This is a genomic window from Desulfoconvexum algidum, assembly GCF_055382125.1.
The window spans coordinates 1,153,009-1,614,381 of record NZ_AP042394.1 but is presented as its reverse complement, the minus strand read 5'-3'; the positions used below and the strand labels follow the sequence as shown (position 1 = coordinate 1,614,381).

The 461,373-nt window shown below is 44.2% G+C and carries 415 protein-coding genes, 2 tRNA genes and 10 pseudogenes (2 of these 427 cut by a window edge); 134 read left to right on the top strand and 293 right to left on the bottom strand.

Annotated features, from left to right (window positions below):
- The 3 genes from ACZ45G_RS07375 to ACZ45G_RS07365 all read left to right on the top strand — a co-directional run.
- Positions 1-306: the 3' portion of an FAD-dependent oxidoreductase gene (locus ACZ45G_RS07375; RefSeq protein WP_464176540.1), read on the top strand. It extends 1,689 nt beyond the left edge of the window; the window shows 306 of its 1,995 coding nt (coding positions 1,690-1,995); its start codon lies beyond the left edge, outside the window; the stop codon is at positions 304-306.
- Positions 307-327: 21 nt separating this feature from the next.
- Positions 328-2,127: a [FeFe] hydrogenase, group A gene (locus ACZ45G_RS07370; protein ID WP_464176538.1), complete on the top strand. Its 1,800-nt coding sequence runs from the start codon at positions 328-330 to the stop codon at positions 2,125-2,127.
- A 69-nt stretch (positions 2,128-2,196) separates the two neighbouring features.
- Positions 2,197-2,451 (top strand): hypothetical protein, encoded by a 255-nt coding sequence (locus tag ACZ45G_RS07365; RefSeq protein WP_464176536.1) that lies wholly within the window; start codon positions 2,197-2,199, stop codon positions 2,449-2,451.
- 121 nt (positions 2,452-2,572) lie between these two features.
- Here the strand turns inward: ACZ45G_RS07365 and ACZ45G_RS07360 are convergent, their stop codons facing one another.
- From ACZ45G_RS07360 to ACZ45G_RS07335, 6 genes are all read right to left on the bottom strand, one after another.
- A complete protein-coding gene (locus tag ACZ45G_RS07360; protein WP_464176534.1) occupies positions 2,573-3,241 on the bottom strand; it encodes an ABC transporter permease subunit in 669 nt (222 codons plus the stop codon).
- A 143-nt stretch (positions 3,242-3,384) separates the two neighbouring features.
- Positions 3,385-4,275, bottom strand: coding sequence for an ABC transporter ATP-binding protein (locus ACZ45G_RS07355; RefSeq protein ID WP_464176532.1), 891 nt, complete (start codon positions 4,273-4,275; stop codon positions 3,385-3,387).
- A 123-nt stretch (positions 4,276-4,398) separates the two neighbouring features.
- Positions 4,399-6,366 carry a GTP-binding protein gene (locus ACZ45G_RS07350; protein WP_464176530.1) on the bottom strand — a complete coding sequence of 656 codons (1,968 nt, stop codon included), beginning with the start codon at positions 6,364-6,366 and terminating at the stop codon, positions 4,399-4,401.
- A 159-nt stretch (positions 6,367-6,525) separates the two neighbouring features.
- Positions 6,526-7,479 carry a homocysteine S-methyltransferase family protein gene (locus ACZ45G_RS07345; RefSeq protein ID WP_464176528.1) on the bottom strand — a complete coding sequence of 318 codons (954 nt, stop codon included), beginning with the start codon at positions 7,477-7,479 and terminating at the stop codon, positions 6,526-6,528.
- A gap of 42 nt (positions 7,480-7,521) precedes the next feature.
- Entirely contained in the window at positions 7,522-8,670 is a 1,149-nt protein-coding gene (locus ACZ45G_RS07340; protein WP_464176526.1) for a PQQ-dependent sugar dehydrogenase, read from the bottom strand.
- Between the two features lie 14 nt (positions 8,671-8,684).
- The gene (locus ACZ45G_RS07335) at positions 8,685-9,728 is read right to left on the bottom strand and encodes a class I fructose-bisphosphate aldolase (protein WP_464176524.1); all 1,044 of its coding nucleotides are present in this window, start codon (positions 9,726-9,728) and stop codon (positions 8,685-8,687) included.
- Between the two features lie 388 nt (positions 9,729-10,116).
- Between ACZ45G_RS07335 and ACZ45G_RS07330 the strand changes: the two genes are divergently transcribed.
- Positions 10,117-11,376: a hypothetical protein gene (locus ACZ45G_RS07330; protein ID WP_464176522.1), complete on the top strand. Its 1,260-nt coding sequence runs from the start codon at positions 10,117-10,119 to the stop codon at positions 11,374-11,376.
- Between the two features lie 235 nt (positions 11,377-11,611).
- Here the strand turns inward: ACZ45G_RS07330 and ACZ45G_RS07325 are convergent, their stop codons facing one another.
- The 17 genes from ACZ45G_RS07325 to ACZ45G_RS07245 all read right to left on the bottom strand — a co-directional run bounded on the left by ACZ45G_RS07325 (position 11,612) and on the right by ACZ45G_RS07245 (position 29,814).
- The gene (locus ACZ45G_RS07325; RefSeq protein ID WP_464176520.1) at positions 11,612-11,992 is read right to left on the bottom strand and encodes a rhodanese-like domain-containing protein; all 381 of its coding nucleotides are present in this window, start codon (positions 11,990-11,992) and stop codon (positions 11,612-11,614) included.
- 347 nt (positions 11,993-12,339) lie between these two features.
- Positions 12,340-13,227 carry a DegV family protein gene (locus ACZ45G_RS07320; RefSeq protein ID WP_464176518.1) on the bottom strand — a complete coding sequence of 296 codons (888 nt, stop codon included), beginning with the start codon at positions 13,225-13,227 and terminating at the stop codon, positions 12,340-12,342.
- A gap of 300 nt (positions 13,228-13,527) precedes the next feature.
- On the bottom strand, positions 13,528-13,719 hold the full coding sequence (locus tag ACZ45G_RS07315; RefSeq protein ID WP_464176516.1) for a hypothetical protein: 192 nt from the start codon (positions 13,717-13,719) through the stop codon (positions 13,528-13,530).
- A gap of 332 nt (positions 13,720-14,051) precedes the next feature.
- Entirely contained in the window at positions 14,052-14,753 is a 702-nt protein-coding gene (locus ACZ45G_RS07310; protein WP_464176514.1) for an MgtC/SapB family protein, read from the bottom strand.
- 213 nt (positions 14,754-14,966) lie between these two features.
- Entirely contained in the window at positions 14,967-16,376 is a 1,410-nt protein-coding gene (locus tag ACZ45G_RS07305) for a pyridoxal phosphate-dependent decarboxylase family protein (protein ID WP_464176512.1), read from the bottom strand.
- Positions 16,377-16,554: 178 nt separating this feature from the next.
- Entirely contained in the window at positions 16,555-17,178 is a 624-nt protein-coding gene (locus tag ACZ45G_RS07300) for a class I SAM-dependent DNA methyltransferase (RefSeq protein WP_464176510.1), read from the bottom strand.
- A 211-nt stretch (positions 17,179-17,389) separates the two neighbouring features.
- Entirely contained in the window at positions 17,390-18,271 is an 882-nt protein-coding gene (locus tag ACZ45G_RS07295; RefSeq protein WP_464176508.1) for a dienelactone hydrolase family protein, read from the bottom strand.
- An 81-nt stretch (positions 18,272-18,352) separates the two neighbouring features.
- The gene (locus tag ACZ45G_RS07290) at positions 18,353-18,880 is read right to left on the bottom strand and encodes a class I SAM-dependent methyltransferase (RefSeq protein WP_464176506.1); all 528 of its coding nucleotides are present in this window, start codon (positions 18,878-18,880) and stop codon (positions 18,353-18,355) included.
- 42 nt (positions 18,881-18,922) lie between these two features.
- On the bottom strand, positions 18,923-19,807 hold the full coding sequence (locus ACZ45G_RS07285; RefSeq protein ID WP_464176504.1) for a hypothetical protein: 885 nt from the start codon (positions 19,805-19,807) through the stop codon (positions 18,923-18,925).
- A 1-nt stretch (position 19,808) separates the two neighbouring features.
- On the bottom strand, positions 19,809-20,792 hold the full coding sequence (locus ACZ45G_RS07280) for an alpha-ketoacid dehydrogenase subunit beta (protein ID WP_464176502.1): 984 nt from the start codon (positions 20,790-20,792) through the stop codon (positions 19,809-19,811).
- A 13-nt stretch (positions 20,793-20,805) separates the two neighbouring features.
- The gene (locus tag ACZ45G_RS07275; protein WP_464176500.1) at positions 20,806-21,789 is read right to left on the bottom strand and encodes a thiamine pyrophosphate-dependent dehydrogenase E1 component subunit alpha; all 984 of its coding nucleotides are present in this window, start codon (positions 21,787-21,789) and stop codon (positions 20,806-20,808) included.
- Between the two features lie 52 nt (positions 21,790-21,841).
- Complete coding sequence (locus tag ACZ45G_RS07270; RefSeq protein WP_464176498.1) at positions 21,842-25,402, bottom strand: adenylate/guanylate cyclase domain-containing protein; 3,561 nt, start codon at positions 25,400-25,402, stop codon at positions 21,842-21,844.
- A gap of 154 nt (positions 25,403-25,556) precedes the next feature.
- Positions 25,557-26,540 carry a histidine kinase dimerization/phospho-acceptor domain-containing protein gene (locus ACZ45G_RS07265; protein WP_464176496.1) on the bottom strand — a complete coding sequence of 328 codons (984 nt, stop codon included), beginning with the start codon at positions 26,538-26,540 and terminating at the stop codon, positions 25,557-25,559.
- Between the two features lie 141 nt (positions 26,541-26,681).
- The gene (gene sbtM, locus ACZ45G_RS07260) at positions 26,682-28,334 is read right to left on the bottom strand and encodes a thio(seleno)oxazole modification radical SAM maturase SbtM (RefSeq protein WP_464176494.1); all 1,653 of its coding nucleotides are present in this window, start codon (positions 28,332-28,334) and stop codon (positions 26,682-26,684) included.
- Between the two features lie 253 nt (positions 28,335-28,587).
- On the bottom strand, positions 28,588-28,686 hold the full coding sequence (sbtA, locus tag ACZ45G_RS07255) for an SbtA family thio(seleno)oxazole RiPP natural product precursor (RefSeq protein WP_464176492.1): 99 nt from the start codon (positions 28,684-28,686) through the stop codon (positions 28,588-28,590).
- A 168-nt stretch (positions 28,687-28,854) separates the two neighbouring features.
- The gene (locus ACZ45G_RS07250; protein ID WP_464179893.1) at positions 28,855-29,190 is read right to left on the bottom strand and encodes an isochorismatase family protein; all 336 of its coding nucleotides are present in this window, start codon (positions 29,188-29,190) and stop codon (positions 28,855-28,857) included.
- A gap of 207 nt (positions 29,191-29,397) precedes the next feature.
- Positions 29,398-29,814: a hypothetical protein gene (locus ACZ45G_RS07245; protein ID WP_464176490.1), complete on the bottom strand. Its 417-nt coding sequence runs from the start codon at positions 29,812-29,814 to the stop codon at positions 29,398-29,400.
- A 361-nt stretch (positions 29,815-30,175) separates the two neighbouring features.
- On the opposite strand from ACZ45G_RS07245, the gene ACZ45G_RS07240 reads away from it, so the two are divergent.
- Positions 30,176-31,777 carry an aspartate:alanine exchanger family transporter gene (locus ACZ45G_RS07240; RefSeq protein ID WP_464176488.1) on the top strand — a complete coding sequence of 534 codons (1,602 nt, stop codon included), beginning with the start codon at positions 30,176-30,178 and terminating at the stop codon, positions 31,775-31,777.
- A gap of 100 nt (positions 31,778-31,877) precedes the next feature.
- Here ACZ45G_RS07240 and ACZ45G_RS07235 read toward each other — a convergent pair whose 3' ends face one another.
- The 5 genes from ACZ45G_RS07235 to ACZ45G_RS07215 form a co-directional block, all read right to left on the bottom strand.
- Positions 31,878-32,696, bottom strand: coding sequence for a Rossmann-like domain-containing protein (locus ACZ45G_RS07235; RefSeq protein WP_464176486.1), 819 nt, complete (start codon positions 32,694-32,696; stop codon positions 31,878-31,880).
- 160 nt (positions 32,697-32,856) lie between these two features.
- Positions 32,857-35,355, bottom strand: a complete 2,499-nt coding sequence (locus ACZ45G_RS07230; RefSeq protein WP_464176484.1) for a cation:proton antiporter domain-containing protein — start codon at positions 35,353-35,355, stop codon at positions 32,857-32,859.
- Between the two features lie 157 nt (positions 35,356-35,512).
- Positions 35,513-37,561: a YecA family protein gene (locus tag ACZ45G_RS07225; RefSeq protein ID WP_464176482.1), complete on the bottom strand. Its 2,049-nt coding sequence runs from the start codon at positions 37,559-37,561 to the stop codon at positions 35,513-35,515.
- A gap of 149 nt (positions 37,562-37,710) precedes the next feature.
- Positions 37,711-38,217 (bottom strand): transcription elongation factor GreB, encoded by a 507-nt coding sequence (gene greB / locus ACZ45G_RS07220; RefSeq protein ID WP_464176480.1) that lies wholly within the window; start codon positions 38,215-38,217, stop codon positions 37,711-37,713.
- Between the two features lie 336 nt (positions 38,218-38,553).
- Entirely contained in the window at positions 38,554-38,934 is a 381-nt protein-coding gene (locus ACZ45G_RS07215; RefSeq protein ID WP_464176478.1) for a response regulator, read from the bottom strand.
- Between the two features lie 432 nt (positions 38,935-39,366).
- Between ACZ45G_RS07215 and ACZ45G_RS07210 the strand changes: the two genes are divergently transcribed.
- Together ACZ45G_RS07210 and ACZ45G_RS07205 are read left to right on the top strand one after the other, a co-directional pair.
- A complete protein-coding gene (locus ACZ45G_RS07210; protein WP_464176476.1) occupies positions 39,367-39,621 on the top strand; it encodes a hypothetical protein in 255 nt (84 codons plus the stop codon).
- Positions 39,622-39,644: 23 nt separating this feature from the next.
- Positions 39,645-41,090, top strand: a complete 1,446-nt coding sequence (locus tag ACZ45G_RS07205) for a 7TM-DISM domain-containing protein (protein ID WP_464176474.1) — start codon at positions 39,645-39,647, stop codon at positions 41,088-41,090.
- A gap of 66 nt (positions 41,091-41,156) precedes the next feature.
- Here the strand turns inward: ACZ45G_RS07205 and ACZ45G_RS07200 are convergent, their stop codons facing one another.
- The 3 genes and pseudogenes from ACZ45G_RS07200 to ACZ45G_RS07190 form a co-directional block, all read right to left on the bottom strand.
- The gene (locus ACZ45G_RS07200) at positions 41,157-41,684 is read right to left on the bottom strand and encodes a DUF2867 domain-containing protein (protein ID WP_464176472.1); all 528 of its coding nucleotides are present in this window, start codon (positions 41,682-41,684) and stop codon (positions 41,157-41,159) included.
- A gap of 98 nt (positions 41,685-41,782) precedes the next feature.
- Entirely contained in the window at positions 41,783-43,654 is a 1,872-nt protein-coding gene (locus tag ACZ45G_RS07195) for a RiPP maturation radical SAM C-methyltransferase (protein ID WP_464176470.1), read from the bottom strand.
- Positions 43,655-43,704: 50 nt separating this feature from the next.
- Positions 43,705-43,821 (bottom strand): annotated as a pseudogene (locus ACZ45G_RS07190) (integrase core domain-containing protein); the annotation flags it as partial.
- Positions 43,822-44,122: 301 nt separating this feature from the next.
- On the opposite strand from ACZ45G_RS07190, the gene ACZ45G_RS07185 reads away from it, so the two are divergent.
- Genes ACZ45G_RS07185 through ACZ45G_RS07175 form a run of 3 tightly spaced genes read left to right on the top strand, consistent with a single transcriptional unit; the run spans position 44,123 to position 46,522 of the window.
- Positions 44,123-45,325 carry an aminotransferase-like domain-containing protein gene (locus tag ACZ45G_RS07185; protein ID WP_464176468.1) on the top strand — a complete coding sequence of 401 codons (1,203 nt, stop codon included), beginning with the start codon at positions 44,123-44,125 and terminating at the stop codon, positions 45,323-45,325.
- Between the two features lie 11 nt (positions 45,326-45,336).
- Complete coding sequence (locus ACZ45G_RS07180) at positions 45,337-46,122, top strand: HpcH/HpaI aldolase family protein (RefSeq protein ID WP_464176466.1); 786 nt, start codon at positions 45,337-45,339, stop codon at positions 46,120-46,122.
- 4 nt (positions 46,123-46,126) lie between these two features.
- Positions 46,127-46,522, top strand: coding sequence for a 4Fe-4S binding protein (locus ACZ45G_RS07175; protein WP_464176464.1), 396 nt, complete (start codon positions 46,127-46,129; stop codon positions 46,520-46,522).
- A 110-nt stretch (positions 46,523-46,632) separates the two neighbouring features.
- Here ACZ45G_RS07175 and ACZ45G_RS07170 read toward each other — a convergent pair whose 3' ends face one another.
- Together ACZ45G_RS07170 and ACZ45G_RS07165 are read right to left on the bottom strand one after the other, a co-directional pair.
- The gene (locus ACZ45G_RS07170) at positions 46,633-47,715 is read right to left on the bottom strand and encodes an IS3 family transposase (RefSeq protein ID WP_464174964.1); all 1,083 of its coding nucleotides are present in this window, start codon (positions 47,713-47,715) and stop codon (positions 46,633-46,635) included.
- On the bottom strand, positions 47,712-48,200 hold the full coding sequence (locus tag ACZ45G_RS07165; RefSeq protein ID WP_464174963.1) for a transposase: 489 nt from the start codon (positions 48,198-48,200) through the stop codon (positions 47,712-47,714). Before ACZ45G_RS07165 ends, ACZ45G_RS07170 begins: the two co-directional genes overlap by 4 nt.
- 230 nt (positions 48,201-48,430) lie before the next feature.
- On the opposite strand from ACZ45G_RS07165, the gene ACZ45G_RS07160 reads away from it, so the two are divergent.
- Positions 48,431-48,730 carry a 4Fe-4S binding protein gene (locus ACZ45G_RS07160; protein ID WP_464176462.1) on the top strand — a complete coding sequence of 100 codons (300 nt, stop codon included), beginning with the start codon at positions 48,431-48,433 and terminating at the stop codon, positions 48,728-48,730.
- Between the two features lie 33 nt (positions 48,731-48,763).
- Here the strand turns inward: ACZ45G_RS07160 and ACZ45G_RS07155 are convergent, their stop codons facing one another.
- The 27 genes from ACZ45G_RS07155 to ACZ45G_RS07025 all read right to left on the bottom strand — a co-directional run bounded on the left by ACZ45G_RS07155 (position 48,764) and on the right by ACZ45G_RS07025 (position 72,651).
- The gene (locus tag ACZ45G_RS07155) at positions 48,764-49,267 is read right to left on the bottom strand and encodes a GFA family protein (protein WP_464176460.1); all 504 of its coding nucleotides are present in this window, start codon (positions 49,265-49,267) and stop codon (positions 48,764-48,766) included.
- 33 nt (positions 49,268-49,300) lie between these two features.
- On the bottom strand, positions 49,301-49,918 hold the full coding sequence (locus ACZ45G_RS07150) for a hypothetical protein (RefSeq protein ID WP_464176458.1): 618 nt from the start codon (positions 49,916-49,918) through the stop codon (positions 49,301-49,303).
- Between the two features lie 87 nt (positions 49,919-50,005).
- The gene (locus ACZ45G_RS07145; RefSeq protein ID WP_464176456.1) at positions 50,006-51,238 is read right to left on the bottom strand and encodes a DUF711 family protein; all 1,233 of its coding nucleotides are present in this window, start codon (positions 51,236-51,238) and stop codon (positions 50,006-50,008) included.
- Positions 51,239-51,462: 224 nt separating this feature from the next.
- The gene (locus ACZ45G_RS07140) at positions 51,463-51,702 is read right to left on the bottom strand and encodes a hypothetical protein (protein ID WP_464176454.1); all 240 of its coding nucleotides are present in this window, start codon (positions 51,700-51,702) and stop codon (positions 51,463-51,465) included.
- A 72-nt stretch (positions 51,703-51,774) separates the two neighbouring features.
- A complete protein-coding gene (locus tag ACZ45G_RS07135) occupies positions 51,775-52,158 on the bottom strand; it encodes a hypothetical protein (RefSeq protein WP_464176452.1) in 384 nt (127 codons plus the stop codon).
- A 78-nt stretch (positions 52,159-52,236) separates the two neighbouring features.
- Positions 52,237-53,403 carry a Fic family protein gene (locus ACZ45G_RS07130; RefSeq protein ID WP_464176450.1) on the bottom strand — a complete coding sequence of 389 codons (1,167 nt, stop codon included), beginning with the start codon at positions 53,401-53,403 and terminating at the stop codon, positions 52,237-52,239.
- A 416-nt stretch (positions 53,404-53,819) separates the two neighbouring features.
- Entirely contained in the window at positions 53,820-53,993 is a 174-nt protein-coding gene (locus ACZ45G_RS07125; RefSeq protein WP_464179891.1) for a HepT-like ribonuclease domain-containing protein, read from the bottom strand.
- 5 nt (positions 53,994-53,998) lie between these two features.
- On the bottom strand, positions 53,999-54,703 hold the full coding sequence (locus tag ACZ45G_RS07120; protein WP_464176448.1) for a FadR/GntR family transcriptional regulator: 705 nt from the start codon (positions 54,701-54,703) through the stop codon (positions 53,999-54,001).
- A gap of 119 nt (positions 54,704-54,822) precedes the next feature.
- On the bottom strand, positions 54,823-55,917 hold the full coding sequence (locus ACZ45G_RS07115) for an MBL fold metallo-hydrolase (RefSeq protein ID WP_464176446.1): 1,095 nt from the start codon (positions 55,915-55,917) through the stop codon (positions 54,823-54,825).
- Between the two features lie 123 nt (positions 55,918-56,040).
- Positions 56,041-56,481 carry a PPC domain-containing DNA-binding protein gene (locus ACZ45G_RS07110; protein WP_464176444.1) on the bottom strand — a complete coding sequence of 147 codons (441 nt, stop codon included), beginning with the start codon at positions 56,479-56,481 and terminating at the stop codon, positions 56,041-56,043.
- Between the two features lie 305 nt (positions 56,482-56,786).
- Positions 56,787-57,569 (bottom strand): hydroxypyruvate isomerase family protein, encoded by a 783-nt coding sequence (locus ACZ45G_RS07105; RefSeq protein ID WP_464176442.1) that lies wholly within the window; start codon positions 57,567-57,569, stop codon positions 56,787-56,789.
- 153 nt (positions 57,570-57,722) lie between these two features.
- Complete coding sequence (locus ACZ45G_RS07100) at positions 57,723-58,817, bottom strand: MBL fold metallo-hydrolase (protein ID WP_464176440.1); 1,095 nt, start codon at positions 58,815-58,817, stop codon at positions 57,723-57,725.
- A gap of 92 nt (positions 58,818-58,909) precedes the next feature.
- A complete protein-coding gene (locus tag ACZ45G_RS07095; RefSeq protein ID WP_464176438.1) occupies positions 58,910-59,785 on the bottom strand; it encodes an NAD(P)-dependent oxidoreductase in 876 nt (291 codons plus the stop codon).
- 29 nt (positions 59,786-59,814) lie between these two features.
- Positions 59,815-60,450 (bottom strand): hypothetical protein, encoded by a 636-nt coding sequence (locus ACZ45G_RS07090; RefSeq protein WP_464176436.1) that lies wholly within the window; start codon positions 60,448-60,450, stop codon positions 59,815-59,817.
- Positions 60,447-61,214, bottom strand: a complete 768-nt coding sequence (locus tag ACZ45G_RS07085; RefSeq protein ID WP_464176434.1) for a 4Fe-4S binding protein — start codon at positions 61,212-61,214, stop codon at positions 60,447-60,449. Before ACZ45G_RS07085 ends, ACZ45G_RS07090 begins: the two co-directional genes overlap by 4 nt.
- Positions 61,215-61,228: 14 nt before the next feature.
- Positions 61,229-62,077, bottom strand: a complete 849-nt coding sequence (panB, locus tag ACZ45G_RS07080) for a 3-methyl-2-oxobutanoate hydroxymethyltransferase (RefSeq protein WP_464176432.1) — start codon at positions 62,075-62,077, stop codon at positions 61,229-61,231.
- A gap of 341 nt (positions 62,078-62,418) precedes the next feature.
- Positions 62,419-63,123, bottom strand: a complete 705-nt coding sequence (locus tag ACZ45G_RS07075; RefSeq protein WP_464176430.1) for a FadR/GntR family transcriptional regulator — start codon at positions 63,121-63,123, stop codon at positions 62,419-62,421.
- Between the two features lie 178 nt (positions 63,124-63,301).
- Positions 63,302-64,075 (bottom strand): sulfite exporter TauE/SafE family protein, encoded by a 774-nt coding sequence (locus ACZ45G_RS07070; protein ID WP_464176428.1) that lies wholly within the window; start codon positions 64,073-64,075, stop codon positions 63,302-63,304.
- Between the two features lie 281 nt (positions 64,076-64,356).
- Positions 64,357-65,007, bottom strand: coding sequence for a nucleotidyltransferase family protein (locus tag ACZ45G_RS07065; RefSeq protein ID WP_464176426.1), 651 nt, complete (start codon positions 65,005-65,007; stop codon positions 64,357-64,359).
- Positions 65,008-65,014: 7 nt separating this feature from the next.
- A complete protein-coding gene (locus ACZ45G_RS07060; protein WP_464176424.1) occupies positions 65,015-66,079 on the bottom strand; it encodes an XdhC family protein in 1,065 nt (354 codons plus the stop codon).
- A 29-nt stretch (positions 66,080-66,108) separates the two neighbouring features.
- Complete coding sequence (locus ACZ45G_RS07055) at positions 66,109-67,128, bottom strand: molybdopterin-binding protein (protein WP_464176422.1); 1,020 nt, start codon at positions 67,126-67,128, stop codon at positions 66,109-66,111.
- A 165-nt stretch (positions 67,129-67,293) separates the two neighbouring features.
- Positions 67,294-68,301 carry a xanthine dehydrogenase family protein molybdopterin-binding subunit gene (locus ACZ45G_RS07050; RefSeq protein ID WP_464176420.1) on the bottom strand — a complete coding sequence of 336 codons (1,008 nt, stop codon included), beginning with the start codon at positions 68,299-68,301 and terminating at the stop codon, positions 67,294-67,296.
- Positions 68,302-68,306: 5 nt separating this feature from the next.
- Complete coding sequence (locus ACZ45G_RS07045) at positions 68,307-69,602, bottom strand: xanthine dehydrogenase family protein molybdopterin-binding subunit (RefSeq protein ID WP_464176418.1); 1,296 nt, start codon at positions 69,600-69,602, stop codon at positions 68,307-68,309.
- A gap of 3 nt (positions 69,603-69,605) precedes the next feature.
- Positions 69,606-70,082 carry a (2Fe-2S)-binding protein gene (locus ACZ45G_RS07040; protein ID WP_464176416.1) on the bottom strand — a complete coding sequence of 159 codons (477 nt, stop codon included), beginning with the start codon at positions 70,080-70,082 and terminating at the stop codon, positions 69,606-69,608.
- Between the two features lie 18 nt (positions 70,083-70,100).
- Positions 70,101-70,952 (bottom strand): FAD binding domain-containing protein, encoded by an 852-nt coding sequence (locus tag ACZ45G_RS07035; protein WP_464176414.1) that lies wholly within the window; start codon positions 70,950-70,952, stop codon positions 70,101-70,103.
- Between the two features lie 75 nt (positions 70,953-71,027).
- Positions 71,028-71,450 (bottom strand): cupin domain-containing protein, encoded by a 423-nt coding sequence (locus tag ACZ45G_RS07030; RefSeq protein WP_464176412.1) that lies wholly within the window; start codon positions 71,448-71,450, stop codon positions 71,028-71,030.
- Positions 71,451-71,478: 28 nt separating this feature from the next.
- Positions 71,479-72,651 (bottom strand): amidohydrolase family protein, encoded by a 1,173-nt coding sequence (locus ACZ45G_RS07025; protein ID WP_464176410.1) that lies wholly within the window; start codon positions 72,649-72,651, stop codon positions 71,479-71,481.
- 166 nt (positions 72,652-72,817) lie between these two features.
- Here ACZ45G_RS07025 and ACZ45G_RS07020 point away from each other — a divergent pair, with 166 nt between their 5' ends.
- Positions 72,818-73,072 carry a DUF4931 domain-containing protein gene (locus ACZ45G_RS07020; protein WP_464176409.1) on the top strand — a complete coding sequence of 85 codons (255 nt, stop codon included), beginning with the start codon at positions 72,818-72,820 and terminating at the stop codon, positions 73,070-73,072.
- A 219-nt stretch (positions 73,073-73,291) separates the two neighbouring features.
- On the opposite strand, the gene ACZ45G_RS07015 is transcribed toward ACZ45G_RS07020, so the two are convergent.
- From ACZ45G_RS07015 to ACZ45G_RS07005, 3 genes are all read right to left on the bottom strand, one after another.
- Complete coding sequence (locus tag ACZ45G_RS07015) at positions 73,292-74,044, bottom strand: hypothetical protein (RefSeq protein WP_464176407.1); 753 nt, start codon at positions 74,042-74,044, stop codon at positions 73,292-73,294.
- Between the two features lie 116 nt (positions 74,045-74,160).
- Entirely contained in the window at positions 74,161-75,327 is a 1,167-nt protein-coding gene (locus ACZ45G_RS07010; RefSeq protein WP_464176405.1) for an alcohol dehydrogenase family protein, read from the bottom strand.
- Between the two features lie 240 nt (positions 75,328-75,567).
- Positions 75,568-75,849 (bottom strand): helix-turn-helix domain-containing protein, encoded by a 282-nt coding sequence (locus tag ACZ45G_RS07005; RefSeq protein WP_464176403.1) that lies wholly within the window; start codon positions 75,847-75,849, stop codon positions 75,568-75,570.
- Between the two features lie 887 nt (positions 75,850-76,736).
- Here ACZ45G_RS07005 and ACZ45G_RS07000 point away from each other — a divergent pair.
- Positions 76,737-77,650 (top strand): annotated as a pseudogene (locus ACZ45G_RS07000) (tyrosine-type recombinase/integrase).
- Entirely contained in the window at positions 77,647-78,711 is a 1,065-nt protein-coding gene (locus ACZ45G_RS06995) for an IS91 family transposase (protein WP_464176401.1), read from the top strand. The pseudogene ACZ45G_RS07000 and the gene ACZ45G_RS06995 overlap by 4 nt, the downstream one beginning before the upstream one ends.
- A 340-nt stretch (positions 78,712-79,051) precedes the next feature.
- Here ACZ45G_RS06995 and ACZ45G_RS06990 read toward each other — a convergent pair whose 3' ends face one another.
- Positions 79,052-79,432 (bottom strand): hypothetical protein, encoded by a 381-nt coding sequence (locus ACZ45G_RS06990; RefSeq protein ID WP_464176399.1) that lies wholly within the window; start codon positions 79,430-79,432, stop codon positions 79,052-79,054.
- 215 nt (positions 79,433-79,647) lie between these two features.
- Here ACZ45G_RS06990 and ACZ45G_RS06985 point away from each other — a divergent pair, with 215 nt between their 5' ends.
- A complete protein-coding gene (locus ACZ45G_RS06985) occupies positions 79,648-79,998 on the top strand; it encodes a zinc ribbon domain-containing protein YjdM (protein WP_464176396.1) in 351 nt (116 codons plus the stop codon).
- A 196-nt stretch (positions 79,999-80,194) separates the two neighbouring features.
- On the opposite strand, the gene ACZ45G_RS06980 is transcribed toward ACZ45G_RS06985, so the two are convergent.
- The 16 genes from ACZ45G_RS06980 to ACZ45G_RS06905 form a co-directional block, all read right to left on the bottom strand.
- Positions 80,195-80,761 (bottom strand): hypothetical protein, encoded by a 567-nt coding sequence (locus tag ACZ45G_RS06980; protein ID WP_464176394.1) that lies wholly within the window; start codon positions 80,759-80,761, stop codon positions 80,195-80,197.
- A 142-nt stretch (positions 80,762-80,903) separates the two neighbouring features.
- Positions 80,904-82,838: an ankyrin repeat domain-containing protein gene (locus ACZ45G_RS06975; RefSeq protein WP_464176392.1), complete on the bottom strand. Its 1,935-nt coding sequence runs from the start codon at positions 82,836-82,838 to the stop codon at positions 80,904-80,906.
- 132 nt (positions 82,839-82,970) lie between these two features.
- Complete coding sequence (locus tag ACZ45G_RS06970; RefSeq protein ID WP_464176390.1) at positions 82,971-83,705, bottom strand: class I SAM-dependent methyltransferase; 735 nt, start codon at positions 83,703-83,705, stop codon at positions 82,971-82,973.
- Between the two features lie 178 nt (positions 83,706-83,883).
- A complete protein-coding gene (locus tag ACZ45G_RS06965) occupies positions 83,884-84,183 on the bottom strand; it encodes a PfkB family carbohydrate kinase (RefSeq protein WP_464179889.1) in 300 nt (99 codons plus the stop codon).
- 294 nt (positions 84,184-84,477) lie between these two features.
- Positions 84,478-84,801, bottom strand: coding sequence for a hypothetical protein (locus ACZ45G_RS06960; RefSeq protein WP_464176388.1), 324 nt, complete (start codon positions 84,799-84,801; stop codon positions 84,478-84,480).
- Positions 84,802-85,209: 408 nt separating this feature from the next.
- The gene (locus ACZ45G_RS06955; RefSeq protein ID WP_464176386.1) at positions 85,210-85,578 is read right to left on the bottom strand and encodes an indolepyruvate ferredoxin oxidoreductase subunit alpha; all 369 of its coding nucleotides are present in this window, start codon (positions 85,576-85,578) and stop codon (positions 85,210-85,212) included.
- Positions 85,579-85,868: 290 nt separating this feature from the next.
- A complete protein-coding gene (locus ACZ45G_RS06950; RefSeq protein WP_464176384.1) occupies positions 85,869-86,621 on the bottom strand; it encodes a hypothetical protein in 753 nt (250 codons plus the stop codon).
- Between the two features lie 341 nt (positions 86,622-86,962).
- A complete protein-coding gene (locus ACZ45G_RS06945; protein ID WP_464176382.1) occupies positions 86,963-87,202 on the bottom strand; it encodes a hypothetical protein in 240 nt (79 codons plus the stop codon).
- 31 nt (positions 87,203-87,233) lie between these two features.
- Entirely contained in the window at positions 87,234-87,737 is a 504-nt protein-coding gene (locus ACZ45G_RS06940) for a hypothetical protein (protein WP_464176380.1), read from the bottom strand.
- Between the two features lie 196 nt (positions 87,738-87,933).
- A complete protein-coding gene (locus ACZ45G_RS06935; RefSeq protein ID WP_464176377.1) occupies positions 87,934-88,677 on the bottom strand; it encodes a Rossmann-like domain-containing protein in 744 nt (247 codons plus the stop codon).
- A 291-nt stretch (positions 88,678-88,968) separates the two neighbouring features.
- Positions 88,969-90,807 (bottom strand): hypothetical protein, encoded by a 1,839-nt coding sequence (locus ACZ45G_RS06930; protein WP_464176374.1) that lies wholly within the window; start codon positions 90,805-90,807, stop codon positions 88,969-88,971.
- Between the two features lie 436 nt (positions 90,808-91,243).
- Positions 91,244-92,554, bottom strand: coding sequence for an endonuclease/exonuclease/phosphatase family protein (locus ACZ45G_RS06925; protein WP_464176372.1), 1,311 nt, complete (start codon positions 92,552-92,554; stop codon positions 91,244-91,246).
- Between the two features lie 123 nt (positions 92,555-92,677).
- Positions 92,678-95,287, bottom strand: coding sequence for a response regulator (locus ACZ45G_RS06920; protein ID WP_464176370.1), 2,610 nt, complete (start codon positions 95,285-95,287; stop codon positions 92,678-92,680).
- A gap of 500 nt (positions 95,288-95,787) precedes the next feature.
- Positions 95,788-97,566: an amidohydrolase gene (locus ACZ45G_RS06915; protein WP_464176368.1), complete on the bottom strand. Its 1,779-nt coding sequence runs from the start codon at positions 97,564-97,566 to the stop codon at positions 95,788-95,790.
- 112 nt (positions 97,567-97,678) lie between these two features.
- Entirely contained in the window at positions 97,679-98,242 is a 564-nt protein-coding gene (locus ACZ45G_RS06910; protein ID WP_464176366.1) for a class I SAM-dependent methyltransferase, read from the bottom strand.
- A gap of 179 nt (positions 98,243-98,421) precedes the next feature.
- Positions 98,422-98,706 (bottom strand): hypothetical protein, encoded by a 285-nt coding sequence (locus ACZ45G_RS06905; RefSeq protein WP_464176364.1) that lies wholly within the window; start codon positions 98,704-98,706, stop codon positions 98,422-98,424.
- A gap of 152 nt (positions 98,707-98,858) precedes the next feature.
- Here ACZ45G_RS06905 and ACZ45G_RS06900 point away from each other — a divergent pair, with 152 nt between their 5' ends.
- The 3 genes from ACZ45G_RS06900 (at position 98,859) to ACZ45G_RS06890 (ending at position 99,899) form a co-directional block, all read left to right on the top strand.
- On the top strand, positions 98,859-99,134 hold the full coding sequence (locus tag ACZ45G_RS06900) for a type II toxin-antitoxin system TacA family antitoxin (protein WP_464176362.1): 276 nt from the start codon (positions 98,859-98,861) through the stop codon (positions 99,132-99,134).
- Entirely contained in the window at positions 99,131-99,625 is a 495-nt protein-coding gene (locus ACZ45G_RS06895; protein WP_464176360.1) for a GNAT family N-acetyltransferase, read from the top strand. The genes ACZ45G_RS06900 and ACZ45G_RS06895 overlap by 4 nt, the downstream gene beginning before the upstream one ends.
- Positions 99,626-99,734: 109 nt before the next feature.
- On the top strand, positions 99,735-99,899 hold the full coding sequence (locus tag ACZ45G_RS06890) for a hypothetical protein (RefSeq protein WP_464176357.1): 165 nt from the start codon (positions 99,735-99,737) through the stop codon (positions 99,897-99,899).
- Positions 99,900-99,905: 6 nt separating this feature from the next.
- Here the strand turns inward: ACZ45G_RS06890 and ACZ45G_RS06885 are convergent.
- Positions 99,906-100,795 (bottom strand): annotated as a pseudogene (locus ACZ45G_RS06885) (ISAzo13 family transposase).
- Between the two features lie 590 nt (positions 100,796-101,385).
- Here ACZ45G_RS06885 and ACZ45G_RS06880 point away from each other — a divergent pair.
- Entirely contained in the window at positions 101,386-101,574 is a 189-nt protein-coding gene (locus ACZ45G_RS06880; protein WP_464180071.1) for a hypothetical protein, read from the top strand.
- Here ACZ45G_RS06880 and ACZ45G_RS06875 read toward each other — a convergent pair.
- The 13 genes and pseudogenes from ACZ45G_RS06875 to ACZ45G_RS06815 form a co-directional block, all read right to left on the bottom strand.
- Positions 101,539-101,688: a hypothetical protein gene (locus ACZ45G_RS06875; protein ID WP_464176355.1), complete on the bottom strand. Its 150-nt coding sequence runs from the start codon at positions 101,686-101,688 to the stop codon at positions 101,539-101,541. The genes ACZ45G_RS06880 and ACZ45G_RS06875 overlap by 36 nt on opposite strands.
- A gap of 267 nt (positions 101,689-101,955) precedes the next feature.
- Positions 101,956-103,197 carry a multiheme c-type cytochrome gene (locus tag ACZ45G_RS06870; protein ID WP_464176353.1) on the bottom strand — a complete coding sequence of 414 codons (1,242 nt, stop codon included), beginning with the start codon at positions 103,195-103,197 and terminating at the stop codon, positions 101,956-101,958.
- A 47-nt stretch (positions 103,198-103,244) separates the two neighbouring features.
- Complete coding sequence (locus ACZ45G_RS06865; RefSeq protein WP_464176350.1) at positions 103,245-104,120, bottom strand: SGNH/GDSL hydrolase family protein; 876 nt, start codon at positions 104,118-104,120, stop codon at positions 103,245-103,247.
- A gap of 35 nt (positions 104,121-104,155) precedes the next feature.
- Positions 104,156-104,644 carry a GNAT family N-acetyltransferase gene (locus ACZ45G_RS06860; protein ID WP_464176348.1) on the bottom strand — a complete coding sequence of 163 codons (489 nt, stop codon included), beginning with the start codon at positions 104,642-104,644 and terminating at the stop codon, positions 104,156-104,158.
- Between the two features lie 111 nt (positions 104,645-104,755).
- On the bottom strand, positions 104,756-105,256 hold the full coding sequence (locus tag ACZ45G_RS06855; protein ID WP_464176346.1) for a hypothetical protein: 501 nt from the start codon (positions 105,254-105,256) through the stop codon (positions 104,756-104,758).
- Positions 105,257-105,319: 63 nt separating this feature from the next.
- The gene (locus ACZ45G_RS06850) at positions 105,320-105,991 is read right to left on the bottom strand and encodes a hypothetical protein (protein WP_464176344.1); all 672 of its coding nucleotides are present in this window, start codon (positions 105,989-105,991) and stop codon (positions 105,320-105,322) included.
- Positions 105,992-106,111: 120 nt separating this feature from the next.
- Complete coding sequence (locus ACZ45G_RS06845; protein WP_464176342.1) at positions 106,112-106,531, bottom strand: hypothetical protein; 420 nt, start codon at positions 106,529-106,531, stop codon at positions 106,112-106,114.
- Between the two features lie 190 nt (positions 106,532-106,721).
- A pseudogene (locus tag ACZ45G_RS06840) lies at positions 106,722-107,009 on the bottom strand (ThiF family adenylyltransferase); the annotation flags it as partial.
- 88 nt (positions 107,010-107,097) lie between these two features.
- Positions 107,098-107,277, bottom strand: coding sequence for a hypothetical protein (locus tag ACZ45G_RS06835; protein WP_464176339.1), 180 nt, complete (start codon positions 107,275-107,277; stop codon positions 107,098-107,100).
- A 1-nt stretch (position 107,278) separates the two neighbouring features.
- Positions 107,279-107,950: a hypothetical protein gene (locus tag ACZ45G_RS06830; protein WP_464176337.1), complete on the bottom strand. Its 672-nt coding sequence runs from the start codon at positions 107,948-107,950 to the stop codon at positions 107,279-107,281.
- Positions 107,935-108,783, bottom strand: a complete 849-nt coding sequence (locus tag ACZ45G_RS06825; RefSeq protein WP_464176335.1) for a 50S ribosomal protein L11 methyltransferase — start codon at positions 108,781-108,783, stop codon at positions 107,935-107,937. The genes ACZ45G_RS06830 and ACZ45G_RS06825 overlap by 16 nt, the downstream gene beginning before the upstream one ends.
- The gene (locus tag ACZ45G_RS06820) at positions 108,746-110,089 is read right to left on the bottom strand and encodes an aminotransferase family protein (RefSeq protein WP_464176333.1); all 1,344 of its coding nucleotides are present in this window, start codon (positions 110,087-110,089) and stop codon (positions 108,746-108,748) included. The genes ACZ45G_RS06825 and ACZ45G_RS06820 overlap by 38 nt, the downstream gene beginning before the upstream one ends.
- A gap of 715 nt (positions 110,090-110,804) precedes the next feature.
- Entirely contained in the window at positions 110,805-111,626 is an 822-nt protein-coding gene (locus ACZ45G_RS06815; protein WP_464176331.1) for an EFR1 family ferrodoxin, read from the bottom strand.
- Between the two features lie 471 nt (positions 111,627-112,097).
- Between ACZ45G_RS06815 and ACZ45G_RS06810 the strand changes: the two genes are divergently transcribed.
- Complete coding sequence (locus ACZ45G_RS06810) at positions 112,098-113,603, top strand: hypothetical protein (protein WP_464176329.1); 1,506 nt, start codon at positions 112,098-112,100, stop codon at positions 113,601-113,603.
- A 48-nt stretch (positions 113,604-113,651) separates the two neighbouring features.
- Here the strand turns inward: ACZ45G_RS06810 and ACZ45G_RS06805 are convergent, their stop codons facing one another.
- From ACZ45G_RS06805 to ACZ45G_RS06685, 25 genes are all read right to left on the bottom strand, one after another.
- The gene (locus tag ACZ45G_RS06805) at positions 113,652-114,629 is read right to left on the bottom strand and encodes a hypothetical protein (RefSeq protein ID WP_464176326.1); all 978 of its coding nucleotides are present in this window, start codon (positions 114,627-114,629) and stop codon (positions 113,652-113,654) included.
- Between the two features lie 254 nt (positions 114,630-114,883).
- Positions 114,884-115,018 (bottom strand): hypothetical protein, encoded by a 135-nt coding sequence (locus ACZ45G_RS06800; RefSeq protein ID WP_464176323.1) that lies wholly within the window; start codon positions 115,016-115,018, stop codon positions 114,884-114,886.
- Positions 115,019-115,210: 192 nt separating this feature from the next.
- On the bottom strand, positions 115,211-116,731 hold the full coding sequence (locus ACZ45G_RS06795; protein ID WP_464176321.1) for a Fic family protein: 1,521 nt from the start codon (positions 116,729-116,731) through the stop codon (positions 115,211-115,213).
- 181 nt (positions 116,732-116,912) lie between these two features.
- Complete coding sequence (locus ACZ45G_RS06790; protein WP_413908901.1) at positions 116,913-117,236, bottom strand: type II toxin-antitoxin system PemK/MazF family toxin; 324 nt, start codon at positions 117,234-117,236, stop codon at positions 116,913-116,915.
- The gene (locus ACZ45G_RS06785; protein ID WP_464176318.1) at positions 117,227-117,484 is read right to left on the bottom strand and encodes an AbrB/MazE/SpoVT family DNA-binding domain-containing protein; all 258 of its coding nucleotides are present in this window, start codon (positions 117,482-117,484) and stop codon (positions 117,227-117,229) included. The genes ACZ45G_RS06790 and ACZ45G_RS06785 overlap by 10 nt, the downstream gene beginning before the upstream one ends.
- 120 nt (positions 117,485-117,604) lie before the next feature.
- Positions 117,605-117,856: a hypothetical protein gene (locus ACZ45G_RS06780; RefSeq protein ID WP_464176316.1), complete on the bottom strand. Its 252-nt coding sequence runs from the start codon at positions 117,854-117,856 to the stop codon at positions 117,605-117,607.
- A gap of 94 nt (positions 117,857-117,950) precedes the next feature.
- On the bottom strand, positions 117,951-121,154 hold the full coding sequence (carB, locus tag ACZ45G_RS06775) for a carbamoyl-phosphate synthase large subunit (RefSeq protein WP_464176314.1): 3,204 nt from the start codon (positions 121,152-121,154) through the stop codon (positions 117,951-117,953).
- Between the two features lie 185 nt (positions 121,155-121,339).
- Positions 121,340-121,834, bottom strand: coding sequence for a hypothetical protein (locus ACZ45G_RS06770; protein WP_464176312.1), 495 nt, complete (start codon positions 121,832-121,834; stop codon positions 121,340-121,342).
- Positions 121,835-121,936: 102 nt separating this feature from the next.
- Positions 121,937-122,686, bottom strand: a complete 750-nt coding sequence (locus tag ACZ45G_RS06765) for an HAD-IIA family hydrolase (protein WP_464176309.1) — start codon at positions 122,684-122,686, stop codon at positions 121,937-121,939.
- A gap of 170 nt (positions 122,687-122,856) precedes the next feature.
- Entirely contained in the window at positions 122,857-123,216 is a 360-nt protein-coding gene (locus ACZ45G_RS06760; RefSeq protein WP_464176307.1) for a type II toxin-antitoxin system HicB family antitoxin, read from the bottom strand.
- Positions 123,186-123,440, bottom strand: a complete 255-nt coding sequence (locus tag ACZ45G_RS06755) for a type II toxin-antitoxin system HicA family toxin (RefSeq protein ID WP_464176305.1) — start codon at positions 123,438-123,440, stop codon at positions 123,186-123,188. The genes ACZ45G_RS06760 and ACZ45G_RS06755 overlap by 31 nt, the downstream gene beginning before the upstream one ends.
- Before the next feature lie 368 nt (positions 123,441-123,808).
- A complete protein-coding gene (locus tag ACZ45G_RS06750; RefSeq protein WP_464176303.1) occupies positions 123,809-123,952 on the bottom strand; it encodes a hypothetical protein in 144 nt (47 codons plus the stop codon).
- Positions 123,953-124,114: 162 nt separating this feature from the next.
- Positions 124,115-125,995 (bottom strand): B12-binding domain-containing radical SAM protein, encoded by a 1,881-nt coding sequence (locus tag ACZ45G_RS06745; protein ID WP_464176301.1) that lies wholly within the window; start codon positions 125,993-125,995, stop codon positions 124,115-124,117.
- 356 nt (positions 125,996-126,351) lie between these two features.
- Positions 126,352-126,789: a GNAT family N-acetyltransferase gene (locus tag ACZ45G_RS06740; RefSeq protein WP_464176299.1), complete on the bottom strand. Its 438-nt coding sequence runs from the start codon at positions 126,787-126,789 to the stop codon at positions 126,352-126,354.
- Between the two features lie 490 nt (positions 126,790-127,279).
- On the bottom strand, positions 127,280-128,560 hold the full coding sequence (gene tig, locus ACZ45G_RS06735; protein WP_464176297.1) for a trigger factor: 1,281 nt from the start codon (positions 128,558-128,560) through the stop codon (positions 127,280-127,282).
- A 229-nt stretch (positions 128,561-128,789) separates the two neighbouring features.
- Positions 128,790-129,104 (bottom strand): DUF1330 domain-containing protein, encoded by a 315-nt coding sequence (locus ACZ45G_RS06730; RefSeq protein ID WP_464176295.1) that lies wholly within the window; start codon positions 129,102-129,104, stop codon positions 128,790-128,792.
- A gap of 129 nt (positions 129,105-129,233) precedes the next feature.
- Positions 129,234-129,833 (bottom strand): hypothetical protein, encoded by a 600-nt coding sequence (locus tag ACZ45G_RS06725; RefSeq protein WP_464176293.1) that lies wholly within the window; start codon positions 129,831-129,833, stop codon positions 129,234-129,236.
- Positions 129,834-129,996: 163 nt separating this feature from the next.
- Positions 129,997-131,129 (bottom strand): IS3 family transposase gene (locus ACZ45G_RS06720; RefSeq protein WP_464176291.1). Its coding sequence is split into 2 segments (ribosomal slippage): positions 129,997-130,868 and positions 130,868-131,129, totalling 1,134 coding nucleotides; the frame shifts between segments, so codons are not numbered across the junction.
- Positions 131,130-131,161: 32 nt separating this feature from the next.
- Complete coding sequence (locus ACZ45G_RS06715; protein ID WP_464176289.1) at positions 131,162-131,761, bottom strand: hypothetical protein; 600 nt, start codon at positions 131,759-131,761, stop codon at positions 131,162-131,164.
- 105 nt (positions 131,762-131,866) lie between these two features.
- Positions 131,867-134,011 (bottom strand): KAP family P-loop NTPase fold protein, encoded by a 2,145-nt coding sequence (locus tag ACZ45G_RS06710; protein WP_464176287.1) that lies wholly within the window; start codon positions 134,009-134,011, stop codon positions 131,867-131,869.
- A 216-nt stretch (positions 134,012-134,227) separates the two neighbouring features.
- A complete protein-coding gene (locus ACZ45G_RS06705) occupies positions 134,228-136,093 on the bottom strand; it encodes a pentapeptide repeat-containing protein (protein WP_464176285.1) in 1,866 nt (621 codons plus the stop codon).
- A 181-nt stretch (positions 136,094-136,274) separates the two neighbouring features.
- Positions 136,275-136,925 carry an HAD hydrolase-like protein gene (locus tag ACZ45G_RS06700; protein ID WP_464176283.1) on the bottom strand — a complete coding sequence of 217 codons (651 nt, stop codon included), beginning with the start codon at positions 136,923-136,925 and terminating at the stop codon, positions 136,275-136,277.
- A gap of 19 nt (positions 136,926-136,944) precedes the next feature.
- Positions 136,945-137,196 carry a hypothetical protein gene (locus tag ACZ45G_RS06695; RefSeq protein ID WP_464176281.1) on the bottom strand — a complete coding sequence of 84 codons (252 nt, stop codon included), beginning with the start codon at positions 137,194-137,196 and terminating at the stop codon, positions 136,945-136,947.
- A 102-nt stretch (positions 137,197-137,298) separates the two neighbouring features.
- Positions 137,299-137,703 carry a hypothetical protein gene (locus ACZ45G_RS06690; RefSeq protein WP_464176279.1) on the bottom strand — a complete coding sequence of 135 codons (405 nt, stop codon included), beginning with the start codon at positions 137,701-137,703 and terminating at the stop codon, positions 137,299-137,301.
- Positions 137,704-137,847: 144 nt separating this feature from the next.
- The gene (locus tag ACZ45G_RS06685) at positions 137,848-138,732 is read right to left on the bottom strand and encodes a CBS domain-containing protein (protein WP_464176277.1); all 885 of its coding nucleotides are present in this window, start codon (positions 138,730-138,732) and stop codon (positions 137,848-137,850) included.
- Positions 138,733-138,990: 258 nt separating this feature from the next.
- Here ACZ45G_RS06685 and ACZ45G_RS06680 point away from each other — a divergent pair.
- A pseudogene (locus tag ACZ45G_RS06680) lies at positions 138,991-139,904 on the top strand (tyrosine-type recombinase/integrase).
- Positions 139,901-140,965, top strand: coding sequence for an IS91 family transposase (locus ACZ45G_RS06675; protein ID WP_464176275.1), 1,065 nt, complete (start codon positions 139,901-139,903; stop codon positions 140,963-140,965). The pseudogene ACZ45G_RS06680 and the gene ACZ45G_RS06675 overlap by 4 nt, the downstream one beginning before the upstream one ends.
- 341 nt (positions 140,966-141,306) lie before the next feature.
- Here the strand turns inward: ACZ45G_RS06675 and ACZ45G_RS06670 are convergent, their stop codons facing one another.
- The 10 genes from ACZ45G_RS06670 to ACZ45G_RS06625 all read right to left on the bottom strand — a co-directional run bounded on the left by ACZ45G_RS06670 (position 141,307) and on the right by ACZ45G_RS06625 (position 148,883).
- Positions 141,307-141,804, bottom strand: a complete 498-nt coding sequence (locus ACZ45G_RS06670) for a toll/interleukin-1 receptor domain-containing protein (protein ID WP_464176273.1) — start codon at positions 141,802-141,804, stop codon at positions 141,307-141,309.
- Between the two features lie 368 nt (positions 141,805-142,172).
- Positions 142,173-142,769 carry a hypothetical protein gene (locus ACZ45G_RS06665; RefSeq protein ID WP_464176271.1) on the bottom strand — a complete coding sequence of 199 codons (597 nt, stop codon included), beginning with the start codon at positions 142,767-142,769 and terminating at the stop codon, positions 142,173-142,175.
- Between the two features lie 126 nt (positions 142,770-142,895).
- The gene (locus ACZ45G_RS06660; protein WP_464174964.1) at positions 142,896-143,978 is read right to left on the bottom strand and encodes an IS3 family transposase; all 1,083 of its coding nucleotides are present in this window, start codon (positions 143,976-143,978) and stop codon (positions 142,896-142,898) included.
- Positions 143,975-144,463 (bottom strand): transposase, encoded by a 489-nt coding sequence (locus ACZ45G_RS06655; RefSeq protein ID WP_464174963.1) that lies wholly within the window; start codon positions 144,461-144,463, stop codon positions 143,975-143,977. The genes ACZ45G_RS06660 and ACZ45G_RS06655 overlap by 4 nt, the downstream gene beginning before the upstream one ends.
- Positions 144,464-144,494: 31 nt before the next feature.
- A complete protein-coding gene (locus ACZ45G_RS06650) occupies positions 144,495-144,917 on the bottom strand; it encodes a hypothetical protein (RefSeq protein WP_464176268.1) in 423 nt (140 codons plus the stop codon).
- Between the two features lie 101 nt (positions 144,918-145,018).
- Positions 145,019-146,338, bottom strand: coding sequence for a deoxyguanosinetriphosphate triphosphohydrolase (locus ACZ45G_RS06645; protein WP_464176266.1), 1,320 nt, complete (start codon positions 146,336-146,338; stop codon positions 145,019-145,021).
- Positions 146,339-146,574: 236 nt separating this feature from the next.
- The gene (locus tag ACZ45G_RS06640; protein WP_464176264.1) at positions 146,575-147,234 is read right to left on the bottom strand and encodes an HAD family hydrolase; all 660 of its coding nucleotides are present in this window, start codon (positions 147,232-147,234) and stop codon (positions 146,575-146,577) included.
- Positions 147,228-147,854: a hypothetical protein gene (locus tag ACZ45G_RS06635; RefSeq protein WP_464176262.1), complete on the bottom strand. Its 627-nt coding sequence runs from the start codon at positions 147,852-147,854 to the stop codon at positions 147,228-147,230. Before ACZ45G_RS06635 ends, ACZ45G_RS06640 begins: the two co-directional genes overlap by 7 nt.
- A 281-nt stretch (positions 147,855-148,135) precedes the next feature.
- Positions 148,136-148,510 carry a hypothetical protein gene (locus ACZ45G_RS06630; protein ID WP_464176260.1) on the bottom strand — a complete coding sequence of 125 codons (375 nt, stop codon included), beginning with the start codon at positions 148,508-148,510 and terminating at the stop codon, positions 148,136-148,138.
- 127 nt (positions 148,511-148,637) lie between these two features.
- The gene (locus ACZ45G_RS06625; protein WP_464176258.1) at positions 148,638-148,883 is read right to left on the bottom strand and encodes a hypothetical protein; all 246 of its coding nucleotides are present in this window, start codon (positions 148,881-148,883) and stop codon (positions 148,638-148,640) included.
- A gap of 165 nt (positions 148,884-149,048) precedes the next feature.
- Between ACZ45G_RS06625 and ACZ45G_RS06620 the strand changes: the two genes are divergently transcribed.
- Genes ACZ45G_RS06620 through ACZ45G_RS06610 form a run of 3 tightly spaced genes read left to right on the top strand, consistent with a single transcriptional unit; the run spans position 149,049 to position 151,806 of the window.
- Positions 149,049-149,936 carry a tyrosine-type recombinase/integrase gene (locus ACZ45G_RS06620; protein WP_464176256.1) on the top strand — a complete coding sequence of 296 codons (888 nt, stop codon included), beginning with the start codon at positions 149,049-149,051 and terminating at the stop codon, positions 149,934-149,936.
- Entirely contained in the window at positions 149,933-150,841 is a 909-nt protein-coding gene (locus ACZ45G_RS06615) for a tyrosine-type recombinase/integrase (protein WP_464176254.1), read from the top strand. The genes ACZ45G_RS06620 and ACZ45G_RS06615 overlap by 4 nt, the downstream gene beginning before the upstream one ends.
- On the top strand, positions 150,832-151,806 hold the full coding sequence (locus ACZ45G_RS06610; RefSeq protein ID WP_464176252.1) for a tyrosine-type recombinase/integrase: 975 nt from the start codon (positions 150,832-150,834) through the stop codon (positions 151,804-151,806). Before ACZ45G_RS06615 ends, ACZ45G_RS06610 begins: the two co-directional genes overlap by 10 nt.
- Before the next feature lie 405 nt (positions 151,807-152,211).
- Here the strand turns inward: ACZ45G_RS06610 and ACZ45G_RS06605 are convergent, their stop codons facing one another.
- The 11 genes from ACZ45G_RS06605 to ACZ45G_RS06555 all read right to left on the bottom strand — a co-directional run bounded on the left by ACZ45G_RS06605 (position 152,212) and on the right by ACZ45G_RS06555 (position 167,572).
- Positions 152,212-152,631 (bottom strand): hypothetical protein, encoded by a 420-nt coding sequence (locus ACZ45G_RS06605; protein WP_464176250.1) that lies wholly within the window; start codon positions 152,629-152,631, stop codon positions 152,212-152,214.
- Between the two features lie 119 nt (positions 152,632-152,750).
- Entirely contained in the window at positions 152,751-153,698 is a 948-nt protein-coding gene (locus tag ACZ45G_RS06600) for an alpha/beta hydrolase (protein WP_464176247.1), read from the bottom strand.
- A gap of 516 nt (positions 153,699-154,214) precedes the next feature.
- A complete protein-coding gene (locus tag ACZ45G_RS06595) occupies positions 154,215-158,135 on the bottom strand; it encodes a hypothetical protein (RefSeq protein ID WP_464176245.1) in 3,921 nt (1,306 codons plus the stop codon).
- Between the two features lie 370 nt (positions 158,136-158,505).
- On the bottom strand, positions 158,506-159,189 hold the full coding sequence (locus ACZ45G_RS06590; RefSeq protein ID WP_464176243.1) for a hypothetical protein: 684 nt from the start codon (positions 159,187-159,189) through the stop codon (positions 158,506-158,508).
- Positions 159,190-159,257: 68 nt separating this feature from the next.
- Positions 159,258-159,812 (bottom strand): hypothetical protein, encoded by a 555-nt coding sequence (locus ACZ45G_RS06585; RefSeq protein WP_464176241.1) that lies wholly within the window; start codon positions 159,810-159,812, stop codon positions 159,258-159,260.
- Positions 159,813-160,010: 198 nt separating this feature from the next.
- Positions 160,011-162,425 (bottom strand): AAA family ATPase, encoded by a 2,415-nt coding sequence (locus ACZ45G_RS06580; protein WP_464176239.1) that lies wholly within the window; start codon positions 162,423-162,425, stop codon positions 160,011-160,013.
- 32 nt (positions 162,426-162,457) lie between these two features.
- A complete protein-coding gene (locus ACZ45G_RS06575; RefSeq protein WP_464176237.1) occupies positions 162,458-162,628 on the bottom strand; it encodes a hypothetical protein in 171 nt (56 codons plus the stop codon).
- Positions 162,629-162,881: 253 nt separating this feature from the next.
- Complete coding sequence (locus tag ACZ45G_RS06570; RefSeq protein ID WP_464176235.1) at positions 162,882-163,697, bottom strand: hypothetical protein; 816 nt, start codon at positions 163,695-163,697, stop codon at positions 162,882-162,884.
- A 127-nt stretch (positions 163,698-163,824) separates the two neighbouring features.
- Positions 163,825-165,147: a hypothetical protein gene (locus tag ACZ45G_RS06565; protein ID WP_464176233.1), complete on the bottom strand. Its 1,323-nt coding sequence runs from the start codon at positions 165,145-165,147 to the stop codon at positions 163,825-163,827.
- Between the two features lie 445 nt (positions 165,148-165,592).
- A complete protein-coding gene (locus ACZ45G_RS06560) occupies positions 165,593-166,561 on the bottom strand; it encodes an FRG domain-containing protein (protein ID WP_464176231.1) in 969 nt (322 codons plus the stop codon).
- A gap of 306 nt (positions 166,562-166,867) precedes the next feature.
- Positions 166,868-167,572: a hypothetical protein gene (locus ACZ45G_RS06555; protein ID WP_464176229.1), complete on the bottom strand. Its 705-nt coding sequence runs from the start codon at positions 167,570-167,572 to the stop codon at positions 166,868-166,870.
- Positions 167,573-168,156: 584 nt separating this feature from the next.
- On the opposite strand from ACZ45G_RS06555, the gene ACZ45G_RS06550 reads away from it, so the two are divergent.
- Together ACZ45G_RS06550 and ACZ45G_RS06545 are read left to right on the top strand one after the other, a co-directional pair.
- Positions 168,157-169,047 (top strand): integron integrase, encoded by an 891-nt coding sequence (locus ACZ45G_RS06550; protein ID WP_464176227.1) that lies wholly within the window; start codon positions 168,157-168,159, stop codon positions 169,045-169,047.
- A gap of 378 nt (positions 169,048-169,425) precedes the next feature.
- Positions 169,426-170,349: a DMT family transporter gene (locus ACZ45G_RS06545; protein ID WP_464176224.1), complete on the top strand. Its 924-nt coding sequence runs from the start codon at positions 169,426-169,428 to the stop codon at positions 170,347-170,349.
- A gap of 33 nt (positions 170,350-170,382) precedes the next feature.
- Here the strand turns inward: ACZ45G_RS06545 and ACZ45G_RS06540 are convergent, their stop codons facing one another.
- The 18 genes and pseudogenes from ACZ45G_RS06540 to ACZ45G_RS06455 form a co-directional block, all read right to left on the bottom strand.
- On the bottom strand, positions 170,383-172,491 hold the full coding sequence (locus tag ACZ45G_RS06540; RefSeq protein WP_464176222.1) for a (Fe-S)-binding protein: 2,109 nt from the start codon (positions 172,489-172,491) through the stop codon (positions 170,383-170,385).
- A 96-nt stretch (positions 172,492-172,587) separates the two neighbouring features.
- On the bottom strand, positions 172,588-173,547 hold the full coding sequence (locus tag ACZ45G_RS06535; protein ID WP_464176220.1) for an electron transfer flavoprotein subunit alpha/FixB family protein: 960 nt from the start codon (positions 173,545-173,547) through the stop codon (positions 172,588-172,590).
- Between the two features lie 87 nt (positions 173,548-173,634).
- A complete protein-coding gene (locus ACZ45G_RS06530) occupies positions 173,635-174,411 on the bottom strand; it encodes an electron transfer flavoprotein subunit beta/FixA family protein (protein WP_464176218.1) in 777 nt (258 codons plus the stop codon).
- 50 nt (positions 174,412-174,461) lie between these two features.
- Complete coding sequence (fdhD, locus tag ACZ45G_RS06525; protein WP_464176216.1) at positions 174,462-175,283, bottom strand: formate dehydrogenase accessory sulfurtransferase FdhD; 822 nt, start codon at positions 175,281-175,283, stop codon at positions 174,462-174,464.
- A 6-nt stretch (positions 175,284-175,289) separates the two neighbouring features.
- On the bottom strand, positions 175,290-175,895 hold the full coding sequence (locus ACZ45G_RS06520; protein WP_464176214.1) for a 2Fe-2S iron-sulfur cluster-binding protein: 606 nt from the start codon (positions 175,893-175,895) through the stop codon (positions 175,290-175,292).
- Positions 175,888-177,867, bottom strand: a complete 1,980-nt coding sequence (locus ACZ45G_RS06515; protein WP_464176212.1) for an NADH-ubiquinone oxidoreductase-F iron-sulfur binding region domain-containing protein — start codon at positions 177,865-177,867, stop codon at positions 175,888-175,890. The genes ACZ45G_RS06520 and ACZ45G_RS06515 overlap by 8 nt, the downstream gene beginning before the upstream one ends.
- A 9-nt stretch (positions 177,868-177,876) precedes the next feature.
- Positions 177,877-178,449: a complex I 24 kDa subunit family protein gene (locus ACZ45G_RS06510; RefSeq protein ID WP_464176210.1), complete on the bottom strand. Its 573-nt coding sequence runs from the start codon at positions 178,447-178,449 to the stop codon at positions 177,877-177,879.
- A 23-nt stretch (positions 178,450-178,472) separates the two neighbouring features.
- Entirely contained in the window at positions 178,473-178,622 is a 150-nt protein-coding gene (locus ACZ45G_RS06505; RefSeq protein ID WP_464179887.1) for a helix-turn-helix domain-containing protein, read from the bottom strand.
- 228 nt (positions 178,623-178,850) lie between these two features.
- Positions 178,851-179,171: pseudogene (locus tag ACZ45G_RS06500) on the bottom strand (hydrogenase iron-sulfur subunit); the annotation flags it as partial.
- 168 nt (positions 179,172-179,339) lie between these two features.
- On the bottom strand, positions 179,340-182,195 hold the full coding sequence (locus ACZ45G_RS06495) for an FAD-dependent oxidoreductase (RefSeq protein WP_464176208.1): 2,856 nt from the start codon (positions 182,193-182,195) through the stop codon (positions 179,340-179,342).
- Between the two features lie 51 nt (positions 182,196-182,246).
- Positions 182,247-182,489 carry an FAD-dependent oxidoreductase gene (locus ACZ45G_RS06490; RefSeq protein ID WP_464176206.1) on the bottom strand — a complete coding sequence of 81 codons (243 nt, stop codon included), beginning with the start codon at positions 182,487-182,489 and terminating at the stop codon, positions 182,247-182,249.
- 137 nt (positions 182,490-182,626) lie between these two features.
- The gene (locus ACZ45G_RS06485) at positions 182,627-183,781 is read right to left on the bottom strand and encodes a (Fe-S)-binding protein (RefSeq protein WP_464176204.1); all 1,155 of its coding nucleotides are present in this window, start codon (positions 183,779-183,781) and stop codon (positions 182,627-182,629) included.
- A gap of 35 nt (positions 183,782-183,816) precedes the next feature.
- Positions 183,817-184,371, bottom strand: a complete 555-nt coding sequence (locus ACZ45G_RS06480) for a 4Fe-4S dicluster domain-containing protein (RefSeq protein ID WP_464176202.1) — start codon at positions 184,369-184,371, stop codon at positions 183,817-183,819.
- 57 nt (positions 184,372-184,428) lie between these two features.
- On the bottom strand, positions 184,429-186,420 hold the full coding sequence (locus ACZ45G_RS06475; RefSeq protein WP_464176200.1) for an aldehyde ferredoxin oxidoreductase N-terminal domain-containing protein: 1,992 nt from the start codon (positions 186,418-186,420) through the stop codon (positions 184,429-184,431).
- A 376-nt stretch (positions 186,421-186,796) separates the two neighbouring features.
- Entirely contained in the window at positions 186,797-187,933 is a 1,137-nt protein-coding gene (oah, locus tag ACZ45G_RS06470; protein ID WP_464176198.1) for a 6-oxocyclohex-1-ene-1-carbonyl-CoA hydratase, read from the bottom strand.
- 66 nt (positions 187,934-187,999) lie between these two features.
- Complete coding sequence (locus ACZ45G_RS06465; protein ID WP_464176196.1) at positions 188,000-188,749, bottom strand: SDR family NAD(P)-dependent oxidoreductase; 750 nt, start codon at positions 188,747-188,749, stop codon at positions 188,000-188,002.
- A 21-nt stretch (positions 188,750-188,770) separates the two neighbouring features.
- Positions 188,771-189,883 carry a 6-hydroxycyclohex-1-ene-1-carbonyl-CoA dehydrogenase gene (had, locus tag ACZ45G_RS06460; RefSeq protein WP_464176194.1) on the bottom strand — a complete coding sequence of 371 codons (1,113 nt, stop codon included), beginning with the start codon at positions 189,881-189,883 and terminating at the stop codon, positions 188,771-188,773.
- Between the two features lie 66 nt (positions 189,884-189,949).
- Positions 189,950-190,129: a DUF2080 family transposase-associated protein gene (locus tag ACZ45G_RS06455; RefSeq protein WP_464176192.1), complete on the bottom strand. Its 180-nt coding sequence runs from the start codon at positions 190,127-190,129 to the stop codon at positions 189,950-189,952.
- 246 nt (positions 190,130-190,375) lie between these two features.
- On the opposite strand from ACZ45G_RS06455, the gene ACZ45G_RS06450 reads away from it, so the two are divergent.
- From ACZ45G_RS06450 to ACZ45G_RS06430, 5 genes are all read left to right on the top strand, one after another.
- The gene (locus tag ACZ45G_RS06450) at positions 190,376-192,316 is read left to right on the top strand and encodes a sensor histidine kinase (RefSeq protein WP_464176190.1); all 1,941 of its coding nucleotides are present in this window, start codon (positions 190,376-190,378) and stop codon (positions 192,314-192,316) included.
- Positions 192,317-192,319: 3 nt separating this feature from the next.
- On the top strand, positions 192,320-193,780 hold the full coding sequence (gene betB / locus ACZ45G_RS06445; protein ID WP_464176188.1) for a betaine-aldehyde dehydrogenase: 1,461 nt from the start codon (positions 192,320-192,322) through the stop codon (positions 193,778-193,780).
- Positions 193,781-194,106: 326 nt separating this feature from the next.
- A complete protein-coding gene (locus ACZ45G_RS06440; RefSeq protein ID WP_464176186.1) occupies positions 194,107-194,883 on the top strand; it encodes a FadR/GntR family transcriptional regulator in 777 nt (258 codons plus the stop codon).
- Positions 194,884-194,993: 110 nt separating this feature from the next.
- Entirely contained in the window at positions 194,994-196,652 is a 1,659-nt protein-coding gene (betA, locus tag ACZ45G_RS06435) for a choline dehydrogenase (protein WP_464176184.1), read from the top strand.
- A gap of 70 nt (positions 196,653-196,722) precedes the next feature.
- Positions 196,723-197,679: an ABC transporter substrate-binding protein gene (locus ACZ45G_RS06430; RefSeq protein ID WP_464176182.1), complete on the top strand. Its 957-nt coding sequence runs from the start codon at positions 196,723-196,725 to the stop codon at positions 197,677-197,679.
- Between the two features lie 90 nt (positions 197,680-197,769).
- On the opposite strand, the gene ACZ45G_RS06425 is transcribed toward ACZ45G_RS06430, so the two are convergent.
- Positions 197,770-198,855, bottom strand: coding sequence for an FUSC family protein (locus tag ACZ45G_RS06425; RefSeq protein WP_464176180.1), 1,086 nt, complete (start codon positions 198,853-198,855; stop codon positions 197,770-197,772).
- Positions 198,855-199,937 carry an aromatic acid exporter family protein gene (locus ACZ45G_RS06420; RefSeq protein ID WP_464176178.1) on the bottom strand — a complete coding sequence of 361 codons (1,083 nt, stop codon included), beginning with the start codon at positions 199,935-199,937 and terminating at the stop codon, positions 198,855-198,857. The genes ACZ45G_RS06425 and ACZ45G_RS06420 overlap by 1 nt, the downstream gene beginning before the upstream one ends.
- 292 nt (positions 199,938-200,229) lie before the next feature.
- Here ACZ45G_RS06420 and ACZ45G_RS06415 point away from each other — a divergent pair, with 292 nt between their 5' ends.
- From ACZ45G_RS06415 to ACZ45G_RS06395, 5 genes are all read left to right on the top strand, one after another.
- On the top strand, positions 200,230-200,865 hold the full coding sequence (locus ACZ45G_RS06415; protein ID WP_464176176.1) for a corrinoid protein: 636 nt from the start codon (positions 200,230-200,232) through the stop codon (positions 200,863-200,865).
- Positions 200,862-201,953, top strand: a complete 1,092-nt coding sequence (locus ACZ45G_RS06410; protein ID WP_464176173.1) for a uroporphyrinogen decarboxylase family protein — start codon at positions 200,862-200,864, stop codon at positions 201,951-201,953. Before ACZ45G_RS06415 ends, ACZ45G_RS06410 begins: the two co-directional genes overlap by 4 nt.
- A gap of 34 nt (positions 201,954-201,987) precedes the next feature.
- Entirely contained in the window at positions 201,988-203,301 is a 1,314-nt protein-coding gene (locus ACZ45G_RS06405; protein WP_464176170.1) for a spinster family MFS transporter, read from the top strand.
- Between the two features lie 24 nt (positions 203,302-203,325).
- Positions 203,326-204,126 carry a dihydropteroate synthase gene (locus tag ACZ45G_RS06400; protein ID WP_464176168.1) on the top strand — a complete coding sequence of 267 codons (801 nt, stop codon included), beginning with the start codon at positions 203,326-203,328 and terminating at the stop codon, positions 204,124-204,126.
- Between the two features lie 150 nt (positions 204,127-204,276).
- Complete coding sequence (locus ACZ45G_RS06395) at positions 204,277-204,906, top strand: TetR/AcrR family transcriptional regulator (RefSeq protein WP_464176166.1); 630 nt, start codon at positions 204,277-204,279, stop codon at positions 204,904-204,906.
- A 3-nt stretch (positions 204,907-204,909) separates the two neighbouring features.
- Here ACZ45G_RS06395 and pstB read toward each other — a convergent pair whose 3' ends face one another.
- The 9 genes from pstB to ACZ45G_RS06350 form a co-directional block, all read right to left on the bottom strand.
- Entirely contained in the window at positions 204,910-205,731 is an 822-nt protein-coding gene (gene pstB / locus ACZ45G_RS06390) for a phosphate ABC transporter ATP-binding protein PstB (protein WP_464179885.1), read from the bottom strand.
- Positions 205,732-205,887: 156 nt separating this feature from the next.
- The gene (locus tag ACZ45G_RS06385) at positions 205,888-206,955 is read right to left on the bottom strand and encodes a PstS family phosphate ABC transporter substrate-binding protein (protein WP_464176164.1); all 1,068 of its coding nucleotides are present in this window, start codon (positions 206,953-206,955) and stop codon (positions 205,888-205,890) included.
- 52 nt (positions 206,956-207,007) lie between these two features.
- Positions 207,008-208,372 carry a phosphate ABC transporter permease PstA gene (gene pstA / locus ACZ45G_RS06380; RefSeq protein WP_464176162.1) on the bottom strand — a complete coding sequence of 455 codons (1,365 nt, stop codon included), beginning with the start codon at positions 208,370-208,372 and terminating at the stop codon, positions 207,008-207,010.
- A complete protein-coding gene (pstC, locus tag ACZ45G_RS06375; RefSeq protein WP_464176159.1) occupies positions 208,365-209,813 on the bottom strand; it encodes a phosphate ABC transporter permease subunit PstC in 1,449 nt (482 codons plus the stop codon). Before pstC ends, pstA begins: the two co-directional genes overlap by 8 nt.
- A 169-nt stretch (positions 209,814-209,982) precedes the next feature.
- A complete protein-coding gene (locus ACZ45G_RS06370) occupies positions 209,983-210,573 on the bottom strand; it encodes a Tgt2/MlaC family protein (protein WP_464176157.1) in 591 nt (196 codons plus the stop codon).
- A 49-nt stretch (positions 210,574-210,622) separates the two neighbouring features.
- Entirely contained in the window at positions 210,623-210,976 is a 354-nt protein-coding gene (locus ACZ45G_RS06365; RefSeq protein ID WP_464176155.1) for an STAS domain-containing protein, read from the bottom strand.
- A gap of 8 nt (positions 210,977-210,984) precedes the next feature.
- Complete coding sequence (gene mlaD / locus ACZ45G_RS06360) at positions 210,985-211,422, bottom strand: outer membrane lipid asymmetry maintenance protein MlaD (RefSeq protein WP_464176153.1); 438 nt, start codon at positions 211,420-211,422, stop codon at positions 210,985-210,987.
- Positions 211,423-211,439: 17 nt separating this feature from the next.
- Complete coding sequence (locus ACZ45G_RS06355; RefSeq protein ID WP_464176151.1) at positions 211,440-212,213, bottom strand: MlaE family lipid ABC transporter permease subunit; 774 nt, start codon at positions 212,211-212,213, stop codon at positions 211,440-211,442.
- Between the two features lie 24 nt (positions 212,214-212,237).
- On the bottom strand, positions 212,238-213,023 hold the full coding sequence (locus ACZ45G_RS06350) for an ABC transporter ATP-binding protein (RefSeq protein WP_464176148.1): 786 nt from the start codon (positions 213,021-213,023) through the stop codon (positions 212,238-212,240).
- Positions 213,024-213,213: 190 nt separating this feature from the next.
- Between ACZ45G_RS06350 and ACZ45G_RS06345 the strand changes: the two genes are divergently transcribed.
- Positions 213,214-213,633 (top strand): ATP-binding protein, encoded by a 420-nt coding sequence (locus tag ACZ45G_RS06345; RefSeq protein ID WP_464176146.1) that lies wholly within the window; start codon positions 213,214-213,216, stop codon positions 213,631-213,633.
- A gap of 190 nt (positions 213,634-213,823) precedes the next feature.
- Here the strand turns inward: ACZ45G_RS06345 and ACZ45G_RS06340 are convergent, their stop codons facing one another.
- The gene (locus ACZ45G_RS06340) at positions 213,824-214,378 is read right to left on the bottom strand and encodes a hypothetical protein (RefSeq protein ID WP_464176143.1); all 555 of its coding nucleotides are present in this window, start codon (positions 214,376-214,378) and stop codon (positions 213,824-213,826) included.
- A gap of 285 nt (positions 214,379-214,663) precedes the next feature.
- Positions 214,664-215,134 (bottom strand): Cys-tRNA(Pro) deacylase, encoded by a 471-nt coding sequence (gene ybaK, locus ACZ45G_RS06335; protein WP_464176141.1) that lies wholly within the window; start codon positions 215,132-215,134, stop codon positions 214,664-214,666.
- 159 nt (positions 215,135-215,293) lie between these two features.
- Here ybaK and rnhA point away from each other — a divergent pair, with 159 nt between their 5' ends.
- A complete protein-coding gene (gene rnhA, locus ACZ45G_RS06330) occupies positions 215,294-215,980 on the top strand; it encodes a ribonuclease HI (protein ID WP_464179883.1) in 687 nt (228 codons plus the stop codon).
- 100 nt (positions 215,981-216,080) lie between these two features.
- On the opposite strand, the gene ACZ45G_RS06325 is transcribed toward rnhA, so the two are convergent.
- Positions 216,081-217,259: an acetyl-CoA C-acetyltransferase gene (locus ACZ45G_RS06325; RefSeq protein WP_464176137.1), complete on the bottom strand. Its 1,179-nt coding sequence runs from the start codon at positions 217,257-217,259 to the stop codon at positions 216,081-216,083.
- 385 nt (positions 217,260-217,644) lie between these two features.
- Here ACZ45G_RS06325 and ACZ45G_RS06320 point away from each other — a divergent pair, with 385 nt between their 5' ends.
- The 4 genes from ACZ45G_RS06320 to mtgA all read left to right on the top strand — a co-directional run bounded on the left by ACZ45G_RS06320 (position 217,645) and on the right by mtgA (position 220,376).
- Complete coding sequence (locus tag ACZ45G_RS06320; protein WP_464176135.1) at positions 217,645-217,848, top strand: cold-shock protein; 204 nt, start codon at positions 217,645-217,647, stop codon at positions 217,846-217,848.
- A 243-nt stretch (positions 217,849-218,091) separates the two neighbouring features.
- Entirely contained in the window at positions 218,092-218,799 is a 708-nt protein-coding gene (locus tag ACZ45G_RS06315) for an ABC transporter ATP-binding protein (RefSeq protein ID WP_464176132.1), read from the top strand.
- Positions 218,800-218,810: 11 nt separating this feature from the next.
- Positions 218,811-219,611 (top strand): ABC transporter permease, encoded by an 801-nt coding sequence (locus tag ACZ45G_RS06310; RefSeq protein ID WP_464176130.1) that lies wholly within the window; start codon positions 218,811-218,813, stop codon positions 219,609-219,611.
- A gap of 63 nt (positions 219,612-219,674) precedes the next feature.
- Positions 219,675-220,376, top strand: coding sequence for a monofunctional biosynthetic peptidoglycan transglycosylase (gene mtgA / locus ACZ45G_RS06305; protein ID WP_464176128.1), 702 nt, complete (start codon positions 219,675-219,677; stop codon positions 220,374-220,376).
- Positions 220,377-220,435: 59 nt separating this feature from the next.
- On the opposite strand, the gene ACZ45G_RS06300 is transcribed toward mtgA, so the two are convergent.
- Both ACZ45G_RS06300 and ACZ45G_RS06295 read right to left on the bottom strand, forming a co-directional pair.
- Positions 220,436-221,503: a peptidylprolyl isomerase gene (locus ACZ45G_RS06300; RefSeq protein WP_464176126.1), complete on the bottom strand. Its 1,068-nt coding sequence runs from the start codon at positions 221,501-221,503 to the stop codon at positions 220,436-220,438.
- A 101-nt stretch (positions 221,504-221,604) separates the two neighbouring features.
- Positions 221,605-221,680: transfer RNA gene (locus ACZ45G_RS06295), tRNA-His, on the bottom strand.
- Positions 221,681-221,844: 164 nt separating this feature from the next.
- Here ACZ45G_RS06295 and ACZ45G_RS06290 point away from each other — a divergent pair.
- Both ACZ45G_RS06290 and selB read left to right on the top strand, forming a co-directional pair.
- Positions 221,845-222,009: a hypothetical protein gene (locus ACZ45G_RS06290; RefSeq protein ID WP_464176123.1), complete on the top strand. Its 165-nt coding sequence runs from the start codon at positions 221,845-221,847 to the stop codon at positions 222,007-222,009.
- 31 nt (positions 222,010-222,040) lie between these two features.
- Positions 222,041-223,954, top strand: coding sequence for a selenocysteine-specific translation elongation factor (gene selB / locus ACZ45G_RS06285; protein ID WP_464176121.1), 1,914 nt, complete (start codon positions 222,041-222,043; stop codon positions 223,952-223,954).
- On the opposite strand, the gene hemW is transcribed toward selB, so the two are convergent.
- Complete coding sequence (gene hemW / locus ACZ45G_RS06280) at positions 223,951-225,186, bottom strand: radical SAM family heme chaperone HemW (protein WP_464176119.1); 1,236 nt, start codon at positions 225,184-225,186, stop codon at positions 223,951-223,953. The two genes, selB and hemW, sit on opposite strands and share 4 nt — an antisense overlap.
- Positions 225,179-226,348, bottom strand: a complete 1,170-nt coding sequence (locus ACZ45G_RS06275; protein WP_464176117.1) for a radical SAM protein — start codon at positions 226,346-226,348, stop codon at positions 225,179-225,181. Before ACZ45G_RS06275 ends, hemW begins: the two co-directional genes overlap by 8 nt.
- A 238-nt stretch (positions 226,349-226,586) precedes the next feature.
- Between ACZ45G_RS06275 and ACZ45G_RS06270 the strand changes: the two genes are divergently transcribed.
- The 5 genes from ACZ45G_RS06270 (at position 226,587) to ACZ45G_RS06250 (ending at position 231,799) form a co-directional block, all read left to right on the top strand.
- Complete coding sequence (locus ACZ45G_RS06270) at positions 226,587-227,774, top strand: DegT/DnrJ/EryC1/StrS family aminotransferase (RefSeq protein ID WP_464176114.1); 1,188 nt, start codon at positions 226,587-226,589, stop codon at positions 227,772-227,774.
- A 52-nt stretch (positions 227,775-227,826) separates the two neighbouring features.
- Positions 227,827-228,894 carry an iron-containing alcohol dehydrogenase family protein gene (locus tag ACZ45G_RS06265; protein ID WP_464176112.1) on the top strand — a complete coding sequence of 356 codons (1,068 nt, stop codon included), beginning with the start codon at positions 227,827-227,829 and terminating at the stop codon, positions 228,892-228,894.
- A 14-nt stretch (positions 228,895-228,908) separates the two neighbouring features.
- A complete protein-coding gene (kdsB, locus tag ACZ45G_RS06260; RefSeq protein WP_464176110.1) occupies positions 228,909-229,634 on the top strand; it encodes a 3-deoxy-manno-octulosonate cytidylyltransferase in 726 nt (241 codons plus the stop codon).
- A gap of 11 nt (positions 229,635-229,645) precedes the next feature.
- Complete coding sequence (locus ACZ45G_RS06255; RefSeq protein WP_464176108.1) at positions 229,646-230,800, top strand: glycosyltransferase family 4 protein; 1,155 nt, start codon at positions 229,646-229,648, stop codon at positions 230,798-230,800.
- A gap of 99 nt (positions 230,801-230,899) precedes the next feature.
- On the top strand, positions 230,900-231,799 hold the full coding sequence (locus ACZ45G_RS06250; RefSeq protein WP_464176105.1) for a lysophospholipid acyltransferase family protein: 900 nt from the start codon (positions 230,900-230,902) through the stop codon (positions 231,797-231,799).
- Positions 231,800-231,851: 52 nt separating this feature from the next.
- On the opposite strand, the gene ACZ45G_RS06245 is transcribed toward ACZ45G_RS06250, so the two are convergent.
- From ACZ45G_RS06245 to ACZ45G_RS06210, 8 genes are all read right to left on the bottom strand, one after another.
- Entirely contained in the window at positions 231,852-232,607 is a 756-nt protein-coding gene (locus ACZ45G_RS06245; protein WP_464176103.1) for a hypothetical protein, read from the bottom strand.
- A gap of 161 nt (positions 232,608-232,768) precedes the next feature.
- Positions 232,769-233,944 (bottom strand): O-antigen ligase family protein, encoded by a 1,176-nt coding sequence (locus tag ACZ45G_RS06240; RefSeq protein ID WP_464176101.1) that lies wholly within the window; start codon positions 233,942-233,944, stop codon positions 232,769-232,771.
- 24 nt (positions 233,945-233,968) lie between these two features.
- Positions 233,969-235,024: a glycosyltransferase family 10 domain-containing protein gene (locus ACZ45G_RS06235; protein ID WP_464176098.1), complete on the bottom strand. Its 1,056-nt coding sequence runs from the start codon at positions 235,022-235,024 to the stop codon at positions 233,969-233,971.
- A gap of 6 nt (positions 235,025-235,030) precedes the next feature.
- Positions 235,031-236,200, bottom strand: coding sequence for a glycosyltransferase family 4 protein (locus ACZ45G_RS06230; protein WP_464176096.1), 1,170 nt, complete (start codon positions 236,198-236,200; stop codon positions 235,031-235,033).
- On the bottom strand, positions 236,176-237,123 hold the full coding sequence (locus ACZ45G_RS06225) for an ELM1/GtrOC1 family putative glycosyltransferase (RefSeq protein WP_464176094.1): 948 nt from the start codon (positions 237,121-237,123) through the stop codon (positions 236,176-236,178). Before ACZ45G_RS06225 ends, ACZ45G_RS06230 begins: the two co-directional genes overlap by 25 nt.
- 30 nt (positions 237,124-237,153) lie before the next feature.
- On the bottom strand, positions 237,154-238,041 hold the full coding sequence (locus ACZ45G_RS06220; RefSeq protein ID WP_464176091.1) for a glycosyltransferase family 2 protein: 888 nt from the start codon (positions 238,039-238,041) through the stop codon (positions 237,154-237,156).
- Between the two features lie 62 nt (positions 238,042-238,103).
- Positions 238,104-239,258: a tetraacyldisaccharide 4'-kinase gene (gene lpxK, locus ACZ45G_RS06215; protein WP_464176089.1), complete on the bottom strand. Its 1,155-nt coding sequence runs from the start codon at positions 239,256-239,258 to the stop codon at positions 238,104-238,106.
- Entirely contained in the window at positions 239,251-240,546 is a 1,296-nt protein-coding gene (locus ACZ45G_RS06210; protein WP_464176086.1) for a 3-deoxy-D-manno-octulosonic acid transferase, read from the bottom strand. Before ACZ45G_RS06210 ends, lpxK begins: the two co-directional genes overlap by 8 nt.
- 186 nt (positions 240,547-240,732) lie before the next feature.
- Between ACZ45G_RS06210 and ACZ45G_RS06205 the strand changes: the two genes are divergently transcribed.
- Positions 240,733-241,383 carry a thiamine diphosphokinase gene (locus ACZ45G_RS06205; protein WP_464176084.1) on the top strand — a complete coding sequence of 217 codons (651 nt, stop codon included), beginning with the start codon at positions 240,733-240,735 and terminating at the stop codon, positions 241,381-241,383.
- A gap of 12 nt (positions 241,384-241,395) precedes the next feature.
- Here ACZ45G_RS06205 and ACZ45G_RS06200 read toward each other — a convergent pair whose 3' ends face one another.
- Entirely contained in the window at positions 241,396-242,259 is an 864-nt protein-coding gene (locus ACZ45G_RS06200) for a flagellar basal body-associated FliL family protein (RefSeq protein ID WP_464176082.1), read from the bottom strand.
- 161 nt (positions 242,260-242,420) lie between these two features.
- On the opposite strand from ACZ45G_RS06200, the gene ACZ45G_RS06195 reads away from it, so the two are divergent.
- Positions 242,421-243,251 (top strand): ribonuclease H-like domain-containing protein, encoded by an 831-nt coding sequence (locus ACZ45G_RS06195; RefSeq protein WP_464176079.1) that lies wholly within the window; start codon positions 242,421-242,423, stop codon positions 243,249-243,251.
- A gap of 60 nt (positions 243,252-243,311) precedes the next feature.
- Here ACZ45G_RS06195 and ACZ45G_RS06190 read toward each other — a convergent pair whose 3' ends face one another.
- On the bottom strand, positions 243,312-243,512 hold the full coding sequence (locus ACZ45G_RS06190; RefSeq protein ID WP_464176077.1) for a hypothetical protein: 201 nt from the start codon (positions 243,510-243,512) through the stop codon (positions 243,312-243,314).
- A gap of 400 nt (positions 243,513-243,912) precedes the next feature.
- Between ACZ45G_RS06190 and galE the strand changes: the two genes are divergently transcribed.
- Genes galE through ACZ45G_RS06175 form a run of 3 tightly spaced genes read left to right on the top strand, consistent with a single transcriptional unit; the run spans position 243,913 to position 247,381 of the window.
- Positions 243,913-244,941 carry a UDP-glucose 4-epimerase GalE gene (galE, locus tag ACZ45G_RS06185; RefSeq protein ID WP_464176074.1) on the top strand — a complete coding sequence of 343 codons (1,029 nt, stop codon included), beginning with the start codon at positions 243,913-243,915 and terminating at the stop codon, positions 244,939-244,941.
- Between the two features lie 2 nt (positions 244,942-244,943).
- Positions 244,944-246,593, top strand: a complete 1,650-nt coding sequence (locus ACZ45G_RS06180; RefSeq protein WP_464176072.1) for a PleD family two-component system response regulator — start codon at positions 244,944-244,946, stop codon at positions 246,591-246,593.
- Positions 246,590-247,381: an ATP-grasp domain-containing protein gene (locus tag ACZ45G_RS06175; RefSeq protein WP_464176069.1), complete on the top strand. Its 792-nt coding sequence runs from the start codon at positions 246,590-246,592 to the stop codon at positions 247,379-247,381. Before ACZ45G_RS06180 ends, ACZ45G_RS06175 begins: the two co-directional genes overlap by 4 nt.
- Before the next feature lie 11 nt (positions 247,382-247,392).
- On the opposite strand, the gene ACZ45G_RS06170 is transcribed toward ACZ45G_RS06175, so the two are convergent.
- From ACZ45G_RS06170 to ACZ45G_RS06160, 3 genes are all read right to left on the bottom strand, one after another.
- On the bottom strand, positions 247,393-247,965 hold the full coding sequence (locus ACZ45G_RS06170) for a hypothetical protein (protein ID WP_464176067.1): 573 nt from the start codon (positions 247,963-247,965) through the stop codon (positions 247,393-247,395).
- 34 nt (positions 247,966-247,999) lie between these two features.
- A complete protein-coding gene (locus tag ACZ45G_RS06165; protein WP_464176065.1) occupies positions 248,000-248,854 on the bottom strand; it encodes a motility protein A in 855 nt (284 codons plus the stop codon).
- A 90-nt stretch (positions 248,855-248,944) separates the two neighbouring features.
- Entirely contained in the window at positions 248,945-249,673 is a 729-nt protein-coding gene (locus ACZ45G_RS06160) for an OmpA/MotB family protein (RefSeq protein ID WP_464176062.1), read from the bottom strand.
- A 97-nt stretch (positions 249,674-249,770) separates the two neighbouring features.
- Between ACZ45G_RS06160 and ACZ45G_RS06155 the strand changes: the two genes are divergently transcribed.
- Positions 249,771-249,899, top strand: coding sequence for a hypothetical protein (locus tag ACZ45G_RS06155; protein ID WP_464176060.1), 129 nt, complete (start codon positions 249,771-249,773; stop codon positions 249,897-249,899).
- A 9-nt stretch (positions 249,900-249,908) separates the two neighbouring features.
- On the opposite strand, the gene ACZ45G_RS06150 is transcribed toward ACZ45G_RS06155, so the two are convergent.
- From ACZ45G_RS06150 to ACZ45G_RS06130, 5 genes are all read right to left on the bottom strand, one after another.
- A complete protein-coding gene (locus ACZ45G_RS06150; protein WP_464176057.1) occupies positions 249,909-252,026 on the bottom strand; it encodes a hybrid sensor histidine kinase/response regulator in 2,118 nt (705 codons plus the stop codon).
- On the bottom strand, positions 252,027-252,524 hold the full coding sequence (locus ACZ45G_RS06145) for a Rab family GTPase (protein WP_464176055.1): 498 nt from the start codon (positions 252,522-252,524) through the stop codon (positions 252,027-252,029).
- Between the two features lie 3 nt (positions 252,525-252,527).
- The gene (locus ACZ45G_RS06140) at positions 252,528-254,255 is read right to left on the bottom strand and encodes an OmpA family protein (RefSeq protein WP_464176052.1); all 1,728 of its coding nucleotides are present in this window, start codon (positions 254,253-254,255) and stop codon (positions 252,528-252,530) included.
- 34 nt (positions 254,256-254,289) lie between these two features.
- Entirely contained in the window at positions 254,290-254,895 is a 606-nt protein-coding gene (locus ACZ45G_RS06135) for a hypothetical protein (protein WP_464176050.1), read from the bottom strand.
- A gap of 409 nt (positions 254,896-255,304) precedes the next feature.
- Positions 255,305-256,711 carry a hybrid sensor histidine kinase/response regulator gene (locus ACZ45G_RS06130; RefSeq protein ID WP_464176048.1) on the bottom strand — a complete coding sequence of 469 codons (1,407 nt, stop codon included), beginning with the start codon at positions 256,709-256,711 and terminating at the stop codon, positions 255,305-255,307.
- 938 nt (positions 256,712-257,649) lie between these two features.
- Between ACZ45G_RS06130 and ACZ45G_RS06125 the strand changes: the two genes are divergently transcribed.
- Together ACZ45G_RS06125 and ACZ45G_RS06120 are read left to right on the top strand one after the other, a co-directional pair.
- Positions 257,650-259,293, top strand: coding sequence for an ABC transporter substrate-binding protein (locus ACZ45G_RS06125; protein WP_464176045.1), 1,644 nt, complete (start codon positions 257,650-257,652; stop codon positions 259,291-259,293).
- A gap of 19 nt (positions 259,294-259,312) precedes the next feature.
- Positions 259,313-261,184 (top strand): sensor histidine kinase, encoded by a 1,872-nt coding sequence (locus ACZ45G_RS06120; RefSeq protein ID WP_464176043.1) that lies wholly within the window; start codon positions 259,313-259,315, stop codon positions 261,182-261,184.
- On the opposite strand, the gene ACZ45G_RS06115 is transcribed toward ACZ45G_RS06120, so the two are convergent.
- On the bottom strand, positions 261,181-262,575 hold the full coding sequence (locus tag ACZ45G_RS06115) for a sigma-54-dependent transcriptional regulator (RefSeq protein WP_464176040.1): 1,395 nt from the start codon (positions 262,573-262,575) through the stop codon (positions 261,181-261,183). The genes ACZ45G_RS06120 and ACZ45G_RS06115 overlap by 4 nt on opposite strands.
- Positions 262,576-262,773: 198 nt before the next feature.
- On the opposite strand from ACZ45G_RS06115, the gene ACZ45G_RS06110 reads away from it, so the two are divergent.
- From ACZ45G_RS06110 to ACZ45G_RS05975, 28 genes are all read left to right on the top strand, one after another.
- Entirely contained in the window at positions 262,774-263,721 is a 948-nt protein-coding gene (locus ACZ45G_RS06110) for a biotin--[acetyl-CoA-carboxylase] ligase (protein WP_464176038.1), read from the top strand.
- A gap of 8 nt (positions 263,722-263,729) precedes the next feature.
- Complete coding sequence (locus ACZ45G_RS06105) at positions 263,730-264,260, top strand: biotin transporter BioY (protein WP_464176035.1); 531 nt, start codon at positions 263,730-263,732, stop codon at positions 264,258-264,260.
- Between the two features lie 68 nt (positions 264,261-264,328).
- A complete protein-coding gene (locus ACZ45G_RS06100; protein ID WP_464176033.1) occupies positions 264,329-265,084 on the top strand; it encodes an energy-coupling factor ABC transporter ATP-binding protein in 756 nt (251 codons plus the stop codon).
- On the top strand, positions 265,072-265,839 hold the full coding sequence (locus ACZ45G_RS06095; RefSeq protein WP_464176031.1) for an energy-coupling factor transporter transmembrane component T family protein: 768 nt from the start codon (positions 265,072-265,074) through the stop codon (positions 265,837-265,839). Before ACZ45G_RS06100 ends, ACZ45G_RS06095 begins: the two co-directional genes overlap by 13 nt.
- Before the next feature lie 74 nt (positions 265,840-265,913).
- Positions 265,914-267,314 carry an HD-GYP domain-containing protein gene (locus tag ACZ45G_RS06090; protein WP_464176029.1) on the top strand — a complete coding sequence of 467 codons (1,401 nt, stop codon included), beginning with the start codon at positions 265,914-265,916 and terminating at the stop codon, positions 267,312-267,314.
- A gap of 9 nt (positions 267,315-267,323) precedes the next feature.
- The gene (locus ACZ45G_RS06085) at positions 267,324-268,109 is read left to right on the top strand and encodes a tetratricopeptide repeat protein (protein WP_464176027.1); all 786 of its coding nucleotides are present in this window, start codon (positions 267,324-267,326) and stop codon (positions 268,107-268,109) included.
- 133 nt (positions 268,110-268,242) lie between these two features.
- Complete coding sequence (locus ACZ45G_RS06080; protein WP_464176025.1) at positions 268,243-268,818, top strand: hypothetical protein; 576 nt, start codon at positions 268,243-268,245, stop codon at positions 268,816-268,818.
- Positions 268,819-268,875: 57 nt separating this feature from the next.
- Positions 268,876-269,832, top strand: coding sequence for an ABC transporter ATP-binding protein (locus ACZ45G_RS06075; RefSeq protein ID WP_464176022.1), 957 nt, complete (start codon positions 268,876-268,878; stop codon positions 269,830-269,832).
- A complete protein-coding gene (locus ACZ45G_RS06070) occupies positions 269,833-270,540 on the top strand; it encodes an ABC transporter permease subunit (RefSeq protein WP_464176021.1) in 708 nt (235 codons plus the stop codon).
- 9 nt (positions 270,541-270,549) lie between these two features.
- The gene (locus ACZ45G_RS06065; protein WP_464176018.1) at positions 270,550-272,742 is read left to right on the top strand and encodes a Gldg family protein; all 2,193 of its coding nucleotides are present in this window, start codon (positions 270,550-270,552) and stop codon (positions 272,740-272,742) included.
- Positions 272,743-272,759: 17 nt separating this feature from the next.
- Positions 272,760-273,728 (top strand): DUF4340 domain-containing protein, encoded by a 969-nt coding sequence (locus ACZ45G_RS06060; RefSeq protein WP_464176016.1) that lies wholly within the window; start codon positions 272,760-272,762, stop codon positions 273,726-273,728.
- Entirely contained in the window at positions 273,725-274,447 is a 723-nt protein-coding gene (locus tag ACZ45G_RS06055; protein ID WP_464176014.1) for a lysophospholipid acyltransferase family protein, read from the top strand. Before ACZ45G_RS06060 ends, ACZ45G_RS06055 begins: the two co-directional genes overlap by 4 nt.
- Positions 274,448-274,840: 393 nt before the next feature.
- Complete coding sequence (mraZ, locus tag ACZ45G_RS06050; protein WP_464176012.1) at positions 274,841-275,281, top strand: division/cell wall cluster transcriptional repressor MraZ; 441 nt, start codon at positions 274,841-274,843, stop codon at positions 275,279-275,281.
- A 2-nt stretch (positions 275,282-275,283) separates the two neighbouring features.
- Positions 275,284-276,222: a 16S rRNA (cytosine(1402)-N(4))-methyltransferase RsmH gene (gene rsmH / locus ACZ45G_RS06045; protein WP_464176010.1), complete on the top strand. Its 939-nt coding sequence runs from the start codon at positions 275,284-275,286 to the stop codon at positions 276,220-276,222.
- 11 nt (positions 276,223-276,233) lie between these two features.
- A complete protein-coding gene (locus ACZ45G_RS06040; protein WP_464176008.1) occupies positions 276,234-276,539 on the top strand; it encodes an FtsB/FtsL family cell division protein in 306 nt (101 codons plus the stop codon).
- Entirely contained in the window at positions 276,539-278,275 is a 1,737-nt protein-coding gene (locus ACZ45G_RS06035; protein ID WP_464176006.1) for a peptidoglycan D,D-transpeptidase FtsI family protein, read from the top strand. Before ACZ45G_RS06040 ends, ACZ45G_RS06035 begins: the two co-directional genes overlap by 1 nt.
- The gene (locus ACZ45G_RS06030) at positions 278,272-281,322 is read left to right on the top strand and encodes a UDP-N-acetylmuramoyl-L-alanyl-D-glutamate--2,6-diaminopimelate ligase (RefSeq protein WP_464176003.1); all 3,051 of its coding nucleotides are present in this window, start codon (positions 278,272-278,274) and stop codon (positions 281,320-281,322) included. The genes ACZ45G_RS06035 and ACZ45G_RS06030 overlap by 4 nt, the downstream gene beginning before the upstream one ends.
- Positions 281,309-281,476 (top strand): hypothetical protein, encoded by a 168-nt coding sequence (locus tag ACZ45G_RS06025; protein WP_464176001.1) that lies wholly within the window; start codon positions 281,309-281,311, stop codon positions 281,474-281,476. The genes ACZ45G_RS06030 and ACZ45G_RS06025 overlap by 14 nt, the downstream gene beginning before the upstream one ends.
- Entirely contained in the window at positions 281,476-282,555 is a 1,080-nt protein-coding gene (gene mraY / locus ACZ45G_RS06020; RefSeq protein ID WP_464175999.1) for a phospho-N-acetylmuramoyl-pentapeptide-transferase, read from the top strand. Before ACZ45G_RS06025 ends, mraY begins: the two co-directional genes overlap by 1 nt.
- Positions 282,556-282,558: 3 nt before the next feature.
- Positions 282,559-284,013, top strand: a complete 1,455-nt coding sequence (murD, locus tag ACZ45G_RS06015) for a UDP-N-acetylmuramoyl-L-alanine--D-glutamate ligase (protein WP_464175997.1) — start codon at positions 282,559-282,561, stop codon at positions 284,011-284,013.
- Positions 284,003-285,121, top strand: a complete 1,119-nt coding sequence (gene ftsW, locus ACZ45G_RS06010; RefSeq protein WP_464175995.1) for a putative lipid II flippase FtsW — start codon at positions 284,003-284,005, stop codon at positions 285,119-285,121. The genes murD and ftsW overlap by 11 nt, the downstream gene beginning before the upstream one ends.
- Positions 285,111-286,280: an undecaprenyldiphospho-muramoylpentapeptide beta-N-acetylglucosaminyltransferase gene (murG, locus tag ACZ45G_RS06005; protein ID WP_464175993.1), complete on the top strand. Its 1,170-nt coding sequence runs from the start codon at positions 285,111-285,113 to the stop codon at positions 286,278-286,280. The genes ftsW and murG overlap by 11 nt, the downstream gene beginning before the upstream one ends.
- A 2-nt stretch (positions 286,281-286,282) precedes the next feature.
- Positions 286,283-287,650 carry a UDP-N-acetylmuramate--L-alanine ligase gene (murC, locus tag ACZ45G_RS06000; RefSeq protein ID WP_464175992.1) on the top strand — a complete coding sequence of 456 codons (1,368 nt, stop codon included), beginning with the start codon at positions 286,283-286,285 and terminating at the stop codon, positions 287,648-287,650.
- Between the two features lie 6 nt (positions 287,651-287,656).
- Entirely contained in the window at positions 287,657-288,583 is a 927-nt protein-coding gene (gene murB, locus ACZ45G_RS05995; protein ID WP_464175990.1) for a UDP-N-acetylmuramate dehydrogenase, read from the top strand.
- Between the two features lie 4 nt (positions 288,584-288,587).
- On the top strand, positions 288,588-289,454 hold the full coding sequence (locus ACZ45G_RS05990) for a cell division protein FtsQ/DivIB (protein WP_464175988.1): 867 nt from the start codon (positions 288,588-288,590) through the stop codon (positions 289,452-289,454).
- Position 289,455: 1 nt separating this feature from the next.
- Positions 289,456-290,679: a cell division protein FtsA gene (ftsA, locus tag ACZ45G_RS05985; RefSeq protein WP_464175986.1), complete on the top strand. Its 1,224-nt coding sequence runs from the start codon at positions 289,456-289,458 to the stop codon at positions 290,677-290,679.
- A 16-nt stretch (positions 290,680-290,695) separates the two neighbouring features.
- A complete protein-coding gene (ftsZ, locus tag ACZ45G_RS05980) occupies positions 290,696-292,033 on the top strand; it encodes a cell division protein FtsZ (RefSeq protein ID WP_464175984.1) in 1,338 nt (445 codons plus the stop codon).
- A 3-nt stretch (positions 292,034-292,036) separates the two neighbouring features.
- Positions 292,037-293,800: a radical SAM protein gene (locus ACZ45G_RS05975; protein WP_464175982.1), complete on the top strand. Its 1,764-nt coding sequence runs from the start codon at positions 292,037-292,039 to the stop codon at positions 293,798-293,800.
- A gap of 53 nt (positions 293,801-293,853) precedes the next feature.
- Here ACZ45G_RS05975 and ACZ45G_RS05970 read toward each other — a convergent pair whose 3' ends face one another.
- The 4 genes from ACZ45G_RS05970 to ACZ45G_RS05955 all read right to left on the bottom strand — a co-directional run bounded on the left by ACZ45G_RS05970 (position 293,854) and on the right by ACZ45G_RS05955 (position 297,894).
- Complete coding sequence (locus tag ACZ45G_RS05970) at positions 293,854-294,183, bottom strand: phage holin family protein (RefSeq protein WP_464175980.1); 330 nt, start codon at positions 294,181-294,183, stop codon at positions 293,854-293,856.
- Between the two features lie 111 nt (positions 294,184-294,294).
- Positions 294,295-295,569 (bottom strand): saccharopine dehydrogenase family protein, encoded by a 1,275-nt coding sequence (locus ACZ45G_RS05965; protein WP_464175978.1) that lies wholly within the window; start codon positions 295,567-295,569, stop codon positions 294,295-294,297.
- A 17-nt stretch (positions 295,570-295,586) separates the two neighbouring features.
- Entirely contained in the window at positions 295,587-296,684 is a 1,098-nt protein-coding gene (gene nspC, locus ACZ45G_RS05960) for a carboxynorspermidine decarboxylase (RefSeq protein ID WP_464175976.1), read from the bottom strand.
- The gene (locus ACZ45G_RS05955; RefSeq protein WP_464175974.1) at positions 296,623-297,894 is read right to left on the bottom strand and encodes an RtcB family protein; all 1,272 of its coding nucleotides are present in this window, start codon (positions 297,892-297,894) and stop codon (positions 296,623-296,625) included. The genes nspC and ACZ45G_RS05955 overlap by 62 nt, the downstream gene beginning before the upstream one ends.
- A gap of 64 nt (positions 297,895-297,958) precedes the next feature.
- Between ACZ45G_RS05955 and ACZ45G_RS05950 the strand changes: the two genes are divergently transcribed.
- Both ACZ45G_RS05950 and ACZ45G_RS05945 read left to right on the top strand, forming a co-directional pair.
- Complete coding sequence (locus ACZ45G_RS05950; RefSeq protein WP_464175972.1) at positions 297,959-298,105, top strand: hypothetical protein; 147 nt, start codon at positions 297,959-297,961, stop codon at positions 298,103-298,105.
- A gap of 299 nt (positions 298,106-298,404) precedes the next feature.
- On the top strand, positions 298,405-299,325 hold the full coding sequence (locus tag ACZ45G_RS05945) for a manganese-dependent inorganic pyrophosphatase (protein ID WP_464175970.1): 921 nt from the start codon (positions 298,405-298,407) through the stop codon (positions 299,323-299,325).
- A gap of 112 nt (positions 299,326-299,437) precedes the next feature.
- Here ACZ45G_RS05945 and ACZ45G_RS05940 read toward each other — a convergent pair whose 3' ends face one another.
- Both ACZ45G_RS05940 and ACZ45G_RS05935 read right to left on the bottom strand, forming a co-directional pair.
- Entirely contained in the window at positions 299,438-301,414 is a 1,977-nt protein-coding gene (locus tag ACZ45G_RS05940) for a two-component system sensor histidine kinase NtrB (protein ID WP_464175968.1), read from the bottom strand.
- Positions 301,415-301,454: 40 nt separating this feature from the next.
- On the bottom strand, positions 301,455-303,518 hold the full coding sequence (locus ACZ45G_RS05935) for an RnfABCDGE type electron transport complex subunit B (RefSeq protein WP_464175966.1): 2,064 nt from the start codon (positions 303,516-303,518) through the stop codon (positions 301,455-301,457).
- A 217-nt stretch (positions 303,519-303,735) separates the two neighbouring features.
- Between ACZ45G_RS05935 and fdhF the strand changes: the two genes are divergently transcribed.
- The 3 genes from fdhF to ACZ45G_RS05920 all read left to right on the top strand — a co-directional run bounded on the left by fdhF (position 303,736) and on the right by ACZ45G_RS05920 (position 308,408).
- Positions 303,736-306,504 (top strand): formate dehydrogenase subunit alpha, encoded by a 2,769-nt coding sequence (gene fdhF, locus ACZ45G_RS05930; RefSeq protein WP_464175964.1) that lies wholly within the window; start codon positions 303,736-303,738, stop codon positions 306,502-306,504.
- A gap of 257 nt (positions 306,505-306,761) precedes the next feature.
- A complete protein-coding gene (locus ACZ45G_RS05925; RefSeq protein WP_464175962.1) occupies positions 306,762-307,490 on the top strand; it encodes an OmpA/MotB family protein in 729 nt (242 codons plus the stop codon).
- 63 nt (positions 307,491-307,553) lie between these two features.
- A complete protein-coding gene (locus ACZ45G_RS05920; RefSeq protein WP_464175960.1) occupies positions 307,554-308,408 on the top strand; it encodes a motility protein A in 855 nt (284 codons plus the stop codon).
- A 955-nt stretch (positions 308,409-309,363) separates the two neighbouring features.
- On the opposite strand, the gene ACZ45G_RS05915 is transcribed toward ACZ45G_RS05920, so the two are convergent.
- Entirely contained in the window at positions 309,364-310,251 is an 888-nt protein-coding gene (locus tag ACZ45G_RS05915) for a LysR family transcriptional regulator (protein WP_464175958.1), read from the bottom strand.
- Between the two features lie 82 nt (positions 310,252-310,333).
- Here ACZ45G_RS05915 and ACZ45G_RS05910 point away from each other — a divergent pair, with 82 nt between their 5' ends.
- Positions 310,334-310,873: a PACE efflux transporter gene (locus ACZ45G_RS05910; RefSeq protein WP_464179881.1), complete on the top strand. Its 540-nt coding sequence runs from the start codon at positions 310,334-310,336 to the stop codon at positions 310,871-310,873.
- 42 nt (positions 310,874-310,915) lie between these two features.
- Complete coding sequence (locus ACZ45G_RS05905) at positions 310,916-311,446, top strand: pyridoxamine 5'-phosphate oxidase family protein (protein WP_464175956.1); 531 nt, start codon at positions 310,916-310,918, stop codon at positions 311,444-311,446.
- 427 nt (positions 311,447-311,873) lie between these two features.
- Here the strand turns inward: ACZ45G_RS05905 and ACZ45G_RS05900 are convergent, their stop codons facing one another.
- From ACZ45G_RS05900 to ACZ45G_RS05840, 13 genes are all read right to left on the bottom strand, one after another.
- Positions 311,874-312,611 (bottom strand): substrate-binding periplasmic protein, encoded by a 738-nt coding sequence (locus ACZ45G_RS05900; protein ID WP_464175954.1) that lies wholly within the window; start codon positions 312,609-312,611, stop codon positions 311,874-311,876.
- A gap of 793 nt (positions 312,612-313,404) precedes the next feature.
- Positions 313,405-313,818, bottom strand: coding sequence for an alanyl-tRNA editing protein (locus ACZ45G_RS05895; protein WP_464175952.1), 414 nt, complete (start codon positions 313,816-313,818; stop codon positions 313,405-313,407).
- Between the two features lie 94 nt (positions 313,819-313,912).
- Positions 313,913-314,842: an RluA family pseudouridine synthase gene (locus tag ACZ45G_RS05890; RefSeq protein WP_464175950.1), complete on the bottom strand. Its 930-nt coding sequence runs from the start codon at positions 314,840-314,842 to the stop codon at positions 313,913-313,915.
- 64 nt (positions 314,843-314,906) lie between these two features.
- A complete protein-coding gene (locus tag ACZ45G_RS05885) occupies positions 314,907-315,440 on the bottom strand; it encodes a CarD family transcriptional regulator (RefSeq protein ID WP_464175948.1) in 534 nt (177 codons plus the stop codon).
- Between the two features lie 263 nt (positions 315,441-315,703).
- Entirely contained in the window at positions 315,704-316,300 is a 597-nt protein-coding gene (gene pth / locus ACZ45G_RS05880) for an aminoacyl-tRNA hydrolase (RefSeq protein ID WP_464175946.1), read from the bottom strand.
- A 10-nt stretch (positions 316,301-316,310) separates the two neighbouring features.
- The gene (locus tag ACZ45G_RS05875) at positions 316,311-316,949 is read right to left on the bottom strand and encodes a 50S ribosomal protein L25 (RefSeq protein ID WP_464175944.1); all 639 of its coding nucleotides are present in this window, start codon (positions 316,947-316,949) and stop codon (positions 316,311-316,313) included.
- 52 nt (positions 316,950-317,001) lie between these two features.
- Positions 317,002-317,940 carry a ribose-phosphate diphosphokinase gene (locus ACZ45G_RS05870; RefSeq protein WP_464175942.1) on the bottom strand — a complete coding sequence of 313 codons (939 nt, stop codon included), beginning with the start codon at positions 317,938-317,940 and terminating at the stop codon, positions 317,002-317,004.
- Between the two features lie 31 nt (positions 317,941-317,971).
- Positions 317,972-318,046: transfer RNA gene (locus tag ACZ45G_RS05865), tRNA-Gln, on the bottom strand.
- Positions 318,047-318,064: 18 nt separating this feature from the next.
- A complete protein-coding gene (gene ispE, locus ACZ45G_RS05860; RefSeq protein ID WP_464175940.1) occupies positions 318,065-318,949 on the bottom strand; it encodes a 4-(cytidine 5'-diphospho)-2-C-methyl-D-erythritol kinase in 885 nt (294 codons plus the stop codon).
- Positions 318,946-319,254 (bottom strand): DUF1844 domain-containing protein, encoded by a 309-nt coding sequence (locus tag ACZ45G_RS05855; RefSeq protein ID WP_464175938.1) that lies wholly within the window; start codon positions 319,252-319,254, stop codon positions 318,946-318,948. The genes ispE and ACZ45G_RS05855 overlap by 4 nt, the downstream gene beginning before the upstream one ends.
- A 26-nt stretch (positions 319,255-319,280) precedes the next feature.
- Complete coding sequence (locus ACZ45G_RS05850) at positions 319,281-321,404, bottom strand: acetate--CoA ligase family protein (RefSeq protein WP_464175935.1); 2,124 nt, start codon at positions 321,402-321,404, stop codon at positions 319,281-319,283.
- Between the two features lie 225 nt (positions 321,405-321,629).
- A complete protein-coding gene (gene folD, locus ACZ45G_RS05845) occupies positions 321,630-322,520 on the bottom strand; it encodes a bifunctional methylenetetrahydrofolate dehydrogenase/methenyltetrahydrofolate cyclohydrolase FolD (RefSeq protein WP_464175933.1) in 891 nt (296 codons plus the stop codon).
- A gap of 82 nt (positions 322,521-322,602) precedes the next feature.
- Complete coding sequence (locus ACZ45G_RS05840) at positions 322,603-324,378, bottom strand: formate--tetrahydrofolate ligase (protein ID WP_464175931.1); 1,776 nt, start codon at positions 324,376-324,378, stop codon at positions 322,603-322,605.
- Positions 324,379-325,023: 645 nt separating this feature from the next.
- Between ACZ45G_RS05840 and ACZ45G_RS05835 the strand changes: the two genes are divergently transcribed.
- From ACZ45G_RS05835 to ACZ45G_RS05805, 7 genes are all read left to right on the top strand, one after another.
- Entirely contained in the window at positions 325,024-326,547 is a 1,524-nt protein-coding gene (locus tag ACZ45G_RS05835; protein ID WP_464175929.1) for an acetyl-CoA decarbonylase/synthase complex subunit delta, read from the top strand.
- Between the two features lie 131 nt (positions 326,548-326,678).
- Positions 326,679-328,685: an anaerobic carbon-monoxide dehydrogenase catalytic subunit gene (gene cooS, locus ACZ45G_RS05830; RefSeq protein WP_464175927.1), complete on the top strand. Its 2,007-nt coding sequence runs from the start codon at positions 326,679-326,681 to the stop codon at positions 328,683-328,685.
- A gap of 65 nt (positions 328,686-328,750) precedes the next feature.
- Positions 328,751-330,961 carry an acetyl-CoA decarbonylase/synthase complex subunit alpha/beta gene (gene acsB / locus ACZ45G_RS05825; protein WP_464175925.1) on the top strand — a complete coding sequence of 737 codons (2,211 nt, stop codon included), beginning with the start codon at positions 328,751-328,753 and terminating at the stop codon, positions 330,959-330,961.
- 97 nt (positions 330,962-331,058) lie between these two features.
- On the top strand, positions 331,059-332,399 hold the full coding sequence (acsC, locus tag ACZ45G_RS05820; protein ID WP_464175923.1) for an acetyl-CoA decarbonylase/synthase complex subunit gamma: 1,341 nt from the start codon (positions 331,059-331,061) through the stop codon (positions 332,397-332,399).
- A 69-nt stretch (positions 332,400-332,468) separates the two neighbouring features.
- Positions 332,469-333,374, top strand: a complete 906-nt coding sequence (locus ACZ45G_RS05815; RefSeq protein WP_464175921.1) for a dihydropteroate synthase — start codon at positions 332,469-332,471, stop codon at positions 333,372-333,374.
- A 148-nt stretch (positions 333,375-333,522) separates the two neighbouring features.
- Positions 333,523-333,816, top strand: coding sequence for a hypothetical protein (locus ACZ45G_RS05810; RefSeq protein ID WP_464175919.1), 294 nt, complete (start codon positions 333,523-333,525; stop codon positions 333,814-333,816).
- A 51-nt stretch (positions 333,817-333,867) separates the two neighbouring features.
- The gene (locus ACZ45G_RS05805; RefSeq protein WP_464175917.1) at positions 333,868-334,656 is read left to right on the top strand and encodes an ATP-binding protein; all 789 of its coding nucleotides are present in this window, start codon (positions 333,868-333,870) and stop codon (positions 334,654-334,656) included.
- A 93-nt stretch (positions 334,657-334,749) separates the two neighbouring features.
- On the opposite strand, the gene ACZ45G_RS05800 is transcribed toward ACZ45G_RS05805, so the two are convergent.
- On the bottom strand, positions 334,750-335,655 hold the full coding sequence (locus tag ACZ45G_RS05800; RefSeq protein WP_464175915.1) for a hypothetical protein: 906 nt from the start codon (positions 335,653-335,655) through the stop codon (positions 334,750-334,752).
- Positions 335,656-335,766: 111 nt separating this feature from the next.
- Positions 335,767-336,780 (bottom strand): type I glyceraldehyde-3-phosphate dehydrogenase, encoded by a 1,014-nt coding sequence (locus ACZ45G_RS05795; protein WP_464175913.1) that lies wholly within the window; start codon positions 336,778-336,780, stop codon positions 335,767-335,769.
- A gap of 213 nt (positions 336,781-336,993) precedes the next feature.
- On the opposite strand from ACZ45G_RS05795, the gene ACZ45G_RS05790 reads away from it, so the two are divergent.
- Positions 336,994-337,452, top strand: coding sequence for a Fur family transcriptional regulator (locus ACZ45G_RS05790; RefSeq protein ID WP_464175911.1), 459 nt, complete (start codon positions 336,994-336,996; stop codon positions 337,450-337,452).
- Positions 337,453-337,528: 76 nt separating this feature from the next.
- Entirely contained in the window at positions 337,529-338,989 is a 1,461-nt protein-coding gene (locus tag ACZ45G_RS05785) for a catalase (RefSeq protein WP_464175909.1), read from the top strand.
- A gap of 84 nt (positions 338,990-339,073) precedes the next feature.
- On the opposite strand, the gene ACZ45G_RS05780 is transcribed toward ACZ45G_RS05785, so the two are convergent.
- The 8 genes from ACZ45G_RS05780 to ACZ45G_RS05745 all read right to left on the bottom strand — a co-directional run bounded on the left by ACZ45G_RS05780 (position 339,074) and on the right by ACZ45G_RS05745 (position 347,099).
- Complete coding sequence (locus ACZ45G_RS05780) at positions 339,074-340,480, bottom strand: sigma-54 interaction domain-containing protein (RefSeq protein ID WP_464175906.1); 1,407 nt, start codon at positions 340,478-340,480, stop codon at positions 339,074-339,076.
- Positions 340,481-340,639: 159 nt separating this feature from the next.
- Positions 340,640-341,104, bottom strand: a complete 465-nt coding sequence (tsaA, locus tag ACZ45G_RS05775; RefSeq protein WP_464175904.1) for a tRNA (N6-threonylcarbamoyladenosine(37)-N6)-methyltransferase TrmO — start codon at positions 341,102-341,104, stop codon at positions 340,640-340,642.
- 164 nt (positions 341,105-341,268) lie between these two features.
- Positions 341,269-342,630 (bottom strand): hypothetical protein, encoded by a 1,362-nt coding sequence (locus tag ACZ45G_RS05770; protein ID WP_464175902.1) that lies wholly within the window; start codon positions 342,628-342,630, stop codon positions 341,269-341,271.
- The gene (locus ACZ45G_RS05765) at positions 342,617-343,372 is read right to left on the bottom strand and encodes an outer membrane lipoprotein-sorting protein (RefSeq protein WP_464175900.1); all 756 of its coding nucleotides are present in this window, start codon (positions 343,370-343,372) and stop codon (positions 342,617-342,619) included. The genes ACZ45G_RS05770 and ACZ45G_RS05765 overlap by 14 nt, the downstream gene beginning before the upstream one ends.
- A 5-nt stretch (positions 343,373-343,377) precedes the next feature.
- Positions 343,378-344,622: an ABC transporter permease gene (locus tag ACZ45G_RS05760; protein ID WP_464175898.1), complete on the bottom strand. Its 1,245-nt coding sequence runs from the start codon at positions 344,620-344,622 to the stop codon at positions 343,378-343,380.
- Positions 344,615-345,319, bottom strand: a complete 705-nt coding sequence (locus ACZ45G_RS05755) for an ABC transporter ATP-binding protein (RefSeq protein ID WP_464175896.1) — start codon at positions 345,317-345,319, stop codon at positions 344,615-344,617. Before ACZ45G_RS05755 ends, ACZ45G_RS05760 begins: the two co-directional genes overlap by 8 nt.
- 31 nt (positions 345,320-345,350) lie before the next feature.
- Positions 345,351-346,571, bottom strand: coding sequence for an MFS transporter (locus ACZ45G_RS05750; RefSeq protein ID WP_464175894.1), 1,221 nt, complete (start codon positions 346,569-346,571; stop codon positions 345,351-345,353).
- Positions 346,572-346,784: 213 nt separating this feature from the next.
- Positions 346,785-347,099 (bottom strand): DUF4242 domain-containing protein, encoded by a 315-nt coding sequence (locus ACZ45G_RS05745; RefSeq protein WP_464175892.1) that lies wholly within the window; start codon positions 347,097-347,099, stop codon positions 346,785-346,787.
- A gap of 486 nt (positions 347,100-347,585) precedes the next feature.
- Between ACZ45G_RS05745 and trxA the strand changes: the two genes are divergently transcribed.
- From trxA to ACZ45G_RS05720, 5 genes are all read left to right on the top strand, one after another.
- Entirely contained in the window at positions 347,586-347,885 is a 300-nt protein-coding gene (trxA, locus tag ACZ45G_RS05740) for a thioredoxin (protein WP_464175890.1), read from the top strand.
- Positions 347,886-347,916: 31 nt separating this feature from the next.
- Entirely contained in the window at positions 347,917-350,016 is a 2,100-nt protein-coding gene (locus ACZ45G_RS05735; RefSeq protein WP_464175888.1) for an ASKHA domain-containing protein, read from the top strand.
- The gene (locus tag ACZ45G_RS05730; RefSeq protein ID WP_464175886.1) at positions 350,010-351,560 is read left to right on the top strand and encodes a universal stress protein; all 1,551 of its coding nucleotides are present in this window, start codon (positions 350,010-350,012) and stop codon (positions 351,558-351,560) included. The genes ACZ45G_RS05735 and ACZ45G_RS05730 overlap by 7 nt, the downstream gene beginning before the upstream one ends.
- A 198-nt stretch (positions 351,561-351,758) precedes the next feature.
- Positions 351,759-352,148 carry a DUF134 domain-containing protein gene (locus ACZ45G_RS05725; protein ID WP_464175881.1) on the top strand — a complete coding sequence of 130 codons (390 nt, stop codon included), beginning with the start codon at positions 351,759-351,761 and terminating at the stop codon, positions 352,146-352,148.
- A 30-nt stretch (positions 352,149-352,178) separates the two neighbouring features.
- On the top strand, positions 352,179-352,505 hold the full coding sequence (locus tag ACZ45G_RS05720) for a DUF5320 domain-containing protein (protein WP_464175879.1): 327 nt from the start codon (positions 352,179-352,181) through the stop codon (positions 352,503-352,505).
- A 51-nt stretch (positions 352,506-352,556) separates the two neighbouring features.
- On the opposite strand, the gene ACZ45G_RS05715 is transcribed toward ACZ45G_RS05720, so the two are convergent.
- From ACZ45G_RS05715 to ACZ45G_RS05695, 5 genes are read right to left on the bottom strand one after another with little or no spacing between them, the layout of a single operon-like run.
- Complete coding sequence (locus ACZ45G_RS05715) at positions 352,557-353,033, bottom strand: flavodoxin family protein (protein ID WP_464175875.1); 477 nt, start codon at positions 353,031-353,033, stop codon at positions 352,557-352,559.
- A gap of 12 nt (positions 353,034-353,045) precedes the next feature.
- Positions 353,046-355,010 (bottom strand): tetrathionate reductase family octaheme c-type cytochrome, encoded by a 1,965-nt coding sequence (locus ACZ45G_RS05710; RefSeq protein ID WP_464179879.1) that lies wholly within the window; start codon positions 355,008-355,010, stop codon positions 353,046-353,048.
- A 53-nt stretch (positions 355,011-355,063) separates the two neighbouring features.
- Positions 355,064-356,266: an NrfD/PsrC family molybdoenzyme membrane anchor subunit gene (nrfD, locus tag ACZ45G_RS05705; protein ID WP_464175873.1), complete on the bottom strand. Its 1,203-nt coding sequence runs from the start codon at positions 356,264-356,266 to the stop codon at positions 355,064-355,066.
- Positions 356,266-357,177: a hydrogenase 2 operon protein HybA gene (gene hybA, locus ACZ45G_RS05700; RefSeq protein WP_464175870.1), complete on the bottom strand. Its 912-nt coding sequence runs from the start codon at positions 357,175-357,177 to the stop codon at positions 356,266-356,268. The genes nrfD and hybA overlap by 1 nt, the downstream gene beginning before the upstream one ends.
- A gap of 14 nt (positions 357,178-357,191) precedes the next feature.
- The gene (locus ACZ45G_RS05695; RefSeq protein ID WP_464175868.1) at positions 357,192-357,428 is read right to left on the bottom strand and encodes a sulfurtransferase TusA family protein; all 237 of its coding nucleotides are present in this window, start codon (positions 357,426-357,428) and stop codon (positions 357,192-357,194) included.
- Positions 357,429-357,663: 235 nt separating this feature from the next.
- Between ACZ45G_RS05695 and ACZ45G_RS05690 the strand changes: the two genes are divergently transcribed.
- Together ACZ45G_RS05690 and ACZ45G_RS05685 are read left to right on the top strand one after the other, a co-directional pair.
- Entirely contained in the window at positions 357,664-359,034 is a 1,371-nt protein-coding gene (locus ACZ45G_RS05690) for a sigma-54 interaction domain-containing protein (RefSeq protein ID WP_464175866.1), read from the top strand.
- Positions 359,035-359,311: 277 nt separating this feature from the next.
- The gene (locus ACZ45G_RS05685; protein WP_464175864.1) at positions 359,312-360,262 is read left to right on the top strand and encodes a radical SAM protein; all 951 of its coding nucleotides are present in this window, start codon (positions 359,312-359,314) and stop codon (positions 360,260-360,262) included.
- 42 nt (positions 360,263-360,304) lie between these two features.
- Here the strand turns inward: ACZ45G_RS05685 and ACZ45G_RS05680 are convergent, their stop codons facing one another.
- The 4 genes from ACZ45G_RS05680 to ACZ45G_RS05665 are packed head-to-tail and all read right to left on the bottom strand — an operon-like array spanning position 360,305 to position 363,827.
- The gene (locus ACZ45G_RS05680; RefSeq protein WP_464175861.1) at positions 360,305-361,114 is read right to left on the bottom strand and encodes a Rossmann-like domain-containing protein; all 810 of its coding nucleotides are present in this window, start codon (positions 361,112-361,114) and stop codon (positions 360,305-360,307) included.
- A gap of 18 nt (positions 361,115-361,132) precedes the next feature.
- Positions 361,133-361,801, bottom strand: a complete 669-nt coding sequence (locus tag ACZ45G_RS05675; protein ID WP_464175859.1) for a class I SAM-dependent methyltransferase — start codon at positions 361,799-361,801, stop codon at positions 361,133-361,135.
- A gap of 15 nt (positions 361,802-361,816) precedes the next feature.
- Complete coding sequence (locus tag ACZ45G_RS05670; protein ID WP_464175857.1) at positions 361,817-363,157, bottom strand: FAD-dependent oxidoreductase; 1,341 nt, start codon at positions 363,155-363,157, stop codon at positions 361,817-361,819.
- Between the two features lie 16 nt (positions 363,158-363,173).
- On the bottom strand, positions 363,174-363,827 hold the full coding sequence (locus tag ACZ45G_RS05665; protein WP_464175854.1) for a DUF1638 domain-containing protein: 654 nt from the start codon (positions 363,825-363,827) through the stop codon (positions 363,174-363,176).
- A 493-nt stretch (positions 363,828-364,320) separates the two neighbouring features.
- On the opposite strand from ACZ45G_RS05665, the gene ACZ45G_RS05660 reads away from it, so the two are divergent.
- The 5 genes from ACZ45G_RS05660 (at position 364,321) to ACZ45G_RS05640 (ending at position 368,774) form a co-directional block, all read left to right on the top strand.
- Entirely contained in the window at positions 364,321-366,420 is a 2,100-nt protein-coding gene (locus ACZ45G_RS05660) for a methyl-accepting chemotaxis protein (protein WP_464175852.1), read from the top strand.
- Positions 366,421-366,559: 139 nt separating this feature from the next.
- Entirely contained in the window at positions 366,560-367,039 is a 480-nt protein-coding gene (locus tag ACZ45G_RS05655) for a chemotaxis protein CheD (RefSeq protein WP_464175850.1), read from the top strand.
- Positions 367,036-367,884 carry an HDOD domain-containing protein gene (locus ACZ45G_RS05650; protein WP_464175848.1) on the top strand — a complete coding sequence of 283 codons (849 nt, stop codon included), beginning with the start codon at positions 367,036-367,038 and terminating at the stop codon, positions 367,882-367,884. Before ACZ45G_RS05655 ends, ACZ45G_RS05650 begins: the two co-directional genes overlap by 4 nt.
- Before the next feature lie 61 nt (positions 367,885-367,945).
- Complete coding sequence (locus ACZ45G_RS05645; RefSeq protein WP_464175846.1) at positions 367,946-368,371, top strand: response regulator; 426 nt, start codon at positions 367,946-367,948, stop codon at positions 368,369-368,371.
- Positions 368,328-368,774, top strand: a complete 447-nt coding sequence (locus tag ACZ45G_RS05640) for a chemotaxis protein CheX (protein ID WP_464175844.1) — start codon at positions 368,328-368,330, stop codon at positions 368,772-368,774. The genes ACZ45G_RS05645 and ACZ45G_RS05640 overlap by 44 nt, the downstream gene beginning before the upstream one ends.
- Before the next feature lie 375 nt (positions 368,775-369,149).
- Here ACZ45G_RS05640 and ACZ45G_RS05635 read toward each other — a convergent pair whose 3' ends face one another.
- Positions 369,150-369,557, bottom strand: coding sequence for an iron-sulfur cluster assembly scaffold protein (locus ACZ45G_RS05635; protein WP_464175842.1), 408 nt, complete (start codon positions 369,555-369,557; stop codon positions 369,150-369,152).
- 469 nt (positions 369,558-370,026) lie between these two features.
- Here ACZ45G_RS05635 and ACZ45G_RS05630 point away from each other — a divergent pair, with 469 nt between their 5' ends.
- Positions 370,027-370,386, top strand: a complete 360-nt coding sequence (locus ACZ45G_RS05630) for a NifB/NifX family molybdenum-iron cluster-binding protein (RefSeq protein WP_464175840.1) — start codon at positions 370,027-370,029, stop codon at positions 370,384-370,386.
- 12 nt (positions 370,387-370,398) lie between these two features.
- On the opposite strand, the gene ACZ45G_RS05625 is transcribed toward ACZ45G_RS05630, so the two are convergent.
- From ACZ45G_RS05625 to ACZ45G_RS05530, 20 genes are all read right to left on the bottom strand, one after another.
- Positions 370,399-371,439: an ABC transporter ATP-binding protein gene (locus ACZ45G_RS05625; RefSeq protein ID WP_464175838.1), complete on the bottom strand. Its 1,041-nt coding sequence runs from the start codon at positions 371,437-371,439 to the stop codon at positions 370,399-370,401.
- A 4-nt stretch (positions 371,440-371,443) separates the two neighbouring features.
- A complete protein-coding gene (locus ACZ45G_RS05620; protein ID WP_464175836.1) occupies positions 371,444-372,232 on the bottom strand; it encodes an ABC transporter permease in 789 nt (262 codons plus the stop codon).
- A 5-nt stretch (positions 372,233-372,237) separates the two neighbouring features.
- A complete protein-coding gene (gene wtpA / locus ACZ45G_RS05615; protein ID WP_464175834.1) occupies positions 372,238-373,242 on the bottom strand; it encodes a tungstate ABC transporter substrate-binding protein WtpA in 1,005 nt (334 codons plus the stop codon).
- Between the two features lie 249 nt (positions 373,243-373,491).
- Positions 373,492-374,217 carry an IS21-like element helper ATPase IstB gene (istB, locus tag ACZ45G_RS05610; protein ID WP_464172781.1) on the bottom strand — a complete coding sequence of 242 codons (726 nt, stop codon included), beginning with the start codon at positions 374,215-374,217 and terminating at the stop codon, positions 373,492-373,494.
- Positions 374,214-375,692, bottom strand: coding sequence for an IS21 family transposase (istA, locus tag ACZ45G_RS05605; RefSeq protein WP_464171864.1), 1,479 nt, complete (start codon positions 375,690-375,692; stop codon positions 374,214-374,216). Before istA ends, istB begins: the two co-directional genes overlap by 4 nt.
- 9 nt (positions 375,693-375,701) lie before the next feature.
- On the bottom strand, positions 375,702-376,022 hold the full coding sequence (locus ACZ45G_RS05600; RefSeq protein ID WP_464171865.1) for a hypothetical protein: 321 nt from the start codon (positions 376,020-376,022) through the stop codon (positions 375,702-375,704).
- Positions 376,023-376,100: 78 nt separating this feature from the next.
- Positions 376,101-376,547 carry a hypothetical protein gene (locus ACZ45G_RS05595; RefSeq protein ID WP_464171866.1) on the bottom strand — a complete coding sequence of 149 codons (447 nt, stop codon included), beginning with the start codon at positions 376,545-376,547 and terminating at the stop codon, positions 376,101-376,103.
- Between the two features lie 304 nt (positions 376,548-376,851).
- On the bottom strand, positions 376,852-377,943 hold the full coding sequence (locus ACZ45G_RS05590; RefSeq protein ID WP_464175832.1) for a tRNA-queuosine alpha-mannosyltransferase domain-containing protein: 1,092 nt from the start codon (positions 377,941-377,943) through the stop codon (positions 376,852-376,854).
- Between the two features lie 38 nt (positions 377,944-377,981).
- Positions 377,982-378,368, bottom strand: a complete 387-nt coding sequence (locus ACZ45G_RS05585) for a response regulator (RefSeq protein WP_464175830.1) — start codon at positions 378,366-378,368, stop codon at positions 377,982-377,984.
- A 2-nt stretch (positions 378,369-378,370) separates the two neighbouring features.
- Positions 378,371-379,105 (bottom strand): histidine kinase dimerization/phospho-acceptor domain-containing protein, encoded by a 735-nt coding sequence (locus ACZ45G_RS05580; protein WP_464175828.1) that lies wholly within the window; start codon positions 379,103-379,105, stop codon positions 378,371-378,373.
- Between the two features lie 11 nt (positions 379,106-379,116).
- Positions 379,117-381,012, bottom strand: a complete 1,896-nt coding sequence (locus ACZ45G_RS05575; protein WP_464175826.1) for an ATP-binding protein — start codon at positions 381,010-381,012, stop codon at positions 379,117-379,119.
- Positions 381,009-382,373, bottom strand: coding sequence for a response regulator (locus tag ACZ45G_RS05570; RefSeq protein WP_464175823.1), 1,365 nt, complete (start codon positions 382,371-382,373; stop codon positions 381,009-381,011). Before ACZ45G_RS05570 ends, ACZ45G_RS05575 begins: the two co-directional genes overlap by 4 nt.
- A gap of 63 nt (positions 382,374-382,436) precedes the next feature.
- Positions 382,437-382,949: a chemotaxis protein CheD gene (locus tag ACZ45G_RS05565; RefSeq protein ID WP_464175821.1), complete on the bottom strand. Its 513-nt coding sequence runs from the start codon at positions 382,947-382,949 to the stop codon at positions 382,437-382,439.
- 48 nt (positions 382,950-382,997) lie between these two features.
- Positions 382,998-383,780, bottom strand: coding sequence for a CheR family methyltransferase (locus ACZ45G_RS05560; RefSeq protein WP_464175819.1), 783 nt, complete (start codon positions 383,778-383,780; stop codon positions 382,998-383,000).
- 24 nt (positions 383,781-383,804) lie between these two features.
- Positions 383,805-384,851 (bottom strand): protein-glutamate methylesterase/protein-glutamine glutaminase, encoded by a 1,047-nt coding sequence (locus ACZ45G_RS05555; RefSeq protein ID WP_464175817.1) that lies wholly within the window; start codon positions 384,849-384,851, stop codon positions 383,805-383,807.
- Positions 384,852-384,942: 91 nt separating this feature from the next.
- Positions 384,943-385,320 carry a response regulator gene (locus ACZ45G_RS05550; protein ID WP_464175815.1) on the bottom strand — a complete coding sequence of 126 codons (378 nt, stop codon included), beginning with the start codon at positions 385,318-385,320 and terminating at the stop codon, positions 384,943-384,945.
- 60 nt (positions 385,321-385,380) lie between these two features.
- On the bottom strand, positions 385,381-387,975 hold the full coding sequence (locus tag ACZ45G_RS05545) for a chemotaxis protein CheA (RefSeq protein WP_464175813.1): 2,595 nt from the start codon (positions 387,973-387,975) through the stop codon (positions 385,381-385,383).
- 131 nt (positions 387,976-388,106) lie between these two features.
- Entirely contained in the window at positions 388,107-390,398 is a 2,292-nt protein-coding gene (locus ACZ45G_RS05540) for a methyl-accepting chemotaxis protein (protein WP_464175811.1), read from the bottom strand.
- Positions 390,399-390,484: 86 nt separating this feature from the next.
- Positions 390,485-390,997: a chemotaxis protein CheW gene (locus ACZ45G_RS05535; protein ID WP_464175808.1), complete on the bottom strand. Its 513-nt coding sequence runs from the start codon at positions 390,995-390,997 to the stop codon at positions 390,485-390,487.
- 22 nt (positions 390,998-391,019) lie between these two features.
- Positions 391,020-391,412 carry a hypothetical protein gene (locus ACZ45G_RS05530; RefSeq protein ID WP_464175806.1) on the bottom strand — a complete coding sequence of 131 codons (393 nt, stop codon included), beginning with the start codon at positions 391,410-391,412 and terminating at the stop codon, positions 391,020-391,022.
- A 414-nt stretch (positions 391,413-391,826) separates the two neighbouring features.
- On the opposite strand from ACZ45G_RS05530, the pseudogene ACZ45G_RS05525 reads away from it, so the two are divergent.
- Positions 391,827-391,927, top strand: a pseudogene (locus ACZ45G_RS05525) (transposase); the annotation flags it as partial.
- Between the two features lie 119 nt (positions 391,928-392,046).
- On the opposite strand, the gene ACZ45G_RS05520 reads toward ACZ45G_RS05525, so the two are convergent.
- The 12 genes from ACZ45G_RS05520 to ACZ45G_RS05465 form a co-directional block, all read right to left on the bottom strand.
- Complete coding sequence (locus ACZ45G_RS05520) at positions 392,047-394,377, bottom strand: methyl-accepting chemotaxis protein (RefSeq protein ID WP_464175804.1); 2,331 nt, start codon at positions 394,375-394,377, stop codon at positions 392,047-392,049.
- Between the two features lie 57 nt (positions 394,378-394,434).
- Positions 394,435-394,947: a chemotaxis protein CheW gene (locus tag ACZ45G_RS05515; protein WP_464175802.1), complete on the bottom strand. Its 513-nt coding sequence runs from the start codon at positions 394,945-394,947 to the stop codon at positions 394,435-394,437.
- 473 nt (positions 394,948-395,420) lie between these two features.
- On the bottom strand, positions 395,421-395,621 hold the full coding sequence (locus ACZ45G_RS05510; RefSeq protein ID WP_464175800.1) for a hypothetical protein: 201 nt from the start codon (positions 395,619-395,621) through the stop codon (positions 395,421-395,423).
- Positions 395,622-395,794: 173 nt separating this feature from the next.
- Positions 395,795-399,769 carry an ABC transporter substrate-binding protein gene (locus ACZ45G_RS05505; protein WP_464175798.1) on the bottom strand — a complete coding sequence of 1,325 codons (3,975 nt, stop codon included), beginning with the start codon at positions 399,767-399,769 and terminating at the stop codon, positions 395,795-395,797.
- A gap of 58 nt (positions 399,770-399,827) precedes the next feature.
- Complete coding sequence (locus tag ACZ45G_RS05500; RefSeq protein ID WP_464175796.1) at positions 399,828-402,185, bottom strand: PAS domain-containing hybrid sensor histidine kinase/response regulator; 2,358 nt, start codon at positions 402,183-402,185, stop codon at positions 399,828-399,830.
- 296 nt (positions 402,186-402,481) lie between these two features.
- Complete coding sequence (locus ACZ45G_RS05495; protein ID WP_464175794.1) at positions 402,482-403,882, bottom strand: sigma-54-dependent transcriptional regulator; 1,401 nt, start codon at positions 403,880-403,882, stop codon at positions 402,482-402,484.
- Positions 403,883-404,500: 618 nt separating this feature from the next.
- Complete coding sequence (locus ACZ45G_RS05490; protein WP_464175792.1) at positions 404,501-406,015, bottom strand: HAMP domain-containing protein; 1,515 nt, start codon at positions 406,013-406,015, stop codon at positions 404,501-404,503.
- 593 nt (positions 406,016-406,608) lie between these two features.
- Positions 406,609-407,628, bottom strand: coding sequence for a sigma-54 interaction domain-containing protein (locus ACZ45G_RS05485; protein ID WP_464175790.1), 1,020 nt, complete (start codon positions 407,626-407,628; stop codon positions 406,609-406,611).
- A 92-nt stretch (positions 407,629-407,720) separates the two neighbouring features.
- Positions 407,721-407,888 (bottom strand): hypothetical protein, encoded by a 168-nt coding sequence (locus ACZ45G_RS05480; RefSeq protein ID WP_464175788.1) that lies wholly within the window; start codon positions 407,886-407,888, stop codon positions 407,721-407,723.
- A gap of 106 nt (positions 407,889-407,994) precedes the next feature.
- On the bottom strand, positions 407,995-408,540 hold the full coding sequence (locus tag ACZ45G_RS05475; protein ID WP_464175786.1) for an RNA polymerase sigma factor: 546 nt from the start codon (positions 408,538-408,540) through the stop codon (positions 407,995-407,997).
- Positions 408,537-409,037: a hypothetical protein gene (locus tag ACZ45G_RS05470; protein WP_464175784.1), complete on the bottom strand. Its 501-nt coding sequence runs from the start codon at positions 409,035-409,037 to the stop codon at positions 408,537-408,539. Before ACZ45G_RS05470 ends, ACZ45G_RS05475 begins: the two co-directional genes overlap by 4 nt.
- On the bottom strand, positions 409,028-409,444 hold the full coding sequence (locus ACZ45G_RS05465; protein ID WP_464175782.1) for a zf-HC2 domain-containing protein: 417 nt from the start codon (positions 409,442-409,444) through the stop codon (positions 409,028-409,030). The genes ACZ45G_RS05470 and ACZ45G_RS05465 overlap by 10 nt, the downstream gene beginning before the upstream one ends.
- A 288-nt stretch (positions 409,445-409,732) precedes the next feature.
- On the opposite strand from ACZ45G_RS05465, the gene ACZ45G_RS05460 reads away from it, so the two are divergent.
- Together ACZ45G_RS05460 and ACZ45G_RS05455 are read left to right on the top strand one after the other, a co-directional pair.
- The gene (locus ACZ45G_RS05460) at positions 409,733-410,662 is read left to right on the top strand and encodes a transposase family protein (protein WP_464175780.1); all 930 of its coding nucleotides are present in this window, start codon (positions 409,733-409,735) and stop codon (positions 410,660-410,662) included.
- 384 nt (positions 410,663-411,046) lie between these two features.
- Positions 411,047-413,470: a flagellin N-terminal helical domain-containing protein gene (locus ACZ45G_RS05455; protein ID WP_464175778.1), complete on the top strand. Its 2,424-nt coding sequence runs from the start codon at positions 411,047-411,049 to the stop codon at positions 413,468-413,470.
- Between the two features lie 80 nt (positions 413,471-413,550).
- On the opposite strand, the gene ACZ45G_RS05450 is transcribed toward ACZ45G_RS05455, so the two are convergent.
- The 5 genes from ACZ45G_RS05450 to ACZ45G_RS05430 all read right to left on the bottom strand — a co-directional run bounded on the left by ACZ45G_RS05450 (position 413,551) and on the right by ACZ45G_RS05430 (position 424,173).
- Entirely contained in the window at positions 413,551-415,512 is a 1,962-nt protein-coding gene (locus tag ACZ45G_RS05450; protein ID WP_464175776.1) for a flagellin N-terminal helical domain-containing protein, read from the bottom strand.
- Between the two features lie 79 nt (positions 415,513-415,591).
- Positions 415,592-419,785, bottom strand: coding sequence for a flagellar hook-associated protein FlgK (flgK, locus tag ACZ45G_RS05445; protein WP_464175774.1), 4,194 nt, complete (start codon positions 419,783-419,785; stop codon positions 415,592-415,594).
- On the bottom strand, positions 419,782-420,246 hold the full coding sequence (locus tag ACZ45G_RS05440; protein ID WP_464175772.1) for a hypothetical protein: 465 nt from the start codon (positions 420,244-420,246) through the stop codon (positions 419,782-419,784). The genes flgK and ACZ45G_RS05440 overlap by 4 nt, the downstream gene beginning before the upstream one ends.
- A gap of 11 nt (positions 420,247-420,257) precedes the next feature.
- Entirely contained in the window at positions 420,258-422,990 is a 2,733-nt protein-coding gene (locus ACZ45G_RS05435) for a flagellar hook-basal body complex protein (RefSeq protein WP_464175770.1), read from the bottom strand.
- 61 nt (positions 422,991-423,051) lie between these two features.
- Positions 423,052-424,173 carry a FlgD immunoglobulin-like domain containing protein gene (locus ACZ45G_RS05430; protein WP_464175768.1) on the bottom strand — a complete coding sequence of 374 codons (1,122 nt, stop codon included), beginning with the start codon at positions 424,171-424,173 and terminating at the stop codon, positions 423,052-423,054.
- 607 nt (positions 424,174-424,780) lie between these two features.
- On the opposite strand from ACZ45G_RS05430, the gene fliD reads away from it, so the two are divergent.
- On the top strand, positions 424,781-426,841 hold the full coding sequence (gene fliD / locus ACZ45G_RS05425) for a flagellar filament capping protein FliD (protein WP_464175766.1): 2,061 nt from the start codon (positions 424,781-424,783) through the stop codon (positions 426,839-426,841).
- 58 nt (positions 426,842-426,899) lie between these two features.
- On the opposite strand, the gene nfo is transcribed toward fliD, so the two are convergent.
- Positions 426,900-427,823 (bottom strand): deoxyribonuclease IV, encoded by a 924-nt coding sequence (gene nfo / locus ACZ45G_RS05420; protein ID WP_464175764.1) that lies wholly within the window; start codon positions 427,821-427,823, stop codon positions 426,900-426,902.
- Positions 427,824-428,042: 219 nt separating this feature from the next.
- Here nfo and modA point away from each other — a divergent pair, with 219 nt between their 5' ends.
- The 7 genes from modA to ACZ45G_RS05385 all read left to right on the top strand — a co-directional run bounded on the left by modA (position 428,043) and on the right by ACZ45G_RS05385 (position 434,743).
- Positions 428,043-428,798 (top strand): molybdate ABC transporter substrate-binding protein, encoded by a 756-nt coding sequence (modA, locus tag ACZ45G_RS05415; protein ID WP_464175762.1) that lies wholly within the window; start codon positions 428,043-428,045, stop codon positions 428,796-428,798.
- Positions 428,786-429,568, top strand: a complete 783-nt coding sequence (locus ACZ45G_RS05410; RefSeq protein ID WP_464175760.1) for an ABC transporter permease — start codon at positions 428,786-428,788, stop codon at positions 429,566-429,568. Before modA ends, ACZ45G_RS05410 begins: the two co-directional genes overlap by 13 nt.
- Positions 429,565-430,623, top strand: a complete 1,059-nt coding sequence (locus tag ACZ45G_RS05405; RefSeq protein WP_464175758.1) for an ABC transporter ATP-binding protein — start codon at positions 429,565-429,567, stop codon at positions 430,621-430,623. The genes ACZ45G_RS05410 and ACZ45G_RS05405 overlap by 4 nt, the downstream gene beginning before the upstream one ends.
- 157 nt (positions 430,624-430,780) lie before the next feature.
- Entirely contained in the window at positions 430,781-431,611 is an 831-nt protein-coding gene (locus tag ACZ45G_RS05400; RefSeq protein WP_464175756.1) for an MBL fold metallo-hydrolase, read from the top strand.
- A 65-nt stretch (positions 431,612-431,676) separates the two neighbouring features.
- Positions 431,677-433,062 (top strand): glycerate kinase type-2 family protein, encoded by a 1,386-nt coding sequence (locus ACZ45G_RS05395; RefSeq protein ID WP_464175754.1) that lies wholly within the window; start codon positions 431,677-431,679, stop codon positions 433,060-433,062.
- Between the two features lie 145 nt (positions 433,063-433,207).
- Positions 433,208-433,822: a DUF1007 family protein gene (locus ACZ45G_RS05390; RefSeq protein ID WP_464175753.1), complete on the top strand. Its 615-nt coding sequence runs from the start codon at positions 433,208-433,210 to the stop codon at positions 433,820-433,822.
- 210 nt (positions 433,823-434,032) lie between these two features.
- A complete protein-coding gene (locus ACZ45G_RS05385; RefSeq protein ID WP_464175751.1) occupies positions 434,033-434,743 on the top strand; it encodes a nickel/cobalt transporter in 711 nt (236 codons plus the stop codon).
- Between the two features lie 47 nt (positions 434,744-434,790).
- Here ACZ45G_RS05385 and ACZ45G_RS05380 read toward each other — a convergent pair whose 3' ends face one another.
- The 8 genes from ACZ45G_RS05380 to ACZ45G_RS05345 all read right to left on the bottom strand — a co-directional run bounded on the left by ACZ45G_RS05380 (position 434,791) and on the right by ACZ45G_RS05345 (position 444,978).
- Positions 434,791-437,187 (bottom strand): penicillin acylase family protein, encoded by a 2,397-nt coding sequence (locus ACZ45G_RS05380; protein WP_464175749.1) that lies wholly within the window; start codon positions 437,185-437,187, stop codon positions 434,791-434,793.
- A gap of 123 nt (positions 437,188-437,310) precedes the next feature.
- Positions 437,311-439,716, bottom strand: coding sequence for a penicillin acylase family protein (locus ACZ45G_RS05375; protein WP_464175747.1), 2,406 nt, complete (start codon positions 439,714-439,716; stop codon positions 437,311-437,313).
- 116 nt (positions 439,717-439,832) lie between these two features.
- The gene (locus ACZ45G_RS05370; protein ID WP_464175745.1) at positions 439,833-440,450 is read right to left on the bottom strand and encodes an NAD(P)H-dependent oxidoreductase; all 618 of its coding nucleotides are present in this window, start codon (positions 440,448-440,450) and stop codon (positions 439,833-439,835) included.
- 214 nt (positions 440,451-440,664) lie between these two features.
- A complete protein-coding gene (locus ACZ45G_RS05365; protein ID WP_464175743.1) occupies positions 440,665-441,981 on the bottom strand; it encodes a DUF6880 family protein in 1,317 nt (438 codons plus the stop codon).
- A gap of 96 nt (positions 441,982-442,077) precedes the next feature.
- The gene (locus ACZ45G_RS05360) at positions 442,078-442,731 is read right to left on the bottom strand and encodes a hypothetical protein (protein ID WP_464175741.1); all 654 of its coding nucleotides are present in this window, start codon (positions 442,729-442,731) and stop codon (positions 442,078-442,080) included.
- A 22-nt stretch (positions 442,732-442,753) separates the two neighbouring features.
- The gene (locus ACZ45G_RS05355) at positions 442,754-443,068 is read right to left on the bottom strand and encodes a hypothetical protein (RefSeq protein WP_464175739.1); all 315 of its coding nucleotides are present in this window, start codon (positions 443,066-443,068) and stop codon (positions 442,754-442,756) included.
- Positions 443,068-443,691, bottom strand: coding sequence for a DUF1016 N-terminal domain-containing protein (locus tag ACZ45G_RS05350; protein ID WP_464175737.1), 624 nt, complete (start codon positions 443,689-443,691; stop codon positions 443,068-443,070). Before ACZ45G_RS05350 ends, ACZ45G_RS05355 begins: the two co-directional genes overlap by 1 nt.
- Before the next feature lie 153 nt (positions 443,692-443,844).
- On the bottom strand, positions 443,845-444,978 hold the full coding sequence (locus ACZ45G_RS05345; RefSeq protein ID WP_464175735.1) for a hypothetical protein: 1,134 nt from the start codon (positions 444,976-444,978) through the stop codon (positions 443,845-443,847).
- A gap of 306 nt (positions 444,979-445,284) precedes the next feature.
- Between ACZ45G_RS05345 and ACZ45G_RS05340 the strand changes: the two genes are divergently transcribed.
- The gene (locus tag ACZ45G_RS05340; protein ID WP_464175733.1) at positions 445,285-446,484 is read left to right on the top strand and encodes an IS91 family transposase; all 1,200 of its coding nucleotides are present in this window, start codon (positions 445,285-445,287) and stop codon (positions 446,482-446,484) included.
- A 404-nt stretch (positions 446,485-446,888) separates the two neighbouring features.
- Here the strand turns inward: ACZ45G_RS05340 and ACZ45G_RS05335 are convergent, their stop codons facing one another.
- The 3 genes from ACZ45G_RS05335 to ACZ45G_RS05325 form a co-directional block, all read right to left on the bottom strand.
- Positions 446,889-447,563 (bottom strand): hypothetical protein, encoded by a 675-nt coding sequence (locus tag ACZ45G_RS05335; protein ID WP_464175731.1) that lies wholly within the window; start codon positions 447,561-447,563, stop codon positions 446,889-446,891.
- 206 nt (positions 447,564-447,769) lie between these two features.
- Positions 447,770-448,204, bottom strand: a complete 435-nt coding sequence (locus tag ACZ45G_RS05330) for a hypothetical protein (protein WP_464175729.1) — start codon at positions 448,202-448,204, stop codon at positions 447,770-447,772.
- Positions 448,205-448,385: 181 nt separating this feature from the next.
- Complete coding sequence (locus ACZ45G_RS05325; RefSeq protein ID WP_464175727.1) at positions 448,386-449,033, bottom strand: caspase family protein; 648 nt, start codon at positions 449,031-449,033, stop codon at positions 448,386-448,388.
- Positions 449,034-449,515: 482 nt separating this feature from the next.
- On the opposite strand from ACZ45G_RS05325, the gene ACZ45G_RS05320 reads away from it, so the two are divergent.
- On the top strand, positions 449,516-450,574 hold the full coding sequence (locus ACZ45G_RS05320; RefSeq protein WP_464175725.1) for a helix-turn-helix transcriptional regulator: 1,059 nt from the start codon (positions 449,516-449,518) through the stop codon (positions 450,572-450,574).
- A gap of 229 nt (positions 450,575-450,803) precedes the next feature.
- Here the strand turns inward: ACZ45G_RS05320 and ACZ45G_RS05315 are convergent, their stop codons facing one another.
- Positions 450,804-451,091 carry a hypothetical protein gene (locus ACZ45G_RS05315; protein ID WP_464175708.1) on the bottom strand — a complete coding sequence of 96 codons (288 nt, stop codon included), beginning with the start codon at positions 451,089-451,091 and terminating at the stop codon, positions 450,804-450,806.
- Positions 451,092-451,397: 306 nt separating this feature from the next.
- On the opposite strand from ACZ45G_RS05315, the gene ACZ45G_RS05310 reads away from it, so the two are divergent.
- The 4 genes and pseudogenes from ACZ45G_RS05310 to ACZ45G_RS05295 all read left to right on the top strand — a co-directional run bounded on the left by ACZ45G_RS05310 (position 451,398) and on the right by ACZ45G_RS05295 (position 453,553).
- Complete coding sequence (locus ACZ45G_RS05310; RefSeq protein WP_464175723.1) at positions 451,398-452,735, top strand: IS91 family transposase; 1,338 nt, start codon at positions 451,398-451,400, stop codon at positions 452,733-452,735.
- Positions 452,736-453,011: 276 nt separating this feature from the next.
- Positions 453,012-453,158: pseudogene (locus tag ACZ45G_RS05305) on the top strand (Mu transposase domain-containing protein); the annotation flags it as partial.
- Entirely contained in the window at positions 453,154-453,348 is a 195-nt protein-coding gene (locus ACZ45G_RS05300; protein WP_464175721.1) for an ATP-binding protein, read from the top strand. The pseudogene ACZ45G_RS05305 and the gene ACZ45G_RS05300, both read left to right, overlap by 5 nt.
- The gene (locus tag ACZ45G_RS05295; protein WP_464175718.1) at positions 453,329-453,553 is read left to right on the top strand and encodes a hypothetical protein; all 225 of its coding nucleotides are present in this window, start codon (positions 453,329-453,331) and stop codon (positions 453,551-453,553) included. The genes ACZ45G_RS05300 and ACZ45G_RS05295 overlap by 20 nt, the downstream gene beginning before the upstream one ends.
- A 349-nt stretch (positions 453,554-453,902) precedes the next feature.
- On the opposite strand, the gene ACZ45G_RS05290 is transcribed toward ACZ45G_RS05295, so the two are convergent.
- From ACZ45G_RS05290 to ACZ45G_RS05275, 4 genes and pseudogenes are all read right to left on the bottom strand, one after another.
- On the bottom strand, positions 453,903-454,937 hold the full coding sequence (locus ACZ45G_RS05290) for a hypothetical protein (RefSeq protein WP_464175716.1): 1,035 nt from the start codon (positions 454,935-454,937) through the stop codon (positions 453,903-453,905).
- 28 nt (positions 454,938-454,965) lie between these two features.
- Complete coding sequence (locus ACZ45G_RS05285; RefSeq protein WP_464175714.1) at positions 454,966-455,565, bottom strand: hypothetical protein; 600 nt, start codon at positions 455,563-455,565, stop codon at positions 454,966-454,968.
- Positions 455,566-455,722: 157 nt separating this feature from the next.
- The gene (locus ACZ45G_RS05280; protein ID WP_464175712.1) at positions 455,723-455,914 is read right to left on the bottom strand and encodes a hypothetical protein; all 192 of its coding nucleotides are present in this window, start codon (positions 455,912-455,914) and stop codon (positions 455,723-455,725) included.
- 402 nt (positions 455,915-456,316) lie between these two features.
- Positions 456,317-456,751: pseudogene (locus ACZ45G_RS05275) on the bottom strand (transposase); the annotation flags it as partial.
- A 130-nt stretch (positions 456,752-456,881) separates the two neighbouring features.
- On the opposite strand from ACZ45G_RS05275, the gene ACZ45G_RS05270 reads away from it, so the two are divergent.
- Positions 456,882-457,085, top strand: coding sequence for a helix-turn-helix transcriptional regulator (locus ACZ45G_RS05270; RefSeq protein ID WP_464175710.1), 204 nt, complete (start codon positions 456,882-456,884; stop codon positions 457,083-457,085).
- Positions 457,086-457,314: 229 nt separating this feature from the next.
- Here ACZ45G_RS05270 and ACZ45G_RS05265 read toward each other — a convergent pair whose 3' ends face one another.
- Complete coding sequence (locus ACZ45G_RS05265) at positions 457,315-457,602, bottom strand: hypothetical protein (protein ID WP_464175708.1); 288 nt, start codon at positions 457,600-457,602, stop codon at positions 457,315-457,317.
- Between the two features lie 195 nt (positions 457,603-457,797).
- On the opposite strand from ACZ45G_RS05265, the pseudogene ACZ45G_RS05260 reads away from it, so the two are divergent.
- A pseudogene (locus ACZ45G_RS05260) lies at positions 457,798-459,246 on the top strand (IS91 family transposase).
- Positions 459,247-459,484: 238 nt separating this feature from the next.
- On the opposite strand, the gene ACZ45G_RS05255 reads toward ACZ45G_RS05260, so the two are convergent.
- From ACZ45G_RS05255 to ACZ45G_RS05245, 3 genes are all read right to left on the bottom strand, one after another.
- A complete protein-coding gene (locus ACZ45G_RS05255) occupies positions 459,485-459,730 on the bottom strand; it encodes a hypothetical protein (protein ID WP_464175707.1) in 246 nt (81 codons plus the stop codon).
- Between the two features lie 58 nt (positions 459,731-459,788).
- The gene (locus ACZ45G_RS05250) at positions 459,789-459,992 is read right to left on the bottom strand and encodes a hypothetical protein (protein ID WP_464175705.1); all 204 of its coding nucleotides are present in this window, start codon (positions 459,990-459,992) and stop codon (positions 459,789-459,791) included.
- Between the two features lie 215 nt (positions 459,993-460,207).
- Positions 460,208-461,373, bottom strand: the 3' portion of a protein-coding gene (locus ACZ45G_RS05245; RefSeq protein WP_464175703.1) for a hypothetical protein. It continues 709 nt past the right edge of the window; the window shows 1,166 of its 1,875 coding nt (coding positions 710-1,875); its start codon lies beyond the right edge, outside the window; the stop codon is at positions 460,208-460,210.

Genomic DNA, 461,373 nt, shown 5'->3' with positions numbered 1-461,373 from the left:
ATGGCCCAGGGCGAGAAAGGGGCCCGGAGTATTGATGATTATTTGACCTTTGGCCGGGTAAGGTTTTATCCCGAGGACCGGATGAGCCAACTGGTAGGCCATGTCCAGCCCATGATCGAGTCAGGGGTGACCATTCCAGTGAAGCACGAGTACCGGGTCAAGATACGGGAACTGGACCCCGAGGTCCGCAGGCAGATCTTTGAAGAGGTTGAAAAACCCATTTCTGTGGAGGAGGCCTATCACGAGGCCAGCCGGTGCATGAGATGCTACCGGGTCTATTCCGTAATTACAGAACAAGAATCCTAACATACCAGGGGGCAATTTATCATGATCGGAACCATTAACGGCAAACCCGTAGAATTCAAAGAAAACCAGACCATACTCACCGTGGCCAAGGAAAACGGCCACTTTATTCCCACCCTCTGCGAGATGGCCGATATCAACCATACCCCTGGCACCTGCCGGGTCTGTCTGGTGGATATCCAGCGGAAAAAAGATCCGGAGCACCAGATCGTAACCTCCTGCACCACCCCCATGGAAGAAGGCATGACCGTCCTGACCCGGACTCCCAAAGTGAGGGAGATGCAACGGCTCCAGGTGGAGCTTCTTTTGGCCGACCACAACCAGGATTGCGCCTCATGCATCCGCCACGGCAATTGCGAACTCCAGGATGTGGCACAGTTTGTGGGACTCCAGCAAACCCGGTATCATTACCCTCATTTTTATCTAAACCGGACCCGGGACGAAAGTTCTCCCTGTGTAGTTCGGGACATGAGTAAGTGCATCCGCTGTTTTCGGTGTGTGACTGTCTGTCGGGAAATCCAGGGGGTGGATACGCTGGTGATAACGGGAAAGGGGCTGGGCACCGAGATCAGCGTCCGGGATCATCTGCCTTTGGGGGAATCCGACTGTGTGGGCTGCGGCCAGTGCATCCTGGTCTGTCCGGTGGGTGCCCTGGCGGAAAAGAACGACATCGAAGAGGTGATGGATTACCTCTATGACCCCGCCATTACCACGGTGTTCCAATTTGCCCCGGCCGTGCGCACTGCCCTGGGCGAGGAATTTAACATGGCCGCCGGCACCAATCTGGAGGGGCGGATCATCACTGCCTTGAAAAAACTCGGGGCTGACGTGGTCCTGGACACCAATTTTACCGCTGACCTGGTGATCATGGAAGAAGGAAACGAATTGCTCAAACGGATCAGGGAAAACGACGTCTTACCCATGTTTACGTCCTGCTGTCCGGCCTGGGTCTCCTATGTGGAAAAAAATTATCCCGAGATGAGGGCCCATATTTCCACCACCAAATCCCCTCAGCAATGTTTCGGGGCCATGGCCAAGACCTATCTGGCCGAAAACATGGGCCTTGATCCCAGGCGTATGCGGGTGGTCTCCATCATGCCCTGCACCGCTAAAAAAGGGGAGGCCAAGCGACCGGAATTTGAGCGGGACGGACAGCCCGAGGTGGACGTGGTGATCACCACCCGGGAGTTTGCGCGGATTTTAAAACGGGAAGGGATCAATCCTTGTGATCTTGCGCCGTCTGATTTTGATAACCCATGGATGGGGGATTACTCGGGTGCTGCTGTGATTTTCGGCACCACCGGCGGGGTCATGGAAGCAGCTGTCCGGACGGTTCACAAGGTGGTGACAGGCGAAGAATTGGCCGGGGTGGAGTTAAAAGAAATTCGGGGTATGGAAAACATCCGGGAGGCCGAGGTGGATCTCGGGACCGGAGCAGGCAAGATCAAGGTGGCGGTTGTCCATACTCTCAAGGCCGCCGGCCGACTCTTGGAATCCATAAAGGCCGGGGAATCCGACTATAGCTTTGTAGAGGTCATGGCCTGCCCGGGCGGGTGCATGGGAGGCGGGGGACAGCCCAGGAGTAAGCATGCTTACCAGGCGTCTGCTTCCCTGAGGCAGGAAGGGCTCTATGAGATAGACAGGCAGGCCCCGGTTCGCCAGTCCCACAACAACCCCATGATCCAAAAGCTGTATGAGGAGTTTCTGGGAAAGCCCTTGGGCCAAAAATCCCACCGCCTTCTCCATACCACATACCAGGATCGGAAACGGCTGGTGAAGCATGCCATGAAAGAGATCTGGCAGGAAATCGAAAACAGAACTTGAATGGTGTTTGAACGAAAAGATAGTCTTGGTGATGAACCCCAAAACGTCTAAAATTAGAAGGAGGTTTTTATGATGAAAAAGAATCTGGCCATCCTTGCGGTAATTCTGGCATTGACGGCATTCGGGACCGTATCTTCGGCCCAGGCCTTTATCGACCCTGTGACCCTGACCATTATTTTAGGGGTGACCATGATCGTTACGGTAACCTCTGCTGAAATTGTCCATAATGAGAAGGTAGACCACCCTGAAAAACAGGCGGTTGAAAATGAAAAAAAGGATGCTGTTGAGCAGAGTCAAGGCGCGGCCCGGTTCCTGCCTGAGTAGCAATGGAAAATGGATGGGTCAAGGCTGGAATTTTAAGGATACCGGTCCTGGCCCTTTACCGCTACTATTGTCTTGCTTTTAATTGATTTGAAATCCATAAATCTGATGATATTGATCTGATTTATAAATCCCGTTTGTTAAATTGCAATATTGCAACCATCAAAAACAGACCCGTAAGAACCAAAGAAATCAGGACACAAACACCTGCATCTGCCTGATTTTGAACTAATTTGCCGGGTTGATATAATTGGAAATAACTGTATGAGTATAAATAGTCCAGGGACTTACTTAATTTAATTATTGTATCAAAAAAATACAATGCCACGATTAGACCAATTGTTTTGCCCAGTGCCTTGCCTTTTTCAATCTGGAAGGTACAAATAGCTATGGCCATTGACCCCATGCTTAAAAAGAAAACAAAGCCGACAAAAGCTGCCTTCCCATAGTCGGCAATATTAATCTGCAAATCAAAATAAAAATTACCTGCAATTGTTCCTAAAAATATTGCTATGAACTGGAGCCCCAAAGCAATGATTAAAAATGTAAAAATGCTTAAAGGAATAATAAACCTTTTAAGGGGTTTGGTTAACAAAATATCAAAGGTTTTTAATTCAATTTCGCCTGTAATATACCTTGCCGGTATACTGACCTGCAAAAATGCAAGACTTATAATAATGATCGGATGTGTATATCCAAACGCCAGCATTTGTGTGGCAAACTGTGCTGTCCCGCCCTGTACACCTATAAAAGTTGTGAATCCAGGGGGAAGTCTTTGTATAAAGGATGCCACAATCTTACTTACTTCTGATTCAAAAAATATCCAGGCAAACAAATATTCAAACAGAAAACAAAACAATGTCAAAATGATCAGATTGTATTTTTGATCCGATACTATTTTTTTAAAATGTGAGTAATATTTTAGCATGCCGGTGTTTATTGTTTTTCGTAGAAGGTCATAAAAGTATCCTCAAGCGAAGGCTCTGGAAAAATAAGGTTCTTTACTTCATATTTTGCAATTTGCTTTAATAATAAATTAATATTCCCGCTTACATTTAAAACGAGTCGATGTGGGTCCTGTTCTATAATAGTCGTATTTTGCAAATCAAAATCGTCCACTAAAAAAGCGTGTGCAAATGTAACTTCAAGCCGCCGGATCATTTTTTCTTTTAACGATGATATGGTTTCGCTGGTAATGAGTTTACCATTTTTCACCAGCCCCACCCGGTCACATATCTTTTCCACCTCTGCAAGATAATGTGATGAAAAAAATATGGTTTTACCCATGGCATTAAATTTTTGAAGATAATCATACAAAACATTTTTATTTATCGGATCAAGCCCTTCAGAAGGCTCGTCCATGATGATAAGTTGCGGGTCATCCTGCAAGGCTTGTATTATCCCTAATTTTTGTTTCATCCCATGGGAATAATGTTTTATTTTTTTATTTAAATCTGTATGGTTTAAATGAAACGCATTAATTAATTCTTTTTGCCATTTGGGCTCTTGATTAGAAAATTTATTCATGAAGTTTAAAAAATTATGGCCGGTCAATTCTTCATACAACCTTAATTCACCGGGGACATTACCAATATTATTAAAGATTTTATCATAGTGTTTCTGCACATTTTTATTAAAAATTTGCACACTCCCCGAAGAAGGACGCAGCAAATTGAGCATCAGGCGAATCGTAGTTGATTTTCCCGCCCCATTGGGCCCAAGAAATCCAAAAATTTCACCTTTATGAATCTCAAGGTTTATATCCTCTATTCCAAGGGATTTTCCATAATATTTTGTTAAATGCCTGACTTGAATTATGGGTTCCACTCTCTGTCCCCAATACGCTAGAAACTTTATTCATTAAAAAAAATCAAAAATCTAACTCAACAGCGATCCATACAAAAGTATCATTTTAATTGCGGTTGGTAAAGCTCACCCACACAGGTTGAATTACCTTATTCTCTCATCCGGCTTTAACGCTCCTCTATTATGGAGTATCCATTGCGATCTATCCAGTGGGTTGACGCCTTTGTACTCTCTGATCTTTTCTTTGCTTGTTTCGCAGGGCTGATACCCGCCGATCTTTAGTTTCAACCGACCTTTCCCTGAACAGCAGGCATTAAATTTAATGCTGTAATCCATGGCTTCAGCCACAGAGACAGTCCCTTTCAGACAAAACAGGTTGCCTTCGAACAGGGGCACCTCCATGTCTGCCTTCATATTATTTAAATCATTTGTAATGGTTCCCAACAAATCTTGAGGCGCTTTTATATTAAAATCATAAAAAGGCTCGAGCAATTGGGTCCCGGCATTCTGTACGGCATTCATTATCCCCATGGGAGTGGCCAATAAAAAATCACCGGGGTTTGAATGCATCGTGTGCTCTTGTCCGGCAAGCAGACTAATTTTAATATCTGTGACCGGCCACCCTTTGATACCCTGCTGCAGTGCCCATGGGACAGCCCTTGCCACTTCATTCTGATATTTCTGGCCGATATCGTCAACCCCAACAAAGGACTCAAAGACCACCCCGGAATTTAATTTTCCAGGCACAACACCGAAGGTCATCACAGCCCAGCAGGGCTTTGGCATGGTATAGCGTACGGTCGCTTCGGCTCTGTCCACAACCGTTTCCTTATAGACCACCTCGGGCGATTTGATATTCACATCGATATTAAATCTCTCCTTTAACATATGATTTAATATCTCAATCTGCATGGGACCCATGATCTTTAAGGCAAACACCCTCTCCTTCTTATCCCAGGTAAATTCAAGAACAGGGTCCTCAATATCTAAAATCGTTAACGCCCTGGATAAATTCTGGTAATCCGAGTCTTCACAGGCTTCCACCACGCAAGAGAGCACGCTCTGGGCAATAGGGTCATGGTTTTTTGTTTTGATTTCTTTACCCAAAACATCACCGGAAATGACCTCTTCGGAAATCGCAACAATACCCACGTCATTGCATACCAATGATTTCACGACCTCAAGTTTGCCAGTTTTATTTTGTAACAACTGATTGATTTTTATTTGCCTGTCCAATCGCTCACAATATAGATTCTCCTTTGATTCCATCACGCCTGAATAAACCCTGATATGGGCCAGCTTACCAAATTTGGCATGGTGCTCTATCTTAAAAATCTGCGCATTTACATCATTGCTGTTCACACTGTTTTTGGGTGAAATCATACAAATTGAATCCGCAAGGTCCTGTATGCCGATACCCGTTTTTGCAATCCCGAAATGTACGGGAACCAGCTCTTTTAAAAAAATCTTATCCTGTATCTTTTCACCCAGCATAGAGTAAGTTGAAAGGGTACCTTCCAAATATTTTTCCAGGATATCTTCATCTAAATCGGCAAGATTTTCATAGCTTGCGTCCATCAAATTTAGAGACATATCACATTGGAAATAGGGTTTGATGCCACAGCCGTTTTCAGGATGGTTTAAGCAGAACCCCTTCATGTTAAACTCTTTTTGTAAATCTGAAAACACACGGTCTTCGTCGGCACCATCCCGGTCAATTTTATTGATAAAAATTATGACGGGAATGTCGAGTTCTTTGATATTTTCCCACAGGTTCAAACTATGGGCCTGCACCCCTTCCACGGCGCAAATCAATAAGACAACCCCATCCAGAACAGACATGGCTCGATCCACTTCAGCAGAAAAATCAATATGCCCGGGAGTATCAATAAGATTTATTTTTGTGTCAAACCAATTAAAGCTGACACAAGTGTTCTGTATGGTAATGCCCCTTTGTTTTTCCAAAGCCAGATTATCGCTTATGGTGGAACCCTTATCAACGCTTCCAAGTTGTTTGATGGCTCCCGACTGAAAAAGTAATTGTTCTGTCAGTGTGGTCTTGCCCGCATCTACATGGGCGACAATCCCGATATTGAGTATTCTCTTTTGCATGGCTGTTTTTAAAATAAAAACTTGTTTTTTGTCAACAGAAGCATGAATACTTTTCCAGGATTAAAAAATACTCCTGAATCATTTTTCAATATCTTCTTTTGTCAGCATTACGGGATTATTCTTCAATCTTTCAAGATTGCAATTGGAGACTGGCGCAGTTCAGGCCAGTTCTTCAGACAATACTGCGATGTGCTCGGGGCCGATTCCGCAACAACCGCCGATCAAAGTCGCGCCATCTTGAATCCATTGCCGAGCCCAATCCAGATATGATGATGGGGTCAAATCCGCACGTAATTCATTCAACCCCTCGTTTGCTGTTGCATCCTTGGATTGCGGTTCAAAAGCGTTGGCATAGGCGCCGATCTCGATGTTTTCGGCACCCAAGGATGCCAACTGATCGAAAGTTATCTTAATGGATTGACTGATGACCTCCGGTTGGCAACAATTAAATAAAATAGCATCTACGTTGGCATCTACCATCGCTTTGACCGCATCGACAACAGATTCGCCTGAACGTAATAACGGTTCATTGTTTAACTGTGAATCTTCCAGGGTGAAAGAAACCCAGAACGGCTTTTTTTGCATGTCCAAGCGGTCAATCAATGATTTGATACGGATGGGTTCATCAATTAAACTCTGTGTTTCACAGAGCCATAAGTCAACATGTGTGCGGAGTCCTTCAATCAAAGGGGATGCAAGTTCAACAACTCGTTCCGATCGATACAGATCAGGACGATAGGAACCGAACAACGGGGGAATGGAACCGGCAATACGGATGCCGGTTTGGGTCTCATTGACTGCTGCACGCGCCGTCTTACCAGCGCATGTTGCCAGCGCCTTTCCCTGATCTTTAAATCGTTTTTCGCCGATATGAAAGGGGACCAGGGCGTAACTGTTGGATTTTATCACCGAGGCACCACTTTCAATAAAGGCCTTATGGACCTCTTTGACGCTCTCGGGGGCGACCATCATTGCCAATGCTGACCACTCCGGTTGTTTGAACGGCGCACCCCTTTTTTCCAACTCCCTTCCCATACCACCGTCCAGAATGGTAATTTTCCCCGTCATCATTGTTAACTCCTTGTAAACAGGCTTATTCACATCCTGGCTCATAATCTTTTCCCATTGCTGCCACATAACCTTCGGCATGCATGCCTATTCGTAAGGAGTAAGCCGAACCAAGCGCCCGTTCTTTTTATCTTCCAGAACCCATATGCCCCCTTTGGGTCCTTGCTCAACCTCTCGTATCCGTTTACCCATATCAAACCGTTCGACCTCATGGGCCTGGTTCCCTTTAATCTGGATCCGTACCAAAGACTTTGATCTGAGCCCTCCGATAAAGGCATTATTCTGCCACTGTGGAAACATGGAACCATTGTATATGATCAGCCCTGAGGGGGCAACGGTGGGCACCCAGTATATCTCTGGAGCATTGAATTCTGGCCGTGTATCATGATCAGGAATGGGAATGCCGGAGTATTGATCGCCCCAGGAGACAATGGGCCATCCATAATTGTCGCCACCAATGGTCAGGTTGAATTCATCACCATGCCTGGGGCCCATTTCGTGTGTCCACAATTGTCCCTTTTTGTCAAAAGCAATACCAAGCAGATTGCGATGCCCCAGAGACCAGAAGGTTTTTGCAAGTTCTCCCTTATCTTGAAACGGATTGTCAGGGGGGATTGATCCGTCCTCGTTTATCCTGATGACTTTGCCCAGATTTTGGGTCCAGCTTTGGGCTGGCGTCTGTTTTTGCCGTTCACCGGAAGTGATGAATAATTTTCCATCCGGGCTGAATGCCAACCGATGAGAATAATGCCCCATGCCTGAGACTTTTGGTTTTTGCCGCCAGATGACCTCAAGGTTTTCCAGTGTTGGCCTGGCAGACCCAGGGCGAAGAACAGCCCGGACAACAACGGCCCCCCTTTTTCCTGACCCATCCTGCTCAGCGTAGGACAGGTATATCCAATGGGTATCCTTGTATTGGGGATGGAGAATGATATCACCCAAACCGCCCTGCCCGCCGTAGGCGATATTGGGTATCCCTTTGACAGACACCTTGGAACGATCCTCTAGGTGGACCATGAATAAAATTCCGTTTTTTTCAGTTACCAGGAGATCTCCACCGGGCAGAAAGGTCATGGCCCATGGTTCATTGAATACGCCAAAGCTTTCAGCCAAAAGAGTTGAACCTGCATTCCCCTTAATAATCTTATCATCAGACTGGGCATAGGTGCTGTTGGTAAGCAGGAACAATGTTAATAGGTAAACTATCAAACGGAATGGTATAATTTTATCCACCATTACCATTCCTAAGGTTATTGGTTTTCTATTTCAGAAGAATATTCTCCAAAGCGGGCAGCACCATTGCATTTGGCCCGATGGAAAAGAACCTTTTGTGCCATACCTTTATTTGCTCGTTCCCCTTTCCATGCAGCAAGGCAGTCTTCCTGCAGCGCCCTGCCGTATGAAAAACTTAATTCCCAGGGAAGGTGTTTATCTTTGTTCATGGCATTTAAATGAAGGGTGGCAAGCTTTGAACTCTGCCCGCCGGACAGGAATGCAATTCCCGGTACTGCGGCAGGAACGCTGCGTTTGAATATCTTGATGGTGGATTGGGCCACAATCTTTGGATCCACTTGTTCCGGACATTTATCCCCGGGTGTCACCATGCTGGGTTTCAAGATCATGCCTTCCAGAACGACCCGCTGAAGGATCAGTTCTTCAAAGACCCTGTCAAGTGTAACTTGGGCAGCACGTTCACAACGCTCAAGGGTGTGGCTGCCGTTAATGAGAATTTCAGGTTCGATGATAGGAACAATCCCTTTGCTTTGACAAATGGCTGCATACCTTGCCAGGGAATGTGCATTCAGCGCAAGACTCAATTGGGACGGCTGATGAGTTCCAATCTGGATGACTGCCCGCCACTTGGCAAATCTGGCACCAAGCGCCCTGTATTCGTCAAGACGTTCTGACAGGCCGTCCAGGCCTTGTGTCACAGTTTCATCCATGGTATTGGGAATCGTGGTCAGTCCCTTGTCCACTTTTATGCCTGGGATAATACCTTTGTCAGATAAAATTTTTGAAAAAGGCGTGCCGTTTTCAGCAGATTGCCTCAGGGTTTCATCAAACAAGATTACCCCGCTGATATGGTCTTCTATTCCAGGGGTGGTGAATAGCATTTCCCGGTAGAATCGCCGGTTCTCTTCTGTGGATTCAACATTAATCGTATCAAATCGTTTCTTTATTGTTGGATTGCTTTCATCTGCAGCCAGGATGCCTTTGCCCGGGGCAACCATGGCCCTGGCAGTTTCTTCCAATTCTTTAATGAGGGTGTCGTTTACTTGGATTGTTGTCGTCATATTATTGAATCTCCCTTTTTTATATGTGAAGGGTTTTATCTGGCTTGAAAATGGTACCAGAAATTATGCCTGATCCAATAAGAATAAGATGTTATTTAAAATTAGCAAGGATGATAAACCTCCCGTCAGCATGTTTATATTTAAATACAAAATGAGGATTGAAATACCGGGCATAGGGTATTGCGTTGGCGGTGGCTTTCATTACAGATAATAGTTTAACAAAAACTATTGAAACCGCTGCAATGGGGGTATGTCAGTTTTTCACCACCAATAAATAGCAAATATTATTTTAAATAAACGTTGAAAATATCCTCTTTATTTATTAATATCAAAGTTTTTTTTGAAAAATCGAGCTGGCAGAATTATCAGACCAAAGGTATTGCTGAAAATGGAAAAATATATTGGATGGATTATCGTTGGCACGCTTGCCGTATACCTTTTGAATATCGTTATGCCAGTTACCTGGGTGCTACCGGCTTTGCTGGCCTGGCTTGTGCCGGTTTTAATGTGGCCGGCCCTTGGCCGGGGAATCCGCACCCAGGCACTGGTACTCGTTGTCCTGGGCATCATCACCCAGGCTTTCTCGTCCTTCCACGGCGTCTTCCTTGGATGGAAGATGATTCTTACCCTTAATCTGCCCCTTTTGGCCATGTTTGTAGCGGTTTCCTTTCTTTCCCTGACAAGTTCACAGGTTGAAAAAGATTCCCTCCCGACAGGAAAAGGGGCTGTCATTAAAACGGCGGTTGGAACCCATCTGCTGGCATCGGTCATCAATATGTCAGTGCTGTTTGTTTTTGGTGACCGGATTCAAAAAAACGGCACCTTGAACAGGAGTCAGCAAATTATTCTTGCCCGCTCTTTCTGCTCCGCTGCCTGGTGGTCTCCCTTTTTTGTGGCCACAGGTGTCGCTCTGACCTATGCCCCTGGAATGTCATGGCATCAGACATTGCTGCCCGGGGCACTTATGAGTCTTCTGGCCATTGGCTATTCAATTGTCGAAGTCTGCTATTTCAGTAAGGATGAATTTTCAGGATACCCCTTTAAGGTAAACACATTGACCATGCCGGTTCACCTTTCAGCTCTGGTTATCTGCGTGCATTATTTCAAGCCTGAAATGAATATCTTGAATATCATCTGTATTATCTCACCTGCCGGTGCACTTGTTTTTATGAAATACCGGCCAAGGTTGGAAGCATTGCACTCTTTTATTAATAACAGGCTCAAGGCTGTCGGCAGCCAGTTTGTTCTTTTTCTTGCTGCAGGTATTTTCTCTGCCGGCATTAAATCGGTTATCCTTGTGTATCCGGAATTTTTCAGCCTGGGCAATTCAGCCTTTACACCGGTGTTATTTTCCATCATCCTGGGGCTGGTCATTCTTGCCGGAATTATGGGCGTCCATCCGATTATCAGCATATCGATCATCAGTCCGCTGCTGTTACCCCTCAATATGGACCCGTCCCAGCTGGGCTTTCTTTTCCTCAGCAGTTGGGCGATTTCAACGGGAAGCAGCCCGCTGTCAGGAGTAGGACTGGCCCTGGTGAGCCGATATCAAGTTTCAGCCAGCGGTATTATTCAAAGCAACTGGCACTATGCCGTGATGATGTGGGCATCTGCCTCCCTGATGAACATTTTTTTCTTTGTCGGATAAATATCTACCCGAAAGCTGTTGGTGATATAGCTTTCGGGCATTATAAATGGCATTGCCCCAGATCTGGCCCGTGTTGGTGCAGGCCGTTACCAGAATAAATAGTAAAAATATAAAAAAGAACCAGCGAAGGGCCGAGGGCCTGCGTCACCTGCAGTTGCGGGTCCGGCTTTATTGTGATGGGAAGCCAAGGAAGGACTGAACGATACCCCCCCCGGGCTCACCGGAGGGGGTGCTATTATTTCATTGTCAGATAGAGCGGACCTGGTTTTAGGATACCAGCCAACTGATCAGTTGTGGCTGTAAGGCCTTTGACTTCATCATAGCCTTTGGTGAGCAGATAGGCGTAGGCCATGGCTGCCCGGAATACAGAAGCGCAAAAGGTAACGATAAATTTATCTTTGGGGACTTCATTCAGCCGGTCTGGAAGTTCATTCAAAGGGATATGTTTGGCAAAGGGAAAGCATACCTGGCTGACCTCTTCATCGGTACGAATATCCAAAAAGATAAAATGATCGTTGGACAGAACGCGCTGGGCCTCCTCCAGACTCATGCCGTATTCACCGGTGCCAAAAAAATTAAAATCCATTTCTTTGAGTATATCATCAAAAGATTCCATTAGAACGTATTCTCCTTTTTCAATAAATAAGGTGGTAATAAAATTATGTCAAAAGAATGAGATATTGGGAGTCCATAAAAGTCAAATTGAATAATTTTTCACGCCTTATCGTTATATTCAGAACAGATGTTCATCCTAATTATAATCGTGTGAAAAACAGCATTTCCACTTTTTATGAGCCTGTTAATAACATCATGCTCAAAACGGGAATAACTCTAGCCAAAGCCGGATGAATTTGTCAATAAATGTTTTAATAATTCTGATTATAACGAATTTGGGGTGACCCCACCCTGACGGCGTTTAAAATGCCCCCCCCCTCCAAAAAAATATCAATTTTTATGGGGGTCTTAATCCATGGGGGGTTTTTCTCCGTATACGGCAACTGTCAATATATCAGGCCCGCTGTGACAGGTCAAAGTGGGTCTGAGCCGCATATTTGATAAAACTTTATGGTCTTTGATACCAAGGGTTTCAAATTTTTCCATGAAATTGGTTTTTAATTTTTCAAGTTCAACAATGTTTTCCTGTAATCCATACCCAAAAGACAAAGTGACATTATGGGGGCGGGTACTTAAAAAGGATATGGCATTATCAATAATTGTTTTACAGGCATTTTCCAGCCCTTTGACTTTCGCGACAGGAACAATCACACCTCCTTCAATGGAAAGCACAGGTTTCAGATTGAATAAATTTGCAGCAAACCCTTTGGCTTTTCCAATTCTCCCATTTTTAACAAGGTATTTAATTGAAGGAACCGTAAACTGATTAAAGGAAGATTCCCTGATGAAGGGCAGTGATTTTTCTATCTCGTTGAACGGTTTCCCTTTCTTTATCAGTTCTATGATTTTTAAAACAATGAGACAGGCCCCTGTGGCGGCACTTTGGGTATCAATGATTTCTATCTCTATGCCGTTGAGATAGTTTTTGGAGATATGGCTCAATTTGTATATTTCAGATAGGCTTTCTGACATATGAATATCGATGATTCTTGAATAGCCCTGATCCCGAAGTTCTTCAAAACGCTCAAGAATTTCCCACATACTGGGTGGTTCAGTATAAAATTTTTTGGTATTTTTGATTTTTGAATAAAAGAGTTCAATATCTGAATCCTGCCCATCAGAATAGATTTCCCCGTCCAGGATGAATTTTATGGGTTGAATGTAGCAATCAGGTTGTTCCCGCAGGAGGTCTGTTGGATCACATCCAGAATCGATCAAAATTGCTGTTTTAGACATAATATTCTCCGTGTATAAGACAAAAAGCAAAATACCTATTATTTATTTAAATCCTGGTCTTTTATAGTAAACTTTGTTCGATAAAACAAGCCTGGATTGCTTGAGAGAATGACCCTCCTGATCCAGAAGATTTATGAGGTAGACCTCTTTTATTTCCGAAGTGCCAGGGCTCCATGGGAATTATCAGCTTTACCCGGGATGGAAGAACCTAAGCTTCTTGAGTTTCCATCCTGCTATTGACATAAAGCACCTTTCCATCATATTTTAGGGCATTTTATATTTAGAAAAAATAAGAACTTTTTAAACTTTTATCCAGTTGAAACCTTTTATCCTGGTGTCTATATTTGCAACAAGCCCATGGGCTGAAGCGTTTCGAACATGGGCAATGGCCTCCTTGCTGCGCAGCTTTTTTCCATATTTAATGATAGGCCAGCTGAGAAAAAGCTGAATTTTAACAAATTTATATGAGGCCCCGTATTTAAAGCAATTCATCAAATGTATTCCATGACTTATCTCTTTGGTTATTTATGAATAATTTCTTTCTTTAAAGGCCATATTTTAACAAGAATCGGAAGCCACCACTCAACTCTTTTTGACATAGATTACCCCAAATTATTTAAATACAATTCAAGAATAAAGGCTTCTGCCCATTGGTATTCAACCCAATACCACCCGGATAATCATTAATAGCAACACTATAGCAACAATCAAGACTAAAAAATTTTTAAAGCATCACCCGCTTTACCCCGAGGAAGGAACCAACGGTGGAAAAAGGCGAGTATACATTTATTATGAAATGCCTGCCGTTATAGCCAGCCCTAAAATTAGTTCCAGCTTACCCTGTCGAAACGCTCATCACCTTGAAGTTGGTCTATAATTGTAGTATCCTGTCTTTTCCCGCGCATTCGAAGAACGAGGGTCACTTTACAATTTTTAGTTTTCGGTTCGTGAATGATGCTACGATTTTTAATTTGTATTCCCTTCTGAACAAACTGATCAGTGACTTCATTAATTAACCCAAGATCACCGAACCATTCTAACTGCAATGAGAAATAGTAGTCGCCCTCAACCGGTAGGCGATGAAGCACGTATAGCGTTAGAAGGACCAGCAGGGTCAGAACAACAGCAATAACATACTCACCAAGTCCAACCGTAACCCCAATCGCTGAAACGACCCAAATAGAGGCTGCAGTTGTCAGGCCCCGCACGTAATTTTTGCTTTTAACGATTGTCCCGGCACCGAGAAAACCAATTCCGGTGATCACGCCAGCAGCAGCGCGCGCTGGATCCATTCGAATTGCGGAGTCTGCACCTAGGTTAAACTCTATGGATAGTTTTTGAAAAGCGACAATGATTGCGGTGGAGCCAAGACAAACCAAGATATTTGTCCGTAAGCCGGCTGCCCGACCTCTTTTTTGACGCTCCAGGCCCACAAGGCCCCCAAACAACATTGCCACCAATAATCTTACTACGAAAACGCCATCATGGTTTACTATGTCTTGAATGAATGAAAAAAGAACCTCCATGGTTCATAACCCTTCTATAGTGTTACAAAAAGTTGCTCTGCCTGATCTAACTTCATATTGGAAATTTTCAAAATGCCAACCCCAGGGATGGATACTTTGCCATCAACTCCCGAATGCCTTCAAGTTTTAGTTGAAAAATCAAAGATATGATTTTTTGCCATCCGGTCGTTTCGCTCCCTCCACCCTTTTGTGTCCGAGTGCAGCGCCAGGTTATTATGCATTACCTGATTCCTGAACAGCTTTATTTTTTGCTCTAACAAAAGCTTTGACAGAACGGGTAATATCATCTTGGGTAGTCGCCCATGAACAGATACTTATCCGGATAACCGTTTTTCCGTCCCAGACGGCTCCACCGGCCCAGCACTCACCCGACTCCTGAATATACTGCATGGTCTGTCCGGTAATTTTATCATTGACACATGCAACAAGCACCTGATTGAAGACCACATCATTTAAAATCCGAAAGTTTTCATCTTTAAGTTCCTGCGCCATCTGTAAAGCTCTTCGGTGAAGACCGGATACCAGTTCGTCGACACCTTCTTTCCCCAGATATTTCAGGGCTGCCCAAAGCTCGATTGCTCTTGCCCGTCTGGACATTTCAGGCGTGTAGAGCATTCCGTCTCTGTTTTCACTATGGGTAATATAAGAACCTGATGAGTGCAATGCGTGTGTCAGAGCCTCTTTATCGTTGCATAGCACTATACCGCTGTCATAAGGGGTATTGAGTGTTTTATGTCCGTCTGCCGAAAAGGAATTCGCTTTTTCCATTCCTCTTGTAAGATGCTTTAATCGGCCTGATGCCGCTGCCCAAAGACCGAAAGCTCCGTCAATATGAACCCAGGCATTTGCCTTATTCGCTTTTTGACATATTTCATCAAAGGAATCAAAAGAGCCTGAGCATAAATTTCCAGCTTGCAGTATCAGTATTGTATTTTTGTCGAGATCAGGAATTTCAGACGGTATAATTCTGCCCTGTGCATCTGTTTGAACCCATTCCACATTATCTGTACCGAAGCCCAGAAGGGTGATTGCTTTCACAACCGTTCCGTGAACCTGACACCCGGCAACAACTCTGATCTTTGGTGCGTTGAAAAATCCTTTTTTATTAAAATCCCAATTGTTATTTTGGAAAATCCGATATCTTGCTGCGGCCAGGCCGCAGAATATAGCCAACGAAGAGCCGCTGACGAAACCGGCAACGACCTTATCAGGCAGAGAGAACAGTTCTTTGAGCCATGATTCACAGACTTCCTCAAGCTTTGCTGCAACGGGTGACATAGCATAGACTGCTGTATTCTGGTCCCAAAAATCGGACAGCCAGCGGACTGCAAGACAGGCGGGTATGACTGCGCCGCTGACAAAACCGAAATATCTGCCGCCTGTTTGTACAACACTTGCCGGAGTTCCGTATTGATTTAACATCTCTAATATTTGGGCTGCATTTCCGACAGATTCGGGAAATTCTTCGACAAATTTATCCAAGTTGGCAATTGCCTCAGGCATTGGATAAACATTGCGTCCAGGAACATTATCAGCATACTCAAAAGCATATTTTTGCGCCTGTCTGAAAATATCTTTTTGCGCCATCTCCTGAAACATTTTTTCTTGTAAATTTTTTGGCATATTTGATTCTTTATTTTGATTTTATTTCTATTCATTAGAGACGCATAGTGCCGAGTTGAAGAGCGACTGTTTGGTTGCCTGCTCAAATTAGATGGTTGAGACTTCATATTCGGGGATTGCGCGATGAAAGTTGCTCTACCCAGCGCCTCAGATAATCGGCTATACTATTAATACGCAATCAAGTGACCTGATAAACACAGACTTTGCACTGGGAACCTTCCTGTTCAATATAATTTGCAGTGTCAGCTTTTATACGCTTCCATCGCCCCTCTTTTTCAAGAACATTCATCTTAAGATGGTATTGATCTTCTTCCCAGGCTGCATCGCGTACAGTAAAGCATATGTATCCACCAGGTTTTGTGACTCTAAGCAACTCGTTAAACGCTACCGGCCCTACATGTGCGCAGGTGAATGTTCCGACACTGATTACAGCCTCGTACTGATTGTCTGGGATATTCAGTGAAGAGGTTAAATCTGCTTGGGTGAGGTTCCGGTAAACCTTTTTTTCCTCCGCTTTTTTCAGCATTTTTTGGGAGTAGTCTAAGCCATCTATATTCTGGTATCCCTTTTTGCTAAGAAGTGCACCAACCAGACCAGTCCCACATCCGGCATCGAGAATGGCAACCTGGTTGTCATGTAAGTGGGATTGAAATTCGTTAACGGTAATTGCCGGAGCGACGTAGCCCATTTCGTTGATTAAATCGTGGTCATAAGCATCTGCCCACTCACTGTATGCTTCTCTCAGTTCGTCCTTGTTGCTTGCGTTTAACACTCGGTCGTGAATTTCCTTGCGATTACTCATAATGAATTTTCCTAAAAAATAATAATGGTTAAATATCTGCAAGATAGGATGCCGATCAATATTGCAAAAAGTAATTTTTTCATTTAGTTCTATTGGGATTTTATTTTCCCATTGCCTCCCGGACCGCCAGGACCACGTTTTCAGGACCGGGCTTATAGAGTTTTCATGGGAGGGAAAGCGGTTAAGTATATATGAATCTGGAATACCCAGGTTAGGAGAGATGCACCTTAAAAAATGAAACAGTACGCTCCCAAGCAATTTTTGCCTGTTCTTCATTATAGCGTGGCGTTGAGTTATTATGGAACCCGTGGCGGGTGCCTTCATACGTATACATGACAAAATCCTTATTATTTGCTTTCAACGCTTCTCGATAGCCTTGCTGAGTAACATTTACCCGGGGATCATCTTCAGCATAATTCAGCATGAGAGGTGCTTGTATTTTTGATACATTTTCAAGGGCTGGTGCTGCACCATAAAACGGAACCCCAGCGTTCAGATTTGCACCCATAATGATGGCGAGCTTATTGACAACACCACCGCCGTAACAAAAACCAGTTGCGCCCAATTTCCCATTGGACATTTCATGATGCTTTAGAAACTTGGCACTGTTTAGCATGTCCGTAAAAAGTTTGTCTTTGTCCAAGGATTTCTGCATGATCTTACCATCATCATCGTTGCCGGGATAACCACCGATTGGCGCTAATCCGTCAGGCGCAAGCGATAGAAAACCCTCCACTGCAAATCTGCGGCTCACATCTTCTATATATGGATTCAACCCTCTATTTTCATGGATAACCAAAATAACGGGGAATGGACCTTTCCCTCCAGGCTTCACCAAATAGCCACGCATCTTACCGGATGAACCTCCTGTAGAGTCATATTCAACATATCTGGGTTTAATCCGTTCATCCGTAAAAGAGATCGTTTGAGCCGCTGTGTAACGGGGTAATAAGGCTTCAGCCATAACAAGTGCAGAACCGCCTGCGACAACTATCCCTGAAGCCTTTCTGAAAAAATCTCGCCGGGTCATCTGGGTGTGGCAGTATTCATCGTATAAATCATATACCTTGGGATCGATCGATTCTTTAGTCATAATTCTCATTCCCCCTATTAATATCGGTTTTTAACAAATCTCCCAAAAAAAAATGCCAACTACAACCGTTCTGAATGATTTTTATACTAAAAATATCTGCATATAAAAATGTTTACCAGCTTCTATGCATTTACCAGGAGTAAATGAAAGTCTTTGAGCCAACTCATCTGGAGATAATCTACTCTCAACAGGAGGGCCGAATGGAACATCTTCTTTTTTAAAATTGACGATAGCAAGTTGAGATTTTGGTTTTAAAATTCGTTTTGTTTCCTCACAAAAGCGTTTAATCTGACTTTTTGAAAAAATATGAATCACTGTGGAAAGGTAGACTATATCAAAAAATTCATTTTGAAAGATAGTCTTTTTAGTAATATCTCCTGTTAATGCTTTAAGGTTTGGATTTAGAATTTCCCTTCGCAACATATCTATACTTATTTTGTCTGTATCCAAAGCATAAATATTACCTGAATTTCCAACTATTTTGGAAAATAGTTTTGACATGTATCCATTACCACAACCGACATCAAGGATTTTTTGACCTTTTATAATTTTGAGACTTTTTATTATCATTTCCTCGTCCAGCAATCCTTGAGTAAATTTTGCTCTCATTCTTTCAGAACCCCTTTTTTGGATTAAATAGACCCCTAACCTTTATATTTCGGACGTATTCTGTACTTTTTCCTCATCTTCATAGGAAACCAGCAACCTCATTTTTTCCGGAGTATAGGGTGCATTTTTATTTATGGGAATTTGCCAGGCCGGCAACACCCAATCTGAATCAGCCATAAATTCATCAAAAGACACCCATTCAATATTATGCGTTGTATCATCCCAGAATTTTTTCCACATTTCATGCCAGGGTTTCAAATATCCGCCAATCCACGTATGTGAAACAGGTGTTATTTTATGGTGAATGCCATATCTTATTTTTTCCTTGTCTGTTAAGGGTTCAAGTGCTCTATCCAATTCAGCCCTCATATCCTGAGGTGTTCCCGCTCTTTCAAAAAAAGAATAATCACAAAGACTGCCATATTTAAAAGTTGCTATGGGAATATTGGAAACAGATAAAATCTTTGTATGATATCCTTCCGGTTGATATACACTTGCCTTGGTGTCTGTTGTGCCGCGAGAAGTAATATAAGGAATGCCTAATTCTTCAGCAACTCTAAGTGTTGTCATATCTGAGGCCATGTAGCGCGAAGAGATGATTCTAACGGGAATACCCGTACAAGCTTCTATATTGGATACCATCTCACTAATTCTTTTCTTTTGAACCTCATAAGGAATATCCCAAAAAGGAGCTTCAACATTTGTCCCGACTATTTCCACCCCCTTTTTAATGACCGCCTTTATTTTGTCACAATTATCCTTAACAAATTCAGGTGTAACCATTAAAAGTCCATTAATATTTCTTTTTTCCATTTCATTGATAGAATTCTGTAACCCCACCATATCTTTAAATTCAATCAAAATCATAATGCCTTTGGCTTTTTGCTTTTCTTGCATCAATTTAATTTCCTCCTTGTTTTCAAACAATCTATTTTCCCATTGCCTCCCGGACCGCCAGGACAACGTTCTCAGGACCGGGCTTATAGATTTTCTCATGGGTGGGTGCTGTGGGAACCGGACTCTGCGGGGCACCCACCCGCTTGATCGGACCTTTAAGCGAAGAAAAGGCTTCTTCGGCCACCATGGCGGCCAGTTCCGCCCCAAATCCACAGAAGCGACAGGCTTCGTGCACCACAACCAACCGGCCAGTCCTGCGAACCGAGTCGAGAATACAGGCCTTGTCCAGGGGGACAAGGGACCGCAGATCAATCACCTCGCAGGAGATTCCCTGCTCATTTAATGGGGCCAGTGCCTTCATGACCGTGTACAGGGCAGCGCCATAGGCCACGATGGTGCAGTCGGTCCCCGGCCTAACCATCCGGGCTTTGCCAAGGGGTGTCCGAATATCGCCGGCAGGGACTTCACCGGACATCCGGTAAAGCATCATGTCCTCTACTAGGATGACCGGATCCGGGTCAAATATGGCGCTGAGCAGCAACCCCTTGGCATCCTGTGGTGTGGACGGCCAGACTATTTTCAGACCGGGGCTGTGTGCGATCCAGGATTCAAGGTTATGAGAATGCTGACTGCCGGCACCAAAACCGACGCCGGCCTTGACCCTCACTGTCATGGGAAAGCTGGATTTGCCGCCGCTCATATAGCGCAGCTTTCCGGCATGGTTGACCAGCATGTCGCTTGCCAGGGTAATAAACGGAAAAAACATGATTTCCACTATCGGCCGCAGGCCCAGGCAGGAGGCGCCCACAGCGAGCCCGGCAATGGCAGCTTCGCTGACCGGTGTGTCCTTTACCCGTCTTGAACCAAATTTTTCTAAAAGGCCGTGGGTAGCCATGTTGGGGTCCTGGTGGATGGAAACCCCCACGCCTTCACCGGCAATAAATACAGTTTCATCAATTTCCAGGGCAATTGTAAGGGCTTCGTTTAAAGCCTGCCCAAATGTTTTTTGACTCATGGCACGACTCCTTTCAGGTATTAAGGGGGTGAACAAATACATCGGTCAGGGCGGTTTCAGGACCGGGATAGGGACTTGCATCACCAAAGGTCACGGCGGCTTCCACACGCGTTGTTGCTTCCTGGTCAATGGCCTCGATCTGATCGGTATTGAGAATGCCCTCATCAAGGAGTTTTTTGCCGTACCGAAGGATCGGACACTTTTTAGCCCAGATCGCAAGCTCCTTGGGGTCCACATAATGCTGCCGGTCCTGTTCACCATGGCCGCGCATGCGATAGGTCAATGCTTCCATAAAAGCGGGTCCACTGCCGGAACGGCAGTGTTGAGACAGCTTTCGGCTAAGATTGTAAACCGCCTCTACATCATTTCCATCCACACTATGACCGGGCATATTGTATCCTTTGGCACGCAGAAAGATATTCGGGGTAGCACAATGCTCTTCAGGCCGCTGTGCGCCGGCCCAACAGTTGTTTTCACATACAAACAAAATCGGCAGTTTCCAGACGCCTGCCAGATTCATGGCTTCATGAACGCTCCCCTCGGCTGCCGCGCCATCGCCAAAAAAAACAACGGTAATGGCCTTGGAATTCTTGTACTGTTGAGCAAAGGCAGAGCCAATGGCCAGAGGTGGTCCTGCACCGACCACCGTGGATGTCATCAAAACGTTGACATCCGGATCTGCCAGATGCAGGGTGCCGGCCTTGCCGCCATTGACACCTGTGCCTTTGGCCATGATTTCTGCCATCAGAAAATTTAAATTGGCCCCCCTGGCAATGAGATGCCCATGGCTGCGATGGTTGCTGACAATGACGTCTTCCGGCTCAAGGGCTGAAACAATGCCTGTAGCAACTGCCTCCTGGCCGTTGGCCAAGATCTGCATACCCGGCAGCCGGCCAGTCTCCTGACTCAGTGCCACAATTTTTTCCTCGAATTTCCGGATCAAAACCATGGTTGAATAAAAATGTGTGTGAATGTCCGGGATTTGATTCTTTATCATAAACCCTCCTTGCAATTTTCTATTTTTAATCGGTTAAAATGGCCCGACCCCGTTATGAATCAGGTCTTGAAATATCGGCCAGTTCATTCAGGAGGGACAATTCATATTTTGAATTGATTTCCTGGAAAATATTTTTGGCTTTATTCAAATGATTCATGTCATCAAGGTGTCTTCCCATTTCAAACCAGATCAATCCCTCTTCATAGCGAGCACCCAGGTCCTGTGAAATTTCAAGGCCTTTTTCCCAGTATCCATGTGCTTTATTTAACCGGCCTTTCAGCCTGTAATAATTGCCCGTCACCCGATATGCGCCAGACAATCCGCATTTATACTTGCGTCCCAAACCGATCGTCTGGACAATTTGCTTTTTAACTTTTCTCAATGTGATTTCTTCATCTATTTGAGCACCTTGTTCTCTTGCTCTAAGATAAAAATCACAAACCGCGTTTTTAAATAAACTTAAAACAAACCCTTTGAGATTCTTCTGTAAAATCAGATCTTGGGCTCTTTTAATTGAAGCATGGGCATCATTAAACTGCTTTTTATAGACATAGCAATGCATAAGATCAATTTGGGTTACAACCAGGGCATAATAATCAGGTATGGATTCCAGCAGCATTTTTGCCTCGAGTAATTTTTCAACGGCTTCATCCAGATGCCCCATCCTTAAATCAAAAACGGCTTTTGCCCCAAGCCCCCATCCTTTCAGTTGCCGATCTCCTGATTCAACGCCAATCTTTATCATCTCCAGGGAATACTCATTCACACGGCTGAAATCACCCCTTGCACTATAAATAAAAATCATCAGTGATCGGGAACTGCCCCATTTTCTGATATGACCGATATTTTGATATAAATCTGCCGCTTTTGTATAGTTCTCGATTGCCTGATCCCACTCGCCAATATAATCAAAATGGATTGCTTTGCACACATAAAAAGTGGCTAACGCATTATCATCGCGCGCGTCATCCAATAGTTTCTCTGACAAGTCATGATACAAACCGGCAAATCTAAAAAAAGCCAGTGTGTCAAGCAAAAATGCAAATCCTGAATATGCCATGATAATTTTATTGGGGTTTTTTAATTTTTCCACAAAGTTCAGTGCCGCAAGGATATCATATGCCAGTCGTTCCTGATTAATGAAAAAATCGATCCAGGCAATGGATTCAAAAATTCTGCCGGTTTCTCGGTCCTGGTTGCTGTCATTTTTTCTTTTATCAAAGCCGGATCGATAAAAAGAAAACCTGTGAAAGATTTGACGTCCAAGCTGCTTGGCTATGCCGATACGTGTCTGCCACAGGCCAAAAGGATAGGAGATGCCGAGAAGCTCAAACGCCTGTTTCAGGGACTCCAACGCTTTGTCATTTTCACCGCGCCTAAAATAAATTTCTCCAAGTTTTCGTGTGTAAACCGCTTTTTCAAAACTGACCAGTTGACTGTCAAACAATTCCTCATGAGCCGATATTGCCTTTTTATAATGCGCAAGCGCCTCAGAATCCCCCGCAATTCGGTTCGCCTGGTCACCTGCCAACCTGAAGTATCTGCTGGCTTTATTCCATTCAGACGCCTTTGAATAATGATATGATAAAAGACTGTAAAATTTTTCAATCTGGTCTTCAAACAAAAGCTCAATGGTTTCTGCAATTTTCAGATGCAGTTCCTTTCTTTCTTTTAACAAAATTGTTTCATAAACCGCATCTTTAATTAAATCGTGATAAAAATAGTATTCAAGCTCGGGATGAACCTCTTTTTCCTTTATCAGGTTCTGGTTGATTAAAACTAAAAGATGGACATCAAGAACATCACCCTGCCCTTCAATACTTTTCAACAATCGATACAAAAAACTTCTGCCAATGACGGACGCGGTTTTCAAAACCTCTTTAATGTTTTTATCAAGGTTATCAACACTTGATGAAACAAGGCCCCTGAGCGTATCAGGAATCTGTATTTTCCCTGATAGCGGCCTGATTGTGTATTGGCCTGTTGCCAGATTTTTCTCCAATAGGTCATGCTCTGTGAGCATCCGGATAAGCTCTTCAAGATATAATGGATTTCCCTCGCTTTTGCGATGAATCAATCCGCTCAGCTGGGAGGATATCGATGTCAGACCCAATTGTCTAACTGCTATTTCAGTAATATCTTCCTTGGGCAGGGCTTTAAGATCGATCCGGGTATAAACCTTCTGTAAATATACATCAATACTGTTCTCAAGTCTGGGCAGGGGATTATCATCTGTATCTCGACAGATAAAAATGATCTGAAACGGATTTTGTTGTACTAGGGGCAAAAGATGAATTAACAACTCTATTGTCGAGTCATCTGCCCAGTGAAAATCCTCAAACACCAAAACAAACGGCTGCCGTTTTAAAAGAGATTTTACAAACAAATAAAACGCTCTGAAAATCTGGCTTTTCAATGTTTCAGCATCCAGGAACTGAACCTTCTTGTTTAGATTTCCTTTGACCTGTATGGATAAAATCGTGGCCAGATACGGCAGGGTGTTGACAACTTCACCAGGATCCAGTTGATTTAATTTCACCTCAAGCTTGTCCCAACTTTTGATGCTGTCGTCGGTATCCTTTATCCCTGAATAATTTTTCAGTATCTCCAGAAATGTTCCGTAGCTGGTTTCCCGGCTCAATAAAGAGGACTGGCTGTGCAGCATTAAAAAATCTGAACCGCTAAGCTTGCTTTTGTACTCTGTAAATAGTTTCGACTTGCCGATACCCGGCTCTCCCGTTATTGAAACAATACTTCCTGTCCCCAGGTTTATCAGCTGGTTCCAGGTATTGTGCAAAGCCTGCATCTCCTTTTTGCGGCCCACAAATACAGGGTTAAAACCGTGAGAAGCGCTTGATTTAAAAACACTTTTCCTGGATATCACCTTAAAAATGCGGATGGGTCCCTGCTTCCCTTTTGCGGTAACAGGCTTGAGTTCATTAAAGTTGAATTCTTTCCTGGCAAGCAGATAGGTCCCGTGCCCTACGATAATCTCATCATCTTCAGCAATGCCTTCCAATCGTGAAGCAATATTGACATCAAGGCCTGTAAGACCATGTGTCCCATCTTCCGTATTGACTGTCCCGGTTAACGCAAGCCCCGTGTTTATTCCGGTATGCATGCAGATGGATCGTCCCAGTTTCTCCCGGACCCAGGAATTCATTGAATTGACGGCTTCGTGTATCTCCATGGCAGCCCGGATCGCTCTTGCCGGGTCATCTTCATGCGTCTTTGGTATACCAAAAACGGCCATGACTGAATCTCCGATATATCTCTCAATAAACCCGTCATAGGTTTGAATGATGAGTGAGACCTTCTTGAAAATATTTTCCAGGATCGAACGAACATCTTCCGGGTCCATAGACTCTGTCATGGCGGTATAGCCGGCCAGATCAGAAAATACAACGGTGACGTATTTTCTTTCGCTTTTGATTTGCTTCTCTTCCTTTTGTATGAAACGGGCGGTGAGGTTTTGTTTGCATTGACCACAAAAATTGAATGTAGGGGGATTTAAAAAGCCACATTGCGGGCATGGTTCTATCAACCGGGTCCCGCACTCACCACAATATTTTATTCCTTCAGGATTTTGAGATTTGCATTCAGGACAATCCATTTGCTACCCCCCTGTTCGATTCGTATAACCGTCTGGCAATAAAACCCAGCAAAATTGCCAGTCCGAATTCATGCCTTTGTTGGAAAGTCATCTCTGTATATCACGCGATCTGCCGCCAACGTCGGGTTAACCGAATTATCTTGTTTTAACTTTTTTAAAGACAATATTTTGAATCCAGATCAATATCTTCCAGTACAATATCCAGGGTGCCGCGGTGATGCGCCATGGACTGAACTGCATTTGTGAACAGGTTGACCATAATCCGGTGGATCTGGGTGGCATCGGCAATGACCCTGCGCTTTGATTCCAGTCGGCTAAGCATGGTAACACTTGCCGGGAGGGTTGCTTTAAGCAAGGTTAATGCCTCTTCCACAACAGAGCCCAGCTCAATGGGACCGTTCTCCTGTTCGGTCTGGCGGCTGGAGGTCAGGACCTGGGGGGTAAGGTTTTTGGCCCTCTGTCCCGCTTTAAAGACCTGGGACAGTTGGCTGTGGCGTTCTTCAGGATCGTTTTCCTCCATGGCCAATTCCGTATACCCGATGACAGCGGAAAGAATATTGCTGAAGTCATGGGCAATCCCTCCGGCCAGCATGCAGATGAGCACGGCAGAGATGAAAAAAATATTGTTGTTGATCAGGATGATCGCCGGGGTGTCCATTACCCAGACCGCTGTTATTTCGTAAAAAACCACAATGGTCCAGGAACAGGCCGTTGCCCAAAGAAACCGCATGTTCAAAAAGGTATGGATGGTTATAAAAATAAGGATAATACCAGCATAATAGGAATAGGTAGCGGGCGGCTCTGCCAGGATAACCATGACCTCGATACCCAGGCCGCCGGTCAGGCACATGATAAATAACAGGGGCTGAGCCCAGGATCTGAACTGTGGCCAGAATGAAAAACCCAGCACACCCAAGGCCAGGGGGATGACCACCAGGTATCGGATGGCCCAGAATATGAGTTTTTTATCCGGCACCATCACATAATCCAGAATACCGAAAATGCCGTAAAAAAGTAATACCGCCAAAATGGCTATTCGGGCGCGGAATAGAGATTCCTTAAAATTGTGATTCAGAAATTCCGGTTCCAGACTTGCCCACTGGCGGGTAAAAGCTAATGTCAGAGGGTTAAATGGCATAAAATCAGTTATTATCCTAAAATTTTATAGAGGTTGAAATCAGAATAATGTTCTATGCTGAAATTGGCAAGGATTTTTCAATTAAGTTTCTTTGGGTTTTATTACCCCGGACACGGGTTATTAGACCCCTTTTTCCAAGCTCTAACTGTTGGAATGTTGCTTTAAATAGAGGTGGTGTTCATTTTCAAAAAAACAATAAGGATCTTTTTTTACAAAAACATCCAAACCATGACTGTAGGCAGAAGCCATACACCCCCTGCAGACCAAATTAAGCTGGCAAGAGCTGCATTCGTCAGGCCCTTTCCTGTATCGATCTGCAATGTCTGAATGATAAATTTCTGTTAATGACTGCCGGGTAATATCGCCGATGGGTGAAGGAAACTTCCGACAGGCATGCGCCTCCCCCGTGGATAGAATACTAATAAAATTAAAGGCGGCACCACATCCATAACCAGTGCACCCTCCGAACAGCGGGGATTGATCCTTGTGGAGAAGGATGTTGAATAAATTATCTTTCAGTTCAAAGGTTGTATGGATTTTGGCAGCATCAAGATATTGTTCAAGAAAGTTATTGTAAGAGCATGGTTCAGTCATGACAAGATTGGCACCCTCTCCCATTAATGAGAGACGGTTGAATGTATAAAGGTTGATGCTGTCTTTGAGAAACTCTCCCAGAGGGATAACCTGGTTCAGGTTGTCCCGGGTCAGAGTCAGCATAATTTTGGAATAAATCCCCGTCTGTTTTAGAATTTGCAGAAAATTCATTACACGTTGAAAATGTCCTGGTCCTCGAATATAGTCATTATGTGGTTCAAGCCCCTCCAGACTGACTTGGTAAAAGGAAGGCTGCTGAATGGCGATCAGGGCCTCAATTTCATCACGGGTTGTTGGGTTGCCTAATATACCAATGAAAAAACCACGATCTGAGGCTTCCCTGTAAAGACGATGAAAATGAGGATGCAAAAGGGGGTTGCCTCCAGTGAAGGAAACCTGTCCAAAAAGGTTGTGGGTGGAGCAAAAATCGTGCAGGCTGTCAAGAATTGCAATTTCCTGGGACAGGTCCAATGGTTCAGAGTGTGTGCGGTCATAACAGTGGCGACAGCTAAGATCACAAGCCTGGGTAATGTGCCACTGCAAAGCAAATACCCTGGAGGTTCTGAAGGTTTTGAACACCGTCTCATCTTCGTTAGAAACTTTTGCGGTTTCTAATGGGTGTGTGCGAACGATTTTAGATGGTGGCCCCAAGATTATACCTGCTTCCATGGCTTGAAGGAGTGCACTGTTAATCTCGGCAATATTTTTGTCTGCCAGTTGGGCGACCCGTTTTGAGTTCATTTTTTCCATGGTCATCTTCAATACCAACAGATCTTCATTCGTAACGGGCCGTGACATTGATTTGTCATCATTGGGTACTGGCCAGATCATGACCTGCTCGTTTCCTTCCACAGGTTCAAGTTGACACCCATGAATGTTTCTATCCAGCTGTCCTGCCAGATGTTTCCAGGTATTTGAAAAAATTGTCAGCCCAGGGTTGATGATCCAATGGTCTGAATAGAAATTCACAGGAATTAAATGGTTTGTCAGTTTGAATTCATGCCCTTCCATGGCAGCAATTTCGGGAACGTAGGCTGGTAGATTGAATTTTTCAGTATTTTCCCGGACCATTTGTACAAATGAATCCACTGAATTTGTTTTAAGGGCAATTTCTTGAAATAGTTTGTCATCCAAATATCTCCGAACTCCGGCAAAGGCTTTTCGATCCGTTAGAAGTCTGTCTGTGAAAAATTTGTGCATAAACGTCCGGCTCAGGGTTACCTTTAAAATAAGGAATTAAAATATCGAAAAAAAATAAAGTTGATATGCCTTTTCTTTCTGGATCTCAAATGCCGGGCTTTGAAACCTTCGCAAGTTGCAAAGCCCGGGAGATTGTTAATCAGTGCAGACTGCACTGTTGATGCTAACCTCAGCCACTTTTTGCGGGGGGTTTTTCCTGTACATCTGTCTGCTCTGTCTCGGTGCTACCTGCACCGGTCTTTTTCTCAGCACTTCAGGCGGTTGCGCACCCAAAGCCAGTCAGCGTTGCTCCAGCTACCAACCCGGCAATGCTCAGACCGGCCAGTAATTTTTTTAGATCCTTTTGATCCATAAAGTCCTCCTTGATTAAGGTTAACCGACACCGTCGGTATTTTAACTCCAGAGTAGAGACCAGTTCATGAAGAGTAGAAAAGAATCTAATAATATATCATTAAAAACCGCATCGAACAACCGCCAGAATTGACGGCTCACCTGATGGTATTTTATTTGTTAAATTTTATCATATAACCTCTCGGCATTCATTGCGCCGCAGGCGCGATGAACCGCTAATCAGCCGCGCGGCTTTTTGCATCGTCAGAACATTGACTATTTGACAATGGGCAAAAATTTTTCGAAAATCATCGGTGTTCGCTCTTAACGCCCATTGAAAAATAACAATCTCGGTGGAGCTGATCACAGCACCCGCCTGTTTCAGCAGATCAATTGCGATATCTCGGTTCTCATCTGCACGGGATGCCACGGCATCTGCCACCAGATGTACTTGAAAACCAGACTTCATGAGATCCAGGCAGGTTTGCAGGACACATACATGGGCCTCCATCCCGACCACCACGATCTTTTTAAGATTGAACGATTGAACCGTGGGAATGAAGTTTCTTTCCAGACAGGCACTGATCGGAACGTAACATACGTTGAGCCTCCACAGTAGAAATTAAAAGAACTGGGCCTGAATAGGCACCATAAATTTTTCATAACTCAAGACCTGACTATGTATTCTACGCTTTGAGTTTATTTCATTCAGGGCCAACACCCCTCGCTTATTCTATTGGAGTTTACCCATTTCCTCGCCCATCTTCGCCATGGCCGCCTGTACTTTACCATCCATCATATACGTAGTTACCTTCATCATGGCTCCTGGTATCTTCGCAGACACAGCTTCTAACCGCTTAAAATCTGCTTCCATACCTGCAGGCATTTGGCCTTGTTTATATTCCGGATATTTTTCTTGAAATTCCCTTAGCTCAGGAATCAGTTTCTTCATGCCTTCTGTGTAGTGATCAATGGCCTTGACGACGTCCTCAGCATTTTTCGCATCAACCAGACCATTTACATAGCCTTCGGTGACGCTGGCTTGATGTTTTATAATCGATTTGGCCTCACTGCTGCCGTCTGAACCGCAGCCGGAAACAAGAAAGGCCATAAACAGCGAGACAGCAAGAATTCCATAAATACGCTTCATCAGCGGTTCTCCTTTTTTTTTGTAGTAATCTAAACATAAACAACCTTGGAACGGTGTAATTCCCCTTGTGCCCCAAGTATCATAGAACAAAGCCTCTCAAACTCATCAGGAGTTTCTATTCGCATCCCAGTTTCTTTGCCTAAAAGATAAAATCATGAATACGACTCTTTGTCAAAGACGTATTTGCCTCCACAATGCATACCTTGGACAATCTTACCAAAACGGGCTTTTTTAATAGTAACCTGATATTTACTATTTATGTCGATTCCAAAACCATTTTTCTTTATTAAACATTGACATTAATGTAAAATTCTATAAATAAAGCACCCTTAATTATTTTATATATTACAAGGAACAAAGCATGAGGTTATTGTCAAATTCGGTCTTTCTATTGGTATTAATAATAATAACAGGATATCTCCTGGGTAAAATCAAGGTTAAAACATTTTCATTTGATTCATCAGCAGTCATTTTTGTGGCAATTGTATTTGGATATTTCGGCTATATGCTTCCAAAAGATTTCCAAACCCTGGGCCTTGTCCTTTTCATTTATTCAATAGGCATCCAGGCAGGACCGGGTTTCATATCTTCATTCAGGGCCAATGGGATAGCTCTCAGCATTGGTGCGGCAGTGATTGTCTTTTGCGGGTTCGTCGCTTCTATTTTCTGCTCCTGGTTTTTCGGATTCAATGACAGCATATGTGCAGGTCTTTTTACAGGAGCCCTTACGAGTACTCCCGGGCTTGCCGTGGCCGTTGAGATGGTAAAAAACGGCGAGACCGCAGCAGCCTATGGCCTTACCTATACCTTCGGTGTTATCGGGGTCATTATTTTTCTAAAAGTTTTATCTAAAATAATGAATGTTAATGTCATAAATGAGGAACATAAAATAGAAGATGAACTTGAAAAAACCCATCTTCCCATGACATTCAGGCATATTGAAGTAACAAATCCGAATTTGTTTGGTAAACGAATAGATGAACTTTTTCTTGATAAAATAGTTCCTGTTACAATCACACGACTATTAAGGGCAGGAGAAAAGGAACCTATTCTGGTCGATAAAACAACCATACTCAAAAAAGGAGATCACCTTCGTGTTGTAGGTCTTGAGGAAAATTTAAAAAAAATCATGCTCTATATCGGGGAAAAAATTGAGGGGGAGATTGAGTTTAATTCCGTCTTAAAAAAAAGAAGAATCAGTGTAACAAAACGAGAAATTTTAGGTAAAACCTTGGGGTTTTTAAATTTAAGAGAGACATTTAATGTCCAGGTATCAAGAATAACAAGAAATGGCTTTGACATCCCTGCCCAGGCCACTACCCGCATCAACATAGGCGATATCTTCCATGTGGTAGGCCAGGAAAAGTCCTTGAATAATATCCAGAAATACCTGGGAAATAATATTTCCGAACTTTATACCGTTAATGTAATCTCTATTTTTTTAGGGATTTTTATAGGGTTTCTGATCGGGCAAATACCGCTTCCAATTCCTGGGATTGGCACTTTAAAACTCGGCACAACAGGAGGTGTTCTTGTTGCAGGGTTAGTGTTAAGTGCCCTTAAAAAAACAGGAACAATCATATGGTTTGTGCCATCGGCAACCAATTCCCTGATCCGGGATATAGGGCTTTATCTCTTTCTCTCAGTAGTCGGGACAACAGCAGGCGCGACAATTGTTACCACGATTAAAGAATTCGGCTTACCCCTTTTGATCTCAGGAATCATTGTTACTATATTCCCGCTTATCATTTCCAGTTTTGTCTGTATAAAAATTCTCAAGATCCCGTTTTTAAGAATGTTAGGAGTGATTACCGGGGGCATGACAAGTACACCCGGCCTTGCTGCAACCACTTCCATAAGCAATACTCCCTATGCGTCTACTGCCTATGCCACGGTTTACCCTGTTGCACTCATTGGAATGATTTTTTTCACAAAATTGATTGTCTACATAATACCACACTAACCGGTATTGCTGGCTGTCTTTTGTCCATTGTTCTTTCAGCATCCATGCGCTGCCATTCCCTGAGAGAATAAGGCCATTACTGATCCGGACCGTGTGGAGACTAAATGATACCCGAGTAGGTCTCTTTACGGAAGCACACTTTTTCGGTGGTCTCCCCCCAGCGTTTTCTTTGTTCAAGATGCTGGATTAACATATCACCGTCTTTAACCACCCGGCCTCCCACCACATCGACGCCACGGGCAAACAGCGGGTCCGGAAAATATCCTACCGTGGGGCCGACCACTGAAATCAGCGCATCCTGGGAACAATGGGTCAGAATGTTGTCCAGAGAATTGTTTAAAATCGTCGTACCGGTACACAGGACCTTGTTGCAGGCCTGGAGTTCAGCAGGGTCCAGCGTTATCTGCAGGTCAGGATATTTTTTAATCAGATCTGCTTTTTCCTCGACAACGACCAGTTGGGCACCGGTTTTTTGAATGGTTTTAATCAACGGGTGGAACAAACCGACCATGCCGACCCGGTCATTTTTTGAGATGGACAGCAATCCCAGGGAATCGGTGGTGGTATCTACCTCGAAACACGTCATCCGCATTACCTGCTGACAAATCGCGTTGATGGAGGCCAGGCTGATCATCTGCCGGATCGGATTGATAGTCCCGAAATCAAGCGCATATTCTATTGGATTTTGGCCGATAAAATTTTCAGGCTGCAATTTCGTGTAGGCCTGTTCTTTGCTGTCAGGCAAAAGTATATAGCTGAGGCCTGCGGCTCCGCCTTCCAGGCTGATCGCCATAAACTCGGCATCTTTGGGCTGGCCGCCTTTATAAAAGGGCGGAAAGAAGATTTTCTCGATGGGTGGTATGGTAAATTGAGCTGTCAGGTTTTTAACAATTTTTCGAAATTCATCTTTAAGGTGCATATTAAATATCCAATCATTTCTATTGTGGGTTAATATTCCTGCCTCATGTCCATTTACAAATAATTCAAAGTTTGCGCCAATTTTTAGCGACTGTCAAACATAATCACCGGTTTTGATCACCCGTCTGGTTTTCAATTCAGCGTCTGTTAATGGAACAATATCACAAATTGACACTCCGTTGTCTTTTTGCAGTGATTATCATTTGTTTTAAGGCTTTTTTACCTTTTGCGCGCATCCACTTTTTTTCAAACCCGGGCTCCATTACAATCTGGGCGATTGCCGAAAGCGCCTGGAGATGAAAGTTTCTTTGATCCCTTGATCCAATCAGAACAAAGGCAGCATAGACAAGGGGCTGGGAAGATGAAAACTCAATCCCCTTTTTGCAACGGGCCAGGAGAACAGAAAACTTTTTCTGGCCGTTCAGGATCACATGGGGCACAGCAAGTCCTGGCGCAAGAACAGTGGTCATCTCATCCTCTCGTTTGGTCAGCAGATGGAAAAGATCATCAGCAGATGTCCCTAAAGGGTCAGACATGACATCGGCGGCCAATTTGAAAAAGGTATGCTTGTCAATTTGTTCTTTCAAATCCATGACCTGACTTTTGGCCACAAGAAGATCAAATCGGTCTGGCTGGCTCATCACCTTGGATTTGATGAGTTGCCTGACCTCCTTTTGAAAGGGGAGGTCATCTTTAAGTTCTTTTGCAGCAGCTTTTTCCACCATCTGGAGCATGGCTTCTTTCTGGTCGACATCAAATCGTAATGCCAATTCTGCTATAGAATTTTTCGAACCTAAAACGGTTACCAGATCTCCGGCTTCAAGCCGTGTAAATCCGTGGGGTACGAACAGGACCCCCCTTCGCCGGACAGACATAATAATCAAATCCAACGGAAGGCGAAGATCCCTCAAAGCAAGACCGGACAGGTCCGGATTCTGAATTCTCAAGTCCACGACATTTCTTTCTTTGTGCATCCCCATAAGAAGGGATGCAGCAGCCGGGGACCGGACGAAATGATCCAAAAGCCCCACAATGGCCGTGGATGGATCCACTATCAAGACTCCCAAAGACTGAAATCTGGCTGTATTAAACCGGTTGTCTATCCTTGCAATCAGGGTCTGGCTGCCAAAATTTTCATAGGCAATTTCACAGATTTTATAATTTTGCTCATCCGATAGCATTGTAACGATCGCCCCGGCCTTGTGGCATCCAATCCGTTCCAGTTCATCCCGGGTGATCCGTGAAAAATAATCCACCTCTATATCCTCAAAATCTTTGGCCAAAGCTGCCTGTCCATCCATGGCCAGTTTTACCTCCCAGCCCTGGGAAACAAGGGACAGCGATAGGGCTGATGCCTGGCCGTCGGCACCGAATATAACGGTTTTTTTTACCCCCGCAAACAAATCCCCTTCAGACTTTGGATAATCTTCCTTCATTAATTTGATGACAAACTTGAACAGGGGCGGTCCCACAAGCTGGTTCAGGATGATGACAGAGATAATAATGGTGGCAAAAGGACTGCCAAAGTCAGGAAACTCCACCACTACGTCTTTTGCAAGACCCAACCCCACACCTGCCTGGGTAATATAGGCCATCCAGCTCACCGAATTGGCTTTGACTGGATTTCCGGCAAGGGTCCCGCCGACAAAAGATCCGAGGAAAATAGCGGTCATTCGTACCAAGAAAAGGGCAACGGCCACCGGCCACGTGGCGGCCAGCACATCCAGTGACAGTGAGGCCCCGGTCAGGGTGAAAAAGGTGATATAAACAAGAGGGCCTATTTCATAGAGTATTTTTAGAAATTCGGTCCTGAACCGCGTTGTATTGGACATGAAAAAACCGGCCACCATGCATATTAACAGCGGTTCAAACAAAAGTTCCACAATAAATCGGTCATGGGTATACTGTCGGATGCCTGCAGACAAAACAAAGACAAGATAGCCTGTTGCCAGGATGAAAGTTGTTTTTAAAAAGAGATGCGCCGGTATTCGCATAATCCTTAAAAGGATCTTGGACACGACAAAGCCTAGGAACAAGGAACCACCTATTTCAAAGCCAAGGAGGGCAATAAACCCAAGATTGAACCGAAGCCCTGTAAGCAGCGCATCTGCAACTGAAGAATTAACAGAGAATAGCACAATGACAACGACGTCCATAATAACGGTAACGCCGAGAGCCGTCTGCGTAAACGGACCTTTGGCGCGAAGTTCATTCACAATGGCGATGGCAGACGAAGGAGACCGGGCCACAAGGATGGCGCCTGCCAGGATGGCCACAGCCGCCTTTGTGGCCGACGACATTTCCGCCATGAAGGGAATATGGGCTGAAATCAGATAAAAAGTGATTGCCGTAAGGCTAAATGTAAAGGTGACCAGCCCAGCCGTAATCCAGGCAATGCTTTGCAGTTTGCTTCGCAGTTCTTTTAAATAGAGTTCAGCGCCAGCAGCAAAGGCGATGAAGCCCAGGGAGATTTCATCCACGAATCCTAAGGTTTCAACAGCCTCTTTTGTGATCATGCCCAACACGTATGGCCCGGAAATGATTCCGGTGAGCAAAAACGCGCTGATCAGGGGAAGGCCTGTTTTTCTCAGGCTTATCCCCATCTGTTTTGATGCCAGAGCGATTAACGCAAATCCAGCTGTAAATACCAAAAGATCCATGGCCTATCCTAAAAGAGTGTCAGCGTATAATAACGATATTAAAACTATGGATTATTCTCTGAATTGTAAACCATTAACCGATTTTTCATTCTCTGCAAGCGCAGAATTCAGTCAATCTATATTATTGCGAGGGACATCTATTTTGCTTTTTAAAAAATCATTTGGCGTGTCGGCGTATCCAGGCTTCCAGACCGGATCTATGTATGCATTCAAGTATTGTAAGTGCATTGTCAGCCTTCCACTGAAGCAGCAGACGATAATTGCGGCTGATGCGAATCCGGTAGCAGTTGGCAATTCGTTTAATGGGTTTGGTCTCTCGCCAGATGAGCTCATCACTTACGGCAAAACCTGCGGCGGCCTTAACCGCCTTATTTCGAATTGGGATTGGGATTTCTTCACATGAACGCACAAAGGCCGGGGTAAAATCAGGTGTTAAGAATTTGTTAACTTTTTGCGGTGGTGAGAGCAAGGAAGTGGATTCCTGATTCGAAACCTTACCGGCCGATGTAAAATTGTGTTTCCTCGATTTTTCCCGTTCCTGCTGCAGTTCCTTCCGCAAGTCTTGCCGTTTTTCCTGCTGTGCGCCGATTTCAGTCTTCAGGGATGTGACACGACTACGCAGGTGGGCAATCGTTTCTTTGTCCTCGGTATGGGATTGGTTTTGAACCTTATGCCCTTTGTGTACGGCTGGCACCGTCTGCGATGATTGCTGCTTGAGTGTGGCAGCCAGTTCATCGAGCTGATTCTCCTTATCTTGCAGCTCATGTTGCCCTTTGCGGATGCTGTCCTTTGCAATTGTCAGTTTTTCGTTGAGTGCCTGTAGTGCTTGTGACATCTTCTTTTCTTCGGCTTCCTCCAAGTCCGATTGGAAACACCATTCCAAATAGTCTTCGATGGGATCATCCCAGGCTTCCAGGTCAATTTCAGCTCGTGCCCGGCGAATAACGCTCATCAGTACTTCATTATCAAAGGAATTATCAGGATTACCTGCAATGTAGGCCCTGGCAAAGGCGATACTCAACCCAGGAAATGATTTTTCAAAACCATAGCTCAGTCGGAGCAAAAGTGATTCCATTGGTAAATCCGTGTGTGTCAACTCACTGCGTAATTGATCCTCCATATCATCCAGCAATGGCCGTTGCCGCAGCAATTTGAATTGAGTTTCCATGCTGCGGTGTTCCGGCCACGACTCAGGTGGTGGATGGTAGTCATATATTTTTTGTGCCAGCTCTATATCATCGGCATCCAGGGCGGAGAATATCAAATCAATGAAATGGCCGGGATCGAAATCGTCATTGTCCGGTCGTGTGTGGAGTTCTTTTAGCATGTCAAACGCCTGGGCCCTCAAACCGAACAAATCGCAACGCCGGTATGCGGCCAGCAACTGGGTTGGGTTCAATCGGGCGGGATCCAATTTTTTAAGCTCATAGGCACGCATTTGCTCAATCATCCCAGCGTCGTCTACAAGATGGGGTGAGTCACGTATTTGTGTCCGGGTCAACCCTTCATAGGAGGAGGCATCCCGGATTAGTTGCTGATCCGATTCCATGCAGCACTTCTTGTATTTCTTCCCGCTTCCACAATGACAAGGAGCGTTGCGGCCGATTTTTGGAACCGGCCTGCGAACTGTCTGCCCGCTGCCGATGACCACGGGCGGTGGTTCATCAGGCAGCAAATCCAAAATATCCGTTTGGGTAAAAAATCCCTTTGTGACAGGTTTCGGGTCTCCGAGCAAATTGAGCGTTGTAGCGATCATCATAGCCATCGGGGGGGAGTAAACAGATGTTTGCTCTAGGATCTGAACCACCCGCTTCACCGGTTGCCGATCAGAGTCGTGGACAACGCTCATCTCAGCGGCAAGAAATGCGGCATATACCTGGCGTTCGTGGGAGAGAGCTTCATCCACAGCCGCCGAAAGAAGCGCTGGAATTGCATCTGCCCCCTGGAATCGATAGAGTGATCCAAAATCCGAAACAGGCTCGATCACCTTTAATACATCGCCCAGAAGATCCGGGTCCAGCTTGATCTGCCGAACGGCACAGACATTCATCAAGATACCCAGTGCCGCATCCTCGCCATTTGCAATACACTCACGGGAAAGCGCCTCAAAATCAGTGATATCAAGACCAGCCATTTTTTCCGTAGCATCCAGAATTTCCGGACGACATCGCCGAGTCTGGCGGATTATTTCAAGAATATGTTCCATTGTATCCCATTGTTGTCATACCCCTTACGAGCTCTATTCGTGATGGACTGTTGCCACATAAAAGGTTTTTAATCCATGCGTAATCATTAAATTTTGCTGCTGCAAAAATTGCATTCTGTTCCATTTTATAATTTCTTTAAAAAAGAAGTTTATTTTAAGTCGTTATAACAAATTTTCGATATATAAAAAACTTTCACTCCTTTTGGTGAAAAAAACTTGATTTCATCCGCCACTCGTTTTCCTATCATTGCTTTACCTAAGGGCGAATCCATACTAAGGTTTCCGTCAACAACATTAAACTCATCGGGCCCAACGATACGATATTCGACCTCTTCCCCGTCTTCATCCTCGAGGGTAACAAAAGCACCAAAATAAGCTTTATCCTGATCCTCAGGAATACGATTGACCACAGTCATACCGTCGAGACGGTTCGTTAAGAATCGAATCCTGCTATCAATTTCGCGCAAGCGTTTCTTGCCATAAATGTATTCGGCATTCTCGCTACGATCACCTTGTGCGGCAGCTTTCGAAACTCTATCGGTCACTTGTGGTCGCTCAACTTTCCACAAGTACTGAACCTCTTCAGTTAATTTTTGTGCACCTTCCGGGGTGATATACTTGGAACCTTTTTCTATAGGAGGACGCCATCTACCCATGTTAAACTCTCCGTATTTTATGGACTATTTTATCCAGGGGCAGACCATTATTTCGGAACAAAAGCAGCTTTCCCTGTCGGCCTTAACAAAGCATCGTTGTTAGAGCATGCGCTTAAGGCCAAAAATTAAAATCCAACACATAAAATCCTTTTGATTTTTGATGTAATCATTGAATTGTCCTCTTGGTTATTAATAACTTGTTTTCACTACATTTAACAACAGGGCTCCTTTTGATTTATGGCCTTTGTGACCCACAAAGGCCATCGGACTTCTGTTGTTGTTTCCGATTTTAAAATAAAGATATCCCGCAGTTTCCGGCTACCTTTCAATAGGAAATTATAAGCTGCCTAAAATAGAGTTAACTTTATTGATTAGGTCTTCATTGGTAAACGGCTTTTTGATAAATCCGTCAGGCTTTGCAGCCATCAAATCATCATAGGTTTGCCCCTGTGTGTCTGACAATAGTGCAATAAAGGGTATGACCTTCAGGCTCGAGTGGTTTTTCAAGGCACTTAAAAGCTCTATTCCATTGACTTTTGGCATGTTGATACCGGATATGATCAGATCCACCTTTTGTTCCATGAGAAGATCTAAGACCTGTTTTCCGTCCGCAGCTTCAAAGATGCGTGTAAAGCCGGCACTATGAAGTATCCTTTTGATCATGGATCGCAGCATCCCGGAGTTGTCAGCAATAAGTATAGCAGATGAAAGAGGCATAATTATTTATTCATATCAGATTAAAACTGAATTTGCCATATAACTTAAATGTTGCATGTGTAATTTTTCAATACCAAGTTGAGCGGCTTCCTGGTTAACGTTTGAGCTGAGTTGGCTGGGATATAAAACTTCTCCTTGCCCTTATTCGCCTGAATCTGATAAAGAGACAACATTGTGGTATCTGTATCGGATTGACAGTAATATTTCAGAGACTGGAGGATCCTTTTTGGTTTTATCTAAAAAAACAAGTTCTTATTTTCAATATTTTTCCAATTAAGTACCACCATCCTCATTTTACTGGTTTCATCCTGTTGTCACAATGTAAACATCCCCCAACTTGACTACCCCATCCTTTTATCCTTTGATCAATTCACGAATCGTCTGAATACAGGTGACATCATCCTTTTTCATGGCAATTCAGATTTTGATGGAGTGACAGATTACCTGGAGTGCAACCCCTGGGCGCATGTCAGCATGATCATCAAGGCTAAAAACAATAAAACCTATCTTTGGGAGTCGACCATAAAATCCAATTCAAAAGATGTCATTGATCATGAAGCCAAAGGTTTTTCTTCGGATTCCCATAAACTTAAATTTTTGCAACAAGAGACCACGCTCTCCAAAGAACATTATTTTAAACCTGTTCTGGTGAATGGAAAATTGTCTGTTCGCGTAACTTCTGACTGAACCTCTTTACGGAGATTGGCACGATGGTAAAATTCATCACACTAATTTTATTGCTCCTATGCTTTACGTTTCCCATAAATATAGAAGCAAGGGATTTTGAAAAAATAACCCATTTGGATCAAGACTGGGAATTGTACTGGCAGAAACTTTTAGATCCGGCGGACCTTCAGGACAAGAAAATCATTTTTGACACAAAACAATCCTTTCCTTTCTTCTGGAATGATATTGAAATAAACGGCCAACCATTGCCTTCTAACGGGTTCCTAACACTACGAAAGGTGGTTCACATACCCAAATCGTTTGTGGGCAAAAGTCTTGGGTTACGTGTTCCTGAAATGTTCAGTGCTTATACACTCTTTGTTAACGGTGATGTAATGGCAACCAACGGTACCGTTAGTGCTAATCCATCCGTGTACCAGCCCCAATGGCGTCCCCAGACCGTCACCTTCAAACCCCATGAAACCAGGATTGAGTTTATACTTCAAATTGCCAACTTCTCCTATGCATTAGGAGGGGGTTGGCGAAAAATCGACTTTGGCCTTGCCGATAAGATACTTAGCAGAACGCACATGGCCATCTTTTGGGATATCTTTTTATTTGCCTCTGTTTTAACCATGGGGCTATACCATATCGGGCTTTTTACTAAACGAAGGAAATCATTGTCTTCACTCTTTTTTTCTATAGTATGCCTGGTCGTAGCATTACGAACACTGGTTTCCGGCGAGATCCTCATCCATAATTTTTTTGACCCGTCGTGGGAAGTGTTGCTGAAGCTAAATCTCCTTACAGTCGCATTATTGCCGCCACTATTTATAAGTTTCCAACGCCATCTTTTTGCTGGGTGTTCTGATAAACGTATTGTAAAGGGATTTCTCATTCTTGGTGCATTGTTTGCTTTTATAATTATACTTTTCCCGGCCAAGATACATAGCCTGTTTCTTGGTGTCTATCATATTGCTGCACTATCAGGTTGTGCTTATATTCTTTTTGTTTTTACCAAGGCGATAAAAAAGAATCTGGATGGTGCTTTAATCAGTCTTCTTGCTTTCCTAGTTCCTTTTTTAGCTGCATTAAATGATATGCTCACAGTAAACAACTATATCAATACCGAACAAATGCTTCCATATGGTTTGATTGTCTATTTTGTTGCCCAGTCTATTATGTTGGCGCAAAAATTCAGTCTTTCTTTGAATCGGGAAGAAATTCTTTCAAATGAACTCGAAGAATTGAATGAACGACTTGAAGACAAAGTTGAAGAACGTACCAATGAATTAAAACAGGCTATATCAGAGATAAAACAACTGACCGGCATGCTCCCCATCTGTGCCCATTGTAAGAAAATCAGAGATGATATGGGCTATTGGAACCATGTTGAAGAATATGTCTCCGAACACTCTGATGCGGTCTTCTCTCACGGCATATGTCCTAGTTGCATAGAAAAATTATACCCCCACGCGAAAAAACGTTAAGTTGAGCGGCCGCGCTACTAAAGCTTCAGCGGGCACTGCTGTTTGGGCTCCGCTGCAAAAGCGCCGTTATGTGATTTGGCGTTTTCTTATACCGGCCTTCATCATCCTCCAGACAACCATGTGATGAAAAGGTCGAATTAAGTTGAAATACACCGGCCCAGTCCAGTGAAGATACTTAACAGATGTGAATACGTGATACCTTGTAAGATTCTGATTTAATTTTTCTGCCATGACACCAAATAAAGCGGTTAAGTGTTTATCTGCAGGTGTTTCTGAAATCCAGTACATATCCTCTTTTGCATCACGCACAATAAAAAAGGATGCATTTTCACCAGGTTTAAAGGAAAGATCCTCTGGTTTTATTGAGGGCAAGGTCTCTGGCTTTTCATGACGAACTAACCCGAGGATACTTACAAAAAACTCCCTGAATCTATATAGGAAAACCATCCACCAGGGGTAGTAAGAGAGCATTCCAGAAATAAAACCTCTTAAATCGACATCACTCTCAATGGTTTTAACATCGATATGATCCGCATTCTGGAAATAAATCTCAAACTCTTTATATTTTTGAATCACATTCATTTTACAACTCACATAACCCCCTTTAATAAGAAATGCTTCAATCCTTTTTTCCAGATCTTTTTACCCACCAAGTTTGGACTGCGGGGATCTGCATTTCGGGTTTGCCAGGGTCAGATGCAATGAGCTCCTTGTAAAGGTACTGCCAGGCTTAAATATTTGCCGTTTTCTTCAAACATCAATTTTTTATCCGTCATCATTTTTAAAAAGGGCATCACCTTCTCCTGGGTCAGCCCCTGAAAATGATGAAGGATTTTTTCCAGTGACTGATGATGCCCGCAATAGAGGTACACTTTTCTGGAGAGCCCTTCCATGCGATGGGTAAAGGGGGCTTTTGAGAGCCGCTTCTGGCGGATGATCATAAAGTCTCTTCCATCCCGATAACTCAAAATCGGCGTATCACCTCCGATCCGATGAATCCGGGTATACGTTTTTTCCCAGTCATGAACCTTTTGCTTAACCGGCTGCCACAGTTTTTTCTGGTATTTCATGTCGCCGCGGTACCTCTGGATCAGAAAGGTCATGTGGCGGTGAATATCTTCCGGGAATATTTTTGCATAATTGGGATGGTTGAAAATTGCCTTGACGCCAAAGGACGCTGGATCGTTATATACACTGCTTCCATGTCCCAGCCAGAAATTCACAAGCCCCGGGGGACGGAAAAAGGTAGCAAACTCAAGGTTCCGGAGGGTTTCATTTATGTCCTCGATATCACTGCCGGGAAAATGGAGTATCAGGTTGGCATTGTTGGCAATACCTAAGCCTTCACAGTGCTTCATGATTTCCAGATTCTGGATGGCGGTGGTTCCCTTGTTTAATTTTTTCAGCAAACGGGAGCTGAGGGATTCGATACCGATCTGGATATTGCTGACGCCGGCAGAGCCCATTTTTTCCAGTACCCGTTTCGGAGTGGTGGCCCTGAGTTCACAAAAAAGATTGAGATCTTTTTTCAATCCAGACAGCTGATCAAACATCTCCATGGCTGTTTTTGAAGGTATGAGGTTGTCCATGAACGCCACGGAAAGAGTACGATATTTTGAAGTTAGATGATCGATTTCACCGAATACCTGTTCCGGGCCTTTACACCGGTACCCCTGCCAGTTACGGTTAAGATTGCAGAAAGCACAGCCTGAATGCCCTGAATTGGAAGCCTGCCACCGGCATCCCCGGGATGCTTCGGCCGGGAGTGTAGGGAAAAAATTATTATCCGGAGCAGCTGTTTTCATCAAATGAAAATAGTCATCATAATCCGGAACGGGCAGATCCTTGAGGTCTGCCATTTGGTTAAAGGTTACCGGCTTTTTACTTGTGCAGGAGCGTGACGTAACAAGGCCCGTGATGCGGGAGATCTTTTCAGGATCGGCACAATTCCTTAAGTGGTGCACCAGGCTGCACAGCGGTAGTTCTCCTTCTCCGTTAATGACAAAATCGATTTCCGGGAATACCGTAAAAATATCCTTGATGGAATCTCCCGCAAACATGGAACCGCCGATTACAATGTCGAGTTTTGGAAATTTTTTTTTTATGGAGCGGATGAAGTACAAAGAGGAGGTGAGCTGACAAAGACAGATTGAAAAGCCTGCCAGACCAAAGCGGTCCCAGTTGATGCTGCTGATAAATTCATCGGCAGCCTCTGCCGCCTTATGCGTAAGGGCTTTGAAGTCGACCTTAAGTGACAGGGGGTTGCCCTTTGCTTCCCTGTAGAACAGAGTTTGAATAAGGTCGAATCGCTCCGGATATAAGAGCGCCGCATAAACGGATTCAGCCAGCCAGGTTTTTTCGGAAATTTCATGATAGAGGGGATAGCCGATGGCAGCCGCTAATTTCAAATAGAAATGGTGGGTCTCCACCTTAAGGTCGGGAATCTCCTGCCTCAGATATGATTTCAGTGCACCGAGCTGAATGGATGGACGGCTGAAAAGCGGCCAGGGAGCGGATATAAGGATAATATTTTCTATTTGATTTTTTGTCTCTGACGGGCCCATACAGCCAGCTTCTCCCTAAAAATTTTGAAGTTATAAGGTAATCATCCCCTTGCATAATCTTGAACTTCTTTAATACTCCTAAAAAAGTATTGATTCAACCAATCATAACAAACCGTCCGGTTATATCGCTCGATATACACATTCTGGTGCAGCTTCCCTGGTTGAATCACATTTGTTTGCTTGCAGGAGGTTGAGCAAATTTACTCGGCATTTAAGGCGCCGCAGTCGACTTGAACGTTTAGCTATGGCGTTGACTCCTATAAGAACCACCCCACTTTCCAGGTTGCCTATCTTCTCTATCTCACTATCCAAAAATAAGCGCATATTCGTGATGTGTTGAGTACGACTCAAAACCAGTTCAAATATTTTTTGCTTTACAAAATTCAGCCTTTAAATATAGTGTTTCAACAATAAAACTTGGTCCTAGATGATATTATTTGTAATAAAAAAAGCTGAAGGGAAAATATAATGGTGAAAAAAGCGGATAGAATTGAGTTTATGAAATACAGATCCCAGACGATGCGTAATCTTATTCAATCCATGTCAAGACACGATCTTGTCTCTTTTGGTGGAGGGGCTCCTGCAAAAGAAGCATACCCTGTTGATCAGATCCGGAAAATTTCCCAGGATGTTTTCAGGGAAGATAATCGGGCATTTGAGGCCCTGGGATATGGAAGCCCGCTTGGACTCACGGACCTGCGGGAACAAATCAGGGACGTCCTTTTGAAACCAAACCGTGTTGATGCACAATTAAATGAAATCATGGTCACTGCCGGCGGTATCCAGACAATGAATCTTCTCTGTCAGCTGGTCACCAATCCAGGTGATAAGATCCTGGTTGAATCCCCTACATTTGTTCACGCCACCATGATATTTGAAATGTTTCAAATAGAATGTATTCCCTGCAGTATTGATGAAGATGGGTTGCTCCTGGATGAACTGGAACAAAAGATAAAGCAGTACAATCCTGTATTTATATATACAATGCCGACATTTCAAAATCCAACCGGTGTTACAATGTCTTTGGAAAGAAGAAAAAAAATCGTTGAGCTTGCAGAACAATATGATGTCCTCATCTTTGAAGACGATCCCTACAGAGAAATTCGTTACAGCGGGGACAATCTGCCGCCGATCAAAGCATTTGATCGATCAGGCCATGTCGTTTACGCAAGCAGTCTTTCAAAAATTTTTTCACCAGGGGCACGGCTCGGCTATATTCTTGCTGATGAACCCATAATAGATCATTTAGTTGATATCAAAACCGCGACAGACACCTGTACTAACGGTTTTGCCCAGGTTATCTGTGCTGAATTTTTCAAAAGAGGACACTATCCCGATCATGTGCAGCGGCTGTGTAAAATTTACAAGGGAAGAAGAGATGTGATGCTGCAGAAAATTGATGAATCTTTCCCTGATGGGACAAAACGAACAGACCCTGATGGCGGATATTATGTCTGGGTCACACTCCCAAACGGACTGGATGGCAAAGAACTTCTGCAGGATGCAATTGAAGAGATACAGATTACTTATGGTGTAGGAGAAGGGTTCTACATCGAAAAGGATGAAACCAGAAATAACTGTATCCGCATGAGTTTCAGCGGCGCTGCAGAAGAACTGATTGAAGAATCAATCACCAAACTGGGAAAATTTTTCTGCTCAAAAATAAAATAGGAAGGCATCAGATGAAAAACACCGTAAAAGAAAAACTAAAAAATAATGAAAAGGTTATCGGCACATTCCTATTCACCAGCAGCACTTATGGAATAGAAAGTTTAGGAAATACAGATATTGATTATGTTATTATCGACACTGAACATGGTCCCTATGATACTGAAACCATGGCAGACATGATCCGGGCAGCAGAAAATGTAAATCTAACGCCTTTTGTCAGGATTTCAGATATCAATCACAAAGAAATTCAGAGAACTGTTGACCTTGGCGCTCAAGGATTGATTGTCCCTCTGATCAGAACCATGGAGCAAATTCAGCAACTTGTCAATTACGCAAAATTTACGCCCCTTGGCAACAGGGGGTTTGCGCCGACACGGTCAAACAAGTTCGGACATGATGAAAATTTCGCAGATGGCATTGAATCGTTCATGAAAATCTGTAATGACAATGTCATGGTAATTCCACAATGCGAAACAGTAGAGTGCCTCGAAATAATAGAAGATGTTGTAGATGTGGAGGGTGTTGATGGAATCTTTATCGGCCCCTATGACCTTTCCATTTCTCTTGGAGTACCTCTCCAGTTTGACAACCCGGTATACCAACAGGCTCTCAAAAGAATACAGACTGCATGCCACGCAAAAAACAAACCCGTCTTTATTTACTCAGGTGATATGGATACTTCTATTGAATTAATGAATAAAGGATTTGACAGCGTTGCCTACAGTCTTGATGTGGATATGCTTGCCAAAGCATATAGAAACGACCTTAAAGTAATGCGGGAGAGCCTGAAAAATTAAAAAGATGAAAATCCATACTTGGCGGCGAGTTATACAGATAGGGGTTGCTGCCCTTTTTATCATACTTCCCATTCTGAACCAGGCTGGGTTCAACTTTATTTGGGGAAATTTTTTAAACATCCATGTCAGCTGTTTGACATTTTCAGATCCTCTGGCTGTTTTTCAGGTAATCCTTAAGAATCATTACCTGCCCATTGGGCTTTTGATAGGTGCCGGAATGGTTTTGGCCATTTCATTTTTTATGGGTACTATTTTTTGCTCCTGGATTTGTCCCTTTGGATTGTTGTCAGAACTTGTAAACTATTTTTCTTCCAGGATGTGGCCCAAAAAATTTAGCAAGCGGAAAATTGAAACAAGAGGATTTGCAGTAACGGTAGATGTCAAGCAAGTTGTCGCCTAAACATAGAAAAAATATCGTGCTTACCGCAACACCTTCTCATGACCTCCGACGGGTTTTTTTTGGATGCCCATTCTCGGCCATGAGAAACTGTTGCTCTTTTATAGATAAAATCAAGTCTTCTGGTCCGCAAAGACAATATCTGCGGTTTCTTTCCCATCAGTTGTTTTTCCTGGTGAATTGTTCCTCTTGTTTAAAGCCACTTCACCAATGTGCTTCCAATTTCTTGAAGTCCCGGTCCAGCGTTCCGGGTGAGAAGCCTTTGCCTCCAGATAGACCTGATGACGTTTTTCAAGGATTTCAATATCTTTTCGGTCATGTCTGTCTACTGGGGTTACAAAGCCAATACCGCTATGAAGATGCTCATTGTTGTACCATTGGGAAAATTTTTCTGCCCATTTTCGGGCACTGTTCAAGTCGTCAAAGGGATGTTCCGGGTATTCCGGCCGATATTTCATGGTCCGGAACAGCGACTCAGAATAAGGGTTGTCGTTGCTGATCCTGGGTCTGCTGAACGATGGAGCTACCCCCAGGGACTCCAGTTTTGCAAGCATGGTAAAGGCTTTCATTGGCCCGCCGTTATCAGAATGCAGAACCAGCTGATTCTTTTGCACTTTTTCTTGATGGCAGGTGTCTGTAATCAGAGCGGCTGCCAGCTCTCCAGATTCACAATCATAGACCTGGTATCCCACTGCTTTGCGGCTGTAGACGTCCATGATCATATAAAGGTAGAAAAAACGCCCTTTTACCCGGGCCGGTAAATATGTGATATCCCAGGACCATACCTGATTGGGGCCTGTGGCAATGTAAGCCTCCGGTCGTTTGCGGGCTCCTGCCTTGCTTGAGAGGCGGTGTTTGTTCATTTTCTGCTCTCTCAAAATTCTGTACATAGTGGCTTCTGAGCCCAGATAGATGCCCTGATCTGCAAGTTTGGGAACAATTTGGTGGGGATTGAAATCCCCAAATTCTGAGGATGTCAGCACATCCATGATTTGTGTCCTCTCTTTTTGGGATATCTTGTTCCCAGGCACAGCCCGGGAGCCTTTGCGGTGATCATTAAAGCCATGCTTTTCCCAACGTTGCACCGTTCGAAGCGGCAGCCCCAGAAGTTCTGCTGCCAGATGCTTTCGTGCACCAGCCTTACAGGCCTCCTGGGTCAGCATCAACGCCGTCTTTTTGTCGCCTTCACTGATCAATCGTCCCTGGGATCCCCCCAGATAAAGTTTGCTTTTTTTTTAAGAACCAGCAGGGCTGCCGTCTCGGCAAGTGCTTTATCCTTGCGGTTCAACTCTTTTTTCAGAGCAGCATTCTCCTTCTTTAACCGGGCAGTCCCTTTGACTCTAAGGGAGGCCTTGTTCGGGGTTAACAAGGAGAGGATGTCTTTTTTCCATTGTTCAAGGTGATGAGAAAAGATCCCTTTTTTACGGCACCAGGAAACACGCTCCCCTTCCGGCATGGCACCTGTTTCCATCAAAGCATTCAGTCGTTGTTCTACAGACCAGTCCTGGGGGCGTTTTTCTTTGTCAGTCAAATTTTCGATTCCGTTTTTTTTGTGGTTTTTAAGCCAGTAAGTCAAGGTGGACCGGCCGATACCGGCTTCGCTTGCTATTTCATGATGAGGTTTACCACCCATCAGTACTTTTTTTATCACAGCCTCTTTTGTTTGAATCGGGTATACCATAAAATCACCTCAATGCCCCCGGGTTTGATTTTCAATTGAGGCGACATCTATCCTGACACAGGGGGGTAAAGGCAGCAATTTTTTGCATAGGTTTTCTGATTTTCTGGTTTTTTTTCAACGCACCCATTTTAAACCAGGTGTCAATGCCATTTCACTATTCCAATATTTTTCAATATCTTTTTATACAAAAATACCTGTCACCTGCCATTTGGTTTATGGGAGCCGTTTTATTGGCGGAATTTCTACTTCAAACCCGTTTGTGGTGTCGTTGGATTTGTCCGCAATCGGTTCTTCTGGCAGTTGTCAAACGGTTCAACCCCTTTGGGCTTACCATTATTTTTAAACAAAAGAACTGTATTTCAAACAAGGCACCGTTCCCCTGCAGGCAGGCCTGTTCCCTGGATCTGGACCCCAAACGGCTAGAAGGCTGGAGCCTGGCCCAATGTACCAATTGTGGCGATTGTGTGGATGCCTGTGAAAAAACGGGTAAGGCCCTTGTCTATAAATTTTCTTTAAGAAATAAAATATAGTCGTTTTCTCTTTGCATGATTTCGTTTTTAATTTTAAAATAACCGTTCTGAATGATTTTTATGACCTGACCACTTGGGTAAATCATCATTCATATCAAACACCCGCATACCGTAGAATAAATGGCAACTGGGCTTGAAGCTGTCCGGAATTTTCGAAACATGCCCGAAATCAAAAAGAGAGGGGAAGGCAAGCCACATTCTCCGCCCTTCATCGGCAATCAGGGTTCCGCATACATCGCAGCTGACTTTGCAGGGAAGAATGCGCTCGTGCTTATTCAACTCGTTGTTGTAAAAATGCAGATGATCGACACCGGTGATTATCCTGACGTCATGCTTATGGAATATGGCTGCCCACTGCATGGGGGCACCGTGCAATTTTTTGCAGACCAGACAATGGCATATCTTTGCATCCACAGGATCCGCGCACACTTCGTATTGGACTGTCTTGCAGTAGCAGCTCGCCCGGTATTTGATTTTAAACCTGTCATCCTCAACCGATGCATAGTCCGGGCCGAATTCATTTTTATTTTGAATCATATGGGCCTCTCATATTGAGCGTTAAGTGCTTTGTTATATTATTTTAGTTTCAGGTAAAGATTTATCCTGCTCAATTAGCAGGTGGAAAAATTTGATAGAACTAAATTGAAACCTTCTGATAATAATCCAATGTGAGATAGATGCCAATATGATACCTATCCCAAAGGGAATGAGCTTTACGATCAAATTTAAAAAAAACTTTTTTACCAATGCTTTTTGTAACTTTTTAATCATTAATCTTATCGCCTTGTCTGACAGGTTTTCAAGCATGTTTTTACCAATTACAGTATCAATGCCTAAAATGGAACCAAAGCATTTAAGGGTTACAGTTTTAAGTTTATCTGTGTCAGATATTCCATAACAATATCCAATTGAAAAAATAAGATAAACTTGATTTTTGATTAATTGGGAAAAATCGAACACTGAAATCCCCACTTGAATCATGGATCCGACGCCAGGAATTGCACCGGGAAATGCCATCAATCCACCTTGAATTGCGCATTTTCTCTTTATTTTATTCGCTACCTTTTTTGCTAATTTGTCGTTATCCAATTTTGGATATTTGATTTTTATATCATTAACAAACGCAAAAATTTCATCGGTATTTCCCGCAATCAGTTCAATAATTTTAAAAACAGTTTTTTCTATCATTTTTTAATAAAAAACACTCTTTGTTGCCCACCCGTTGGTTATGTAAGGCCATAAATCACGATGCTGATCAGCTAGCCGCCGTAAAATTTATGGGACAGCCAGAACGGCACAATTGCAAAGATCCTCGCTTTCAAAAGCCGTCATGTCACCTGCTTTCAATCCCGGGACAGGAAACAGCCGAACGGTTAAAGGCTTGTTTAAACGGTATGCCATTGTGCCGGTATCTCTCATGAGTGCACAAATTTTATCTATGGGTGTATCACCTGGTATTGGCACCGTATCCAGACCAATGCCACAAACCGAGCTGTAGGTTAATAGTGAACGGATATCAAAATTTGAACTAATGGTTCCTTGAGCAAGCCCTGTATCTTCTGTCAGCGCAAGCATAAGCCCGGAAAAACCAACAAGTTCGACATCTTTAATAGATTTAAATACTTTTGTTAATAATGATGAGGCTTCAACCGTGCCGGATGATCCAAAATACTCAACACCCATCTGTTCATAGACCTCGACCATACTTGCGCAATTTTTAGAAGGAGCTGCTGAACTGTCAAAACCAGAAAAAGTGAACGCCTTATCAATATCTACCAGGTCAATTATATTTTTGATTGTTGATATATGATATTGAAGCGCGTTGCTCATGACATCATAGTATCCCTTAAATAAGACATTATGATTATGGGCATTAATGGGTTGGTTAAATTCCTTAAGTACGTTGACAAGTAAATCTGGTGTTTCAAGACCAATGACAAATCGGTTCCCAAGTTCTTTTCTGTGATAACTTGCCGGGAAGTAAGGTATCAGCGGATCGCAATTGAAATTTACAGTGAAATTAAAGTTTCCCTCTCCTCTTGGCGTAATTTTACTAATTTTTACAACGGCTTCAGATGCCTGCTCAATTAATTGGTTGTCAAGAACACCATAATCATCTAAATTGACATTCACACATACGTTGCATAGATCCCCAAATTCCTTGACCAATTCAGGTAACATCTCAATTTCACGCTGGGTCCTGGCTTCTCCAATAGCAAACCTGATTCGGATTCCAGACATATCCGAAGAATCTAATAAATTGCTCAGATAGGCCAGGTCTTTTCTTGCACTCTCTATATTTTTTGTATTCAGATACTCACCAAACGGATTGGTGACAATCCTGACAGACTGAACTATATAATCATTTTTATTGAATTCTTTTGATAAGTCCGAACAAAAGTGAGATGCTTTAAGGACTTCTTTTTTCCAGCTTTCTTTGCCCTTACCCAAGGATAAAAAAGTGGTTATTGTCCTAATTCTACACAGATCTTTGTTTTTATAACTCAATTTATTAGTCCCTTCTGAAAAATTTACAATTCAAGGTGCTGTTCATGGGAAACACACCCCAATTTTTATAAAATGACTTCAGTTTAATAAAATTCCTTAAACAAAAATCCAACACTTTCAGGATTTATTATTTGCTCTATTTTTCATTGTTTTAGCTAAATCCAAAGCCGAAGCTTTTAGGGCCGATCAGTGGCCCCAGGTCAACTCCAGCCAATGGTTCTCTTTCATGTACCTATATTGGCCCCTTTTTTCCAAACCACAAAAATAAAGGCAAGGGTTAAAACTGCAAAATACAACAAAAATAGAGAAATTTGAATAGATGAATTTGATAAAAATATAATACCGATGATGGTTAAAAAAATGTACATCAAGAGAACGATCCACCCTTGCCATGTATTTGGTAACCCCCAACCAATCCCATATTTCTTTTTGGGAAACCAGGGAGCACTTTTTAATTCATTCATAGTTCATTCCTAAAGAGAACACCCCAAATAACCGCACTGCCCGGTTCATTCATGTTTGCAGGTAACATATTATCAATCGATTGACCGTAAGCGCTCAACAGGATTTCCTTGCTGCAAAAATGTTCTGAATGGATCAGAGATCCTACCATCCTTTGAACCGTTTTCCCAAAAGGTATAAGCAGCTCTCAGTATATTTTCACATTGGTTCTCATTCGAAATGGCTTCACAAGTATCTGGAGCTTCAAAAGCAAGGGATGGCATTTCACCACTACTTTTAGGAGCAAATCTCATTGAGCACATATCATATATGGGCAACAACTTAAAAACACTATCGTTTATCGACAAACTCAAGTTGCCTAAATGCATGTCTGAATTGTTGATGTAAACATAACTTGTGCCCGGATGGGTTTTCGCGTAGTGAACAATTTCATTCAATGCAAAAATAACCGGTATCATCCGGTATCATCCGGTTCATTTTTTTGTTAAAATTGAGCTTGTTTTCTCTAAAATTCCAAAGAATAGATCTACATCTGTTTAACGGGGTAATTCAGTACCTTCACTCATGATCCGAATGTACTCCAAATAGGAATACAGGCGGTTACGTTTTTTCCCGGTTACCTCTTTTACTATTTCAAGGCGTTCTAGTTCACGCAGACAGGCATTAACTGTCGCTGGTGAAAGTTGGGTCTTCTCCTGAATCCAATTCGGTGAAGCAATTGGGCGCTCGAGCATTGCTTTATGAATGAGATTGGCCGAACCGGATATGCGTTTCAATTGATTAATGCGCAACCCATCTTCAGCGGAAAGCTTCATAAGTTGCTGCGCGGTTTTAACTGCCTGTGTTGCCGTATGAATAACCGCATCGGCAAAGAAATCGAGCCAAACCTCCCAGTCCCCGGTCAGACGGACTTCGTTCAGAAGTTCATAATAACGTTGGCGGTATGTTTTGAAATAAAGACTGAGATACAGCATTGGTTCCTTAAGCACTTTATCAGAGCACAGCAATAAAGTAATAATCAAACGTCCGAGACGACCATTACCATCAAGAAACGGGTGGATGGTTTCAAACTGGACATGTGCCAGGGCTGCCTTGATCAACACCGGTGTCTTTTCAGGCTGATCATGCAGAAACAGTTCCAGCTTCCCCATACATTCCTGAAGATATTCAGGTGGTGGTGGTACAAAAGCCGCATTTCCGGGACGGCTTCCACCGATCCAGTTCTGGCTTCTTCGAAATTCACCAGGGTCACATTCTTTGCCACGACCTTTCGATAGCAATACACTATGAATCTCCTTCAGCAATCTGAGCGAAATCGGAAAATCCTCTCCAAGTCGTTTGAGACCATGATTAAGCGCTGCTACATAGTTGCTTACCTCTTGCACATCATCCAAAGGAACCCCGGATTGATGTTCGAATTCAAACATCAGCAGGTCTGAGAGTGATGACTGAGTACCCTCGATCATAGACGAGAGCACCGCTTCTTTACGCACATACATATAAAGGAAAAGCGATGTGTCTGGAAGTAGAACTGAGACACTGTCTAGACGGCCAAGGGCCAACAGAGCCTGGTCATATTTTTCCCTAAGTTCGGATGACAATTCAATGGGAGGTATTGGTGGTAATGGATCTGGAACAAAGGCTTGGGCCTTTTCCCCGACGGTCGATATATTAATATATTGTCCTTGCAGGTCTCTGTTCATGTTTTTATTTCAATTATTGAATTAACGATTTTCTTATTTTAAATTAAACCCTAACATAAAATAAAGGAGTCCCGACATATTGTCAAGTGCTCTCCGGAATTGTGCAGGAATGTTGTGGTTTGCCAATATTAAGATCACGGCATTATATCAGCATCACTGCGCCCTGTATTTGATTTTTTGTCGTATCGTCAAGGCTTAATTAAATCCTGTTATTAAAATTTGATCAAATTCAAAAAAACACAACTGAATTAAACAGTATTTCAAGATTAATTTATCGTGCATTTTTCCTTGATTTTCTTTGGATAGCCACACCTATGCCTTATCCCATCGATCTGGATTTAGCTCGGCGCGAGCATTTTGATTGTTGAGAATGTAGGTTGTTTATTGATCTGGGAATTCTGAGTTGATATAAAAAATTAGGATTTCAATTCGTGGATAATTCTCTGGATAGTATCCAGAAGTACAGGGATTTTTCTTTTGCATGTGAAAAATACTGTTTCGGCATTAATATTGGCATAGTGATGTGTAATAATATCTCTCATCCCTTTTGCTTTTTTCCAGTCAACATCTGGATAAGCCCAAAAAAAAATAATGTTTAAAGATAACGGCCCACTTTAATTTTAAGAGTGACATCGCTTAAATGGGCTTTCATTTTGCGCTGGGCACCGGCGGCATCATGATTCTGAATGGCCGCCAAAATTTGTTCGTGAAATTGAATTGTCTGCTTCAAAGTTGCTGGCAATTGGTTCGACTGGAGCTCAAAAACTCTGTCCACCAACTGGTGTAAAAGATCGCTCAATATATTGACAGTCTTGATCAATATCCGATTTTTTGAACTTTGTGCCACCAACAGATGGAATTGAACATCACTGGTGATGAAATCTTTAATATTGTCCTTTTCAGCGGCAACCTTCATATCAATCAATTTTTGACCAATTTTCATGGTGTCCTGCACAGTTGCATTCTTTGCAGAAAGTGATGCCACAGCACCTTCTATGATAAGACGGGCTTCAAGGAGTTCCAAAGCCGATTGTTGATCAAAGACCAGAAAAGATGCCAAGGGGTTCATAAAATCATGCGGGTTGATGGTTTTAACAAAAGTACCCCGGCCGTGTTTTGTTTCGATCAGCCCCATCAACTCCATTCGTTTAAGTCCTTCACGCAATGTGGGCCGGCTGACCTCCATCTGCCTGGCCAGCTCATCTTGTGACCCCAGGGAATCTCCATCTTTCAATTCCCCCCGGGTAATTCTTCCTTTAATTTCTTCAACAATACTGTCAATGAGTGAAACTCTTTTCAAATTTTTACTCCAAATGTTTATCAACGGACAAAAACCATACTTTTTAAATATAAAGATAATAGGAGAGGCTCGAAGCTGCCTTCCCGGAAGGATACCAGAGAAAACAGCTTCGAATCACTTTATTTAATATTGCTTTCCGGTCCATATTCCAGGCTCTTTCTCCAATCGCACCGGTCACGGTTATCCGGATAGCTGTAATGCTGCCCATCATTATCCGTCGGGTGGATATACCGGGCACCCGGCAAAAGAGAGACCACACTCATATTTGGATGACGCCTTTCCTTATTTTTCCATTCAACAATCTGTTCCAGGTAACGGGGATCTTCATAGCAATTTGCCCAGTTGTCATGGTGCATGGGCAAAATAACCTTGGCATTAAGATTTTCAGCCACCCGCCACAGGTCCCATGGCGACATCTTGTCCGTATATCCGGGCGCATTACTGCCCATGGCCATGGAAACAGCATCAATCTGATACTTTTCTCCCACCATGCGATACCCGTTGTGAAAAAGCGTATCCCCCAAGAACGCAAAATTGCCCCCCTCGGTATTAAAAATATATCCCACAGCCACCTCGGAAAAATCAGCCGGTGGATCAAAACCGGTTTTGGTGGCGATAATGTCGTAATTCGGCGCAAAGTCAATTTTCATATCCTTGATCTGAACGCTTTTTCCGACTTCCGCAACGATCAGCCGGTCTTCGGGAACGCCCATGTTGAGCTTCATCCGCCGTGCAGCTTCCGGGGGGGCAATAAACTTGCAATTCGTGGTCTGCAAGGCAGCCTGGATCGTGTAATAATCCATGTGGTCCTGATGATGATGGGTCACGCAAACCGCATCCAAACGTTTGAATTTCCAGGGATCAATGACCATGGGGTGAGTCCGCATCCAATTGAGCTTTTTAGCACCTGCCGTACGGCAGACCCCGCAATAGGAATAATCTGAAAACATACTGGGGCCTGAATACAGATCCACTAGGAAAACCGCTCCAGCCTGGCTTTTCAGGGCACACGACATGGCACCAAAATACCAAAGGGCACCCACGCCGGCAGGAACTTCATACTTATCAATCTCATAGTTTAAAAAAGATCCCCATTCCGGAAAAACCTCTTTGAGCCAGATATCCCGGGTCATCTCCCGCTTGAGGCCCATTGTCGCGCCATCAATCACACCTTGTTCATCATATTTTACGACATCACTGATTTTAATCTCCATATAAACCTCCTCCTTTTGCTTTATGCTTCCATCAAACCCATATCATCCTGTTTTCTGCCACAGGCAAAAATGATGATATCAATTGTTTTCTTCATTGCAACTTTCTTTTACAACCCCAAAATACTATTTGGGAGCAAAAGCCACAACACCTGGATTGTTAGGGTCCTTGTCCTTTTTAATGCTGACCCCTTCAATGACTTCAATAAACAACTCAACCAGATAACAGACCTCGCAACCGTGTTCGATATGCCCAGTTGTGGTTTCATTGGTCTCACAATTGTTAAAGGTTGCATGCAAATGGGGTTCTCCACCAACGATCAACCCTTGGATGCCGCCCACTTCAATAGGACCTTCAAGTTTAAAAAATCGATCCTTTGGGGGCATGCCGGTATGTGAGATGGTATGATAATTAAATTTACGGAAGGAGCCTATGGCCGACGTTACAACGGCGGTTTCAATGTTTTCTTTCCGGATAATTTCCTCGATGCCCTCAAGGAATAGATCTCCGGGTGTCAATGATGCAATAATGACCCTGTCAACCCTTCCACCTGTAAAATATCTCATTTGAATGTTGCTCCTTTTTTCAAAAATTGTTAAATATCCGCTTATCACACTGTTGTTTGAATCCCTTCATTCGACCCGTATGATAATAGAATAGGATCCAGCTTGTACAGATGACATAAAGTCATCTGATGACAATATGATCTATCTCTTTTAGATTCTTCTGTCAAGGAGAAGTTTTTCCACCCTTTTTTTTGAATATAACTTAATATACCCAATAATTATAATAAGTTATAATTATAAAAGTTTTTTTATCATACTATGTTTAATAATAAACCAGAACAAAGATCAAACTTTAGTCAATAAGTTTATACCAAACCCCATTTCTTGATCCACGCAAGTGAATCCAGGGTCGGTCCCTTTGGAATGTACTCCAGGCCCACCCAACCGGAATACCCTGTTCGTTGGAGGAAACGAAGAAAAAACGGGTAATTAATTTCACCTGTTCCGGGCTGGTGCCTTCCGGGAACATCAGCTATCTGGATATGACCGATTGAATTTTGGTAAAGACGAATCGTATCCGTTAAATTTCCTTCCACTTTTTGCATATGGTAAACATCATATTGGATCAGGCAATTGGACCGGCCGACAGCCTTGAGCAACGCTAATGCCTGGCTGGTATGCGTCAGAAAAAATCCGGGATGATCTTCCTCATTAAAAATTTCACACAGCAGGGTAATTCCATAACGGCCCACCCGATCACAGGCAAATTGCAGGTTCTTTACCAATACAGCCCATTGATGGTCGTAGGTAAATCCTGCCAGGCGTTTACCCACAAGGCAGGTGAGTTTTTTTACTTTCAGTTCCATGGCATACCCCAGGGCCTGATCAATACCGTCTGTGAAAACCTTAACCTTGTCAGGGTCGGTGGCATTGCCTCGATCGCCAGCCTCCCAGTTGCCAACCGGAAAATCAAACAAAAGCAAATCAAGATGACTGTCCACCAGTCGCTTTTGAAGTTCCATGCTTGAATAGGCATAGGGCCAGGGGAATTCAATCATCTCAAAGCCTGCCCTGCGGCTCGCTTCAAAGCGTTCGAGAAAAGGCACTTCGTGAAAAAGCATCCCGATATTAGGCGAAAATCTCACCATAACGACTCCTCTTTAAGAATAGATAAATCAACTAAAAGAACACCCCATGGCAGCGTTGATCAACCCCGCACAAATCAAAAAGATACTTGCTCTGGGAAAGGCTCAGGCCTGCACCCCCGGCAGGATACCAGGGAAAAGCAGGCCTGTATGTCCTTATTTAATATTACTTTCCGGCCCGTATTCCAGGCTCTTTCTCCAATCGCACCGGTCACGGTTATCTGGATAGCTGTAATGCTGACCATCATTGTCCGTCGGGTGGATATACCGGGCACCCGGCAGAAGGGAGACCACACTCATATTGGGATGACGCCTTTCCTTATTTTTCCATTCAACAATCTGTTCCAGGTAACGGGGATCTTCATAGCAATTTGCCCAGTTGTCATGGTGCATGGGCAAAATAACCTTGGCATTAAGATTCTCAGCCACCCGCCACAGGTCCCATGGTGACATCTTGTCCGTATATCCGGGCGCATTACTGCCCATGGCCATGGAAACAGCATCAATCTGATACTTTTCTCCCACCATGCGATACCCGTTGTGAAAAAGCGTATCCCCCAGGAACGCAAAATTGCCGCCCTCGGTATTAAAAATATATCCCACAGCCACCTCGGAAAAATCGGCCGGTGGATCAAAACCGGTTTTGGTGGCAATAATGTCATAATTCGGCGCAAAGTCAATTTTCATATCCTTGATCTGAACGCTTTTTCCGACCTCCGCAACGATCAGCCGGTCTTCGGGAACGCCCATGTTGAGCTTCATCCGCCGTGCAGCTTCCGGGGGGGCAATAAACTTGCAATTCGTGGTCTGCAAGGCTGCCTGGATCGTGTAATAATCCATGTGGTCCTGATGATGATGGGTCACGCAAACCGCATCCAGGCGTTTGAATTTCCAGGGATCAACGACCATGGGGTGAGTCCGCATCCAATGGAGCTTTTTAGCACCTGCTGTGCGGCAGACACCGCAATAGGAATAATCTGAAAACATACTGGGGCCTGAATATAAATCGACCAGAAAAACCGCTCCAGCCTGGCTTTTCAGGGCACACGACATGGCACCGAAATACCAGAGGGCGCCCACGCCGGCAGGAACTTCATACTTATCAATCTCATAGTTCAAAAAAGATCCCCATTCCGGAAAAACCTCTTTGAGCCAGATATCCCGGGTCATCTCCCGCGGAAGGCCCATTGTCGCGCCATCAATCACACCTTGTTCATCATATTTTACGACATCACTGATTTTGATTTCCATAAAAATCTCCTTTTGCTTTATGCTTTCATCAAACCCATATCATCCTGTTTTCTGCCACAGGCAAAAAGAACTCTGTTAATTTTTTTTATATTTTATTTCTCCGTCATTCCTTCCAGGACTTCCATCAATTTTGCGCTGTCCTGGTCTCCCATACCCTGGGATATGGCCATGTTAAAATACTGGGCAGCCGAAGTCACAACCAGCAATGGCAAATTATGGGTTCGTGCAGACGTCACCGCGATATTAACATCTTTCCAAAGTTGACCCATGCCCCCTGGGCTGGTTGTATTCTCCAAGATTCCCTTGGACAGCAGACGAAAATAATCATTACCACCAATGCCGCTGCCCACTACATCACAAACCAATTTGGGATCCACCCCGGTTTTACGGGCCAGCATAATCAACTCAATGGTGGCGGCGTGAATGGTTGTCACCAGCAATTGATTGCAATGCTTTATGGCCTGGCCCATACCCGGCTCAGGTCCGGCATAGGTAATCTGACCCACCACTTCCAAGACCGTCCGCATCGGATCTAAAATATCCTGGGGAGCCGCCACAATCAAGGTTAAGGTTCCCTTTTCCACACGGGCCGGGCCACCGGTAAAAGGAGAATCAATCAAATTGACACCCTTTGCCTGGCAGGCCGAATGCATGGCCAGCAGATTATCCCGGTTGATCGTACTCATACAAATAACAGTGGCGCCTGAAGAGGCGGTTTGTAAAATGCCTTTCTCACCGGAAATCACGTCAATAACCTGCGCATCATCCAGGACCATTACGATGACAGTGGGAGCGTGTGTGGCAACTTCCATGGGGCTGATCACATGCTGCCCGCCAGCTTTTTTAAATTCTTCAATGACCTCTGGCCTGCGGGCATATCCATAAACTGTATATCCATTGCGTATGAATTGTTTGGCAGTCGGCATACCGCAACGCCCCAACCCGATAATTCCTATTGTTTTATTCATTTTACAAATCCTTTTTAAAACATCAATTCTCAATCTTCGAGCTGGGCCATCTTGGTAAGAAGTTTGGCCGCTCTGTGGGGATTAAAAATACCGCACATGCACGGCTCAAATAATTTTTCAGCAGCTTTTTCCGCTGTTATTTTACCATTTTTGATGCGTGCAACCATTTGTTTAATCAAATTCACTGACACCATCCCATGGCCACACATGGTGTTAATTTCCTGAATACCGGTGGAGGGAAGTTTTTGGGTTGCCCCCCATCGACCCAGTGACTGATTAATGGAATGGGGCTTTAATCCTGATTGACTGCAGCATTCTCGCACTTTATCAAAAAGCCCTGAAACAACTACTGACAAGCCAAGGTCCTCCTTTTTAAGCTGTTTAAGAAGACGGGTAAGAGATTCTTTGTCTTTAAAAACAGCCGTTATCACAGCACGGTCTTCAACATTTTCCAACAGTTTTTCGATGCCGCCCTGGTAATATTGATTGCCACCCCTGCAATCCCCGATTTTGATGGCCCCTGCCTCTAAAGCCAATTCAAAAAACCTGCGCAGTTTTGGTGCGGACCCGACATGATTAATATCTTTGGACGGCATCATTAAAACCACATAATCTTCTTCAAGTAACGATATGTCCGTTCCAAGCCGATGTAATGTATGCGTCATAATATTTGCTCCTGTTTTATCAATGGTCTTCCCAGACCAACATTTATTTTTCCATTGGGTGCCACCCAGACACCTGTTTGTTCAATATATGGGGCAGTGGGATTTGATCCGTCAGGGTTCAACAGGCAGGCGATGTCCAGACTGAAAACAGAGTCAATCTCTTTTTCTACTTTTTTTAAAATATCAAAAAGTTCAGGTATTTTTTCAGTTTTTATACCAAATTCAAGGATGGCAGATAAAACTTTTTCATTCAGGAGATCTTGTTTGAACTTGCCTGTATTAACGTCTGCCATCATGCTGGTGACAGGGTTACACGGTTCATGTTCGACATGAAGACAAGAAACTGCCATGGCAATTTTTTCAACATCAACCATTCGTGTACCCGTAATCGGCCGACCCACTTCAATGGCAACACCCGCTATTCCAGGTTTGAAACGACCGGTCACCTCATTGGTTTTCATCTCTTCAGTCCCTCTTCCGGAAATCTGAGATTCTTCGGCAATCGTTAATACATCGCTCATAAGGCTCCTGACCGTCCTTGGATATACAAGTTCCTGTTGATAAATGGCCTCGGAAGGACACCTGGCTGACCTTAAACAAACACCACATTCCACGCATTCATCAAAATCAATTACGCACACTTTTTTTCGTTCTTTACCATGGACCATCAGAGGCGTTACCCGCTCTGTCAAAGTGATTGCATCAACAGGGCAATAGGGGATGCAATGGCCACATCCAATACATTTTTTTTCATTGATTTGCATTGTCTGTATGCTCCTTATTTACGTGAAGATAAAGTGATCTTTAGCTTTTCAAATTCTCCTTCAATGGCATTGTATGTATGTTCCGGCAGGGGAAAACTTTTATTTCGCACCTCCTGAATGTAGAGGGCAAAAGCCTTTTCCATTTCCTGGCCTAAATTCGCATACTTTTTTACAAACTTGGGGGTGAAGGCCTGAAAAATCCCCAAGAGGTCACTAACGATCATCAACTGACCATCTGCCTCCACGCCTGCCCCAATGCCATAAACGGGTATGGTCAGTTCATCTCTGATTATTTTGCAGACTTCCGGCGGAACAGCCTCCACAAGAAGAGAAAAGGCTCCGGCACTTTCAATGGCCTTTGCATCCTCGATCAATTCAAAAGCGGTTTCTGCGGTTCGTCCCTGCGCTTTAAAACCTCCCAGTTGACCGGAGCTTTGTGGTGTCAGTCCAATGTGTCCCATGACCAGCATTCCGCCATCGGCGATTGCCTTAATCTGGGGACAGACGCGCCGCCCTCCTTCAAGTTTAATCGCATCCACCTCGGCCTCTTTATGAAATCTACCGGCATTAAACACAGCATCCTGGACACTTGTCTGATATGACAGAAAGGGCATATCACCGATAACAAAAGTGTTGGGAGCCGCCCTTCGGACGGCCTCGCAATGTACCAGGCATTGTTCCATTGTTACCCTGATGGTTCCGGCATAGCCATATATGCACATTCCCAAAGAATCTCCCACCAAAAGCATATCCATGCCGACTTTTTCACATAATTGAGCCGTGGGGTAATCATATGCCGTAAGCCAGGCAACTTTTTCCCCTTCAATTTTCATCTTTTGAAAATCAAATCGCGTTTTTTTCAATTTCTTTCTCCTTAGCCATTTATTTTATCACCATCTCAAAGAAAATATCATTTGGTAATTTAGTCATATGATGACCATATCTATCAAAAAAACATTTATGCTGTCAAGAAAAAAATCCTAAAAAAAAAAGGAATTGGCAAATAAATGCAGCCCTGCCCTTACATTCAACCGGAATAGGGAAAGATCAATAAATTTAAATTATTTGTATGGGAACTCGAGGAAAAAATTTGGTGTTCAGGGAATCGGAATTGAAAGGTTCCTGGGGTATGGCTAAAGAACAAAGGACTTGATCTGCCGGCATCGCAGGACAAATGATACCGGCTTTTTTTAAAACATCACGATTAAAAAGGGGACTTTCTTTTTATTTTACGCGCCACATCCCTTAAGTGAACCTCCATCTTGCGACGGGCACCCCGGGCATCATGTTGCTGAATAGCTTCCAAAATCTGTTCATGAAACTCAATTGTCTGATTCAAAACTTTTGACAAATGATCTGACTGAATTTCAAATACTTTATGCACCAATTGATGTAACAGATCGCGCAGGATATTGACAGTTTTGATCAATATTCGGTTTTTCGAACTCTCAGCCATCTGAAGGTGAAATTGAACATCATGGGCAATAAAACTTTCGACATCTGCCTTTTGGGCATCCACTTTCATATCGTCCAGGCTCTGCTTTATGCCATCAATGTCCTGTTGGCTTGCATTTTCTGCGGAAAGTGCCGCAACCGCCCCTTCGATATAAAGGCGGGCTTCAAGGAGCTCCAGGGCCGATTCTTGATCAATGACCAAAAAGGAGGCCAAAGGGTTCATAAAATCATGGGGGTTAATGGTTTTAACAAAGGTACCCCGGCCATGTTTTGTTTCAATCAAGCCCATCAACTCCAGTCGCTTCAGGCCTTCTCTCAATGTCGGCCGGCTGACATCCATCTGCCTGGCCAGCTCATCCTGTGACCCCAGAGAGTCGCCATCTTTCAATTCACCCCGGGTAATCCTTTCTTTGATTTCTTCAACGATACTGTCGATGAGTGAAACTCTTTTCAAATTTTTACTCCAAGTGCTGGCCAGGACCACACTTATTTATTAATAAAACGTTAATATTTCAATACATTTTTATTATAGCGAAAATTGCCCGAGAAACCAAGTCCGAACCCATTTTTTGATGAACCAAAAAATTTAATCGGACATTCCAGAGTTTTTCCTGAGCGGAATTGAATTCAATTTATGGCTGTAATAAGAGTAGTGCTGATATGAAAGTAGAAATAATTATAAAATATCGAAATTTTTTTTCAGGAAATATTTTAACGAGTTGTATTCCTAAAAAAGCACCCAGGACAATGACAGGTATTTGAATTATACCGAATACAAGAGATTCTAAACTAATGGTTTTCCAGACAAAAAAATGAAGGGGAATTTTGGTTAAGTTCACCAGGAAAAAGAACCAGGCAGTCGTTCCGATGAAACTGTTTTTAGGCAGACGCATGGACAAAAAGTAAAGTGCCATAACAGGTGCCGCAGCATTGCCGACCATGGATACAAACCCTCCTGCAAGTCCCATGATTGCTGAGAACCACCAATAGTGAGGTATTTTTATATTCTTCTCATTAAGCTCATATAAAAGCATTAGAATAACGATACCGATAATGATCAGGGACAGAAGAATTCTGAATCCATTTTCAGAAATTTGATGGCCAATAATCATGCCCATCAAAAGTCCCATGAATGTATAGGGCATCAGTTTTAAAATATGTCCAAAATCTGCATGACGATTATAGTATTTTACCGCTAAAACATCTGCAAAACAAAGCATCGGTAAGAGTACGCCTGTTGATAGCTTTCCTCCAAAAACACTAGCCATGATGGGTACGACAAGAACACCAACCCCTGATATGCCGGCTTTTGCAGTCCCAACCAAAAGGCTGCAGCTAAAAACGAAAATCCATTGAACCGGTGATAAATCATATAGAGATATAGTTTCAAAAATAAAAGACAGCATTGTTTAATCGCTCAACTTTTGGGAGTGTAAAAAAAACCGGTTTATCAAAATTGAATCCATGATAATTATAAATTATTTGTTGCCCGCAATTCTCACTATTACCACGCGTCACTTCTCAGGTGCATTGGCAAGGGGGTTTATTTCATTTGAGAGCATATATTGGAGCAAGGGGAAATTAAAATGACAGGCCCCCCCATGAACTAGCTGTACATCGAGATGATGTTGAAAACATGTGCGTAAAGGCGCAACGATTTTAACTCTGAAAGCCTAAAAATAGCACGCTATCGTTCCGCGCATGAATGAGATTTTAAATATCTAAGGCCAAGTTTCAAATCCTGTTCATCATCAATGTCAAAAAAACACTGGGGATTATCAATATTGACCCGGAGTACACGTTCGGGGCTGTCACGCAAAATTCTACGTGCTCCCCGGTCGCCGGTAAGTTTCATCAGGGCATTATAAAGAGTATGGGAGAAACAGACCGGCAATCCCCGATGCCCCCCATGGACTGGAACACAAATTTCCTTATTTGACCCCTGAAAACAGCCAAGAAGTTTATTAACGATGCTTGTTTCCACGAAAGGCTGGTCTCCCAGCAACACCATGATGGATAAAAATTTTTCCCGGACCGCTGCCAAACCGGCCTGGAGTGAAGTGGACATCCCTTCCCGATACCGGTCGTTAAAAACAACCTGGACCTTGGGATGAGTCAATTCTTCTCCCAAGGTCGAAAAAATAGCCTGTTTCCCACACCCCAGAACCACCACCACCTTTTCAAGATCCGAAGCAATCGCCATCTTTATAACACGGCTTAACAAAAAATCATCTCCCATCCGAACAAGTTGTTTGGGATGCCCCATCCGGGTGGAACTGCCCGCAGCCAAGATGATCCCTGCCGTGGACCGTTTGAATTTATACCGGGTATCGGTCATGACAATTTTACCCTGTCAGAGCAGGCTGTTGCATCATCCTGCCCCCTGCCCCATTTACCGGCAACAAGGTCTGATGCCGACGGCATTGAGTGATCTGGGCCATCACAGCAATGGCAATTTCAGATGCATTGGATGCACCGATATCCATGCCCACGGGAGCATGGATACGGTCAATCTGAGGTTGTGCCACTCCGGCCTTCAACAATCGTTCAATTCGCTGTGCATGGGTTTTACGACTGCCCAGGGCGCCGATATAAAAGGCCTGTGATTTCAAGGCAACCTTGAGGGCCGGATCATCAAGCCTGGGTTCATGACTCAGCACCACCACCGCACACCTGAGATGCAAAAATTTTAAAACAAGGGCTTGTTCAGGACTCTCATTGAGCAAAGTGCCGTTCGGAAACCGGTCCCTGGTGGCAAAGGCTTCCCGGGGATCAATTATGGTTACCGCATATCCGGCTGTTAGGGCCATCTGGGTCAAAGGCTGTGCAATATGAACGGCACCGACAATCACCAGTTCAGGATTTGGGAAACAGGCATGAATAAAAAATGATTTTTCTCCCAGGGTACAGATCTTACTTTTTTCCGATACAAGGGCTTGCTTTATGGATGTATGCAGACCTTGCGGGGCTTGTTGGATGGGTTCATCTAATTTTATTAAAATTTTCTCCCCCGTGGCAAGGTCGGTCACAAGGCAGGTTGGTTGACGCCCAGCACGGGACAACGCCTGGGCAGTCAACAGATCTTGATGGGCAGCAAGGGGCTCGACAAATATTTCAACTTCTCCTCCACAGGCCAGGCCCACCTCCCAGTCCTGCTCGGATCTAACACCAAAAAATAATCGACTGGACTTTCCAAGCGCAATCGCTTCCATTCCCTTGGAGACCACAGCACCCTCAATGCAACCACCCGAGACAGAGCCTTCAAAATTGCCATCTTCGTCTATGAGCAACTGGCTGCCCACCGGACGTGGGGAAGACCCCTGGGCCCGTATGACAGTCGCAAACGCAACTTCCCGGCCCGCTTCCATCCACTCAAGCGCTGTTTCCAGCATATTTTCACTAGGATGCATTTTCAATTTCCTGATCTATTAACCCTTTTTTATCGCCCAAAAGCACAATTGGGATAACGGCATACCGGGCAATTCTGGCAAAGCCCACCATGCCCCATATCAGCGATGGTATCCGTGGTAATTTCTTCTCCGGCCAGCACACGTGCCAGCATTAAATCATAAATCGTTGTCGGATGATAGTAAACACAAGCGGGCAAACCTAAAATAACAGCCCCGTCCAACCGCGCATATAAAAACATAGCACCGGGCAAAGTCGGGCTTCCATAAGCGATCAGCTCAGCCCCGGATTGACGGACCCCCATTCGCGTCACATCATCCGGGTCCACGGACAAGCCCCCGGTGGTCAGTATCAGGTCACAGCCCATGTCCCGAAGTTCCTTGATTGCTGCCGCAATTTTTTCAGGATCATCCGGTACGAGAATTTTTTTACTATATTCACATCCATATTGCACGGCCTTGGCGCCCACAAATTCATCAAACCCGTCTTTCATGAGCCCCTCATAAATTTCCGAACCTGTCACCACCGCACCAAACCGCATGGCCTTGTATGCCTTAACCCTCAATATGGGGGCATATTCAGCAGCCAGCGCTTCCACCCTTTCGATGCGTTCTTTTTCGGTGGTAAGTGGAATAATCCGGGTGGCCGCAATGATTTTACCTTTGGACACAGGCGTTCCGGATTTCAGGGTCGCAACAATCAAATTACCAATTTTATTAATCTCTCGCAACCCTTCCACATCGACTTTAAGCAGACCCTTGCACTGGCTGACAATATTTGATTTTCCTTCAACCGGTGAAGTCCATTCTAAATTAGCCCCTGAAATTGCCGGTGCAATGCGCAGTGCAGCATCATCTTCGTGCAGCTCTCCGTCTGACAATTCCAAAACGAAAACATGCTGTTTGCCAATTTTTAAAAGCTCTGGAAGGTCTTCTTTTGTAATGCAGTGACCTTTTTTAAACCCCACTCCCTTGAACTTCCCGGGAATAATTCTTGTCATATCGTGAGCAAGTATCGTTCCAACGGCATCTTCAATTTTAATTTGCTTCATTTTATCAATATCTCTATATTTGTATAAATATGATAAAAAAATCTGGGTGCTTTTTTATCAACTGGTTACATCCCATAACCTGACCATTCAAAAGGATAAGTCACCTGGCTAAAAAATATTTATTATCACTATAAACACCCCTTAGCCAAGCGATACCCCCTGCATTTATTCAGCAGCACTCTCCGCTAATGCCCTGAGGATAGCTTCCGGGCTGGCCGGATATTGTGAGATCCAGACCCCAACGGCATCATGGATGGCAGCGCTGATGGCCGGCACCTGAACGTTAGCGGACATTTCGCTAAAGCCTTTGGCGCCAAACGGACCATCCGGGTGGGGCACTTCCACAATAAAATAGCGGTTGTCAGCCGGCATATCTGCGGCTGTGGTGACCACGTAATCGCCAAGGCTGTCAACGGCGCCTTCAACAGAAGGCCAGTTAGGATGGGCGTCCTCCGACAGGGCAATGCCGATACCCATGGCTGACCCCCCATTGATTTGTCCCTTACACCCTATTTTATTAATGGTTTTACCAATATCATAAACCTGGATATTTTTAAGCACTTCCACCCTTCCTGTGCCCGTATCCACTTCCACCTCAACGATTCCTGTAGCAAATGCCACTGCCGCAACAATGGGCTGTGCCCCGGTTTCCGAATCAGGCTCTGCCATGCCACCAGGTCCCGGCGCATATGCACCAATGCCCAACAGGAACTGGGCGCCAAAGGTAGAGGCCCCCCCCACATCGGCCATACTCATGGCCTTGTCCGGTTGACCGGTAACAAACACCTTATTGTCCGTAACTTCTAATTTCTCCGGTTCTGTTTCCAGCATGGGACCGACAAACTCTTTTATTTTGTTCTTCAGATCCTGGCAGGCCAGGATAACGGCATTGCCGCCGATAAATGTCGCCCGGCTGGCAAAGGCCCCCATGCAAAAAGGAGCAATACTGGTATCAATATTTGTAAAAGAAATAAATTCCGGCGGTACATCCAGTTCTTCCGCCGCTATAAGGGTAAACGTCGTTTTTGCCCCCTGGCCAATATCCACAGTACCTGTCATAAGTTCAAAAGAACCGTCGGCTTTGAGGCTAATTTGAGCCTGGTTGGGGTCACCGCCCCCATAAAAACCTGTGGGATAGCCGATGCTTGCAATTCCAATGCCTTTCTTTTTCATAACTGTTACCTCCCTTCCGAATGCATTGCTTTAAGGTGGTCCGGAAGTTCAATATTGGCCATTTCCGCCGCCTTTTTCATGGTTTCGATTAGACCCGCAGCCTGAACTTTATACATGGCCGGTCCGGTGTCGCCATTACGCCATGCGTTGATAAAGCGTATCTCAAATGGGTCCATACCAATGGCTTCCGCCAGTCGATTCATCTGCATTTCAGACGGATACGTTGCGTTGAGAATAGCAAACCCCCTCATTGAACTGGCCACAGGCTTGTTGGTATAAACGGCGTAACCATCGTACCAGACATTGGGCACCGCATAGGGACCGGCAATAAACTGTGTTTGTTTATCAATACAGGTAGAGCCCATGGTGTTGTATGCGCCCATATCATGAATGGCCCGAATCTTATGGGCCACAACACGTCCGTTTTTTTTAACCCCTGATTTATATTCAAAGATTTCAGCACCCCGTTTGCTTGAATACAGCAGGTCCTCTTTTCGTGTCATTCGGTATTTGACCGGTTTATGCAGCTTGAAGGCCATCAGGCCGGCCACATGGTCACAATGGATGTCATTTTTACCACCGAATCCACCACCCACGGTGCCGCCCACCAGGCGAAGCTTGCTGAACGGCAGGTTGAAAACCCCGGCCAGTTGACCCAGATGGTAATTGCGTGCCTGACTTACGGTGTGAATAATCAACCGCTGATTGCCATCCAGGTAAGCCACTGAAACATGGGGCTCCATGGCGGCATGGTCGTGCATCTTGTCTATGTATGTCTGGGTTACAATCTCATCCGCTTCGGCAAACCCCTTTTCAACATCCCCTTTCCGAATTTTACGACAATCTCCGCTGTTAAACTGCCATAAATTGCTGTCTGGATGGACCCTCACTGCATCGGGTTTCATGGCTTCCAGAGGATCAAACACCGGTGTTTGTTCTTCAATTTCCACCACGATCTTTTCCAGGGCCTCCTGGGCAGTGTCTTCATCCACGGCTGCTATGGCTGCAATGCGTTCTCCCTTGTACCGGATATTCTTTTCCACGAAAACGGGTTGATCCCCGGCTCCGTTGTAAGCATTGGTTCCCGGAATATCCCGGAAGGTGAGCACCCCGGCCACCCCGGGCATATTTTCAGCTGCGGATGTGTCCAGGCTTTTGATTATTCCCCTGTGCACAGGGCTGTGCAGAACTTTGACATACAGCATGCCGGGGCGTTTGATATCATCAACATAAGTCGTCGTACCCGTAACATGGCCAATTCCGTCAACCCTCGGGAAGGTATGCCCGATATATTTTGACATAATTTACTCCTTTCCTTTGTGGTTAACAAACGATTCCACCGCATCGATAATCTCATGATAAGCACCGCATCGGCAGATATTACCCGAAATGGCACTAACAATCTCTTTACGCGTCGGGTTGGGGTTTTTTTCCAGAAGTGATTTGGCTGACATGAGCATCCCCGGAGTGCAGAACCCGCATTGAGCAGCTCCCTCTTCGTGAAATGCCTGCTGCAGTGGATCCAATTTCCCTTCATGATCCACAAAAGACTCCAGGGTGCGGACTTCCCGGTTGGCAACAGTAAGGGCAATCGTCAGACAGGAGCGCACCGGTTCATTGTCTAACATAACCGTACAGGCACCGCAGTCTCCGCTGTCGCAACCCCGCTTGGGGCTCATAACATCAAGTTTTTCCCGCAAAATATCAAGAAGGGTGTCCTCTGGGCGTACCAGAACTTCAACAGGGGACCCATTCAAAGTAAAGGCTAAATTATATTTCATGACGTGCATTCCTCCTTTCTAAAATTTTATATCCGATACCAGGGCCAGTGCTTGGGCAACGATTTCCTGGCCTGCCTGCTCACGATACCAGGCGGTCGCTCTCTGATCACTGATGGGGCTGGATTCTTCCACTGCCTTCTGGGCACAGGCGTTAAGCAAGGATGAGTCCAATACCTTGCCTGTAATCATCTCTTGAGCTTTGGGGCAAAGGATTGGGGTTGGGGCCATTGCCCCCAGGGCAATCTTTACCGATTTACAGGTCGAACCAGCCATCTCAATGTCTACGGCTACACTGGCCACAGAGCACTGCAGAGCATTTCGCCTACCGAGCTTGAGAAAAAAAGATTTGCCTTTTGCCGGCGGAATAATAATGGTTTTAATGAATTCATCCGGCTGTAAAATCGTTTTACCAGGGCCCACGAAAAATTCATAGATCGCGACCCTTCTCTCTCCTTTTGAATTCACCAGGCACAACTCTGCATCAGCCACCAGCAGGGGAGGCACCAGGTCCGCAGCCGGAGATGCATTGGCCAGATTCCCGCCAATGGTCCCGACACTTCGCGTGGCATCACACCCGGACAGGCGAGCAGCCTCAACCAGGGCCGGACAATTGGTTTGTAACCAGGCATTGGTTATCAATAACGCTGTTGGTGTAGTTCCAGCCACCAGAAGCTGTCCATCCTGGATCTGAAAATTTTCCAAACCAAGGCCACCGATGGAAATCAGGACCTCAGGTCGACGTTCATAGTAGTTGATCCGGGGAACCAGGTCTGTGCCACCGGCCAAAAGGGTCGCTTTCTTACCGTAACGGGAAAGCAAGACCAACGCCTCTTCCAATTTCTTTGGAGCAAAGTATTCAATTTCTTTCATCCATTACCTCCGTTTTTATTAATTCCTTCCATGTTCGAAAATATCTTTCAATTACCGGAAAACCGCATCTGATTTCTATTTGGTTTCAACTCCTTCGGGTGCCACTGGATAGCAGTCTTCACCGTTACCAGGACAATCAATAATACAAATCAATTCAACGGTTTCATCTCCAACGACAGCCACCCGATGCGGCTCGTTCGAACGGATATAAATGGTGTCGCCCGGACCGGCTTCGTATTTTTTCCCCTGGTCATTTTCGATCATTACCCGACCTTTAAGGATATGGGGGCACTGCTCATACGCATGATGATGAAAAGGAGTGTCTTCCAGTTTTGCAGCCGGTTTCATGGTAAATTTGCGCACGGCAAAATTATGCTGATACCCCTCATCACCCACATCATTACTCACAATCCACTGAACAAGGTGTACCCCCTCTGCCAGTCCGAAATAACGACCGACATCCTGGGTTTCAACCTCTTCTAATTTTCTGAGAATCATTTATAATCTCCATTTATCAATTATTTTTCTATTCAAAACCTGTATCGCCGGTATGAAAAACCCCCCGCGCCATGATCAGATCCACAGATCTCAGAGCAGTAATATCTTCAAACGGATTTCCCCGGACACCAATCAAATCGGCTGATTTCCCCGGTGCCAGCGTGCCGGTAAGAGACTCAATCCCACACACCTTGGCGGCGTTATGGGTAGCTGCCTGAATGGCTTGTGCTACAGAGGCCCCCAGCAGGGTAAGATATTCAATTTCTTTGGTCACCCCACCCCGACCATGAACCCCGTCAGTCCCTACAGCAAAAGAAATACCAGCAGAGATGGCCGATTTCATGGAGCGGATTGCTGCCGCCTGTTCGTTAAGATGTGGCGTGATCAACGGTTCAGGAAGATTATGAATTCGCGGGGTTGACATATAAAACCCGGGAGTCATAACAAGGGTTGCACGGGACTGACACAGCATCTGGATTTCAGCATCTGTGAGAAAATAACCATGCTCAATGGCATCCACTCCCTCATCAAGACACCAGGAAAATCCTTGTCCGCCAATACAATGAACAGCACTGGGGCGTCCAACTCGCCTGGCTTCCTCTGCAATCAGGGCAATTTCATCATGGGAAAAAAAACAGGGAATCGGTCCGGGACCGTGGAGGGTGCCTGTGACATAAAACTTGATAAAATCTGCACCGCCCCGGATATTGTCTCGAATGGCAATCCGTATCTGTTCAGGGCCATCAAAGGGGCAACCGACAAAACCATGACCGGCACTGGAACGGATTCCCTTGCCTGAAGTTATGATACGAGGCCCTTTGAGGTATCCCGATTCTATGGCCCGCCGACATTCAAAGTCCAAAAACGCTTTGTCCCCTAAACAACGAACAGTGGTCACCCCGGCAGCCAGATCCGCTGCCATCCCCTTGGCCGCTCTCAGGGCAAGCGCTGCCACCGGGTCTGCCATACGTTCCAAATAATTGGGCAGTGATGAGTCCAGGGAAAGATGGTTGTGTGCGTCTATCAGACCCGGCAGCAGTGTCAAGCCCCGGCAATCAATTCTTTCGACATCTGGTGGAAAGGTCAATGATTCAACCGGCCCCACTGCAACAATTTGTGTATTATCGACCAGCACAGCACAATCCGACACGGGACCTTCACTATACCCGTCAAAAAGCAAGTCACTCTCAAGTAGCTTCATCCAACATCTCCTTCCAAATAGTTCCATCAAAGATGAATATTTGAACCAGCTAAATCATCACTGACATATTGTCATCTGATGACCTGTTTTATAATCACTTCCTTTCTGCTTTGTCAAGGGAAGTATGAAAAAATAATAAAGACTTGAAATATGGGCCCAACCGGATATGAACACCAATATGTTGTGCCCGTATCCGGATTTAATCAAGCAACTTTACCCAAACGAAAACCACCGATATATCCTTATGTTTAAGAATTTCGGTCCGGCAGCAGGCGGCAGTATCCCTCATACGAACAGTCAAATTATTGCCAGGCCGGTATTGCTTCGAGTTATGCTGCGGTTCCAGGCTGTTCTTGATTTTGTAGAGTATAATTATTTTCTGCACTCTGCGCCCTTGGTTCTAAAAATATCGGTACTATGATCCACGAAGACTCCCGTTACCGGGTTTGCCTGTGGATTTCACTACAGATCTGCTGGCTAAAGCATTGATCAGGTGGGACTTTCTTCACCTACTCACCCACTGGGTAACAATAACGAATTTTTAAGGCCCTATGCCTTATCCCATTGATCTGGATTTAGCTCGGCGCGAGCATATTTTTTGTTTGAATTAAGTAAGCTGTCCCCATAATTATGCCCAGAATTACGGTATAGTATAATCCTTGATGTGCTCAGCCACAAATGTTGCGATATAGATTATCCAGAAGATCAGGAAAACATGCAGGACGTCATTTTCAGAGAACCAGATACCCTTTGCCCATAATTTTTTTGTGATACCTAATTTGTTGTAAATCCAATAAGCCATCATAGTGCAAAACAGTAAAATCCAGGAACCCAAAAGAACAAGATCCATGTCGTAACTGAACATATAGTACCGCCATGCATTCAAGAGACAAAAAAACAAGAAAACCGGTGTCGAGACCCAAACCATGAATCCAAAAGTTATCAGGGATTTTATTGGCACTATTCCCCCGATAAAAACAAGGATAACATATACCACGGAACTCATTACTGCATATCCAAGCAGCACCGTTTGAAATGTTCCTGTTGTACAGGAATATGCTAAAGCGACCAGCATCGCATTCATGCTAACCTGCTGAAAAATGAGATAAACGACCTCCCACCAACTGGTCCAAGAGCAGAACTGCCTCCCTGCACATTTGATCTCGTAGGCAAATGCCTGGTAACTTGTTCCGGCAAGAAGCGCGCCGATTCCCCACAGTAAAAGTGAAATACCCCACCACAGTCGGGAATTCTCGCCATTTTGAATTTGGAAAAAATATAGGCCAACGCCAACGGTCAAAAAGCCCAAAAGATAAACCCAAAAGGTTGAGAGGGGTTGACTTATGATCACCTCTTTGGAGGCGATCCGAATCTTTGAGCAGGGTTGTTTCATACACCAGTTTTCTGGCGTTAGGTCAGGATCATCATGTGGAATCGATTTCAAACGTTTGAAAACGGACAACAATACTTTCGAAATTTTAGTGATGAGCAAAGACATCGTTGATTCAGTTAGGGTAAATATTGATTTAAATCATCGATTGGCGGTGGAATCAAAACGAATTTACCAACATGTTTTTTATTTGTGAATTCACGTTGTGCCTCAACAATTTTTTTGAGTGGAAACGTTTTTGCCAGAAGGGGTTTGATCTCACCTTTTTCGATATAGGAAATAAGGTTTTGGAAAATAGGCTCATCCCACGCAGTACATCCTATCAGCGTCAAATCCTTTAGATAAAAGTCGCGCATATCAAGTTCCACTATCGGACCGGCAATGGCGCCCGAGGATACAAACCGACCGCCTCTTTTCAATACTTTGAGCATCTCCCCAAAACAATGTCCTGCAACATTGTCAACGACAACATCTACGGAGTTTTCACCCAAAAATTCCACAATATCCTCGTCACGGGCAATGACCTGATCTGCACCTATTGCTTGTACTTTTTCAAGTTTTGCTTTCCCTGCGATAGCTGTTACAACCGCTCCCCGCCGCTTTGCCAGTTGCACGGCTGCGGATCCGACACCGCCCGAAGCGCCCGCTATCAATACATGTTCACCCTTAGCCACCTTTGCCCGGTGAACCATATTTTCAGCCGTACCATAAGCGCATGGGATGGTGCCAAGCTCGGCATCGCTCCACTCACAGTCCACAGGAAAAACTTCGGTTGCAGGTACTTTTACAAATTGTGCAAACGCGCCGTCAAAATCAGAAGCCATCCAAATATTTTCCAATGAATCCCAGCCTTTACTGCGCATACAGGACCGAACCAATACGCGCAAGCCCACAAGTCTTTTATCACCCCCCGCTGCAACAGCAACCACCCGACCGCAACAATCTGTACCCTGAATGAACGGAAATGGTGTCACCTCATTCCAACCGCCATCACCCTGTTTTTGTGCGTCTTGTTTTTCTTTTTCACCAGTTGTAAGGGATTCCGTGCTAGTTGTTACCTTGGAAGAGTACCAGCCAAGGCGGGTATTGATTTCAGTATTATTTACGCCAGCGGCAAGTACCTGTAAAAGGACTTCATTTGAGGCAAGTTCCGGAATCGGAACATACCTGTAATCAAGTTTCTCATAACCGCCGTTTCCAGTTGTGACAACTGCTTTCATGGTCGTTATGCAATCTTTGGTATCAAAGCGATCCTTTACAGACGTTGTTGTATTTTCTTTTTTCATACTATCCCTTTTATTTTGTAAATACCTTCTAATGAGTTCACAAATAAATTCAAGACTATTATGTTATTACTTACTATATAAAAAAATTTATGTAAAAAAAACAGCTCTATAACGAAAATCACTGGCTCGTCCGGTGTATTTTTAAGTTGAGATTGTAAAATTTTCAGATGTTGCAGATATATTATGTATACTCTAATTCTATTAAAGATTAAGAAAATACTGAGCATTATAATTCATGGACTATGCAAATTCAAGTTTGAGCTTTTTACCAAGGGCCACGGCAACTCTTTCCAGAGTTAGAAGTGTTATTGATGAATTTTTAGGGTCCAGCAATCTATCTACTGAAGAGCGGCTTGTTTTCATTTTTTTTGCCAAAGCTGTTTTTGAAATATTGCGTAATTCCATTTCCTGCTTGATCTGATAAGCGAGTATGCGTTTGAGAGCAGTTGCCTCAGCCACTGCCATCAAATCTTCCTCTTGAAGGAAATCATCAAAACTACTTCCAATATGTTTATCTTTCATCCTTAATCCTCCTGATATTGTTTCAACCTTGAAAGAGCTGTTTTAATATCTTCTCCAATCACTTTCTTGTGCCCCTGGGGTAATAATTTAAGCCATTTTTTTTACAGGTTCCGCCCCTGAATTTGCTTTATAAAAATGAGCTTTTAATTTAATGTCATCATAATCCACATGCAAATGTGTACCAAAATTGGGACGATTGTCAATGCCAAATGAACCTGATATTCAGTTGGGTTTCTGGCTGATGAAATTTTTAATAAGGAGCATAAAGATAATGTATCGGGTGTTTTTTGTATAAGGGAGTCAATATTGGACGCTGATAGGGGTTAAAAATTAAAGAAGTTTGACAACTGGAATTGCGTAAATGATGGCACCACCAATAAAAAATAGTAAAAAAACAATTGAATGCCAATGATTGAGTTTGAAAAATATAATTTGTTCAAGTGCTCTCAATACCCAAAAAATCGCTATTCCGGCCAAGATTGTATTTCCCAATCGTGTGGTCAATAATTCAGACGAATGAAAAAATGAAATATAGGAAAACATTAAAAAACAAAAGATTATAAATACTTCCGGCGATTAAGAGCTGTTTCATAATATACCCTTATAATTGTGGACGATTTCTTTGAAAAATCTGCGGCGGAGTCCGTATCATTTTTTTTGTTTTAAGACCTTAAAAAAAACAGCTTAACCTTGTCTCCAGTTTTGTGGGGGAGGATCACCTGTCACCTGGGTGGCTTGGTTGGACGAAGCCGCTACGCGGAGACAGCAAGCCCCACCTCTTTTAAAAATCAACATATTGTAACTTTACCTTCTTATAGTAATATACCGGGAAAGGCGATGCCAACGCATCCGCCATTGACCAGTTACTTCAAAAAAGGAGGTTTACAATGAACATCAGCATGCCCAATGATCCACAATTCAAAGAGTATTACCGCAAGCATCTCCAGTACTTAAAACTGGCAGGCCTGCAACCCAAGACCATCGAGGCCTACTCACGGGCGATCAGGCGGATCGGCAACTATTTCGACTGCCGGGTCGAGAACCTGACCACAGACCAACTCCTTGATTATTTCACCGACCTGCTCGCATGTCGTTCCTGGAGTGCTGTCAAGCTCGACCTTTATGGTCTGAAGTTCTTTTACACCAGAGTGCTGAGCAAGACCTGGGAAGACATCCCCCTAATTAAACCGCCAAAGGCCACCAGGATTCCGGATATTCTTTCTGTTGCACAACTCCAACAACTGGTCTATGCCACGCGCCAATTGAGTTATAGGGTTTTCTTTTTTACCTCCTATTCCTTAGGCTTGCGTCTTGGAGAAGGGATCCGGTTGAAGGCCGGCGATATCGATTCTACCAATATGCGAGTCCACATCCGTGACGCCAAGGGGAACAAGGACAGGTTGGTCCCCCTGCCGGAGAAAACTTTACGGATTTTGAAGGATTTCTGGTCTGTCCATCGGCACCCAGAGTTCCTTTTTCCGAACCGGAAACGGGGTCTGAAAAATGCACATCTGGTTAATACACCCTTGGACAGAGGCGGCATTCAGAGCGCCATGAAGGCTGTGGTCAGGCAACTCGGCATCAAAAAAAAATTTCATGCCACTCCCTGCGCCACAGTTATGCCACCCATATGCTGGAATCCGGCGTAGATCTGGTCGAACTCCAGCAGATTCTGGGACATGTCAGCATCCTGACCACCTCCAGGTATACCCACCTGACGACCGTCACCAGGAACAACGCCCTTCGGGCCGTCAACTCCTTGACCGACACCTTCGATATTACCTGGGGAGGTGTCAAATGATTCTGATTTCCACAATAATCAACAATTTCAAGCATGGCTTTCTGGAGCAATACAAAGATTCAATCCTGCCCAGTCACCAAAAGGCCCTTTGGGCTATGGAGCAGTGCAGGCAGACGCATGGCCCGCACATGCTGGCACAATGCACCGATCATGACTGCGGCGAAAGAAAATATATTCCCCACTCCTGTGGTCACAGAGACTGCCCCCATTGCCAGAACCATGAAAACCAGCAGTGGATCGAAAATCAACTGGACAAGCAACTCCCGGCCGAATACTACCTGGTCACCTTCACCCTCCCAAAGCAACTTCGGGCCTTGGCATGGAGGCACCAGAAAATCGTCTATTCCTTGATGTTTGATTGTGTTCAGGAAACCTTAAAAACCTTCACCCGGAACGACAAAAAACTTGGCGGAACAGCCGGGTTCACCGCCATACTCCACACGCATTCACGAGAGCTCAATCATCATCCTCATATTCATGTCGTCATGCCCGCGGCAAGCATCAACATTCTGACCGGTTTATGGAAAAAAAAGACCGGATACCTCTTCAACGAAAGGGCCATGGCAAAGGTCTTCCGGGCAAAGATGCTGGAAACTCTGGTCGATCAGGGCCTGAAACTGCCCGGGGATTGTCCCCAAAAGTGGATTGTTCATTGCAAAAGCGTCGGCAACGGCGACAAGGCCATCATCTACCTTGGAAGATATCTTTACCGAGGAGTCATTCAGGAAAAGGACATCCTGCGATGCGAAGACGGCATGGTGACCTTCCGCTACCTGCCCGCAAAGTCCAAAAAGTACAAAACACGGACCGTGACCGGAGAAAATTTTCTTTATCTGCTCATGTACCATGTCCTGCCCAAGGGTTTTCACAAAGTCCGGTGTTATGGATTCCTTCATCCCTGCAGCAAGAAACTCATTAAATTCCTCCAGGTGGTACTGCGGTTCAATCCGCTCCGCATGCTTGCTGGCAGACAGAAAAAACGCCCCGCAATCACCTGTCCCATTTGTGGAGCAAAGATGGAAATCATCCAAACACAAATTATCCTGCCGCTGCTCGCCTGACCGGCATGAACGATCCGAAAGGAGGTGTTGACTAATCCAAACTCCGCACATCACTATGCGTGAAACAAAACCGGTTCTCCCGGCAACGCATACCTGCGCGCAAAAAACAGCCTTTTTTGCTTCAAACGGCCTCTATAATCTGATGAATCTATTTCAAAGATCAATTTTTCGAAAAAAGAACCGGTCCTGCCCCACATCCGCCTGATCCGGCGACCCTGCCTCGAAAAAGATCAAAAAGCTATTTTCTATATATGGTGTGACCGGGCTTGTCCAACAAACGGTTCAGATTGTGGCTCGCTCCGCTTACACAATCTAACCTTATTCGTTAGACCAGCTTTGTTTATTTATAATTCGGTTTGTATAAAAGGTCTCTCTTTTTAAGTTTAATTTTTGATCCTTTTTTTAGTACAAACATTGGAGGAAGTTCTGTAATAACCTCGCCAATAAAATTTTCACTCTCATTCATAATTAATTTTACATCTAAAAATCCGCTTTGATACCCAACTTCATTGTTGATTGGCTTCGAGATAGCAAAAAATGCTCGGACGGTATATATTTCCCCGACCTCTATATTAAACGCCTTCTCAAAATTGGGTAACTCCTCAATCATTTGTAATAATTCTCTTGGATAATATCCATTTTTCTTAGCATTTTCTGGATTAAAAATATGGTACTTATTTTTTATTAAATCCATCTGAAATAGATTCTTTTTCTTTTTCACAAATTAAACACCGTTTAAAAAATTAATATTACTATGGGGCTAATACCACCTAATAAGCGATATCACCAGCTTCATTTGGATTGTTGAAAAATTTCAAAAATAAATCTGTCCCTTTTTTCTGATGAAGTTTTCATTTGTCTTTCACTGTGATAAGTGCTTCACTGCATGAAAAAAATATTTTAAACCAGTTTATACAATCAACAAGGAATTTTGCTATGTCAGTTGAAGAAAATATGTGTCCCAAATGTAATTCACCCTATGCCTATCCCGATGGACTCCTGTGGATATGCCCTGAATGTGCTCATGAGTGGGTACCTGATCAGACTTCTGATACCCCCTCGGAAGATGCACCACGATTCCTTGATGCCAATGGCAATCCTTTACAGGATGGAGATACTGTCACCACCATCAAAGATCTTAAGGCCGGGAAGGACACAATGAAATTGGGTACAAAGGTCAAAAACATCAAACTCCTTGATGACCCTGTAAATGGCCACGATATTTCTTGTAAAATTTCAGGCTTCGGCGCCATGTACCTTAAATGTTCTGTTGTTAAAAAAGCGTAAAGGGAAGTTTAGCTCTTAATAGATTACCGTGCTCTTTAAGATATTTATAAATTTCCTGAAAGATTGGTGGAGAGTATGTCACGGACTTTGTTCCGGCCAGATGGCCCCGAAATTGAGGCCAAAAGTGCAAACAGATGAAGAATCCCGTTGAGAATCAGCTCTGAAATCCCCATACCTATCTTCTATCCTTTCGGTGTCATATGGCCAGGATCGCCCGGCGTTCCGGAAAAATCAACCTGCGGATGTCATCAATGTCCCGCCGGGCGAACCCATTGACGAGCATGAGGTTGTGGACCTGGCCCAAAAGCCTGAAACGGAAATCAAACCCCACGGCTTTTTCAAAGGTTGCATCCCCACGGAACACATTTAACAGCTTGAGGAACAGGGACAACCGAACCGCCTGGTGGTCCATCAGCGCAAGCATCTCTGGGGTATACCCGGACTGGGCAATGGATTCTGTGACCACATACATCCCTTCAATGATGCTGCCGTAAAAATAATTGATAACAATGCAAAGACGTTGGTCAGAATCCAGTCCCCTGTCAATCAGCTTTTGGAGAACATCGGCCATGGTATCGGACCAAATCTCATAATTCTGAATCCGGTCTGGATTTTCGATAAACTGCTTGAGCTTCTTGGACAGAGGCATGGTGAATCCGAGTTTTTCGTTCAACATTGTTCTGGCTTTCAGGCTGTCGGCCAATTCACGTTTTTTCATAAACAGAGCCGCATACCCCGCATCAAAGGTATAAACGCCTGCCATCAATCTTTACGAACTTTGCGCTTACAGTTACAGTCATCCCAGCCGGCGTTGCCCGTAACATGACTTACATCGATATGTGTGCCAACGGTTTGTTCTTCGGGCCAATCGAGATGTGGATTATTTCAACTAACGGCATCATGGGTTACTTGCGCTTGTTCAGCCTGATTTTATTGTCGAGTATCAACATGCCATTTTCCAGTTTCCACTTCATGGAAGTCGGAGGGGCACCCACAAGGTTCCAGATCATCAACTCGTTGTTGAATGTGTACTTCCCCTTCTGGGCCGCAATGACCGGATTCATGGAACCTTTAGGGATATTCTTCAAGAACTCCGGGGTTAACCTTGAGTTAAAGTCAAAGGTGCCGTTCTGGTTAAGGACGATTGTGTACAAGGCCTGGGGCATTCCATCTTGAAAGCCTTTCCAGGTCCCGACCAGGGCAGGGACAATGACACTTTTATGAACAATGGGGACCTCGGACTTGACGCCTTTGGACTCAAGAAGCCTGACGCTGCCCTTATTGCCGGAGCGGTTGGCGTAACTCATGACCGATTCGCCTGCGCCGTTTTTCAGCTGAGCATTGGCGCCCTTGTCGATCAAAAGCGTCACAAGCTTTTGATTGCCGGCACCCGCCGCCAGCATCAGGGCAGTTTCGCCCTTGTCGTTGACAAGATCAAGACTTGCCCCTGAATCAATCAGCAAGGCCCCTTTCTCGTAAGATTTGGACTGGTCAGAGCACCCGGCGGCAGCAATGAGCGCCGTTCTTCCGTTTTCCGACGGAAAGTTAATGTCACCCTTGTGCTTCACAAGCGACTTGATGATGGCCAGGTTATCCTTGTGCTTGAAGGGGTCGGGATTGGAGGCGGCATACACCAGCGGGGTGACAAGTATGTTCACCGGCGACTTGACGTTGATCTTGGCACCTGCATCCACCAGAACCTCCACCATGTCCGCATCCCCATGAAAAACGCCTATAATAAGCGGCGTTGCGCCGGATTTGTCGAAAATCTCAAGATTTGCCTTGCGTTTGATCAAAAGTTTAGCAAACTCGATCTGGTTCGCACCAGCTGCATTATGCAGCGGCGTGCCGCCCGTGGCCAGGCTTTTAAGGTCGATGCTGGCGCCATTGTCCAGCAGCAGTTTGCCACCCTCCACATATCCAAAACGCGCGGCCAAGTGCAGGGCGGCATAACCGCCATTGCCCCCTTTGATCTGTTGCAGGTCCAGTTTCGGCTTGAATGTGATGAACTTTTCAAGAAAGGTTAAAACTGTTTTTGCATCATCGCCGCCTAGGAGGGTGATGGCCGTCATCAGCGTTGTCACGCCGCCATTATTCACCATGTTGATATTGGCGCCCTTGGCAACAAGAGAATCCAAGACCTCGTATTTTTTGTGCAGAAACGTTCCGATCAGCATGGAGTCGCCCTGGCCGTCCGGCTGGTTAATTTTTGCACCATGGCTGTGGAGGAGTGTCACAGCCGATAGGTCTTCCGCTTCCACAACGAAACTGAGCGGCGTCCGGCCCCCCCTGGTCTGGGCATCGACTTTGATGCCTTTCCCCTGGGCAAGAAGCACCCGGATGGTTTCCGTGTGATCCCGCTGTGCCGCCTTAATTAATGCGGTATTTCCTTTCGACCCGCGCGCGTTCACCTGGGCATCCAGTTGCAGAAGCGTGGACACGGTTTGGGCCTGTCCCATATGCGCGGCAAGGATAAGCGGAGTGCGTTCCCACTCACCAAAACTGTCATACCAAACGCCCCGCTTGTCCACCTCCAACCTGGGCGACCCGAGGATCAGTTTGGTTATTTCCTGGTTATCGTTGCGCATGGCCCAACACAGCATGGTATCCCTGTCATATATGCCGTTCACGTCGCTGCCGCTTTCGATGGCGGCCCGGGCCCGGGCAAGGTCTCCTCTGTATATGGCCGTAAAGAGTTCAGGCTGGCTGGTATCTCGCGCAAAAGCAGCATACTGGGGGGCAAATGCCCCGGATATAAGTATCAACACGAGAAATATTCCAAGGGTGCAAATCTTATTGACCTGGTGATTCTCCAAATTCAAAGCGATGATTATTTTCATGGCGGGTTCTTAGGATTAAACCTTCCTCTTTGTCAAGAAAATGATACGCCCGGAATATAGCCAAGCCCTGTGTGGGCATCAAAATGGAGCCGCTAAGATCTCTTTTCTACGTCTATTGGAAAACCAAACACCTTATTTTGTCCAGGATGCCAGAGTGTTACTGTAAAATGTAGTTATAAGCCGGGCTGTCCCTCCCAGCTCTGATTTTATTTCTTTCAGCAGTTCTTCTGAGCTGTATCCCTTTCGGAATGTCGTATTATAACCTGTTCTGATCAAATAACCATCCTCTATGCGACGAATTATTTCATACTTATGCTCTACAGGCCAAAGCCCTTGAACCGTCAAATAAGAATTGCCCCCGTCCCGGAGAGTTTTTGCAATCAGACGGTATACCTGCCTTCTGTCCTCCGGTGGCAGTATGTTTACTACATAATGGGCCATCACAATATCATACTGCCTGTCTAGGACGGAAGGATCAGGACAAAAGTTGGGATCATAGTCTGTCACATTCCGGCATCCCGCCTTTATTAGTGCGTCCCCGGCAAAACGATCCATTCCGGTACCCAGATGCAGAACTGTTTTCTCTGATACCAGTCCTTCCTGACAAAGGTAACGGACAGGCTGAGAGGTCTGTTTAGTGTGATTCAAGGCTGTCAGCCGAGAGGAAATAACAAAGGGAGATTTCCATGGATAGCTTTTAACAGAGGCATTTACCTCTAAATCTTGTTCCAGTAAAAGCTCTATTGTATGCAGATCCTCAGACCAGCTCTCCGTTCTTGAATCGTAACGATACTCCTGCATTCCGGAGCCATAAACCGTAAATGATCCGTTTCTATCACGGGTAACTACCCAACCCGCTTTAATCATTCTTTCCGATAGTCTCATAATACCCTTGCGACAGCTGCAGAAAATCTAATCATGTCACATCTCCTAATTCTCAAGTAAGTGATTATAAATATTCACTTACTCACTTATTCTATTTGAGAGGTCTAAATTATTAAAGACCTGAATTCAAGTAATAAGTGCAACATCAGTTATTTTTGTATCATTTTTTGATGAGGCACTCATTCGGAGAAAGATAGCCCAGCTTCTTTCTATGGCGGTTATTGAGTAAGTTCTGTACCTGTCTGATCGGAGTGCGCGTTATAAAAGTATTAACATCCTGCTTTGTTGCAACAAAGCATCCTTGCTCACCATGGGATATGGCGACATTAGAGATTTTGTATTTTTCAAGAAGCGCCACTGCCATGTCCAGGGGATGACTTTTGTGAGTCAGGTCCTTTGCCCCTCCAATGCAGGGTATAAAAAGGTCACACAATGATATCATCTCTTCTAATTCATCAATTGTTGCAAGTTTTAGATTACCTTAGCATTTGCATCCGGTAGACGGTAGAGTTGAATTACCTGGTCGATGGCATTGGTTCCCAAACCAATTACGTCTAGCTTAGTCATTATTTCCCTCTTCAATTAAAGATTTATCCGCTCTCAAATATTTGGGGTCGGACCAAATCAAAAACTTTAACCCCTTGATTACAAATCTTAATTTTCGTGGCATATGTGTTTTATGCCTCTTAGCGGGTCTATTTTGGCATCAAAATGGACCCGCTAAGAGTTGTTTTTCGTGCTTTTCCAAATAAAACTATATGACACCTTCGGTGAGTGCAAGGGCGATCAGACAGGTTTTACAGATACCTTCACACATGCTGTCAAAATAGGGCTGGAAGTCGTGCTGTGCAAAAATGGTCCCGGGGCCGTTGTCGAATTTGTATCCGTCTACTCTTTTTAAATTTCGTTCAAGCCTCATATCGAAACTCCACCCCTTTTCAACCAGAATTTCCATGATACCCCAGGCCTGGGTGAGATATTCCTCATCCCTCAACCCTCCAAGTTTGACATTAAAATTTTTTTCCACGATATCCAGGAGAGGCGCTTCCTCCAAATCCAATATGGTATCTCTATCCATGCTATTTATCTCCTAATATTAATATTATTACTATGTCCCAAAAAGGCTTTTTGAAACCTCCTGTCAAGCCTTTTTTAATTTATTTTAAATTTTGGGCCAAAGTTGCCCCCACGTCTGAAATTCCTTGGCAAATATCATTATTACCCAGTACCTTTATCTTCTATGGGTTTTGACTAATAAAGGAGTTATTTGAGATTATTTTAAATATATTAACAATGAGTTACGTCTGTTTGCTTGGTCCAACCCCATCTTATATTCAAGCCAAATACTGATGACCTGATCAATATCCGATTGTTGGAATTTTCGTATCATGTATGTTTTATGCTCATAACGCAGCGTTCAGGGACGGCAGGCTTTTCCGGCGGCCCCTGCAATAGCTATGTTATAAAAAATATTTCCCATTTTGGTTTAGTCTGCGTATTCCGTATTCTGCAGAATTTTAAGCTGCTCTATGGTTTGTTCGGTCACTTTTTTATTTTTAGTAAAAAAACGTTGCAAACGTTCGATAAGCTGTTTTTGTTTCGTCTTATCATTGGAATAATATTCATGCGTCAGCAATTTTTTGGCCCAAGCTAAATTATATTGCACTTCTTCAGGGATTCGTTCTCCGTCATGACGAACTGCATTTTCTGGGCATACATCATGACAAACCCCACATCGTATACATTCGTCTTCATTTATAAAGGCAATGTCTTCTTCCATCGAAATTGCCTCGACAGAACATTCATCGATGCATGTTTGGCATCCCGTACACAATTCTTTATTTATCCATGGCATTTAGTTTTATCTCCTTTTTTTAACTTAATCAGTCCCTGCAGTTTGTTGCAAAATTGTTTATTTCTATAACATAAAAAGCACCTGTTTACTCGGTGCATTTTATGGTTGTAAAAAAGTAGAATATTCCGGAATTCATTATGACTTACTTTTCTTAAACTGCTCTTTTTAGTATCAAAAAGTGCCGTTTAAGGCCACAATTTACCCCAAATATAATTATTACATCCATAATATCAATTACATATCTTGGTCAGACCCCGTCTAAACACAACACTTTTTCCTCCCCGAAGAGACTATTGACAATAGCCCAGGGTGTCTGTAACTGTCTTCACCGTAACTGTCGCCCCTGATCGAATTACAAATTCACTCAGGCCGATCTCATTGTCCGGATTTCCCCAGTCATATGTATATCCCAGCCTTGTCCATGGATATCCATCAGGGCCATATGAAGTTTGTATCAAGTCGTTTATCCACTTCCGATGGGACTGACTGACCGTGACATATCTTCGGGATTCAGGAAGATCGAGCTCAGCCTCATGGTCGCTAATTTCAGGGTCCGGGGATGGACGGAACAGATCCTTTGGGGAAACCCACATTTCCACAAACTTTGTTTTTCCGTTGCCCGGCGGTAAGCCCAGAAGCTGTTCAAGCCGCAGGGGAATATTAGCTGCCGGGATAGGCTGTCTACGGCAAAATATTTGTATTTCAGGGGCAACCGTGACCCAGACCGGGCGGGATAAATCCACAGGTTTGCCGATATGATCATCATATCCGTTCCAGGAGGTCCAGGTGACGACCAGAACATCCCCTGTCTTTTTTTCCCACCTGAGATTGTCATTTGACTGCACAATCGCCACAAGATTTTTATAAATTTCACTTTGCTGTGCCACTTTTGCATCTTCAATCGCATTTGAATAGGCCTGTTCAAGCATGGCCTGCTGCATGACCGGTTGTGGTGAAATATGTGAGCAAGCCGATAAAACCTGGAGAATGACCAACAACAGGATGATATTTTTAAGATAAAAACAATTGGGTATGTTTTTCATGGTACGAGGATTCCTTTTTTAATTTCTCCGGAGCATAACAAATTATTAACTTGTTTTTTGAGCGCAACGAAAAAAATTAAGTTTAATTTTTGGTTAGTTTTTATAAATTTTTATTTTGAATATTTATCTTTCAATATAATAATTTTTGTACACAATTCATCAAATTCATAATCAAGTGTATCTTCTGCAAAATTTATCTGCGATTTAGTACAATTTTCAACACCTCTCATTACTTTTGGTAGTATACAACTTGATGACTGCTTTATAAAAACTCCAAGGGCATCGACTACTTTTAGAATTGGGTAAAGTTCATTTACCTATAGAGGGGTGGAGTTTCCCCTTCAGAATGTCTTGAAAATGGTATCTGGCAGGCTCACTTTTTCCCCAACTCCTCCCGCAATATATTTTTCCTTAAAACTTTCCTTAAACATTTCTTTGGCCAGGTCACCGCTGCAATGAGTTGGACACACATACTTGACTGCTGCATTTTGTAGAGATTGTATCACTTGTTGTATCGCTGCAGGATTATCATCCAGTAAATGAAATCCTCCCATTAAAAGAAGGATTTCTTTGTCCATCATCTGTCTGGCCTTTCTTTGCATATTGAGTCAATCATCCATTTTTTAAGAAATAGAGTAGCAGATTTTCTCCATCTTCTGGTGGGGCTGAAATCCAATATCCCAATTGTTCCTGGCAAAAAATATAGTGTACTTGTCCCATCCCAAGAAATTTATACACTTTGATTTTGTTACTGATAAAGGTTTCTGGGTCATGGAATGGTGAACGAGGATTGCTCACCATTTTATCTGCCATGACCTCAGCCTGCTCTCTGGTCAGATCCGCGGTTTTGCTGCGTGATATCCAGATCATGGCGGGGCGTTTTCCCGTTAGCTGGTAGGTGCCGATGGCCCCGGCTTCTACGATAATATCTTTGCCATGCAGGCTGTTGATTTGTTCCAGGGCTTCGGTTCCGGTGACCAGCTGAACCTGCTGCCATTCGCCGATACTTTTCGGTAATAATGAACCGAGGTTCTGTTGTTTTTTAGCTTGCTGGCTGCAGGCACATAGCAAGGAGAACAGCAGGAGTGACAAGCCAATTGTGATTGTCCGTTTCATAACAAAAAAATCTCCATTTCTTTTTCGTTTCAAGTGATTTCTTTTTTTGTGACATCAATGAGTGCTATATCAGACATGATCAGGGATAAAATATCGGTTCTCTCTGGGCGTGAAAGGCCGCCTTGTGCTTAGATCAAAAAAGCCGGCACCAGGAGTCTGATTTCCCTGTGCCGACAACAATCCCATCGCCCTTCAATTACACAGACATATTCACGAACTTCACATACTTCTTCAGCAGCATCGTGCCGCCGCCCTGAGAGATAACTCTCTTGAGCGGTTCCGGATCTGTAACCATTGATCCGCTGAGCTGGGTGATTCTGGAATCACGGAAGGCCTCGGGACAGGCAGGTGTGGACGGGCCGAGGAGAACCGCAGCCCGATTCCTCTTCAACTGGCTCAACAGGTCATCAATTGTTCCATTGATGATACTGGTGGCAGTCAGAATGGCGACATCACATTTGGCGAGGAGGTCCGGACCTTCACTCAGGTCGTTGATACCCGGTTTTGCTGAATCAAGATCAATGACGTGAAACGTGCATCCGGTTTTTTTTATCCTTGGGAGAAGGGGGGCGAAATGACCGACCATCACCACACTGTCGGTAGGTTGGATGTTGAGCATGGAAATGGCTTCCGCGTCGCTGTAATCTCGTTTTTGTCTGGAGTTTACCGCGTTAAACGTCGCCAGCCCTATGGCCCGTTCAAGATGGCTGTTGCTGCTGAGCAGATTAATTGACTCCAGTTCGGAGAAATTCTGCATGGTGCCCGCTTTGGGCATGTGAGTGCAGGAAGAACCCGCGCTCCGTGTCGGTGTCCAGGCGATGCCAGCAGCGCCGTCCTGCAGTTCAACGCAGGTATAACCAAGACCTATCCGCACATCCACCAGGTGTCCTTCCTGGCACATTTCCTTTCCGATATTTTTCAGGGTTTCTTCAATTTTCATCTGTTCGTTCCTTGTCTGTAATTTTATTAAAATTATGGGGCGTCCTTCATCTGTGCCTTACACTTGCTGGAGCCATTCCCTGATTAGGAGGTATTTTCCCAGCAAGAAGAGTAAAGTACTTTTATGCTGTTATAAAGGATACCAATGATGGTTTCAACTCTTTCGTGATTTGCTTCCCGCACAATGTAACTCGCCCTTATTTAACTGAATACGCGGAAATCTCCGCCGTTCAGGGTTCATTGGTGATATACGTTCCTATAGTTTCAACATCTGCTATCGATTCCAAGGCGGCTATAAAGCGGATATTACCGTGCAGGAAGGCGGCACGATGATCGCAGGGGTATCATCATCTTCCAAATCAATACTTTTGTCCATATCATTAACATAAAAATCTTGGGAGATCGGCCTTATGAGCAAAACATGCTTAAAGCGGATGGTTTCATATGCTCCCCAGCCAACACATTTACCTAAAAAAAGTACAGAGGGTAAACGGTCATCCAAGGGATTTCTCTTGTTGACATATTTATGTATCGCCTCTAACAGCTTTATCAATACGTTCAGTCTTTCTTGTTTGGCTTTGATTACTGTTTCAAAATTAATCTCCATCATCTTTCGGGCAAAATTCATTTTATCGGTTAATGATTTTTCCCGGAAAGCCGTGGGCTGTTTATTTTTTACCTTTTCCAATAGAGATTTGAGCCCCTCAATCATTTTTCTACTGGTAGAAAGGGAATTGATCAACTGTATCTCTTCTTCAGGAGTGATCTCGTCACGCGCACGCTCATATTGCCTAACAAGGCTGTCGATGCTACGAAGCTGACTGGACCTGGGTTTTTTAGTTTTACTTATCATTCGCCAGTGATTATAAGTCAGCATAAGACGCCAATGCCCGGTATCAAGAAAAACCATCTCCAGGCCGCCCGTCTCAGTTATACTCGGTGACTTTGGGGGCTCAGCCAGTGACTTGACCTGCCTCTTGATTTTGTCACTCCCAGGCAGTGACTTCATCTTTTTTTTATTGGCTTCATCCAATACCTTAATTTGAGCATATCGTTTTAGCGCTTCTCTTTCTATAAACCCCTGCATATTGTTCAACTTTGAGAAGGCATCGTGGAGTTTGTCACCCAACGTGGTAATATCATTGGGCTGCAAAAATAATTTTGAACGTATTTTGGTCGCAAGTGACTGGGTTTTCCCTTTGAGGATAACATCAGCAAAACCATCCATCAGACGGTTCCACACCACAGATGCACAGTTAATCTGGTTGGTTATCATCTGCCAGTGTTGATTGGGTCTGCCCTGGAAAAGTGTCCAGGAAAATTGGATAGAATCCAGAGAGAGCCCCCAGACAGGGAGAAATTTGGTTTCATCCTCCGTTTCTATCCTTCTGATGTAAGCGCAGGGAAGGTAAATTTTTACGTCGGGAAGTTTACCGACACTTAAGACCTCTGTCCAACTTTTAATATTACTTTTGACCTTATCAAGATCAAATTCACGTCCCTTAGCATAGGCCGATCCCTTTTTAACTTTATGGTTACTGCGAAGTCCTATTTTACTGTTCTTTACCATGGTATCCATATTTGCGAAATACTCGGTAAACCCCATTTCTTTAAAGGTTGGATGAAAAGATTCTGCATTTTTCCAAATTTTTTTCAACCCGAATTTGGCATGGCCGGGATCATTTGTGCAGAACGCTCTGTAAAAATAGGACGCGTAAATTGCAACTTTTGTTTCCTCGGACATCTCAGCGTGCTGATCTATCCAGTAATTGTCATGTTTTGCACCGTGCCTTGCCTGAAAATTTGGCAGGACTGCCGATTTCACCCCTCCCTTATTCTCAACCCTTGTTGCTTTCTCGGCATCCGCCGCACCTCCGCTAGGCCACCAGCTGATATAGTCGAAGCGCTTAACCTTCTCATCGTCTTCATCTATTCTCTTTAACTTCATGGCGGCATGCCCCGGCGTCATAAGGTTCTTATGACGCCAAATCACAAGAACCACCTCTTCGTCATGCTCTATGGTTTCTCCGGTCGATTTGTCAAATTTTAACCCAATCAGCCGTGAATGCTTATTGGCGATGGGACGCGGCTGTGGTAATTTTATCTTTCCCTTGGACTTGGTAACAAACATTTATACAACTCCTATTCAGAGATAAAGCAATGAACCCTCTGGTTTTATACCCTTCTCATCTGTTTTAAATAATCGTTTAGATAGTTGATGGTATGAAATTTTAGTCGCGAGCCTGATTGAGCTGTCACCAAAATATTCTGCAACATCAACAACCTCCTCCCCCGACTCGTTGTTTTCAACTTCGGTTTCGTTGCTGGATAGCCGAATGGATGGCTTCCATTATTTCCTTCTTCTGAGATGCACTCCAGGATTTCTCGTTTCTATTTTAACAAGGGGCATATTCTCCTCCTGGTGTATGGTAGTTGACACCGAACACCACAAATAACAAACTCGCCCGGTGGATTTTGATTGTTGATATATATCTCATTTCCAGAACCCTAATTCATAATTCAAGATGTGACCCCGTGTATTTCCCGTTTTTGGCAACTCCTGATTTTTAGAAGTCGGACGTGGTAAACCCTTCGAGATAGTTGTCGGCGTAGTCGATCTTGAACGAAGTCCAGAGGAGTAAGTGATCCGATATTTGATTCTTCCGGTAATACCCCTTGAAGTAGTCATGAACCCCATCGCTGATGTATTTTTCAAGGAATACCTTATCCTTAAACTTCTCCTTCAATTCCCCGGCATCTTTCTCCAGTTTTGCAGCCTGTTCATTCAGTTTCTTCTGTTTTGTAGCCGACTCTGTCTTGGCTTTCGCTCTCTTCTTCGCAGCTTTTTCCAGTTTGATCTTAGGTTGATCCTTCAAAATCTGCTCCTTTTCCTTGATCTTCTCAACATGAGATAGGCTCAGCGTCCTGTAAAAATCGCTGTCCTTGGTTGAGCCGGGTTCGCTTGGGCCGTCCCGGTAGATAAATTCGCGATAATCCAGGACGCCGCCGGAACCCTGCTTGAAACGCTTGTCCTTGATTCGTACTGCAATCTGGTCAAAGGGCTCTCTCGTTGCACCGGTATTCGTGTAGACTTTTTCAATATCGTCCGGCACATCGAATCCGTTGTCGGTTAACGCAGCTTTAGATGGACTCCCTTCATGAATGTTGAAATCACCAAGCAGTATGTAGTTCGCAGCGCTCGGGGTAATGTCGTATTGTTTCTTTTTGGCATACTTTATTTCACGTCTGCGTTCATTATCGCTTCGCGTCCTGAGCTGCTGTGCCAGGTCTTTTATTTCCTCGGTTCGGAGATTTCTATCCACTCCTGATTTGGCGCCGTAGTGAATGTGTACCGAGCAGAGCTTGAATTTAAACCAACCAGCCTGAAAACCAATATAAAAAGGTGAGCGCGCGAGTTGACGAGGAGCGACGGAACCGGTTTCACTTTTAATTGGTGGCAGAACGAATTCACCTGCTTCCCGGCTGAATGTAACTCGTTCCTTTCGATAGAGGACAGCCATACGCTCGTCGTTTCCAGCACTCCCCTCGGTGATGTCTGAGACAACATAATCCCATTCGCTGCCGAGGTAATCCCACAGTAAAGACTTGAGTTGCGTAAGATCGCGTTTAACCTCCTGGATAGCAACCAAATCGAAATGGTCGATAATCTCAGCAATGTAAAGGAGAGACTCTGTGCTCCGCTTGTAACCGCCAGCACCGCCGAAATGCTTGAGGTTCCAGGTAGCGATCTTCAGTTCACCAACATCTCTCTTTTCCGTTACCTGCTTGCGAAGCCCAGCGCGGAGAGAGAGTAGGCGTTGGGCTAAATGTTTGCGGTGTTTTGTTGTTAAACGACGAATTTTCCAATAATAGGTCATGGTATGATATCCCTCCCCTTTTTCGATTACTCTTTCGGTTATCTAAGGCAGACTCACGGGTCAGCGTTCCACCTCTCATGCTGGCCGTAAAAACCGTTTGAGCCTAGTCCTTTGAAGGCCAATTTATTTTAATGCATCGAGCAGATCCCGGACCAGTTTGGACAGCTCACCGCCTTGTATGGGCTTTGGGACATATTCACGTATTCCGGCTCCCAGAGCGACTTCCCTGGTAAAGGTTTCATGGAATCCAGTGCACAGGATGATCGGGATATCTGGTTTTATTTTTAAAATTTCCTTGGACAATTTGCCTCCTGACATCCGGGGCATGGTCATATCGGTGATAATCAGATCAAACTTATCTGGATGTTTTAAAAACGCCTGCAAAGCAGATTGTCCGTCCTCAAAGCTTGACACCGTATATCCCTGATCGGTCAGGATTTTTTCCAATGAAACAAGAATATCTATTTCATCATCCACGAGCATGACGGTTTCCGTTCCGCTGTGAGAGGTGACATTTTCCTCTGTTGGTTTTTCTACAGACAATTTGTATTCAATAACCGGTAGAAAAACCTTGAAACTAGCACCCTCTCCGGGTTGACTGGACACTGTTATGAATCCATTATGCTTTTTGACAATTCCTGCGACCATGGCGAGCCCCAACCCCGTTCCTTTGCCCGTTTTTTTTGTTGTAAAATAGGGGTCAAATATTTTATTTTGAATGGCTTTTTCGATGCCGGGTCCGGTATCCGAGACTTCAAATTTTAAATATTTTCCAGGCAACATATTTTTTTCCTGGTCCAATTGGCCCTTTCCAAGGTCAACCTCATCCAGACCGATGGTCAATACCCCGCCCCGGTTGCCCATTGCCTGATAAGCGTTGGTACACAGGTTCAGTGCCAGCTGATGGATTTGGGTTGAATCTGCAAGGATCATGGCTTTTGAAAAAATATTGTTTTTGATTTCAATGTTGGAGGGAATCACGGACCGGAGCAGTTTTAAGGTTTCCTGGACCAGGGCAAATACGATCAAGGGCTGACGGTCATATCCTGTTTGCCGGCTGAAGGTCAGAATCTGCTTGATCAGCAGGGTGGCACGTTTGGCCCCTTCTGAAACCCTTTCGATGTATTTTTCAGCCAATTTCGGCTCCAGGATATGAGATTTGGCCAGCTGAAGATATCCAAAAATGCCGGAAAGGATATTATTAAAATCATGGGCAATGCCCCCTGCCAGAGTGCCGATTGCCTCCATTTTCTGGGCCTGCCTGAGATGGGATTCAATCTGTTTTTTTTCTGTTATGTCAATGGCCAGTTCAAATTTGACATCACGCCCGTCCGGCCAGGTAATGATCCGGTCCATGATGGAAAATGTTTTGTCCATCATGGGATTGTAAAATTCCCATCGGTAAACTTTTGGTTTTTCCTCCAGGATCTGTTTATTGCTGCAGAAAGAACAGGGTGAATCAAAGCCCTGAAATTCCCTGTAGCACAATTTGCCGGTCAACTCGCTGTCAAAATAATTTCTCAAGGCCTTGTTAGCATAGAGTATTTCATATGTATGGGGATCGGATACGTAAATATTTCCGTCCAGGCTGTCAAATATCGACAGCAATTGCTTTCTTTCAAACTCCAGCCTGTTTTCAGATGCTTTGCGCTCCAGGTCACCGGAGATCATCTCTCCTAAAATTTGTAGGGCCTTGATCTCTGTTTTCGTCCACTTGCGGGTTTTTTGTGTATCATCAAGCCCCATGAATCCCCATAGTTTTTTCCCTTTTGCCCAGATCGGAACACAGACAAGGCTCTGGATCTGTTGACTCTGGAGGGTCTGTTTTTCAGCGGCCGCCTGGCTGGAAAGACCGGCCACATCTTCTATGACAATGTTCTTTCCACCTTGCAATTGGTCGGTCCACCATGAAAAGTCCTGGGCATCGAGTTTCTTGAGTTTTTCTATCTGGGGCGCTGTTCCTTTGGCACACCATTCATAGGTATTGGAAAGGTTACGGCCATCGCCTGTTATCTCAAAAATGTAAATCCTGTTGGCGGAAATACTCTCTCCCATTGTTCTGAGTATGGCTTGGTAATCCACTTTATCCAGGGAAATAAAAAAACTGGAGGCTTTTGCGATGGCCGTGGCTATGATGCTACGGTACCTGAGTTCTTCAAGAAGGATCCGGTGCTTTTCCTCACTTTCCTTCAAGTTTATTTCCGCCAGTTTGCGTGTGGTGATATTGATGATAAAGCCGTCCAGGTATTTGACCTGGCCCTCTGAATCAATCGTCCCTTTGCCTTTTTCATAAAACCATCGGATTTTCCCGTCTTTATGGCAGATCCGGTACTCAATTTTCCAGGGTTCTCTCAATTTTACCGCGTCACGGATGGCCCGGGTAACATACCGGGTATCATCTGGGTGGATGATACTTTCAAACGTTCGAACCGCATTATGGAGAAAGTCTTTCGGCGGATACCCTGTCAAGGTGTCCACATGGGAGCTCATGTACATCATGGTCCAGTCTTTGTCCATGACGCACCGATAAGTGATGCATTGAAGATTAGAAAGAATCGATTCAAACAAAAACCGGTCTTGATCCAGATTTAATTGTTTATTTTCAGAGTTTTTTTGTGGACCATCGATAGACACTTTTATAACGCGTCTACATTGTTTTTGAAGTAGGTTATTCTCTTTTTCCAGCGACTCTATTCTTCGCTCCAATTTCTCATAGCTGGGTTTGTCATCCATTTTGCTAAAAAACTCCCCTTATATAGACCCATTTGATTGTCAATCCCGGCCTCGGGCATACGATGGGTATCTTTATCCTATATTTTTCATTGCGATGCAACACTCCAGGCCATAATTTCAATGCAGATCATTTCCGAACTACATTACAATTCGTGACAAAAAATTTATAATTATCCTAAAACATTTCCTGCTCCGGTGTGGATAAGAAACGGTTTTTAAACTATGTGGAAGATCTTACTCGGGCTGAAATGGAAGGCCGCCGGCAGGTGCCCTATGCCATGAAGGCGTTTAGGGCTTATTCTTCTCCGAGTGATGAATACCAAGATTCGTTCCCGTACAGTTTTTTAGTGCATGATGGACAAAGACTATGGCTGAATGACACATCCGAGTGATTTTCAATGTAGGATTCAAACAAAGCTGCCATAAAGCTTGTGAGCACTATTGATATCGCAAATTTGAGTTTATAGACTATTCCAAAATCTGAAATTATTGTCCAGTCACTATTGTTCCCAGGTAACCTCCCCATTTATAATTGTTTTTACTACTTTTATATCCCTCAGGTTCTCATGGGGCACATGCAAAGGATTTTTATCCAGAATAACAAGATCGGCATATTTTCCCGGCTCCAGACTTCCTATCTTTTTTTCCATATGAAGCTGCCATGCCGAATAAAGAGTCAAAGATTTTAAACCATCCATAACTGATATTTTTTCATTCGAACCAATGACGGTTCCTTCTCTCGTTTTTCTTGTTACAGCCGTTTGAAGAAGACTTAGCGGATCTTCTTCATACATCGGCGCATCCGCATGTAGAGAAAATATTACACCCGATTTCTTTGTACTATTTACGGGCAGCATTTTTTCTGCCCGTTCATCTCCAAGAATCTCATTTTTTAACGCCAGGCCATAATAATAAAGATGGTTAATATGATAACTGACTGTCATGTTCAATTTTTTCATTTCACCGAGAAGCTCGGGCGGCATAAGAACACCGTGTTCAATCCTGTGCCTGTGACCTTTTCTGTCTGATCCGGAAAGCATCTTGCCCATTAATTCCAGAACCTCTTCCGTTGATTTATCTCCCTGGGAATGAACACTCAGCTGCCATCCTAAATCATGATATTTTTTGATAGCCTTATAAAAGTCATCTTTTTTAATAACAGTGCTGCCATAATGGTTGCGCGGTATATTAAGCCCTTCAAGCATTAATTCAGAATTCAGATACGGCTGTTTTAGATACATTGAACCGGTGTATGGCGAACCATCATACCAAAGCTTTATTCCAACAACCTTAAAAAAATCATCTCCGTTTTCTACGGTTTCGGGAACAAGAAAGGGCGTATCATGCTTGATATAAACAAAATGTCTTACGGTTGGTTTTTTGTCCGGCAGCATCCCGATTAAGTCCAGAACTTTATGTATTAACCTGGGGTGGTCTGTTGATAAATGCTCATTAAGAAGAAACGGTTTTTTATCCGTTGCGAACAACCCCATTGTTGTAATGGAGGTAAAACCATTCTCCATATACGCATCGAAAACGTTAACAGTATTTTGTACAATATCAAATTCTTTAACCGCCACTGCACTAAATGGTTTTATCGCCGCTATCTCTGAAATAAACCCGGTAAGTTTTCCGTTGTTATCTTTTTCATAAAAACTGCCAGGCGCCGGATCGGGAGTCTTTGCCGTAATGCCCATTGCCTGAAAAGCAAGAGAATTCCCCCATCCGGAATGAAGACTTTGCGCAATAATAACAAGCGGATGATCCGGAGCAATTGTATCTAATTTTTTTATATCAGGCGATTTAAGTTCCTTGACCAACATAGGATCAAATCCTTTGCAAAAGATCCATTTCCCTTTTGGCGTTTTCTTAACCGCTTTATCTAATCTGTCCCAAACCGCTTCCGGAGTTTTATTTGTAAAACCACTGAGATCGACAAAGCTGTGTAGATAAGCTGAAAGATCAGGGTGCGTATGAACCGCAATAAAACCGGGCATTAGCGTTTTGCCTTTAAGATCAACCAGTATTGTGTCCGGCTTTCTTTGTTTGAAAATATCTTCTTTTGAACCAGTGGCAACAATTTTTCCATCTTTTATTAAAATTGACTCAACCGTTTTATCAGCAGAATCACTCATAGTGAGGATATCCCCACCAAAATAAATGGTGGTTTTTTCAACTTTTGAGTTGCACCCAACGAGCATGATACTTGTGAGAACTGCCAATATAATTGATTTTATAAGACAGCCTGGTAAGCAATTTTTTAAAAAATAATTATCCATTCATATTACCTCTTCTTGCATCTCTGATTTCAAATAAGGACTGCCCATATTACAAATTTTAAAATTCAGTGGTGGCCTAAGCCGTCCGCTGGAATGACGGGTTATGCTGACATCAGTCCTTTTCGAAGAGATTTAACGATTGATCCTCATCAATAGTGTAGGAACCAAGATGCTTATACCCAGCATTCCCCATTGCGGTTAAAATACTATGTTCAGATGAGCAATGACCAAACAAATTAATAAAATTAATTTTCTTTGTTTTTTTGTAGTCAATAATGACAATTCTCCCTTTGTCTTTTAAAAAATGTTTTAAATTGTGAAAGTATTTTTCTGGGTCTGAAATATGATGGAAAGAATTTCTGCTGAAGAAAACATTAACTGAATTTTGATTTAGTGGAATTTCATGATCGTTGCATAAAATTGTTTCAACGTTGCTTTGTCCATTTGATTCAATAAATTTTTTTACGAATTCAAGTTTTGTTTTGTCATTATCTATTGCGTAAACTGTTCCAGAATCACCAACTGCACATGAAAATTTTAACGTAAAAAACCCTCCACCAGAACCAATGTCACCGATTGTTTTTCCATTCAATTCACCTAAATTATTCAAAATATTTTCCCATTTTGATTTTTCAGCTTTTTTGTTAAGCATTTTTGGCATTATATCTTTAAACATAAAAGAACTCCTTTTGTATATGAGGCATAAGCTAAATCACCGTTTCGCCCGGTGCCTTTGGCTTGTTGTCAATAATCATTCACTTTAGCCTCTTTTATTTTTTTTAAAATTAATTCAGTTGATTCCACATCACCATCGTTTCTATTTGTATGTGGCCAAACTGATTATACAATCACCCATTATGCCCACCCATAGTAAGTTTTGAGTATATTTAAAAGGATACCAGCCGCAGTTCCAGCAGCCATTCCTTCGCTGATTCTCCAGGTAGCAGTATCAGCTTTCGTACTCATATCTCTAAACCATTTACTTACATTGTTTCCGAATGCCTGATTTTTGTGTTCAGGTGCATCTTGATCTGCCTCAATTGCATCTTTTAAACTTCCAATTTTTTCGGGTGGTATATTTTGTTTGGTTAATTCAATAATTAACGATTCAATGTCATTCTTGATGTTACTAATCCTCAATCATTTATTACCAGATTGATCTTTTTTGGAACTTTCTGCCTTTCAAAAATCTTATATTAGGTTTGTTGCCAAAATGGCACCAATGACATATAGTATATGGAACAATTAAAAAGCAAACCATAAAATACAAATAATTAGGAGAGGACTCAAAAATGAACGCTGAAACTAAAACCGCTCGTGTCTCAGCGCGGATATCACCCAAGGTCTATAACACATTAACCGAGGCATCGGAAATCACGGGGTCTACATTAAATCAATTTATAGTGAACGCAGCGCTTGAAAAAGCCCAGGCCATTATTGAAAATGAAAATAAAATTAGGTTAAATAAACAATCTGCTCGGCATTTGTTTGAATTGATTGAAAACCCTCCAAAGGCGAATCCCAAACTGGCTCAAGCAATGAAACAGTATAAGCAGGATTTGAAATGATAAAGATCGAGCTTTTGGATAAATCGCATGACAGAAAGCGGTTTGACTGTGGAAACACCCAATTAAATATATTTCTGCAAAAGACTGCTATACAGCACATTACTAAAGGTATGTCCCGCACCTTTGTGTTGATTAATGATGAAAACTCAAAACAAATCCTTGGATTTTACACCCTGTCGATTTGTGAAGTTGAAACGGATTACTTACCACCTATTCTCGCTAAAAAATATCCAGATCAAGTTCCTGCTTTAAAACTGGCAAGACTTGCTGTATCAAAAGAATACCAGCACAAAGGCTATGGGAATTATTTAATAGGGAGTGCTGTTGAAAAAGTCATTCTTATTTCAGAAAATGTTGGCATAATTGGACTCTTTGTCGACGCAAAAGATCTCCATACCAAAGAATACTATGAACAGTTTGGATTTATCTCCCTCAATGGCAAACCCTTGTTATTATTCCTTCCGATAAAGACACTGGTTCAATACAAATAACAACAATATAAGTGTATTCAGTTGGGCTTCTGGCTGAAATTTTTAAGGAGCATAAAGATAATGGGATAAAGCTGCGTAAGCTGATTTCAAAATCGGGGTGGGGATTCTCATGCCGCTGTCCACCGGGATCATCGCGGATCTGTGGGCAGGATTTGCAATGGCCGTTATGACGGGTTCCTCTTTTTTAACCGGTCTTGTCTTTGGCCGCCTGAATAAAATTATAAGCCCATGGCTTCCTATATTAAGCCTAAGGAATAAAAATAAAATAAACTGACTATAATTACCCTTTTCCCGGTATCGCTCTATAATTCCACTGCCCCAGACAATCATCAAAAACTATTCTCATGGTTTCTTTAAAATTATCAGCATATTTTCTCCCAGTTTTATAGATTTTTTTTATAATGTGGGCTTTAACTTTTAAACCCGTTAGTGTAGTCGTATTTTCAATCAGTTCTTTTATATAATCATGACTTTTTAGGATGACACCCTTTAAAGATCTTGTAATATGGGGGAATAGCCGATGCTCTACAGGATTCCATTTTGATGTATAAGGAGGAAAATGTGCCATCCTTATTTCTATTCCGATTTCATCTACAAGCTTCTGCAAGTCTTCTTTGAAGATATAGTGGCGGCTTGAATTGCTACCACCACCATCTGCAAGTATGAGGATGGAAGTACAATTCGAATATTGAAGTTTGCCATAAACTTCCCACCAGATCCTTATCGAATCACAGGCAAACTCACTTGTATCTTTACTAACCCCAATGTTTACATGGGCTTTGTTAAATTTTAAATCATAAATGGCGTGCGGAATTACTATCCCATCAGCAAGATATGGAAAATCATGATCATAGACTTCAATTACACCCGTAGTATATACATGGCCATCCCTGTATAAATTACCTAAAAGCTCTTTTTTTTTGTGTCCATACTGACAACCGGATTGCCGTCTTTGAGATATTGCTCTTTTAACTGGTTAATTTTTACAAATTGCTCATTACGATTTTTAGAAGTCCCAATGGGCTTATTCTTAAAGGCTTTTCGTTTTGTGAACCCGTGTTTTTTTAACAGCTTTTTAACCACAGTTACGCTGATAATAATTTCCGCCTCTTTCATTTTTACTGCAATTTTTTTGTGGCTCAAATTGGTCCAACGAATTCTTTCATCCATAGGATCCCCAGCGATATGGTCGTCAATAACTTTGAGGAAGACTTCGTCTATATTTTCAATTATTTCTATAACTGGTTTTCGTCCAGCCCCCTTCTTTCGAGTTCTGTCTTTTACAACCATTTCCGGTTTTTTTATTTCAGAGATACCGCGAACTAAGGTATTTCTACTGCAACCAAAAAGTTCAACGATATACGCTTTTCCACCTCTCGGTAATTTTAACGCTTCTATTGCAGCATATGCTCGCCTGTCTTTTTCTGACAGCGTCAAATAAGTCTTTTTGATAAGTTTTTCAATTTCAGCAGGATAAGGTGACAATGGTTTTGGACCAGGTGTTCTTTTTTTTTTCATTCACGGTGCCTCTTAAATTTTTGATAAAGATTGCACCGTAACTATCTCATACTATAATGTAAAAGTCTAGATTTTTATAAGTACTTGATATTTCACGTTATTTTGATCAGGTAATTGAATTTTTATTCCTAAGCGGTTTTGCCATCTCATTTTATGGCCTGTCGGCATATCCTTCCACTGTTCCACTGTTCTGTTTTCTGATTTTAAATGGCATTGGTTTTGGGATCCTGGTACCGTTAATCATGAATGGCGTAACCCTTAAGGCTGCGGAGTCCTCGGGTACGGTGGGCACTTCCGTGGTCACGAGTTTTCTGTTTGCCGGCCAGTTTGCAAGTCCCCTGCTTACCGACAGGGCCGCCTTATCCATTTTTGGCCCGGGTATCGCCAACATCTTCTTAACTTTTGTCGCTACCCACAATAGGGCTTGTTGAAAGAAGAGGTTTCCCACACTTCCCACACAAAGGATTGTCATTAAGCTTGACTTTGGGTAGGCGGTTTTTCGCACTGCCACTCGGGCAAACTATTTGAATCAATGAATCAGTCATCTTAAATCTCAATGAAAAAATGTTTTAAAATTGAAAGTAGAGTCACAATATGGATTTCTGCAAGTTTCAATTCAAATGGGCCGATCTTATTAATGCGTTTTACAAAAGAAAAGTTAGAGTGTGTTCGTTATAATAACCGGTTTATCCGGTGTATTATTTAGTTATAATTCTGTATGGTATCCCTGGAACTCCCGTAAAAACCCATACCTTTACAAAGGCATGGGTTTTTTTATAAAAGGTTACTGACTCGAATCTAAGGACGGCACCTTATTTTCTTACGTCTGCCCGTAACTGTTTATCGATATCCTTCATCTCCACAAGGGTCTCTTTCATCTTAGCCAGACCATACCACGTGGTATAATCAGGCATTAAATGAAATGATGCCTGGTAAGTCTTCATGCGATAATCCATAAACATTTCATAGAGAAGTTCTTCAATATGAGAGTCTACCTCATAGAAGGTCAAAAGATCAGGATATGGAGATGTTGCCGCATTTGTTGTGGAAGCCAGAAGTTGATCCTTATATAGATTTGTAATCAACTCAATTGCTTCAGCAAAAATTTTATCAGCCGCTTTGATCATTTGATCTGAGTTTTCTAAACTCTTGGTGACATAGGTTTCACTATGACATTCTTTGCAAGTGTTCACCATCGCATTTCGCTCAGCATCGAAGGCTTTCTCGGTTAGACGCGCCATGTCAGCAACCTTCACCACATCCAGTCGAGCTGTTGGTTTTCCCTTACTGTCGAGTACCCCAAGCGCTTTCAGGATGCTGACGCGATACCCCATCCATTCTGCATCTTTTTCCGGGAGCCTGACCGCCAAGAATCCCCATGCGGTCATGACTCTATGATTTCCTCCAGACATATGACATTTTTGGCAGGTTGGCCCTCTTTCGGCTTTTCTGTTCGTCATATATGCGGCACCATGTTTTGAGCGGGTCCACATTTCCCATTGCGCATGGTCAAATCCTGTGTGGCACTGCATACAGGCTTCGGGCTGTTGGGCTTCTGCCTTAGAAAATGCATGTCTGGTATGACAATTCTGGCAATCCATTCCATATTTAAAATGACTTCTAAACTCACCAGCAAGCCCTTCTGTTCTGCTTTTTTCATTGACTATGCCTAAATTATGGCAGCCGTTACATCCTTTTTGTCCGGCAATAAACGCCTTAGGTTGCTTGTGTGCAAATCCCGGAAAGGCTGTAATCGGAAGAAGTCCTTTGGCATGTTTTCCACTTAAATATTGACCGGCCTGATCCTCATGACATTCCTGACAAGTGGATATGGTGGGCAGTTTCGCTTTAGCAACATCATCATCACCCATATGACCGTCCCCGTGACATGCCGTACAGGTCAATTCTTCCGACATAACACCTCGATTAAAATCTTTCACAATGCCTGGTGTCAACTTGGTATGACATTCTTCACATTTTGAAGTGACTGCGTGTGCAGGTATGGCAAAGATAAGCATTGCCAACGACAACATCGTCATTGTTACGACCTTCATAATTACCTCCATAAAATTAAATTACTATACATGTTATATTATCTGCCTTAAAATGACCGTCGATTGAGAGACGCAATATGTTTAGCCAAAAAATCGTCTATCAATTGTGTTGCCATTAGGGCTCCCCTGCGATTGAGATGAAGGTTATCTGTTAAAAAAACAAAACCGTTGCTTTCTGCAATCTCATCCCAGCTTTGGCGCAGAATGTAACGGCTGAAGATAGCCTTGTACATAAAACCGGATTCCCCTGCCACGTATGAACTTTTCATTTGACCGTCCTTTTTTTTTAGAATCTCATCCATCAATTCATTCAGGGGGAGATAAACCAGATTGCGCTGCTCGGCCAGTTGTTTGATAAATCCGGAGTATTCTGCCGTCCTCTGGTAGCCATTGTGTGCTCTATCTTCAGTAATGGGCGGCAGGGAGAACAATCCTATTTTTGCTGTGGTTTTTTCTTGGAGGATATCGATGATGGCGGTCAGATTCTCCTCATACCAATGGCGATGGGGGACCCGGGGCAGGTTCTGCTTCTTGACATATCTGGCGGCGTTCTTTTCATTCAAGGTTGCCGACGCGTCGTTGGTGCCAATCAGAATCGTGATGAAATCAGGGGTGCATTTGACCACCTGATCGATCCTTTGTAAAACGTTGTAGGATAACTGGCTGTTGATACCTGCATTCACAAACGAGACATCCCTGTCCCTGTAACGGTTTTCCAATTCATCTACATAGTTATGGCTCACCCTGCCGTGTGTAATACTGTCTCCGATACACACCACCACTTTCCCTGCCTTCTTGCCTGATGCCAAAAATGATTCCGGGTTATTGTCGGGAAGCTTAGTGGCGGACCGGTATCCATATCCGACAATCACAAACATAACAGCAACAATGGCCATTAGCCCGGTTAATATCTTTCTAATCATGGTGCCCCCAGTTTCTCAAACCGTTTGGCTGTTGGTTAGGTACGGCCATAGGCCAACACACGGTTTTCAATAATGTCATTTCCCAATTTGAAATTATATTGACCTATGTCTTCAAACCCAAATTCTTTGTAAAAATTTATAGATTTATTTCTAACCCAAGTATAAAGCCAAAACTTATTTCCATATTTTGTCTTTATTTCTAATAAAAGCTTTTTACCAATACCGCGGCTTTGAAAAGGTCCTTGCACATAAAGCTTTTCAATTTCAAAACCGTTTTCTTCGCTTTCAAATTGAGAATTTAAATTTACAAGCACATACCCTCTTAGGTAAATTCCTTCGGTAAACACCAATAAACTATATTTGGGGTCGAGCAATACTTTTTTAAAATACGCCTCAGTAAAAGTAGATAATACAAATTTCGAGTTTTCGGTTCGGATACCGTCCATGGAATAAGTTTGAAGCCACACCTCTAAAGAAAGCGCTACCAAATTGATGCAATCAGATTCATTTGCTTTTCTAATCATAGTTATTTTCCGAGACATACCTAATGCAACTCAGCCGCCGTGAAAGAACATGAAAATCTGCGGTTTATCCGCCGTGAAAGAACAACACCCCAAATAAGCGGTCTATCCGCTTCATTTGGATTGTTGGATTGGTTTGGCACTGGATATCATCCATTTTAAATATCCTGCAATAGAACCAGTTAAATAAACTGGGAGGTTTAGCAGTAAGAACTCTTTCCCGTTAAGAGTTTTGATTTGATTAATTTCTAATTTTCCGGAATAAATTCTTACGGCATATTTATGAGGTGCGCGGTCTAAAAAGTAATGGAGAGAGCGTAGCCGACCCGTTGCAGCAAATTTTACTTCAACTGGTATGAGCAACCCTTCATATTGAATCATTCTGAAAAAAGGTGAATAGCAGTCGTTTTTCCTACTTGCCTTGCACCTCTCAGAATCAATGGTTTCTGGTCTTTTTTCTCTGCCCATGTTGATTGGTATAAGGTAAGAGATATTTGACACTAATCTTGTAATAAAGTCAAGCATAATGCTTGCATCCATTGTAACGTAGTCAGGCATTCCAATGCGGCGCAGCCGCTGTGAATACCCATCGCCACCCCAAGCAACAGACCTCATTCAAAAGCGCATAAAATATTACCGCTTCCAAGCAAAGTGGCCGGCATTATGATCAAGCCAATTTTATAGGATGGATGGGGTCACAGCAGTGACCTGATACTTTGATCCAGGGGCCCAAACCGAAACATAAGTGCTGCTTCCATCAAGATTATCCAGGCGAAAGTAAAGACCGTGACTTTCTTCGGCCAGGATGGTGCCGCCGAAATCCTTCACGGCCTGCAAATAGTTATGGCGGATTTGAACACCGGAAAGTGCCTCGTCTGATTCTGTCCGAAGGCTTGCTTTGGCCGTATCGAAAAAGATGCCTTCAAGGGTTAGCACACCCAGGGCGTCGAGCCGGGCCATCATGGTGTCGACGTCGAAAACCAGCACTTGCTCCATGGATTTTTCTTGGATGATTTTGATGGTGTATTTACCATCCTGGGGCCACAGGGTGGCCCATAAGTGGCCGGCTACCTCATCCTCAAGATAAAAAACCAGCTGCCGGTCTTCTCCGGAAAGAACTTTTCCACTGGAAGCTATAACCGCCGCTCTCATGGTTTCATTGATATCCGCGGGGCTGACCCAATCCCGGGGCCGGCCGGGAATGTCGTTCATTTTTACTATTTTTTTCCAGTAGCGTCCTTCAGCAGTTTTTTTAACCCACTGGCCGTCAATTTTGTATTTCAGCTTTAAGGTGTTAAAGTCGTTGTAGATAAAACTGGTGCATTGGGATTGCGGATAGTCACTAATCAACGGCGGTTCAGGGGAGCCGCTTTGACCATTTAATTTTCGTGTTGCAAATATCCCATCACCAAAAATCGCCTGGCTGTGCAAGGATGTGGGGCGAAGAATTTTCAGGGCATACTTACCCCCCTAGGCATGAAATTTCACATACACAGGGACTTCTGGAAAGTCGTAGCGAAAGTGGAGGTCATTGACACCGGGTTTTGACAATATAACCCCGTGCTCCTTGGCCATCTCCATATAATATGTCTTGATGGTTTGGTTTTCCTCGGGACAGGTGATCCACATCTCCCAACGATTGCCAGCCACTTTCAAATGTTTTTTTCCATCCAGGGCTGGATTGAGAGTGAGAGACAGGTGATTATAGAGACTGTAACCCATTGATCGGATGGTCGCATCAGGATAAAGGGGAATTGGGGAATGGGGAATTTCATCAGCAACAACTCCGGCCGGGAACAACCCAACCAGAAAAAAGAACATCAAACAGAACCATAAGTTTTTCAGCATCATCATCCCCTTCAGCGCAAGCCATCTGTTTTCGTGGTCCATATAATTTTCAGTCTGGTTTCACAAGTATCAAGAATGGATTTTCATTGGCCTTTGACTCCTGGCAGCTTAGGATTTCTCCTTATGAAGCCCAATCCCTCTCTTTATAAAGGATCAAACATGACCATAGATAAGAGCTTGATTTTAGTCAATACAAGATTTTGGTTAGGAAATTTTCCCTTTTTGATGTTTATCAGCCGGGGAAACCATAAAAATCCTCGTACGATATTGTTTCCGGAGTATAAACACGCATGTTGATATACGGGATGCCAACGGTTTCGAGCATGGCGACACCTTTAGCCCGGCACTGCCTGCCTACATGGATGGATGGAATGATCTGGTCAATGCACATCATGGCAATGGTGCAGTCCGACAGCATTTCTTCAATGGTCTCATCTGTTGTTTCAGAGTATGTTTCCAGTGTCAGCTCCGGATTGATATCAGTCAAAAACCTTGCTGTAACATCCACTTTATTCTGCCCGACGGTGGACCGGAACGCAACCCAGGTCCATGACGTCCTTGCTGGGAATTTGTCAGTTCCAGTGCCTTTATTTTAAAATGCCTGTATCCTATCCTTTTAGGAATTCCTCCCACAACTTGCGAATATGCTCTTTCAACTCACCGGCAGCAGGATCTGCAATGTGAATTTTATCAAAATCCACCCGGCCTGAAAAAATACTGTACACCAGATAAAATTCACTGGCCGAAATGGGTTTGACACCGCTGAAGACCGCATTGAATTTTGACATTTCAAGGTCGGTTTCCGATGGCAGGGGCTACCGTTTCCGATATCATCAGTTCGATGGCTTTTGAGCGGCGGTAGCTACGCTTGACCATAAGAGCGCCAAGGTAAGCACAGCAAGGAGTCTCCGGGGGATAAGAAATGGATGTGTTGCCCACAATTACGCCATCTGCGGTTGCCACAATGGAAACAATCTCTCCGCTCGCCAGGTGATGTGAAAGATTGGAGGGATGGTAAAAATCAGGACCGGTGTAGGAGTATCCATACGTATCATAGGTCAGGTCTACCAGCTCGGCTGCATCGTCATGCCGGCCGGGCCGAACCTCGAACTGTGCTATTTCCTCATCTATTGACCCTTCGGAATCTGCCTTTCGGGGCTCGAACGATGCAGCGGACAGGCGGCGTTCCAGGACAGCCTGCCACCCGTCCATCCCGAGATTCCTGAATTCAAGGTGGTCCACAAAATTTTTGGCAAGAAAATACCAGAGGCCATCCAGATTGGATTCAGTCGGCGCAGACGGTTCAAAACGGGGGATCCGGTCCAGGTGGACCGGTGGACCGGCGTTGCTGACAGAAACCTGAACCGTTCCGGTCTTATCAAGAGAGAGTTTAATCTGGATCAGCTCCTTGAGGGTGTCGTCCGGATAAGCCGCAATAATAAAATTCAGGACTTCGTCCACTGCCGGGAACAGTCCAGGTGGATGACATCTCCCTTCTTCAGGCTCACATCCCCAGCCTCGATATAAACCGGGGCCCAGGAAACGCCGGTAAGGGTATTGATGACATTGTCTTTGTCCACAGCCAGCTCGACCCAGAGAAGGAACCCAGTAAACTGCGCATCCCGACGGATCGAAAACATCAGGTGGGTTTCGCTCTCAGGCAGCGGATTGTTGTTAAAATCAATGGCCTCAAATACGCCTGGATCGGCAATCCAGCTGGATTCGGGAAAATTAAACACGGCAAACCGCGTGAACTCGAATTCAAATCCAATAGATTGATAAACCCTTTGAATATAACCGTCCAAAATCTTCCGTGTGAATTCATCTTCGAACCGATCATGGGGCATGAAAACCGGGACGATCCGGGTTAAGGGGCTTTCAGGGATAAAGTGCCCCCGGTCTTTGAGCATGGATCGGGTATCATTCAGGATGCTGACGGCGCCCTCGGAGCTGGCGATATTGCCGATGATTTCCGAAACACAGAGATCCGCCTTCTCCGGAAGCGACACTTGGTGTGAATAGCCAGGGATAATCTGGATAATATCGGCCATTCCGGATTCCGCCACCAGGCGTTCCGCCTTTTGAGCGGCCACAGGATCGCCTTCTATGGCATATACTTTCCGGGCTCCGGCATTGGCGCACATCAATGCCAGAACCGCCCTGGCCCCGGTCCCGATCTCCACAACCACCTTATCTTTAACCTTATTTTTTACAGCATTTTCATAGGCCTCAATCTTTTCCGGGGCCTTGCCCGTTTCATAAAGACAGCCTGACTTCAGTAAAGGTTTTGTCAAGTTTATCTATCAGTTCATCCACATTCTGCCGTGAAAAAATCAAAGGGGGAAACAGCGAGATGATATCGCCTCGCACGCCATCGACCACCCCTGATGCCGGGTAAATAACCAGACCGTTTTTCAGCGCAATTTGACCCACCATTTTTGCTGCCGACTTTTCAATTGGAAAAGGTTCTCTGGTGGTAGTGTCCGCTATGAGCTCAAGGCCGGCCATGAGTCCTATCCCACGCACGTCGCCGATTATGGAATGATTGTGTTTGAGGCCGGCAAGTTGTTCGAACAGATATCCGTTCAGTCGTGCCGCCTGCTCTGTCAGATTTTCTTCCTCCCAAATCTGTAGTACTTCATAGGCAGCTGCGGTTGAAATCGGGTTTGCCATAAAAGTGAACACATGATCGAATGGGATGCTTTTTTCTTCAAAGATCTCACGAATTCTGGTACTCACACCTACGGCGCCCAAGGAAGCATAGCCGCCGCTGAGGCCTTTTGCCATGATGATCATATCCGGAACGACATCCCAGTGATTGACCGCGAATATTTTGCCGGTGCGCCCAAACCCGGTAATTACTTCATCCGCGATTAAAAGAATGTCATGACGGTTGCAGATATCGCGCACCACAGGCCAGTATTCCGGTGGCGGGACAAGAGCAGCCCCGGCGGCTCCGACGACTGGTTCCGCGATAAACGCCATGACCTTATCCGCCCCGGCTTCGTCTATGGTTTTTTCAAGTTCTCTGGCGCAGGGCAGTTCGCAGCCTGGATATGTTTTTCCAAATGGACAGCGATAACAATATGCTGGCGAGATATGGGGCCAATCGAGAAGGTGAGGGGCGAACTTTTTACGCCTGCTGTGCATCCCGGTGGCAGAAAGAGCGCCTAATGTCGCTCCATGGTAGCTTGTCTGGCGGGATATAACCAGATGTTTGCTTTTTAAGCCTCGTTCATAGTAATACTGTCGTCCAATCTTGATGGCTGCCTCAACCGCCTCAGAACCGCCTGAAGTAAAGTGGACGGACTTAAGATCACCCGGCAGCAGAAGCGCAATGTAATCTGCCAATCGGTCGGCGGGTTCATTACAGAATATATTGGGTGCAGCATAGGGTAATCGGGCTGCTTGGCGGGCAATGGTGTCAACCACACGTTTCCGCCCATATCCAATGGAGACCACGCCAATACCGGCAATGGCATCCAAATATTGTTTACCTTGATCGTCATAGACATAGACGCCTTCACCCCTGACCAGGCGAGGATACTCTCGTGTAGGATCCAGGGTAAAGTGATGTGAATATTCATCAGGATGGTTCATAAATTATTCCTTAATTATTCCTTTAAATGTTAACTTGCCCGGGACTCAGATATCTGTTGTTCTCGATGGTTGCAAACAAGCCGAACCACGACGCCGTGAACGACCTAACAAAGGGGTCAAATCTTCAGTTGACTCTTGTCAACAGTTTCAATCTATCCCAAACCCCAAGTTCCATCCTCTTCAGTTGCTTTGAACTTGAATATTTTGCTATCCATTTCACGGAAAAAAACTATCCCGAGACAAAAACCATGGGGAAAGTCTTCTTTAAATAATTCCGGAGTGCTACGATCCATAATTAAAAATTAAGTGAAAAATAAAGGCCTGCCTCGGAAGGTAGAAACCAATCCTTTTTTCTATCCCTAATTATTAGTCAAATTCCAAATCAATCTAATCAATAATAATGAATAATATATTGATTTAATGGTTAATATTACATATTAGTTGGCATGAATTGTTAGTCACTATGAAACCCAAAATCTGAGTGTAAGCTATACTATGCGACAGTCAATCAAAGAATATTTGGAGCGAAGTCCTTCAACATCCAGAGAGATCCAGGCAGCAACCGGCCTGAGTCAGAGTTCGGTTGCTCGCAGACTCAGGGAGATGGGTGACACTGTTGTGCAGATTCAGGAAGGCAGATCAGTCAGATATGCTTTAGCCTGCAATGCATTTGGTGTTAATGATAAAATACCATTAGGTTATGGGTCTCTCCTGATCAGACAAAATATTCCGGTTCCCGCCGCGTACCGGTAAATTTGATCTCTAGTTCATGTTTATGCCATAAATAATTTTTATCATCAAAAAATTTTGCCCCAACAGGACATTTTTTGATGCAGGCGCAGCACTTAATGCAAATACCTGTTATTTTGGAAACATCTTCTGAATCAATTGATCCCATGGGACAAACCTCGGCGCAAAGCTTGCAGTCGATGCAATCGCTGTTTGTTTTGGGAGTAACCTTAAGGATACTTACGGTATTACCGTTTTGATCCTTCGGTCGGTAATAGTCTCTGTAAGGTTTATTCCCTCTCACGACAACAGCAGAATTTTCACCCGGAGTCTTTGTTTTATCATATATTTTAGCTGCAAAATCAGCCGCCGCAGTCATATCCGGTTCATCGGGCCTGCTGGCCCCGAGGGTTGTTGAAAAAGAGTGCTCGCCTATAAATGCTCCACCGGCTATAACATTAAAACCATTCGTCTCAAGAATGTCCTTGAACTCTATTAACGAATCGTCATAGTCACGGTTTCCGTAGAGAACTACTGCGACTGCCGTTGCCCCATTACCGGAAATTGTGTTTAAAAATTTCAGCAACACATTAGGTACGCGTCCGGCGTAAACCGGAATTCCCACAATAACAAGATTATCCTTGTCAAAGGAAAAAATTTTCTTTCGGGCTTCTGGCAGTGTAAAGTCAATATTGTTGACCTCAATTTTTCCGCCGCAATTTTCTGCAATTTTTTCCGCAATACCGGTAACAATTTTTTCAGTTGTGCCTGTTGCGCTGAAATACAGTGTGTTAATTTTCTTAATCATCCAGTAAATCTCCCTATTTGAAAGTTATTTGCACAGCAATATATTTCCTGACCCAATAGAATGTCGCGTCCTCATCAGTAGATATTCTCAAAGAGATTAAGGGCATGGCTTTTATATTTAAAAAACTTTAAAAATAACCGGTGAAATCCGGTTTATTTTTTTGTTTAATATTTTATAAAATTTGCGGTCCGTAACTTCAATATCATTTTTTTTGATAGTGGTCGTTAAAAAATAGCTTAATTGTTAAAACATTATTAAAATTATGTTATTAGTGTATCCTGCTGGGATCGGATTCAAATTAAGAATCTTGGTTAAAAATATGTTAATCTATAGCGAAGGTTTTAAAATGTATAAATATCTGTTTGGTCTTGTGCCATTCTGGGGGCCCATGTCAACGAGATCAACAAGTACCTTAATAAAACTAAACGCTGTTTTTGGCCGGTCCCAATGGCTGGAAAAAGAGGTTTGGGTATGATCGAAGAGACCATTCAGATCCACGATAAAAACCAGTTTGAAATCAAACTGGGTTACCCGTTTACCGGGGAGGAGGAAGCAAAGGTCTATGATGTGGAGACCTACCTCTTTTTTCCCAATAATCTGGGCATCAACCGCTACACCTATACCCGGGAAGATTTTTACAACAGCATCCAGGTCTATGTGAGGCTGCAGACGCCAGTGGTGTTGCTCCGGAATATGATCAAAGGCAAAGAGTCTCCATTGGGTAAGCTTGAAGCGGCTATTGAACGACTGTTTGCCGGTGAAAACAAAAAATCATTTGCCAATTATGAGTACCAACTTAAGATGTTTTGCTGCATCTTTAAGAGTGCCGTTCGGGACCATGTCGAATTTATCGCAGACAAAGAACAGGGTACGAATATTAAGGATCCGAATTTCAAAGGACATGACATCAAAGACCTTGTCGACAAATACTTGACGGATATTAATGCCGTGGTGGATGCATTCCGGGCCTTAAGAACCCGGGTCAATATGCCTGCCAGAGGCAGGGAAGTCTTTTCTATTTTCCTTTTTGGCGACGAATACCTGAGTCTTCTCATCGAGTACTACACCTATGATCTTATCCAGGTGATCAACCGGTTTGATTTTCCTGAACAAGAGGCTTTGTCTTCAAGACTTTTAACCCTTATCAGGACCGAACTTGACTACCGCAGGACAAACAACTATCCGTCGATTCCCAGTATTGATTCGACCAATGAGGAATTTTTGTTTCGTTCAAGCGTTTTGAAAAAATTCATGGGCAACGTTCTTTTCCTGAAGACAAAATTCAAACATGAAGGTGAGTTGCTGGAACAGCTTACATTCGCCCTTGCCGCAGGCATTGCCATGATGTTTGCCACCACAGCAGTTTTTTTTGCCCAGGCCGCATATGCGACGGTTTCCACCCCCCTTTTTTTAGTGGTGGTCATCAGTTACATGTTCAAGGACCGCATCAAGGAATTCATTCGCACCTACCTGGGCATCAAGCTCAGAAACCGGCTCTTTGACCACAGGCGAAAGATCTACTTTAATGCAAAGGAGAATCTGGGATGGTGCAGGGAGAGTTTTACCTTTTTAAAAAATGAAAAACTGCCCGGGACCATCGTAAAACTCAGGGGCAAGGATCACATCACTGAAATTGAAAACGACTGGGTCGGTGAAAAGGTTATCCTTTACCGAAAACAGGTGAAAATTTTAAACCGGCAGTTCAAATCCATCCACCATGATTACCCGGTGAACAGTGTTGTGGATATCATGCGGCTCAACGTCAGCCGGTTCCTCACCCGCATGGATAATTACAAGACCCCCATTTATGTGTGTGACAACAAGGGATGCAAGAAGATTCTCGGCAACAGGGTCTACCATGTTAACATGATCATGAAGTATTCGGGAAACGACCGGACCGGCTACCGCAGATTCCGCTTGATCCTTAACCAGAACGGTATTAAACGCATTGAAGAGGTTGCCATTGATACGAATTAAGTTGTTTGCAAGGGATTTGAGTAGGAGAGTAAGAGCGGACTCGCAAAATCATGGGGTAAATAAAATGATTGTATAGGCAGCCTGATGGGGCTCTCTGTGAAATTGTGTCTCAGGATTTTCAATAAATTCCCGGCCCAGCACCCGGTCATCATCATGAATCACAAAAACATGGGTAGCATCCAGGACAGCCAGCCCTTCGGCTTTATGGGCAAACAGAAGAGGCGTCGACTTATCCAGCATCACAAGCTTTGGGGCGCAACCCTTTTTGAATGCCTCCATGGAAAGGGTCCAAAGATAGCCGCCAATTGATTCATCTGAATCACCTTCTTCAAAACTTGTAAGAAGATATAATTGATCCTTATGGGAGTCGTATTCAATGCTGGACAAGGCTACCCTGCGGTGCAGCAATGGATTCACCCAAGGGTTATAATCATACACCAAAGAAAAGGTGTTGCCCAGAATCATTTCCCCATTATCAAAACGATAGGGAACAGATATAATTTTCACGGCATAGTCAAAATCATTATATTTGGCGCCAAGCTCTCTGATGCCGAACAGCAATTTATTTCCGGGGATAGCAGCCAGACCCTCTACTTTAAAATAGGGAATGCCCTCAGGATAGCTGTGGGTGGCAAGGGCTGCCGATAATTTTGAGCGCAGGCCCAGCGAACTTGTGATATTGTCACGGGTTAAGGGGGTGACAACCTTGACGGCCCCAGGTGTTTCTTTGGGCCAGAATAACAAGGTGTTGTAACCGTCCCAGGCGTTTGAATCGACTTTTACACGGTCAAACCCTGTGGTGGCAATGACATATTTGCCGTCTGGGGTCACAGTAAAATCTTCATATTTGACAGCCTGCACAAAGGGCGCATCTGTCAAATAGTCCAGGGAATCAGCAAGCAATCCGTTTTCTCCATATTCCAGGGCGAGTACGGATGACCGAAAGGCTCCGGGTATGGGTTTGTCACTGCCTAAAATGATCTTGTCACCGGTATAAACAACAGCTGAAGCCTCACATTGTACCATTTTACCCTTACCAGACTGCAATCCACTTTCAAAGCAGTTGATCAGATTTCTCTCAATGATACGGGCTGTTGGCTCTGGAACCATAGTTTTTTGTGCGCATGCTCCTGCAAATACCAGGGCAATACAGCATAATATTATTTGACAGAATTTAAGTCTCACGGTCCAAATTTTCCTCTTTAATGAACGATTTTTGGGTTTTAAAATATGATATCAGTGGATATTTATATCCCTGATCTGGAGTTGTCCACCGAAAATTAATGTTGGACACCCCGCTCACTAAGGGTGGCCGCCAGGATTGCAATGGTGCGATAGACCATGTCATTAAAGACTTGTTGGCCGTTAATAATCACCTGGCCCTGGGCAAAAATCAAATTCTGCGTAGCTGGCACCGTTCTGCATTGAGCAGAGGTTGTCTCCGGCAGCAAACAGCCCTGGAATACAAGCCATCCGGACTATGTGTCATCGAATATAACCCCCGTTGATATCGGCATTTTTGATATGCCCGGGGCCAATCCCACAACAACCGCCCTGAACCCCCAAATAACCGGCTCGACCGGTTCATTTTGATTGTTGAATATTCGCTACCCTTTTTGGACGAGGTCAGCTAAAAATCTGGAAAACGGAGCGATATTTTTTCTTACACTTGCTTCTTCCAAGGTGGCCATATAGTCATTGCGGGTTTCAAGTGGAATGACTGTCCATGGGTAGCCGCCACTGGCTAACATAAGATTCATCAGAAATCTTCCCATGCGGCCATTTCCATCAACATAGGGATGAATATAAACAAAGAAAAAATGACCTAAAACAGCTTTTACAGCCGGATTTTCTTCATCTTTTAAAAAAGAAAAGAATGCAGGCATAAGATCGCGTACAGCTTCGTGGCGGGGTGGTACATGCATTGATTTTCGGATAAAGACAGGTTTGTTTCGGTAACCGGCAAGGTCAGATGCGCCTATAAGGCCAGCACCTACACTCGGGGCAAATAATTCTCTGTACCATATGGAATGATCATTACTTACCACCTCACCCGGAGAGGTTTTATTCAAAATTTTTATCAAGCTTTTTTTCACCGCTTGAAAAGCCTGCCAGTAACCACGAGCAGCCAATGCATCTGCGTACTCTTTATCTTTGCGGCTGGTTTCCGGGTCCCAACTCCCTGAACGAACACGTTCAATCAGCTCCTCACTGACGCGATATCCTTCAATAGAAAGAGAATGATAGGCATCAGTCAGATATATTTCATCGACATGTTTAAGATATTCATCAGTTTTCTGGCGTACTAAAGGCACCTGCGGAAAGTTTTTAAGGACTATACCGCGCATGTCTGCCCAATGCATCCGTATCCGGTTGACATATGGAGAAAGCTCGCGCTCACTAAAAATAATAGCAGGTTTTTCTTTAAAAGGATCATTCTCCGTGAGGTTGTATCCGGCAGCTCTCATTGCCTCAATAATATTGTCAGCAATCACATTTTTTCCAATATTTCGGAAAGCGCCTGCAAGCCTTCCGGCTACCGTGCTATGCCCACCTTCAAGGAGCTTGTGCAAGATCTCGGAAGCATCAGATATCATGGACAGTGCAACGCGGGCCTCTACAGCATTATTTGAATAATAGGCGGAAGCACATGAAATCAAAGCAGCGGCCAGGCTCATAATCCGTATGTCTTCCTTGATTTCTATATCATTCCTGTCCGGCAGGTTCAGGCGAACGTCCATTATCGATGTCTCATGAAGAAGAGACATAGGCTTGTTTCCCCCTTTGGGAGCTCGGACAAAAAGTTGATTTGGTACGTTCCAGTTTCCGCTATGAATGCTCAATGATTGTTCAGGGGAAAGACACCATTGATTGCCAAACCTTGATTTAAGATAATCACTGCAAAAGCCCCAAAATGACGCATACCAGGCCGTGCTCTCTCCGGTCGGCTCTTCAGGGCGGACTGGAATATACCAACCTTTCATCACTTCTTTGATGAAGCCGTTTTTGACAAGACGTTCCCGGTGAGTTCGTGTCATGTTTTTTGTTCGAATCGCAACAATACCTTCATCCTGAAGTTCTTTCAGAACAGCAAGAGATTCTGCAAGTTTATCTTGTAGTGTCGACATTGTTGGCCTATATATAATTTATCATTTTTAGGTTATTGAGCTTTGCTATTTTTAGGTTTTTATGTCAAGAGATTTTTAGGTTATCCGGCTGTTGACTTTTCAGTTCAACCATTGAAAGCTGCGGTTTATCCGTCAGCATTTCAATGGTTGGAATTCAGAGGGCCACCGAGCGAAGTCGAGTTTACTTGGCAAACATTTCTTGCAGAATGTCTAAGACTTTATTTTGAGATTTGCTGTCGATTGAACCGAGTTTTTTAATAAGCCTTCTTTTATCAATTGTTCGAATTTGATCCAGAACAACTTGGCCTTTCTTGTCTTGAAAAGAAGACATGACTCTTGTTGGGTAGTTTCGTCCTTTAGTTGTCATCGGGGCAACAATTACTGTGCCTATATTTAGATTCATTTCATTTGGAGAAACGATTAAACAGGGCCGAGTCTTTTTGATTTCATGACCGATGGTTGGGTCAAGATTGATAAGATAAACTTGAAACCGTTTTATTTCCATTCCCACTCACTCTCGTCCCATTCAGTTGCGGAAATATTTTCTGGATCTAATAGTTGGTCATCGCCATTTTTAGCCATTTTTTTGAAGGCAGAATCCCAATTATGACGAGAGGATTTTATGGACTTGACAATAAGTTGATTGTTTTGGACTAAAAATTCCACTTCTCCTTCAAATCCGCATTGGACGATTATCGGTTTTGGAATTCGGATGCCTTGTGAATTGCCAATTTTGATTAGTGATGCTTTCATATTTGATACCTCATCTTGAATTTATATATATACATTGTAATTACAATGCTGGGAAGTGTCAAGCCTTTAATCCAAGCCGTTGCTCTTGCCATAAAGAGTCTGGGTTTATCACCTTTCATGTTATGCATTTGGTTTGCGACACCAAAAAGCAAAATGATTACCTGCTTGAGCAGGTGCATCATCTTCTGTTAAAGATATGTTGAATTCTTCCTCAATATCATAAATCTGGTCGCATTCATAAATTTCATCGGGTGGATTTGCAATTGACCACATACAGTACATCTGATTTGTATCCCTGTGCTTATAACGTTGCACATGCTTCCGGTAAATTTTAAAGAATCTTTCTTCAATGCTATTATTTTCTTTATCCATAAGAATTTTCATAGAGGTCAACTTGAAAATAACCGGTTTTATCCGGTTCATTTTTGTTGTTGAAAAGGCACATATTTTTATATTAATTTTTCATTTATCTAATAACCGCGTGTCTTTCTTGTAACGATTTGATATCAGCGCCTTTTTTCAGGTATAGTTTAATGCCGACGGCAGCGGCTATAGCGGCGGCAGTTGTTGTGATGTAGGGAACGTTGTGGCGGATAGCGGCTTTACGGATTTCGGAATCATCATGTTCGGATTTTGATCCGTGGGGGGTGTTGACCAAAAGCCCGATAGAGCCGTTTTTAATTTCATCAACAATGTTAGGTCGTCCCTCATGAATTTTTAGGACGGTTTCACATGGGATGTCGTTTTCTTTTAAGAATTTTGCAGTGCCGTCAGTGGCGCGGATAGCAAAATCGATGTTGATAAATTCCTGAGCTGCTTTGAGTATGCTTTCCTTATCCCTTTCTGCAACCGTGATCAGTACGGTGCCGGAAGTAGGTAGGGGTTGTTGCGCTGCTTCTTGTGCTTTGAAAAAGGCTTGGGGAAATGAATCAGCCATGGCAAGAACTTCACCTGTGGATCGCATTTCAGGTCCCAGCAAAGGGTCAACTTCCGGAAACATGTTGAATGGAAAGACTGATTCTTTGACACCAAAATGGGAGTATTCCCGTTTTTTCAAATTCATATCTTCTAATTTTTTCCCAAGAGCCAATTCGGTAGCGATGCTAGCCATGGAAAATCCACATACTTTTGAAACCAATGGAACCGTTCTGGATGCTCTCGGGTTGGCTTCTAAAATATAAACCTTGTCATCACTGGCAATGGCATATTGAATATTCAACAACCCCACAACACCAAATCGGATGGCTATTTTTCGCGTATATTCATTAATGGTATCCATATGTTTTTCAGAAATTATGACCGGTGGAATCACACAGGCGGAATCACCCGAATGGATACCGGCAAATTCCACATGCTGCATAATGGAGGGGACATATGCAGATGTTCCATCTGCTAGCGCATCTGCCTCAGCTTCGATTGCATTTTCCAGAAAGCGGTCGACCAGAATCGGCATTTTCGGGCTGATTTCTTCGGCCTGGGCTACATAGTGGAGAAGTGATGTTTCATCAAAAACGATTTCCATTCCCCTTCCACCCAAAACATATGAGGGACGGACCATAATCGGATATCCGATATCAGTCGCTATTTTAATGGCTTCTTCAGCGCTCCGGGCAATACCTGACTCCGGCATTGGGATGCCAAGCTCTGTCATCATGTCACCGAAACGCTCCCGATCTTCTGCTAAATCAATCGTTTCCGGCGTGGTCCCGATAATATTAACACCCGCTTCTTTGAGCTCTTTGGCAATATTTAACGGTGTCTGACCCCCAAATTGAATCAGGATGCCTTCTGGTTTTTCTTTTGCATAAATGCTGAGTACATCTTCTAAAGTGAGAGGGTCAAAGTAGAGTTTGTCTGAAGTGTCATAATCGGTGGAAACGGTTTCAGGATTACAATTGATCATAATTGTTTCATACCCGGCATCTTTTAACGTAAGGGCTGCATGGACACAACAATAGTCAAATTCGATTCCCTGACCAATTCTGTATGGCCCACCACCTAAAACAATAATTTTTTTGTTATCAGTGACAGAAACTTTATCTTTAGCATTATAAGTGGAGTAGTAATAAGCAGCATCTTCAACACCACTTACGGGTACCGCATCCCAGGCTTGAACAAGCCCAATGTCAAGTCTCATCTCTCGAATTGATTTTTCGGAAATATCCAGAATTTGACTTAGGTAACGATCGGAAAATCCATCCTTTTTTGCTTGAATCAGCACATCAGATGCCATTTCTTTTCCTTTGCAGGAGAGCACTTTTTCTTCTGTTTCAACAAGTTCCTTCATCTGCTCTAAGAACCACATTTTAATATGGGTGCGCTGGTGGAGTTCATCAAGATCTGCTCCTTTCCGCATAGCCTCATAAAGGATGTATTGACGTTCGCTGGTGGCTTCTACTAAAAGCCTCATCAGCTCATCTAAGGTTTTCTTATTGAAATCTTTTGCAAAACCGAGTCCGTGACGACTGTTTTCCAGGCTTCGGATCGCTTTATGAAACGCTTCCTTATAAGTTTTACCAATGCTCATTACTTCGCCTACAGCGCGCATTTGAGTACCCAGTTTATCTTCAACACCTTTGAATTTTTCAAACGCCCATCTGGCGAATTTAACCACAACATAGTCGCCGCAGGGTGTATATTTTTCCAAAGTTCCATCCCGCCAGTATGGAATCTCATCCAGGGTTAACCCACAAGCCAGTAGTGAAGAAATCAGGGCAATAGGAAACCCTGTGGCTTTAGATGCCAGTGCAGATGACCTCGAGGTTCTCGGGTTGATTTCAATTACCACCACACGGTCGGTTTTGGGATCATGCGCAAATTGAACATTGGTCCCACCGATAACACCGATGGCATCCACAATATCATAGGCGTATTTTTGGAGTCGGTCCTGTAGTTCCTGGCTGATCGTCAACATCGGTGCAACACAAAATGAGTCGCCGGTATGAACACCCATGGCATCCACATTTTCAATAAAGCAAACTGTGACTTTTTGCCCTTTTGAATCTCTTACCACTTCAAGTTCAAGCTCTTCCCAGCCGATCACCGATTCTTCAACCAGGATCTGATGCACACGGCTGACCTGAAGCCCACGTTGGGCAATGGTTTTAAATTCCTCCATATTATAAACATGGCCGCCACCAGTACCGCCCATGGTGTATGCCGGTCGAATCACAAGGGGGAATCCCATATTTTCTGCAATTTCCACGGCTTCTTTCAGGGTGTGGGCAGGTTTGCTTTTTGGCATTTCAACACCCACCTGATCCATGGTTTCTTTAAAAGAAATACGATCTTCACCACGCTTTATCACGTCTACCTGAACTCCGATTACTCGCACGTTGAATTTTTCAAGAATTCCTTCTTCATGGAGCGAAGAGGTTAGATTAAGACCGGTTTGACCACCCAAATTTGGTAAAATTGCATCGGGTCGTTCTTTTTCAATAATTTGCGTAATGGTTTTTACATTCAGCGGCTCAATATACGTTGCATCCGCATAAATTGGATCGGTCATGATTGTGGCTGGATTTGAATTAACCAACACAATCTGGTAACCCAAACTCCTCAACGCCTTACACGCCTGGGACCCGGAATAATCAAATTCCCCGGCCTGTCCAATAACAATTGGGCCTGAACCAATGATCAGTACTTTTTTAAAATCGTTTCGTTTTGCCATACGCCTTCAGTCCTTTATTTTTTTTGAATTTTTTCCACGGTCCATTTGTGATTAATCTTTTGTAGATAAGACTTTGTATTCATACATATTCATTTTATTTCCCTTTATGCCCAACACTGCAAATCACCGGCGTCGCGAAGCGGCGTCCGAGTGAAATAGCTTGTTTAGCTATCCTATATTTGTATCTATTCTGGGACATGGACTTGAGTCGTCACTTTCGCAACTTTGGCCTGGATTGCAATCCTGAATGCACCAGAGTCAACAATCTGTTGGAGTAAATCCTCTGGGTCTGTGCCCTTTATCCAAAATGTGGATTCTGGGATTGTAACGCCTTTCTTGTATATGTACTTGAGTTCCAGTCCGTGCTTCTGGTTCCACTTGCTTGTGACGTGTCTTGTAATGCTGAGATAGGCCCTTGTACAATTCGCTTCTTCATCGGGGGTCCATTTGTCGTTGGTGTGCAACTCATTATAGTTGTCTGGTAGGTTTGTCTCTATTCCTGATTTGAATAGGAGTGTGCTGCCATCAGCATCAGCTGGCAGGGCGGATTTAATGGGCACGGTTAGGGTGAAATCAATGAAGGTCGCCAATGCAGATTGAAGGTCTGAACCGCGGATGTGAATCCCCATTGATTTCGCGTAGTTCTTGAAGGCGGGGACGAGTTCTTGTATCGATGGCATAAATACCTCTGTATGTAGACTGAAGGTTTGGGACGACTAACACCTGACTAAGCCGCCATGCCCAAAGCTTTTGGGCGGGGATGGTCAGTCTTCATCCTTTCGTTAAAATGTATTATTATCAATAATTTCCATTAACTTGTTTACTGTCAAATCTGGATGACCTCTTTCTTCATCTTTTTCCTGATATTTTCCAGATTTAAAAAGAACCGTTTTACAACCAACTTTCTTAGCTCCTAATACGTCTGTTCTCCAATCATCCCCGATTATGACTACCTCGCCAGCCCCACACTTCAGAAGTTTTAGAGCCTCAGTAAAATAGTTTTCATTTGGTTTACCAAAAACTGGAATTTTATCACCAGACAATGTTTCGAACATCACGGTAAACGCACCAGTATCAATTTGTTTGTGATCTTCTTTGAGATAAAAAGTTGATCCAGAAGCGGAGATAACAGGGACACAAAATTGTATATGTCTAAATATCTTTTGTAGTCGATTGTAATCTATATTATTTTTTTCAAAATCCAAAAACAAAACAATATCTGGTTTGTCTTCTTCATGATCAACGCAAACCTGTGATATCTCTTGGTCACTTCCCACTATGAAGGCATTTTTTACATTTTGACTTTTTAAGTATGAGTTGATCGACACAATTGGATTTAATATTGAATTCACTGATACATTTATCCCAACATTTTGTAATCGATTGATGATTATGTCTGGATGACATACTGAATTAGTCATAATCATGAAATCGGTTTTCCGATGCTGTAACGCGGATATAAATTCCACGGAGTCTATATTTGGAAGATCATTATTCAGAAGAGTTCCATCAAGGTCGATTATAAATTTCATAAATTCCAATTTTCTGTATCTGAGGACACTGTTTTTTTAATTCCAACTATGAGTTCACCTGCAGCGTATTTAACGATAACTTATATGAAAATATTAAAGCAAATTAAGGGGTTGCGTCAAAAACGACACTACGGTAGCTGTCCGGTGCAACGACAGGTTAAATGTAATTTTTATTGAATGGCTTCACCAAGCAAATCAGTTACACACTGATTAAGACTTTTACCTTCTGCTGCAGCCTTAGCTGCAATCTCAGCGTGTAATTCGGGTGGAACTCTTAAGTTGAATTTACCAGAATACTCTCGGTATGGATTAATACCTTCTTCATTACAAATATCGAGGAAAACCTTGAGAGAAGTTTTGCCCTCTATCTTAAGCTCTTCAATGTTTGAAGCATAGAAATCAGCTCCTCCATTAAGAGTTATAAATTCACCACGAAATTTATCAATGACAGGATCGTATTTTATGATAGCTTTGTAACCATCAATTTTCATTATATTCATCATGGCTTCACCCCATTTTTTTCTAACCATTTTCGAATGCTTGAAACAGCGCCCTTATCTGTGTCTGGTGAAGGATGAGGCCTGTGGTAAACCTGTATCTCTCCAAAAAGAATGACACCAACTCTGGAACCTTCTCGTTCAGTTATCTTTGCACCTAAATCTAAAAATAATGATTCGATATCAGGCCATTTAATAGTGCCGCTTACTGGACGAGAAAATATCTGCTTCAATATTTTTTTATGTTTACGTTTCACATTTAAATAGTACCACGTATTAGTACCATGTCAATAGATGTTTTATAGTTTTTACATTTAACACCCCAAATAAGCGATTTATCCGCCTTCATTTGGATTATTGAAATTTATATAGTACAATAGTCAAGGTTTGTGCCCAAGCTCTAATCTTGATTCTCTTCTTCAGTCTCAAAAAGTGCGTCAAACGATTCGAATGCTGGACGCATACGTTGCTTTTGGTGGACCTGACATATTAAACCCGATAAGCTGAATTCGCTTATCCTCAAGCATTGTTTCAATTTCACCTGAACTTTGACTATCCCATGCCCCTGTATACTTCAATTCAAATGTAATCAATCATTCAATGAATATTGAAAAAGATTATCTGCTTAATCCTCAATTAGCTTTAGCCACTCTTCCTGTTTCTCGAGCGCTTCCTGTATCTTTAAATTTTCCTTGTATCGCTTGTCCATTAGTGCCGATTTAATGGCTTCTTCAACTGCTTCATCAACATTATTTTTTGGTGATTTCATAAATTATGCCTTTACGTTAACGTCTACATAAGCCTTTCTGGGCGCGCAGCGCACAGAATCGGCTTGATGTGTTGCTTCGGAGTACCAAATATCAACAAACTCGCGTATGGATGTTCTCTCTTGTGCTACCATAATCAAACATCGTAATAAACCGTTTCGGTTCTATTTGAAAAAATAATATTCCCCGGGCGACACCCGCTTCGTCCAGCGCTGCTGCAGATGTACGTCGCTAAACGACACAAGGGGAAGCTCATTATAGAGAGAAGCATATTCATCCTGCCACGCCTCCCAGACCGACCTGGGCAGCGCACTGTCCAGGAGGATCCCGTCGAGCTGGCAGAGTTCTTCGAGATCGGCGGCTTGAGGGGTGCGGTTCTCTTGCCACAGGAAGACCTGCCGTTTCAGGATCCCACCGAACCTGTGGTTTCTCTCTTTTGAAACCAGCGTATGGATCACGGATCTGTCGCCCAGCGCGGGAAGGTGCCGATCCAGGTAAAGGGGGCGATGGAGCTTGAGGGCATTATCGAACGGTTCCGCATCGAAAACCGCGCCGGGCTCCATGTATACGATCTCAAGGGGGGTATGGGGATTCTCCTGGGATAGAATCGCCAGCACCTCCTTCATAAAGGCCGTTCTCGTAAGGGATGGCTTGAAGATCACCTGATAGGGGTGGGTCAGGCGTCTTGCCGCTTCTCGCACCGTAAAGAGCGGAATCTCCTTTTCAAAAACGATCTTCGAGATATACGGCCCGGCCGGGCTCGGGGCAATTTCAGCATACACCCTGTCAATATCTGTATCGGCCGACCGATGGGAGAGTTCCATGTCCGGTTCCGACTCCAGGGCAACGTCAAACACCTCCTCTGCATAGGAGAAGGCGCTCAGCAGGTCGTTCTTATCGAACGAGGAGGTTTCGAGCACGGTATAGGGCGGCCTGGCCTGGCTGATCAACCCCAGCTCGTCCCTTCTTTTCCTGAAATCCGTGCCGGGCAGCACCGAGAGAAAAAATACCTGAACATCATCGTACATTCCGTTTTCGGCCACAAAATCCACAGATCGCTTGAACCCTTCGAGATCGTCGCCCGGAAGGCCGATGATCAGGTCGACCTTGGGTTCGATACCCACTTTTTTCAGGTTTTCGATACCCTCCTTGAAGCGGGCAAGGTCGGTGGGACGGTTCATCGCTTTTAAAGCGCTGGGGTTGGTACTCTGAAGCCCGATCTCGAATTCGGAAAAGCCCGCCCTCGCCATGCTCTCTGCAAGGGAAAGGTCGATGCCTTCTGCCCGTATCTCACTATTGAAGCGCATTCGGCCGTCTTTGTTGATCTCACCGATTTTTCGGACAAACTCCCTCAGGCCGGGCCTTGCATTAAGTGATGGATCGAGGAAAAAGACCTCCGAAATCCCTCTGTCGTGCGCCCACCTTACACCCTCTAAAACAATTCTCTCGGGCACGGCCACAACGCGGTCGCGGGCCTTGTTGTAATAGCAATATCCGCATTTATAGGGGCAGCCGCGAAGGGTTTCGAGGAGCATCATATCCTCGATATGCGGTTCCAGAAGATTGTACATATAGGGGCTTCGGCTGCTGAGGAAGATCTCCGCGGAACCACCGGGCATATCATGGGCCGGGTCCTCCTTGAAGGCCCCCTGGAGCAGCTGGATAAATGCGGCTTCACCCTCCCCGTAGATACTGATATCAACATCGGTATCTTTCAGCAGGGGATTGTCACGGGTCACTTCCGGCCCCCCGAAAACAGTCCGGACTTCAAGGCGTTTCTTTATTTCTCCTGCCATAAACAGCGAGCGCTCGATATTCCAGCTGAAGACCGTAAATCCTAAGAGATCGGGCTTTTTGGAAACGATCAGGTCGATAAGGGCGGCATCCCCGAGATAGGAGACGATGCTCTCGGGAAGAATTTCCACCTCGGCATGGAAGATTCCCGCCGCTGCACGTGCAAGGCACGCCGCCCCGAGGGGAATATTTCCGGTCTGCCTTCCGTAGTTCAGTTGTGGAATCGGAAGCTGTAATAGTAAAACTTTCATTTTGTCCCCATTTTCCATATAAAAAGCTGGTTATCTGCGGTAATAGCGATATTGACAGCCATGACAGCAAACAGCGGATCGATACCTTTTGTCCGTGCCGTAGATATATCCAAAAGGGTGCAGTGCGTCAATAAAATCGTACGGCTCAGATTGTTTTTGCAGGCGGCTGTTCTCCGGTTCGGCATTTTTTAGTGGAGAGTCCTGCCCCATCATGCAAGCGCCTTGCACGATCATAGCCGACACCAAGGACGTAGGAACTGTTGAGTCCCTTTATTACTGGAAAGTTTCGGTTTACCCGTCAGAATTTTCGTTGTTGAAAGTTTATAATACAAAAATCAAGTCGGCCCCGATTTATATTATAAATCCAAAATCATTATTTTAGGAAAACAATCTTTTCCATATTTTGAGCAGCCATCGCACCGGAATGTTTTTGGCACATCATCAAGATCAATAACTTCCGCAAACCCAAATTTTGACCAATAAGCAGGGACTTTTGCTTGAATCATTATCCTTTTGCCCCCTAAGCCCCGTATTTCTTTTTTAATCAGTTGAAATAAAGACTTTCCAATTCCCTGGCCTTTATAATCGTCATCCACCGCAACAGAAAAAGTATATTCACCATCTTGAAATATGACTTCTGCTCCGCCGATTAGCTTGTTAAGTGTTTCGACCGAATATCCCTTGAAAATCTCAACTCCATTTTTATTGTTCTCTAATCCCTGAGCTTCAAAAATTTTTTCAATTTCAGGATATTCATCTGGTTCAGCTTTTCTTATTTTAAACATATCATTCATTTTTTGACCGTGCTTTATATTTGGTAAACAACCTGTTCATTTTGAGTTTGAATATTACTTTCAGACTCTGCAAATTGTAATAACAATATTTTCATTTAGGTTTTTTTAGTCATTCAATGCCGAGTTGAGCTGCGACTGATAAGGATGTCCGCTCAAACTCGTTGTTCTATGTGCCTGCGGCGGGCGAGAAAATTAACTCAACTCGGCATTCAATGCGCCGCAGGCGCATTGAACATTTCCAAATAACCGGCACTGCCCGGTTCATTTGGCTTGTTTGAAATCAACTTTGATTCTTAAAGTGCTGTTTTTAGGGTCAAAATGAGCCGCTAAAGTTGTTTTTGAGAGTTTTGTAAATTTTTCTTTTTATCAACAGTGTGTTGCAAGAGTTTGCTTGGTCCGATCCCGTTTCCAACGCTTGAGAAAGGCCCGGGATTCAAGCCCTCCCGGATTGATCTGCTGGAGCTGGGAAGGGGGCCATTACTGTGCCGAATTAAGCGGCAGGGGTAATACAGGCATGATGGTAGAGAAAGTCGATAACCTGCTCTACCATCAGATCTTTTTTAATCTGTGAAAACCGTCCTGATTTTTGTGCCTGGATGATAAAGTCTTTTACATCTTTTTTGTCCCGGGCAGCTAGTTCGTAGATCCGTTTTCCAACTATCTCTTCAGAGAGGGTGATTTTTTCCTTCATTGCAATGCACATCATCAGCAGCTGGACTTTAGCGGCCTTTTCAGCAAAAGGCTTTTGTTTTTTCTCCAGGGCCGGTAATTGTTTTTTTGCCTCCTCCCAGGGGACACCAGCGGCTTTCAAGGGTTTGAAGTGAGATGCCACGGCCTTATTTATATGGTGGCGCACAAGACTTGGGGCCAGGGGCACGTCTATTTTCTCAAGAAGGTTTTTCACCAGTCTCTGTTTGGCTTCCTGGTTATACTCCCGCTCCAGCCTGGCCAGCTGTCTCTGCTTAATGTTTTCGTGCATTTGCTCAATAGAAGAGACATTGGCCACTTTCATGGCAAAGGCTTCATCCACCTGGGGGAGCTTTTTCTGGTAAATTACTTTAAGGGTGACCTGCACAGCAACGCTTTGCCCTGCCATTTCAAGGATATGGAAATCTTCCGGGAAATCCAGTGTTTCTGTACGGTTTTCACCAGGTTTTAGGGTATAAATCAGGGTTTCAAAGGAATCAAAAAAGTCCCTTCCCATGGTCATCTGAAAAGGGGTATCTCCAGAGGTGAACAGGGAAGCAAAATCCCCATCTGCCATGAAGACGATTTCAGCGACTTCACCTTTTTCAGGTCCACGTGGCTCTGTTATTGGTTCCAGAGTTGAAAATTCTTCCTGGTATGCCGCTACAAGTTCGTCCACCTTTGCGTCAGTGATTGTTGGTGTTTTCTGTCTAATTTTCATGCCTTTGTACTCGGGCAGATCTAATTCAGGCAGGACTTCCACCACAAAGGAGAAGGTAAGGTCCTTCCCACGCTCAATCGGTCCGGCTGCAGAAACCTGAAAGCGGTTTAGCGGTGAGAGTTTCGCCTTTTTCAGGACCGCTCCTGCGTGCTGGTTGTAAAGCAGTTCCCCAGCCTGGGCCATGATCTCATTCCGGAATCTGGATTCAATGCTCTTTAAAAGAACCTTGCCTTTGCGAAATCCTTTTCGGCTGGTTTGGCTCTGATACCGCTCTACCACTTTATCAATGACAGCATCCACCTCCCGGGCCGGGATGGTGAGTTCTATTTTTCTTCTAACCTGGTTTAAAGTCTCTATTTTCATTTGGGCCTAGCCTTTCATCTGATATTAATCCCAGCATCTGTCCTATGCCGAGGCCTGGGCAAAATAAACTAACCAGGCGGTTTTGGCAACGGTTTTGTGGAAGAGAAGAAACAGGCATTGAGTTCGAAATTCTGGAAAAGAGTCAATTTTGCATGCTGTTTAACGCTTTGGTCACTGGAAAAATAGAGCAAAGCTATAGTTTTTCCAGTGCACTAATTTGTTATGAAAATTAAACCCAATCAAAAGGTTTGCATCTGATTAAGAGACTATTTTCCAGCGCCTCTTCCCGAAGATGCATTACTTCTGCATACTCTGGGCTTCCGATCATTGATTCAAATGCGGTTTTGCTGGGGTATCGAACTACAAAAAACACATCTGGATCCCAATCTCCAATGAGACTTTCCTCGGGTGAGTAATTGTCTCGCACTTCAGCTCCCGCAACTTCTAACAACGGAGCCACAGCTGCTCCATATTCCATATATTTTTGCAACCCGCCATCTTTCTTGAACCACAGCACGTTCATCATAAATATTGGTTCACCCATAAATTTCTCCTATTTTTTCCAGCTCATAACACCCCAAATAAGCGGTTTTTATCCGCTTCATTTGGATTGTTGAATTTCTCATCAAGGGTCAAAAGTAGACTTGATCACTTTTCCCCTTTTTTTCTTTTGTTATACATTGTCAAATATCTCTTCTACTTTTTCCTTTATTGATTCAATAACATCCGAATGGCTCTCCATATGAAAACCGATAATGCAAGTTTCTTCATTCTTACTTTGATTGCCTTCAGTTGGTATCTTTAAAATATCATAGCCCATAATATGACCGTTCAATTTCGCACGATAATCTGGAGACTTTTTGGCTGCCATTTCTTCCTTTGATGGAGCAAACATTTTTGAAGGAGGTTTGAATTCTGCCTCAAAGCAAGGGGATACTATTTCTCGCAAATAATTATCAATATCCTTGATGCCATAAACTTTTTGCGGTCGATAAAAAACAGTTAATGTTATTGGGCCATAGAGGTATTTGAAGAAAGGACTCTGCTCTTTAAACTTGGCAAGTTTTTTCTTGAATAGATTTTTCTGCTCAACAATTTCAGCTGTATTTTTTGGAATCGTGACAACTATGCGAATTGGATATTTCAAGACGCTAAGCAGTATTTCTAAAAAGCCGTTATCATGACCCTTGTATTTATTGTGATTGTATAGCAGATCAAGGTAAAATGGTTCCACTTGGTTTATTTTTAAAATTGATTTTTGCCTATAAAACATTTCAATTTTATACGATGGACCCCAAAGCCCGAACAGGTTTAATGCTACTATAAGCTCTAATTTTTTTAAAAAAAATTAAAAATTAAAAAAACTCCGCCAAGTCTGGCCTTACTTTTTATGAGCCCGGAGGGCGTGAAAAAGTAAGCCAGAAGCCGAAGGATTTTCATGCTACTTTCTTTAACTTCTGTTTCATAAAATATATTTCATCCGGTGTCCAGTTTTCCATAGATTGGTGAAACCGTTCTTCATTATAATACTGGAACCATTCCTTCAGCCCACTACGAAGTTTAGACCCGTTCTCAAAAGTCCTCAAGTAAAAATAATGATATTTCAAGGTCCACCATAACCGTTCTATAAAAATATTATCTTGGAAACGTCCACGACCGTCCATACTGATCTGTATTTCATTCTTTTTAAGGACACCTGTAAATGCATCACTGGTAAATTGACTCCCTTGATCTGTGTTAAAAATTTCAGGGCAGCCAAAATTGTGAATCGCTTCTTTCAGGGCTTCGACGCAAAAGTCACTTTCCATTGTATTCGATACTCTCCAGGAAAGAACTTTCCGGCTGTGCCAATCCATTATGGCCACCAGATACATAAATCCCTTCTCAACTGGGAGATAGGTTATGTCTGTTGCCCATACTTGATTTGGATGATCAATATATAGGTTGCGAAGTAAATACGGATATATCTTGTGTGCTGGATGGGATTTGCTGGTTTTCGGTTTTGGGTATATGGCTACCAACCCCATCAGTCTCATTAGTCGCTGAATTCGTTTTCTGTTGTTGTCATAGCCCAGTCTATTAAGAAAAGTTACCATTGATCGACTTCCATAACACGGTGTTTTCAGGTATTGTTCATCCATGAGTCTCATTAATTTGAGATTCTCCAGTTTTTCCCCTTGGGGTTTATAATAAACCGAAGTACGGCTGATTTTAAGCAATTTACATTGCTGAACGATACTGAAATTGGGGTTTTTGAATTCAATCATATTTTTTCTTTGCTTACGGCTTAAAGACTGAGCTTTTTCGACAAAAAATCGCGTTCCACCTTTAATTTGCCAATATGTCGATATAGTTCATCTACTTTAGCTTCTGACTGCTTATCTCTTTTATTACCTTTATCAAAAATATTTGCAGCACCTTCAAGCAGATTCCGTTTCCAAGTGTGGATCATTGTGGGATGAACCTCATAGCGTGCAGCTAATTGAGCAACTGTTTCTTCATCTTTTAAGGCTGCAAGGGCTACTTTGGCTTTGAATTCCGAACTGTACTGTTTCCTTTTTCTGCTCATTGTCAACTCCTTTCAGTTGGTTGATTTAGAGCTTAGCACATTGTTCGTTTTTTGGGGACCACCGTATTATACCCAAGAGAACCAATTGGATAGGCTATTTTACCCATAAAATCAATATTATCATCCTGATCATCATCATTGTCTATTATTTTTATGTTCTCAAGTTTACTTAAAATATTTGCGTATTGGAGCGTGTTTTTGAAGTTATCAATATATACGTAGGCGCACGCTGAATTTGTATCTATATGTTGACGAACTGATAGAAATGAAATCTGAGAATCATCATAATATGGTAGGCGTGTCCTTATGACTTCTATATTTTCACCAATATTACTTTGATGGGGGTTTACATGCATCAAATCCAACATATTTTTCGTCGCATTTACAGCAGTTGGAGGATTACTATCATTATAATAATATGAAATCCTAACATGTACTTCACTCGTGAAAGCCTTTCTTCTTATTTTTATGAAGTGCTTATTGATACGTTTTTTAATAGTATTTCTTTTCTTTTGGCTTGTTCCTTCTTTCGATTTTATTTTTCCATCAATTGAAAAAATAATTTGTCTTCTATTCAATTGATAGAATTTATGTTTTAAAAAATCTGTGGATTCAAGATATTCATCAAACATTTAACATTTATCCTTACATGAACGCTGCTTTGCAGCCGCGCGGCTGAAAAGCAGCGCGACTGCAAAAGCCTTGTTATACAATTGATTTGAAATTCTTGAGTCGAGCTAAAATTCTTCTCCCTTTTTAGCATCATTCAAATAATATTTTCCTCCAGTTGATATGCTCATATATATAGCCCTAAGATAGTTTGATAATTCTTTCCCAGAGGATAATTCTGAATCAACACGCTCTTTCAATTTTTGAAAATCTAATAGATTTGACATCATGGATTCCTTTATTTGTGAATAAGGACCGTTTGTTGAATCAGAGCCACATCTACCAATAAGTTTGGCAATTTTCTCGACACCGTCATCTTGGTTAAGCCAAGTAGAAAAAAGTTCTTTGGTCTTTTCTTCGGATACTCTGTAGAGCATAAAAAAAACATGGCTGGCATGTATTGACTCCAAAAGGCGTCCTTCCAATAACTCCTTTATTGCAACCTCAGACCACTTTTCTTTTATTTGAATATAATTCTCTGGCTCGACCCATTTCTTTTCCTTTAACCTTGGACTATCTGATTTGAGTTCGCCATATTGAATCATTAAGAGTCTTAATATATCAGCAGTTATAGGCAAATTTTTTGAAATATGAATTAATTGTTCTAAAAGTTGGAACTTGTTATCAGCCTTTTCAATTAATTTATCTGTAATCCAAACAATATTCCTGAATGGCTCAAAGCCGAACACTCCATGCACTGAGTTTTCAAAAGATGCTATATACTCAGAATGAAGAAAAACATTGTATAAAGAATTTAATATACCGGAAATTTGAGAGTCTTCTACATTGTCGACATGTTGCGTAATGAGATCGAAAAATCTTTCAACAAAATTATCTTGGATAGCTCTGTGTAAATAGTCTTCGCGGTCAATATCTCCGTTTATATAATTTCTTATGTCCGTATCCGCGGCGAAACCTGTTGGGACTTGATAATGGAGCGCAATATATAACCTTTTTTCTGACGCAACTCTCCCTGCCCGATCATAATCTTTGCTATATGAAGAATAACCGCTACCCTCCAATAAAGGAAAAAGCTCTTTGGCCAACCCCTCTATATAGTTTTTATCTCGAACTGTGCATTGTTTAAATAATTTTTCTACGTTTTCCTTATTCTTTTTCACAACATCTTCAGCCTTGTCAAAAGAATAACTTTCATCAAAAGACCTACCCACATACATTTCGGGAGTGTCTTTTAAGGATTGATAAATATGCTGTGCTTTAATAGAAATAACTGATAGACAGAAAAGATCGGTAAAACTAACCATTCCCTCTGTTTGCACAAGAACAAACCTTAAATTGTTAAAAATCCGTTTTAATTCCCTTGGTGTTCTAATCAAATATTTTATGAACTGATGATATAGTAGGCCTAATCTTTCTTGGTCCCGCTCAAAATGACCAGTTAATGATTTATCTGACAGATTGGTCAACTCGATGTCTGCAAGACACTGCATGTCTCTGTATGTAATTAAAGGTAAAGGAACTCTTAATTGTACAACTTTATCTACATATTGATCTGATTTTTTAATTCCATATTTTTCAAGAGCTCCTGCTAAGTACTCTGGATCAAAACAAAGTAAGAACGATGTTCCTGGGAAATCTGCAACGGCTTTGACTAATCGAACAATCTGATATGCTTCATCAGGAGTAAGTCTGTCTATATCATCAATAATGACTATGATTGACTGGTTCAAAGAGGTCAGCACTTGTTTAATTTTGTTTTTACGCCCAATTAAATCAAGTTCTTTTAACTTGCTAATTTTTTGAGTAGCACTTCCTACAACTTTAAATACACCCTGCACTGTTGATGCCCAAGGCTCCACACCAGGGATAAATTTCATAGCATTAAAAAGCTTTGAATATGCTAATAATTCTTTGGCCGCCTTAAGGCCTTCCTTTGGCCGATCTGGTATATTTAACTGAGATGAAAATTGAACAAGAAAATCTTGAATTAGTGCTTCTGCTTTACCTGCTAACCAAGGATTATATTCAATAATTATAGGTTTGGGTTGCTGTGATTTTGTGGACTTTTTAACTAAGTTAACAACAGATGTCTTTCCATATCCCCACTCTCCCTCAAGAGAAACAGTCAGGCAGTCATCGCTGGGATCTATGGTTAGAATATTTGATAGATTAGATGCAAACTTTTCACGATTTAGCCTGTCAGGATTCGTATCACTACCGGTTACCGGTTGATCGTTGTGATATTTGCCCATGCTATTTAATTTTAATAAATCGACTGAGTTCTTTCATTGATCATTTTCCCTTGGGTATAATGTTTAGATCACTGGCTTGTCCATGTGAATTGGTTTGTTCAACGGCCCGGGGAGTGGGGTGGTAAATTCACATCTACTGCTGCTTAAACTTTGCTTGCCTTGTCCTTCATAACCCCCAAATAAGCGGTTTATCCGCCTTCATTTGGGGTGTTGGAATTAAAGATCCTTTCCCGATTTTCTTCCGTGTAAAACCTCTATAATAGTGTTGGATTTTTTATTTGAAATAATTGTGAAATGTCCTTTTGGGAAGTATGCTATCCATTTAAAATTATTTGTTCCATCTAAAGTTTCAGGAGATCCATATTTTCCCATTACATCAAAAGAAAATGGCTCAATGTATTTTTCACCGACTAAATTTTTAATATCTATAGATAGATTCTCATTAAAAAGATTTTCCGATTTTTTAGGAATGACATCCATAGCTTTATTTGATGGATTTTTTAGGTTAGTGGATCCATCAGGAAAAATTGTTTTTTCATCTGTTATAATTTTCTTTAGATTTGCCTTTGTAATATTGGCTTGCTTGAGGTTTGCTCCCGATAAATTTGTACCTATCATCGTTGCACCCCAAAAATCGGCTCCACTTAGATTAGAGTCTGTGAAATCAGCTTCTCGTAAATCAGATTGTTTAAAATCTGCTTTTGACAATTCTGCGCAACTAAAATTGGCATAGCCTAAATTGGCATTTTGAAAATTTGCTTCAACCAAATTAGCTCCTTGAAATTTTGTATTAAGTAGAATTGACTTGTTAAATATTACACCTTGCATTTTTGCATTTTGAAATGTTGAACCAACTAGATTCGCTTTGCTAAAATTTACCTTTTGTATTGACACCTTAGATAAATCACAATTTTGGAAAAAGACTTCACTCAAATTTTTATTATCAAACTCTCCGCCTGTCAAATTTGCCTCTATAAATACAGCTTTTTCACCATTTTTACCATTTGAAGCTTTCCATTTTTTATGATTTTGAATCGCAATTTTAATCTGTTTAAAATCAACAACACCTTGTATTCTTTTATCATTTTTTAGACGAAATTCTTTTAATAATTCTTCTTCCTTTTCCTTGAAGTTAATTTTTAATTCTTTCTCACGGTTTAGTAATTCTTCTTCTTTCTCTTTTTCTAAATCTCTTTGCCGTTTTTTATGAATAGCTTCAAGCTCGTTCATTTTTTTATTGTGTTCTGTATCAAGTGAGTTTATTTTGCTTCTTAATTCTTCATTCCTTTTTGAGTAATCTGACTCCAAATCTTCTGCTCTGTTCTTAAAATTGTCTTCCAATTCAGTCATTCGAGAGGTATGCTCTTCATCTAACTTGACTTTAGACTTCCTAATCTCTTTATTAAATTCTGATTTATCATTCTCAAAAGCATCTATCTCTGTTTGCAAAGCAGATCTCCTTTCAGATTGCTTTCTATTGAATTCTTCTATGTCTTTATCCAATTTCTCTTGTGTTTTATTCACCCGATCTCTAAGTTCATCAAGGCGTGCTTGCTCCCTTTTAAATCTTCCATCATTAACAGCCTCTTTATCAGTAATCTCATTGTCACGATTCCTTAAAAGGCCTCTTTCTTTTTCTAAGTTTTCTTTTTGATTATCGATATCATTTTGTTGAGCTTTTAGATCCTCTTTGGTTTTTTCTATTTGATTTTTTTCTTTTTCATTGATTGCTTCTTGTTTAATAAGATCTAAACGAAGCGCAGCAACATCTTTATCAAAATTAATCTTATTTTTTTTCCCCCTTAGTTCAGCTTTCCGTCTAATCCACTGCACACCATTATCAATAAACGGAGTTAATGTAACAAAAAGAAAACCAGCCAAAAGAGGATACCAGATCAAATCTTTCATTGGGGCTTTATCGATATAATCTAAAAACTTGGCATGAGACACCTCTTTTGAAACAGCCTTAATGATTATTTCATGATTAATAATAGCCCATGAGCACAAAATAGAGCCAACGATCGGACTTTTTGTACGTTCCCGAATGGCATCTGTAAGAGATCCAACTATATCTTTTATCATTTTAACACCTATAGTCTTGGTTGATGGCGGCATAAGCTACTACTATTTTTTTTCTTTTTAATTATTTTATTCATAGAATGTTAAGTTCACAAGCTTGTCTGGTGCAAGCGAATGGTTGGAAATTCTTAAAAAGCTTATTTAACTGGCCTCCTGTTTTTTGGGGGAAGGTTCAGTTCAGCCTTTATGTGATTTTAAGAAAAGCTGGCAAGTCCGAAAACCTGTCAAAGATCAGGTCCGGATCTGATGATGCAATTTCATCCCGGCTACCGTACCCGTAGCTCACAGCTGCAGTCATAACCCCGTTTTTTTTTCCGCCGGCGATGTCATAGACCCGGTCGCCCACCATGAGGGATCTTTCGGGGTCAAGTCCCTCAGATTTAATAATGTGGGCGATCAATTCACCCTTATCCACAAGGCTGCCGTTTAATTCAGCACCGTATACCGTATCGAAGAACTGGATAAGTCCGAAATGATCCAGTATCTTTTTTGCAAAAACTCTGGGTTTTGAAGTGGCCAGAAATATCCGGAATCCGGAATCTTTGATTTGTTCAAGGGATTTAGGGATTTCTGGAAAAACAATATTTTCGAACATCCCAGTCTCAGAAAATCGTTTTCGATAATTGGCGAGCGCCAGATCAAGCATGTCGCCGTCGGCTGTATTCAAGAGGTGGGAAAAAGATTCCCGGAGAGGAGGGCCGATACACCAGGTGAGATCATCTGCCTCGGGCACCTGGACATCAAAATATTCCAAGGAAAATTGGATACATCGGGTGATGCCGATCTTGGGATCCGTCAGGGTACCATCCAGATCAAATAAAATATTTTCAATCATTTTTTGTGGAAGGGCATTGTTAGCATTTAATTAAACTCGAAAGTCTTAAATTATCAACGTGATATGAAAAAGCATCTTTTAACAACTCTTTGATTTCATGTTCTCCCAATGAAGATTCAAAACACAAGATGTTGCCATCTATAAACACAGCATCGTCATCTACATCGGACAATTTATCTGGGATAACATTTGCTATGTCTTGAATATCTGATTCATATCTTTCTTTTGATATATCTGAATTTGGAGCCTTCTCAACTTTTAATTTGTACATAGAGTTCCTTTGAATGTTAACGTTTGAGTTCAGGGACCACCGACTGCAGGGAGAAAACAAGGGGTAAGGAACGCGCCCCTTGTGGACCGCTGCAATGAATGGTTATAAATCAAATTTTTGAAAAAACTTTTTTTCTTTAACAAGCATGAATGACCAAGCAAGTATAGCCATTCCTGTAACTTTACTATAAAGAATATTGATATCATTGAATTGTTCAGGAAAAAGTCCGGCAAACCCCAAAGGCATTAGAAATACACCTAAATAAGGTATGAAATTGAAATCTTGGAAAATGTAAATAGCAATTAAATAAACAAGATACATAAAGCTCATTGCCAAGATGGAACCAACCAAAACAATAATACAATAAGTCCAGAATAAATTGAGATTCCAAATTTTTTGAACGCTTGGGCCAACCTCAACCCAGAGAGAACAAATTAGAGCTGGTATAAATATTTTGCCCGAAAGATCGTCAATAGCTTTAGCATAGTTTGTTGCAAATGGTTCCAAAATAGATTCCTTGAATTATAATATGGATTTCACTATCTTGCCTACGTACAACCCCTAAATCACCGGCTCGCCCGGTGGATTTGAGTTGTTGAAAGCTTTCTCAACTATTCGGTTTAACACCGCTTACAGTTTTTTAAGGTAGAATCATGCTGGTAGTGTTAAATATTCTTCGAAATCCTTTGATCCATCTTCAGCTATTTTTTCCACAGCATTATCTGAGCCCAACAAAAAACATTCAACATGATCTAATACATCTACAAAAGCAGTCCATTCTAAGTTAGAAATGATAGAATCTTGACTATGTGCAAGCTCATTCCTGATTTTTTCAGCACTTTTGAGCAACTCGATGAAACTTTTTTTTTCAAAATCAAATTGCTTTAGAAAATCAGGAGATTTTGAGAGTATTTCTCTTTTATCAGCCAATTGAATGCAATCCAACAGTGTTAAATCTTGGTTCTTACCTTTTCTCTTTTCATAAACTTCTTTCGCTTGATCAATTCGAGAGGTTTTTATTTCTATAAACCAACTATTTTTAGGATGGAAATATTTAATCCAAGTATTCACATGCATTTCAAAAAGAGACAGAGTACCAAAAAGATAAACACGGACTGGTGGTTTATTGATATCCGCCTTCGTAATTATACCTACTATTTTGGAACCATGATTTACATATGCAAAATCTCTCTCTCTAAAAATCTTCAACAATTGGGCTAAAGGTGTCGAATCTGAAATTACCTGATCAATTGTAATTTTTTTTGTATGAGTAGAAACAGCATTATCGACCAAAGTATCAGTTTCAACATAACCAACTACTTCTCCAAGCTCATTAATAACGCCAGCAATATTGAACTCCCTCTGCTTCAAAGCTTCTTGTGCCTGGATTGCATCATCATTCTCTTTACAACAAAGCAATGGCTCATAGACATCTTTTACTGTCACGTTATCCATAAATATCTTTTGCAGCGACGAGAACCTTGTCCCTTTCCGTCTATAGCCGGTAACAGATGACAGCCATAATTGATATCCCATAATTTATCCTTTTAAAGTTGTATGAAATTTTAGTTTTCAGAAATGCTTATGGATCTATATTTCATAAACTTTCTAATTTATTTTTTGATAGATGCTGCTTAAATCTGTTGTTGGACGAAGCCGCTACGCGGAGACAGCAAGCCCCACCTCTTTTAAAAATCAACATATTGTAACTTTACCTTCTTATAGTAATATACCGGGAAAGGCGATGCCAACGCATCCGCCATTGACCAGTTACTTCAAAAAAGGAGGTTTACAATGAACACCAGCATGCCCAATGATCCACAATTCAAAGAGTATTACCGCAAGCATCTCCAGTACTTAAAACTGGCAGGCCTGCAACCCAAGACCATCGAGGCCTACTCACGGGCGATCAGGCGGATCGGCAACTATTTCGACTGCCGGGTCGAGAACCTGACCACAGACCAACTCCTTGATTATTTCACCGACCTGCTCGCATGTCGTTCCTGGAGTGCTGTCAAGCTCGACCTTTATGGTCTGAAGTTCTTTTACACCAGAGTGCTGAGCAAGACCTGGGAAGACATCCCCCTAATTAAACCGCCAAAGGCCACCAGGATTCCGGATATTCTTTCTGTTGCACAACTCCAACAACTGGTCTATGCCACGCGCCAATTGAGTTATAGGGTTTTCTTTTTTACCTCCTATTCCTTAGGCTTGCGTCTTGGAGAAGGGATCCGGTTGAAGGCCGGCGATATCGATTCTACCAATATGCGAGTCCACATCCGTGACGCCAAGGGGAACAAGGACAGGTTGGTCCCCCTGCCGGAGAAAACTTTACGGATTTTGAAGGATTTCTGGTCTGTCCATCGGCACCCAGAGTTCCTTTTTCCGAACCGGAAGCGGGGTCTGAAAAATGCACATCTGGTTAATACACCCTTGGACAGAGGCGGCATTCAGAGCGCCATGAAGGCTGTGGTCAGGAAACTCGGCATCAAAAAAAAATTTCATGCCACTCCCTGCGCCACAGTTATGCCACCCATATGCTGGAATCCGGCGTAGATCTGGTCGAACTCCAGCAGATTCTGGGACATGTCAGCATCCTGACCACCTCCAGGTATACCCACCTGACGACCGTCACCAGGAACAACGCCCTTCGGGCCGTCAACTCCTTGACCGACACCTTCGATATTACCTGGGGAGGTGTCAAATGATTCTGATTTCCACAATAATCAACAATTTCAAGCATGGCTTTCTGGAGCAATACAAAGATTCAATCCTGCCCAGTCACCAAAAGGCCCTTTGGGCTATGGAGCAGTGCCGGCAGACGCATGGCCCGCACATGCTGGCACAATGCACCGATCATGACTGCGGCGAAAGAAAATATATTCCCCACTCCTGTGGTCACAGAAACTGCCCCCATTGCCAGAACCATGAAAACCAGCAGTGGATCGAAAATCAACTGGACAAGCAACTCCCGGCCGAATACTACCTGGTCACCTTCACCCTCCCAAAGCAACTTCGGGCCTTGGCATGGAGGTACCAGAAAATCGTCTATTCCCTGATGTTTGATTGTGTTCAGGAAACCTTAAAAACCTTCACCCGGAACGACAAAAAACTTGGCGGAACAGCCGGGTTCACCGCCATACTCCACACGCATTCACGAGAGCTCAATCATCATCCTCATATTCATGTCGTCATGCCCGCGGCAAGCATCAACATTCTGACCGGTTTATGGAAAAAAAAGACCGGATACCTCTTCAACGAAAGGGCCATGGCAAAGGTCTTCCGGGCAAAGATGCTGGAAGCTCTGGTCGATCAGGGCCTGAAACTGCCCGGGGATTGTCCCCAAAAATGGATTGCTCATTGCAAAAGCGTCGGCAACGGCGATAAGGCCATCATCTACCTTGGAAGATATCTTTACCGAGGAGTCATTCAGGAAAAGGACATCCTGCGATGCGAAGACGGCATGGTGACCTTCCGCTACCTGCCCGCAAAGTCCAAAAAGTACAAAACACGGACCGTGACCGGAGAAAATTTTCTTTATCTGCTCATGTACCATGTCCTGCCCAAGGGTTTTCACAAAGTCCGGTGTTATGGATTCCTTCATCCCTGCAGCAAGAAACTCATTAAATTCCTCCAGGTGGTACTGCGGTTCAATCCGCTCCGCATGCTTGCTGGCAGACAGAAAAAACGCCCCGCAATCACCTGTCCCATTTGTGGAGCAAAGATGGAAATCATCCAAACACAAATTATCCTGCCGCTGCTCGCCTGACCGGCATGAACGATCCGAAAGGAGGTGTTGACTAATCCAAACTCCGCACATCACTATGCGTGAAACAAAACCGGTTCTCCCGGCAACGCATACCTGCGCGCAAAAAACAGCCTTTTTTGCTTCAAACGGCCTCTATAATCTGATGAATCTATTTCAAAGATCAATTTTTCGAAAAAAGAACCGGTCCTGCCCCACATCCGCCTGATCCGGCGACCCTGCCTCGAAAAAGATCAAAAAGCTATTTTCTATATATGGTGTGACCGGGCTTGTCCAACAAACGGTTCAGATTGTGGCTCGCTCCGCTTACACAATCTAACCTTATTCGTTAGAAACAAGATTTATTAACTTTGGGATATTGCCCATAAAAAGAGGGCACCAAGTCCCATTTTTAATAGTGTTTCTTTCTCTTTTTGTTTCTTTGCCTTTAAATTTTCAATACCACTTAGTTTTTTATTGTATTCGATAAGGGCAATTCTTGTTGCTTCGCAAAGTGAATTTTCTGGATCTTTTGCCACAGATAGATATTTTAGGCCACTGACAAATCCTGGCAGGGATAGGTCTTGATCAAGAACGAGAGGTAGTATTTTTTTATTTAATGCCGTTGCTTTACCAATTTCCTGGGATACCCAATCTGAATCTTTTGCATTTTTACTCCAGAGTACTATGAATAAGTCGCAGGCTTTAATTGCCCCTGAAATCTCAGAGGTTAATTCTTCGCTTGGAAGGATTGAATGCTCTGCTACAAAAACATTAATTGGTGTATTTGATAATTGTTTCTCAAGTGCTTTAACTTGTTGAAGGTCCTGCGTTGAGTAGCTGATAAAAACATTAAATTCCATTTATATCTCCATAATTATTTTTTTATCGCGGTGCTGACCGGAACTTTTGTACCGTGCAAGCAAACGCATTTGATTGTATGGTACTTACTTCATTTAATTGTTGTGAATGTTTAGGATTTTTGGCTAAATGAAGCCCAAAAAACACACCAAATGTAATGATATTTGCCCGCAGAACGGTCCTAAAGAACCGACTCGCCCAGTTTGTTTGGATTATTAAGAACCATATTTAAATTTTTAAAGTGCTGTTTAGGAGGCAAAAGTATTAACCCAAGACAAATTTCAAAGTGTTTTTTTGAGCTTTATGTAATATTGTCATCTTTTAATTTGGTCCGACAAGAATATAGTATTGGTGACCATGAATTTCTTTTTTAATCGTTTTCTTCGAACATATTGTATTGGCGTTTCTTTTCGTTTTGAATTCTTTTATATCTTTGACCTTGTGGAGTGCTAAATGATTCTGAATCGTCTGTCTTTTTCATAACAGTCGTTACTGAATATCCAGAAATGATAATTTCGCCCGTATTGTCTATTTTTCTTGATTTTTCCAATACACACTCAATGTTTGAACCATTTTTAAACTTGACTCCATCTCTGATGATTGAGAGTTTAAAGTCCTTATCCTTCATGTAAAAAGATATAGGTTCGCTATCGTATAAGCCTTTCCATTTATAATTGCCAGATTTTAGTACCGGCGAAATTATTTCTATAACGGCTTGTTCGTCTATTTCGGCGGACAATTCATCCGTTTGTAAAATAAATTTATAAAAATCTTTTCTTTCCACTGTTTTCTCAGAAATTATTTCTTCATTGTTTTCCGATAAGCCCTTGGTACTAATTTTTGAAACCTTGCTATAGGACATTAAATAGCTATAAAAATTCGATTTATGCTTTCTGATTTTCAAATAATCATTAATTATTTTTGAAAGTTCATCAATATCAATATTTTTACAATCGGTAGATGTCAAGCAAGTTGTCGCCTAAACATAGAAAAAATATCGTGCTTACCGCAACACCTTCTCATGACCTCCGACGGGTTTTTTTTGGATGCCCATTCTCGGCCATGAGAAACTGTTGCTCTTTTATAGATAAAATCAAGTCTTCTGGTCCGCAAAGACAATATCTGCGGTTTCTTTCCCATCAGTTGTTTTTCCTGGTGAATTGTTCCTCTTGTTTAAAGCCACTTCACCAATGTGCTTCCAATTTCTTGAAGTCCCGGTCCAGCGTTCCGGGTGAGAAGCCTTTGCCTCCAGATAGACCTGATGACGTTTTTCAAGGATTTCAATATCTTTTCGGTCATGTCTGTCTACTGGGGTTACAAAGCCAATACCGCTATGAAGATGCTCATTGTTGTACCATTGGGAAAATTTTTCTGCCCATTTTCGGGCACTGTTCAAGTCGTCAAAGGGATGTTCCGGGTATTCCGGCCGATATTTCATGGTCCGGAACAGCGACTCAGAATAAGGGTTGTCGTTGCTGATCCTGGGTCTGCTGAACGATGGAGCTACCCCCAGGGACTCCAGTTTTGCAAGCATGGTAAAGGCTTTCATTGGCCCGCCGTTATCAGAATGCAGAACCAGCTGATTCTTTTGCACTTTTTCTTGATGGCAGGTGTCTGTAATCAGAGCGGCTGCCAGCTCTCCAGATTCACAATCATAGACCTGGTATCCCACTGCTTTGCGGCTGTAGACGTCCATGATCATATAAAGGTAGAAAAAACGCCCTTTTACCCGGGCCGGTAAATATGTGATATCCCAGGACCATACCTGATTGGGGCCTGTGGCAATGTAAGCCTCCGGTCGTTTGCGGGCTCCTGCCTTGCTTGAGAGGCGGTGTTTGTTCATTTTCTGCTCTCTCAAAATTCTGTACATAGTGGCTTCTGAGCCCAGATAGATGCCCTGATCTGCAAGTTTGGGAACAATTTGGTGGGGATTGAAATCCCCAAATTCTGAGGATGTCAGCACATCCATGATTTGTGTCCTCTCTTTTTGGGATATCTTGTTCCCAGGCACAGCCCGGGAGCCTTTGCGGTGATCATTAAAGCCATGCTTTTCCCAACGTTGCACCGTTCGAAGCGGCAGCCCCAGAAGTTCTGCTGCCAGATGCTTTCGTGCACCAGCCTTACAGGCCTCCTGGGTCAGCATCAACGCCGTCTTTTTGTCGCCTTCACTGATCAATCGTCCCTGGGATCCCCCCAGATAAAGTTTGCTTTTTTTTTAAGAACCAGCAGGGCTGCCGTCTCGGCAAGTGCTTTATCCTTGCGGTTCAACTCTTTTTTCAGAGCAGCATTCTCCTTCTTTAACCGGGCAGTCCCTTTGACTCTAAGGGAGGCCTTGTTCGGGGTTAACAAGGAGAGGATGTCTTTTTTCCATTGTTCAAGGTGATGAGAAAAGATCCCTTTTTTACGGCACCAGGAAACACGCTCCCCTTCCGGCATGGCACCTGTTTCCATCAAAGCATTCAGTCGTTGTTCTACAGACCAGTCCTGGGGGCGTTTTTCTTTGTCAGTCAAATTTTCGATTCCGTTTTTTTTGTGGTTTTTAAGCCAGTAAGTCAAGGTGGACCGGCCGATACCGGCTTCGCTTGCTATTTCATGATGAGGTTTACCACCCATCAGTACTTTTTTTATCACAGCCTCTTTTGTTTGAATCGGGTATACCATAAAATCACCTCAATGCCCCCGGGTTTGATTTTCAATTGAGGCGACATCTATCCTGACACAGGGGGCAATCACCATGTTCCATTTCTCTTTTCATTCTTTCGATGTTCAAATTTTTTTCTTCAATACTCAGGTTCAATTCTGTTTCTCGAAGTTTGTCCAATTTTTCATTCGAAGCTGGGACACGGGATAGGATGAGAGTGGCTGCTAAAAGAATTAAAGTTAGCTGTTGAGAATTGTTACCAATAAAATTCCAAATTTCTTTAATACCACCTTCACCTAATGCTTCAGATTCTAAATCAAAATTAATCTCTAATCGGGTGGCGACATCTTTAAAGATGCTCAAAAGCTCATGTTCGCATTTGTTTCTAACGATTGCATCCATGGTATGCGATTGATCATTAAAAAAGTAATGCAACTCTAATTTTGTAACAGCTTTATCGAGAGAAGTAATCATAATTTAGTTCCTCCAGGAAACTATTTTTTCGAAACAAAAAAGAACCCGCTAATCAGCCGCATGGCTTTTCACGTCGGCTGATTAGCTTGGTTATACAATTTTCACAACCCCATACCGCCTATTTGTTTGGCAATATGGGTTGCATAACTATCTGTCATACCAGAGATGTAATCTAAAACTCTCATATATGAATTATAGAGATCGTCACTGCACTTTGGAGCATTTATACCCATCATACTTAAAATGCGCTCTCCTCTAAAAGACAGTGTGTGACCATAAATTTGTTCTCTTACAGCTGTACAAAATGCTTCGAGTAAAATACCAACAGTTGTAAAAGAACCAATTTCAAGTTCAATCTTTCGTGGATGTTTAAATATTTTTTCTCGTGCTATTTTTTTGGCATTATCCAGTGGAACTCTTATACTATTAGGACAACTTGATATTAATTCATCTTTGTATTTACCAAGCATAATTTGTGGAAGATTTTCCATAAAAGCTTCAGAGACATGATCGATTGCACAACCAATAGAACGGCCGCGTAAATAGGACATTTTCCTTCTATTTGATATTGCATCTGAATCAACAATGGTATTCAATTTTTTATCATTGCCGAATAAGGGCTTAAGTATTGATAAAATTTCATCGAATGAAAGACTTCCCATTTCATGAGCATCTTCCAAATCGAGAATTCGATAACATATGTCGTCAGCAGCTTCAGATAAGAATGCAAGAGGATGACGACAATATTTAAACTCGTCCTCTTTTATTAAACCAACTTGATCAGCAACTTTTTCTAAAATTTTCTCTTCTGTCCCGAATGAACTAAACTTTTTTATTCGGGATATCTCTCGTGAAGTCCAAGGGTATTTCAACATAGAAGCTATTGAAGCATAAGTTAATCTCATACCTCCATCAAAAGGATAACACTCCAGTTGTGTTATAACTCTAAATCCTTGAGCATTACCTTCAAAATACTTCAAATCATTTTTTTGACTTTCATTCAGTCCCTCCAGCAAGTGGCTAATTTTTGATTGGGAAAACCACGATTTGATAGCTTCTTCCCCTGCATGTCCAAAAGGAGGGTTTCCAATATCATGAGCCAAGCATGCAGCTTGAACTATTTGCCCAAGATTAGAAGCTGATATGCCTTCTGGTAAATCGTCTTGAATTCGTTCACCAATTGTGATTCCGAGACTTCTGCCTACACTTGCAACTTCAATACTATGTGTAAGTCGAGTATGAATATGGTCATTTGATGCCAGGGGGTGAACTTGAGTTTTTTTACCAAGTCTTCTGAATGAACTTGAGAATATAATTCGATCACAATCTTTATGGAATGTACTTCGCCCGGATTGTTCTTGGCCTTCTTCCTCATTTGAGAATCTACTCGGTGACAATAAAGATTTCCAGTTCATTTCCATTACGCAAACTTCTCCTTAGATTTTATGTATAACGCCGCCCGTCATAACCTAAATCTGCGGCTTATCCGCAGCGTTTGACTTGTTTTAGATTTATAGTGCAAAAGTCAAGGTGACTCCACTTCCATATTTTTTCCTGTATGGGTTAATGGGCATCTTCTACAATGAGATTTTCCGGTAACACAGATACTGTCTGGCTACCTACATGAAAATGATACGAAAAGACTGCACTCTGTCTCTTAGGGCGCTGTCATGTTGAGGGCTGATCCAAGCTCGGTGTAGTCTGCGACCTTTAAGTTTGGCGTGGTGTTGTCACACTTGTTATGTATGCCAACGCAAAAAAGCCCTGCCTGCAGGGCGGATTCGATGCCGAAACAAGAGTCCTCGATCACAATGCATCTGTCCGGCGAAAGGTGCTCCGCTTTTACGACGCGGGGATAATTTTTTAGCATTCCGGAATGCGGCATCACGAATTCTCTGGAGTAGACACTGTCAAACCACTGGGCTATGCCGAGCTTTTCGATGAGTATCTCCAAAACATCGTGGCTGTTTGTGGTTGCCAGGATCGTTAAGATGCCCAGTGCCTGCAGGTTCTCGATAAAGGCTTGGGATCCTGCGCACAATGAGCAGTAGCGAGTCACGTTTGAGAGGAGCATGGCTCGTCTTTCCCTCACGATCTCGGCAATATCTGAATCCGTCAGACTTGGCATTTGCTTCCTCAAGAAGACATCAGTCGGAATCCCGAAAAATGAATTGATATCAAGACCCAAAGGTTGGAAACCTCGTTTCTTGAGAATTATCTCAAGAGCTAAGTACCGTCCTCGTTCAGTATCGACTATAACCCCGTCAAAATCGAATATAACGGCCTGTATGTTATTGATGTCGATGGTTGTCAGCATGGTTTCATGGAGTCGTGTTTATAGTTTTCCGTGAGGTGCCAAGGCAGCTTCAGTTCCCGGTTATTAATGACCAGATGATGGTAATGGGCCTTACAGTCCTTGGGGTATGGTTCTGTTACCAGAGAAAGCATCCTGACATCTATCGCTCCCAGTGACTCGAAATAGTTAGTGTAGAATTTTGCCGTTCCCCCGGAATGGAGTTCTCCCGCAACTAGAAGAATGTTGTTAGGCGCGTCGCTGATGTCGATATTGTCGAGCATGCCGTCTGATCGGCTATATTTCTGATTGTCCCAAATGTATTTTCTATCAATGACAAGCAGAGGAATATTGCTTCCCTGCTTCTCTTCCTGGCTTGTGTCGCCCTTTTTCAAGCGACTGTGTATGTCCCCGAGGCAACCGGAAAGTAGCGCGCCAGTGATGGCTCCGCCTCTACCTATGCCGACAATCAAATCCGGGATAAATTGATCGCGAATGAGCTGTTGTTCCAAGTTCCTGACTCCGTCACATGCCTGTTTCCAAGAGATGACGGGTCTGGGCCAGCATTTCTCTTTTATGGTTATATATGAAGACCACCCGCCGATAACGGCCAGCGGAAGCATGAGTATACTTAAGACATCCATATCCCCTCCCAATCGAATTGTAACTAAATAATCTGAAACAACATATTGTGCCTATACCTATACCAGGTGAACGTTCATTGCGGCATTAAAAAAACAAATCCACGAACCCAATCTTGTTTTTTCAGAGCAATTTTGTCCGCATATGACAACGTTTGAGTTCAGGGGCCACCGAGCGAAGCGAGGGAACAAGGGTTCCACTACATTTTGTTAAGAGTAACACAGTTCCAACGTTGCCACAGATTTTCAAAAAGCCGCCCCTTGTGGTCCGCTGCAATGATTGGTTATAATTTAATTTTCCAGTAGTCTTTGATAGATCCTGCTGCAGTTGAAGTATTCTTTATAAAATAAGATATAGCCTTATCAATATTTAAGAATATCTTATAGTGCCAAACTTCTCCTCGATCAGTGTTATAGCTTTTCACGATATAAATTCCATATGTTTTTTCTATAGTATATCGATAGTTGAACCCTTTTCTTTTAGGATCTGTTTTGGTTAGTCCCTTTGGAAAACATTTTTCAGTATCTAAGCATAATTTTATAAAGTTTTTAAGTCTATCGATGATATCTGGATAGCGCTCTCTATACCACTTTAGAGAATGTGGTGGATCGTCAAAACCAAGTATGGCTAACAACTCATTATTTGGGATATTGTTCATTTTAAATTATAACGTTTGAACTGACGGGCCGCGCCAAAGATTCTGAAAAAGGCGGCTGTGTTGCTCGCGGTCCCGTCCAGTGATTGGTTATGCATATAGTAGAGTAATTTTTAACATTTTGATTAAGCTATTTTAAAAAATACTCAGAAATAACGCCGTAAATAAGAATGAATATTACTCCTAAAAAACTTATTCCCATACCTCTTATTTCCATTTTATTTTTGAAAAACCGTTCCCAGGACAACTGATCTCTGTATATTTCTAGAATTCCTTTTTTGCAGGCTGAAATAAATTGGGAAGTTATTGCTATAAGAAAACCGATTGCAAATAAAAAGAGACCCAATAATAACAAAATGTCCGCTAAAACTTCCATATGTTGATAATGCCCTCTATTTGATAAACTTTTTATGCATAACCCCCAAACCCCGCGGTTAGCAAAAATTAAGGATTTGTAAGGTGTTCAATTTGTAGTAGAAGCATAGAGAACCTCCCAAACAGATATTTTTAACTTTTCTCCCAAAAAGAAAGGAGATCCTCTATGCTGAAAATCAAGATAGAACATTTTCTCGATTATTGTAAAGTATCAAATTTTGCAGCCAGATCTATTCAATCGTTAAGGGTAAGACTCAATGAATTCAACAGGTATGTTAACGAAGTGCCTGTTGAGTCGGTTCAAGACATCTCTTACAGGTATTTAAAAGAATTCATTACCCAGTATCGAGCCCCTTCCATCCATGTTAAAAAGGCCCGCATCTGGAGTTTGAGACAATTCTTTCATTTCTTAAAACTGAACGGATGGATAAAAACAAATATTGCTTCGGATTTCCCCTATCCTAAGATTGAAAAAACAATACCCTATTTTTTAACCATTGAAGAATATAACAGTCTTTTGAACTTTTTTTATCGCAGGGCATCAGATGCTTCCGGCTTTCGAAATCTTGTCATGATTATGATGCTAGGGCTCCTTGGTCTGCGGTTGTCTTCTGTTATTTGCCTTAATGTTGAAGATGTGGACATTGAAACCGGTTTATTGCAAATCATCGAAAAAGGGGGAAAGCAACGCCCACTGATCATGCCCAATATTTTATGCCTTGTCCTGAACCAATATTTTGACTTTCTTGAGAACAAACAAGGTCCTTTATTTTTATCAAAAACAAACAAACGAATTTCTCCACGGACTTTACAGGATGTTTTTCAAAAGGCTGCCGGTTTGCTTGATATTGATAAACACCTTCATGCCCATCTATTTCGTCATACCGCTGCGACCCATCTCAATAAGGTTTCTGATCCTGAAATTACCAAACATGTTCTGGGTCATATGAGAAGCAATAGCACGAAAAAATATACCCACCTCAATCCGGATCAATTTGCGGTTTATATGCAAATCCATCCCTATATGGGGCGTAACATGGAGGTGAACCCATGATTGCCCTGCTGGATGAATACAAAACACAGCTGTCTGACGTCAACGGATATGTGGATCAGACGGTTGAAAACTATGCTTCCTGTATGGGTATGTTTGCCCGGTATTTAAAGGAGCAGGGTGACATTCCAATAGTCCAGGTCCAGGGAACACACATTTGTCTATGGATAGCCCATTTAAAACAAAAGGGGTTTAGCTACAGCCGGATGGAGCACCATCGATCTGCTTTAAAAATCTTTTATGCCATGCTGGTTAAACTGGATATCATGACAAAAAGTCCAGCCCAAGCATTACCAAAATTGAAAAAAAATGGTCCCAGTTCAGTGATGCCGGTGTCAAAAGCCATTGTTTTTAAACTACTAAACATCGTTGATCGGTCCACATGGATGGAGAATCGCAATTACCTTATTCTATCGTTACTGTGGGCGCTTGGATTAAGAGTCAGTGAACTTACCCGGCTTGTTATTGGATCTTTTGAACCTGGGTATGGTCCAAAAATCGGGCTTTTGCGGGTAAAAGGAAAAAATAAAAAACAGCGGGCTTTGTTTGTGGTGGATAAATTGTATGATAATCTCCTGGCGTATCTGGCCCACCCCAAGACATTGAAGTTTAAAAAAGATCCCATGTTCCCGGTTGAAAGTGGAACAGCCATATCAACCGACCGGGTTCAAAGAAAGCTGCGCCAGTATTGCAAAAAAGCCGGTATCACAGAAAGGATCACTCCCCATGTGCTCAGGCATTCCTTTGCCACTGAAATGTATCACGCCAGGGTGCCGCTTTATGCCATCCAGGCGATGATGGGCCATTCCAACACGGCTGAAACCGCAATTTACATCAAGGTCAATGACAACTTCAAACAGGAAGCATTGAACCAGCTGGTTATTAATGGGAGGCCGTCATGGGGGTAAGCACAATAGATTTTTTCAGCCACATTGAACCATTTATGAATTATCGATCAATGGTTTATGATGTCAGTGATCAGACTATCAAAAGCAATCGAAGCGACCTTAAACTATTTGAAACTTTCATGGGTGATCAGCAGCATGAAACCGTCACCGGCCCTGCGGTGATGGATTTCCAGTATTATCTGAAAACCCAACGTAAAAATTGCGGTGGATCACTCAATCGAAAATTATTTACCCTGCGAAGTTACTCCCATTATTTGAGGCTCCAGGAGGTAGATGATGCTGAAAAATTACCATTTCATGATGTTTTAAAGGTCCGGCAGGGATATCGGAACCGGCCGGATGCCTTGACTGCCGAACAGATCAAACAGCTTTTAGATACCATAGACCGTAGCACATGTCTTGGGGTCCGAGATTATGCCATCTATGCCTTAATGTATTTATGCGGCCTCAGGGTCGGTGAAGTCTTTGGTCTGGATCTCACCGGTATCGATTTAAAGACCAAAGAAATCACTGTGACTGGAAAAGGCAAAAGAATCCGTACGCTTCACTTGAGCCAGGAACTGTTCCAGATCCTTTCGGAATATCTTGCTGTACGAACATTCTTTTATAAACATGATTATCGAAACGCTCTGTTTATATCAAAGAAAGGAAATCGCCTGGCCATTCGCACCATGGAAGACAACTTCAAAAAAATAGTGTTGAAATCCGGATTACAAACACGGTTCAATGTGTCTTGCCATACCCTGCGGCACTCTTTTGCTTCCCATCTTAATGATAAAGAAGTGGATATGCTTGTCATTAAAAGCTTGATGGGGCATTCAACAACAAGAAGTACAGAAATCTACATTCATCCTTCCATGCAAAAAGTAAAGCTGGCAATGGAAAAACTACCCGGCGTTATTTTTATGAATGAGCTTATAAAAAAAGGGGGTACTATTTTTAGTTTTCAAGAGCTGCGAACATAGGCAGAATAAAGGTCAGATAGTACTTAATTTTTTGAAAATTGCAATTTTCATGGATCAGTGCGCCTAATGAGCATTTTTTCTTAAGTTTTTTGTATTGCCTTAAAAATAATTTTATGCCACTGTCAGTTATTGAACGGAGTTCTTCATGTCTTTTTACTTTAGACACCTTCCAATTGCGCATAACTTTTGTTCTGACCGCGGGGTTCTTTGCTCTTCAGCGGTCGCGGCTTTTTGCGATCCGTTGCAAGAGCAAAGTTAGAAAACAATTTTGATTTTTTGCGCTTTCTTTAAAAATATGAAAATTATAGTTTCCATAATGTTTGATGGCACTACCAGGCAGATTCAGAATTATCTATCATTTCAGCTAAGTCGAATCAATGAGAGAGACAGGGCAGCCTGATTTGTTTACAGATTAGCAATTATTTGATTTTTCTTTTCCTGCGATTGATTCCAAATAAAGTGTCTGGAATATGCTTCTTCTAATTTATGGTCTCCGGATTTTGAAAAACGTAAAATACTATGTTTGGCCTTTCCTTGTTCGTGATAGACAGTATTCTTAGGCACCATATTCAGATCGTAAGAGTGGAAACCCATAATTCTTAAAATCCGGTTGGCTTTGGAAAGACTTCCCTCAAAAATACGCTCAAGATAAGGGACCTGACCTTTAAGCCATGCATTATATTTCTTTTTATTCAAATTTCCCATTTCCAATAATACTCCAACTGGAGAAACCTCATCAGTTTTTGAAAGTACTTTTGCAACAGCAAGAACAACGCGTGGGTAATATTTGTCTTTTCTGTATGTATTTAATGTTACTTTTTTCATAATTCTAAGAGACCAACGCCACTAATCAAAAGTGACACATGTTTATATGGCTTTTATTAAGCCGCACCCCTTTGAATTGCAATAAATTAAAGGACTCCGGCCTACTGTCGATTGTAATTCTACATTTTGCTTTTCTTAATAAAACTAACAATTGCCTCTATTAATTCTGGTTTTATTGGTAATTCTGGCTGATTATAAGTTTGAATGTTTTTCAACCTGTCTAATTCTGCTTCCTTAAAAATGTGGTTCATGCCTTTTATAATCCTCTTTTCTGCTTTCTGATTTGCTTGAGCAAGTATCTTGGCATCTTTTTCACTCACTTGAATGTCTGTTGAACCTTGGACAATCAATACAGGAATCTTCAGTTTAGCTATCTCTTTTGATGGGTCATATTTAAACCATGAAATCATATATGGTTGTACGCTTGGACGGAACAATGAATACAGCATCGGATTAACATCGGTTACAATTTCTCCTTTAACAAGTTTATCAATGATTGGTAATGCGATATCTAAAACTTCAGGAGGCTGTACTTTTAACTGATCTTTTAATATTTTGTCTGCAGATTCTCCAATCCCTGCAATTGATATGAATTTATAGACACCTTTCTCATGAGATGCAATCATGCCAATTAAAGAGCCCTCACTATGACCAATAACAATGATTTGAGTGAACCTTTTATTTTTTTTTAGAAAATCAATCCATCCTTTAGCATCGTCAATATATGTTTCAAAACGTAAATCGATTTCTTTTAATCCTGCATTCCTGCTTTTGCCTATCGCTCTTTTATCATACCTTAGTGATGCAATTCCGCTTTTAAGTAATTCAGTTGCTAGCATTTTCAACGAATTGTTTTTCATCATAGGATTATTACCATCTCTGTCTGTTGGTCCAGAGCCAGCAATAATCAATGCAACAGGAATATCTGTTTTTCCCTTTTGAGCAAGGAGCGTTCCTTCTATTGTTCCTGTCTTTGTTTTAAGCTTTACAATTTGTTCAGACTCGCCCGCTGGTAGGTTAGAGGTCATAAACAGCATCATAACTATTGCAAAGATTCTGATTTTCATAGATGTTCCCTTTTTAACTAAAAGCGTTTTATCAATAGTCCCGCTCACAAAGAAGCCTGGACTGTTGGGTTCCAACATACTGTTATTGGTTCTGGACTGGTCGATCCGGCAAGCGGGATTATTGATAAAATGTTGTTGAACAATGCCGCAGGCCTTGGCCGAAAACCTCTGTTTTTACTATGGGGTTTATATCGAGTGCTGTCTGGTTGTGCAAGGATAAATCGGTATGTTTTTTGAAGAAAATCATTACTTGTCATCATTCGTACAATGCCGAGTTGAACAGCGACTGATAAGTCTGACTGGTCGAACTCGTTGTTCAATTCGCCTGCGGTTCGTCACACTTAACAACTCGGCATTCAAAGCGCCGCAGGCGCTTTGAACAATTAAATCACCGGTTCATCCGGTGCATTTTTTGGTTGTAATAAGTATGGTGTCCCCCGAATTCCCCCCGAATTCCCCCGAATTCCCCCGAATTCCCGAATTCTCGGCGAATTCTGAATTCTGGCAAAAAAACAATTACATACGTCCCTCTTCCTTTTCACTTTGACGCTCTCTTTCTATTTGCTTCTCCAGTCCTCGATAAGTTTCACGCGCCCAAAACGCCATGTCATTATTTGGGTGTTTATACCATTCTTTCAGTGGCTTTAAATACACTTTCAGATATGGCACAAGTGAACCTGACCATGAGCTTGGACGAAAGCGACGAGCCAAAGCATAGCGAAATTTTTCGACTGACCCAAAATTATCCGTCAGTTTTATCAAGCTTGGGTGCCAAGTAGTGTTCCCTTTTTCATTTAGTGTAAAAAGTGGGTAGAAATGACATAAAAATGGTGCACGGCCAACTGGTTCAATTTTAGCCCATTCAATACACCTCTTTTCAGGTATCCCGAACAATACTCCTTCGATATTATGACGATTACTTCCAGAACCATGTAAAGGCGCCCCTGTGAAACGTTTGAGTCGATCTACTTCACGTGGTGTTGCTATCTCGAAAAATCGTGACAGAACATCCCATAATGGTGCAGGTTTCTTTTCGACCAAAAACAGGATTATTTTTTGAACCGAATCATCTAAGGCCGAGAACACACTATAATTGTCTACTTGACACAGTTTTGTAATTTGTGTGCTTAGGGCAGTAGCGAACTTATCATCTACGCCGTAATGACGATAGACCAATCGAACAATCTGTTCAAAACGATACCCTCTTCCAGTACCCCTTCTCCTTTCTGCTTTCTCTAGTATCTTAGGAGAGAGAATTTGTTGTTTAAGCCATTCAGCAACTTGTTTATTCAGTTCAGATCGACCATGTTGATACATAAATATAATCTCAAGTGCCGCCCAAAACCCATCTGTTTCATGGTTCAATGCAAGTTCGTCAACAAAAGGGATTATGTCAGCAGCATTGAGATGATCCAACCCCCTCCCGTATGACAAAACTACACAATCTGCTGCTTCAATTTGCCCTTCTTTTAAGTTCAGGATAAGTTCCTTCAACCTTTCTACAGAAATCATGACGGCGGTATAAATGTTAACTATTTGCCCCTGGAGGACATTTGATTTTAGCGCGAGCTTTATACACTTTTTCGCAATTTTGGGATCCCTTTCATCTATACCTGTTAACATTCCCCGGATAAACTGAAAATTCTTATCGTCCTCATAACTTTCAATGACCTGTAAAGCTTTCTTAAAGGTTCCTAAAGGATCAACAACTCTAAGTGCTAACTCGTGTGCAAAAGGAAAAACACCGTTTAACTCTTCTGCCGCCATAGAGAGGATCGCTCGATCTGTAAGTTCTTTCTCCACCGCAATTTCTTGGGCACTTGCTATAGCCATTCTTGATGAGTATTCAAAATCCATAGTAGAGTCATCTCCTGAGTTATAATCCACATCAGGATCGTGAATATCTGCCGTCCAAAATTTGGTATAAAGAAGGGCCTTTTGTACAGGATCGCTCGGCAACAGACTGTCATAAAATTCTCTAATTTGATCAGAAAATTCTTCCTGCGCACCCTTTCGATCATAGTAAAGCCAGGAACTAACACCTTTAATTGCTTCCAACCAAATTCCTTTTTCTTTAGCAATCAGTTCAACGACTTTCTTAATATCATCAAGCAAATTTTCACATATAAATGAACGAATTGCGGAAGAAATAATATCTTCACATCGTTTAGAGAATTTTGGAAATTCTGAACGAATTTTGACTAAACGCTCAAGGCCACTCCGGTGAAAATCAAAAACTTCATTCCATTTCTTCGCTTGCCAATCTTTCAAGGGTGGTAGACTACCGATCTCTTCAGAACCTCCAGACCGAGAAAAATGTCCTCTCTCAAGAGTATTCTCTAATGCTTCAACGCATATTGCAATAATCCTCTCATCTCTATAATTAATGCCTTCATCAAGCACTGCAAATCTATCATTAGGCCCTGCTTCTGTTCCACTCAAACGCAAATGAAAAAGTTGCTTGAAGACTCCTGTCGCGTTACTACTCCAACTTTCTGTTTCAGCAGCAGCCAACTTTAATAGTAGCCGAGCCGCTATAACAAAAGTCTCACTCCGAAAGACAAGTTTTTCTAAAGCCCACACTAAATTGCGGCGACAATTTTCTATCCCGACCAACTCCTCCAGAGATAGCACCCCAAAAACTCTATTGATAGTTTCAGCGACACCGTCCGGATTAACGTGAACTAAGGCATCTATACACTCAGAATTAAAATCATTATTTAATGCTTCGAGGGTGCCAAGCCTACCATCAAATGCAAGTAAATTTTTTGAGACGTTAACAACCGTTTCAGATGTGTCGAAATGACGCCATTGCCTCAGAAAATCTTTCACTAGTTCCTGCGGTGCGGTTTCAATAAAACGCAAAACACTTTTTACACGAAGCAAATCAAGTCTTCTTAATCCCAGAAATATGGCAATTGGCAATGGTTGTGCGGAAAAAAAACGACCCCGTCGATTTACTATTTGATATTGTGAAGCTTGTGATGCCCCTGCCAGATACTCATACATTTCATCGCCCGTTTGACGAGCCAATTCCTCAGCGACAAAATCAATTTGGCCGCTAACTTCTTCATCTGCTCCCAAACGATTAAACAACGAGAGACATTCAATTGCTCTTATATGATCCGGCGATGTTATACAAAAACCCATAAAAATTCTTTCAACAACGTCTTCAATGGATTTTAGTATATGCGCATTTTTTGAATAATTATCCGTCGCTAATACTGCAATTCGAGGATACCCCCCGCTTAGTTTTTGGATAAAGGAGACATCCGATTCCTTTGCCTTAGGAAAGCGTTGCAGAATGATGCCATTAATAAGTGATTCATCAGCAGGTAGGACTGAAATGTTTAAGCCAGCATCCTGGCTTTTTATGATAGGTCGATTATCATTCCCAACCGTAAGCACTCTTAGTTTACTGCCCTCAGCTGTTATGATATCACCAAGTTTGTCTGCAACTTCGCGTGGGCACTCGTCAACAATAATAAGTGAAGATTTTCCTGAGTCTGAAATATTTTGGGATATTTGAAATATCTGACGGCCAACATCTCTGTAGTCACAATAAATTGTTGAGGTTGATAACGAAATTTTAGCTAAAGAATCTTCTTCTTTGAATATTTCGTAAACCAACCGCGTTTTTCCAACTCCTGAAGCTCCCAAGAGCCTTACAAAATTTTTAAAGCCGGCTAAGTGATCAACAATTCGCTCTTTGCACTTGTTAAAGTGCAATTTATTTTGACCGCTTGGGTCATCTTCTAAATGCCCAGAGCTGTTTTTTGAAATGACCGCGAAACGACCTGTGACATCATCGACACGAGCTATTGACGAGATCTCCGCCTTGTGCCCCCATTTTTCTATAGTTTGAAAACCAGCAAAACCAAGCCCTGATTGGCGCTCATTAAGCCAGACAGAAACAGCCGGGTGCTGTGACACCCACGCTGCAATCTTGTTGGCATCGTATATATCGATAGCTTTTAATTTACTGGGATCACCTCCAGCTTCGCTAATACCATCTTTTATACCCTTTATCCGATTGTCATATTTTTTCCCGACCAAAACAGCACTTGTGAAACCAACATACGATCCACGCATATCAAGAGCCGTCTTAGCAGCTGCATTTAATATTCTCTTAGCATCTTTTTTTTGACTACCTTTCGTCCAAACCTCTTTCTTCCAATCAGCAGGGTCAAGTTTGCCAGCCTTAGCTTGAAAAATATTGAACCTTGCAGGGAAGTAATCTGTTTCCTTAAGACCACCTTTCCATGAAGCTCTTGCGTCTTCTCCGCCATCAGGCACATTAATTTGCAGTGGAACAGAAATACCACGGAGACATATCCCCGCTAACTGGGCCTCAGCATGGAGCAATTTTCTCATAAGCTCGACAAGCTTTTTGCCGTCCAATGACTCAATTTGGGATGGCTCTACATCAAAAATCATAATAAAATTTGTCCAGTACTATTACGCCCAATCACGTGCATTCCTTATACCTCGCTTTCATTACTTTATAAATCCCCAAAGTGCCCCTGCATAAGACTCTTCCAAAGCTTCCCATGATTTGGCACAAAAAAGTCCAGCATCTCTTGAACTATGCAAAAAAATAGACAGAACTATATTTGTGTGTTTCTTGAGTTAAGATATTTCCAAAAAAAGTAAACCTGATGTAACGCTGCTCTTCACCAGTGGGAACGAAGCGGTAGCGAAGTTTCCATCTGTGTGTAAGAGCATTGTTGATTATATTTCAAAATTGGTTTAACTCAGATTATAGTTTCTTGGGGGAGGATCACTTTCGAGTTGTTGATGCATAATATCATATGCGATCAGGTTTATGTGCGTAGAAAGCCATTGAGTTGGAGTCTTTAGGATCGTATTGTCCAACTATAGTCCATACCCTAATATGATTTTTTATGCAGAAATTCAATAAAGCCTGCGCAATTGGATGAGGATTATTTTCATTTGAAATTTGAATAATTATCCCATTCCATTCTTTCCCATCATCTTTAGTTGATTTTATAGCTAAATTGGTGGGAGATTCTAATTTTGGATAATTGTGTCTGGCTAATAGATTCTCTATTTGATCTACTAAGCGTGCTCCATCTTGAGATTGTCCAGGAAATTTTACGGAATATATTTTTGAGAGAAATGAACTATCCATATGTTTTATTGTTTCAGACAAAATATTACCTAATTCTTCCAATTCCTTTTCTGTTAACTCAAAATCATGTAGTTCATCTATCTCATGTTCAAGTTCTTGAATCTTCTTTTGTTTAATTTTTAAATCTTTTTGATAATTTTGTATGCTATTATCTAATTTAGTATTTGCTGCAAGCAGGTCATTTTTACCTTCAATTAATTCATCTATTTTCCCATCTTTTTTTCGTATCTCCGATGTCAAATTTTGATTTGTTTCATTATTTGAGATAGTAGTTCCGTAATATGTAAGTATTGTGCCTCCCATTGTCAGGAGAATTCCGATTATAGTAATCCAATGCATTCTTTAATCCTTCGCACTTAACGTATAGGTTAACCGATGAGCTTAGCAAGCCCGTGTTGATTAGTTTGTTATGTTCTTTTTTCAAGCTCACGCGTGCCGCTTGGCTTGATATTTATAGTTGAAAAACCTGCTTCAGTTAGAATTTTATACATTCCCTCTGAAGGAGCATAACAGCGAGCATACAGCTTAGTTCCTTTGGGACAATAAAGTAAAAACTTTTTGATCATGTTTGTCCCGTTACCTCTGTTTCGGAATTTTGTGCATATACCAGCCATTAAGATTTCGATATCTTTCTCGCCGCTTCCTTGATTTTTTTCAGTAACGAAGAGAAAACCGACATTTCTATTTTTTTTCTTGCCACCGTATAGCCATAGTTTCCCGCTTTTTCTTTCTAGACCTTTAGAGCCTGGCATGGTAATGCCGAGACCATTTTGCACCTCGTGAAACATTGTGCGGTAATTTCTTTGAATAGAAGGTTTGAGGATACTTTTGTCGTAATGGCCGAGCTTTGCTCCCTCTATTACTTGAGCAATGGCGAAGTCGATATCAACAGGGGCAGCAGCCCGCAGGAAATAGCGGAAAAAATTAACTTTTCTGATAGTTTCTTTTAAAAAATTATTCATATTTTTTTAATGCCGAGTTGAACAGCGACTGATAAGTCTGACTGGTCTAACTCGTTGTTCAATTCGCCTGCGGTTCGTCACACTTAACAACTCGGCATTCAAAGCGCCGCAGGCGCGTTGAACTTTGGAAATCTGCGGTTTATCCGTCAGCATTTCCGTTGTTAGGACTTATTTCAAAACTTGATCCCACGTTCACAGTTAAGTGCTCTCAAAACCGATGCTCTGAAGTAAAGCTGAATATTGCTCAGGGTCAGTCTCTCTAATTTTCTGAAGAATAAAATTTGCTGCCGTCTTCATTTCTGGCACTTCGGTAGGTGTCGAGCCTCTTTCAAAAATACCTGCCAAATGTGAATATTCGTTGTTAATTCTATCGGTTAAAATAGCGGGGATTTGGTCATTTCCAAAAAAACAGCTAAGCGTTTCTTTATTCATTCCTTGATTTGGATATTTATAGTACAAATATATTTCAAAAAATTTTCTGGTATTATTCCCAAAATTATAGAAGGTTGTATAATTTTTATCATCAACCACTTCAATTAATGCGCATTCATGTATTTGATTGAATAGATAATTGAATTCTGTCACGTAGTCTTTTAGATATCTTGGCATTAAAAAGATATGGCTTATTTGGTCAGAGCGGTTAATGATAAAATATTGAGATTCCTTTTTATTTAATGCCCCAGGCAATCTTTTTAAGTATTTAAGAAAATCCAAACTGTGAGTGGATATAAATAGCTGTTTAAATCGTTCTCGCTCTTTTGTCTTTCCATTCTCTTCATATTTTTCTGGAGTAACAATTTTGGCATTAATTAAACTGTAAACGAAAAAAATATGGTTTGCATCCAGGCTGGAAATTGGATCATCAATCCATACAATTGGCTGATTGCCTTTTGTTTCGACATCTTCCAGCTTGGCCATGAAATAACAGAAAGCTATCAAGCTACACTCACCTTCACTAAGGTGAAAAGCTTTCTGATCATTCCGGGTAACTTCGAACCGATATCCAGCAGGGCCTTCCTCGGAAGTATTTTCTATTGCTTTGAGAGAGAGAGACTGATGACCAAAAAAATTATTTAAATAATCATTAACCTTATCAGCGCCCTTACTCTCATCTTTTAACTGGGCTTTTAACTCACTAATTCCGACTTTTTTTTCTGCAACTTTTGTCTGAGCATCGATTTTGGCCAGTTTCGCATTATCCATTGTGTCTTTTAGTGTTTCTATAATTGTGCATTCATCGCTGTATTTTATGTCAGTGATAAATGTAGAAACCTCATGAAGGCGTAGTATAGTTCGTGCTTTTGATTGCTGAGCACTTAAGGACGCTGTAAATTCATTGGAATTAATCCGTAACTCTTCATAAGAATTACGAATAGCATCCAAACTCTGCACTGTTGAAGTCGGTTCGATAAATGTACAAGATTTGAATATATCATTTATACGTTCTGAGAGTTGGGTTTTTATTGATTCAAGTGCTTCACAATATGCTGTTGATTGGGCGACAAATTCACTTTCTAAAATTTCCAAATCTGAACTGAAACTCGAATAAAAATCTGAGGTTTTAATCTTAATCAGTTTGGGGCTTCGCTTTTTCTCTGTTTCAATAGATGAAATCAAGCTATTAATAGCAGTTCGCAACGCCTCCGATTCTTTGTTGAAATGCTTGTCTAACTTTCCCCAAAGGTCTGAAGGTAAATCATTACCACAAAAAGCACAGCGACTTCTTTTTTCTTTATGGTGTTCTCTACCGTCCCGAACCCATGTTTCCAAAATAGCATCATTCAATAATTCTTGAATGGGATCAGATGCTTGAATTTTCTTTTCAATTAACTCTTTTGCCTTGGAGACTAAAGTTGAGTATTTCAGATTAAAATCAGTAGATTCCTGGATTTCTTTCTTCGGCTCTTCCTTAAGTAGGTCATGGTATTGATCAAGTTGTTTTGAAGTTATTTGAGTATATGATTCCGCACAAACAGTCTTTATGTCAGCTTTAATTTTTGGTGAATTGTAGGTTACTACACCAAAAATTTTATTGTGCTTAATTCCAGTTCCGGCTTTATTGGCTTTATCCCGAAGTTTGTTTTCGAGACTGGATGAATTGGTCTCATATTGCCTTTTGGTCAACTGAAAATTACCAACAGCTTGAATCATCTTACCAATTAAACCTGACTTATCTTCATCAGTACCAAGTTCGGCTTCGAGGGTTTTTATCTCTTCTTCAAGCTTAGCATTATCTTCTCCAAGAATTGCAAAAGAATTGATAGTCTGTTCATCATCGACAATAAAACGCAAATTTTCTTTCACAAAATCCTCGTTGAAAACTCGAATAACCTGTCCATGATTCGTTAGTAAATCTTGGGTAACATTTGCGCTTTCATCAAGGCTCAACTGAAATTTAGGAAAAGAATACTTATCCGAGATAGCCCCTGTCTCCATTGCTCTAAGAATCCTAGAGAGAGTTGTTTTTCCAGAATAGTTCCGCCCGTAAAGGATATTTATCTTTTTAAACTCAGCTATATTGTTGCCATCATCTCTGACGGAGGTGGCCCATTGAAAATTCTTAAAGACCGCCATATCTTTTATCGTATCAATCTTTGTTATATTACCTACCATTATTTATTCCTTTAATGCGGTTTTATACAATTTCATTCCTCAATTTGATCAAGCCACTCTTTATCAATTTTCAAAATCCGAAAAGGAACATTTTGATTTTTAATGAAAACGATTACCTTAGAAAACATTTCTTGTTTTATATTGATAGCAGTGCGCCGACTAAAATTTTGTTCTTTCCAACTTTGAATAATATTTTTGGGCAAATAGAATCCAAATTTGGCGTGTTGATTTATGCTTAATGTCCAATAGTGTCAAACAGCGTCGAACTTTGACCCCTTTCAGCTTGATATTGACCCCATTTACAAATTTAACGATAAGAGTTGCTTCCCCTTGAGATAGTTGACTGATGTGGCTTTTAGAGAAATTATTTTTTATCAGAGAAGGTTAATATTCGACGCTGTTTTTCTTTAAAAGGGGTCATTATTGCACGCTGTTTAACAGTTATGGATCTTTTTTTTAATACATTCGGGTTTCTGTGATCTCCTGAGACGGTTTGAGGCCACACTCATCTAAGAAATTTTTTAGGTCTTGGTAGTGCGACCTATAGGTTGCGGTTTTTATGATTTTGGGACTGAAATTTAAGCTAAGTTCTGAGATGTTTTTTTCAGAAGCATATCGGTAGAATAAAGGTTCGATTAGCTTTAGCAATATTTTTGCTGCTTTCATTTTTTGATCGTCTTTTTTGGAATCACAATGTGCATTTATGGCGTATCTGAATGAGCCTAATACGATATCAATTACCGAACTAAAATGTGATTGACCTATGGCAGAATAGTGAAATCCAACAATATTTTTGAGCCGCATTTCTTTGGAATAGGGAAGTCCAGTCAAACCGGTTGAGAACTTTTTACGAAGATGGGAGTCAATTTGTTTGTCGCTAAATCGATCTATGAGACATAACCCGTATTGAGAAGAACGATTTAGAAAACAATCAAAATGGTAAAGTATTCTGTTAATTTCTTTCCTTCTTGCTTCGTCAGGGTTTGTTGCTATTTTATGTAAAATTACCGAGGTTAAAAAAATGCAACTGTTTTCAATGGCGGCTTCAATAATGGATTGTTTTACTTGAATGAAATCTTGATGCGTGAGTCGCTCTGGTTTCGGATTAAATTTTAATGAAAAATCTGGTGGAATCGAATGATCTTCTCGAATTGTTTCAATAGCATCATGAAGGCATTTGGCTTTTTCACCAGGTATGATAACCCCACCGTACACAAAAAAGAAATTATCTTTTGGCTCTAAATTTGTTTCATCGCAATATAATAAATGCATATCGATAGCCTATCAATTGTGGAACGGTCTGTGATTCATAACTTTGAACATCTGCGGCTTGTCCGTAGCATGTTCGTTGTTAGAATTAAGTATAGTGCCCCCCGATATAGTAAGGCACATAACACAATCAACTGTCTGCTTTATCATCAACTGCTTTAGCTGTCCTCAACATTAATTCTAAGAGACCATCAGTTTCGAAAATATTTGTATCTTTAACAACAACTGTAGTCGGTGACTCAACCATTTCAATATATTTCGTTATTACTGGTGAAAGTATTTCTTTTAATGAAGTAATTTCTTTTTCAAATAAGTTTTCAATTTCATCAATCTTTGAAAAATCTTTATGTATGTAGATGGCTATTTTCTTTTTTTGTCCGAATAAGTGTGGCGGATTTTTAAAATCTGAGAAATCATTTTTTAATACTTTTTCAGCAATCAAGAATAATCTTTTTTTAATTTCAAAGATTATTGTTTCATCAGAAGCTTTAGTTTTAAAATATTTTTCTCCTAACGGTTTTGGAGTATTGTGCGAATAAAATCTACCATGGATTTTATCAAATAAGTAAGGCATTGCAGCTTGCCTTGTAAACGGTGAAACATAAAGCAAATGCCCCATACCAGAAATTTCAAGGGATGCTTTTTTAATCACACCAGTTATAAATGTTTCATCCAAATTGACCTTTGCATTAATAATTGGCTTTATACAATTTTCCAAAAATGCTTTAAAATCATTTTTAATATAAGAGGTGGGTATTCCAAATATATCTACAATGCCAAATCGGAAACGCTTGTCTTCTGGGATTTTTGATATTCTACTAGTCAATACCTTTAAATCAATATCTGTAATGGAATCTAATGACGATTTTAATTCTGAGTTTTGTTGTTCCAATCTCTCGAATCTTTCAACTAAAAGTTCATTATTTTTAAGAGCTTCTCCTTGAATTTTATCGGTAGCAGATTCAATTGTTTTTTTTATGTAATCATTAACTCGATTTAATTCTTCGAATATTTGAATATGATCTGAAGTGAATGTTTTGAAAATAATTTCTTGAATTTTCGATAGAGTAAGTGCCGATGTGCTCGGATTTTTTAAAAGATATGTCATAAATGAATCTTTAAAATATGACATAATTTCTTTTGCAGTCTCAAGTATTTCGCCTTCATTTTCAATGAAAAAATCACCAAAAATTGCAAACTGAATAGCCAGTTTTTCACCTTCTATAAATTTTTCTCCATCCTTAAATTTATTAATTTCATTTTGAGCTACTTCGCCCATAATTACTTTTTCGAGGTTATCTGAGTCAATTTCAACTGACTTTACTTTCGCAAAGTGAATACATGTATCATCAATCGCACTTTTTAAAGGATCTCTAAAACCATCCATCAATCCACTTGCAGTAGTATAAAAGATTGCTGCAATAACACTATCCGAAATTCCAATATATGACACTTTAATTGTCCTTATTTTTTTAAACTTTTTAAATTCAAAAACGGCCGAAAAAATCTGTGGCGTAGTCCGCAGCATTTTTTTTGTTTTAGGGCTGTTTAAAATTGTTTAACTCTGTTCCCAGGCTTTTGGGGTAGGATCAATCTGAATTTATTAATTTCACATAAGAAAGCCCCCTAACCCTATTTGCTCAGTGTCACTTTTATCTTGCGCTGGTATACTCCTTTAAAATATGGTATCCGAAATTGGATACCGACAGAAGTTATACACGATTTGTGCTTTTTTTGCCGCATTGCGGCTTCGTCCAACACCCAGCATCAGCTGCAGGCTTCGTGCCTGGAGCGTAGAGGAAGGCTTGGCGCGTGTTTTTGCCTCAGCAAAAACCGTGACAAAGAAATCGACAGTTGCATGCGATTGTTATGTTTCTTGATATATGTTCTTCTTAAGCCTATAATATTTTTGATGTATTTTCATCAATATATTTTTTCAAACCTTCTTCATCAGGAAACAGAGTAATTGCATTAACATTTATATGATTCATAAATAATTCTAGTTCAGTTTTAAGACCATAGGGAATAACCAATTTTATAATATCGTCCCAAAAAATATAATTTAAATCATCACATATCAAGTTATAATAAATTTTTGCCTTTTTACTAATATCATTCTCGAATATATGTTTTATGTCTTGATATTCGCCATTAAATGCAGAGGCCAAATTTTCAATAAATTTTTTATTAAAATCTGTTTGCATTATAAAAAGACCTTGCTGCATCATAATTCTTTTATTCTTCTTTTTGGGTTCCACAATAAGAATAGATGTTGGAAACTCATCATTTCTCTCGATATCCAAACATTTGTCTGCAATATCATGCATTCTATTAAAAAATATTTCATCACTATAATTATTGTCTTTAGCAATAAATTCATCTTTTTTTTCCAAAAAAACATTCAATTTATGGTCCTTCTTGGATAATTTTGTTATTAAATTAGTTTTATTTATCATATATACAGAACCATTTTTAAAAAATTCGTATTTATTTTCAATGACAAAATATAATGCTATAAACAATGATTTTGTAAAATCTAATAATCGTGTTTTATAACCATAATGTTGCATCAAAGAAAAAGCATCAACATAGTCATCAAAATTCATATCTTCGGTTTTAACAAAATGATGCGCTGATGAGACAAATCCTTTATAAAGTTTTTTTTCATAGCGTTTTATTCGATTGTTTGAATTTTCAAAATCGTAAATATTGAAATTTCTTTCTACGCTTGGCGAAAATTTCCATTCAGAATTTGCTTGACCACGGAAAACAAATTCAAGGCTTGATCTATTTAATCGTTCTATAATATCAATTAGATCAGTAATACTGCTTATAATTAATTCACTATGCTTAATATCTGATTTCATATCTTATCCCTTCTAAAAGATAACAATGAGTTTTAATTTAAATATATTACCTTTCTTTCTCATTTTATTTTATACACTTATAATGTTTCAATTAGTTTATTTAATAAAAATCTGAAACATAATGCCGAGTTGAGCTGCGACTGATAAGGATGTCCGCTCAAACTCGTTGTTCTATGTGCCTGCGGCGGGCGAGAGACTTAACTCAACTCGGCATTCAATGCGCCGCAGGCGCATTGAACTCGTGGTTCAGGGGTTGCAGTGCAATCCCCTGCAACCAATTGTTGGGCATTTAATTACCTTAAATTATTACTTTATTATTGGCTTTAAATCTTGAAAAAACTTACGCACCTTCGGAAGGATATAATCAATATATTCAAATTGTACGGAAATTTTTCCCGAAATCTGATTGCATGACTCAACCTTTTGGGCAACTTCAACCAAACCATTTTCAATCAACTTCTTGATAGTCCCATTTTTGGTAGAAAGCCATCCGTCATTGTGTGTAATTGCATTCCTTAGGTCTTTAAGGCCAAGGATTTCCGCCCATTCTTTATTTTTATCAAGTTCCAGGTTTAGACCGAGATTTTTTATTAGATATTTTTTTGTAGAATCTAAATAACCACTATCTCTTGGTTCGATTGTTTCGTTATCGTGCTTCTGTCTATCTTGTCGAATCACATCGCAAAGATCACACATCCCAACTTCTATATGTGAATATATTTTGATAATTATAAGTTCAATAGCAGCTTTACTAAAAACTTCATCTATCTTTAAATAATCTTCACCATAAAAATCATAATAGCTCTCAAGTTCTTCTTCATTCAGACCACGAGAGCCTTCCTCTAAACGCATAGAAGTGGTATCTTTTTCCCGCTTCAGAGCAGATTTAACAAAATCAATAAAGTCGATTATTTGGTCAAACCCATTCATGATTGAACGATGGATCATTGGCGATAGTTTGACGCCTTTCCTTAACTTTTTAATCTTATCTGATTTGTCATTTTCATCCATAATTTCCTCTTATATGCCCAACAAGTAGTTGACCGAGTCCGGATAGTTGGGATATGCGGGTGCGGATATCATTCAAAAAACAGGATATTTGACAATATTTACAAAATAGCTTATTTTTTTAACCGTATATCATTCATATTCGGGTGATATCTTGAATTGGATATCATGATGAAAATAATACCACAAGAGTTGTTGAAACAATTTGATGAAAGGTTAAACGCAAAGGGTATTTCTTCGAATCACCACCTATTTTACCGGAAATGGCTGCGGTACTATCTTGATTTTTGTAATAAATACAAAAATGATCCTCGGAATCCAGATAGTTTGCCTGATTTCATCAACAAACTGAGAAAAAAAATCAGCCTGAGCCTCTTCAAAAGCAGGCCTATCAAAGCGTTCTCGTTTATTATGAATTGTATAATATCTGTCCGGGGTGGCTGAAACAGCAATCTGCTGTCCCCCATGTCCGGGAGAGAACCGCCTCCTATGTTTCAGTCAATAAAAGTTTTCATGAGGCTTGGAAACTGGTTTATGAAAAGCTGGGGAATGAGATCAAGGTTAGACACTACTCTCCTAAGACATATATGGCATACAGTAAATGGGTCAGGAATTTTCAACAATTTTTAAAGGGCAAGTTACCTGAGGTTTTAGAGGTTGATGACGTCAAAGAGTTCTTAACATACCTTGCAGTGGAGCAAAAGGTAGCGGCTTCTTCCCAGAATCAGGCGTTTAACGCGCTTTTATTTTTTTTCAGACATATTCTGGGAAAAGAGTTTGGTAAGGTAGAGGGTGTGGTAAGGGCCAAAAGAAAACCGTATATTCCTGTAGTTTTATCCCGTTCTGAAATTGATCTGATCATTGGAAAATTGAGGTATCCCTATAACCTGGTGGTAAAAATTTTATATGGATGCGGGCTAAGGCTTGCCGAATGCATGAACATAAGGATCAATAATTTTAACCTGGATGCGAGTGTTTTAACTATTCATGACGGCAAAGGGAAAAAAGATCGGACCGTGCCGCTGCCTATAACGATCATGCCGGAAATTAACCGGCAGTTTGAGATGGTAAGGAAAATACACAGACAGGACCTTAAAGAGGGAACTGCAGGTGTATTTATGTTTGAATCCATTGAGAAAAAGTACAAAAATGCCGGACAGGAATTCCACTGGCAGTGGTTTTTCCCTGCTAAAGAGTTGACATGGGTTTCTGAAGCAGGAGAATACCGAAGGGCCCATCTTCATGACCGTCATGTTCAGAGGGCCATTAAGTCTGCAGTAAACCGAGCCCAATTGAGCAAGCGGGCAACCGCCCACACCTTGCGCCACAGCTTTGCAAGTCACCTGCTCCAGGCCAATTATGATATCCGAACGATCCAGGAACTTTTAGGGCACTCTGATGTGAGGACCACCATGATTTATACCCATACAGTTCGGTCAAGAACACTCAAAGAATCAAAGAGCCCCCTTGATTTTTAGGAGATATAAAGAAATAGCTCCGCTCTTTCCATTACATGGATCGCGGTGAGAGAATAAGCTAAGTAATCCTTATAGGGAAAATAAAAAAAAAGCAAACGGGTAAGACCTTAAATCTTAAGTTTTACCCGATTAGACCCTGATACCGGCGGTATTATTTTTCATCCCAAATACTATCTACCCTGTTGAAACAGGTGGGGGAAATTGAGAAGTTACGACCTCTTTTTTGTAGCATCCTTTTTCCCCTTGGTATGGTATATCATGTATTCTTCCGGATAAGAGCCCGGCAAGTTCGTACTTGACCTTAAAAAAGATGTGGGAAAGAAGGCAGGAGACCGGTTAGTAACCATTGCACCGTGGAATAAGAATGAGTTAAGGCATATGAGAAACAAGGTATTATCGATGAATGAAGGGGTCTCAAGAATAAACAGCCCGCTGGTCGGGGCGGCTTTGGTGGTATTGGCCGCATCTTTCTGGGGGTTGTCCGGCATCTTTGTGACAATCATTCTGAAAAATTCGTCCGGAACGCCTATATCCCTGGCTTTCTGGCGGGATACGGCCGCCTTTGCTACCCTGTTTTTGTTTACCCTTTTAACCCATCCCCAGAACCTGAAAATTGAGCGAAGAGATATCCCCGGCCTTGTGGGCATGGGATTTTTTCTGGGTGGATTTCACATTTTTTACAATCAAAGCGTCCTGCTCAACGGTGCTGCCGTCACCACGGTATTGCAGGCTGCCATGCCGGGTGTGGTCACGGTGGCTGCATTTTACCTCTGGAAAGAAAAATTGACCCGGGCCAAGGTCGGATCCATGCTGGTTATTTTCATCGGCACTGCCCTGGCCTCGGGTGTCAATATTTTTTCACTGGAACAGACACATACCGCCGGCCTCATGGCCGGGCTTATTGTACCTTTTTTCTATGCCGGCTGGAGTCTGTGCGGAAAAAACATGGTGGCAAAATACGGGGCAACCGCCAGCCTTTCCATTGCATTTGGTGTGGCATCCCTGATGCTCTTGCCTCTTCAACCCTTTACACCCCAACCATTGCCACTGAACCCGACCATTGGTATCGCTTTTTGCGGATTGATTGTTATCTCCACCTTTGGTTCCTTTACCCTCTATCTTATGGGGATGAAATATATTCAGGCCGGGGTTGCCAGTATCCTGGTGATGTCTGAAATTCTCTTTGCCTGTGTTTTTGCCTGGTTTCTTTTAGGAGAACGGCTTACCTTTGTTCAGATGGTGGGGACCCTCCTTGTGATCGCAGGTGTTGCCTGGTTGTCATGCCGACAGGACACGCCATAAAAAAACGTGAAATATTATGGAAGAAATTGATCCCTAGGCCATATTATTTGCCACAAGTTCTGCAATATCCTGGGTTCGTATTTCTTCTTCCTTGTTCAATTCCTTCATGCCGTCTTCAAGCATGGTCAGGCAGAAGGGACACGCCACGGCCAGGGTTGCCACTTTGTGTTCTGCTATTTCTTCTGCCCGGTCCAGATTGATACGTTTGCCAATGGTCTCTTCCATCCACATTCTTCCACCACCGGCACCGCAGCAAAAACTCTCCTGGCCCTTCCGGTCAAGTTCTGTGAGCCCCTCCGTTGAAAGGGATTGCAAAATTAATCTGGGTTCATCGTAAATTGAATTGTACCGGCCCAGGTAACAAGGATCGTGGTAGGTCAGTACCCCCTCCAGGGAATTTTTCAGGGTGATTTTACCGGAACTTACGAGCTGTGCTATGAACTGGGTATGATGGATCACTTCGTAATTCCCGCCCATTTGGGGATATTCATTTTTAAGGGTATTGAGGCAATGGGGGCAGGCTGCGATGATCTTTTTTACCTTGTAATTGTTCAGGGTTTCGATGTTTTCCTGGGCCACCATCTGGTACATCATCTCATTGCCGGCACGCCGGGCAAAATCACCGGTGCATTTTTCTTCCGTTCCTAAAATGGCAAAGCTGATACCCGCCTTTTGTAAAATTTTCACCAGGCTTACGGACACTTTTTTACTTCGGTCATCAAAGGAACCAGCACAGCCGACCCAGAGCAGATAGTCAACATCCGCATCATCGGCCATGGTTTTAACCTCCAGCCCCGCAGCCCAATCAGCACGCTTGTCATAGCCGATGCCCCAGGGATTTCCATTGCGTTCAAGCCCCTTAAAGGCCACGTTCAGCTCCTTGGGATAGGCTTCGGCCATCAATGTCTGGCCCTGGCGCATGGCAATGATCCTGGGAACATGCTCAATGGTGACAGGACAGACCTGTTCACACGCCCGGCAGGTGGTGCAGGCCCAGAGAGCGTCTTCAGATATCACCCCACCGATCAATGGCTTTTTGCTATTGAGTTCGGCCATGGCCGCCTTGATTTCTTCGATTTTTTCGGGGTCGTCGGCGTCTTTGAGGGTGGCGGCCAGGGCTGCTCTTTTAATCAAATTGTCTGCATTTTCCAATAGTTCAAATTTCAGGCTGTCATTGAAATCAAGCAGATTTAACGGCTTATCCGTGGTGTAGGTGGGGCAAACCTCCTTACACCGGCCGCACTCGGTACAAGTATACAGATCCAATCCCTGTTTCCAATTGAGCTGATGGATGTGATTGAGCCCCAGGGATTCATCCTCCCAGGCGGCTTCATCTTCCAGATCCAGAACTTTTGATCGTTCATGGGGATAGCCCAGGCTCTTTAGAAACACATTGGGCAGAGCCGTGATGACATGGAAATGTTTTCCTGTAGGCAGTAAATTAAGGAAGATCAATTGGGTGGTAATATGCAGCCAGAACATGGCGACCAACAGATATCCGGTGGCAGCGGACCCCATCCCTGAAATGAGGGATGCCGCCCCGACCGATACAGGTGTCCAGAGAAACTCGTGACCAAACCGGGAATTATTAAAGAAATCAAGGTCACCAGGATTATGATGCAGGACAATCAAATTATAGCGGGCCCCGTCCAGCAGAAGATCGGAAATCATCAAGATTCCGATCAAGACCAGAACAAGGTAGGCTTCCTTGGTATTGTGCATCCGGGTGGGCTTGAGGACAGCCCGACGATAGATGGCATAGATCACCATCAACAACACAATTCCCTCCATGATGTCTTTTAAGCAGATATACAGATACCCGATCAGGAACTCATCTCCCAGGAACGGCAGTTGAAACCCGTGTATAAACCCTTCCCCGTAAAGGGTCAGGCTGCGGATGATCAGAGTGCAGAATCCCCAAAAGATAAAGGCATGCATGATACCGGATGCCCACTCTTTTTTTCTTCCCACCAGGCGTTTCTGGCCAATGGCGATGACCACCATGTTTTTGAGCCGCTGGGCGATATGGTCGGTCCGGTTTGTGGGTTCCAGTGCCATGAGCAATCGGATTTTGAAATACATGGTTCGGCCGAAAACAGCCAGCCCGACAATGAGCAGTGCAGACATCAAAAGGGGATTCATAAATACCTCATCAACAATTATTGTACGAATAGGGGATTAGGGGTTGGGCAGTCCAAAGACACCAGGACCCTGAACTGCCCATTGGAAAGCTTAAGTTTACCCTCTAATTTTTTTTATCTCTTCTTGAAGAATCGGCACCACCTCAAAGAGATCTCCGACAATACCATAGTCCGCCACGTTGAAGATAGGCGCTTCCGGGTCTTTGTTCACTGCCAGAATTGTTTTTGCACCGGTCATCCCTGCAAGGTGCTGAATGGCCCCGGAGATACCCATGGCCATGTAGAGGGAAGGGGCGACGATTTTACCGGTCTGCCCGACCTGCTTATTGTGTGCCATGAGCCCGCTGTCCACCATGGCACGGGAAGAGCCGAACCCGGCACCAAGATCGTTGGCCAGTCCTTTTACAAGATCGATACCGGCCTGATCCTTGGCCCCCCGACCCACTGAAATAACAATGTCGGCATCGGCAAGATCGATGTCACCACTGGCATCTGACAAAATTTCTTTGATAACCGCTCTCAGATCTGCTGCGGGAATGGCGAGCTTTACCGCATTCTCGGTTCCGGTCAAGCCGGCAGTTGCCTCAAAGGCCCCTGCCCTGACAACGGCCACCAGGATTTGGGTATTGACCTTGATGCGCTGGATCACCTTGCCTGCAATAGCGGGTCTGACTACCTGGATCTGTTCTCCGTCCAGGGTCACATCAGTAATTTCCGTTGCGCAGGCCGCATTTAGCTGAGCCGCAACTCTTGGGGCAACGGTCTTGCCTGTTTCGGAAAACCCAAACCAGATCATGGTGGCGTCAAAGGCTTTGGCTGCTTCAACAACACAAGCGGCATAGGGACCTGCAGAAAATAGGGCAAGACTTGGGTCATCAGCCATGTACTGGGTATCAGACCCTACAGCTGCCAACTCGCTGGTGAGCGATTCGATATTGCTGCCGATAGCCACAACGGCTGTTTTAGCCCCCAGCTGTTTTGCTTTTGATAAGAGTTCGGCTGTGCTGCCTTTTAGAACACCGTCTTTGATGTCTGCGATTACGAGTATGTTCGCCATATTGTTTTCCTCTCTTATTTGTTGGATCGGGTATGAATCGGGTATGAATCAGGATTAATGTCCAAGGTAACCAGGATAAAAAATTATCTAAAAAACCTTGGCTTCACTGGCCAGAAGCGCAACGACCTGGGCGGTAATTTCGGCGGCATCGCCTTCAAATTTTTGCCCGGCCTGGCGGGTTTCCGATTTCATGAATTCAGCAATTTCCGATTTGGCAGCACCCACCTCATCAGGGGTTGTCCCCAGTTCTGCCAGATCCATTGTCTGGATTTTCTTTTTCTTTGCCATCATGATACCCCTCATGGCCGGCAATCGAGGTTCATTAATACTATCACTCACCGTAACCACGGCAGGCAGGGTAAGTTCTACAATTTCGGTTCCTGTATCCCCCAATCGGGATACAGATATTTTTGTCTCATCCAGCACCTCAATGGCAATCACATTGGAGACGCAGGGAAGGTCAAGGTACTCGGCCAGCATAATCCCGGTCTGGCCGCTGTCTGTGTCCTGGGCCTGTTTTCCGGTGAGAATCAGGTCATAATCCCCCTTCTCATAAACCTTTTGCAACACCTTGGCAAAAACAGCGCTATCCGTTGCCGTCAGTGACGGATCATCAATCAGAATCCCGTTTTCAATTCCCATGGCATAGCACTTGCGGATCATATCAATGTTGTCGTCCCCGCCGATGCTCACCAGGGTTGTTTCGGCCCCATTATTTTCCTTGAGCTGAACAGCGGCTTCCACTGCATTTTCATCCCAGGCATTAATCACATATTGCAGGCCATCTTCGATAATGGCACCGTTCTCAATGTGGATGTTCAATTCCACATCAACTACCTTTTTTACGGTTGTGAGAATTTTCAAATTGTCCTCCTCATTATGCTAGTTGATTATATATGGGTTTAGCAAGATAATTAATTTTCAATGTTTGTTTTGATGCGGTGTTTACCACAGGCAATTATCAATTCAGATTCCTTCCCGGGAAACGCCAGGGTCATGTTAAGGGACTGTCCCATTTGTACCGCAAGGGCGGTGGGTCTTGAATTGGAAATTATGATGGGAATCTGGGCCCTGGCAGCTTTTTGAACCAGTTCATAACTGATCCTTGAAGAAAGAACCAGGAGGCTTGCCGTTGTGATTGTTTTGTTCACAACGGTTTTCCCGATTGCCTTGTCCAGACCATTGTGCCGGCCCACATCCTCGGCAAAGGCAATGGCCTTAAGGGTGTGATCAAATAAAAGGGCTGCATGGGAGCCCCGGGTCCGCTGGTAATATTTCTGATTTTTGGAAAGTTTGTTCATGCAGTCAAAGGCATCGCCCAGCTCAATTTCGAATCCGTCCGGGGCCGGTGTTAATATCTGGTTTAAGTCTTCGATCATTTTTTTGCCGCAGATACCGCAACTGGTCTGGCTGACGTAACTCTTTCTTTTCAGAAGATGGGGAATCTTTTTTCGCCGTTCGAGGGTCAGCCAGACGTCCACCACATTGGCATCCATTTGCCGGTCATATCCAATTCTCTTGATATCATCAAGACTATCGATAATGCCCTCTCCAAGACAAAACCCGGTTGCGTGAACCAACTCATCGCCAGGGGTTCTCATCACCACTGAATAGGGGTTGTCCTCGATGCGGATCAAAAAGGGTTCTTCTCCGATCAGTTCAAGGGAATCGGTTTTACAGCTCCCCTCTTTACACCAAACGGATTGATAAAAGTTTGTTTGTTTTCCCGGGCTCAATTGTTTTTATTCTCCTCCTGGTTTAACTGGCGGAAATGAAAGGGCCTGGGCTAAAACAAAGGCGGCCTGGAGATAGGATGTCGGGCAAAGCGGAAAACATTCCTTACAGTCATTGCACTCAACGGCCGCTATCTCGGGAATAAAACTGATCTCTTTGTTGATGCCTCTGTCAACAAACCCAATGGCGTTCTTGCCCTTCACCTCATTACAATATCTGACACATAGACCGCAATGGATACAAAAGGAGGTATCTTGTTCATACCGGTCTTTATCCGCACCATATTCTTCGGCAAGTTTAACCAATTCCGGAGCCTCGGGGGCATGGGCCATGAGAAGTTCTATGATAGTTTTCCGGATTCTATCGATTTTTTCCGACCTTGTCGTGACCTTTATATTTTCTGCCACCGGATAAACACAGGAAACAACCATTTTTGTCCATCCCCGTTCTTCAACTTCCACGATGCACAGCCGGCATCCCCCAAAGGGTTCCAGTTTCTCGTGGTAGCACAGGGAGGGGATATAAATTCCTTCTGCCCGGGCTGCCTCAAGGATGGTTTTTCCTTTGGCTGCTTTCACTTTTTTCCCATCAATCTCAAATTGGACTTCACTCATTTTTACCTGCTTTCCCCTGGTTTTTTTTAGGGCTTTCTTTGGGGTCTCGTTTGGAGTCTGGTTTGGTTATAATTCTTTTTTCCTGGGCAAGGGGAGCCGGAACCGGCACTCCTGAGATCTTGGTCACGGCACCAAATTTTGCGGGACAGACTTCAAAGCAGGTGCCGCAATTGGTGCAAAGTTCCTGGTCAATGATATGGATGATTTTCTTATCCCCGTCAATGGCACCGGCAGGACATTTCTTACGGCATATCCCGCAGGCCAGGCATTTATCAGGATCAATATAAAAGGAGATCAGCGCTTTACAGGCCAAGGCAGGACATCGTTTCTCCCGAATATGGGCTTCATACTCCTCTCGAAAATAGCGCAACGTGCTTAAAAAAGGATTAGGAGCACTCTTGCCAAGGGCGCAAAGGGAGGCTTCAACCGCTGTCTCGGAAAGTTCCTCTAAAAGTTCTATGTCCCCTTCTTTTCCCCTTCCCTGGGTAATATTGGTTAAAATCCTGTCCATCTGCCGCAACCCTTCGCGGCAGGGCACACATTTACCGCAGGATTCATCCGTAAGAAAATGGATAAAATACCGGGCAACATCCACCATACAGGTGTCTTCATCCAATACGATCATACCGCCGGAGCCCATCATGGAACCGGCCTGGGTCAGTTCATCAAACCCCACCTGCAAATCCAGTTGGTCTTCGGGAATACATCCGCCGGAAGGCCCCCCTGTCTGTACGGCTTTAAACTTTTTACCATCCGGGATGCCGCCGCCGATTTTATAGATAATATCCCTGAGAGTCATGCCCATGGGCACTTCCACAAGACCGGTATTGGTGATCTTACCCACCAGGGAGAAGATCTTGGTTCCCTTGCTGGAATCGGTTCCAACCGTATTAAACCAGTCCGCCCCGCGATTAATGATATGGGGAACATTGGCCCAGGTTTCAACATTGTTCAAAACAGAAGGCCTGTTCCAAAGGCCCTTGATGTTGGATCGGGTGTACTTGGGTCTGGGTTCTCCGGCTCTGCCTTCCAATGAGGTCATCAAGGCTGTGGATTCACCGCAGACAAAGGCCCCTGCCCCCTGGTGAACCATCACCTTAAAGTCGAACCCGGACCCCAGGATATTTTCCCCGAGCAGCCCATAGCTTTCGGCCTGTTTTATGGCAAGGTTGATATTTTCCACGGCCAGGGGGTATTCCTGGCGAACATAAAAATACCCTTCATGGGAGGCAATGGCATATCCGCCCAGGATGAGCCCTTCCAAAATCGAATGGGGATTTCCTTCCAGAAGCGCCCTGTCCATAAAGGCTCCGGGATCCCCCTCATCGGCATTGACAATGACATATTTGATGGGTTCCTCAGCATTTCTTGAGCCTTCCCATTTGCGGCCCGCAGGAAAACCTGCCCCGCCGCGGCCCCGCAGATTGGAGCGTTTAACTTCCTCGAGCACCTCAACATCTGTCATCTGGGACAGTGCTTTGGTCAGGGCAGTGTATCCGCCAAGGGCCAGGTAGTCATCAATACTCTTGGAATCAATCTTGATATTATTGCAAAGAACGGTCCGTTCCTGGGCTTTATAAAAGGAGATATCATATTCATGGACAGCCCGGACACCGGTCACAGGATCCTTAAAAAGCAGCCGTTCAACGACCTTATTCTCCTTAATGGTCTGGGAAACAATCTCGGGAACATCCGTGGGCTTCACCCCAAGATAACAAATTTCCTCAGGATAGATGACCACAACCGGCCCCTGCTCACAAAATCCCGGGCACCCGGTTCCTTTGGTGTCCACCTTTGCCGTTAATCCCTGGCTTTCGATCTCAGCTTTAAAGGCTTCTATGACTTCAGCGGCCCCGGAAGCGATACAACCGGCCCCGGCACAAATGGAGATACAAGGCTTTTTTGGGTCTCTTTTAGACACTAATTCCTGTCTGAAACCCTCTAATTCTTCAGGCGTATTTAACCGCGGCATAATTTTCCCCTACTCATAAATTTTTAACACTTCCGACGCTTTAACCGGTGACATTTTACCGTGAACCTTGCCGTCAACTTCCATCACAGGTCCCAACGCACAGCAACCAAGGCAATTAACAGTTTCCAGGCTAAATTTCAACTCCAGATCTGTTTCACCCGGTTTAATCCCGATTGCTTCCTCCACCGTGTCTAAGATACGGGTCGCCCCCCGGACATGGCAGGCCGTCCCCACACAGATGTGAACCTTATGACGTCCCTTGGGGACCAGACTAAAGGCTTTATAAAAGGTGACAATATGCTGAATGCGATTCAAGGGAACTTCCAGGCGTTCACTGACCCTTCCCAAGGCTTGCTTGGGAAGCCAGGAATTTTCACTCTGAATGTCCAACAGGACTTGAAGCAAAGCACTTGCTTCCCCCTTATGTTTGTCAATAACCCGATCAACGAGCTTTTCAAGCTGCTGGTCAATTTGCTGGCCAATTTGCTGACCAATCTTAGGGTCAATCTGCTGGCCAACCTGCTGATTAATCTGTGGGTCAACAGGCGGGTCAATTTTACTCAATTTTAAACAAGTATCCATAGCCGTTTTCCTAATATTATCCTTTACGCCAATGCGTAGCAATTGCAGGTTGTATCATACCTCACCAATCCGTGCCGGGATGAACTGATCATGTGTCTGGACACATCCGATGGGTTCAGGCCCAACTTTTGAGCGATGTCGCTGGTGGGAAGGGGTGATTCTCCTAGCAGCATCATAATCTGGCTGACGGCAAGCTTATCCCCGAATATCTCATCAAACAGCTTATTCATCTTGTCGCTTTCAAAAAACTCAATATAGGCATCCTCTGCTTTCACCGGGACCCGAAATCGCTCCCTTTCCGCAAGTCTTAGGAAAGGAACCAGTTTCCTGGCAGCATCCAGCTTGAATTTCACCGTTTCTGCATCCATCCCTTCACTGCTGCCAAGGGGTCCCAGCTCTTTTATCTGCCGGGTAAAATCATCGGTATACTCGGCCAGAAGATTGCCATCCGCCCCGGACATAAAGTTGGTTCTCAGCCGGTCCGGGTTCAGACCGATGTGTTTCAATATTCGCTTTGCAATGTAAGTATTGGCCAGGGCATCAAAATTGCCGTGGGTCACATAATTACATTCACCCAGCTTGCAGCCGCCGATAAACACGCCGTCTTGTCCATTTGAAAAGGCCCTGAGGATAAATTCCAGGTCCACTCTACCCGAACACATCACCCGAATAAACCTCATTTCATTTGCATATTGTAGTCTGGAAACTCCAGCCAGGTCAGCCGCGCCATAGGCTCACCAATGACAGACGAACCCTATTAATTTCGGTTTAAATTCAATAGCTGCACTCATTTAAGTCCACCTCCGTTATTAAAAAGGCTTTTATTTATTTTAATTCTTTTAATTCTTTTAATTATTTTCATAGGTATTATTCTTTTCAAGGCGTTATTGTTATGCCTCTTCAAACACCGCATCCATTTGCGCCTTAATATCAAGATTTGTAATGGCCGCATCAATCTGGTTGAACAAGGCATCATCGGTAAAATGTTTTAACACAATGGCGGAACTAGGGCATTTTGCATTGCACAACCCGTCTCCTTTGCAAAGGATCGGGTTCACAAAGGCTTTTTTGCCCTTTGGTGTATCCCGAAACTCGATGGCACCATAGGTACAGGCGCTAATACAGGCGCCGCAGGAAACACAGTCATATTCATTTACGATTGCCACAGATCCCGAAGCCACCACCGTATCCCTTGATAAAAGGGTTAAAACCCTGCCTGCCGCACCATAGGCCTGGTTAATGGATTCAGGTATATGTTTGGGATAATGGGCTAGCCCGCAAAGAAACACGCCATCCGTTGCAAATTCAACGGGCTTTAATTTCACATGGGCTTCCTTAAAAAAATCATCCGGGCTCAGGGTGACCTTGAAGTGTTTGGCTATTTCATGGGTTGATGCTGCCGGAATCACTGCCGCAGCAAGGGAAAGAATGTCGGCGTCCAATTCAAGGCGCTGGCCCAGGATCGGGTCGGCAACGGTGACCCGTATCATCTCTTTGCCCCCCTCTTTTACCGCTTCTACAACCGGTGGATCTTCAGGCGTATACCGAATGAACTGAACCCCGAGTTCAGAAGCTTGTCTGTAAGCATCTTCCCTAAACCCATAGGTTCGCATATCCCTGAAAAGGACATAAATCCGCATCTCGGGGTTTTTTTCTTTCAGCTCCAAGGCATTTTTTACGGCATGACTGCAGCAAACCCGTGAACAATAATTATTCTCTTCATTTCGACAGCCCACACATTGGATCATCACCAGACTCTCGGCATTGACGATGGTTTCATTCCCCTTGGCAAGTTCTTCCCCCAGATCGATGTGGGTAAAAACCTTGTCATTTTCCCCATAAAGGTATTCTTTTGGGGTATACACATCCGCACCAATGGCCAGAACCGAAGCACCATGCTTGATAACCTTAGTTTGACCTTCACTCACCAGGGTGGTGGTAAAATTGCCCAGATACCCTGCAACCTCGGTGATATTAGCTTCGTGGGAAACATGAATCAATGTGTTTTGATACACCTTGTGTATCAGGTCGTCCAGATAGGTTTGAACATCCAACCCTTCCAGGGTAGAATGTATTCTTCTGGCCATGCCCCCTAAATCTTTGGCCTTTTCCACCAGATAAACCGCGTGTCCCTGGTTTGCAATGGACAGGGCACACGTCATTCCGGCGATACCGCCCCCCACCACAAGAGCCGCCTTGTTTACCGGCAGATCAAATTCCTTTAAGGGTTTCAACTGGCTTGCCCTGGCCACAGACATCCTTACAAGATCCTTTGCCTTCTGGGTGGCCTCGTCCTTTTGTTTGGTATGGACCCAGGAGCAATGCTCCCTGATATTGGCCATCTCCAGGTAATATTGATTCAACCCCGCTTCCCTGAGGGTATCCCTGAACAAGGGTTCAAGGGTTCGAGGAGAACAGGCGGCTATGACCACCCGGTTGAGCCCTTTTTCCTGGACCAATTCTGTTATTTCCTTGGCAGAATTAGTAGCACATGAAAAAATCTGCTCCTTTGCGTAAACCACATTGGGTAAGGTTAGGGCATATTCAACCGTGGAGGGGACATTGACAACGCTTGAGATGTTTGCCCCGCAATGACAGACAAAAACCCCCACCCGAGGTTCTTCACCGGAAACATCCCGTTCTATCGGATAGGTTCTTTCCCGGGTCAGCTTTCCCCGCCGATAGTCAAGCATTTCACCGATTTGAGAACTGGCGCCGCTGGCGGTAAAAACCGATTCGGGTATGTCTGTGGGTCCCTGGAAGGCACCGCTGACAAAAATCCCGGGCCGAGTTGTCTGGATCGGATTGCTCGAATCCGCCTCACAAAATCCGTGGGCGTTCAGGTCAATCCCAAATTTTTCTGAGATTTCCTTGTAGGCCTTGGGCGGATTCAATCCCACCGAGAGGACGACCATATCAAATTCTTCGCGTTTAACCCCGTCAGCGGGAGTGGCATATCTGACAATCACACTTTTTTTGTCCGGGATTTCCCGTTCGATGGAGGCATAACTTCTGATAAACTCCACCCCGGGCAAGGCTTCCGCCCTCTGGAAGTATCGCTCAAAATCCTTGCCAAAGGATCGGATATCATTGTGAAATATGGTACATTCGGCATCTTCGTAGTGATGTTTTGTTAAAATCACCTGTTTTTGGGTATAGGTGCAGCAGACCCCGGAGCAATAGCTGTTATCCCCTTCTGTCACCCGTCTGGACCCCACACACTGAATCCAGGCGATTTTTTTGGGATGTTTTTTATCCGACCCCCTTAAAACCTCTCCTTCATAGGGACCTGTGGAGGAAAGGAGCCGTTCATAGTCCATGCTGGTGACAACATTATCCATGATTTTATAGCCATACTCATCTTTCACCGAAGGATCAAAGGGCGTGATCCCCGAGGACAGAATTATGGCACCGACATTTATCTGGGTTTTCTTGGGTGTTTGCCGAAAATCGATGGCCCCTGTCTGGCAGACACTGCTGCAGATATCACATTTACCGTCTTTAAGCCGTAGACATGAATCATCAATATAGGCCACCAGGGGAATTGCCTGGGAGAAGAAAACGTGGACGGCTTTATTGTCTGATATCCCCTGATTAAATGTGTCCGGGTATGATACCGGGCAATAGGTCATACAGGTGGTACACCCCGTGCACTTTTCCTCAATGATGTATCGGGGACGGGTTTTAAGGCTTACCTGAAAATCCCCTTTTTCCCCTTCCACTGTTTCTACTTCAGTGAATGTCAAAATCTCTATGTTCGGATGCCGGCCGACCTCGACCAGTTTAGGAGAGAGAATTCACATGGAGCAATCATTGGTGGGAAAGGTCTTGTCCAGCTGAGCCATGTGGCCGCCGATACTCGGTCCCTTTTCCACCATATACACCTTGAACCCTGCCGTGGCAAGGTCAAGGGAGGCCTGAATACCGCTGACCCCTCCGCCAACCACCATAACGTCTCCAAAGTTTTTCTTGTCCCCCATGGAAATAAGACTATCAGAAAACTCTTGAATTACTTCTTTTGGCAATACGTCATTTCCCACTTTCTCTTCTCCTCGTCATATATTTACGGTCTGCTCTGTCTCAAACCGCGTGTACTCAATCACTTTAAACCCATCGTCAAATCCATCGGCAAATCCATCATATAGAGCATATCTCCATGGGAGATCACTCTAACATATCACGCTAACATATCACTGATAATTTCCGTGATGTCCTTGACCTCTATAACCTCTTCAAACTCCAGGTTAAGGCGGCTTTCCTCAAAGTTGGTGATACAATAGGGGCAGGATGTCGCAAGAACCTGGGCGCCCACCTCATTGGCCTGCTTTAACCTTATATCGGAAAATCTTTCTTCCTGGGGGGTATCCATCCAGATTCTGCCGCCGCCACCACCGCAGCATAGACTGTTTTTGCCATGGGCCTCCATCTCAACGAATTCCAATCCGGGAATTTTTTTCAACACCTCCCGGGGTTCGTCGTAAATCCCGTTGTGGCGCCCAAGGTAGCAGGGATCATGGTAGGTGACCTTCTTTGCATATTCCCCTTTCAGCGGTAACCGTCCTTCGTCCATCAATTCCAATAAATATTGGTTGATATGAACCACCTCAAAGTAGACCATGAATTCGGGGTATTCATTTTTAAAGGTGTGATAACAATGGGGGGAAGAAACAATGATCTTTTTTACCCCGTTGTCGATAAAGGTTTTAATATTTTGTCTGGCCAGATTTTTAAAGACTTCTTCGCTGCCCGTCTTTCGAATACTTTCTCCACAACAGCTTTCCTTGTCTCCTAAGATGCCAAATTTCACCCCTGCTTTCTTTAGAATATTAGCAGTGGCAGTGGCCACTCGTTTCATTCTCGGGTCATAGCTGAAATAACACCCGACAAAGTATAGGGCGTCCATCCCTTCTGCATAGGGTTTTATCGCCAGATCCTTTGCCCAGTCAGCGCGTTTCCCCCGATCTCCCTGCAGGGGATTGCCTTCGGAGATCAGGCTGGCCCTTGCCGTCCGGACCGGTTTAACCGAAGGCGGGAAAAGTTCATATTCCGTTGCAACCCTTCGCAGGGCCACGACAATATCAATCTGTTTGACCCCCCGCGGGCATTGAGCCGGACAGGTTCCGCAGGTGGTGCAGCGCCAGATATCTTCACCTTCTACTTCACTTAAACCAAAGGCTGCCTCCCGGATTAATTTGCGCATGCTAAACGTTCGAACCTGATTCCAGGGGCAAACCGTATCACACAATCCGCATTGAAAGCATAACTTAAAGATGTCTCCGCCAGCATCATTTATCTCGTCTATTACTTCTAGGAAGGGGGCTATAGTTTCCACTGTCTATCCTTTTTTAGCCTTAATGGTTTGGCCTTTTAGTCTTTATCGTTCATCCGGGCAACGGCATCCATTATCTTGTCCATGCCAAACTTGTCTGCCAATGATTCCAAACCGATGGCAAGGTCTTCCTGGTCAATTGATTCCTCTTCGTCTTCAACATCCACTTCTCTTTCTTCCAGGATCAATGCATCATGCATGCACCATTTTACACACAAGGGCTCTTCTTCGCCTTCGCACATGTCGCATTTGAGGGGCAACCCGGAATCGGGTTCCTTGAACTCGTCCCTTGAGGGGCAGGAGGCCCGGCAAAAGGCACACTCGTCGTATTCCTTCCCGTCAATGGTGTATTTATCCCTGCCGGCACACTCAGCCACCGTATATTCTCCTGCATAAACAGGCACATACAAATCTCTCAACGGTTCCCGGATGATCCGGATACGAGAACGGGCAGGATTATTAGAGCTATACTTGGGCACCGCATGAAAGGCAGAGCAGATCATCTCACAGGCCCGGCAACCATTGCATTTATCAACATCAATCCGAATTGTTTTGATTATTTTCTTTTGCTTTTCTTTTGTATTACCAGTCAAGGCTTGTTCCCTCCACTCTTAATGGGTCCATTCTAATGGGTCTTATTTTGATATATCTTATTTTTCGGGTGCCGTTTCTTTGACATTGTCCTCTGCCTTCAAAATTCCTCTTTCCAGAAATTCATCCGCCACGTAACCAAGGCCCAGTTCATGTAAGGCTTCCTTGGTGGGAATCCCATCGTCATTCCATCCCTTGAATTTGTAATAGGTGTCCAGCAGCTCCTTTTCAAGTTCAGGGAACCTCTTTTTCCAATGGTCCTCGGGCGGTGCTTCATCTTTTCGTCTCATGCCGCGTCTGGTATTGAAGGCGCGAATAAGGGTCCTGTAACGCTTTGCAGCCTGGGAAAGCAAATCTTCATCCATCTCAATTCCGGCCCCGGCGGATATAAATTTCGGGTAATTGTGGATGTGATAGGGCGGTTTTAAAGGAAAGGAGGAAAGCCCTGCACACTGGCCAAGGGCATCATCGATGTAGTGCATCCGCTCCATCCAGTCAACAATCTCACAACACATATCAACCGTTGGGTAAAAGGGCATGGAGTTTTCTCCCCGGGGCTCCCAGTCCAGAAAATATTGTTTGAATTTTTCATCGGGCACTTGGATCCAGTCTTTTACAAATGCTTCCCTGTGCTCCAGCTTGGGATAAGGGGCTTGTGGGAACTGCCCTTCAATCTGGGTAATGTTCATCTTTTCACCGGTACAATACATGAGATAATAGAGGGGGTTGAGCATGGACAACTTGAGGGGCAGCTGTTCAATTTTCTTGATATTATTGTGGGCAAAAGCCTCAGCTCCCTTGCCGATCTTCTTAGCGGCCCTGTATGTTCCTTCTGCCAGCACATCCCCGATGCCTTCCCGGTTCACAATCATATCCAGCAGGTAATAAAATTTTCCTTCATTGTCTTCGGGAAGCCCTGGAAAATCCGCAGGGCTTAAGATTCCCTCTTCGAGAAGCTCAAGGGCAAAGGCCATGACCTGGGGAGCAGAAAATCCGTCCACCCCGTATTCAGTAGCCTTCTGGGCGATTCTCAATCCAAAATCAAGGTCTGAAAAAGCCCCCATTGTATAGGTGAGTTTTGTAAAGCATTTCATCATATAGGTGGGCAGGCCCGGCATGGAAATGGTTGCCCCGCATGTCATGGGACAATTGTAGCAGGAGATCAGCCGGGTCCTTGCATTTTCCATTGTTGTAAGCCAGTCCCTTGCGACCTCATCGGTCCAGAACCCTTTTCGCCGGGTTCTCGAATTGCCCCACATAAAATTTTCCGTGTGCCATTTCTCATCATGGACTTTCATCTCCTGGGGGGAACCAAGGCCGGCCAATATGGGCATGACACCGGGAATGGGATTGTCGTTGCGAAGTTTTATATATTCCATGACCTCGTTGGTCAGCGCCATGAATTCCTCGGGCTTTGCAATATAAAGATCCTTTGTGCCCCGCACAACAACGGCCTTCACCCCTTTGTCTCCCATGACAGCACCGATGCCGCCCCGACTGGCACTGGATCTGCCCTGTTCGATGGAGGCATAGAAAACCCTGTTTTCACCGGCCTTGCCAATGGCAGCCACCTGGGCTTTGGGTTGTTTCAACTCTCGTCGAATCAGTTCAGCGGTTTCAATGGATCCCTTTCCCTTTAAATGGGAGGCATCCCTCAATTCCACCTTGTCATTATTAATATACAGATAAACCAGTTTTTTAGACTTTCCCCTCAAGACCACCTTGTCAAGCCCTGCATACTTGAGCTCCGGTGCAAAAAAACCGCCCATCATGGAAAATGCCATTAAATTGGTCTGGGGAGAGATGGTGGAAACAATGGTACGGTTACACCCCACCGCCGGTGTTCCGCACAGAAGTCCGGCTGCAAAAATCAACAGGTTCTCAGGAGAAAAAGCATCCGCCTCGGGAGGAACCCTGTCCCATAATAGTTTGGCATTGGTACCCAAACCGCCCAGATAAAGCTCGGTGTCCCTGGGGTCCGTTGCGACCTTCTCAATATTTCCCCGGGTTAAATCGATTTCCAGGTTAAACCCTGTCTCTGCATACCTCATTTTTTTCCCCTTCTATATTACCTGAATCCTAAGCGTTATTTCCCATCAAAATATGCCCATAAGATCAAAGCCTCGTAAGCCACCAAAGACGATCTCCCAAAGCCGATCCAATTATTGTCATTTGGCACAATGTAACTATATATAAGCTATAATATAACTATGTGTCAAGGAGAAATCAGCAATTTTTTGCAAATGAAATTGTCCTTATTTCACCCCGGGGACAAAGGGTAGAATATCAAGCGCCATGGGGGTTTCAATCTCCTGAGACCCCCTATTTTTTTCACCCTGTCCAAAGTTTATGGTTCAACCCCATAACATTGGAGTTGAACCATAAATTATCCGTTCAAATATTTGATAATTAACACCTCTTTGTGCCTTATTCTTTGGGTTTTCCCATGACACTTTCAAACATGTCGTCATCCCACATCTGGGAATCCGCTATATTTTGACGAAATTGGATAAAATCAACGGTATTCTGGCCCGTAATTTTCTTGGTATTGAAGGCGCCAAATCCCAGGAATGCTTCACCCCCCATGTTAGCCGCCAGCCAATGCCGGTGATCATTTTTCATTGTGTCCCAGAAAAATTTCTTTTTCTGGCGGATACCGTCAATGGATTTAATCAGGCAGCCGGGGAAGAGATTTGCAAATTTCCAAATCACATCGTTCACTTCCTTATCAAGCAATTCAAAATCCGAATTGGCCTGGTGCTGTTTAATAAGGGCCCGGCCATCTTTGAGTTCCTGACCGGATTTAGATTCGCCGTATACTATTTCACCATCTGCCACATATTTATCCGTGATGATGGTGGGATTTCTAACCCATTCACCATCTATTTTAAGAACGGGAACCACCTTGGAGAGCATCCCCTTTGCCTTCATCTTATAAGCGGACCACATTTCACAGGATACGCAGTTCCACATGGCATCTTCAGCCGTCAAAAACCAGGGAAGAAAATCTGAAGAACCACCAGCAGGAGCAGACCCGTGTTTGGGTCCGGCCTGGCCGAAAATGGCCAGATCAGACGAAACCGCGATATCACAGGCAAGCCCGATTTCCTGGCCGCCGGCCACCCGCATGCCGTTTATCCGGCAGACAACCGGTTTTTTACAGGCAAGGATAGAATCTACCATGTGGTTAAAAAGATCTATGTACTGGCCATATTCATCACATCTTTTGGAATAGAACTCAGAATATTCCTTGGTGTTTCCACCGGTGCAAAAGGCATAGGGGCCTACAGCTGTGAAGACAACGGCCACGACACTTCTGTCCAGGGAAGCATTTTCAAATCCAGCAATAACCCCTTTTACCATGTCTGTGGTATAGGAATTAAACTGTTTGGGGTTGTTCAGGGTAACCCAGGCCACAAACAATTTATCCGTCACATTTCCCTGGGGATCTGTTAACGGTTTTTTCTCGTAAATAACGCCGGGGGCTTCTGTTCCCCAATGGGGGTTTCTATGCAATGCATGATCCTTTGGCTCATTATCCCTTGGCATCCACTCAAGACTCATTTTAACTCTCCTTTGTTTATCGGGTATCTAGTGTTTCTCATTTCCGGTTTACCTTTTTTTGCGGACCTAACCAATATAACCGCCATCAACTCCCAGAACCTGGCCTGTGATATAGCTGGCATCATCGGAAGCCAAAAATACAAAGGCAGGAGCTATTTCTTCAGGCTCGGCAAAACGGCCCAGCTGAATTCTGCCTTCATAGATTTTTTTCAGTTTTTCATCGGTCTGAAGCTTGCCGGTCATTTCTGTCTTTGTAATTCCGGGGCAGATCACGTTAACATTGATGCCATATCGGCCCAGCTCCCGGGAAGCTGATTTTGTGAACCCGATGATACCGGCTTTTGCAGAGGCATAGTTAATCTGACCGACCGTGCCGAAGATACCAGCCGTTGAAATCACATTAATGATCTTGCCGGATTTTTGTTCTTTCATGTGGCGGCCAGCAGCCTGTGTGGTATTAAAGGCTGCTTTTAAATGGATATCGATAATGGAATCCCAGTCTTCTTCCGTCATTTTAAGCAGCATAGAGGGCTTGGAAACACCGGCATTGTTGACAACAATATCAACCCCGCCCAATTGTTTCACACACTCTTCAACCATATTTTGTGCGCTGTTATAATTTGCAACATCCGCTGCAACCGCAACGGCTTTTCGCCCAAGTGCTTCAATCTGGGCACAGGTTTCTCGGGCCGCCGCATCATTGGAATGGTAGTTGACCAGAACATCTGCCCCCTCTTTTGCATACATCAGGGCAATGGCTTTTCCTATTCCCCTGCTCCCACCGGTAACAATGGCTTTTTTTCCTTCTAATTTCATCTTTGGTTCCTTTTGGTTTTGTTAAAAGTCAGGTATCAGTACGATTCTCTTATCAGGAGACTGTTTATGGGCTTCCTCAAAACTTTCCTGGATAGTGCTCATGGGTCGGGTCTGGACAAATTCTTCAAAATTAATTTTTTTATTGGTAACCATACTCAGCACAGATGGATAGTACTCCGGCAAACATCCCCAGGAACCAATGAGCTCTGCATCAAATGCCATGAGCCTTGAAATGGAATATTCTACCTTGTGGGGACCAAATCCCACCACCATCATTTTTCCGGTAAAACTGAGCAATGCAAGGCCCAGTTCCTGGCCGGGTTTCGTGCCGGAAACTTCAAAGATTTTCCAGCCGGTTGAGGGCAATCCATTTTCTTTTCTGAAGGCCTTAAGTTCTCCGGAAATTTCCCTGGGAGTTTTACCCATGGAATTAACCGAAAAATCGGCCCCGTTTTTTAACATGGTCTCCAAACGTTCCTGATTAATATCGATGGCAACCACCGTGGCGGCCCCCAGGGCTTTAAGAATCTGGACCATATATTGTCCCACGCCGCCAACCCCAATGACAATGACATTATCCCCTACCTGAACATCCGCTCTTTTTGCTGCCTGGAAGGGAGTTGTCGCCGCATCTGCCACAACGGCTAATTTTTCCAAAGGGATACTGCCCCGATTTCTGACTTCACAAAGGTCAATGGCAGGAACAGGAATATGGCTCGAAAAACCGCCATAGATTCCCATGCTGTTCCCGGGCATTTTTTGAGCAAGACACCGGTTTCCCCTGCCAGTTTTACACAGATGGCATTTTCTACAGGGCATGACCGCAGGAATAATGACTTCTTTACCCGTCCAGGATTCGACATCATCGGCTGCTGACACCACAACACCAGAAATTTCATGGCCAAGGGTTAAGGGCGGTTTATTCACCGTGGGAACCCCCTGATAAAAATACCCAAGGTCTGTATGGCAAACACCACAGCCCGCAACTTCAACCAGGACTTCTCCAGGCAAAAGTTCAGGGACGTCAATCTGAGTTTTTACCAATTTTCCGGGGGTGACCTCTCCTGTTTCTTTGTCCGTTTTAGAGGGGTTTACCATTTGCCAGGTCCAAATTTTTTCAGGAACATTTCCCATCTTTTTTCTCCTTTTAAACTTTAAATAAGCCTCTTTGTTAAACGAGACGAATTAGGGGTGTTTGATTCAGCATTTTACCACTTTCACCTTTGTCCCGATCCATTCCGGCGGCAGGTAAATTCTGCCACTGTTGCCACTTGAACGCACCGTCTTCTCGATCAGTTCCTCTCCATAGATTTCAAATTTCACCTTGGTGCGGGAATGAGTTTCTTCAATTTTGTCACTTTTTTTTCGATCACTGACCATAATGTGAAGCTCCTGTTGACATTAATAGCTATATCAAGGATATGAATTAGCTATTACTTAGATGTTTTATAGTTATATTACAGCTACACGTCAAGAATTTATTTGAAAAATAATTCCGGGAAGGAATCCCCTAAACAACAGGAGCCTTGTTCAATTTTCCAAATATTATATTGAAAACAGGCTCAACATCTGAGTATAAGGGTGGTATCTCAAGCAATTAACCCCAGCGTTTGTCAAGGTATATAAATGGAATTTACAGACAAAGCACCGGCCCCAAACAAGATTAAAAATCCAGAAAAAAAGACCCTGGAATTATACCAGGAAAGCCGTCTTGCCCAGGAACAGCTCAGCACACTCCTCAAATTTCTTCCCGATCCTGTCTTTGCCTTCACCCCTGACAACAAGGTTGATTATATCAATCCGGCCTTTGAACGCGTCTTTGGATGGACCCTCAAAGAGGTAAAAGGAAAAAATATCAACTTTATTCCCCATCACCTGATCCCCCAGGCAAAGAAGGGGATGAAACAATTGTTTGAAAACCTCACGGTCCATGATTTTGAAACCCAGAGATACACAAAGGACGGACGAATTCTGGACATATTGATCAATGGCGCCATCATGTATGATGACCAAAACCAACCCGCAGGACAGGTATTGATCCTGCGGGACATGACCGTTGAAAAACGGATGGCAAAAAGCAATAAGATCATGTTCAGAATCTCCAAAGCCCTGCACCAATATCAACAATTGGGGGATCTGATTCCTCTAATTAACAGGGAAATTCAAGATTTGATATCTGTGGAGGGGGCTTTCATTCTTCTGGCAGATGAATCAACAGATGAACTCTATTTTTTTTCTGCCCAATACCGGAACCGGGAATCTGAAAAAAAATTCAAAAAAATTAGATTCTCTGCCAGCAAAGGCGTGTCCGGGCGTGTATACAAAACAGGGACCCCCCTTCTTATTCCCGATGCCAGCCAATGCTCTTTTTTCCTGCGCCGGGTGGACGATGAAACAGATCTAACCACAAGGGGGATCCTGTCGGTTCCCATCAAACTCAAAGACAGGACCATTGGAGTGGTTTCCGTGGTCAATAAAAACCATGGCGATTTTGATACCACCGATATTGAGCTCTTAAGCATTGTGACTGCCAGCATTGCCCTGCCCATTGAAAATACCCGGATACATGAAGAATTGAGATTATCCTATGAAGAATTAAAAACACTGAACCGTGCAAAAGACAGGGTGATCAATCACCTTGCCCATGAGATCAAGACCCCTGTTTCGGTCCTGGGTGCCTCCATGAAGCTTTTATCAAAAAAATTGACGGCCCTGGGTCTTGAGAATCCATCCCTTGAAAAAATTTTCAACCGGGGCCAAAGAAATTTAAACAGAATTTTAGACATCCAGTATGAAGTAGAAGATCTCTTGCGGAAAAAAAATTTTAAAGCCCATAATCTTCTCAACAAACTTTTCGAAGCCTGTAAGGATGAACTGAGTGTCCTGGTTGAAAATGAAACAGATAACCCGGATATTGTAACCCGGGTGCACGATGCCATTGAAAGCATTTTCGGCCCCAAAAAAATCCATTCCAGATCCCTTCTTCTGGATGAATATCTGACAAAAAAAATTGAAGAACTTCGACCGGAATTCAACCATCGACACTGCCTTTTAAACACCAAAATTGCAAAAGGTGTGACCGTTTATATCCCCCCTGAAATCCTTGACACCCTCATCACCGGCATCCTGCGAAATGCCATTGAATATACCCCGGATAGGGGTAAAATTGATATTGTGTTAAACGCTGCAAAAAATTGTGCTGAATTGATTGTCACGGACCATGGCATTGGATTTACCCGGGAAAAACTTCACCTGGTATTTGAAAATTATTTCACCCCGCCTACCTCCCTGGAGTATTCAACCAAGCGCGCCTATGATTTTAATGCAGGCGGCAGGGGATTTGATCTTTTAAGAATCAAACTTTTTTCAGAACAATACCATTTTCAAATCCGGATCAATTCTGACCGGTGCCCTGTGATACCAACCGATGAGGATATCTGTCCCGGTGATATCAATCTCTGCTCGGCATGCAAAACCCCCAACGATTGCTTTAATTCAGGGAGAACCGCCATTCACATTAAATTTTTGTCACCTCCCCCCAACCAGACCCCTTTGAGGATTTTATAAAAAATGCAACGCCACAAAAATTACGTGAACGGAAAATATTTAGACAACCGAACAAAAGAATGCTTTGCTGTGATCAACCCAGCCACGGGAAAACAGATATACGAGGTTGAAATTGCAGACGACACCGTACTGAACGCTGCCCTGGAAAGTGCTGTGAAGGGATTCAAGGCGTGGTCGGCCATGGATACGGTTAACCGCAGCCGGATTCTCATGCGGGCCGTGTCCCTGTTAAGAGATAGAAACGATGACCTGGCAAGGATCGAGGTGATGGACACGGGAAAACCGTTCCAGGAGGCATCCACTGTGGATGTGGTTACCGGAGCTGACGTGATCGAATTTTTTGCCGGAGCCGCCCCGGGTATCTCCGGCAGCCAGCAGGACCTGGGTCGAGACTTTTACTATACCCGCCGGGAACCCTTGGGGGTATGTGCCGGTATCGGTGCCTGGAACTATCCGCTGCAGATCGCCTGCTGGAAGGCAGGTCCTGCCCTGGCCTGCGGCAACAGCATGATTTTCAAGCCCTCGGAGGAAACACCCCTGGGCGCATTAAAGCTTGCCGAAATATTCACCCAAGTGGGTGTGCCCGACGGGGTTTTTAACGTGGTCCAGGGTGCGGCCACAGTGGGCCAATGGCTCACCGCCTGCCCGGGCATTGAAAAAATCTCATTTACCGGAGAAGTTGGCACCGGCAAAAAGATCATGGCCAGCGCCGCCTCAACCCTCAAGGATGTCACCATGGAACTTGGCGGGAAATCTCCGCTGATCATTTTTGAGGACGCGGATGTGGACCAGGCTGTCAGCGCGGCCATGCTGGGCAATTTTTACACCCAGGGTGAGGTCTGTACCAACGGGACCCGGGTTTTTGTCCACACCTCCATACGGGAAAAATTTCTGGAACAACTACTGGCCCGGACCCGGGCCAATATCAAGATGGGTGACCCCATGGATCCGGACACCAACTTCGGCGCTCTGATATCCAGTGAGCATAAAAAAAAGGTGTTGTCCTACATTCAAAGCGCCAAGGCAGAAGGGGCAACCCAGCAATGCGGCCACACAATGCCCACCCTGCCAAGTCAAAACCAGGAAGGGTTTTTTGTTCCCCCCACCGTGTTCACAGACTGCACCGACCAGATGACCTTTGTCCGAGAAGAGGTCTTTGGGCCGGTCATGGCTGTCCTGGATTTTGACACCGAAGCCGAGGTGATTCAAAGGGCCAATGCCACCCCCTTCGGCCTTGCTGCCGGGGTATTTACAAGGGATATCCAACGGGCCCACCGGGTAATCCACCAGCTTAAGGCAGGCATCTGCTGGGTCAATGCCTATGGTGCCTCCCCTGCCCAAATGCCCGTGGGCGGTTATAAGCAATCGGGCGTCGGCAGGGAAAACGGCTTGGAAACCATAGGGTACTATACCCAAGTTAAATCCGTGTATATGGGCATGGGACCTTTGGATTCTCCTTTTTAGGCAACAATGCCGGGGCCGGTTTTAACAGGCCGACCCGGCCCCAGACAAACACCTTTTCCCTATTTACACCACGCGTTCATCCTCCATTCCCAGGAGAAACTCCTTGACTTCATCTGGTTGGAACTGTATCTTCTTCAATGGTCGTACCAAATAAAATTAATTTCAAGCGACCCCTGACAAACGAGAATCAGAACAAAACAGACGTAACCGACAGATATAACACTTATTTTAAGGCTGTTACGGCGTATTTTTAAGATTCATCCCCCCATAAACCTGCAAAACACTCAAAGGCAAAATAGATTAATGGTAGGACATTAATGGAGAAAATGAACCAGACCCTATTTCATCCCGTGACCGGTGCCAATAAATCCGAAGCCATTGGACTGCAAATTGAAGCGGCAATTCTGGCGAAAACATTCAAACCAGGAGACAGGCTGCCCAGTGAAAGGGGACTTCAAGAAGCATTCAAGACCAGCAGAGGTTCGGTACGGGAAGCCCTAAGAACCCTAAGGCAAAAGGGAATACTTGAAGCCAAAAAAGGTGCCAAGGGCGGCTACTATATCAAAGAAGCGAATATCAACGAGGCGGTTGACAATCTGGCCGTGATGATCAAGCAGCAGGAGATGCCCCTGGGCAAACTGCTGGAGTTTCAATACGCCATGGACCAGGCAATTTTAATACCGGCCGTGGCCAATGCCTCCCAAAGCCAAATCGAACGTATGACAAAACTTGCAGACCAACTGGTCCTACGCTGCAACGAAATGACCCCGGATTTCGAACAGATCTCAAATATTGACAAGCAACTGAACCTGCTCATGGTGGAAATGGCCGACAACCCATTTTTCGAGTGGATGATGCGCTCTGTCCAGCTTACGTTCAGATCCTACGAGTTTGTGGTTTACCAGACCCCTGAGCTCCGGCTTGAAATCGCCAGAAACTGGAGAAATACAGCAAAGGCGATTCGGGATAGGGACCTGCAAAAAGCCACAAGGCTCTACGGTCACTGGTACATCCTTTTAGAGCAATGCCTTGAGGACAAATTGGGCAAGACCCTACTGCAAAAATCAGATTACCCGAGCGACACCAGCAACAGCAGAGACTGACAGGCCATTTTGGGCAATATTTTTGCCCGGGTCCCTGACAGATATACCAGAATGGGCGGCAGTTGAGGCGTTCCATCAAACCACCCATCCCAAGAAGGAGTACAAGATCTATGAAACAAGAACAATATGACTATATTATCGTGGGCGGCGGCTCAGCCGGCTGCGCCATGGCCAACCGCCTGAGTGCGGATCCGAGCAATAAAGTTTTAATGCTGGACGCCGGACGTCCAGACTATATATGGGATTTGTTTATTCACATGCCAGCAGGCCTTACGGTTCCCCTGGGCAACAAATGGTACGACTGGTGCTATGAGTCAGAACCTGAACCCCACATGAACAACCGACGGGTTTTTCACGGCAGGGGAAAGGTACTTGGGGGATCTTCCAGCATCAACGGCATGATTTATATCCGGGGCAACCCTTTGGATTATGAGAAATGGGCAAGTGACAAGGGAATGGAACAATGGGACTATGCCCATTGTCTTCCCTACTTTAAAAAGGCTGAAAACAGAATTGCGCCGAAGGATGAACACCATGGCAGCAAGGGGCCGCTGCATCTTGAAATCGGGCCGTGCACCAACCCGCTGTTCCAGGCGTTTTTTAAGGCGACACAGGAGGCTGGCTATCCCCGGACCGAAGATGTAAACGGTTACCAGCAGGAGGGATTTGCTCCCTTTGATCGAAATGTAAAAAACGGAAAACGCTGGAGTGCGGCAAGGGCCTATTACCACCCGGTCAAGCGCCGCAAAAACCTGACCTTGATCATGGGGGCCCTGGCCACCCAGATACTTTTTGAGGGCAAGCGGGCCATTGGTGTCACCTATGCCCGGGGGAAACGAGGTTCTCACACCGTACACGGCAAGCATATCGTCTGCTGCGGCGGTGCCATCAACACCCCCCAGCTGCTGCAGCTTTCCGGGGTGGGGGATGCAGGGCTTCTGTCATCACTGGACATCCCCGTGGTCCATGATTTGCCAGGGGTAGGTCAAAACATGCAGGATCACCTGGAGGTTTACGTTCAGTACGGATGCAAACAACCTGTATCCATGGCCCCTGCCATGAAATGGTACAACAAACCCTATATCGGATGCCAATGGCTGTTCCAGAAAAAAGGGCCCGCAGCCACCAATCACTTTGAGGCTGGTGGATTTGTCCGAAGCAACCCGGATGTGGCCTATCCCAACATTCAGTTCCACTTTCTGCCCCTGGCTGTACGGTATGACGGATCTTCTCCCAATACCGATCACGGCTACCAGGTTCACATCGGCCCCATGTACTCCGATACCAGGGGCCAGGTAAAGATCAAGTCCAAGGATCCCTTCCAGCATCCGGCCCTGCACTTTAACTATTTGTCAACGGAACAGGACAAACGAGAGTGGGTGGAGGCCATCCGTCTGGCCCGGAATATCATGAACCAGCCCGCCTTTGATGCGTTTAACAAAGGGGAAATCTCCCCGGGTCCGGCTGTTGAAACCGACCAGGAGATCATGGACTGGGTGGCAAAGGACGGGGAAACCGCCCTGCACCCCTCATGCACCTGTAAGATGGGAACAGATGAAACCGCTGTGGTGGATCCGAATACCATGAAGGTACACGGCACTGAAGGGTTGTATGTGGTGGATGCATCTGTGATGCCCTATATCACCAACGGCAATATTTACTCGCCGGTGATGATGATTGCTGAAAAGGCGGCAGACTTGATTTTGGGAAATACCCCCCTGGCCCCGGAAGATGTGCCATACCACCGCCACAAAATCAGACAAGCATAACATAAGCCCCGGCCTGGGTGGGCAGATACCGCACCCAGGCCTTTCATAAACCTGTTGAGAAGGAGAGTCTATGTTACACAAAACAAGGTCAATGATTATCACGATAGCCATGGCAGTTTGTTTGATCGCAGGCACAGCATTTGCCGGCAATGCCCCTAGTATCAAAATCGGCAGTGTCGGCTGGACCGGTGTCACCATTAAGACAGAAATCGCCGTGGCCATACTGAACAGCCTGGGCTATGAGGCTGAAAACCTCACCATGTCCGTCCCCATCACCTATATGGCGTTGTCCAAAGGGGATGTCGATTTTTTCCTGGGCAACTGGATGCCATCCATGGCCAATATTGCAGGCAAGCATTTCAAAGAGGGGTCTGTTATCCAGTATACGAAGAACATGACCGGTGCCAAGTATACCCTGGCCGTACCCAGCTATTGTATTGATATGGGCCTTAAGGATTTCAAAGATATCGTGAAATTCGGGGATCAACTTGAGTGGAAAATTTACGGGATCGAAGCCGGCAACGACGGAAACATGATCATTCAGAATATGATCGATCGAGACATGTTCGGCCTTGGCAAATTCAAGCTGGTTGCTTCCAGCGAAATGGCAATGCTGGCCCAGGCCAGCTCCTTTAGCAAACGAAACAAACCCATCGTATTCCTGGGATGGGCACCCCACAGCATGAACGAGCGGATTGACATGTCATACCTGACCGGCAGTACTTCAGAGACCTTTGGCAGCGACAATGGCACGGCCACGGTCTGGACCAACACCCGGAAAGGATTTGAAAAAGACATGCCCAATGTGGCGGTTTTCCTTAAAAATTTCACCTTCCCTGTTTCCATGGTCAACCAGATCATGGTGACCCTCTATGCTCAAAAAGGATTGTCTCCCAGCGAGGCCGGCCTGGCGTGGCTCAAACAGCACCCAGACACCTACCGTGGCTGGCTTAATAATGTCACCACAGTGGACGGTAAACCAGGGGTAACCGCCTTTGAAGCAGCCCTTGGCAATATCAAGCCCTAACCCATTTTATCCCTGGAATATCGCATTTGGCCGGCAGTTTTCATTGTCTTATGAAAACTGCCGGCCCTAATCCAAGCAATTAAGATCTGCTCACCGGGCTTTTCTTAATGTATGAATGCTGTTTCTTGCCCTTTCCAGCTCCGTTCCAAGCCGGTTTATCTGCCGAATGAAGGCCGAAGAGTTGTTCCGGCTGTCAAGGGAGAACCGCTCAAATTCCCCCTGGGAGCGCATCTCACCTAAAAAAACCATAAATTTGCTAAATTCGACATTAAAATTTTGTACCTTCTGTGCCGCGTCTTCTGTTCTTGCACACTCTTCCAGTTCTGAAAACTTCGAATCAACACTCTCCATCAGCGCCTCAAATTCAGGACGGATACGGCCGTGGAATACCCCTTTGGATTTGCTTACAATGGAAGCCAGGGCTGTCAGGGTGCGGTGAATCCTTGTAAAAATATCCACAAGGTTCACCAGCTCCTGACGCTGGCCGGATCTCAATCCCGGTTCTATGGACGCATCTGTAAACTTTTCAGTACAGGACTCCAGCAGGGTAAGGGCTTTGATCCTCCCTACCAGCAGGGTTGAAGCTTCCGGAGTATCACTGAAATAGGTCCTGCGCAGCTGACCAAAATGCCGGCGCTGGGCAGCAATCAGAGCCCCCATTTCCTGACGCAGATTTTTCCGGGCAAAGTTGGGCCAGATCAAAAAAGAGGCAATAAGACCGATGGATATGCCCAAAACGGTATCCAGCATCCGTTCCGCCCCGCCCTGCCAGGTATGTGAAAAAACTGTTCCCAGAATCAACACCAGATCTGCTGTCAGGATGGCCGTGAAAATTAGATAGTTTTGTCCCTTAAAATAAAAGATGAAAAAAAACAATAACAGCACGATGGCGGCGATGGCTGGGACAGGCAGGTGAAACCACGCCAGAATGACCCCGACCCCGGCACCGATAGTAGTCCCCACCAGCCGCTTCCAGCTAATATGGAGGGTCCCGCCCAAGGAGGGGCGCATGACCACCATCACGCTGATGGGAACCCATACAGAATGACTAAGATTCAAAACCTGTGTCACGGCAATGGCCACGGTAATGGCAATGGCAGCGCGCAGCGCGTGTCTGAAAACCGGAGATGAGAGTCTGAATTCACCGAAAAAAACAGATCTTTTTTTTGAGGACATCAGGACCTCCCCAGCCGGAACCGTTCATCTGCCAGCACCATCATATCCTTCAATCCATGCACAACATTCTTAAGCTCGTATACGGCACCCCAGGCGTCCAAAAATTTATCCCGGACCTCATCTCCCCGCCTGTAGGCCCCCATATCCAGCAGCGCCTCTTGAATCCGCTCAATGTCAACAAATATCTTGTCTAAATCCGGCCTGTCGTACTGACCTGCCTTTATCCTGGAAAACGCTTCAAATCCAATGGAGACCTCGGCTGCCGTATCATGGAAAAGGTCACGAACAGCCTCAAACTCAGGATGATTGTCCGAAAAATGAATATTGTTGAACAGCCCCACAATGGATTCAAAGAGCCGGATAAGGGCAAAATAAAAAAGGCCGGGGCCGCCTTTGGCGGCGCTGCCTTTAAGGGGATCGATATTGAAACTTTCCATAAACGAGCGGTAGCGGCGGATAGAAGTCATGGCCTCTTTGCTTAAATAACCCAATGTCTCATCGGTTACCCTGGGATTTTTAATCCGGATGCACAGACTGTCAAAAAAAAGGCCCATATCTTCAACCGCCAGTTTTGCCGAGGACAGCAGCGCTCGTTCCGGATCAAAGGGCCACAGGTAAAAATTGACCAGAAAGGAGATCCCCCCCCCGGACAGCAGGCATGCCGACCGTAAAACTGCCTGGGCAGGATCTGTCGGTGAAGAAATCGAAATCAAAGAGACGACCAGACTTCCGATCCCCAGGGTGGAAGCGGATACTCCCATGGAAGACACAAAAAAACAAATAAAGGATAAAATAAAAATAAAACCAAGGCTCAGCCAGGCATGATTCCCTGCGATAGCAGCGGCAGAAACGAACAAAGACGCCAGAGCCAGGAGAATCAGTGCATAGATCTTACGCCGACCAAGCGTGCTTCCCGTACGAAACAAAACCGTACAGACCGCCCCCGCCATCCACCAGAAAAGGTATTCTCCTTCAATCCCCACCGCAAGGGCCGCAAGCAATGCTGCAAGACAGCAGATCCCAGCCTTACCGGCATACCTGGCAATGAAAAAGCCAGGATCTGTCGGGCGTATGTGCTTCACAAATATTTTGTTTAAAAATCTGGGCATGGACATTTACTCGGTTGTCGAGGATTCAGGGCAAAGGGAGACACAATCACCCGGTGGATTCCGTCATCGGTCAGAACCTTTTTGAGGTACCAGGAATTGTCACCCAGGTCAACACCCTTTTGCCAACCTCCCGGAACCGGCAGTCATTAACAACCCAGTCCGCTGCAATCAGTTTTGAAAAAAAAAGTTGACATCCCTATAATCATTAAATAGTGTTCATTAAGTTAGTGGTATTAACATAACTTTTATGCAATGGGAAAAAATCATGATACTCGATCAAATATCAAAAACACTGGAAAAAGGGGATCCCAAACAGATGGCAGAACTCATTGGCCAGGCATTCGATCTGGGTGTGTCGCCAAAAACCGTTCTCAACAAAGGGTTGATTGTGGGCATGGACAGGGTCGGACAAAAATTTCAGGCCGGTGAAATCTATATTCCCCACATGTTATTGGCGGCCAGGGCCATGCACGCGGCCCTGGATATTCTAAAACCATTATTGGTGGAAAGCGGAAATGCCCCGGCCGGACGGGTGGTGCTGGGGACGGTTCAGGGAGATCACCATGACATTGGGAAAAACCTGGTATCCACCATGCTGGAGGGCAAGGGGTTTGAGGTCATTGATGTGGGTATAGACGCCCTACCGGAAAAGTTTGTGGATGCCGTGGATGACACCGTACAGATTGTGGCCATGAGCGCCCTTTTATCGACAACAGCACCCTTTATGGAAAAAACCATTGAGGCCCTGGATAAAGCAGGGGTTCGAAAAAAGTTAAAGATCATGGTGGGGGGGGGTGCTGTCAGCCAGGGGTTCAGTGATCAAATTGGTGCGGACGCCTATGGCGGTGATGCTGCCACGGCCGCCCTGCTTGCAATGAAGTTGGTAGGAAAGGAGGCATGATGAATGGAAAAAAGAGAATTCTCACAGCCCTGGGTCCTGGTCAGGCCGACCGGGTGCCCCTGTATATCCACGGAATTAATGAGGCGCCCATTATTGGTATTGGTGAGAAGATTACAGATGGTCTGCCCCAGGTAAAAGATTTTCGAAAAATGACAGACACTGAAAAATTCAAGGTGTTGGACACCCTTTTCCTGATTCATGAATCCTTTGAAGTCGACGGGTTTTCCGCCTTTGAAATCGGCCATGAAATTGCTGTGGATGATCAGCATGTCCAGGATGAATTTGGGGTGAAATATGTGCTGTCTGATTTCGGCCTGCCCGTAGCCATGGGTCATCCCATTAAAGAGACATCGGATCTGAGCCGCTATGAACCACCGGTTCCGGACCCCGGACATTTGCTGCTCCTGGATCTTGCCCGGGATCGGTTCAAGGGAGAAAAGGCACTTTTCTGGCTCATGCGGGGAAGCTTTGTTCGTTGCTGGCGGCTGATGGGGATGGAAAATATGATGCTCAAAATGTTTGATGACCCGAAATTTGTCCATGCTGTGGCAGCCATGGTTCTGGACTACAACCTGGCTCAGCTGGATCTGCTGGTGAAATCAGGCCTTGACGTATTGGTGATTGAGGATGATATCGCCGACAAAAATTTTCCCCTCATCGCCCCGGACCAGTTTCAAGAATTTGTCAACCGCTACAACCGCATCCTTGTTGAGACGGCCCATGCAAAGGGACTCAAGGTGGTTCGGCACAGCGACGGAAATCTCTGCCCCCTGATGGACATGCTTCTGGACACTGGCTATGACGGGTTGAATCCCCTGGAGCCCCAGGCGGGAATGGCTTTGGACAAGGTAAAGGAATACTGCGGTGACCGAATCTGCCTGCTGGGCAATATCGATTGTGTCGATCTTTTGCCCAACGGGACTGTCCAACAGGTGGATGCCGCAGTTAAAAAGGCAATCCAGGATGCTGGCCATGGAGGCGGACTGATTATCTGCTCGTCTAATTCCCTTCATCCCGGGGTTGCACCGGATAATTGTATTGCCATGTTTGAGGCCACCCGCAAGTATGGCCGATACGACACCCCCTAACAGGATTCACCCCTTAATATGACGTGAGGACATAATGAAAAATATTTCAGCCGTAGCCCCACTGCCATCCGCCTCCTACCGCCGCTATCTGTTTTCCCTTTTGTTTTTGTTGTATCTGTTCGATTACATGGACCGGATGGTCATCGTTTCCCTGTTTCCCTACCTGAAAGCAGATTATGGAATCACCGATACCCAGTGCGGATTGCTTGTTTCTGCGGTCTATTGGTCCATACTTATTTTCTCATTTCCCGTGTCCATATTGGTGGACCGGTGGAGCCGTAAAAAAAGTATTGGACTGATGGCTGTCCTGTGGAGCCTGGCAACCCTGGCCTGTGCCTTTACCCGGAATTTCACCCAATTGTTTGCAGCCAGGACAGCCATTGGCATCGGTGAGGCAGGCTATGCCCCGGGCGGGACCGCCATGATTTCAACCATTTTTCCCAAAGAGCAGCGGGCCAGAGTTCTCGGGCTATGGAACGCCTCCATTCCCCTGGGGTCTGCCCTGGGCATCGGCCTGGGAGGCCTGGTGGCAGAACACTTTGGCTGGCGCTATGCCCTGGGGCTTGTGGCCCTGCCCGGGATGGTCATTGCCCTGCTGTTTTTCACAGTAAAAGACTATAAAACCATTACCCTGGTAAAAACCGTGGTCCAAAGCAAGGGACAGGTGCAGGTAAAAATGCAGTTTTCCGACATGGCCCGGCAGTTTACCCACAATCCCACCCTGCTCTTTAACAATCTTGCCTTTGCTGCCAATGTCTTTGTCACCACCTCTTTGCTGACATGGCTGCCAACCTATTTTCATAGGTTTGAAGGGCTGACCATGAGCCATGCCGGAATCAAAGGCGGATCTGTGATGCTGCTGGCCATAATCGGGGCCCCCCTGGGCGGCTATCTGGCGGACCTCTGGATGAAAAAACGTCAAAATGCCCGGATGGTCTTTCCAGCAATCTCATCGGCAATGACAGCCCTTCTGCTGTTCATTGCCTTTGGATTTTTCAGGGGCCAGGTCCAATACATGATCCTGCTGGGTGCGGGTGTCTGTGCCGTGGCATTTGTTCCTGCGGCAGTTGCTGTGACCCAGGATGTGGTCCACCCGGGGATGCGGGCCATTTCCCTGAGTATCAATGTGATCATCCAGCACCTTCTGGGCAGCTCCCTGGGACCACTTTTCATTGGCGTATTGTCCGATGATTTTGGACTGGAAAAGGCCATGGTCTTCCTTCCGGCCTTCGCCCTGCTGGGCAGTTTGCTTTTTTTAATTGGCGCCCGATTTTATGCAAAAGATCTGGCCGCAGTGGAACAGACAATTGTTGAAACCGGCATAACAGAACCTGCCCCCAAACGTTAACCCCAAAAAGTTAAGGATACCCCCATGCCCTTTACCATTATCGGAGAATTGCTCAACACCAGCCGTCCGGGAATTCAAAAGGCGGTTGCCCAAAGGGATGCGAATACCATCCAGCAACTGGTGAAGTCCCAGGAAGAAAAAGGGGCCGCGTATATTGATATCAACACAGGCGCCGGGATACAAACGGAAATCCAGGATATGCAATGGCTCATCCGTACAGTACAGGCCGTGGCAAGTGTTCCCCTGTGCATTGACAGCCCAGATCCCCATGTACTGGAATCCGCCTGGGACATACTGGATAAGCCCCCCATGATCAACTCCATTTCCCTGGAAAAAAACCGTTTCCCACAGATGCTTGATCTACTAAAGGGCCGTGACTGTCAGGTGGTGGCCCTTTGTATGGATGACACGGGCATGCCCAAAACCTCGGCCCAGGTGTGCCATCGGGCACACGCCCTGGTCAGTGGACTGGCAGGCATCCTGGATCCTGATGCCATATGGATTGATCCTCTGGTGGGGCCGGTGAGCACCCATACGGGAAACGGCCTTATGGCCCTGGAAGCAGTGGCAGCCATAAAAAAGGAAATCCCCGGCATTAAAACGGTGTGCGGCCTGTCAAACATCTCTTTTGGCCTTCCCAGCCGCCGTATCATCAACCGAAATTTCCTGACCCTGATGATAAACCAGGGTCTTGACGGGGCCATTATGGACCCCCTGGACCAGGATTTGACAGCGGCCATTAAAACCACCCAGATGCTTCTGGGTCAGGATGATTACTGCATGGGCTTCATGGACCATTGTGCGGCAAATCCCATACATTCATGACCAAAGCGGTCTTTGTCCTCTTAAAACAATTGCAGGGGTTGATTCCAATTGGCCCGGGGTATAAAAGAAAAACCGTTGGGTCAACCTGCCGCTATTGTTGTCAGCAGGAACCCTGCACCATGGCTCAGGATTGATTCAAAAGGATATCCGATGGGAATACAAGAACGTAAAGAACGGGAAAAAACAAACCGCAAAGCCCAGATTCTTGGGGCTGCACGTGCACTTTTGTTCAGCAAGGGACTTGCCGGGACATCTGTTAACGGTATTGCCGCCCGGGTTGAGTTAAGCGTGGCTGCCATTTACCGGTATTATAAAAATAAGGATGAGATTATTTTTGATCTTGCCGAGGAAGGGCTTCACCTGCTGGAAAAGGATATCACCCTGGCAGCAGATGCAGCCCAAGACCCGGAGCAGAAGCTGGATGCAATTGCCATGGCCTATCGAAATTTCAGCATTGTCCAGAAAGATTATTTTACCGTTATCAATCACTTTTTGGCCTCTCCTGAAACAGTGCTCCCAGATCATCTAAAGCATCGAATTGACCGCTATGGCGAAAACATCCTGATGCAGGTGGTTTCTGCCATTGAACACGGCTGCAAAAGCCATCGGTTGATTTGTGAGGATCCCCGTGGTTTCAGCCTCATGTTCTGGGGGAGCATCAACGGGATCATCCAGCTCCAGAAAATTGAACACACTATCTTTTCCGGCAAGAACCATGACACCCTGTATCAGCATACAGTGGACACCCTGATAAACAGCATCCGGATCAGCCCCGGATAAAAATTATCCGAACCGGCCGGTAATATAATCTTCCGTCAGCTGATGCAACGGGTTGAGAAAAATCTGATCCGTGGGCCCCACTTCTATAAGATCACCTAGGTGAAAATAGCCGGTTCGCTGGGATACCCGGGATGCCTGCTGCATGGAGTGGGTTACAATGGCAATGGAATAATCTTGTTTTAATTCATCGATCAGATCTTCGATAATGGCGGTTGCAATGGGGTCCAGTGCGGAACAGGGCTCATCCATTAAAATCACCTCCGGATTCACGGCAATGGTTCTGGCGATGCACAACCGCTGCTGCTGACCACCGGACAATCCTGTTCCGGGCTGGTCCAACCGATCTTTTACCTCTTTCCAAAGGCCTGCCCGGCGAAGGGATTGTTCCACCAGTTCATCGGTCTCGTCCCGATTCTGGACAAGGCCGTGTATTTTCGGACCATAGGCAATATTATCATAGATAGACTTGGGAAAGGGATTGGGTTTTTGAAATACCATGCCCACCTGGGCCCTCAGGGGCACCACATCCACATCCTTGTCATAAATATTTTTATTATCAATGGTGATCTGGCCTTTTACCCGGCATCCATCAATGGTGTCATTCATACGGTTCAGACACCGCAAAAAAGTGGATTTCCCGCAACCGGACGGGCCGATCAGGGCGATCACTTCATTGCGGCCAATATCCAGACTGATATTGTTAATGGCTTTTTTGTCACCACCGTTATAATAGACATCCACATTCCGGCAGCTCATCCGGGGATTTTCCACCCGAAACTCTCCAACGGTGGATCTTTCTTTTCTGGGTACCAATTGTTTTCTCATCTTCTTTAAGGGCACGGGTGCCGCCCCATTGCCTCCCTTATCAATATCCGTTTGCATTTTTTTTGCGTTTAACGATTGTATTGGGTCACTATCACTGGTTTAACGACCAAAACAGACCCAGGCCGGACAGACTTATCTGCCCGGCCTGGGCACTTTTTATAAGTCGGACAAAGACATTGGTTTCAGATTTTTAACCGCTTCATGGAACAATTTTCTTTCAGCCTCGGGCATGGGAATCAATCCCTTGTCCGTCAGATAGCCTTCATCTCCCCATGCCCTATCACTTGTAAACTCAGCAAGAAACGCTTGCATGCCGGGGATGGTATTCACATGGGCTTTTTTTACATAAAAGAACAGTGGTCTGGAAACAGGATAACTTCCGTCTGCAATGGCCTCAAATTTGGGCTGAACCCCGTCCACAAAAGACCCCTGGAGCTTGTCGCCATTCTGGTCAAGAAAAGAGAAGCCAAAGATACCCAGGGCATTCGGGTTGGCAGAAAGTTTTTGTACAATCAGGTTGTCATTTTCACCGGCCTCAATATAGGCACCATCTTCACGAATGGTATGGCAAATGGCTTTATAGGCATTTTTGTCCGTTTTTTTAAGGGCCTTGATCCAGGCAATTTTTTTGGCGCCGCCTTCCATGGCCAGTTCCACAAAGGCATCTCGTGTTCCGGAAGTGGGAGGGGGCCCCAATACCTCAATCTTGATATCAGGAAGGGTTGAATTCACCTCTTTCCATGTTTTATAGGGGTTGGGAACAAGTTTACCCGCCACATTTGCCGACGGAACATCCTTGGCAAGGGCCAGGAAAAGATCTTTCCGGGTCAATTTAAAGGAGGGGGCGCTCTTGGAATTGGCAATGACGATGCCGTCATACCCTATTTTCACTTCAACAATCTCTTTGACCCCGTTTTTCATGGCTTTTTCAAACTCAGATTTTTTGATACGACGGGAAGAATTGGTGATATCCGGGAATTGTACCCCAACCCCTGCACCAAACAATTTGTGTCCGCCACCGGACCCGGTGGATTCGATTTTCGGGGTTTTAAAAGAGGTGGACTTTCCAAACCGCTCTGCCACAACCGTTGCAAAGGGATACACCGTGGAAGATCCGACAATGGAGATATAATCCCTTGAAGAACTGGCAAACCCATTTCCAAGGCCCAACCCTAAGACCCAACAAAATACCAGGGCGAACACTGCAATACACACTTTTTTCATTTTAATACTCCTAAACATTATAATGTATTTAACAAACCAAAACCAAAACTGATTACCATCTTCTTTCAAATTTCTTTCTCAAAACAACGGCCAAACCGTTCATGGCCACAAGGAAGCACAAAAGCACCATGATGGCAGCAGAGGTCTTTTCGAGAAAAGCTCTCTCCGGGCTATCTGCCCATAAAAATATCTGCACCGGCAATACAGTTGCAGGGTCGGTGAATCCTGTCGGAATATCCACGATGAACGCCACCATGCCGATCATCAGTAAAGGCGCTGTCTCCCCCAGGGCCTGGGCCATGCCGATAATGGTACCGGTGAGCATTCCGGGCATGGCCAGGGGCAACACATGGTGGGCCACCATCTGGGTTTTGGATGCCCCGATCCCCAAGGCCGCCTCCCGGATGGAGGGGGGAACGGACTTTAAGGATGCACGGCTTGCAATGATAATGGTGGGCAGGGTCATCAGGGTCAATACCAACCCGCCCACAAGGGGAGCGGATCTAGGCAGACCGAAAAAATTGAGAAACAAGGCAAGTCCCAGCAGCCCGAAAACAATGGAAGGGACGGCTGCCAGGTTGTTAATGTTCACCTCAACCACATCGGTCCAGCGGTTGGTGGGGGCAAATTCCTCCAGATAGACCGCTGTAGCAATCCCGATGGGAAAGGAGAGACAAAGCGTCACAAGAAGGGTATATAGTGATCCGCAGGTGGCCCCCCAAATCCCTGCCAGTTCGGGCTCCCGGGAATCTCCTCCCGTGAAAAACCTGGTATTGAACTCTTGTTTAATCCGGGACTGACCCAAAAGGTCATCCACCCAACCGATCTGGGTATCATTCATGCGCCGTTCAATTTCAGGAACGTCCCGGGAGATATGACCTTTCATAAGCATGTCCACATCATCATCCGCCGGCACCCAGATCTGGATGGTATTGCCAATTTCATGGCGGTTCTTTTGTACAAAATCTTGCAGATCAAAGGCGGCACCGGTACTGACAAGACCGTACAATTTGCGTTTGTCTGCCCGGCTCTTTATCTGGGGAAAATCTGCTGTGAGTGATTTCTTCACAAGCCCCATGTAATTGGCAGCGCCCAAGTCTTCCTTATCAATTTTCAAAGGGTCCAAAAAGACCTCCAGCTGGATAAAGGTCTGCTTGAATGCCGTATACCCGTTGGCAAAGATACTGATGAAAAGAACCCCCAGGAATGCCAGACTCAAAAGGATGGCCGAAAGACCAAGGCGTTTGAACCGCCTTTCCGAGCGATAGCGTCGGGCAAGCCCCTTGTTGACAATGTCCATGGTCCGGGCCTGGGTTCCCCTTGCCTTGGACGGGCCAGGGGTTGGGACAGCGGTTGGGACAGTCGCTATGCCAGTGGGCAAATTGAAAGAGGTTGGCTCTGTGGTTATATTATTCATATTGCTCCCTGTATTTTCGCACCACCACCAGGGCTATCACATTGAGAACCAGGGTGACCAGAAACAGCATCAACCCAAGGGCAAATGCGGCCAGGGTCTTGGGACTGTCAAACTCCTGGTCCCCCACCAAAAGGGTCACAATCTGAACGGTTACCGTGGTAACGGTTTTTAAAGGATTCACGGTTAAATTTGCGGACAAACCCGCTGCCATGACCACGATCATGGTCTCTCCAATGGCCCGGGATACGGCCAGCAGCACACTTCCCACAATACCGGGCAAGGCTGCCGGCAGCACCACCTGAAGAATAGTTTCCGAATGGGTGGACCCAAGGGCCAGGGCTCCGTCCCGCAAAGACTGGGGGACAGCATTTATCACATCATCGGAAAGAGACGATACAAAGGGAATGATCATAATCCCCATGACAAGACCTGCGGCAAGCGCACTTTCCGAAGAAACCTCCATGCCGACGCCGCTACCAGCATTCCGGATCATGGGCGCCACAACCAGGGCAGCAAAAAATCCATAGACTACCGTGGGAATACCGGCCAGAATCTCCAGCAAGGGTTTTGCCACGGCCCGAAAGCGTTTATCCGCATATTCACATAAATATATGGCGGACATGAGTCCCACGGGCACGGACACACACATGGCAATGGCCGATATCAAAAGGGTCCCCATGAAGACAGGGATAACACCAAAGGCGCCGGATGCCCCAACCTGGTCTGCCCGGATGGCCATCTGGGGGCTCCACTTCAGCCCCAGTAAAAACTCGTGCAGGGGAATGATCTTAAAGAACCGGATGGCTTCGTAGATAACCGACAGAACAATGCCCATGGTGGTAAAAATCGCCAGGGTGGAACAGGCAATCAGGATATATTTTACAAAGGTCTCCACATGGTTTCTTGCCCGAAGTGCGGGTTTTATCCGCCGCTGAATCCAGAGAACCGCCCCGATGCAGAGGACCAGTACGATAACGGCCAGGGCGGCATGGCTTATGGCCATAAGGTTCCGGTATTGATCCGCTGCGGCCTGGATGGAAGGGCTGATGGTCCCGCCGACAATATTTCCCTCCACCAGATTTTTAATATCATTAACCAGCAGGTTCAGCCTGTTTGGAGAAAGGCTTTGCTCCTCTGGCAGGCCTGCCACCACCACATCAATGATGATGCTTGACTCAAAGGCCAACCAGAAGGAATAGACCACAAGAGCCGGTACTGCACACCACAAGGCGGACAGGGCCCCATAATAGGTGGGCCTGGAATGAAGGGTGCTGGCCCCCCCGCTGTTTTTCACCACCGACACGGCACGCCGACGACCCAGGTAATACCCGGCAGTGGTCAGCATTAAAAGAACCAGCAGCAGATTGGAAGGCGACATTCTTTCCCTCAATTTTAAAAAGATACCTGTTAATTCCCCCCCTATCTGAATAATTTTATCCAAATTACATCCAAATTACATAATAAGGGGTCACTTCGGGAACAAAGATACGCTTCTTTTATTAGGAATGTTTTAACAACGTGTTAGGGAATGATTAGGGATGCGTTTAGCATATAGCCGATTGGCAGGATATTATGGTAAATCTTTGTGGGAAGGTAGAGACTGACAGGTTTTATTTCTTTTTCAATTTATCCATCAGCTCTTCAAAGGAACCTTTTTCCAACATCTGACGGAACTGGGAGCGATAATTGCCGATGAGGCTGACCCCTTCTATGACAACATCATACACCCGCCATTGATCATTTCCCTTTGTAAACATTCGATAATTGAGGGGGATTTCAATGGTTTCGGTAATAATTTTTGTGTCTATCTGGGCCTTTTTTTTTCGTATCCGTTCGTTTAGAAAGACAACTCGTTCATCTGTATACCCTTCCATTTTGCTGATATAGGTATCTTTAAGCAATTGACCGAACAAGACCACAAACTCGGATTTCTCAGCGGCGCTTCTTTCTTTCCAGTGCATGGCAAGACTGAGTTGTGACATTTTTTTAAAATCAAACCGGTCTTCCACTATTTTTTCCAAGGTCACCCGGCGGTTTTCCTTTTGGGAATCTGCTTTTAATTGCGGGTTTCTCAAGACAGACAGGATCTCGTAAATGGACTGTTTCAGCTGTTCCTGGGCAGGAGAAGCCGCCACAACACCACCAGCGCTAAACATAAAAATCGCCATCAGGGTCAACACTATTTTTTCAACATATCTCATATCAAAAAGCCTTCCTATAGATTACAGGATCTATAAATTATCAGATTTTTTAAACACCCTGCCTGGAAATCCAGTCAAGAGCCTCCTGGATATTCTCCTTAATGGTAAACACATTGTCCAGTTTGGTCAGGGACAGGGCATTAAAGACGGTCTTGCCAAGGCCGCTCAATACGAATTTCCGTTTTTCCTTTTTACTCCATTGCAGTCCTTCCACCAGGGTGGCAATACCGGAACTGTCCATAAAAGAAACCAGGGAAAGATCCACCACAATCGCGTCTACCTTTTTTTTAAAAAAAGGCAAAAGAGTGTCCCGCAAATTGGGAGAGGTATACATGTCGATTTCGCCTTCAACATTAACGAGGGCAACCTTGTCTCGTTCACAATAGTTTATTTTAAATCCCATGGGCTTCTTTATTTCTCAAAAATATATTTACTGATTAACTCTTCCAGGCTGATGGCAGATTCCGTGTCCATTAAGGAATCGGTATCTTCCAACAAATCTTCTGATCCCCCTGGCGACAACTTGACAAATTTATCTCCGATCATTCCCTTGGTACGAATGGAGGCAATGGTATCGTCGGAAATCTTTGTTCCTTTTGTTATTTCCATTTTTACCAGCGCCTTGTTTTCCTCCAGGGTAATCTGTTTAACCTTGCCCACAGGGACCCCGGCAATTTCGACGCTGGCACCCGGCTCCAGCCCCTCAATGGATCCAAAAACGGCATCAATGGTGTAGGCATTTGACCCGAACAATTCAACCGAGCCCAGATTTACGGACAAATAGACCAGACACACCATGCCCAAAATCATAAAAATACCCACTGAAATTTCTGTTTTTTTCCCATACATAATGATCAGTTTAAATCCTATAGTAATAAAGATGTCAAGATATAATCCACAATAAGTATTGAAAGGGATGTCAGTACCACCGCGTTGGTCGTGGCAGTGCTCACCCCTTCGGTGGTGGGATCCGCCATAAACCCCATGAAAGAGGAAATCCAGGCGATCAAAAGTCCGAAACTCAAGGATTTCAATATCCCGCCGTAGATATCGGTAAAGGTAACCGACGCGACCATCTTGCCAAAGTACGCCCCTTCATTAACCCCAAGAAGCTTGACACCAACAAAATACCCCCCCATGATCCCCACCAAATCAAAAACAGCGGTCAAAAGGGGCACAGAAATAATACCCGCAAGAATTTTTGGGCTGATCACATATTTTACAGGATCTATGGCCATCATTTCAAGGGCAGGAAACTGGTCCGTTATTTTCATGATGCCTATCTGGGCTGTAATGGCAGAACCCGCCCTCCCTGTCACCATGAGAGCACAGAGAACAGGACCCAGTTCCCGGATGATGGAAAGGGCCACAGCAGACCCCAACAATGCTTCCGCCCCGAACTGGGTAAGGGTGTGATACCCCTGGAGGCCCAGCACCATTCCCGTAAAAAGACCTGTCACCGATACGATTAACAAAGATTTTGATCCGATAAACTCAATTTCCTTAATCAGCCGTCCTATCCTGAAGGGAGGAAGAAACGCCTGGTAAACGGCAACTAACAAAAAGACACCGCTTCTCCCCAGCGCCTGGATTCGGTTAAGTGTAGCGCGCCCTATGGTGGCTGGCATATCAAAACTCACGGTTCATTCCCAATCCATTAAAATCTAGTCCATTAAAAGTTCGTCCACATAGTTTTTATCGGTCCGGGTAAAGGGAATGGGTCCTTCCGGTTCCCCATTGATAAATTGCTTTACCCGTAAATCTTCAGAATTTCTTATTTCATCAACACTTCCTTCGGCAATGATATCTCCGTAAAAAAGAATAATAATCTTATCCGCAATCCTGAAACAAGATTCTATGTTATGGGAAACTACCACAGAGGTGATCTTTAGTTTTGTGTTCAGGTCCTTGATAAGTTTATCAATCACCCCGGTTGAAATAGGATCAAGGCCTGAAGTGGGTTCATCATAAAAAATAATTTTAGGATCCATGACAATGGCCCGGGCAAGCCCTACCCGCTTCATCATCCCGCCGGAAAGCTGGGCGGGCATTAAATCTTCTGTTCCCCTCAATCCCACCATCTCAAGCTTCATGGTAACAATGGTCTTGATTACATTTTCCGCAAGCTTTGTATGCTCCCGCAGAGGGAACGCAATGTTTTCAAAAATATTCAGATAGTTAAACAGGGCAGACCCCTGGAACAGCATCCCCATTTTTCTTCTTTTTTCGTATAGCCGCTTTTTATTGGCAGCGGTCAGGTCCAAGCCGTCAAAATGGACGGAACCGCTGTCAGGGCGTTCAAGTCCTGTGAGCTGGCGTAAAAGTGTACTTTTACCAGATCCGCTCCCCCCCAGAATGACCGTAATTTTCTCTTCATCAAACCGGCAGTTCAGGCTGTTTAATGCCACAATATTACCATATTTTTTAACGAGATTTTCAACCCTAATCATATGGACTCTATATCACTTAAAAGTTTTTAATCGACGCCCATAGATACCCTATGGGCGTCTGGCCTGTCAATAATAATAACCGTTGATAATAAGCCGTGATAAACCCCTCGGCACAAGCAATGGTTTCCACGGCAATGATTGACAAACCTGGCCAGGCTTTATATAAATTTTATTAAAAGGAAATATTTATATGGCATCAGACGACATAAAATTGAGCATTCTCTCCCATCCCCGATACCTGCAACTAGTGAGGGGGGTGATGGAAAGAATCGCTGAAATCATTGGTTTTTCAGAAGATGAGGCAGGCCACATCACCCTGGCGGTTGACGAAGCCTGTTCCAATATCATCAAGTACAGTTATATGAATGATCCGGGAAAAAAAATCGATATTTCCATTAAACCCCATGAAAAAAAAATAGAGATTCATATCACAGACTATGGAAAGCGATGTGATATCAGCCAGATGCAATCCAGGGATATCAATGATATCAGACCCGGCGGCCTAGGCGTCTATATCATAAACAAAGTTATGGATTCAGTGGAATATGATTTTGGTTCTCCCAGGAAAAATCAAATCAGGATGGTTAAGCGCAGGGGGAAATCAGAATAGGAACCCATCATCCACGCTTTTAAAACCAGACTCTTTTTCTTCACTCACCCTATCAGCCGAAAGCGGCTGCTATTTTCTCATTAAATCTCAGGTCCTAAAATTTATTCCAGCAGGCCGGAAATCAAGACCCGTCTCCTTATATTAATTCTGGGAGGCTCGCCCCCCCCCCGTCAATTTGCCCACATAATGTTTATTTTTTGCCCAGGGCCGAATCGACCACCCCATAGGAAAAAGGTTCGGATATTTTTTTTGCACCGGCTGAAAGTGGTTTATCCAAGGGTTTATGGCCGGACCCGGTGAAAACGATAACCGCTTCAGAAGAAAATTGAATCTGATAGTTTGGCCGGATACCCTTTCCAGTGGTACCAAAGCAGACAGTTGCGCCGGTATCTTTGGCCATATTGACCAATAGTTTTTTTAGGAATGCAGGAGAAAGTTGTCCCACCCGTTCTTCATCCCATACAATCCCGGTGGGTTCTTTTTTTGCGCCTCTGACAGATGGCTTTTTCGCAGGTTTAAGCTTGTCAATCCGCATTGACAATCCATTAATTTTCACACTCAAATTTTTCACAGACCGTTCCTGGATTTCACCCTCTGCCAAAGGATTTAGCGTTTCCCACTTGGCATATGCCTCTTCGTATATTTCCGTTGAGGCTTCCTTGGATTTTTCTTCAATTAAATTATCAACACTTTTGCACAGCCGGTTTATTGCCTGCCTGGATTCTCTGAATTTGTTGGGTTCCATCTGTTCTCCTTCTCATAAAAAATTATTCGTACTTAAACCACCTAGCAGGTAAGATGTTTATCCAATCCCAGACAAACCACAAACAACGCTGACAGACATCTGTCAACGGCTAACTATATGATCAAAGATACTTAATATATAAACAAGCTCTGGCATGTCCCAGGATAAACTCCCCATTTTAAAACATATACCCTCCAGACCTGATACTACAGAATACACTGACTAGACTCAAAATTCAAGGATTTGTCAAAATGAAACCCAAGGTTTATTATAAATAATATTGCTTTATTGTTTGGATATCCCATAAAAGAGTGCCTGGGTCAGGCTGGCAAGATCCTTTGGAAAAATGGAAATCTGCAGTCCCCGGCGGCCGGCACTAACAAAAACACGATCAAGGTCCAATGCCGATGCATCAATGATGGTTGGCAATTGTTTTTTTTGTCCCAGGGGACTCATCCCCCCTGTAATATAGCCGGTGGACCGTTCCGCCTGGTGTTTGTCTGCCATTGCCGCCTTTTTTGCCCCCAGGGCTTTGGCAATGGCTTTCAGGTCCAGCTTCCCTGATACCGGCACCACCCCAACGGCCAGCCCTCTATTGTTCGTTAAAACAACCAGGGTTTTAAACAGGTGACCCGGAGCAATCCCCAACTTTTGGGCAGCCTCTTGTCCGTATGCCAGGATGCCGGGGTCATGGTCATATTCATGGAGGCCAAAGGGTATTTTGTTTTTTTTCACCTGTTGAATGGCTGGCGTCATTTTAAATTTTCCTGATAGATTGTTTAAACAATAAAATATTTACCATAGGGACCGCAAATTTTTATTTTTTTCCCCAAGGGGATACCATAAATCCAGCATAAAAAAAATACCCTCCCCGGGGTATTTACAGGTTCAAGATTCCAGTCTATATTCTTGTCCATGAAATACTATGCCGTCGCCCAGGGACGCAAAACAGGAATATTCACCACCTGGACCGAGACAGAACAACAGGTCAGGGGATTTGCCAATGCAATTTTTAAAAGTTTTAAGACCCGGCAGGAAGCAGACCTTTTTCTTAAAAACCCGTCCTTTTCGCCCGGATCAAATAAAAAAGGATCCGATAAACCCCAAAAGGTATATCCTAGTGAAGCGGACTACCCAAAGGGCACCATTGTGGTTTATACCGATGGTGGCGCCATTGGCAATCCAGGCCCCGGTGGATATGGGGTCGTGATAAAAAACACAAAAGAACTCTCCGGCGGGTATAATCTAACCACCAACAACCGTATGGAACTCAAGGCTGTGATGGTCGCCATGGAAGCCCTGAAAGGAGAAAAAAATCCTATTGTCCTGCACTCGGACTCAAAATATGTCGTTAACGGTCTCACCAAGGGCTGGGCCCGAAACTGGAAAAAAAGAAACTGGGTCAAATCCGATGGCAAACCGGCCATGAATGCAGACATATGGGAGCTTCTTCTGGATCTTCAGGCCGGACTTGACATCACCTTCAAATGGGTAAAAGGCCATGCTGGCGACCCCTTGAATGAGCGATGCGATGAACTGGCAACCAAGGCCGCCAGAAAAAAAAACATGCCCGATGATACAGGCTATCTAAAAGGCATCTGAACAAAATCAAAACGAGCGCACCTGATTAATTAAAAGTGCGCTCGTTTTGATATATCTCAAATTTCAGAGAGCAGGTTGTGTCGCCCCCTTTTTTTTATTCTTATTTTTTCCGTTCAACAATCAAGGCCATACCCTGACCGCCGCCGATACACAGGGTGGCCAGTCCGTATCTCAAATCCCTGGCCGCAAGCTCATACAAAAGTTTTGTCACAATAGCACCGCCACTGGCTGAAACCGGGTGACCCAGGGCAATGGCACCCCCATTCACATTGACCTTGTTGATGTCCATGGAAAGCTCACGCATGCAGGCAATGGCCTGGGAAGCAAAGGCCTCATTTAATTCAATCAGATCCATATCATCAATGGTGAGTCCTGCTTTTTCCAGGGCCATTCGGGTAGCCGGGATGGGACCAATCCCCATGTAGGCTGGGTCCACGCCCACCGAAGCATAGGAGACAATGGATGCCATGGGTTTAATGCCAAGTGTTTCGGCCTTGTCCTTTGACATGACCACCATGGCACATGCCGCGTCGTTCATTCCGCTGGCATTGCCGGCAGTCACCGACCCCCCCTTTTTAAAAGGGGGTTTGAGTCGTTGAAGCGCTTCAATGGTGGTGCCGAATCTGGGGTGTTCATCCGTGTCAAATATTTTGGGGTCCCCTTTTCTCTGGGGAATTTCCACGGGAACAATCTGCTCTTTGAACCTGCCCTCCTTAATAGCCTGCTCGGCCAGGTTCTGGCTTCTCAGCCCAAAGGCATCTTGATCTTCCCGGGAAACATTGTATTTTTCTGCCACATTTTCAGCAGTTTCCCCCATGGTATTGCCGCTTAGGGGGTCAAACAGAATCAGCTGATCCATGAGCTGACCATGGCCCAGACGATATCCCCACCTGGCTTTTTTCAACATAAAGGTGGCATTGCTCATGCTTTCCATGCCCCCGGTCACAATAATATCGGCATCACCGGATTTTATGACCTGGGCAGCCAGGGTAATGGCCTTGATACTGCCGGCACAGGCCTTGCTGATGGTAAACTGGGGTTTTTCCTCTGGGATGCCTGCCTTCACCGCCACAACCCTGGCAGAATTAATGGGAAGATCTCCGGTCCTGTAGCCTGATGCATAAATCACTTCATCAATCTGATCTCCGGTCAACCCGGCCCGTTTAATGCATTCGCGTATGGGAATGGGACCGAAATCGATATCGCTTAATGGGGAAAGAGCCCCTCCAAAACCACCGATTGCCGTTCTGCATGCACTGACGATAACAACTTCTTTCATCTGCCCTCCTGGAAGATTTGGATATTTAAATTCAATCTCGAATATAGCTTCATTATAGCTGTAATATAAAAGATCCCTGGTGTCAACACAAAACAGACTAACGGTTTCATGAAAGGTTCTATCTTCAACAGGGCAATCCATCCCCATATTGATCCGGCGGACAAAATTTTCCCATAATAATGCCATTGGAAAAATATAGGAAAAATATAAATAATATCGTTTAAAACTTGACTTTATCAAAAATAGCTGTATTGTATCAGAAGTTTGCACTATTCAATGTGAAGTGCCCAGGTTTCATTCCAAAGGAGTAACCCCCTCGAAAATAGGATTGGTATTACCCCCAAGTTAGAAACTGTTATTTTTTTTATTACAGGAGAACGCCACTATGGCTAATGGTACAGTAAAATGGTTTAACGACTCAAAAGGTTTTGGATTTATCGAACAAGAAGACGGCGGAAAAGATGTATTTGTACATCATTCCGGCATTAATTCAACAGGGTTTAAATCCCTGAATGAAGGAGACCGTGTTTCCTTCGATATCGAAGAAGGCCAAAAAGGCCCTGCAGCAGCAAATGTAACCGTGATTTAGTTAACCGTTTTTTTGCGCTACAAAGCAAGTCTTTTGACTTGAAAGATATAAGCCCCTGGACAAAATATTGTTCAGGGGCTTTCTCGTTTGTAAACCAATCCCCTTCCCACACCAATTTATTGACAACCGCTCCCAATCACAGTAAATAACCCATAAAAAAATGAGATCAATTTTATATTGATAAAAAAATCTGGACGCCCGTTTAAACATTTTCAAAACCGACAACTAAAAATGAGTAAAATAATGATTGTATTGGATGGTGTTACAAAAAAATTTGGCAACCTGAAAGCGGTTGATAATGTTTCATACCAAATTAAACGAGGTGAATTTTTTGCACTGCTTGGACCCAATGGCGCCGGTAAGACCACCATTATCAGGATGCTGTTAGGATTTATTCAACCCACTTCAGGAAGTGTCACAATTAATGGAGCCCCTTCTTGTGAAACAAGGGCAAGAAAAAACATTGGATACATAGCTGAACAGCATATGATCCCCCCATTCCTTTCAGGGTTTGAATATCTGCTTCGCCATGCATCCCTTATTGGATTATCCGGAAAAAAAGCAAGACTTGAAGTTGAAAGAGTTGTGGAAGTCGTCTCAATGACAGGAAGAGATAAAAAAAAGAGCGCCGGCTATTCAAAGGGGATGAAGCAGCGAATCGGAGTTGCCGGTGCGCTGATAGGCACCCCGGAACTGTTGATCCTGGATGAGCCTGTTTCCGGCTTAGATCCCATGGGGATCAGAGATATTCGAATAATTATTGATAACCTCAGGCAAAATGAGATAACCATTGTTTTAAATTCTCACCTGCTGTCAGAGGTTGAAAAAACATGCGATACTGCCGCCATTATGCACAGGGGAAAGATCGTCGTAAAAGATTCAATTGATGCCATAATGGCTGATGGTGAAAGCCTTGAAGATGTTTTTGTTAAACACGTAACCCAACAATAGCTGAAAATAATATGAAAATGTTTATTAAAATTGCACAGTATACGATTGTAGACCAGATGAGGTCCAAAAGTTTTTATCTTCTTCTGGCCATATCAGTGGGCCTGCTCTTTCTAATGCGCGGGTGCTATTCCGCAAATTATGTGATCAACGGCCAGCAGATTGAAGGCATAGGATATGCTTCCCGGATTATTTTCCAGGCAATCGTTATGGGAATGCTCCTGATGGTTTCCATGATATCCATGAGAATTTTCACCAGAGATCAAAACGATGGGTCTGTGCAGATGTTTCTTTCAAGGCCTGTTCAGCGCTGGGAATATGTGCTTGGCAGGATAATGGGCACATGGCTTCTTACTTCAGGGTTTATGTTTGTTTTACATTTGACGCTCTTTTCGATTGTCTGGTCCCATACCGGTGACATTAATTTAGGATATATCTGGGCCTCAATTGTTTGCTCTTTGAATCTTTTGTTTATGACAGCAACCGTCTGTTTATTTTCTTTGTTTATGCCGGGTTTTATCAGCGCCTTATTTGCAATGGGCCTCCTGGGGACTGGATTTATTTCCGATGGCGGTTACCGATTGTTAAACAGTCAATTGATAGAAGCCCTATCCTCTTCAGTCTCAGCATCATCCCCTGCACTATGGCGTATTTATTATCCGAAACTGTTTATGGTCCAGACCTATGCCGACTCGTTAATCTCAAAAAATAATTTCATGGGTATCGGTCCTGTCCATCCACTGATAAATATCCTTGCATTCAGCCTTTTTTTTATATCCCTGACACTCATCATCTTTAAGAGAAGATCCATTTAACCCATTTTTTTTAGAATTGACAATACCGGCCAATCCACGTAGAACCCATTGCCAGGGGGCTGGATGAGAAAAAAAAAGAAAAAATCAATCATGGCCGGGCTTTGGAAATTTTTTTTTAGGAGTATCCTTGTCCTGATCTTTTTTTCCGTTTCCCAGGTTTTGGTTTTCAAGACCATAAATCCCCCGGGCACTGTCAATATGATCTGGGAGAGACTGCTCGCCCAACTCAATCAAACCGACTATATCAAACCACAATATTCATGGCAGGATCTTGTAAAAATTTCCCCCCACCTTCAACAGGCGGTTCTGGCATCGGAGGACCAACGGTTTCTCACCCACAGCGGATTTGATTTTGAAGAAATAAAAATTGTGATTGAAAACATGGTAGAAAACCATCAATTCAGGGGAGCCAGTACCATCAGTATGCAGGCGGCACGATCCCTTTTTCTGCCTTCCAGCAGAAGCCTTTTTCGAAAGGCTGCAGAAGCATGGTATACCATATTGATTGAGGGTTTCTGGGACAAACAAAGAATTTTTGAGGTTTACTTGAATACTGTGGACTGGGGAACCCATCTGGTGGGAGCCCAGGCCGGAGCACAAGGCTATTTTTCCTGCGATGCCAACCAATTGACAAAACCCCAGGCAGCACTGATGGCAGCTATTTTGCCAAGTCCCCACAAATGGTCTGCAAAAAACCCCAGCGCCTATATTCGAAACCGCCAGCAGCGCATCTTAAAACAGATGCCAGCCATGCCCCTGCTATAGGAACACTTTTTTTGGATACAGGCCTGGAGAATCACTGCCGCTATACCGTGACCATGGGTTTAATTAAAATCCACCAGCTCCACATCAAATATCAGGGTGGCTTTGGGGGGAATTATACCGGGATACCCTTTTTCGCCATAGGCTAAAGGATAGGGAATCAAGAGGCGCCGCATCTCTCCTTTTTTCATGCCCATTATCCCTAAATCCCACCCCTTTATCACATCCCCTTTTCCAATGACAAACCCGAAGGGCTCTCCTCTGTCCCGGGAGGAGTCAAACTTTTTCCCATCCGCCAGCACACCGGTATAATGAACTTTTATCCTATCCCCCGCTTTTATGGCCGCCCCGGTTCCCGCTTTAAGCGGCACATACATGAGGCCTGATTCGGTTTTAAGGGCATCGGGATTCTTGTCCATCATTTTTTTCTCAAAACTAGCTTGATATTCTTTGCGCTCGGCCTCCTGCTGGGCCAGCACATTCTTACGGGCAGCATCAATACTTGCCTGATCGGTTTTAAACGCCTTGGCAGCAGTGCCCCTGCGGATAATAATCAAGTGATTAATCCGGTCACCCTTACGAATTTCATTGACCACATCCTGGCCCGACACCACCCGGCCAAACACCGTATGCTTTAAATCAAGCCATGGGGTTTCCTTGTGGGTGATAAAAAATTGACTGCCATTGGTATTGGGACCTGAATTTGCCATGGAAAGGATACCGGGTCCGTCATGGGTCAAGGAAGGATGAAACTCATCGGCAAATTGATACCCAGGCCCTCCCCGGCCGGTTCCTTCGGGGTCTCCGCCCTGGATCATAAAATTGGGAATAACCCGGTGAAAAATCAGGCCGTCATAAAATTTTTTCCCGACCGGCTGGTTTGATTTTTTGGTACCCTCGGCCAGCCCCACAAAATTGGCCACGGTATTGGGCGCCCGCTTATAATAGAGCTCTGCCAGGATAATTCCCCGGTTTGTTTCAAACCTGGCATAGATGCCATCCTTAAGTTCCCCAGCATCGGCTGCTGCCCTGGAAAAGGAGGGCAAAAACAGGAAAATTAAAAACAAAATGGCTGCAAACAACCAGGTGAATGAGAAATAGCGGTTTCGCTGACCAATAGAAATTACCATGGGCATATCCCTTTTATTTTGGTTATCAGTATATTTAACAACATATTTAATGAAACATTATATATCACAGGAGGGTCTCCAGGAGTCTGGAAAGAAAAGAATGGGGTGAGTGACGGGGTTCGAACCCGCGGCCACCAGGACCACAACCTAGTGCTCTACCAACTGAGCTACACCCACCTCAAAAAAACTTGTACTTACTATCAGAAACAATATTTTTTAGCAACTCTTTTTTTGATTGTTGTCATAATTTCCTTGATTGGAATCTATAATTTAAGATTGACCTTGGACCGTTGTTTGACTATTATCCCTGGGTACACAAATTATCAAAAAGGAAGCATTGGATGAACACATTGATCATTTTTTTGGTAAGGCTCATTATCGGCCTTTCCTTCGGCATTCTTCTGATCCGGATATTCAGACCGGAATGGGGTATTTACCACGGGGTTATAACAGGCATCGTCCTTGTTGCCCTTGCCTATGTCTTGAGTTTTTTCAGGAAAAAATAACCATAAATACAGGCCCTGGAGGGTTTTTTCATTGGAAAATATAATTTTAGGAACTGCCGGCCACATTGACCATGGAAAGACAAGCCTGGTCAAGGCATTGACAGGCGTTGAAACCGACCGGCTCAAGGAAGAAAAAGAAAGGGGTATTACCATCGAACTCGGGTTTGCCTCCCTTGATCTACCCAATGGGAAACACATCGGCATTGTGGACATGCCCGGCCATGAAAGGTTTGTCAAAAACATGGTGGCAGGCTCCAGTGGTATTGATGTGGTGACCATGGTCATTGCAGCGGACGAAGGGGTGATGCCCCAGACCCGGGAACACATGGAAATCTGCAATCTCATGGGAATCCAGCATGGAATCATTGCCCTGACCAAGACAGACCTTGTGGATGAAGACCTCCTGGAGATGGCCCTTGATGATATCAATGATTTTGTCCAGGGCACCTTTCTGGAAGATAAACCCATCATCCCCCTCTCCTCTACAACCGGTCAGGGGCTGGAAGATTTTATTGCCACCCTTGAATCCATTTGCGACCAGATTCCCGAACGTAAATTTTCTTCCATTTTCCGGCTGCCCGTGGACCGGGTTTTTTCCATGAAAGGGTTTGGGACGGTGATCACCGGTACCCTGATGTCGGGGGGTATCCAGGTGGGAGATGATATCATGGTCTATCCTAAAAAAATTGTTTCCAAGGTCCGGGGAATCCAGGTTCACAGCAACAGCGTAAACAAGGCCGGTCCCGGTACAAGGACCGCCATCAATTTCCAGGGACTTGACAAGGACTCTGTGCTCAGGGGGGATATTCTCTCCACTCCCGGCACCCTCATTGAAAGCTATATGGTGGATGCCCATTTCCATTATCTAAAAAGCAATGCCAAACCCGCCAAGCCCAGGACAAGGGTAAGGTTTCATTCGGGTACCAGTGAAATTTTAGGCTATATGATCCTTCTGGACAGGGAAGAGTTATTACCCGGAGATGAGGCGCCTGTACAATTTCGCCTGGAGTCCCCTGTCTGCTGCATTAAAGAGGACCGATATGTCATCAGAAGCTATTCCCCCATAAAAACCATTGGCGGCGGCGCCATCTTGAATCCGGTCTCACAAAAACACAAATTGTTTGACAAAAAAGTGGTACAGGGGCTTGAAGATCTGTCGCAAGATGACCCAGAACAGACCATCTCTTTTTTTCTATCCCTAAGGGGGTATGCAGGGCTGTCCTTCAACCAATTGCGGGTCATGACCAATATCCCGGACAAAAAGCTGGCTGGCACCCTCCAAAAAATGCTGGCAAGGCAGGCAATCATCCAAACAGATAAGGACAGGCAGATCTATGTCAACGGGGCCTTTTTTGATGAATTCAAAACAAAAGTGGTTGATAAAATACAGCACTACCATGCGGCCAATCCATTAAAAGAAGGCATGCCCACCCAGGAACTCAAATCCAAATTCCAATATATTGATGACGCCAAATTTTTTAATATTCTATTTACCAAACTGGCCAAGGACAATACCCTTGTCCAGGACAAGAATATTGTCAAACTGGTTGGGTTTGAAGTGGCCCTGCAAGTGGACCAACACGAAATCAAAGAAAAAATCACCAAAATCTACCAGTCCGCAGGCCTCACCCCCCCGTTTTTCAGAACCATCTGCCAGGACCTGAAACTGGACCCGAAGACCGCCAAAGATGTTTTGCAGATGCTCATTGATGAACACTTAGTGGTCAAGACAAAGGATGACCTTAATTTTGATGCCCGGACCATGGCCGACCTTGAGAAAAAGCTTATTTCTTTTTTAAAGGAAAACGAAGAAATCACCACCCCGGAGTTCAAGGATATGACGGGAATTTCAAGAAAATTTGTGATTCCGCTCATTGAATACTTTGACTCTGTTAACCTGACCATCCGGGTGGGGGACACCCGCCAGTTGAGAAGAAAAGTTTAGAGAATCTTATCGGCAAAGGCTTCTACAATACTGTCAAGGCGGGCCCTGCCCGAAAGCGTCAACAAAAACCGTTTTCCTGGACTGGTTAGGACTACCCCCAGCCCCTGACGTTCAAGACGGTCCACCAGAGGCGCAAACCGGGTTAAAAAATCTTGCCCTGTCATCTTATCAACTGCAGTGATATCAATGCCGTCACTGGTTCTTAAGCCCAGCATAACCCTCTCGAGCACCTGCTGCGGCAAGGAGAGCACCTCTCGTTCATGAACAGGCAGCTTGCCTGCTGAAAGTGCCTGAATATAGGCTTTCACATCGGCCACATTCCAGGATCTCACAGGAGATACCCGGCCCGGATCCCGGACACCCGGCCCCTTGTCATTAAGCGAGCCAAAGGAATGGGCTGCGGGACCAAATCCGTCATAGGGCGTCATCTGCCAATAGGCGCTATTGTGCCGGGATCGATTTTGAACGCCTCGGGCAAAATTGGATATTTCATAGTGATCATACCCGTGTTGTTCAAGAAAAGTGGAAGTTTCCATGAAAAAATCGGTAAGGATACCCGAACCTGGTGACTGGAACAGACCTCGTTTATATTGGGCATGCAAGGGGGTTCCCGGTTCCAGGGTCAGCATATAGCAGGAAAGATGGGCAACCTTAAATCCAAGGACCATATGAAGATCCTGGCGCCAGGTTGCCAAGGTTTCCCCTGGCGTGCCATAGATGAGATCAAGACCGATATTGTCAAACCCCGCTGATTTAGTCGCTTCAATGGCCTCAATAGACGCTTCTATTGTATGGATCCGGCTCAACACCTTTATTTTATATGGATCAAAGGACTGAACCCCAATGCTAAGCCGATTAACCCCAAGGGATTTGAGTCCTGATAAATAGCCCTGATCCACCGTACCCGGATTGACTTCAAAGGTAATTTCCGCATCCCCGGCCACCTGGTAACAGGTATGAAGGGTGGCTAAAATTTTTTTGACATCTTCCAGAGGCAGCAGGGAAGGAGTCCCGCCTCCAAAATAAATGGTTGTTACTCGTTGGGGAACCCTGCCGACCCGGTCAACCAAGCCAGGCCGGATGCTCTGGCCGGTCCGAATCTGAATTTCTCGTTGAAGGCTGGCCACATAGGCCGGCAAAAAAGAAAGGGTCCCGATGGAATAAAAATCACAATAACTGCATTTTTTCAGACAAAAGGGAACATGGATATAAACAGATAGGGGTTCAGACAAAACGTTTCATCAATTCATCAATGACAGTGTCCACATTTCCAGGGGTGACCCCATAGTACTTACAGGCCTGTTTAACCTGGTCCAGGCTACCACTTATTTCCATGTCTTCAGGCCCCCTGAAAAACCCCATGCGCCGCCCCACCTGGTAAAAAACCCGCAGTTCCTCAGGCAGGTCAAAAAATGAGTCAATGATGCCAACGAGCCGTTCCTTGTCTTCGGGTAATTTGCCGTTGATGGTTTCAAACAAATTCAGAATATGATCGCTTTTCACCTGGGAATCTATGCCGTCAAGGCTTTCAAGAAAAAGTCGAAGCTCCTTGGCCATCATCGTGTCACTTGGTTTTTCAAAAATCCCTTGCTCTCTTTCCTGGGCAAGCTGTGTTCCATTGGTCACGGCCAGGGTCCGAATCCGGATAAAATCCGGATTGATTATATTCAGGGCCGAGGCGGTTTCCATGGCATTCTCTATGGAGAGATCAATACCCCCGATGCCGGGCATGACATATTCGGACAATTCCATGCCAGCAGCCTTAACCTTTAAACCGGCCCGGATATGAATTTCTTTGGTAGCCCCTTTTCGGATCCGTTTCAACACCGTATCCGACCCTGTCTCCATGCCCACATGGATCCGGTTGAGCCCGGCACGGGTCATCCGTTCAAGATCGTGGTCCTTGATCCGGGCAAGGGTTTGGCTTCTGGCATAGGAAGTGAGCCTTTGGGTCTCGGGAAAACAATGTCGAATATATTCGAGAAGAAACACCAGGTCATCGGGTTTCATGATAACGGAATTGGCATCCTGGAGAAAAATGGATTCCATGCCCGAGGCATACCAGTCCATGGCGGCATTAAAGGCCACCCGATCCTTTGTTTCAAAGCTGTTATAAAGGGTATTGATGACTTCCTGGTCCACTTTCCCACCGACGTGAACAATCTGCCGTATCCCTCCCACATAGGTGTGGATAAGGTCTATATCCTGGATAATATTCTCAACAGATCTCAGGGAAAAATCCCGGCGCTTATAAACTCGGCAAAAGGTACACAGATTCCAGGGACAATTTCGGGTCAACCGAAGAAGCAAGCTATCGGCTTCACTTGGCGGACGGATAGGGCCCTGTTCAAAGCCCCTGTAACTATCTTTTTTTTGGCTTTTCCTTTTTTCCATACCGGCTAAATCCTAAATCTCACCTTGAATATGTTAACTTTCCTAATTTTTTTATTTCCCCATTTATAAAGGTGCTTCCCAAACCGTTGGTACCACCTCACGATTCTTGTATATAGACATTGGTAATATTAAAGTCAATTTATTTGGGCAGATCTTGAAACTTGGGGCAAGAGTGTGATATTTAGACTTACAATTTATGTAAAATCCGAAAAATAATATATACTAGAAGGAGTGTGTCATGCCTGGTTTTGAAATATTTGGTGATGAAGAACGAAAAGAAGTAACCGATGTCCTTGACACCGGGGTTCTGTTCCGGTACGGATTTGAAGGTACCCGGAACGGTCATTTTAAAGCCCTTGAATTTGAAAAAAAACTGGGGGATATCACGGGCTCAGCCTTTAGCCATCTTTGCTCCAGCGGGACAGCAGCCCTTTGTACTGCCCTTACTGCCTGCGGCATAGGAGCAGGAGATGAAGTTATTATCCCGCCCTTTACCTTTGTGGCAACCTTTGAAGCACTGATCTCTGTCGGTGCCATTCCCGTATTTGCTGAAATCGATGAAACCCTGTGCCTGAACCCGGATCGACTGGAAGCGGTATTAACCCCGCGTACCAAGGCCGTAATACCGGTTCACATGTGCGGGGCCATGGCCCGTATTGACGAGATAAAAACCTTTTGCGACCAAAAGGGACTCATCCTTCTGGAAGATGCCTGTCAGTCCCTTGGCGGCTCTTTTCAGGGCAAAGCCCTGGGAACATTCGGCCTTGCCGGATGTTTCTCCTTTGATTCCGTCAAAACCATTACCTGCGGCGAAGGCGGGGGGATCATAACCGACAGCCGTAAAGTCTATGACCTGTGCGACCAATTTTCCGACCATGGCCATGACCATTTAGGTGGTCCTGACCGGGGTGCCGACGGCCACCCCATCATGGGAACCAATTACAGGATCAGCGAACTCAATGCAGCCGTAGGGCTTGCCCAGCTCAAAAAACTGGATCGTATCCTGGATATCCAGAGAAAAAACAAAAATGCCATCAAGGATGCCATGACAGATCTGCCCGAAGTGACCTTTCGGTATCTGCCCGATCCCTTTGGGGATTCTGCCACCTTTTTAAGCTTTTTTCTCCCCACCAAAAACCGTGCCCGACAGGTGGCAGCCGGCCTGGCGAAAAACGGTGTGCCAAGCCCCTATTGGTATGACAATAACTGGCATTATTATAAACGCTGGAACCACTTAAAAGGATTAACGGGGGCAGCCCCTCTGGCGATTGAACTGGCAGGCAATCTACCGGACTATAAAAATATGAAGCTGGAAGAATCCGATGCCATCATGAAACGGACCATTTCCATGCAGATCATGCTCTCCTGGTCAGAAGAGGATATTGATCAGCGGATCCAGGCCATCACCCGATCGTTTAAAAAATAAGGCGTTTAAAAAATAAATTTTTTAAAGCATAATTAAATCATAAGGATATCCCATGTATAGAAATTTTAAACTGGTCCCCAATGTCATCTTTGGAAGGGGCTGTTTCGCACAACTGGACGAAATTATTGAAAAACAGCGAACCGACACCGATGCCTGGGCCGTATTTGTAACCGACGAGGTTTTCCAGGGGAAAGACCTGGAAAAAAAAATACCCCTCCACGCCAATGACCTGCTGTTGTGGGTCAACGTGGATGACGAGCCCAAAACCAGCTATGTGGACCAGCTGACACTTACGGTAAAGAACACCCGGTCCACCCTGCCCTGTGCTGTCATCGGCATCGGGGGAGGGTCCAGCATGGATCTTGCCAAGGCCGTTGCCCTGATGCTGACAAATGAGGGCTCTTCCACCCTTTACCAGGGATGGGATCTGATTAAAAACCCGGCCATTTACCATGCTGCCGTGCCCACCCTTTCCGGAACAGGTGCAGAAGTTTCTCGGACCACTGTGCTGACGGGTCCTGAAAAAAAACTGGGGATGAACTCAGATTACACGGTCTTTGACCAGGTGGTTCTGGATCCGGAACTCATAAAAAATGTCCCCCGGGAGCAGCATTTTTATACGGGCATGGATTGTTACATCCATTGCGTGGAATCCCTTGAAGGCACCTATTTAAATGAATTTTCAAAGTCCTATGGGGAAAAATCCATAGAGCTTTGTCGCCAGGTGTTTGTGGACAACCACCCGGACAAGGACGACAAACTGATGATGGCCTCTTTTTTTGGTGGGATGAGCATTGCCTATTCCCAGGTCGGGGCCTGCCATGCCCTGTCCTATGGTCTTTCCTATGTTTTGGGAACCCACCATGGAATCGGCTGCTGCATCACCTTTGATGTTCTTGAAGAATATTATCCAGCCGGGGTAAAAGAATTTCGGACCATGAAGGAAACAGCTGGAATTGACCTGCCAAAAGGTCTGACGGCCGACCTTACCGACGATCAGATGGAGACCATGATTACCGTAGCCTTGGGCCTTGACCCCCTATGGGAAAACTGCCTGGGCAAGGACTGGAAAAGCATCATGACCCGGGACAAGGCCAGATCCTTGTTCCTTAAAATTTAAAAAAAGAGCTGACAATGACAATAGCTGTAATCCCCTCCCGGTACGGATCCAGCCGGTTTGAGGGCAAACCCCTGGCCATGATTGGCGGGAAATCCATGATCCAGCGGGTGTATGAACAGACCCAAAAATCCTCTGCTGTCACCCGGACTGTTGTGGCAACGGATGATCAGCGGATACTGGATGCGGTAAAAACCTTTGGCGGAGAAGCCGTCATGACATCACAAGCCTGCCGCTCGGGAACCGACCGAGTGGCAGAAACCGCTAATATACTGAATCTCGCCGACAATGAAATTGTTGTGAATATCCAGGGAGATCAACCGATTTTCAACCCGTTGACCATCGATGAGATGATCCGCCCCTTTAAGGAAGACCCGACACTTTTTATGTCCACCCTGGCCTTTAAGATACAGGACAAGCGTGAGATAACCGATCCCAAGGATGTCAAGGTAACCTTTAACAACAATGGATTTGCCATGTATTTTTCCCGTGCCCAGATCCCCTATCCCCGGGAAAAAGAAACACAGGTTGACTTTTACAAGCACCTGGGGTTTTATGCCTATAAAAAAAGCTTTTTAGATAAAATTGTCGCCCTGCCCACCGGAACCTGTGAAAATGTTGAAAAACTGGAACAATTGAGAGTGCTTGAATTCGGCTACCAGATACGAGTGGTGGTTACCGAATATGACTCACCTGAGATTGACCTGCCCGAGGATATTGAAAGGATTGAAATAAGGCTGTAAGCCCTGAACCCATGCGATCTCTCTATAAGATAGTGCACACCACCTGCCAGACCGGATGGGGTGAACAAGAACAACGGATTTATAATGAATCCGTGTGGATGGAAAACAAAGGCCACCAGGTGGTCATCATCACCCCTATGGGCACACCTCTTTTCACCAGGGCCAAGGAACACGGATTTCGTGTCCATGGCGTCTCTTTCAAGCGTTTTAGCTCTCTCAAAGACTATGGACAGCTCAAACAGATCTTTAAGGATGAGCAGCCCCATATTCTCAACACCCACAGCAAGGCCGACTCAAATATTGCCCTGCCGGCGGCAAAAAAGACAGGTGTCCCCTGCCGTATCCTGTCCCGGCATATCAGCGACCCTGTTCGAAATACCTGGAATAATCGGAAAATTTATAAACAATTGACCCATTTTATCTTCACCACATCAGATTATACCACCCAACACCTTCAACAGGTTTTCAAACTCAAAGACATGGAAATTTTCTCCATGCCAAGCGGTATCATACCGCCCCAGGACCTTGCACCAAAGGAATCGGCACGAAAGGCCCTTGCCCGAGATCTTTGTCTTGATGCTACCACCCGGTTTATAGGATTTGCCGGCACTATTTCCAAGGACAGGGAGGTGGACACCATTTTAAAGGCCCTTAAACTGATTCAGTCACAAATCCCCCACCACATTGCCATTCTGGGGGAAGGAACCCCCGATTGCCTGGCTGAACTCAAGACACTGGCCAAGGATCTGGGCATAGGAGAGAAAGTTCATTTTATAGGGGCGAAAGAGGACGTCTGGCCCTATTACAGAGCGTTTGACTGCAAGGTCCTGGCCCCTGGGAACAAGAACAAAATCCCCCTTGAAGGGGTCCCACTGGCATTGCTGGAAGCCATGTACAGCTCTTGCCCCGTCATTGGATCTAAAACCTGCGGAATAACGGATATCATCGTTGACAAAAAGACCGGATTGCTCTTTGATCCCCAAAAACCTAAAAACTTAGCGGATATGATCCTTGATACCATTGCCAATGAAGCCGCCACCCTGGAACGGGTTCACCAGGCCAGAGAACTGGTCAGAAAAAAATATACCATTGATGCCATGGGCCGGAACATCATTCGGATCTATCGACTGCACCAGGTAAAAATAGCAAGGCAATATCTGGTTTAATAGGTGCTGCTAAAAGGATCACAGCAATGAACCAAAAATTGACAAAAATTGAAATTAATTTAGAATTTAAATCTTTTTTCAAATACGGTGGAATGAATTATGCGCAATGAAATAATTTATAAATTACTAAAACTTCTTATTATCTTACTGGGACTTCTTCCCCGAAGGGTTGCAAAATTTTGTTCCGATATCTTGGGGCTGCTATGGTTTAAGATAGACAACCGTCATAGAAAGATTGCCTTGGATAATATCTCCCTGGCATACCCATCAGAACTTTCTTCCAGGCAGGTTTTAACCCTTGGCAAAAAAGTTTTCAAGAATACGATCCACATCATGTTTGATATTGCCTGGGCATTTAGGAAAAGTCAGAAAGAGCTGCTGACCTATTATACAATTAAAGGCTATGGCAACCTGAAGGCTGCCCTTCAAAAGGGTAGAGGCGTTCTTCTCGTGTCCGGCCACATCGGAAATTTTGAACTTTTGGTGGCCGCCTTTGGCCATGATCCTGATTTTAAAATGTATGGTGCCTATAGAAAGTTGGATTTTCTTCCCCTGGAAAGGCTTATGCTTGAAGAAAGACAACGGTTTGGAACCACCCTGATTCCCCTGCAGGGAGCAGGCAAAAAAATTGATGCTATTTTAAGGAACAAAGATGTTGTAGCCACTTTGCTTGATCAGAATGCCAATTGGCACAGCGGCGTTAATGTCGATTTTTTCGGCAGGCCTGCCTGCACCAACAAGGGATTTGCGGTTCTTGCCCTGAGAACGAAAGCCATGGTAGTGCCCATGTGTATTGCCAAGACAGGTAATACCTTTGTGGTGGAATTTTTACCCGAAATTCCCCTGGAATCCACGGGGGACATGATCAGGGATATTGAGACCAATACGCAAAATTATACAGCGGCCATTGAAGCGATGGTCAGAAAATATCCGGATCAATATTTCTGGGTTCACAACCGCTGGAAAACAAAACCCTACGACCTGATCCCCACAAAATGACCGAAATTTACAGGCCGGTTACAAGCAGCTTGCAACGGGGGTCAGATTGTTTTTATCTCCAATGCTCTGCCAGCCATTTTGTTGGTTTTACTGTTTTATAAAATTTTTTATACCAGGGTACCGGCGCGCCCCAGACCCCGTTAATGGCATCGATGGGGTTGGGATTTCCGTGAAATACAATGATTTTTGCATTCTTTGGAATCTCGGTGGGCGTAATAAAACTGTTCAGAATTCCACCGGCCATGCAGTGGAATTTAAAACTTTTGCACCAGTCATCGGGGAAATAATCAAAATTACCCTTGCCCAGTTCCCGGGTGATATACACCTGTTCGGTTCTGTGGGTTTTCACCACGGTTTCCTGTTGCTCCTGATATTTTTTGAGCAGACGGGTGTACTGCCCCACTTCAAAACAGATGGCTGATGCCTGGCCTATTAAGCGATTGGGCTGGGACCAGTTTTCAATAATGGCAAGCTTATCTGAAAAGTCAAAGAAACAATCAATCGTATCGATAACCACCACATCCAGGTCCAGAAACAAAACTTTTCCTTGTATATCAAAAAACGGATCATCAAATAAGGAAAGTTTCCGCCAGGCCTGGCACTCTTTATAATACTGGGGAGCCGGATCTTCAAATTCGGGTATGGGCATCACCTCAATCGCAGGTTCGATCCCTTCGGGGTGTTCTGTCAGACAGATAAAGCGAAATGGCAGGGTCATGTTCCTTTTAACCATATGATAAAGAACATTCACATATTCAGGTCCGTATTTTTCTCCCCACTTCATACAAACAACATTGTTTGTTATCATACTATCTCCAAAAAAAATTTGCAGGCCAATTTTCAGGCCAAATCCAATTCAATGCTTGGTATACTGTTTTTAGGGGATTTGATCAAGACGAATATTAAAGTGATTTTCCCTTTTTTCACTCCCAGAAACAGGATTTTGACCCTGTTACAAAAACCATTCAATCAGCGGGATAACTCCCGGAAAGGATAAAAAGCAACGATTAAAAAAGCAAACATATGACTGGGTATGGTAGACAGCAGCCAGGAGTTTAAAAAGCACCCAATAAACAAAAACAATACAGTGGCTTGAAGGGCAAACGCCTGGGCCTCTTCTTTACGCCGGATCAATTTGAAAGAACGAAGTATGGGGTCTATAAACAATGCCAACAGCACAGCTAATCCCACAAGCCCTATCTGAACGGTTGTGAGTAAAAACTCATTGTGGGGATCTGTTGCAGGCGCAATAGAAGTTCTCTCGACAATGGGTTTTTGCGCTATTTCATAAGCCCCTGTTCCATATCCAAAAACAGGTTTTTCCTTTATCAATTGAACGCTGCTTTTGTACCAATCCAAGCGTAAACCAACAGATGTACGCGAATTATAATTTTCCATATCATAGTTTTGTAAATTTTGAATTGTCACGATCACGCTGGACCGAACAGAATGGGAGGTATAAAAAACGCCGATCAACAAACACAGGGAGACCAGATAAAATATGAGCTGCTTCTTTATGGAAAAATATTGAAATATAAACAGCACGGTAAGGGCAATAAAAATAAGCCAACCGGTCCTCGTCTTGAGAATAAAGAAAATATGATAACTGATTGCCAGAAAGAAACCACCCCACAAAAATCTGCAGTTTTTTTCCAAAATAGCTCTTTGCATTACAAGATAGGCAAAAATAACAAGGAATCCACCGCCATATCTTTTAAAAGCCAATTTATTCATGGAGATGAGGCCAAAATCCACCAAAGAATCATTAACAAGCACCAATAGATAACCAAAAAGCAGGGCATTGACAATATTTCGGGCCATATTCGGTTTTCCCTTTGTCAGGGAAAGCACAATGGGAATATACAATAACACCCGATATTTTTTAAAAAAATCAAGGGATACCTCAAGTGGGGCCGGAGAGTATACAATCCCGATCAATAAAAGCGCACAAAAAACAATTCCTATGAGCGCCAAGGAATTTTCTTTTATGATAAGCGGAATATTTTTAAATCGGCCGGAGGCAAGCCAGCAGACTAACATGAGAATAGAAAAAATTGCTGTCAGGGCTGATGAAAAAAAGCAAGAAATGCAGGTAAGATACAGGGCATAAATACCATATTTTTGAAATTTGTCTGATAAGGTCATTTTTTTATCCTATAAAAAGAATTCTTAAAGTAATCTTTCCAAATCCCTTCGCAGGCATGAAAAGTGATCATATATCTCTTGTGCAGCGGTATTGACAAAAAGAGGTTCTCGCAAAAATCGCTCTCGCGCTTTTATATCAAGGTACAAGGCTTTAATAGTGGAAAGCACCGCTTCTACTCGAGACCCCTCCCAAAAAACAATCCGTTGAGGATTCAATATAGCGGATTCAGGGCTGGGATCCCCCCAATAAATGGGGATTGTACCGGCCTCCAGGGCTTCAAATATTTTTTCTGTCACATATCCCTTTACACACGCATTTTCTGCACAGATATTAAACACGAATTGTTCCAGATATAACTTTTTATCATCCTGGTATTCATCTTTTAATGAAGTGTCATTGTGCAACAGCTTGCCCGGACAGTGAACAAAATCAATGGTGCTCACTTTTTCGGTAATTTCAGCTCTTGAAACAATGTCAACATGCCCAAAAACCTTTTTTTTGGAAGCATAGCCATCATGACTTGCAACCATGGCTGCAAATTTTGTTTTCAAACACCTACTTTTTGCTTCAATTTCATCTAAGCGCTTTTGGATATCTGCAACAGATGCCGTTGCGGCAACCTCTGGCGAAAAAAGATACATCAGCCACAGGGGAAACCGCCGATAATTTCCTGTCCCAAAATAATCAAACCCCATTGCCAAAGAAGGCTGTCCGTCCAGATAGGTTTTGTATTCACGATATTTTTTTAATGTTGTAAGGTTTTCTTCGGTAAAAAAAATGCTGGGGGCTTTGTATATGCTTAGGATAATCTTGAGGAGCCAATAGCTGCCAAAAGAGGAGCAGATGATAAGAGATGGCTTATACCAGGACACAAGGGGCTTGCGGCCGGTAAGCTCACTTATAAAAAAATATAGCCACTCTTTTTTGGGGCCCCCAGAATGGCCATTATAACCGATATGCATGGTTTTTTTATTGCCCTTCTGTTTCCAATAATCGGTCAGCACAAGGGCCATAAAAAGATAAGATTCTCTGAAAAATTTTAGTATTCTTTGTAAATAAAAACCAATATCTCTTAGCATAAAGCCTCACACTGCCCCAGGATTTCCCATTGTAGATTTTGATACATTTAGATATAAGGCCAGGGTCTTCTCACACATGACTTGTTTTGTAAACAACCGCTTTACCCTGTCTCTGCCATCAGAACTCAAGACCGTATATAATTCTTTGTTCTCCATAATTTTTTTGAATGCCAGAGCCATCTCATCGGCACTTCCGGGTGTTACCAGTATTCCGGTCTTGTTATGGCTTATTGTTTCCATAGCCCCCCCATGGGCTGTGGAAATAACGGGCGTGTTCATTGATTGGGCTTCAACTGCAACCCTCCCGAAGGATTCCGGCTCACTGGAAGATGACACAACGATGGAGGACAATTTAATGGCTGCCGGCATATCTTCACAATTACCGGGAAAAAGTATTCGATCGTCCAGCCCTTTGTCTATTACCAATTTCTTAAGGGAGTCTAAATATGAAGAATTCACATCATGACTGCCAGCACAAACGGCTATCCAGTTGAGGGACCGTATCAGGCAGAGGCTTTCTATGAAAATATCATGACCTTTAAGCCTTGTGATACGGGCTGGCAAAAGGATCACAAAGGGGTCTGATGTGTCGGATTTAACGATACCCCAGTTCTTTTTAACTGCATCAAGCCTTTTGTTGTCAATTCCTTGGGAATCAAATTGAGCCTCATCTATTCCTTCGTATATTATTTGAATGCGGTCTTCAGGCGTATGATATTCTCGTTTAATATGATCTGCAATGACATTGGAAATTGCAATGACTTTCTGCCCCTTTGTCATCACCGCACTATAGGCATTGATTGAATAAAAGCCGTGAAAGGTTGTAATCAACAGCGGCCTTCTATTCACAGGAAGACTCTTCCATGCAAGATAGGCAACCCATGCAGGAAGCCTTGATCTTAAATGAAGCACATCCACTTTTTCTTCCAGGATAAAGCGTCTAAGCCACGGAATATACTTTAAACATCTTGGGCTTTTCTCCCCGATATGGGGACAGGAGACATGCTCACTCCCATTTTCAACAAGCTTGGGAACAAGAGCCCCCTCCTTTGAGATAACTATGGACCGGTGTCCTTTTTGGGCCAGGAAAGAACCGAAATCAAGGGTTACCATCTCCACTCCGCCACTGTCCATTTCAGGCAGAATCTGTGCTATTGTAAGTTTTTTGAACCCCATCGTCTGAGAATCTCCCTTGCACACCTATCTGACTCGTCTAAGCTGCTGCCAGATTTTTTATAGTCTTTGTTTTGTTTCCAGTTATCATAGGAAATGGCTATTTTATGGTCATATAGATAGTGCTCGCTATAAGCGAACTTATTTTCCTTTTGTTTCCATTCCACAGGGATAATGCAGGTTGTGCATCCGGCTGTCAATGCCTCATAAACCATGGACAGACTGTCTGCTGTGACCCATACGACCCCGGATGTATCGTATTGTTTTTCCACCCATCCTTTTGGGGTATCGGCAAAACGAAAAAAAGAGACATTCTCCCTGCCGGCGGCAAACTGGTTTATTTTAGCGTCCATCTCTTCGGGGGTTCTTGGAGAAGATGAAATAGTCCAGTTCAGGTTTACGGACTCAGATACAATCTGCTCAATATATCCGCAAATTTTATCTGAATCCCACACATGGCTTTTCTCATCAACCCCTCCGATAAGAATCAATCCTGTGTCCTTTTTATGAATATGTTTATTCTCTGAAATATTGGGGGGCCCTACGGTCAAAAAAATATTTTTACCGGGACGTGGTCTGTCATGATTTGGGACAAAACAAAGATCAAACATCTCGATCAAAAAAGGAGCAGGAAACATGCAGATAATCTTTTTAGCGCCGCCGGCATTGCCCATTTTTATCACATGAGGATGGGTGTGAGTACCGGTCCCCATAACAAGATCAACATCTTGGGTTTTTCCTATTTTCCAGCATAAACCGGCCAGAACCTTTAACCAGCTGACAATATCCGATAAAAAAGTTTTTTTTATCTTCAGACGTGTGATTTCAACAGGAATATACTTTTCCAGAGCTCTGATGATCCCTTCTGTCTGTTTTTCATGGCCCGGGCTGCCATCTAAAATTGCCGTTATTTTACAGGTTTTCAACGCACATTATCCTCGCCCCCAAATACCGGGCTAAATTTTTTTATTGTAAAAAAGGTGGTTTTTTCTAAAACTGTCATCAAATCGGTTATGGGTGAAAAGCCCTTTACAAACCCCGATTTTAAAATGTTTTTTTCTCCACCACAAGCAATTGAGTATAATTTCAGGTACCTGGAACCCATGTAAGGTTCTTTTTTTGGGGTTTTCGTTTATGAACTTACACAGGGTATTTAAAAAAAAATCTTTTTGAATCAAAAAAGATTGTTCTGTATAATCGATACATTCACTGTCCACAATGAACACATCACCTGTTCGCTGAATATATTTGGGAAACAGTTTCTCCGGGGATTTTTCAACGTATACACTTCTGCCAATTAATCTTCTTGCCTTTAAAGGCCTGATATAGCGTTTAAAAGATTTAACCCATGAATGCTTAAGACCCTGTTCATCAAGGCCGTGTTCCCTGGCAATAAACGATTCATTGACAGCACCAATATTATAAAACTTGGCATATTTTACAACATCACAAAAGCCTTCCCCGACATGCCATTGATGCCGTAACCGCATCAGATCTATTTTCTTTGTTTCAATCAATTCCACTGACCTTGTCAGTTGTTTTTTCAGTTCGGAAAGATTTTCTACTAAAGGGCAGTCATTTTGGATCAACACAATATAATCCGCATCAAGATGTTCAGCCAGCTGTTGCTGTGCCGTAAACCCGATATTGGGTCCTCCCACAGCCCTGAATGAAAAGGCGTCTGCAATCTCTCTGTCCCGGTCACAAAAGTCGTTGAAATATATGACACTGTCATCGAAAAACGATCCTGCTTTTTGCTGTTCAAGGGAGACTAGTGTTTTTTTAAGTGTTTCGTGTGCCTTGTATGACAAAATACCAAGACCCATTTTTTTCCCATTAATCATTTATCAGAGATCCTGATTTTGAGTTTATCAATCTAATTATGATACCAAAAGATTTAAGGACACTATCCAACCTTAGATTTTATAAAAGATTCAAAGGCCTTGTCATTCTCAACTATGATCTTGATACCGATCACTGCCAGATCAGTATCCCATTGAATATCCCGGTCCAGCTTCACCCAGTCTTTTTCCGTTGTGGCAATCAGGTCCACCCCGATTTCCCCGGCTCTTTTTTGTATCCATAAAATATCAGCCCTCTTATACCTGTAATGGTCTTTAAATTCAAGGTGATCCACTACATTTACCCCAAGTTCTGCTGCCGCCTCTCCAAAGGATTTATTATTGGCAATCCCTGAAAACAAGAGACAAGAGCGATCCTTGAGGGAATCTGGACAAGAAAGGACATCGGCCGGGTTTTTTTTCACAGATACCCATTTCAACAGATAAGGGCAATGACAAGTTTTAAAAACCGGGATTCCCTCATATTGGCTGGAAATATTTTTGTGTTCCCCTCCTGGCGTCTGATCTCCATCCCCTTTTTTACCAGCTCTATTTGGGGGGGGGCACCGGGTAAGCACAATGGCATGGGCACGTTTTTTTGACATCCCTGGTGTTTCCCGCAGCCTTCCCGCCGGCAGCATCCGCTGATTTCCCAGGGGCCGATCATGGTCAAACAAGAGAAGATCCAAATCCCTGGCCAGTCTCACATGGGCAAAGGCATCATCCAGAACAATCACATCGGGATTTAATTGCGCAATGGCAAGTTTTCCAGCAGTATACCGGTCCTTTCCCACCACAACAGGAAAGGTTTTCCTTGCGGCCATCATATAGGGTTCATCTCCGGCAACCTGGGCGTCCAGAAACAGGGTTTTTCCGTCACTGACGATTTTGGCACCGGTTGCAAGACTGCCTTTATACCCCCGGCTGATGACCACGGGATGTTTTCCCATTTTTATCAGAAGTTCGGCAATATAGATGGCCATGGGGGTCTTGCCCGCACCGCCGGCCATGATATTGCCAATGGAAATGACAAAACAGGGTAGCCGTTTAGTTTTTAGCAGACCTGCCCGGTACAGCGCAAGCCGAAGATTTGAACCCACCCGGTAAAGCCCGGAAGCCTTTACCAGCAAATGCTCAAGGGAAAAGAGAGCCGGCCTGTAATCCTGGTCTGAGATCCGGGTAATTTTTTTTTCCAATAGGGCAAACCATGGGTCAGACAAAATAAAGATCCTCCATCTTTTTAAGGGTCCTGTCAACGGCCCCGGTATTTCCGGAGAAAACACGGTAACCGGCATCCCCCATTTGTTTTGCCAGAACAGGGTCTTGGAGAATCCCTTGCAGCTCTGAATGGATTTGGGAGACGGTTTTGACCCTGCGGGCACCTCGTTCAGCCAACAGCAAATCTGCAATTTCCAGAAAATCTGTCATGTGGGGACCAAACAAAATCGGTTTACCAAACATGGCAGGTTCAAGGGGGTTATGCCCCCCAAAGGGCAAAAGGGAACCACCGATAAATGCAAGGTCACAAACGGCATAGGTCATGGCAAGCAGCCCCATTTGGTCAACCAAGATAAGATCGTGGTCTCGTTTGCCCTGTTTTAACTGTGAATACAGAACCGGATGATGGGGGGGAGATGGTATTTGTTCCATGATTCGCTCACTTCTTTTCGGATCACGGGGTGCCAGGATCAGCTTCAGATTCGGTACGCTTTTTTTCACGACGGCAAAGGCGTCCAGCAAAAATTTTTCCTCTCCTTCATGGGTGCTGCCGGCAACCCAAACCTGATCTTGGTCCCCAATGCCAAACCTGGCTTTGAGTTTTAAGGACTCCTGTTTATCCAAATTCATTGGCGCTTGATCAAATTTTATATTTCCCATGGTGGACAGGCAGGTGTCTAAAACGCCAACCCTTTTAAACCGCTTTGCATCCAAAGGCGTTTGAGCCATGATGTGGGACAGGGCAGGAAAAAACAGGGAAGAAAACCGTCCCATCCTGAGATATCTGTTTAATGAGCGTTTGGAAAGCCTTGCATTTATAAGAACCACGGGGATTTTTTGTTGTTTCATCTGGTGAATAAATCCGGGCCAGATATCGGTTTCAACGAGACAGACAATATTGGGCTCAATAAGATGACCCATCCGTAAAACCGACGCCCAAACATCAAAGGGAAAATATCCAATCTGTGATACCTGGGCCTCATTGTCCCCATCAAACAACTGCCGGGCTGTGTCAAACCCTGTTTTTGTGGAGGCTGTAAAAATAATTTCAGCATTGGGTTTATTTTTTTTCAAAGACTGAACAAAGGGAAGGGCCGAACGTACCTCCCCCACTGACAAACCATGGACCCATATCCGGAAGGTCCCATGTTTCTTTTTAAACCCGGTGCATAGCCCCAACCGCTGGAGAAGGTTGGCCCTCCTTTTTTCCGACAACAGATACACAAGCGGGAGAAAAGGTAACACCAGAAAAAAAATCAAGGTGGTCAGGATGTGATAAATTAATATCATCTAATTATTTATTATCTTCATCAATATCATTATCATTCCTATGGAAAATATAAGCTGACAGCCAAAGTGTCAAGACCCAGGTACTTATAACCAAATACTTATAGCCAGATACTTATAGCCAGATACTTACAATACGAACAATAATACCTGTTTCCACCAGAGGATTTTCATGTTAATGAAGACGCTATGAATTGTATCTCCATGAATTGTATCATTGTTGCAAATGGAAACCTGCTGTTCACCCCAAGGATAAAACGTCTGTTAGAAGAAGCGGATTTGATCGTTGCGGCAGACGGCGGAGCAACCCATCTCAAACAAATGGATATCGCCCCCCATGTCATCATCGGGGACATGGATTCAATTCACCCGGATACCAGATGTTTTTTTGAAAAAAAAGGCACGCCCATCATCCTCCACCCTTCCCGGAAAAACCAAACAGACACAGACCTGTGCGTTGAGTTTGCCGTCAAAAAAGGCGCTACCACTGTCACAATGATCGGGGTGACAGGCCATCGGCTTGACCACACCCTGGCCAATATTTTTTTATTGCGCAGGCTTTGCACCCTGGGGGTTGAATCAAGAATAATAGATGCCAACAATGACATCTACCTTGTCACGGATCACCTTAAACTTGAGGGTAAAAAAGGCGACCTTTTATCTGTTCTTCCGGTTTCAGACAAGGTAACGGGGCTGACCCTTACAGGGCTTGAATATCCCCTTGAGGATGCCGCCATTTCCATGGGGTCTTCCCTGGGCATCAGCAATTACTTTAAAAAGAGTTGGGTGACGATATCTGTTTTAACAGGGGTCTTGCTCGTCACAAAATCAAGAGATTAGCCAGCAACCCCTTTAGGCTTTCTCACCTGGTGATTTCTCTTCAGCCTTCTTTTCACCGCCCTCTTCTTCTCCCTCTTTTTTCGGGCTCATGGTATGCTCGATAATAAACTCTTCCACCTTTTCCATGGTGGTCGAAATAATCACATGTTCAATTTCTATATCCTTAATAAAACCTTCCATATAGGGGTTGAGAACATCCACCAATTTTGACTTTTGAAATTTAACCTGGTCAAAATCCTTGACATCTTCATAGACAAGGGAGCTTAAGAAAAGGACGGCCGCTTCCCGGGCTTTGGGATGCAGGGCAGGGATTTGCTGGTCCGGCATTAATTCCTTGAGTACCAAATTCATATTCAAACACAGGTAACGATCCTGGGTATTTGATCGATTTTTATTCAGATTCACGGCCAGGGGTTTCATGGAAATGACGACAGCCGCTTCCGTCACGGCATCACCCGATTTTTGAGATCTTCTTTTTTTCCATTCCGAAACCCGGCCGTTTTCCTCTTTCAACAGCATGATCTGTTCCCCCAGTTCAACAATCTCAAAGAAACTGGTATCATTTTGTTCCCATATTTCTTGGATATCTGATGTCATTACGGTAAAAAGCAGCTGTCCCTCTTCCATATGCCAGGTCCCCTTGGCAGCGCCCTTGGACTTAACAATTTTTGAGGTGGCATCGGCAATCCTGACAGAGGAATCCCAAGTCCCCTTGGGACTGATGACCAAAAGAATATAGGCCCGGTTCCGATATTGGGTCCAGTTGCCCACCACAAGGTCTTCATCACCTTTTTCTCTTTCACCGCAGCCAATAGAAGAAAAGACCATAAACAACACAAGAAAAACACCGGCACTCACATATTGAAATCGGGTCATATCTTTAATCCTGATTTAAAGGGTTTAATACCGTTATTGTACGAACCACCATGGCAAAGAATCAGGGTCAAGTCAAAGGACTTTTTATCCACCCCATTACCCCTGTCATATTTTTACAATTCGGGATATAAAGACGAGAACTTTAACAAGAAGGAAGAATTATGCTCATTAACACATTCAGCCATATCCCGGGCATTGGACCCACAACAGAAAAAAAACTCTGGGATAAGGGTATACGAACCTGGAAAGATGCCCTCCTCCGACCCGCCCAGATTGGCAAAAAATCGTCTGCAATTCAACGGGAGATTCAAATCTCCATTGACCACCTGGAAAATAAAAATGCCCGCTATTTTGAAGATCTTCTTCCCGCAAGCCAGCACTTCCGGCTCTTCCCTGAATTCAGGGATACCTGCGTTTTCCTGGACATAGAAACCACAGGTCTTGAGACAAACTCCACCATTACGACAATTGCCCTGTATGACGGCGTCGCTACCCGCTATTATGTCCAGGGGAAAAACCTTAATGCCTTTCTTAAGGATATTGAGCAATACCAGGTCATTGTCACCTATAATGGTAAAACCTTTGATCTGCCGTTTATTCAAAGGCACTTTAACTGTCAGTTGCCCCATGCCCACATTGATTTAAGATATGTTCTGAAAAGCCTGGGATTCAAGGGGGGGTTAAAAAAATGTGAACGAGCCGTGGGAATCGACCGGCAGGAATTGGATGGGGTGGACGGATATTTTGCCATACTATTGTGGGAAGAATACCAGAAAACCAAGAACCCAAAGGCCCTTGATACACTACTTGCCTACAATATAGAAGATGTTATAAACCTTGAAACCCTTATGGTAAAAGCCTACAACCTTAAAATCAAAGACACCTGCTTTTCAAATTCCCATACCATACCAGAGCTGCCCAAAGCCGAGAATCCGGTAAAACCGGATATGCAGATCATCGAAAAATTAAAATCCGCCTATTATCAATGGTAGGTATAGGAAAGGTGTCCTGAATCTTTTCCAGGACACCTTTCTTTTAAAACGCTCAAGAGATTAGTCGCCGCAGGAACCGCCGGATCCACAACTTCCACATCCAGACTCTCCAAGTTCCATATCGGAATCAAGGCTGAATCCCATTCCGGTAAAGTCGATTTTAATAACCTTGGCTTTTTCCATGAATTCTTTGTCAACAACGAACTTAAGCCCTTTAACATCAAAGGAATCATCTGTATCTTTTGGCTCATCCAGAGCCATGGCAAGTGATGGACCGCCTCAGCCGCCGGAATTAAGAAAAATTCTTACGGGGGTAGGCTCTTTACCCTGGAAATAGTCATCAATCTGCGCTTTCGCAGGATCTGTCAACTCAATCATTTTATACCTCTCCTTAGTTTCTGGTGTTTGATTTTCAGGTCTATCATTCCTGAATGCTCTAAATCTAACCATGGCTTTTCTGCCTGTCAATATCGCAAATGCCTTTTTTCCACTAATTTTATAAAATTTTGTGTAAATGATTACCAAATCCAACCGGGTTATTTTATAAAATAATTAAATTACAACCTGTACAAAAGTATAGAAAAATTATAGAATCTGCCATATATTTTTTTTAAAATGAAAACAAAAAATCCATTACCCTCAAACCATTTAAGGACTGCCAATGAAGATACTTGTGACGGGTGGTGCCGGATATATCGGTAGCCACACCTGTGTGGAGCTGTTAAAGGAAAATTATGATGTTGTGGTATTGGATAATTTTTCCAATTCTTGTGAAGAATCCTTAAACCGGGTTCAAACGATAACCGACAAAACGCTTTCTTTCTACAAGGCGGATCTCCTTGATCCCCCAAGTATAGACCAAGTATTTGAGGACCACAAAATTGATGCCGTCATCCATTTTGCCGGACTGAAGGCTGTGGGAGAATCAGTAAGCATCCCCTTGAAATATTACCACAACAATCTCACCGGCACCTTCAACCTGCTTTTTGCCATGGACAAATACAGGGTAAAAAACCTTGTTTTTTCATCCTCTGCTACCGTGTATGGAGACCCTGCAAGTCTTCCCATCACAGAAAATTTTCCCCTTTCTGCCACCAATCCCTATGGCAGGAGCAAACTTATAATTGAAGAGGTTCTTCAGGATCTCTATAAATCGGATAAGGACTGGAACATCGCCCTTCTCAGATATTTTAATCCTGTGGGCGCCCATGAAAGCGGAGAGATTGGAGAAGATCCACAAGGGTTGCCCAACAATCTTGTGCCCTATATCTCCCAGGTTGCGGTGGGCATTCTTCCCCGGCTAAGGGTCTTTGGTGGGGATTATAACACACTCGACGGAACCGGTGTCAGGGATTATATCCATGTGACGGATCTGGCCCTGGGCCATATCCAGACACTTCCCAAGCTGTTCAGCAATCCAGGGGTGGTCATATACAACCTGGGCACGGGAAACGGATTTTCAGTACTTGAAATGATAAACGGCATTAAAAAAGCCAGTGGACAACCGATTCCCTATGAAATCACAGACAGAAGACCGGGTGATATTGCCGCCTGTTTTGCAGATGCCTCAAAGGCAAAAAAAGAACTGGGATGGGAAGCAAGAAAATCCCTGGATGATATGTGCAAAGATACCTGGAATTGGCAGAAAAAAAATCCCCGGGGGTATCGCGATCACCCCAAGGAAGAATAATCATGGCACCGTATCTTCCTACCCTTCGACAATTTATAAAAACAGGCCAAATTGAACAGGCCATGGAACAGCTTTCGATTCTTTCTTCACGGTTGGACAACGAAAAAAAAGACGTGATTGAAATGCTGGCCCTGGCATCGGATAAAACAGCCCTGTCCCTTCTGAATTTTCTGTTGGGAAAAACCACCCTGGATTCTGAAACCCGGAAGCGGCTCTTTCAACTGACCATGGACAGAGCACACCTGAATTTTGCTTTTACCACTCTCCTTTTAGATCACGGTGACCGGTCACAACTCATCCACTATGTCCCGTTATTTAAACATATTTTATCCAAAGAAACCAATGAAGACCTACTGAACAGGATCATTCGTACTGCAGGAAAATTTAAGATAGACCTCTTGGTTGACGATGTGGCAGAATTCATTTTCTATGACCATATCGCTTTAAAAACCGATGCCATAAAGGCCCTGGAAAGAATCGGCAATACCCGAGCCCGGGAAAGGCTGGAACAAATTGCATTAACCGACAAATGCGACCAGGATGTTCTGGATGCCATTGATGTTTTAAAAATGAATATGCCCGAAGCCCCCCTCGCTGCGATTGCGCCGGATATGGTTGAAGCGCAACAAGCGACGGCTTCCCTTGAAACAAACCTGACACTTTTGACCTCAACTCTCTTGGAGGATAGATATCAGGCGATTGCTTATTTTTCAACCCGTGGACCCCAGGTGGCCGAGGCATTGGCCGGGAGTATAACCGACCTGAACGATCTGGACCATGACCTGGTTATTAACCTGTTAGAACTCACGGCAAGAACCATTCCCCGGGAGGCAATCAACAGCCTTTTCACGCTTATTGCCCACAAAGAAATCGCTGATAACGTCAGATTTGCAGGATATAATGCTCTGGAAGCATTTCCTGAATTGGAATCTGTTGCCAGGAGTATCAAGGGCATATCCGATCCATCCCTGTATGTCAGAATGGCCGCCATAAAGCTTTTGGAACGGCATTGTTCAGACTATATTGTCGCTGAGATAAAAAATAAAATAGAATCCGGTACAAAAACCGTAGAAATGCTGGTTCACTCCATCCTGGATGCCCGGGCGGTCTGTCTCATGGAGGCATTGATGATCTCGGACACCTTTTCTTATATGGCCTCAAATTACCTTGAAAAGAACGCTCCCGTATCCGTAATAACGTCATTTATCAGCATACTTGAACGACGAGGCCTCAAATCAACCGCAAAAAAATATATCCATCTCAGGGATCAAAAAGCAGGAATTAAAAAAGAGGGTTACATCGTCGTCAGCACATCCCGGGCATATCTGGATGTATACGCCAAACTGATTCATACCTGCGGCTATGCAGCCCGGACATTTACCAGCACCCAGGAAGCCTTTGAAGCCATTTTGTTTGAAAAACCCACTGCCATTGTCTGTGATCTATTTTTCAAGGACATGACGGCCATGGGGTTTTCCCGGGAAATCAGGGAGATGTTTACCCCAAAAGAGTTACCCATTATCATATCATCCCTGCAGCAAGGGCTCGCCAAGCCTGAACTTGACCAAGAACTGAAACGATCAAACGTGAATATATTTTGTAGTTTTCCAGCCACAACCAGTCAAATAAAATCCTGGATCACCTCAGCGTGAAAAAAGAGGGGGAACACAAGCCCATTGCCATTGGTGCCCGACTGAAAAAATGCCCGCAAATCCATACCATGGGATTCAAACCCAATTTTTCAAATTACAGCCCCGAGGAGCAAAAGCAGCTTTTTGGGGCTCACAGAATCTATTATCCAACCGCTTTTTATGCAGACCTGTTTAATGCCATGGGAAAAAAAACCTTTCCCAGCTATCATACCTATAAATTTGCCCAGGATAAAATCAAGCAAACAGCCCTGTTTCAGATGCTGGACCTTCCCCATCCCCGCACCAAGGTTTTTTATGGTCCCCGACAAAAAAAATGCATTTTAAAAGAGTTTGATTTACCCTTTATTGCCAAAATCCCCAGGGGGTCTGCCAGGGGCATTGGGGTTTACCTCATCCAAACCTCTGGGGACCTGAACACCTATTTAGACAGAAGAGGGCCAGCCTATATTCAGGAATATCTGCCCATTGACCGGGACATGCGCATCATCGTGATCGGCAGACAAATCGTACTGGGATTTTGGCGCATTGCCGGGAAAGGCAATTTTAAAACCAACCTGTCCCAGGGAGGAAAAATAAATTTTGATCCCCTGCCCAAACAAGCACTGGCCCTGGCGCTTTTAACGGCAGAAAAATGCGGCTGGGATGATGTGGGGATTGATATTATACAATCAGAGAACCGTCTCTATGTGCTGGAAGGAAATATGAAATACGGGACAAAAGGATTCCAAAAGGCAGGTATTGACTATCGAAAACTTCTGTGCAGCCTGATTCTCAACAACCGTGTCTGATCCTCGGCCTGTCAGAGCAGGCCGGCATCTCGTTCATCTTCTTCCCACTCCAAAAGACAGTCCTTTGTTGATGCATATTTTGAATTCCCCAAGGGGGTTAACAATAAATACCCCATCCGTTCAAGATGCGTTTCAAGCAAATTGAAAAAAGCCTTTTCGATATCTATTTTTCCAGGGGGCTCTTTTTGAGAATCCATTGGCCTGCCTGATTTTCCCAGGGTTCTTGCCTCATCCATGACCGAACAGGTGAGATGTCCTTCGGGCACAAAGGCATCGCAAACAACGCGATTCCATTCTTCAGGAAAATGGGTGATCTTCCAGGGACTCAGGCCATCAGGTCTTAAGATATTTTTATTTTTTGGGTTAAAAGGAGATTGAACAAAGGCCATTTTCTTCTGGTCAAACTGCATCAATTCCTTTAACAGCCGCTGGATGTCATTACCAAATATCCATTCTTCCGGTTCCAGCAGAACAGGTGGAAATTCATTGCTGGTGAGGGCATATTTGAAGGGTCCCCTGTCTTTCCAAAATTTAATAAAATCCTTTACATTGGGCAATATCTGTCTAACGCATGTTTCAGGCATGGTCTTACTTTCACTTTATGGTTACAAATAAAAATTACACGTTTTCCCGGACTTCTTCCGATAGATTTAAGCGTTGGCGTATTTTTTCATAGGAGACGAACCGGCCCTTTCTTGCGGATGGCGTTAAAAATGATACCAGTTTACGTTCCATCATTTTGGGGTGAAGATCCTCTGATATGGCGAGCACTCCTTCTAAAACAATTTTTTGAAGAAAAAGTTCCTGGAGGGTTCTTTCCCGTATATTTGCAGCAAAGGGAAGAAAGAAAAAGTTTGCCAGCACGATACCATACAAGGTTGATGTGAGGGCCACGGGGATGGTGGCCATGATGATGGCTGAATCCCCCTGTCCTGCCAGCATTCCAATAAGCCCCACAACACTTCCCACAAGGCCGAAGGATGGGGCGACATCGGCCATGGTTTGAAGGACCCTTCTGGTTTCTTCTCTCCTCATCTTAAAAAAATACATCTCCGAGGTTAAGGATTCTCTAATTTGCTCCTTTGAGAATCCGTCCACCAAAAGCCCCAATGCCTGACGCAGAAAAACAATGGCGGTTTCATCTTCATCATCCTGGAGGGCAAGAAGTCCTTGTACTCTTTTTTTTACAGACAGGTCAACCAGAATTCTGACAATTTCATTGGGGCTCTTGATCGCTCGTCCATAGGAGGTTTTTAATACCTTGAAAAGAATTTCGATTCGGCGCATGTTATAACTGAGAAAGGTTGCCCCCAATGTACCACCAATGATGATCAGAAACCCTGATAAATTCACATAAAGGCCGGTATTGCCGTGGATAAAAAAACCTGCCAGGAAAAGAGATATACAGATGATGATGCCAAAGATATTTTTTTTTGACTGCTTAAAAAAAGAAACCCAATCCGATCTAAACATTTTACGCCTCCCAATTGATTCTTGATCCACTCGTATATTGAAATTATCTATTAATATTATTTGGTAATATTATCCGATAAAATTTTGTGTTTAATATTTTTCCTGGGTTAAAATCAGTTCAACCCGCCGGTTAAGGGCGCGGTTATAATTTGTATCATTTGATCTGACCGGCTGGTGATACGCGTGGCCCGTAATAAAAATCCTGTTCCCGTCAACATTGCATCGTTCTGTTAAATACCGCGCCACCATCACAGCCCGATGGGAAGAAAGTTCCCAGTTGGTGGGATAGATAACTGAATTGCTCGGTGTATCATCCGTGTGGCCGGATACATTTATATAATATTCATTTTCGTTCAGGGCCTTGGCAATCTGGTCCAATTGATACCTTGCCCCCAATTTAAGATCCGCCTTCCCCAGGTCAAATAAAAAATCACCGGCCAGTATAATTTTAAGGGCATTGCCATTCATCAGGTCCGCACTGATGTTCTCATCTATCAACACCTCTTTGATGGCCTGTCGTGTCTGGTCAAAAACATCCAGGGACCTGCCCTGGGTGTTGACATTTATCACCCCGCTTGACCCCTGTTCAGACAAACTGCTTTTACCAGGGCCAAACCCGAATTTAACCTCTTTGTCTCCTGCCTGGTAAAGGTACATGACAGCAAAAAAGATAAACATGGTCATCATTAAATCTGACCATGAAACTGCCCATCTGTTTTTCTGATTTTCTTCCGGACAAGAGAAAATATTGTCCTGAAAATCATCAACCCCATTTGATTCAAAAAAATTTTCTGATCCTTCTTTCTGTGCTGATTCCATTGTTTATATTTCCATAGGGCTACACCCATTAAAATTCAATAGTCTCACTGTAATCGGCTATATTTTTGCTTTCCTTTAATGATCAATTGGAAAACCCATGGAGAGTGACCTGCATTGGAATGAAGATATCCCCATCGGCAAAGATATTGAAAAAGAACCTTTAAATATGAAATTTACAAGATACCTATCAGGGGTATTGCGGGCATTATCTCCAATGGGAATCTAAAATATAGCCTCATTGTTTTTCAAAAACATGTTTAATCGCCCCGGCCAGCGCTTCAATTCCAATGGGTTTCATCAGGTATTGATTGATCCCCATTGTTTTTAATGAACTTGAATCGATATCATCGCTGTATCCAGAGCAAAGAATAATGGGGATATCCGGCTTGATTTTAAAAATTTTTTCAGCAAGGGTCTTCCCCGTCATTTTCGGCATGATCATGTCGGTTATAACCAGATCAAAATTGCCTTGTTCTTCTATAAAAATATCATAGGCTTTTATGCTGTCATTACTTGTTACCACTCGATATCCCAATGGTGTCAGAAGCTGTTCAGCCAGATCAGTTTGAAAAATTTCATCATCGACAAACAAGATTCGTTCATTGTTACCCTTAACGATGGATTCCTTTTCGAACATAGGTTTATTGGGTGCACCAAATAAAGGAAGGTATATTGTAAATTCACTCCCTTTCCCCAATTGGCTGTTTATGGCAATATGGCCGTTAAATTTTCTGATGATGCCATGAACAACCGAAAGTCCTAGCCCTGTACCCTTGTCTTTCTCTTTTGTTGTAAAATAAGGATCAAAAATTTTCTCAATCACATCCGGCCGGATACCGCAGCCTGTATCCGAAATTTTCAGCATAACATATTGGCCAGGGGATAATTCAGGATTAGCATCATGGTCTTCTTGTTTAATATCAATGTCTCTCAGATTTACCCCCAGGGTGCCCCCATTTTCCTTCATGGCATGCCAGGCATTGGTACATAAATTCATAATAACCTGGTGTATCTGAGTATGATCCGCCAGAATATGGGAATTACTTTGCAACTCTTTTTTTATATCAATGGATGCAGGAAGCGACGCCCTTAAAAGATGAAGAACTTCGGTAACAATCAATCGCAATTTCAAGGGTCTTTTCTCATATTCGGTTTGATGGCTGAAAGTTAAAATCTGCATAACCAACTCCTTTGCTCGGTTGGATGCATTAAGGATTTTCTCAAGTCTTGATTTTATCTTTGACCCCTCGTCCACTTCATAAAGGGACAATTCAGTAAACCCCATGATGGCGGCCAATATATTATTAAAATCATGGGCAATGCCGCCTGCCAGTGTTCCTATGGCTTCCATTTTTTGGGATTGACGCAATTGATGGAAGACTTCCTCACGCTCTCGTTCAACTTTTTTCCGTTCTTTTAATTCATTTGCAAGTCGCAGATTTGCTTCTTCCAAATCTGCGGTCCTTTCTTTAACCCGCACTTCTAGTTCATCATTCATGCTCTTAAGTTTCCGGTCAGACCGTTGAAGGTCATGATAATGTAAAGCCAGGTCTCTTCCTTTCTGGATAATAAATTGTCTCTCAGTTGGATGACATTCATCCTGGGCAATGATGATCAGTTTCCTTCCATGGATATCAAGTGCGGTTGACTCAAATAAAAGTTCCTGGTCTGTATGATCTTTTTCGATCCATGCCCCTGATTTTAGCGGGCTATGATTTTTTGCCCAGTGGGATTTTGCTTCTTGGATAAAGTTCCCTAAAAAACTGAAGCCATCTTCCTCATAGGTCTGTCCCAAAAGCATTTGATTTGACTGGGGAATATGATCAATCCATAGAGGAGGGATACCCACTAGGGTAAAACCACCCTGACAGTTCATTTCCAAAACAGCTATATTTAATGCCTGGAAAAGGTCTTCAAAAAATGGTTCATTTTTTTCTCGGGTATTGTTTTCCAGAGGGTGAACCTGGTTTTTCTGCTGCTCGATTAAGAGGCTCAATTCATTGCATTTTTGCTGGGTTTCTGTCAAATAAGCTTCTTTTTTTGTTGCATCCCAGACAATCAGACCATACCCCTTGTCAATTTCAAAAAGGAGTGCATCCACACACAGGTCAAAGGGCATTTTTATGCAGGAAAATTCCATGACATCTTCAGTCAAGGGTAAAATGCCTTCCATGAAAAGGACCACCTGTGCGATGTGGCTTTCCTTTCCAGGAGTTGGCATATTTAATGCCCTAAGATCCCCCCCCCATTGAAGTAATCTGCCAAGATCATCTGTAATGAAATAGGCAAGGCTACTATCCTTGAACACCTGAAAACATATTTTTTCCAATATCTTTGCTGTGGAATCCGACATTTATTCTTCCATCATTTTTTTTGTTAATAATTGAAACATCTGTTCAACTTTAGTCCCTGTTTTTGCACTGGCTTCTATCACAATGACCCCCTGATCATGGAGCTCACCTAAAATCAAGGGGTCTATCTCCCATTGGTCCTTTAAGTCCGATTTGTTAATCACAAGGATAAAGGGGAAATAGCCCATTGTTTTTTCCACAATCCCCTTTAAATTCAGTGCCGTTGCCAAGGTTGATCCCCGGGTTCCATCCACCACATATATACAGCCGGAGGCTCCCTTGAGATAGGAAAGCCGGACATGCTGAAAATCATCTTCTCCGTGGAGATCCCATATAATGAGATCAATAAGGGCATCTGAGATTTTCACCTGTGTTTTCTCTATTTTCACGCCAACGGTTGTGTGATACTTATCTGAAAATATGCTGTTGACATATCGCTGGACAAGGCTGGTTTTACCCGCAGCAAATGCACCCAGCATGCATACCTTTTTTTTTATCATAAGTTAGCGGCCCTCTTTTGAATGTTCATAAAATATTTTAAATGTTACGGCCCGATTAAATTGTTTGTCCTCTGTATTGTTTTCTTCTTTTAACAAAATTTTTGTCCCAATACCGGAAATGGAAAGAAACGCCGGATTTATGCCCTGGATGATTAAGCTATTGAAAATTTTTTCAGCCCTGTCCCGGCTCAATCGCTGGTTCAATTTTTCATTGCCCGAAGAATCGGTGTGTCCCAGAATAATAATCTGAACAGACCTTTCAACTCTGGATTGCAATTTGTGAATACGGTTAATTAATTTATGCAGTTGCTCTAAAATATGTTCCTGATTTTCGACCAAAGCGGTACTATTATTTTCAAAATAAATCCGGATTGACATGAGTTCTTTTAGGGCAATATTTAAGTCTACCATGTCAATATTTTGAATTTTGTCATCCTTATAGCCATCGATTCCCGGAATGGTGGGCGCTATTTTTTGAAAATTCTCAATCCAGGTATGTGAAGCGTGGCCCTGTGCGATAATCGTATTTCCCAAGAGTTCTAATTGTATGGTTTCAGGGGGCTTGAGAATAAATTTCGCCCGTTGAAAAATAAAGTGCGGATCAAGGCTGTAAAAGGTCTGCCAACGGCTTTCAATGGAAACAGGATCTATTGCGTCATTGTGAAGCAAACTTAAAGGGTCTGTTGCCAACGGATCCCGAAGGCCGGTAATCAAATATTTTCCCTCTCTTTTTTGGGCAGAGAGTATGATCAAACCTTTTTGAGCCTCAATCTGATTTAAATACTGATGCCAAGCCTGATTTGTAGTATATGCAGAGAAGCCCCACATCCCCACTCCACAGAGGATCACAAGGAAAAAACCCCAGAGAAGGGGGGAGAGATGTTGGGTCTCTTTTTTTCCCTGGAATTGCAATCCCTCTTTTAATTGTTCCCGAAAGATTGAAAATGGAAGTACATCCCCATCAAATTTTTCAAGGGCAGCACCTGATTTAATATGAATTTCCTCGATGAGTTCCCGGTACCTGATGCGCATATCAAAGGGAGGCGTGCCCCTTATCACCGCAGCAATCAAGGCATGTTCTCCTTTTTCAATCCAGATACTCTTATCGGATCCCATCCGCAGTGTGTCCAGATCATCATCGGTATCAAATGAATCTTTAACAAAATCCTGGATTGCCGTCAGCATACCAGAGACCAGATCCGGGTCCTGAATAATAATATCCTTTGCAACCACATGGTCCAGAACAATTCCCGATTCTCCATGGATAAAAAATATCTGCTCCACTTTGTAAACAAGGGTATGGAGCAAAATAACTTCAGCAAATTGTTTTCGAGTTCTAAATGCTTCAAACCGCCATTTCATTCCCTGGATGGAAACGCTGTTATTCAACATCTGATTAAGGGATTGAATCATTCCCATAATTGTCGATGAAATGGCTTTCCGGATTCCCGGCCCAAGGACGGGCGCTAATGCTTGTGCAAGGGCCTTTGGATTTTTCTGCACCGATATCTTTATGGCATCGTCAATCACGGGTTGAATAACACGGGAGAGCTTATTGTTGGCCAGTACAGACAAAGAAATCGCTTCCGGAAGAGACTGACTGATTTCTTTAGCCCTTATCATGGGGTCATCCAGGCGATTTTCTATCCGCAGGATCTGCTCCTTTTCAGATTTGAACAGCAGCTCCTTTAGTGCATTCAGCGTTTTGCTTTCATCCGCGTTTGAACCCATGTCAAAATGCCTTTAATTCTTGTTGGCAGGTGTATTATCCCTTCATTTTTTCCACTGAATCAGTATTTCCATCATTGGAAAGCCGCATGGCAAGTTCAAGAAAAAACCCAGACAAATCTGAACGGTTCACCTTGGCATCGTCAAGTTCCTGGGCAGTTAGTTTCATGTTTTTTGAGGCATTGTCATACCTGGACAGTATTTCTTCGGATAATTGTTTTGACTGGGAAAGGATCTGATCCCTGAGTTCAGTGGATTTTATCGCCAAATTTTCTTCTCCCGTAACTATTTTTTTATTTAAAGACTCAACCCCTTGTTTTAATTCGTCTTGAATCATTTTATGGGAGTCAACCCGTTCATTTGATTCATTCTTAATCCGTGCGTTTATATCTTTTATTTCCTGCTTGGTATAGGTTTCCAGGGCATCAATACGCTTTAGCAATTCTTCTTTGAGTTCACCGGCCTCCTGGCCAAGACGCTTCTCCATTGTGGCAAAGCGTTTTTCATAATCTTTTGCCTGGTTCCCAAAAAGAATGTCACGAATTTTATCCATATTACCAACTTCAGTTAACTCATTTCCCGCGGAACTTTTATCATTGCGGATAGACGATTCAGGGGTCTTTTCTCTGTTGGGTTTATTCATTATCAACCTCCTTTTCAATTATTTTGGACACACCGATTCAAATTAAGATAAAATTTCAATCTTTATAAAATATTGACAGCTTGGAATACCCACCTGAAATAATAAAACCATAAATTTCCTTTTGTTTCGAAGGATATAACTATTTCGCGTTTCGCGCTAAAGGGGCAAACAAAAAAAGGAACTTCACCAAAATAAACATATCCTGACCAACCGATAAAATCAAACATAAACCAGGTTTCATTTGACGTATTAAATAATTTTTTAAATTTGGGAAACTTATAGCAAAATTCTGCGATAAAACATGGTATCACTGCTGAAAATTGACTCACAAAAAAAATTTACTATTTGTACTCGACAAAAGGACCTTCACACTGGATAAAGGATCATTGGGGGACTGATTTTCCTAAGTTCATTCATAAGAAAAATTTTCGGATTTATCCAGGAGGTGACGAATCAATTTTAAGGATGTTTCCTGTTTTCCAGGTTTCATTAAAAAACCATCAATACCCATTTCCTGAAAATTTTTTTTATTAATTGTTTCACTAAAACCAGTACTGATAATAACCGGGATATCCGGTCTGATTTTTTTTATTTTGGTTGCCATTTCCAGGCCTGTCATGTTCGGCATTGTCATATCACAAATAACAATGTCAAAATCTTTTGGTCGGGATTTAAATTCATTAAATGCATCAACACTGCTGACAAAGGGGGTGACACGGTACCCAAAATTTTCAAAAAACTCTTGCTGAAACTCCACGATAAAAGGGTCATCATCAACAAAAAGAATCGATTCGCACCCCTGCTGATCTGGTTGCGCATCCCCCATGGATGGGATGTTTGAAAAAGGCAGATGACACCTGGGAATATAGACCTGAAAACAGCTGCCCCTGCCAGATGCACTGGTAACACAGATATCTCCGCCATAATTTTTTACAATACGGAAAATTATCGATAATCCGAGTCCCGTACCCGTTTTTTTGGTTGTAAAATAGGGTTCAAACACTTTGTTTATAATGGAAACATCTATTCCCTCCCCTGTATCGGCAATGGACAAACAGACATAGGCTCCCGGTTCCAAGGACACGTCTTTGGGGCCACTTCCCATAACTTGAATTTCTTTTAATGAAATATCAAGTATCCCATCTTTATGCCGCATTGCATGGGCAGCATTGGTAATCAAATTCATGACAATCTGATGAATGTGGGTGGCATCTACCATGGCGGGTCCGCATTCATCATCAATGGACTGGATAATTTTAATGGTGGCCGGCAGGATTGACCGGCTCAATTTTATGACCTCCCTGACGATGAGCTGAATTTTTACAGGACGGATCTCAAGTTCTGCCCGATGACTGAAACTAAGAATTTGTTTTACAAGTGCGCTGGCCCTGTTTGCTCCTTTAAGAACATTTTTAAGGGGCTTTTGAAGCTTGGTGTCATGGGCAGTATTTTCTATCAACATTTCAAGGTTCCCAATGATGGGATGAAGGATATTGTTAAAATCATGGACAATACCGCTTGAAAGGTCACCAATGGCTTCCATTTTCTGTGTCTGTTGAAGCTGGTGTTTCAATTCTTCATTTTCCTGTTCAAGGTGCTTCAAATATGAAAAAAAGTCAAAAGACCCTTGGTTTTCACGAAGAAAGTCAAAACAGTCAGAAACGCAGGGAATTTCATTGGCGTTTGAATAGTGAACAGGCCCCCTATCTTCTGTTCTTGCCGGGGGTCTCAAAAATTTTTCATCACGCCTTTGTTCTAAATTAAAATCATCCAAATTCAAATCATCCAATGGATTGGTGTCTGCTAAAGTATTCAAGAAAAATTGATTCAACTCCCTAAGCCGGTATCTAAAATCATGCTGCAACCCGGCTCATATTAAATGCATTGGGTTAATCTCCCCGTAAATTTATTTCCTCAAAGCGCCCAAAGTTTTGAATATTCATATTCACATGACGATATAGAGGAGCAATGATTGTGCCAGGAATTTTCAACAAGACAACAACAGCATAAGTAATTGAATTTATATTAAATATGGACATTTTTTCAACCCAAAAAATCCTGACAAAATTCAAATGGATGCACATATTTATGGGCAGCCATAGCCCCAAGCAAGAGATAAAAACATAACTACTTGAATTTTAAAAATATATTGGATGCATATAAATAGAGACATTCTGCACATTTTTATGTGCAGAATGTGCAGAACAGGATTCAATACGATCCAAAAGAAGACAAAAAACATAAGAAGATCCCTCGTTCACCATTTGCGATTTTACTTGCACATGGAAATGTGCATTTCGAGGGGATCCCTTTTTAGCTATATCCCTAAACATACAGAAATACTACTATAAATTCAGATGGTTAAAAACTAATTTTCCATAAAATTCAACCTGGCCTCTGTCTTGCTAAAGAAAGGAGCAACATGTTGAAAATTGTATCGTTAAGTTTAATCAATCTGAGTAAAGGAGATCATTATGAAAAAATTATTGGTATCAGTTTTTGTAATTGGTGTGTTGGTAGCCGGATATGCAATGCCCGTATTAGCCTCTGGCGGTGGTGGTCCCTACTAGAATCTTTTTAAAGACCAGTACAGATGCATCAATTCAGATTCTAAAAAAAAAGCACGGGACATTTTGTCCGTGCTTTTTTTAGAAGCATAGCGAATAGTTTTTTTCAAAAATTTGCCTGCTTGCATATATACTGTTCCTATGGTAACTTTTTTCCTCTTTAATACGTATGGTTTAAGGAGAAAAAATGAAGTTACCCGTCCTGTCTTCCCTGTTGTTGTCTATTTTTTTTTCTTTGAGTTTAATTTTCCTACCCGGCTGTACAAACCAAGATGAAGAAGAAAAAACACTCCTATCCGGAACGGTACCCATCCAGGGAGGTATTTATCGCTTACCCTTACCCAACAACCCTGCTACCCTTGATCCTGCCTATGTTCAAGACAACTATGGCGAGGCAATTGTCCATCAAGTTTTTGATAACTTGGTTCGGTTTGACCCATATCTTTCTGTTTTACCGGCCCTGGCTGAAACCTGGCAGGTAACAAAAAACGGAAAAGAATACCGATTTATCCTGAGAGAAAACGCCCGGTTTCATAACCTGGACCCCGTCACCTCCGAGGATGTAATTTTTTCCATTACCCGGCTTTTGCGGGCAGACCCTGCTCCTGCTGTGCTGCCCCATCTGCTTAAAATTGATGGTGCAAAGGAATACAGGGATGGCATTATAGAAATAGTTCCCGGCCTGAAAATTGAAAACAACAGAATTTTCACGGTCCGCCTCAATGAGTCCCATGTCCCCTTTCTAACGGCCCTGGGCATGTACCAGGCTGCCATTGTTCCCAAAAAAGAGGTCCTCCGGTTGGGAAATGACTTTGCGAACCATCCAATAGGAACCGGCCCCTTCAGGTTTGTGTCATGGGAGTGGGATCAATCCATCTGCCTGGGCCGATTTACTGATTATTATGCCCAACCAGCTTACCTAAAGGAAATTCACTATAAAATTTACCCAAAAGGACAGGCGTTAAAGGAATTAACAGATTTTCAACAGGGCAAGATTGAAGAGATGGCCGTGTATGGGGATGTTCGAGAAAAACTGGCAGGAATCAAAGGGCTTCAATGGTTTCACAGGCCCTCCTTGAGCCTCTTTTTTTACGGCATGAACACAAAACATCCCAACCTTGCAAATCCCGACCTTCGAAAAGCCCTTTCCATTGCCGTTGATCGCCATCAATTTGTCAACCAGGTGTATAAGGGCCAATTTGAAATTGCCAGAACCATTTTACCCCCCGGCATGCCGGGGTATACGCCCTTGAACCGGACGGAGGACAATAACCTGGACCTTGCCCGGCAACACTTGAAACAGGCCTTTGCCAAGCCCATTGAAGATCTGCCTGAACTGGAAATTGTCTCCGCCTTTAAAACCCCCAGGGTAGAACAGGAAATGGCCATGATCAAAAAATTTTGGTCAGGACTCGGATTAAAGATCAAGATTAAATACATAACAGATTGGGATAAATTTGAAGCCTATCTAAAATCAGACAAGGTTCAAATTTACCGGTATGCCTGGTCAGCGGATATGCCCGACCCGGACAGTTTTTTATATTCTCTTTTTGCCTCTGAATCGCCCAGCAATTTTATGAAATTTCAAGATGAGAAGGTGGACAAACTGCTCTTAACTGCAAGGGGAATCGTAGACCCGGTTGAGCGAGCCAGGATGTATCAAAAAATCGAAGCCAGCATAATGGCATCGACGCCCCTTATACCGCTTTTTTATATGAGCGTGGACCGGGTGTATCAGCCCTATGTTAAATCCGTTAATGTAAGCGCCCTGGGAGCCCATACCATGCCCCTCAACCGAATTTGGCTGGACAAATTCCCAACGAGCAAGTGAAACCAGATAAAGGAAATACGTGAGCCTGATAAAACCACAGAGGACGTTGTCCCGCGGCAAAGGAAAAAATTTTAAAAAACCCAAATTTGTGTCCCTGCGCTATCGATTCATCCTCATCACATCCCTCATGCTTCTCCTTTTGCTGACCACCCTTGCCCTTGTTCTGGGAATCATGCAAACCCGAACCATACAGGGTCGGATTGAAAGACAGGGACTGGCCATTGCAAAAAATCTTGCTGCCATATCCGTTGATCACTTGATCACCTATAACTATGTTGCCCTGGAAAAACTGGTAAACCAGGCGGTAAACAATCCTGAAATTTTTTATGTCATTATCCATGACAAGGAGGGGAGGGTTGCCGGTTACAGCGGAAGACCCGATCTACAAAACACCCTCCTGACCGACGAAATCAGCCTGAAGGCAATTGAGGCAAAAAAACCCTTGGTAACCGTCCAGGTGCCTGAACCCGGCCACACCCCGGTGATGGATGTGGCGGTGCCTGTTTACCTCCCCGGTTCCCAAGACCAATGGGGAACCATCCGGATCCGTTTATCCCTTGAACTGATGCACCAGCAAATCCGCCAGACCCTCTGGAGTATCCTTATCCTGGGATCCCTGGCCCTTGCCATTGGGATCTTGATCGCAAACTGGGTTGCCCAGCGGGTCACAAGGCCTTTGGAAACATTGGTAAACGCTACTATTGAAGCTGCTCAGGGCAATTTAAAACAATCCATTTCCATTCACACCCGGGATGAGGTGGAAATTCTGGCAAACAATTTTTCCTTTATGATCCAGGAAACCCTTGCTCAAAAACAGCAATTGGAAAACCAGCTCAAAGAGATCCAACAATTGCAGCAATATGCAGAGAAAATACTCGCCACAATGGGGGACGGCCTTTTGGCTGTTGATGTGGAGGGGATTGTTACGGCCATAAATCCGGCGGCCCATACCATCTTGGGTCTTTCCAATAGCAAAGTTGTAAAAGGGTGTCATGTTTTGGAACTTTTCAGTCAAGAGATACCCTTTGCAGACTATCTGCGACAATCCCTTGAAAAACCTTCCACCAGAAGCCAACAAGAAATCCATCTGCAAAGAGATGACACGACCCAGGTGCTGCTGGTCGGTGCCGGTATTCTTGAATCCGATCAAAAGAAACCCCGTCAGATCATCTTTAACCTCAACGATATTACGGTGCTAAAAAAATTAGAAGCGCAAATCCGACAGAGCCAACGGCTTGCAGATTTGGGAACCCTGGCTGCCGGCATGGCCCATGAAATCAGAAATCCCCTTTCTGCCATCAAAACCTATGTGGCACTGCTGCCCAAAAAAATCAAAAAACCAGGTTTCCTGGAAAAATTTCAAAGAACCGTTCCCAGGGAGATCAACCGGCTCAACAATCTCATTGAAGAACTGTTAGAGTTGTCACGGCCCCCCAAATTCAATTTCAAACGGACAGATATCCGGGCATTGCTGGAACAGAGCATTGAATTAATGGAAGCCGATTTTATGGAGAGGGGTATTGACTGCCAATGGGAGGTTCCCAATGAATTGCCCAGGGTCATGGTGGATTCAGATCAGCTTGAAAAAGTATTTATAAATCTGCTTAAAAATGGGGCACAGGCCATGCCGGATGGGGGAACGCTAACCGTTGGTGCCTCGTGCAAGGACAAATGGGTAACCTTATATTTCCAAGACACAGGCTCCGGGTTTTCACCAGATCTGGCCCAAAGTATTTTCACCCCATTTTTTACCACCAAGGCAAAGGGAACCGGACTGGGACTGGCCATCACCCACAAGGTTATCTCGGAACATGGGGGACAGATCGAAGCAAAAAGCCAGGAAGACCAGGGCAGTTGTTTTTCAATTCGTCTGCCGGGAATACAAGATTAATCCTCCCGCTGGTCCCGGGCAAGATCCAGGGCTTTCATTTTTTGAATAAGGGTATTTCTATGAATACCCAGAATATTTGCTGCCATGGTCTGGTTCCACCTGCAATTTTGAAGGGCCCGCAGGATGTAAAGACGTTCAAAGGCGTGGCGGGCCTGGACCAATCCCTTGTTTTCCCTAGTCCCTTTTTGCTCCCCTCGTTCAGATTCCCCATGGAACAAAAGATCAAAGGGTAGATCTTTCTCATCAATAAATTGGTTTTCTTCCCCCAACACCACCATCCGTTCGATAAGGTTTTCCAGTTCCCGGATATTGCCGGGCCAGGGATAGGCTTCGAGCACGGCAATGGCATCCGGCGTAAATCCTTTTATGCGTTTATTCATCTGACGGTTAAACCGGTCCAGAAAAAAATCGGCCAGAATGGGAACATCCCCCTTGCGGCTGCGAAGGGGTGGCAGCAGTACCGGCACCACATTCAGCCTGAAATAAAGATCCTCTCTGAACGTCCCCTCCTTGACCATCTCATCCAGGCTGGTGTTGGTGGCCACCACAATTCTGACATCCACCTTAATGGTTTGATGGCTGCCCACCCGGGTAAATTCGCGTTCCTGGATAAATCTTAGCAACTTTGCCTGGAACTCAGATTTCAAGCTGGAAATTTCATCCAGAAAAATGGTGCCCTGGTGGGCAAATTCAAATTTGCCCATGCTCTGTTTGTGAGCGCCGGTAAAGGCACCTTTTTCATGACCGAACAACTCGGCTTCCATGAGTTCTGCCGGTATGGCCGCACAATTAATGGCAACAAAGGGTTTTTCGTGACGGAGACTTGACCTGTGAACGGCCCTTGCAATAAGCTCCTTACCCGTTCCGCTCTCACCTGTGATCAGTACATTACTGGATGTTTTTGCCACTTTTTCAACCAAATCAAAAACCAGGGCCATGTTTTTTGATCGGCTGATAATCTGGGTCTTTTCCGCCCCGGAAGCAGCCTCGGAACGATGAAAGCGGACCTCTTTTACAAGGTTCCGATTTAACAAAACCTTGTCCACCCGGTTCAATATAATTTCATGGTCAAATGGTTTGGTAATATAGTCATAGGCACCCAGCCGAATTGAATCCGTGGCTTCCTGGGCGCGATCCACAGCAGAAATCATAATGACATCCAGATTTTTGTCATGGGCCTTGATCTGCTTTAAGGTTTCAATCCCATCCATTTCAGGCATGACAATGTCCAGAAAAATAAGGTCAAATATCTGGGCTTTGATCTGGGCAAGGGCTTTGAACCCGCTGTCGACACTTGTGACATCATAATCATCTTCCAAAATTTCCATCAATGCATCTCTGATGGCTTCATCATCATCTACTACCAGAATCCTTTGCTGTATTGACACCATCGTATTTCCAACTCGATATTTATTAGTGCTTGAGCCTGTTCACCTATCTTCTCGGGGACTGCCTTCGTCCCATCACAAATACTACAGATTCCATTTTTTTACCATGTTTTACATTGTTTTTTAGATCCCAATTTCACTGATCGGAATAAAATTTTTCTTGACCTGTTCCCCGAATCTTGTTAACCAACTATTCTTATTATGGTTAACAAGACAATAGATAAAAAACAGATGATCCTGGAACTGCTTTACCGGCATGGTGGCGGCACAATATCCGGGGTAAAAATCAGTGAGGCAACGGGTATTTCCCGGGTGGCGGTATGGAAACATATTGCGGCGTTAAAACAAAGTGGTTTCGCCATTGATTCCGGGCCCAATGGATATGCACTTCCCCACCCCGAAGACCTGCTGCTTCCCTTTTGTTTTGAGCCGTCTGTCAGGGAACAGATCCACCATTTCCAGGAAGTTGAAACCACCATGGACATAGCCAAAATCCTTGCCAGGGAAGGCACCCCCCATTTAAGCTGTGTGGTGGCCGAGCACCAGACAAAGGGAAGGGGCCGTCTCAACCGGGAATGGGTATCCGATAAAGGCGGACTCTGGTTTACCCTTATCCTAAAGCCCCTTGAACCACCGCCCCTGGTGTATATCTACAATTTTGCAGCATCCCTGAGCCTGTCCCGGGTGTTAAAAAAATTATTTGATCTGGATATCAGTGTAAAATGGCCCAATGATCTTTTGCTCGAGGGAAAAAAACTTTCCGGCATGCTCTCGGAGATGGAAACTCGTGGGGACATGGTTCAGTTTTTGGTGATCGGCATTGGCATCAATGTCAATAATGATCCTTCCAACAAAGAATTTAAAGCTGTTTCCCTGAAAAATATTTTGAAAAAGAAGGTGTCCCGCAAACAAATTCTGACCGCTTTTTTATTGGAATTTAAAAACAGAATTCAAACCATTAATCCCACAAAAATAATCGCTCAATGGAAAGAACAAACCAGCACCCTCGGCAGCCGCGTCCGGGTTGAGACCTTTGACAGCTTCCATGAAGGAACCGCCGTTGATGTAGATGAAACTGGCGCATTGATCATTGAAGATGACCAGCAAAATCGGAAAAAAATAATTTATGGTGATTGTTTCCACACATAAAAGGAAAAATGATGCCCCCTTCCAGCCAGCTTAAAATGACCGTATATACTGCCCTTTTTGTCGCCCTGATCGCCATGGGTGCCTTTATCGCCATCCCCATGGGGCCTGTCCCCATTGTCTTGCAGAACATGTTTGTCCTGCTGGCCGGGATCATTCTGGGTCCTGTCTGGGGACTTGCCTGTGTGGGTATCTATCTTCTGATCGGCCTTGCAGGATTCCCTGTTTTTGCCGGGGGCACCTCTGGTATCGGAAAATTATTCGGGCCCACCGGCGGATACCTCCTTGCGTATCTGCCGGCAGTTTTTATAACCGGCACCATTTCAAAGGGACAAAAAAAAAGTATTACAGCAGATGTGCTTGCCATGATAACGGGCTCTTTAGTTGTTTATGCCATTGGTGTTCCCTGGTTAAAAATGGCCTTTTCCCTGTCCTGGCAAAAAGCGATTGCTGCCGGCATGGTTCCTTTTTTAATCGGGGATGGGCTGAAAATTGCGGCGGCAGCCTTTATGGCAAAAAAAATCAGGCCCCTGATTAAATAGCCGAGACCAAAAAGAACCGATATCCAAACAAAAAATCCCAGGATAAAAGGCAGGTAAAGGTATTTCACATGGCAATCCCCCTTCTTGAAATAAAGCACCTCACCCACAGCTACCCCGATGGAAACAGTGGAATCTTCGATATTACTTTTTCTATTTTCAAGCAGGATTTTATCATCCTGGCCGGCCAGAACGGTTCGGGGAAGACAACCCTGATAAGACATTTAAACGGTCTTCTCAGGCCCTCAAAAGGAGAGATTCAACTCCATGGGAAAAATATTTTAAAGGATCTGACCCTCACCCGAAAAACCATCGGCATGGTATTCCAAGATGCAGATACCCAAATTGTAGGGGACACTGTATTTGACGAGGTGGCCTTTGGCCCTGAAAATTTAAACCTTGAGCGCAGCCTTATTAATAGAAAGGTCACTCAGATACTGGATCAACTGGGTCTGATCGGATTAAAAGACCGGAATCCGGCCACCCTTTCCGGCGGCGAAAAAAGAAAACTGGCCATAGCCGGCATCCTGGCAATGGATCCTGAGATCATTATCTTTGACGAACCCTTTGCCAACCTGGACTACCCGGGCACCCAATCCCTTTTGACCCTTATTTTTGATCTGAACAAAAAGGGCCAGACCATCATCATGGCAACCCATGACGTGGAAACACTTTTGAACTGTGCCTCCCGCCTGCTCATCATGGCAGACGGCCGGCTTGTGGAAGACGGATCAATTGCAGGCCTGCTGGGAAAACTTGAATCCCATGGAATAAAAGAACCCTGTACCTGTAAAATCACGGAAAGCTCTCCCCCATGGCGACCTTAAATCCCTTTATGTTCAGACCGGGCAGTTCAAGCCTGCATTGCCTGGATCCCCGGTGCAAATTTTTCCTGGTCTGCATGATGAGCCTTGCCATATTGAATGCAGGCTTCCCTGCCTGTTTCATCTGCCTTGTGATACTGTTTTTTTTCCTGAAACAAATCAGACTTCCAATGGGGCACACCTTGAAACACCTGAAATATTTTATCTTGTTGCTATCCTTGATCATCCTTGCCCGGGGAATGGCCATACCCGGGAATTCTCTTGCTTCCTTCCATGGGATAACCATAAGCTCCCAGGGTCTTTACCAAGGAGCCCTTGTTGCCCTTCGATTCTTCCTGGTCATGATCACGGGGCTTCTATTTTCTGCCACCACCCGATCTGCCAGTCTGAAGAATGCGGCCCAATGGTATTTAAAACCCATCCCCTTTGTTCCGGAAAAACGGGTGGCCGTTATGATCAGCCTTGCCCTGGGTTTTTTGCCCCTTATTTTACAACAGGCCGAAGAAACCCGTAATGCCATCCATTCCCGGTGCGGAAACCTGGAGAAAAACCCGGTAAAACGGTTTACCCGCCTGACCCTGCCCCTCTTAAAAAAAACCTTTTTGTCCGCCGATCACCTCATCCTTGCCATGGAAGCCAGGTGCTATGGTGAGGACCGGACCGACCCTGAATTTGAGCCCAGCGGCAAGGAGACGATTTTCATCATTGCCGTTCTTGGCTTCTGGATTTGCAGTCTATTTTTGGAGAGCTGTATCTGAATAATTATCTTGACATAACCAGATGATTTCTATAGATATATAGATTTTTTTCTAACATTTAAGATAGGTAGCGTTTGACACTTCACTTAAAAAAATCAACAATTTTCAGAACAATAAAATTCAAGCTAAGTGCATTGTTTTGTTCCGCCACCATTGCATTGTCCATCATGGCCGGTGTCACCTTTTATGATTACAAAAAAGAGTTTCTTTTCAACCAGCTCAAAGAAAATGCAGGCACCCTATCTAAAAACCTTGCCATAAATGCCGGTGCCGCATTGTTGGACAGTGATGAAATGCAACTGAGCGTGTTGGTCTTTACCGAACTTAAAAACCCCGGTGTCTTGTCTGCCGGTATTTTGGATCATGAAGGAAAGGCACTGATCCATTCGGATATCAAAAAGATAGGGAACGCTGTTCTTCCCGGAAATAGTGTGCTGAAAAAAACCACAATCCCAGCGAAGAATCAATTAACAGAGAGCAAACCGATTCTAGTCAACGGCAAAAAAATCGGCACTGCTTTGCTGACAATGGATATATCACCCATGCTTGAAAAAACCGCAAAGCTTGGGATGGGAATTTTTACAGCAGCTCTGTTGTTCAGCGGTTTTGGCTGTTATCTCATCATCCATGTCATCGGCAATCAGCTTGAACCTTTGGGCATCCTGAGTCAGGCTGCCGTTAAAATTGGACAGGGTGATCTGAGTGTGCGGGTTCATGAACGCGGAGGAGAAGAACTCCGAAAACTGGGTAAGGTATTTAATAAGATGGCCCAAGGCCTGGACCAGGCAAACCAAAACGCGGAAGAAGGATACCTTCAGTCTGTCATGGCTCTCAGTGCTGCTGTGGAAGCAAGTGATCCCTATACAAGGGGACATTGTGACCGAGTCGCCTATTATTCAGAACAAATCGCCCTTCACATGGGAATGGACAAGGCCTTTGTAAAACAATTGGTTCTGGCCGGCCAGCTGCATGATTTGGGGAAAATCGGTGTTGACAAGGAAATCCTTTGCAAGCCCGGCCGTCTTGATTCAGATGAATTCAATCACATTGCCCGTCACCCCATGATTGCCTGGGAAATTTTAGAACCAGTGCTGTTTCTATCCAAAGAAAGGGAGATTATCATTGTCCACCATGAACGGTTTGACGGCAAGGGATACCCCAATGGTCTTCACGGAAATCAAATATCTCGGGCAGGAAAAATCCTGGCAGTTGCAGATAGTTATGATGCCATGACGTCCAACCGTCCCTACAGAAGACATATGGAAGAAAAAAAAGCCCTGGGTATTATAAAAGAAGAACGAGGCAACCAGTTTGATCCTGATATTGTGGATGCTTTCCTGGAAGCCCAGCCCTTCTTTGAGAACCGTGAGTCCCTGGACGAACGCCTTGAAATCTCCAGTCGGGGAAGGGTGTGGCTTTATGATGAGACCTTTTCAAAGGCATCCACGACAAAGAATCCGGCTGCCTTAAACTAGGAGTTGTCAATGAACCGTATCTTGCCTTTTCTAATCCTCTTCATGGGCTTGTTTTTAAACGCCTGTGCAGGGAACACTTTTTTAAACAGCAAACCGGTTGAAACCAAAGCAATACCCCATGCTGCCACTGCCGCTAAAAATATGGACCCCCAAAAGCTTTATGAACACAGACAATATGACAAAGCGTTGATGGCAATGCTTGAGGCAGATCCCAAGCTGTTGGAAGATCTGTCGGCCAGAAAATTACTCTGGCGTATCAATGATCGGCTTGTCACGGCTCAATGGTATTTGCAAAAAGGCATTGTCGAATTGTTAAACGGTCATAAAGACAAGGCCCGAAATCATCTTGACGAAGTGCTTAAATTATATCCCGACCACAAACCATCTCTCCTACTAAAACAGAATCTGGACGCCATCGACTTAAAAGAAACACCTAAAAATCTAAAACCCCTTCGGAAAAAAGAAAAAATCAGCAAAGGCCCGGCAAAAGAAGATTTAAACCTGGCGAAATATTATTTAATGACAGGCCAAGCCTATTTTGAGGAAGGACAGCTGACCCTTGCAAAGACTTCCTGGCTCCAGGGCCTTGATATTGTGCCTTCCCATAAAACCATAAAGAAAAAATTGGGTAAACTTCTCACAAATGAAGGGCTACAGCTTTTCGGGCAGGGAGATATAAAGGCTTCCATTGAGAAATGGAAGGAGGCATTAAACATAAACCCACATAATCCTGAAACAAAAGGGTATCTTGACAAAGCCCGTAAAGCCGAAGAAAAAGTCCGTTCCATTGATTAAATTACATTTTGGTCATCCAGAAATTTTGTATTGATCCCGATTCACTTTTATTGTAAACTTCAGATCATAATCAATCAATATTACTTTTTGTATTGAGGTGTATTTAATAATTAAGCCCCGGAAAGGAGGCATCATGTCCAAAATAGAGGATCCGTTTCTCGGACCCGCCATGTTTGACCTGAGGGGGAAACAATCGGTAAGAGCAACATTTAAGCTATCCCAGAAAGCCATTGATTCCATCGGGCTTGTGGCCATACACATGGGCATCAAACAAAAATCCTTGTTTGATCATATCATTGAAGACATGGCTGCCCTTTCCGACATTGCCAAAACCATCCGGATCCGACAATTTCAAAAAATCCCCAGACGTCAGAAGACCTTTGTCCTGAGCCGTAAAACCATTGATGCCCTGAGCACCATTTCTCAGACCTATGACATGCCCAGAGATGCTTTGGTTGAATATTCTGTTAAAAAACTAGAATCGGTAATAATGGCGGAAAAACTGCGCCACCAGGAACGTAAAAAACTCCACAAACAAATGGCCGCCCATTTTATAGAAGGAGAAGCTCTCTTTGAACACGCAACAAAAGTTTTGGGTATTGATGACCCTTTTTGCCGGCGTTTTGAAAAGACCGTGGCCATGGCAAGAAAAACCACCCAGGAGGTTAATGAGTTCCTGGAAAAAAGCAAAGTGTTAGAAGACTTTTAAACAAATTTATCATTTCATTTATTACCCTAATATTTATGACTGATTAAGGAGGACGCATTGATAGATGTTCAAAATCTGACCAAGTATTATAATGATTTTTGTGCGGTTGATAATATCAGCCTGACAGTCCAGCCCGGAGAAATACTCGGGCTTCTTGGTCCAAACGGTGCAGGGAAAACAACCACCCTACAAATGCTCACGGGTTTTTTTAAGCCCAGTTCCGGCAGCATCACGGTCAACAACCTTGCAATGGGGAAAGATACCCTGGAGATAAAATCCCTGATCGGCTATCTCCCTGAATCAGCCCCCCTGTATCACAACATGCTGGTATATGATTACCTCACCTATGTTGCCAAAATAAAAGGAATCCGTAATCCGGCAAAAAGAGAGGCACGCTTCAGGGAACTGTCAGCATTATGTGGCCTTTCCGCCATCATGGGAAAACCCATCTCCACCCTTTCCAAGGGATTGAAACAACGGGTGGGCATTGCCCATGCCATGATGACCGACCCCGAGATTTTAATCCTGGATGAACCCACCTCGGGCCTTGACCCCAACCAGATTGCAGAAATCCGGGACATCATCCGGTCCATTGGAAAGGAAAAAACCATTATTTTTTCCACCCATATTTTAAGTGAGGCAGAGGCAACCTGTGACAGGATTGCCATTGTCAACAAGGGGAAGGTGGTGGCAAATGATACCACGTCCCAACTGAAAAAAAATGCAACCCAGGCCTCGTTCATCCGCCTCTCCCTGGCAGGTCCCACTGAAAGCCAAGCCCTGGAGCTGCTTTCGGCCATTGGCGACACACTGGAAATAACCCCCATTGTTCCCCTTGAACAAAATATGGTTTCCTTTGAAATCAGAGATCCAAATGATAAATCAGACACAACAGACATCAGATCCAGAATCTACCTGAAAATAAAACAAACAGACTGGATCATGACGGAACTTGCCAAAGAATCCCAGGCCCTTGAAAAAATATTCCAGGAACTGACAAGGGAGGAGATTTAAATGATGACACAAATTTCAACCATTGCGGCCAAAGAGTTTAAAGATTATTTCATATCCCCCATTGCCTATATTGTCATCGCCCTGTTTTTGATTGTGAGCGGGTGGTTTTTCTTTTCCACCTTTTTTATTTTCGGCAGAGCAGATTTAAGGGATTTTTTCTCTTTTTTGCCCATTACCTTTTCCTTTTTTATCCCGGCCATTACCATGCGGCTCTTTTCAGAGGAAAAGAATGTGGGCTCCTATGAAACCCTTCTCACTATGCCCGTCTCTTTTACAGACATTGCCATTGGCAAATTTTTAGCCGCCACCCTTTTTACGGCAGCCATGCTGCTTCCCACCCTGGCCTATCCTCTTTTTATCTCCTTTATCGGGGACGTGGATCCAGGACCTGTCATTGGCGGATATTTCGGCGCTATTTTGCTGGCAGCGGCCTATTGCAGCATGGGGATTTTTGCCTCGGCCCTGACCCGAAATCAAATTGTTGCCTTTATCATTGGATGCGCCCTTTGCTTTACCCTTACCATCCTTGACCGGATGCTTTTTTTTGTACCCGCAAAACTTACGGCCCTCATCGAATATATTGGGGCCAATTCCCATTTCACAAATATTTCCAAGGGCATTATCGACTCCCGGGATATCCTTTATTTTATCAGCCTGGTCTTTGTTTTTATTTTTTCAACCTATATTGTTATGCATGAGAAGAACTAAGGAGACACAATGGGTAATCCATCCAGAGAACATTATTTCAAATTTATCCTCTATATAGCCATAATTATACTGGTCAATATTGCAGGACGCTCCCTGTTCTTCAGGGCAGACCTGACCAAAAACGGGATTTACTCCCTGTCCGATGCCAGTAAAGAGGCCGTGGCAACCCTGTCCGAACCCTTGAGCATCAACGTTTTTTTCTCCAAGGACCTGCCGGCCCCCCACAACAATACCGAACGGTATCTTCGGGATCTGCTGGTTGAGTACGCGGCAAGCGCAGGACGACAGTTTAACTACACCTTTTACAATGTGTCTTCGGAACAAGGAGATCTCACAAAGCAGGCGGATGACAACCGGGAAATTGCGAAAAATTATGGGCTACAGCCGGTCCAGATCCGGGTCATGGAAAATGATGAGCTCAAATTCAAAAATGCTTACATGGGCCTTGTCATCACCCACGGAGACCTCATCGAAAGAATCGGCGCCATCACCACCACCGACGGGCTTGAATATCAGCTGACAACCGCCATACAAAAATTGAACAACAAGGTCAGTGCCCTGTTGCGCCAAGAGGACAAAATCCATGTCACCTTGTATCTATCCTCTTCTTTGAACACCATAGCCCCCCTCATCGGCCTTGACCAGCTACCGCAACTGGCCACCGAGGTAAAAGAAGCCATTGAAGCCCTTAACGCCAAAAATCTTAATATCTTTGAATTTAAACATCTTGACATGAACACCAAGCAAGAGATGGAAACCATTGCCAAACGCTATGATCTCATGGCCATGTCCTGGCCACAAATTTCCGACAAAAATATTGCAGCCGGACAGGGGGCAGCGGGTCTTGTCATGGAATACAAAGGTGAGGTCTCCACCCTCCCCCTTATCTCCTCAATGGAGCTGCCCATAATCGGCACCACCTATCAGATGGCCGACCCAAAAGCGCTTGAAGACGAAATGACCGCCATCATGGAAAAAATGATCGGCATCAACAAGACCATCGGATATCTCGCCGACCACGGGACCCCGGTGCTGGGGCAAGACAGAATGGCCATGATGCAGGGCAGGCAAGGAAATGGGCTGCAGGTATTTAACACGCTTTTGTCGTCACGATATGACATAAAATCCATTGCACTAAAGGAAACCGCCATTCCCGATGGGCTAAATTGCCTGATCATTGCAAAACCGACCCAAAAATTTTCCGATTATGAATTGTTTCAAATTGATCAGGCCCTGATGAAGGGGACCAATATTGCTTTTTTTGGCGATGCCTTCAATGAAATCATGCCCCAGGGCGGCATGGGTATGCCCCCCCAGTATATCCCCTTAGACACAGGCCTGGAAAAATTACTCACCCATTACGGCATCAGCATGAAACCGGCCTATGTTCTGGACAAGGAGGCCTATAAGCACCAGCTCCCTCAAAACCAGGGAGGGGGTGAACAAACCATCTATTTTGCTCCCATGTTAAAGGAAGACTCCATTAACAACACCCCGAAATTTATGAACAATATCAAGGGGCTGGTTGCCATGCAGATCTCGCCTTTAACCCTGGAACCTGAAAACATCAAAACAGATCAGGTTACTGCCACAAGGCTTTTGGCATCCTCGGACCAGGCCTGGCTCATGGAAGGCATGATCAACCTGAACCCCATGTTCATTACCCCGCCAAGTGCCCCCGAAGCATTTGCAACCCATGATCTGGCATATGTTCTGGAAGGCCGGTTTACAAGTTATTTTGCGGGAAAAGATATTCCGGCAAAGGCATTGGGAGAAAAAGAGATCCCCCAGGAAAGCCAGGGGGAAAGCGCAACCGAGAAGGGCAATAGCTCAGACACGAGCCTCCCCCAAGGATTTGTGGCCCAAAATAAGGTAATAGAATCATCAAAACCGGTTAAAATTTTTGTCCTGGGCTGTTCCCAGATGCTTGCAGATAATATGCTGGATCCCGGGGGCCGATCCACCAATGCCACCTTTCTTTTGAATGTCATTGACCACCTGAATGGTGAAGATCAGATTGCCAGCATGAGGAGCAAACAACAGACCTTAAATCCCCTTGCCCAAATCGCCCCGGTTACCCGGACAATTATCAAAACGGTTAATATCGTGGTCCTGCCGATTCTGGTGGTCCTTTTCGGCCTGGGAGTCCTCATGGCAAGAAAGGCAAGAAAGAAAAAAATCTCAAAGATGTTTAACGCCTAACAAGGAATAACACCATAATGAAAAAAGAATATTTAATTCTGGTCCTGCTCATCTTTGCATTGAGCGCCTATCTTGTATTCAAAAAGGACGACCAGCAAAATTACACCCTGCCGGAACCCGTTAAAATTGAACGAGGGGAAATTGACCGACTGATTATTACCCGTAAAAAGACGCCCATTGAGCTGACAAAAGAAGCGGATACCTGGGGGGTCTCAGATAAAAAATCGGACAAAAAATCGGACAAAAAATATGCCGCAGACATGGCAGCGGTCAATAAACTGCTGGATGTGACCCGAAACCTCAAGGTCTCGGGTCTTATTTCCGAAAGCCGGGATATCAGCCGGTATGAGCTCGATGATGACCATTTCATCGAAGTCACGGCCTTCAAAGGAGACCAGTTGCTGCTCTCCTTTAAAATAGGAAAAACAGCCCCCAGCGGAAACCATACCTTTATCATGCTGGCAGGCGACACCCGGATTTATCAGGCAGATCAAAATTTTCAAAATGATTTTAATACCTCGGTTGAAACACTGAGGGATAAACAGGTTCTGACCTTTAAGGAAGACGCCATCAAACAAATCACCATCGAAAAGGGCGGGGTATCCAAAATTTTGACCGCCGTCCCTTCAAAGGATGATACCAAGAAGATCCCTGTTTCCTGGAAGTTTGAAGATGGGTCTCCGGACAAGGAGGCCCTGACCAATCTCGTGTCCTCCCTTTCAGCCCTGACATGTAAGCATTTTTCAGACAGCCTGTCCAAGGAGGATCTGGAAAAAAAGTCCCCCCTTCTTAAAATAATCCTTGAAAACAAGCCCCCGATTGTTTTAAGCCTCTTTGAGAGGAACAATGGGGACACACTGGTCGGGACCTCTTCCATGAGCCCATACCCCTTTGTCCTGGAGTCGTATAAAGGAAAAGATATCCTGTCTTATGCGGACAAACTGGCAGGACTTGACGCGGAAGAGAAACAAACAAACAACGAGTGAATGCCTCGCTTAAAATAGCATATCAGCCCTATAAATGGCTGGTGGTGATTCCTTTTGTGTTTTTCATTACCATGCTGTTGGGGCTGATTTGTATTGTTGTGGGGTTTGTCTTCAGCCAGGATGCCGCTGATATTCTTGCGGTTACCTGGTCCCGCCTGTGCTGCGCCATTGCCCCTCTGAGGGTCCGTATCCAGGGCAAAAAAAATTATACCCGCCACCACGCCTATGTGGTGGTGGCCAACCATCAAAGCATGGCAGACATCCCCATGATCCATGGGTTCATCGGGCTTAAAATAAAATGGGTGATGAAAAAACAATTGGGGGAGATACCGGTTTTCGGGCCGGCCTGTCGACAATTGGGATGTATTTTCGTTGACCGTGGCAATCCCGGAACTGCCATCAAATCCATAGAAACGGCCAAGGGAAAATTATCGAAAAAGTCCTCGGTCCTCTTTTTTGCTGAAGGAACAAGGAGCCGGGATGGAAAGGTCATGCCCTTTAAAAAAGGGGCCTTTATCTTTGCCATGGAAACCGGGCTTCCCATTCTGCCGATCACGGTTAAAAATTCTTATAAGGTCCTGCCCCCGGATTCACTTGATCTGACCCCTGGAAGCGTTGACATAATAGTCCATCGGCCCATATATGTAGCAGCACATGGGATGGACCAGCTGGATGAGATAATGGAGAATACCCGCCAGACAATTTCCAGCGCACTATAGCTTACCTCTTTCTGACCTGGACCAGGGAATTTAGAGTCTGCCACTTCCGATTCCAGGGAAACATAAAAAAAATAGTCCCAGCCCCCCCTTCAATCCACTCCACTTCGCCCCCCCTTGTGTTGTTGTTATTTCACATCCAAAAAAAAACAATTACAATAACCCATTGACTTTACATCTATTTTTAACCTCTTCCCCCTTGGGTTCATGGCGATAAAAATTTACACCCACTTTACTCCCCTTTACGACACCATATCTAATTCCCTTTAAACTGGGGCTTATAACAATAATATTAAATAAAATTGTATTTTTCCCTTGACATAAAGTTCATTTTTCGTAAAAGTGTGACCCATGGTGGTGGAAAGTGGATGTAATTTTTATTGAGGCTTAAATTAAGTGTTTCGATCAAGCTCCTTTCATACAATTGACCCAAAAGGCAGGATTATCATTCCGGCAAGGTTCCGGAAGGTCTTGAAGGCTGATGATGAATACGGGGTTGTGGTTTCTATCAAGGACGGCTGTATCTATGCCTACACCTTTGACGAATGGAAGAATCTTGAACAAAAAATCCGTGCGGCAAGAAGTGCCATCATGGAAAAATTCAAACGGTTTTTTCTTGGCAATGCATGCCCGTTGAAATGTGATAAGCAGGATCGGATTCTCATCCCCCAGAGCTTGAGAACCTATGCTGATATTGACAAAGAGATTGTCCTTGTGGGTGTCCTGAATCGGTTTGAAATCTGGTCACGGGAGAAATGGGATCAGGAAAACCTTAAAATGGAGCAGGAACTTGAAAAAGAGGAAGTACAAGAAGAAATTGCTTCCATAGGGTTGTAAAAATGGGATTTGAACATACCTCTGTCATGCCAAAAGAAGTGCATGAGTATCAAAACCTGAAACCCGGAAATATTTGCGTGGACTGTACCCTGGGTGGTTCAGGTCATGCGCTTTCAACGATCAAGTCCATCCTTCCCAATGGAATGCTCATCGGTATTGACCAGGACATGGATGCCATTGTCAACGCGAAAAAAGTATTGTCTCCCTTTGAAAAAAACGTCCAGCTGTTCCACAGCAACTTTGCAAGTCTACCCCAAATCCTGCAATCCAACGGCATCGACGGTGTTAATTCCATCCTCCTTGATTTGGGCTTTTCCTTTAACCAGCTTGTGAACGGCATGCGCGGCTTTAGTTTTAATAAAAACGAACCCCTGGATATGCGAATGGATATCCGCACCCCCCTGACAGCAAGACAGATTGTAAACACATATGCGGAAAAAGACCTGGTTAATATTTTTTTCAAGTTTGGAGAAGAAAAACTTTCCAGGAGAATTACCAGGGCCATTGTAAAAAGACGAATGGAAGCCCCCATTGAAACCAGTAAAGAACTGGCCCAGATTATTGTGGACGCAACCCCTGCCAAGCTTGCCTTTAAACAAAAAATTCATCCAGCCACCCGGGTGTTCCAGGCCCTGAGAATTGAGGTCAACCAGGAACTGGACCAACTTGAAACCTTTATGAAATCACTTCCCTCTCTGCTGGTAAAAGGCGGCCGGGTCTGCATTATTTCTTTTCATTCCCTTGAGGACCGCATTGTCAAGCACAGCTTAAGAAGCTTTGAGAACGGATGTACCTGCCCCAGGGAGTTTCCCCGGTGCATGTGCGGATTTGTTCCCCAGATACGCTCAATTTTCAAACGACCATTGATCCCGACACAGGCAGAAATCGATGCAAACCCCATGGCCCGAAGTTCTAAACTTCGGGTGGCCGAAAAATTATAAACGAGGGCCCCATGACAATAAAACACAAAACACAACCGAGTCAACGCGTCGGATACAGGTGGCTGGCACTTATTTTGGTCCTGTTTTGTGAACTCATGGTCCATGCATGGGTCAGGACGGAGTCTACCCAGGCCATTGTAAGAATATCCAATGCCCAGGCAGGTATCACAAAGAGCCTGTCCTATGGACGAGCCTTGTCTGTTGAAAGGGACCGGCTCAAATCAGACGCCAGAATCACCCGAATTGCCAGGACCCACCTGGGACTTTCACCCGATACATTTAGCCAGACCATTTATCTTTCAGGTGAGGATCGATAATGGGAAAAACCCCCGAAAAAAAACGAATCAAACGCCGGGTTCTTTTGATCCAGGCCCTGCTGGTGGGGTCTGTTTTCCTGTTGGGAGCCAGAGCCTTTGAGGTTCAAATTTTCAAGTCCCATGACCTGACCCGAAAAGCCGAACAGGGCTATTCAAAATATCTCACCATCAAAGGAGAAAGAGGTCAAATCCTGGATCGTCACCTCAACAAATTGGGGACCAGTATTGATGCCCCCACCATAACGGCAGATCCCTCCCAAATTCTGGAACCGTCCCGAACAGCTGCGGCGCTTTCAAAAATTTTAGACATTAAACAAACCGATTTAAAGGCAACCTTGTCCAGAGAGGGACGATTTGCCGTGATTGCCAGGAAGGTTTCCCCGGCCCAGGCCCAGCAAATACGGGATCTGGATATCCAGGGACTATATCTTAAGAACGATTCCAAACGATTTTACCCCAATCGCAACCTGGCGGCCCAGGTCATCGGCTTTACAGGGAAAGATGATTCTGGCCTCGAAGGTCTTGAGTTCAAATACAACGCTGTTCTTGAAGGAGAAGAGGTAAAGATAAGGGTAAAAAGAGACGGCACCGGCAGGATCCTGGATATCCATAAAAACCGAAGGAACCAATTAAAGGGTAATTCCCTTGTCCTCACCATTGATAAAAAAATCCAATTTCTTTCGGAAAGAACCCTTGAACAAACCGTCAAGGATAACCAGGCAAAGTCGGGCATGGCCCTTGTCATGAAACCTGCCACCGGGGAATTGCTGGCCATTGCCCATTACCCAGGATTCAACCCTAACAATTTCAGGGTCTCAAACAAAAACACCTATAGAAACCGGGCCCTTACCGATGCCTTTGAACCAGGGTCTATCATAAAAGTATTCACAGTGGCAGCTGCCCTTGAAAAAGGGTTTTCCCCAAAGTCCATTTTCTTTTGCGAAAACGGTGAATACCGTATCGGCAAATTTATCATCCACGATACCCACCCCCGGGACTGGCTCACCATGAATCAAATCATCAAGTTTTCCAGTAACATAGGTGTCACTAAAATTTCAGAAACCATTGGCGAAAAAACCCTCCATGATTATTTGAGCAATTTTGGATTCGGCCTGAAAACAGGTATGGGCTGCCCGGGAGAAACCAATGGCAGTCTGCTTCCCCACAAACGCTGGTCAAAGGTTGATACCAGCGCCATTTCCTTTGGCCAGGGCCTATCGGTTTCAGCCATCCAATTGATTTCAGGGATCTCGGCCATTGCCAATGGCGGGATACTGATGAAACCCATGCTGATTAAAAAAATCATCTCTAATGAAGGGAATGACCTCCAGGTGTTTACCCCCACACCCCTGCGCCAGGTGGTGTCTCCCAAAACAGCTAATCAGGTCAAGACAATGATGAACCTGGTGGTCCAGGAAGAGGGAACCGGAACAAAGGCTGCCATGGAAGGATACAGAGTTTGCGGAAAAACAAGTACCGCCCAAAAAGCCCGCAAGGGGAAAGCAGGCTACGAAACGAATAAATATATTGCCGGATTTGCAGGATTTGCCCCCCAGGGAAATCCAGAGCTTGCCATCCTTGTGGTGATTGATGAACCCAGACGACACCATTATGGCGGTGACGTGGCGGCGCCTGCATTTAAAACCATTATGACCCAGTCGTTTAACTATCTGAACATTGCGCCGGAACCGACAAAAACCATGATCGCAGCGGTTATAAAGGGAGAAGAAAATTGAAACTGTCTGCAATCCTCAAGGGCTGTGACCTGAAAGATAAAACCGGCTCTGTTTTGGAATGGGATGAAATGGAGATAACCTCCATCAGTTCCCGGGCCCAGGACATTGAACCTGGTGGACTCTTTCTAGCGGTCAGGGGATATGCCGCAGATGGCCATGATTATATTGACCAGGCGATTACAAATGGAGCAGTGGCTGTAATTGCTCAAACCCGACCCAATAAAAACGACACCGGCAATATCATCCTTGTGGAGGACGCAAGAAAGGCAAGTGCCCTTGTTGCGACAAATTTTTATGGCCGGCCTTCAAGGGATCTCATCCTGGTGGGTATCACTGGAACCAACGGAAAAACAACAACCGCATGGATACTGGAAAGCATTTTCACTGCCGCAGGATACGTCACCGGGGTCATCGGCACGGTCAACATCCGGTACAAGGGAACAACATTTGACAACCCCATTACCACCCCGGATGCCATCCAATTGCAAAAAACATTGTACAATATGAAACAGGCCGGGGTCACCCATGTCATCATGGAAGTTTCCTCCCACGGCCTGGATCAAAACCGGGTGGACGGTTGTGAATTTGATGCCGGGATCTATACCAATTTGACCCAGGACCACCTGGATTACCATGCGACCATGGACGAGTATTTTCGTTGCAAACAACGCTTTTTTACAGACTTTTTGGGCCCAAAAAGTCAAACCGGAACAGCGCCGGCTATCATCAACATCGACAATGACAGGGGAAAAATCCTGGCCGAAACCATTGCCTATACCAAATTTCTGGTCAGCCACAACCAGACTGCAGACGCCCAGACTGCAAACATAAGGGCCTCGAATATTATAGATGATATTAACGGACTGTCCGGAACCATTTTTCTGGACGGGACTCCAATGCTTCTAAAAACCGCCCTCACCGGAACCTTCAATCTTGAAAACATCTTGTGTGCTGCAGGGGCAGCCCTTGCCATCGGCATTGATCGAGATAAAATCCAACAGGGCATTGAGTCCCTTACCCGTGTACCGGGCCGGTTGGAAAAAATCGAGAATCGACTCAACCGCTATTTGTTTGTGGATTATGCCCATACCCCGGATGCCCTTGAATCCATCCTTTCCACCCTGGCACAGCGGGCACCGGCAAGGCTTATCACGGTATTTGGCTGCGGCGGCAACAGGGACAAGACAAAACGCCCCCTCATGGGAAAAATTGCCTGCAAATACGCTGATGTGGCAATCGTTACCTCGGACAACCCCCGGGATGAATCCCCCGAAGACATTGTTACCGATATCATAGCAGGCATCCGGACAGAGGGCTTTTGTGAACTTGCGAAAGAAGATCTTAATATCAATCCTGGGAAAATAGGATATTTCAAAGAAGTCGACCGGCGACGAGCCCTCGAATTGGCCGTCATGATATCAAATCCTTCGGATATTATTGTGGCAGCCGGCAAGGGACACGAAACTTACCAGATTACCAATGCAGGCACCATCCACTTTGATGACACCGAAGAATTAAACAGGGCATGTGAAAAATTTGAAACCCGATTTACCCCCATTGAATGGAACAAAAAAGATTTGGCCCAGGCCCTTGCACAAGAACCTGTGATAGACATCCCAGGAGAACCGGGGGAATCGAGAGAATCGGGAAAATCCTTTATATTCAGCCGTATCAACACAGATTCCAGGACCATTACCGCCTCTGAAGTTTTCCTTGCACTCAAGGGAGAATCCTTTGACGGTCACAATTTTATCCTAGGACTTTTGGAAAAAGGAATACAAGGATTTGTGGCACAAAAAGGATATTTGGCAACCCTTGCGCCTTCTCTTATGGCCCGGATTAAGAAAAAGAAAATCCTTTTTTTTGAAGCAAAAAATACACTGACCGCCCTGGGGCTTCTTGCCCGGTACCAAAGGCTTCGTTCAAAGGTAAAGCTCATCGCCATAACCGGTTCCAATGGCAAAACCACCACCCGGAAAATCACCGAAAAAATATTTAAAACCCGGTTTCACACCCTTGCAACCAAGGGAAATCTCAACAATGAAATCGGCATGCCCCTGACACTTTTAAACCTGTCCTATGCCCATGAATGGGCTGTCATTGAAATGGGCATGAACCATCCCGGAGAAATTTCACGGCTCTCCCAAATTGCCTGCCCCGATATCGCCATTGTCACCAACACCGCAGGTGCCCACCTTGAAGGGCTTAAAACGGCTGACAATGTTGCCAGGGCCAAGGGCGAAATTTTCCAACATGTCCGAAAAGACGGCCATGCCATCCTCTTTGCAGATGACAAAAGACGGGAAATTCTTGAAACCTGTGCCCGAAAAAACAAAAACATCAGTGAAATTCTGTTTTTTGGGACCGATCCAGAATCTAAAATCACACCTGACACAAGGGCAGAAAATATTGAAATAGCCGGTAACACAAGTCATTTTACAATTGCCGACAAGAAAGGGAGGGTCTGTTATTCCATTGGCTCCCCTGCCCCTTTCATGGTGACCAATGCTCTGGCCGCCATCACCGCAGCAAGGATTGCCGGAATTTCAAGCCAGGGAATTAAGACGGGACTTGAGGCGTTTACGCCGGTTTCCGGTAGAATGAAGATGGACCAACTCCCCAATGGTGTCCATTTAATCGATGACACCTATAATGCAAATCCCGCATCCATGGTCCAGGCACTGAAAACCCTGGGGCTTATGGCAAAGGGGAAAAAAGCCTTTGCCATACTCGGTGACATGCTGGAACTGGGGGCAAACTCGGATCAACTCCACCGGGAAATCGGCCATTTTGCCGCCGAAACGAATCTTGCCCACCTATATCTGTTTGGTAAACAAGCAGCTCATTTGCTTGAAGGTGCCCTCGAAAGAGGCCTTTCAAAGGACAAAATTTTTTGGGGGACAAAGCAAGATATTGGCCGCCTGGCATTGCAGCACGCCCAACGAGGAGACTGGATTCTTTTAAAGGGCTCCCGGGGCATGGCCATGGAAACCATTATTTCAGACATGAAAGAACAGGTGCAAAAGGAGGTCTATGAATTGCCTTAAGGTCCGAAATGAAAGTAAGGCCCGAAATGAAAGACGACTCAGTGTCGACAGAAGAAATTTTTCCTATGCCGCCTATATTCCTGAAAGAAGATCCGGTAGGGACAGGCGTGATATAAAACTAACCCAGACAAACAAAAAAGTGGCCTTTGCTTAATGTTCTACCAATTTTTATATCCTTTGAAGGAATATTTTACGGCTCTAAATATATTTCGGTATATTACCTTTAGAACCATATACGGCAGTCTGACCGCCTTTCTGATCTGTCTTTTGCTGGGCCCCCTCGTGATTAAACAGCTTAGCAAAATGCAAATCGGCCAGATCATCCAGACAGACGGCCCCCAGTCCCACATGGGTAAACAGGGAACCCCCACCATGGGCGGAATTTTGATCCTTTTCTCCATTTTCCTGTCAAGTATTCTCTGGGGAAACCTGTCCAACCATTATGTTTCCATCCTTCTGTTAACCCTGCTTCTTTTCGGGTTTATCGGTTTTATTGACGACTATTTGATGCAGGTCAAAAAAAGAAATATGGGGTTTACTGCCAGGGGAAAATTTACCATCCAGGTTATTTTTGGCCTGGTCATAGGTTTTTTAATCTATAAATGCCCGGATTTCACCACCACCCTGACCCTCCCCTTTTTGAAAGATTTTTCCCCGGACCTGGGAATTTATTATATCCCCTTTGCCTGTCTGGTAATTGTGGGAACCTCCAATGCCGTCAACCTGACCGACGGATTGGACGGCCTTGCCATCGGCCCCTATATTGTGGCCAGCGTCACCTACATGTTTTTTGCCTATGTGGCAGGCCATACCCAGTTTGCCGATTATCTACATGTCCGACATATTGCATCGGCCGGAGAAATCACCGTCATCTGTGGCATTTTAGCAGGTGCGGGCCTTGGATTTCTCTGGTTCAATGCCCACCCGGCACAGGTGTTCATGGGAGATGCAGGCTCCATTCCCCTGGGGGCCATACTCGGCACCGTTGCAGTGGTGACCAAACAAGAAATTTTGCTGCTCATTGTGGGCGGCCTTTTTGTCATAGAAGCCCTGTCCGTGATCCTCCAGGTTTCCTATTTTAAACTGACAAAGGGAAAACGCATTTTCAGGATGGCACCTTTGCATCACCATTTTGAACTCAAGGGCTGGCATGAATCCAAAGTCATTGTGAGATTTTGGATCATCGCCATTGTCCTGGCCCTGATTTCATTGAGTACACTTAAGATAAGGTAAGGCATGGAAAACACCCAACAACCCTATTTTCTGATTGTAGGACTCGGCAGCTCCGGGCTGTCCATGGCCCGGTTTCTCCATGCAAAGGGCCAAAAGGTTGTGGCAACGGATATTGACCCATCAAGGACCCAGGCAGAAACGAGTCTAAAAGATTTGGGTATACCTACCCAAATCGGTTTCCATGACCAAACAACCTTTAACCTTGCCCAAACAATAGTGGTCAGCCCTGGAGTTCCCCTGGACATGACCTACCTTGAGATAGCCGCCCGAAATGGGGTTCCCATCACAGGAGAACTGGATATTTTCTCCCGATACAATAAAACCCCTGTCATTGCCATCACCGGGACCAATGGAAAAACCACCACCACCACTCTGATCCGGGATATGCTCGAAGCCTGCGGACTTACAACTTTTATGGGAGGCAATATCGGCACCCCTTTGGTGGAATACCTGATGGATGACAAGCAAGCAGACTGGGTCGTGGCGGAAATTTCCAGTTTTCAGCTGGACCTGGCCCATAACTTCAAACCGGAAATAGCCCTTTTGCTCAATGTGGCCCAAGATCATTTGGACAGGTATAACAACTTTGACGCCTACATAAACTCCAAATGGGGAATCTTTCGAAACCAGACATCCCTTGACACAGCCATCATCAACCAGGCCATTGACGGATTTGAAAATAGAATTCCACAAATTTCTTCCCAGATCTTTTCCTTTTCATCCCAGCCCAATTCAAAAGGGTCCGATTCAAAAAAATCTGATTCAAAAACCGCCCAGATAAAGACCAGGTTAAATGCCCGGATTTCCGGTTACCATCTTTTCCTCCAGACCCAGGACGGGTTTAAGGATATCGATACCCGAACGTTTACGGAACTTCCCGGTATCCACAACCGGGAAAATATTTCAGCAGCTTGCCTGGCAAGTATAGTTGCCGGTGGAAATATGCAGGGTATTATAACGGCCCTGGCAACCTTTAAAAATCTTCCCCACCGCATGGCATTTGTCCGGACAATCAATGGAATCTCTTTTTACGATGATTCAAAGGCCACCAATACCGATGCAGTGGTCCGTGCCCTTGAATCCTTTCAAACGAACATCATCCTGATCCTGGGCGGTCGTGAAAAAGGAACTGATTTTTCACAGCTCATTCCTCAAATTCAGGACCCGGCAAAAAAAGTGACAAAACAGATAATCGCCATGGGTGAAGCCAAAGAACATATCCAGCAGATACTGGGGGAAATTTGCCCCGTGTTACCGGTAAGTTCCATGGAAGACGCCGTTAAAAAAGCCTATGACATCGGCTGCCCCGGAGACGTAATATTGCTTTCACCCGCCTGTGCCAGTTTTGACCTGTATGAAAACTATGGTGCCCGAGGGGATGACTTTATCGCCCAGGTAAATGCAATGGCAAATACATTGACGAATGAAATGGCCAAAGGAGTGAATAATGGACAATAAAAGTCCAATACACCCCTTTTTGGGTGAAAAGGGACTGCTCTTCCCGGTGCTGCTGCTCTCTTGTATCGGTATTGTCATGGTCTATTCCGCCTCATCCTCCATCAGCATGGAAGAGCATAACAACCTGTTTTATTACATGAAAAGACAAGCCTTGTTTTTGGGCATCAGCCTTTGCGTAATGTTTGTAACCGCCTCCTTTCCCTATAGACTCTATAGAAGTTTTGCCTATATCATTCTTTTGGCCTCCCTGGGACTGCTTGTTGCCGTGCTCTTTCCTGCATTAAATATTAAGGCCGGAGGTGCCTGCCGCTGGTTAAACCTGGGAGGATTTACCTTCCAGCCGGCGGAATTTGCTAAATTGGCCATGATCCTCTTCATGGGATATTCCCTGGCAAAGAAACAGGAGATGATCGATAAGTTTACCATCGGGTTCTTCCCCCATGCGGTTATATTTGGTATCTTTGCCGGACTTATCATTATTCAACCGGATTTTGGGACCATTGTGGTCATGGGAATGATCTGCTGGGGCATGATGTTTGTTGCCGGGGTAAGAATTCTCCATTTGCTCAGCCCCCTGCCACTGGTTATCCCCATTGTCTATTTTCTGATCTTCAAGGTTGAATACCGAATGCTGCGGATCCTTACCTTTATGAATCCCTGGGATGATCCCTATAATACAGGATACCAGATCACCCATTCCTTAAAAGCCATTGGATCCGGCGGATTGTTTGGTAAGGGAATAGGACTGGGGATGCAGAAAATGCACTATCTGCCCGAACCCCACACAGACTTTATCTTTTCCATTATTGGCGAAGAACTGGGTCTTGTCGGCATCATTGCCATTTTTTCCCTCTATACCGTGATCCTTGTAACCGGGTCCCAGATTGCCAAAAATGCCGACAATATGTTTGGCACCATCACAGCAACCGGCCTGACCCTGTATATCGGGGTCCAGGTTATCATCAACACGGGGGTTGCATTGGGAGTGCTTCCCACAAAAGGCCTTACCCTGCCCTTTATCAGCTATGGCGGGACATCCCTGGTGGTGAATATGGCTGCCATGGGAATTTTAATGAACATTGGGGCATCGGTTAAAAATGAACGCTAAAATCAACCCCAATAAATATGACCTGGCCAAATTCAATCTGGCCAAATTCAACCTGGCCAAATTCAATCTAATTGTTGCCGGTGGAAAAACAGGCGGCCATCTCTTCCCCGGGATCGCGATTGCCCAGGCCCTTAAAGCAATAAATCCCGGGGCCAAAATTCTCTTTGTCGGCACCGATGCTCCCTTTGAAATTGCCACCCTGAAAACCTATGAATTCAGTCACAAAGCCATTATGGCCAAACCCATTAAGGGCGGCAGCCTGTTTGGCAAACTCATTTCAATTGGTTTTACCCTTGGCAGCCTGATCCAATCACTTGTACTTTTGGTCCGGTTCAAGCCAGATTTTGTTCTGGGCGTGGGCGGATTTTCCTCCTTTGCCGTGGTACTGGCCGCCTGGATCTTAAGAATCCCCAGGGCCATCCAGGAACAAAATTCCATTCCCGGTATTACCAATCGTCTTTTGTCCCGATTTTCCGACACCATTTTTACAGGCTTTGAAATCACCAAGGGCATGGATCAAAACCCGAAAACCCGTTATGTGGGCAATCCCATCCGCCGGACAAATTCAGTGCAGACCCGGGAGTCAAGCAAGGAATCAAACCGGGCGACTGATATAGGGCCAGAAAATTTCACCCTTCTGGTAACCGGCGGCAGCCAGGGCGCTGCCAGCATTAACCATGCTGTTATGGAGGCGTTAACTCTCATGGACCTCGCCCACCTTCATATCATCCACCAGACCGGCCTTGCCGAAGAAAGCCAAATACAAAAAGCCTATGCCAAACTAAAGGTAAGTTCCACAGTCCAGGCATTTTTCCAGGATATGCCTGATCTCCAGGACAGAGCGGATCTTGTGGTCACCCGGGCCGGGGCCAGCACCATTTCAGAATTGACCCTCAAAGGATTGCCCGCAATTTTAGTGCCCTTTCCCCATGCAGCCGATGACCACCAGACCTTCAATGCAAAGATCCTGGCAGATCGAGGCGCCGCCATTCTCATTGCGGACCGGGACCTGACAGGCCCGCTCTTAAAAGAAACCCTCCAGGGGCTGATGAAGGACAAAAAAAAGTTGAAACAAATGGGATTTGCCGCAAAAACGCTTGCCATGCCCGATGCAGACAAAATCATTGCAGCTGCAATTTTAAACACAAAGGACCTATAGCCATGTATCAAAGTAATTATCATATCCATTTTGTGGGCATCGGCGGAATCGGCATGAGCGGTATTGCAGAATTGTTGATCAACCTGGGATACACCGTATCCGGTTCAGACTTAAAACTTTCCCCCATTACCCAGCGACTTGAACAAAAGGGCGCCAAAATTTTCCAGGGACATGCCAAAGCCCAAATTGAAGGGGCCAATGTCATTGTCACCTCATCAGCTATTTCCCAGGAAAATCCGGAAGTGGTCCAGGCAAAGCAGATGGTGATCCCCATCATCCCCAGGGCAGAGATGCTGGCCGAACTTATGCGGATAAAATATTCCATTGCCGTCTCCGGGGCCCATGGAAAGACTTCGACCACGGCCATGATCTCCCAGATCCTGAACACAGCCGGCCTGGACCCCACCGTGATCATCGGCGGCCTGCTGCAAGGGCTGGATACCAATGCCCTCCACGGTAACGGAGATTTTATCGTGGCCGAAGCCGATGAAAGTGACGGCTCTTTTCTTAAGTATTCACCTGCCATTGCCGCCGTCACCAATATTGACCTGGAACACCTGGACTTTTACAAGGATATTGAAGATATCAAGGACACCTTTGTCCAATTCATTAATTCCGTCCCCTTTTACGGCCTGGCCATCCTCTGCCTGGACAATGAACATGTCCAGGACATCCTGCCCAGAATCCATGTCCGGTACACCACATTTGGCATGAGTGCCCAGTCAGATCTCCAGGCCCGGGAAATCAGCTTTCTGAACGGGAAAAGCCGGTTTTCCGTTTTTCACCAGGATATTAACCTGGGAGAAATCAACCTGAACATTGCCGGCCAGCACAATATCTCCAATGCCCTGGCCGGAATTGCCACGGGCCTGGAACTTAAAATACCCTTTGCCACCATAAAAAAGGCCTTAGAAGAGATACAAGGCGTCAAACGCCGCCTTGAAATAAAAGGAACCAAAAAGGGTATTCTTGTCATGGATGATTATGGCCACCACCCCACAGAAATCATGGCCACCCTGACAGCAGTCCGGGAAAGTTATCCGGAAAAACGGCTGATTGTTGTGTTCCAGCCCCATCGCTATACCCGTACCCAAGGGCTGTTTGATGAATTCACCCGATCCTTTTACCAGTCTGCCGCCTTGATTGTACTGCCCATTTATGCGGCCAGTGAAACCCCTATTATAGGGGTAGACTCAAAAAAACTGTGTGACGGGATAAAGGCCCATGGCCATAAGGATGTGAGCTTTGCGCCGGATTTTACCCAGGCCCTGTCCATGGTCACCCACAAGGCGGGCAAAGGCGACCTTATTCTAACCCTGGGGGCGGGCGACATTTACACCCTTGGCGAACGCCTGTTGGAAATATTATAAAATCCGATGACAACAGACAAAAAATATAAAAACTTCCAGGCAACCTTGGGACTATTGTCCCAGGAACCCTTAAGCAAATATACCAGCTTCAGGGTGGGGGGACCCGCCGATCTTTTGGCCGCACCCCGGGACAGGCAAACACTTATTGCTATCCTTAAGCTTGCCAAACAAGAGGGCTTTCCTGTCACCATCCTAGGCGGTGGAACCAATACCCTGGTCTCTGACAAGGGTATTAAAGGCCTTGTTATTGTTCTCAAAGAACTAAAATCCTTTCCCTGTATTTTGGATACAGAATCCAACACGCAAGATAGAAAAACCCTCCACGCCGATGCAGGAGAACGCCTGTCAACGGTCTGTCAATTTGCCATGGACCGGGGCCTCGCCGGGCTTGAATTTGCTGCCGGCATCCCCGGCACCCTGGGAGGCGCCCTCATAATGAATGCCGGCACAGCCGCTTGGGAAATTTCCCAAGTTGTTGCTGCTCTGGAGGTCATTAACACCAAAACCTTTACATTTAAGACCATTAAAAGAAAAGACCTGGCCTTTTCCTATCGGCAGCTATCGGCAGTGGATATTCTTATTGTAGGGGCGCACCTCTCCTTGACCCCGGCAGACCCGGCAGGGATCAAAAAAAGATTTGATCAAGCCCTGAAAGCCAAAACAACCACCCAGCCCATATCTTTGGCCAGTGCCGGATGCTTTTTTAAAAATCCCTCTTCCCATGCCCCGGCCGGCAAGCTCATCGAAGATGCCGGTTTAAAAGGAAAAAAGATAAACGGCGCCCAGATATCTAAACGCCATGCCAATTTTATTGTCAACACCGGTAACGCCAGGTGTGAAGACATAATAGCGCTTAAGAACCTGGTTCAAAAAACTGTGTTTGAGAAATATCATATTAAACTTGAAACAGAGGTAAAGGTAACCGGTGAATAAAACGATGAAACAAAACAGGTTTAAACCCGAAGCGCCTTCCCCAAAGGGGAAATCAGTCTCCGCAATTGCCTCAAATAAACGCAGCCTTCGAGTGTTTTACGCCTTTGGCTTAATTGTTCTGATGAGTTTTGCCTCCATCTGGGTCTATGATGCCATTACCCAATCCCCGTATTTTGCCATAAAACAGGTGGACATTTCAGGAATCCAACGGGTGAAAAGAAATGAGGTAATTGAACTGACAGGCGTGACAAACCAGACCAACCTGTTCCAGATAAACCTGAATACCATTGAACAACAAATTTGCTGTCATCCCTGGATTGCCAGGGCCAGTGTCAAACGATCCCTGTTTTCTAACCTTGTGGTAACCGTTGTTGAAGAAGAACCCCTGGCCATTGTGAATATTGGAAATCTGGCGGACATCATCATCAACACCCAGGGCCACCCCTTTAAGGAATATGATCCCCAAAAGGATCAGCTAAATTTTCTACCCACCATATCCGGTATGGACCTTACCCGGGCCGGCAACTCCTTTGGATTTGAAGGTCCCTTGTTCAACGGCATCATGGACCTTCTGGAAATCCAAGGTTTTGGCAGAATCGATACCATAATGGGAGATGAAAACATCGGAATCACCATTCAAGCCCAGGACATTTATAATAAGAACCCAGGCCTCCAGGCAACCCTACCCATAAAGCTTGGGTTTACCCGGTTTGAGGAGAAACGAATCAAAGCAATTAAAATCAGTACCTATATGGATAAATATTTTCCAGACAAAGCCATTCGTGCCATGGATCTTTATAATATAGAGAAAATTTTCATCACAACAAAAGAGATTGATGCTCTGCACCACACTATAGAAAAGGGGGTTTAATTTGCAGGGAAATGAAAAAATAATAGTAGGTCTGGACATCGGAACAACCAAGATATGCGCGGTTGTCGGGGAGATGCTCGATGATGGAATCAACATCATCGGTGTGGGCTCCCACCCGTCCACAGGGCTTCGCAAGGGATCTGTTGTGAATATAGAATCCACAGTGGACTCCATACGAAAAGCTGTCGAAGAAGCAGAACTCATGGCCGGCTGTGACATTTCATCTGTTTATGTGGGAATTGCAGGAAACCATATCAAAGGATTCAACAGCCACGGCATCATCGCCATCAAAGGAAGGGAAATCATGAAAAGCGATGTGGAACGGGTAATAGATGCTGCCAAAGCAGTTGCCATTCCTACTGACCGGGAAATCCTCCATGTCATCCCTCAAGAATTCATCGTGGATGATATGGAGTCCATTCAAAATCCCGTGGGCATGACCGCCATCCGCCTTGAAGCCAAAATCCACATTGTCACAGGGGCTGTCTCTTCTGCCAGGAACATCGTCAAATGCTGCAACAAGGCAGGACTTGAAGTATGCGATATTGTTCTGGAATCCTTGGCATCGGGACAGGCCGTTCTCACCGATGAAGAAAAAGAACTGGGATGTTTGTTGGCGGACATGGGCGGCGGCACCACAGACCTAGCCCTGTTTAAGGACAACAATGTCAAGTTTATATATGAACTGACAGTGGGAGGCCATAACCTGACCAATGATATTTCCATTGGGCTGCGGACCCCATTGCCAGAGGCGGAAAAAATTAAAATAGAACATGGCACCTGTGTGCCCCAGAACGTTAGATCAGGCGCCACCATTGAAGTACCGGCAGTGGGCGGCAGGGCGCCAAAAAAACTGTCCAAGGGAATTTTGGCGGAGATTCTTGAACCCAGGGTGGATGAAATATTTTCTTTGTTAAAAAAAGAAATATTTTCCAACGGGCTTGAAAACTCCTTTCCGGCAGGATTTGTTCTGACAGGGGGAAGCGTTGTAATGAACGGTATTTCGGAAATTGCCGAATCGGTTTTTAATGTCCCTGTAAGGGTGGGTGAACCCAATAATATTGGTGGATTGAAAGATATTGTAAAAAATCCCGCCTATGCCACAGGGGTAGGCCTGGTAATCTTTGGCAGTAATGCAACTTGTAAAATCGATTTTAAAGAAACAGACACAGGAATCAATTCCATATTAACAAGAATGAAACAGTGGTTTAAAGATATCATATAACTTTAGGGAGGTGGATATGACGTTTTCTTATGTAGAGAGTGACACTTCGGCAAAAATTAAGGTAATTGGCGTAGGCGGAGCCGGCGGAAATGCCGTCAACAACATGATCGATGCAAAACTTAAGGGGGTTAAATTCATTGTTGCCAATACAGATGCCCAGGCCCTTGAATCATCCAGGGCAGAAACAAAAATCCAGCTGGGAACACAATTGACCGAAGGACTGGGCGCTGGTGCCAATCCCAACACAGGCCGGGAAGCTGCTTTGGAAAGTATGGATGAAATCAGGGAGGCATTGCAGGACAGCCACATGGTGTTTATCACTGCTGGATTTGGCGGTGGGACCGGTACAGGAGCTGCCCCCATTATTGCTGAAATCTGCAAGGAGCTAGGCATTCTCACCGTGGCCGTTGCATCCAAACCCTTTTCCTTTGAAGGCAAAAAACGGGAAAGACAGGCCCTGGAAGGGCTGGAAAAACTCCACGGTATTACGGACACCGTGATTGTCATCCCCAATGACCGCCTCCGGGGCATTGCGCCCAAGGGTGCCAGGATGGTGGACATGTTCATTAAAGCCGATGAAATCCTTCACCACTCCGTCAAGGGTATTACTGACCTGATCATGATGCCTGGGCACGTCAACCTTGACTTTGCCGATGTAAAAGCCACCATGCAAAAAGCGGGGAAAGCCCTCATGGGAATCGGAATCGCCTCTGGAGAAAACCGGGCCATTGAAGCTGCTGAAAAAGCCATTTCCCATCCTCTGCTGGAAGACATTTCCATTTCAGGCGCCAAGGGGGTTCTCATGAATATCACCTCCAGCTCCGATTTGACCCTGGAAGAAATGACCGCGGCCTCGGACCGCATCCACCAGGAAGTAGGGGATGACGCCGATATCATCTGGGGCCAGACCTTTGATGACGAACTTGGAGATGAAATGCGGATCACCGTTATTGCCACTGGTATTGGCATGGAAGAACCCCAGCTGGCTGAAAATATGCATCGCTTTGATCCCAAAGCCCAGGCAGCGGCCCAGGCAGCAGCTCAGGCTGCGGCTCAGGCAGCAGCCCCCCAGCCGGTGTACGCCCAGCCGGTATACGCCCAGCAGACCTATGCAGGTGCAATGGAAGCTGCCATGCCAATGGGAACCGCCCATCCCAGGGAACCCATTGCCAGGGGACAAGTCAGGACCCCCACCCAGGAAGAGCTTGCCAATTGGAACGAATTTGACAACCCGGTCCGGGTCACCCAAAAACGGGTGGTTGGAAATGAAAACATGGTCAATGATTACCCGGCCATGGCATTTGATCATGATGATCTGGAAGTGCCCACATTTTTAAGAAGAAAAGCTGACTGATCCATGAAAAAACGGCTCAAACCGGTAAAAAAAAGGAACGCCGCCAGGCACAAGCCCAGTGGACATGGCCCCACCCAACAAGGATCCGACGAACAAGGGGCCATCATAAAGCGGGGCCGTGGGTTGATAAAGGCGGCCCTTGTCTACCCCAACACCTACAAGGCAGGCATGTCAAGCCTGGGATTCCAGACCGTGTACCGGCTGGCGAACCAGATAGAAAACATTGCCTGTGAGCGGGTGTTTTTACCGGACCCACGGCAAAAGGTCCGGCAGATCAAAAGCCTTGAAACCGGTTTAAGCCTTGATCGCTTTGATATTATCTTGTTCTCTATTTCTTTTGAGAACGATTTTTTGCACCTTGTCCAGCTCCTGAAAGAAACAGGCATCCCCCTGCGAGCATCCGATCGAAACCACACCCACCCCCTGGTAGTCGCGGGGGGAGTTGCCTGTTTCTTAAACCCGGAACCCATTGCCCCCTTTATGGACCTTTTCCTTCTCGGGGAAGCAGAATGCCTGCTGGATGGTTTCTTTGAACAATTCCAAAAGGCCGATAACAGGGCAGCCCTTCTCTCCACCATAGAAACGCTTCTGCCCGGTGCCTATGTTCCATCCTTGCACCTGCCGATTTTCTACTCCCGCCCCCCCATTTCCTCTCCATCTGTCCCGGCCAAAATTGATGTGCAATACCTTGATACCCTTGACCGGATCAAAACCACCACCACCATCACCACCTCCCAAACAGCCTTTAAAGAGACCTTTCTCATCGAAACCCTCAAGGGCTGCCCCCATGGGTGCCGATTCTGCACGGCAGGATTCATCTACCGGCCCCCCAGAATCTATCCGACTGAAACCATTTATCAGGCCATTGATGAAGCAAAGGATCGGGCGAAAAAAGTGGGTCTGGTCAGCTCCGCCGTCCTGGACCACCCGGATATCCATCTCATCTGTCAATATGCCAGGGACCGGGATCTGAAACTCTCGTTTTCTTCCCTCCGGGCCGATATGCTCACCGATCAAATCATCGAAATTTTGTCGGAGTCAGGCGTTAAAACCGCAACAATCGCCCCGGAAGCAGGATCCCAGCGGATGAGAGATATTATCAATAAAAAAATCACCGCAGAACAAATTCTTCATGCCGCAGGACGGCTTGTGGATAAAGGTATTCTCAATCTAAAGCTCTATTTTATGATTGGCCTGCCCTTTGAAACCGACCTGGATGTCGAAGCGATTGTTTCCCTTACACTGGACATAAAAGCAGTCTTTTTAGAAACCGCCAGAAAAAAGAAAAAAATAGGCACCATCACCCTTAGTATCAACCCTTTTATTCCCAAACCCTGCACTCCCTTCCAATGGTGTGCCATGACCCCGGAAAAAGTATTAAAACACCGGATAGATATCATCCGCCAGGGCCTGAAAAAAATAGCCAATGTCACCACAAATTTTGAATCCCTGCGACAGGCCAAATACAATGCCCTGCTCTCTTTAGGGGACCGGGACACAGCTGATATCCTTGAAACGGCAGCCCAATATGGCTGGACCCGGGCCATGAAAATCAACCGAGAGTATTGTGATCGCGTGATTTATCAGGAAAAACCAAGGCCCGGGAAAACCTGTCCTGCAGCCCCCCTGCCCTGGGATATTTTGCGCCACCGGGTTAGGGATGAATTTCTTGCCCGAGAGTATGAACGGTCAGAACAGGAAAAAAAATCGGTATCCTGCCCCATGACCGATTGCAGTCTTTGCCAAATCTGCATCTCCCCTTCATAGCTCATACCTTTCCTAACAAGACAGAAACAGCGGATTTTTTAGATGCTTGGCATTTAAAAAATCCACTGTATTACCGAATCCACAAATGTAATCAAGGCTGCCGCAATAAAGGTGGTCAACAAATCAGAGATCTTGAAATCCTCCATGAATTTATCGGTCAGCCAGAGCATAAAGGCATTGATCACAAGCTTGAACAAACCAAAGGTAATGATCATAAAGGGAAGGGATAACAAAACCAAAAGCCAGCCTGCAAAAAAGTTTATCAATGAATACACGATTGCCACCAAAATGGCGGTATAAAAATTTTTAACCCGGATACCCGGTAGTAATTGAGCCACCAAGAACACAGTCACACTCAAAATCAGCACATTTATAATCATCATGAAATCTCCCATCAAAATAATATAATCGATATCCTTATTTACTATGTGACACAAAAAAAAGGAAGCGATACCGGTTTAAACCAGGAAGCTGAAAAATACCCCCCATATATTCTAAATCAATTGTTTTGCAACCTCCTTTGGGGTCAACTCCATATCAATCCTGCCATGGGTAAGATTATCAATTATAGTGGGCAAACCAAGGATTGCCAGGGTTTCGATAAAAGGATCCGGATCAAGTTCTTCCACATTGACCATGGTTTTGGGATCCCACACCCCTTTGGCAATCAGCATTGCTGCTGCAACAGGCGGAACGCCTGCGGTATAGCTGATCGCCTGTGACCCCACTTCGTTGTAGCAGGCCTTGTGATCACAACTATTATAAATAAAGATCTGTTTGGGTGCCCCGTCTTTGGTGCCCTGCACCAGATTGCCGATACAGGTATTGCCGGTATAATGGGGCGCCAGGGTTTGGGGGTCGGGCAAAACAGCTTTTAATACCTTAAGGGGAATCACTTCTTGTCCCTGTGCCGTTGTTACGGGCAGATGGGACAGCATGCCGATCTTGTCCAAAACGGTAAAAACATTAATATAGTGCTCAGAGAACCCCATCCAGAAACGAATACTGTTGGCCTTGATATTCTTACTCAGGGAATGCAGTTCATCATGGCCGTTCATGTAAATTGGCTGTTTCCCCACCAGGGGGAAATCATAGACACGCTTAATCCCATGCATGGGATAACATTGCCACTTTCGGTCTATCCAGGTCCACACCTTTACAAATTCTCGAAAATTAATCTCAGGATCAAAATTAGTTGCAAAATATTTTCCGTGGTCGCCGATATTCACGTCCATAATATCGATGGTATCAATGGTATCAAAGTGATGCTTAACCGCCAGGGCACAATAGGCATTGACAACCCCGGGGTCGAAACCAGCTCCCAAAATAGCCGTCAGCCCCTTTTCTCGAAACTTCTCTTTATGCTTCCATTCGTAATTGGCATACCAGGGAGGATCCTCACAAACCTTATCGGGATCTTCATATATGGCCGTATCCAAATAAACAGCACCCGTCTCAAGACAGGCCTCCAACACCGCCATATTAACAAAGGCCACGGCTAAATTTAAAACAATTTGAGAATTGGTCTGCTGGATCAGATGAACCGTAGCCGATACATCCAGGGCATCCAGCTCATGTGCAACAATGGTTTTTGTTGTATCCTTCATATGGTTTTTTTGCTGTATACTATCAATAATGGCATCGCATTTTTCTTTGGTCCGGGACGCAATATGAATAGCGCCCAGGACATCATTATTCTGGGCACACTTATGGGCCGTAACATGCGCAACCCCCCCGGCACCAATAATCAAAACATTTTTTCGTGTCATTTAGTCACCCAATTTTTTCATGAAAGATTATTCAAAAAATCCTTATAGTCAAACTTTCTAACCAGCTCCATTGTCCCATCCAAACGCCTAACGACGATGGATGGCATGGGCAGCCCGTTAAACCAGTTTTTTTTCACCATTGTATACCCTGCTGCATCGGCAATTTTTACGGTATCTCCAATTTTTAAGGGAGTTGAAAAACGATATTCACCAAACACATCTCCGGCCAGACAGGATCTGCCGGCAATGATATATTCATATTTTCCGGTGTCACTTTCTTCAATCTGCGCCTGTAACCTGTAAATCAACAGATCCAGCATATGCGCCTCTATGGAAGCATCCACAATTGCAATATCTTTTTCATTGTGGACGATGTCTAAAACACTGGTAACCAAGGTTGCAGTCTTTGTAATAACAGACTCCCCGGGTTCCAGATAAATCTGAATATCAAATTGTTCACCAAACCCCTTGAGAGCCTTGCTAAATTTTTCGACGGGATAATTGTCCCGGGTAAAAAACAGGCCGCCGCCCAAACTCATCCAGGAAAGCTTGTGTAAAATATCCCCATATTTTTGCGCCAGCAGATCCAGGGTATGGGAGAAGGCATCAAAATTGTCATTGTCACAATTAAAATGAACCATGATACCGCTGAGTTTTTCCAATACCGGCACAATTTGCCGGGCATCAACCACCCCCAACCGTGAATAACGTCGCGCCGGGTCCGCCAGGTCATAATGGGAATAACTCATGCCGGGGTTTACCCTCAACCCAAGGGGATGCCCTTTCACCATTTCATAATACCTCTCTAACTGAGCAACAGAGTTAAAAATAATTTTATCGGCAAAACCCGTGAGGGCGCAAATCTCATGGGGGGCATAGGCCACACTGTAGGCATGTACCTCTTTGCTAAATTTTTCATACCCCAGACGCGCCTCATAGAGAGAACTGCTGGTGGTACCATCCAGATAGGGTTTCATCAGATCAAACACAGACCAGGTGGAAAAACATTTAAGGGCCAAAACAACCTTTGCACCTGAAGCCGCCTTTATCTGATCAATGATTTTCAGATTTTTTAATATTTTTTTTTCGTCTATTAAATAATAGGGCGTTTCCATTTTGTATCAATCCTTCATTCTTTTTTTGCTTTTTTGCCTGCCGGGGGGGCGCCATTTTAACCAATTTCGGGTCAAACCGTGCGATAATTTCAACCAGATCTTTTTGTTGATCCATCACCTCTTCAATCCGCTTGTAGGCCATGGGGGCTTCGTCAATTCCTGCCGAGATAAGCGTCACCCCTTTTTTAACCAGCAAGCGTGTAAGATCAGACCAATTAAATTTTTTTATGGCGGCAGTGCGGCTCATTCTTCTTCCAGCACCATGGGCTGCTGAACATAAGGATGCCTCATTGCCAAGCCCCCTGACAACAAAGGCAGGCGATGCCATGGATCCGGGGATAACCCCGATAACACCTTTGCCGGCCGGTGTAGCCCCTTTTCGGTGAACAATCACCTCCCGGGACCCCAGTTGTGCTTTCCATGCAAAATTGTGATAATTCTCAAGGGTCAAAACAGAAATTGCGCCAAGATGGGTCAATATACTTTGATGAATAATATCATGGTTTGCAGCAGAATATTTGCCCATAAGTTCCATTGCCATCCAGTATTCCAAACCGTCTGAACCTTTAAGATCCAGCCAGGCCAAGTTGTTTAAATTTTTGGGCAGCTCCGGATGAAGTCTCTTGGCAAGACAGCTGTAATGTTTGGCAATAGCAGCTCCGGTTCCCCTGCTGCCGCTGTGGGTCAATAAGGCCAGATACCCGCCTCGTTCAAGGCCCAGATCATTGTTTTCAAGAACCAGGTGGCCAAATTCCGCAAAATGGTTGCCTGCGCCTGAGGTTCCCAATTGTTTCCATGCCTTGTCCTTTAGGGATTCAACACGGTGACAAAATGACCAATTTTCATCCATGACCCGATGCGTCTTAGGTCTTGCGAACGCTTGGCCAACACCAAACCGGGTTTGGGTTTCAAGTGCGATTTTAAAAATTCCTTTGCGCTTTTCAAAATTCTTGAAGGGAATATCAAGGATGCTCATTTTTACTCTGCATGCGATATCCACGCCAACGGCATAGGGGATGACCGCATTTTCAACCGCGAGGACACCGCCGATGGGAAGCCCGTAACCCTTATGTGCATCGGGCATGAGCGCTCCCTTTATGGATATGGGAAGAGAGCAGGCACCGTCCATCTGCCGGACCGCCTCAATATCAAGATTACCCCCCCAGACCTTGCAAGGCGCAACCTTCTGTCCTTTTTTGTCTTTAATCATTTGTTGCTGGTTGCAGACTCCTAAAAAACAGATTATAAAATGGTCAGCAGATTAGTAAATAATAATGACGAGAGAAAGACGTGCAAAGGAACCCGGATTGAAACCATCAGACCGCAAGAACACCATCCGAACCTTTATTGCCATCCCCCTGCCAAAGAACATTAGTATTTTTCTCAGCAAGATTCAAGGTAAAATCAATGGGGCTTTTTAAAAGTGATCTAATGCAATGGGGCGCTGTTCATACACCCTTGTTTAAAGTTGAGTTTACCGGCAATACACCAAAATTAAATAAACCAGGCATATACTAGAAAAAGCCGAAAAAGGCGACAGCACTTGGGGATTGAAACCCTGGGTAAATTTTAAAATTTTCCTTGAGTATATTTGGAATTAATTCTATAAGATATTTTGAATTTTGTTTAAGAATTTTTGATGATTTCCCAGTGTGGAGTCATCTCATTGTACCCGTTGTATTAATATAACAACAAACGACAACAACATTTAGGAGGTTTTATGTCAACTTTGGTATTTGGTCACAAAAACCCAGATACAGATTCAGTTTGTGCTGCAATTGCACTGGCTGATCTTAAGAAAAAACTTGGTGAAGATATTGCACCTGCAATGCAGGGCGCACTCAATCCTGAATCTACCTTTGTACTTGGAAAATTTGGTGTGGCTGCCCCGAAGGTCGTTACTGCCTATGCCGGTAAAGATGTATATCTTGTGGATCATTCAGACTTAAGCCAAAGCGCGGACGATCTGAGTGAAGCAAATATTCTTGGCATTGTAGACCATCACAAACTGGGCGATGTAACAACAGGACAGCCCCTTGAGTGCTGGATATGGCCTGTGGGTTGTACCTGTACTGTTATCGCGTCCATGTATAAATATTTTGGTATTGAAATTCCAAAAGATATTGCCGGCATCATGCTCTGCGCCATTCTTTCCGACACCGTTATTTTCAAATCCGCCACCTGTACGGATTCCGACAAAGAAGTTTGTGCTAAGTTGTCTGAAATTTGTGGTGAGAGTGATCTGGACGCCCTTGGTATTGAAATGTTCAAGGTTAAATCAGCGGTTGAGGGTACTCCCATTCGCGAACTGGTTTTCCGTGATTACAAAGATTTTAACATGAGTGGAAAAGGCGTTGGTTGCGGTCAGCTTGAGCTGGTCGATCTTTCAATTGTTGACGGTATCAAAGCCGATCTTGAAAAAGATATTGTCGCCCTGAAAGCGGAAAAAGGCCACCACACTGTACTTTTAATGCTCACCGACATCATGAAGGAAGGCACCGAACTTCTCGTTGCAACCGATGACGACGCGATTATCGAAAAAGCCTTCGGCGTGAAACCCGTTGATGGAAAAGCATGGCTTCCCGGCATCATGAGCCGCAAGAAACAGATCATTCCCTTTCTTGAAAAAGAATTGGGGTAATGGTTGTTTAAGCCACTCTATTTCATATAGAAAAAAGTGCAAAGGGGCTGGAAAAATTCTTTCCAGCCCCTTTTTATTTCTTTTATCAGATTTTCTTTTATCTTTTCTTTTATCAGACCTTTTCCATGAGATCAAAAACAGCCTGTAATTTTTCAGACAGCATAACAACATCAAAGGGTTTGAGGATAAAATCATCACAGCCTCTTTCCATCATCTCTTTGAGTTGTTCTTCTTTGCTGTAACCAGAGGAAACCAGTACCCGGACATCAGGACAAATTCTTCGAATCACATCATAGGTATCCAATCCGTTCATCCCCGGCATGACCATGTCCAATATGACAAGGTCAATATTATTGCCATCATCTTTATCCATTATCTTGATAGCTTCCATACCAGAGGATGCTGTTTCGACCTCATACCCCAAGGTTTCAAGCATCTCAAAGCAGACCTCTATCACCCCTTTTTCATCATCCACCAATAAAATCTTACCCTTTCCATTGATAATTTTTTCGGCCTCTTCAACAACGGGAAGGATTTCAACCCGGGCCTTTTCTGCCGGCAGAAAAAACATGAAAGTACTGCCCCGGCCAGGCATGCTGTCCACCTTAAACGCCCCTTTATGGGAGTTAATAATACCATAGGCAGTTGCAAGGCCCAGACCCGTTCCCTGGCCCCTTTCTTTTGTGGTAAAGAAGGGATCAAATATCCTTGACATGGTTTCCGTGTCCATACCCATGCCGGTATCAATCACGCTTACTTTTACAAATGCCCCGGCCAATTCGAATCCAAATTCATCGATCCTGGCGTCATCTATCAAAACATTCTCAGATTTTATGGTTATTTTTCCGCCATTGGACATGGCCTGCCAGGCATTCACAAAAAGATTCATCAACACCTGTTTGATCTGCCCCTCATCCACAACCGTACTCCAGAGTTTTTTCTCTAAGACTTGATCAATGATAATATCTTTTTTGGTCCTGCCAAACATTTTGGCAGACATTTTTAACAGATAGTTCAAGTTAATCCTGTTGGTTTCATGACAACTTTTCTGGGCAAAGCCGAGAAGATGTCTTGCCATTTCAGCGCCGTTGGACACATATTCATCAATATTGGCCAAGCGTTTGAACTCTTCAGAATTTTTGTCAAACCCGCATTTTACCAGGGAGGCATATCCCTGGATTCCCATGAGGATATTGTTAAAATCATGGGCAATGCCTCCGGCAAGGGTTCCAATGGCTTCCATTTTCTGGGCCTGGCGCAGCTGGGCCTCAAGATTGACCCGGTCTGTCACATCCCTGGCCACGCCATAGACCCCTTTTCTCTCTTTTCTAGTATCACTGGCTGGCAGATACATGGGAGAGGCCTTTAATTCCATAAAAGCAAAGGCGTTGGCGGGATCATAGTGGGATAAATTCTGGCTGGCCCTTTTAAATCTAAAATTCAGCTCATGACCATCCGTTCCCTCCTGGACAAAGGTCCCCGAACTAATCAATTTCCTGACCTTTCCCCTGTCACCCTTGTGAACCAGATCTTCAAATCGGCTGCCCATAAGTACCTTTTGCGAAAATCCAAGCAACCGTTCAAACTGATCATTAACAAATGTAAAACAGCCGTTTATATCCAGGGTAAAGATAAGGTCTGGAGAATTATCAACCATGTATTTGTATTGTCGTTCAGAGGCTTCAAGGCGGGCGGAAACCGCTTTCTTATCTGCCATAAGATTACTCTGGGCAAGGGCGTTCTTAACAGTTTTTATCAAATCAGTATATTCAAAGGGTTTTTTCAGATAATCCCATGCCCCTTTTTTAAGGGCCTTTACTGCAGATTCAACAGATGCAAACCCGGTCATGATAATAATCAGCACATCACCATCCATACCAAAAATTTGTTCCATGACCTCATACCCGTTCATTCCCGGCATGCTGATATCAAGTAAAACCAGATCGAACCGCTGCAATTCAAACAATGCAACCGCTTCGGACCCGTCATGGGCACCCATTACATTAAAGCCTTCTCTTTTCAGGCAACCGGCAATATTCTCAACAATCCGGCGTTCATCATCAACAACGAGTATCTGTTCTGGTCTCATAATAGTTTCCGAGAATTAATTTTATCTGCCACACCCATTTTTACACCACCTCCGGTTTTTCATAGCAGATAAGCCCGCATTGCAGGCATCTGCCTGCCTCTTCATGGGCTATTTCCGATGAAAAACCCGTGGAAAACTTATCTTGTCTCGCCTCTCTGGAAACCGCAATATCAAGAATATTTCGGGGGGTAAGCGGCACATGATTCAGTGAATTCACATCTTGGAGAACCGACAGCTTGGTTATCATTTTGACGGGGTTTTGAAATTCAATACCGTATACAAGATGATGAATTGCAACGGCGGCCTGCCTGCCGCCATTGATGGCAGCAACGGCAGAAGGATATTCAGAAATCACATCCTGTTTTGACAACAACCCATATTCCCTGTTTGCATCTGGTTTTTTCTGCAACTCGACACCTTCCCACATTAAAGGTTCATTGCTATCATGGTCTTGATTTTCTGTTTTTTTATCATTTTCCAAAGTCTCATTTCCCGAAGGGATAAACACCAGCTCAGGGAACCGTCCCGAACCAATAATCAGCGTGTCTGTATCAATAGCATGTTTTTCACCCGTGTCAAGATCAACATACTCAATCCCGGTCAAAACCTGATCTTTTCCCATCACACGGGTAATACCGGTATTATAAATTATGGTTGCGCCTTCCCGGGCCAGGTGTTCAATACCCTGGGCATCAAAGGAAGAATCCTTTGCAGCTTTCCGTGAAACAACAACGATATTTTCTGCCCCCCTTGAACGAAGGATCTTCACAGCATCTGGAAGCCGAATCCCTCCTCCTGCAATCACCACTTTTTTCTTGGAATCCACCACAATTTTTTCATCGGAGACGCTTCGGAGAAGATCAATGAGAAGATAAGCCCCGGGAAATACAGAATCCGCCTTGTTCACGCCCCCCCTGGCAAGCCGGGAATCCCAGCCGCCGGTGGCAGTGAACACGGCATCAAAGCCACTGGCCAGCAATTGGGGTATGGTAAAATCCTTCCCCGCTTCCTGACCGGTTTTCATTTGAACCCCCATGTCAACAATGCCCTGGATATCCCAGTCTAGAACATCCATGGACAGGCGCTCCCGGGCGATGGCAACCCGCAAGATTCCCCCCAGGCGATCGGTTGTTTCAAAAACGGTGACCTCATGGCCCAACCTGGCACTGAAAAAAGCCGCTGACAAACCTTCAACCCCGCCACCGATCATGGCAATTTTTTTACCAGAAGCCGGCGCCTTATAAGGTTGAATCCGCTTATCCTGGTTCATTTCATAGTCACACACAAAACGTTTCAAGTTATTGATAGCCACGGACTCATCCTGAAGAAGCCTGCGGCAATTAAACTCACAAAGCGCCGGACAAATTCGAGAGATCACCGTTGGAAATGGCATCCTTTCCTTGATCACCTGGAGCGATCCGTGATAATCCCCTTCCTTTATCAACCGGATATACTCCTTAATATTGATACCCGAAGGGCAAGCTCTCTGGCAGGGGGTAATGCATTCTTCTTTTGTATATTCCCGGATGATTCTCCGGGTCACTGATGTAAGTCGGATGATATGTTTGGGACAGATTTTTTCACAGGCACCACAGCCGGTACACTTTTCCTGGTCCACCTTGGGCAACCCGTCTTCTCCCATGGAAAGAGCGCCAAACTGGCAAGCCGTCACACAGGTGCCAAGTCCCAGACATCCAATTCTACAGACCTTCATCCCCCCCAGGAGCATGGTGGCCGCCCGGCAATCTCGAACCCCCTGGTAGGTATAGTTTAAGTCTGCCTTTGCATTGCCATAGGTGCATCCCGAACGTGCAAACTCAGGTTCCTTGTCAGACACAGAAACGCCCATGATGGCTGCAATGGCCATGGCCACATCCTCGCCGGCTGCCACACAGGAATTTACACCGGACAAACCGTCAACAATGGCCTGGGCATTGGCATTACAACCTGGGTATCCGCACCCGCCGCAATTGGCCCCGGGAAGGACATCGTCAATTGCTACCACCGTCGGGTCCTCATATACATAAAACGCCTTTGATGCAATCACTAGAACAGTTCCGATTGCAATCCCCAATCCACCCATCATTAAAATCGATTGAAACATTTATATATCCTTGATTATGGTATGCAATTTTGTTTACCTAGTTTTTTATCTATAGATCGTCCACTACTGTATACCCTTCGGGAAAATAAAAAGTCAACCATATCAATAAAATTATTTTTTATCTGTCACATTGACAATAGTGAGCTGATACGGTAGTTAATTAGCGTTGTCCGGGGCAATCGAGCGAAACTGTTATAAAATAATTCTAGGAAAAGCCATGGAAAAGAATATTATAACAATAAATGAAAATAGTCTGACCTTTGAACCTGGTGAAACAATTCTTAGCATTGCACAAAGGAATAAGATCGATATTCCGACCCTTTGTCATTTAAAAAACACCATTCCAACCAATACCTGTAAAGTCTGTGTTGTGGAAATAAAGGGAAAAGATGATCTTGTGGAATCCTGCGTGACCAAAGCCGACATCGGTATGGTCATATTCACAGAATCTCCAAGGGTTATAGAAGCCCGCAAAAAACATATCAGCCGCATGCTGGCATCGGGAAACCATAATTGTGCCATTCGCGATTTTGATACTGTTGACTGGACTTCCTTTCAATTGGGCGTATTAAAAGATGACGGCAAGGAAGATCTGTGCCCTGTCTGGGGAGATTGTGAGCTCCAGAACCTAGCCTATCGATACCAGGTCAAAACAAAGGGAATGCCCTTAAACGGGTGCCAGTATGAAACAGAACGGGTCAATCCCTTTATTATTCGGGATTTTTCAAGGTGTATACTTTGCGGTCGCTGTGTAAAAGCCTGTCGCGAAATCCAGGTCAACAATGCCATCGAATTTGGATATGCCGGCAAGGACCTTAAAATCATTGCTGAGAATGACGCTGTTCTCAAGGATTCTGATTGTGTTTTCTGCGGCGAATGTCTCCAGGCCTGTCCAGTTGGCGCATTGATCCCGGACAAGGCATTCCGGGATGACCGGTTTAAGGATACCCATACCATCCGGACCACCTGTTCTTTTTGCGGGGTAGGGTGCCAGATGGATATCTTTGTCCAGGACAATCAAATTATCAAAATTGACGGGGCAGATGTAAACTTACCCCCCAACAATGCAAGTCTCTGTGTCAAGGGACGATTTGGATTTGATTTTGTCGGTTCCAAGGACCGCTTGACCCAACCCCTTATCAAAAAGGATGGGAAACAGGTAAAAGCTTCCTGGGACGAAGCCCTGCAACTTGTGGCAGACAAATTTACCGCCATTAAAGAAAATTTTGGATCAGACGCCATCGGCGTTCTCACCTCAGCGCGGGTGACCAATGAAGACAATTATGTGGCACAAAAATTCACCCGGGCCGTATTAAAAACAAACAATATAGACCATTGTGCAAGGCTTTGACATAGCTCCACCGTAGCCGGTCTGGCTGCAGCATTTGGAAGTGGCGCCATGACAAACACCATCGCAGATATTGAAACAAGCGATCTGATCCTTGTCACCGGATCCAATACCACGGAAAACCATCCGGTATTGTCCAGTTTTGTCAAAAGAGCGGTTCTGAAAGGGAAAAAACTCTATCTCATCGATCCCAGGCGGGTAAAATTGGCAGATCATGCCAACCAATGGCTAAGACCATTCCCCGGTACCGACATCGCCTGGATCAACGGGTTGATGCACGTCATCATCCGAGAAGATCTCCAGGATAAAAGTTTCGTTGAACAAAGGACTGAAAACTTTGACGCCCTGAAAAAAACCGTTGAAAGATATACGCCTGAATATGTTGAAGCCATCACCGGTATTAAAGCAGAAGATCTCATTGAAGTGGCCAGACAATTTGCCACGGCCCCTGTTGCCAGCATTCTCTATTGCATGGGCATTACCCAGCACACCTGCGGTACAGACAATGTAAAATCCCTGGCAAATCTGTCCATGCTCTGCGGCCATTTGGGCAAACCCGGCGGCGGCGTCAATCCGTTGCGCGGCCAGAACAATGTCCAGGGTGCCTGTGACATGGGGGGTCTGCCCAATGTATTCACGGCCTACCAGCCAGTAAACAATGATGATGTCAGAAAAACTTTAGAGCGGGCCTGGAATGTTTTAGACATGAGCCCCACGCCAGGGCTTGTGGCAACGGAAATGTTCAACAAAGCCCATAGCGGTGATTTAAAATCTCTGTTTATCATTGGAGAGAACCCCATGATATCAGACCCGGATCTGAACCATGCCAGGAAAGCCATTTCCAACCTGGATTTTCTGGTGGTCCAGGATATTTTTGAAACAGAGACCACGATAATGGCGGATGTGGTATTGCCCTCCTTTTGCTTTGCTGAAAAAAATGGCACCTTTACCAATACAGAACGTAGGGTCCAGCGGGTCAGGAAAGCCGTGGATGCACCGGGAGAAGCTCGCCGGGACTGGGAAATAATTTGCGGCATTGCCAGCCGGATGGGCTATGCGATGACCTATAAAAACAGCCATGAGATTTATAAAGAAATTGCAGCTGTGACCCCGTCCTATAGAGGAATCACCTGGGAGAGAATCGATAAAATCGGTATTCACTGGCCATGCCCCGATGAAACCCACCCGGGAACCCCCATCCTCCATACAGCGCAGTTTACAAGGGGGAAAGGATTTTTCCATGCCATTGAACATGTACCACCGGCCGAGCTGACCGATGAACGCTATCCCTATATCCTCACAACCGGCCGGGTCCTATACCATTATCACACGGGTACCATGACCATGCGAAGCGATGGGCTTAATCAGCTGTCTCCTGAATGTTTTGTGGAAATATCAGACAAGGATGTAAAAAGATTAGGCCTTAACACCGGGGCCATGGTGAACGTTTCCTCCCGAAGGGGCAAAATAACAGCCAAACTCAAGGTATCCTCCAAAGCAGTGGAGGGAACCGTTTTTATTCCCTTCCACTTTGCCAATGCGGCGGCCAACGAGTTGACCAACGGTGAGCTTGATCCCACCGCAAAAATACCGGAGTTCAAAGTATGTGCCATTAATATCGAGCCGGTATCTGCCTGAACACCGCCTGCGCAAGTCAAAAAAAAGGGGCCTGCTGACCAATGAACAAGGCCCCTTTTTAATTATCTCCCCCCCATAATCCCTATATTCTTTTGGATATCATCTATAAAGCAAAGGTCTTAGAAAAAAACTTCTTATTTAATTTAACTTCGGGAATACATATTGCAGAGTACTTAACTAAATGGGTTAAAACCCTATTTACGGGAACAAAAAGCCTAGTGGCATGAATTAATAGACCTCCCAGGAAAAGATAAACCATGGCGTCAGCACAGAGAGAAAAATCAGAAAAATTCCTTGAATCAAATGACCTTTTTGATTTTAACGACGAGATTTTCTCTTGTCCAGAAGAGAATCAGAAAAACAGATGGGCCGTTTCATGGTCAGATTTAATGATGACCATGTTCATTTTTTTTGCAGTCATGTACCTTTACCAGGCGGGTGACAAAGAGGTGAATTTCGGGTTGGGTCCTGCCAAAAGCAATTTGTCTGAACAAGGATCCGGCAAGGTAATAAATGTCAACACCCAAAGCAAGTCCCTGGATGTTTTTGACCAGACACGACAGGCCATCAAAGAGGTGTTGATAGATGACAACATCAGTGCAGACCTAATCGATGACAATGCTTTTAAAATCATACTTGCGGGTGATTTTTTATTTGATTCGGGGAGTGCAGACCTTAAATTAGGCGCACGGTATCAATTGGACCAGATTGCCAAGGCCCTGAACGAAAATGAATATTATATAAATGTCGCCGGCCACACCGATGATACCCCCAGCGATTCTGTTACCTATCCCACTAACTGGGAACTTTCTTCCCACAGAGCTGTGATGGTGGCACGGTATTTAACAGAACGCTGCAATGTTGATGAAAACAGACTTTATATAACGGCCCACTCCTATCACCAGCCGGTCAGATCAAATGATACAAATTATAACCGGTCGCTTAACCGGCGGGTTGAACTGATTTTAACCAAGAAAGAATATTAAACACAAGATTTCACCATACAATTTGAATATACGAATGGATCAAAAAAATAATGGAGACGGAACATGTTGACATCGGATTGGGTTTCTTTTTTTAAACAGTCAAAAAAAAATATCTTTGGCATAATGATATGCATATCTCTTTTCCTGGCAGGTTTTTTTATCCATGGCAATACAGGCCTTTATGTGAATTTATCTGGGTTTCTGATCATCATCGGCGGCACATTGGGGGCCACCTTTCTCAGTTACAACATGCGCCGGATCGAAATTCTTTTCAAGGTGTTAAAAACCTCCTATGGACGAGGGATCAAAAGCCCCAATGAAATTGTCTCAATTCTGGTGGATCTGTCTGTGAAAAAAAGATTACAAGGGCTGCTGGCCCTCCAGGATGATGAAGATGAAACCGCCATTGTTTTTCTTCGTCAGGCATTGGGGCTTTTGGTGGATGGATTTTCAAAGGAACAAATCAGAGAATCCTTAACCTCCGAGATGTATTTTTTCAAGATGAGGAGGGAAGAAACCAGAAGAGTCCTTCAGACCATGGCCGATGTCGCCCCTTCCTTTGGTCTTGTGGGAAGTGTTGTGGGGCTCATCGGAATGCTGGCAGGTCAGGGGGATTCAGCCATCATCATGACCACCATCCCCGTGGCCCTCACATCAACCCTTTATGGTATCGTGCTGGCCAACTTTCTCTTTCTCCCCTTTGCGGCAAACATAAGAGAAAGAACCCTCCAGGAACTTTTTCTTCAAAAAATTGTTTTAGAAGGTGTGCTCGCCATATCAGAGGATCTTCACCCCAAAATGATGGAACGAAAACTTGTATCATTTTTAACGCCATCCGCAAGAAAGGGCCGGTTTGTCTCCTATGAAAAAATACGTCAACGATTAAATCTATCGGAAGAAGTCCGGGAAGACATATAAAATCTTCTTTGTATCCGTAATACAAATCCAACCTTGACAGGATCTGTTATAAAATCAACCGGGATCTTGGCCTCAACCTTCTTCTGCCGGCCCCGAAAAAAAGATGGCGAAACCGAATGCGCCAAAAAGGAGGGATCTCAACGATCCGCAAGGGTATTTTCCCGACGTTTTATGCAAGATTAATCCCTCTCTCTTGTCCAGGCAGGAGCACCGAGGCAAGAATAACCCTTGTATTATTATTCCAATGGACTTTCAGTAACCCAACCCAACCCAACCCAGCACCGTGGCAAGCAATTTTAAAAAGAGTGACAACCGACACAATATCTAATTCAGATCCAAAATCCATTCCAATCAGGTAACAATATAAAAAGAGTTTCCAAAGCCATTTCTTCAGGTGAGAATGTTATTTTCCAACTAAGTTTACTTTTGGGTTTTGGGATGAAAAAATTTGGGGCACTAAATATGGTGGTTGGAAAACTTTGAATAAAATCTGGACTAACAGGGATAGTCTGAGGTACTCATTCGCCTAAAAAAATGAGCTTGCCTTGGAAGTAGTCCTCACTGCTCGTCGGTTCTGAAACCCCGAGCCATTCATTTGGAAGTGGTCGTCATATTAGAAATTTTACTCGTCACTCATGATACCATCATTAAACGCTAATTGTTAAAGAAAAATCATAGGTTTTTTATTGAAAATGAAGTGTTGTTATTATTTTTATATATTATAAAAAACACTGTGGGGAAATGGCCGGGTATGACGCTCATGGCTTATATAATTGAATGAAAATCTCAAAGCTGAAAAAGCGCTATATACAATATGTGGGGGTGGCAAATTCTGCCTGGACTGAGTCTTTAAAATACCAGTGCACGCCGTTAATTTCCAACCGAAACCCCATATAAATAGACATAGGGCTCACCAATACCCAACAGACAAAAATAGCCTGTGCTCTTTGTAAACTTAGTAGCGATTTTCCATTTTAGATAATTCTTTCAACATCCATTGCCCGGCAACACCAAGACTATGCTGCTGTGTCCAGATCAGGTATACTGGCACCAATGGCTCGACTATATTGACAAACAATGATAATTTAACAAAATTTCTTTTTTCAATATCTCTCGCGACTGCCTGCGTCGGAAGAAACGACCAACCAACTCCTCTCCGAACCATATCTATAATTGCATCTGTACTTTCAATCATCCATATTTGTTTTCCCAAAATGATGGATTCCTCCTCCCGCTCTCCACCACGACTGGTTACGACTAATTGTCGATGGGATTCAAGGTCATGGAGGGTGAGTTCCTTTTTTTTCGCCAGAGGATGCTCAACTGAAACTACCGGAATAAATGCAATATGGGACACTAACCTATTTGGATTAATTTGGTTTGGTAAATTATTTGGAACCAAAATACCAATATCCACTCTGCCCTGCTCAACCATTGTCTGGATATCACCCAAAGTACCATAAAGAATTTCTAATTCAGTGGCAGCAAATTTTTTACTAAATTTTTCTAACAAATCCATTAATATTTCTTTGGAGATAATTTCATCCACGGCAATCCGCAAGATGGAATCAATCCCTCCTTCAAAGGCTCGGGCTCGTTCTATAAAAGTATGACAACTGTTAACAATCTGTCTGGCTTCCCGTAAAAGCACCTGACCTTCTTGGGTCAGTACTGGGAATTTGCCTTGACGGTTAAAAAGCTCAACGCCAAGATCAATCTCAAGATTGGCAATAGAGATGCTGACAGCAGACTGTGCCTTACCTATGTGCCTTGCTGCAGCTGAAAAAGAACCTTTATCAGCAACCTCGATAAAGGTTTTAAGATTATTTAAAGATAAATTCATAAAAGCACCTATAAATTTTATAGATAGAAACCAACTTGTTTTATAGGTATTATTGCTGGTAAAAGAAAGTGTAAAATCAAATATGAGTTTTGAATGGTACTTTTTTATTCAAACGAACATCAAGAATATTTTGATAAAATTTATATCGAAAGGTTTAAAGAACATGAGAACTTTTAGGGGAAGGATAATGCATTCACTATTGTTTGAATTAGTTTTATTAGGGATATGCACCCCTATTTTAACTTTGATATTCAATAAAAGCTTCAGCCATACAGGGATGATGAGTTTGGGGTTGAGCGCTACAGCCATGCTTTGCAACGGATTGTATAATTATTTATTTGACAGGGCACTTATTTTTTTAAAGCATCCCCTTTATCCGAGATCGTTTCGTTTGAGATGTTTTCACTCGGTATTCTTTGAAATTTGCCTTATGATTTTCTCACTTCCCATGATTATGTGGTGGATGGGCTTCACCTTCGGTCAGGCTCTTGTACTTGATTTGTCCTTTTCGCTGTTTATTCCAGTATATGCTCTTGTGTTTAACTGGGTTTATGATCTTGTGTTTCCGGTTGTTGTATCGCCTGGTAGTCAGAGCGATTGCTTATCACTACCTCGCCAATAAATCTATTAATATTCAATGTCTAATGTTTAAACAGGGGAGAATATGAGAAGACAAGATAAACAAATTTCAGACCCCATTCTAATTGAGAAAGTAATGCAAAAAGGAACGGTAGTCCATATTGCAATGATGGATGGAGATAAACCATATCAAATTCCTTTGAACTATGGATACAAGGATAACACATTCTACATTCACAGTGCACGGGGCGGGAAAAAAATCGATTTGCTCAGAGCAAATAGCCTTGTGCATTTCCAAATTGAAACTGGGGTAGAGGTTAAAAACACTGACCAAGCATACAGGTGTGGCACAAATTACGAATGTGTGATGGGATACGGAAAGGCAACCATTGTTGATGACCCAAGAGAAAAAAAGATAGGGGCTGATATCCTTATGAATCACTATCGAGAAGGATGGGGCCATCATCATAAATACAAAGGCTGTCTTACCGAGATTTTTTTAATAAGAATCGATATCGATACCGGGACAATCACCGGGAAAAGATCAGAAGATAAGCACATGGATGTAGATGTAGAGAAATACGAAAAGCGAGAGCGTAGACTGAAGTCGACTTAAACAAAATGTTCGATATTTCAGAGGTGTGCCGTGGATTTCTATAATGTACATGAAGCAATCTGGAACCCAACAATAATGGTATTCTCTGTCAGGAGTCAAATTTGACAAATTACAGAGCGATTCATCCACCAACCCGGGCTTCTATGAAAATATAAACTTACCACATATGGTATGGACTGTTTTTTTAGGCGCTGGTGGAAAATTCCATTATATGGGACGGGAAAAATCAAATTTTTTAAAAACTCCATTACTGTATATTGGAGATAAAAGGAAGGGGATATCCATTCTGCTGTAGAGCAGACTTTGTCTATACATCCGGTTTTCTTGAGGGGGAGTTTTGGGTCCTGATTATAACCAGTAGTGTTTTCTTTTCGGTTTGCGATCAAAAAAGTTTGACGCACGATGAATATCGGAGAATGCTCTATATCTAACGATATTTTGAAAAAATTTGATCTATTGATCTTGTTTGTTTTAAGTTTAGAATTGCTTTATTCAAACGTGGAATTGCCTCCTTCTTGCTTGGATGAATACGAAACATAATATCTGTTGAGCCAACGACTTCTCCAATTTCAAAATTATGATAGGTTGAATTTTTGCTCATCCAATATTCCGCTACCACTCGATTAATGAAAATAGCATTGAGGCGATTAAAGGCTATTTTATTTAAATTCTGAAATTCGGTGTTTACATCTTCTCTAATAATTTCTTTTTTTTTAAATGCCTCCATAAATCCTGGATAATAATAACCACGAACAGTACCAATTGTCCAGCCTTTCAAATCATCAAATTTTTTTACTGGAATACGATGTCCTTTTCTAAATAAAACGACATCTACTGATTTCATAAATGGTATTGTATATTCGCCTATAATCTTTTGATCTGCCCTCCAAACAGGATTTACTCCTGACTCAATATCTATTTTCCCTAATACAAAATAGAGTTTAACTCTAGCGGCAGGAATATGTTTAAAAACAAAAGTATCGCCTGTTTTTTTGCCTATTTGGTTTAAAATATCTATAAAAATACCTGTTTTTGCATTGTTTTCAGTAATACCATAAGGTCGATAATCTGTCACCGCAACGACAAACTGAGTAGCATACAGATCAGTAGTTAGGGTGCTAAATGCAATTATTCCTGGTAATAAAGAATAAAAGATAAATTTCATAATAATTTCCTATTTTAGAATTGATGAAATATTGCTTGGCAATTTATATGGCCTATAATACAAAACATTTTTCAGATATACATTATATGATTTTGTTATGCAACAGCTTGAAATGTCAGATTTTTTGTTATGTTTACAAATCCACAAAATTTTGAATACTTACATAATCATGGCCTCAACTTTTACCGGAAAATGGTTTTGATTTGTATCGGTATCATGAAGATTTCATACAGTAGACTTTGTCTATAATGAAATGCCGCCAATGCCAAATTTCAAACCCCGGACTATTATTAAATAGTCCGGGGTTTTCTGAATCGAAACCTGACACAAGATCTTGTGGTTGGAAAAAATTATATCTGGTTTACCGAAAATCTCCTTATTTACATTCAGAGCATTCTTTTTTCGGTTTCATTCAAACAACAGTTATATTTACTGACCTTCGGAATTCAACAAAACGAGATCGCACAAACTCTGTTAATACATTCTTCGTTTGGCTTATCTTTTAAAAATTCATAGGGATGAAAATAAATTTGGTGCGACGGACTCTAATCCGCCATGAAGGCTGGGGTGGGATGCGGGTGAACCGTTGATTGCAATTGTGTACAGGTTCTTATGCAGCGGAGCGGTTAAAAGGCTGAACTGTTTGAGCGAAGCGAGTTTTCAGCCTTCAGCGCAGCGGAATTTAGAACCTGTCAGAATTGTTCAATCCGTGAACTGCATCCCGCCCCGGCCGGTAATGACGGACCCGAATCTTCCCAAAAAAAATCTTAATTCAATCTTAATTCAATTTTGATCAGGACAGTTTAAACCGAATCCTTAATACATTGTTCTCAAATCCCGTTGATACAATGACAAAGGTACCTATTTCTCCTGTGGACAGGACATGGGGTCCAACACAGGGACAGGCATCATAACTGCCCATACGGACAACCCGAAATTGTGACAAACTTTCTTTTTCCGGAACCCTTGCCAGGTTAAACTCTTTTTGTGCAGTGGCCCTGGATACCTGCTCAACCACAACCGGATAATTTTGCTGAATCACCCGGTTCACCTCCCCTTGTATTTCCTTTACTTCGTGATCGGAAAGGGGACGGTCAAACACATAGTCGCACTTGGATTTTTTCGGGTTAATATGGGCGCTGAAGCATCGATCACACCCCAACAATCTGACCATGGCCTGGTTCAGTATGTGTTCTGCTGAATGCATCTTAGGATCCTGGGATTTGGACATGAATTTATTTCTCTTGTTATACTTGTTATAGTTTTCTTGCTATAGTTTTCTAGGGCCAACCTCTTTTTAATCAGACAGGCGAATCAAGTTTTGCCATGGTCTTTATAAAATCAGCTGGCATCTTGGCCTCAAACTTCATCTCCTGGCCCGAATAGGGATGTCGGAACCGAAGGCGCCAGGAATGAAGCATCTGACGGTCAGCAAGGGTATTTTTCCGACGATTCCTTCGATATTGATACACCTTGTCCCCTATGATGGGCATCTCCTTGGCCCGGAAATGAACCCGAATTTGGTGGGTGCGCCCGGTATAGAGGCGAACATCAACCAGACATGCGTCAACAAACTGTTCGCGGATCCGCCATGATGTCCTGGCATATTTTCCGGTTTCATGATTCACCGCCATTATCTTTCTTTTGATGGGGTGGCGGCCAAGGGGCAGCACGATTTCCCCTTCGGGGGCAATATTTTTGCCTTCCACCAGGGCAAGGTATCTTTTTTCCACCCGTCGCTGTTTAAATTCCTTTTGAAGAAAAAACAGGCTTTTAAGGGTTTTTGCCACCACAATGAGGCCGGAGGTGTCTTTGTCAAGCCGATGGACAATTCCGGGCCGCACAGGATCCCAGTCTCCCTGCTGAAAGGCGGGGACATGATTCAACAGGCCATTGACAAGCGTATGACAAAGATTTCCCGGTCCCGGGTGTACCACAAGTCCCGGTGGCTTGTCGATAACCAGGAGATAATCGTCTTCAAAAAGGATAGCAAGCGTCATGGATTCCGGTCCCGGCGGCACCTCTTCAACAGGCTCAGGAATAAAGGCTGCGATCACATCCCCTATTTTAACACGGTATCCCGGCCGTTTTGTCATACCGGACACCAAGACCTCCCCACGGGCGATAAGATCGGAAGCCTGTTTCCTGGAACAGGTCTCAACCCAACCCGATAGAACTTGGTCCAGCCTTAAATTAGCTTGGATATTGGAAATAGTAAGGTTTAGTTTCATATCCTAAAAAAAAACCGGCAGGCCTATATAGCCCACCGGTTAAAGTTATCCAAAATTGTGGTGATTAATTAAAAAGGTTTTCAATCTCTGTCATCATTACTTTTTCATCAACATCCTTTGCCATGGAAAGCTCTTGGACCAGAAGATTCTGGGCAGTATCAAGCAACTTCCGTTCACCAAAGGAAAGGTCTTTTTCAAGCTTGAGCTGGAACAAATCCCGGAACACTTCAGCCACATCATAGATGGAACCGGTCTTGATTTTATCCATATACTCTCTGTATCTACGGTTCCATGTCTGGTTATCGGCACCCTGTGCTTTTTCCTGCATGACCTTGTAGACTTCGGGAACCTCTGCGACCGGAATCACTTCTCTCAACCCAACAGATTCTACATTTGAGGTCGGAATCATGATGACCATGCCGTTTTCCACAATTTTCATCATGTAAAAATTCATGGTATCTCCGTTTATCTCTTTACTTTCGATTGACTCGATATAGCCAACCCCATGTGCCGGATAAACAGCAAGATCTCCCTTTGAAAATTCTTTTTTGCTTGAACCACTCACATCTGCCTTGACGTTTTTGGATTTTTCACCCATAGATAGCCCACCTTAATTTTTTATAAAAACAAGTCGCCCATTCTCGAACAGTGAACCATGTTTTAACAGGTTTGTCAACAAAATACTTCCTAAAACCCTATGAACAATGAGGTTTCCCCTGAATTCATTAGGATTTTCAAAGAATAAATTTTAACAAAAAAAATTAAGACAGATAATCCATTGGGAGGGAGGGGGGAGAGAAAAATAGAAATTAGTGTGTGTGTGTGGGGGGGGGGTAAAGCAGCGGGTCTTTGCCGACGATTCTATCGGCGTGTATTAACCTTATTCATGGCCAAGGTGATTCCGTTATCAAGAATGGATAAACAGGCATCAACCGCATCAGCAATGGTGACATCCAACGCTTCTTGTTCGTCAGGAGCAAACCGGCCGAGCACGTGACCCGTCACACCCCTTTGCTTGCCATTCCTTAGGGCAATGGGATGCCCCACACCGACCCTCACCCGAATGCACTCTCGTTTACCAAAAACATCAATGATGGACCGAACGCCGTTATGACCGCCATGTCCCCTTCCCTGAACAATTTTGATCTGTCCAAAGTCAAGATCCATGTCATCGTGGACAATAATAATATCCGGCAGATCGATTTTATAATAGGCAGCAAATTTTTGGATGGGCCCCCCGCTCCTGTTCATATAGGACATGGGCTTGACAAGGATAACATCCCGGCCTTTAATTTTCCCCTTTACATAGGCGGATTCAAAGCGGGTTTTGTTCAATGCAAGGCAGGAGGCAGCAGCAAGGGCTTCAACGACCAGAAAACCGATGTTATGACGGGTCTGGGCATAATCCGTTCCAGGATTTCCCAGACCCGCAATCAGCTTAAGATTTGAGTCTGACATTTACGGTAATTTATTCAGCAACAGGTGCGGCTTCTTCGGCTTCTTCTTCAAGAAGATCTTCGTCTTCTTCTGAAACTTCATCCGTATCTGCCGTCGGCGGAACAATTGTGATCACGGTAAAATTGACTTCATGGGGAATCTCAACTGCATCACCCAGATCTATATCTTTCACATGGATGGAGTCACCGATATCCAGCGCAGAAATATCCAGAACAATGCTTTCCGGCATATCAGCAGGTTTACAGATCACATCCAGGTCACGTCGAATAATCTGAATCATACCGCCACCAGTCTTAACCCCTGGGCATTCGCCGGTGGTTTCAACGGGAACCGCCACGGAAACGGTCTGATCCATATCCACTTCATGGAGATCCACATGGAGATAGTTCAGACTAAAGGCATCCATCTGCATCGCCTTGAGCATGACTGCCTTTTCAATGCCGCCCTCAATCTTCAGGTTGAAGAAAAGGCCGGTATTGCCGTGGTCCCGGACAATCTTGACAAATTCAACCGTGTCAAGAGAAAGCATCATGGGATCTTTTTTTGCCCCATAGACAATGGCTGGTATGGCCTCACTAGCTCTTAATTTCCTAGCAGCGCCCTTACCTTTTGTTTCTCTTGCTTTTGCGTTTAGTTCAATTAATTCCAACGTTTTTTCCTCCGTTTCTGCAGTTTGTTTAGCAGAAGACTAAATATAATTTTTATACAAATAGAGAATTTACAGAATCACCCCGATAACTGCGGACAATTGCCTCACCCACCAATTTGGCAATGGAAAGGGTTTTAATCTTGTCACATTTCTTTGCTTCCTCGGACAAGGGAATAGTATCCGTTGCAACAAGAGAATTTAAAGAAGACTTTTGGATTCTGTCAATGGCAGGACCGGAAAGGACCGGATGAGTGCAATAGGCATGAACTTCCCTGGCACCCTTCTCCCGGATCACGCCAGCCGCCTCGGTCAGCGTTCCTGCCGTATCCGCCATATCATCTATGATAATAGCTGTTTTATCCTGGACATCCCCAATGATGGCCATGGCCTTGGCCTGATTCGGCGCACTCCTTCGCTTATCAACAATGGCAAGCCCTGCATGGAGACGCTTGGCATAGGCCCTGGCCCTCTCAACCCCGCCTGCATCAGGTGAGACGACCACTAGATCATCAGAAAAACGGGTTTTAATATCATCAATAATAATGGGAGCAGAGTACAGGTTGTCCACGGGGACATTAAAGAACCCCTGGATCTGTCCGGCATGGAGATCCATCGTGATGACCCTGTCAACACCGGCAACGACCAGAAGGTCTGCAATAAGCTTGGCAGAAATGGGAACCCGTGGCGCCACTTTTTTATCCTGACGGGAATATCCGAAATAAGGAATAACAGCCGTGATCCGACTGGCAGAAGACCGCTTGAACGCATCAATCAAAAGTAAAAGTTCCACCAGATTATCGTTCACCGGATAACAGGTGGCCTGGATAACATATATCTCCTTTCTCCTGACGTTCTCATGAATTTCAACCTGTGTTTCCCCATCACTGAAACGGTTGACCTTCAATCTCCCTAAGGGTTTTGCAAGATACTCTGAAATTTTCTCAGCCAGTGCCGGGTTGGAGTTCCCTGCAAAAATGGACAAGCCATTCATATCAAATCTCTTTTTTTTAGTATATTAAGTTTGGCTGGGGCGAGAGGACTCGAACCTCTGAATGCAGGGATCAAAACCCTGTGTCTTACCACTTGACGACGCCCCAGTACATTAAACTCAAATCTCAACGCTTTAATGAGGTCAAAAAAATCTTTTTAGACCCCTTGGACCATTTTTTTGCAAGCAATCCATATGCTTTCCTTGCATCCTCTGGTCCTGTAAAAAGAGCGAATAAAGTAGAGCCGCTTCCAGACATGTATACATTTCTTTCCAGCAAAAACTCCATTTCTTCTTTAACAGAGGCTATCTTGGGATATAAACTGCAAGCCGACACTTCCAGATCATTGTGCAATTTTTCCCTGCTGTCACCCCCCTGCCCTCCTACCAGCGCATTCAAACGAGTATTCATATTATAATTGCGCCGGGATGTCAATCTAAACTTCAGATTTTTAAAAACATCTGAAGTTGAAGCAGACACCCCTGGGTCACATAAAACCAGATGAAATTTTGGCAAATCATCATATTTTTCCAAAGTTTCTCCCACCCCTGTTGCCAAGGCAGGCATTCCAAAAATAAAAAACGGAACATCTGCCCCCAACCGTAGCCCCAGGGCCATGAGTTCATCCTGGGAAAAAATGCCGGAGCAATACTCATTCAAGGCCATAAGCACACTGGCAGCATTACTGCTGCCGCCGCCAAGCCCACCGCCAACTGGAATCTGTTTTTTAATCTGGATAAAAACCCCATCCAGGGGAAGCGCTCCCTTCTTTTCTCCATAGGCATTACAGAACAGTTCCGCTGCCCGATATGCCAGATTTGTCTCGCCCCCCGGAACATCCGGATGATCACAGGCAACACGAATACCACTCCCTTCAAAAGACAGCTCCACTTCATCCCATAAATTAATCTGGGCCATCAGGGAATAAAGTTCATGATACCCGTCATTTCTCTTTCCGGTCACATACAAAAAAAGATTAACCTTGGCAAAAGATACTCTCGTCAGGCTCACTCCTTTGCCTTGACATATGCCAAACGAATCTCACTGAGCAAGGTCTTTAACAAATTGTCTTCATCCTTGGTCAGATTCCCCCGGGTTTTTTCTTCCAACATGGCAATCATGTCAATGGTATGCTGCGCCAGCTCAAAGTTTTTGGTTTTCTTACCCGTTGATGGGTCCTCGACATTGCCCAACTCAACAAGTCCGGTTGAATACAAAGACAAGATAAAACCTGAAAAATCAATTTTGGGCAGGGTCTTACCAGCGGGTGAACCTTTTAGCCCCTCCTTCATTGTAAATCCATCTCCTTCGGCCATTTCATTTCTCCTTAAAATTGTTTTTTTTACGCCTCGTCTTCAATCCGAATCACAATATCTGCCACCGTGGTACCCTCTCCTTCTCCATGGACAAACAAAGGATTAATATCCAACTCAGCAATAGTAGGGTGATTATCCACCATGGCCTTCAAAGACACAATATTTTTTTCAATGGCTTCTATATCAGAAGGGGCCTGGCCCCTCAACCCCTTTAAAATCGGGTACCCCTTTATACTTTTTACCATTCGCCGTGCCACATTCCGCCCCATGGGGGACAGCCGGAAAGCCACGTCTTTGTATACCTCGACAAAAATACCCCCCAGTCCGAACATGACGGCATGGCCAAAAACAGGATCCTTTGTAACCCCCAGTATCACTTCCTTGCCCCTAGGGGCCATTTTCTGAACAAGAACCCCGGTAAGATCGGCATCCGGATCATAGGCGCGGCCACTTTTCAGAATCTCTTCAAAGGCCTGTTCAACCTCCTGGGCATCTTCAAGCCCGACCTTGACCCCACCGGCCTCTGATTTATGCAAAATTTGGGGAGAAACAATTTTCATGACAATTGGATAACCAATTTTGTCAGCTATTTTTACCGCCTCTACAGCTGTTTTGGAAAGGGCCATGGGAATGGTTTTAAACCCGTAGCATTTGAGAAGTTCATTTCCGTCCAGCTCTCCCAATAGCGTTCGGCCTTCTTTTCTATAGCGTTCAAGAATGGCCGTGGCCTTTTCCCTGTCATAACTCAAGTCATACTGGGGTAAAATTTTCCTAAAAGACCACTTCATGCCTTCCCGCAAAGCCCCCAGGCTTCGGGCGGCACTCTCTGGAAACTGGTATACAGGGACTTTATGCTGTTGCAGCAATTTAACCCCGTCGGACACATCCACCACCCCCATGAAGGCGCACAGGATCGGCTTGATACTGTTTTTGGCTATTTTTACGATGGCCTCTGCCGTACCAATGGCATCGGTCATGGACTGGGGGGTCAAGATGATCAAGGCAGCATCCACCCCCCGATCGGCCAGAACCGTTGCCAGCGTATTTTCATACCGGTCCTTGGCAGCATCCCCGATCACATCCACAGGATTGTGAAAATTGGCCGTAACCGGCAAATATTTTTTCAATTCCTTGACCGTGTCTGCTGAAAATTTGGCCAGCTTCAGCCCAGACTGTTCAGTCATATCCGTGGCAATAATACCGGGCCCGCCAGCATTGGTCACAATGGCAACCCTGTCTCCTGTGGGGTATTTATTGGCTGCAAAAGCCCGGGCATAATCAAACAATTGATTCACAGTTTTACACCGTAAAATGCCCGACATGGTGAATATCCCGTCATAAATGGCATCAGAACCCGCCAGGGCGCCGGTATGGGAAGCAGCTGCCGCAGCCCCGGCAACAGAAGATCCTGATTTAATAACGATCACATGGGTGGGATTAGTACCCGAGGTCATCTGCCTGACTTCCGTGACAAACTCCTCGGAGGTTCTGGACAATTCTTCCATATAGATCATGACCACATCGGTATCCGGGTCTGCATGGTAATACCGCAACAGATCCAGTTCATCCACATCGGCCTTGTTGCCGATGGAAATAAATTTTGAAAACCCGAACCCCTTATCTGCCGCATAATCCAAGACCGCAGTACAAAGGGCACCACTCTGGGAAATAAAAGACACATTTCCGGGCTTGGGCATCCTGGCAGAAAAACTGGCATTCAAGGATACCTTTTTAGACGGATTGATCACCCCCAGACAATTGGGCCCCACCAGCCGAACCCCTGCCCTGGTGCAGAGATTTTTGATTTCAATCTCTATCTCGGCCCCTTCACCCCCCACTTCCTTAAAGCCGGCGGACACGATCACAATCCCCTTTACCCCTTTTGCAATACATTCCTTGACAGACCCAATCGCTGCCTTTGGGGGCAAAATAATCATGGCAAGATCAATGGGGTCTGGTATAGCAGCAATACTGACATAGCATTTGACACTCAGGACGGACTTGGCCTTAGGGTTTACCGGATACAGGGTACCTGTGTATCCTCCGTAGAGAATATTGGCAAAAATATCATGCCCCACCTTTCCCTTCTGGGTTGACGCCCCGATAACCGCAATTGTCTTCGGAGAAAAAATAGCATCCAGCTTGTCCATAGTGTTGGCTCCCTTATTCTCGATATAATTGTGTCTTAAGTTCTGTTGGTATTACAATAAAATATTGTCTTTGGACCATAAGTAAAGGCAGGAGATAAAAAAAACTGTATCGGCATAAAAAGAAGCAACCCATAAAAATAAAACCGCCGATATCACCCTTGGCAATACCGACGGTTTTTTCAAACTTCAAACTACAAAAGCCTATTGAAAAAAGCCAGGTTCTGCTTACTTAAGACTCAATTGAGCAGATTTAAGGGTATTTTTCATGAGCATGGCGATGGTCATGGGACCAACTCCGCCCGGAACAGGCGTAATCTTGCCGGCAATTTTCTTGGCTGCCTCAAAATCAACATCTCCTTTGAGGATGGCTTTTCCGGTTTTCTCGTTCACGCCCACCCGGTTAACGCCCACATCGATAACAGTGGCGCCGGGTTTGATCCATTCGGGTTTAACCAGATCCGGCACACCAGCGGCCACAATCAAAATATCAGCCCGTTTACAATGGCTGGCAAGATCCTTGGTCCGGGTATGGACGATGGTCACAGTGGCGTTGGCACCAACGCCTTTTTGGGCCATCATCATGGCAATGGGTTTACCGACAATATTGGATCTGCCCACCACGACCACCTCAGCGCCCGAAGTTTCAGTGCCGGACCGAACAATCATCTCCTGGATACCCGCAGGGGTGCAGGGAAGAAATTTAGCTTCGTCACCACCAATCATGAGTCGTCCCACATTGACAGGATGAAATGCATCCACGTCTTTATCAGGATCAATGGCATTGAGAATCTTTTTGTCATCAATCTGCTTGGGCAACGGCAATTGAACCAGAATTCCATGGATATCCGGATCATTGTTGTACTTATCAATCAAGGCAAGCAGATCCGCTTCTGAAATATCCACGGACTGGTCATCCTGAATTTCATGGAATCCACAGCTGATGGCTGTTTTAACCTTTAAAGTTACATAGCTGATGGAAGCGGGGCTGGATCCCACCAGAATGGTAACAAGACCCGGCACCTTGCCGGTCGCTTTTTTCATCTCATCGACTTCCGCCTTGACCTCTGCGAGAATCGTCTTTCGTATCTCAGTTCCGCTAATAATTTGCGCAGTCATATTTTTTCTCCTGATGGCTATCAATAACCGATCCTAGGAAGAATTGCTCCCAAGACCGGTTATCATTATATAATAGGATGGGTTAAAATACGCCCTGAACCTTACCGGTTTCAACATCCACATCCACTCGTTTGAACGCCGGATTAGATCCGGTACCCGGCATCAAGCTGATGGCACCTGCCACCGGAACGATGAATCCAGCACCACCATAAGTGAGAACTTCTCTTATGGCCAATCTCCAGTTTGTTGGAACGCCCTTAAGGGCAGGATTGTCAGAAAGAGAAAGATGGGTTTTAACCATACACATACCCATTTTTGAAAGTTCCGGATCCGCCTGGATTCTTGCAATGGCAACATCTGCTTCGTTGGAATAATCCACGCCATCGGCACCATAAACTTCCTTGGCAATCAATTCAATTCTCTCTTTAATCGGCATGTCAAGTTCATAAAGGAATTTAAAATCGGTTTTTTCTTCACAAGCAGCAACAACCGCTTCTGCAAATTCCTTGGCACCGTCGCCGCCATGTTCCCAATGACGGGAAAGAGCGACTCTTGCACCTTCAGCTTCACACAGCTCTCGAACCTTTCCAATTTCAGCATCGGTATCTGTATAAAATGCATTAATACAGACCACCGGCGCAATACCTGCTTTTCTGACATTTCTGATATGATGGATAAGATTGGCACATCCCTTTGCAACCCATTCAACATTTTCACTATTATATTCTTCAGGCATGGCTTTGCCCGGAACAGGTACTGGTGCGCCGCCATGACACTTAAGCGCCCGGATGGTTGCCACAACAACGGCACAATTGGGTTTCAGGCCGGAAAAACGGCATTTAAGGTTCCAAAATTTTTCAAACCCGATATCCGCGCCAAAACCCGATTCCGTCACATGATAGTCAGCAAGTTTAAGCCCCACTCTGTCTGCAATAATGGAGCTCTGACCAATTGCGATATTTGCGAAAGGTCCTGCATGAACAATTACGGGTTGTCCTTCAAGGGTCTGTATTAAAGATGGGTTCAAGGCATCCACCATCCATGCGGTCATGGCGCCGGCAACCTGGAGATCTTCCGTGGTAACAGGTTTACCCTTTTTGGTATAGGCAACAACAATCTTACCCATTCGTTCCCGCATGTCTTTCAGGTCCTTGGCAACGGCAAGAATGGCCATTACTTCAGAAGATACGGCAATTCCAAATTTCGATTTCATCATGAAACCATCTGCTTTGCCATTAACTCCATCAATACCAATAATAATATTTCTCAGGGCCTGGACACAAAAATCCATGATCCATCCCATTTCCACTTTTGTGGGATCGATATCAATACGTTTCATGCCGGAAAGTCTTTCTAACTGCTCATCCGTATAATTTCTTTCATGCTGCATACGTGAAGTCAAGGCAACCATTGCAAGGTTATGGGCATTCATGATGGCATTGATATCACCGGTAAAACCCAATGAAAAAGGAGTTAAAGGAATACATTGTGCCAGACCGCCGCCGGCTGCTGACCCCTTGATATTCATTGTCGGTCCACCGGATGGCTGACGGATAGCGGCACAAACACTTTTTCCGATTTTCCCCAGACCCTGGACAAGTCCCATTGCCGAGGTTGATTTACCCTCACCAAGAGGCGTGGGTGTTATGGCTGTTACGTTAACATATTTGCCGTCTGGTTTATCCTTGAGCCGCTCAAGAACTGCTCGGAAATCTATTTTTGCAATATAGTGACCCTGGGGAAGAAGCTCTTCTTTGGTAAGCCCCAGTTTATCACCTATTTCATAGATGGTGAGCATTGTTTTCTCTGCGTCTTCTGCAATTTCCCAGTCTAAATGTTTGGTTGGATCTAATGCCATGATATACTCCTTTATTGATTTGGACCCTTAGGAACGAGTCTGTTATAAAAAGTATTATGAAACCTAAGTATAGCGCTTTTTGATCTTAAAAGACTAACTGAGTATCCTAACTATATAAATAAAAGCAAAAAATCAACTTTTTTTCACAAATAAAACCCCGGGGTTTAATCGTAATTAAAAAACGGATAATTATAGATTTTCATCTATAAAGTGGAATTAATTGATCTAATATATAAAAAAATAACTGAAAAATTATATAAACATAAATTTTATACATTATATTCAAAAAAATCCAAAAAAAATTTTTCGTCTTTACGATTTGAATTTATAAACTAAATCAAATTCAATGAACGATAACATCATTACCATACCTCTAAAAACTTTAATAATCCTTCTACTTAGGCATTTTCAGCCTTGTTTCAATAAATGCACTCATCTATTGACAAAAAACATTACAAATTATAAATCATTACCTGTTATCAGTTCATAACCTAAAATATAGGGTAACTATATGGAAAGAAGCATCCAAATTGTGTTAACACTATTTGATTTATTCATTTCGTATTATATTTACTCTTCAGTGATAACGTCACGTCTTTTTAACCCCCCCCAACTCATAACTATCTTTAACACTAGGAGGTACCAGTGGGATTTGAAATAACCAAAGAAACGTATGCCGGCAGTATCAAAGGCATCACCATTGGCAAAGGTGACAATGCCCTTACCGTCGGCGGTCAAACAAGTTATCCTTTTTATCAGTTTGAAGGAGAGATGCCCAATAAACCCGTGATTGCCATGGAAATTTGGGACATCACCCCAACGGACTGGGCCGAAGCCGCCCTGGCTCCCTTTAAGGACGTTGTATCTGATCCGGCAGCATGGGCAAAAAAATGTGTGGATGAATACGGCGCCCAGGCCATTGTGCTGCAATTAAAAAGCATTGATCCCAATGACAACGATGCAAGCGCGGATGAAGCAGCAGCGACCGTAAAAAAAGTTCTTGGCGCCATTAATGTCCCCTTGATCGTCTGGGGCTGTGCCGTGCCTGCAAAGGACGAAGAAGTATTAAAAAAGGTAAGTGAAGTTTGTCAAGGTGAAAACCTGATTATCGGTCCTGTTGAAGAGAAAAACTACAAAGGGATCGGCGCAGCCGCCATGGGCTATGGTCACACGATTATTTCATCCTCCCCCATTGATGTCAACCTGGCAAAACAGGTAAACATTCTTCTTGAAAACCTCGGTGTTTCCCTTGACAAGGTCATTGTTGATCCCACCACAGGCGGATTGGGTTACGGACTTGAATATTCCTATTCAGTTATGGAACGACTTTCCCAGGCAGCCATGACCCAGGGTGATGACAAACTCCAGAACCCAATGATCAATAACCTGGGCAATGAAGTTTGGAAATGTAAAGAAGCCAAGCTGACGGTTGAAGAGGCCCCTGAAATGGGTGACCCCGAACGTCGGGCCATTCTCATGGAAGCTGTGGGCGCTGTTTCTTATCTGATGTCAGGCTCAAGCATTTTGATCATGCGCCACCCTGAATCAATCAAATTAACCAAGGCATATATTGACCTCATTTCCGATGGAGGTTCTGCCATGGATGTGGCAGCCATCACCAAGAGACTAGATGATGTTGACATTGATTTTGCTTCTTTGTCACCTGCACCAGACCTGACCATTGAAGAAGAAGCAAAAAAGGCAGCTCCTGCAAAAAAGGCAGCTCCTGCAAAAAAAGAAGCGCCAAAGACAGAAGCTAAAGCAGCACCAACCCCCAAGGCAGAAACCAAGCCTGAACCTGAAAAAGCAACAGCACCTGCAGTAGATCCTGAAGCGGAGGCAAAAGCAAAGGTTGAAGCAGAAGCCAAGGCTAAAGCCGATGTGGAAGCAAAAGCAACGGCCGATGCAGATGCAAAGGCTAAAGCCGAAGCCGACATAAAGGCAAAAGCTGCGGCCGAGGCAAAAGCAAAAGCGGATGCAGAAGCCAAGGTAAAAGCCGATGAAATTGCTAAAAGGGAAGCCGATGAGGCTGCTCTAATGGTACAGAGGGCCAAAGAACAGGAAGAAAGAATGGCAAAGGCCGACACAACCGTCGATAAAAAAGTTACAATGACGGCAGCCAAGAGCCAGAGATCTTCTTTATCTAAATTTAAAAAAATCAAAAGATAATACGATCTTTGGCACTGAATATAGGCAACGATTAAAATCCAAGTATAATTTTATTTATAACAAAATTATACTTATAGACATAAATGGTTTTTTAAAATTAAGTAACATAATAATATGAGGAGGAACCTCTAATGGCAGTAGAAAAAACAAAAGCTCCGAAATTAGCTGATCCTGTAGCATCTTCCATAGATGTGGCATCACAAGAAATGATAGCACGATCACATGTTCTTGGAGTTGAAACAATTTTTGATAGAGCCCTTAAAATGAAACAATGTGCCATAGGCGTGCAGGGTACATGTTGTAAAAACTGTTCCATGGGTCCTTGCCGTCTGCCTCTTCCCAAGGCAGGGATTGAAGGAGAAGACACCAGACAAGGTCTTTGCGGTGCGACAGCAAATACTATCGCAGCAAGAAACTTTATCCGAATGATAGCCGGTGGCGCAGCTGCCCATTCCGATCATGGAAGAGGTGTTGCCGAAGTATTTCTGGCTGTGGCGAAAAAAGAAACCGACGCCTATCAGGTTAAAGACTTCGACAAACTTCTTGAAGTGGCTAACTATCTGGGTGTTGCCACCACGGTTGAAGTGGACGGAGTAGAGCTCGACAGAGACATTGATGAAATCACCCTTGAGACAGCAGAAACTGCAATGGCCGAATGGGGTAAACCAGAAGGAGAACTCCTCTCCCTCAAAAAAGCACCCAAGGCGCGTTATGAACTCTGGAAAAAAATGGGTGTGCTTCCAAGAAACATTGACAGGGAAATTGTTGAAATCATGCACCGTACCCACATGGGCGTTGACATGCATTACAAGAATCTCATGAAACAGGGCACAAGAGCCGCCATTGCAGATGGATGGGGCGGTTCCATGCTGGCAACAGATCTCCAAGACATTCTTTTTGGAACACCTTATCCCCTCCAATCAGAAGCCAACCTGGGCGTCATGAAAGAAGATCATGTGAATCTGATTATCCACGGACATGAACCCATCATGGCAGAGGTTATCGTAGCCGTGGCCCAGAGACAAGACATGATTGACTATGCCAAATCAAAGGGTGCTGCCGGTATCCAGCTTTCAGGTATCTGCTGTACAGCCAATGAAATTCTCCAGCGCCATGGCGTACCTATTTGTGGTAATTTTCTACAGCAGGAGCTTGCCATCATAACGGGTGCCTGTGATGCCATGGTAGTGGATATCCAGTGCATCATGCAGAGCATTGGAAATGTGGCAAGATGCTTCCATACAAAAGTTATTACCACCCACAAAATCGCCCAGCATGAAGGCGAGAATGTTATGCATATGGAGTTTGACGAACACCATGCAGTGGAAGATGCCGAGCGGATTATTAAAATAGCCATCGACAACTTTCAAAATCGTGCTGCGGAAGTGATGATTCCACAACACAAACAACCGGTCGTTGCAGGCTTTGGTGTTGAATCAATTAAATATCATCTTGGGGGATCTTTCCGAGGCGATTACTATACTTTAAATGATAACATCATAAATGGACGCATCCGGGGTCTCGCAGGTGTTGTTGGTTGTAACAATGCAAGAACAAAACATAACCGTGATCATATTGCCATATGTAAAGAGCTGATCAAAAATGATGTGCTTGTTCTTACAACCGGATGTACAGCAATAGCATGTGCTACTGAAGGCCTCCTTGTGCCTGAGGCTGCATCGATTTATGCTGGAGCCGGCTTGGCTGAAGTTTGCGAAACCGTCGGGATTCCTCCCATCCTTCATTTGGGTTCCTGTGTTGACAACAGCCGGATTCTTCTGGCGGCAACAGAAGTGGTTAAAGCAGGCGGGCTTGGAAATGATATTAGTGATCTTCCTGTAGCGGGAAGTGCACCAGAATGGATGAGTGAAAAGGCAATCAGTATCGGCCATTATTTTGTCGCATCCGGTGTATATACGGTTTTCAGCAATCTGCCCATAACGGGCGCTCCCGTGTTCAGTGATTATATCTGTAAAGAGTTTGAAGAACTTTATGGCGGTATGTGGGGTACAGAAGAAGATCCCATCAAACATGCCCATCTCATGATTGCCCATATCGACAAAAAACGGAAAGCACTGGGCATTGACAAGGCAAGGGATAGGGTAATGATGGATTTTGCTGCACGCCAGGCTCTTTAAATTGAAAATAGGTATTATAATAGACTATTCAAATATAATATCCTCAACGAAGGAGGAGGAATAAAATGTCAAGATTAATAGCATTTGCTGCCATTCAGGGCGGGTATAAAGTTGTTTCACAGGCCGAAGGCCAATTACAAAAAGCACTTGCAACCTACAATGCAGATACCAAAGTCGGGTTTCCCAATACCGGCTATTTTCTGCCGGTAATATATTCACTTTTCGGAATCAAGGTTGAAACCCTTGAAGATTTGCAGGAACCTCTGGATATTGCACGGGGACTTCTCCCCCCCCACATTAAAAACAAAACCTGGCTTCCCTTCCTTGGACCATTATTGGATGCAGGAATGGCAGGAATTATATCCTATGAAATCATTGAGGCTCTGAGATACCTGAATGAACCTGATTTTTATCTCCATGCAGAAGACCCGGATATTGAAAACGGAAAAATCTGGACTGGTGCGGCTGATGATACAATCTTCAGAAAAAGAGGGGTTGAGTTTGTTGATGGTTCCGCCCCTGGCTTTGCTGCAATAGTGGGTTCTGCCCCTGATGCTGAAACTGCCAAAATGATCATTGAAGATTATCAGCAACGCGGTCTTTACATGTTCCTTGCGGCAAACCACAACGGAACAACCGTTGTTGAGCAGCTCATTGAAGCCAATGTACAGATCGGCTGGAGCACTCGAATTGCCTGTTTCGGCCCGGACATTTCTTCTGCAGTTTTTGCATTGGGATTTGCCAACAGGGTTGCAATGGCCTTTGGTGGTGTTCAGCCAGGTGATTACAAAAAAATTCTCATGTACAACAAAGAAAGAGTGTTTGCATTTGTCAATGCACTGGGAGATGTTGGAACCGAGTGGGGCGTTGCTGCTGCCGGCTGTGTAAACTGGGGTTTCCCCACCATAGCTGACACAGATATTACCCAGATCCTTCCCACGGGTATTTGTACCTACGAGCATGTGGTTGCCCCTGTTGCCCATAAAGACATCTGCGCAAAATCTGTTGAAGTCCGCGGTCTTAAGACCCTGGTTGCCGACGTTGAGATCCCCTGTGCCTTTGGCCCTGCTTATGAGGGCGAGCGTGTAAGGGGTGCAGATCTATATGCCCAGTGCGGCGGTGGAAAGACCCAATGCACCGAACTTGTAAAAATGGCTGCCCTGGGTGATATTGAGGATGGCAAGGTCATTCTTGACGGACCAGACGTTGACGTCATCAAGGAAGGCGAAGTCTTTCCCCTTGGAATCTTTGTAGAAATTGCAGGACGTGAATTCCAGGAAGATTTTGAACCCATCCTTGAAAGACAGATCCATCATCTGACCAATTATATCCAGGGGGTCATGCATATCGGACAAAGGGATATTTCCTGGGTTCGTATCAGTAAGGCTGCCATTGAAAAGGGATTCACCCTGAAAGATATTGGTGTGGTTCTCCATGCAAAATTCCATCAGGAATTTTCTAACATCTTAGATAAAGTCCAGGTCACACTGTATACAAAAAAAGCAGATGTTGACAAAATAACTGCTACGGCCCGTGACAACTACTCAACCCGTGACGCCAGGGTTGATAATATGACGGATGAGGATGTTGAGACTTATTATTCCTGCACCCTGTGCCAGTCCTTTGCCCCCAGCCATGTCTGTACAGTAAGTCCTGAAAGAACGGGTCTTTGCGGTGCCTACAACTGGATGGACTGCAAGGCTGCCTTTGAAATCAGCCCCACCGGCCCCAACCAGCCCATTGAAAAAGGGGAATGCCTTGATACCAAAATGGGTCAATGGGCAGGCGTTAATGAGTTTGTAAAAAAAGCCTCCAGGGGTGCTGTAGAAAAATATAATCTATACTCCATGGTAGTTGATCCCATGACAACCTGCGGTTGCTGCGAATGTATTGCTGCCATGCTGCCAGGCTGTAATGGTGTAATGACCGTTGGCCGTGATTATGCAGGCGAGACCCCCTGTGGTATGAAATTCACCACACTTGCCGGTGTCATGGGCGGTGGTGCTTCTTCTCCAGGATTTGTCGGTCATTCAAAACATAACATCACCCAGGGTAAATTTATTTTGGGGGATGGTGGACTTTTGAGAATGGTCTGGATGCCCAAGATGCTCAAAGAAGAATTGAAAGACAGAATTGTTGCCCGCAGTGAACAAATGGGTGTTACCGGGTTCTTTGACATGATCGCCGATGAAACCGTGGGTATGACAGAGGAAGACATCATGCCCTTCCTCAAAGAAAAAGGTCATCCTGCACTGGACATGGAATCACTTGTTTAACTAGTTTGTAAAACAAAAGATCCGGCAAGTATTACACCCACATTCATACTGCCGGATCTTTTTCATAAGGTTTTTTTTAAAACTTAAGGAGAAAAAAATGGCATTAACCGGTATACAAATATTCAAACTCCTGCCCAAGACAAATTGTAAGGAGTGCGGAGTCCCAACATGCCTTGCCTTTGCAATGAATCTTGCATCTGGAAAGGCGGAATTGGACGCATGCCCCTATGTTTCCGACGAGGCAAAGGAGAAACTGGCAGAAGCATCAGCCCCTCCCATTCGCCCGGTTGCATTGGGCAAAGGTGTCCGAAAAACGGCCACTGGTGGAGAAACCGTTCTTTACAGACATGAAAAAACTTTTTTCAACCCAACTGTTCTTGCGGCCACCGTGTCATCGGACATTGATCTGGCAGCCCTTGACAATACTTTGAAAACTTACAATGCCTTTCAGTATGAAAGGGTGGGCCTGAACCTGCGGCCTGAACTGCTGCTTGTAAAAGATGCCGGCAATGGTGCAGACGCCTTTGCAGCAGTTGCAGAAAAAATTGCCAAGGAATCTGAATTCAACCTGGTACTCATGACACAAGACTTAGATGTCATGAAGGCTGGTATTAAAGTTGCTGGATTCAAGAGGCCCCTGCTCTATGCAGCCACAGAGGCCAATGCAGATGAAATGGGCGCCCTTGCCCTGGAAGCAGATCTTCCTTTGGCCGTTAAGGCCGATTCAGTGGAAGCCCTGATCCCCTTGACAGAAAAACTCACGGGTATGGGCCTCAAAGACCTGGTTCTGGATCCAGGATCAAGGGAAATCAAACAATCCTTTGAGGACCAGGTGGCCATCCGCCGGGCAGCCCTCAAAGCTTCCAATAAGGCCCTGGGATTTCCAACCATTTCATTTCCAAGTGAAATGGCATCCAACCTGGATATGGAAACGCTCATCGCAAGTATGTATGTTGCCAAGTACGGCGGTATTGTCGTTCTGTCCGATTTCAACACAGAATCTCTCTTCCCGCTGCTGCTGGAAAGACTTAATATCTTCACCGACCCCCAGCGGCCCATGACCGTTGTCGAAGGTATTTTTGAAATTGGCAATCCCGATGAAAATTCACCGGTTCTGGTCACCACCAACTTTGCCCTCACATATTTCATTGTTTCCGGTGAAATTGAGGCCAGTAAAGTACCGGCATGGTTGTTGGTAAAGGATTCTGAAGGTCTGTCCGTCTTGACTGCCTGGGCTGCCGGTAAATTTGGCGGTGATGATGTGGGAACTTTTGTGAAAAAGAGTGGTATAATGGATAAGGTCAAACATAAAGAACTTATTATTCCCGGATATGCAGCTGCCATTGCAGGTGATATTGAAGAAGAACTTCCCGGCTGGACCATTATAGTTGGACCAAGAGAAGCGGCTCATCTGCCGGCTTTCCTGAAAAATAAATAGATAAAAACGGGGCTGGATATGCATAATTTCCAGCCCTTTCTAAAATTATAAAATGAAAAGGAAAATAAAATGATTCTTTTTGGTGAAAGTCTGAATGTAATTTCCACTGTGATTGGAAAAGAATTCAAACAAGCAGATCCTGCCAAACGTAATCCTGAAATCATCCAGAAAGAAGTTCTCAAACAAAAAGAACTGGGTATGGATTATATTGACATCAATCTTGGACCCGCTAAAAAGTTCGGTACTGAGCTGATGCCATGGGTTGTTAGTGTTGTTCAGGAAGTAGTGCCGGAGATGCCTCTGTTGCTGGACTCTTCCAACATTGATGCCATCGAGGCAGGACTTAAAGTTTGTAAACCTGCGGATAAACCCCATATTGTAAACTCCATCATGGTACGTACTGCAAGATACGAAAAAATGGTTCCCATGGCTGCCAAGTATGATGCGGATTTTGTTGCCTTGATGTGGGGACCTGATGGCCTTCCCAGGGACGAAAATGAAAGAGCGGCCCTTGCGGTTGAACTGTTGTACTATGCCAACGAAGCAGGAATACCCAATGAAAAAATCTGGGTGGACGGAATTGTCACCCCGGTCAATATCCAGCAGCAGCAATGCATGAGCCTTCTCAACTTCCAGATGATGTTGGAAGATATCGCCCCAGGCGTAAGATCCACCTGTGGTCTTTCCAATATTTCCAATGGACCTCCGGAACATTTGCGCGGAATCTTGAACCGGACTTATATGGTTATGCTGGAAAAATATGGAATGGCAGCTGTTATTTCAGATCCCCTTGATACCAAATTGACGGACATTGCCAAGGGTAAACGCCAGGACATCGTGGACCTGATCTATGGAATGATGGATGGCGACCAGCCAGATATCCCAGGCCTTGACAAGGAAATGCAGGATTATGCCAAAACCTATAGGGTCATCATGGGTGAAACCCTTTATTCTGATTCATGGCTTGAAATTTAGACCTGTTACCCATTAAATAAAAAAAGCCCCTGTTTTATTTTTTATAAGGCAGGGGCTTTTTTTATTTGTCTTGCATCCTTAGCCTTTAATTTACAATAAACTGTCTTATATTTGATGGAACTAAACCTTTGGGGAGACATTTAAAAAATTGAAAGATCAAATAAACGATGACTGGTATTATGTTGTTATTCAAAACCCTGGAATATCCAATGAACATTTTTTGGGCTATACAGACCCAGAGACTGAAAAAACGTTTATTCCGGTCTTTAAAACAAAAGAAATTGCCCAGCAATGCTTTCTTATAATGCCAAAGGATATCATGAATGAAAAATATGAGATTCATGCCATTCTAAAGGATGACCTCATTGAGCAGGCCCAAAATACCGATTACGAGATATTGTTACTGGATGAAAAGGGACGTGTGATAGAAAAAATATCCTGATCATTAGGATACTTAAATTTTTATATTTAATCAAATTGCAGGAGTAATATTTTGAGTTTAAAACTTGCATTCGGCGGTAAAGGCGGTGTTGGAAAAACAACCGTGACATCACTTATAGCCCGGACCATTGCCGCTTTAAATAAAGAAACCAGCGTTATTGCCATTGATGCGGATCCTGTTGCCAACCTGGCAGCGGGGCTTGGAATTGATGAAACGCAGCCGATAACACCCATTGCAGAGCTGTCGGATCTCATTGCAGAAAGGACGGGCGCCGTCCCCGGCACAATGGGAGGATTTTTCACCTTAAATCCCAAGGTGGATGATATCCCGGACCGGTTTTCCATTGAAAAGGACGGGGTCAAACTTTTGGTAATGGGAACCGTCTTAAATGGCGGTTCCGGCTGCATCTGCCCTGAAGCTACTATTTTAAAGGCGTTGATGAATCATTTGGTCCTTGCCAGGGATGAGGTGGTTGTCATGGACATGGAAGCCGGTGTTGAACACCTGGGACGGGGCACTTCAGGCTCAGTGGATGCCCTGGTGGTGGTTGTAAACCCGGGGAAAAGAAGCCGGGTTGCGGCGGACAAGATCCGGAAACTTGGCAAGGATATTGGGATTAAAAACATTGTCATTCTGGGGAACAGGGTAAAATCTGCGGCGGATAAAGATCTTATCAGGGAAAGCATGCCTGATTTCGAGATCCTTGGTTTTATGCCGGAAATGGATGAAATTATTCAATCCGACCGGGACGGTGTCCGGCCCTTTGAGGATATTTCAAATATTCCCGAAGAATTAAAGGCGATTGCTCTGAAACTCATGGCCCTGGATGGGTCCCAATAATTACAATTTTGCTTCCTGGACACCTTCCATTGGGACCAGGAAGCACTTTTTTGTCAAAAAATCCTTCATAGGTATTGATACCGGGTGTTCAAATCAACCCATTTTTTCAAAGTCCGAAGAAAGTTTTCCCACGGTTCTGTTAAACTCCTTTGTAAATCCATGGGTCTCTGCATTGGTAAAATTCTTAAAATCCATAAGATCGAACTTTTTTACTACATTTAACAAATCAAGCAGATAGTTTTCTGCCAGGGCCTGGAAACTCCTCTTTTCCTGGGTTTCAGAATTTTCACCACCTCCTAATAATTTGTGAAGTTCTTGTGGATCTTCCTTGAAACGTTGTTGTAATACTTCGTATAAAAGCAGAAACAACCCATCAACCCGATTCATTTTGACCAGTGTGGGGCTATGGAAAAAAGAGTGGTTTTTATTCACACTCACGTCTGCCGTATCAAGGTAAACAATTTTTTCAAACCACCTTAAGGTATAGGACAGATAATCCCCGGGCTGCCACTTGTCTTTTTGCCATGCATGGGCCCATACAACTTTTGTCAGTTCCCTGATACAATCATTCTGGGTATCATAGTCAAATTTTCCCAAAAAGGCTCCCGACTCAAAGATATCCACGCCTGGCCGATGGGCATATTCTGAAATTTCTGCACAGAGAATCCGTTTATTTTTACCGGGCCTTTGGATAATAATTTTATAGGATGGTTTTTCTTTTTCAATTCGCACCAATTCTTCGGCTGAATCCGGCGGAAGGATTAAATCGGCTTTGGAAGGAGGCAAAAAAGCAGCGATAAGACCAGGACTTAAATCTACAGTTTCCAAAGCGGCTTTGAATATGGGCAAATCCTCTTCTTCCAGGGGACAAGCGGGTGTCAACTGACCCTTTTCCATAATTGGCAGAAACAATTCCATAACTGCTTCAAGACCCGCTTGCCACCGGGCACTTCTCGGATCTTTTTTTTCATCAATCCACTGCTTTACATTTGGATCCATTAAAACACTCCCTGTTATTCAATTTATTTTTATACCACAACATATATTTCATTAAACCTCTTTTTACAACAGCCTTTATTTAGAGCTGTCAGGTGCTTGGGCACCCTATCCTCATGCTTCCAAAGCTGCGATGGTGGTATCCAGCATCCGATTGGAATAGCCCCACTCATTGTCAAACCAGGCCTGAATTTTGATCAGGTGTTTGCCTGAAACCCGTGTCTGGGGCAGATCAATAATGGCAGACCTGGGATCGTGGTTAAAATCACAGGAGACCAACTGCTCATCACAGGCCCCTAAGATCCCTTTAAATTGCCTTGCAGCAGCCAGGCTTAACATCTGGTTAACGGCATCGGCACTGGTATCGGATTTTACCAGAAGCGTAATATCCATTAGGGAAACATTGGTGGTGGGAACTCGAATGGCAAGGGTTTCAAACTTTCCTTTCATTTGGGGCAGAATCCTTACAATCCCCTTTTCCAGGGAGGTGCTCACGGGAATGATGGATTGCAGGGCAGATCGAGTCTTACGCAGATCCTTGCCATAGGCATCGATCACCGGTTGATCCTGCATGGCCGAGTGGATAGTGGTTATGGATCCACTGTCTATGCCCAGGTGCCGCTCAATAACCTCCAGAATCGGGATCAGACAATTGGTGGTACACGAGGCATTGGAGATAATGGCATGCTCAGGCCTTAGGGTATGATGGTTGACCCCGTATACAATGGTGGCATCCATCTCATCTTTGGCCGGGTGGGAGTAAATCACCTTGCTGGCGCCTGATAAAAGATGAAGTTCCGCCGATTCCCTGTCATTGTGCACCCCGGTACAATCCAACACCACATCCACTAAAAGATCCTTCCAGGGCAGGTTAACAATATTTTCTTCCTGAAAAAGATGAATTATGTCCCCTCCGATCAAAAGTCCTTCCTTGCATTTTTTAATCCCAAGGGGAAACCTGCCATGGGTGGAGTCAAACCGGGTCAGATGATAGAGGGTTTCAGGCGGGGCTGTTTCATTTATGGCCACCAGATTCAATTTATTATAGAATCTTCTTGACTCATACAAGGCCCTTGCCACGCACCGCCCAATTCTTCCATATCCGTTAATTGCTATATTGAATGTCATCCTTTTTTCACCAAACCCAAGTATTATTTTAAATTTTTCGGCCGCATCCATAGGGACACGGCCTTGGGAATATATACCATAACCCGGCATAAGATTTAAACCAATTCTTTATCTTCCCTGGCGAGATCCCCAAAATAAATACAGAAGATGTTGACACCAAAAAGAATACCTGTTAATAGATAATGATTATCATTTAAAGAAAAGAGGCGCCAATTGCTTGATCATAAAATGTCCGATCCTAAAAAAAGATTTGAAACAATTGTTCAAAGCTTAAGAACAAATCATCATAAAATAACACCTCAACGGCTGGCTATTGTTAAAATATTAGCCAAAAGCACAGGACATCCGCGGGTTGAAGATATCTATGGGCAATTAAAACAGGATTTTCCCACAATGAGCCTTGCCACCGTGTATAGAAATATTGTATTAATTAAATCACTTGGTGAGGTTCTTGAGTTGGGGTTTCCGGATGGGAGCAACCGATATGATGGGAATAAGCCCTACCCCCATCCCCATTTAATCTGTATAAAATGTAAAAAAATTATTGATCCAAAATTAGATAGTTTGGATGATATGAAAAATGAAGTTGCCAATGAGACTCATTTTAAAATTTTGAGTCATCGGTTGGACTTTTTCGGTATTTGCAGCGATTGCCTGGCAAAAGAAAAATAACTTTTTTTTGTCCAGTTATTGATAATCATTATCAAATGATATCTAACATCCTATAAATTTTAAAAAGGAGGCTTCCATGTCTGAAAAGAAAAAATTAACAAACAATGCAGGCGCACCCGTCGCTGACAATCAAAACTCAATGACTGCCGGACCGCGAGGCCCGCAATTATTACAGGATGCCTGGTTCTTAGAGAAAATGGCTCATTTTGACCGGGAAGTAATCCCCGAGCGCCGGATGCATGCAAAGGGGTCCGGCGCCTATGGGATCCTCACCGTTACCCATGACATCACCCAATATACAAGGGCCAATATTTTTTCTGAAGTTGGGAAAAAAACAGAGATGTTCATTCGATTTTCCACTGTGGCAGGAGAGCGGGGGGCTGCTGATGCAGAAAGGGATATTCGCGGGGTTGCCATGAAGTTTTACACCCAGGAGGGAAACTGGGACCTGGTGGGCAACAACACCCCTGTATTTTTTTTAAAAGATCCCAAAAAATTCCCAGATCTTAATCATGCGGTGAAGCGGGATCCTAAAACCAATATGAGGAGCGCAAAAAATAACTGGGATTTCTGGACCTCTCTTCCTGAATCGCTTCACCAGGTAACCATCACCATGAGTGAAAGGGGAATCCCCTTGTCATACCGTCACATGAATGCCTATGGCAGTCATACTTACAGCTTGATCAATGCCGACAATGAAAGATTCTGGGTTAAATTTCATTTTAAGACACAACAGGGAATCAAATGCCTCACCGATGAGCAGGCTGAAGCCATTGTGGCAAAAGACCGGGAAAGTAACCAGCGTGATCTGTTAGAAACCATCGAAAAGGGTGATTTCCCAAAATGGGATTTGAAAATCCAGGTAGTACCGGAAAAGGATGCATCAAAATTTGCCTTTAATCCCTTTGACCTGACCAAAGTCTGGCCCCATGCAGATTATCCCCTCATTGATGTAGGTGTTCTTGAACTAAACAAGAATCCTGAAAATTATTTTGCCGAGGTGGAGCAATCTGCATTTAATCCGACCAATATTGTCCCGGGAATTGGATTTTCCCCGGATAAAATGCTCCAGGGCCGGCTGTTTTCCTATGGAGATACCCAGCGGTACCGGCTTGGTGTCAATCATCATCTTATTCCGGTCAACCGGCCCCGATGTCCGGTTCACAGCTATCACCGGGATGGTGCCATGCGGGTGGATGGCAACCACGGCGGCACCCTTGGCTATGAACCAAACTCTTATGGAGAATGGCAGGAACAGCCTGAATTTGCTGAACCACCCCTGGATCTTGAAGGCGCAGCTGACCAATGGGACCATCGTGAAGACAATGACGATTATTACACCCAGCCCGGCAACCTTTTTCGAGGAATGAATGCGGATCAGCAGCAAGCGCTTTTCGGCAATACGGGTCGAGCAATGGGGGATGCGCCCGAAGAAATTAAAATCCGCCATATCGGTAACTGCATGAAAGCGGACCCAGATTATGGAAAAGGTGTTGCAAAAGCGCTTGGAATAAGCCTTGACAAGGTCCAGGAATAATTTAGGTTGACCATCCTTTAAAAAGACCGCAGATAAAATAAGTTGCCGGGAAGACAGATAGTCTGCCTTCCCGGCAATACCATTTTATGATTTTTGCAATGGGATGTCCCATTTTTTCATATACTTCCAGACGGCGGTTCTGCTTTTATTAATCTGTCTTCCAACTTCTGCTTTATTCCACCCGCAATCGTCCAGCAATTGAATCAACGATTCTTTGGTCAAAGAAGAAATTGGATAATTTTTTTCCAGGACTGCATTTTTTTGCGGGTTTAATCTAACATCAGTTGGATTTAATGGGGCTTCTCTTATTTCCACGGGCAGATCCGTTACTGCAATTTGATTGGAATCACAAATAACAAACCCATGTTCAATGGCGTTTTCAAGTTCCCTGATATTTCCAGGCCAGGAATGCTCCATTATCCTTTTCATTCCTTGTGCAGTCACATGGGTAATTTTTTTTACTTCCCGTTTATTCCCTTTTTGGATAAAATGGTGAACCAGCAAGGGGATATCCTCCCGTCGTTCTCGCAGGGGCGGGACATTTATGGGAAATACTTTGAGCCTGTAAAAAAGGTCTTCACGAAATTTACCCTGGGAGGTAAGGTCATACAAATTTTTATGGGTGGCGGCAATAATTCTGATATCAATCTTTATTTTCTTTGAGTCCCCCACCCTTTCAATTTCTCTTTCCTGGAGAACCCGGAGCAGTTTCACCTGCATATAGGGTGTCAGCTCACCAATCTCATCTAAAAAAATGGTGCCCGTATCCGCCTCCTCAAATCTCCCTTTTCGATCCCTGTGGGCGCCGGTAAAGGCCCCTTTTACATGGCCGAACAACTCACTTTCAAGAAGACCCTCGGAAAGAGCCGAACAATTAACCGTTATCATGGGACTTTCAGCATTGGCAGAGTTATAATGGATGGCAGATGCAACCAATTCCTTTCCGGTTCCGCTTTCCCCTTGTATCAGAATATTGGCCTGGCTGTTGGCAGCAGCCCGGATGGCATCAAACACATTCTGCATGGCAGTGCTTTTCCCGATAATATTGCCAAGCCGATACACATTTTTCAGCTGTTTCTGGGCTCGATCAGCCCTCTTTTTAATTTTTTTAAGCTCGGTTAAATCCGTAATCGTCTCTACAATCCCGAGTACTGTGCCATCCTCATCCCTGGACAGCCTGGCATTTTTTATCACGGCAATGTCATGGCCGTCCCTGTGCCGGATAAAGCATTCCTTGGCTTCTGTTCGTCCATGCCGGATCACACCACACTTTTTTATATCAGCAGGACAGTTTTCTCCAAAACAGCGACTGCATTGCAACAGGCGGCATCCTTTCCCTACGGCTTCCTGGGCAGGATAGCCGCTTATTTTTTCCATGGACTTGTTCCAGGAGGTTATAATTCCATTTTCATCAAGGGTAAACAGGCCTTCGGCCATAGTGTCAAGAATCTGGTTTAAAAAGTGAACATTCCATAATTCATGGGTTTCCATTTTAATTCCTCTCAAAGCCAAAAATAATCATGGGTTACCGGCTCAGTATAAGTAACGTTACCATGATCGTCAATCCCCTTAGTTCGTTACCAGGAATTAATTTTTATTCATTGGGATTATCGGGTTCTCTTTTCTTATCTGTCACCTGACAGGCATCTTTCATTCAGGTGGAGATCCCCCTTCCTTAATCCATCCATAATTGGCATTATCTTTGTTATCAAGATCCTTTATATATGGTTTGATGTCAAGCAGGGGCGTTTTATCAAACACGTCCAATCCTGAAGTATAAATTTTATTTTCAACAATCTCTTTGATCTGGACAATGCTTAAACCAATAGGATTGGGTCGAACAGGAGACCGGCTCGCAAAGACACCCACTTTTTTCCCTTTATCCCAGGGGGGAGATACCATCATTTCGGGTTTCTGGATGATACGGTCAGCAAAAAAAATAAGATAAATATAATTAAACTTTTTTAGTTCACTCAGGCCGTCAACATATTCATTGTTAAGTAAAATATAAAATTCTTGGTTATCTGTATATAGGGGTTGATAGGGTGCATTTTTTTCATAAGGTGTTTTTATGGTGCCGATTTGTTTGAGAGTGAAATGGTTGTCTTTTTCCATGTTGATTTTCCTTTAACCGGGTTTTATGTCTATTTTATAAGTTACAATTGATTTTCAATGAGGTAAAGGTCAAAATAAAAAGGAGACAAAATTCCTGTTTGAAATTTCAGGAGTTAGCGTCACTTGTCAAGTTTTTTACCGATAGATTTCATTATCCCTGGGGTCTAAAAAAAATAACGAACCCTCAGCTCCAGCTTATTTTCATTTAGCTTCTCACCGTATTCGGTAAAGCGGCTGCCAACAAGCAAAGAGTAACGCAGGCGCAGCTCCCAGTTTGTAAAACCAGTATACACCGTCTCAGGGCTCAGGGTAAAACTGTTGTCATCCAGGTTAAGAATGGCGGTAACGCCCGGGGTGAAATAAAGCAAGTCAAAGGGTTCTTTCTGGGTAACTTTGGCGTAGAGATAATTGCGGCCGATCTGGGAACTGCCATAGGCCCCCTCGCTGATTGAAGCAGCCTTGCGGTAAAGGGAATCATCACTTGTTTGGGTAAAAAGGTCATCCGCATCGTCCACCAGTTCAAAAAAACGGTTCAGCTCCTGCTCGGTATACCCGTCATCGTTATGGTAATATTCAATAATTGTTGTAATATCATTTTCCGTAAGATACCGCAGCCCAAGCAGATAACTGGTATCGGCAATTTCCCGGGTCTCCACACTGCCATCTGCATTCAGGATCTTTTGGGACTGGTTGGGAATGTGGGCCAGCTCACCATGGATCTCGAAATTGGTGGCCAGGTTGGTGGAAAAATCAACACCATACCGGGTTGTCCGGCTGTTGCCCGTGTATAAAAGAAAATCGATATCCACATCTCGATAGAGCAGATAAAGCTTGGCAGCAAGATTTATGTTGTCATTTTTCCCAAAATCCTCATTAATATTGTCTTGGACCGGCAGGACAACCGTGGTCAGAGCCACGGTCTGCAAAGGGCCTTCAAAACTCTTGATCAAATCAAGTTCGGCACCGATATATCCTTCCATGGATTCCTCCGGGTTATTGGGATCCTTGGGCCTGTTTATGAAACCCACCGGGTTCCAGGCATACCCCTTGCCCCATTTAAATAATTTTTTGCCAAGATCGATACTTGCCAGGGGAGTTGGTTTGATACTGGCGTAGGCCTCAAATATACTTACCTCATCAGCCCATTGCTCCTGGTCCCATCTGTGGTAGCCCTGGACAACCCAGTTAAAGGAAGCTATCCCCTTGCTGTAGCTGCCGTCCACTTGGAGAGTGGTTGTAAAACGGTCCAGACTGGAACGGGGATCACCAGAGGACCCCAAAAGGGCAAAGGCACTTTTTTGATTCACCTCGGAATGCTCAAATTTCATCTCTGCATACCCACCCCAGGCGAGGCTTTTCTTTTCAAACTCCTCAAGATCAAAGCTGAACTCTTCCTGGGCCGCAGCCGTCCCTAAAAAAAGCATAAAACTGACCAGAACACTCAAAACCATTTGCCAAAACAGCAGCCTCTCTTTGCCTTGAGAAACTGCTGAAAGGATATGAAAAAAAAATCTATCGCAACTCATCAATCCTGGCCAGGTAATTCAATGAAAACACTTCATCCGCCAGCTCTCTTTTCTGAACCTTGGCATAGATCATCATCGATTTATAGCCCTTATACAAAGGGCTGTCCGTCTCCAGCACCGAGGGACGGACCACGCCGTCCCCAAAATCCTTGGTATTCTTATAATACAGCGTTTTGATCAGCATGCCGCTGGCAGCGTAGCACTCTATGGTGGTTGGTACCAAAGCCTTTACATCCACCCGCATCTTCAAGCTGTCATAGGCAATGGCATTGGTCTTGGCCTTAAGATCAAGAAGATAGGCGTCACCCTCCTGGACGATGCTGACGGCATCATACTCTGAGCTATAGTCAAGGCGCAGGATATCAGAATTGTTAAAAACACCACCCACCACAGACTGAAGACTGGTGATACGGATGGGCCTGCCCACATTGGGTATATATAGCCACATATTCTCGCCCAGGCGAAGGGTTGAACGCCCCTTTTCACTGGCCGGGGACAAAAACAGGGCCACCATTTTATCCTGACCTTTTTTCACTGAGTAAAGGACAAACTCTTTTTTGGTTCCGTCCGGCTCAATATTTATCAGCTTACGGTACATCTCATAGGACTGGGGTTGCAGATTTTCATCCACCTGATGTAAAATTGCCGTACCATCCAGATCAGCTGCCTTTGCACCAATAATACCAGAAAAGCCGCTGACCAAAAGAGCGAGTAAAAAAATAAGTGTTTTTTTCATCATCATTTCTCCTATACATGCCTGAGGGCGGTTATGGGGTCCATCCTGGCAGCTTTCCAGGCAGGCTGAAGACTGGCAAGAACAGCGATGGCAATTACAATGAGAACTATACTGATCACATCATTGCTGCCAATGGTGGGGGAGAGGAGCAGCCCTTTTTGACGTCCGAAATCAAAGCTGATCTGGGTGGCGTTCATGACATAGATGGCGACCAGGCTGATCACCGTGCCAATGGCAGTGCCCAAGATCCCCATGAAAAAACCCTCTGCCACAAACAAACCCATAATTTTTGACGGCGAGGTGCCAATGGCTGCAATGGTACCGATTTCATTAATACGCTCAAAAACAGCCATGACCATCACATTCATGATACTGACCAGGACAATGGCCACCAGCATGATCTTGATAAAAAGGGTCATGAGATCAATCATCTTGGCAATATTGAAAAAAGGAGATATCTTCTCCCAGGTGTGGACCTCAAATACCGGCTTGTCCATCTTGTTCAGGATCGATTCCAGTTCCTGCTTGAGACTGGCAAAAACTTTTGGCAAGGCTTCCATGTCCTTGAGGCGGATGGCAATTTCGCTTACTTCTGCCCCCTGAATACGCAAAAGGGACCTGGCATCTTTGATGTGGATTACCCCGTCCCGGCCGCCGGGCCCTGAGATACCTTCAAGAATACCCCGGACCAAAAAGGTTTGACCGTTTACAGAACCGTCCTTGTTGTTTGCCACTAAAACTATGGAATCCCCGGTCTTGACCTTCATGCCCCTGGCAATGAGTTCGGGAATTAAAATCTCGCCCTCTTTTATGAGGCCTTCCTTTTCCCCTTCCAGGATACGTTTGGTCAGCAAGGGAGCCGTGGCCATCTCTTGTTCAGGATTTACAGCGTTCAGGCGGATATTGGTGGTCTCGTTAAAATTGCTGAACATAGCCCCCAGTTTGATACGCATGGAATATGACGCCACAGCTTTATTACCATCAAGCAGCTGTTTAACCTTTGTGATCTGTTTATCCGTAAGATTACGGTTAAGGGGCAGGCTGTCCACCGATGCCAGATAACCTTTTTTGTGAACCTGAAGATGACCTAACATGGAATCGGTTATCTGGCCCACCATCATGGCCTTAAAAGACCCTGACACCGAGACAAAAAGAAGCACGGCTACAACGCCTAGGGTAATAAGGGTTGAGGTAAGCAGGGTCCTGCGTTTATAGCGCAGGAGGTTACGACCGGCAAGTTTGAATATATTAAACATGACCACCTCCCATTGGTTTCTCATCTCTCAGAAGTTTACCGTCTTCCAGGGTAAAGGTTATCTCCACATTTTCAACAATGCGGGGATCATGGGTGGAAAATACAAAGGTGGTGGAGAACTCATCGCGCATCTTTTTCATGAGGTCAATAATGCGGCCGGCTGTTTCCCGGTCCAGGTTGGCGGTGGGCTCATCAGCCAGCACAAGCTTTGGATTGGTGACCAATGCCCTTGCCACGGCAACCCGCTGTTTTTGACCACCGGAAATCTGGCTTGGGAATTTAGGACCCTGATCAGACATACCTACGGCTTCAAGCACCTCTTTAACCCTGGCCCTGCGCTTGGCCTTGGGCCAGTTCTGAACCATCTGAAGGGGATATTCAACGTTTTCAGCTACGGTTAGAACAGGAATGAGGTTAAAATCCTGAAATACAAAACCAATATGCTCTCCCCGGAAACGGGCAGCCTCTTTGCGGCTGATGCTGGTAATTTCCTCCCCTGCAACCACAAGGGTCCCTTTGGTCGGTGGATCAAGGCTGCCTATCATATTAAGCAGTGTAGACTTGCCGCTACCGGAAGGACCTATAAAAGAGACAAAGGATGCCGGGGCAATGGTGAAATCAACCCCTCGGATGGCATGCACTTTAATATCTCCCGCAATATAGGTCTTTTCAAGTTCTTTGGCCACGATGAGTGACATGGTCATTTCCTCCTGAGGATATTTTATATATTTATTTCTTACAATCTAATTTGTATATGAAAAAGACAGAAAATGAAATAATGACAATATAAAGCCAAAAAAAATTGTGAAACCCGAAAGTTTTAATCAAATATCCAGCGGTAAGAGGAAATATAGCGGGAATAACACTACCTGCCCCTGCAAATCCCGTATAAATAGCCCTGTTTTCTTTTCCTGATACTTCCAACAAAACACCGTTCATGGTTATGGAAAAAATTGAATAAACAATCCCGCCTGAAATAAAAATATATTTTATATGACCTGCTTCACTAATGAAAAATGTACCTAGGACCATGGTCAATGATAAGAACACATTACCATAAAGCAGCCATTTATATTTTATCTTTTTTGACCACAATAAAATTAAAAAACTCACCAGCACAATGCCCAATACTTTAAACACAAGGAACATCGCAATATCATTGCTTTGTGTTTGAAATGTTTTTTTAGCGTACAGAGTTAAAAAAGGAAGAAAAGAAATGGCAATGCCCTGTGTATTGACAAAGCCGAGAAAATAGGAAAGTTTCGGATTGGTTTTGAGTTCAGATTTCAATATCTGGATAAATTTTTTAAACCCACTTATTTTTAATACAGAGGGTTCTGTTTCTTTGAGATTCCAGAATCCCAGGGAGGCAATTAAGAGAGCCGCTGATCCAATGATAAATGTATAGGCATAATTTAAAGGAAAGCTGGAACTGCTTAAAACCTTTCTGGCCAGAAAGGCTGAGAGCAACACAACAATGCCGGCTATGACTTGTTTAAAAGATAGAAAACTCTTACGTTTTTCTTCTACAATGGATTTGCCCAGAATATCGGTATAGCCAATGTTGGCAAAGGCACCGCCAAGTGCAAAAATAGTAATAAGAACAAATATGACCCCAATAATATAAACAGGTTGCCGGGCTTGTAAATAAAACAACAATAAGCCCAGCCCCAGCAAAGAAAAAATTCTTGAATTAATTCCCAGTAAAAGATATTTTTTTTTGTAAGATTGGTTGCTGATATAGGGGGCAAAAAACAATTGGGTAACACTGGATCCCCCAAGTAAAATTGCCGTCATAATACCGATATGAATGGCCCCGCCTCCGGATTCGATAAGCATTGCAGGGATTATGGTGTCCACATCCATAAACACCTGGGCAAATGCTAAAAAACCGGCATGCCATAAAAAGGAAATAAAATTCCTGTTTGATATTTCAGTAGTTAGGGTCATTTATCAAATTTTTTATATGAAACACTCATCAACATATTGTAATCATGAGAGTTTCATTTTTCGTTGTGGCCAAGAGCACATACCTTGCTCCGGCCATGCCGGTGACTCCCATTGCAGTGGCAAAAATGGTGAATATGTGTCACTTTGATCTGATGGATCAAAGTGACACATATTTTATGGTTATCAACCCCTTGCAATCCCTGGTATCAACCATTAACTACCAAGGGTATCCGCGGATGCATCCTGCACAAGGTGCTCATCCCATTTTTCACCCCAAAGATCGGGAATGGTCTCTTCAATCTCAATAATGGTATCCCAGCTGATACCGATTTCCGTAAAAATATTTTTAAGCACATCTTCACTGGGAGCCATCCAGATGCAATATCGAACGCCTTTTTCTTCATTAAAATAGGTTCGTATCCATGTGCCGGCTTCAACTGCTGCTAATTTCCTCCAATTGGCCTGAATTTCGTCACAATTGGTGCCAGGGTTGTTATGAACCATCATGTACTTATTTAATTTAGACATTGTCATTCTCCTTTGTTTTTTAAATTTTTGATTTCTTTTGGTTTCCCGGTCAATGCGCATTTTCAACCGCTTTGAATATTAGGAATTCAACAAGTATGCCATCCCTTGTGCCACAGGGTTTCTTTTTTAGAACTATTTGTAATTACAGTAAAAATAAAACTTTAGTCCTTGGCTCCTTAAAAAAATACCGCCTTTAACAAAGGAGGTATCCGTTACATATGCCCCCTCTCATAAGCAAGTAACGTTACCAGCGTTTGTCCTCTTCTCAAAACGTTACTTATCGAAACTATTGTATTATAGTAACGTTACGACACATCCTGCAAATTTTAAAACATAAATTCATTCAGAGCCAGATTAAATTGAATACTATTTGTTTTCAAGATGTTATAAGCGTATAAAATTTGATTTCCACGAATGGCATAGTTTTTGAATACATTCCCTGGTAAAGCGTATATTTAACCATTCCATTCAGGGAGGACAATTAAAATGCATATCGACCAATTCAAGGAAAACCTGTTAAACGGGGTTACACTTGTCGATTTTAACGCGGACTGGTGTGCACCGTGCAAGGCCCAGGAGCCAATCATTAAAAACTTAATAAAACAATATGAAAACCGTGCTTCAATTATTGAAATCAATATTGATGAAAACCGAACACTGGCAACACAATATATGGTTCAAAGCATCCCGACCTTAATTATTTTTAAGGAGGGAAAAGAGATTAAAAGATTTATCGGCCTTCAATCAGAAACTATAATTGCAAAAAGCCTAGATGAGGCTATTTAAACAATATTCATGGTAAAAACGGAGATTTAATATGGGCAAGTGCATCAATCATCCTGACAGAGAAACCGGTTATATTTGCATGAAACACAATATTTATCTTTGCGAGGAATGCATGGAATGCCGCGATCCAGATATATATTGTAAATTCAGACCATCCTGCCCGATTTATTTTATTACCAAAAAAGGGTTTGCCGCTTCAGATGAACCCCCCGCAAAAAACGGCGAACACACGGTTATTTTTGAACCCGGAGGAGAAAAAGTGGTTGTTCCAGCAGGGACAACCCTGCTGGAGGCTGCACAAAAAGCCAAGGTATATATTAATGCCTCCTGCAATGGCAAGGGGTCCTGCGGCAAATGCAGGTTGATACTTCAATCGGGCAAGTTGGATTCAAAAAAAACCACCCTGCTGACAGACAAAGAAAAAGAAAAGGGCTATGTTCTGGCCTGTCAATCAAAAATTCATGGAGATATAGCGGTCAGAATACCTGAAGAAACCATTGAAAAAAGACTGAAAGCCGCAGGCATGGGAGAAGAAGCCACTCAAAAAATGGCAGGCCTTGTGGAAAAAATAGAACCCATCGTGGAAAATGTCACCCTGCAACTTAAACTTCCAACGCTTGAGGATTCTGTGAGCGACCTGGACAGACTGCGAAGAGCGCTTAAAAAAAGTGGCTATGATATATCAAGGATGAGCACCAATATTAAAGTGATGCGGCAACTATCAAAAGCGATTCGCGATGAGAACTTTAAAGTGACGGCCTCTGTTCTGTTTAAGAAGTGTTCGTCTGAAATCGTGAATGTGGTCCCTGCCAAAGATTCAAAGATATCAATGGGCATGGCAGTTGACCTGGGAACAACCTCTATTGTGGTTTATATTGTGGATATGAAGGATGGCAAAATTTTAAGTGCCGCGTCCGGCCACAACAGTCAGGCAGCCTGCGGGGATGATGTGATTAACCGTATTGTCTGCTCGGAAAAGGACGGTATCAAAAAGCTTCAGAAAATGGCCATTTCCACCATTAACAACCTTTCCACAAGGGCCATGACCGCCATCCATGCCGATCATAAACAAATACAAAACATTGTCGTTTCCGGTAATACGACCATGGTTCATCTGATGCTGGGTATTGAAGCCTCATATATTAGAAGAGAGCCTTATGTCCCAACGGTTTCTGAGTTTCCCATCATGAAGGCGGGAGGAATCGGCCTCAAAGCGGCATCCTATGCAGGCGTATTTATCATGCCGGGGCCTGCTGCCTATGTGGGTGGAGATATTGTGGCCGGGGTCCTTTATACCGGATTTAACCGGTTTGAACCCTTAACCCTGTTTATTGATATTGGTACCAATGGAGAAATTGTTCTTGGCAATCATGAATTTATGATGACCGCGGCCTGTTCTGCCGGACCTGCCTTTGAAGGCGGGGGCATCCGCTGGGGAATGCGTGCGGAAGAAGGCGCGATTGAAAAAATAACCCTTGACCCGGATACCTTTGAACCTTCCTATTCAACAGTTGAAAACAAGACGGCAAGAGGCATCTGCGGATCAGGTATGATCGACCTGCTGTCGGAAATGCTCACAAAACAGGTTATTGGACAGGATGGTAAATTCATGATTGGAACCGACCATCCAAGATTCACCCTGTTTAATGAAGAACCTGCCTTTATTCTTGAATTTGGAAAAACCATCGGCACCCAAGAAGATATCATCTTTACCCAGTCTGATATTAGGAGCCTAATTTTAAGTAAGGCTGCCGTATATGCCGGATTTTTTATTCTTTTAGAACAGGTGGGCATGGATTTTTCGGGTGTTGAGCAAATGATTATCACAGGGGGGTTCGGTCAGTATCTGGATATTGAAAAGGCCATCACCATTGGTCTTTTACCCGATATTGAACGAACAAAATTCAAATATATGGGAAACAGCTCCATTGCCGGTGCCTATATGGCGCTTTGTTCCAATACCTATCGATATCAGGCCATTGAGATTTCCAATGCCATGACCTATCTTGATTTTTCAAGCAACAATGCATTTATGGATGCGTTTACACGGGCTCAGTTTCTACCGCACACAGATGAAAAACTGTTTCCCAGCGTTCATATGAATGAAACTAAGGAATCTATATTATGTTAAAATTATTGTCATTTATACAAAAAAACCTGGTATGGACCATCCCGGTTTCAATGCTAGTCGGGTTGATTTATGGATATTTGTTTAATGCTGCGCCTTTAAAACAATTTATTATTCCGGTAACCTTTATCATGGTATATCCCATGATGGTGACCTTGAATGTAAAAACGGTTTTAAAGGGTCAAGATTATAAACTTCAACTGACCACCCAGATTATCAATTTTATTATTATCCCCTTGATTGTATTTTTCATCGGAAAACTGTTTTTAAGCGGAGAGGCTTCCAAGTTTGGACTCTGGGCTGTCGGCCTGTTTCTGATTGGTGTTCTGCCCACATCCGGCATGACCATTTCCTGGACCGGGTTTGCCAAAGGCAATAAAGAGGCTGCCATTAAAATGGTGGTATTCGGGCTTGTCATCGGGTCTCTTGCAGCCCCTATCTATACAAAAGTATTCATGGGCACAACCATAGAAGTCAATATGCTTCATATGTTCAAACAAATCGCGATTTTTGTTTTCCTTCCCTTGTTTGCAGGGCTTTTTACCCAGGCCGTGGGCATGAAAAAATACGGGAAAAAAGTATGGAATGAACGAATCAAACCCAAATTCCCTCCTTTTTCAGCCCTTGGTGTTATTTTGATTGCATTTTTAGCCATGTCGCTTAAGGCTAAGAATATTATTGCCAACCCCGGAGACATTGTCATTATTTTGATTCCATTGGTTGTTTTTTATCTGATCTCCTATCTAATGTTAACAATTATCGGCAAGATTTTCTTTTCAAGAGAAGATGCAATTGCCATGGTTTTCGGTGTTGTCATGCGGGATCTGTCCATTGCGCTTGCCATTGCCATGACGGCATTTGGCAAGGAGGGAATGACCATTGCCCTCTTGATTGCACTTGCCTATATCGTCCAGATTCAATCGGCTGCATGGTATGTCAAATTTATTGATTTCATTTATGGCCGGCCCTTGCCCAAGACAGCGGAACCTGTTTTGGAACAGGGATTAACCCAAGACAACCTCATCCCAAAAATCGAAACCAGCGGTTCCATGATCATTGATGTTAAAAAAATTCTATTTGCAACTGATTTATCAGACACTGCCCGGCATGCTGTAAAATATGCCTGCAGTATCGGAAACAAATACAATGCCGAAGTGCACGCCATCCATGTTGTTCCAGACATGGTGGATGAATATTCAAAAGGCGCAGGGATTGATCTTTCAAATTCAGTTGATCCAAAAAACCGGGATCAATTTAATGAGAAAAATATTGAAGCGGCAAAGAAAACGATTCATGAAAGGATGCGGGCAACCTCTCAACGGGTTCTTGAAGAAATACCCCATTGCCCCCTTTCAGAAGAACGAAGCATTGTCAAGGCAGGTAACCCGGTGGATGAAATCGTCAGGACTGCCCATGAAGGTCATTTTGATCTGATCATCATGGGAACCCATGGGCATGGAGAATTTGAAGAAATGATGCTGGGCAGCACTGCCACTGGCGTGATGCTCAAGTCCAAAGTGCCCGTACTTGTGGCCCGGCCTTCTTAAAAAAACATACGATTCCCCAAATCCCCCCACCCTGCGGTTTTAAAACACTTTAAAAACAGCAGGAGTGGAGGGATTTCTTTTCAAGATCCTCTACTCTGCCATTCCCCGATTATTTTGGTCATTTGACCATATTTCTCCTTGACAACCATCCATGGCCCTCTTATATTATAGTCAAATGATCATAACAAAGGAGATTCCATGCCACGTCCCAAAAGACCAAGATGTATCATGTCACGTCCGATCATCAAAGAATTCAGGCCTGAGGGTGTTGAGAAAAAAGGAGAGGTAACCCTTTCCCTCGAAGAGTTTGAGGCGATCCGACACATTGATTTTGAAGGACTGGATCAGACCCAGGCAGCAGAGATTATGAACGTATCCCGACAAACCTTCGGAAGAATTCTGAAGAGTGGTCGGTTTAACCTGTCAAACGCCATTGTAAACGCATATTACCTCAAGATAGAAGGCGGTTGCTATACAATGCACGACGCGCAACAGGGACATGGGCGTCATCGCCATGGAAAAGGGCATGGAAGACATGGTGGCATGGGCCACGGCAGAAAAGCAGCTGAAGACCCAACCATCGAATAATCACAGAACAAATAAAAAGGAGGCACTATTATGCCAGGATTTAATCAAAGAGGCCCCATGAATGAAGGCCCCATGACAGGCAGACAAAGAGGCACCTGCACAGGCGGTGCTGTTGATACCGGCCAGGGCGTTGGAGGATATGGTGGTGGATATGGTGGTGGAATGGGCAGAGGAATGGGCAGGAGAGGAGGCCAGGCACCTGGCCGGGGAATGGGAGGCCGATGGAACGCCCCTGCTCCGATGCCGGGTTCTGGGAATCAGGACACTTCTGTGAATCAGGACATGCAAAACAAGATAAATATGCTTGAAGCTGAGTTGTCCGCCATTAAAGATCAGTTAAGAACTCGATCTGAATAAAAACAATAGGTGCTGGATAATCCCCCCGATTATCCAGCACCTTTGCTGTTATTATAGTTTAATAATTATTTGTTTTAAGGCAGCTAAATCATCTTCATCGGGGTGTCCTACCGCATGCGCTGCATCCCCAATCCAAACAGGGGGTACAGGTTTTTGTTTCACCTTTTCCAATACCTTTGGATTTACTTCTCCCTGGCAGGTATAAACACCTGCGAGATCTGATTCGTTTGTAAGACCGATGGCATGTTCAATTGCATTTTTAACATGACCTGATTTAGCTGCTGCGCCGTGTGTCGCAAATAGAAACAGGCGGTCCTCTTTTCCCAGTTTTGCCAGGTACTCACAGGCCTTTGGATCCGGTTTTCCCCCCATCAGCCAGAACCCGACTGCAATTAAGTCATAGCCGCTGGATGAAGGTGCTTCCTCAACAGAAAAAATATCTTTTTCACCCTCCAGATTTTCATAAATAGTATCTGCAAGTTTCTTGGTATTATCTGTCTGACTTGAATAAACAATCAATGATTTCATCTATTTTTCTCCTTATTCTTGTTTTTTATACCCCATGGGCATTTTTTTGAAGCGCCCCCCGTGCAAGATGGGATCGCCCTTATATCCAAGGGCCTTAAAATTAATATAGTCGGTTTTATTGATCAACTCATCCACATCCCTTCCTTGGGATTTCATAAAGGAAAAGTCTGTGCCTTTATGGGCAACTTTTTTAAAATCGACATCCCGGTTGTCCTGGTGGCAGCGGTTACAGGTTTTATCCCCCTTAAGGCTATCATGGCACTGAACACATGACAAGGCCATTTCCTTGGGCATTACCTCGTGTTCCAGTCGCCAATACATCCAGGTTTCTTTCCATCTGAAGGAACCGCTGTATTCAAGACCCACCGCAGCCATACCATCCTGGAACGCTTTTTCCCAGTCAAAGTGTTTCCAATAAGCCGTACTGTCCTCCTTGTCCCTGGGGAAAAGATGGGGAACAAGCACTAAATCAGTCTCCGCATCAATTGCCTGAATCGCCTTCATCAACTTGAAGGGAACAATTTTGGAACCCGGATCATTCATAGACCCCACAGGCTCGGTAATATTGATGACATCTGCATTGATATCAACCTTATCGCCGATTAACACCCGATTCATATATCCTGAATCCCAGGCATAAGTGGGGACCACAGACTCATCCCATAAAAACTCACCCTTTTTCTTATTGTAATCGGGTTTTCCGTATTTGTCTTTTTTGGGCTTGCGGTTTTTATCGCCTGCCTTGGACCAGTCCCACCAGGTTTTGGTGGGTTTACATTTTGCAAAAACCGGTGAATGACACACATTGCAGTCAAGGGTTTTGGCATGCTTATTTAAATGATGATCCAAAACACTCCCGCAATAGTGGGGTTCGTCTGAATGGCATTGCTGGCAGGTGACCGCTCCCTCGGCAACGGGTACGGATGAGCTTCTGCCGTCGATCTTATGGTTTCTGGTTTCATGACATTCTGTACAGGTAAAATCATATCCCCCCATGTGAATGTCGCAGCTTCTATTGGGTTCCAGGAGCTGTCTTGACAGATCCGCATGCTTGATGGCATCCCCTCCCCCCCCATTAAAATGACAGGCACCGCAACTGGCGCGGCTTGAATGCCCTACATTCTGGGCAACCAATTTCAAATCAACATCTTTTGCAGGCATGCCGGCTGCCGGCCCTGCTTTCTTATATTTGCCGGTGGTATCATGGCACACCAGACAATCCATTTTTGTCTTATCGGTAAAATCAAAACTATCGTCTTTCCATCCATATCCAGCGTGACAACTTGTGCAACGAGCCTCGTTGCTTATGGGACTGATTCAGTAGTTGTTCAGGGCGGTTGTGCCCTTGCCGTGCATGATGTCCTTTCTATGGCCTGTTGTATAGGGGGATGGCCCCTTCCACAACCAATGGGCCGTGGTCAGCATATCTTCTGCCTGGGCATCATGGCACCGCAGACATTCTGCGGTCACCTGGAATGCATCGGCATCGTCGGGCAGCTCGACCAATTTTTTATGATCGGGAACGTTCTGCAAATGGCATCCCTTGCAACCCACAGGTCCTTTGGCCTGTTCCTGATGGCATTCAATACACTGCTGATGATAGGCCGCCTTGAGACCGATCCGCTCGGGATGGTCCGGATTAAAAGATTCCTGATGGCAGGCCGAACACCTTGTTGTTTCGGAAGCTGCCTCATCTTTTGGCCGATAGTGATGACATTTGCTGCAATCGTTGGCAAGATTTGCATGGCGTTTGTGGGAAAACCTGACAGGCCCGTAATGGTCTTCTCTATCTTTGATGATGGGACTGTCCATCAAAAAATAAACATCTTGAACATCATCCATGGAAATGCCGGCGTCCATCAGTGACATCTTTCGGGCAATCTTATGGTCATCCTTGTATTCCTTGATAAAAGGAACCACCTCTTTTGCCCTTTCCTTTGCCCGTTCCTGGTCCGGCGCTTTCCAGACCTCAGCCATACACAGGCCGGAGGTCAGAAGCAAAAGCCCCGCAAAAAAAACAATCTTCTTTATCACGACGACACCTCCTTTGGGGCCTGTAAAACAGGCAGATAAGTCACAACAAATCTATAAATAAACATCAATGTTGCGATAAGGCCTAAAGTAACCAGGATTTCTGTGAGTGCAGGAAAATATCCGTTTTCACTTAAAGGCGGTTTATATCCCACGATGAACACGTTGATCCGGTTGATCACCACACCAAAAACAATCAAAGATGCCGCAATAAAAACACCGCTTCTCGAAGCTCTTACCCGTTCAAAAAGCAGCATCACCCAGGGAACCAGAATGCCGAAAAGCATCTCCACAATAAAAGAATTGGTCTGATAGGTTCCGTCTAAAAGATACACATAGGTCCCTCTATAAACCATATCCCCCAATTTAAGAAACAGGTAAATCCCCAGAAGAAAAATGGTAATCCGGGTTAAAGGCGCCAGGATGTTCATCTCGGAATCCAGTTTAAAAGAAGCGGTAACAAGAGTTGTTTCAAAAACCACCATTGGGTACCCAACGGCAACGGCTGAGGTGAGAAACAAAAGGGGTAAAATAGGGGTATACCACAGCGGATGCAGCTTTGTCGGCGCCACCAGCATAAGCGACCCCAAGCTGGATTGGTGCATGCAGGACAAGACAACCCCCAAAATAATAAACACCCACATAATTTTACCAATGACGGCATCACCCACCTTTAAGATCTTGTCTACCAGGCCGTTAAATGTTGACAAAAACCCCGGAAGATTCACCCTGCCCTTAAATTGTTCTGCAATAATGGGGAAAAATTCAAAATACAGCACATGAAGATAGACCATCACACACATGGCCACTTCAAAAAGCACTGAGTTGGTGTTCCAGTTAAAAATGGGTTTCCAGATGGCCCAGGAACGACCAATATCCACTAAAAGCCCCAGAACAACAAAGGTATACCCCAGGGCTGCTGTTAAAAGAGCCGGCCGTGTAACAGGTTCATATAAATGTTTCCCTGCAATGTGGGCCAACGCAGCCGTGGTGAACCCGCCGGCCGCAAGGGCAACACCGGTTGCCACATCAACACCAACCCACAGCCCCCAAGGCCTGGCATTGGAAAGATTGGTGACATAGCCGAGACCGCCGGTAAATCTTGCAATAATACAGATGGCGCCAGCCATCATAAACACCAGCATCACCAGCACACCAGGAGTCCAGAATTTTCTATTTAAAGGACTTGCGCTATGTTCCATCAGGCACCTCCTTTATTTTCAGGGGTTTCCACAACCTTGTTTGATCGATACATGAATACTCCCAGAACGCTAAAGAGTGCTATGGGTGACCATAGATAACTGAACAGCGAATGCTGTATGGTTTCGGAAAGTTTGGGTGATGGTTTATCCGATAATACCGGCAGGTTTACGGTTTCAAAGGGTACAGAAGAAATGTACAGCCACGAGGTGCCGCCCACCTCTCGTTCCCCATACACATGATCAATATACCCGCCAGGATTCTCTTTCAGTCTTTTTTTGGCGACCTTTAAAAGAGACGCTCTCTTACCAAAGGTTATGGCTTCTGTGGGACAAATGGTGGCACAGCCAGGAACACCACCATCCTTGGAAATCCTGTCGTAACAAAAAGTGCATTTCATCACTTTAGGTGTGATGGGATTGTCATATTCATAGGCGGGTATTTCAAAGGGACAGGCCACCATACAATATCGGCAGCCAATGCATTTATCCACATCATATCTGACAGCTCCGGTCTCGTCCTTGGTCAAGGCGCCCACAATGCAGGCGGACACACAGGCCGGATCCTGACAATGCATGCACTGAACCTTGGCAAAGGTGGGCAGCGGTTTGTCAAACCCATCCAATTTGCCTGTAAAATACCGGTTTACCACTGTATATGCCTTGTGATCAGGCCTTCTTTTCTTGTCAAAAATAGTACATTGACAATTCACCCGTTCCGGTGTGGGCAACCCATTCACTTCGGCGCAGGCCTCTTCGCACTTGCGGCAGCCAACGCAGCGGGTCAGGTCCACCAGGCATCCATATGGATCCGGGGGCGCCTTTGACTCCCATGCACCGACAGATGAGGGAAGGACAGCGGCAGAGGCCCCGGCTCCCATAAATTTAAAAAAATGTCGTCTACTCAGTTGCATTTTATCTCCTTTTTTTAATCTATAGATCCTTTTTTTATGCCAAGACAGACACAATCAAGACGTTTCTTGGTATAAACCACTTCATCCTTGGAACGCTGCACAATCGTCCTCAAATCCTGCACCACATCAACATCTGTAAGAAGGACCTCTAAAACTTCCCCTTTATCCATGGATTTAAGGCAGCTTTTGCATTTAAGCAAATTCAGGGGTGAAATAACCCCCCTCAGATCCAATATATTTTTTGATGTCATGCACCCCCCCACATGTTTAAATATGCCATTCTAAACCTCTTGAATGCAACAGACGTACCGCAAACATCTCTTAAAACATCCGAGTCCATAACTATCTATTTTTATGATTAAATTTATTAAAAAAACACCCACGACTTGACGATTTATTCGTTTACGTGTAGGGAGTATATGTTTAAACACTTTTGTTGCTTAAACATGTGTTTAATCACTTAAACAATTGTTAAAGGAAAAAACCGTGAATGACCATGAAATGAACACCTTCTGGAAAAAGATAGTGGATACGATTAACGACGGGCTCATGTTTATCGGTCCAGAAGGGTCCATTTTAATGGTCAACAAAGCCTTTGAAACGCTCACCGGCTATACATCCGAACAGGCTATTGGCATGCCTTGCCACCTGCTGGGGTGTGATGCCTGTGAACAGACCCGGCAAACAGGAAAAGAATCGGCATGGTGCAAATTATTTGAAAAGGGTCAAGAGGATATAAAAAAATGTCGATGCCTTGTCCGATGCAAAGATGGCAGTTTTTTGCCGATTTTAAAAAATGCCTCGGTATTATGGGATGAAAACCATACAGTCCTAGGCGTTGTAGAAACCTTAACCGATATCTCCGAGCTTACCCGGCTGGATGAAAAGGTCCATATTCTTTCCAGGCAAAGTGACAGGGACGCTGATTTTTTCGGAATGGTGGGCAAATCACCTGAAATGCAGGCTGTATTTGATATGATACGAAAAGCCTCTGAAAGCATGGCCCCTGTCATCATACTGGGTGAAAGCGGTACCGGCAAGGAACTGGTGGCAAATGCCATCCATTTATACGGTTCCAGAAAAAACGGTCCGTTCATTGAGCTCAATTGCGCCGCACTCAATGAATCCGTCCTTGAAAGCGAATTGTTCGGCCATGCCAAAGGCGCCTTCACCGGGGCTTACAGCAACCGTATCGGCCGGTTTGAGGCAGCCAATCACGGGGATATTTTTCTGGATGAAATCGGGGATATCCCCTTATCGATTCAGACCAAATTATTACGGGTTCTTGAGTCAGGGCAGTTTGAAAGGGTGGGGGATATTTCATCGATCAACGTTGACGTACGCATCATCACTGCCACAAACAAGGATCTTGATGAGATGATCGCCAAAAATGAATTTCGACAGGATCTGCTTTTCAGAATCAACGTCATCCCCATACACCTGCCGCCCTTGAGGGACAGGAAACAAGACATTCCTCTCTTGATCAACTCTTTTATTCACCGCCTGAATATAAAAACCGGTAAAAGTATCACCGGAGTGAGCCATGAGGCCATGGAAACATTTATGGAATATCACTGGCCGGGCAATATCAGAGAACTGAAAAATGCCATGGAGTATTCCTTTGTTACAACGGAAGGTCCCGCAATTTTGCCGGAACATTTACCAAAAAAAATAAGGTATCCCTCCCGTGTAGCGAAGGAAGAAAAACCCAATGAAAAACACCAATTAATCCAGGCGCTCAAACAGACAAAGGGCAACCAGTCAAAGGCAGCCAAGCTTCTTAATATCAACAGGGTCACCGTTTGGAACCGCATGAAAAAATACGGAATAGACCTTAAAAAAGTCTTGTCCGTTTAAAATATCAGTCCTTGAGAATTTTAAGTCGCATTTTCTTTCCACCAATCGTTGCAGGGTTGCACCTTAATCTGATCTTTTTTTTCCAGTTCTTCAAAATCATTTCATAACTATCCTTAATCATATGTTTTTTTAGGTCTGAAAATTTATTTTTTTACTGGTATAATCCTTGCTCTTATCATTAATAATGATTGGAACATCACTCTAATGAACGATTAAAAATATCAAAACTATTGGGGTAACCGCCTTAAAGGTAATACGCCATATTTAGGAGAAACACATGAATCAAACAAAAATCTTTGGCCCTGTCCCATCAAGACGTCTGGGTAAAAGTATCGGAATAAACAATATCCCTCCCAAAATTTGCACCTATTCGTGTGTGTATTGTCAGCTGGGCAAGTCCTTAAACATGACCTCGGACAGGTGCGCTTATTATGATCCGGATCTGCTGTTAACAGAGACACGAGAAAAAATTAAAAACGCCCGTTTGAACGATGAACCCATTGATTACTTAACCATTGTATCCGATGGAGAACCCACATTGGACGCAAACCTGGGCCAATTGATCGAGAAATTACGCCCTTTGGGCATCAAGATTGCGGTCATTACCAATTCAACCTTGCTAAGCCGCCCTGATGTTCGGCAGGAATTGTGCAAAGCAGACTGGGTCAGCGTTAAAGTCGACTCCGTGGATGAAAAAATATGGAGAAAAATAGACCGGCCCCATAAAAACATTAAATTTGATGCCTTATTAGAAGGGGTCCGTTCATTTTCAGAAGAATTTACCGGACAACTGGTAACCGAAACCATGCTGGTAAAAGACTTGAATGACCACAAACAAGGCCTGGATGAAACGGCCCGATTTATTCGCAAACTCAATTGTTCTTTGAGCTATCTGAGTATTCCCACAAGGCCGCCTGCTCTAAGCTGGGTCCGCCCTCCTGAAGAACAGATAATAACCCGTGCCTATCACCTGTTCACGGCACAGTCATTAAATACCGAATACCTGATAGGATACGAAGGAAATCAGTTTGCCTATACAGGGGATATCCAAGCAGATATTTTAAGCATCACATCAGTTCATCCCATGCGCGAAGATGCCATTTATGCCTATCTAACCAAAGCAAAGGGTCATTTTTCAATCATAGAAAAATTGATAGCCGACAATAAAATTTTTGTCTCAACCTATAACAATGAACGATTTTATATGAGAACACTGACCCCTCACTAGACACCGTTAAAGACACAAGACCTGGTGCATTCATGGGCGCCATTACTTTTGATATATATTTTCCCATTGAGTGAAAGTAATTCCGCCATTTTTTTTCACCATTTGAAACGGCAGGCCGGCTCGAATCCCCTGGCCCACTGTTTCCATGTCGGTTACCACTGATCCGCAAAGATAATCAACCCCATGGCTGAACAATCTAGGAGAAAACGGGGTGGTGGGGCCAAGGACAATTACAGTTGCCTGGGGCACTCTGGACAGAAACCAGGCCATTTTCCGGGTCAAAAGAGCAGTCCCTGTAACGGCAAAAACATCCAGGTCGGCCAGCACGCTTTCCCATTGATCATGGGGAACAGCGCCCGGCACATCTTGTAATTCAAACAAATGGAAGGTTCCCACACGTTTTTTTAAAGAATCTGCAAAGGGGAATTCTCCCACAAGACCGGTTATTTTATCTTTGCCAAGCTCTGCAATAAGGTCGTCTGCAGGGAAATTAGAGGATTCAACATGCTTTGGATCAGGCGCATTGCCGGCATTCAATGCAGCAAAGCCAAGGGAGATGGAAAAGGGAGACGGCTTGTTGATCAGGCCAACCACTTCTTTGACACTTTTCCCAACCATCTGATGTTCCAGGTCTTTTTCGGTCCCACAAGGCCTTGCCCCAAGCAGGGAAGAAAGCCCCATGCGGCCACCGGCCTTTACTGCAATAAATCTGGATCCTGCTATGATCTCTTCCACAACAGCATCCGGCCGGATAATGGAGGACATCATGCTGTGGGCAAGTTTTTTTTCATCCCCCTCAAGGGGGCGATCAGGAAGAACTTCCGTGGTCTGGGTACATGAATAGGTGCTCATCTTGGTTTTCCTTTTTCTCTAAAGGGATTGGGCCAGCAATTCCCGGCGGTTTTTTTTGCAAATGATTAATTTGCTTTTACCTGATCGGCTGTGCGATAGGGTGACATTGTCAAAAATTTTCTCAAATGGTGATAAGCCCTGTTTTACAAACTCCCGGGAATCCTTTGGCCCCATTGCCATCATCCGTATATAAAATAACATTTTTATAAGGGGGTTGCGCGGGACCTCATGCTCCATGATCAATACCAGGCCGTTTGGCTTTACCACCCGTTTCATTTCTAAAAGGGCCTCTTTTCTCACCTCATTTTTCAATTCATACAATGCATGGGAACAACAAACAACATCAAAACAATCATCAGCAAATGACAACCTTGCAGCATCCCCATTAAGAAAAATTATTTTATCCGATACATCTTTCTCCTTTGCTTTTTGCAGCATACCAAGGGAAAAATCATATCCAACGGCCAAAATATCAGGAAATCGTGTTCCAAAAGCAAGCACAACAGACCCTGTACCAGAGCAGATATCCAGCACCCTGGGGTATATTTTTTTTTCTAATTGAGCTGAATCCACCAAAAATTTACGCGTTTCTTCTCCATAATTATGGGAATGTAATTTTATAAACAAATCGTAAAAATGAGAAAAAATATTATAATATTTTTGCCGACCCCTTCGTATTTTTGACATGGTTTTGCCTATATCCTATATTTTTTTGACCAATTGGTTGGCTGCTGTTAACAAGGGGTCCCAAACCGGGCCGAATGGCGGGGCATAGGCCAGATCTGTCTGGGAAAAATTGGCTACCGTCATCTTATTGTGCAATGCCACAGCAATGGCATTAATTCTGTGGGCCACCCCTTCTTTTCCAACCATTTGAGCCCCCAGCAGACGACCCGTCTTTTTGTCGGCCACCATATTGACATAAATCGGTGTTGAGCCGGGCTGCCCATGAGCACGGGATCTTGTTTTCACATTGTTTTCAACCGGATCAAATCCTGCAGCTGCCGCCTCCATAGAATTTAAGCCAGATCTTGCAACCTCCAGAGAAAAAACCTTGAACACTGCGGTTCCTGCAACCCCTTGAAGACTGGTTTGCCGTCCACAAACATTATCCGCCACAGCCCACCCTGCCCTGTTTGCTCTCAATGCCAGGGGAATCCAGCATTTGTCATCGGTTACCACATGAAAAGCGTCGGCACAATCTCCAGCTGCATAGATGTCCTTATCAGAGGTTTGTAAATACTTGTCCACGGCAATGGCATCTGAGATCCCCAAATCAAGGCCGGCCGTTTTTGCCATTTCACTAGCCGGGGTTACCCCAAAGGCCGCAAGAACCAAATCAGCCTCAAGGATTAAATTTTCACAGACAACCTGAACACCAGCGCCCAAAGGTTCAATCCTTTCAATGGGCACCCCTGGATGGATATCAATACCCCTTTGGATCAGCTCGTCGTATACAACATCTGCAAGATCCGGTGACAGCCAGGGCAAAAAAATCGGACCCGGCTTCACCATGCTTGTTTTTATGCCGCGGCTTTCAAAGGATTCGCACATTTCAAGCCCAATATATCCCATCCCGATGATCACCGCTTTTTTAATGTTTTTTTGAGCGATCCTCTCTTTTATCTTTTTCCCGTCTTCAAGGCTTTTTAAAACCATGACCTGGGGCAAATCAAAGCCAGGCAAATCGTGAATCCCAGAAACGGCACCCGTGGCAATCAACAGTTTATCATAGTCAAAAACAAAGGGGTCCCCCCCAATGGTTATGCCAGACACCTTTTTTCCCCCAGGGTCCAGGGCCGTAACTCTGTGTCCGGTTAAAAGATTGATCTTGTTTTTTTCAATAAACACCTGGGCTTTTCTGACAACCAGTTTTTCCATATCCCTTTGGGGATCCGCAATATTGTAGGGCATACCACAGGCACTGTAAGAAACATCACAGGTTTGTTCGAGTACCGTCACATCCATATCCGGATTCATTCTTTTGGCGCGACTTGCAGCGCTCATCCCTGCAGCATCACCGCCGATAATGACAAATTTCATTCCCCCCCCCATATTTTTAAATTTTTAACAGGTTCAATTGATCCATTAACAATCCTTTAAACCGGTCCAGGGTAACGGGATATGACTGCATGGTAATCCCCATCCAGTCACAATAATCGAGGAATTCTTCCGGTTTGTCTTCCATATATTGATCCAGGAATCCAATGCCGTCAAGAACAATTGCGCCCCCGGTATGTCTGGGAAAATTCTCATTAGCAAGGGCTTTGTCCCAACCCTTGAACACCTGGGTTTTATATTTAACCCACCCCGGGGTCATGAACCACACCGGCTCTCCTCCGGCCATTTCAGTTGAAATCTGTTTCATCTCCTCATCACTTGCAAGCATTCCCATGCAATGACTGGCCTCCACTCTGACAACATTAGCGCCCTGTTCTTCGACGACGTTTTTCATCAGCCGGGTTGGATTATCAGGATTGACATAACAATACTTGCCCCCATAGACAACGATCACACCCGATGCAGCCAGCTTTGCTTTTTGGATATACTTTATGAGCTGGGTTTCAAGTTCCGGAATATCCTGGTGAAGTCCTGGGGTTGTATAAAAAATATGCCGGGTATCAAGGAATCCTGTTTTTACAAGATGATTTATTTCAGGACTCATGGTTCCACAGGCCACTATTGCAATATCACTAAAGGATCGTTCTTCCACGGCAACCTCCTAATAAATTTTACTGAATCAACATTTAAACTAACCTGTAGAATCACTGCAATCTTTATGCCATAGAACAATCATTTTCTTCCTAAAAATATTAGAAACATGTCCCTCTTTTGCGACGTTCCCTCTTTTGCGACAAAACAACAATACAATAGAATTACTATATAAATTTAGATAGTTAACCTTGAAAAATACCAAAAATGTTTCATTTTTTTGCAATTTTCCCATAAAAACAAGAAACCACAAGCTTCTTAACTATCTGAGATATATACGTTTTTATTTTTTCCTTATTGGCACACAAATTGTAATATCTTATATTCTATAATAACCGAAATGAGCCATCAAAAAAGCAAATACCATGAAGGGGGGAACACCAGATGGCTCAATCAGCTGAAACAATGGACCAGGGTCTAGAGGCCAGCATAAAATAACAAAGCTTGAAAAAGGGTCATAATATTTAAAAGTTTAATACATCATGGGGAAAAAAATGTTTAAAAACATGGGGCTGAAATTTAAAATTATCCTTGGCAGTTGCGTAACACTTGTTTTGATGGTGATACTGGGATTTGTCAGCATTAATGCTACCAGATCTTTAACCACCACCAATGAGCGGGTAGATCATACACATGTCGTGATTGCCACGGCCAATCAGATTGTTGCAGCCGGAGTAGATATGGAAACCGGCATGAGAGGGTATCTTTTAGCAGGGAAAGAAGAATTTCTTGACCCTTATACAGGCGGGCAAAAAAAGTTTTATAAACTGGTTGCTTCCCTGTCCAAGACCGTGGATGACAACCCGGCCCAGGTGCAGCTCCTGTCTGAAATTAAAACCAATATTGATGCCTGGCAAAAAGATGTCACACAAGTTCAAATCGGTCTACGGCGGCAAATCGGGGATGCCAAGACCATGAATGATATGGCCGATTTGGTGGGGGAGGCCAAGGGCAAATCTTATTTCGACAAATTTCGCGAGCAGATCAATACGTTTATTGACCGTGAGTCCGTGCTGATGGAAAAACGGAAAAACGATGCAAATGAGCTCATACTGGATACAGACGAAAATCTTATAAAATTCAAGGAACTCAATAACAGGGTTGACCATACTTATAAGGTAATCATGCAGGCCAATGAAATTCTGGCTGCGGCAGTTGATATGGAAACGGGCATGAGAGGATTTCTTCTTGCCGGCAAGGAAGACTTTCTTGACCCTTATAAAGCCGGCAGTAACAATTTTAATGAACTTGTGGTCTCCTTGTCACTGACCGTGAATGACAACCCGGCCCAGGTCAAACTTTTATCTAAGATTAAAGATAATATTGATGCCTGGCAAAAAGATGTCACCGAAGTTCAAATTGCACTTAGAAGAGAAATAGGTGATGCCAAAACCATGGATGATATGGCAGATCTTGTTGCCGAAGCCAGGGGGAAAAAGTATTTTGATAAGTTCCGTGGACAGGTGGATACCTTCACAGGCAGAGAGCAACAACTCATGGATGAACGAAAAGCAAATGCTCTAAAAACCGCCAGTAATTCCATGTACATGATCATCGGCGGTGTCATCTTTGCCATCGTCCTTGCACTTATTGTGTCCTTGTTTCTTGCCAATTCTGTGGCAAGGCCATTTAGAGCGATTTTCCAAGGCTTAAAATCTTTTAGCTCAGGTGAACTTGACAGTGTGAGAGTCAAATTTCAGGAAGTGATTGAAGCTCTGACAGACGGTTCCAGTCAAGTGTCCCAGGCCAGCAGCCAGATCGCTACAGGCAGTTCCCAGCAGGCAGCCAGCCTTGAAGAGACCTCGTCAACATTGGAAGAGATCTCGAGTATGACCAACAATAACGCGCAAAACGCAAACCAGGCCAACACATTGATGCAAAATGCCAATAGCGTGGTTACCGATGCGAACCAATCCATGGGAGAACTGACCAAGTCCATGGCGGAAATTTCCAAGGCCAGTGAAGAGACATCCAAAATTGTCAAAACCATTGATGAGATAGCCTTTCAGACAAATCTTCTGGCACTGAATGCAGCCGTTGAGGCAGCTCGGGCAGGCGAGGCAGGCGCCGGGTTTGCCGTCGTGGCGGATGAGGTGAGAAATCTTGCAATGCGTGCAGCAGACGCTGCCAAAGATACTTCGGAACTCATCGAAGGAACCGTTAAAAGGGTCAATGAGGGTGCCAGCCTCGTGGAAAAAACCAATGAAGCCTTTAAACAAGTCACTGAAAGTTCGGCAAAGGTTGGATCACTGGTGGAAGAAATCAGCTCTGCATCCAAGGAGCAGGCAGAGGGGATAAGCCAGGTCACGACTGCGGTATCTGAAATGGACACTGTGGTCCAGCAGAATGCGGCAGGTTCGGAGGAATTGTCTTCCCAGGCTGATGAACTGAGCAGCAAGGTTGGGATCATGCTGGAAATTGTAGAGGGTGAACAAAGCGGCCGGGCCGGTGCCGGGAGAAATACTCGGAGCACGATGTTGTATTCAAACGGCAGCAAACAACCCAAAATAACAGCCAAGCCTAAAGGGAATCAAGCGGTTCGACCGGATCAGTTGATCCCCTTTGATGAAGATGAGAGTTTTGATAACTTTTAATGATTGATACCTAAATCTGTGGGCACAGAGTGTGTAATCGTGTGCCCACAGAACATTTTCTTATCAAATGGATCATCATCAATAGACGATCACACACAGCTTATTTGTATTGAAACAATAAAAATCAAAGGAATATCATGTGAAACAGATAGTAGGTGTTGCAGACATGAAAGTGAGCAATGATCCGGAAGAATCGATTGTCACCTATTCTCTCGGGTCCTGCATCGGACTGGTTGTATATGATTCGGTGGCAAGGGTTGGTGGTATACTGCATTATATGCTGCCCGAATCTTCCATTGATAAAGGCAAAGCTAAACAGAGGCCTTATATGTTTGCAGATTCCGGAATCCCAAGATTGTTTAAGAGTGCTTATAAACTGGGGGCTGCAAAACAACGGATGAAAATATATGTGGCTGGAGGGGCAGAAATTCTTGATCAGAAAGGGTTCTTCAACATTGGCAAACGAAATTATATGGCCCTTAAAAAAATGTTTCATAAGAATAATGTGATGATCAACAGCCAGGATGTTGGCGGAAATGTAAACCGAACCGTCAGGATTGAAATTGCAACAGGAGACATATATGTAAAAACTTCCGGATCAAAGGAGGTGAGGATATGACAACTCTCCAGGAACTGATGAAAGAAATTAAAAATTTAAAACCCATTCCGGCTGTTGCCAATCGACTTTTAGCTGTTGTGGATAATCCCGACAGCTCAATGGAAGACATTGCCAATGTGATTCAGTATGATCCTGCCATCACGGCCAGTGTTTTAAAAACATGTAATTCAGCTTTTTTTGGACTTAAAAATCCGGCAGAATCCATAAAGGATGCCGTTAATATGCTGGGCACAGACCAGATAATTGAACTTGTTTTACTAAAATCAGGTTCAAAGGCACTTTCCGGAAAACAAAAAGGCTATGGCATGGAAAGCGGTGACATGTGGCGCTATTCAGTTTCATCTGCTGTGATAGCAAAACAGGTTGCGGTAAAGTTTTCTTTAAAAAATAAGAACACAATATTTACCGCCGCTCTGGTGAAGGACATCGGCAAAACTATTCTGGAAAACCATGTGTCAGACGCTTCAGAGGAAATTACGAATCTTGTAGAGAATAAAGGATTCAGCTTCGGGGAAGCTGAAAAAAAAGTATTTGGGATTGATCATGCAGAGTTAGGCGCCTTGATAGGCAAAATGTGGAAATTTTCTCCCAAAATGATCAAAATCATCCGTCATCATCATTTGGCAGATGAAAAAATGATCAAGGATAAAGAAGTTACAACGGTTTATCTTGCTGACTGCATCTGCATGATGATGGGACAAGGGGTTGGGTCCGATGGTTTATCCTATCGATTTAAGGCTCAGGCCATGAAAGAACTCGGGCTTTGCCCCGATGATGTCTCCATGATCATTGCCGAGTTTGGTATTAATATAAAGGAAGTCGAAGAACTTTTACATATCGTTTAATGTTTAAATTCTTTAATATTTAAACTGTTTAATATTAAACACTAAAATACAGGAAAACATCATGTCATATTCAATACTGATTGTGGATGATTCTTTACCCATGAGATCTGTTATAAAACGGACCTTAAAGGCTGCAGGATACGGCAATACAGATATACTTGAGGCGGCCAATGGGCAGGAAGCAGTAGACCTGCTAAAAAACAGCTGGGTTGATATTATAATGACCGATTACAATATGCCGGTCATGAATGGACTTGAGTTGATTAAAATTATAAAAAACGATGAGGTATCAAAAGATATCCCGGTCGTGGTTATTTCAACGGAAGGCAATGAATCAAAGATCAAAGAATTCATGGATTGCGGTGCTGCAGGGTATATCACTAAACCATTTACGGCTGAAGCAATAAGAGACTTAATTGTAAATATACTTGGAGAAGTGGATTATGAAGAAGATTTTGATGAAAGCGGTGAAGACCTCGATTTCTGAAGTCATGGAAACGATGTTTTTCCTGCCCGTTGAATTTGATGGAGAGTCTACGCTTTCAGAATGCGGATTAAACAAAGAAAAAACCCTTGTCTGTCGACTGGCATTCACTGGAGATACTTCGGGCAGTTTGCTGATAGTGGCTCCCAGGATTTTGGTCACTGAAATGGCGGAAAATTTTATGGGAGAAGCCAAGGGGTTGCTCACCAATGAACACTTTTCAGGGACATTGACAGAAATGCTGAATATGGTTTGTGGTAATGCCCTGAGCAAAACAGATACAAAGGTCCCGTTTGAGCTGGGTATCCCGGAAATAATCGAGAAACCGGACTTCCAGGACAAAGAAAAACTAACAATTATGGAGACCACAGAATCAAAAATGGCCATTTTTTTAAAAATAAATTGATTGGATATTTGGAGATTTTCATTGTCAGAAAACCAAATAGAATGACCAGGCCTGGTGACAAAGAAAAAATCCGGGGCAGCTACTGGCGGTATATAAGCTGCCCCGGACGTTACGGAGGTGGTTAGTCAGACTTTTGGAGGTAAGTAAATGCCCTTACATCTGATAACTAAGAAAATGAAATGCAGAGTTTATGCCAACGCATTCAATTAAAATCATAAATCATACCTAAGCCCCTTATTATAGCAAGTTTTTAAAAAAAATAGTTCACCCAGCGTAAAATTTCGGCCCAACAAGTAACGCAATCATAGCGTTACTTGTTGGATAGTAGCCGGTAACGGTAACGTTATGATTGCGTTACCGGTACCGGCCAGGCCATTAACAACAGCCGGGTTTGTCCAGGGTCATATCAACCAGGGCCAGATAGAAGGCCCCCACACAAAGCTCTGCACAATGATAATGATCCTGGGGCAGCGTCTCTAAAAATTCAATCACCTGTTCAGGGGTAATGCCCCATGCCTCTTCCGAGGACTGCCCCTCGGCAAAATCGGCAACCGTATTGCTGCAGGCAATCGTGTTCATGCACCCCTGGACCATGAAAGAAACAGATTTTATTTTCTCCCGATTGCCTTTTAAAAAAAACTCCACCATATCACCGCAGTCCCCTTTTTTCTTACTATACCCGTCGGGATTCTGAATACGTTCCATCCTGTCAGTACGCATGGACATCTCAATATAGTTCAAGGAGTGGTGTTGAAAAAACGATTTATTTGTCTTGGATTCCATTGATATTTATTCCGTCTTTTATTCTGTTGATCTTAAAATGATCTTAAAAAAAATATCCATGGTGCCGGTAATACCACCATGGCATCTGCTTATCCATAATACCTTCAAAAAAGGAATTGCGCCAGCGCTCAAATCCATTTTCCCATATTTTCCGATATTTTTCTTTAAATCTCTTTTTGTTGTAAAATATCAATTTTGAACAATATTTATTTACAAAATTTGGAAGTGACTGGAAACCAAAAAAGCGAATCAAGAGACTACAAAATTGCATTTATGAGACCTTTATTATAATCATAGGCCGCCTATGATTTTGTTTATCCCCATAATTCCTTGAATTATAGACCATTTTATCAAACTTATTTTTTCTTCGCCCATTGGCATGTGGTTTGCTTTTCACCTTGGCAGGGTATGAAGGATCAATAGCTATTCCAATGAATGAATCCCATACCCGATAAAGGAGACGATTAAAATGAAATTAGCGGTTACATCAAAGGGAGACAGGCTTAATTCAACACTTGAGCCACGATTTGGAAGAGCATCTTATATCCTCATTGTGGACACAAAAACCCTTGAATATGAAGTTATTGATAATAAAAATAATAAAGATTGCTTTAAGGGCGCCGGTATCCAAGCGGCAGCCATGGTAAGCAACCATGGGGCAGAGGTGTTGCTGACAGGATTTTGTGGTTCCAAGGCATTTGAAACCCTTGAAACTTCCGGCGTCAAGGTTGTCAACGATCAATCAGGCCCGATTATTAATGTTGTACAAAAGTTTAAACAGGGCAATGTTGTTTTTGCCGGTACGGCCAACAAGGAAGGATATTGGTAGATTCACACTAATTTAAAACGTATGGACAGCCTCGGGATGAAATCCAAAAACAATGGGTTTGCCTATATCCAGATCGTGATCTCTCAGGTAACTTCGCGGCCAAATGGCTTCAAATTGAAAATTTTGGGTTTGCAGATAAACATTTAAAAAAACGCCATTGCCTGTAATTCTTTCTATTTTACCGGTAAAGCAATTTTCAAAGGGTTCCATCCCAGGGGTTTTTAAAGAAATATTTTCAGGCCGTATGGCCATATAAGTTGCAGTGCTATCAGGCTGAACGGAGGGTGTTATTTCAATATTTTCCTGTTGAATTAAAATTTTCCCATTTCGGTTGTGGATGGGATGAATGTTTTTCATTCCCACAAAAAAAGCGGTGAATTTCGAATTGGGTCGTTCAAAAATAGTGGCGATTTCACCCTGCTGCACAATTTGCCCCACATTGATAATGGCCCCTCTATTGGCAAGATATAATACATCGGAAAAATTGTGGGATACCATGATGATGGTGATGTCCAGGTCATCATGAATTTTTTTTAATAATTGTTTGGCCTCTTCATGGAAAACGGGGTCCAAGGCAGATAAGGGCTCGTCCAAAAGCAGCACCCTGGGATTTAAAATCAGGGAGCGTGCAAGGGCAACCCGCTGCTTTTCGCCGCCACTCAAGGCTTGGGGATGGCGTTTGATGATCTTTTCCAGTCCAAGGGTGGAAACCAGCAAATCAAACCGTTTCAAGGCTGTCTGCCGGGGAATCGAATGGTAGGCGACACCGTAAAATATATTCTGGGTAACCGTTAAATGGGGAAAGAGTGCAAAATTCTGGTACACAATGGCTATATTTCGTTTTTCAACGGCAAGATTGGTAATCTCCTGATTCTCAACCAGAAGCGTCCCGCTTGAAAAGGGAAGAAGGCCTGTTATTCCTTCCAGCAGCAAAGACTTTCCCGAACCTGTGGGACCGATTAAAGAGAAAAAATCGTTCGCTTGAACATGAAGATTGATATCCTTGAGAACAAACCCAGGCACCCTCAAATTAATATTTTTCAGATGAATCATAATCTTATCTACACTGGGGATGGGTTGAATTTGACAGCATGCGCAGTAAAATAAACAAGCAAAAAGAAATGATGATCAGCCATACAGCAATGGGTTGTGAGTATTTTAATCCATAGGCGGTGAACCGCTCATAAATCATGACAGGGGCGGTCATGGGATGGTATGCCACGATGACAACGGCCCCGAATTCACTGATGGCCCGGGCCGTACACATGATGATCCCCAGTATCATGTGCCGCCAGGTCAAGGGAACCGTAATGCGCAAAAATGTGGAAAGTTTTCCCGCACCAAGGGTGCGGGATGCATTTTCAAGCTGTATGGGAACACTTTCAAAACCGGCTTTTACCGTGTTGACATAAAAGGGGAGCCCCACAAAAAGCAGAACACAAATAATGCCGGTCCGGGTGCCCATAATCTGTATCCCGATATCGGACAGAAATCTGCCAATGGGATGATTTCTTCCGGTCAGGCTGAGGATGGCAATGCCCACGACAGGATGGGGGATCATGATCGGCAGATCGATGATCCCCTCTATTATTTTTTTCCCGATAATCTGCTTTCTGGCCAAAAGATAGGCAAGGGGGGTTCCCATTACAAAAGAGAGAATGCCGGCACCAAGGGATAGACCGATGGATCTTGCAATGGCCCCCATTACCTCTTTGTCTGATATCGTTTCCATCAGCATCCTAAGAGACGGCTGGAATGTCATCTGAAGCAGCGGCAGTGTCAGCAGAAGGATCAATGGAAGACTAAGCAAAAAAAACAGAGAATTTAAGGGGTCTATTCGCTTCATTTACCCTAGTTTTTTACTTCCACCAAAGCGGTTATGTCAGATGGAAGCCTGCCTGCCATTTCCTGGGACGGCACCCGGCAGGGTATAAAAGGAGGTTGACCCATCTCTTCCAGGGTTTTTAAACCATGTTCAGGGGATAGCAAGAACTTCAAAAAGGCTTTTGCGGCTTCCGGGTTTGGCCCGTCCTTGATCATGGTAATGCCATAGGTGCATGATTTTCCTGTTTTCACAATCCAGGTGCTGGGTGTTTTACCGGTCACTTTCACCTGGGCCTGTTTGTAAAAATCATCATATTTATAATTGCCAAGGTTAATATGATCATCAAGCTTTACAAATTTCAAGCCGTGCTGAATCGCAACGGATAAATATTCCCAGGCATAATCCATATGCCCGGTTTTAAGAAGGTTGACCAGCTCAACGGATTTAGGCCGAATATTTTTTTTAGGACGATTGTCAATGAGGTCTTGATAAAGACCGGCCTTGTTATAAAATTTTTCAGCCAGCTTCAGCACCATAATACTTCGGTATCCACAGGGGTCAAGGTTTGGATCGGAATGGCCCCAGACGACTTCTTTTTTTTGCAGTATTTCATACCAGTTTTTATCATTGATCTTGTCCGCATATCTGCTTTGATCCGTGTAGCACAGAACAAGCTGATTTGTGGCAAATCTTACATTCCAATCGGCAAACTTGGGGATAAGATTGTTATCAATGACTTTATAATCTGCCGATGCCATGATGTCGGCAGGCTTGCCAACCTCTGAAATAAGGCGGGCCATTTTGGTGCTGCCCCCTGCTTCTCTTTGGACATCAACTTCAGGGTATTGGGCTTCAAAGGCGCGTTCAATTTTTTCAAAAGGGACGGTTAGGCTGCCTGCATGGAAAATACTCAATTTACCCGTCGGTTCTGCCTGGACAGATGAAACCAGAACAAATGAAACCAGAACAGATCCCATTAATCCGGTTAAAATAGCGCTCACCAGACCCACTCTCTTTTTAATCTTCTTCATTTTTCCTCCTTTTTCGTTCATTTTGGTATGTTTTTACATATAAAAATAACATTGCTTGGAATACAGCAAAAAACATACCAAAGACTACGAGTGTGATCAGGAATTTGTTTTTGCCCCAAAACCAGGATTCTAAAATGCCCCACACCTGAGTTAGGACGTACCTATCCATTTTGATACTAAAAAAAACGATCAAGAGGTCTTATATGCCGGTTAAAAAATTACCAGTTTTTCAGTTTTTATTTTTTTCGATTAATTCCTCTTTCTATAGCTTGGGCCCTCCAATACAAGGATATCAGAGTTGTACACAAGACGGTCGGCAATCGCTGTGGCAACAGTAGTGCTGTCAAAAATGTTTCCCCATTGAGCAAATGGTAAGTTGGTTGTAATCATAGTAGATTTTTTCTCATGCCTTGCACTGATTACCTGGAAAATCAGATTTGATCCCTGTTGGCCAAGCGGAAGGTACCCAATTTCATCTACGACTAAAGTATCCGGTGATTGATAATATTTAAGTTTTTTGAGCAGATTATGATCCGCTTCCGCTGCTATCAAATGATTGATCATATCCATGGCAGTAGTGAAAAGCGTTTTTATTCCAGCCTGGGTCGCAGCAAAGGCGATACATTTAGCCAAATAACTTTTTCCTGTGCCAGGATTGCCAATCATGATGATATCTTTTTTCTTCTCAATAAACTCAAGATCCATAAGGTTTAAGATTATACTTTTTTGAGCCTGTCGGGACTTGTGATAATTAAAATCAAATTGATCAATGGTGACCTTTGTATCAAGCCCGGACTGCTTGAACCTTAATACCATCCTGGCTTTATCTCGTTCTTCTATTTCAATGTCGATTAACCGTTCAATGGCTTGAAGGGGAGACAGGTTTTTATGGTTCGCCTGTTCAATGATGCTTTCTATGTTTTTGGCACAATTTCTCAGCCTTAATGTTTTGAACTTTTCTATAATGGTATTCATGTCTTTTTCCTTTTTTTGAGTACCAGAGCATCATATTCTGCAAGGTTTGGGGAGCAAAGTCTTATCTCGTTGAGAGTATCACTTTTCAGTTTCACAGGTGGATGACAGGTTTTGGGTGTCATCTCCTGGTAAAGAATATTCTGGATATAACCCGCACCATATAATTTTAGATCCAATGCTTTGTTCAGGGCGATAATTATTGAACTGTCTCCATATTTGTCTTTCAGGGTCATTATCTGGATGATGTCCTTTTTTAATGGAGACCTTGTTTTTTCAAGTTCATTCAAATAATCCAGCGCCGTTTGACCCAAAGACAAAAAGGCAAGAACGTTTTTGTCAGCAAGCCTTCTTTTTCTAAGCTTATGAAGTTGTGATTTATGGGATTCGAGTTCGATCCTTTGTTTTTTTTCCCAGGACCGAGCATGGACGGCAATACATCGGGTTTTGTAATACATCCATACTTTTTCCTGATTTGCTTTCAAAACAACAGTTTTACCAATCGTCCAAACCGGAACACTATACGTATTGGAGTCAAATCTCACGGAAAAATCTTTATGGACATATAAGGAGTGTATTTCCCTGTAATCCGGGGCAGGATACGGAAACTTTTTAAGTCGGTATCTCTGAAGTCTTTTTACCGGGATTTCTCCTGTCGTACTATGTGTCCTGGTGTTGGCAATATTGTTTAACCATTCCATAGCCTGGGACTGGAGTTCTGGCAGGTTGTTAAATTCTCTTAATGGCAAAAAATTGTGCCGGATATAATGAATGCTTCTTTCAATTTTTCCTTTTTCATGGGGAGATCTGATATTGCAGGCCACAGGCTTGATACCAAGGGGGAGTAAAAAATGAAGAAAATTGCCATTAAAACGTATCAGAGCGCCCGTCCGTTCAGTCACCGCTGTGATCATGTTATCCACCACAAGTTCTTCCGGAGGGCCGCCAAAATACTTAAAGGCATCAAACAAAGCCTGATGAAGGGCTTCTTGTTTCTGGCTATGGGTAAAAGAAACATAAAGCATCCTGCTGTGGGATTCGATGACGGCAAGCCCATACAGCTTTCTTTTGGTTTTTCCATAGGAGATGGTCCCAAAATGCCCCCAGTCAACCTGCATTTGTTGCCCGGGTTCTGATTCAAATCGGCTATACGCCTGCTTTTTTAAGGACTGTCCCCGGATTTTACGCAGAAAATCCCTCAAAATGCTTATTTCGCCATCAAAACCCTTTTTTTGTATCTGACGTAAAACAACGGGTGCTTTGAGCTTTGGATATCTGTTTATTATTTCCCGGATATAGTCGTGGTATGGTGACAGTTTCAGCGTCCGGGCTTTCCTTTTAGATGGTTTCGACTCTGGGTTGGAGATATACTTTGATACCGTTTTCCTGCTGCAGCCAATTGCTTTTGAGATTTCTCGATTGGACATTCCCATATCTTTTAACCGGTGGATTTCAAAAATCATTCTCATGTCAATCATTGCTCCTCCTTATATTTTATGGGCACTTTTCGGCAGGGAAAGCACCTGGAACAGGGTGCCGTCATAAACGATAAGGTCTTTGTGGATCAAGCAACTGCGGGCAAAAAGATAGTCTTGTTCTTTAAGGCCCAGTTTAGAGCAGATGCTTTTGTCTCCGTAATATGAAAGGCCATGTTTGTCTGAGGCCAACACAAGGAACAGGTATAATGCCAACTCATGCCGGGTCAATGATTGTAAAAATCCGTCTGTAAGGAAACGGTGAGGGATAAAACAAAAACTCTTGCCGGTACGGCGTATCCGGTCTTGAATAAGCACTTTTTTTCTTATCATGATGCCCTCCTGGCCTGATGGGGTTCATGATCTCTGTAACACAAAATTTTTCTCCAGTCCTCGAGTCCATCTTTGCAATTATGGCGAACAGACTGGGGCTGTAGCGATAAAAATTTTTACCGGGTCCATCTTTGCAACGACGGGAACAAGCCAATATTGGCCTAAAAGCCCTTGGTTCCTGGACTTGCTCGAGTCCATCTTTGCAATACCGATAGTTCTTGATGCCTTGGAATGGACCTTGTTTTTTTGAATTTTACAGTTTCTGATTTTCTGTAAAGAGCGGTTCCTGTCAGCTTTTTTCGGATTTCTTTGACGATATTTTGTCCAGTAATAGGGGTTATTCTGAAGCCATTTCTGATTAGCCAATTTTTGATCTTTTTTGTATTCCGGGTCACATACCAATTTTTGTTTTTGCCATAGGGCTTTTCTGGTCCTTTGGCAATCCGGATCGGTACAAAAAATCTGTAGTTTATTTCTTGGCACAAAAAACGAATCGCAACCGGGACAAGGTATCGGATCCATCATTCCCTCCATGTAAACATCGTTGGGTACGAAATGGAATTATATGGAAGAAATTAAATTTTGAAAAATTTATTTTTAAGGGAATTAGATGGATTGAATTAAATCGGGCCGGGGAAGTACATTCCCGGATTTTGGGGCGGAATTAAAATCTTGATCACAGACTACGAGATCGGACAAGACATATCTTGTAGTTTTATCTCAATTGGTTAGCGCAACATAAAAGATATCAGCCCAAGGAAGAACACAAAACTGCAACCCTTTTGCTTAATTTAGAAGCAGGAATGCGATTATAGGAGAAAAGAGTTCATCAAGAACCCTTTTTGAATTTTTCCAGGAGGGTATCATACTGTTTCACAATTATTTCCCAGGAAAACCGGCGGGTATAATCGGACAAACTTTGACGCAGAGGAAAAAATCTGTCCGGATCTTCCAAAAAGTTTTCCAGTTTTTGTCCCAGATCTGATGTGGAGGTATAAATAATATCCCCATGAAAATTTTGCGGCAAAATTTCAGGATAGGAAAGCCTGTTGGGCAGTAAGGGGAGACAACCATGGCGGATTGCCTCAACAATGGATATGCCAAAATTTTCCTGGATGGCCGTACTGATCACCACACTCCCCTTTGCCAGCCAGGATAGATATTCTTCCCGGGATGAAACATAGCCATATACCAGAAGTTCTTCCTTAAACGTCTCTTTGGCCGTCCTAAACACCTCGGGGATAATCTCATATTGTTCCCCCAAAAGAGCCAGATAAAAGCCAACCCCCTTTTTTTTCAATTCCAAGAGAACCTTAAAAAACACTTCCGGTTTTTTGTCATAGTCCCACCGATGGTTCCAAACAATCAGAGGTTTGTCCAGGGGATTTTTTTTCAGGACAAACGGCGCTGCATCAAACCGGCACCCCGGGTAAAGAACCTGGCCTCGCTGCTCAAGTTCAGCCAGCATCCACTCGGGCCTGGTGTCAGGCATCTGTTTAATAAGAAGCCTGGCTTCACCCAGAAAGGCCTTAAAATGATAGGCTGAATTAAAAAAAAGCCCGTCTGCAGCAACAGCGGAAATAATATTGGCAAACCCCAGGTGAGACTCCTTTTTTCCATGGAACCCCAGGGGATAGGAAAGCTGATTTTCATGAAAATACATAACAATGGGCGGCAGATCCCGACCGGCCAAGGCCATAAAATCCGTTAAGTTCATCATATCTGTGGTAAAAATCAGATCGTATTCGGCCAAATTTTTGATCTGGTTGATAAAATAGAGAGAAGCCCCCTGCATCCGCCACTTCCAAAAGCAGTCCGGCAGGGTAACAAGATCAACATCATGGGATGAATGGGCAGCAAATCCCAAGGCAAAATCTTTATGGGATCCCCCAAAGAAGGGTTCAAGAAAGAGAATTTTCACTGCAATCCATCCTTACAATAATTTTTAAAAATTTATTTTTAATTTTTCCGCCACCGTTCATGCCTTTCAAAGGCATCATCGGCTGCTTTTATCAATATTTTAATATTGACCGGTTTTTTAAAATAATCTTCAAAACCTGCTTCTCTGCAATCAGAAAGTTCAAATAATGATGCATATCCTGTAATGGCATAAATAATAGACATGGGCATGTTTTTTTTAACTTCCCTGCACAATTCAATCCCATTCATTCCCGGCAGATTAAGATCAAAAAACATGACATGAATTTTTTCATTCTCCAGCAATGCCAATGCATCCTCGCCATTTTCTGCTGAACAGACATGATAACCGGCCCTTGAAAAAATTTGCTTCAACAAATGGATAATCGATGTTTCATCATCAACAACTAAAATTTTTTTATCAGACATCATTACTCCTCAAGCCCATTTGAATTTTGAGCCCCATCAATATCAATGATTTTTGTATTGATATATCCCTTGGTTTTGTATTTTTTAATGGTCATCAGCTTTCTGGTTATCCCCCCTAATCTCTCGGCCTGCTTTTTTATTTCCTCTAGGTTTGCTGCCAGACTTTTTTCATCAGAGATATCTTGAAGCAATAGTTCAGCGAGACCCATTATCACCATTAAAGGCTGATTCATTTCATGACAAACAGCACCTGCTGTTTGAATAACTGCCGATAATTTTTCTTTTTCCACTGCTGTTTGTTCATGTTTTTTCGCCTCTGTGATATCTTCAATTGCAAGCAGAACCACATCACTTCCCTCCAGGGTCATGGGTGAGGTAGAAATACGAAGATATCTTTTCCCACGACCTTTGAATGTCATGGATGTTTCCACCAGACCCAGTGGTTTTTTTTCTTCCATGGTCCTTTGAATAGTTCCCCGAAGCGTACATTTCAAACACGCCTCACCAAAGCCGCATCCTTCGGGGACATCATCATGATGGACACATCCAAAGGCTTCTCCGCCCACAAAACCGATTAATTTTTCTTCATTTTTATTCATAAGAAGGTAGGTCGATTTATTGGCCAAGGCAACCTTTATATTTTTGTCGATCACGGAAATGGCCAGGGGCAATGCATCGACAACCTCTAACAGCCCTTCGTTGGTGTATATTTTTGACGCCAGAATTTTTTCTGTCATGAGATTGCTCATCAAATTTCCCCCTTACCTTTTTTATTGTCCAGCAAATATCTGATATTTCTTAACAGGTCATCCATACCAACCGGTTTGATCAGTATTTTATCCGGTTTGACGACACCTGCCCTGCCATCGGCTATTTTCTCACTAAACCCGGTACATAAAATCACGGGAATTTCAGGACGCAGACTTTTTATTTTTCCAACAAGTTGATCTCCTGTCAGTCCCGGCATGGTCATATCGGTGATGACCAGATCAAATTCAGAAGGAGCGTTCTTAAAAGATTCCAAGGCGTCAGTGCTCACATCATATGACCTGACTTTATATCCAAATCGAGATAATATCGTTTCAATGATATTCAAAACAGATTTTTCATCGTCAACAACTAAAATTCTTTCACTCCCGTTTAGCTGAGCTGTGGATAGTGTTTTCATATCAATATCCTCATCTTTTTTTATAATAATTGGTAAATATACTGAAAATTTTGATCCTTTCCCCACACCGCTGTGAACGAGAATCTCGCCTCTTAGATTTTTTACAATACCATGAACCACGGCAAGTCCCAAGCCAGTTCCTTTTCCCCTGACTTTGGTTGTAAAATAGGGTTCAAACACCCGCTTTATTGTCTCCTGATCCATACCTGAACCTGTATCTGCTATGCTCAGACAGACATAATGACCCGATACCATCTCCAGATCAGGCAGATTCTCTTTTGTGATCATCGTTTCTTCAAGAGTGACAAACAATTCTCCACCATTTTCTTCCATGGAATGCAAGGCATTTGTAATAAGGTTCATGGCAACTTGATGAATCTGGGTTGGATCTGCCATGACCATTCCGATATCCCGGGGAATATCGGCGACAATTTTTATGGTGGAGGGCAATGATGCCCTGGCAAATTTTAAAACTTCTTTTATAAAGAGTTGTATTTTAAGGGGTCTGCAATCCTGTTCTGATTTCCTGCTGAATGTAAGAATCTGTTGAACCAGATCTTTTGCACGCAGGGCACTGTCAAGGACTGACTGCAATTGATGTTGAGCAGGGCTTTCTTCCGGTAAATCATGCATGACCATTTCAGAAAAACCAAGAATAGGAAACAAAATATTATTAAAATCATGGGCAATGCCGCCGGCTAATGTTCCGATGGCTTCCATTTTCTGGGATTGACGAAGCACGGCTTCCATTTTAGTTCTTTCATTTTCAAGGGTTATCCTTTTAGCAAGCTCTTCTTTCATGCTTTCAAACAACTTTGAGTTATCAATTGCAATGGTGGCAAGCTCGGCAAATTGATCCAGAATCAAAATGTTTTTTGGATCTATTCTTTTGCTTTTGTCATGGTGGCTTAACCCAATTGTACCTTCAATTCTGGAACCTGAGGTTAACGGCACCCCTAAGAGCGAGGTCACAAAATCAAAACAGAGGTTTTGGCTTTTACCCGGCCAGGCTTGATAATCATCCACAATGATGGGTTCTCCACTTTCCCATACTTTACCGGATATTCCTTCGTCTGAAGAAAGCGTGGTCCCTTTTAGTTGAGAATATTTTCCACAGGCGGCGATTATCTCCAAAACACCTTGCCCAGAATTGTAAATAAAGACAAATCCATCCGGTATCCGGGTCAGGATTGAGGCTCTTTTTATGATGGATTCCAATACCTCGGACAGGTCTAGCCGGGTGAACATCCCCAAAGAAGTTTCATGGAGGGCCGACAAATATTCGTTTTTTTGTTTCAGCTCTTCTGTTCTTTCTTCCATTGTTTTTTCAAGGGTTGCCTGGGTCAGTTTTAAGGCATCATTGCTTGCCTTTAACTCCTGGGTTCTTATGTCTACTATGGCCTCGAGCTGAATCTCATCCAGGATAGAAAGCGATTCAAAGGATGGAATTGTAGGGATTAATTTTGGTGTTGTCATACTTTATCCGCAAAACCGGTATAAATAAATTGTTCAAGATCAATTATCCTGCCGATACCCATGGTATCATGCATATACCTTTGAATAGAATCAAACTCCTCAATAACCGGATATAAATCATTCATTTTTATGGCCAGGGGTTGTGAAAACACCCTTTGAAGCACCTCTGGCTTCAAACCAAGGGCTCCGTCAGGATCAAGAAATTTAACACCAATATGTGAAGCCCTTATTTTATCATCTTCAATGTATTCTCCAGTTTCTTTCAAAAGAGAGACAAATTCCTGGGCAGCCTCGGGAAATTTATCAATAAAATCATCCTGCATGGCAACAATACAGCAGGGATGATCTTTCCACCGTGAAGAGGATATAAATTCAAGATTTCCGATTTCACCAACAATGGCTTTGGTGGCGATGGGTTCTGCCACCATAAACCCTGCCACATCTTCATTTTCCTGCATGATACCCGGCATTTTTATGGGAGGTACCACTTCAAACCTCACATTAATGGCCTCTTTTCCAGGCACCCCTGGTTTCAACCCCAGTTCCCTTAAAAACTGATGGGCCAGCATATGATGTACAGACATCTTATGGGGGATATCCACAACCTTATACTTGTAAAAGCTCTGCAAAGAATCAAACCTTGGGTCATACAGTCTACTGCGCACAAAGGTACTCCCGTTTTTATGGGCCAGCAGGACAAGTTTTATGGGAGAATCATAGGCAAACAGGTCCATGGCAATGGGAGCCAGCACAAAGGCACAGTCGCTCTGGCCATTCTCCAATCCCTCCTGGATGGGGTTCCATCCCGCCTTTTTATCCGTCTTCAGTTCAAAATACTGTGGTGTTACTTCCCCATTTTCAATTCTGTGCTTAAGCGCACCAAGCACCAGATGATCTGTAATCTGTATATGGGCCACGGTCAGTTCGACCTTGCCATCAATCATATTTCTATGGTTGTTGTTCGCTTTCTTTGGCATTTCCGGGGCAAAGGCCCTCTCAATGCCTGCCTTGATCTGCTCAGAATCAAAGGGTTTGGGGACATGGCCGTTACCCCCGGCTTCCATGATACGGAGTTGCTGCCCTTTATCAGCCTGGGCTGTTGCCATGATAAAAGGAAGATCCTTATATGTTTCCTGGCTTCTTAACCATTGCAAAAATTCAAGCCCATCTTTTATGGGCATATTCCAATCACTGATGACAAGATCTGGATTCTCCTGTTCTACTTTTTTGATGCCATCCTCACCATTGACCGCCATTACAATATTCTCAAACCCTGCCTGTTTCAAAATCTGCTTGAACATGACGCGCATTGTTCCGGAATCGTCTACAACAAGAATTTTAATATTTGGACCCACTGCCATTACAACACTCCTGTATTTATAGTAACATCTCTGATTATTAAATTAGTGTTCCCTATCATCCCTTCATTGATAGGGGTACCAGTCCTGGTCCCGCAGCCTTTCAACCTTTAAAATGGCCACTTCGTTGGTTTTTGTATTGAAAACCACTTTTCTGCCTTTTTCCCCACCCACATCCTGGGAGGTGATCGGTATCTGGTTTTTTAAAAGGACCTTTCTGGCAATTTCAATATTTTTTCTGCCGATATCTTCATTGCTTTTTTCAGGATGGTATGCGCCCCCATATATTTGCGCCTCAAGAGATTTGACTAAAGAGTCCCGGGCCAGCATCATTTTTATCAGGGTAATGGTCGCAATATTGCCATACAATGCAGTCGTTTTCCCTCGTGTGGCAATAAAGGGGAAAATAAAATGATTCATTCCACCGATCCTTTTTTCCCTGTCAAAAATACAAATGGAGACACCAGACCCTATGACCGTAGATATGCCGACGGAATAGCCCGGTACCAGGATATATCCGGGCTCTAAAAAGTAATGGTTGACCAGTAAATTTTCACTGGAAGAATTACCCTGATCCATACACGCCTCTTTGATCATTTGATGAACTCATCCCTCTCTCCTGAAATTTTATTTTTTCTGATAACCGCTCGGTAAAATGGTTGTCAGAGAATGATCCAACCCGTTAAGGCTTTCAGCTAACCCCACAAAAAAATATCCCCCCGGTTTTAATGCCCGGCAAAGATTATCAACAACCCTTTGCCGTGTCGGGGTATCAAAATAAATCATGACGTTTCTGCAAAAAATAATATCAAAGGTATCATCAGGCGTGTCTGACAGCAGGTTGAATTTTGCAAATCTAACCAATTGTTGAACTTCAGGCTTTACCCTGACATGATCTTTCCACCTGTCTTTGCCCTTTTGAAAATAGGTGCGCAACATTGAAAGGGGAACATTTTTTACCCGATCCATTGGGTAAACAGCCCGCCGGCCTAATTTCAGCATGGAATCAGAAACATCAGATGCAAAAATACTCAAAGAGAATGAATTGCTCAGCAATTGAACCGCAATTGAAAAGGCTTCTTCTCCGCTGGAGGATGCAGCGCTCCATATTTTCAAAGGCGTTTTTGGGTCCAATGTTTTAATAAGATATTCACAATGTTTGTTTTCTCTGAAAAAAAAGGTGTGGTTGGTGGTGGTTGCATCAATAAATTCAGTGAATTCCTGGGGATTACTGGATATAACACTGATATAATCAGAAACAGATGCTATTTTTGTTATCCGCATTCTTTTGGCAATTCTTGCCACCAGAAGACTGTACTTTTTTTCATTAAGGACCACACCGGATTCTTTGTAAACAATTCGGGAAAGTTTTTTATGCTGTTCAGGACTTAAGTTTGTTTCGGTTACCATAAAATATTACCGCTCAATTATAATTTACATTGCTTCTAAAAGTGAGATTGTTTTGTTGGCGATACTGTTGATATCCTGGACATAATCAACAGCACCACTGTTTATTGCTTCCTTGGGCATGCCAAAAACCACACAGGAACGTTCATCCTGGGCAATATTAATGGCGCCTGCCTTTTTCATGTCCAGCATTCCGGCAGCACCATCTTTGCCCATACCCGTCAAAATAATACCCAGGGCATTGGCCCCGGCAAATCTGGCAACGGACTTGAACAATACATCCACCGCTGGCCGCTGGTAATGGACAAGGGGGCCGGTTTTAACCTCTACATAATATCTGGCACCGCTTCGTTTAAAGATCATATGGTAATTGCCCGGTGCGATAAGAACCTGGCCGTTTATAACCGTATCCCCATTCTGAGCTTCCTTGACCCTCATCTGGCAAAGCTCATCCAGCCTCTGGGCAAAGGAGCTGGTAAACTGGGCAGGCATGTGCTGGACCACCACAATCCCCGGGGTATTGTGGGGTAATCGGGTCAATACATTCTTTATGGCTTCTGTTCCACCGGTGGAGGCCCCAATGGCGATAATTTTGTTTGTTGTGGCGGCAAGGGCCATTGATCCCATGGCTGTTAACGGTTTTTCCTTGGTGTTCCGGGTGGGTGAGACCATCATTTTTGCCCCATAAACCGCCCGGATTTTTTCTGCCAACTGGAGGCTCATATCCCCCACGGAATAGGATGAGCTCGGTTTTGAAATGACATCAAGAGCCCCTATAGAAAGTGCCTCAAGGGCAATTTTGCTGCCTTTGGTAGAAAGAGAACTGACAATGATAACCGGAAGGGGGTAGTATTTCATCAGTTTTTTTAAAAAGGTGATGCCGTCCATCCGGGGCATTTCAATATCAAGGGTAATCACATCGGGTTTCAGTTTGACAATTTTATCCCTGGCAACATAGGGATCCGGCGCAGTACCGATAACATTAATTCCTTTCTGTTTAGACAATTGTTCAGAAAAGACCTTTCGCACAACAGCAGAATCATCTACAACCAGAACTTTGATATCATGTGACATATAAAGTAGCTCCGACCTTCTGCAGAAAAAACAGGGTTTCCATGACCTCAGACGACGCCTTCATCGCTGCCAACAAACGCTTCTCCATAATTTACTCTCCAAGAATATTGACAATTTTATCTCTTATGGCTTCAGCCGTAAACGGTTTATTAATACACCCTGCAGCACCGCAATCCATAGATTCTTTGAGTTTGGAATCATTGCCATCGCCTGAAATCACAATCACCGGTATATCTGTTAATCTTTCTTCTTTTTTCATGGCTTTAACAAGTCCAAGACCATTCATGACAGGCATATTATAATCTGTCATCACCATATCAATCCAATTATTTTTCATCAGTTCAAGTGCTTCCTGTCCGTTGGCAGCTTCAAACAATTCTGACCTGCCATACCCCGCAGCCCTCAAAATTCGTTTTATGGCCGATCGCATGGGCAAAGAATCATCCACTATCAATATTGAATTTGACATTGTTTTTTCCCTGTATGTTTTTGCCGGGTCAGACCTAAGCCTGTTTCAATCTCCTGCATATTATCCCCTGGAAACAATTGAAAAAATACCATGGATATCCAGAATCAAGCCCACTCTTCCATCGGCCAGAATCGCACCGCCGGAAATCCCGCCCACATCTTCAAGATTACTGCCCAGGCTTTTAATGACATATTCGTCCTTGCCCAGCAGTTCATCTATGAACAGGGCTCTTTTTTCACCCTTTGATTCCACAACCACCACAAGGCCGTCCTGAACAGATTTTTTGTGTTGACTGCTGGCATAGATTTCATTTAAACGAATCATGGGGATCAGACTGCCACGGTCTTTGACCATCTCGCCTTTACCTTCAACCGTAAAATATTCATCTTTTCCAGGCTTAAATGCTTTTTGAATGGCCATGGTTGGAATCACATATTTTTCTTGGTCAACCCTGACCAGCATTCCGTCAATAATCGCAAGGGTAAGAGGAAGGCTGATGGTAAATTTTGTGCCATGGCCTTTTTCCGAGTCAATGCTCAATTGTCCCCTGAATTTTTCCAGACCGGACTTGACCACATCCATGCCGACCCCCCTGCCGGACACATCCGTAATTTCCTTTGCCGTGGAAAACCCGGGTTGAAGAATCAAATCATACACCTGGGCATCGGTCAATTGTTCATTGCCGGTGATAAGACCGGTCTGCCTTGCCTTTTCAAGAATTTGCTTCTTATCAAGTCCCTTACCGTCATCTTCAATTTCTATAAGAATATGCCCCCCCCTGTGATAGGCACGAAGTATAATTGTGCCCTGTGACGGTTTCCCATTTTTCAGACGGTCTGATGCAGATTCAATCCCATGATCACAAGAATTTCTGATCATATGCACCATGGGTTCATAAAGCGCCTCCACCACATTTCTGTCTATCTCCGTATCTTCTCCCACCATGTTCAAATTGATCTTCTTGCCTGATTTTTTTGCCAAGTCCCTGACAAGTCGTATCATTTTCATGAAAGTGGATTTTATGGGAACCATTCGCATGGACATGGCAATATTCTGCATATTGGTGACAATCAATCCCAATTGGGACACATTTTGGCTCAGTGACGGATCATTTATTGTTTTTTGTTTCAACATGGACTGGGCAATCACAAGCTCTCCTGCATAATCCACCAAATCATCCAACTTTTGAGTGCTTACCTTGACCTGAGCATCCACTTTCCTCTTGGGCTGGTTTTGCTCGATCAGGGCCGAGGCGACCTGATTGGGTTGAATCTTTTTTTCTTCAACCAGTATTTCCCCAATTTTTTTCCCCGGTTGGTTTTTCTGGATCTCAAGGGCCTGGTCAAGGGATTCCTGATCCACCATTTCTTTCTTGACCAGGATTGACCCCAGGGGGGCACTCTCTCCTTTTGTCAGAGAAACCTGAAGGGTTTCAAGTTTCTCTCTTAACGCATTGACATCAATATCATCATCGGGCTGCATGAATCCCGTATCTATTCCCTGACTGACCCTTCCGATGAGGGTTTTCAACCGATCCACTGACTCAAGGATGACATCCGTAGCCCTGGCATTAATTAAAAAGTCTCCGCTACGGGCACTGTCCAAAAGATTTTCCGTGGCATGGGCAAGCTTGTTTATTTTTGTCAGGGCTAAAAATCCAGACACCCCTTTAATGGTATGAAAGGGGCGGAAAATATCGTTGATGATATCCATATTGGAAGGGTCCTGCTCCAGATCAATCAAATTCACTTCAATGGTATCCAGATTTTCCAGGGCTTCAGATACAAAATCTGTCAAAATTTCCATATCGTCATTTGATATTTTCTTGGGTGATATTTTCTCGGGTGATATTTTTTCGGGTGATATTTTTTCGGGTGATATTTTTTCCAGATCTGTCTGAATTTTAAGGGCAGGTGCCCCTTCAGGTTTTGTCTCTTTGAGCTCTTGTTCTTTTATAAAATTATTTTCCAATAATTCTAAAACATCAGAATAATCAAATGCAAAAGGTTCTCCTCTTTTCAAATGATTTAAAATGGATTTAAGAAGCAATAACCCTTCTTCAATGGGCCTGGTATTATATATATTTTCCAGGATCATTTCTTCCACATAACTTTTACAGGCAATACAAATTTGATAAAATGTGGAGGGATCCGTCCCCTTTGAAATATCAATGAGTCTGTCCAGACTATTGAGCATGATGCCAAGATCCGGAATCTCTTCCGGGCAAAAACCACCAATCATCTGGCTGAACTCATCCAGTCTTTTTTCTATTTCTTCAAAATAATCGGGGATAGGGTCTGCTGCATTTTCAGGAGTCTTCTTCATTGGCATCCCCCCGTTTTGCCCATCTTCATCTTGGGCTTCATCTTCATCTAAATCTTGAAATGACCTTGAAATACCAGAGATAAAATCGCCCAAAGCCGTTATTTGCTCAATACTGGCTGGGGAATTATTTTGTATGCTGCGGTTAATCATATTCCGGGTCTTTATAATTTTTCCGGCTTCCAGTGTTAATGAAAATTTTAAACAATGGGTGTGAAGATTTTTCAATATGGGCAACAAAACAGACAAACTCTTTGGTTCTTCCGGGTCGGCCAGAACAAGTTCGCAGGAAAATTTTTCAATCAAATCTTTAATACGCTCATGGGACATCATAAACACCTTGTTTTTAATTTTTATCTTGCCGTTTGTCATCAATATATTGTCGTTTGAAATTCAGGGATTTAGAAACCCGCTCCTATAATTTTCTAAATCCCTGAAATCTCAGTCTTCAGATATTGACATAGTTAAAAATTTTCAAAGTCCTCATCATCATCAAAAGGAATCACCTGATCGGGTCGAACTTCTCTTGAGCCATGGGCCAGCATTTTATTTTTTCCTGCCCTGGCTGTCTTCGGTTTAGAAGAAATGGTTTTCATTTGGCCATGGCCTTGAAGGCTGGTTCCCTTGTTTGCCCTGCCGGTAACCAACATGACAAGTTCACTCACATAGTCCTTGAGTTGTTCTGCCTGGGCATTCATCTCTTCCGAGGCCGATGCAGATTCTTCTGCATTGGCAGCATTTTGCTGGACCACTTTATCCATCTCTGTTATGGCAATATTCACCTGTTCGATACCATTGGACTGCTCTTTGGAGGCTTCGGTTATTTCAGAAACAATGTCACCGACCTTGACAGAACTATCGGCAACTTTACTGAAGGCATCATTGGTACTGGAAACCAGTTCAGACCCGTCATTGACTTTCTTAACAGTGCCTTCAATCAATGCCGCCGTATTCTTAGCCGCATCCGCCGCCCTCATGGCGAGATTTCTAACTTCATCGGCAACCACAGCAAATCCGGCACCGGCTTCACCCGCTCTTGCCGCTTCCACTGCAGCGTTAAGGGCCAGCAGATTTGTTTGAAAGGCAATTTCATCTATGGTTTTAATGATTTTAGAGGTTTCCTCACTGGCTTTGGAAATATCTTCCATTGATTTTGTTAAGTTTCCCATGGATTCATTGGCAGTTATTACCACCTTATTGGTCTCTTTCATCAAGCCATCTGCATGGCTTGCATTCTCCGCATTTTTCTTGGTCATGGAAGACATTTCTTCCATGGAAGAAGAGGTCTCTTCTATGGAAGCTGCCTGCTCGGAAGCACCTTCAGCCATGGACTGACTGGAAGAGGATACCTGGCTTGAAGCGGATGCCACCTGGTCCGATCCCTCATTCAAACCGGCGATAATGCGATTAACAGGTCCAGTGATACTTCTGGTGATTAAAAATGCAAAGAAAATACCCAACATGACAGCGATGATGGTTCCTATCAGTATAATCGTATTGGCAGTTGATACCTGATTTTCCATTTTTGCTTTCTGGTCTGCACTGGCAGAGATACACACTTCTCTTGCCGCTCTGGCGTCTTTGAGCATGCTTTCTTCAGCCTTTTTTTGCTGGACGGTCAGCTCGACATACCGGTCAAAGGCAGCATCGTATTCCCTAAGCGCTGTCATAAGCCCATTCACCTGGTCGATATTTTGGGCCTGTTTGAAACGCGATTTTAAATCCTGGGACAGATTTGTTATTTTTACAATTCGGTCATCGACTTCATTTGTCCATTTTTTGTCACCGGAAATAATGAATTCCTTTTCATTTTTCCGGCCATCAATAAACAATTTGATGATACGATTGGCATCGTCGGATTTGATAAGTTTATCGGTCAAAAAGTCTTCAGCCTTCTTCTGATCTTTGTTCAACTGTGCCTTCTGGTCCCCACGGATTTCCTGTATATGCTTTGTTACGGCAGAAGCTTCTCTGATGAGAACCTGCCGTGTTTGCTCAGACCGGTCTTTAAAAAATTGTACCGCGGCTTTTTCGTAGCCCTGGTAGCTTGCAATGGCCGCATCAATTTTTTCAATATTGGCTTCATTGGTAAAACGGGTCCTCATATTTTGGGCCAGGTCCAGGACGTTTCCATTAGTTTTTTTCCAGGCGGCCATATCCTGGGCATTGGGTTCATGGACCAGGGAGATACGCAGGGCCTTGGCATCCAGAATCAGCTTGATCAGCCGGTTGGCATCATCTGCCAGTATAATTTTTTCTTTAATCTGTGTCGCATTTTTCTCTCTGGCTACATTCAATTGATTTTTCTGATCAGTCCCTATGTTTTCCGCTTCTTTCAGTACAAGACCTGCCTTTCCCCGCATAATGGCCATGGTATTGGTTTTCTGGTTTCTAAATTCTACAAATGTGTCAAATGCCGCTATATAGGTATCATTTTTGTCAATGATACGATCCATCTGGTCTTTGTTTACCTGTTTGGAAAAACTGTCTTTTAATCCACGGGCTCTGTCGGTAACCCCCTTGATAAGGTTCTCTACTTTTGCGACAAGTGCTTCATCATTGCGCATGATGTAATTTTTTTCCTGCTGCCTTGCATCCAAGATGGATTTTACCAGTTCATTGACACCTTCGGACTTTGACGCCCGATCAACAACCCCCGAAAGACTATTAAAACCGATAAAGGAAACAATGCAGAGAAAAACCAGCATAATGGCGAACCCCAATGAAATTTTTACCCCTAAACTCAAATTTTTCATACCCATACTCCTAAGCTATATAATATTTTTTTTAACATACTTATTTTATAAACCGCTATTGATTATCTTGAATAACCTAAAGAATATTATGATACGGTCCCAATGCCCGCTATTTCCTCGGTCGACAGCACCTTATCAATATTCAGCAAGATTTTAACCCCCCCATTTATTTTTGCCAGACCCAGAATATAGGCCGTGTCCAATGCCGTGCCAAAAGCCGGGGTATCTTCAATTTCGTTTTCCTGGATATTCAATACTTCTGAGACTGCATCGACCACGATACCGATTAGAACCGTGCTGGTTTTCAACTCTATTTCCACAACAATAATACAGGTCCGATCTGTATAGGGGATCTCCCCCATATTAAATTTCAGCCGGAGATCCATCACCGGGATGACCTTGCCACGAAGGTTGATCACCCCTTTTACGAATGCCGGCGTTCTTGGCACAGAAGTGATGGGCATCATGCCGATGATTTCCTTCACCTTGAGAATACCGATGCCGTATTCTTCCTCATCCAATGAAAATGTCAGATATTTCCCAGTTTTAATGGTTGTCGTCTTAATTGCCTGGTCCATTGTTTTAGCCAGTTGATCCATCGTCAGTGTCCTCCATTATTATTTAAAACTTATCTTTATTTTTTTCTTGTTTGCTCATCTTGAGTATTACCGCACAAAGGTCATCATAGGTGTCGTTTACATAGGTGAAATATCTTGGAAAAAAATGGTGAGCGGCAGATGTTGTGGCGTCTGAATCATCCGGAAGAATCAGAAGAATGCGCTTGTCTTCCATCAAATCAATCAACGATGTTAATTCTTTTAAGCAATCTTTAGAATCTGCAAACAAAACAAAAATTTCTTTATCGTAAATCGAAACCTGTTTCAACCTGGTTTTGAACCCATTAAACGTCTTAAAAATTTCAATCTCAATTCCTTTGAAATTTTGTTCCATACACTGTTTAAATGTCGCACCTTTTTGGGAAGATCCCTGATGGACGAAAAGCATGAGGTTCATAATTTTTCACATTTCATTTTTATTAATGTTTTTTTAACTGTCCTATCTCCAGTGTATTACAAGTTATGTGCCAACAATAAAAAACATAAAAATCATGTATTTTCAGATGCTTATGAAAAAATAATTTTGTAAGTTTATCGCAGGGATAAGAAGATTGGTGATGACTTTGAGGTTTAAGATTTTTAACTCGCTGAAATCACATCTCAATATGACAATTCTTTAATTTATCGCAAAGGTAGGACAGTCGCAAAGATAGGACATGAAAGAAAGGTATTTTGTCAAACAAAACATCGCTCCAGATGGGGGGATTAACCGCAGCTGCTTCTCTGAGGCAACCAACCACGGGGGGCTTGAACAATTACGATTTATCTTTTTGTTGATCAAATCTTCGCTCTAGGGCAAACCGGCGTTATGGATCGGCATGATCTGACGGCAGAACAGATAGCCTCTATATATAAACTGAGGTGGGCGCTGAGAGTTTTTTCAAGTGGAAAAAAAAACACCTGAAGGTCTATTAACCATTAGAGAATTTGAAACTTAAAATTTTATGTTGCCGTTTGAAATTCAGGGATTTAGAACCCAATCCTGTTTTGTCCTAAATCCCTGAACTCTCAATCTTCAAATATTGGTGCTATTAAAAATTTTCAAAATCGTCATCAAAAGGAATTACTTGATCCGGTCGAACTTCTTTTGAAGAGTGCGCCAGCATTTTATTTTTTCCTGCCCTGGCTGTTTTAGGTTTAGAAGAAATGGTTTTCATTTGGGTATGGCCTTGGAAGGTGTTGCCCTGGTTTTTTTTGCCGGTAACCAGCATGACAAGCTCACTCACATAGTCCTTGAGTTGTTCTGCCTGGGCATTCATCTCTTCTGATGCCGATGCCGATTCCTCTGCATTGGCGGCATTTTGCTGAACCACTTTATCCATCTCTGTTATGGCAATATTCACCTGTTCAATACCATTGGACTGCTCTTTGGAGGCTTCCGAGATCTCAGAAACAATGTCACCGACTTTGGCTGAACTATCGGCAACTTGACTGAACGTATCATTGGTAGTAGAAACCAATTCAGACCCGTCACTTACTTTCTTAACGGTGCCTTCAATCAGTGCTGCGGTGTTTTTTGCCGCATCGGCGGCTCTCATGGCAAGATTTCTAACTTCATCGGCAACCACCGCAAACCCGGCACCGGCTTCACCCGCTCTTGCCGCTTCCACTGCCGCATTAAGGGCCAGCAGGTTCGTTTGAAAGGCAATTTCGTCGATGGTTTTAATGATTTTTGAGGTTTCTTCACTGGCTTTGGAAATATCTTCCATTGAATTTGTGAGTTGTCCCATGGATTCGTTGGCTGTTTTCACAACCTTATTGGTCTCTTTCATCAGACCGTCCGCATGGTTTGCATTTTCAGCATTTTTCTTGGTCATGGAAGACATTTCTTCCATGGAAGAGGAGGTCTCTTCTATGGACGCTGCCTGTTGAGAAGCGCCTTCTGCCATGGACTGGCTATATGAAGACACCTGACTTGAGGCGGATGCCACCTGGTCAGATCCCTCATTCAAGCCGGCAATGATGCGATTAACAGGCCCGGTAATACTTCTGGTGATAAAAAATGCAATCAAGGCACCGACAATCAAGGCGATAATCAATCCGATAATCATGAGAGTGGATGCAGTGGAAAGGGATGCCACAGCCCCCTTTGCAATCTTGTCAGTGGCCTTCATACCGGCATCAGCCGTTGTCTTGCAGGCATTGATAACCACATCACCGGCCTGTGTTCTTTTTGTGCCAAGATCCTGTAAAACATGCCAGTTGTCAAGAAAATCCGTCATAGCAACTTTATAAGTATTACCGGCAGCACTGACTTCATCTATCCGTTCAAAATCTTCTGGAAGGCGGGTTATCTTTTTGAGTTCTTCAAATTTTTTGTCGATCTTTGGAAAATTGCCAAGTGCCGCTTCCATCACCTCTGGGCTGCGCAGGGCCTGGGATTTAAAGGCTCCGATTCTGGCTGAATTCCCCAGATTAATAATATCATTGACCAGGCTTATTTTGTCATGCCTTTCCAGCATATCCTTTGTTAACTTTTCCTGCTGTCCGCTTAAAAACGCATCGCAATTTTTCACATAGATGCCGGCATTTTCATCCATATCTCGACGAAAATTATTCAGGATATCATCATCGGCCATACTCCCATGTTTGTACTCCGTCAAAAATTGCTCCATGGCAGACTGGTATTTTCTAGCAGCGGTTTCCGTGGCATCGATGCGGTGAATATCATCCGCAGACCGGCTTATTTCCCTGAGCTCTTTAATAAGCCCTGTGATACCGCCGATGGTGGCGATGGCCTTGTCCATCAATTTCGGGTCACCCAGGGCCTGGGACTTGAAGTTTAAAACCCTTGTGGTTGAACCTGCTTCAGCAAGAGAAGAAACAAGTCCTATCTTTTTCTGGCGCTCATCCAGATCAATTTTGAATTTTTCATTCTGCCCGGCCAAAAATTCGTTACTGTTGGTCATGTATTTTGCGGCGGAGGAATCTAAGATCTTCCTGTTTTCAGCCAGCTTCCCATTGGTATCCACCGTTTGCTGAACCAGCGTTTTATACTCTTTAACCGCCTTGGTTACCACCTCGATCTGGTCTTTAAGGGCTTTGAGATTTGGTGATTTTGCCTCAAGGGCACGTGCTTTTTCCAGGGCGGTTTCCAAGGCCTTTAATTCTTTCTGAGCACCGGCATAGAATTTTTCATCCTCGGTAAATCCATACCCTCTCATCTCATACATCACCCGGTTTGCAGCACCTCTGAGTTCGACGGCCACATCCACTTCAGGAACATATTCATGGGCCAGCATGGTGCTTTGTGTTTCCACTTTGCTCATGTTCCAGATGGCCATTAATCCCAGTGCACTGGAGATAAGGATCAAAAGGGCAAATCCTGATGCAATCTTCAGTCCCAAACTCAGGTTTTTCATACACATACTCCCTGTTTTATTTTAATGATTAATTTTTTTCTTATTAATATAAAAAACTTACGATACCTTACCGAGGCCATCTATTTCCTCGGTTGACAGCACCTTGTCAATATTCAGTAAAATTTTAACCCCACCGTTTATTTTTGCCAGGCCCAGGATATATGCCGTATCCAATGCCGTGCCAAAAGCCGGGGTATCTTCAATTTCGTTTTCCTGGATATTCAATACTTCTGAGACCGCATCGACCACAATGCCGATTAACACGGTACTGGTTTCCAACTCTATTTCCACAACAATGATACAGGTCCGATCGGTATAGGGAATCTCCCCCATATTAAATTTGAGCCGGAGATCCATCACCGGGATGACCTTTCCCCGCAGGTTGATCACCCCTTTTACAAATTTGGGCGTTCTTGGTACAGAGGTGATCGGCATCATGCCGATGATTTCCTTCACCTTGAGAATACCGATGCCGTATTCTTCTTCATCCAGTGAAAATGTCAGGTATTTTCCGGTTTTAATGGTTGTCGCCTTAATCGCCTGATCCATTGTTTTAGCCAATTGATCCATCTTCAGTGTCCTCCATTATTATTTAATTTTTCCTTGCTTTGTCATCTTGAGTATTACCGCACAAAGATCATCCTAGGCGTCGTTTACATAGGTGAAATATCTTGGAAAAAATGGTGGACGAAAAATATAAGGTTCACAATTTTTCCACATCTCATTCATTAACGTTTTTTTAAATGTCTTATTTCAGGGCATTACAAGTTGTATGCCAACAATAGAAACATAAAAACCATGAAGTTTCAGATAGTTATAAAAATATTTTTTTTTAGTTTATCGCAAATATGAGAGGATTTCGGATGGATTTGAAGTTTAAAATTCTTAACTGGCTGAAATCATGTCTCAATATGACGATTTCTTGATTTGTCGCAAAGATAGGACAGTTTCAAAAATAGGACAATCAGGAGTTTCCCTATCTGCTTGTCACCATATAGGTTCCATGGATAGACGAATAAACGCTCTTAACGTATCGAATGTTTTTATGAATCAGTCGCTTCATCAAGTATATTTCTAACCATCTGAGCCAGGTCTGATTTTACAACAGGTTTCATTAAAAACCCTTTTACTCCTGAGATTTCGGCTTGTTCTTTATTTATTCTTTCACTGAACCCTGTACAGATGATAATCGGGATATCCGGTTTTATTGATAACATTTTCTTTGGTTGTAAAATAGGGTTCAAATATTTTCTTGATAGTGCTTTGCGTCATGCCCATTCTATTGTCGGATACTGATAGCCGGATAACGTGCCTTTGAATGTCTCGCCTAGTTATGCCTTGCATGACAGGAACAGGGACAGACTGCTCACAAAACAGGTAACCACCAATAACGAAAGGGTAAACTTTGCGAGTAACTTCATATAAATTTCTTTGAACCTTCCAAAATATTTCTGATGGTTTGGGCCATTTCAAGCTTCACCACCGGTTTAAATAACAACCCGTTTGCACCGATTGCTTCAGTCCTTTCAAGGGTTATTTTTTCACTGAACCCGGTACAAATAACAATGGGCAATTTTAAGTTAAGTTTTCTGATCTCCAGGGTGAGCTGCTCTCCTGTCATCTTTGGCATGGTCATGTCCGTAATGACCAGGTCATATCTGTCAGGAAAAGATCGAATCTCCTCCAAGGCATCTTTACTATTATTTCTGATTTCAACTTTATACCCCAGACGCTCCAGCATTAATTTTTCCAACCGAAGAACAGATAGTTCATCATCCACCAATAAAATTTTTTCAGTCCCTTTGGGTTCGATCTTCTTCCCATGGGTTTTTTCAAAGAGATCCTCTCTTTTTAAAGCAGGCAGATACACATCAAAAACCGAACCCTGCCCAGGGTTGCTGGTTACCTTGATATCTCCCCCATACTCTTTTACGATACCGTAAACCACGGAAAGACCTAATCCAGTGCCTTTACCCTTTGGTTTCGTTGTAAAATAGGGATCAAAAATTTTTCCCAGGGTGGAATCATTCATTCCCATCCCGGTGTCCTTTATTGATAAAAGAACATGGGGACCTGCAGCAAGCTTCAGATCATTATAATGATCCGGAAAATCAACATTTTGAAGGGTTATGGAAAGAACGCCTCCGGTATCCATCATGGCATGATAGGAATTTGTGATAAGATTCATTGCGATTTGATGAATCTGTGTGGGATCTGCCAATATGGTTCGACAATCGCCATCAATGTCTTGCCTGATTTCAATGGTGGTGGGCAGGATGGATTTTATGAGTTTGATTACTTCTTTAACAACCAATTGCGGTTTTAAAGGGGTTAACTCATGCTCGGTCTGCCGGCTGAAGGTTAAAATTTGTTTTACCAGTTCTTTGGCCCTTTTTGCCCCGACTATAATTTCTTCAACGCTTTCCCGCAAGGAACTACCGACGGGGATATCTTCTTCCATGATTTCCGCAAATCCAATAATTGGAAATAAAATATTATTAAAATCGTGGGCAATGCCGCCAGCCAATGCGCCAATGGCTTCATTCTTCTGAAGCTGACGAAGATTATTCTCCATCATGGCTCTTTGTGTTTCATAGGCTTGCCGATGAATTGCGAGGGCAAATAGTTCTGCAATGCGGTGCAGTGAAATCAAATCATCATCCGTGTAATCCCGGTCGGAATTTGCCAAGGCAATTAACCCTAAGCAAACATCTCCCATCACAATGGGGACTGCCATATAATTTTTAAGGGGGATATGGCCTTGGGGAAGCTCCTTGAAATTTGGATGATCTAAGGGGGTGTTGGTGAAAAATGCATTTCGTGTATTCAAGGCATGACCCCATAACCCATCATATTGACCATTATCCCCCATGGGAAATATCATCCGCTGATTTTTTACCCTGCACATGGCATCGGACATTTCGGTCAGAGTATGCCCCACATTCTCAAATGTATTTTTATCAATGGAAGTGATAAATCCGTGCTCACTGTTGCTGATATCTTTGGCGTATGTTAATGCGATTTTGGAAACCTTTTGAATCTCAAAAATCTGGGACAACAGTTCTTGTGAAATTTTTGCAATCACTTTATTTAAAGACAGCTCTTTTTTAAATGTGTCTTCTGCAGATCTTTGAGCTGAAATATCACTAAAAACACAATGGGTCCTTTCGGCATGACCGTCTTTATCTCGTCCAGCTTTCCCATGCAGCAAAACCAATATATGAGAACCGTCTTTTTTAACCATCTCAAATTCAGCCCCAAGAATTTCACCCACAGCTTTTAAGCGAGGGAAATTTTCAACAAAATGCTTTCTCCAGTCCGGAACCAAAAACTCACTGAAATTTTTCCCGAGAACCGCTGCCTTTGCATACCCCATTGTTTGCAGCCAGGTTTCATTCACCTCAAGAAAATTACCGTGTGCATCCAGGGACTGGTAGTTCATGGGGGCTTGTTCAAACAGTCCTCTAAACTTTTCCTCACTCTTTCGCAATTGATCCTTGGCTTTCATTTCTTCAGAAATATCCCGGGAAAAAAAAGCCAGTCGAAACACCTTCCCGTTAGAATCAATTAAAGGGTAGATGCTATTATCTAAAATCATTCCCGCTCTTTCATCCACAAATTTTACCGGCTGCCCGTTTGAGATGACCGTTTCAACTTGTTCTTTTCTGGAGTGTGCGAGCGTGGGCGGCAGATAATCATAAAAGTTTTTACCCACAAGGTCTTTCACATGGGTTTCAAATCTGAGTGCAGTCACTTCATTGAGGGTAATGAAGGTTCCATCCGGCTCAAGGAGAAATGCAGACTCCGTGGAAGAATTCATTAGAGCGCGGGAGGTTTCCATACTTTTTTTGAGCAATTCCTCGGCCTTTTTTCTTTGAGTGATGTCCACATGGATACCAATGACACGAACGGCACTCCCCTGGTCGTCCCGGACCACATTCGCCCGGGACAAAATATTCATCCAGTGTCCTCGCTTGTGCCACATTTTATATTCTTTTTCAAAACGGTCCCGTTTTCCCTCTATTACCTCATGGATCATTTTCCAAATATCATGTATTTCTTCAGGGCCTGTCAGTCTTTCCCATTCTGAAATCTCATTTTTAATTTCATGGAGTTCATACCCCAGCATCCTCTTCCATCCTGGAGAATAGTAAATTTCATCCGTGACAAGGTTCCACTCATAGAGCCCGTCATTTGCAAACTGCATGGCAAGTTCGTAGCGATTTCCGCTCTCTTTTAACTGCTCATTTAAAAGGGATAGCTCTCTAGTTCTTTTCCTTACATTACGGCGCAGAAGCGTCACCCAGCCAACCACACAAAAAAACCCCGATAAGGATACCATCAATATGATACCAAAAATCTTTTGGCGTTTCTCAGATTTAATCTGTTTACTTTTCTCCGGGTTAAATATAAACGCATCAAAGTTGATCGTCGTTTTCAATAGACCGACTGCTTTTAAATAGGCATCCATTTTTTCCCATCGATCTGGATTCGTATGCCCGATTTCAACTTCAGGAAAATGTAACAACTCTTTTACCCGCTCACTCTGATACAAATTATAGGCCGCAAGATTATCCATTTTAGCGGTTCTTTGAAGGGTTTGTGTAATTTTAGCAGCAATGGAGGCACTATTTTGAACGGCATATTCCCAGCCCCGTATGCTTGCCTTTGTAAAGCGTTCTGCCAGGTCCGGCCTCTCTTTAATCATCCTCTCATTTGTAAACAATGTGTCCCCATAGAAATCGACGCCATAATTGATCGGTGAAAAGGTGTTGAATGCAAAATTCATATTTTGGGCTTCAAACGGCAGGGCAATGGAATAGCCGGGTATCACATCCACCCGATCATCCAGTAAGTGGTCTAATCCTGACTGGTGGGGATATGGTTTTATCTTCTCAGGATCGATACCTTCGGCCTTCAGCACCGCCTGAAACTCGACATCAATCAAATCATCGACCCTGCGGGCAACTCTTAATTTGAGAAAGTCGGCAGGAGCATTTATTCTTATGCTTTTTTTGGAATACAGCCGTGCGGCGCTGTGCTGAAAAATGGATGCCAGCACAACCAGCGGCACCCCCTTATCCCTGGCCAGAAGAATATCCGCCGCGCCTATCCCGAAATCCGCCGCACCTGATCCAACTTCTTCCACCGCACTCAAGATACCCTTTGGGGTAACCGCTGATTTGATGGTGACATGGATACCCTCCTGTTCATAAAATCCCTGCCACACGGCAGCATAATATCCAGCAAACTGAAATTGGTGATCCCAACGCAGCTGAAGCATGACCCGATCCGATGCATCTGCAAAATTAAAAGCAACGACGATTAATACGAATACCATTGTCGATATCTTTCTTAATCGTTCTAATATGGGTTGATATTTATGCATCATTTTTTCACCTCTCCTCATTCTTTTGCCAGCCCTGGTTTTTAAAGGTCTAAAAAATTAATTATTTCAACCGTGACAAGGCCAGAACCTTGCGTATTTTATGCGCCATTTCACTTCTGATTATCGGTTTCAGGATAAACCCCTGGATACCCATTTCTTCACAGCTTTCTTCATTAATCTGATCACTGAACCCCGTACAAATGATGATGGGGATATCCCTTCTTATTTTATGAATTTTTTGGGCGAGTTGAACACCTGTCAGGTTTGGCATTGTCATATCGGTTATCATCAGATCAAATTCACCAGGATTGGCCTTAAATACCTCAAGCGCTTCAAGACTTTTGTTGCTGGTTCTAACCGTATACCCCAGTCGCTGCAACATCTGACCCTCCATGGTGATGATGGATTCTTCATCATCCACAAGAAGTATTATTTCTGATCCGCCTTGAATCGGTTTAAATAAATCAAAAGATTTGTGCTCTATCCCTTTTTTAATGAGCGGCAGGTACACATCCACCTGTGTTCCTTTGCCATGTTCACTGTCAATAACAATATCCCCATCACAGCTTTTAACAATTCCAAGGGCCACTGATAACCCCAGCCCACTTCCTTTTCCTATTTCTTTTGTTGTAAAATAGGGATCAAAAATTTTTTTTGCTATCTCTTTTTTAATCCCTGTTCCTGTGTCGACAAACCGCAGCAAAGCATATCTTCCAGGGGTTAAATCAGGAGAATCCATAGGCCCAACTTCAATCTCATTTAGGCTTATGTTTAGTTTCCCGCCTGATGTTTGCATCGCATGATAGGCATTTGTGCCCAGGTTCATGATCACCTGGTGAAGCTGGGTTGGATCGGCAACGACAATACAATTCTCAGTTTGAACCTTAGTTTTCATCTCAATGGTCTTTGGAAATGAAGAACAAAGAAGCGTTATCGCTTCTGATAGTATTGTTTGGAGCCGAACAGCTTTAAGTTCTGGAACACTTTTCTGGCTGAACGTAAGGATCTGCTTCACAAGGTCTCTTGCCCTCAAGGCCGCTTGAAGTATCTGGCTGCTGTTTGTCTGTTCCAAGCTGCCCTGGGGAAGGTCCTCTTGAAGCATCTCAGCATACCCGATTAACGGAAATAAAATATTGTTAAAATCATGGGCAATACCACCGGCAAGAATGCCAATTGATTCCATCTTATGGGTCTGCCGAATCCGGGACTCAAGCTGTTTTTGCCGGCTGATGTCCATACAAACCCCCAAAGCCGCGTACATGTGCCCTTTTGAATCAAACAATGGGTGAGTTGAAAACAAAGCTGAAAATTTGCTGCCTGATTTTTTTACCAAGGTTGTTTCTCCTGAAAATCCTATTTTACCTTCTCTCATTTGCTGATGCACTTGAGCAAATTTTTTAACATCCTCTGGCAAATGAAGTATGGATATGGAATTTCCAAGCATTTCGTCTTTGCCATACCCAAATATTTTTTCAGCACCCGGGCTAAATTCCAGCATGATGGGTTCCGGGTCCCGGGCATCGGTTATGATAAAAGATACATTGATTGCCGTTTCAAAAATAGCCCGAAGTTGTTCATTTTTTTTCTGGAAAGCCTCCTCTGACTGCTTCCGTTCGGTTATATCATGGTAATTCATCAGTACGCCCTTCAGTATCGGATCATGGATAAAATTTGTGGCCGTGAGTTGAATCCATTTATAGGTTCCGTCCTTACATTTATATCTGTATTCTGCCGTTCTGGTTGCATTATCACCTTCAAAAATGCCATGGTATTCATTTTTAACTCGCACCAAATCATCGGGATGGACATTTACCCATCCATCCGTTCCAATTAAATCTTGTGGATGCCAGCCAAACCATTTCTCTATATTGGGGCTCGTATACTGTATGATACCCCCCTCCCCCATTATTCCGATAACATCCGAAATGTTGGCGATCATCCACTTATATTTTTTTTCACTTTTAAGCAGGGCTTCAGCGGTCTTTTTATGCTCTTTTATTTCCTGTTGAAGGTTTTCATTACTTTTTTTAAGCTCATAGGTTCTTTTTTTTATCAAATTTTTAAAATTTTCTTTTTCCAGGTGCTCTTTTGGAAGCCATCGATAGATCAACAATGCCAAAACAATTCCTGCAGCAATAACGTTTATAATTTTAGGAATAAAAACCATTTCCGGACGAACTAAAAATGTATAAACATATTCAGGTAAAAACCCTGCCAGGGAAGTGTACCAGGCACCAAAATAAAAACTCTCAAACAGTGTGCGAAAGGCATCGACTGCCAAAATAGAAATTAGAACAAAAATAAGTTGGCCTCTATGCACATTGGAGCGAAGCCGCTTGATATAAAAGGCCAGTATACAGGTCCACAGTATGATCAAAATCCAGTAAGTAACAGGTGTTGCGATAGTAAAAAAATTCATATCCTATTTTTCCAAATTGGTGCCATTAACCGTTTAATTTGCCAAGCGGTCATCACCGTTTGTTTGTTTAAATGTCTTGTTTCAAGACGTTACAAATTGTGTGCCAGGAACAAATACATAAAAACAGTTAAATTTCAAATGGTTATAAAAAAAGGCTTTCAAAATTTTATCGCAAACATAAGAAAATTTAGGACGACTTTGAGTATAGTATATTTAACTCACTGAATTTATTGCTAAATCTAACAAAGATTTCAACTTGTCGCAAAGACAGGACAGTCGCAAAAATAGGACAAGACTTAAAGGGCGTTTATGTTATGCTGCTGCAAAAGACGGTAGAGCTGACTTCTTGAAAGGCCGGAACGCCTGCAGGATTCTTTTATATCGCCTTTGGCCGCTGACAATAATGCCTGGAGATAATCATGTTTCATTTGTTCAATATACGCTTTGAACTTTAAATCTCTTCCGACTTTTTTAGCGTCTGGAGATAAATTTTTTGCTGCTGCATCACCATGATCCAGGAGGCTGAATTTATTTCTAATATTAAATGCCCGGATATGACTGGAAAGATGATGGGGAAAAAGCGTGCTGCCGGGACCAGCATTACTGCAAACCAAATTAATGGTAGTGATCAGCTCTCTGACATTTCCCGGCCATTCGTAGGATCCAATTTCTTCTAAAAATTCCGTGGACATTGTACATGAATTTTCAGAAGACGCTGTTTTTTGAGTAACCAGGTATTGGGCAATTGCCACTGCATCATCTTCGCGATCCTTCAAAGGCGGCAGCTTAATATTCATGGAAAATATTCTAAAATAAAGATCTTCTCTAAATTTATTTTCTTTCACCATCTTTGACAAATCACGATGGGTTGCACAGATCAACCTGAAATCACTTTTAACTTCGTTTTTACCGCCCACGGGTCTAAATTCTTTTTCCTGAAGCGCCCTGAGAAATTTTTTCTGCATATTTAGGGGAAGTTCACCGATCTCATCTAAAAACAGTGTCCCTTTATCCGCCATTTTCATTAATCCCGGCTTGTCCGAATCAGCTCCTGTGAATGCCCCTTTTGTATGACCGAAAAGTGTGCTTTCCACAAGATGTTCCGGCAGTGCTGCACAGTCAACAACAACAAATCCGCCATGCGATCTGTTGCTGTTAGTATGGATAGCCCTTGAAAAAAGCTCTTTGCCTGTTCCTGTTTCCCCGGTGATCACTACGGGGATATCACTGTTTGCAGCCTTTGAAACCTTATCAAGACAGATTGATATCAATGGGCTCTCACCAATAATCGCATCTCTTTTAATCTTCTTTTTCAGCTGGTTGAGCTGTTTTTGTTTCCGATACTCAAATGCTCTGTCCAATGCGAATTTAAAATCTTTAAGGGACCCTTCTTTTGAAATATAATCCCATGCTTTTGATCGCATCGCAAGTTCTGCGCCGTCCACATTTCCATCTGCTGTAATAATAATTATTTCCGGGGCATCAGGATGTTGTTTTATAATTTCGATGGCTTCCAGGCCATTGCCGTCCGGAAGATTTACATCTAAAAAGACAATATCTATGGTGGCGGAAAATATATTTGCCAGTCCCTCTTTCAAGGTCTGCTGATAAAAAGTCTGGCCTCCTGTTTTGCTGAAAACCTTGGTCAGGAGTTTACATATCTGCTCGTCATCATCTATGATGAGTACTTTTGGCATACTGGTTTTATCCGTTTAAAATTATTTAATTTTTATTGTTTTCCATTCAAAACCGGTAATCTACAGGCTTCCCCAAATTATCACAAATGATCTCATGCACGAAAAATCCATTCAGCATTTCCCGAAAGAGTGACTGATAATCTTCTTTCAGAAGCTGACGGTCCTTTTCCAGATGCCTGAAGTTATTTTCTGATGCCGCTAGTCCTCTGACGCGTTGCTCTAAGGCTTCATATGTCGGTTTCCTCTCCACTGGCTGACGCGCCAATCAGGTTAGCAATTTCACCAACTAATTTGTTTAAATCCAGGAGTTTTATAAAGAACCGATCAGCGCTTCACCTAAAAATTCGCTGCTGGATATCCTTGTTCTCAGCTCCTGAACTGGCAATTATTTTTATATTCACAGAATCAATATTTAATACATATTATGCATATGAAATATATGTTATGTTATATTTATCTTGCTGTTCCCTGTCAATCTAAAAAGATTTATTTCAATCGAATCAGGGTTCAAAAGGATAATAAAGATACATACAACCTCTATTATTTATTTGTATATTTTCGTGATCAGGTATCTGTTCTTGAGTAAAAGACGATCAATATTTGTTTCATCTGGCATAATCATTCATCATAAATGGGTATATCCGGATAGTATTTTTTAGCACATTCCTGACAAATACTGTGGCTGAACTCCGCTTCAGAATGTTCATGAATGTAATGTTCAATTTGTTTCCAATATCCGTTGTCATCACGTATTTTCTTGCAATGGGAACAAATGGGCAGGAGGCCGCTTAATACCTTGACTTTTTTGAGGGCTTCTTTGAGATCATGAATAACTTTTTCCCGCTCCTCTTCCGTCTTTTTTCTCAATTGGATTTCATGCAGCAGCTCATCTCTGGATGCCATCGTGGTTTTAAGATTCCCCACCATTTGGTTCAGTGATGTTGACAGAGATCCAATTTCATCATTGGAGTCTATAGGGGCTTGTGTCTCAAGATTTCCTTCACCAATCAGCCGGGCAGTTGTTGACAATTTAACAATTGGTATTGCGATCCATTTGCCCAAAAGCAAAGAGGCAAGAGCGGCAAAAAAGGTGAAGATAATTCCGACAATAATGATGACCTGGGTTACTTTGTGTGTGGATTCTATGGCTTTTTCTTTATCCAGTGAAATGACAATATGCCAGGCTTCCCCTTTATTTCCTTTGATGTGATCAACCGACCCCTGCTTGCCCCCAAAACCATACCCCTCAGATCCCAAGGTCATTGGTACAGGAGAATAGGCCACCAGTTGATCCCCATTGGTACCGGGAAGGATTGCTCCACCATCCTTTTTTTGCCATAATAATGCAACCAAACTTTTGTTGACTTGTGTTGACAGGGGGATGGTATCCTTTTCAGATACTACCAGTCCTCCTGTACGAACAATTTTCAACCTGGCTATATTATTCGAACTGAACTCTTTGACCACATCTGTCAAAGGTCCCATGATATTAAAGTTGCATTTCAAAATGCCCAGGATTTTATTCTCATATTTAATAGGAATAACCACTCCAAGTACATATCCCTCAACGCTCTTGTCAAAGCCCCTGTCATCTAAAAAAATTCTGCCTTGACCACCATAATAACAGGCAAGCCACCAATACTTATGGGCATGGGTAAGTGTGGTCAGTTTCCCGGTAGTGGCAATCATAGCCCCATAGCGGTTGGTGAGAAAAATCTCACCATACTCCCCGGGCAGCAGTAATTGTTGATGCTTTAAAAATTTGGCAACAGCATTTTTTATATATTTTTGAATAAAGGGATCATTAATATCTGTTGTTTCCATCCATTGCCGGTTTTGTTTTTTAATTTTTTGCTTTCTGATGGTATCAGTCAATGGTGCAAGCTTGGAATTACTTTTCAGCAAAGCATCCCTTATGAGCGGTGCAGAGGAAAGAGTGAGGGCAATAGCCGCTTTTTCTTTAAGGTGAGACCCCACATGTGAAGAGACCTCTTTAGAAATGTTTTGCAGATTTTTCAATTCTTTGTCCACAACAACTTTCTGGTTGTACAAGCTATAGAATACAGAAATCAGGATGACGATGACAACGCCAAGCAAGGTCATTACAGCAGCAGCTTTATATTGAATCTTCAAAATACTCTCCAAATCTTTCGGGCAACAATCCGTTAATACAAATTACTCATCAAAAGTTATTTGTAACCTATTTATAGAATTCATTTTTTATACTAAGCCACAGAGAGATCAGACTTAAAGTAATATTAAAAAAATCACATTAAAGCAATAAAAAATGCACGGATCATATGGATACATTTTTCGGCAATTGCGTGTGATGAACCGAGGTATCCAGGGAATTGCCTCCATTTTTTCATAGCATCATTATTGAATTCGATTATCATTTAATTCAATAGTTGGCCCGCATAGGGGGGGGGGATATGGTCAAAGCGGGGGTCGTTCATGATGGATTTAAACGGCTCAAGCCCCAGTTGTTCACAGCGCTGCATCACGTCAAGAAAGGCAATTAAATATTCTGAAAAGTTTCTATCGGCCAGAAAAAAGCATTCAGCAAAAAGAACTAAAACGACAAAAGAAAAAATGTAAGGGATTATAATATCATTGCGCAGCTTTACTGCAAAAGAATGATGCTAAAAATAAAAATTAGGGAGTACTATATTCATTTTTCAAAAAAATGAATATTATTATGTAGTACCCGATCCCCCTCGACAGAGTTATTTTTGCAAGCATTGTTCCCGTTTTTTCCCGTAACAAATTCCAAGCCGGTCCATTCGTTTGCGCAAGGTGTTGGGATGGATATTTAATAATAGGGCTGCACCGCCGGGTCCGTTTATTTTCCCCTTGGCCGAGGTCAGCGCCCTTCTTATGTGTAGACGGTTTACCTGTGCTATACTTAAAAATGGATCTGGATCCTTTGTATTGCATATCAGATGATCGCTCAACCCATTGCCCGGAATCAGGCCTGAAAAATCAAGGGGCCGACCTCCGCAACAGATCATGCCCCGTTCAATAATATTTTCAAGCTCCCTGACATTGCCCGGCCAATGGTAATCGTATAGCTGCCCGATCCCTTTTTCTCCAATATCCGATGGATTGGAAAGATTAAGCTCACGGGTCTTTTTATGGATAAAATACCGGGCCAGATCCGGAATATCTGATTTGCGCTGCCGAAGGGGGGGGATGTGAATGGGGAAGACGTTCAGCCGGAACCAGAGATCTTCTCTGAAGGTGCCGGCAGCGACCATGGAATCCAGGTCCCGGTGGGTGGCAGAGATCACCCGGATATCCAGAGGAAGGACGCCTGTTCCCCCCAATCGCTCTATTTCATGGCTGTGGAGCACGTGCAATAGACGCACCTGGGCCGACAGGGACAGTTCTCCGATCTCATCCAGAAAGATGGTACCCCTGTTGGCCCGCTCAAATCGGCCCTGCTTTCTGATCATCGCACCGGTAAACGATCCTCTTTCATGTCCGAACAATTCACTGTCCACAAGGGTCTCAGGAATAGCCCCGCAGTTGACATTAACAAAGGAAGCATTTTTACGGGCCGAGCGATTATGGATGGTCGAGGCGATCAGTCCCTTACCCACTCCGGTTTCCCCCATCAGCAACACCGAAGTGTTCATGCCTGCGACCAGTTTAACCTGTTCCATAACCGGGGCAAGTCCCTTTCTGGCACCGATTACCTGGGATTGTTCAAAGAATATATAATCATTACGCCTTACGGTTTCCATTGCTCTTATTCTCAAATGCGCTGGCGGCTATGATGGAATTAAATGTCCGCCCAGACACAAAAATTTAGCTTTATTTAGGTTGTGGATAAGAATTATCCAAGATAAACGGTATTGTTGTCTGCTGGGTCCCCGGGCAACCATAGGTCCGGGAAGCGGCTGCTGCCGGGGATAAAGGCAAAAGGCTTATTCTCAGGCCGATCCATGGTTTTCCGATCTGTGGTTTTCCGATCATTGCTTTTCTTTTCAAACTCATTGCTCATTTTGGATCTCACTTTAGCTTACTCATAATTACAAACAAGTTATTCCCTATTAGTAATACGAATGAGCCTGGAAAAACCAGCGGAACGAATTGGATCTACTGCAAAATTAGAATTTGAATCTACTGCGAAATGACCTTCGAGCACGGCTTAGAAGGGATTCAACAGCATGCCGTGTTACACCCAGCGTTTCTGCAATTTCCCTGTAGTCCATCCCCTGCTCATGGCGAAGGTAAATGGCAGCCCGTTGGTTTTTCGGGAGTCCTGAAAGGACAAGATCAATCTGCTTTTTTAATTCAGCTGCACAAAACTGGTTTAGGGGAGTCTTTGTGGTCACGGATTCAGGCGGGTTTGTCATGGCTTCCGGCCGCATTTTCCGCAGATGGTCAATGCACAGGTTGCGGGTAATCCGGAACAGATAGGTCTTCAATGCGGCAACGCTGCGATAGGAATCTGCAGTGCGGTAAAGCCTGAGAAAAATTTCCTGGGAGATATCTTCAGCCTCCTGGGCATCCTTGAGGATGCTGAACGCAAATCCGTATACTGCATTTTGATAACGGATCAGTATTTCTCGGAATGCGCCACTGTTCCCCTTTGAAATCAGGGCTACCAAATCAGCATCAGATTGATTCTTATAGGGGGCGAAAAAACTCAACCTCGGGGTCTGTCCTTGGGCATCCTCTTTCTAAAATTCTTTTTTAGTTCCGAAATTAGATACAAACTTTTTTCATTTCCAAGCAGATTGCGAATCTCGATAATGTATCCGGCCTTGTTCAGAGCGCTCTGTTTTGAGATCTGGCTGTATGATTCGATCAGGGGGGAAATCATTTCCATATTTATCTTCCCTGGCCGGTCCATCAACTTGAGCAGTTGTTCCTCTTCCTTAAAAAGCCGCCTGACAAATCCCCAGTGATCCACATCCATTTGCCGCAAGGAACCGGCCACTTTTTGATTAACCCCTTCGGGCAAATTCATTCTGTCCAGGATTTCCAAAACCGGTATTATCGGCCCTCCTGGTGCTCCCCGACCGGGCGGTGGGGGGAATTGGGGCCGCATTTTTCGGTCCATGGCAATGCCAACGAATCCGATGTTCAGTGCGAGGGAAAAGAACAACAAAACCCAAACCCCTTTTTTCCAAAAAGTTACGCCCATGATGACAGCAAGCCCCCCGCAGAAAAGAGAAATCCGGAAACATTAGATTGACTCAGCTGATGTGCGTCGGTCCACCCGGCTCCCAGTGTGCAGCCGATCCCCAGGCCAATCAGCATACTTGCCATCATGCCTGCCTGCATCCCCCAACCAAAACTTGTCCACCAGTAGATCATTCCCCGGGGGCCTGATTCCTCTATGAACAGGGATAATGTTTTTTTCTTCAGCCCTGCAGAAGGAAGGGCCGGGGGGCGGTCTCCCAGAAGACCGGCCAGACACTTCAACTCTTCGGCCTGGGCAGAACAGGCCCTGCAATTGACAAGGTGATGGTCAAAAATCCTCCGTTGGTTTGGGGGCAATTCTCCATCAATCCAGGCATCCATCATTTTGTGCGCATCTTTACATCTCATAACATACCTCTTTATTCTTGAAGCATTCAATATATGAACGAACGAGTCTTAAAATTCCAGCGTTTTTTTAAACCGTCGCGTGTATTTTTCGTTTTTACGCCATTTGGGAAAATTTGTTCCACTTCCCCCAGGGGGTAACAAACAATTCCCCCAGGGGGTAAAATTGGGGTTGGTATATGTCTAACTATCTTAAATTACTAACAATACTCAATGGGCATGTTTTCTGCTCTTACAAAGTAATTGTCATCGGACAATGTGGAAAAGAACTTTAGTAGAAAAGGAAACAAAATGAAAATTCACCTTCACAAGAATGCCACCACCACGCCGGCACATCGGGCGTTTATTCAGAACAACCCCAATCTCAGTGTAGCCCATCTGGCAGAAAAAATAGGGGTCAGCAAAACCACCATACAGCGTTGGCGGAAACGGTCCACGGTATTTGACCGTCCCCATACCCCCAACCACGTCAACAAAGCGCTCAGTCCCATGGATGAGGTCAAGATTGTTCTTTGCCGTCTGGCCACCCGGGCCGGGCTGGATGACCTTCATAAAATCGTTGAATCCTTTCTGGGTATCGACTGTTCAAGAGCCAGTCTGAATCGCTGCCTGAAGCGGTATCATATTTCAAGGCTGCCGGCCCTGCGCCATGCCGTTCCCTATGACCTCAAGGACTACACCGGCACTTATTTTTATTATACCTGTTTCCAGATTTCCGGATTTTTTGGTTCGACCGCTCCGGTTTGTCTGCATACCCTTCTGGACTGCTCGTTCAAGATTGTTAATGCAGAACTATCTCTTGCCGGCCCGGAATTTTTGTCCCGGCATATCCGGGAGTTTCCGTTAAGGGTTCTGGGCATCATTTACCAGGATCCCGTTGTGCTGACCCCTGTTGCAGACACCGGGGAAAACCTTCATACGGGTATAATGGTGGAGAGTCAGTGCCGGTCCCACAAGATTATAGCCCATCATCTTGAGACCCAGAGCCCCAAAACCATTCAAAAACTTAAAGAGACCTGCGCCGCCATCAAAAATGACGAACCTCTTGCCTCCTGGGCCTTTCCCTGGTCTTCCAATGCTGAGTTCGCCGAGCATATCGATCAGTATAACACCCGGTTCACCCTGGGCGCCTTAAAGCAGCAAACCCCCCATCAGGCACTGACGGGTCATCATTCCCATTTTCCCAATAGCTTCAGACAAAAACCCGAAGTCCGGGCCTAGGATCCTAACTGCCCGCCCTCCTGCCTGACCCTGGCACATTCGGGTCCGGGGAGGGTCCGGGGAACAAAAAGACGCAGATTAAATTAATCTTTTATTCTTGTCAAATCTCAATGGATTGTTTCCCCATATAAAACCGATAAACCCAATGGCAGGTAAATGTGGTAGCAACCAATCGGTTGAGACTTATATTACTTTGTTTTTTAACTAGTTTTTTTTCCTAAAGAAACCCGTGAAGGCTTACGATACCTGGTTCAAGAACGGATTAATCCTGGCGGTTAGCTCCCGCCAAACAAAAACACACACAGGAAAAGATTTCTAGTGTGATAACGGGTGAGCCGACAATGATGTCATCACCTTTTGACTAAATTTCATGGAGGGAAAAAAATGAGTTTAACACTTAACACGAATGTTGCATCATTGGTCGCACATCAGAACATGCTCTCAAACGACAATGAGATGAATACATCCCTGGAAAGACTGTCCACCGGCCTTAGAATTAACTCGGCCGCCGACGATGCCTCGGGCATGACCATTGCGGATTCTCTTAAATCCCAGTACCTAGGAATAGGACAGGGCATCGAGAATGCCAACGAAGGGGTTTCCATTGTCCAAATTGCCGACGGTGCCCTGGAAGAATCCGTCAACATCGTTAATACCATCAAGACAAAGGCCATTCAGGCGGCTTCCGACGGCCAGACTGCAGATACCAGGGCGGCCATTCAAGCGGATATTGACAAGCTGATCGAAGAACTGGATTCCATTGCAGAGACAACCTCCTATAACGGCCAGCAATTGCTCAGCGGTGAATTTACCAACATGGAAATTCAGGTAGGGGCCTCTTCCAATCAAACCTCCACCATCGACATTGCGGCCACACAATCCACAAATACCGGTCATATCTCAACGGCCACCCTGGAGATGGAAAATGAAGACGGCGGTGAGGTTCAGCTCACGATCACCTCGTCCATCACAGGAGAAGATGTTGAGTTAGAGACCATCGAGATTCTCCAGAACAATGACGCAGAGAACGGGATGGGTGCCCTGGCCGATGAGATCAACACCCAGACCTACCTCACCGGGATCAGCGCCGTGGCTGTGGTTGAAAGTACCACAGAAGAGGCCATCCAGGAAGGGTCCACCGGGTCGGATTTTACCATCAACGGCACGGTCATCGGTGCTATAAATGTGAGCGATAATGATTCAGATTCCGCCCTGGTCACGGCCATCAATGACAAGACCACCGAAACCGGTATCACGGCCAGCATGGAAACGGACGGTTCTTTGACCTTGACCTCCAGCGACGGCCGGGCCATCGAAGTGACAGGGGATACCGGGGATGTTTTCGGCAGCCAGACCGCAGACGACATGACCACCATCGGGGAAATCACCCTGACCCAGGCAGGATCCAGTCAGTTCAATATTTCCGGCACCTCCACCGGGGGCACCGGAGATGAAATCACCCTGGGTGGTGACCTTACAACCATCAGCAGCAGCACTTTGGGCGCAGGATCCACCATTTTTACAGGCTCCACTCTTGCAGCAGGCAGCGTCATCGGCGGGGATGCCACTGTCACGACGGGGGGGACGGGGGTGGTAGATACCGCGGGGGAATATGAACTGACCGAGGGCTCCATCCTGGCCGGTGGTAGTATTTTGTCCCAGGGCACCACCATCGGCGGCACCGTTACGGTGGATGGTACCGGTGATGTCGATATGGAACAGGATACAGATGTGGCCGCAGGCTCTGTCCTGGCGACTGGATCGGAAATCGGAGCCGGCACCTTGCTCACCTTTGATTTTACGGCCAATGGTGTCACCTATTCGGCCGGTACCACCCTGACCGCGGATGTGGAGCTGGACGCTAGTATGAGCGTTACAGAGGATATGACCCTGTCGGATGATTCTATGATCGTCGGCGGTTCCACCCTGGCCGCAGGCAGCGTCATGGGTGCGGACATAACCACCTCTACCACTACCGGGATCACGACCACAATGACGGAGGATATGACCCTTGGGGCCGGCTCCACCATTCTCGACGACTCGGTCTTGGCCGAAGGCTCCACCCTTGGGGCCGACACCATCGTCGGGACGGTTGACGCCTCTGAAGAAACGAAACTGGCCGCAGGCTCCACCCTTCTTGACGGTACCGTACTGGCAGAGGATTCTATTGTGGAAGAGGCCATCACCGTTGACGCGATTACGGATCTGGACAGTGCCATAACCCTTGAGGCCGGCTCTACCCTGATGGAGGCTACCATGTTGAAGGCCGGCACCACCATCAACCAGGACATGATACTGGAGATAGCTGTCGGTGCTACTGATTCAATTGATGTGACAGCGGGCACGGTGCTTACCCAGGATCTCTATCTGGTAAGCGACACCGTCTTGTCCGCCTCCATGACCCTGGAGGAGGGCAGCACCATCGCTGCAACTTCGGAAATCATCATTGATAACGACAGCGCCGGTGAGTTGACCCTGAGCGACGAGGAAAGTCTGACCCTAAGCGACCTGAGTGTCATGACCCAGGCAGATGCTGAGATTGCCATCGACATAGCCGACGCTGCACTGGCGGATCTGGATGCGACCCGGTCAAGTCTGGGTTCAGTATCGAACCAGCTCACCTCCACCATCGCCAACCTGTCCGTGACCAGCACCAATGTCCAGTCTGCGGAATCCTCCATCAGGGACGTTGACTTTGCCGAGGAAACAGCCAATTATACACGGCTTTCACTCCTGGCCCAGACAAGTTCCTATGCCCTGGCCCAGGCCAACTCTTCTTCCCAGAACGTTTTGAGCCTGCTCCAGTAAACAAAAGACCGACACAACAAACAAACCCCCTGCAGCAATCGCTGCAGGGGGTTTGTTGTTTGTACAAAAGAAATTTTTTTTTACATGTAATCCACCAGACTCAGCCCCATGATGCTCGAACAGGAACTTAGGGCAGCTTCGTACACGGTCTCGGCGGAATTAAGTTTCATGATCGCTGCCACGGTATCTGCATCCTGAACACTTGAGAGTTGTATGGTCAGGGAGGTCTCGGTATCAGATGCCGTGGATTCTGTGGCCGTCAGGCTGGAATAGGCCGTCCCCACAGAGGCCATGCTGCTGGTGAGACTTTCATAATGGTTTTCCAACCGGATCATGGCCTTCTGAATGCCATCCACGTCATTGGCTGCCAGGGATTCTTCAAGATCAAAAAGGGTATCGAAAATACTCCAGGTGGCAGCTTCCCCCTCCACAGGGCCCGAATAAACGTCTTCGGAGTAAAATCCCAGATCGGTGGCGGCAGTTGCCTCGCTGTTTGTGCCGCTTGAAAAAAGCAGGTCAAAGGATTCCAGCTGGCGACCCGTATCGGTATCCTCCTGGATGGTAAAACTCTGGTTGTCCGCATCGTAGCTCACCTCGTAATTGATCCGGCTGCCGCTTTCGGCAGATGCGGTTTCCAGGGCATCTTCCACAGCCTTGGCATAGGATTCCGGGTCCGCATAGGTGGCAGGTTCAATAATGGCGGTGAGCTGAGTGGAGCCGCCCGCTTCACCGGTCAGGGTTTCGATAAAATCAATGGTGTCGTTTTCTCCTGGGGTCACCGTAAAGGCATCGGCCACGGCAAAGCTGCTTTTGGCAGTTTCAATGGCCACCGTATCACTGTCAAACCCGAGATCCTGCAGGATGCTGTTGTTTTCAAATCCTTCAACAATATCAAAGGATACCTTTGTCCCGTCTTCGGGGGTGGCGTTGAGATCTATAGTAATGTCTGCCACCCCGTCGTCATTCACGTCCAGTTCCAGGGTCTGTCCGTCACTATCGATTTCCGTGGGCAGTCCGTATCCGGGATCATTTTCAATCGTCCAGCTTCCGTTTTCTGCCGAATAGGTAAGGGTCAGAGGTTCCGAGCCTTCCGGGTCCGGGGTATACTCGGTCAGGGTAGAGGGGTTGACAATATCAATCTCCATGTCCGGGTAGTCACCGCCGCTGACACTCATGTTCGAGATCCGGACAGTATCCGTGTGCACAGCGATCAGACTTGTCTCCATCCCCGGGTCAGATGTTCCGTCCGTACCGATGGAAAAGGCGTTGCCGGTCTCATCATAGTTCACCTCGTAGCCCACAGAGTATCCATTTTCCTCTGACGCCTCAATCATGGTGTTTTCAACAATTTGCGCCAGCTCTTCCCGGGTATAGCTGCCGCTGGGAACAATGGCTTCAATGGTCAGAATGTTTTCCGTTCCAGTGTTAGGGTCTTCTTGAAAAACAATCTGGTTGTTACTTTCATCCACGATGATCTCATCCTCATAGAACAGGTCGCAACCGCAGCAGTCAATGGACAGCAATGTATCCTGGCCAGTCTTTATGCAGGTGGGATCATCACTGCCGGCATAGGTCACACTGGTGGCATTGTCAGGATCATCAAAGGTAAACGGCGCCACCTGATTCTGGTCACCGGCAAAAACATAGCCACCGTAGGATTCCGCATTGGCAAGATCGATCAGCTGATCAAGGTAAACCTGCATGCTGTCAGCTGCATCGGTTCTTTCCTGGGCACTGGCCGATGCCGTGGCCAGCTGGGAACATAAAAGGTTGAGTTCCAGCATCTGGTCTGCCATGGCGTCCAGGGCGGTCTCGGCAGCGGTCAGGGTGGTCTGGCCCTGGTCAATATTGGTCTGGTACTGGTCCAGACAGGAGATGGAAGAATTGATGCTCAGCACCTGGGTCATGCCCGAGGGATCATCCGAGGCGGAACTGATCGCGATGCCGGTGGAAACCTCCTCATTGGCCTCGCTTAAAGTTGTGGTCAGCTGATTCAGCTGATAGGTGGCTTGTTTGTATATGGTGATGCTGGGAACTCTCATGGCATATCTCCTAAATTCATGTGCAGGCAAAGGTTTTTTTGTATACCCCACAACAGCCCGGGTAAATCAGTTCCAGAAATCAACGTATGGCCAGAAGGGTTGCAAACATTTCATCCACAGCGGTCAGCAATTTCGCTGCAGCCGAGTACGCCGCCTGCTGGGCCGTCAGCTTGATCATCTCTTCATCCAGGGAAACAGCGGAAACCGAATCCCGCTGGGTGGTGAGTTGGTACACCATGAGTTCCGCGTAATCCAGGGAGGTCTGGACACTTAATGCCGTAGACCCGATGGCGGAAATCAGGGTGGCCTCATAGTCATCCAGGTTGGTTTCCGAGATGCTTGCTGTGGCAGCTTCTCCCCGGGTATAGTCCCATTCCTTCATTGAAATCGTATCGTTCCGGGTATCGGACATGGCCAGGGCATTGGTATTGTCTCCGGCGGCCAGTTCTCCTGTGTCAGAATCCACCATACCCGAGGCAATGTAATCCCCGTCGGCCAGAACCTCGTTCACTTCAATGCTTGCGGCATCGGTTCCGGTAAAAAAGGTGTTGAGGCCCAGGGCGGCGGCCAGGCCGCTGTCCCCCTCCTCATCCCCGGCAAAGGCAAAGCTGAAATCCGATGAATCCGTTGCCACCAGATCCACCTGGATAGTCCCATCCCCGGATACAGCCGTATCAAAGGTGATCTGAATATCCCCGACTCCGTCCCCGTCCAGGTCCACTGTAAAGCCGTTGTCATCGCCGCCTTCAGGCAGGATCTGCATGGTGGTGCCGGTGGGGTCGTTGGAAATTTCCCAGGACCCATCTGTCCGGGTGAACTCCAGGTCATCGGCCGCTGTTTCCAGGGCCGTATAGTTCAGGACCGTGATACTGGTGTTTTCCTCACTGATGCCATCGGCTTCACTGAAGCTGATATTGTCAATGGCGCAATAATCTTCGTTGGTGTCAAGTATCAGGGTGTTGTCATCAGACACCGTTGCGGTGACACCTCCGGCGTTTCTGTTGAATTCATCGGCAAAAGAATCCATGGTCCAATGCCAGTCCGAAAGGGTGTCAGCAGAGCCAATCCCGTCATCATCCGCGTCAAGGGGCTGGCCCGTGGTATCCGTGGTCACGTAAAACACGTCTCCTTCCACCAGGGTGCCGCTGTTAAACTGCAGGGCCATACCGTCCACCTCCACATAGACAGGCACATCCTCATCGTCGCTGCCCTCCACAATAATAGTGCCGGATGAGGTGCCCGAGGACCACTCGATCACAATGGGCTCGCCATTGTCCGGAACGCTACCCCCGGATGTGATGGTAAATTCATAGGTGTCATCAAGGTTGTTGGCGGTTCCTGTCACATCCAGCGCCAGGGTGTCGACCGTTCCATCGGCATCGGTGTTGACCCTCAGGGTGTTCCCGGCCACAAGGCTGCCTTCTGTTACCTCAAAGCTCAGGGTGGTCTCCCCGTTTTCCGTAATTTCCACAGTCCCGGGTTCATCGATTTCCACATACCCCGATTCCCCGGTGGGATCACCGTTGCTGTCAAAAACTTCCCAATAGACAATTGCCGGATCCCCCCAGGTCTGGGCAGAGGCAAAATCATTCAAGGAATCTCCGGATACCAGCAGCTGGTTTTCCGGTGCATCGGCTCCAGTGCCGGTGCCTGTGGACACGGCCAGGGTGGCGTCATCGCCTGTATTGTCCGTAAACTCTGTAATGGCCAACGGGTCATCGGCTTCAACCGTTCTTACAATGCTGATACTGGCGCCGTTCTGGATCACCTGGTATTCTTCGGTGGGCAGGGCTGCCGTCAAAGCTGTGTAAAGCTGAAGGGCCTGCTCTGCATCGTCAAGCCCTGTGCCAGGATCGGTAACCGTATAGGACACCGGATATCCGTCCACTTCAAAGGAGATGGTATCCCCGTCGTCAAAATTTGTGTACCCGTCTGTTCCCCCAAGGGTGATCATGCTGTCGCCGTCACCCGCTTCTCCCGCAGTGCCGAAAAGCCCGGTTGAAGTGGTGTCGTCAGAGGTGATTGCCACATCCGGGTCCATGATAATCGTCACGCTGCCGGTGAGCACGGCTGCCGTGTCATAACTACCGCCTGATTCGCCCACAAGGGCGGCAGCGGAACTTACGGCACTGGCTTCGCATCCGGGCAGGGCAAACCCAAGATAGTCATCTGTGGTGGTGGTTGCAGTGGCCCCGTCGGTGTCGGTATTGTTAAAATTCAATTGGCCGTCCCCTGTGAGCGTGCTGCTGCCCAAAGCGGTTATTGCCACACTGGCGTCATCTCCCGTATCCCCGGAAGCGTAAGAAAGGCTGAGCCCTGATCCGTCCGTGGTTCTAAGGATGACCTGGCCTGTGGTTTCGTCCAGCTCTGCTGTGAAGCTTGTGTCTGCAAGCTGTTCTTCCATGGCATCGTAAAAGGCCTGGGCCACCTCAGCGGAATCAGAAGTGTCCACACCTGTCAAATCAACGGTTAAGGTCACGGTCTCAGGCGTGGATGCGTCCGTGGCGATGGTCAGGCTGAGGGTATCATCGCTGTCAAAGTTTAGAAAAGTGTCCAGAGCAACCCCTGCGTTGTCTATCACCTCAAAATCCTGGATTCCAATGGTGACACCCGAGGCGCTTTGGACCGTGGTGCCGTCCACCATCAGATCTGTGTTCTGCTGGTCCTCGTTTATCGCTTCGACAGCCGTTTCCAGGGCGGTTTCAAATTGCGCTTCAAGACTGCCTTCGGAAGCATCCACCGTAAAACTTACCGCTTCTTCCTGGCCATCCACATAAAGGGTGAAACTGACAATGTCACCGTCCTGGGCATTGGTAATCCCGCCCAGGGAAAACTCGGCCTCGGTGGCCGAGGCATAGGCGGTGATGCCGTCGATGCTGCTCAGTTCTTCTGCAATGTCGGCTACACAGCGGCTGGCACCCGATCCGGAATCATCGATCAAAAGCTGCTGTGTGCCGTCTGAGGTGGTGATGGTCAGGGTCTGGTCCCCCAGAGCCGCGTCCAGGGCATCTTCCACACTGCCCGAGGTTGAAATCCCTCCCAGGGCGTCTCCTGAGGACTGAACCACTGTCTGTTCCCCCAGCACCCCTTCATCCACCACGGTGAATTCATAGGTGCTGTCGGCCTGGCCGCTGCCATCGATATCCGTGATTTGCGCCCGGGAAATGCCCATATCCACCAAAACGCTCTGGTATGTGCTGTCTGCAGAGGAGTCGTCCTGGATGACCATGGAAAAATCCTGGGAATAGTCGATATTGCTTCCATAGGCGAGGCTTGCCAGGGTCCCGCTGTCGCCAGAGGCATAACTGCCCTCCAGTGGGCCTTCAAAATAGGTCTGCCCAGCCCCCTGGGAGTGCTGGTAATTCATGGTCCAGATGACCGCCGTGGTCAGTTCGTCCAGCTCTGCACTAATTTCCGGAATCACTGCATCCCGGATGGTCAACCATCCGGCCATGGCCCCCCCTGAAATGCCATCGGTAATATCATAGTCGCTTCCGGAGTTCCCGCACCAGTAAACCTGGTTTTCTTTCATCTCAAGGGAATGGGAGATCTGGTCCTCCACCAGGGGAAGTCCGCCGGTGGTGGTGATCAAATAGGAGCCGTCCTCCTTTGTGGTGATGTCGATGTCGATGAGTGCTCCCAGTTCATCCACCAGGGTGTTGCGCTCATCGCTTAGGTCATTGGCGTTGGCGCCTGAACTTTCCGCCGACAAGATGGCCTGGTTCAGGCTGGCAAGTTCCGCTGTCAATGCATTGATCTCACTGACACCGGAAGTAATTTCCTGGTCCAGGTCGGTCAGGTAGCTGTCAAGGGAGGAATCAATGGCATTAAGCCGCTCGGCCAGGGCCAGGCCGGTTTCATAAACCTGATCCTGGGCCGTGTCGTCGGCCGGGGTGTTGCTCAGATCTTCCCAGGCGCTCCAATAGTTGTCCAGAAGGGTGTTGAGGCTGTCATCAGTACCTTCTGCAAAAAGGTCCTCGATCTGGGTCATGTAGACCAGTTCCTCATCCAGGAAGGCCTGGGTGGACAGCTGGGTTGTCAGCTGGTTTTCCAGAAGCTGGTTGATCTCCTGGGTGATGGATGACACGGTTACCCCGGTCCCGTATATGAGCCCGTCTGCTGAGACCGTTGAGGAGGTGGTGTATTCGACGGTCTGGAGGGTGTACCCGGTACTGTCTGCATTGGCAATATTCTGCCCGGTGATGCTGAGGGCAGCCTGGTAGGTACTAAGAGCAGAACCGGCAGTATTCAGGATGGCACTGAGGGTGCTCATGGCTGTTTTCCCTGATGGGCATATTGTGATACCGCCCAAAGTCGTTTGATTGTCCCCTTTAACATGGCCATGTTTTTGCGGGTTTCTCTTATCAGCGCCAGATTTTCAGCCTCAAGGGCCCTTGCCAGGGCCAGCAGGGTTTTGTCCAGATCCGGGTTAAATTCCGGAATTGCCTTGAGCCGGTTTACCAGGGTCCTTGGGCAGGTTCGGGGCAGATTTCTTCCTCCCATGCGCTTTAGCTGGTCGCGGATGGAACCCACCAGGTGCTCAAAACGGCTGACACAATTATTTTTTCTCAGGATCAGTTTATTGAGTTCCCTGGTATCGTATTTTTCTCCTGCCTCATACTCGGCTTCCAATAATTTTTTCATTTCCCGGTGAAGGGCCAGGGCCCGGACCATTTTTTTTTCCAGGGTATCCAATCCGTCTATCTCTACAGTTTCTTTAAACAAGGGTATCATGATTCACCTTCCTATCGTTTCATGGCAATTACCGTACTCATCATCTCATCCACGGTAGTGATAATTTTTGCATTGGCCTCATAGGCGTTCTGGAGCTCGATCATTGAAACAAACTCATCGGATATATCCACGTTGGACATCTCAAGGGAATAGGAGCTCAGCTCGCCCAACCCGTTACTCCCGGCTGTGTTTGTGATGGCGGACCCGCTTTCAGTGGTTGCCGAATAAAGGTTTCCCCCTTCGCTGATCAACCCGCCGGTATTGACAAAATCGGCCAGGGCAATCTTAAACAGGTCCAGTGTCTGACCATTGGAATAACTTCCGGACACGGTGCCGTCGGACGCCACTTCCACCCCTGAAAGATCTCCCGGAGGATATCCGTCGGAATCCTGGTAGGTGGTGGAAGAAGAGTTGGCATACTGGGTGGTGGAAAGGGAATCATTTACCCAATTGTTTCCGTCCCACTCAGAGCCGATATTAAAGGAAATATCTGTTTCCGTAGAGCCGAACTCCCCGCCCAAAAAGTCTGTGGTAAACTGAAAATACCCGGTATCGTCCGCTTCATCCGTCGTAACTTCCCGCCATGCACTGGACCCTGAAATGTCAAAGGTGATGGTGCTCTGATCCGCCAGGGGGTCGGTATCGGTTCCGGTCTTTAAGTCATCGGCAAAGGTGAATACAAGATCCTCACTGTCATCCTCGCCGTCTGATCCGTCCAGGTCGATGATCGCCGTTGTCTCGTCCCCGGAAAGAGTGGCATTGCTGTATTCGGCAGGCGGCACGTCCGGGTCCACATCAAAGCTGAAAGTGTCCCCGGCTGTCGGGGCATTGGTGCCCGCTGTGGTGACGTCGAAGGTCATGTCGGTGGACCCGTCGCCGTCGAAATCAATGGCCACATTATCGTTTGAGTCGGTAATAATTTCAGCATTGCCATATTCGGCAGGCGGGGTGGGGTCGATGCCAAAGGAAACGGTCTGGCCGTCACTGACAGCTGAATCAAAGGTGTACTGGATGGTGGAGGCCTCGCCCGAGGTGGTGGTGTCGCCAATCGTAACCTGAACCTGGGTATCACTGCTTTCTGCATTCACAACGGCCACAGTAAGACCGCTGGTAGTCGACGCTGACCAAAGGGAGGTGGCGTCGTTCCACGTCAGAACAATATCATTGGTGGTGGCCACCGCCCCCTCCTCCCCGGCGGTAATGATCTCCAGGGTCATGTCGTTTTCCGAGTCAAGGGTATTGGTGACATCGGTGAAATCATCCTCCTTAAGGGCTTCGTTCCAGTCCCATTCGGTGCCGTCATACATCAGCTCAATATCTTCCACCGTCATGGTCAGGGCAGCCGCATTGGTGATTTCTATGATATCGTCGGTGGTCGCTAAGGTCGTACTATTTGTTGACAAATCCGTCACCAGGGTGCCGGCCTCTTCTGCCTCTTCCGGGTTGCTCCACTGCCAGGTTTCGGTGAGCGGATTCCAGAGGATGCTGACGTCTTCGGCATCCTGGGTCATGACGCTGGGGTCGTTGATTTCAAGTGTGGTATTGCTGGCTGCGTCTCCGGTATAGACAACGCTTTCAAGGTCCTGGATATGAAGATCCGTGGTGTCGTTGATGTCAAAAGAGATGGTGTCCCCGGCCACGGAATCCTGGTCAAGTTGGATTTTCAGGTCTGCTTCTTCCTCACCGCCGCTGCTGGTGGGGTCCAGCATGATGTAAATATTCTGGTCATCGGAATAGATGATCTCGGCATCCGCGTAAGCGTCTGGCAAGGTGGTTGTATCCAGGACCCAATTGTCGCCGTCAAAGGCCATTTCAATGCCGTATCCGTCCAGGAGCATGGCTTCAGAATCTTCGATTTCAAAATTGATGTCATCCACGGAGTTGGAACCGGTGGTTAAAACATTGCCCACCCGGCCGGTGAACTCTTCCATGGTCATACTGACGATCTCGCCTGAGCTTTCTGAAAATTCAATGGTCCCTCTGGCCAGAAGCCCCTGGGAGGTGGTGTCCTCGACCAGACTCCGGTTATCCTCATCAGCATCGGACACGATGATGTATTCCCAGTCAGTATCGGATATCTTATCGTAATAAACCGTAACCTCATGGGCAGAGCCTAGAGAGTCATAGACGGTGACCACACTCTGGTACTCATAGGTATCCGATGCGACCGTGGTGTCCTCTCCTTCTTCGTATTCATATACATTGGACAGAACAACGCTGTTGGAATCTGCATCGGAATCCAGGTTGGCTACGATGGTCATCTCCTCGGTCTCCTCGGGCGAACTGGTGAATGCGGTGAGTATAAGGTCGGTCACAGCACCAACCGCATCACCGTCATCATCCACCTCCCACCCCTGGAGAATGTACCCAGCGGAGGTAACCAGGGCACCGGTCTCGTCAAAGGAAAACTCACCCGCCCGGGTATAATAGGTTTCGTCGGATCCTGCCTGGGAGACAACGAAAAAACCATCCCCGCCGATGGCCAGATCCGTAGAATTACTGGTTGACTCAAGGGAGCCGTCTGTAAAAACTTCAGACACGTCGGCAACCGACATTCCAAGTCCTACCTGGGCGGCTCCCGCCTGGGTCCCGACGGTCTGGTAAAGGGTGTCTGCAAAGGTGGTGGTGCTCTTTTTAAATGCAACGGTATTAATGTTTGCGATATTATTACTGGTGACCGTGAGAGACTTACTCGTATTGCTCAGGCCGCTGGTGCCGGTATAAAGGGAACTGGTTAAAGACATTGGGGGTGCTCCTTATGGTTAATGGCAGAAGTTAAGTTCATGGTGATGACAAAACCGATCTTCATTCGACAGATGTAACCGTGGAAAGGGAGACCAATCGGCCCGATTCCCCCAATGCCAGGTATTGCACGCCGCTTACGTACTGAATTCCCGTTACCTCGCCGGATATGGCCGTGGTGGCCGAGGTGCCGCTTGAGGTCTCCACCGTGTAGTAGTAAAGCCCGTCAGACACCTGGTAACCGGTATCTGACAGGGCATCCCAGGAGACCGAGTTATCCCCGGCCACAGTATCATCTGAGTCCACATCAATGGTGGCCACGGCTTCGTCGCTGGCATTATAAACGGTGACCGTGACATCCGAAGCGGTTTCCAGGTAGTATTCCAGGTCATCGCCTTCTAATACGCCATCATCGACCTGGACAATGGGATAGTTTGAACTTATGGTTGTGCCCAGATACTCCAGAACGGAGGTGGCCGTATCATCGGAAGCAGTCGCATCAGATTCAGTCACAGAGGTAAGGGATGAGGGGTCAAGCAGCACCCCGCTCACCACCAGATAGGGGGTGCCGCTCTGGTAGGCCACCGCATCCACTGTTCCGGTGATGGTTGAGGAGACCTCTTCATAGCCGGACCCTGCGTTTGCCATAACAGCATAGGTATAGGTACCTTCATCCACGGCATCTCCGGCGGAATCGGTTCCATCCCAGGTGATCAGAAAGGATCCGGCATCCTGCTGGCCTTCACTCAGGGTTGTCACCAGCTCACCATCCGCATCCGAGACCACAACAACAACCTCGGCGGCCTCGGACAGGGAGTAGAATCCCGAGGTGACGCTGCTGTCCTCTATGGTCATGGTATTGACCTCCCCGGTAACCTGCATGCCGATATAATCCGTGGCATTGGTAGAGGAATCGGCGGACTCGGTGGCGCTTTCGATCATTGTCTCCAGATTTTCGTTCACGTTCATCAGCTCTTCCACCTGTGTATACTGGGCCAGCTGATCCGTAAACGCACTGGTATCGGTTGGGTCCAGGGGGTTCTGGTTCTCAAGCTGGGCACAAAGCAGTGTCAGAAAATCATCCTTGCCCAAGGTGGTACTGTCGGATGTGTCTTCTGTTTCATACGCGGTGTAGCTTGATTGGAGCGCACTCAGTGCAGCGCTTTCAACGGATGAATCTGACATGTCACCTCCTTATCTGATCAGCATAAATTTGCTGTGGTTATTTCCGGTCCAAAAAACTATCTTGCCATCTTAATTAAACAATAAAAATGCCACTGAACCTGTGTGGCGGAATTGGACCCGAGCAAACTTTGGCCTGTATCATCGGATTGGGTTCGATTGAATCTGTCCTCAACAGGGAACATAGTTTCGATGAATTCTCCTGGTGAAAACTGCTTGTGCAGAATAGAGACAAGTGCGATTTAACTAGTTTTTTGTAAATAAACAGGTGATACTTTTTGGCAAAAAGAATCTAATCGCCTTTTCTACAAAAGGTTTTATCAATAAAGAATCGGAAAATTTTACCTAGTCCCTTCTAAATACTTAGTTGAGCCGTTTGGACGGGTCTGGCCTGGAAAGATATTTTTTTTCGCTTGGATAAGTCTCATCGCCTTGGTTTTTTTGAGGGGAAATAGAACGCCTGCCCTGCCGGGATATTGCAGAAACTAATTTGTTGAGACATTTGATTTTAAAGGCTTAGGACCATTAAAGTTGTTATGGAATTCACTCGATAACAGCCCTAAAACACTGGGCAAAAATTACCCTATATCTGATTTAAGGAGACACCGCCATGGCAACCGGATCAATTACTTCTTTGGGATTAGGATCATCACTGGACCTCCAGACGATGCTGGATACCCAGCGGGAGGCTGATGAAGCCATAAATGACTTGAAGGTGACTGAAGTTGAAGAGCAAACCGCCGTAGAGGAATCGCTCAACACGGTGCTCAACGATTTGCTTTCCATGAAGACCAGCAGCCTGAGCCTTTCTTTATCCTCAAATTATCTTTATCGGTCGGTTACCGTGTCGGACTCAGACTTGATCACCGCCACGGCTGTGGACGGCACCGACACCGGGTCCCACCGGGTTGAAACCAGCCGCCTGGCCACCGCAAGCACCTATGTGTCCGAAGGAACATCCTCTGAAACCGCTTCTGTCTACGTACCCACGGTTCAAGAATCCACTGCAGGATTTGCAGATACGGACATTGTCCTGGCAGACGGGGAAACCCTTGATATTGAATACGGTCCTGAAGATGACCCCCAAACTTTTACCATTACCGGGACAACCGGTGGCATGACTGCGGCAGAACTGGTCTCGGCCATAAATTCCGACACAGGCAACCAGGATGATGACGGCAACGCACTGGTCACAGCCTCGACATATACCGACGACGATGGCACAACGAGCATCCGTATTGAGGCGGCCTCAGGAGAAACCGGAGAGGACAACCGTGTCAGTGTATCAGGATCTGATTCTTCCTTTGGATTTGCAGCGCCTGTGTCTGAACTTTCGTTTACAACGGGGGATGGGGAGGTGTATACAATTTCCATACCGGCCGAGACCACCCTTGAAGGGCTGGCCGAGAGGATCAATGAAGATGAAGACAATCCTGGTGTTACCGCCACCGTCATTGATACCGGCACCGGAGACAACCCCTATCAACTGGTTCTGACAGCCGATGATAGCGGTGAAGACAATCGGATCACCATTATCAGCGAGCCGTCTGGCCTGGCCCTGACCGAGACAAACGGCAGCGGCTATTCCATGACCGGAGACTCAGCCATTTCCTTTGACACGGATGTGACCATCGACACGACCAACAACACCATTGTTTTCCAGGAAGATACCGGGGACGGGTATGGGGACACCCTCACCGCCGAGATTGCGGCGGGGGATTACGACACCGCAGAGGAATTGGCCGATGCTGTTGAACTTGCACTTGAAAACGAATCCAGCCTCAATGGAGAAGGAAAGGATTATCAGGTCGAAATTGATGAGGATACGGGAGAGATGACCATATCAGAAGCCGGCACCCTTGAGGGCCTCAATATCATGTGGGAGGATGCGAGCAGTACCGCATCGGCCACACTGGGTTTTTCAGAAACCCAGGAAATTACGCCTGCCTCCTCTTCCCTGAATGCCGAGATCACGGTGGACGGGATTTCCTATCAACGCCAGGAGAACACAAGCCTGACCGACGTTATCAGCGGAGTGACCCTATCCCTTTATTCCACCGGCGTCACCACAGTCAGCGTAAGTGTCAGTACCGGCACTGTGGAAGATGCCATTACCAGCCTGGTCGAAACCTACAACACCCTGATAGCGGAAATAGACGAAAACGATGATTATGACGAAGATACTGAAACCTGGGGCACCCTGGCCCAGAGTTCGACGGCAAGGCTCCTGGAACAGGCCCTCCAGAGTTTGTTCAGCACCACCATCAGTACCGGCGGCAGCATCACAAGTCTTATTGATCTGGGGATTGAATTCGAGGACGACGGCACCCTCACCCTGGATGCGGACACCTTAAGCGAGCAGTTGCTGGATAATTTTGAAGATGTCCAGGACCTGCTTTTAGGCACTGACACCGAAACAGGTCTGGCCGATCTTCTTAATGATGCCATCGGGAATTATGCCCTGTCAGATGGTTATATCTCCACTGAAATCGATATGATTGACGAAACAATCAGTCGCCTGGAAGAATCCTATGAGGATCAACTGGCGATCATAGATAAAAAATATGAAACCATGGCCACGGAGTATGCAGCCCTGGACACCTACCTTGCGGAATTGGAGTCCATGCAGTCATATGTTGAGACAATGTTTTCAGCTCTGGAGGACGATTAACCGCCAAAGATAAAAAGACAGGCATAAAAAACAATCGGAATTGATCCTGTCACGGTATTTATTCCATCAGGCCATAGAGAAGTTTGATCTCCTCCTCCCAGATGGAGGGATCCGGTGTTTCAAGGACCATGGGGATATGGTCAAAACGGGGGTCGTTCATGATGAATTTAAACGGTTCAAGCCCCAGTGACCCCCTTCCGATGCACTCGTGTCTGTCCACCCGGCTTCCAAAAACTTTTTTCGAATCGTTCAGGTGCATGGCTTTGAGATAGGAGATACCCACCAGATCGTCAAAGGTCTCGAGTGTGTTTTCAAATGCTTGGGCTGTCTTAATATCGTACCCGGCAGAATAGGTGTGACAGGTATCCAGGCAGACCCCGATGCGGCGCTTGTCCTGAACATTTTCGATGATCCTTGCCAGGTGTTCGAATTGATGTCCCATATTGGTTCCCTGGCCGGCAGTGTTTTCGATGACCACGGTGACGCCGGCTGTTTCTTCCAGTGCCAGATTGATCGATTGGGCGATCCGCTCCAGACAGTGATCGGGATCCATTTTGTTCAGATGGCTTCCCGGGTGAAAGTTCAGGTATTGGAGGCCCAGTTGTTCGCAGCGCTGCATCTCGTCAAGAAAAGCAGTCCTTGATTTTTCCAGGGCGGCTGCTTCCGGGTGCCCCAGGTTGATCAGGTAACTGTCATGGGGAAGGATGTGCCCGGGATCATAACCGCCCTTCTTGCAGTGTTCCTTGAATTGGCTGATATTTTTGTCGGTCAGGGGTTTTGACACCCACCGTCTCTGATTCCTGGTAAACATGGCAAAGGCCTTTGCACCGATACTTTGCGCATTTTGGGGGGCGTGTTCAACGCCTCCGCTGGTACTCACATGTGCTCCAATATACTTCATTTTTTTTCCTTCCCCGGTTGAGCTATTTTTTTTCAGGCCATACCATGCCGGCTCACAGTGAGCAGGCGTTTTTTCAGTCATTGGCAAAATGTTTCCTTCTCTGGTTACAATAAACCTCAATATAATTAAAGAAAATTCTTCCGCCCCTCATAAAAATCTTTAGCCATCCCTATAATTTTGGTTGTTTTTGGTTATAATTGGTTCGTTTGTTTTAATATAAATGGATTCTTTCATTAACATTGACAATAACAAACCCTGGTGGTACCACACAAATAAATTTAATATTTATGGAGGTACCCTATGCGATTCCTATACGTTTTAATTTTGTCTCTTCTTGCGATCCCAGCCTGGGCAGGTCCAGATTTAACCATATATGCAGGCGCTGGGTTAATGAAACCCATGGAGATATTAAGGGCTGATTTTGAAAAAGAGCAGGGTGTAACAATAAAGGTACATTATGGCGGATCAGGAGAGATTTTCGGGATGCTGGGTATGGGCAGATGTTGTGATGTCTTTATTCCCGGTGCCGAAAAATACACCAATGATGCAAAAAAAAATGGCTGGATCAAACCGGGAACAGATCGAAAGATTGTCAAACATATCCCGGTTATTGTGGTGCCAAAAGGAAACCCCGGCAACATTAAGACACTTGCAGATCTGGGCCGCTCAGATGTTAAAATCACCCTTGGTGACCCAAAAGCCTGTGCCATTGGAAAAATTTCAAAAAAACTGCTCGAGAAAAACAAATTGTATGACCAGGTAAAAAAGCAAGTGGCGGTTTCAGGGCCCACGGTGAACCAATTGTTAATTTATGTGGCAATGAATCGGGTTCAAGCTGCCATTATCTGGGAAGATGTTGTGGCCTGGGCAGAGGACAAAGGAAAAGTGGAAGTGATCCGGATTCCTGAACAAGATAATGTCATTAAAACCGTTCCCAGTTCCGTAACCAATTGTTCAAAAAACCAGGTGCTTGCTCAAAAGTTTAACGACTATATTGCCTCGGACAAGGCCATTGAGGTTTGGGAAAAATGGGGATTTAAAAGATGCACAGACTGACCTGGTTCAAGCTGGTCTTGATCGTTCTTCCCATCAGCCTGACCTGCCTGTTATTGGCCGCTATATTTTCTCTCATCCTGGTCCCAACCTTTGCTGAGATCTGGGAATGCCTGCTCAGCAAAGAAATGCTTTTCTCCCTGAAACTGACCGTATGGACAAGCCTTTTATCCACTTTTTTAGTGTTTCTGGTCTCGGTTCCCACGGGGTATTCCCTTTCACGAATTGATTTTTGGGGAAAAAGCATTGTCAAGACCATCATTGATCTTCCCATTGCATTTCCCGAACTGGTTTTGGGATTATGCCTGCTATTGCTGTTTGGCAAACCTGAAATACAAAAAATTCTCGGGGCAGCAGGCTTTGATTTTGTATTCACCAAACAAGGCATCGTTGTTGCCCAGTTTTTCACCGCCCTGCCCTATTCTGTCAGGATTATAAAATCAACATTTGATTATATTAATCCCCGCCTGGAATTTGTATCGCGAAGCCTGGGATATTCCATGTTTGAAACCTTTTTAAGGGTATCTCTTCCCCTGGCAAAAAGCGGCCTGCTGGCGGCAACCATTATTGCATTCGCCCGCAGTATCGGGACCTTTGGAACTGTTTTAATTCTTGCCGGCGGATCCTATATGCAAACTGAAATTCTTCCGATTACACTGTATCTAAATATTTCCTACGGGAATATGCCAATGGCAATCACTTCGGGTATTATTCTTGTCATTGTATCGTTTATTGCCATCCTGGTATTTGAAAAATCAGAGGCCAGTATATGAGTTATTTAAGTATTGAAAATTTAAGTATAAAACTGGGCGAGTTTGAATTAAAATCCCTTGATCTGAACCTGGACCAGGGGGATTATGCAGTCGTTATAGGTCCGACAGGTTCCGGGAAAAGTATTTTACTTGAATGTATAATAGGATTTTTCAACCCGAAAAAAGGCAAAATTATCTTGGATGGTCGTGATATTGTGAACGATTTGCCTGAAAAGAGAGGGATTGGTATTGTATATCAGGACTATGCCCTCCTGCCCCATTTAACCGTATTCCAAAATATTGCCTATGGGTTAAGAAAAGTTGAAAAAAGTATTATCCGAGAAAAAGTTGCAGATATTGCGGCAAGCCTGAAGATTGAGCATCTCCTGGACCGAAAACCTGCGACACTTTCCGGCGGGGAACAACAGCGCACGGCTCTGGCGCGTTCCCTGGTTGTCAATCCAAGGCTTTTGCTCATGGATGAGCCTTTTTCAGCCCTTGATCCAACCACAAGAAGAGAGATCCGTCAGCTTCTGTGTGATGTGATTGATAAAAAATGCACCACGGTTATCCATGTGACCCATGATATGAAAGACCTTTGGACCCTGGCTGACAAAACAGCTATTTTAAAAAAAGGACAGATTATCCAGTTTGGAACGGTCAAAGAACTTTTTGAGCGGCCTGCCAATAAATTTGTAGCCGATTTTATGGGGGCATCCTTTCTGGAAGCGGTTGTTGAAGAAAAAATTAACAATAAGACCTGTCTTAAAATTGATAATTTTAATCTTTTCTCCAAAGATGCCGCTGTAAAAGGAGAAACGGTTAATGTTGCAGTCCGGCCCGAAGAAATTTTATTGTACAATACCCCTCCGAACAACCTGAACGGTGACAATTTATTTAAAACCAGGGTTGAACGAATAAAATGTGAGGGGGAAACCTGGGCGCTCAATGTTAAAATCGGGCAGACATTGCTGGAGGTGAATTCAACCCGGAATATGATGGCCGGACTTTATCCGAAACCCGGTGACACGCTTTATGCACGAATAAATACCAACCATGTCAGAATTATCCGATAAAAGACGATAATAATATTTTGTTCAAATGATTTTCTATATAATAATTTTTGACACCATGATCAGAACGCTGTACACAATTAATCTGACAAGCAGACGACTGAACAATAGATATCTTTAACAAGAAAAATCTATAGCACCCATTCTACAGGAAATTACCATGCCACTGAAAATCACCACCCTGATTGAAAATAACCCGGGAGAAAATAAATCCCTTGCATCGGAACATGGACTTTCATTTTTTATTGAAAAGGACGGGGTCCAAATTCTGTTTGATACCGGCCAGTCCGGAGCATTCCTGGAAAATGCCCGGCAATTGGACATCGATCTTGGACGCCTTGATGCCGTGGCCATCAGCCATGGTCATTATGATCATTCCGGGGGCTTTAGGGCATTGACAAACATCACCACCCAATTCACCTTCTATACCGGCAAGGGCTTTTTTGACGAAAAATACGGTGTCAGCCCGTCTACCAGTAAATTTTTGGGAAACAACTTTGACCCGCAGTTTCTTGCAGTTAAGGAAATCAGGCACGAAACGGTTCAAGAGCAGGTCACGCAAATTTTCCCCGGCATCTTTATCCTGACAAAATTTCCAAGGGTTCACGCCGATGAAGTCATTAATCCCCGGTTCATGCTGCTCAAGGACGGCACATTCCACCAGGATCTATTTGAAGACGAGATCTGCCTTGCCCTGGATACCCCCAAAGGACTGGTGGTTATCCTGGGATGCTCCCATCCAGGTATGAAAAACATACTGGATGCGGCGCAATCCTTTCTTAAAAAACCGATCCATGCGGTCCTGGGCGGAACCCATCTGGTGGAAGCCGGAAAGGAGAACCTTGATCTGTCCATCCAATATCTGGCAAATAGTTCCATCAAGATCATCAGTGCCTGCCACTGCACAGGAGAAGTCGCTATTAATCTTCTCTCAGCCGGCAACGATCATTTTGTCGCCAACCGGACAGGAAGCACCCTGTTCGTCAGTTAATTGTTTATAACCTGCCGAACAGGATGCCTGCCCATAAGTTACCATTTTACGGAAAGAAAGATACCATGACCACTCCTGAACCCCACCAGCATTTGGATACCATCTTCAAAGCCGGATTAAGCCGGGTCGACCCGTTTCAGATGATCATGGACCATGTCCATCTCACGGAAAACCACCTGGAGGTTAATCTTGAAGGGAACAACCACGCCATTGATCTATCAGGGTACACCCGGGTGTTCATTATCGGGGCAGGCAAAGCCACAGCTCCCATGGCCCTGGCGTTTGAAAAGATTCTGGGCGACAGGATCACCCAGGGACTTATTGTTGTCAAGTACCAACATACAACGCCCCTGGACCGGGTGGAAATCCTGGAGGCAGGACATCCCGAGCCGGATAAAAACGGCGTTACCGGCGCTGCCCGGATTATGGAACTGGCAAAAAAAGCCGATGCCCAAACCCTGGTAATTACCCTGATCTCAGGGGGAGGATCCGCCCTGCTGCCACTGCCCCTATGTTGCGACGCCCAAGGGGAAGCCGTGGCCTTGACCCTTGCCCACAAACAAAAGGTCACCCGTACCCTTCTGGAATGCGGGGCTGACATCACCGAGATCAACTGCATTCGAAAACACCTCTCCGGTATCAAAGGCGGCCGCCTGCTCCAACAGATCTTCCCCGCCGCCAACTTAAGTTTTATTCTTTCCGACGTGGTGGGCGATGATCTAAGCAGTATTGCATCGGGCCCCACGGCACCGGATCCCACCACCTTTGACGATGCCCTGGCCATCCTTGATAAATATACCATTAGAGCTGACATCCCCGGGCCGGCCCTGGAGGCGCTGATACTTGGCAGCCGGGGAAAAATTGCTGAAACCCTCCAACAGGGAGATCCAGCCCTTGGGCAATCCAACAATATCCTCATCGGAACCAATCAGCTTGCCATGGAAGCTGCCGGGGCAAAAGCCCGCAACCTGGGATACAATGTGGTGTTCCTGACATCCCGCATCACCGGGGAGGCAAAACAGGTGGCAAAATTTCTCAGCGGCATTGCCATTGATACGGCATTGTCAGGCATGCTGGCCCAAAAACCTGTGTGCATTATTTCAGGCGGAGAGCCGGTGGTCACCCTCCAGGGAAGCGGGAAAGGGGGTCGAAACCAGGAGATGGCCCTGGCCTTTCTGGAGGAAATAAGGCGAAGACCAGACCTGTTCGATACCATAACCTTTCTGGCAGCCTCCACGGACGGCAATGACGGTCCCACGGATGCAGCCGGCGCATTTGCCTCTTTGGAAATACTTGAGCAGGCAGCCGCGGCCGGACTCTCCATTAACGCCTACCTTAAAAACAATGATTCCTATCATTTTTTCGAAGCCATAAACGGACTCTACAAAACCGGCCCCACCAATACCAATGTCTGTGACCTCCATATAATTCTTGTGGGCAGTCCGGCCTGATCATTGCCCCCCGGATCACTGCATTAAACCTGTCCCAGAGTACTCCTTAAAAGCTTGCGATTAAAGATCCAGCATCTTGAAAAAATCATATATATCAGATAATAACCCAGAGGAACTCTCAGCTATATTAGATAAGGAGCGTTGAATGATCAGAACAATGGGTTGGTTTTTATATAGGGTGTTTATACCCTTATGTGTTATTTTCATCGGTGCCCAGGCAGTCTTGGCACATCCCCATGTGTTTATTGAGCAGGAAACAAAGATGATATTCGATGAAAAGGGACTTGCAGGTGTTAAGATACACTGGAAGTTTGATGAAATGTTTTCCACAATGATTTGTGAAGATTTTGATACGGATAAAAACAGCATCCTGGATAAAAATGAAGTTGCAACGATCAAAGAAAAAGCCTTTGGATATATTGCCACCCATAACTATTATATTCACATGAAAATTGATGACAAACCCTTTGTGGTTAAGTTTGTCAAAGATTTTAATGCCACCCTCACCAATGGCCAACTCATATATGATTTTTTTATCCCCTGTCATGTAAGCGCAATAAAAACCCAAAAAAAAATCACCCTGTCACCCTATGATCCGGAATATTATTCGGCGATCTATTTTCCGGAAGGAAAGCATTTGGAAATACAAGGCGCGGATCTTTTTACAATCGAAACAAAAGTGGAAAGAGATAAGTCCACATTAATTTATTATGAAACCGTTAACCCCCTGGCAATATTTGTAAGTTTCAGGCAAAAATAAATGAAAAAATCAATTTTCCTGTTTTGTATTTTCCTGTTTTGTATTTTCCTGTTTTGTATTTTCTTATTGTTACTTTCTAACGTATCCGTTGGAGCGGCCCAAAATCCCTTCACTTCAAAACCGGAAACGCATCATAAAACCATGGTGCTTCCCGTAAAAAGCAAATTCTTCGTTAAAATTGTTTTTTGGCAACAACAGCTAAGGGAAAAAATGTCCCAACTGATTCGGGAGGCAACTGCTAAAAAAAAGATAGCGCCCCTGCTTTTGTTGACCCTGATGGCATTTCTTTACGGGGTTGTCCATTCAGCAGGTCCGGGACATGGGAAAGCCGTTGCATTGTCCTATATTTTATCTTGCAAACCAAGCCTGCACCAAAGCCTGATTTTTGGGAACCTTGTGGCCATAACCCACGGGGTTTCAGGTATCATGCTTGTCCTTTCCGTTAAATATATTCTACACACAAGCATTACCCGCTCTCTTGAAAACATGACCCATATCACCCAGATCATCAGCTTTTCATTGATCACACTTATTGGGTTAATTATTTTCATCAAAAGCCTGTTCACATGGTTCAATGATTCCGCCAGGGCGACTCAAAAACAGACACGACTGTTTGCCAATCCATTTGCAACGGCATTGGCAGTTGGCATGGTTCCATGCCCGGGTGTGGTGATGGTCATGTTATTTGCCATCTCCTTAAATCTAACCGGCCTGGGTATTGTTCTGGGCATCTGCATTGCAGCAGGAATGGCCTCAACCATTACCCTGGTTGTGCTGGCCGGCATGTCAGGCAAAGCAGCCGTTCTCAAATTATCTGATCATAATAGCAGGCGGCACCGTCTTCTCGGAAACGCAATGGAATCCATCTCCGGTCTTATGGTCACATCTTTGGGTTTCATTTTGTTGCTCGCAAATCTTTAACCACACCCCCCCGGATCACTGCATTGAACCTGTCCTAAAGGGTGCGTTTATGGTATCAATTTTAACAAAGAGGCGGTTGCCTTTTCTATTTCTGTCTTGTCCATCAATTGGATTCGATATTTTCCCGTCAGGTACATCTGGGCCTGGTCATCATAATGAGAATCAAAAAAGTATCCGCTTTGGCCGGTTGGATTAATTCCCAGGGAATGATCCGGGTCTGCAAAATCAAAGATTCGTCGGGTGGAGGGTCCAATGTATACGTCAAATGGTGGAGGGCCTATCCTGAACCCCTGATAATTGGGGACATCCCTTGATCCCTCAATTTTAAAAGGACCGATATTAAACAATTTGTCCAGGGGTTTTTTCCGGCCCATGGCATGGACATATTCCACCGTGTGAAGATCCCCCCAGACCCATCGTTCAGGATCATTGCCGGAAGCTTGCTTTAAAGCATCAATGGCCTGGAACCAGGCCTTTGAGACCATATCTCGTTGAGATTCTTTTTTTGAGGTGGTCCTGTCATCCCACCAGGGAGAGTTTTCAAGCCCCATGATTTTAAGAACTGCCTTGTCCGGAAGGCGTGTCCTTAAAAATGCTTTGAAAAGGTCCTCTCCCAGCTCATCTTCAAACATAGCTTTTGCAAGGTAATAATGAAGGGTGTAAAAGACAGCCGCCCCTCGGGTAGAAAGACGGTGAAACCCATCCCAGCGTTCAAAATCGTCAAAGGCTTTTTTTGAAATAGCATCCTGTTGAATGGCCGGGATGCTTTTCAGCACCTCAACCTGTAGTTCTTTGATGCGTTTATAGAATGCCGACTGCGTATCCAGCTGAATGGCTTCCATATCCTTTGGGGACCAGTTTTTCTCTTTCTGGCCCAGCAATCTTTCAATCCTTTTTGCCCGGTTATCAAGGTTATAATATCCCGGTACTATGCCATTGCCAAAATCCTGGGGTTGGTGGTTGGCCGAAACAATAATGCCCGATGCAGGATTGATAAATTGCGGATTCGCCTCAAACGGCCAGGCCCCGATATAGTCATTGGCAGGGTCTGAGCCGTCCTGGATAAAATTGGGGTCCACATGACCCGGCCTTTTGGGCAGCTTTGCAGTAGCCCACCATCCGATATTACCGCTTGCATCGCCCATCACAAAATTCAACCCGGGGGCATGGATTTTTTTAAGGGCATCCGGTGCATCAAAAACCGTATCGATATGGGAAAGTTCGTAGAATCCGCTCAATATGTCATTGCCAAAATCATGGAAGGCCCAGGAAACAGCAACTGGTCTTTTTTCCGTGTTCAGCGGATCCAGGATATCATTGATAATCGGTCCATGCTTTGAGCTTCTAACCTTTAAAACCAGGTCCGCTTCATTTTTCACCTTGATAATTTCATCTTCCATTTCAAGGTCGGTCCATTTACCATCAGACCATACCTGATCCAAATTTTTGGGGTTGGGTTTTTCAACAAACAGATCCACGTCATCATTTTGAAACATGGTCAGGGTCCAGGCAACTTTCTGGTTGAACCCCATAAGGGCCATGGGAACGCCCGAAAGAAAATGGCCGTAAAAATTTAAGTCCGGCGTGACAAGATGGGCTTCGTACCAGACCGAGGGGCAGGAATGGGCAATGTGGGGGTCCCCTGAAAGAATGGGTTTCCCGGAGACAGTTTTATTCCCCCGTACGGCCCAGGCATTGCTCCCCTCAAAAAATCCAACCGGAGAATAACGGGTCTCAATATCAGCCACCAGGCCTGCCATCCGGGCCAGGGATTTGTGGGTATCTGTCAACAGTTTCAACGGGGGAGTAGCTGAAGCAAGGTAATCCATATCACTTAAATAGTCCTGACCAAGCTCATCCCGGATAAAGGTAAGCACCGGATCCGTCTTGAATCCCGAGGCAAAGCTGTAGGCCATATAGCCGGCAACACTGATAATGTCGGACAGCAGATAATCTGTCTTGGGAATCTTTAAAAGATCAAACTCAATGGGGGCAGGCCTGGTATGAATATAATGATTTATGCCGTCAAGATAGGCCTGGCTGACTTTAAATGTAGGAGTGGTCTTGTCGGTTTTTAGCATATACTCTCGTCCGAACTGATTTAATCTCAAGGTTCTAAAAAAAGAATCGGTTGATTTCAATTTGGGACCCAGTATTTCGGCCAGTTCTCCCTTTGCAAGGCGGCGCAGCAGCTCCATATGAAAGAGTCTCTCCTGGGCATGAACATACCCAAGCGCATAGTAGGCGTCTGTTTCGTTCTTTGCGTAGATATGGGGAACCGCAAAGGTATCAAACCGGACATCAACCGGACCCGCCAGGCCAGGAAGCGTTATATTTCCTGATCTGACCGCCTTTTTTGAGTTTAGATAATAGGTACCCGCTCCAATGGTGATCAAAATAACAATTACCAGTCCCACGCCTGCCCTTCGCATAAACTTACCCATGATCGCTGCTCCAAATATAAGAAATCGATTATCCTGCCAAGGTCAAAATGCTGCGGTTCTCGTCCGCAGACACAGCCACAAAATTGTCAAACCTTTGGTTCACGGCAACCTACCGCCGTGAATTTAAGGATTCAAAACAAGTTCATGTTTTGAGTGTTTTGCTATTTCCCTGTCACTGAACCACCAATAAAGTTTACCCCCATTAAGAAAGGAATCAATCTGGTCTGTTCTGTGTTTATTAAACAGTCTGCCCGAGGTGCCTCCGGGAAGAACCGCAACCACCTTATCCTTATCACTCAAATCCGCCACCATCCGTAAGGAAGCGGTTACAAAAGCATCATAGGGCTTGTTAAATTTATAATATCCGCGGTAAAGGGTTTCTCCGGAGCCGCCAAATTCGTGTGATCCACCCCCCAAAAGCGATTTTCCAAACCCTTTTTGCCGAATTGTGCTCACAAATTCCAATTTATGTATTTTCCCCCAACGCCATTCTTCAGGGTTTTCCCCCATTGTTCCTGCAAATTCTTCCCTCGTTTTTAACGCCGCCTGGTAGAACAAACCCTCCATGGTTTCTTTTTCCGGGGTCAGAACATCATCAAAGTATTCAAACTCACCCTCTAACACTTTTGCAAGCAAGCTCTCCTGCCAATAATACCAGTTCCCCAGCATGACCGATGCAAGCCCCTCCCCCAGCTCATCCTTGTAGACCAGAATCGCAAAATTTCTATAGACCGACTGAAAAATTGAAGGGGCTGATTGGTCGATATCATCCCGATAATCCCAGGAGGACAATATCTCCCCCATCTTTTTTGTATCGGAATGTTGTTTAAGCGCACTCGCCATTATGGGTGCAATTTTTTTTGCCATGAGATTTTTAGTATCCCGCATAAAATCCCAGTGGTCGTCCACGGAAAATTTATCCTTGGAATTAAAAAGTTGTTTTAATCTTCTATAACGAAATGAAGGGGAAAAATGAGAGGAATAATAATAGGGGTAGTCGGTGTCAACGGTTTTTTGGTTACAGGTCCCCAGCCACCCTCTTTCCGGATTAAAATTCTGGGGCATTTCATCCGGCTTGATCCAGCCCTTCCAATTGTCTGTGCTGTCTTTAACCACAAAGGGAATCAAGCCGGTATTTTCCGACCGGACCGGCAGCTTGCCTGACACCTGCCAGCCGATATTCCCTTTGGTATCTGCATAGGTAAAATTCAAGCCGATGGCCGTTATCTTGCCGATTGATTGTCGTAAATCATCTGTGGATTTAGAATATAATACAGATCTCAACCCAAGTTCATTTGCCATTCCTTCAAACATGGAACATCTTAAGGTCATTAATTTATCTGTTTTCAAATCCTTTAAATTATCTGAGATCACAGGTCCCCGCCGGGTCAGTTTAATCTTGTAGCGTTCTTCACGAAATCCCTCTGGCACTTCCTTATCTTTAACCTTAATAATTTCATCGATGACCTTAAATGCAATGGATTTTTCGCCTTCAAGATATCTGTCAGGATTTTTGGGGTCCACGGTTTCAACATATAAATCCTGGGCATCCCCATAGGAATTGGTTACCCCGAGTGCAAAATAATCTGTTCTGCCGATCACCATCCCGGGAATACCCGGAACGTTAACCCCAACAGCCCTGAAATCTGGACAAAAAAGACCTATGGGATACCAGGGCCCTGGAAGTTTTGTGGCGTTCAGATGGGGATCATTGCTGACAATGGGCTTGTCACCCGATGACAACCCGGCATTTGCCGCCCAGTTATTGCTGCCTATTTCAAGATCACTTCTATCAAGAAATGCTTTTATTTTCGTGTCTGCAAAAATATTTAAATTCAGAGAGTCCCCATTGACATCCCATGGTGAAGCGGTGTTATCAGAACTGTCATCGGGATTTATATTAACGGGAAATAATGCCTTGGCTTTTTCAGGACCCAGTTTTTCTATTAACATCTGGGTGATTATTTCATCTTGAAGATTTGCAGAGGACCCCCATCCCATATAGTACAGCACGGACAAGGAGTCCGGGATGGTCCATTTCTCCGGCACAATGCCCGCCAGTTTTAATTTTATGGGGAAATTATCCTGTCCTGTTTCAATATAGGTGTTGACCCCATCCACATAACTTTGACAAAACGCTCGTTCCTCATCAGACAAAATACCCGCATGCTTTTGGGCATTTCTATAAAACCCGATGGCCCTCATTTTTTTATCCGTGGCAAGGGCTTTATCACCAAAAAGTTCTGAAACCCTTCCCTTGGACAACAGCTTTACAATTTCCATACTGAACAACCTGTCCTGGGCGGTAATAAACCCCTGGGCAAAGAAAGCATCATGGCTGTTTTTGGCATAGATATAGGCCATGTTTTTAGCATCACGGAGAACCCTGACCGGCTCCTTTAACCCTGTAACCGATATCACCCCGTCTTTTTGGTATTCATTAAAACCAGAAACAAAAAAATAGCCGACGAAAACAACGATCAGAAGAAAAATTAAAACAACCAGTTTCTTTGGGGTAAATTTCATCATACTCCTCTCATTTGTGGAAAATTAATCATCATATTACACACTGCCTGGGTCTCTATTTGCTATTTCACAACGCCTTACAGCGGGCATAAAGCGCAGCGGCTTTTTTGTCGTCGATCTTAATGCCCTATTTTTACATCTTTTGTATTTGGATAATATTTATTTACAATTTCTGAAACTTCAAAAAGCCAACCGGTACGTTTCTCTTCACTGCTTGTAATAACAACACTGAACATCCTTCTATAAAAATCATGGACGCCACAAAGATCAAAAATACAGTTTTTCCAAATTGTTTCAAGCGGATCCTTAAATACCTCTATTTCGCGATTTGAATCGGTATTTGAGGTATTAAAAACCAAGGCCGATTTTGCGTTAAGCAACCCGACAGGAACGCCTTCACCTGAGTCACCCTCAATAAAATCATATGCAATTCCGGGTCTAAACACCCTGTCTACCCACCCTTTCAAAATAGCAGGCGGCTGCCCCCACCAATTGGGATGAACAACAATTATCCCATCTGCTGAAGAAATTTCATCACAATGCCTTTTTAATTCATCTGATAATTCGGCTGTTCGTGGGATTTCTTTGGCAGGTAGTAACGCATCAAATTTTTCAGCATACAAATCATGAAAAAGGACTGTATGGCCATTTGCTGCAAGAGTCTTGCGGCAGCATTCTGCAATGGCAGCGTTGAAACTGTTTTTATCAGGATGGGCCAGGATTATTGAAATTTTCATCTATTCATTCTCCGTTTCTCTTTTTCAGAATGCAAAAATAACCGGCTCGCTCGGTTGGTTTTTTTGTTGAAATCTTTTGTTTCATGGTTTTTTTTGTTAAAATAACTTAGTGATTTGCCAGTCTGAATTCTAAGTGTCACAGTATTTGTCATAGCAATGTCACAGCTATGATAAAACATAATATTTTACTTGCCCTGACCCCATTAAAACAATCCTATTTTTTCCATCGCGTTTTTGCCCGCTCAATAATAGATGGCTCTGTACTTGGGCCTTTACCGGCAACCACCTGCTTAAAACCCGGCATAAAACTATATTTTCTGGCGTGGTTATTCATCACTTTTTCAACTGTTTCCATCCAGACTGGTTCAAGATCTGCTTCTTCATAGCATTGTTTTGCCTGTTCAAAGTTGGATAGAGCAGCATCATAATACTTGCTTTTTCCTGCATTTATTATCCGTAATCCCATGGCCTGGTAAAGTTTGGCTGCTACATCCGGATAATCCACGGCAAGTTTTTCAGCAGCAGGGTTAATTGTGTAATGGCTCAGAAACTCGATACTGCCATCGGAAGTTTTACGTAACCGTTGTGCAAGTCTCTCATTTTCTTGTAATCGGAGCAGCAGTGTGATGGCTGAGCTTAATGGTGCGGTATTGATAACTTCAAGAATACGAGGATGCCATTCTATACGTTGTTGTTTCGGAATATGCCTTATCAGCTCTTTGTGGGAAAATTCATCAGGGTGTTTTAAAAAATTTTGCCATGCATCCTCCTGTGCTTCCTCAGATCGCCCAAGTTTAGTTAGGATATCACGCTTCATGGTATCCAGGTTATAGCTTGAACCTCGGTACAACCGCCCATCTTTCTGAATTTTTAGCCCTTTTTCTACCCATTCCAAAGCCTTTGCCGGTTTTCGGCGAGATAAAAGTAAGCCTGCAATAATCTCGCAATCTTTCGGTAATAGTTCGGTTTCCTCACAGATAGAAACATATGATTTTAAATCACGTCCGGCAGCATAAATGGTTTTTAGTGTTTCCCCCAATTGTCGATGGTGATGATCTTTATTCCTTTCTGCGTCAAACCGTATACGGATGGCCGCAGCGAATTCATTGAGCCCTTGCTTGGAAAGTACCTTTGATACACTTTTTTCCAGTTGATAAGTAAATCCATAGTCGTCATCATCCATCCAGGAAAGAAGCCGGGTAACCGTTTCTCCGGGGTCACACTTTCCCTTCTGCCTGGAGTCAACCCAGGAACAAAACAGCTCTTCCACAAACATACCAAACGATCCGCTTGAGTCGTCGATCTCTTCAGCCTTCTCGTAACAGACAGCAATAAAGGTTTCTATTAGATCAACGGCTTGAAGAGGATTTTTGTCTGCAACACCGTCAATTTGCTCGTTTACCTTTTCAAGGCCTGAAATAAAGGACCAACCCTCATTGTAACCGATGAAGTCGCCCGGTTTTATAGCACTTTCTATTGCATATTCAATAATTTTGGTTTCAGTTGTTGTTTTTGGTTTTTTTTTGGCCATTCATCATCCTTTATCAATATCCAGTGTTCACACAGGTTGAAGGATAATCCGATTTGACATGTAACATCACCGGAAGTATCAAACTTTTCCATTGTGCTAAACTTTTTCGGGAACCCAATGAGTTGACAGCACTTCTATGTACAGGCCTATATTTTTCCAGGCTTTTTGAAGAAATGATGCATGATCAATAATAATGATATCAGATAAAGGGGTGATTCCTTTAATGTGGGCATCATCATTAATTTTTATAATTGAACGCGTTAGATCTGATTTGTTTCGTGTGATTTTTGATTTGGAAAGTTCCTTAAAAACCAGGACATAATTTGTTTCGAGCAGATAGTATTGAAGTGATATAAAAAAATCATAAAAACCATTGCATTTCTCATAGGGCAAATTGGCCCCGATTCCTTTGATTGTTTTATCTTTACAATCAATAAGAATATACCGTCGATTAAGCCACTTTAATGCTTCTTCTGTGCGGCTTGAAATAGAATCGATTTGATTTTCATTAAAAATTTGAATGAATCCTGCATTGGGATTCGACCCTTTTAGTCGTTCATGGTTGTTGTAAAACAGAGAATGTAAAAACAGCTTATATTTATTGAATGAGCTGTGAAAAAGATACCAGTCAACCAAATCTGTTTGTTCGCGTAGATCTCTTTTTAAGACTTGCATTATGGGGTCATTTTCTGACTCAGCCCTTTTCTTTTCCAATCTGAACTCTTCAAAAGAAATAATATTATCTGTCATATGGTCATGCCCTTTTATTTGGTTATTTTGGCTCCTTCGTTGTTTGAGAAAACGCTTCCTGCAAAACTGCCTGCATCAATTGTTCGGCGTGGGCCTGGTTGCTGGTGACCCGGGCTTCCAATTGGTCACAGATGGCGAATAGTTTTTCGACTTTTTGAACAATGGCTTTTTGTTCAGAGAGTGGAGGGAGAGCAGCCTTGGTATCAAATTGATAAGAATGACAGGTTTTTCTTTCAGCGCCGGTTGTCACAAGCGGGTAGTGACCCGGTTCAGCTTTCGCTAATCCAGTATTCCCTTTTTTAAAATCACATATATTTTCCAACTTAACGACACCCACTACTCAACCTCCCCATCCTCAAGAAATAGTCTTTCCCGTTCAATTTCCGCAATCAGTTCTTCTTCTGTTGGCAGGACCAGCCTGTATTTGGACAGATCATCGGAAAGCTGCAGAAATTCCAGCACATAAGGGTCTTTGATAAATGCCCGCTGATTGATTTTTTCAGTATCAGCCTGATTTTCAGGTGTGCTTTGAGGGTGTTGTGAAGATAGGAGGCGTTCATAATAGAGGGTATTGATATTGCGCTGCAGGTGGCGAACACTCCATTGCTGCTGGGCAGCTTCAGTGAGATAGTAATTTCTTGATTTTAAATTGTCTATCCGCATTATCAATCGGTTATGGCTCCAGCTCAATTTGCTACACACTGTGTCGCAAATCTTTTTATCCGGGTAGGTCAGGTAGAACTGCCGGAAATTGCGCAGATTAGGTTTGAAATAAAGTATATAATCAGCTCTTTTCCTTTTTCCCCGGCTTGAAAGGTTGCCTTTGACATAAATACGCCCATCGGTAAAGGACACTTCTTCTCTGATTTCGGTAATCTGATTCCATCCGGCTTTTTCCAAAGCAGGCTGAATGTATTTTGTGCAGATGTCTCGTTCAGTCAGGTTTTTCTTTGAAGTCATCTGTTACCTTTTGTCTTTTTAAACTTTCACCGGCTACTATGTGTCCAACGAATTCGTATCCGGTTTTATATACCATTTCAAGTCAAAATTACCAATTCGATTTTAAGAAGTGATAGCAATGCCTTTTTTACAGTATTTTTATCCCTTATGATCCTATAGATTAGCTGAATCAATACGATTTATAAAGCTTGATTTTCGGCTATGGTTTTCCCGAATAGCCATCAGCTTTGATTTGAACAAACTGGTTGTATTAGTCTTTTTGGCAAGGTCCTTCAAATCAATCAGAAGTCTTACCGCTTCATCATAGTCCTTTGGCTTTTTGGTCAAAATAAGGGTGTCCACTTTCTTCCAGATTTCTTTTTCCCTTCCGGCCAGTCCGTTCAAATGTTTTTCCCTTGCGATGGCCGCTTCCTTTTCTTTGCGTGCTTTTTCCTTTGCTTTCTGTTCAGCTATCTGCCGATCCTTTTTTTTAGTATATGCCTCCGCTTTTTGAAGCATTTTCATTACAGTGCGTGATGCCTTTTGGGTATCTTTTATTGATAGTGTTTTTCGAAACCGTTGTAACAGTTCGTTTCCTATATGAGGATCGTTGTCATTGATTAGCCGAAAAATAATTGTATCTTTTTCACTATTGGGCAGCCCACCTATCCAGATTTTTAGTTTTTGATCGTTTTGAACCGATTTTTGTTCTGCAATACTGTTTTCAGCGGCTACCTGGATAAGATCCTTATCGAGCCGCATGAAATCCGCGAAACTTTCAAGGGAAGCATTTAAATTTCCAAGATTTGCAGGAACAGGCGGTTCTTCTTCATCGTCTTCGATCTCATCCATTTGCGCACAAAAGAGCCAGGCAAGATACAAGCATCGATAATCCCCCCGGATAAGATCAGAACGTAATGAAATCAATGGTAACAGATAGCCTTCACCTTCTTCCCAATCATAGTCTTCGGTTTCAGATGTAAAGTCAAAGATGAGGTAATCTCCCTTTTCATAGATAGTCCAACTGTCTCCGATGCAATATTGACTTGCAAGATCCAAATCTATTAATTTTCGCGGAATCCTCAGCATAAGCTGATGGGTTCCCCAATTGGTGACATATAAAAAGGCATCAAAATATTTTTCCACCAACTTCAATGGGTCACCTTTGAAGTTGCCATAGTTGTATTCATTGACAAAGCTTGTGGAGGTGATCTGCGCCCTGGAGGATATATCCCGAAGCGCTTCTCGATCTTTTTCAGATAAAGGTTTGTCTATGGCCTGAAATTCATAATACTGGTATTCACTCATATTGGTTCCTTATAGTTGCTGCCGGGTTTAACCGTTTTCCGTTGCTACCTTGCAGCGTATTTGCTTTTCTGTAGCCTTTCGATATTCGACTCTATCTACGACAGCCGAGGTGCAGCCCAATCTTGAACATCTACGGCTCGGCGCGAGCATGTTTTTGTTAGCTAACCTGCTTTTTATATTCTTTGTGTTTATTTTATGCAACATATGTTGTATTGTTTCAACAAATACTTTGTCTTCATCCTGCACACAAATTCTGATTTTTCTTTTGATACACCTAAAAATTTTAGTACCATTATTGGTTTTCACATGGCCCAGCCAGCAACACATAATTTTGATGTTTACCAGCCTCGTAACCCCAAGGCAAGCGCATACTATAAATGTGTTGAAAATAATTTTGAAGAACTGGAACGAATGTGGGACGACATGTATGCATCCCGCCTGGGTTTCTGGCGAACATACGTCATGACCATGATTTATAAATACCTGGACTGCGGGGATCTCCACATGGGGTTTGCCAGGGTCCGGTGTGACGAATGCGGCCATGAATACCTCCTGGCATTCTCCTGCAAACGCAGGCAATTCTGTCCTTCCTGCCACCAGAAAAGGGTCATTGAATACGGTGAATGGCTACTTTGCAATGTGCTCAAGGATGTGGCACACCGGCAGTGGGTGTTCAGCATTCCCAAGCGGTTACGGATTTATTTTCTCTTTGACAGGAAATTATTGTCAAAACTGTCTATCTGCGCCTGGAACGTCATTAAAAAATATCTCCAATCAAGTGTAGCTGATAATGATGCAGTGCCCGGTGCCAGTATTGCGGTACAGACTTATGGAGACTTTCTGAACTTTAATCCTCATCTGCATGCCATTGTTTCCGACGGCTGTTTTTCACAAGACGGTTATTTTCACATGGCTCCGGGGTTCATGCTGGAAGACCTGGAAGAAATCTTCCAGTATGAAGTTCTCAAAATGCTTAAAAAAAAGGGGAAGATAACGGATGCCGTCATTGAAAATATGCTTTCATGGCGCCATTCAGGTTTCCATGTCTACATCGGTGACAGGATCTTTTCCGATGACCAGACAGGTCTCGGCAATCTTGCCCGGTACATCATCCGTGCCTGTTTTTCTCAGGAACGCATGGTCTACATCCCGGAGCAAGATTCCCATGACGGTACCGCCAAGGTCGTATACACCTCGAAAGACCACAAGTCCCGGAAAACTTTTAATGCTATGGACTGGCTGGCCAGGCTGGTGACACATATTCCCGGTCGGTACGAACAGACGGTAAGGTATTACGGCTGGTATTCGAACAAATCTCGGGGGATGAGAAAAAAGGCCGATCTGGATGACACCATTCCTACCGTTATCCCGAACGAGATGTCTTCCAAAGAGTTCCGTCAGAGCTGGGCTCGTCTGATTCAGAGAATCTATGATGTGGACCCGCTGATCTGCCTAAGTGCCAAGGCACGATGCGTATCATCAGCTTTATCGAGGAACTCGACATAATCGAAAAAATTCTGCGTCACCTTGGGCTTTGGGATATCCGTAACCATGATCCACCAAAACCTGCTATTCCCAATTTTATTCCAGATTTGGTTTACGACTTTTCCGATTCCCAAATCCCGGCTGCCGATTGGAATTAATTTTTTCAACGCTTAAGGGGATTTCCGGTGGGGTATGCTTAAAATCAGCCTAAAAAATAGCTGTTCAGCCCTTTTTCAGTGAATCAGGTTCAATTTTTTTTGATCTTTCCAGGGTTGTTTTTTTTATCACCAAGGCCGATTTGACATCGAAGCCCCAGCCGGGCACGACCCCAACATGTTGGGGTCGTGCCCGGCTGGGGCCATATTTTAGGCACTTGATAATCTTTATTATTCTTTGTTATACCTTGCTTGAAAAAAAGAAAGTTCCTATCCTTCTATCCGAGAATAGTTGAAATTTCTTGTGTTAAAATATTTCCTATTTCCTGTAATTTTTGCTAACCCATAAATTTGCTTTCTTTTTTCTCCGCCTATAGCAACTCCATAGCGACCAAGATATATTGTTCCAATTTCTGTTATGGATTGTTGAATTTCCTTTAATGGTCTTAGCTTTTTGTTCTCTGGTTGTTTTATTACAAAGCTTTTATAGATTCCTAATGCTAATCCATTATTGAAAGATTGTCTTGTGTAATCACTTATGTAATATCGGTCCCCTGGTTTTTGAGACATTGGGTCTTTTCCAAGACAAACTTCTATTCTTTCTTTTTCAAGTTTACATTTTTGTAGTTCTTCTTGAAATATTTCATCTAATTTTATTACGAATTTTATCTCTTCATCAGTTGTAAAAGTAATGTCTGGAATTAAATTTATTCTTGATGGCCATGCGCCATAATTAGTATTTTTACCGTAATTTAAGAGTGCTCTTCTATCTTTACTTTCTTTTTTTGTTAGTTTGGTTTTATTATTTTTTTCTATTTGTTCAATTTGGGTTCTATATCTTTCGCACCCATTTGTTTTTTGAATTTTGGTTTCACCAAATGCATTTGTTATTGTCATTGCCATCATTAAGGCAACTAATTCTATGTTTCGTATTGTTTTATTCATTCTACGGTTTCCTTTATAACAGGTTTCCCTAATGAGGATAACTGCCCGAAGATGATGTCATTTCTATATAAGGCACAAAGTCATAAATAAACCTTCCATTAAAACGAGCGAATTCCATGCTGGTCAAAAAGGACATATTTTCTGTAAGTTTCCTCTGGGCGAATTTAAAATGATCTTGTACCTAACCGGATATTACTGATTTTTTACTATTTAAAAGTGATGGTCCTTGTTTGTCTGTTGTAAATCTTCTTTTTGGATACGCTTATTATTTTCCCATCGTGCTTTAAGTATTGATCTCTGCATATTACAATATATTGCCCATGTGCATGTGGACCTCTATATCTATACACGCCATTTATTATGTCACCTAAAATTCCTCGTGGGGAACTATAGTTTGAATATCCGCCAGCAAACATACCAAGAAAAGTACAACGCAAATCGTTTGGGTTAGTACCCCTTTCTGGCCTGCTCGAGCATGCAAATACAGAATAATTCTTGTGCTTGCCTTTGGGCCAATATGCAGGAAGCCGGTCAACATTTTTTAATACAAGTTCAGCCACATCACTGTTCGATCCCGCAAAAGAAATACCTCCAGATAAGCAAGCCACTACCAAAACAAATATAAAAAATACTTTCTTCATAAAATAGATACTCCTTTTTTAAAATCATTTGAATACGGATCGTAATAAATTATCGCAGCCCAAGCTTAGTCACAAGGTCATAAATAAAGCGCCCATTGAAAACAACTGAATTACACGCTGGTCAAGAGGAGAGCTTATTCTCAATAATTATCATCCGGAAGAATTTAAAATAATATTGTGCCTAATTGCATTGCGTCCAACCTGTATCATCAACTCGTTCTTCCATTAAATTTGTTTTTTTATTGTATTTCCTCCAAGTCGATGACCTTGCTTCTGTAATACCCTTAGACGGAACCACGCTGATGCTTCTGCCAACCGATCTTGTTAAGATCCCATCCTTATTTTGGACGTATCCATTGAAGGGATTGTTTCTACAGGCATCGAGAATAATAATATTGGTTTCATTACCTGCGGTTTCAAATAATCTTAAAACCGTTTGTAATTTTATGGTGTGAATGGAAAGGGAGACAGTATCCTCAAGTTTGGCATCAATGGGAATCAAATAATTCTGATCATCAAACTGAACTGCATGGCCAGCATAATAAAAAAGCCCGATACCGCCATCTCTTTTCAGCCTGGTTTCAAAGGATCTAACCGCGTTAAGCATCTGGTTTTTTGAACCGTTGGTCAGACAAATCGTATTATATCCAAGTTCAGTCAATACCTTGGAAAAGTCTTTTGCATCATTGTATGGATTTTTTAATGGAGAAAAGGCATAGGAGGAATTCCCAATGATAAGTGCATTCTTCTGACTGGCACCGGCATCCATTACGCCCCCAAGAATTATGGGAAAAAGAAAAATACATATCAGTACTTTCGTTATATCCATCGTTTTTCTACACCACTTTTGATTGAAAAAAACTTTCAAAATAATCTTCTCCTCCCACATTCAAAATGAATTTACCCAAAGGGAAGATCCATTTAATATTTTTGTCTGTTAGATTTCTTATCGAATGTAATTTTATCTTTTCTATTTTTTTAATTTATTGTTCTTGAACGTCCGGCATTATGGTGTCCGAGGCAAGGACAACAAAAATTATTGAACACAATCTGGAGTAAGTTGTATTTGTTAATCATCTCATTGATTTAAATGGAGTTTTGTATGCATTTGTGCTTTACTAAGCCTCGCTTGAGCTAACTTCACTAGGTTCTTCAAGTTTTTACAATATGCGGACAAATAAACATACGCTTAAAATATGTCCTTATAAATTGAAAAGTTGAAGCTAAAAAATGTATCTAACCAAGCGTATGAAGTAGTTATTTTCTATAATTCTGGGTTGTTGAACCATAAAGCTGGAGTCTTGTTTCCATATGGATAATGTTTCTATAAAAGCTGCAAAAGCAATAATTGAACTCAGTTCCGTTTTTAAAGACCTTGATAATTTGATGGATTTTCCAGTTGTATTGCAAACAGTTTTAAAAAAATACCTGCATATCGACTGGTTAGCGATGATCCAAGGGAACAAAAATCAGGTTTCACAAATAACAACAAACAAATCATTGCCCTTTAACTGGGGAGAGCTTTATCAAGAAATTGCACCCCATGATAATTTTCTAAAGACAACCCTAAACGCAAAGCCGGGAAGTGTCATTCTTGCGGATGAAGTAATGGACCACAAAAATGAAAAAAACCGATACTGCATGGAGTATACAAAAAAACATACCGATACAAGCCAGTTTATCGCCCTGCCTGCGATAATTAATAGTGAAAGTCACATGATTTTTGGTATTTATCGAACAGAGGATAGATACAAGTTTTCAATGGAAGATAAATTCTTCTTAGAACAGATATGCCCAGTAATTATTGCAGCGTCTAATATTTTAATATTTCATAAGCAATACGAGTTTCAAAGAGTTGGTCTCGAGCATTTAATGAAAACAAAAAAAAAACCTTACCTTGCTTTTGATCAACATCTTTTCCCCGTTGATATTCCTGAACAAACAATAGAATTTTTCAGAGAAATTTTTTCGGATAAAAACATTAACGGTATTCCGAGACCCATAATTGATTGGATAAATAGTGACTTAACCAAGATCATTTCTAATCCGATAGTCCATGAGCCGATTTCCATGAAACTCAAGTTATTAACCGGTACACTCATAGGGTATACGTATATAATAAAAAAGTATTTTTTCATGAGTTTCATATTTCAGGAAGATGATTGTGTGAACGAAAAGACATTACCGCTCACACCGATGGAAAATAAAGTTATCGATCTGTTAAAACAGGGGTTAATCGTCAAAGAGATTGCCCACAGGCTGAGTATTTCTGACCGTGGAGTGAATTTTCACAAATACAATATTGTCAAAAAATTAAGAGTTTCAAATATTGCCCAAGCAATTAATCTATTATCAGAATATGGTCTGTAGCAGATTAAAGATTTTGGTGTACCCAATCAAACATCCCGAAAAAAATATTATTTCAAGCAAAATTGTCAAAGAACTGCGGACTCAATAGCACACCCTGGAATTTTCAGAACCTGTCAAAATTGACAGGTTCTGAAAATTTTGTTTTTCCCAAACTCTCCAGGAAGGATGTCAAACACGATTTGCATCTGGTTACGCTTATTGATATCTGCAACTTCATTGACTAAAAAAATCACTCGTGTGTCAGAATGGGCAACGAATCCCAGGAAAGGGAGATGCCTCTTTTCCGGGCATAACCTGTAAACCAGTTTGTTATTTCGGTGATACTCACATCCAGCTGTTTCAACCCATATGCAGCCTCTTTTGAACCGGGCAGATCGGGAAGGGGGCTTTCCGAGGCAAAGGCGAACACCATTTCATTTCCGGTTCTGCCCTGGACCTCAAATTTAAAATCGCTTGCATATGTATCATTGGGAATGGCTGCTATGGCCTGAAATTCATAATACTGGTATTCACTCATATTGGTTCCTTATAGTTGCTGCCGGTTTTAGCCGTTTTCCGTTGCTACCTTGCAGCGTATTTGCTTTTCTGTAGCCTTTCGATATTCGACTCTATCTACGACAGCCGAGGTGCAGCCCAATCTTGAACATCTACGGCTCGGCGCGAGCATGTTTTTGTTAGCTAACCTGCTTTTTATATTCTTTGTGTTTATTTTATGCAACATATGTTGTATTGTTTCAACAAATACTTTGTCTTCATCCTGCACACAAATTCTGATTTTTCTTTTGATACACCTAACAATTTTAGTACCATTATTGGTTTTCCCATGGCCCAGCCAGCAACACATAATTTTGATGTTTACCAGCCTCGTAACCCCAAGGCAAGCGCATACTATAAATGTGTTGAAAATCATTTTGAAGAACTGGAACGGATGTGGGACGACATGTATGCATCCCGCCTGGGTTTCTGGCGAACATACGTCATGACCGTGATTTATAAATACCTGGACTGCGGGGATCTCCACATGGGGTTTGCCAGGGTCCGGTGTGACGAATGCGGCCATGAATACCTCCTGGCATTCTCCTGCAAACGCAGGCAATTCTGTCCTTCCTGCCACCAGAAAAGGGTCATTGAATACGGTGAATGGCTACTTTGCAATGTGCTCAAGGATGTGGCACACCGGCAGTGGGTGTTCAGCATTCCCAAGCGGTTACGGATTTATTTTCTCTTTGACAGGAAATTATTGTCAAAACTGTCTATCTGCGCCTGGAACGTCATTAAAAAATATCTCCAATCAAGTGTAGCTGATAATGATGCAGTGCCCGGTGCCAGTATTGCGGTACAGACTTATGGAGACTTTCTGAACTTTAATCCTCATCTGCATGCCATTATTTCCGACGGCTGTTTTTCACAAGACGGTTATTTTCACATGGCTCCGGGGTTCATGCTGGAAGACCTGGAAGAAATCTTCCAGTATGAAGTTCTCAAAATGCTTAAAAAAAAGGGGAAGATAACGGATGCCGTCATTGAAAATATGCTTTCATGGCGCCATTCAGGTTTCCATGTCTACATCGGTGACAGGATCTTTTCCGATGACCAGACAGGTCTCGGCAATCTTGCCCAGTACATCATGCGTGCCTGTTTTTCTCAGGAACGCATGGTCTACATCCCGGAGCAAGATTCCCATGACGGTACCGCCAAGGTCGTATACACCTCGAAAGACCACAAGTCCCGGAAAACTTTTAATGCTATGGACTGGCTGGCCAGGCTGGTGACACATATTCCCGGTCGGTACGAACAGACGGTAAGGTATTACGGCTGGTATTCGAACAAATCTCGGGGGATGAGAAAAAAGGCCGATCTGGATGACACCATTCCTACCGTTATCCCGAACGAGATGTCTTCCAAAAAGTTCCGTCAGAGCTGGGCTCGTCTGATTCAGAAAATCTATGATGTGGACCCGCTGATCTGTCCCAAGAGCCAAGGCACGATGCGTATCATCAGCTTTATCGAGGAACTCGACATAATCGAAAAAATTCTGCGTCACCTTGGGCTTTGGGATATCCGTAACCATGATCCACCAAAACCTGCTATTCCCAATTTTATTCCAGATTTGGTTTACGACTTTTCCGATTCCCAAATCCCGGCTGCCGATTGGAATTAATTTTTTCAACGCTTAAGGGGATTTCCGGTGGGGTATGCTTAAAATCAGCCTAAAAAATAGCTGTTCAGCCCTTTTTCAGTGAATCAGGTTCAATTTTTTTTGATCTTTCCAGGGTTGTTTTTTTTATCACCAAGGCCGATTTGACATCGAAGCCCCAGCCGGGCACGACCCCAACATGTTGGGGTCGTGCCCGGCTGGGGCCATATTTTAGGCACTTGATAATCTTTATTATTCTTTGTTATACCTTGCTTGAAAAAAAGAAAGTTCCTATCCTTCAGCACTATACGGGTAAACCATAATGTGTATTCTGTAAACAGCAGACTTATTGGTGAAGGTATCCAGGCTCGTCTGTACATGGAACGGTTGGAAATATGGTACGGCCAAAAAAAGGTTGATACCTTGCCAAGGCAACGTGGTGATGATCACCAGCAATCTGCCATTCTCCAAATGGGAAAAGATATTTAAAGATCCCATGACTACGGCAGCCGCCATTGACAGGCTCGTTCATCACAGCATCATTCTGGAATTGAACATAGACAGTTATCGAATGGAACAGGCAAAAACAAAGAATCCAATAGAAAGGACTTATGACGATGCCCAACCAAGGTCTTGATACAGAATATACAAGAGAAGAAATCAAAGAAATAGTCAAAATGATACGGCTGGAATTATATAACAACGGTCTGTTTTGTGGCGCCAAAGCAATTAAAAATAAAATGGAAGATGATGATATCGAGCCTATGCCATCAGAAAGCACTATCGGTCGAATATTATCACGCAATGGCTTGACGCATGGCAGAACCGGATTTTATGAATAAAAGGACTTTTTACCAAATTTATAAAGGGGGCCAGCCCCCAAACCCCCGGAGTTTAACGCATGGTGGACCAAAGTATGAGATCAAAAAGTAAAGGCCGCACATGAAAGTACGGCCCTCATACTTCGGTCACCTTCTCGGCGCTCGGGTTGCTCTCCAGCGTAGCCCTATCCTCCGGAAGGATAAAGATAGAAACCATAGTGAGATTGATTCTGCAAGTATTATTTAATGAAATTAGCTGGTTATGTTGAATGGAAAACGGGAGTTTTAATTGTCGTTACAGGAAAAAAATAATTGTCGTTGATCACTTGAGTAATCTCAAGCTTGATATCAATAGTATTGATGATGTGCCCTAAAGTACAAGCATGATGACAGGACCCGCCAAAATCAAAAGGACAAAAAAGGTGAACGTGTTAGGTGGAAGCCACTTAGCGAAAGCTTCTTCCTGATTTTTTTCATAATTCGTCATAAGCTCTTTCTGGTTATCTGACAAGTTACCTTCCGCATCTGGCTTATTGTTTGGCAAGGGACAAAGTCGTTCAAACGCCTCATCTCTTATGACCTGATACAGACCCGTTAGCCCGATTAAAAATATTGAAAGTAAGGTTATCTGAATAATTATTATGTTTCTATTCTGAATCCATTCCTCATCAGGTAAAACGCCCAGGGTGAGTGAGAAAAAAATACCAAAAGCACTAAGCACCATGCAAAAGACAGAAAATCCTTTGTTAAAAAGGCTAAAGTAAAAAGCATTTGCACTTGCTATTAAAAGAACAATTAAGACGATTAATAAAGACGTAATATCGAGATAACCCGCAGCAACTTGGACGATATCTTTCCAATCAAAAAATATTGCTGTTACAGCAAAGTTCATCGGAATAGATGGCAAAAAAGGTGCCGTTTCCAAGAGCTTGCCGAATTGGTCAAAACTGCGGACATGATCACCCGCGGCGGCAAATAAAAATGCATTTGCACTTAGCAGATAACCTTTACTTAGTATTAATAACAAAAATAATGGAATAAAAAACAGAATCCATGTGAATGGGACTTGATAAATTCTGATATTTTTTACGACTGAGAAAAATGTTTTGTTCACAATAGTTAGCACAAACACGAAAAAAAATGTCCCCAAGATGCCAGAAAGAAAACTATCAATCACACCGATATTAAGGGGCAGATTGCCCAATGTTGCAATCTTAATACCCTCCCATAACAGGCATACTGGCAACAACACAATGAAGGATAAAAACGCTGGTCTGGAAAGTTTGGATATTTTAGAAATTATTTTTGAATCTGCGTATTTGCTTATGATTTCATAAAATTCATTTGATGCCTTATTAATGTTACGGTTCTTGTCTTCAATAATATTATCGTTAATGTTACCCATGTGTATCCCTTTTTTAAATATTGAAATGTTAGTCGCAATCACAAACCTTCAAGGCTTCTGTTAAAGAAACGCTTGCAAATTCTTGGTTGCCTGCCCCATTTTTTGCCCATTCTTCATATACTTTTTTGCGGCATTTATTTTGTTTCTTTTTTAAAGACTCGCGTACAGATACCTTCAATCTTTTTTTTGTTACCTTCTTAGAAATTTTTTTTTGAGCAGGTGAGCTGCATAATGCTTTGGACGTACCGGAAAACCAACACCATTTTCTATTCAAGGAATCTGTTTGACAGATTGCATTTGGGCTAGAGCATGGATCTGCATATTTAACGATGGTCCTTGGTACTGTTTTCTTATTAATTTGTTTTTCATAGTAATTGACAGCATTATTGATACGTTTTTCTTTCCTTTTTTTCTGCTCTACTTCTAATTTTTTTCTGCTTTTATAATCCTGATATGAATTAGAGACTTCTTTTTTGGCTTTTCGTAGGGCTTTTTCACTTCTTTCATGTAATATGCGAGATTGTTCTTTAGCAGAATCCGAAAGTTCGAATAATTTATCTGCAAGAGACCCGGCGTGGGCAGGTACAGCAAGGAAATATGCCAACAGAATAACAGTAAGGATTTTCAAGATTTCTCCGTATTTTATGAATTTTATAGTGGACCCCATGTCAAGACCGTTTTTCCTTTTTTTTAAGCTACATTTAAAGTCTGATTTACCAGCTAAATTGTCCCGGCTTTATCAAATTTTAAGACTCTATTCGGTTGATTTGAATTTACAATTTTGATTATTTTGGATTTTCACGATATTTAAAACCTGCATTCTTCAAAATTTCTTCTAAAATGACTCCGAGCTCTCCTTTTGCTTTTAATTGATCAAGCATCCATTTTTGGATGCGAACATTCATACGAACACGTTTGAGATGTGGAGGCAACTTTTTTTTTGGTTTGCCTCTGTATCCACCACGTTTGCTCTGCATATCATAACCTCATAGTTCTGTTTGAAACCCAGGGACACCTGTTAGTCAAGGATCATAGAAAAGTGTGGCACGCTTTACAAAAAAGACACCCAATTCTTGGCTAAAGTACCCAGCCCCTCTTGTTAAGTTCGGCCTCCATAGACCTTTCTCTCAAGAAGAAGCCCTTGAATTTTTACTTTTCTCTGGTATTATGCCCTGCCAGCTCGGAGGATAGGGTAATGCTGGGAAGCAACCTGAGCGCCGTAACTGGTGACCGAAGCATGGGGGCAGTGTGTTACGCATATGCACTGCCCCTTTTCATGCTTTGGTCCTTTAAGCGGTAAATCCCGGGGGCTGGGGGCTGGGGGCTGGCCCCCAATAAAATTGTTAAACTTCCTTATAAATCGTTTAGTTAGCCATATAATAAATTGATTCCGGAGTTTTATATTTTAATGACTGGTGAAGCCTCTCCTTGTTATAAAATTTCAGATAATCTTTTAATGAGCTTTGAGCGTCTTTCATGCTTTGGTAGTCCTTTAAATAGACCTCTTCGTATTTAACTGTCCGCCATAATAAACGCTCCACAAAGATATTATCGAGTGCCCGTCCCTTTGCATCCATGCTGATCTTGACATTGCTGTCTGTCAAAATCTTTAAAAAGTTCGTCGCTGTGTATTGGCTGCCTTGGTCTGTGTTGAAAATTTCAGGTTTTGAAATACTTAATGCTTCTTCCAGGACTTCGACACAGAAAGTATTTTCAAGGCTATTACTGAGCCGCCATGATAATACGTACCTGCTGTACCAGTCTATCACTGCAGTTAAATATATGAAACCATTGCCAACTCGGATAACCAAGATCATTTCTAATCCGATAGTCCATGAGCCGATTTCCATGAAACTCAAGTTATTAACCGGTACACTCATAGGGTATACGTATATAATAAAAAAGTATTTTTTCATGAGTTTCATATTTCAGGAAGATGATTGTGTGAACGAAAAGACATTACCGCTCACACCGATGGAAAATAAAGTTATCGATCTGTTAAAACAGGGGTTAATCGTCAAAGAGATTGCCCACAGGCTGAGTATTTCTGACCGTGGAGTGAATTTTCACAAATACAATATTGTCAAAAAATTAAGAGTTTCAAATATTGCCCAAGCAATTAATCTATTATCAGAATATGGTCTGTAGCAGATTAAAGATTTTGGTGTACCCAATCAAACATCCCGAAAAAAATATTATTTCAAGCAAAATTGTCAAAGAACTGCGGACTCAATAGCACACCCTGGAATTTTCAGAACCTGTCAAAATTGACAGGTTCTGAAAATTTTGTTTTTCCCAAACTCTCCAGGAAGGATGTCAAACACGATTTGCATCTGGTTACGCTTATTGATATCTGCAACTTCATTGACTAAAAAAATCACTCGTGTGTCAGAATGGGCAACGAATCCCAGGAAAGGGAGATGCCTCTTTTCCGGGCATAACCTGTAAACCAGTTTGTTATTTCGGTGATACTCACATCCAGCTGTTTCAACCCATATGCAGCCTCTTTTGAACCGGGCAGATCGGGAAGGGGGCTTTCCGAGGCAAAGGCGAACACCATTTCATTTCCGGTTCTGCCCTGGACCTCAAATTTAAAATCGCTTGCATATGTATCATTGGGAATGGCTGCTATGGCCTGAAATTCATAATACTGGTATTCACTCATATTGGTTCCTTATAGTTGCTGCCGGTTTTAGCCGTTTTCCGTTGCTACCTTGCAGCGTATTTGCTTTTCTGTAGCCTTTCGATATTCGACTCTATCTACGACAGCCGAGGTGCAGCCCAATCTTGAACATCTACGGCTCGGCGCGAGCATGTTTTTGTTAGCTAACCTGCTTTTTATATTCTTTGTGTTTATTTTATGCAACATATGTTGTATTGTTTCAACAAATACTTTGTCTTCATCCTGCACACAAATTCTGATTTTTCTTTTGATACACCTAACAATTTTAGTACCATTATTGGTTTTCCCATGGCCCAGCCAGCAACACATAATTTTGATGTTTACCAGCCTCGTAACCCCAAGGCAAGCGCATACTATAAATGTGTTGAAAATCATTTTGAAGAACTGGAACGGATGTGGGACGACATGTATGCATCCCGCCTGGGTTTCTGGCGAACATACGTCATGACCGTGATTTATAAATACCTGGACTGCGGGGATCTCCACATGGGGTTTGCCAGGGTCCGGTGTGACGAATGCGGCCATGAATACCTCCTGGCATTCTCCTGCAAACGCAGGCAATTCTGTCCTTCCTGCCACCAGAAAAGGGTCATTGAATACGGTGAATGGCTACTTTGCAATGTGCTCAAGGATGTGGCACACCGGCAGTGGGTGTTCAGCATTCCCAAGCGGTTACGGATTTATTTTCTCTTTGACAGGAAATTATTGTCAAAACTGTCTATCTGCGCCTGGAACGTCATTAAAAAATATCTCCAATCAAGTGTAGCTGATAATGATGCAGTGCCCGGTGCCAGTATTGCGGTACAGACTTATGGAGACTTTCTGAACTTTAATCCTCATCTGCATGCCATTGTTTCCGACGGCTGTTTTTCACAAGACGGTTATTTTCACATGGCTCCGGGGTTCATGCTGGAAGACCTGGAAGAAATCTTCCAGTATGAAGTTCTCAAAATGCTTAAAAAAAAGGGGAAGATAACGGATGCCGTCATTGAAAATATGCTTTCATAGCGCCATTCAGGTTTCCATGTCTACATCGGTGACAGGATCTTTTCCGATGACCAGACAGGTCTCGGCAATCTTGCCCAGTACATCATGCGTGCCTGTTTTTCTCAGGAACGCATGGTCTACATCCCGGAGCAAGATTCCCATGACGGTACCGCCAAGGTCGTATACACCTCGAAAGACCACAAGTCCCGGAAAACTTTTAATGCTATGGACTGGCTGGCCAGGCTGGTGACACATATTCCCGGTCGGTACGAACAGACGGTAAGGTATTACGGCTGGTATTCGAACAAATCTCGGGGGATGAGAAAAAAGGCCGATCTGGATGACACCATTCCTACCGTTATCCCGAACGAGATGTCTTCCAAAAAGTTCCGTCAGAGCTGGGCTCGTCTGATTCAGAAAATCTATGATGTGGACCCGCTGATCTGTCCCAAGAGCCAAGGCACGATGCGTATCATCAGCTTTATCGAGGAACTCGACATAATCGAAAAAATTCTGCGTCACCTTGGGCTTTGGGATATCCGTAACCATGATCCACCAAAACCTGCTATTCCCAATTTTATTCCAGATTTGGTTTACGACTTTTCCGATTCCCAAATCCCGGCTGCCGATTGGAATTAATTTTTTCAACGCTTAAGGGGATTTCCGGTGGGGTATGCTTAAAATCAGCCTAAAAAATAGCTGTTCAGCCCTTTTTCAGTGAATCAGGTTCAATTTTTTTTGATCTTTCCAGGGTTGTTTTTTTTATCACCAAGGCCGATTTGACATCGAAGCCCCAGCCGGGCACGACCCCAACATGTTGGGGTCGTGCCCGGCTGGGGCCATATTTTAGGCACTTGATAATCTTTATTATTCTTTGTTATACCTTGCTTGAAAAAAAAAAGTCCCTATCCTTATTCTGGATAAAGGGATAGGGTACCAGGGATTTACACCCAAGAAAGCTTAAAGGAAAATGAGACAAAAAGACCACAACAGATTTGCAATCCGGAAAAATATCGTTCGGGTGAAATCCTTCCGGTGCATCCTTGAAGCGGTTGACCGGAGCGATATTGCAAATATCTGCACCCAGTTGCATAGTTGTTTGCTTTACAAAATCTGAATCCATTGCACTTTATCTCCCCTTGGCATGTTTAAGGATAGCAACCCTGATCAGCCGCCACTGATTACAAGAACAAAACTTCAAAGGAAATCATCATAATGGAAACCGGAACAAATGACAATAGCCCGAAAAAAAGGATATCGCCTACCACCCCTGAGTTTAATTTTCCTGGCTCAACCTTGAAGGTCATCACGGCCCAGCAGGGTTTGGGCATGGTATAGCGCACCTGGGCCTGGACCGCTTCCACAATGATTTCTTGATAGATCACCTCAGTTTTTTCACAGTATTTGCCTTTTCCAATATCTATTTGAAATCCTTTAAGCCCCCCCCTCTCGCTGATATCATCAGCCAGTTCCCTTGGGTATGTATTTGAAAAGCAGCAGAGAAAATGGTACACAGCAACTATATTTTCAAAATCCGGAGCCTTCCTAACATTACAGTTTGTACTCAAGAAGGGGGCAAGTCAGCACTGGTCGATAAAAATTAAAACCTACATTTTCTCCATTCCTGAGAATCATCCCATATAATGGTATTTTGATGGAGCGAAACACCATTATAATAAGGAGAAACACCTTCTGTATCGGCAATACGAATACGAATCTTATTTCCAGAAACTTCTTCTACATAAGCCTTAATTGTGACATTTAGGAAAATTGCCATTCGACCATCTTTACAGACCATATCTCCTTTGTTCTTCTTGGCAATATATTGACGGATTTCATTTTCTCGTTTTTGTTTAGCTTTTTGCTCTCTTTTTTCTCTCGCTTCTTTCGCTTTTTGTTTCGCAATTTTGCTCTGTCGTGCTTCTTCTGCTTTAAACGCGTTTAGCTTGATCTTGCATCGGTCATTACCAGCATCAGCAATAATCTGAGACGGATAGTTACTACCATATTTATCAATAGAAAGATCAAGGGCATTTTCAGAATTAGTTCCATTTTTTATCAAGCTATCAACAAGAGAAGTATATTTCCTGTTGGCCGCTGTAACGACTAACCCTTCACTACCTTCAGCAGGAATTTTATTCTTCTTTAAAAGGTAGGTTACAAGTTCAGGAGACTCATGCTGTATCGCTAATGAAGCAATGATATAACCATCAAAATCTAGTTTTTGCTCCATAATTGCAATAGCAACCTTGTCCATATTGTTTACAATTGTTTTTCTTAGAGTAGAAAGTTTTCCTTGAGCACCTTTTTTCAGGTAGAAAGAAGCGCGCCGTTTGTCTTTTGCAACCACAGCGGCGTGAAGTTGCTTAGTCAGCTCATTTATTTTTACAGTAGATTCGACATCAAGATTTGCTCCCGCCTCAAATAATCCAATAACCTTTGGATAAAGGTTGATAGAATTTTTTAATGCGGCCTTGTCCTTTTTGTTTTTAATACGAGCGGCTTTTTCTTTTTGTTTGCTAATTACTTTTCGATACTCGACAAAAAGTTTTTCTGTTTTTTTGTTTATCTTAATTCCTGAAGCAAGAAGCAATTTTGTTATTCTATCGAATTGGTTATACTCAAGTTTCTGAACAATTATTCCTTTAGCTTTAGCGCTCTTAGTATGTTTAATATAGCTCTGAAAATTCACTTCAAGATCTTTTGGTGTCGGTTTGACTCCTTCATCAACGAGAAACTTGATGACCCGATATCTAGATTGTAAGG

Bases quoted from the DNA above. Each gene is read 5' to 3' on its own strand.
- ACZ45G_RS05350 (WP_464175737.1), bottom strand. From the start codon at position 443,691: ATGACTTCAAAGAAAAACCTGACTGAACGAGACATCTGCACAAAATAC.
- ACZ45G_RS06165 (WP_464176065.1), bottom strand. From the start codon at position 248,854: ATGTTTAGATCGGATTGGGTTTCTTTTTTTAAGCAGTCAAAAAAAAAT.
- ACZ45G_RS06085 (WP_464176027.1), top strand. From the start codon at position 267,324: ATGAACCGTATCTTGCCTTTTCTAATCCTCTTCATGGGCTTGTTTTTA.
- ACZ45G_RS05380 (WP_464175749.1), bottom strand. From the start codon at position 437,187: ATGGGTAAGTTTATGCGAAGGGCAGGCGTGGGACTGGTAATTGTTATT.
- ybaK (WP_464176141.1), bottom strand. From the start codon at position 215,134: ATGACGCCAGCCATTCAACAGGTGAAAAAAAACAAAATACCCTTTGGC.
- ACZ45G_RS06310 (WP_464176130.1), top strand. From the start codon at position 218,811: ATGAAAATGTTTATTAAAATTGCACAGTATACGATTGTAGACCAGATG.
- ACZ45G_RS05910 (WP_464179881.1), top strand. From the start codon at position 310,334: ATGAGTTTTGAATGGTACTTTTTTATTCAAACGAACATCAAGAATATT.
- ACZ45G_RS06645 (WP_464176266.1), bottom strand. From the start codon at position 146,338: ATGGAAATGAACTGGAAATCTTTATTGTCACCGAGTAGATTCTCAAAT.
- ACZ45G_RS05550 (WP_464175815.1), bottom strand. From the start codon at position 385,320: ATGTCAAATTCAATATTGATAGTGGATGATTCTTTGCCCATGCGATCG.
- ACZ45G_RS05585 (WP_464175830.1), bottom strand. From the start codon at position 378,368: ATGTCTGATAAAAAAATTTTAGTTGTTGATGATGAAACATCGATTATC.
- ACZ45G_RS06455 (WP_464176192.1), bottom strand. From the start codon at position 190,129: ATGGTCAGTGATCGAAAAAAAAGTGACAAAATTGAAGAAACTCATTCC.
- ACZ45G_RS07295 (WP_464176508.1), bottom strand. From the start codon at position 18,271: ATGACTAAAGAATCGATCGATCCCAAGGTATATGATTTATACGATGAA.
- ACZ45G_RS07245 (WP_464176490.1), bottom strand. From the start codon at position 29,814: ATGAAGCGTATTTATGGAATTCTTGCTGTCTCGCTGTTTATGGCCTTT.
- mtgA (WP_464176128.1), top strand. From the start codon at position 219,675: ATGAGAAAAAAAAAGAAAAAATCAATCATGGCCGGGCTTTGGAAATTT.
- sbtA (WP_464176492.1), bottom strand. From the start codon at position 28,686: ATGGATCAAAAGGATCTAAAAAAATTACTGGCCGGTCTGAGCATTGCC.
- ACZ45G_RS05555 (WP_464175817.1), bottom strand. From the start codon at position 384,851: ATGTCACATGATATCAAAGTTCTGGTTGTAGATGATTCTGCTGTTGTG.
- rsmH (WP_464176010.1), top strand. From the start codon at position 275,284: ATGGGATTTGAACATACCTCTGTCATGCCAAAAGAAGTGCATGAGTAT.
- ACZ45G_RS07235 (WP_464176486.1), bottom strand. From the start codon at position 32,696: ATGCACCTTAAAGATGAATTTCGAAAAATTGTTAAAAACCTGACAGCT.
- ACZ45G_RS06080 (WP_464176025.1), top strand. From the start codon at position 268,243: ATGTCCAAAATAGAGGATCCGTTTCTCGGACCCGCCATGTTTGACCTG.
- ACZ45G_RS06340 (WP_464176143.1), bottom strand. From the start codon at position 214,378: ATGGAACCCAACAAATTCAGAGAATCCAGGCAGGCAATAAACCGGCTG.
- murC (WP_464175992.1), top strand. From the start codon at position 286,283: ATGTATCAAAGTAATTATCATATCCATTTTGTGGGCATCGGCGGAATC.
- ACZ45G_RS06135 (WP_464176050.1), bottom strand. From the start codon at position 254,895: ATGAATAAACCCAACAGAGAAAAGACCCCTGAATCGTCTATCCGCAAT.
- ACZ45G_RS06365 (WP_464176155.1), bottom strand. From the start codon at position 210,976: ATGGGATTTAAAATAAACTATTGTGAACGAGACAAGGTTGCCCTCGTT.
- ACZ45G_RS06025 (WP_464176001.1), top strand. From the start codon at position 281,309: ATGAATTGCCTTAAGGTCCGAAATGAAAGTAAGGCCCGAAATGAAAGA.
- ACZ45G_RS05885 (WP_464175948.1), bottom strand. From the start codon at position 315,440: ATGGGTGAAAAATCCAAAAACGTCAAGGCAGATGTGAGTGGTTCAAGC.
- ACZ45G_RS06290 (WP_464176123.1), top strand. From the start codon at position 221,845: ATGAACACATTGATCATTTTTTTGGTAAGGCTCATTATCGGCCTTTCC.
- mraY (WP_464175999.1), top strand. From the start codon at position 281,476: ATGTTCTACCAATTTTTATATCCTTTGAAGGAATATTTTACGGCTCTA.
- ACZ45G_RS06170 (WP_464176067.1), bottom strand. From the start codon at position 247,965: ATGCCTGAAACATGCGTTAGACAGATATTGCCCAATGTAAAGGATTTT.
- ACZ45G_RS05785 (WP_464175909.1), top strand. From the start codon at position 337,529: ATGTCTGAAAAGAAAAAATTAACAAACAATGCAGGCGCACCCGTCGCT.
- ACZ45G_RS06615 (WP_464176254.1), top strand. From the start codon at position 149,933: ATGATTGCCCTGCTGGATGAATACAAAACACAGCTGTCTGACGTCAAC.
- ACZ45G_RS06155 (WP_464176060.1), top strand. From the start codon at position 249,771: ATGGAGAGTGACCTGCATTGGAATGAAGATATCCCCATCGGCAAAGAT.
- ACZ45G_RS05975 (WP_464175982.1), top strand. From the start codon at position 292,037: ATGAAAAAACGGCTCAAACCGGTAAAAAAAAGGAACGCCGCCAGGCAC.
- ACZ45G_RS06770 (WP_464176312.1), bottom strand. From the start codon at position 121,834: ATGCCATCGATACAAGAACTCGTCCCCGCCTTCAAGAACTACGCGAAA.
- ACZ45G_RS06270 (WP_464176114.1), top strand. From the start codon at position 226,587: ATGCCTGGTTTTGAAATATTTGGTGATGAAGAACGAAAAGAAGTAACC.
- ACZ45G_RS06065 (WP_464176018.1), top strand. From the start codon at position 270,550: ATGGGTAATCCATCCAGAGAACATTATTTCAAATTTATCCTCTATATA.
- ACZ45G_RS07065 (WP_464176426.1), bottom strand. From the start codon at position 65,007: ATGACCGATACCCGGTATAAATTCAAACGGTCCACGGCAGGGATCATC.
- nfo (WP_464175764.1), bottom strand. From the start codon at position 427,823: ATGACTGAAAAAACGCCTGCTCACTGTGAGCCGGCATGGTATGGCCTG.
- rnhA (WP_464179883.1), top strand. From the start codon at position 215,294: ATGAAATACTATGCCGTCGCCCAGGGACGCAAAACAGGAATATTCACC.
- ACZ45G_RS05905 (WP_464175956.1), top strand. From the start codon at position 310,916: ATGAGAAGACAAGATAAACAAATTTCAGACCCCATTCTAATTGAGAAA.
- ACZ45G_RS06960 (WP_464176388.1), bottom strand. From the start codon at position 84,801: ATGGATAGAGATACCATATTGGATTTGGAGGAAGCGCCTCTCCTGGAT.
- ACZ45G_RS07290 (WP_464176506.1), bottom strand. From the start codon at position 18,880: ATGAGAGCAAAATTTACTCAAGGATTGCTGGACGAGGAAATGATAATA.
- ACZ45G_RS06345 (WP_464176146.1), top strand. From the start codon at position 213,214: ATGGCATCAGACGACATAAAATTGAGCATTCTCTCCCATCCCCGATAC.
- ACZ45G_RS07010 (WP_464176405.1), bottom strand. From the start codon at position 75,327: ATGAAAAAAGAAAATACAACAACGTCTGTAAAGGATCGCTTTGATACC.
- ACZ45G_RS06780 (WP_464176316.1), bottom strand. From the start codon at position 117,856: ATGGATAAAGAAAATAATAGCATTGAAGAAAGATTCTTTAAAATTTAC.
- ACZ45G_RS06685 (WP_464176277.1), bottom strand. From the start codon at position 138,732: ATGGGATATCAATTATGGCTGTCATCTGTTACCGGCTATAGACGGAAA.
- ACZ45G_RS05900 (WP_464175954.1), bottom strand. From the start codon at position 312,611: ATGAAATTTATCTTTTATTCTTTATTACCAGGAATAATTGCATTTAGC.
- ACZ45G_RS05385 (WP_464175751.1), top strand. From the start codon at position 434,033: ATGTCCCAACTGATTCGGGAGGCAACTGCTAAAAAAAAGATAGCGCCC.
- ACZ45G_RS05290 (WP_464175716.1), bottom strand. From the start codon at position 454,937: ATGGGTAACATTAACGATAATATTATTGAAGACAAGAACCGTAACATT.
- ACZ45G_RS06395 (WP_464176166.1), top strand. From the start codon at position 204,277: ATGGGAATACAAGAACGTAAAGAACGGGAAAAAACAAACCGCAAAGCC.
- ACZ45G_RS05480 (WP_464175788.1), bottom strand. From the start codon at position 407,888: ATGAGCAATGAGTTTGAAAAGAAAAGCAATGATCGGAAAACCACAGAT.
- ACZ45G_RS07005 (WP_464176403.1), bottom strand. From the start codon at position 75,849: ATGAAAGATAAACATATTGGAAGTAGTTTTGATGATTTCCTTCAAGAG.
- ACZ45G_RS05345 (WP_464175735.1), bottom strand. From the start codon at position 444,978: ATGAGTGAATACCAGTATTATGAATTTCAGGCCATAGACAAACCTTTA.
- ACZ45G_RS06140 (WP_464176052.1), bottom strand. From the start codon at position 254,255: ATGGGTTCAAACGCGGATGAAAGCAAAACGCTGAATGCACTAAAGGAG.
- ACZ45G_RS06145 (WP_464176055.1), bottom strand. From the start codon at position 252,524: ATGATAAAAAAAAAGGTATGCATGCTGGGTGCATTTGCTGCGGGTAAA.
- ACZ45G_RS05945 (WP_464175970.1), top strand. From the start codon at position 298,405: ATGTCAACTTTGGTATTTGGTCACAAAAACCCAGATACAGATTCAGTT.
- ACZ45G_RS06870 (WP_464176353.1), bottom strand. From the start codon at position 103,197: ATGAAGGTCGTAACAATGACGATGTTGTCGTTGGCAATGCTTATCTTT.
- ACZ45G_RS06205 (WP_464176084.1), top strand. From the start codon at position 240,733: ATGAATTGTATCTCCATGAATTGTATCATTGTTGCAAATGGAAACCTG.
- ACZ45G_RS05645 (WP_464175846.1), top strand. From the start codon at position 367,946: ATGTCATATTCAATACTGATTGTGGATGATTCTTTACCCATGAGATCT.
- ACZ45G_RS05920 (WP_464175960.1), top strand. From the start codon at position 307,554: ATGTTGACATCGGATTGGGTTTCTTTTTTTAAACAGTCAAAAAAAAAT.
- ACZ45G_RS05965 (WP_464175978.1), bottom strand. From the start codon at position 295,569: ATGACACGAAAAAATGTTTTGATTATTGGTGCCGGGGGGGTTGCGCAT.
- ACZ45G_RS06715 (WP_464176289.1), bottom strand. From the start codon at position 131,761: ATGTTTGATGAATATCTTGAATCCACAGATTTTTTAAAACATAAATTC.
- ACZ45G_RS07175 (WP_464176464.1), top strand. From the start codon at position 46,127: ATGAAAATCCATACTTGGCGGCGAGTTATACAGATAGGGGTTGCTGCC.
- ACZ45G_RS07025 (WP_464176410.1), bottom strand. From the start codon at position 72,651: ATGAAGCTACTTGAGAGTGACTTGCTTTTTGACGGGTATAGTGAAGGT.
- ACZ45G_RS07215 (WP_464176478.1), bottom strand. From the start codon at position 38,934: ATGCCTCTTTCATCTGCTATACTTATTGCTGACAACTCCGGGATGCTG.
- ACZ45G_RS07035 (WP_464176414.1), bottom strand. From the start codon at position 70,952: ATGAAAGAAATTGAATACTTTGCTCCAAAGAAATTGGAAGAGGCGTTG.
- ACZ45G_RS06150 (WP_464176057.1), bottom strand. From the start codon at position 252,026: ATGTCGGATTCCACAGCAAAGATATTGGAAAAAATATGTTTTCAGGTG.
- ACZ45G_RS06810 (WP_464176329.1), top strand. From the start codon at position 112,098: ATGATCGAAGAGACCATTCAGATCCACGATAAAAACCAGTTTGAAATC.
- ACZ45G_RS05840 (WP_464175931.1), bottom strand. From the start codon at position 324,378: ATGGCATTAGATCCAACCAAACATTTAGACTGGGAAATTGCAGAAGAC.
- ACZ45G_RS05720 (WP_464175879.1), top strand. From the start codon at position 352,179: ATGCCAGGATTTAATCAAAGAGGCCCCATGAATGAAGGCCCCATGACA.
- ACZ45G_RS05530 (WP_464175806.1), bottom strand. From the start codon at position 391,412: ATGAACCTCATGCTTTTCGTCCATCAGGGATCTTCCCAAAAAGGTGCG.
- ACZ45G_RS06200 (WP_464176082.1), bottom strand. From the start codon at position 242,259: ATGACCCGATTTCAATATGTGAGTGCCGGTGTTTTTCTTGTGTTGTTT.
- ACZ45G_RS05495 (WP_464175794.1), bottom strand. From the start codon at position 403,882: ATGCCAAAAGTACTCATCATAGATGATGACGAGCAGATATGTAAACTC.
- ACZ45G_RS05950 (WP_464175972.1), top strand. From the start codon at position 297,959: ATGACGAGAGAAAGACGTGCAAAGGAACCCGGATTGAAACCATCAGAC.
- ACZ45G_RS06475 (WP_464176200.1), bottom strand. From the start codon at position 186,420: ATGAGGTATGCAGAGACAGGGTTTAACCTGGAAATCGATTTAACCCGG.
- oah (WP_464176198.1), bottom strand. From the start codon at position 187,933: ATGAGTCTTGAGTGGATGCCAAGGGATAATGAGCCAAAGGATCATGCA.
- ACZ45G_RS06210 (WP_464176086.1), bottom strand. From the start codon at position 240,546: ATGATATTAATTTATCACATCCTGACCACCTTGATTTTTTTTCTGGTG.
- ACZ45G_RS06430 (WP_464176182.1), top strand. From the start codon at position 196,723: ATGTTACACAAAACAAGGTCAATGATTATCACGATAGCCATGGCAGTT.
- ACZ45G_RS05360 (WP_464175741.1), bottom strand. From the start codon at position 442,731: ATGACAGATAATATTATTTCTTTTGAAGAGTTCAGATTGGAAAAGAAA.
- ACZ45G_RS05560 (WP_464175819.1), bottom strand. From the start codon at position 383,780: ATGGTAACCGAAACAAACTTAAGTCCTGAACAGCATAAAAAACTTTCC.
- ACZ45G_RS05400 (WP_464175756.1), top strand. From the start codon at position 430,781: ATGCCACTGAAAATCACCACCCTGATTGAAAATAACCCGGGAGAAAAT.
- ACZ45G_RS05725 (WP_464175881.1), top strand. From the start codon at position 351,759: ATGCCACGTCCCAAAAGACCAAGATGTATCATGTCACGTCCGATCATC.
- ACZ45G_RS05515 (WP_464175802.1), bottom strand. From the start codon at position 394,947: ATGGATCAATTGGCTAAAACAATGGATCAGGCGATTAAGGCGACAACC.
- ACZ45G_RS07195 (WP_464176470.1), bottom strand. From the start codon at position 43,654: ATGGGCCCGTCAGAGACAAAAAATCAAATAGAAAATATTATCCTTATA.
- ACZ45G_RS05500 (WP_464175796.1), bottom strand. From the start codon at position 402,185: ATGAATTTTTTTACTATCGCAACACCTGTTACTTACTGGATTTTGATC.
- ACZ45G_RS05335 (WP_464175731.1), bottom strand. From the start codon at position 447,563: ATGAATAAAACAATACGAAACATAGAATTAGTTGCCTTAATGATGGCA.
- ACZ45G_RS07115 (WP_464176446.1), bottom strand. From the start codon at position 55,917: ATGGAGATTAAAATCAGTGATGTCGTAAAATATGATGAACAAGGTGTG.
- ACZ45G_RS06630 (WP_464176260.1), bottom strand. From the start codon at position 148,510: ATGAACAATATCCCAAATAATGAGTTGTTAGCCATACTTGGTTTTGAC.
- ACZ45G_RS05695 (WP_464175868.1), bottom strand. From the start codon at position 357,428: ATGACATCAAAAAATATATTGGATCTGAGGGGGGTTATTTCACCCCTG.
- ACZ45G_RS06195 (WP_464176079.1), top strand. From the start codon at position 242,421: ATGCTCATTAACACATTCAGCCATATCCCGGGCATTGGACCCACAACA.
- ACZ45G_RS07365 (WP_464176536.1), top strand. From the start codon at position 2,197: ATGATGAAAAAGAATCTGGCCATCCTTGCGGTAATTCTGGCATTGACG.
- ACZ45G_RS05650 (WP_464175848.1), top strand. From the start codon at position 367,036: ATGACAACTCTCCAGGAACTGATGAAAGAAATTAAAAATTTAAAACCC.
- ACZ45G_RS06925 (WP_464176372.1), bottom strand. From the start codon at position 92,554: ATGACCTATTATTGGAAAATTCGTCGTTTAACAACAAAACACCGCAAA.
- nrfD (WP_464175873.1), bottom strand. From the start codon at position 356,266: ATGGAACATAGCGCAAGTCCTTTAAATAGAAAATTCTGGACTCCTGGT.
- ACZ45G_RS06835 (WP_464176339.1), bottom strand. From the start codon at position 107,277: ATGTCAAAATTCAATGCGGTCTTCAGCGGTGTCAAACCCATTTCGGCC.
- ACZ45G_RS06425 (WP_464176180.1), bottom strand. From the start codon at position 198,855: ATGTCCTCAAAAAAAAGATCTGTTTTTTTCGGTGAATTCAGACTCTCA.
- ACZ45G_RS06730 (WP_464176295.1), bottom strand. From the start codon at position 129,104: ATGGGTGAACCAATATTTATGATGAACGTGCTGTGGTTCAAGAAAGAT.
- ACZ45G_RS06315 (WP_464176132.1), top strand. From the start codon at position 218,092: ATGATTGTATTGGATGGTGTTACAAAAAAATTTGGCAACCTGAAAGCG.
- ACZ45G_RS07330 (WP_464176522.1), top strand. From the start codon at position 10,117: ATGGAAAAATATATTGGATGGATTATCGTTGGCACGCTTGCCGTATAC.
- ACZ45G_RS05330 (WP_464175729.1), bottom strand. From the start codon at position 448,204: ATGAAGAAAGTATTTTTTATATTTGTTTTGGTAGTGGCTTGCTTATCT.
- flgK (WP_464175774.1), bottom strand. From the start codon at position 419,785: ATGAGCACCCTCAGTGCCATCCTGAATACTGCCGGTTCTGCTCTTAGT.
- ACZ45G_RS06070 (WP_464176021.1), top strand. From the start codon at position 269,833: ATGATGACACAAATTTCAACCATTGCGGCCAAAGAGTTTAAAGATTAT.
- ACZ45G_RS07135 (WP_464176452.1), bottom strand. From the start codon at position 52,158: ATGATACCGGTTATTTTTGCATTGAATGAAATTGTTCACTACGCGAAA.
- ACZ45G_RS07050 (WP_464176420.1), bottom strand. From the start codon at position 68,301: ATGAAAAAGAAAGGCATTGGAATTGCAAGCATCGGCTATCCCACAGGT.
- ACZ45G_RS05540 (WP_464175811.1), bottom strand. From the start codon at position 390,398: ATGAAAAATTTGAGTTTAGGGGTAAAAATTTCATTGGGGTTCGCCATT.
- ACZ45G_RS05800 (WP_464175915.1), bottom strand. From the start codon at position 335,655: ATGGATCCAAATGTAAAGCAGTGGATTGATGAAAAAAAAGATCCGAGA.
- ACZ45G_RS07225 (WP_464176482.1), bottom strand. From the start codon at position 37,561: ATGGAACATATTCTTGAAATAATCCGCCAGACTCGGCGATGTCGTCCG.
- ACZ45G_RS06300 (WP_464176126.1), bottom strand. From the start codon at position 221,503: ATGGTAATTTCTATTGGTCAGCGAAACCGCTATTTCTCATTCACCTGG.
- ACZ45G_RS06915 (WP_464176368.1), bottom strand. From the start codon at position 97,566: ATGGATAATTATTTTTTAAAAAATTGCTTACCAGGCTGTCTTATAAAA.
- ACZ45G_RS07185 (WP_464176468.1), top strand. From the start codon at position 44,123: ATGGTGAAAAAAGCGGATAGAATTGAGTTTATGAAATACAGATCCCAG.
- ACZ45G_RS06695 (WP_464176281.1), bottom strand. From the start codon at position 137,196: ATGTACAAATTAAAAGTTGAGAAGGCTCCAAATTCAGATATATCAAAA.
- ACZ45G_RS07105 (WP_464176442.1), bottom strand. From the start codon at position 57,569: ATGGTGAGATTTTCGCCTAATATCGGGATGCTTTTTCACGAAGTGCCT.
- ACZ45G_RS06265 (WP_464176112.1), top strand. From the start codon at position 227,827: ATGTATAGAAATTTTAAACTGGTCCCCAATGTCATCTTTGGAAGGGGC.
- ACZ45G_RS05370 (WP_464175745.1), bottom strand. From the start codon at position 440,450: ATGAAAATTTCAATAATCCTGGCCCATCCTGATAAAAACAGTTTCAAC.
- ACZ45G_RS06900 (WP_464176362.1), top strand. From the start codon at position 98,859: ATGAACGCTGAAACTAAAACCGCTCGTGTCTCAGCGCGGATATCACCC.
- ACZ45G_RS05680 (WP_464175861.1), bottom strand. From the start codon at position 361,114: ATGAGCACCTATTCATGTACCCAGACCACGGAAGTTCTTCCTGATCGC.
- ACZ45G_RS06790 (WP_413908901.1), bottom strand. From the start codon at position 117,236: ATGGAAATAAAACGGTTTCAAGTTTATCTTATCAATCTTGACCCAACC.
- ACZ45G_RS05505 (WP_464175798.1), bottom strand. From the start codon at position 399,769: ATGATGCATAAATATCAACCCATATTAGAACGATTAAGAAAGATATCG.
- ACZ45G_RS06100 (WP_464176033.1), top strand. From the start codon at position 264,329: ATGGCAATCCCCCTTCTTGAAATAAAGCACCTCACCCACAGCTACCCC.
- ACZ45G_RS05320 (WP_464175725.1), top strand. From the start codon at position 449,516: ATGGATAATGTTTCTATAAAAGCTGCAAAAGCAATAATTGAACTCAGT.
- ACZ45G_RS06760 (WP_464176307.1), bottom strand. From the start codon at position 123,216: ATGGTTAGAAAAAAATGGGGTGAAGCCATGATGAATATAATGAAAATT.
- folD (WP_464175933.1), bottom strand. From the start codon at position 322,520: ATGACTGCGCAAATTATTAGCGGAACTGAGATACGAAAGACGATTCTC.
- ACZ45G_RS06655 (WP_464174963.1), bottom strand. From the start codon at position 144,463: ATGGTATACCCGATTCAAACAAAAGAGGCTGTGATAAAAAAAGTACTG.
- ACZ45G_RS05815 (WP_464175921.1), top strand. From the start codon at position 332,469: ATGATTCTTTTTGGTGAAAGTCTGAATGTAATTTCCACTGTGATTGGA.
- ACZ45G_RS05365 (WP_464175743.1), bottom strand. From the start codon at position 441,981: ATGGCCAAAAAAAAACCAAAAACAACAACTGAAACCAAAATTATTGAA.
- ACZ45G_RS05455 (WP_464175778.1), top strand. From the start codon at position 411,047: ATGAGTTTAACACTTAACACGAATGTTGCATCATTGGTCGCACATCAG.
- ACZ45G_RS05895 (WP_464175952.1), bottom strand. From the start codon at position 313,818: ATGCATTCAGCAGAACACATACTGAACCAGGCCATGGTCAGATTGTTG.
- ACZ45G_RS07270 (WP_464176498.1), bottom strand. From the start codon at position 25,402: ATGGATTGTCCTGAATGCAAATCTCAAAATCCTGAAGGAATAAAATAT.
- greB (WP_464176480.1), bottom strand. From the start codon at position 38,217: ATGGGTAGATGGCGTCCTCCTATAGAAAAAGGTTCCAAGTATATCACC.
- ACZ45G_RS06855 (WP_464176346.1), bottom strand. From the start codon at position 105,256: ATGAGGTCTGTTGCTTGGGGTGGCGATGGGTATTCACAGCGGCTGCGC.
- ACZ45G_RS06750 (WP_464176303.1), bottom strand. From the start codon at position 123,952: ATGAAATCACCAAAAAATAATGTTGATGAAGCAGTTGAAGAAGCCATT.
- ACZ45G_RS06040 (WP_464176008.1), top strand. From the start codon at position 276,234: ATGACAATAAAACACAAAACACAACCGAGTCAACGCGTCGGATACAGG.
- ACZ45G_RS06710 (WP_464176287.1), bottom strand. From the start codon at position 134,011: ATGGGCAAATATCACAACGATCAACCGGTAACCGGTAGTGATACGAAT.
- ACZ45G_RS06245 (WP_464176103.1), bottom strand. From the start codon at position 232,607: ATGATAACAAACAATGTTGTTTGTATGAAGTGGGGAGAAAAATACGGA.
- ACZ45G_RS05440 (WP_464175772.1), bottom strand. From the start codon at position 420,246: ATGATACCCTTGTTTAAAGAAACTGTAGAGATAGACGGATTGGATACC.
- ACZ45G_RS07130 (WP_464176450.1), bottom strand. From the start codon at position 53,403: ATGAACAGAGACCTGCAAGGACAATATATTAATATATCGACCGTCGGG.
- ACZ45G_RS06785 (WP_464176318.1), bottom strand. From the start codon at position 117,484: ATGAAAGCATCACTAATCAAAATTGGCAATTCACAAGGCATCCGAATT.
- ACZ45G_RS07155 (WP_464176460.1), bottom strand. From the start codon at position 49,267: ATGATTCAAAATAAAAATGAATTCGGCCCGGACTATGCATCGGTTGAG.
- ACZ45G_RS06700 (WP_464176283.1), bottom strand. From the start codon at position 136,925: ATGATTGAAAATATTTTATTTGATCTGGATGGTACCCTGACGGATCCC.
- ACZ45G_RS07320 (WP_464176518.1), bottom strand. From the start codon at position 13,227: ATGTCTAAAACAGCAATTTTGATCGATTCTGGATGTGATCCAACAGAC.
- ACZ45G_RS06505 (WP_464179887.1), bottom strand. From the start codon at position 178,622: ATGCTGCTAGGAGAATCACCCCTTCCCACCAGCGACATCGCTCAAAAG.
- ACZ45G_RS06510 (WP_464176210.1), bottom strand. From the start codon at position 178,449: ATGGATACTTGTTTAAAATTGAGTAAAATTGACCCGCCTGTTGACCCA.
- ACZ45G_RS05545 (WP_464175813.1), bottom strand. From the start codon at position 387,975: ATGATGTCCCATGAGCGTATTAAAGATTTGATTGAAAAATTTTCCTGC.
- pth (WP_464175946.1), bottom strand. From the start codon at position 316,300: ATGTCAGACTCAAATCTTAAGCTGATTGCGGGTCTGGGAAATCCTGGA.
- ACZ45G_RS07085 (WP_464176434.1), bottom strand. From the start codon at position 61,214: ATGCAAATCAATGAAAAAAAATGTATTGGATGTGGCCATTGCATCCCC.
- ACZ45G_RS05850 (WP_464175935.1), bottom strand. From the start codon at position 321,404: ATGGACAAGCTGGATGCTATTTTTTCTCCGAAGACAATTGCGGTTATC.
- ACZ45G_RS05620 (WP_464175836.1), bottom strand. From the start codon at position 372,232: ATGAAGCGAATAGACCCCTTAAATTCTCTGTTTTTTTTGCTTAGTCTT.
- ACZ45G_RS07180 (WP_464176466.1), top strand. From the start codon at position 45,337: ATGAAAAACACCGTAAAAGAAAAACTAAAAAATAATGAAAAGGTTATC.
- ACZ45G_RS06980 (WP_464176394.1), bottom strand. From the start codon at position 80,761: ATGGCAGGCGTTTATACCTTTGATGCGGGGTATGCGGCTCTGTTTATG.
- ACZ45G_RS06370 (WP_464176157.1), bottom strand. From the start codon at position 210,573: ATGAGATATGTTGAAAAAATAGTGTTGACCCTGATGGCGATTTTTATG.
- ACZ45G_RS06600 (WP_464176247.1), bottom strand. From the start codon at position 153,698: ATGAAAATCAGAATCTTTGCAATAGTTATGATGCTGTTTATGACCTCT.
- ACZ45G_RS06555 (WP_464176229.1), bottom strand. From the start codon at position 167,572: ATGGATGAAAATGACAAATCAGATAAGATTAAAAAGTTAAGGAAAGGC.
- ACZ45G_RS07100 (WP_464176440.1), bottom strand. From the start codon at position 58,817: ATGGAAATCAAAATCAGTGATGTCGTAAAATATGATGAACAAGGTGTG.
- nspC (WP_464175976.1), bottom strand. From the start codon at position 296,684: ATGGAAACGCCCTATTATTTAATAGACGAAAAAAAAATATTAAAAAAT.
- ACZ45G_RS06860 (WP_464176348.1), bottom strand. From the start codon at position 104,644: ATGATTAGAAAAGCAAATGAATCTGATTGCATCAATTTGGTAGCGCTT.
- istA (WP_464171864.1), bottom strand. From the start codon at position 375,692: ATGATTGACATGAGAATGATTTTTGAAATCCACCGGTTAAAAGATATG.
- ACZ45G_RS06230 (WP_464176096.1), bottom strand. From the start codon at position 236,200: ATGGGGTTCAAAAAACTTACAATAGCACAGATTCTGCCTGAAATGGAC.
- ACZ45G_RS05395 (WP_464175754.1), top strand. From the start codon at position 431,677: ATGACCACTCCTGAACCCCACCAGCATTTGGATACCATCTTCAAAGCC.
- ACZ45G_RS06705 (WP_464176285.1), bottom strand. From the start codon at position 136,093: ATGATAAAAGATATAGTTGGATCTCTTACAGATGCCATTCGGGAACGT.
- ACZ45G_RS05795 (WP_464175913.1), bottom strand. From the start codon at position 336,780: ATGACATTCAATATAGCAATTAACGGATATGGAAGAATTGGGCGGTGC.
- ACZ45G_RS05890 (WP_464175950.1), bottom strand. From the start codon at position 314,842: ATGAAACTAAACCTTACTATTTCCAATATCCAAGCTAATTTAAGGCTG.
- ACZ45G_RS05640 (WP_464175844.1), top strand. From the start codon at position 368,328: ATGAAGAAGATTTTGATGAAAGCGGTGAAGACCTCGATTTCTGAAGTC.
- ACZ45G_RS06440 (WP_464176186.1), top strand. From the start codon at position 194,107: ATGAACCAGACCCTATTTCATCCCGTGACCGGTGCCAATAAATCCGAA.
- ACZ45G_RS06590 (WP_464176243.1), bottom strand. From the start codon at position 159,189: ATGCATTGGATTACTATAATCGGAATTCTCCTGACAATGGGAGGCACA.
- ACZ45G_RS07055 (WP_464176422.1), bottom strand. From the start codon at position 67,128: ATGAAGCAAATTAAAATTGAAGATGCCGTTGGAACGATACTTGCTCAC.
- ACZ45G_RS05735 (WP_464175888.1), top strand. From the start codon at position 347,917: ATGGGCAAGTGCATCAATCATCCTGACAGAGAAACCGGTTATATTTGC.
- ACZ45G_RS06795 (WP_464176321.1), bottom strand. From the start codon at position 116,731: ATGTCGACACTACAAGATAAACTTGCAGAATCTCTTGCTGTTCTGAAA.
- modA (WP_464175762.1), top strand. From the start codon at position 428,043: ATGCGATTCCTATACGTTTTAATTTTGTCTCTTCTTGCGATCCCAGCC.
- ACZ45G_RS05575 (WP_464175826.1), bottom strand. From the start codon at position 381,012: ATGACAACACCAAAATTAATCCCTACAATTCCATCCTTTGAATCGCTT.
- ACZ45G_RS07345 (WP_464176528.1), bottom strand. From the start codon at position 7,479: ATGAGCCAGGATGTGAATAAGCCTGTTTACAAGGAGTTAACAATGATG.
- ACZ45G_RS05685 (WP_464175864.1), top strand. From the start codon at position 359,312: ATGAATCAAACAAAAATCTTTGGCCCTGTCCCATCAAGACGTCTGGGT.
- ACZ45G_RS05915 (WP_464175958.1), bottom strand. From the start codon at position 310,251: ATGAATTTATCTTTAAATAATCTTAAAACCTTTATCGAGGTTGCTGAT.
- ACZ45G_RS06670 (WP_464176273.1), bottom strand. From the start codon at position 141,804: ATGGAATTTAATGTTTTTATCAGCTACTCAACGCAGGACCTTCAACAA.
- ACZ45G_RS05580 (WP_464175828.1), bottom strand. From the start codon at position 379,105: ATGACAGAAAAAATTCTGGCGTCAAAAATATACACCAACGAAGGGCTG.
- ACZ45G_RS05570 (WP_464175823.1), bottom strand. From the start codon at position 382,373: ATGGCAGTGGGTCCAAATATTAAAATTCTTGTTGTAGACGATTCCGGA.
- ACZ45G_RS05940 (WP_464175968.1), bottom strand. From the start codon at position 301,414: ATGAGACCAGAACAGATACTCGTTGTTGATGATGAACGCCGGATTGTT.
- ACZ45G_RS07165 (WP_464174963.1), bottom strand. From the start codon at position 48,200: ATGGTATACCCGATTCAAACAAAAGAGGCTGTGATAAAAAAAGTACTG.
- ACZ45G_RS07305 (WP_464176512.1), bottom strand. From the start codon at position 16,376: ATGCCAAAAAATTTACAAGAAAAAATGTTTCAGGAGATGGCGCAAAAA.
- ACZ45G_RS06595 (WP_464176245.1), bottom strand. From the start codon at position 158,135: ATGATTTTTGATGTAGAGCCATCCCAAATTGAGTCATTGGACGGCAAA.
- ACZ45G_RS05280 (WP_464175712.1), bottom strand. From the start codon at position 455,914: ATGCAGAGCAAACGTGGTGGATACAGAGGCAAACCAAAAAAAAAGTTG.
- ACZ45G_RS07275 (WP_464176500.1), bottom strand. From the start codon at position 21,789: ATGATAAAGAATCAAATCCCGGACATTCACACACATTTTTATTCAACC.
- ACZ45G_RS05485 (WP_464175790.1), bottom strand. From the start codon at position 407,628: ATGGAAACCGTAAGGCGTAATGATTATATATTCTTTGAACAATCCCAG.
- trxA (WP_464175890.1), top strand. From the start codon at position 347,586: ATGCATATCGACCAATTCAAGGAAAACCTGTTAAACGGGGTTACACTT.
- ACZ45G_RS05600 (WP_464171865.1), bottom strand. From the start codon at position 376,022: ATGATAAGAAAAAAAGTGCTTATTCAAGACCGGATACGCCGTACCGGC.
- ACZ45G_RS06240 (WP_464176101.1), bottom strand. From the start codon at position 233,944: ATGACCTTATCAGACAAATTTCAAAAATATGGTATTTATGCCCTGTAT.
- carB (WP_464176314.1), bottom strand. From the start codon at position 121,154: ATGGCAAAACGAAACGATTTTAAAAAAGTACTGATCATTGGTTCAGGC.
- ACZ45G_RS05955 (WP_464175974.1), bottom strand. From the start codon at position 297,894: ATGATTAAAGACAAAAAAGGACAGAAGGTTGCGCCTTGCAAGGTCTGG.
- ACZ45G_RS05745 (WP_464175892.1), bottom strand. From the start codon at position 347,099: ATGTCTAAATTAAATAAGTACATGATGGTTCATAACAACCCTGGCACC.
- ACZ45G_RS06745 (WP_464176301.1), bottom strand. From the start codon at position 125,995: ATGAAAGTTTTACTATTACAGCTTCCGATTCCACAACTGAACTACGGA.
- ACZ45G_RS05465 (WP_464175782.1), bottom strand. From the start codon at position 409,444: ATGAGATGTAAAGATGCGCACAAAATGATGGATGCCTGGATTGATGGA.
- ACZ45G_RS06945 (WP_464176382.1), bottom strand. From the start codon at position 87,202: ATGATGGACAAAGAAATCCTTCTTTTAATGGGAGGATTTCATTTACTG.
- ACZ45G_RS05970 (WP_464175980.1), bottom strand. From the start codon at position 294,183: ATGATGATTATAAATGTGCTGATTTTGAGTGTGACTGTGTTCTTGGTG.
- ACZ45G_RS07265 (WP_464176496.1), bottom strand. From the start codon at position 26,540: ATGCCATTTAACCCTCTGACATTAGCTTTTACCCGCCAGTGGGCAAGT.
- ACZ45G_RS06275 (WP_464176117.1), bottom strand. From the start codon at position 226,348: ATGGAAAAAAGGAAAAGCCAAAAAAAAGATAGTTACAGGGGCTTTGAA.
- ACZ45G_RS06160 (WP_464176062.1), bottom strand. From the start codon at position 249,673: ATGGAATCAGCACAGAAAGAAGGATCAGAAAATTTTTTTGAATCAAAT.
- ACZ45G_RS07110 (WP_464176444.1), bottom strand. From the start codon at position 56,481: ATGAGATATTTTACAGGTGGAAGGGTTGACAGGGTCATTATTGCATCA.
- murG (WP_464175993.1), top strand. From the start codon at position 285,111: ATGAACGCTAAAATCAACCCCAATAAATATGACCTGGCCAAATTCAAT.
- ACZ45G_RS05300 (WP_464175721.1), top strand. From the start codon at position 453,154: ATGATCACCAGCAATCTGCCATTCTCCAAATGGGAAAAGATATTTAAA.
- ACZ45G_RS05450 (WP_464175776.1), bottom strand. From the start codon at position 415,512: ATGAGAGTTCCCAGCATCACCATATACAAACAAGCCACCTATCAGCTG.
- murD (WP_464175997.1), top strand. From the start codon at position 282,559: ATGGAAAACACCCAACAACCCTATTTTCTGATTGTAGGACTCGGCAGC.
- ACZ45G_RS07350 (WP_464176530.1), bottom strand. From the start codon at position 6,366: ATGCAAAAGAGAATACTCAATATCGGGATTGTCGCCCATGTAGATGCG.
- mlaD (WP_464176153.1), bottom strand. From the start codon at position 211,422: ATGTATGGGAAAAAAACAGAAATTTCAGTGGGTATTTTTATGATTTTG.
- ACZ45G_RS07230 (WP_464176484.1), bottom strand. From the start codon at position 35,355: ATGGATCTTTTGGTATTTACAGCTGGATTTGCGTTAATCGCTCTGGCA.
- ACZ45G_RS07310 (WP_464176514.1), bottom strand. From the start codon at position 14,753: ATGGAGGTTCTTTTTTCATTCATTCAAGACATAGTAAACCATGATGGC.
- ACZ45G_RS06650 (WP_464176268.1), bottom strand. From the start codon at position 144,917: ATGATTACTTCTCTCGATAAAGCTGTTACAAAATTAGAGTTGCATTAC.
- ACZ45G_RS05925 (WP_464175962.1), top strand. From the start codon at position 306,762: ATGGCGTCAGCACAGAGAGAAAAATCAGAAAAATTCCTTGAATCAAAT.
- ACZ45G_RS06255 (WP_464176108.1), top strand. From the start codon at position 229,646: ATGCGATCTCTCTATAAGATAGTGCACACCACCTGCCAGACCGGATGG.
- ACZ45G_RS06805 (WP_464176326.1), bottom strand. From the start codon at position 114,629: ATGGTACAATGTGAGGCTTCAGCTGTTGTTTATACCGGTGACAAGATC.
- ACZ45G_RS06405 (WP_464176170.1), top strand. From the start codon at position 201,988: ATGAAAAATATTTCAGCCGTAGCCCCACTGCCATCCGCCTCCTACCGC.
- ACZ45G_RS06880 (WP_464180071.1), top strand. From the start codon at position 101,386: ATGAATGGCGTAACCCTTAAGGCTGCGGAGTCCTCGGGTACGGTGGGC.
- ACZ45G_RS05520 (WP_464175804.1), bottom strand. From the start codon at position 394,377: ATGAAAAACCTGAGTTTGGGACTGAAGATTGCATCAGGATTTGCCCTT.
- ACZ45G_RS07070 (WP_464176428.1), bottom strand. From the start codon at position 64,075: ATGCTGTCTTTTATTTTTGAAACTATATCTCTATATGATTTATCACCG.
- ACZ45G_RS06400 (WP_464176168.1), top strand. From the start codon at position 203,326: ATGCCCTTTACCATTATCGGAGAATTGCTCAACACCAGCCGTCCGGGA.
- ftsZ (WP_464175984.1), top strand. From the start codon at position 290,696: ATGACGTTTTCTTATGTAGAGAGTGACACTTCGGCAAAAATTAAGGTA.
- tig (WP_464176297.1), bottom strand. From the start codon at position 128,560: ATGAAAATAGAGACTTTAAACCAGGTTAGAAGAAAAATAGAACTCACC.
- ACZ45G_RS06815 (WP_464176331.1), bottom strand. From the start codon at position 111,626: ATGATTAAGAAAATTAACACACTGTATTTCAGCGCAACAGGCACAACT.
- ACZ45G_RS05410 (WP_464175760.1), top strand. From the start codon at position 428,786: ATGCACAGACTGACCTGGTTCAAGCTGGTCTTGATCGTTCTTCCCATC.
- ACZ45G_RS06325 (WP_464176137.1), bottom strand. From the start codon at position 217,259: ATGAAAGAAGTTGTTATCGTCAGTGCATGCAGAACGGCAATCGGTGGT.
- ACZ45G_RS06585 (WP_464176241.1), bottom strand. From the start codon at position 159,812: ATGAATAATTTTTTAAAAGAAACTATCAGAAAAGTTAATTTTTTCCGC.
- ACZ45G_RS07015 (WP_464176407.1), bottom strand. From the start codon at position 74,044: ATGAAACAACCCTGCTCAAAGATTCGGATCGCCTCCAAAGAGGTGATC.
- ftsW (WP_464175995.1), top strand. From the start codon at position 284,003: ATGGACAATAAAAGTCCAATACACCCCTTTTTGGGTGAAAAGGGACTG.
- galE (WP_464176074.1), top strand. From the start codon at position 243,913: ATGAAGATACTTGTGACGGGTGGTGCCGGATATATCGGTAGCCACACC.
- ACZ45G_RS06180 (WP_464176072.1), top strand. From the start codon at position 244,944: ATGGCACCGTATCTTCCTACCCTTCGACAATTTATAAAAACAGGCCAA.
- ACZ45G_RS05870 (WP_464175942.1), bottom strand. From the start codon at position 317,940: ATGAATGGCTTGTCCATTTTTGCAGGGAACTCCAACCCGGCACTGGCT.
- wtpA (WP_464175834.1), bottom strand. From the start codon at position 373,242: ATGAAGAAGATTAAAAAGAGAGTGGGTCTGGTGAGCGCTATTTTAACC.
- ACZ45G_RS05780 (WP_464175906.1), bottom strand. From the start codon at position 340,480: ATGGAAACCCATGAATTATGGAATGTTCACTTTTTAAACCAGATTCTT.
- ACZ45G_RS05670 (WP_464175857.1), bottom strand. From the start codon at position 363,157: ATGAAATTTGTCATTATCGGCGGTGATGCTGCAGGGATGAGCGCTGCA.
- betA (WP_464176184.1), top strand. From the start codon at position 194,994: ATGAAACAAGAACAATATGACTATATTATCGTGGGCGGCGGCTCAGCC.
- ACZ45G_RS05635 (WP_464175842.1), bottom strand. From the start codon at position 369,557: ATGGAATCCAAGACAAATAAATCGTTTTTTCAACACCACTCCTTGAAC.
- ACZ45G_RS05435 (WP_464175770.1), bottom strand. From the start codon at position 422,990: ATGTCTTTAACCAGTTCCCTTTATACCGGCACCAGCGGCCTGAGCAAT.
- ACZ45G_RS06890 (WP_464176357.1), top strand. From the start codon at position 99,735: ATGCCGCTGTCCACCGGGATCATCGCGGATCTGTGGGCAGGATTTGCA.
- ACZ45G_RS05660 (WP_464175852.1), top strand. From the start codon at position 364,321: ATGTTTAAAAACATGGGGCTGAAATTTAAAATTATCCTTGGCAGTTGC.
- ACZ45G_RS06465 (WP_464176196.1), bottom strand. From the start codon at position 188,749: ATGAAATTAGAAGGAAAAAAAGCCATTGTTACCGGTGGGAGCAGGGGA.
- ACZ45G_RS06545 (WP_464176224.1), top strand. From the start codon at position 169,426: ATGAGAAACAAGGTATTATCGATGAATGAAGGGGTCTCAAGAATAAAC.
- ACZ45G_RS05375 (WP_464175747.1), bottom strand. From the start codon at position 439,716: ATGATGAAATTTACCCCAAAGAAACTGGTTGTTTTAATTTTTCTTCTG.
- ACZ45G_RS07095 (WP_464176438.1), bottom strand. From the start codon at position 59,785: ATGAATAAAACAATAGGAATTATCGGGTTGGGGCGTTGCGGTATGCCG.
- ACZ45G_RS06535 (WP_464176220.1), bottom strand. From the start codon at position 173,547: ATGGCGAACATACTCGTAATCGCAGACATCAAAGACGGTGTTCTAAAA.
- ACZ45G_RS05855 (WP_464175938.1), bottom strand. From the start codon at position 319,254: ATGGCCGAAGGAGATGGATTTACAATGAAGGAGGGGCTAAAAGGTTCA.
- ACZ45G_RS05675 (WP_464175859.1), bottom strand. From the start codon at position 361,801: ATGTCAAAAATACGAAGGGGTCGGCAAAAATATTATAATATTTTTTCT.
- ACZ45G_RS06920 (WP_464176370.1), bottom strand. From the start codon at position 95,287: ATGGATGACAAACCCAGCTATGAGAAATTGGAGCGAAGAATAGAGTCG.
- ACZ45G_RS06605 (WP_464176250.1), bottom strand. From the start codon at position 152,631: ATGAAAAAAGTAACATTAAATACATACAGAAAAGACAAATATTACCCA.
- ACZ45G_RS06540 (WP_464176222.1), bottom strand. From the start codon at position 172,491: ATGAATCCCCTTTTGATGTCTGCACTGCTCATTGTCGGGCTGGCTGTT.
- ACZ45G_RS06350 (WP_464176148.1), bottom strand. From the start codon at position 213,023: ATGATTAGGGTTGAAAATCTCGTTAAAAAATATGGTAATATTGTGGCA.
- ACZ45G_RS06675 (WP_464176275.1), top strand. From the start codon at position 139,901: ATGATTCTGATTTCCACAATAATCAACAATTTCAAGCATGGCTTTCTG.
- ACZ45G_RS07205 (WP_464176474.1), top strand. From the start codon at position 39,645: ATGGTAAAATTCATCACACTAATTTTATTGCTCCTATGCTTTACGTTT.
- ACZ45G_RS06560 (WP_464176231.1), bottom strand. From the start codon at position 166,561: ATGAAATCAGATATTAAGCATAGTGAATTAATTATAAGCAGTATTACT.
- ACZ45G_RS05760 (WP_464175898.1), bottom strand. From the start codon at position 344,622: ATGTTTAATATATTCAAACTTGCCGGTCGTAACCTCCTGCGCTATAAA.
- ACZ45G_RS06515 (WP_464176212.1), bottom strand. From the start codon at position 177,867: ATGCCGCGGTTAAATACGCCTGAAGAATTAGAGGGTTTCAGACAGGAA.
- ACZ45G_RS05535 (WP_464175808.1), bottom strand. From the start codon at position 390,997: ATGGATCAACTGGCTAAAACAATGGACCAGGCAATTAAGACGACAACC.
- ACZ45G_RS07045 (WP_464176418.1), bottom strand. From the start codon at position 69,602: ATGTCAAAATATATCGGGCATACCTTCCCGAGGGTTGACGGAATTGGC.
- ACZ45G_RS06910 (WP_464176366.1), bottom strand. From the start codon at position 98,242: ATGTTTAAAGATATAATGCCAAAAATGCTTAACAAAAAAGCTGAAAAA.
- ACZ45G_RS06940 (WP_464176380.1), bottom strand. From the start codon at position 87,737: ATGAAACGGACAATCACAATTGGCTTGTCACTCCTGCTGTTCTCCTTG.
- ACZ45G_RS06385 (WP_464176164.1), bottom strand. From the start codon at position 206,955: ATGAAAAAAGTGTGTATTGCAGTGTTCGCCCTGGTATTTTGTTGGGTC.
- ACZ45G_RS05265 (WP_464175708.1), bottom strand. From the start codon at position 457,602: ATGAGTGAATACCAGTATTATGAATTTCAGGCCATAGCAGCCATTCCC.
- ACZ45G_RS07020 (WP_464176409.1), top strand. From the start codon at position 72,818: ATGAACACCAATATGTTGTGCCCGTATCCGGATTTAATCAAGCAACTT.
- ACZ45G_RS06845 (WP_464176342.1), bottom strand. From the start codon at position 106,531: ATGGACCACGAAAACAGATGGCTTGCGCTGAAGGGGATGATGATGCTG.
- hybA (WP_464175870.1), bottom strand. From the start codon at position 357,177: ATGCAACTGAGTAGACGACATTTTTTTAAATTTATGGGAGCCGGGGCC.
- ACZ45G_RS07300 (WP_464176510.1), bottom strand. From the start codon at position 17,178: ATGAGTAATCGCAAGGAAATTCACGACCGAGTGTTAAACGCAAGCAAC.
- acsB (WP_464175925.1), top strand. From the start codon at position 328,751: ATGTCAAGATTAATAGCATTTGCTGCCATTCAGGGCGGGTATAAAGTT.
- ACZ45G_RS06450 (WP_464176190.1), top strand. From the start codon at position 190,376: ATGGAATTTACAGACAAAGCACCGGCCCCAAACAAGATTAAAAATCCA.
- ACZ45G_RS05405 (WP_464175758.1), top strand. From the start codon at position 429,565: ATGAGTTATTTAAGTATTGAAAATTTAAGTATAAAACTGGGCGAGTTT.
- ACZ45G_RS06975 (WP_464176392.1), bottom strand. From the start codon at position 82,838: ATGAAAATAATCATCGCTTTGAATTTGGAGAATCACCAGGTCAATAAG.
- ACZ45G_RS05460 (WP_464175780.1), top strand. From the start codon at position 409,733: ATGAAAATTCACCTTCACAAGAATGCCACCACCACGCCGGCACATCGG.
- ACZ45G_RS06865 (WP_464176350.1), bottom strand. From the start codon at position 104,120: ATGATTAGAAAGATATTAACCGGGCTAATGGCCATTGTTGCTGTTATG.
- ACZ45G_RS06220 (WP_464176091.1), bottom strand. From the start codon at position 238,041: ATGATTAATGGGAAAAAAATGGGTCTTGGTATTTTGTCATACAAGGCA.
- ACZ45G_RS06250 (WP_464176105.1), top strand. From the start codon at position 230,900: ATGCGCAATGAAATAATTTATAAATTACTAAAACTTCTTATTATCTTA.
- ACZ45G_RS07325 (WP_464176520.1), bottom strand. From the start codon at position 11,992: ATGGAATCTTTTGATGATATACTCAAAGAAATGGATTTTAATTTTTTT.
- ACZ45G_RS06625 (WP_464176258.1), bottom strand. From the start codon at position 148,883: ATGGAAGTTTTAGCGGACATTTTGTTATTATTGGGTCTCTTTTTATTT.
- ACZ45G_RS05730 (WP_464175886.1), top strand. From the start codon at position 350,010: ATGTTAAAATTATTGTCATTTATACAAAAAAACCTGGTATGGACCATC.
- ACZ45G_RS06950 (WP_464176384.1), bottom strand. From the start codon at position 86,621: ATGAAAAACATACCCAATTGTTTTTATCTTAAAAATATCATCCTGTTG.
- ACZ45G_RS07280 (WP_464176502.1), bottom strand. From the start codon at position 20,792: ATGAGTCAAAAAACATTTGGGCAGGCTTTAAACGAAGCCCTTACAATT.
- tsaA (WP_464175904.1), bottom strand. From the start codon at position 341,104: ATGGAAAAAGACAACCATTTCACTCTCAAACAAATCGGCACCATAAAA.
- ACZ45G_RS05310 (WP_464175723.1), top strand. From the start codon at position 451,398: ATGGCCCAGCCAGCAACACATAATTTTGATGTTTACCAGCCTCGTAAC.
- ACZ45G_RS05935 (WP_464175966.1), bottom strand. From the start codon at position 303,518: ATGTTTCAATCGATTTTAATGATGGGTGGATTGGGGATTGCAATCGGA.
- ACZ45G_RS07060 (WP_464176424.1), bottom strand. From the start codon at position 66,079: ATGCATCCTAGTGAAAATATGCTGGAAACAGCGCTTGAGTGGATGGAA.
- ACZ45G_RS06410 (WP_464176173.1), top strand. From the start codon at position 200,862: ATGATGAATGGAAAAAAGAGAATTCTCACAGCCCTGGGTCCTGGTCAG.
- ACZ45G_RS05565 (WP_464175821.1), bottom strand. From the start codon at position 382,949: ATGGATCAGGGTAATTCTTCCAGTGAAAATTTACTGGTCAACCATTAC.
- cooS (WP_464175927.1), top strand. From the start codon at position 326,679: ATGGCAGTAGAAAAAACAAAAGCTCCGAAATTAGCTGATCCTGTAGCA.
- ACZ45G_RS06635 (WP_464176262.1), bottom strand. From the start codon at position 147,854: ATGGATGTCTTAAGTATACTCATGCTTCCGCTGGCCGTTATCGGCGGG.
- ACZ45G_RS05430 (WP_464175768.1), bottom strand. From the start codon at position 424,173: ATGTCAGATTCATCCGTTGAAAGCGCTGCACTGAGTGCGCTCCAATCA.
- ACZ45G_RS06550 (WP_464176227.1), top strand. From the start codon at position 168,157: ATGGCATACAGTAAATGGGTCAGGAATTTTCAACAATTTTTAAAGGGC.
- ACZ45G_RS05325 (WP_464175727.1), bottom strand. From the start codon at position 449,033: ATGGATATAACGAAAGTACTGATATGTATTTTTCTTTTTCCCATAATT.
- ACZ45G_RS06415 (WP_464176176.1), top strand. From the start codon at position 200,230: ATGATACTCGATCAAATATCAAAAACACTGGAAAAAGGGGATCCCAAA.
- ACZ45G_RS06520 (WP_464176214.1), bottom strand. From the start codon at position 175,895: ATGAGTGAAGTCCAATTTGAGATTGATGGGAAAAAAGTGAAAGCAGCC.
- ACZ45G_RS06105 (WP_464176035.1), top strand. From the start codon at position 263,730: ATGATGCCCCCTTCCAGCCAGCTTAAAATGACCGTATATACTGCCCTT.
- ACZ45G_RS06125 (WP_464176045.1), top strand. From the start codon at position 257,650: ATGAAGTTACCCGTCCTGTCTTCCCTGTTGTTGTCTATTTTTTTTTCT.
- ACZ45G_RS05390 (WP_464175753.1), top strand. From the start codon at position 433,208: ATGATCAGAACAATGGGTTGGTTTTTATATAGGGTGTTTATACCCTTA.
- istB (WP_464172781.1), bottom strand. From the start codon at position 374,217: ATGAATACCATTATAGAAAAGTTCAAAACATTAAGGCTGAGAAATTGT.
- ACZ45G_RS07370 (WP_464176538.1), top strand. From the start codon at position 328: ATGATCGGAACCATTAACGGCAAACCCGTAGAATTCAAAGAAAACCAG.
- ACZ45G_RS07315 (WP_464176516.1), bottom strand. From the start codon at position 13,719: ATGAATTGCTTTAAATACGGGGCCTCATATAAATTTGTTAAAATTCAG.
- pstA (WP_464176162.1), bottom strand. From the start codon at position 208,372: ATGAATAATATAACCACAGAGCCAACCTCTTTCAATTTGCCCACTGGC.
- ACZ45G_RS05625 (WP_464175838.1), bottom strand. From the start codon at position 371,439: ATGATTCATCTGAAAAATATTAATTTGAGGGTGCCTGGGTTTGTTCTC.
- ACZ45G_RS06985 (WP_464176396.1), top strand. From the start codon at position 79,648: ATGTCAGTTGAAGAAAATATGTGTCCCAAATGTAATTCACCCTATGCC.
- ACZ45G_RS06115 (WP_464176040.1), bottom strand. From the start codon at position 262,575: ATGGTGTCAATACAGCAAAGGATTCTGGTAGTAGATGATGATGAAGCC.
- ACZ45G_RS06570 (WP_464176235.1), bottom strand. From the start codon at position 163,697: ATGCATTTATTATATTGCGATGAAACAAATTTAGAGCCAAAAGATAAT.
- ACZ45G_RS06610 (WP_464176252.1), top strand. From the start codon at position 150,832: ATGGGGGTAAGCACAATAGATTTTTTCAGCCACATTGAACCATTTATG.
- pstB (WP_464179885.1), bottom strand. From the start codon at position 205,731: ATGAGAAAACAATTGGTACCCAGAAAAGAAAGATCCACCGTTGGAGAG.
- ACZ45G_RS07090 (WP_464176436.1), bottom strand. From the start codon at position 60,450: ATGACGCATACATTACATCGGCTTGGAACGGACATATCGTTACTTGAA.
- fliD (WP_464175766.1), top strand. From the start codon at position 424,781: ATGGCAACCGGATCAATTACTTCTTTGGGATTAGGATCATCACTGGAC.
- ACZ45G_RS05990 (WP_464175988.1), top strand. From the start codon at position 288,588: ATGAAACAAAACAGGTTTAAACCCGAAGCGCCTTCCCCAAAGGGGAAA.
- betB (WP_464176188.1), top strand. From the start codon at position 192,320: ATGCAACGCCACAAAAATTACGTGAACGGAAAATATTTAGACAACCGA.
- ACZ45G_RS06235 (WP_464176098.1), bottom strand. From the start codon at position 235,024: ATGCTAAGAGATATTGGTTTTTATTTACAAAGAATACTAAAATTTTTC.
- ACZ45G_RS05715 (WP_464175875.1), bottom strand. From the start codon at position 353,033: ATGAAATCATTGATTGTTTATTCAAGTCAGACAGATAATACCAAGAAA.
- ACZ45G_RS05340 (WP_464175733.1), top strand. From the start codon at position 445,285: ATGGCCCAGCCAGCAACACATAATTTTGATGTTTACCAGCCTCGTAAC.
- ACZ45G_RS07240 (WP_464176488.1), top strand. From the start codon at position 30,176: ATGAGGTTATTGTCAAATTCGGTCTTTCTATTGGTATTAATAATAATA.
- sbtM (WP_464176494.1), bottom strand. From the start codon at position 28,334: ATGCACAAATTTTTCACAGACAGACTTCTAACGGATCGAAAAGCCTTT.
- ACZ45G_RS06060 (WP_464176016.1), top strand. From the start codon at position 272,760: ATGAAAAAAGAATATTTAATTCTGGTCCTGCTCATCTTTGCATTGAGC.
- ACZ45G_RS05770 (WP_464175902.1), bottom strand. From the start codon at position 342,630: ATGAGTTGCGATAGATTTTTTTTTCATATCCTTTCAGCAGTTTCTCAA.
- ACZ45G_RS06820 (WP_464176333.1), bottom strand. From the start codon at position 110,089: ATGAACCATCCTGATGAATATTCACATCACTTTACCCTGGATCCTACA.
- ACZ45G_RS06895 (WP_464176360.1), top strand. From the start codon at position 99,131: ATGATAAAGATCGAGCTTTTGGATAAATCGCATGACAGAAAGCGGTTT.
- ACZ45G_RS05595 (WP_464171866.1), bottom strand. From the start codon at position 376,547: ATGATGGATCCGATACCTTGTCCCGGTTGCGATTCGTTTTTTGTGCCA.
- ACZ45G_RS05295 (WP_464175718.1), top strand. From the start codon at position 453,329: ATGCCCAACCAAGGTCTTGATACAGAATATACAAGAGAAGAAATCAAA.
- ACZ45G_RS05255 (WP_464175707.1), bottom strand. From the start codon at position 459,730: ATGGATTCAGATTTTGTAAAGCAAACAACTATGCAACTGGGTGCAGAT.
- ACZ45G_RS06110 (WP_464176038.1), top strand. From the start codon at position 262,774: ATGGTTAACAAGACAATAGATAAAAAACAGATGATCCTGGAACTGCTT.
- ACZ45G_RS05765 (WP_464175900.1), bottom strand. From the start codon at position 343,372: ATGATGATGAAAAAAACACTTATTTTTTTACTCGCTCTTTTGGTCAGC.
- ACZ45G_RS06765 (WP_464176309.1), bottom strand. From the start codon at position 122,686: ATGAAATTTATAATCGACCTTGATGGAACTCTTCTGAATAATGATCTT.
- ACZ45G_RS06955 (WP_464176386.1), bottom strand. From the start codon at position 85,578: ATGCCATGGATAAATAAAGAATTGTGTACGGGATGCCAAACATGCATC.
- ACZ45G_RS05630 (WP_464175840.1), top strand. From the start codon at position 370,027: ATGAAATTAGCGGTTACATCAAAGGGAGACAGGCTTAATTCAACACTT.
- ACZ45G_RS05315 (WP_464175708.1), bottom strand. From the start codon at position 451,091: ATGAGTGAATACCAGTATTATGAATTTCAGGCCATAGCAGCCATTCCC.
- kdsB (WP_464176110.1), top strand. From the start codon at position 228,909: ATGACAATAGCTGTAATCCCCTCCCGGTACGGATCCAGCCGGTTTGAG.
- ACZ45G_RS05755 (WP_464175896.1), bottom strand. From the start codon at position 345,319: ATGTCACTCATCGTGGCCAAAGAACTTGAAAAGACCTATATTGCGGGA.
- ACZ45G_RS06725 (WP_464176293.1), bottom strand. From the start codon at position 129,833: ATGTTTTATAGGCAAAAATCAATTTTAAAAATAAACCAAGTGGAACCA.
- acsC (WP_464175923.1), top strand. From the start codon at position 331,059: ATGGCATTAACCGGTATACAAATATTCAAACTCCTGCCCAAGACAAAT.
- ACZ45G_RS06970 (WP_464176390.1), bottom strand. From the start codon at position 83,705: ATGATTAAAGCGGGTTGGGTAGTTACCCGTGATAGAAACGGATCATTT.
- had (WP_464176194.1), bottom strand. From the start codon at position 189,883: ATGGGAAATGTTCCTGAAAAAATTTGGACCTGGCAAATGGTAAACCCC.
- ACZ45G_RS06930 (WP_464176374.1), bottom strand. From the start codon at position 90,807: ATGTTTGTTACCAAGTCCAAGGGAAAGATAAAATTACCACAGCCGCGT.
- murB (WP_464175990.1), top strand. From the start codon at position 287,657: ATGACAACAGACAAAAAATATAAAAACTTCCAGGCAACCTTGGGACTA.
- ACZ45G_RS06035 (WP_464176006.1), top strand. From the start codon at position 276,539: ATGGGAAAAACCCCCGAAAAAAAACGAATCAAACGCCGGGTTCTTTTG.
- ACZ45G_RS06640 (WP_464176264.1), bottom strand. From the start codon at position 147,234: ATGCTGACAACCATCGACATCAATAACATACAGGCCGTTATATTCGAT.
- ACZ45G_RS06935 (WP_464176377.1), bottom strand. From the start codon at position 88,677: ATGAAAATTGAAGAAACCCTGAAAAATATCGGAAAGGAAATGTGCCAG.
- ACZ45G_RS06320 (WP_464176135.1), top strand. From the start codon at position 217,645: ATGGCTAATGGTACAGTAAAATGGTTTAACGACTCAAAAGGTTTTGGA.
- ACZ45G_RS07335 (WP_464176524.1), bottom strand. From the start codon at position 9,728: ATGACGACAACAATCCAAGTAAACGACACCCTCATTAAAGAATTGGAA.
- ACZ45G_RS06995 (WP_464176401.1), top strand. From the start codon at position 77,647: ATGATTCTGATTTCCACAATAATCAACAATTTCAAGCATGGCTTTCTG.
- ACZ45G_RS05470 (WP_464175784.1), bottom strand. From the start codon at position 409,037: ATGGGCGTAACTTTTTGGAAAAAAGGGGTTTGGGTTTTGTTGTTCTTT.
- ACZ45G_RS07040 (WP_464176416.1), bottom strand. From the start codon at position 70,082: ATGAAATATAATTTAGCCTTTACTTTGAATGGGTCCCCTGTTGAAGTT.
- ACZ45G_RS05750 (WP_464175894.1), bottom strand. From the start codon at position 346,571: ATGACCCTAACTACTGAAATATCAAACAGGAATTTTATTTCCTTTTTA.
- ACZ45G_RS06580 (WP_464176239.1), bottom strand. From the start codon at position 162,425: ATGGTAGGTAATATAACAAAGATTGATACGATAAAAGATATGGCGGTC.
- ACZ45G_RS06620 (WP_464176256.1), top strand. From the start codon at position 149,049: ATGCTGAAAATCAAGATAGAACATTTTCTCGATTATTGTAAAGTATCA.
- ACZ45G_RS07150 (WP_464176458.1), bottom strand. From the start codon at position 49,918: ATGATAGAAAAAACTGTTTTTAAAATTATTGAACTGATTGCGGGAAAT.
- ACZ45G_RS07340 (WP_464176526.1), bottom strand. From the start codon at position 8,670: ATGGTGGATAAAATTATACCATTCCGTTTGATAGTTTACCTATTAACA.
- ACZ45G_RS07140 (WP_464176454.1), bottom strand. From the start codon at position 51,702: ATGAATGAATTAAAAAGTGCTCCCTGGTTTCCCAAAAAGAAATATGGG.
- ACZ45G_RS06740 (WP_464176299.1), bottom strand. From the start codon at position 126,789: ATGAATGATATGTTTAAAATAAGAAAAGCTGAACCAGATGAATATCCT.
- ACZ45G_RS07030 (WP_464176412.1), bottom strand. From the start codon at position 71,450: ATGATTCTCAGAAAATTAGAAGAGGTTGAAACCCAGGATGTCGGTCGT.
- ACZ45G_RS06875 (WP_464176355.1), bottom strand. From the start codon at position 101,688: ATGACTGATTCATTGATTCAAATAGTTTGCCCGAGTGGCAGTGCGAAA.
- ACZ45G_RS06095 (WP_464176031.1), top strand. From the start codon at position 265,072: ATGGCGACCTTAAATCCCTTTATGTTCAGACCGGGCAGTTCAAGCCTG.
- ACZ45G_RS06190 (WP_464176077.1), bottom strand. From the start codon at position 243,512: ATGGCTCTGGATGAGCCAAAAGATACAGATGATTCCTTTGATGTTAAA.